Annotated in this window: 367 protein-coding genes, 6 tRNA genes, 3 rRNA genes, 8 pseudogenes and 2 riboswitches (2 of these 386 running past the window's edge); of the genes and pseudogenes, 256 read left to right on the forward strand and 128 right to left on the reverse strand. The window is 71.1% G+C overall.

The annotated features are described in order from the left end of the window. From PS467_RS28350 to PS467_RS28370, 5 genes are all read right to left on the reverse strand, one after another. Positions 1-591, reverse strand: partial view of a carbohydrate ABC transporter permease gene (locus PS467_RS28350; RefSeq protein ID WP_311037604.1) — the 5' portion only. It extends 327 nt beyond the left edge of the window; 591 of the gene's 918 nt are visible here — the first part of the coding sequence; its start codon is at positions 589-591; its stop codon lies beyond the left edge, outside the window. Positions 592-604: 13 nt separating this feature from the next. After that, a complete protein-coding gene (locus PS467_RS28355; protein WP_311037605.1) occupies positions 605-1,981 on the reverse strand; it encodes an extracellular solute-binding protein in 1,377 nt (458 codons plus the stop codon). 133 nt (positions 1,982-2,114) lie between these two features. Continuing rightward, positions 2,115-3,113: a chitinase gene (locus PS467_RS28360; protein WP_311037606.1), complete on the reverse strand. Its 999-nt coding sequence runs from the start codon at positions 3,111-3,113 to the stop codon at positions 2,115-2,117. Between the two features lie 160 nt (positions 3,114-3,273). Next, entirely contained in the window at positions 3,274-3,981 is a 708-nt protein-coding gene (locus PS467_RS28365; RefSeq protein WP_268974501.1) for a response regulator, read from the reverse strand. A gap of 695 nt (positions 3,982-4,676) precedes the next feature. Next, positions 4,677-6,311 carry a sensor histidine kinase gene (locus PS467_RS28370; RefSeq protein WP_311037607.1) on the reverse strand — a complete coding sequence of 545 codons (1,635 nt, stop codon included), beginning with the start codon at positions 6,309-6,311 and terminating at the stop codon, positions 4,677-4,679. A 164-nt stretch (positions 6,312-6,475) separates the two neighbouring features. Here PS467_RS28370 and PS467_RS28375 point away from each other — a divergent pair, with 164 nt between their 5' ends. Continuing rightward, positions 6,476-7,921, forward strand: coding sequence for a cation:dicarboxylate symporter family transporter (locus PS467_RS28375; protein WP_311037608.1), 1,446 nt, complete (start codon positions 6,476-6,478; stop codon positions 7,919-7,921). Between the two features lie 215 nt (positions 7,922-8,136). Here PS467_RS28375 and PS467_RS28380 read toward each other — a convergent pair whose 3' ends face one another. Next, positions 8,137-8,331 (reverse strand): hypothetical protein, encoded by a 195-nt coding sequence (locus tag PS467_RS28380; protein ID WP_311037609.1) that lies wholly within the window; start codon positions 8,329-8,331, stop codon positions 8,137-8,139. Between the two features lie 283 nt (positions 8,332-8,614). Here PS467_RS28380 and PS467_RS28385 point away from each other — a divergent pair, with 283 nt between their 5' ends. Then, positions 8,615-11,620: an AfsR/SARP family transcriptional regulator gene (locus PS467_RS28385; RefSeq protein WP_311037610.1), complete on the forward strand. Its 3,006-nt coding sequence runs from the start codon at positions 8,615-8,617 to the stop codon at positions 11,618-11,620. 69 nt (positions 11,621-11,689) lie between these two features. Here the strand turns inward: PS467_RS28385 and PS467_RS28390 are convergent, their stop codons facing one another. The 8 genes from PS467_RS28390 to PS467_RS28425 form a co-directional block, all read right to left on the reverse strand. Further along, positions 11,690-13,111 (reverse strand): glycoside hydrolase family 16 protein, encoded by a 1,422-nt coding sequence (locus PS467_RS28390; protein WP_311037611.1) that lies wholly within the window; start codon positions 13,109-13,111, stop codon positions 11,690-11,692. Positions 13,112-13,257: 146 nt separating this feature from the next. Next, positions 13,258-15,450 (reverse strand): 1,4-alpha-glucan branching enzyme, encoded by a 2,193-nt coding sequence (gene glgB / locus PS467_RS28395; protein ID WP_311039985.1) that lies wholly within the window; start codon positions 15,448-15,450, stop codon positions 13,258-13,260. Positions 15,451-16,049: 599 nt separating this feature from the next. After that, positions 16,050-17,567 carry a maltokinase N-terminal cap-like domain-containing protein gene (locus tag PS467_RS28400; protein ID WP_311037612.1) on the reverse strand — a complete coding sequence of 506 codons (1,518 nt, stop codon included), beginning with the start codon at positions 17,565-17,567 and terminating at the stop codon, positions 16,050-16,052. A gap of 424 nt (positions 17,568-17,991) precedes the next feature. Then, positions 17,992-19,728 carry a maltose alpha-D-glucosyltransferase gene (gene treS, locus PS467_RS28405; protein ID WP_268974507.1) on the reverse strand — a complete coding sequence of 579 codons (1,737 nt, stop codon included), beginning with the start codon at positions 19,726-19,728 and terminating at the stop codon, positions 17,992-17,994. Next, entirely contained in the window at positions 19,725-21,719 is a 1,995-nt protein-coding gene (locus PS467_RS28410; protein WP_268974508.1) for an alpha-1,4-glucan--maltose-1-phosphate maltosyltransferase, read from the reverse strand. Before PS467_RS28410 ends, treS begins: the two co-directional genes overlap by 4 nt. Before the next feature lie 288 nt (positions 21,720-22,007). Next, on the reverse strand, positions 22,008-23,237 hold the full coding sequence (locus PS467_RS28415; protein WP_311037613.1) for a S8 family peptidase: 1,230 nt from the start codon (positions 23,235-23,237) through the stop codon (positions 22,008-22,010). A gap of 183 nt (positions 23,238-23,420) precedes the next feature. Next, the gene (locus PS467_RS28420) at positions 23,421-24,212 is read right to left on the reverse strand and encodes a pectate lyase (RefSeq protein ID WP_311037614.1); all 792 of its coding nucleotides are present in this window, start codon (positions 24,210-24,212) and stop codon (positions 23,421-23,423) included. A 30-nt stretch (positions 24,213-24,242) separates the two neighbouring features. Then, positions 24,243-26,093: a rhamnogalacturonan lyase gene (locus PS467_RS28425; protein WP_311037615.1), complete on the reverse strand. Its 1,851-nt coding sequence runs from the start codon at positions 26,091-26,093 to the stop codon at positions 24,243-24,245. A 243-nt stretch (positions 26,094-26,336) separates the two neighbouring features. Here PS467_RS28425 and PS467_RS28430 point away from each other — a divergent pair. From PS467_RS28430 to PS467_RS28470, 8 genes and pseudogenes are all read left to right on the forward strand, one after another. Next, a pseudogene (locus PS467_RS28430) lies at positions 26,337-26,783 on the forward strand (DUF3417 domain-containing protein); the annotation flags it as partial. Positions 26,784-26,937: 154 nt separating this feature from the next. Beyond that, on the forward strand, positions 26,938-29,454 hold the full coding sequence (gene glgP / locus PS467_RS28435; protein ID WP_311037616.1) for an alpha-glucan family phosphorylase: 2,517 nt from the start codon (positions 26,938-26,940) through the stop codon (positions 29,452-29,454). A gap of 253 nt (positions 29,455-29,707) precedes the next feature. After that, positions 29,708-29,863, forward strand: a complete 156-nt coding sequence (locus PS467_RS28440; RefSeq protein ID WP_268974513.1) for a hypothetical protein — start codon at positions 29,708-29,710, stop codon at positions 29,861-29,863. Positions 29,864-30,006: 143 nt separating this feature from the next. Next, a complete protein-coding gene (locus PS467_RS28445) occupies positions 30,007-30,423 on the forward strand; it encodes a nuclear transport factor 2 family protein (protein ID WP_311037617.1) in 417 nt (138 codons plus the stop codon). 125 nt (positions 30,424-30,548) lie between these two features. Continuing rightward, positions 30,549-31,085 carry a VOC family protein gene (locus tag PS467_RS28450; RefSeq protein ID WP_311037618.1) on the forward strand — a complete coding sequence of 179 codons (537 nt, stop codon included), beginning with the start codon at positions 30,549-30,551 and terminating at the stop codon, positions 31,083-31,085. Then, entirely contained in the window at positions 31,078-31,881 is an 804-nt protein-coding gene (locus PS467_RS28455) for a MerR family transcriptional regulator (protein ID WP_311037619.1), read from the forward strand. Before PS467_RS28450 ends, PS467_RS28455 begins: the two co-directional genes overlap by 8 nt. Before the next feature lie 291 nt (positions 31,882-32,172). Next, positions 32,173-32,373, forward strand: a complete 201-nt coding sequence (locus PS467_RS28465) for a DUF397 domain-containing protein (protein WP_311037620.1) — start codon at positions 32,173-32,175, stop codon at positions 32,371-32,373. A 99-nt stretch (positions 32,374-32,472) separates the two neighbouring features. Then, positions 32,473-32,673: a DUF397 domain-containing protein gene (locus PS467_RS28470; protein WP_311037621.1), complete on the forward strand. Its 201-nt coding sequence runs from the start codon at positions 32,473-32,475 to the stop codon at positions 32,671-32,673. A gap of 51 nt (positions 32,674-32,724) precedes the next feature. On the opposite strand, the gene PS467_RS28475 is transcribed toward PS467_RS28470, so the two are convergent. Genes PS467_RS28475 through PS467_RS28485 form a run of 3 tightly spaced genes read right to left on the reverse strand, consistent with a single transcriptional unit; the run spans position 32,725 to position 34,309 of the window. Beyond that, positions 32,725-33,567 (reverse strand): helix-turn-helix domain-containing protein, encoded by an 843-nt coding sequence (locus PS467_RS28475; RefSeq protein WP_311037622.1) that lies wholly within the window; start codon positions 33,565-33,567, stop codon positions 32,725-32,727. Then, positions 33,564-34,100, reverse strand: coding sequence for a DUF6879 family protein (locus tag PS467_RS28480; protein ID WP_311037623.1), 537 nt, complete (start codon positions 34,098-34,100; stop codon positions 33,564-33,566). The genes PS467_RS28475 and PS467_RS28480 overlap by 4 nt, the downstream gene beginning before the upstream one ends. Positions 34,101-34,105: 5 nt before the next feature. After that, positions 34,106-34,309, reverse strand: coding sequence for a hypothetical protein (locus PS467_RS28485; RefSeq protein WP_311037624.1), 204 nt, complete (start codon positions 34,307-34,309; stop codon positions 34,106-34,108). A 336-nt stretch (positions 34,310-34,645) separates the two neighbouring features. Here PS467_RS28485 and PS467_RS28490 point away from each other — a divergent pair, with 336 nt between their 5' ends. Together PS467_RS28490 and PS467_RS28495 are read left to right on the forward strand one after the other, a co-directional pair. Further along, positions 34,646-34,957: a hypothetical protein gene (locus tag PS467_RS28490; protein ID WP_311037625.1), complete on the forward strand. Its 312-nt coding sequence runs from the start codon at positions 34,646-34,648 to the stop codon at positions 34,955-34,957. Positions 34,958-35,265: 308 nt separating this feature from the next. Next, positions 35,266-35,688: a hypothetical protein gene (locus PS467_RS28495; RefSeq protein WP_311037626.1), complete on the forward strand. Its 423-nt coding sequence runs from the start codon at positions 35,266-35,268 to the stop codon at positions 35,686-35,688. Positions 35,689-35,740: 52 nt separating this feature from the next. Here PS467_RS28495 and PS467_RS28500 read toward each other — a convergent pair whose 3' ends face one another. After that, positions 35,741-36,385 (reverse strand): TetR/AcrR family transcriptional regulator, encoded by a 645-nt coding sequence (locus PS467_RS28500; RefSeq protein WP_268974525.1) that lies wholly within the window; start codon positions 36,383-36,385, stop codon positions 35,741-35,743. Positions 36,386-36,498: 113 nt separating this feature from the next. Here PS467_RS28500 and lipP1 point away from each other — a divergent pair, with 113 nt between their 5' ends. After that, positions 36,499-37,437 carry a LipP1 family hormone-sensitive lipase gene (gene lipP1 / locus PS467_RS28505; RefSeq protein ID WP_311037627.1) on the forward strand — a complete coding sequence of 313 codons (939 nt, stop codon included), beginning with the start codon at positions 36,499-36,501 and terminating at the stop codon, positions 37,435-37,437. Here lipP1 and PS467_RS28510 read toward each other — a convergent pair. Further along, complete coding sequence (locus PS467_RS28510; protein ID WP_311037628.1) at positions 37,427-38,428, reverse strand: GlxA family transcriptional regulator; 1,002 nt, start codon at positions 38,426-38,428, stop codon at positions 37,427-37,429. The genes lipP1 and PS467_RS28510 overlap by 11 nt on opposite strands. 158 nt (positions 38,429-38,586) lie before the next feature. Here PS467_RS28510 and PS467_RS28515 point away from each other — a divergent pair, with 158 nt between their 5' ends. From PS467_RS28515 to PS467_RS28525, 3 genes are all read left to right on the forward strand, one after another. Continuing rightward, positions 38,587-39,549: an NADP-dependent oxidoreductase gene (locus PS467_RS28515; RefSeq protein WP_311037629.1), complete on the forward strand. Its 963-nt coding sequence runs from the start codon at positions 38,587-38,589 to the stop codon at positions 39,547-39,549. Then, positions 39,546-40,523 (forward strand): NmrA/HSCARG family protein, encoded by a 978-nt coding sequence (locus PS467_RS28520; RefSeq protein ID WP_311037630.1) that lies wholly within the window; start codon positions 39,546-39,548, stop codon positions 40,521-40,523. Before PS467_RS28515 ends, PS467_RS28520 begins: the two co-directional genes overlap by 4 nt. A 103-nt stretch (positions 40,524-40,626) precedes the next feature. Continuing rightward, the gene (locus tag PS467_RS28525) at positions 40,627-42,180 is read left to right on the forward strand and encodes a substrate-binding domain-containing protein (RefSeq protein WP_311037631.1); all 1,554 of its coding nucleotides are present in this window, start codon (positions 40,627-40,629) and stop codon (positions 42,178-42,180) included. Between the two features lie 98 nt (positions 42,181-42,278). On the opposite strand, the gene PS467_RS28530 is transcribed toward PS467_RS28525, so the two are convergent. From PS467_RS28530 to PS467_RS28545, 4 genes are all read right to left on the reverse strand, one after another. Further along, on the reverse strand, positions 42,279-43,925 hold the full coding sequence (locus PS467_RS28530; protein ID WP_311039986.1) for a M4 family metallopeptidase: 1,647 nt from the start codon (positions 43,923-43,925) through the stop codon (positions 42,279-42,281). A gap of 335 nt (positions 43,926-44,260) precedes the next feature. Next, complete coding sequence (locus tag PS467_RS28535) at positions 44,261-46,501, reverse strand: M4 family metallopeptidase (RefSeq protein WP_311039987.1); 2,241 nt, start codon at positions 46,499-46,501, stop codon at positions 44,261-44,263. Positions 46,502-47,055: 554 nt separating this feature from the next. After that, positions 47,056-47,787, reverse strand: a complete 732-nt coding sequence (pepE, locus tag PS467_RS28540; protein ID WP_311037632.1) for a dipeptidase PepE — start codon at positions 47,785-47,787, stop codon at positions 47,056-47,058. A 43-nt stretch (positions 47,788-47,830) separates the two neighbouring features. Further along, a complete protein-coding gene (locus PS467_RS28545; protein ID WP_268974532.1) occupies positions 47,831-48,643 on the reverse strand; it encodes an IclR family transcriptional regulator in 813 nt (270 codons plus the stop codon). Positions 48,644-48,821: 178 nt separating this feature from the next. Here PS467_RS28545 and PS467_RS28550 point away from each other — a divergent pair, with 178 nt between their 5' ends. From PS467_RS28550 to PS467_RS28565, 4 genes are all read left to right on the forward strand, one after another. Then, a complete protein-coding gene (locus tag PS467_RS28550) occupies positions 48,822-49,784 on the forward strand; it encodes a DUF1177 domain-containing protein (protein WP_268974533.1) in 963 nt (320 codons plus the stop codon). 75 nt (positions 49,785-49,859) lie between these two features. Next, entirely contained in the window at positions 49,860-51,557 is a 1,698-nt protein-coding gene (locus PS467_RS28555; RefSeq protein ID WP_311037633.1) for an OPT/YSL family transporter, read from the forward strand. A gap of 167 nt (positions 51,558-51,724) precedes the next feature. Next, positions 51,725-52,486: an AroM family protein gene (locus tag PS467_RS28560; RefSeq protein ID WP_311037634.1), complete on the forward strand. Its 762-nt coding sequence runs from the start codon at positions 51,725-51,727 to the stop codon at positions 52,484-52,486. 594 nt (positions 52,487-53,080) lie between these two features. After that, complete coding sequence (locus PS467_RS28565; RefSeq protein WP_311037635.1) at positions 53,081-53,755, forward strand: aspartate/glutamate racemase family protein; 675 nt, start codon at positions 53,081-53,083, stop codon at positions 53,753-53,755. A gap of 233 nt (positions 53,756-53,988) precedes the next feature. Here PS467_RS28565 and PS467_RS28570 read toward each other — a convergent pair whose 3' ends face one another. From PS467_RS28570 to glgX, 3 genes are read right to left on the reverse strand one after another with little or no spacing between them, the layout of a single operon-like run. Next, positions 53,989-55,857: an ABC transporter ATP-binding protein gene (locus tag PS467_RS28570; RefSeq protein WP_311037636.1), complete on the reverse strand. Its 1,869-nt coding sequence runs from the start codon at positions 55,855-55,857 to the stop codon at positions 53,989-53,991. Next, positions 55,854-57,689 carry an ABC transporter ATP-binding protein gene (locus PS467_RS28575; protein WP_311037637.1) on the reverse strand — a complete coding sequence of 612 codons (1,836 nt, stop codon included), beginning with the start codon at positions 57,687-57,689 and terminating at the stop codon, positions 55,854-55,856. The genes PS467_RS28570 and PS467_RS28575 overlap by 4 nt, the downstream gene beginning before the upstream one ends. Positions 57,690-57,741: 52 nt before the next feature. Beyond that, the gene (gene glgX, locus PS467_RS28580; protein ID WP_311039988.1) at positions 57,742-59,919 is read right to left on the reverse strand and encodes a glycogen debranching protein GlgX; all 2,178 of its coding nucleotides are present in this window, start codon (positions 59,917-59,919) and stop codon (positions 57,742-57,744) included. Positions 59,920-60,507: 588 nt separating this feature from the next. Here glgX and PS467_RS28585 point away from each other — a divergent pair. From PS467_RS28585 to PS467_RS28605, 5 genes are all read left to right on the forward strand, one after another. Next, positions 60,508-61,728, forward strand: coding sequence for a L,D-transpeptidase (locus tag PS467_RS28585; protein ID WP_311037638.1), 1,221 nt, complete (start codon positions 60,508-60,510; stop codon positions 61,726-61,728). Between the two features lie 102 nt (positions 61,729-61,830). Continuing rightward, on the forward strand, positions 61,831-62,598 hold the full coding sequence (locus PS467_RS28590) for an enoyl-CoA hydratase/isomerase family protein (RefSeq protein WP_268974542.1): 768 nt from the start codon (positions 61,831-61,833) through the stop codon (positions 62,596-62,598). A gap of 277 nt (positions 62,599-62,875) precedes the next feature. Continuing rightward, complete coding sequence (locus tag PS467_RS28595; protein ID WP_268974543.1) at positions 62,876-63,385, forward strand: ATP-binding protein; 510 nt, start codon at positions 62,876-62,878, stop codon at positions 63,383-63,385. Positions 63,386-63,840: 455 nt separating this feature from the next. After that, complete coding sequence (locus PS467_RS28600; RefSeq protein ID WP_311037639.1) at positions 63,841-64,482, forward strand: N-acetylmuramoyl-L-alanine amidase; 642 nt, start codon at positions 63,841-63,843, stop codon at positions 64,480-64,482. Positions 64,483-64,604: 122 nt separating this feature from the next. Continuing rightward, positions 64,605-64,835, forward strand: a complete 231-nt coding sequence (locus PS467_RS28605; RefSeq protein ID WP_268974545.1) for an EF-hand domain-containing protein — start codon at positions 64,605-64,607, stop codon at positions 64,833-64,835. Positions 64,836-64,864: 29 nt separating this feature from the next. Here PS467_RS28605 and PS467_RS28610 read toward each other — a convergent pair whose 3' ends face one another. The 5 genes and pseudogenes from PS467_RS28610 to PS467_RS28630 all read right to left on the reverse strand — a co-directional run bounded on the left by PS467_RS28610 (position 64,865) and on the right by PS467_RS28630 (position 69,614). Then, the gene (locus PS467_RS28610; protein WP_311037640.1) at positions 64,865-65,173 is read right to left on the reverse strand and encodes a hypothetical protein; all 309 of its coding nucleotides are present in this window, start codon (positions 65,171-65,173) and stop codon (positions 64,865-64,867) included. A 190-nt stretch (positions 65,174-65,363) separates the two neighbouring features. Beyond that, positions 65,364-65,912: pseudogene (locus PS467_RS28615) on the reverse strand (glycoside hydrolase family 25 protein); the annotation flags it as partial. A gap of 599 nt (positions 65,913-66,511) precedes the next feature. After that, entirely contained in the window at positions 66,512-67,243 is a 732-nt protein-coding gene (locus PS467_RS28620; protein ID WP_311037641.1) for a DUF7873 family protein, read from the reverse strand. Positions 67,244-67,343: 100 nt separating this feature from the next. Beyond that, entirely contained in the window at positions 67,344-68,228 is an 885-nt protein-coding gene (locus PS467_RS28625; protein ID WP_311037642.1) for a YhjD/YihY/BrkB family envelope integrity protein, read from the reverse strand. Positions 68,229-68,246: 18 nt separating this feature from the next. Then, positions 68,247-69,614, reverse strand: coding sequence for a hypothetical protein (locus tag PS467_RS28630; protein ID WP_311037643.1), 1,368 nt, complete (start codon positions 69,612-69,614; stop codon positions 68,247-68,249). A 313-nt stretch (positions 69,615-69,927) separates the two neighbouring features. On the opposite strand from PS467_RS28630, the gene PS467_RS28635 reads away from it, so the two are divergent. Further along, entirely contained in the window at positions 69,928-70,152 is a 225-nt protein-coding gene (locus PS467_RS28635) for a DUF397 domain-containing protein (RefSeq protein WP_311037644.1), read from the forward strand. 24 nt (positions 70,153-70,176) lie between these two features. Here PS467_RS28635 and PS467_RS28640 read toward each other — a convergent pair whose 3' ends face one another. The 3 genes from PS467_RS28640 to PS467_RS28650 form a co-directional block, all read right to left on the reverse strand. Then, on the reverse strand, positions 70,177-70,521 hold the full coding sequence (locus tag PS467_RS28640; protein WP_311037645.1) for a hypothetical protein: 345 nt from the start codon (positions 70,519-70,521) through the stop codon (positions 70,177-70,179). 65 nt (positions 70,522-70,586) lie between these two features. Further along, positions 70,587-75,818, reverse strand: coding sequence for a DUF6531 domain-containing protein (locus PS467_RS28645; RefSeq protein ID WP_311037646.1), 5,232 nt, complete (start codon positions 75,816-75,818; stop codon positions 70,587-70,589). Positions 75,819-76,001: 183 nt separating this feature from the next. Continuing rightward, the gene (locus tag PS467_RS28650; protein WP_311037647.1) at positions 76,002-76,727 is read right to left on the reverse strand and encodes a DUF4386 domain-containing protein; all 726 of its coding nucleotides are present in this window, start codon (positions 76,725-76,727) and stop codon (positions 76,002-76,004) included. A gap of 152 nt (positions 76,728-76,879) precedes the next feature. Between PS467_RS28650 and PS467_RS28655 the strand changes: the two genes are divergently transcribed. Further along, entirely contained in the window at positions 76,880-77,467 is a 588-nt protein-coding gene (locus PS467_RS28655) for a MarR family winged helix-turn-helix transcriptional regulator (RefSeq protein ID WP_311037648.1), read from the forward strand. 114 nt (positions 77,468-77,581) lie between these two features. Here PS467_RS28655 and PS467_RS28660 read toward each other — a convergent pair whose 3' ends face one another. The 4 genes from PS467_RS28660 to PS467_RS28675 are packed head-to-tail and all read right to left on the reverse strand — an operon-like array spanning position 77,582 to position 79,727. Further along, positions 77,582-77,974 (reverse strand): type II toxin-antitoxin system VapC family toxin, encoded by a 393-nt coding sequence (locus PS467_RS28660; protein ID WP_311037649.1) that lies wholly within the window; start codon positions 77,972-77,974, stop codon positions 77,582-77,584. Next, the gene (locus tag PS467_RS28665) at positions 77,971-78,243 is read right to left on the reverse strand and encodes a hypothetical protein (protein ID WP_311037650.1); all 273 of its coding nucleotides are present in this window, start codon (positions 78,241-78,243) and stop codon (positions 77,971-77,973) included. Before PS467_RS28665 ends, PS467_RS28660 begins: the two co-directional genes overlap by 4 nt. A 54-nt stretch (positions 78,244-78,297) precedes the next feature. After that, positions 78,298-79,161 carry an RNA polymerase sigma-70 factor gene (locus tag PS467_RS28670; RefSeq protein ID WP_311037651.1) on the reverse strand — a complete coding sequence of 288 codons (864 nt, stop codon included), beginning with the start codon at positions 79,159-79,161 and terminating at the stop codon, positions 78,298-78,300. Continuing rightward, on the reverse strand, positions 79,158-79,727 hold the full coding sequence (locus PS467_RS28675; RefSeq protein ID WP_311037652.1) for a carboxymuconolactone decarboxylase family protein: 570 nt from the start codon (positions 79,725-79,727) through the stop codon (positions 79,158-79,160). The genes PS467_RS28670 and PS467_RS28675 overlap by 4 nt, the downstream gene beginning before the upstream one ends. Before the next feature lie 243 nt (positions 79,728-79,970). Between PS467_RS28675 and PS467_RS28680 the strand changes: the two genes are divergently transcribed. Continuing rightward, positions 79,971-82,124: an ATP-binding protein gene (locus tag PS467_RS28680; RefSeq protein WP_311037653.1), complete on the forward strand. Its 2,154-nt coding sequence runs from the start codon at positions 79,971-79,973 to the stop codon at positions 82,122-82,124. Here PS467_RS28680 and PS467_RS28685 read toward each other — a convergent pair. The 5 genes from PS467_RS28685 to gcvT all read right to left on the reverse strand — a co-directional run bounded on the left by PS467_RS28685 (position 82,045) and on the right by gcvT (position 88,487). Then, positions 82,045-83,409 (reverse strand): hypothetical protein, encoded by a 1,365-nt coding sequence (locus PS467_RS28685; protein WP_311037654.1) that lies wholly within the window; start codon positions 83,407-83,409, stop codon positions 82,045-82,047. The genes PS467_RS28680 and PS467_RS28685 overlap by 80 nt on opposite strands. A gap of 526 nt (positions 83,410-83,935) precedes the next feature. Further along, positions 83,936-85,318, reverse strand: a complete 1,383-nt coding sequence (locus PS467_RS28690) for an L-serine ammonia-lyase (RefSeq protein WP_311037655.1) — start codon at positions 85,316-85,318, stop codon at positions 83,936-83,938. A gap of 183 nt (positions 85,319-85,501) precedes the next feature. Further along, on the reverse strand, positions 85,502-86,782 hold the full coding sequence (glyA, locus tag PS467_RS28695) for a serine hydroxymethyltransferase (protein WP_311037656.1): 1,281 nt from the start codon (positions 86,780-86,782) through the stop codon (positions 85,502-85,504). Between the two features lie 25 nt (positions 86,783-86,807). After that, on the reverse strand, positions 86,808-87,188 hold the full coding sequence (gene gcvH / locus PS467_RS28700; protein WP_268974563.1) for a glycine cleavage system protein GcvH: 381 nt from the start codon (positions 87,186-87,188) through the stop codon (positions 86,808-86,810). A 171-nt stretch (positions 87,189-87,359) separates the two neighbouring features. Then, a complete protein-coding gene (gcvT, locus tag PS467_RS28705; protein WP_311037657.1) occupies positions 87,360-88,487 on the reverse strand; it encodes a glycine cleavage system aminomethyltransferase GcvT in 1,128 nt (375 codons plus the stop codon). 176 nt (positions 88,488-88,663) lie between these two features. Next, a riboswitch (glycine riboswitch) is annotated at positions 88,664-88,774 on the reverse strand. Positions 88,775-88,927: 153 nt separating this feature from the next. Between gcvT and PS467_RS28710 the strand changes: the two genes are divergently transcribed. The 9 genes from PS467_RS28710 (at position 88,928) to PS467_RS28750 (ending at position 99,185) form a co-directional block, all read left to right on the forward strand. Continuing rightward, a complete protein-coding gene (locus tag PS467_RS28710; RefSeq protein WP_432280761.1) occupies positions 88,928-89,638 on the forward strand; it encodes an AAA family ATPase in 711 nt (236 codons plus the stop codon). 297 nt (positions 89,639-89,935) lie between these two features. Beyond that, on the forward strand, positions 89,936-90,742 hold the full coding sequence (locus PS467_RS28715) for an enhanced serine sensitivity protein SseB (RefSeq protein WP_311037659.1): 807 nt from the start codon (positions 89,936-89,938) through the stop codon (positions 90,740-90,742). A 111-nt stretch (positions 90,743-90,853) separates the two neighbouring features. Beyond that, positions 90,854-91,648: an enhanced serine sensitivity protein SseB C-terminal domain-containing protein gene (locus PS467_RS28720; protein ID WP_311037660.1), complete on the forward strand. Its 795-nt coding sequence runs from the start codon at positions 90,854-90,856 to the stop codon at positions 91,646-91,648. Between the two features lie 528 nt (positions 91,649-92,176). After that, complete coding sequence (locus tag PS467_RS28725; protein ID WP_311037661.1) at positions 92,177-93,181, forward strand: ABC transporter permease; 1,005 nt, start codon at positions 92,177-92,179, stop codon at positions 93,179-93,181. Between the two features lie 158 nt (positions 93,182-93,339). Further along, positions 93,340-95,100, forward strand: coding sequence for an ABC transporter substrate-binding protein (locus PS467_RS28730; protein ID WP_311037662.1), 1,761 nt, complete (start codon positions 93,340-93,342; stop codon positions 95,098-95,100). 159 nt (positions 95,101-95,259) lie between these two features. Next, positions 95,260-96,234 (forward strand): ABC transporter permease, encoded by a 975-nt coding sequence (locus PS467_RS28735; RefSeq protein WP_432280643.1) that lies wholly within the window; start codon positions 95,260-95,262, stop codon positions 96,232-96,234. Next, a complete protein-coding gene (locus PS467_RS28740; RefSeq protein ID WP_311037663.1) occupies positions 96,231-97,376 on the forward strand; it encodes an ABC transporter ATP-binding protein in 1,146 nt (381 codons plus the stop codon). The genes PS467_RS28735 and PS467_RS28740 overlap by 4 nt, the downstream gene beginning before the upstream one ends. Before the next feature lie 20 nt (positions 97,377-97,396). Continuing rightward, positions 97,397-98,473, forward strand: a complete 1,077-nt coding sequence (locus tag PS467_RS28745; RefSeq protein ID WP_311037664.1) for an ABC transporter ATP-binding protein — start codon at positions 97,397-97,399, stop codon at positions 98,471-98,473. Positions 98,474-98,525: 52 nt separating this feature from the next. Continuing rightward, entirely contained in the window at positions 98,526-99,185 is a 660-nt protein-coding gene (locus PS467_RS28750) for a trimeric intracellular cation channel family protein (RefSeq protein ID WP_268974573.1), read from the forward strand. 41 nt (positions 99,186-99,226) lie between these two features. Here the strand turns inward: PS467_RS28750 and PS467_RS28755 are convergent. Further along, a pseudogene (locus PS467_RS28755) lies at positions 99,227-99,340 on the reverse strand (alpha/beta fold hydrolase); the annotation flags it as partial. A gap of 132 nt (positions 99,341-99,472) precedes the next feature. Between PS467_RS28755 and PS467_RS28760 the strand changes: the two are divergent. After that, entirely contained in the window at positions 99,473-100,642 is a 1,170-nt protein-coding gene (locus PS467_RS28760) for a cysteine desulfurase family protein (protein ID WP_311037665.1), read from the forward strand. Positions 100,643-100,934: 292 nt separating this feature from the next. Further along, complete coding sequence (locus PS467_RS28765; RefSeq protein ID WP_311037666.1) at positions 100,935-102,314, forward strand: hypothetical protein; 1,380 nt, start codon at positions 100,935-100,937, stop codon at positions 102,312-102,314. A 55-nt stretch (positions 102,315-102,369) separates the two neighbouring features. Here PS467_RS28765 and PS467_RS28770 read toward each other — a convergent pair whose 3' ends face one another. Then, positions 102,370-103,047, reverse strand: a complete 678-nt coding sequence (locus PS467_RS28770) for an N-acetylmuramoyl-L-alanine amidase (RefSeq protein WP_311037667.1) — start codon at positions 103,045-103,047, stop codon at positions 102,370-102,372. A gap of 157 nt (positions 103,048-103,204) precedes the next feature. Here PS467_RS28770 and PS467_RS28775 point away from each other — a divergent pair, with 157 nt between their 5' ends. After that, positions 103,205-104,116, forward strand: coding sequence for a TIGR03619 family F420-dependent LLM class oxidoreductase (locus PS467_RS28775; RefSeq protein ID WP_311037668.1), 912 nt, complete (start codon positions 103,205-103,207; stop codon positions 104,114-104,116). Between the two features lie 45 nt (positions 104,117-104,161). Then, positions 104,162-105,313, forward strand: a complete 1,152-nt coding sequence (gene mnmA / locus PS467_RS28780; protein ID WP_311037669.1) for a tRNA 2-thiouridine(34) synthase MnmA — start codon at positions 104,162-104,164, stop codon at positions 105,311-105,313. 28 nt (positions 105,314-105,341) lie between these two features. Here mnmA and PS467_RS28785 read toward each other — a convergent pair whose 3' ends face one another. The 4 genes from PS467_RS28785 to PS467_RS28800 all read right to left on the reverse strand — a co-directional run bounded on the left by PS467_RS28785 (position 105,342) and on the right by PS467_RS28800 (position 107,220). Continuing rightward, complete coding sequence (locus PS467_RS28785) at positions 105,342-105,530, reverse strand: DUF397 domain-containing protein (protein WP_311037670.1); 189 nt, start codon at positions 105,528-105,530, stop codon at positions 105,342-105,344. A 93-nt stretch (positions 105,531-105,623) separates the two neighbouring features. After that, the gene (locus PS467_RS28790; RefSeq protein WP_236258668.1) at positions 105,624-106,049 is read right to left on the reverse strand and encodes a type II toxin-antitoxin system VapC family toxin; all 426 of its coding nucleotides are present in this window, start codon (positions 106,047-106,049) and stop codon (positions 105,624-105,626) included. Then, on the reverse strand, positions 106,046-106,360 hold the full coding sequence (locus tag PS467_RS28795) for a hypothetical protein (protein ID WP_311037671.1): 315 nt from the start codon (positions 106,358-106,360) through the stop codon (positions 106,046-106,048). Before PS467_RS28795 ends, PS467_RS28790 begins: the two co-directional genes overlap by 4 nt. A 41-nt stretch (positions 106,361-106,401) precedes the next feature. After that, entirely contained in the window at positions 106,402-107,220 is an 819-nt protein-coding gene (locus tag PS467_RS28800; protein ID WP_311037672.1) for a hypothetical protein, read from the reverse strand. A gap of 386 nt (positions 107,221-107,606) precedes the next feature. Here PS467_RS28800 and PS467_RS28805 point away from each other — a divergent pair, with 386 nt between their 5' ends. Further along, complete coding sequence (locus tag PS467_RS28805) at positions 107,607-107,963, forward strand: hypothetical protein (RefSeq protein ID WP_311037673.1); 357 nt, start codon at positions 107,607-107,609, stop codon at positions 107,961-107,963. Further along, complete coding sequence (locus PS467_RS28810; RefSeq protein ID WP_311037674.1) at positions 107,960-108,241, forward strand: hypothetical protein; 282 nt, start codon at positions 107,960-107,962, stop codon at positions 108,239-108,241. The genes PS467_RS28805 and PS467_RS28810 overlap by 4 nt, the downstream gene beginning before the upstream one ends. Before the next feature lie 61 nt (positions 108,242-108,302). On the opposite strand, the gene PS467_RS28815 is transcribed toward PS467_RS28810, so the two are convergent. From PS467_RS28815 to PS467_RS28825, 3 genes are read right to left on the reverse strand one after another with little or no spacing between them, the layout of a single operon-like run. Continuing rightward, on the reverse strand, positions 108,303-108,560 hold the full coding sequence (locus PS467_RS28815; protein ID WP_311037675.1) for a DUF397 domain-containing protein: 258 nt from the start codon (positions 108,558-108,560) through the stop codon (positions 108,303-108,305). Next, positions 108,557-109,105 (reverse strand): DUF5753 domain-containing protein, encoded by a 549-nt coding sequence (locus PS467_RS28820; RefSeq protein ID WP_311037676.1) that lies wholly within the window; start codon positions 109,103-109,105, stop codon positions 108,557-108,559. The genes PS467_RS28815 and PS467_RS28820 overlap by 4 nt, the downstream gene beginning before the upstream one ends. Continuing rightward, positions 109,106-109,378 (reverse strand): helix-turn-helix domain-containing protein, encoded by a 273-nt coding sequence (locus PS467_RS28825; RefSeq protein WP_311037677.1) that lies wholly within the window; start codon positions 109,376-109,378, stop codon positions 109,106-109,108. It lies immediately after the preceding gene. Positions 109,379-109,489: 111 nt separating this feature from the next. Here PS467_RS28825 and PS467_RS28830 point away from each other — a divergent pair, with 111 nt between their 5' ends. From PS467_RS28830 to PS467_RS28840, 3 genes are all read left to right on the forward strand, one after another. Continuing rightward, on the forward strand, positions 109,490-109,765 hold the full coding sequence (locus PS467_RS28830; protein ID WP_311037678.1) for a hypothetical protein: 276 nt from the start codon (positions 109,490-109,492) through the stop codon (positions 109,763-109,765). Positions 109,766-109,797: 32 nt separating this feature from the next. After that, positions 109,798-110,325: an LOG family protein gene (locus tag PS467_RS28835; protein WP_268974579.1), complete on the forward strand. Its 528-nt coding sequence runs from the start codon at positions 109,798-109,800 to the stop codon at positions 110,323-110,325. A 142-nt stretch (positions 110,326-110,467) separates the two neighbouring features. Further along, positions 110,468-111,157: an SDR family oxidoreductase gene (locus PS467_RS28840; RefSeq protein WP_268974580.1), complete on the forward strand. Its 690-nt coding sequence runs from the start codon at positions 110,468-110,470 to the stop codon at positions 111,155-111,157. Positions 111,158-111,201: 44 nt separating this feature from the next. On the opposite strand, the gene PS467_RS28845 is transcribed toward PS467_RS28840, so the two are convergent. Then, positions 111,202-112,479 (reverse strand): outer membrane protein assembly factor BamB family protein, encoded by a 1,278-nt coding sequence (locus tag PS467_RS28845; RefSeq protein ID WP_311037679.1) that lies wholly within the window; start codon positions 112,477-112,479, stop codon positions 111,202-111,204. Between the two features lie 125 nt (positions 112,480-112,604). Between PS467_RS28845 and PS467_RS28850 the strand changes: the two genes are divergently transcribed. The 7 genes from PS467_RS28850 to gatB all read left to right on the forward strand — a co-directional run bounded on the left by PS467_RS28850 (position 112,605) and on the right by gatB (position 122,205). Next, positions 112,605-113,558, forward strand: a complete 954-nt coding sequence (locus tag PS467_RS28850) for a methionine synthase (protein ID WP_311039989.1) — start codon at positions 112,605-112,607, stop codon at positions 113,556-113,558. A gap of 15 nt (positions 113,559-113,573) precedes the next feature. After that, a complete protein-coding gene (gene ligA / locus PS467_RS28855; RefSeq protein ID WP_311037680.1) occupies positions 113,574-115,796 on the forward strand; it encodes an NAD-dependent DNA ligase LigA in 2,223 nt (740 codons plus the stop codon). 371 nt (positions 115,797-116,167) lie between these two features. Then, positions 116,168-118,276 (forward strand): putative bifunctional diguanylate cyclase/phosphodiesterase, encoded by a 2,109-nt coding sequence (locus tag PS467_RS28860; protein WP_311037681.1) that lies wholly within the window; start codon positions 116,168-116,170, stop codon positions 118,274-118,276. A 192-nt stretch (positions 118,277-118,468) separates the two neighbouring features. Next, positions 118,469-118,765 carry an Asp-tRNA(Asn)/Glu-tRNA(Gln) amidotransferase subunit GatC gene (gene gatC / locus PS467_RS28865; protein ID WP_268974584.1) on the forward strand — a complete coding sequence of 99 codons (297 nt, stop codon included), beginning with the start codon at positions 118,469-118,471 and terminating at the stop codon, positions 118,763-118,765. 5 nt (positions 118,766-118,770) lie between these two features. After that, on the forward strand, positions 118,771-120,264 hold the full coding sequence (gene gatA / locus PS467_RS28870) for an Asp-tRNA(Asn)/Glu-tRNA(Gln) amidotransferase subunit GatA (protein WP_268974585.1): 1,494 nt from the start codon (positions 118,771-118,773) through the stop codon (positions 120,262-120,264). A 180-nt stretch (positions 120,265-120,444) separates the two neighbouring features. Beyond that, positions 120,445-120,684 (forward strand): hypothetical protein, encoded by a 240-nt coding sequence (locus tag PS467_RS28875; RefSeq protein WP_268974586.1) that lies wholly within the window; start codon positions 120,445-120,447, stop codon positions 120,682-120,684. Positions 120,685-120,699: 15 nt separating this feature from the next. Next, positions 120,700-122,205 (forward strand): Asp-tRNA(Asn)/Glu-tRNA(Gln) amidotransferase subunit GatB, encoded by a 1,506-nt coding sequence (gene gatB / locus PS467_RS28880; RefSeq protein ID WP_311037682.1) that lies wholly within the window; start codon positions 120,700-120,702, stop codon positions 122,203-122,205. A gap of 69 nt (positions 122,206-122,274) precedes the next feature. Here gatB and PS467_RS28885 read toward each other — a convergent pair whose 3' ends face one another. Beyond that, positions 122,275-123,762, reverse strand: coding sequence for a M81 family metallopeptidase (locus PS467_RS28885; protein ID WP_311037683.1), 1,488 nt, complete (start codon positions 123,760-123,762; stop codon positions 122,275-122,277). Between the two features lie 288 nt (positions 123,763-124,050). Here PS467_RS28885 and PS467_RS28890 point away from each other — a divergent pair, with 288 nt between their 5' ends. Then, positions 124,051-124,242 carry a hypothetical protein gene (locus PS467_RS28890; RefSeq protein ID WP_311037684.1) on the forward strand — a complete coding sequence of 64 codons (192 nt, stop codon included), beginning with the start codon at positions 124,051-124,053 and terminating at the stop codon, positions 124,240-124,242. Positions 124,243-124,453: 211 nt separating this feature from the next. Beyond that, positions 124,454-127,588, forward strand: coding sequence for a helix-turn-helix transcriptional regulator (locus tag PS467_RS28895; protein ID WP_311037685.1), 3,135 nt, complete (start codon positions 124,454-124,456; stop codon positions 127,586-127,588). Between the two features lie 108 nt (positions 127,589-127,696). Here the strand turns inward: PS467_RS28895 and PS467_RS28900 are convergent, their stop codons facing one another. The 3 genes from PS467_RS28900 to PS467_RS28910 form a co-directional block, all read right to left on the reverse strand. Next, positions 127,697-127,864 (reverse strand): DUF6191 domain-containing protein, encoded by a 168-nt coding sequence (locus tag PS467_RS28900; RefSeq protein ID WP_268974591.1) that lies wholly within the window; start codon positions 127,862-127,864, stop codon positions 127,697-127,699. 123 nt (positions 127,865-127,987) lie between these two features. Continuing rightward, entirely contained in the window at positions 127,988-129,160 is a 1,173-nt protein-coding gene (locus PS467_RS28905; protein WP_311037686.1) for a PQQ-dependent sugar dehydrogenase, read from the reverse strand. 201 nt (positions 129,161-129,361) lie between these two features. Continuing rightward, positions 129,362-130,360 carry an aldo/keto reductase gene (locus PS467_RS28910; protein ID WP_311037687.1) on the reverse strand — a complete coding sequence of 333 codons (999 nt, stop codon included), beginning with the start codon at positions 130,358-130,360 and terminating at the stop codon, positions 129,362-129,364. A gap of 76 nt (positions 130,361-130,436) precedes the next feature. Between PS467_RS28910 and PS467_RS28915 the strand changes: the two genes are divergently transcribed. The 8 genes from PS467_RS28915 (at position 130,437) to PS467_RS28950 (ending at position 142,873) form a co-directional block, all read left to right on the forward strand. Further along, on the forward strand, positions 130,437-131,435 hold the full coding sequence (locus PS467_RS28915; protein ID WP_311037688.1) for a 2-hydroxyacid dehydrogenase: 999 nt from the start codon (positions 130,437-130,439) through the stop codon (positions 131,433-131,435). 346 nt (positions 131,436-131,781) lie between these two features. Then, entirely contained in the window at positions 131,782-134,715 is a 2,934-nt protein-coding gene (locus PS467_RS28920; protein ID WP_311037689.1) for a putative bifunctional diguanylate cyclase/phosphodiesterase, read from the forward strand. A gap of 230 nt (positions 134,716-134,945) precedes the next feature. Continuing rightward, the gene (locus tag PS467_RS28925; RefSeq protein ID WP_268974596.1) at positions 134,946-136,796 is read left to right on the forward strand and encodes an acetolactate synthase large subunit; all 1,851 of its coding nucleotides are present in this window, start codon (positions 134,946-134,948) and stop codon (positions 136,794-136,796) included. A 33-nt stretch (positions 136,797-136,829) separates the two neighbouring features. Beyond that, positions 136,830-137,354, forward strand: a complete 525-nt coding sequence (gene ilvN / locus PS467_RS28930) for an acetolactate synthase small subunit (RefSeq protein ID WP_030823522.1) — start codon at positions 136,830-136,832, stop codon at positions 137,352-137,354. Between the two features lie 126 nt (positions 137,355-137,480). After that, entirely contained in the window at positions 137,481-138,479 is a 999-nt protein-coding gene (gene ilvC / locus PS467_RS28935; RefSeq protein ID WP_268974597.1) for a ketol-acid reductoisomerase, read from the forward strand. 272 nt (positions 138,480-138,751) lie between these two features. Then, positions 138,752-140,353 (forward strand): phosphoglycerate dehydrogenase, encoded by a 1,602-nt coding sequence (serA, locus tag PS467_RS28940; protein ID WP_268974598.1) that lies wholly within the window; start codon positions 138,752-138,754, stop codon positions 140,351-140,353. 276 nt (positions 140,354-140,629) lie between these two features. Continuing rightward, positions 140,630-141,331, forward strand: coding sequence for a TetR/AcrR family transcriptional regulator (locus PS467_RS28945; protein WP_311037690.1), 702 nt, complete (start codon positions 140,630-140,632; stop codon positions 141,329-141,331). Between the two features lie 45 nt (positions 141,332-141,376). Continuing rightward, on the forward strand, positions 141,377-142,873 hold the full coding sequence (locus PS467_RS28950) for an MFS transporter (protein ID WP_311037691.1): 1,497 nt from the start codon (positions 141,377-141,379) through the stop codon (positions 142,871-142,873). 136 nt (positions 142,874-143,009) lie between these two features. On the opposite strand, the gene PS467_RS28955 is transcribed toward PS467_RS28950, so the two are convergent. Together PS467_RS28955 and PS467_RS28960 are read right to left on the reverse strand one after the other, a co-directional pair. Then, positions 143,010-143,966 (reverse strand): glycoside hydrolase family 6 protein, encoded by a 957-nt coding sequence (locus PS467_RS28955; RefSeq protein WP_311037692.1) that lies wholly within the window; start codon positions 143,964-143,966, stop codon positions 143,010-143,012. 526 nt (positions 143,967-144,492) lie between these two features. Continuing rightward, positions 144,493-146,169, reverse strand: a complete 1,677-nt coding sequence (locus PS467_RS28960; RefSeq protein WP_311037693.1) for an MFS transporter — start codon at positions 146,167-146,169, stop codon at positions 144,493-144,495. 96 nt (positions 146,170-146,265) lie between these two features. Between PS467_RS28960 and PS467_RS28965 the strand changes: the two genes are divergently transcribed. Further along, positions 146,266-146,889: a TetR/AcrR family transcriptional regulator gene (locus tag PS467_RS28965; RefSeq protein ID WP_311037694.1), complete on the forward strand. Its 624-nt coding sequence runs from the start codon at positions 146,266-146,268 to the stop codon at positions 146,887-146,889. 31 nt (positions 146,890-146,920) lie between these two features. On the opposite strand, the gene PS467_RS28970 is transcribed toward PS467_RS28965, so the two are convergent. Beyond that, on the reverse strand, positions 146,921-148,168 hold the full coding sequence (locus PS467_RS28970; RefSeq protein ID WP_311037695.1) for a PucR family transcriptional regulator: 1,248 nt from the start codon (positions 148,166-148,168) through the stop codon (positions 146,921-146,923). Positions 148,169-148,332: 164 nt separating this feature from the next. Between PS467_RS28970 and PS467_RS28975 the strand changes: the two genes are divergently transcribed. The 3 genes from PS467_RS28975 to PS467_RS28985 all read left to right on the forward strand — a co-directional run bounded on the left by PS467_RS28975 (position 148,333) and on the right by PS467_RS28985 (position 151,634). Continuing rightward, positions 148,333-149,259, forward strand: a complete 927-nt coding sequence (locus PS467_RS28975) for a proline dehydrogenase family protein (RefSeq protein ID WP_311037696.1) — start codon at positions 148,333-148,335, stop codon at positions 149,257-149,259. An 89-nt stretch (positions 149,260-149,348) separates the two neighbouring features. Then, positions 149,349-150,980 (forward strand): L-glutamate gamma-semialdehyde dehydrogenase, encoded by a 1,632-nt coding sequence (gene pruA / locus PS467_RS28980; RefSeq protein ID WP_311037697.1) that lies wholly within the window; start codon positions 149,349-149,351, stop codon positions 150,978-150,980. 531 nt (positions 150,981-151,511) lie between these two features. Continuing rightward, positions 151,512-151,634: a hypothetical protein gene (locus PS467_RS28985; protein WP_268974608.1), complete on the forward strand. Its 123-nt coding sequence runs from the start codon at positions 151,512-151,514 to the stop codon at positions 151,632-151,634. A gap of 13 nt (positions 151,635-151,647) precedes the next feature. Here the strand turns inward: PS467_RS28985 and PS467_RS28990 are convergent, their stop codons facing one another. Continuing rightward, positions 151,648-153,231, reverse strand: coding sequence for a purple acid phosphatase family protein (locus PS467_RS28990; protein ID WP_311037698.1), 1,584 nt, complete (start codon positions 153,229-153,231; stop codon positions 151,648-151,650). 166 nt (positions 153,232-153,397) lie between these two features. On the opposite strand from PS467_RS28990, the gene PS467_RS28995 reads away from it, so the two are divergent. From PS467_RS28995 to PS467_RS29015, 5 genes are all read left to right on the forward strand, one after another. Continuing rightward, on the forward strand, positions 153,398-154,441 hold the full coding sequence (locus PS467_RS28995; protein ID WP_311037699.1) for a 3-isopropylmalate dehydrogenase: 1,044 nt from the start codon (positions 153,398-153,400) through the stop codon (positions 154,439-154,441). A 201-nt stretch (positions 154,442-154,642) separates the two neighbouring features. Further along, positions 154,643-155,728, forward strand: coding sequence for a branched-chain amino acid aminotransferase (locus tag PS467_RS29000; RefSeq protein ID WP_311037700.1), 1,086 nt, complete (start codon positions 154,643-154,645; stop codon positions 155,726-155,728). A gap of 325 nt (positions 155,729-156,053) precedes the next feature. After that, on the forward strand, positions 156,054-157,652 hold the full coding sequence (gene cimA, locus PS467_RS29005; RefSeq protein WP_311037701.1) for a citramalate synthase: 1,599 nt from the start codon (positions 156,054-156,056) through the stop codon (positions 157,650-157,652). A 315-nt stretch (positions 157,653-157,967) separates the two neighbouring features. After that, positions 157,968-159,551 carry an acyl-CoA carboxylase subunit beta gene (locus PS467_RS29010; RefSeq protein ID WP_311037702.1) on the forward strand — a complete coding sequence of 528 codons (1,584 nt, stop codon included), beginning with the start codon at positions 157,968-157,970 and terminating at the stop codon, positions 159,549-159,551. 55 nt (positions 159,552-159,606) lie between these two features. Then, a complete protein-coding gene (locus tag PS467_RS29015; RefSeq protein WP_311037703.1) occupies positions 159,607-159,840 on the forward strand; it encodes an acyl-CoA carboxylase subunit epsilon in 234 nt (77 codons plus the stop codon). Positions 159,841-159,971: 131 nt separating this feature from the next. Here the strand turns inward: PS467_RS29015 and PS467_RS29020 are convergent, their stop codons facing one another. The 8 genes from PS467_RS29020 to PS467_RS29055 all read right to left on the reverse strand — a co-directional run bounded on the left by PS467_RS29020 (position 159,972) and on the right by PS467_RS29055 (position 170,688). Further along, on the reverse strand, positions 159,972-160,550 hold the full coding sequence (locus PS467_RS29020) for a GTP-binding protein (RefSeq protein WP_076970722.1): 579 nt from the start codon (positions 160,548-160,550) through the stop codon (positions 159,972-159,974). Continuing rightward, entirely contained in the window at positions 160,531-161,190 is a 660-nt protein-coding gene (locus PS467_RS29025; protein ID WP_268974615.1) for a DUF742 domain-containing protein, read from the reverse strand. Before PS467_RS29025 ends, PS467_RS29020 begins: the two co-directional genes overlap by 20 nt. 82 nt (positions 161,191-161,272) lie before the next feature. Further along, positions 161,273-161,695 (reverse strand): roadblock/LC7 domain-containing protein, encoded by a 423-nt coding sequence (locus PS467_RS29030; protein WP_311037704.1) that lies wholly within the window; start codon positions 161,693-161,695, stop codon positions 161,273-161,275. 1 nt (position 161,696) lies between these two features. Continuing rightward, positions 161,697-164,831: a sensor histidine kinase gene (locus tag PS467_RS29035; RefSeq protein ID WP_311037705.1), complete on the reverse strand. Its 3,135-nt coding sequence runs from the start codon at positions 164,829-164,831 to the stop codon at positions 161,697-161,699. 333 nt (positions 164,832-165,164) lie between these two features. After that, positions 165,165-165,749: a GTP-binding protein gene (locus PS467_RS29040; protein ID WP_311037706.1), complete on the reverse strand. Its 585-nt coding sequence runs from the start codon at positions 165,747-165,749 to the stop codon at positions 165,165-165,167. Then, the gene (locus tag PS467_RS29045; protein WP_311037707.1) at positions 165,730-166,140 is read right to left on the reverse strand and encodes a DUF742 domain-containing protein; all 411 of its coding nucleotides are present in this window, start codon (positions 166,138-166,140) and stop codon (positions 165,730-165,732) included. The genes PS467_RS29040 and PS467_RS29045 overlap by 20 nt, the downstream gene beginning before the upstream one ends. A 105-nt stretch (positions 166,141-166,245) precedes the next feature. After that, on the reverse strand, positions 166,246-166,659 hold the full coding sequence (locus PS467_RS29050) for a roadblock/LC7 domain-containing protein (RefSeq protein ID WP_020868201.1): 414 nt from the start codon (positions 166,657-166,659) through the stop codon (positions 166,246-166,248). A gap of 9 nt (positions 166,660-166,668) precedes the next feature. Beyond that, the gene (locus tag PS467_RS29055; RefSeq protein WP_432280644.1) at positions 166,669-170,688 is read right to left on the reverse strand and encodes a sensor histidine kinase; all 4,020 of its coding nucleotides are present in this window, start codon (positions 170,686-170,688) and stop codon (positions 166,669-166,671) included. Between the two features lie 567 nt (positions 170,689-171,255). On the opposite strand from PS467_RS29055, the gene PS467_RS29060 reads away from it, so the two are divergent. The 8 genes from PS467_RS29060 (at position 171,256) to PS467_RS29095 (ending at position 174,521) form a co-directional block, all read left to right on the forward strand. Beyond that, complete coding sequence (locus PS467_RS29060; RefSeq protein WP_311039990.1) at positions 171,256-171,465, forward strand: hypothetical protein; 210 nt, start codon at positions 171,256-171,258, stop codon at positions 171,463-171,465. 120 nt (positions 171,466-171,585) lie between these two features. Next, on the forward strand, positions 171,586-172,377 hold the full coding sequence (locus PS467_RS29065; protein WP_268974622.1) for a fumarylacetoacetate hydrolase family protein: 792 nt from the start codon (positions 171,586-171,588) through the stop codon (positions 172,375-172,377). Beyond that, positions 172,370-173,857, forward strand: coding sequence for a glutamate--tRNA ligase (gene gltX, locus PS467_RS29070; RefSeq protein WP_311037709.1), 1,488 nt, complete (start codon positions 172,370-172,372; stop codon positions 173,855-173,857). Before PS467_RS29065 ends, gltX begins: the two co-directional genes overlap by 8 nt. A 167-nt stretch (positions 173,858-174,024) precedes the next feature. Further along, positions 174,025-174,096 (forward strand) — tRNA-Gln (locus PS467_RS29075). A 50-nt stretch (positions 174,097-174,146) separates the two neighbouring features. Continuing rightward, a tRNA-Glu gene (locus tag PS467_RS29080) sits at positions 174,147-174,219 on the forward strand. Positions 174,220-174,250: 31 nt separating this feature from the next. Further along, positions 174,251-174,323 (forward strand) — tRNA-Glu (locus PS467_RS29085). A gap of 13 nt (positions 174,324-174,336) precedes the next feature. Further along, positions 174,337-174,408: transfer RNA gene (locus tag PS467_RS29090), tRNA-Gln, on the forward strand. Positions 174,409-174,445: 37 nt separating this feature from the next. Further along, a tRNA-Glu gene (locus tag PS467_RS29095) sits at positions 174,446-174,521 on the forward strand. Positions 174,522-174,567: 46 nt separating this feature from the next. On the opposite strand, the pseudogene PS467_RS29100 reads toward PS467_RS29095, so the two are convergent. After that, positions 174,568-174,675, reverse strand: a pseudogene (locus tag PS467_RS29100) (MerR family transcriptional regulator); the annotation flags it as partial. 97 nt (positions 174,676-174,772) lie between these two features. Further along, the gene (ndgR, locus tag PS467_RS29105; RefSeq protein WP_030834082.1) at positions 174,773-175,489 is read right to left on the reverse strand and encodes an IclR family transcriptional regulator NdgR; all 717 of its coding nucleotides are present in this window, start codon (positions 175,487-175,489) and stop codon (positions 174,773-174,775) included. Between the two features lie 142 nt (positions 175,490-175,631). On the opposite strand from ndgR, the gene leuC reads away from it, so the two are divergent. The 4 genes from leuC (at position 175,632) to PS467_RS29125 (ending at position 178,736) form a co-directional block, all read left to right on the forward strand. Continuing rightward, on the forward strand, positions 175,632-177,062 hold the full coding sequence (gene leuC, locus PS467_RS29110; RefSeq protein WP_311037710.1) for a 3-isopropylmalate dehydratase large subunit: 1,431 nt from the start codon (positions 175,632-175,634) through the stop codon (positions 177,060-177,062). A 6-nt stretch (positions 177,063-177,068) separates the two neighbouring features. After that, positions 177,069-177,662: a 3-isopropylmalate dehydratase small subunit gene (leuD, locus tag PS467_RS29115; RefSeq protein WP_311037711.1), complete on the forward strand. Its 594-nt coding sequence runs from the start codon at positions 177,069-177,071 to the stop codon at positions 177,660-177,662. A gap of 124 nt (positions 177,663-177,786) precedes the next feature. Next, the gene (locus tag PS467_RS29120) at positions 177,787-178,032 is read left to right on the forward strand and encodes an SCO5555 family protein (protein ID WP_268974629.1); all 246 of its coding nucleotides are present in this window, start codon (positions 177,787-177,789) and stop codon (positions 178,030-178,032) included. Positions 178,033-178,157: 125 nt separating this feature from the next. Further along, positions 178,158-178,736, forward strand: coding sequence for an HU family DNA-binding protein (locus PS467_RS29125; RefSeq protein WP_311037712.1), 579 nt, complete (start codon positions 178,158-178,160; stop codon positions 178,734-178,736). 495 nt (positions 178,737-179,231) lie between these two features. On the opposite strand, the pseudogene cofC reads toward PS467_RS29125, so the two are convergent. Further along, a pseudogene (gene cofC, locus PS467_RS29130) lies at positions 179,232-179,846 on the reverse strand (2-phospho-L-lactate guanylyltransferase); the annotation flags it as partial. 170 nt (positions 179,847-180,016) lie between these two features. Between cofC and PS467_RS29135 the strand changes: the two are divergent. The 3 genes from PS467_RS29135 to PS467_RS29145 are packed head-to-tail and all read left to right on the forward strand — an operon-like array spanning position 180,017 to position 182,980. After that, on the forward strand, positions 180,017-180,775 hold the full coding sequence (locus PS467_RS29135; protein ID WP_311037713.1) for a lysophospholipid acyltransferase family protein: 759 nt from the start codon (positions 180,017-180,019) through the stop codon (positions 180,773-180,775). Beyond that, positions 180,772-181,773, forward strand: coding sequence for an NAD(P)H-dependent glycerol-3-phosphate dehydrogenase (locus tag PS467_RS29140; protein ID WP_311037714.1), 1,002 nt, complete (start codon positions 180,772-180,774; stop codon positions 181,771-181,773). The genes PS467_RS29135 and PS467_RS29140 overlap by 4 nt, the downstream gene beginning before the upstream one ends. A 34-nt stretch (positions 181,774-181,807) precedes the next feature. After that, positions 181,808-182,980, forward strand: a complete 1,173-nt coding sequence (locus PS467_RS29145; protein ID WP_311037715.1) for a D-alanine--D-alanine ligase family protein — start codon at positions 181,808-181,810, stop codon at positions 182,978-182,980. Positions 182,981-183,003: 23 nt separating this feature from the next. On the opposite strand, the gene PS467_RS29150 is transcribed toward PS467_RS29145, so the two are convergent. Together PS467_RS29150 and PS467_RS29155 are read right to left on the reverse strand one after the other, a co-directional pair. After that, a complete protein-coding gene (locus PS467_RS29150; RefSeq protein ID WP_311037716.1) occupies positions 183,004-183,456 on the reverse strand; it encodes a DUF3515 domain-containing protein in 453 nt (150 codons plus the stop codon). 62 nt (positions 183,457-183,518) lie between these two features. Next, positions 183,519-183,752, reverse strand: a complete 234-nt coding sequence (locus PS467_RS29155) for an Lrp/AsnC family transcriptional regulator (RefSeq protein ID WP_268974635.1) — start codon at positions 183,750-183,752, stop codon at positions 183,519-183,521. A 137-nt stretch (positions 183,753-183,889) separates the two neighbouring features. Here PS467_RS29155 and PS467_RS29160 point away from each other — a divergent pair, with 137 nt between their 5' ends. Both PS467_RS29160 and thiD read left to right on the forward strand, forming a co-directional pair. Then, the gene (locus PS467_RS29160) at positions 183,890-184,858 is read left to right on the forward strand and encodes a thiamine-phosphate kinase (protein WP_311037717.1); all 969 of its coding nucleotides are present in this window, start codon (positions 183,890-183,892) and stop codon (positions 184,856-184,858) included. Positions 184,859-184,976: 118 nt separating this feature from the next. Next, positions 184,977-185,804 (forward strand): bifunctional hydroxymethylpyrimidine kinase/phosphomethylpyrimidine kinase, encoded by an 828-nt coding sequence (gene thiD / locus PS467_RS29165; RefSeq protein ID WP_311037718.1) that lies wholly within the window; start codon positions 184,977-184,979, stop codon positions 185,802-185,804. A 223-nt stretch (positions 185,805-186,027) separates the two neighbouring features. Here thiD and rpmB read toward each other — a convergent pair. Then, positions 186,028-186,138: pseudogene (gene rpmB, locus PS467_RS42195) on the reverse strand (50S ribosomal protein L28); the annotation flags it as partial. A gap of 264 nt (positions 186,139-186,402) precedes the next feature. Between rpmB and PS467_RS29175 the strand changes: the two are divergent. The 9 genes from PS467_RS29175 to mutM all read left to right on the forward strand — a co-directional run bounded on the left by PS467_RS29175 (position 186,403) and on the right by mutM (position 195,865). Then, positions 186,403-188,199: a DAK2 domain-containing protein gene (locus PS467_RS29175; RefSeq protein WP_311037719.1), complete on the forward strand. Its 1,797-nt coding sequence runs from the start codon at positions 186,403-186,405 to the stop codon at positions 188,197-188,199. A 169-nt stretch (positions 188,200-188,368) separates the two neighbouring features. Further along, positions 188,369-190,516 carry an ATP-dependent DNA helicase RecG gene (gene recG, locus PS467_RS29180; protein ID WP_311039991.1) on the forward strand — a complete coding sequence of 716 codons (2,148 nt, stop codon included), beginning with the start codon at positions 188,369-188,371 and terminating at the stop codon, positions 190,514-190,516. Positions 190,517-190,662: 146 nt separating this feature from the next. Further along, complete coding sequence (gene rsmD / locus PS467_RS29185) at positions 190,663-191,250, forward strand: 16S rRNA (guanine(966)-N(2))-methyltransferase RsmD (protein WP_268974639.1); 588 nt, start codon at positions 190,663-190,665, stop codon at positions 191,248-191,250. After that, entirely contained in the window at positions 191,247-191,756 is a 510-nt protein-coding gene (gene coaD / locus PS467_RS29190; RefSeq protein ID WP_268974640.1) for a pantetheine-phosphate adenylyltransferase, read from the forward strand. Before rsmD ends, coaD begins: the two co-directional genes overlap by 4 nt. A 123-nt stretch (positions 191,757-191,879) precedes the next feature. Then, the gene (locus tag PS467_RS29195) at positions 191,880-192,980 is read left to right on the forward strand and encodes a cell division initiation protein (RefSeq protein ID WP_311037720.1); all 1,101 of its coding nucleotides are present in this window, start codon (positions 191,880-191,882) and stop codon (positions 192,978-192,980) included. Positions 192,981-193,181: 201 nt separating this feature from the next. After that, the gene (locus PS467_RS29200; RefSeq protein WP_311037721.1) at positions 193,182-193,772 is read left to right on the forward strand and encodes a YceD family protein; all 591 of its coding nucleotides are present in this window, start codon (positions 193,182-193,184) and stop codon (positions 193,770-193,772) included. Between the two features lie 2 nt (positions 193,773-193,774). Beyond that, complete coding sequence (gene rpmF, locus PS467_RS29205) at positions 193,775-193,948, forward strand: 50S ribosomal protein L32 (protein WP_009714764.1); 174 nt, start codon at positions 193,775-193,777, stop codon at positions 193,946-193,948. 19 nt (positions 193,949-193,967) lie between these two features. Then, complete coding sequence (gene rnc, locus PS467_RS29210) at positions 193,968-194,804, forward strand: ribonuclease III (protein WP_311037722.1); 837 nt, start codon at positions 193,968-193,970, stop codon at positions 194,802-194,804. A 125-nt stretch (positions 194,805-194,929) separates the two neighbouring features. Beyond that, on the forward strand, positions 194,930-195,865 hold the full coding sequence (mutM, locus tag PS467_RS29215) for a bifunctional DNA-formamidopyrimidine glycosylase/DNA-(apurinic or apyrimidinic site) lyase (RefSeq protein WP_311037723.1): 936 nt from the start codon (positions 194,930-194,932) through the stop codon (positions 195,863-195,865). Here the strand turns inward: mutM and PS467_RS29220 are convergent. Then, on the reverse strand, positions 195,781-196,254 hold the full coding sequence (locus tag PS467_RS29220) for a winged helix-turn-helix transcriptional regulator (protein ID WP_311037724.1): 474 nt from the start codon (positions 196,252-196,254) through the stop codon (positions 195,781-195,783). The genes mutM and PS467_RS29220 overlap by 85 nt on opposite strands. Positions 196,255-196,338: 84 nt before the next feature. Continuing rightward, entirely contained in the window at positions 196,339-197,247 is a 909-nt protein-coding gene (locus tag PS467_RS29225; RefSeq protein WP_432280645.1) for a CAP domain-containing protein, read from the reverse strand. A gap of 191 nt (positions 197,248-197,438) precedes the next feature. Between PS467_RS29225 and PS467_RS29230 the strand changes: the two genes are divergently transcribed. The 4 genes from PS467_RS29230 (at position 197,439) to PS467_RS29245 (ending at position 204,161) form a co-directional block, all read left to right on the forward strand. Beyond that, on the forward strand, positions 197,439-197,720 hold the full coding sequence (locus PS467_RS29230) for an acylphosphatase (protein WP_268974647.1): 282 nt from the start codon (positions 197,439-197,441) through the stop codon (positions 197,718-197,720). A gap of 372 nt (positions 197,721-198,092) precedes the next feature. Next, positions 198,093-198,296, forward strand: coding sequence for a hypothetical protein (locus tag PS467_RS29235; RefSeq protein WP_268974648.1), 204 nt, complete (start codon positions 198,093-198,095; stop codon positions 198,294-198,296). Positions 198,297-198,536: 240 nt separating this feature from the next. Next, positions 198,537-202,526: an SMC hinge domain-related protein gene (locus PS467_RS29240; RefSeq protein ID WP_311037726.1), complete on the forward strand. Its 3,990-nt coding sequence runs from the start codon at positions 198,537-198,539 to the stop codon at positions 202,524-202,526. A 216-nt stretch (positions 202,527-202,742) separates the two neighbouring features. Continuing rightward, positions 202,743-204,161: a sugar porter family MFS transporter gene (locus PS467_RS29245; RefSeq protein ID WP_311037727.1), complete on the forward strand. Its 1,419-nt coding sequence runs from the start codon at positions 202,743-202,745 to the stop codon at positions 204,159-204,161. A gap of 45 nt (positions 204,162-204,206) precedes the next feature. Here the strand turns inward: PS467_RS29245 and PS467_RS29250 are convergent, their stop codons facing one another. After that, positions 204,207-205,193, reverse strand: coding sequence for an LLM class flavin-dependent oxidoreductase (locus tag PS467_RS29250; protein ID WP_311037728.1), 987 nt, complete (start codon positions 205,191-205,193; stop codon positions 204,207-204,209). Positions 205,194-205,422: 229 nt separating this feature from the next. Between PS467_RS29250 and PS467_RS29255 the strand changes: the two genes are divergently transcribed. The 5 genes from PS467_RS29255 to ftsY all read left to right on the forward strand — a co-directional run bounded on the left by PS467_RS29255 (position 205,423) and on the right by ftsY (position 210,545). Next, on the forward strand, positions 205,423-205,821 hold the full coding sequence (locus PS467_RS29255) for a YqxI family protein (protein WP_268974652.1): 399 nt from the start codon (positions 205,423-205,425) through the stop codon (positions 205,819-205,821). Between the two features lie 140 nt (positions 205,822-205,961). After that, positions 205,962-206,276: a hypothetical protein gene (locus tag PS467_RS29260; RefSeq protein WP_311037729.1), complete on the forward strand. Its 315-nt coding sequence runs from the start codon at positions 205,962-205,964 to the stop codon at positions 206,274-206,276. A 34-nt stretch (positions 206,277-206,310) separates the two neighbouring features. Further along, positions 206,311-208,713 (forward strand): sensor histidine kinase, encoded by a 2,403-nt coding sequence (locus PS467_RS29265; RefSeq protein WP_311037730.1) that lies wholly within the window; start codon positions 206,311-206,313, stop codon positions 208,711-208,713. Then, entirely contained in the window at positions 208,616-209,284 is a 669-nt protein-coding gene (locus tag PS467_RS29270; protein ID WP_268974655.1) for a response regulator, read from the forward strand. The genes PS467_RS29265 and PS467_RS29270 overlap by 98 nt, the downstream gene beginning before the upstream one ends. Positions 209,285-209,318: 34 nt before the next feature. Then, the gene (ftsY, locus tag PS467_RS29275) at positions 209,319-210,545 is read left to right on the forward strand and encodes a signal recognition particle-docking protein FtsY (protein ID WP_311037731.1); all 1,227 of its coding nucleotides are present in this window, start codon (positions 209,319-209,321) and stop codon (positions 210,543-210,545) included. Between the two features lie 129 nt (positions 210,546-210,674). On the opposite strand, the gene PS467_RS29280 is transcribed toward ftsY, so the two are convergent. Further along, positions 210,675-211,349, reverse strand: a complete 675-nt coding sequence (locus PS467_RS29280; protein WP_268974657.1) for a bifunctional DNA primase/polymerase — start codon at positions 211,347-211,349, stop codon at positions 210,675-210,677. A gap of 470 nt (positions 211,350-211,819) precedes the next feature. On the opposite strand from PS467_RS29280, the gene nsdA reads away from it, so the two are divergent. The 5 genes from nsdA (at position 211,820) to ffh (ending at position 219,501) form a co-directional block, all read left to right on the forward strand. Then, positions 211,820-213,319: a transcriptional repressor NsdA gene (nsdA, locus tag PS467_RS29285; RefSeq protein WP_311039992.1), complete on the forward strand. Its 1,500-nt coding sequence runs from the start codon at positions 211,820-211,822 to the stop codon at positions 213,317-213,319. Positions 213,320-213,525: 206 nt separating this feature from the next. Further along, positions 213,526-214,824: an ammonium transporter gene (locus PS467_RS29290; protein WP_311037732.1), complete on the forward strand. Its 1,299-nt coding sequence runs from the start codon at positions 213,526-213,528 to the stop codon at positions 214,822-214,824. Further along, positions 214,821-215,159 carry a P-II family nitrogen regulator gene (locus tag PS467_RS29295; protein ID WP_268974660.1) on the forward strand — a complete coding sequence of 113 codons (339 nt, stop codon included), beginning with the start codon at positions 214,821-214,823 and terminating at the stop codon, positions 215,157-215,159. Before PS467_RS29290 ends, PS467_RS29295 begins: the two co-directional genes overlap by 4 nt. Before the next feature lie 49 nt (positions 215,160-215,208). Beyond that, positions 215,209-217,773 carry a [protein-PII] uridylyltransferase gene (locus tag PS467_RS29300; protein ID WP_311037733.1) on the forward strand — a complete coding sequence of 855 codons (2,565 nt, stop codon included), beginning with the start codon at positions 215,209-215,211 and terminating at the stop codon, positions 217,771-217,773. A 180-nt stretch (positions 217,774-217,953) separates the two neighbouring features. After that, the gene (gene ffh / locus PS467_RS29305) at positions 217,954-219,501 is read left to right on the forward strand and encodes a signal recognition particle protein (protein WP_268974662.1); all 1,548 of its coding nucleotides are present in this window, start codon (positions 217,954-217,956) and stop codon (positions 219,499-219,501) included. A gap of 89 nt (positions 219,502-219,590) precedes the next feature. On the opposite strand, the gene PS467_RS29310 is transcribed toward ffh, so the two are convergent. Then, positions 219,591-220,478 carry a methyltransferase domain-containing protein gene (locus PS467_RS29310; protein ID WP_311037734.1) on the reverse strand — a complete coding sequence of 296 codons (888 nt, stop codon included), beginning with the start codon at positions 220,476-220,478 and terminating at the stop codon, positions 219,591-219,593. 319 nt (positions 220,479-220,797) lie between these two features. Here PS467_RS29310 and proS point away from each other — a divergent pair, with 319 nt between their 5' ends. From proS to PS467_RS29400, 18 genes and pseudogenes are all read left to right on the forward strand, one after another. Beyond that, positions 220,798-222,213, forward strand: a complete 1,416-nt coding sequence (gene proS, locus PS467_RS29315) for a proline--tRNA ligase (RefSeq protein ID WP_311037735.1) — start codon at positions 220,798-220,800, stop codon at positions 222,211-222,213. A 159-nt stretch (positions 222,214-222,372) separates the two neighbouring features. Beyond that, positions 222,373-222,966 carry a hypothetical protein gene (locus tag PS467_RS29320; protein ID WP_030834213.1) on the forward strand — a complete coding sequence of 198 codons (594 nt, stop codon included), beginning with the start codon at positions 222,373-222,375 and terminating at the stop codon, positions 222,964-222,966. A gap of 155 nt (positions 222,967-223,121) precedes the next feature. Continuing rightward, positions 223,122-223,565, forward strand: a complete 444-nt coding sequence (gene rpsP / locus PS467_RS29325) for a 30S ribosomal protein S16 (RefSeq protein WP_268974665.1) — start codon at positions 223,122-223,124, stop codon at positions 223,563-223,565. A gap of 2 nt (positions 223,566-223,567) precedes the next feature. Next, positions 223,568-223,807 carry an RNA-binding protein gene (locus tag PS467_RS29330; protein ID WP_005311361.1) on the forward strand — a complete coding sequence of 80 codons (240 nt, stop codon included), beginning with the start codon at positions 223,568-223,570 and terminating at the stop codon, positions 223,805-223,807. Between the two features lie 81 nt (positions 223,808-223,888). Continuing rightward, entirely contained in the window at positions 223,889-224,464 is a 576-nt protein-coding gene (gene rimM, locus PS467_RS29335) for a ribosome maturation factor RimM (RefSeq protein ID WP_268974666.1), read from the forward strand. Then, positions 224,461-225,291 (forward strand): tRNA (guanosine(37)-N1)-methyltransferase TrmD, encoded by an 831-nt coding sequence (gene trmD / locus PS467_RS29340; protein ID WP_311037736.1) that lies wholly within the window; start codon positions 224,461-224,463, stop codon positions 225,289-225,291. The genes rimM and trmD overlap by 4 nt, the downstream gene beginning before the upstream one ends. A 132-nt stretch (positions 225,292-225,423) precedes the next feature. Then, positions 225,424-225,774, forward strand: a complete 351-nt coding sequence (gene rplS / locus PS467_RS29345; protein ID WP_268974668.1) for a 50S ribosomal protein L19 — start codon at positions 225,424-225,426, stop codon at positions 225,772-225,774. Between the two features lie 72 nt (positions 225,775-225,846). Next, complete coding sequence (lepB, locus tag PS467_RS29350) at positions 225,847-226,698, forward strand: signal peptidase I (RefSeq protein ID WP_311037737.1); 852 nt, start codon at positions 225,847-225,849, stop codon at positions 226,696-226,698. Beyond that, a pseudogene (gene lepB / locus PS467_RS29355) lies at positions 226,691-227,761 on the forward strand (signal peptidase I); the annotation flags it as partial. The gene lepB (PS467_RS29350) and the pseudogene lepB (PS467_RS29355), both read left to right, overlap by 8 nt. Next, complete coding sequence (gene lepB, locus PS467_RS29360; protein WP_432280762.1) at positions 227,673-228,779, forward strand: signal peptidase I; 1,107 nt, start codon at positions 227,673-227,675, stop codon at positions 228,777-228,779. The pseudogene lepB (PS467_RS29355) and the gene lepB (PS467_RS29360), both read left to right, overlap by 89 nt. Positions 228,780-228,875: 96 nt before the next feature. Further along, positions 228,876-229,649 carry a signal peptidase I gene (gene lepB / locus PS467_RS29365; RefSeq protein WP_311037740.1) on the forward strand — a complete coding sequence of 258 codons (774 nt, stop codon included), beginning with the start codon at positions 228,876-228,878 and terminating at the stop codon, positions 229,647-229,649. Beyond that, positions 229,642-230,172 carry an NUDIX hydrolase gene (locus tag PS467_RS29370; RefSeq protein WP_311037741.1) on the forward strand — a complete coding sequence of 177 codons (531 nt, stop codon included), beginning with the start codon at positions 229,642-229,644 and terminating at the stop codon, positions 230,170-230,172. Before lepB (PS467_RS29365) ends, PS467_RS29370 begins: the two co-directional genes overlap by 8 nt. A gap of 39 nt (positions 230,173-230,211) precedes the next feature. Next, the gene (locus tag PS467_RS29375) at positions 230,212-230,520 is read left to right on the forward strand and encodes a DUF2469 domain-containing protein (RefSeq protein WP_009714730.1); all 309 of its coding nucleotides are present in this window, start codon (positions 230,212-230,214) and stop codon (positions 230,518-230,520) included. A 93-nt stretch (positions 230,521-230,613) separates the two neighbouring features. Continuing rightward, a complete protein-coding gene (locus PS467_RS29380; RefSeq protein WP_311037742.1) occupies positions 230,614-230,973 on the forward strand; it encodes a YraN family protein in 360 nt (119 codons plus the stop codon). Beyond that, positions 230,973-232,592 carry a YifB family Mg chelatase-like AAA ATPase gene (locus PS467_RS29385; RefSeq protein WP_268974674.1) on the forward strand — a complete coding sequence of 540 codons (1,620 nt, stop codon included), beginning with the start codon at positions 230,973-230,975 and terminating at the stop codon, positions 232,590-232,592. Before PS467_RS29380 ends, PS467_RS29385 begins: the two co-directional genes overlap by 1 nt. Further along, positions 232,592-233,947, forward strand: coding sequence for a DNA-processing protein DprA (gene dprA, locus PS467_RS29390; RefSeq protein WP_311037743.1), 1,356 nt, complete (start codon positions 232,592-232,594; stop codon positions 233,945-233,947). Before PS467_RS29385 ends, dprA begins: the two co-directional genes overlap by 1 nt. Positions 233,948-234,076: 129 nt before the next feature. After that, on the forward strand, positions 234,077-234,910 hold the full coding sequence (whiG, locus tag PS467_RS29395; RefSeq protein ID WP_268974676.1) for an RNA polymerase sigma factor WhiG: 834 nt from the start codon (positions 234,077-234,079) through the stop codon (positions 234,908-234,910). A 93-nt stretch (positions 234,911-235,003) separates the two neighbouring features. Further along, a complete protein-coding gene (locus tag PS467_RS29400) occupies positions 235,004-235,543 on the forward strand; it encodes a TetR/AcrR family transcriptional regulator (RefSeq protein ID WP_268977146.1) in 540 nt (179 codons plus the stop codon). Here the strand turns inward: PS467_RS29400 and PS467_RS29405 are convergent. Continuing rightward, entirely contained in the window at positions 235,497-236,303 is an 807-nt protein-coding gene (locus PS467_RS29405) for a murein hydrolase activator EnvC family protein (RefSeq protein ID WP_311037744.1), read from the reverse strand. The genes PS467_RS29400 and PS467_RS29405 overlap by 47 nt on opposite strands. 315 nt (positions 236,304-236,618) lie before the next feature. Here PS467_RS29405 and rpsB point away from each other — a divergent pair, with 315 nt between their 5' ends. From rpsB to PS467_RS29450, 9 genes are all read left to right on the forward strand, one after another. Further along, a complete protein-coding gene (gene rpsB, locus PS467_RS29410; protein ID WP_311037745.1) occupies positions 236,619-237,518 on the forward strand; it encodes a 30S ribosomal protein S2 in 900 nt (299 codons plus the stop codon). Between the two features lie 110 nt (positions 237,519-237,628). After that, positions 237,629-238,465 (forward strand): translation elongation factor Ts, encoded by an 837-nt coding sequence (gene tsf / locus PS467_RS29415; protein ID WP_268974679.1) that lies wholly within the window; start codon positions 237,629-237,631, stop codon positions 238,463-238,465. Between the two features lie 155 nt (positions 238,466-238,620). Continuing rightward, positions 238,621-239,403 (forward strand): UMP kinase, encoded by a 783-nt coding sequence (gene pyrH, locus PS467_RS29420; protein ID WP_137979772.1) that lies wholly within the window; start codon positions 238,621-238,623, stop codon positions 239,401-239,403. A gap of 104 nt (positions 239,404-239,507) precedes the next feature. After that, positions 239,508-240,065, forward strand: coding sequence for a ribosome recycling factor (gene frr, locus PS467_RS29425; protein WP_268974680.1), 558 nt, complete (start codon positions 239,508-239,510; stop codon positions 240,063-240,065). After that, positions 240,065-241,237, forward strand: a complete 1,173-nt coding sequence (locus tag PS467_RS29430) for a phosphatidate cytidylyltransferase (protein WP_311037746.1) — start codon at positions 240,065-240,067, stop codon at positions 241,235-241,237. The genes frr and PS467_RS29430 overlap by 1 nt, the downstream gene beginning before the upstream one ends. A gap of 72 nt (positions 241,238-241,309) precedes the next feature. Further along, positions 241,310-242,416, forward strand: a complete 1,107-nt coding sequence (rlmN, locus tag PS467_RS29435) for a dual-specificity RNA methyltransferase RlmN (protein ID WP_268974682.1) — start codon at positions 241,310-241,312, stop codon at positions 242,414-242,416. Positions 242,417-242,489: 73 nt separating this feature from the next. Further along, positions 242,490-242,595, forward strand: a riboswitch (TPP riboswitch). Beyond that, a complete protein-coding gene (locus PS467_RS29440) occupies positions 242,591-243,664 on the forward strand; it encodes a thiamine ABC transporter substrate-binding protein (RefSeq protein ID WP_311037747.1) in 1,074 nt (357 codons plus the stop codon). (Overlaps the previous riboswitch by 5 nt.) A gap of 95 nt (positions 243,665-243,759) precedes the next feature. Further along, positions 243,760-245,373 (forward strand): ABC transporter permease, encoded by a 1,614-nt coding sequence (locus tag PS467_RS29445; RefSeq protein WP_311039993.1) that lies wholly within the window; start codon positions 243,760-243,762, stop codon positions 245,371-245,373. Continuing rightward, entirely contained in the window at positions 245,374-246,411 is a 1,038-nt protein-coding gene (locus tag PS467_RS29450; protein WP_311037748.1) for an ABC transporter ATP-binding protein, read from the forward strand. Between the two features lie 174 nt (positions 246,412-246,585). Here the strand turns inward: PS467_RS29450 and PS467_RS29455 are convergent, their stop codons facing one another. The 7 genes from PS467_RS29455 to PS467_RS29485 form a co-directional block, all read right to left on the reverse strand. Beyond that, positions 246,586-247,683 (reverse strand): LOG family protein, encoded by a 1,098-nt coding sequence (locus PS467_RS29455; protein WP_311037749.1) that lies wholly within the window; start codon positions 247,681-247,683, stop codon positions 246,586-246,588. 100 nt (positions 247,684-247,783) lie between these two features. After that, positions 247,784-249,040, reverse strand: coding sequence for a hypothetical protein (locus PS467_RS29460; protein ID WP_311037750.1), 1,257 nt, complete (start codon positions 249,038-249,040; stop codon positions 247,784-247,786). Continuing rightward, positions 249,022-249,747, reverse strand: coding sequence for an ABC transporter ATP-binding protein (locus tag PS467_RS29465; protein ID WP_311037751.1), 726 nt, complete (start codon positions 249,745-249,747; stop codon positions 249,022-249,024). The genes PS467_RS29460 and PS467_RS29465 overlap by 19 nt, the downstream gene beginning before the upstream one ends. 142 nt (positions 249,748-249,889) lie before the next feature. Next, on the reverse strand, positions 249,890-251,572 hold the full coding sequence (locus PS467_RS29470) for a thiamine pyrophosphate-binding protein (RefSeq protein ID WP_311037752.1): 1,683 nt from the start codon (positions 251,570-251,572) through the stop codon (positions 249,890-249,892). Between the two features lie 101 nt (positions 251,573-251,673). Next, entirely contained in the window at positions 251,674-253,149 is a 1,476-nt protein-coding gene (locus PS467_RS29475) for a sodium:solute symporter family protein (protein WP_311037753.1), read from the reverse strand. 155 nt (positions 253,150-253,304) lie between these two features. Then, positions 253,305-254,702 carry an aspartate aminotransferase family protein gene (locus PS467_RS29480; RefSeq protein WP_311037754.1) on the reverse strand — a complete coding sequence of 466 codons (1,398 nt, stop codon included), beginning with the start codon at positions 254,700-254,702 and terminating at the stop codon, positions 253,305-253,307. Positions 254,703-254,704: 2 nt separating this feature from the next. Next, on the reverse strand, positions 254,705-255,178 hold the full coding sequence (locus PS467_RS29485; RefSeq protein WP_030834287.1) for an Lrp/AsnC family transcriptional regulator: 474 nt from the start codon (positions 255,176-255,178) through the stop codon (positions 254,705-254,707). A 178-nt stretch (positions 255,179-255,356) separates the two neighbouring features. On the opposite strand from PS467_RS29485, the gene PS467_RS29490 reads away from it, so the two are divergent. Then, positions 255,357-256,808 carry a gamma-aminobutyraldehyde dehydrogenase gene (locus tag PS467_RS29490; protein ID WP_268974691.1) on the forward strand — a complete coding sequence of 484 codons (1,452 nt, stop codon included), beginning with the start codon at positions 255,357-255,359 and terminating at the stop codon, positions 256,806-256,808. Positions 256,809-256,958: 150 nt separating this feature from the next. Here PS467_RS29490 and PS467_RS29495 read toward each other — a convergent pair whose 3' ends face one another. Both PS467_RS29495 and PS467_RS29500 read right to left on the reverse strand, forming a co-directional pair. Beyond that, positions 256,959-257,648, reverse strand: a complete 690-nt coding sequence (locus PS467_RS29495) for a glycerophosphodiester phosphodiesterase (RefSeq protein WP_311037755.1) — start codon at positions 257,646-257,648, stop codon at positions 256,959-256,961. Then, entirely contained in the window at positions 257,645-258,667 is a 1,023-nt protein-coding gene (locus PS467_RS29500; protein WP_311037756.1) for an adenosine deaminase, read from the reverse strand. Before PS467_RS29500 ends, PS467_RS29495 begins: the two co-directional genes overlap by 4 nt. Before the next feature lie 352 nt (positions 258,668-259,019). On the opposite strand from PS467_RS29500, the gene PS467_RS29505 reads away from it, so the two are divergent. Next, positions 259,020-259,718, forward strand: a complete 699-nt coding sequence (locus tag PS467_RS29505; protein ID WP_311037757.1) for a DUF4190 domain-containing protein — start codon at positions 259,020-259,022, stop codon at positions 259,716-259,718. Here the strand turns inward: PS467_RS29505 and ybiA are convergent. Continuing rightward, on the reverse strand, positions 259,664-260,290 hold the full coding sequence (gene ybiA, locus PS467_RS29510; protein ID WP_311037758.1) for a riboflavin biosynthesis intermediates N-glycosidase: 627 nt from the start codon (positions 260,288-260,290) through the stop codon (positions 259,664-259,666). The two genes, PS467_RS29505 and ybiA, sit on opposite strands and share 55 nt — an antisense overlap. 116 nt (positions 260,291-260,406) lie before the next feature. Here ybiA and PS467_RS29515 point away from each other — a divergent pair, with 116 nt between their 5' ends. From PS467_RS29515 to PS467_RS29545, 7 genes are all read left to right on the forward strand, one after another. Beyond that, positions 260,407-260,850: a DUF4190 domain-containing protein gene (locus PS467_RS29515; protein ID WP_268974696.1), complete on the forward strand. Its 444-nt coding sequence runs from the start codon at positions 260,407-260,409 to the stop codon at positions 260,848-260,850. Positions 260,851-261,046: 196 nt separating this feature from the next. Continuing rightward, a complete protein-coding gene (locus tag PS467_RS29520) occupies positions 261,047-262,567 on the forward strand; it encodes a gamma-aminobutyraldehyde dehydrogenase (protein WP_311037759.1) in 1,521 nt (506 codons plus the stop codon). A gap of 90 nt (positions 262,568-262,657) precedes the next feature. Continuing rightward, positions 262,658-263,905, forward strand: a complete 1,248-nt coding sequence (locus tag PS467_RS29525) for a polyamine ABC transporter substrate-binding protein (protein ID WP_311037760.1) — start codon at positions 262,658-262,660, stop codon at positions 263,903-263,905. Between the two features lie 20 nt (positions 263,906-263,925). After that, positions 263,926-265,077: an ABC transporter ATP-binding protein gene (locus PS467_RS29530; protein ID WP_311037761.1), complete on the forward strand. Its 1,152-nt coding sequence runs from the start codon at positions 263,926-263,928 to the stop codon at positions 265,075-265,077. Then, positions 265,074-265,985 (forward strand): ABC transporter permease, encoded by a 912-nt coding sequence (locus PS467_RS29535; protein WP_311037762.1) that lies wholly within the window; start codon positions 265,074-265,076, stop codon positions 265,983-265,985. Before PS467_RS29530 ends, PS467_RS29535 begins: the two co-directional genes overlap by 4 nt. Beyond that, on the forward strand, positions 265,985-266,779 hold the full coding sequence (locus PS467_RS29540) for an ABC transporter permease (protein ID WP_311037763.1): 795 nt from the start codon (positions 265,985-265,987) through the stop codon (positions 266,777-266,779). The genes PS467_RS29535 and PS467_RS29540 overlap by 1 nt, the downstream gene beginning before the upstream one ends. 18 nt (positions 266,780-266,797) lie before the next feature. After that, on the forward strand, positions 266,798-268,255 hold the full coding sequence (locus PS467_RS29545) for an NAD(P)/FAD-dependent oxidoreductase (RefSeq protein WP_432280646.1): 1,458 nt from the start codon (positions 266,798-266,800) through the stop codon (positions 268,253-268,255). Positions 268,256-268,352: 97 nt separating this feature from the next. Here the strand turns inward: PS467_RS29545 and PS467_RS29550 are convergent, their stop codons facing one another. Beyond that, positions 268,353-269,255 (reverse strand): phosphatase PAP2 family protein, encoded by a 903-nt coding sequence (locus PS467_RS29550; RefSeq protein WP_311037764.1) that lies wholly within the window; start codon positions 269,253-269,255, stop codon positions 268,353-268,355. Positions 269,256-269,357: 102 nt separating this feature from the next. Beyond that, positions 269,358-270,707 carry a 4-aminobutyrate--2-oxoglutarate transaminase gene (gene gabT / locus PS467_RS29555; protein ID WP_311037765.1) on the reverse strand — a complete coding sequence of 450 codons (1,350 nt, stop codon included), beginning with the start codon at positions 270,705-270,707 and terminating at the stop codon, positions 269,358-269,360. Positions 270,708-270,953: 246 nt separating this feature from the next. Between gabT and PS467_RS29560 the strand changes: the two genes are divergently transcribed. From PS467_RS29560 to PS467_RS29570, 3 genes are all read left to right on the forward strand, one after another. Further along, on the forward strand, positions 270,954-273,125 hold the full coding sequence (locus tag PS467_RS29560) for a type IV secretory system conjugative DNA transfer family protein (RefSeq protein ID WP_311037766.1): 2,172 nt from the start codon (positions 270,954-270,956) through the stop codon (positions 273,123-273,125). A 158-nt stretch (positions 273,126-273,283) separates the two neighbouring features. Next, a complete protein-coding gene (locus PS467_RS29565) occupies positions 273,284-275,152 on the forward strand; it encodes a PucR family transcriptional regulator ligand-binding domain-containing protein (protein WP_311037767.1) in 1,869 nt (622 codons plus the stop codon). A gap of 200 nt (positions 275,153-275,352) precedes the next feature. After that, the gene (locus PS467_RS29570) at positions 275,353-276,813 is read left to right on the forward strand and encodes an aldehyde dehydrogenase family protein (RefSeq protein WP_311037768.1); all 1,461 of its coding nucleotides are present in this window, start codon (positions 275,353-275,355) and stop codon (positions 276,811-276,813) included. Positions 276,814-276,913: 100 nt separating this feature from the next. Here PS467_RS29570 and PS467_RS29575 read toward each other — a convergent pair whose 3' ends face one another. Continuing rightward, entirely contained in the window at positions 276,914-280,030 is a 3,117-nt protein-coding gene (locus tag PS467_RS29575; protein ID WP_311037769.1) for a glycoside hydrolase family 3 C-terminal domain-containing protein, read from the reverse strand. Between the two features lie 427 nt (positions 280,031-280,457). Between PS467_RS29575 and PS467_RS29580 the strand changes: the two genes are divergently transcribed. From PS467_RS29580 to PS467_RS29600, 5 genes are all read left to right on the forward strand, one after another. Then, positions 280,458-282,140, forward strand: a complete 1,683-nt coding sequence (locus PS467_RS29580) for an extracellular solute-binding protein (protein ID WP_311037770.1) — start codon at positions 280,458-280,460, stop codon at positions 282,138-282,140. Next, the gene (locus PS467_RS29585; protein ID WP_311037771.1) at positions 282,140-283,120 is read left to right on the forward strand and encodes an ABC transporter permease; all 981 of its coding nucleotides are present in this window, start codon (positions 282,140-282,142) and stop codon (positions 283,118-283,120) included. Before PS467_RS29580 ends, PS467_RS29585 begins: the two co-directional genes overlap by 1 nt. After that, positions 283,117-284,076, forward strand: coding sequence for a carbohydrate ABC transporter permease (locus PS467_RS29590; RefSeq protein WP_311037772.1), 960 nt, complete (start codon positions 283,117-283,119; stop codon positions 284,074-284,076). Before PS467_RS29585 ends, PS467_RS29590 begins: the two co-directional genes overlap by 4 nt. 79 nt (positions 284,077-284,155) lie before the next feature. Next, positions 284,156-286,216 carry a beta-galactosidase gene (locus tag PS467_RS29595; protein ID WP_311037773.1) on the forward strand — a complete coding sequence of 687 codons (2,061 nt, stop codon included), beginning with the start codon at positions 284,156-284,158 and terminating at the stop codon, positions 286,214-286,216. Then, complete coding sequence (locus PS467_RS29600; protein WP_311037774.1) at positions 286,186-286,887, forward strand: glycoside hydrolase family 12 protein; 702 nt, start codon at positions 286,186-286,188, stop codon at positions 286,885-286,887. Before PS467_RS29595 ends, PS467_RS29600 begins: the two co-directional genes overlap by 31 nt. Positions 286,888-286,993: 106 nt before the next feature. Here PS467_RS29600 and PS467_RS29605 read toward each other — a convergent pair whose 3' ends face one another. After that, positions 286,994-288,010: a LacI family DNA-binding transcriptional regulator gene (locus PS467_RS29605; RefSeq protein WP_311037775.1), complete on the reverse strand. Its 1,017-nt coding sequence runs from the start codon at positions 288,008-288,010 to the stop codon at positions 286,994-286,996. 289 nt (positions 288,011-288,299) lie between these two features. On the opposite strand from PS467_RS29605, the gene PS467_RS29610 reads away from it, so the two are divergent. The 7 genes from PS467_RS29610 to PS467_RS29640 all read left to right on the forward strand — a co-directional run bounded on the left by PS467_RS29610 (position 288,300) and on the right by PS467_RS29640 (position 297,606). Further along, positions 288,300-290,234, forward strand: a complete 1,935-nt coding sequence (locus tag PS467_RS29610; RefSeq protein WP_311037776.1) for an acyl-CoA dehydrogenase family protein — start codon at positions 288,300-288,302, stop codon at positions 290,232-290,234. 64 nt (positions 290,235-290,298) lie between these two features. Beyond that, positions 290,299-291,561 carry a 1-deoxy-D-xylulose-5-phosphate reductoisomerase gene (gene dxr / locus PS467_RS29615; protein WP_311037777.1) on the forward strand — a complete coding sequence of 421 codons (1,263 nt, stop codon included), beginning with the start codon at positions 290,299-290,301 and terminating at the stop codon, positions 291,559-291,561. Beyond that, on the forward strand, positions 291,558-292,859 hold the full coding sequence (locus PS467_RS29620; protein WP_311037778.1) for a M50 family metallopeptidase: 1,302 nt from the start codon (positions 291,558-291,560) through the stop codon (positions 292,857-292,859). Before dxr ends, PS467_RS29620 begins: the two co-directional genes overlap by 4 nt. 141 nt (positions 292,860-293,000) lie before the next feature. After that, positions 293,001-294,161: a flavodoxin-dependent (E)-4-hydroxy-3-methylbut-2-enyl-diphosphate synthase gene (gene ispG, locus PS467_RS29625; RefSeq protein WP_311037779.1), complete on the forward strand. Its 1,161-nt coding sequence runs from the start codon at positions 293,001-293,003 to the stop codon at positions 294,159-294,161. A gap of 169 nt (positions 294,162-294,330) precedes the next feature. Next, the gene (locus PS467_RS29630) at positions 294,331-295,176 is read left to right on the forward strand and encodes a GNAT family N-acetyltransferase (RefSeq protein WP_311037780.1); all 846 of its coding nucleotides are present in this window, start codon (positions 294,331-294,333) and stop codon (positions 295,174-295,176) included. Positions 295,177-295,201: 25 nt separating this feature from the next. Next, positions 295,202-295,768, forward strand: a complete 567-nt coding sequence (locus PS467_RS29635) for a GNAT family N-acetyltransferase (RefSeq protein ID WP_311037781.1) — start codon at positions 295,202-295,204, stop codon at positions 295,766-295,768. 125 nt (positions 295,769-295,893) lie between these two features. Next, the gene (locus PS467_RS29640; protein ID WP_311037782.1) at positions 295,894-297,606 is read left to right on the forward strand and encodes a proline--tRNA ligase; all 1,713 of its coding nucleotides are present in this window, start codon (positions 295,894-295,896) and stop codon (positions 297,604-297,606) included. 553 nt (positions 297,607-298,159) lie between these two features. Here PS467_RS29640 and PS467_RS29645 read toward each other — a convergent pair. The 3 genes from PS467_RS29645 to PS467_RS29655 all read right to left on the reverse strand — a co-directional run bounded on the left by PS467_RS29645 (position 298,160) and on the right by PS467_RS29655 (position 300,421). Next, positions 298,160-299,104: an aminoglycoside phosphotransferase family protein gene (locus PS467_RS29645; protein ID WP_311037783.1), complete on the reverse strand. Its 945-nt coding sequence runs from the start codon at positions 299,102-299,104 to the stop codon at positions 298,160-298,162. Between the two features lie 78 nt (positions 299,105-299,182). After that, the gene (locus PS467_RS29650; protein ID WP_311037784.1) at positions 299,183-299,686 is read right to left on the reverse strand and encodes a ferritin-like domain-containing protein; all 504 of its coding nucleotides are present in this window, start codon (positions 299,684-299,686) and stop codon (positions 299,183-299,185) included. Between the two features lie 45 nt (positions 299,687-299,731). Then, on the reverse strand, positions 299,732-300,421 hold the full coding sequence (locus tag PS467_RS29655) for a hypothetical protein (protein ID WP_311037785.1): 690 nt from the start codon (positions 300,419-300,421) through the stop codon (positions 299,732-299,734). A gap of 137 nt (positions 300,422-300,558) precedes the next feature. On the opposite strand from PS467_RS29655, the gene rimP reads away from it, so the two are divergent. The 8 genes from rimP (at position 300,559) to PS467_RS29695 (ending at position 308,763) form a co-directional block, all read left to right on the forward strand. After that, positions 300,559-301,107, forward strand: a complete 549-nt coding sequence (gene rimP / locus PS467_RS29660) for a ribosome maturation factor RimP (RefSeq protein ID WP_311037786.1) — start codon at positions 300,559-300,561, stop codon at positions 301,105-301,107. A 2-nt stretch (positions 301,108-301,109) separates the two neighbouring features. Beyond that, on the forward strand, positions 301,110-302,102 hold the full coding sequence (nusA, locus tag PS467_RS29665) for a transcription termination factor NusA (protein WP_268974725.1): 993 nt from the start codon (positions 301,110-301,112) through the stop codon (positions 302,100-302,102). Between the two features lie 96 nt (positions 302,103-302,198). Next, positions 302,199-302,486 (forward strand): YlxR family protein, encoded by a 288-nt coding sequence (locus PS467_RS29670; RefSeq protein ID WP_268974726.1) that lies wholly within the window; start codon positions 302,199-302,201, stop codon positions 302,484-302,486. A gap of 152 nt (positions 302,487-302,638) precedes the next feature. Further along, positions 302,639-305,713 carry a translation initiation factor IF-2 gene (gene infB / locus PS467_RS29675; protein WP_311037787.1) on the forward strand — a complete coding sequence of 1,025 codons (3,075 nt, stop codon included), beginning with the start codon at positions 302,639-302,641 and terminating at the stop codon, positions 305,711-305,713. A gap of 123 nt (positions 305,714-305,836) precedes the next feature. Further along, on the forward strand, positions 305,837-306,133 hold the full coding sequence (locus PS467_RS29680; RefSeq protein ID WP_268974728.1) for a DUF503 domain-containing protein: 297 nt from the start codon (positions 305,837-305,839) through the stop codon (positions 306,131-306,133). Positions 306,134-306,203: 70 nt separating this feature from the next. Next, positions 306,204-306,677, forward strand: a complete 474-nt coding sequence (gene rbfA, locus PS467_RS29685; protein ID WP_311037788.1) for a 30S ribosome-binding factor RbfA — start codon at positions 306,204-306,206, stop codon at positions 306,675-306,677. Continuing rightward, positions 306,674-307,588: a tRNA pseudouridine(55) synthase TruB gene (gene truB / locus PS467_RS29690; protein WP_311037789.1), complete on the forward strand. Its 915-nt coding sequence runs from the start codon at positions 306,674-306,676 to the stop codon at positions 307,586-307,588. The genes rbfA and truB overlap by 4 nt, the downstream gene beginning before the upstream one ends. 221 nt (positions 307,589-307,809) lie before the next feature. Next, positions 307,810-308,763, forward strand: a complete 954-nt coding sequence (locus tag PS467_RS29695; protein WP_311037790.1) for a bifunctional riboflavin kinase/FAD synthetase — start codon at positions 307,810-307,812, stop codon at positions 308,761-308,763. Between the two features lie 107 nt (positions 308,764-308,870). On the opposite strand, the gene PS467_RS29700 is transcribed toward PS467_RS29695, so the two are convergent. The 3 genes from PS467_RS29700 to eccE form a co-directional block, all read right to left on the reverse strand. Further along, complete coding sequence (locus tag PS467_RS29700) at positions 308,871-312,050, reverse strand: SCO5717 family growth-regulating ATPase (RefSeq protein WP_311037791.1); 3,180 nt, start codon at positions 312,048-312,050, stop codon at positions 308,871-308,873. A gap of 269 nt (positions 312,051-312,319) precedes the next feature. Next, positions 312,320-313,195, reverse strand: coding sequence for a hypothetical protein (locus PS467_RS29705; RefSeq protein WP_432280647.1), 876 nt, complete (start codon positions 313,193-313,195; stop codon positions 312,320-312,322). Next, on the reverse strand, positions 313,195-314,442 hold the full coding sequence (eccE, locus tag PS467_RS29710) for a type VII secretion protein EccE (protein WP_311037793.1): 1,248 nt from the start codon (positions 314,440-314,442) through the stop codon (positions 313,195-313,197). Before eccE ends, PS467_RS29705 begins: the two co-directional genes overlap by 1 nt. Positions 314,443-314,667: 225 nt before the next feature. Here eccE and eccB point away from each other — a divergent pair, with 225 nt between their 5' ends. The 11 genes from eccB to PS467_RS29765 all read left to right on the forward strand — a co-directional run bounded on the left by eccB (position 314,668) and on the right by PS467_RS29765 (position 324,236). Then, complete coding sequence (eccB, locus tag PS467_RS29715) at positions 314,668-316,239, forward strand: type VII secretion protein EccB (protein ID WP_311037794.1); 1,572 nt, start codon at positions 314,668-314,670, stop codon at positions 316,237-316,239. A gap of 17 nt (positions 316,240-316,256) precedes the next feature. Further along, positions 316,257-317,507 carry a type VII secretion-associated serine protease mycosin gene (mycP, locus tag PS467_RS29720; RefSeq protein ID WP_311037795.1) on the forward strand — a complete coding sequence of 417 codons (1,251 nt, stop codon included), beginning with the start codon at positions 316,257-316,259 and terminating at the stop codon, positions 317,505-317,507. A gap of 180 nt (positions 317,508-317,687) precedes the next feature. Next, positions 317,688-318,026 carry a WXG100 family type VII secretion target gene (locus PS467_RS29725; RefSeq protein ID WP_268974737.1) on the forward strand — a complete coding sequence of 113 codons (339 nt, stop codon included), beginning with the start codon at positions 317,688-317,690 and terminating at the stop codon, positions 318,024-318,026. Positions 318,027-318,067: 41 nt separating this feature from the next. Beyond that, positions 318,068-318,349, forward strand: coding sequence for a WXG100 family type VII secretion target (locus PS467_RS29730; protein ID WP_268974738.1), 282 nt, complete (start codon positions 318,068-318,070; stop codon positions 318,347-318,349). Positions 318,350-318,462: 113 nt separating this feature from the next. Next, positions 318,463-318,945: a DUF2563 family protein gene (locus PS467_RS29735; RefSeq protein WP_268974739.1), complete on the forward strand. Its 483-nt coding sequence runs from the start codon at positions 318,463-318,465 to the stop codon at positions 318,943-318,945. Positions 318,946-318,967: 22 nt separating this feature from the next. Beyond that, positions 318,968-320,509: a hypothetical protein gene (locus PS467_RS29740; protein ID WP_311037796.1), complete on the forward strand. Its 1,542-nt coding sequence runs from the start codon at positions 318,968-318,970 to the stop codon at positions 320,507-320,509. Positions 320,510-320,561: 52 nt separating this feature from the next. Further along, the gene (gene mycP, locus PS467_RS29745) at positions 320,562-321,806 is read left to right on the forward strand and encodes a type VII secretion-associated serine protease mycosin (protein ID WP_311037797.1); all 1,245 of its coding nucleotides are present in this window, start codon (positions 320,562-320,564) and stop codon (positions 321,804-321,806) included. Positions 321,807-321,991: 185 nt separating this feature from the next. Next, positions 321,992-322,747: a YbaB/EbfC family nucleoid-associated protein gene (locus tag PS467_RS29750; protein WP_311037798.1), complete on the forward strand. Its 756-nt coding sequence runs from the start codon at positions 321,992-321,994 to the stop codon at positions 322,745-322,747. A gap of 21 nt (positions 322,748-322,768) precedes the next feature. Beyond that, entirely contained in the window at positions 322,769-323,068 is a 300-nt protein-coding gene (locus PS467_RS29755) for a hypothetical protein (RefSeq protein ID WP_268974744.1), read from the forward strand. Between the two features lie 33 nt (positions 323,069-323,101). Next, positions 323,102-323,839 (forward strand): hypothetical protein, encoded by a 738-nt coding sequence (locus tag PS467_RS29760; protein WP_311037799.1) that lies wholly within the window; start codon positions 323,102-323,104, stop codon positions 323,837-323,839. Positions 323,840-323,870: 31 nt separating this feature from the next. Further along, complete coding sequence (locus PS467_RS29765) at positions 323,871-324,236, forward strand: hypothetical protein (RefSeq protein WP_311037800.1); 366 nt, start codon at positions 323,871-323,873, stop codon at positions 324,234-324,236. A gap of 107 nt (positions 324,237-324,343) precedes the next feature. On the opposite strand, the gene eccCa (PS467_RS29770) is transcribed toward PS467_RS29765, so the two are convergent. Beyond that, entirely contained in the window at positions 324,344-328,309 is a 3,966-nt protein-coding gene (gene eccCa / locus PS467_RS29770; protein ID WP_311037801.1) for a type VII secretion protein EccCa, read from the reverse strand. Positions 328,310-328,525: 216 nt separating this feature from the next. Here eccCa (PS467_RS29770) and eccD point away from each other — a divergent pair, with 216 nt between their 5' ends. From eccD to PS467_RS29810, 8 genes are all read left to right on the forward strand, one after another. Further along, positions 328,526-330,013 carry a type VII secretion integral membrane protein EccD gene (gene eccD, locus PS467_RS29775; protein WP_268974748.1) on the forward strand — a complete coding sequence of 496 codons (1,488 nt, stop codon included), beginning with the start codon at positions 328,526-328,528 and terminating at the stop codon, positions 330,011-330,013. Then, positions 330,010-330,207 carry a hypothetical protein gene (locus PS467_RS29780; protein WP_311037802.1) on the forward strand — a complete coding sequence of 66 codons (198 nt, stop codon included), beginning with the start codon at positions 330,010-330,012 and terminating at the stop codon, positions 330,205-330,207. Before eccD ends, PS467_RS29780 begins: the two co-directional genes overlap by 4 nt. A gap of 3 nt (positions 330,208-330,210) precedes the next feature. Continuing rightward, a complete protein-coding gene (locus tag PS467_RS29785; protein ID WP_311037803.1) occupies positions 330,211-330,885 on the forward strand; it encodes a hypothetical protein in 675 nt (224 codons plus the stop codon). A 257-nt stretch (positions 330,886-331,142) separates the two neighbouring features. Further along, positions 331,143-331,613: a DUF2563 family protein gene (locus PS467_RS29790; RefSeq protein ID WP_311037804.1), complete on the forward strand. Its 471-nt coding sequence runs from the start codon at positions 331,143-331,145 to the stop codon at positions 331,611-331,613. A 1,726-nt stretch (positions 331,614-333,339) separates the two neighbouring features. After that, positions 333,340-334,434, forward strand: coding sequence for a S8 family serine peptidase (locus tag PS467_RS29795; protein WP_311037805.1), 1,095 nt, complete (start codon positions 333,340-333,342; stop codon positions 334,432-334,434). Between the two features lie 119 nt (positions 334,435-334,553). After that, positions 334,554-335,012: a hypothetical protein gene (locus PS467_RS29800; RefSeq protein ID WP_311037806.1), complete on the forward strand. Its 459-nt coding sequence runs from the start codon at positions 334,554-334,556 to the stop codon at positions 335,010-335,012. Positions 335,013-335,021: 9 nt separating this feature from the next. Continuing rightward, a complete protein-coding gene (locus tag PS467_RS29805) occupies positions 335,022-337,208 on the forward strand; it encodes a hypothetical protein (protein ID WP_311037807.1) in 2,187 nt (728 codons plus the stop codon). 68 nt (positions 337,209-337,276) lie between these two features. Next, the gene (locus PS467_RS29810; RefSeq protein WP_311037808.1) at positions 337,277-337,879 is read left to right on the forward strand and encodes a hypothetical protein; all 603 of its coding nucleotides are present in this window, start codon (positions 337,277-337,279) and stop codon (positions 337,877-337,879) included. Between the two features lie 116 nt (positions 337,880-337,995). Here the strand turns inward: PS467_RS29810 and PS467_RS29815 are convergent, their stop codons facing one another. The 3 genes from PS467_RS29815 to eccCa (PS467_RS29825) form a co-directional block, all read right to left on the reverse strand. Then, complete coding sequence (locus tag PS467_RS29815; RefSeq protein WP_311037809.1) at positions 337,996-338,589, reverse strand: hypothetical protein; 594 nt, start codon at positions 338,587-338,589, stop codon at positions 337,996-337,998. A gap of 153 nt (positions 338,590-338,742) precedes the next feature. Next, on the reverse strand, positions 338,743-339,306 hold the full coding sequence (locus PS467_RS29820) for a hypothetical protein (RefSeq protein ID WP_311037810.1): 564 nt from the start codon (positions 339,304-339,306) through the stop codon (positions 338,743-338,745). 348 nt (positions 339,307-339,654) lie between these two features. Continuing rightward, positions 339,655-343,890, reverse strand: coding sequence for a type VII secretion protein EccCa (gene eccCa / locus PS467_RS29825; RefSeq protein WP_311037811.1), 4,236 nt, complete (start codon positions 343,888-343,890; stop codon positions 339,655-339,657). A gap of 707 nt (positions 343,891-344,597) precedes the next feature. Between eccCa (PS467_RS29825) and PS467_RS29830 the strand changes: the two genes are divergently transcribed. After that, complete coding sequence (locus tag PS467_RS29830; protein WP_311037812.1) at positions 344,598-346,055, forward strand: outer membrane protein assembly factor BamB family protein; 1,458 nt, start codon at positions 344,598-344,600, stop codon at positions 346,053-346,055. Between the two features lie 120 nt (positions 346,056-346,175). Here PS467_RS29830 and PS467_RS29835 read toward each other — a convergent pair whose 3' ends face one another. Beyond that, positions 346,176-346,406 (reverse strand): DUF397 domain-containing protein, encoded by a 231-nt coding sequence (locus PS467_RS29835; RefSeq protein ID WP_268974757.1) that lies wholly within the window; start codon positions 346,404-346,406, stop codon positions 346,176-346,178. 338 nt (positions 346,407-346,744) lie between these two features. Here PS467_RS29835 and PS467_RS29840 point away from each other — a divergent pair, with 338 nt between their 5' ends. From PS467_RS29840 to PS467_RS29880, 9 genes are all read left to right on the forward strand, one after another. Then, positions 346,745-349,258 (forward strand): outer membrane protein assembly factor BamB family protein, encoded by a 2,514-nt coding sequence (locus PS467_RS29840; RefSeq protein WP_311037813.1) that lies wholly within the window; start codon positions 346,745-346,747, stop codon positions 349,256-349,258. Positions 349,259-349,267: 9 nt separating this feature from the next. Further along, positions 349,268-351,568 (forward strand): outer membrane protein assembly factor BamB family protein, encoded by a 2,301-nt coding sequence (locus PS467_RS29845; RefSeq protein WP_311037814.1) that lies wholly within the window; start codon positions 349,268-349,270, stop codon positions 351,566-351,568. A 5-nt stretch (positions 351,569-351,573) separates the two neighbouring features. After that, a complete protein-coding gene (locus PS467_RS29850; RefSeq protein WP_311037815.1) occupies positions 351,574-353,751 on the forward strand; it encodes a serine/threonine-protein kinase in 2,178 nt (725 codons plus the stop codon). A 67-nt stretch (positions 353,752-353,818) separates the two neighbouring features. Further along, on the forward strand, positions 353,819-355,876 hold the full coding sequence (locus PS467_RS29855) for a protein kinase domain-containing protein (RefSeq protein WP_311037816.1): 2,058 nt from the start codon (positions 353,819-353,821) through the stop codon (positions 355,874-355,876). 198 nt (positions 355,877-356,074) lie between these two features. Next, positions 356,075-356,362: a 30S ribosomal protein S15 gene (gene rpsO / locus PS467_RS29860; RefSeq protein ID WP_020868053.1), complete on the forward strand. Its 288-nt coding sequence runs from the start codon at positions 356,075-356,077 to the stop codon at positions 356,360-356,362. Positions 356,363-356,766: 404 nt separating this feature from the next. Then, the gene (locus PS467_RS29865; protein WP_311037817.1) at positions 356,767-359,004 is read left to right on the forward strand and encodes a polyribonucleotide nucleotidyltransferase; all 2,238 of its coding nucleotides are present in this window, start codon (positions 356,767-356,769) and stop codon (positions 359,002-359,004) included. Continuing rightward, complete coding sequence (locus tag PS467_RS29870) at positions 359,001-360,380, forward strand: M16 family metallopeptidase (RefSeq protein WP_311037818.1); 1,380 nt, start codon at positions 359,001-359,003, stop codon at positions 360,378-360,380. The genes PS467_RS29865 and PS467_RS29870 overlap by 4 nt, the downstream gene beginning before the upstream one ends. A gap of 40 nt (positions 360,381-360,420) precedes the next feature. After that, the gene (dapB, locus tag PS467_RS29875) at positions 360,421-361,173 is read left to right on the forward strand and encodes a 4-hydroxy-tetrahydrodipicolinate reductase (RefSeq protein WP_311037819.1); all 753 of its coding nucleotides are present in this window, start codon (positions 360,421-360,423) and stop codon (positions 361,171-361,173) included. A 10-nt stretch (positions 361,174-361,183) separates the two neighbouring features. After that, positions 361,184-361,645, forward strand: coding sequence for a tetratricopeptide repeat protein (locus PS467_RS29880; protein WP_311037820.1), 462 nt, complete (start codon positions 361,184-361,186; stop codon positions 361,643-361,645). Positions 361,646-361,671: 26 nt separating this feature from the next. Here the strand turns inward: PS467_RS29880 and PS467_RS29885 are convergent, their stop codons facing one another. Together PS467_RS29885 and PS467_RS29890 are read right to left on the reverse strand one after the other, a co-directional pair. After that, positions 361,672-362,223 (reverse strand): SCO5741 family PH domain-containing membrane protein, encoded by a 552-nt coding sequence (locus PS467_RS29885; RefSeq protein WP_311037821.1) that lies wholly within the window; start codon positions 362,221-362,223, stop codon positions 361,672-361,674. 108 nt (positions 362,224-362,331) lie between these two features. Next, the gene (locus PS467_RS29890; protein WP_268974768.1) at positions 362,332-362,574 is read right to left on the reverse strand and encodes a hypothetical protein; all 243 of its coding nucleotides are present in this window, start codon (positions 362,572-362,574) and stop codon (positions 362,332-362,334) included. Positions 362,575-362,753: 179 nt separating this feature from the next. On the opposite strand from PS467_RS29890, the gene thyX reads away from it, so the two are divergent. The 8 genes from thyX to PS467_RS29930 all read left to right on the forward strand — a co-directional run bounded on the left by thyX (position 362,754) and on the right by PS467_RS29930 (position 372,973). After that, a complete protein-coding gene (gene thyX, locus PS467_RS29895; protein WP_268974769.1) occupies positions 362,754-363,494 on the forward strand; it encodes an FAD-dependent thymidylate synthase in 741 nt (246 codons plus the stop codon). Between the two features lie 196 nt (positions 363,495-363,690). Then, positions 363,691-364,590 carry a 4-hydroxy-tetrahydrodipicolinate synthase gene (gene dapA / locus PS467_RS29900; RefSeq protein WP_311037822.1) on the forward strand — a complete coding sequence of 300 codons (900 nt, stop codon included), beginning with the start codon at positions 363,691-363,693 and terminating at the stop codon, positions 364,588-364,590. A gap of 124 nt (positions 364,591-364,714) precedes the next feature. Continuing rightward, positions 364,715-366,400: a ribonuclease J gene (locus PS467_RS29905; RefSeq protein ID WP_311037823.1), complete on the forward strand. Its 1,686-nt coding sequence runs from the start codon at positions 364,715-364,717 to the stop codon at positions 366,398-366,400. A gap of 510 nt (positions 366,401-366,910) precedes the next feature. Continuing rightward, positions 366,911-368,437 (forward strand): 16S ribosomal RNA (locus tag PS467_RS29910). Between the two features lie 288 nt (positions 368,438-368,725). Further along, positions 368,726-371,845 (forward strand): 23S ribosomal RNA (locus PS467_RS29915). A 72-nt stretch (positions 371,846-371,917) separates the two neighbouring features. Beyond that, positions 371,918-372,034: ribosomal RNA gene (rrf, locus tag PS467_RS29920) — 5S ribosomal RNA — on the forward strand. Together the 16S, 23S and 5S rRNA genes form the textbook arrangement of a ribosomal RNA operon. A gap of 107 nt (positions 372,035-372,141) precedes the next feature. After that, positions 372,142-372,840, forward strand: a complete 699-nt coding sequence (locus tag PS467_RS29925; RefSeq protein WP_311037824.1) for a DegT/DnrJ/EryC1/StrS family aminotransferase — start codon at positions 372,142-372,144, stop codon at positions 372,838-372,840. Positions 372,841-372,900: 60 nt separating this feature from the next. Further along, a tRNA-Thr gene (locus PS467_RS29930) sits at positions 372,901-372,973 on the forward strand. A 108-nt stretch (positions 372,974-373,081) separates the two neighbouring features. Here PS467_RS29930 and PS467_RS29935 read toward each other — a convergent pair. Next, the gene (locus PS467_RS29935) at positions 373,082-375,709 is read right to left on the reverse strand and encodes a SpoIIE family protein phosphatase (RefSeq protein WP_311037825.1); all 2,628 of its coding nucleotides are present in this window, start codon (positions 375,707-375,709) and stop codon (positions 373,082-373,084) included. A 251-nt stretch (positions 375,710-375,960) separates the two neighbouring features. Between PS467_RS29935 and PS467_RS29940 the strand changes: the two genes are divergently transcribed. From PS467_RS29940 to PS467_RS29985, 10 genes are all read left to right on the forward strand, one after another. Beyond that, a complete protein-coding gene (locus tag PS467_RS29940; protein ID WP_311037826.1) occupies positions 375,961-381,495 on the forward strand; it encodes a HAMP domain-containing protein in 5,535 nt (1,844 codons plus the stop codon). Between the two features lie 274 nt (positions 381,496-381,769). Next, entirely contained in the window at positions 381,770-382,447 is a 678-nt protein-coding gene (locus tag PS467_RS29945; RefSeq protein ID WP_268974775.1) for a response regulator, read from the forward strand. A gap of 175 nt (positions 382,448-382,622) precedes the next feature. After that, entirely contained in the window at positions 382,623-385,472 is a 2,850-nt protein-coding gene (locus tag PS467_RS29950) for a DNA translocase FtsK (protein ID WP_311037827.1), read from the forward strand. 189 nt (positions 385,473-385,661) lie between these two features. Beyond that, positions 385,662-386,495, forward strand: coding sequence for a helix-turn-helix domain-containing protein (locus PS467_RS29955; RefSeq protein WP_311037828.1), 834 nt, complete (start codon positions 385,662-385,664; stop codon positions 386,493-386,495). A gap of 63 nt (positions 386,496-386,558) precedes the next feature. Then, complete coding sequence (gene rimO / locus PS467_RS29960; protein ID WP_311037829.1) at positions 386,559-388,055, forward strand: 30S ribosomal protein S12 methylthiotransferase RimO; 1,497 nt, start codon at positions 386,559-386,561, stop codon at positions 388,053-388,055. Then, complete coding sequence (pgsA, locus tag PS467_RS29965; RefSeq protein WP_311037830.1) at positions 388,052-388,687, forward strand: CDP-diacylglycerol--glycerol-3-phosphate 3-phosphatidyltransferase; 636 nt, start codon at positions 388,052-388,054, stop codon at positions 388,685-388,687. Before rimO ends, pgsA begins: the two co-directional genes overlap by 4 nt. Beyond that, positions 388,684-389,199: a CinA family protein gene (locus PS467_RS29970; protein ID WP_268974780.1), complete on the forward strand. Its 516-nt coding sequence runs from the start codon at positions 388,684-388,686 to the stop codon at positions 389,197-389,199. The genes pgsA and PS467_RS29970 overlap by 4 nt, the downstream gene beginning before the upstream one ends. Positions 389,200-389,308: 109 nt before the next feature. Further along, positions 389,309-389,695, forward strand: a complete 387-nt coding sequence (locus tag PS467_RS29975; RefSeq protein ID WP_268974781.1) for a helix-turn-helix domain-containing protein — start codon at positions 389,309-389,311, stop codon at positions 389,693-389,695. Between the two features lie 142 nt (positions 389,696-389,837). Continuing rightward, the gene (locus PS467_RS29980; protein WP_268974782.1) at positions 389,838-390,320 is read left to right on the forward strand and encodes a Dps family protein; all 483 of its coding nucleotides are present in this window, start codon (positions 389,838-389,840) and stop codon (positions 390,318-390,320) included. Between the two features lie 237 nt (positions 390,321-390,557). Beyond that, complete coding sequence (locus PS467_RS29985) at positions 390,558-390,860, forward strand: hypothetical protein (RefSeq protein ID WP_311037831.1); 303 nt, start codon at positions 390,558-390,560, stop codon at positions 390,858-390,860. Here PS467_RS29985 and PS467_RS29990 read toward each other — a convergent pair. Next, entirely contained in the window at positions 390,794-391,600 is an 807-nt protein-coding gene (locus tag PS467_RS29990) for a DNA-formamidopyrimidine glycosylase family protein (protein ID WP_311037832.1), read from the reverse strand. The genes PS467_RS29985 and PS467_RS29990 overlap by 67 nt on opposite strands. Before the next feature lie 218 nt (positions 391,601-391,818). Continuing rightward, a complete protein-coding gene (locus PS467_RS29995; protein ID WP_311037833.1) occupies positions 391,819-396,483 on the reverse strand; it encodes an ATP-dependent helicase in 4,665 nt (1,554 codons plus the stop codon). An 80-nt stretch (positions 396,484-396,563) separates the two neighbouring features. Here PS467_RS29995 and PS467_RS30000 point away from each other — a divergent pair, with 80 nt between their 5' ends. Genes PS467_RS30000 through PS467_RS30010 form a run of 3 tightly spaced genes read left to right on the forward strand, consistent with a single transcriptional unit; the run spans position 396,564 to position 398,456 of the window. Continuing rightward, positions 396,564-397,415, forward strand: a complete 852-nt coding sequence (locus tag PS467_RS30000; RefSeq protein WP_311037834.1) for an AraC family transcriptional regulator — start codon at positions 396,564-396,566, stop codon at positions 397,413-397,415. Position 397,416: 1 nt separating this feature from the next. Then, positions 397,417-398,157: an AzlC family ABC transporter permease gene (locus PS467_RS30005; RefSeq protein ID WP_432280648.1), complete on the forward strand. Its 741-nt coding sequence runs from the start codon at positions 397,417-397,419 to the stop codon at positions 398,155-398,157. After that, the gene (locus PS467_RS30010; protein ID WP_268974788.1) at positions 398,154-398,456 is read left to right on the forward strand and encodes an AzlD domain-containing protein; all 303 of its coding nucleotides are present in this window, start codon (positions 398,154-398,156) and stop codon (positions 398,454-398,456) included. Before PS467_RS30005 ends, PS467_RS30010 begins: the two co-directional genes overlap by 4 nt. 95 nt (positions 398,457-398,551) lie before the next feature. Here the strand turns inward: PS467_RS30010 and PS467_RS30015 are convergent, their stop codons facing one another. Continuing rightward, complete coding sequence (locus tag PS467_RS30015) at positions 398,552-399,559, reverse strand: hypothetical protein (protein WP_311037836.1); 1,008 nt, start codon at positions 399,557-399,559, stop codon at positions 398,552-398,554. Positions 399,560-399,638: 79 nt separating this feature from the next. Here PS467_RS30015 and PS467_RS30020 point away from each other — a divergent pair, with 79 nt between their 5' ends. The 4 genes from PS467_RS30020 (at position 399,639) to recX (ending at position 403,010) form a co-directional block, all read left to right on the forward strand. Further along, positions 399,639-399,833: a DUF3046 domain-containing protein gene (locus PS467_RS30020; protein WP_268974790.1), complete on the forward strand. Its 195-nt coding sequence runs from the start codon at positions 399,639-399,641 to the stop codon at positions 399,831-399,833. An 80-nt stretch (positions 399,834-399,913) separates the two neighbouring features. After that, positions 399,914-401,119 (forward strand): AI-2E family transporter, encoded by a 1,206-nt coding sequence (locus tag PS467_RS30025; protein ID WP_432280649.1) that lies wholly within the window; start codon positions 399,914-399,916, stop codon positions 401,117-401,119. A 136-nt stretch (positions 401,120-401,255) separates the two neighbouring features. Then, positions 401,256-402,395 carry a recombinase RecA gene (gene recA / locus PS467_RS30030; protein WP_311037837.1) on the forward strand — a complete coding sequence of 380 codons (1,140 nt, stop codon included), beginning with the start codon at positions 401,256-401,258 and terminating at the stop codon, positions 402,393-402,395. A gap of 3 nt (positions 402,396-402,398) precedes the next feature. Next, positions 402,399-403,010 (forward strand): recombination regulator RecX, encoded by a 612-nt coding sequence (gene recX, locus PS467_RS30035; protein WP_268974793.1) that lies wholly within the window; start codon positions 402,399-402,401, stop codon positions 403,008-403,010. 95 nt (positions 403,011-403,105) lie between these two features. Here the strand turns inward: recX and PS467_RS30040 are convergent, their stop codons facing one another. The 8 genes from PS467_RS30040 to PS467_RS30075 all read right to left on the reverse strand — a co-directional run bounded on the left by PS467_RS30040 (position 403,106) and on the right by PS467_RS30075 (position 409,853). Then, positions 403,106-403,543, reverse strand: coding sequence for a rhodanese-like domain-containing protein (locus tag PS467_RS30040; RefSeq protein ID WP_311037838.1), 438 nt, complete (start codon positions 403,541-403,543; stop codon positions 403,106-403,108). A 4-nt stretch (positions 403,544-403,547) separates the two neighbouring features. Then, positions 403,548-404,090: a cupin domain-containing protein gene (locus PS467_RS30045; RefSeq protein WP_311037839.1), complete on the reverse strand. Its 543-nt coding sequence runs from the start codon at positions 404,088-404,090 to the stop codon at positions 403,548-403,550. Between the two features lie 94 nt (positions 404,091-404,184). Beyond that, entirely contained in the window at positions 404,185-404,265 is an 81-nt protein-coding gene (locus PS467_RS30050) for a putative leader peptide (protein WP_311039996.1), read from the reverse strand. A gap of 181 nt (positions 404,266-404,446) precedes the next feature. Continuing rightward, the gene (locus PS467_RS30055) at positions 404,447-406,171 is read right to left on the reverse strand and encodes an FAD-dependent monooxygenase (RefSeq protein ID WP_311037840.1); all 1,725 of its coding nucleotides are present in this window, start codon (positions 406,169-406,171) and stop codon (positions 404,447-404,449) included. A 187-nt stretch (positions 406,172-406,358) separates the two neighbouring features. Further along, the gene (locus PS467_RS30060) at positions 406,359-407,306 is read right to left on the reverse strand and encodes an amino acid ABC transporter permease (RefSeq protein ID WP_311037841.1); all 948 of its coding nucleotides are present in this window, start codon (positions 407,304-407,306) and stop codon (positions 406,359-406,361) included. Next, positions 407,303-407,950, reverse strand: a complete 648-nt coding sequence (locus PS467_RS30065) for an amino acid ABC transporter permease (protein ID WP_311037842.1) — start codon at positions 407,948-407,950, stop codon at positions 407,303-407,305. The genes PS467_RS30060 and PS467_RS30065 overlap by 4 nt, the downstream gene beginning before the upstream one ends. A 98-nt stretch (positions 407,951-408,048) precedes the next feature. After that, positions 408,049-408,960 (reverse strand): glutamate ABC transporter substrate-binding protein, encoded by a 912-nt coding sequence (locus PS467_RS30070; protein ID WP_268974798.1) that lies wholly within the window; start codon positions 408,958-408,960, stop codon positions 408,049-408,051. Between the two features lie 116 nt (positions 408,961-409,076). Continuing rightward, complete coding sequence (locus PS467_RS30075; RefSeq protein ID WP_268974799.1) at positions 409,077-409,853, reverse strand: amino acid ABC transporter ATP-binding protein; 777 nt, start codon at positions 409,851-409,853, stop codon at positions 409,077-409,079. A 306-nt stretch (positions 409,854-410,159) separates the two neighbouring features. Here PS467_RS30075 and PS467_RS30080 point away from each other — a divergent pair, with 306 nt between their 5' ends. Beyond that, positions 410,160-410,870, forward strand: a complete 711-nt coding sequence (locus PS467_RS30080) for a response regulator transcription factor (RefSeq protein WP_268974800.1) — start codon at positions 410,160-410,162, stop codon at positions 410,868-410,870. Positions 410,871-410,888: 18 nt separating this feature from the next. Further along, a complete protein-coding gene (locus PS467_RS30085; protein WP_311037843.1) occupies positions 410,889-412,361 on the forward strand; it encodes a sensor histidine kinase in 1,473 nt (490 codons plus the stop codon). Between the two features lie 58 nt (positions 412,362-412,419). On the opposite strand, the gene PS467_RS30090 is transcribed toward PS467_RS30085, so the two are convergent. Further along, positions 412,420-413,409: a TAXI family TRAP transporter solute-binding subunit gene (locus tag PS467_RS30090; RefSeq protein ID WP_268974802.1), complete on the reverse strand. Its 990-nt coding sequence runs from the start codon at positions 413,407-413,409 to the stop codon at positions 412,420-412,422. A 195-nt stretch (positions 413,410-413,604) separates the two neighbouring features. On the opposite strand from PS467_RS30090, the gene miaB reads away from it, so the two are divergent. The 3 genes from miaB (at position 413,605) to PS467_RS30105 (ending at position 416,284) form a co-directional block, all read left to right on the forward strand. Then, on the forward strand, positions 413,605-415,098 hold the full coding sequence (miaB, locus tag PS467_RS30095) for a tRNA (N6-isopentenyl adenosine(37)-C2)-methylthiotransferase MiaB (protein WP_311037844.1): 1,494 nt from the start codon (positions 413,605-413,607) through the stop codon (positions 415,096-415,098). 120 nt (positions 415,099-415,218) lie between these two features. Beyond that, positions 415,219-415,524 (forward strand): hypothetical protein, encoded by a 306-nt coding sequence (locus PS467_RS30100; RefSeq protein WP_268974804.1) that lies wholly within the window; start codon positions 415,219-415,221, stop codon positions 415,522-415,524. Between the two features lie 10 nt (positions 415,525-415,534). Beyond that, complete coding sequence (locus PS467_RS30105) at positions 415,535-416,284, forward strand: class III extradiol dioxygenase subunit B-like domain-containing protein (RefSeq protein ID WP_311037845.1); 750 nt, start codon at positions 415,535-415,537, stop codon at positions 416,282-416,284. A gap of 136 nt (positions 416,285-416,420) precedes the next feature. Here the strand turns inward: PS467_RS30105 and PS467_RS30110 are convergent, their stop codons facing one another. Further along, positions 416,421-416,666, reverse strand: coding sequence for an antitoxin (locus tag PS467_RS30110; protein WP_311039997.1), 246 nt, complete (start codon positions 416,664-416,666; stop codon positions 416,421-416,423). Positions 416,667-417,129: 463 nt separating this feature from the next. On the opposite strand from PS467_RS30110, the gene miaA reads away from it, so the two are divergent. From miaA to hflX, 6 genes are all read left to right on the forward strand, one after another. Next, on the forward strand, positions 417,130-418,068 hold the full coding sequence (miaA, locus tag PS467_RS30115; protein WP_268974806.1) for a tRNA (adenosine(37)-N6)-dimethylallyltransferase MiaA: 939 nt from the start codon (positions 417,130-417,132) through the stop codon (positions 418,066-418,068). 108 nt (positions 418,069-418,176) lie between these two features. After that, positions 418,177-418,680: a hypothetical protein gene (locus tag PS467_RS30120; protein WP_268974807.1), complete on the forward strand. Its 504-nt coding sequence runs from the start codon at positions 418,177-418,179 to the stop codon at positions 418,678-418,680. 77 nt (positions 418,681-418,757) lie between these two features. Continuing rightward, on the forward strand, positions 418,758-419,690 hold the full coding sequence (gene dapF, locus PS467_RS30125) for a diaminopimelate epimerase (RefSeq protein WP_311037846.1): 933 nt from the start codon (positions 418,758-418,760) through the stop codon (positions 419,688-419,690). Between the two features lie 136 nt (positions 419,691-419,826). Continuing rightward, complete coding sequence (locus tag PS467_RS30130) at positions 419,827-422,049, forward strand: RelA/SpoT family protein (RefSeq protein WP_311037847.1); 2,223 nt, start codon at positions 419,827-419,829, stop codon at positions 422,047-422,049. A 104-nt stretch (positions 422,050-422,153) separates the two neighbouring features. Further along, complete coding sequence (locus tag PS467_RS30135) at positions 422,154-423,737, forward strand: M1 family metallopeptidase (protein WP_311037848.1); 1,584 nt, start codon at positions 422,154-422,156, stop codon at positions 423,735-423,737. 119 nt (positions 423,738-423,856) lie between these two features. Then, complete coding sequence (hflX, locus tag PS467_RS30140) at positions 423,857-425,359, forward strand: GTPase HflX (protein WP_268974811.1); 1,503 nt, start codon at positions 423,857-423,859, stop codon at positions 425,357-425,359. A 108-nt stretch (positions 425,360-425,467) separates the two neighbouring features. Here the strand turns inward: hflX and PS467_RS30145 are convergent, their stop codons facing one another. Then, positions 425,468-426,640: a trypsin-like serine peptidase gene (locus PS467_RS30145; RefSeq protein ID WP_268974812.1), complete on the reverse strand. Its 1,173-nt coding sequence runs from the start codon at positions 426,638-426,640 to the stop codon at positions 425,468-425,470. A gap of 237 nt (positions 426,641-426,877) precedes the next feature. On the opposite strand from PS467_RS30145, the gene PS467_RS30150 reads away from it, so the two are divergent. The 4 genes from PS467_RS30150 (at position 426,878) to PS467_RS30165 (ending at position 434,006) form a co-directional block, all read left to right on the forward strand. Then, positions 426,878-428,536 carry a diaminobutyrate--2-oxoglutarate transaminase family protein gene (locus PS467_RS30150; protein WP_432280650.1) on the forward strand — a complete coding sequence of 553 codons (1,659 nt, stop codon included), beginning with the start codon at positions 426,878-426,880 and terminating at the stop codon, positions 428,534-428,536. A gap of 546 nt (positions 428,537-429,082) precedes the next feature. Next, entirely contained in the window at positions 429,083-431,044 is a 1,962-nt protein-coding gene (locus PS467_RS30155; RefSeq protein WP_432280651.1) for an IucA/IucC family protein, read from the forward strand. Between the two features lie 70 nt (positions 431,045-431,114). Further along, entirely contained in the window at positions 431,115-431,813 is a 699-nt protein-coding gene (locus PS467_RS30160; protein WP_311037849.1) for a GNAT family N-acetyltransferase, read from the forward strand. A 192-nt stretch (positions 431,814-432,005) separates the two neighbouring features. Then, complete coding sequence (locus PS467_RS30165; protein ID WP_311037850.1) at positions 432,006-434,006, forward strand: ATP-dependent DNA helicase; 2,001 nt, start codon at positions 432,006-432,008, stop codon at positions 434,004-434,006. 157 nt (positions 434,007-434,163) lie between these two features. On the opposite strand, the gene lexA is transcribed toward PS467_RS30165, so the two are convergent. Then, positions 434,164-434,967 (reverse strand): transcriptional repressor LexA, encoded by an 804-nt coding sequence (gene lexA, locus PS467_RS30170; protein WP_311037851.1) that lies wholly within the window; start codon positions 434,965-434,967, stop codon positions 434,164-434,166. A gap of 441 nt (positions 434,968-435,408) precedes the next feature. Here lexA and nrdR point away from each other — a divergent pair, with 441 nt between their 5' ends. The 3 genes from nrdR to PS467_RS30185 all read left to right on the forward strand — a co-directional run bounded on the left by nrdR (position 435,409) and on the right by PS467_RS30185 (position 439,685). After that, the gene (gene nrdR, locus PS467_RS30175; protein WP_030842751.1) at positions 435,409-435,930 is read left to right on the forward strand and encodes a transcriptional regulator NrdR; all 522 of its coding nucleotides are present in this window, start codon (positions 435,409-435,411) and stop codon (positions 435,928-435,930) included. 114 nt (positions 435,931-436,044) lie between these two features. Further along, complete coding sequence (locus tag PS467_RS30180; protein WP_268974818.1) at positions 436,045-438,906, forward strand: vitamin B12-dependent ribonucleotide reductase; 2,862 nt, start codon at positions 436,045-436,047, stop codon at positions 438,904-438,906. Between the two features lie 173 nt (positions 438,907-439,079). Next, positions 439,080-439,685: a YdbC family protein gene (locus PS467_RS30185; protein ID WP_268974819.1), complete on the forward strand. Its 606-nt coding sequence runs from the start codon at positions 439,080-439,082 to the stop codon at positions 439,683-439,685. 41 nt (positions 439,686-439,726) lie between these two features. Here the strand turns inward: PS467_RS30185 and PS467_RS30190 are convergent, their stop codons facing one another. After that, on the reverse strand, positions 439,727-440,353 hold the full coding sequence (locus PS467_RS30190; protein WP_268974820.1) for a TetR/AcrR family transcriptional regulator: 627 nt from the start codon (positions 440,351-440,353) through the stop codon (positions 439,727-439,729). A gap of 122 nt (positions 440,354-440,475) precedes the next feature. Here PS467_RS30190 and PS467_RS30195 point away from each other — a divergent pair, with 122 nt between their 5' ends. The 5 genes from PS467_RS30195 to PS467_RS30215 all read left to right on the forward strand — a co-directional run bounded on the left by PS467_RS30195 (position 440,476) and on the right by PS467_RS30215 (position 445,316). Further along, positions 440,476-442,122, forward strand: a complete 1,647-nt coding sequence (locus PS467_RS30195; RefSeq protein WP_311037852.1) for an ABC-F family ATP-binding cassette domain-containing protein — start codon at positions 440,476-440,478, stop codon at positions 442,120-442,122. A gap of 9 nt (positions 442,123-442,131) precedes the next feature. Continuing rightward, on the forward strand, positions 442,132-442,791 hold the full coding sequence (locus PS467_RS30200; RefSeq protein WP_268974822.1) for a histidine phosphatase family protein: 660 nt from the start codon (positions 442,132-442,134) through the stop codon (positions 442,789-442,791). A gap of 11 nt (positions 442,792-442,802) precedes the next feature. Continuing rightward, positions 442,803-443,696, forward strand: coding sequence for an ADP-ribosylglycohydrolase family protein (locus PS467_RS30205; RefSeq protein ID WP_311037853.1), 894 nt, complete (start codon positions 442,803-442,805; stop codon positions 443,694-443,696). A gap of 190 nt (positions 443,697-443,886) precedes the next feature. Next, positions 443,887-444,588: a ribonuclease HII gene (gene rnhB / locus PS467_RS30210; protein WP_311037854.1), complete on the forward strand. Its 702-nt coding sequence runs from the start codon at positions 443,887-443,889 to the stop codon at positions 444,586-444,588. Between the two features lie 68 nt (positions 444,589-444,656). Next, positions 444,657-445,316 carry a hypothetical protein gene (locus PS467_RS30215; protein ID WP_268974825.1) on the forward strand — a complete coding sequence of 220 codons (660 nt, stop codon included), beginning with the start codon at positions 444,657-444,659 and terminating at the stop codon, positions 445,314-445,316. Positions 445,317-445,421: 105 nt separating this feature from the next. Here the strand turns inward: PS467_RS30215 and PS467_RS30220 are convergent, their stop codons facing one another. Next, complete coding sequence (locus PS467_RS30220; protein WP_311037855.1) at positions 445,422-446,042, reverse strand: hypothetical protein; 621 nt, start codon at positions 446,040-446,042, stop codon at positions 445,422-445,424. Between the two features lie 226 nt (positions 446,043-446,268). Continuing rightward, positions 446,269-448,434: a RecQ family ATP-dependent DNA helicase gene (locus PS467_RS30225; RefSeq protein ID WP_311037856.1), complete on the reverse strand. Its 2,166-nt coding sequence runs from the start codon at positions 448,432-448,434 to the stop codon at positions 446,269-446,271. Between the two features lie 110 nt (positions 448,435-448,544). On the opposite strand from PS467_RS30225, the gene PS467_RS30230 reads away from it, so the two are divergent. The 6 genes and pseudogenes from PS467_RS30230 (at position 448,545) to PS467_RS30255 (ending at position 457,754) form a co-directional block, all read left to right on the forward strand. Continuing rightward, positions 448,545-450,050 (forward strand): DUF4192 domain-containing protein, encoded by a 1,506-nt coding sequence (locus PS467_RS30230; RefSeq protein ID WP_311037857.1) that lies wholly within the window; start codon positions 448,545-448,547, stop codon positions 450,048-450,050. Positions 450,051-450,362: 312 nt separating this feature from the next. Further along, entirely contained in the window at positions 450,363-451,124 is a 762-nt protein-coding gene (locus PS467_RS30235; protein ID WP_268974829.1) for an NUDIX hydrolase, read from the forward strand. 154 nt (positions 451,125-451,278) lie between these two features. Then, positions 451,279-451,686: pseudogene (locus PS467_RS42200) on the forward strand (ATP-binding cassette domain-containing protein); the annotation flags it as partial. A 1,930-nt stretch (positions 451,687-453,616) separates the two neighbouring features. Further along, positions 453,617-454,567 (forward strand): FadR/GntR family transcriptional regulator, encoded by a 951-nt coding sequence (locus tag PS467_RS30245; RefSeq protein WP_311037859.1) that lies wholly within the window; start codon positions 453,617-453,619, stop codon positions 454,565-454,567. A gap of 582 nt (positions 454,568-455,149) precedes the next feature. Next, positions 455,150-456,715 carry an RNA polymerase sigma factor gene (locus PS467_RS30250; protein ID WP_311037860.1) on the forward strand — a complete coding sequence of 522 codons (1,566 nt, stop codon included), beginning with the start codon at positions 455,150-455,152 and terminating at the stop codon, positions 456,713-456,715. Between the two features lie 208 nt (positions 456,716-456,923). Continuing rightward, positions 456,924-457,754 carry a S1 family peptidase gene (locus PS467_RS30255; RefSeq protein WP_311037861.1) on the forward strand — a complete coding sequence of 277 codons (831 nt, stop codon included), beginning with the start codon at positions 456,924-456,926 and terminating at the stop codon, positions 457,752-457,754. Between the two features lie 186 nt (positions 457,755-457,940). On the opposite strand, the gene PS467_RS30260 is transcribed toward PS467_RS30255, so the two are convergent. Next, on the reverse strand, positions 457,941-458,171 hold the full coding sequence (locus tag PS467_RS30260) for a DUF7455 domain-containing protein (RefSeq protein ID WP_268974834.1): 231 nt from the start codon (positions 458,169-458,171) through the stop codon (positions 457,941-457,943). Positions 458,172-458,613: 442 nt separating this feature from the next. Here PS467_RS30260 and PS467_RS30265 point away from each other — a divergent pair, with 442 nt between their 5' ends. Continuing rightward, positions 458,614-460,737: a DNA gyrase/topoisomerase IV subunit B gene (locus PS467_RS30265; RefSeq protein ID WP_268974835.1), complete on the forward strand. Its 2,124-nt coding sequence runs from the start codon at positions 458,614-458,616 to the stop codon at positions 460,735-460,737. 226 nt (positions 460,738-460,963) lie between these two features. After that, positions 460,964-461,373 carry the 5' portion of a DUF485 domain-containing protein gene (locus tag PS467_RS30270; RefSeq protein WP_432280652.1) on the forward strand. Its footprint extends 79 nt past the window's final position, so the window shows 410 of its 489 coding nt (coding positions 1-410); the start codon lies at positions 460,964-460,966; its stop codon lies beyond the right edge, outside the window.

The raw sequence follows: 461,373 nt of genomic DNA on the forward strand, positions 1-461,373 counted from the left end.
CTCGGACAGGGCGGCGGAGTAGACCAGCATCGAGAAGGCCGTGCCACGCCAGACGTTGGCGAAGGACACGGCGAGGATGGGCAGGGTGTAGAGCCAGTTCTGGGACGGCAGGCCGAGCCCGTCCAGCAGCGCGTTGAGGGTGCCCTCGCGGCGGAAGAACGCGTACAGCAGGAAGCCCGCCACGATCTCGGGAACGACCCAGGCCGCGATGACGATCGCCCCCGTCAGCGTCCGCACCGGTTTGGAGGCGCGCTGCATCAGGGCGGCCAGGGCCAGGCCCAGGGTGTTCTGGCCGACGAGGGAGGAGAGGAGGGTGAAGACGAGGGTGAGGACGACGGCGTTGCGGAAGTCCTCGTCACCGAAGGCGCGGCGGAAGTTGTCCAGGCCCACGAAGTCCGTGGTGGACGCGCCCGTCAGCTGCATGTCGGTGAAGGCGATGTAGCCGCAGTAGACGATCGGGCCACCGAGGAAGAGCAGCAGCATGACGGTGGCGGGGGCGAGCGGAAGCCAGCGCAGGGGGCGGACGCGACGGGGACCCGGCCGGGCCGGGGTGACCGTCGGGGCCGCCGCCACCTTGGTCGCGGTTGCCATCGGCGATCGGCCCTCAGCCCCGGTCCGCCGCCGCCACCGTGGCGCCGTCGGCGATGGATGTCAGCTGGTCGTCGTAGGACTTCGCGGCCTTCTCGGGTGAGGAGCCGCCCGCGGTGGCCGCCTCCATGGCCTCGCCGATCGCCGTGGACACCTGCGGATAGACGGGGGTGGTCGGGCGGTAGTGGGTGTACTTCACCAGACTGGTGAAGAAGGTGATCCCCGGCATGGAGGAGGTGTACTTCCGGTCCTGGGCCACATCCTTGCGGACCGCGATCTGGGCGTCGACGATGTCCCAGGTGACAGCGTTGTCCTTGGTCTGGAGCTGTTCGATGAACTTCCAGGCCAGATCGGGATTTCTGGACTTGGCACTGATCGCCCAGGTCCAGCCGCCGGACATGCTGACCTTGCCGGGCGCCTGGCCGTGCTGGGTGGGCATCGCGGCCAGGCCGAGGGTCTTGGACCACTCGGACCAGGGCTTGCCGCCGGTCTCCAGCCAGTTCTGGCCCAGCCAGGAGCCGTCGAGGGCGATGGCGAGCTTGCCCTCGGGCAGCCATTCGCTGTAGACGGTGGTGCCGACGTTGGGGTCGAGGGCGTCGGAGATGTCCGGGCCGAGCTTCTCGGCGTAGACGGTCTTGAGGAAGTTCAGGGCGTCCTTGAAGCCCTTGCCGCCGGTGACCCACTTCTTGGCCTTCGGGTCGTAGAGCGGGTCCGCGCCCGCGTCGCCCGTGCCGTACAGCAGCATCTCGAAGCTCTGCATCACGGAGGTCTCGCCCGGGGCCTTGCCGGTGTAGACGTTGAGCGGGATGACGCCGGGGACCTTCTTCTTGATCGTGCGCGCCGCGTCCAGGATGTCGTTCCAGCTCTTGGGCGACCAGTCGGCGGGCAGCCCGGCCTTCGCCCAGATCTTCTTGTTGAACCACAGACCCCGGGTGTCGGTGCCGTCCGGCACCCCGTACGTCTTGCCGTCCTCGGCCTTGGCCGCGTCCTTGGCGGTGTCGACGAACTGGTCCCAGCTCTTCCACTTCGCCAGGTAGTCGTCGAGGGGGCGCAGATAACCCGCCTTGATGTCGGAGTTGATCCGGAAGGTGTCCTCGTAGACCAGGTCAGGGGCGGTCTTGGGGGACCGCATCATCTGCTGGACCTTGGTGGCGTAGTCGTTGTCCTGCGCCTGGATCGGGATCAGCTTGACCTTCTTGCCGGGGTTGGCCTTCTCGAACTGCTTCTTCACCGCGGCCAGATGGTTGTCCTTGAAGCGGATCTTGTTGTCGGTGGACCGGTTGTAGGCGACCTTGACGGTGTCCGGATCGCTGCCCGAACCGCCACCGCAGGCGGTGAGCCCGGCGGTGGCGGCGAGGGTGACGGCGAGGATCAGTGGGGTGGTGGGGCGCACGGGCACGGCCTCCTTGCTGGCCTCTGTGGGCTGCGGGCCGACCGTAAGGTCGCCTTCAACAGAAGGTCAATCCCCGTGAACTGGTTGGTCACTTGACCGCGCGTCGTCCCCCTCGGGGCCGAGCGGACGCGGTTCAGCCGTTGTAGCCCGCGAGCACCTTGGTGAAGTCGTACGTGCCCTGCTCGATACCGCTGCACGCGTCCGCCCCCGTGCCGGAGCCGCACGCGCGGTCCCGGTTGAGGGACCAGAAGCTGACCCGGGCCAGGTGGTGGCTGGTGGCGTAGGACACCATGTCCTTGAAGTCGTCGAGCGATATGGTCTCGCCCGCGACGTCGGTCGTACCGTTCATCGAGGAGAAGCCGACCTTGCGGTAGGCGTCGTCGGAGGAGAGGCCGTACGCGCTCGCCACGGTGTCCTTCAGGCCGTCCACCGCCGACTTGGTGGCCGCCGCCATGTCGATGTCGCCCTGGCCGAAGTCGAACGGCATGACCGCCCAGCCGTCCACGTCGAGCCCGGCCGCGGCACCGCGCTGGACCAGGTCCTTTCCGTTGGCGTCGGGGCCGGTCGTGGAGGTGCCGAAGGTGATGTACACCTTGATGTCGCTGTTCTTCTCCTTGACCGTCTTGAGCGCGTCGATCACCCGCTGGCGGACCGTCTCGTTCTCGAACTCGGTCGATTCGATGTCGATGTCGATCGACTTGAGCTGGTAGGCGTCGATGACCTTCTGGTACGCGGCGGCCAGGTCGGAGGCGGAGGAGCACTTCTCGCCCAGCTTGTTACCGCTCCAGCCGCCGAAGGAGACGGTGACATCGCCGCCCGCCGAGCGGATGGAGTCGATGGTGGACTGGTCGGCGCCGCCGGTGAGCGCCCGGGAGCCGTCCCACTTGGGCTCGCAGCCCCCGTCGGAGAGCATGAAGGCCATCGTGAACTGCTGGGTGCCGGTCTCCGACATGACGTCCGTGGCGTTGGGCGGGGAGCCCCAGCCGAGGTAGAGGTAGGGGCCGTTGAGCCCGCTGGGGGCGGCGGCGGTGTGCGGCGCCGCCTGCGCGGTGGCCACCGTGGTGGCGGCCCCGGCGATCAGGCCGAGGGCGGCGCAGAGGGCGAGCCTGCGGGTTCGCTTGGAGCGAGGCATGGCGAACGGATCCTCCTGATGTGGGGGGTGGGAGGGAGGTCGGAGCCGAACCTAGCGAGGCGGCATGGCCGCGACAAGATGCCGAATAGGAAAGTTTCCTATTGAGCTTGCGGCTCGCGGCTCGTGGCAGGTTCCGGTGGTTCTGGCCGCGATGCGCCTGTCAGTGCTCGCTGAGCCAGCGGTAGAGCAGCTCGGGCCGCCCGATCTGGCCGTAGTGCGGGGCGCGGGCGGCCCGGCCCGCGTCCACCAGATGCTCCAGATAGCGGCGGGCGGTGATCCGGGAGATCCCCACGGTCTCGGCGGTCGCCGCCGCCGAGATCCCCTCCTCGGCGGCGCGCAGCGCCTCGGTGACCGCGTGCAGGGTCGCCTGGGTCAGCCCCTTCGGCATCGCCACGGGCTGCGGCGCCCGCAGCGCGGCCAGCGCCCGGTCCACCTCGTCCTGCCCGCTGGCCTCGCCGGCGGTCGCCCGGAACTCGGCGTACCGAAGGAGGCGGTCCCGGAGGGTGGAGAAGGTGAACGGTTTCAGCACGTACTGCACGACCCCGAGGGACACCCCGTCGCGGACCATCGCCAGGTCCCGGGCCGAAGTGACCGCGATCACATCCGCCCCGTTCCCGGACGCGCGCAGCGCCCGTACGAGCTGGAGGCCGTGCCCGTCGGGGAGGTAGAGGTCCAGCAGCAGCAGATCGACGGGCGTCCGCTCCAGCAGCCGCTGCGCGTCCCCACCGCTCCGCGCCGTCCCGACCACACCGAAACCGGGGACGCGCTCGACGTACATCCGGTGCGCGTCCGCCGCGACGGGGTCGTCTTCGACGACGAGAACCCGGATCGGCGCCGGTTCCCCCGGTTTCGCCTGCGGCGGGCTCATGGGCGGATTCCTCTCGGACGCGGTGCGCGCGCCCAGCGCGCGAAAAGCTCAGGCTTCCAATTTACGGAGCGTAACTGTCGGCGGCCAGGTCCCGGCGGTGACGATTCGGCTGACCGGCCGTGGTACGCACGAGGCTCCTCGCCCGGCACGGCGCGGCGCCGCCGCGTGGGGGTATGGGCTGCGGTGCTGCGCCCCGGCGCCCGCTCTGGGGCGTTGGGCCGTCTGGCGGCGCAGCGTCATGGGCTGTCCGCGTGAGGGGCCGGGCGGCCGGGCGCCGTGGGAGCTGGATGCGCCGTGGCGGCGGGGGCTGCGGGTGTGTGCGGGGGTGCCGCGTGGGGGTCCGGCGGGGCGACGTCATGGGCTGCGGTGCTGCGTCGCGGCCCCCGATCTGGGACGTTGGCCGTCCGGCGGGGCGGGGCCGTGGGCCGTCCCCGTGGGGAGGTCTGGGCCTCGGGCGTGGCGGGCCCGTGGGTCGGGGCCGTCACGGGTGGGAGCGGGGCGGGGTCAGGCCGGGGCCGTCACGGGTCGTGGTGGGCCGGGGCGCCACGGGGTCGTGGCGGGGGCAGGTCCGGGGCGGGGGGGCGAGCCGAGGCCGTCACGGGTCGGAGCGGGGCAGGGTCAGGCCGGGGGCGCCACGTGGGGCAGGTCCGGGGCGGGGTTAGGCCGGGGGCGTCACAGGGGCCTGGTGGGGCGGGTCAGGCCGGGGCGGTTGGGGTTGTGGCTGGGGTTGTGAGGGGGAGGCGGACGGTGAAGGCGGCGCCGCCTTCCGGTGCGCTCGCCACTTCCACCGTGCCCGCGTTCCGGCGGGTGGCCTGCTGGACCAGGGCGAGGCCGAGGCCGCGCCCCGGCGACTTCGTGCTCCAGCCGCGCCGGAAGACCTCCTCGGCCGTCGCCGGGTCGAGTCCGGCCCCGGTGTCCGCCACGCGCAGCGTCAGCTCGCCGGCGTCCGCGCGGGCGGTGACGGTGACCCGGGCGCTGCGGGGAGCCGTGCCGTGGCCGACGCCCTCGGCGGCCGCGTCCGTGGCGTTGTCGATGAGGTTGCCGAGGATGGTCACCAGGTCGCGGGCGGGCAGACCGGGCGGGAGGACGCCGTCGTCGATGCGGCTGTCGGGGGCCAGGACGAACTCGACGCCGCGCTCGCTGGCCTGCGCCGCCTTGCCCAGCAGCAGCGCGGCCAGCACCGGCTCGGCGACCGCCCCCACCACCTGGTCGGTCAGTGCCTGGGCCAGTTCCAGCTCGGCGGTGGCGAAGTCGACCGCCTCGTCCTCCCGGCCCAGTTCGATCAGGGAGACGACGGCGTGCAGCCGGTTGGCGGCCTCATGGGCCTGGGAGCGCAGGGCCTCGGCGAAACCGCGCACCGAGTCCAGCTCGCCCGAGAGCGCCTGGAGCTCGGTGTGGTCGCGCAGGGTGACGAGCGTGCCACGCTGCTCACCGCTGCTCACCGGTGAGGTGTTGACGACCACGACCCGTTCCGCGGTCAGGTGCAGCTCGTCCACGCGCGGCTCGGTGGCCAGCAGGGCGCCGGTCAGCGCGGGGGGCAGGCCCAGGTCGGAGACGTAGCGGCCGACGGAGTCCTCGGGCAGGCCGAGCAGCTCCCGGCCGCCGTCGTTGATCAGCGCGATCCGCCGCCGGCCGTCGAGCATCAGCAGCCCCTCGCGCACGGCGTGCAGCGCGGCTTCGTGGTAGTCGTGCATCCGGCTCAGCTCGGCCGCGTTCATACCGTGCGTATGGCGGCGCAGCCGGGCGTTGATGACATACGCGCACAGGCCGCCGACCGCGAGCGCGGCGGCGGCCACGCCGAGCAGCGCGAGCAGCTGGCGGCGCACCTGGGCGCTGATGGCGTCCACGGTGATGCCCGCGCTGACCAGCGCGGTGATCCGGCCGCCGGCGCGGTCGTCGCGCACCGGGGCGATTACCCGCACGGAGGAGCCGAGGGTGCCGGTGTAGGTCTCGGGGAAGACCCGGCCGCGCAGTGCGGGCTTGATGTGGCCGAGGTAGGTGGCGCCGATCTGGTCCGGGTCGGGGTGAGTCCAGCGGACGCCGTGGGTATTCATGATCGTCACGAAGGTGACGCCGGTGTCCCGGCGTACCTTCTCCGCGTACGGCTGGAGCCGGGCGCTGGGGTTCTCGTCCCGTACCGCCTCGGCGACCGAGGGCGAGTCGGCGACGGCGACCGCGGCGGCCGTCGCCCGCTGCCGCGCGGCGACCTCCGCCTGTTCGCGGTCGGTGGCGTAGGCGAAGACGGCGCATCCGGCCACCAGGGCGGCGACCAGCACGACCTGCATCGCGAACAGCTGGCCCGCCAGGCTCCGGGGGTGGGGGATGCGCATGGCCATCAGTCTGCACACGCATCTTTGTATGAACGAAATGAACGGAAGGGTGACCCCCATCACAACGTGGGGCATAGTCGCCGGGACCGTTCAAGGCGGTGTGCGAGCCGCACACAAGTACAGCGCCGGGACAGTTGGACGGCAGAACCGAAGGAGGCAGCACCGTGGCTGCGCGGACCTCGACGCCCGAAGCGGGACGTACCGAGCCTGAGCGGGCGAAGAAGGAAAGGATTCACTACCTCTACCTCGCCGTGATCGGCGCGGTGGTGCTCGGCATCATCGTGGGCTTCGCGGCTCCCGGTGTGGCGGTGGAGCTCAAGCCCATCGGCACCGGTTTTGTGAATCTGATCAAGATGTTGATCTCGCCGATCATCTTCTGCACGATCGTGCTCGGCATCGGTTCCGTACGGAAGGCCGCGAAGGTCGGTGCCGTCGGCGGTCTCGCGCTCGGCTACTTCATGCTGATGTCGACCGTCGCCCTCTCGATCGGTCTGGTCGTCGGCAACTTCCTCGACCCCGGCAGCGGCCTGCACATCACCCATGAGGCGGCGCAGGCCGGGCAGAGCCAGGCCGAGGGCGCCCATGAGTCGATGGCGGACTTCCTCGTCGGCATCATTCCGACCACGCTCGTCTCCGCCTTCACCAGCGAATCGGTGCTCCAGACCCTGTTCGTGGCGCTGCTGGCCGGCTTCGCCCTCCAGGCGATGGGCAAGGCCGGCGAGCCGGTGCTGCGCGGCATAGGCCACATACAGCAGCTGGTCTTCAAGCTGCTGTCGATGGTCATGTGGGCCGCCCCGATCGGTGCCTTCGGCGCGATCGCCGCCGTGGTCGGCGAAACCGGTGTGGACGCGCTCAAGGCGCTCGCGGTCATCATGATCGGCTTCTATGTCACCTGCATCCTCTTCGTGGTCGTCGTCCTCGGGACGATCCTGCGCCTGGTCGCGGGCGTGAACCTCTTCCTGCTGCTGAAGTACCTGGCGCGGGAGTTCCTGCTGATCCTTTCGACCTCCTCCTCCGAGTCGGCGCTGCCGCTGCTCATCGCGAAGATGGAGCACGCGGGCGTCAGCAAGCCGGTCGTCGGCATCACCGTCCCCACCGGCTACTCCTTCAACCTGGACGGCACCGCCATCTACCTGACCATGTCCTCGCTGTTCATCGCCGAGGCCATGGGCGAGCCGCTCTCCATCGGCCAGCAGATCTCCCTGCTCGTCTTCATGATCATCGCCTCGAAGGGCGCGGCCGGTGTGACCGGCGCGGGCATGGCCACGCTGGCGGGCGGTCTCCAGTCGCACCGGCCCGAGCTGGTGGACGGCGTCGGCCTCATCGTCGGCATCGACCGCTTCATGAGCGAGGCCCGCGCCCTCACCAACTTCGCGGGCAACGCGGTCGCGACCGTCCTGGTCGGCACCTGGACCAAGGAGATCGACAAGGAGCGGATGCAGCAGGTCCTCTCCGGCCGGCTGCCGTTCGACGCCGCCGCGTTCGCCTCCAAGGGCGGCGGCCACGGCCCGGCCGCCGACGCGGACTCCGATGACTCCGGCGAGGGCGAGGGCAAAACCCTCCCCGAGCCGCGTGACGGTGACACGGCGAAGGAGCATGTCCCCGCCTGACACCCCACGCACCGGCGGCCCTGCCCTCCTGAATCGGGGCAGGGCCGCCGGTGTGTCAGGAGCGCGGCCACACGGCACATGCGGCCTTACGAGACGTGCGGGCAGACGGGACGTGCGGTCACACGACACAAGGCGCCTCGCGTCCTCCCCCCGTTGGAAGACGCGAGACGCCGCCCATGGCCCCCGGTGGTCCTGGATGACGCAGCGGCGCCCGCTCAGTGCTCGCCGTCCGCCGCGCGGCGGAGCTGCTCCGGGAGGGCCGTCCACTCGGGGCCGTCGTGCAGGGGTTTGACCCAGGCGATGTTGCCGCCGGTGTCGACGTAGGCGACCCGGCCCACGGCCTCGCGTTCGAGGTCGTAGACGAGTTCGCCGATGCGTGGTGTGCTGCGTGTTCCGCCGGCGGTGGTCATAGGCCGTCCCTTCGGCACCTCAACTCCATGCCGTCCCCCGTTCATGGTCGGTGGAGGGTCCCGGGGACCGGCCACGTCCGGCCCGATCGCCGCCGTGGTGGACCGGGGTGCGCTTCTGGTGCCCGTGGGACCCTCGTTGACTCGTAGGGTGCTACGGGCCGCTGATATCCCGCTGATGCCTCGCTGACCCGAACCCGTGGGTAGGCTGCGAAGTGGGCAAGGAAATCTCTGGTACCGACGGGGGCAGTGCGTGGACGGGACCGAGTTTCGCCTGTTAGGACCGGTGGGCATATGGCGGGGCGAGCGGCCGCTGGGGCCGACCGCCGCGCAGCAGCGGTCCGTATTGGCGATGCTGTTGATGGCATCCGGCCGGGTGGTGTCCGTGGACCGGCTGGTCATGGCGGTATGGGGCGAGGACCCGCCGGGGTCCGCGCGCAACGCCGTGCAGGTGCAGATATCCAAGCTGCGGCGGATTCTGTCCGAGCTGCCCGGAGCCGAGCTGACGACGTCGGCGAAGGGCTATGCCCTGACCGTCGCCCGGGAACAGGTCGATCTGCACCGGTTCCGCGATCTGGTGCGGGCCGCGCGGGAGACCCCCAAGGGCACCGAGAGGGCCGAGGGCGCCGAGGACCGGGCCGCGCGGTTGCTGCGCGCCGCGTTGCAGCTGTGGCGCGGGCCCGCGCTGGCGGATGTCGCGGGCGGCTGGCTCTCCGAAACCCTGGGCGCCGGTCTGGAGGAGGAGCGGCGTACGGCGGTCGAGGAGTGCGCCGCGATCGACCTGCGCTCCGGGCGGCACCACGAAGCCGCCGCGGAGCTGTCCCTGCTGGTGGCCGAACACCCCCTGCGGGAGCGCTCGGTGGCGCTGCTGATGGAGGCTTTACGGCGCTGCGGAAGGCGGGCCGACGCGCTCGCGCTGTTCCGCTCCACCCGCCGCAGGTACGTGGAGGAGCTGGGCATCGAACCCGGCGACGAATTGCAGCGGCTCCACCGGCAGGCGCTCGAGGACGGCGGGGACGGCCGCCCCACCACCGATCCGCCGATGTCGTCCGGCATGCGCGGGAGCGCTCCCGCGACGCAGGCCCCCACCCCGGCCGCGGCCGCGGACGAGGGCGCGGGTACGCCCGCGGCGGAGGCCGCCCCGGCCCCCGACGAGACCCCCGGGCCCGCCACAGCTCCGTCCGCCACCGCCACCGCCACCGTGCCCGCGTCCACACCCGCCGCCGCGTCCGGACCGGCCGCCGCCATCACCGCCGTACCGCAGCAACTCCCCTCCGACGTCGCCCACTTCACCGGCCGGGAGCGCGAACTGGCCGGGCTGGACGCCCTGCTGCGCGCGGGCTCGGGCGAGGGCGGGGGACGGGCGCCCACGGCCGCGATGATCACCGTCATCGCGGGCAGCGGCGGCCTCGGCAAGACGACCCTCGCGGTGCACTGGGCCCACCGGGTCCGCGACCGCTTCCCCGACGGTCAGCTCTATGTGAATCTGCGCGGTTTCGGCCCCACCGGGTCGGCCATGACCGTCGCCGAGGCGGTGCGCGGCTTCCTGGACGCTTTCCAGGTGCCCGCCCACCGGATCCCCGCGACCGTCGAGGCGCAGACCGCCCTGTACCGGAGCCTGGTGGCCGACCGCCGGATGCTGATCCTGCTGGACAACGCCCGGGACGCCGAGCAGGTGCGGCCCCTGCTGCCCGGTTCACCCGGCTGTCTGGTGGTGCTGACCAGCCGTAACCAGCTCACCAGCCTGGTCGTCGCCGAGCAGGCCCAGCCGCTGCCGCTGGAGCTGCTCGACCGTGCCGAGGCGCGGGAGCTGCTGATCAGGCGGGTGGGCGCCGAGCGGGTGGCCGCCGAACCGCAGGCGGTGGAGGAGGTGATCACGGTGTGCGCCGGACTGCCGCTCGCGCTCGCCATCGTGGCCGCCCGCGCCGCCACCCACCCCCGCTTCCGTCTGGAGGCGCTGGCCGGGGAGCTGCGCGACGCCCGCGGCAGCCTCGACGCGTTCGAGGGCGGCGACGCCACCACCGACGTGAGGGCCGTCTTCTCCTGGTCGTACCACACCCTGGGCACCGACGCCGCCCGGCTGTTCCGGCTGCTGGGCGTCCACCCGGGCCCCGACATCGCCGCCCCGGCCGCCGCCAGCCTGGTGGGCATCCCCGTACCGCAGGCCCGCCGGCTGCTGGTCCAGCTGACCCGGGCGCATCTGATCACCGAGCGCACCCCCGGCCAGTACGGCTTCCACGATCTGCTGCGCGCCTACGCCATGGAGCTCACCCAGGCGTACGACGCGGAGGGCGAGCGCCGCGCCGCGCTGCACCGGGTGCTCGACCACTATCTGCACACCGCCGTGGCCGCCGGGGTGGCCTTCACCCCGCACCGGGAGCCGATCACCCCCGAGCCGGTCCAGCCGGGGGTCAGCGTCGGCGAGTTCAGCGGGCACAGCCAGGCGCTGATGTGGTTCATCCTGAACCATCCGGTGCTGATCGGGGTGTCCCAGCAGGCCGCGGAGGCCGGGTTCGAGACCCACGCCTGGCAACTGGCCTGGTCGTTGGCGGAGTTCCTGGACCAGTTCGGCCACTGGCACGACCAGCGCTCCGTGCACCGCATCGCCCTGGCCGCGGCCCACCGGATCTCCGACCTCACCGGCCAGGCCCACGCCTGCCACGGCCTCGGCCTCGCCGATCTGCGGATGGGCCGCTACGACCGGGCCCGCGGCCATCTGATGCGCGCCCTGAACCTGCACCGCGAGACCGGCGACACCATCGGCCAGGCCATGGTCCACGTCGCGCTCAACGTGGCCAGCGAGCGGCAGGGCCGCCACGACGAGGGGCTGGACCACGCGCTGCGCTCCCTGCAGCTGTACCGCGCGGCGGGCCACCGCAGCGGTGAGGCGTACGCCCTGAACAACGTCGGCTGGGCGTACGCCATGCTGGGCGACTTCCAGCAGACCCTCGTCCACTGCGAGAAGGCGCTGAACATGCTGCGCGAGGCGGAGGACGGGCGCGGTGAGTCCGCGGCCTGGGACAGCCTCGGCTACGCCCACAGCCACGTCGGCGACCACGAGCAGGCCATCACCTGCTACCGGAACGCCGTGGAGCTGCGGCGCGGCCGGGGCGAGCGGGTCCGGGAGGCGGAATCCCTCCACCGGCTCGGCAGCGCGCAGCTGGCGGCCGGGGACCGGGCCGGGGCCCGCCGCAGCTGGCGGCAGGCCCTGAGCCGTTTCGACACCCTCGGCCACCCCGACGCCCACCGGGTCCGGGACGGGCTCACCCGGCTGGGCGGGCCCGACGACTGACGGGCGTGGGGTGGCTCCGGCGACCACCGGGCCCGGCGACCGACGGGCGTGGGGTGGGTCCGGCGCGCGTCAGCTGAACGGAATGCGCACGTACGACTGGTTGCCGATGCCGAGGGTGCTGGCGCCGTTGCCGATCGCGTTCCAGACCTCGACGCGGACCTTGCCGCCCGAGAGGTTGGACAGCGCCGCGCCGGTCGTGGACTTCACGCCGCGGGCCTGGGTGTAGTGCTCATAGCCCGGAACCGGGTCGGTGGCGAAGTACTGGTAGGTCTCGGCGCGGTCCCAGGTCCCGTCGCCCGTGAAGTCGTAACTGACCCTGACCTGCGTGCCGTTGGCGACCGTGGTCCCCGCGTCCACGAACAGGTCGAAGGCGGTCGAGCCGCCGCTGTACGTCCTGGTGATCCCGGACGAGACGTACGTCTGCGGCTGGTACGGCGTCCCGTCGTGGTTGGTGCCGCCCGCCGAGGCCAGGGTCGCCGAGCTCGCGGACGCCGCTTCGCCGAGCGCGCCGCCGGTGCGCAGGTACTGGGTGGCCGAGCCGCCGGGCTCGGTGCCGCCGCCTCCGCCCCGGGTCCACACCGCCACGTAGTCCACCAGCATCGGGTGGCCGGGGTCGGTGGCGGCGGTGGGCGTCCTGGAGCCCTGGACGCCGTCGGGGAAGCCGCCGCCGATCGCCACGTTCAGCAGCAGGAAGTAGCCCGCGTGGTCGGTCATGTTCGACCAGGTGGCGGCGTCCACCTGGCTCTGGCTGACGCTGTGGAACTGGGTGCCGTCCACGTACCAGCGCAGTTGGTTGGGCGAGGTGGAGCGGTCCCATTCGAAGCGGTAGGTGTGGAACGCGGACTGGCAGCTGGCGCCGGGGCAGGCGCGGTTGGCGCCGAGGCCGTTGGTCTCCTGGCACGGGCCGCCGGGGTTGGTGCCGCAGTGCAGGGTGCCCCAGACGGAGTTAATGCCGTTGACGTTCTCCATGAAGTCGAACTCGCCGATGCCCGGCCAGTTCTGGTAGTTGCCCCGGTAGGGGCTGCCCAGCGCCCAGAAGGCGGGCCAGTAGCCGAGGGCGGCGCTCCCGGTCACGTTGGGCATCTGGATCCGGCCCTCGACCCGCAGCACGCCCCCGGCCGGTGCCTTGAAGTCGGCGCGCTTGGTCTCGATGCGCGCCGAGGTCCAGTTGCCGGCGCCGTCGCGGAGCGGGGTGATGCGGAGGTTGCCGCTGCCGTCGAGGCTGAGGTTGCTGGTGGAACTGGTGTAGCTCTGCACCTCGCCGGTGCCCCAGTTGGCGGGGCCGCCGGGGTAGTTGTGCCCGGTGTCGATCTGCCAGTTGGCGGAGGAGGGGAGGGTGTTCGCGGAGCCGTTGAAGTCGTCGCCCCACTGGAGGGTCCAGTCGGGCACCGACGGTATGTCGGCGCGGGCCGTGGCCGCGCCGAGGAGGGCCAGTGCGGTGGCGGTGAGCGCGGCGAGGGTGGATCTGAGCCGGTGGCGGCGGATGCGCATGAGGGGACCTCCAGAGGGGGGTGAGAGCGCTCTCACCCCTCTCTTTAGGCGTGCCCACGTCAGGCGTCAATCGTTTGCGCGCAATATGCGCAAGGACGGCTCGCGCCCGGCTGCTCGTGCCAGGCTGTTCTTGCCCGGCGCGACGCTCAGGCGGGCCGCAGCCAGATCGTGGCCAGCGGCGGCAGTACCGGCAGTACGGAGGCCGGACGGCCGTGCCACCCCGTGGCCTCGGCCTTCAGCGGTTCGGAGTTGGCGACCCCGCTGCCGCCGTAGCGCCGGTCGTCGGTGTTCAGCACCTCACGCCACATCGGCACCGCATCCGGCACCCCGATGCGGTACTCAGGGCGCACCACCGGGGAGAAGTTGCTGATGGCGAGCAGCGGGGAGCCCTCGGCGTCGAACCGGAGGAAGGCGAAGACGTTGTCCTCGCGGGCGTCGCCCTCCACCCAGGAGAAGCCCTCGGGGCTGGTGTCCCGCTGCCACAGCGCGGGCGTGGCCGCGTACACCCGGTTGAGGTCGCGGACCAGGTCGCGGACGCCCCGGTGGTCGGGTTCGGCGGAGTACGACGGGTCCAGCAGCCACCAGTCGGGCCCATGGGCCTCCGACCACTCGGCGCCCTGGGCGAACTCCTGCCCCATGAACAGCAGTTGCTTGCCCGGATGGGCCCACATGAAGCCGAGGTACGCGCGGTGGTCGGCGCGCCGCTGCCACCAGTCGCCGGGCATCTTCGACACCAGGGACCGCTTGCCGTGCACCACCTCGTCGTGGGAGATCGGCAGCACGTAGTTCTCGCTGTACGCGTACACCATCGAGAAGGTCATCTCGTGGTGGTGGTGCTTGCGGTGCACCGGCTCATGCGCCAGATAGCCCAGCGAGTCGTGCATCCACCCCATGTTCCACTTCAGCCCGAAGCCGAGGCCGCCGAAGCCGCTGGGGCCCGTGTGATGGGTGGCCCGGGTGACCCCGTCCCACGCGGTCGACTCCTCGGCGATGGTGACCACCCCCGGACAGCGGCGGTAGACGGTCGCGTTCATCTCCTGGAGGAAGGCGACCGCGTCCAGGTTCTCCCGGCCGCCGTGCGCGTTGGGCGTCCACTGGCCGGGCTCACGGGAGTAGTCGAGGTAGAGCATGGAGGCGACGGCGTCCACCCGCAGACCGTCGATGTGGAACTCCTCGCACCAGTAGACGGCGTTCGCGACCAGGAAATTGCGCACCTCGGTGCGGCCGTAGTCGAATTCCAGCGTGCCCCAGTCGGGATGCGCCGCCCGCAGCGGGTCGGCGGGCTCGTACAGCGGCCGGCCGTCGAACTCCGCGAGCGCCCACTCGTCCTTGGGGAAGTGCGCGGGCACCCAGTCCACCAGGACCCCGATGCCCGCCTGATGCAACGCGTCGACCAGGAACTTGAAGTCGTCGGGGGTGCCCAGCCGGGCCGTGGGCGCGTAGAAACCGGTGACCTGGTAGCCCCAGGAGCCGCCGAAGGGGTGCTCGGCCACCGGCATCAGCTCGACATGGGTGAAGCCCAGGTCCTTGACGTACGCCGGCAGCTGCTGCGCCAGTTGCCGGTAGGTCAGCCCCGGCCGCCAGGACGGCAGATGCACCTCGTAGACGGAGAACGGCAGCTCATGGACGCGCCCACCTTTTCGCCGCGCCATCCACGCCCCATCGCCCCAGCGGTGGTGCGAGGCGTGGACGACGGAGGCGGTGGCGGGCGGGCACTCGGTGCGCCGCGCCATCGGGTCGGCGCGCAGGGTGTGGCCGCCGTCGGGGCGGGTGATCTCGAACTTGTAGAGCGCGCCCTCGCCGACACCGGGCAGGAACAGCTCCCACACACCGCTGCCGCCCAGCGAGCGCATCGGCAGGGCGGTGCCGTCCCAGTAGCTGAAGTCGCCGGTCAGCCGCACCCCGAGGGCATTGGGCGCCCATACGGTGAAGCGGGTGCCGGACACGCCCTGGTGGGTCATCGGACGCGCGCCCAGCGCCCGCCACAGCTCCTCGTGGCGGCCCTCGCCGATCAGGTGCAGATCGAACGGGCCGAGGGCGGGCAGGAAGCGATACGGGTCGTGCAGCTCCAGCTCGGCCTCCTCGTACGACACGAGCAGCCGGTAGTCCGGGATCTCCCGGAGCGGCAGCACCCCGGAGAACAGCCCGTCCCCCTCGGCCCGCAGCCGGGCGCGCAGCCCGGCGGCGGTGACGGTCACCGACCGGGCGTACGGACGCAAGGTCCGGAAGAGCACACCGCCGCGCACGGGGTGGGCGCCGAGCAGCGCGTGCGGATCGTGGTGCGCGCCGTCCAGCAGCCGCCGCCGCTCCTCGTCCCCGAGCGCGGGCGCGGCCCGCACGCCCCGCTCGGCGTACGCCTCGTCCTCCGGCCGGTCGCCCCCGGCCACCGGCCGCCCGGTGACCCGCGACGGCTCGGCCCCGCCGCCGCGCTCCTCGTGCTGCCCCTCGTCCGCACGCGGCGCGCGGGGCACGGGCGGGGCGCCGTAGGACACCTGCCCCTCGCTGCCGGGGCGGCGGCTGTCGGCGGCTGCCCGCCGCCCCGGCCCGTCGCCGCCGACGAACGCCCCCCGGCCCGGCCCGCCGCCGACGGCCGCCTCCTGCCCGGCCGGCCCCGCCTCCGGGGCCGCCGCGTCGGCGGGGTTCTCGTGGCCCGGCCGGTCCGGGGCCGGGTGTTCGGCCCCGGCCGTCGCTTCCTGCGGATGCGGACGGGTACGGCCGGGGAGGAACGTCGGCGGGACCGCCGGGCCGGTCGGGGCGCCGGGGGCGGCGGGCGGGTGGCCCGGTCCCTTGTCGGACGGGTGCTGGCCGGACGGCGGTCGTGCGGTCACGGGATGGTCCTCCCGGGGGTGTCGGGGGTCGGAGGTCGGAAGCGGGGGTCGGGCGGGGCCGTCAGGCGGCGGCCGGGGTCCGGACCTGGTGCCGCTCGGCGGTCCCGGGCTCAGTCGTGGGCGTTGGCGAGGCGGCGGATGGCGGTCATGGGGACGGGGAGCCAGTCGGGACGGTGCCGCGCCTCGTAGAGCACCTCGTAGACGGCCTTGTCGGTCTCGTGGGCGCGCAGCAGCTCCGGCTCGTCGCGCGGATCGGTGCCGGAGGCGTCGGCGTAGCCCGCGCAGTACGCGGCGCGGGTGCGGCCGGCCCACTCCTGCGGGCGCTCATGGCGTCCGACGGCCGCCGCGTAGTCGAAGGACCGCAGCATGCCCGCGATATCGCGTACCGGCGGCTGCGGACGGCGCCGCTCGGCCAGCGGACGGGACGGCTCGCCCTCGAAGTCGATCAGGGACCACCGGCCGCCTCCTTCACGCCCGCCGCCGTCCCAGGTCAGCAGCGCCTGCCCCAGGTGCAGATCGCCGTGGATGCGCTGGGCCGCCCAGGTGCGGCCCGCGCGCCCCAGCGCGGCCAGGTCCCCGTACGCCCCGTGCAGCGCGGCGCGGTACGGCTGGAGGGCGGGCACCGCGGCGGCGGCCGAGTCCAGCCGCTCGCTCATGGTGGCGGCCAGGTGCTCGATCTGCGGGCGGCGCAGCACAGCGGTGGGCAGTGCGCGGGCCATCGCCAGATGGACCTCGGCGGTGGCGCGTCCCAGCGCGCGGGCGGCGTCGGTGAAGTCGCCCCGGGCGGCCAGGGTGTCCAGCGCGAGCTGCCAGCCGTCCCGGGAGCCGGTCAGGAAGGGTTGCAGCACCCCCAGGGTGAACGGTTCCGGGCGCGGCCCGGCGGTGCCCTCGGCGGGTGGTTCGGCCTCGAACCAGGCGGCGGGCGCGGGCACCCGGGAGCAGCCGGTGCGGGCGAGCGCGAGGGGGAGTTCCAGGTCGGGGTTGGTGCCGGGACTGACCCGGCGGAACAGCTTGAGAACAAACGTATCGCCGTAGACCACCGACGAGTTGGACTGTTCGGCCGTCATCAGCCGGGGCGTGAGCGCGGCGGGGATGGCGCTGGACGGCTCCCGTACGAAGCGCAGCGGGCCGAGCCGGCCGGGCATCCGCAGCCGTTCCAGCAGCAGTGTGGTGAGCCGCGGGTCGGACAGCGCCTCGTAGACCGCCTGCCCGTCCAGCGGCCCGCCACTGGGCCGGCCGACGAGCGCGGGGGCGAGCGGCGGCGGAAGGGTGGGGCGCACTCCGAGCAGGATCTGGTAGCAGTCGCTGGCCGCCGCCCCGCGCCGGTGGCCGCAGCCGAAGCCGTGCCGGTGGCCGGGCGGCTCGGGCTGCTGGGCGCGGATGAGCAGGTGGAGCAGTCCGGGCGTGCTTCCGCTCGTGGCCCACGGCAGCAGCTCGGTGGCGCAGACCAGCGCGAAGCCGGTGACGGGACGGCCCTTGCCCGCGAACCAGCGCTGCCGGGGCAGCCACTCGGCGAGCAGCGGCGCGAGCGAGGCGAGCAGCCCGGACGGGCCCGCGGCCGCGGCCGTGGCCAAGGGTGCGGCGGTCGGCGGGTGCTGTGCCCCCCGGGAGAACGGAGCTTCCGGCATGGCGTCGCGTCCTTTCCCCGGGCACACGACAGATCAGGGCAAAGTGTCCCGGATTGCGGCATTGACTGTGCGACGGTGCGGGACGTGTCGGGCGAGGATCGTCCGTACGGCGAACTCGGAGTACGCGATCGGGTCCGCCGATGGCGGATGTGAGTATCAGAGTGCCCATGACGCACAGTCGAAAACGCCCGTACGCGCCCGAGATGGACGCGTACGGACGGGGCGAGGGGTGCGCCCTGGCCGAAAACCGGCGGGCGCGGGAAGAACTCAGCCGCGTCAGGGGACCCAGTCGCGCGGCAACGGCCCAGCTGTGCCGGAGCAACCCAGAGCAACCCAGCCAGGCCGGAGCAGCAACCCACGCGCGTCAGAGCACGCGTCAGAGCGACCCACGCGCGCCAGAGCAACCCACGCGCGCCGGAAGGACTCAGTCCACCCAGTGCCCCACGGCCTCGTTGCGCCGCAGCCGGAACCAGTAGAAGCCGTGCCCGGCCAGGGTCAGCAGATACGGCAGTTCGCCGATGGCCGGGAAGCGGACCCCGCCGATCAGCTCGACCGGGTGGCGGCCCGCGAAGGACTGGAGGTCCAGCTCGGTGGGCTGGGCGAAGCGCGAGAAGTTGTTCACGCACAGCACCAGGTCGTCCTCGCCGTCCCGGGTGGTCGGGGCCTCGCGGAGGAAGGCGAGGACGGCCGGGTTGGAGGACGGCAGTTCGGTGAAGGAGCCGAGTCCGAAGGCCGGGTTCTGCTTACGGATCTCGATCATCCGGCGGGTCCAGTGCAGCAGCGAGGACGGGCTGCTCATGGCCGCCTCGACATTGGTGACCTGGTAGCCGTAGACCGGGTCCATGATGGTGGGCAGGAACAGCCGTCCCGGATCGCACGAGGAGAAGCCCGCGTTGCGGTCGGGGGTCCACTGCATGGGGGTGCGCACGGCGTCGCGGTCGCCGAGCCAGATGTTGTCGCCCATGCCGATCTCATCGCCGTAGTAGAGGATCGGCGAACCGGGCAGGGACAGCAGCAGCGCGGTGAACAGCTCGATCTGGTTGCGGTCGTTGTCCAGCAGGGGCGCCAGTCGGCGGCGGATGCCGATGTTGGCGCGCATTCTGGGGTCCTTGGCGTACTCCGCGTACATGTAGTCGCGCTCTTCGTCGGTGACCATCTCCAGCGTCAGCTCGTCGTGGTTGCGCAGGAAGATGCCCCACTGACAGCCGGAGGGGATGGCCGGGGTCTTGGCGAGGATCTCGGAGACCGGATAGCGGGACTCGCGCCGCACCGCCATGAAGATGCGCGGCATCACCGGGAAGTGGAAGGCCATATGGCATTCGTCGCCGCCCGCCTCGAAGTCGCCGAAGTAGTCGACGACGTCCTCCGGCCACTGATTGGCCTCGGCCAGGAGCACGGTGTCGGGGTAGTGTGCGTCGATCTCGGCCCGGACGCGCTTGAGCAGCTGGTGGGTGCGCGGGAGGTTCTCGCAGTTGGTGCCCTCCTCGGCGTACAGATACGGGACGGCGTCGAGCCGGAATCCGTCGATGCCGAGGTCCAGCCAGAAGCGCAGGGCGGCCAGTACCTCCTCCTGGACGGCCGGGTTCTCGAAGTTGAGGTCCGGCTGGTGCGAGAAGAAGCGGTGCCAGTAGTACTGCTTGCGTACCGGGTCAAAGGTCCAGTTGGAGGTCTCGGTGTCGACGAAGATGATCCGCGCGTCCTGGTACTGCTTGTCGTCGTCGGCCCATACGTAGTAGTCGCCGTACGGTCCGTCCGGGTCGCTGCGGGACTCCTGGAACCACGGGTGCTGATCACTCGTGTGGTTCATGACGAAGTCGATGATCACGCGCATCCCGCGCTGGTGCGCGGCGTCGACGAACTCCACGAAGTCCGCGAGGTCCCCGAACTCCGGCAGTACGGCGGTGTAGTCCGAGACGTCATAGCCGCCGTCGCGCAGCGGCGAGGCGAAGAACGGCGGCAGCCACAGGCAGTCCACGCCCAGCCACTGAAGATAGTCCAGCTTGGCCGTCAGGCCCTTGAGGTCGCCGACGCCGTCGCCGTTGCTGTCCTGGAAGGAGCGGACCAGGACCTCGTAGAAGACGGCGCGCTTGAACCAGTCGGGGTCACGGTCCTTCGCGGGCGTGTCCTCGAAGGTGTCCGGTACGGGCTCGTTGACGATCATGTTGTGGGTGACCCTCCGATCGGTGAGGACGGTCGCAGGGACAGCACATGTGCCGGAGCCATCCGGCGCCCCGGCTCCAGGCGCACATAGTTGTCCCTGCCCCAGTGATAGGTCTCGCCGGTGAGCTCGTCGCGCACCGGGACGGACTCGTGCCAGTCCAGGCCGAGTTCCGGCATGTTCAACGAGACCGTCGCCTCCTGGGTGTGGTGGGGGTCGAGGTTGACGACGGTGAGCACGCAGGAATCGCCCGTGCGCTTGGAGTAGACGATGACGGAATCGTTGTCGGCGTGGTGGAATCTGAGGTTGCGCAGCCGGCGCAGCGCGGGGTGGCGGCGGCGCACCCGGTTCAGCCGGGTGAGCAGCGGGGTGATCGTTTCGCCCGCGCGCTCGGCCGCCGCCCAGTCGCGCGGCCGCAGCTGGTACTTCTCCGAGTCCAGGTACTCCTCGCTGCCGGCCCGCACCGGGGTGTTCTCGCACAGTTCGTAGCCCGCGTAGACGCCCCAGGTGGGGGAGAGGGTGGCGGCCAGCACGGCCCGCACCTCGAAGGCGGGGCGGCCGCCCTCCTGGAGGTAGGCGTGCAGGATGTCGGGGGTGTTGACGAAGAAGTTGGGCCGCATCCAGGCGGCCGCGTCCCCGGACAGCTCGGTGAGGTAGTCGGTGAGTTCCTGTTTGGTGGTGCGCCAGGTGAAGTAGGTGTACGACTGGTGGAAGCCGATCGCGCCGAGGGTGTTCAGCATCGCCGGGCGGGTGAACGCCTCGGCGAGGAAGAGCACATCGGGGTCGGTGCGGTGGATGTCGCCGAGCACCTTCTCCCAGAAGACCACCGGTTTGGTGTGCGGGTTGTCCACGCGGAAGACCCGCACCCCGTGTGCCATCCAGAAGCGCAGCACCCGCTCGGTCTCCCGGACCAGGCCCCGGAAGTCCCGGTCGAAGGCCACGGGGTAGATGTCCTGGTACTTCTTGGGCGGGTTCTCGGCGTACGCGATGCTGCCGTCGGCGCGCTGGTGGAACCACTCCGGGTGCTGGGCGACCCAGGGGTGGTCCGGGGAGCACTGGAGCGCGAAGTCCAGCGCCACCTCCATGCGCAGTTCGCGGGCGCGCGCCACGAAGTGGTCGAAGTCCTCGATGGTGCCCAGGTCGGGGTGGATGGCGTCGTGGCCGCCGTCGGCCGAGCCGATGGCCCAGGGCGAGCCCACGTCGAAGGGGCCCGCGGAGAGCGCGTTGTTGGGGCCCTTGCGGAAGGCGGTGCCGATGGGGTGGATGGGTGGCAGATAGACGATGTCGAAGCCCGCGGCGGCGATGGCGGGCAGCCGTTCGGCGGCGGTGCGCAGGGTGCCGCTGACCGGCGGCCGCCCTTCGGTGATCCTGGCCCCCTCCGAGCGTGGGAAGAGCTCGTACCAGGAGCCGAACAGCGCTCGTTCCCGGTCCACCTGGAGCGGCATCGGGCGCGAGGAGCTGACCAACTCCCGCAGGGGGTGGCGGTCGAGGGCGGCGGTCACATCGGGGGCGAGGGCGGCGGCGAGCCGGTCGGCCACCGGGCGGCGCTCGTCGCGCAGTCCGTCGACGGCCGCCAGCACCGCCTCCCGGCCGTCGTTCTTGGGCACACCGGAGGCGGCCCGCTCATGCAGCAGCGCCCCTTCCGCCAGGACCAGATCGGTGTCGATCCCGGCCGGGACCTTGATGCGGGCGTGGTGGCGCCAGGTGGCGATCGGATCGCTCCATGCCTCGACCGTGTACGTCCAGCGGCCGGGCGCGCCGGGGGTGACCTCGGCGCCCCAGCGGTCGGTGCCGGGGGCGAGTTCACGCATCGGGGTCCAGGGACCCGAGCGTCCGGACGGATCGCGGAGGACCACATTGGCGTTGACCGCGTCATGGCCCTCCCGGAACACGGTGGCGCTGACCTCGAAGGTCTCGTCCACGACCGCCTTGGCGGGGCGGCGGCCGCAGTCGACCAGCGGGCGGATATCCAGAATGGGAATGCGACCGATCATAGGATCACCTGACGGCGTTGCGGGTTGATGCGCTGGGGCGGCTTTTGTCCTTTGTATCGGTTCTGCCGCCGGGCGATGGGTTGCGGGCATGACAGCTCCTGTCCGCGTTCACTCTGGTGGGCGGATGGGGTCGGCCATGGGGGGCGCGCCTGGAAAGCCTTCCCCTGCGGAACGGGCGGACAACCCGGGTTCCCGTTAACTACCGGTTCGTAACGCCGGGTACACGAAACGGCCCCGTCCGTAGGCGGGGCCGTCCGGGCGGCGCGTATCGGCCCTTCTGGCGCGTAGTCAGTTGGCCACCCGCAGCAGACGGTTCGGCGAGTCCGCGCCCGCGCCGCGCACCCGGCCCTTGCTCGCCATGGCCGTCAGCGCCGCCCCCACCTGGGCCGCGGTGGCACCGCGGTGGCCGGCCAGGTACAGCGCGGCGGCGCCCGCGACATGCGGGGCCGCCATCGAGGTGCCCGACAGCGTCCTGGTCGCCGTATCGCTGGTATGCGACGCCGAGACGATCCGGTCCCCGGGCGCGAACAGGTCAATGCCCGCGCCCCAGTTGGAGAAGGCCGAGCGCCGGTCGGCGCGGTCGGTCGCACCGACCGTGAGCGCCTGCCGCACCCGGCCCGGGGAGAAGGCGGCGGCGGGCCGGTCCTGGTTGCCCGCCGCCACGGTGAAGACCAGACCGGCGGCCGTCCCGGCCCGCACCGCGGCGTCCCACTCGGGCAACGGGGTGGCGGACGCCGCCCCCAGGCTCAGATTGACCACCGCGGGCCGCTCGGCGTGTCGCAGCACCCAGTCCATCCCGGCCAGCACCTGGGCGATGGTGCCCTCGCCCCGGTCGTCCAGCACCCGGACGGCCACGATCGCGGCCCGCTTCGCCACTCCGTACCGGGTGCCCGCCGCCGTGGCGGCCACATGGGTGCCGTGGCCGTTGCCGTCCTCGGCCACCGGATCGTCGTCCACGAAGTCCCAGCCGGAGCGGGCCCGGCCGCCGAAGTCCTCGTGGGAGGCGCGGATCCCGGAGTCGATGACGTAGATCGTGGTCCCGCGTCCGCCGTCGGCGGGCGCGGTGTACGTCCCGTCCAGCGGCCGGTCCGGCTGGTCGATCCGGTCCAGCCCCCACGGCGGGTCCGCCCGGCCCCGGGACGGCGACGGCGGACGCGCCCGGGTCCACCGCGGGGACACCCGCTCGTCCCGGGTCACCGAGGCGATCCGCGGATCGGCCGCCAGCCGGCCGGCCTGTGCCGCGTTCGCCACCACCGCATAGCCGTCCAGCGCCGTGCGGTAGACCCGGCGCACGCGCGCCCCGTACCGCTCCACCAGCGCCCGGCCCGCCGCCGACGCCGCCGCGGGCGCTCCCGCGCCCCGCTTCAGGGCGACGATATAGCCGTGGTCCGGCCCGGCCTGAGTGGACCCGGCCTGCGTGGGCGCGGCCTGCGTGAGCGACAAGGCCACCAGGGCCGCCGCGACGGCGGCGGCCGGCGCCGCCACCCTCCGCCGGGGTCCCGCGGATGCGCATGCCATGGAACGATCCCCTCCCCAACTGAGCGACGGCGCCAGCGTGGCGTGGGACGAAAGATCCCGACAAGGGCGCACCAGGGGGCGTGAAACCAGACGGCCCACCGCCCCGTGGGGACGGGCACGCGCCGTGTCCCGTCCCCACGGGGACCGGACACGGCGCGCGGCCAGCCGGCGATCAGCCGGCGATCACTTGTAGGTGATGTCGGAGGTGCTGTACTTGCAGTAGGTGCCGTCGGGACCGCTGCCGTTCTTCGAGGGCTCGTCGCCGTCGTCGTTCCCGATGTACTTCTGACACGGGACGATCTTCTTGCTGCTGTCCCCGACGATGGTGATGGAGCGCAGCGTCAGCGAGTCGCCGTAGTTGGTGTTGATCCCGCCGATGACCTTGCCCGGCGCGGTGATCTCGGTGTTGCTCACATTGATGGTGCGCTTGTACTGCGTCGAGCAGTTGCCACAGGACCGGACGAAGGTGGAGAAGTCCTGGCCGGCGAAGTTGGAGATGTTGAGCGTGCCGCCGCCGTTGAACTGGAAGATCTTGTCCTCGGCCTTGCGGGCGCCGCCACCGACGACGTTGTACGTCTTGCCGCTGCCGCGGAAGGTGGCGGCGTCCTCGCCGACGTCCTCCCACCACACGTTCTGGAGGGTGCAGCTGCCCTCGCAGTGGACGCCGTCGGCGGCCGGGGCGCCGAGGATGACGTTCTTCAGGGTGGCGCCGTCCTTCAGCTCGAACAGCGGGCCCTGGTCCTCGTCCTGGCCGCCCGAGCCGAGGTCGCCGGTGCCGTAGTAGCGCTTCATACCACCGTCGGTGGTCCCGCTGACGCTGATGGTCGTGCCGACCGCCTGGGTGCCGCTGGCCGAGGGCCAGGTGGCGGCGGAGGCCGTGGGCAGGGTCAGACCGGTGGTGATCGCGCCCGCGGTGAGGGCGACGGCACCGAGGGCGCCGGCCAGCACCCGGTACCTGGTGTGTTGTTCAGCCATGTCGGATCTCCTTCCGGGGGATGTCCGGATTCAGGGGGTGGTGATGGTCGGCCGCGGCGGGGTCGCCATCTTGTCGCCGATGAAGAAGCTGGGGTGCGGGGGCTGGTTGTAGGCGGTGTTCTGCCAGGCCAGCGCCTCGCGGTACTGCCGGTCGTGGAGCAGCGTGGTGATCTTCCGGTCGGTCTGGTACGGCGTGGAGTAGATCCGCAGCGCCTTGTTGTCACTGGTCGGCCAGACCACCTCCTCGCGCCAGTCGCCGAGGATGTCGCCGGAGAGCGACGGGGTGGCCTTGGTGCCGTTGTTGGAGTGCACCCCGGACCCGGTGAGCAGCCGGGTGTCACCGGAGGTGCCGTACTTGTCGATATGCGTGTCGTCCAGCAGCTCGCGCACCGGATCGCCGTCCCACCAGGCCAGGAAGTTGATCGAGGACGGCTTGCGGCCCTTGGCGCCGCCGCCCTCGTCGCGGATCTGGTCGTCCCGCGCGGACCACATCTCGGCGCCGTCGCTGCCCGCCCAGATGTCGTCGGCCACCCCGCGCCCGTTGTCGCCGCCCGACGCGGTCGACCACAGCACCTGGCCGGTGCGGGCGTCGGCGAAGTACGAGCCCGGCTTGGAGGTGTCCTCGTCGACCTTGAAGTACTCCAGGCCCGCCCGGGACGGGTCGAGATCGCCGAGGTGGGCCGCGTCGCCATGGCCGTTCTTGTTGGTCCACAGCCCGGCGCCGTTGTCGTCCACCGCCATCGAGCCGTAGACGATCTCGTCCTTGCCGTCGCCGTCCACATCGCCGGTCGCCAGTGCGTGGTTGCCCTGCCCGTCGTAGCCCTTGCCGGTGTTGGTGGAACTGTTGGTGTCGAACGTCCACTGCCGGGTGAGCTGCCCACCGCTGAACTTCCAGGCGGAGATCACGGTGCGGGTGTAGTAGCCGCGCGCCTCGATCAGCGAGGGGGTGGAGCCGTTGAGATACGCCGTCCCGGCCAGGAAGCGGTCCACGCGGTTGCCGTAGGAGTCGCCCCACGAGGAGACGGTGCCGCGCGGCGGGACGTAGTCCACCGTGCTCATCGCGGCGCCCGTGCGCCCGTTGAACATCGTCAGATATTCGGGCCCGCTGAGCACGTAGCCGCTGGAGTTGCGGTAGTCGGCGGACGCGCTGCCGATGGTCTTCCCGGCCCCGTCGACCGTGCCGTCCGCGGTCTTCATCGCGACCTCGGCCTGACCGTCGCCGTCGTAGTCGTACACCTGGAACTGGGTGTAGTGGGCGCCGGAGCGGATGTTGCGGCCCAGGTCGATCCGCCACAGCCGCTGCCCCTGAAGGGTGTATCCGTCGACGATGGTGTTGCCGGTGACGCCCGACTGGGAGTTGTCCTTGGCGTTGGTCGGCTGCCATTTGAGGACGAAGTCCAGGTCGCCGTCGCCGTCCAGGTCGCCCACCGAGGCGTCGTTGGCCTCGTAGGTGTAGTCCGAACCGCCCGACGGGGGCGAGATCGCCACGTCGTAGTACCCGGGGCGGAACTGGACCGCGCTCGGCGAGGCGGGCTGCTCCACCCCGTTCACGATGGCGCGCACGGTGTAGTCCGCGCTGTTCGGGGCGTCCTGGTGGAGGTAGTTGGTGGTGGTGATGGGGGAGGAGTTGACCTTGACCGAGCCCCGGTAGAGGTTGAACGTCACATCGTCCGCGTCGGTGGCCAGCCAGCGCCAGCTGACCAGGTTGTCATCGCCGGTGTGCACGCTCACCAGCCCCCGGTCCAGCTTCTCCAGCTGGGCCGCGGCCACCGCTTTCGGGCTTGCGGCCCCGGCCGTCCGGCTGCCCGGCTCGACGGCTCCGGAGACGTTCGCCAGGGTGGTGACGGTCAGCGCGGCCGCCGCGCATCCGGCGGCCAGCATCCGGCCGCGGGTCAGCGCCTTCCGGCCGGGAGCCGGCGCTGTCCGGCCGGGTGCTCCGGGCGGATGAGCGGGGGACGGAGTGGGCGAACTGTCCCGAGAGCGCACGAGGTCCTCCAAGGCATGGGGGGAAGGTGTGCCCCCTAGTCGCCCCCTTGGCCGGAAAGGTTGCCGCCTTGGGGGCGACTTCTCGGGAGCGGTGCGAAACAGCCGAAACAGGGACGCCTCGGCCGCTACCGTCGAAGGGTGAAGGCCATTCGTCGATTCAGCGTGCGCCCCGTGCTTCCGGAGCCCCTGCGACCGCTCAACCGGCTGGCGCGCAACCTGCGCTGGTCCTGGCACCCCGAGACCCGCGAGCTGTTCGAGTCCGTGGACCCCGAGGGATGGCGGGAGACGGGCGGCGACCCGGTACGGCTGCTGGGCGCCGTACCCGTCTCCCGGCTGGCGGCCCTCGCCGAGGACCGCGCCTTTCTGCGCCGCCTCACGGCGGCCGCGGACGACCTGCACGACTATCTGACGGCTCCCCGCTGGTACCAGGGGCTGACCGCCGCACACCAGGGGCGGCCCGCCGCGGATTCGCCGTCCGGCGCGGGTTCGCCGTCCGGCGCGGGTTTGCCGTCTGGCGGTGCGGGTTCGTCGTCCGGCGGCGCGGGGTCACCGTCCGACGCGGGTTCGCCGTCCGGCGGTGCGGGGTCACCGCCCGGCGGCGCCGGTTCGCCGTCTGGCGGCGCGGGGTCACCGTCCGGCCCGCCCCTGCCCTCCGGGCTGCCGTCCACCGCCCCCGTACCCTCCGCCGAGGACGGCGCCGGGCTGCCGTCCACCGCCCCCGTACCCTCCGCCGAGGCCCGTGACGAGCCGCCGTCCGGCGCGCACGAAGGGGGGGACCGCCGCGCACGAAGGGGGGACCGCCGCCGAGGCCCGCGGCGGGCCGCCGCTGGGCTCGCTCGCACCGTCCGGTGAGGACCGGGCCGGGCCGCCGCCGGGCCCGGGGTCGTCGCCAGGCTCCGGGCCGCTGCCTGCCGGACCGCGGTCCGGCAGGCCCGCGCCCTCCGTACCGCCGCTCTCCGTACCGCCGCCGGGCGGGCCGGCGCCCTCCCCGCTGCCCGCCGCGATCGCCTACTTCTCGCCGGAGTTCGGGATCACCGCCGCCCTGCCCCAGTACTCCGGCGGCCTGGGCATCCTCGCCGGTGACCACCTCAAGGCCGCCAGCGATCTCGGCGTGCCCCTGATGGGCGTCGGACTGCTCTACCGCCACGGCTACTTCCGCCAGTCGCTCTCCCGCGAGGGCTGGCAGCAGGAGCACTATCCGCTCCTGGACCCCGACGAGCTGCCGCTCACCCGGCTGTGCGAGGCGGACGGCCGGCCCGTCCGGATCGCGCTCACCCTGCCCGGCGGCCGCCCGCTGTCCGCACGCGTGTGGCTGGCCCAGGTGGGCAGGGTGCCGCTGCTGCTGCTCGACTCCGACGTGGAGGAGAACGGTCGCGGCGAGCGCGATGTCACCGACCGGCTCTACGGCGGCGGCAGCGAGCACCGGCTGCGTCAGGAGATGCTGCTGGGCATCGGCGGTGTGCGCGCCGTGCGCGCGTACTGCCGACTGACCGGCCACCCCGAACCCGAGGTGTTCCACACCAACGAGGGGCACGCCGGTTTCCAGGGCCTGGAGCGCATCCGCGAACTGATGGCCGACGGGGCGGACTTCGATGCCGCCCACGAGGCGGTGCGGGCCGGGACCGTCTTCACCACCCACACCCCCGTCCCCGCCGGTATCGACCGCTTCGACCGCGAGCTGGTGGCCCGCCACTTCGGCGCCGACGCCGAGTTGCCCGGGATCGAGGTCGAGCGCGTCCTCGCCCTCGGCAGGGAGACCTACCCCGGCGGTGAGCCCGATCTCTTCAACATGGCCGTGATGGGGCTGCGCCTGGCCCAGCGCGCCAACGGGGTCTCGACGCTGCACGGCCGCGTCAGCCGGGAGATGTTCGCGGGCCTCTGGCCGGGATTCGACCCCGAGGAGGTGCCCATCACCTCCGTCACCAACGGGGTGCACGCCCCCACCTGGACGGCGCCCGAGGTCACCCGGCTCGGCGCCCGCCGGTTCGGCCCCCTCTCCGACGGCGAGCTCTGGGAGCTCCGCCGCACCCTGCGCAAGCGGCTGGTCACCGAGGTCCGGCAGCGGCTGTACGACTCCTGGCGGCAGCGCGGCGCGGGCACCGCCGAACTCGGCTGGATCGACGGGGTGCTCGACCCCGACGTCCTCACCATCGGCTTCGCCCGCCGCGTCCCCTCCTACAAGCGGCTCACCCTGATGCTGCGCGACCGGGACCGGCTGATGGAGCTGCTGCTCCACCCCGAGCGGCCGATCCAGATCGTCGTCGCGGGCAAGGCCCATCCGGCCGACGACGGCGGCAAGCGGCTGGTCCAGGAACTCGTCCGGTTCGCCGACGACCCCCGGGTCCGCCACCGCCTGGTGTTCCTGCCCGACTACGGCATGGGCATGGCCCAGATGCTCTACCCCGGCTGCGACGTCTGGCTCAACAACCCGCTGCGCCCGCTGGAGGCGTGCGGCACCAGCGGCATGAAAGCGGCCCTGAACGGCTGCCTCAACCTCTCCGTCCTGGACGGCTGGTGGGACGAGTGGTACCACCCGGACTTCGGCTGGGCCATCCCCACCGCCGACGGCGACGCCATCGACGACACCCGCCGCGACGACCTGGAGGCCGCCGCCCTCTACGACCTGCTGGCACAGCGGGTCGCCCCGCGCTTCTACGACCACGGCCCGGACGGCCTCCCCGGCCGCTGGATCGACATGGTCCGGCGCACCCTCACCACCCTCGGCCCCAAGGTGCTCGCGGGCCGCATGGTGCGCGAGTACGTCGAGCGGCTCTACGTTCCGGCCGCCCGCTCCCACCGCGCCCTGACCCCCACGGCGGCCGCCGGACTGGCCACCTGGAAGGCCCGCCTGCGCGCCGCCTGGCCGGACGTCGCGGTCGACCACGTCGAGGCCCAGCTCACCCCGCCCGCCCCGGGCGGCGCCGCCGAACTCGGCTCCACGCTCTCCCTCCGCGTACGGGTGCGCCTGGGCGGCCTGGACCCGGCGGACGTGGCGGTCCAGGCGGTGGCGGGCCGCGTCGACGACGCCGACTGCATCACCGACCCCACCCCCGTCCCCCTCAAACCCACCACGGGCCCCGACCCCGAGGGCCGCCACCTCTACGAGGGCCCCCTCGCCCTCGACCGCACCGGCCCCTTCGGCTACACGGTCCGCGTCCTCCCCGCCCACCGCCTCCTGTCGCACCACGCCGAACCGGGCCTGATCGCGGTCCCGTCGGAGGCGACATCCGAAGCCGCCGGAGTCCTGATGCGCTGAGCAGGTGACGGCTAGACTGGCGGTGGACCGTGGAGCACGGGGGAGTGTTGCACTCATGTCCGACGTCATGTGGTGCACGGAAAAAGCCGGCCGGACGGCCGGAATTGCCGCGGTCCCGGAGAGCTCTGTTCTCCGTAGCACGCATTGAGATCTTGGACGTCGGCAGGACCTCAGCTGACCACCATACGAGGTGGTCGGGCTGAGCCTGCCGGGCCATCGGTTCGACCACCCGACGTGAGGGGTGTGAGAACTGGTGGACTGGGACACCGTCACCCTGCTCGTGCTCGCCGCCTTCGGCCTGGCCGGGCTGATACTGACCCTGGCAGCGGAACTCCTGTCCAAGGTCCCGGCCGTCATCGAGGCGTGGCGCCGGGTGCGGAGCACATGGCGCGGAGGCGACGACGGCTAGGCAGCGGTTTCGTTTGGATCATGGTCAGTTCATGGCTGGGGAGCCTTGACCTGGGCTGGGAGCCGTGTACACCGTTCCCCCGGCTCGTCCGAGCCAGCCAGGGCCAGGGCCCACGGCGCCGCTTCTTCATGTGAGGTTGTCCCATGAGTCATCTCGCCGATCGTGCCGCCATCCACGATCTCAACACTCGTTACGCGGTTGCTTTCGACGGCTTCCGGCTGGATGAGTCCTCCGGCTGCTGGGCCGAGGATGGCGTCCTCGATGAACGCGAGACCGGCTTCGGCCTGTTCCAAGGGCGCGAGGCGATAAGCGACTTCTTCCGCGACTCACTCTTCGCCCATGCCCGCAACGTCATCCACGTCATGTTCAACCACCTGGTGACGGACATCGAGGGCGACCGCGCGGCGGGGAGTGTCTTCTGTCTCGTGGAAGTGGTGAAGAACGACGGCGGCTACGTTCGCTCCCACGTCAAGTACGAGGACGAATACGTTCGCGTGGACGGACAGTGGAAGTTTGGCAGCCGCGTCATCAAGCCGTCCTTCCCGGGCGCCCCGTCATGAGCCCGGGGAAGTTCCATGTGGATCACCTTGCGGACCAGAGGAAGATGCCTGCGATGTGATGCCGGTGGCTTCGTGCGCTGACCCGGCTTGACCCTCACGTCGCGTGAGGCTGTTGGGTGGGGCGCATGAGCGACTACTACAACGCGTTCGAGATGAGCCCCGTGCCCACTCCCGGCCCGGACGCGGTTCCGCCGGAGCCGTTCCGTGGCATCTATGGAATGCCCGCGTTCGTGACGATCCCCACGAGCGATCTGGCGGAGTCGGTGGACTTCTGGGTGCGTGGGCTCGGGTTCTTCGAGCTGTTCAGCATCCCCGGCGGCGTTGTGCATCTGCGCCGATGGGCGTTCCAGGACGTACTCCTCGTCCCGGCGGGGAGCGTTCCGGAGCGGGCGCCGGCGATCAGCGTCAGTTTCGCGTGTGTGCTCAACGAGGTCGATTCCCTTGTCGGGGCCTGTCGCGCGGTGCGCCCGGACTCGGTCGACGGTCCACGGGACACTCCCTGGAACACCCGCGACGTGGAGGTGATCACCCCCGAGAACGCACGGATCGTTTTCACCGCGGCGAAGCCCTTCGACCCGGCCAGTCAGGAGGCGCGGAACCTTGAAGCCGTCGGCATCACCGCACCGGGCGTCGGGCGCGGCGACAATGAGGACCATGCCTGACGCAATCGACGCCGAAGGCCTGACCGTCGGCCAGGTCTCGGCGCGTCTGGGCGTGACCGTCCGCGCGCTGCACCACTGGGACGAGACCGGCCTGGCGCGACCGTCGCTGCGCACGGCCGCCGGATACCGGCTCTACACCGCCGCTGATCTGGAACGCCTGCACCGCGTCGTCGTCTACCGTGAGCTCGGCCTCGGCCTGGACCGGATCCGGGCCATCCTGGACGACCAGGCGGCGGACGTGCCCGGCGCGTTGCGCGCGCAGCGCGCCCAGGTCGCGGAACGGATCGACCGACTCCAGCAGCTCAGCGCCGGACTGGACCGGATGATCGACGCCCACGAGCGCGGCCTGCTGCTGACCGCCGAGCAGCAGGCCGCGATCTTCGGCCCCCAGTGGAACCCGGACTGGCCCGCCCAGGCCCGTCAGCGCTACGGAGACACGACGCAATGGCGGCAGTACGCCGAAGCCGCAGCCGGTCGCGGTCCGCAGGAATGGCAGACCGTCGCCGACGCCGTCACCGACCTCGACCGCGCCCTCGCAGATGCGATGGACGCCGGCGTCACACCTGGCAGCCCTGAAGCGAATCAACTCGTCGAGCGGCACCGCGAAGTCTTCGCGTCGTACTTTCCCCTCACCCGGCAGATGCAGGTCTGTCTCGGCCGCATGTATGAGGCCGACCCGGGATTCGCCGCCCACTACGACGGCGTCCGCACCGGCCTCGCCACGTGGTTCCGCCGCATCATCGACGCCAGCGCACGCGCCCACGGCATCGACCCCGACACCGCGACCTGGCAGTGAGCGAGGGGCCGGGAGCCCGCGCCCGTGGGGCTGTCTGACCAGTGCCTGTGCCGCTCGGAGACGGTCTTCTGGCTGTCGTTATCAGCGATCCGCAGTAGGGACCTCAGAGCGTGCCCCAGCTCGATACGGTGACGCTGGACTTCATGACGGTTGCGAGTTTCTGGATGCGGAGGCTCAACTGGCGAAATACCGGTCCGTCCTGGACCGGCTGGAGGAGACCGCGCTGACTCCGGAAGCGTCGCGCGATCTGATGCACCTCGTCGCTCTCGACGCCCGAGAAGGGAACCGTACGTGTCTGAATGCCGCTGGCAGAAGTCCTCCTACAGCGTGGAGGGGTCCAATTGCCTGTATGTCGCAGCGGGGGAGCGCGACACGATAATGCTCCGCGAGAGCGAACAACCCGAGGTCGTCCTGTCGACCACTCGGGCGCGCCTGAGAACCTTCATACGTGCCGCCAAGGCGGGCCAGTTCGACCACGTTACCGAGTGCTGACATCGCTCGATGTCTCGCACCGGAAGCCATCGCCTCGAACAGACGAGTCCCGCGACTTCATCCATGGCCTCATCCAAGAACTGTGACAAGGAGCGGCACATGAACCCGGTGTCTTGGCGTCAGTCTTCGTACTGCCAGGAATCAGCCTCGTGCGTCAATGTGGCCAGAGGGGAGCGCGACACGATAATGCTCCGCGAGAGCGAACAACCCGAGGTCGTCCTGTCGACCACTCGGGCGCGCCTGAGAACCTTCATACGTGCCGCCAAGGCGGGCCAGCTCGACCACGTTACCGAGTGCTGACATTGGCCGACGCTCGCATCCGTATCCGATGACGTGGACCCGGACGGTGATCTATGAGCGACTCAGACTGGCCCTTGCGCGTGCGATCAGACGGTGCGCCTGAGCTCCGTAGGCGGCGGTCTCGCTGAGCCGTTCCCACACGCGTTTGTACAGGGCGACATCATCCGCTGACTCAAGATGCAGCTCGGTGTTGATCGTTTCGACGATCACACGCTCGTCGTCGAAGATCCAGAAACCATGCTTGGGCGTGAGCTTGAGAGGGGCGCCGAGTGGGATGACGCCGAATGAGACGCGGCTCATCCCGATGATGCCGACGAGCCGGTCAAGCTGTGCCGCCATCACGTCGCGGGGGCAGACCAGGGCGTGCAGTACGCCCTCCCAGATGAGGATGTCGAAGCGCTTGCCCGGTTCGTAGAGAACCTCCTGCCGCTTGACCCGCGCCCGTACCGCCTCTTCGGTGTCCCGCGGCGTCCGCATCAGTTCGGCGTTCTGCAGCAGCAGGCAGCGGGCGTACTCCGGAATCTGCAACAAGCCCGGGACGACAGTGGCCTCGTAGCCCTGGAGGGTCGAAGTCCGGCGGTATTCAACGACGTATTTCTCCTGTACGCCGCGATGGCCGGAAGCGAGTTGGCGCCGCCACGATCGCTGCTGTGATTCGAGTCCGCGTAGACGTGCCTTCAGGTCCTCGGCCTCGGAGCGGGCGCCAACCGCGCCGGCCCATGCGTCGAGGTCTCTGGCGGTGGCGGTCTGTTTGCCGTTCTCCAGCCTTGAGACCTTCGAACGCTGCCAGCCGAGTCGGGCCGCCAGTTCCTTGCCGTTGAGACCGGCCTCGGTGCGCAGCTCCCTTAGCCGCGCACCGAGGGCGATACGGCCGACCTGAAAGTCAGTGCTCACACAGACGACGGTACCTGTGCCTGAAACTCCCTGGTCGGTACGGCGTGGTGCCATGCGGCATCACGGACCTGACAGGCGCGGACCACTGATTCCGCGTCCTCCAGGACGCGCACGCCGAGTGTCGTTCCCGCACTGTCGATGACGAACTTGACGACGGAGCGGGAATCGAACAGCCAGAAGTCATAGTCCGGCAGACCGATACGTGCCGCGTCCGACCGGAAGAGATTCCGGATGTCCTCTCCGGCCTCGACGTTGCCGAGCCCGGATGCGAGCAGGAACCGTTGCCCCTCTGTGGGAGGCTGATCCACCAGCCGCACTCGCTCGTAGCGCTTGCCCCGCATCGTCTGTTCGCGGACGTTGGCGTGCCAGGGGCTGTCCGGGTCGTAGCCGAAGGTCTCCCCACGTTGGAAGCGCGGCCAGTTGGGGCTGGCGAGGTCGGAGGCGTAGCCCCGCTGTGTCTCAAGCCGCCATGCGGTGTGCTCGAATTCATCGAAGAAGTGCGAGACGTCGTCGAAGGGAATGAGGTCGGGCACGTTTTCTACTCCTTGGGTGCGTAACGCGTCAGCAACTCGCGCGGGACGACGACGAATGCCTCCGACTCCTTGACGTCTCGGAGCTGGGCAAGGTGCTTGGAGTCGGTGAGCAGATCCCCCTGGACGGCAAGATCGCCGGTTTCTTCGATCTCGTACAGCGTTGGACAGTTGCCGTGCTCGGACGTTGTGCCGAGGAACCTCAACGCCATGGCATTCCCCCTCCTGTCGGAAGTCGATCAGGTCATCAGAATGTCGCGGATAACGTCGGCGTGTTAGCTGATTGCGCGGGATTGCGGCTGTCATTCACCCCTGCGTGTCGCTCTTGGCTTCTCTGGGTGCGCGGAAGCCGGCAGTCGTCAGGTATGTCGCTCGACACGAGAGTGCGGGCTGGTCCATGAACCGGGCACGGCGTCCGGTACCAGCCCGTCTGGCCACGACAGCGACGCGCCCGAGCTCGTCGAGCAACTTCGAGCAATCGCGTTGAGCAGCCATGAGTGCGCTCCGTAGCGTCTCCGTCACCCACTCGCACGGAGAAGTTGGCAGCCATGAGAATCACCGATGAGGCCATCGACGGCATGCGTTCCGAGCGTCACCGCGCGGCCGGAGCCGAGGCGAGAGCCGTCGCTGAACTGCTTCGCGAGGCGCTGGGCCGTCTCGGTTTCATCCCGGACGTGGCCGTGCCCCACGGCGAAATGGACGAGGCTCTGTGCTGGCCGGTTCTGCGGGGTGAGGTGACGGTCTCGGGGCATCTGATGGTGGCTCTGGGACGTATTCCGCTGGATAGCGCGAATCGGCTCGCGGACATTCTCATGCGCGCCGCGCTGGGGGAGCGGACCACGAAGGCCACCGCTCGGTGAGCCGTTTCTGAGACCCCCGTCCCGGCTGGACCGGAGCCCTGGCAGGTCGAGCCCAGCGCGGAACGGGTGCATGTGCACGACGGCGCGAGGAGGGCCCTCGCGCTGACCGCACCGGAGGGAATCATCTCGATGCGCTTACGTGGATTCAAGGCTGTTGTCCGCCAGGACCCGGAGGACGACGGGCCGACCGAGGGCGGCCAGCAGGGCGGATGTGGCGACGGTGACGGCTGCGGCCGGCGGTAGGGACGTGAGCCGGATGGGCGGCCCTCACCTCGCGTGGGGGCCGCTCTCACCGAGAGGGCGAGTACATGCACCACCACGGCTACACCTGGCTCGGGTCCGCACACGAGTTGCTCAAGGACGGCCCCCGGCGCCCCTCGCACCCGGAGTTCAGGTCCAGCAGGGTCGTTCCCCTGGAATGCGCCCACTGGCTGCTCAAGCCGGCCTCCTTCGTCCAGGGGACATGGACCGATCCTCGGCAGGCGGCCGAGTGGTTCGGCCGGCAAGTGCGGTCGCACGCCGCGTCGTTCGCATCCCAGCACGACCGTGAGACCGCTCCCCGGCTCGCCGACGCGGTCGGCGGCAGGGCCGAACGGATGGCGCGTGGCGAGGATGTGGTCGGCGGCTGGTATCTGACGGGGCAGAGGTTCCTGTCCGTATGCCTGATCGCGTGCGATCCGCACCGCCTGCGGCCCGAGATTCCCTGCCCGGCCGGCACCACCTCTCCGTGACGTCGGTCCGGAGGGTGAGCCGCGAGCGGCTCAGGTGCGGCTCAGGCGCGGCTCAGGCGGTGTCGCGCGGGACGTAGCTCTCGATGCGGTCGATCACGACCGACACGGCCTGGCGGTACGCGGTGCTCGATCGGCGGATCTGTGAGAGCAGCATGCCGCCCTGGATGGCGGCCAGCAGGGCGGTGGCCAGGGCGGCGACGTCGGCGCTGTCGCTCAGTTCGCCGCGTGCCTGCATGCGGGCCAGTCCCGATCTGATGGGCGCCTCCCACCGGTCGAAGGAGGCGGCCAGGTCGGTCCGGGCCGAGGGGTCGGTCTCGGCGAGTTCGCTGGCGAGCGATCCGATCTCGCAGCCGCCCGCGCAGCCCATGGCGTCCTGCCGGTCCGCCGCCCTGTCGCACCACTCGCGGAGGGCCTCGATGCTGTCGAGGCTGTCCAGCAGGGGGCGCTGCTGGTCGAGTTTGGTGTCGGTCTGGTAGTCGATGACGGCCAGGACCAGGCCCTGTTTGTCGCCGAAGTAGTGGTAGATCTGCGACGCGCTGACGCCGGCGGCCGCCTGGATGTCCGGGATGCTCGTGCCTCCGACGCCGCGGTGGAACATCAGCTCCGCGGCGGTCTCGATGATGCGGTCCCGGGTTTTCCGGCCGGGCCCGGTGAGCCGGCGCTGTCCTGGCCTTTCGGTGTCCACTGGCGCGTTCATGCGGGCACCGTACCAAGGTTGGAATTGACATTCCAATTTTGCGGCGCATATCTCTGGAGAGGTCATTCCAACTTCCCGCGCGGTCCTCTCGCGGCCCATCGAAAGGCGCCCTCATGTCGCTCGACCCCCAGATCGAGATCCTGCTCGAGCAGATGGCCGAAGCAGGTGGGCCGGCCCCGGAGAGCCTGACCGTCGGAGAGAACCGTGCGGCCGCGAGCGCCTTCACCGCCCTGGCCGGTGACCCCGAGCCGGTCGGCGGCGTGCGCGACACCACCGCGGCCGTCGACGGCCGCGAGATCCCGGTCCGTATCTACCGGCCCGCCGCACCGGGCTCCGGGCCTCTTCCCGTGACGGTCTTCTTCCACGGCGGCGGATGGGTCTTCGGGGACCTGGACAGCCAGGACCAGATCGCCCGCATCATGACCAACCGATCCGGCACGATCGTGGTCTCCGTCGACTATCGGCTGGCGCCCGAGCACCGCTTCCCGGCCGCGCTCGACGACGCCTACGCCGCCCTCACCTGGGTCGCCGCCAACGCCGGCGGCTTCGGGGGCGACGGGGAGAGGATCGCGGTGTTCGGCGAGAGCGCCGGTGGCAACCTCGCCGCGGCCGTCGTACAGGAGGCACAGCGGCGCGGCGGGCCGCGCGTCGCGCTCCAGGTGCTGGCATACCCGCCGGTCGACCGGTTCGACGACAGCCCCTCCATGTACGAGAACATGGCCGGACCGATCCTGACCCGCCCGTGGCTGGAGTGGTTCTGGGGCTGCTACCTCAGCACGCCGGACCAGGGCGCCGACCCGCGTGTCTCGCCGGCGCGCTCGGAGGACCTGGCCGGGCTCCCGCCCGCCGTCGTGGTCACCGCCGAACACGATCCGCTACGGGACCAGGGCGACCGGTACGCGCGGAAGCTCGCCGAAGCCGGTGTGCCGGTCACCCACCTTCCGGTCAAGGGCGCCACCCACGCGCTGCTCTCGTTCACCGGGTCGGTGCGGCTCGCCCGGGATGTTCTCGACCGGCTCGGAGCCGCCGTGGCCGCGGCGTTCACGTACTGAGGCCGTAGTGCGCCCTCGTCGCCGCCGGGGCCGGGGCGTTGTGGGCGCGGCGGTAGGCCAGCGGGGACAGGCCGAGGTGGCTGTAGAAGTGTTTGCGCAGGGCCACGGGGTCGCCGAAGCCGCTGGCCGTGGCGACGCGGGCGACGGTCAGGTCGGTGGACTCCAGCAGGTGACGGGCTTGCGCCAGCCGGCGCTGCAACAGCCACTGGAGCGGGCTGGTGCCCACCTCGCCGCGGAACCGCCGGGTGAAGGTGCGCACGCTCATGTGCGCGTGCCGGGCCATGTCCTCCAGCGTGAGGGGTTCGGCCAGCCGGTTCAGGGCCCACTGCCGGGTGGCCGAGGTGGAGCGGTCGGCGTCCTTCGGCACCGGGTGTTCGATGAACTGCGCCTGTCCGCCCTCGCGCCACGGCGCCACGACGCACCGGCGCGCCGCCGCGCCCGCCACCGCCGCCCCGTGGTCCCGGCGGATCAGATGCAGGCACGCGTCGATGCCGGCGGCCCCGCCGGCCGAGGTCAGGATGCGCCCGTTGTCGATGAACAGGACGTCCGGATCGACCTCGACGTGGGGGAAGAGCCGCGCGAACGAGTCGCACAGCGCCCAGTGCGTGGTGGCGCGCAGGCCGTCCAGCAGCCCGGCCGCCGCGAGCAGGAACGCCGAGGTGCACAGGCTGACGACGCGGGTCCGCGGACCGATCCGGGCGAACGCGGCGGCGACCTCCCCGGGCAGCTCACCGGTGGCGAGGAGGTGTTCCTCGGGCTCCTGGGTGGCGATCACCACGGTGTCCGCGGTCTCCAGGAGGGACTCGTCATCGTCCACGACGATCCGGAAGCCCTCGTTGCTGCGGATCGGCCGGCCGCCGGGCGAGCAGGTCGTCACCGAGTACAGGGGTGCGCCGGACGGGTCGCGTGCCTGGTCGAACACGCGGGCCGGAATACCCAGGTCCATGGTCAGGACGCCGTCGAGGGCGAGAACGGCAACACGGTGGGTCATGGCCCGAAGGGTACTGGCTCGGATGCCGCTGGCTCGAATGGTACGACTGATGGCCTTCCGGCCACTCACCGCGTTCGTCGCGGCGGGGCGAAGCTGAGGATCACCGGGCCCCGGTCCGGACCGAAGGACATACCCGAGCGACACAGAGCGAGGAGAGCATGAGCGAGCACACCATGCGCGCCGTCACCATCAGCGAGTGGGGCGGACCGGAGGTGCTGAGCGTCGGAGAGGTCGCGCGCCCCGAACCGCTGCCGACCGAGGTGCTGGTGCGCGTGCACGCCGCCGGGATCAACCCGGTGGACTGGAAGACCCGTGCCGGACAGGGCATGGCGGGACTCCAGACGCTGCCGCTGATCCTCGGCTGGGACGTGTCCGGCGTCGTCGAGGAAGTCGGCTTCGGCGTCACCACGCTGGCGCCCGGTGACGAGGTCTACGCCATGCCGTGGTTCCCCCGCCCGGCCGGTGGTTACGCCGAGTTCGTCACGGCGCCGTCCCGCCAGTTCGCGCGCAAGCCCGCCTCGATCGGGCACACCGAGGCCGCGGCCCTGCCCCTCGCGGCGCTCACCGCCTGGCAGGCCCTGGTCGACACGGCCGAGGTCGAGGCCGGTCAGCGGGTGCTGGTGCACGCCGCGGCCGGCGGTGTCGGGCACCTGGCCGTGCAGCTGGCCAAGCACCTCGGCGCCGAAGTGATCGCGACCGCCCGTGAGCCCCGGCACGCGTGGCTGGGGGAGCTGGGCGCCGACGAGACGATCGACTACACCCGGCAGCGGTTCGAGGACGTGACCGGCGAGGTCGATGTCGTCATCGACCTGATCGGCGGGCTGGACGCCACCGACGTGCGGTCGGTGGCGGTGACCCGGGCCGGCGGCCTGGTCGTCTCCATCCCCAGCGGTGTCTCCGAGGGGCTGGCCGCCGCGGCCGGGCAGGCCGGAGTGCGCACCAGCCCGCTCCTGGTCGAGCCGGACGCCGCCGCCCTGACCACCATCGCCGGCCTGGTCGACTCCGGCGCGGTCCGGGTCGAGGTCGAGCGCACGTTCGCCCTGGAGCAGGTCGCCGAGGCACACCGCCTGGGCGAGACCAACCGCACCCGCGGCAAGCTCGTGCTGGACGTGGCACGGTGACGGAGACGACCGCACTCGTGATCGGCGGCACCGGGGCCATGGGCTCCCGGGTCGTCCGCGCCCTTGCCGCACGGCCCGGCACCACCGTACGGGTGCTGACCCGGGACCCGTCCTCGCCGCGGGCGCTCACGCTGGCCCGGGACACCCCCGGCGAGGTGCGGCTGGTCCGCGGTGACCTGGACGGCGAACCGTCGCTGGAGGAGGCCCTCCACGGGGTCGACCACGTCTTCTGCAACACCGACTTCTTCGCCACGGCCAGCCCGGAGAGCGAGTACGCACAGGGGCTGAGGGCCCTGCGCGCGGCACGGGAGGCCGGGGTGGACCGGTTCGTCTGGTCGTCGCTGGACAGCGCCGCGGTCCTCACCGACGGACGGATTCCCGTCCCGCACTACGACGCCAAGGCCGCGGTGGAGGCCCGTATCGCACTGCACCGCTCCGAGGAGGCCATGCGGCAGGAGACCGACGGCTGGTTCTCGCGGCATGTCGCCGTCCTGGTGACGGCACCCTACTTCGAGAACCTGTACGACCTGGCCCCCCGGCGGACCCGGCTGCCCGACGGGCGGGACGGTCTGCTGTTCACCCTGCCGCTCGGCGGGGCCGGCCGGTGGCCGCTGATCGGACTCGATGACATCGCCTGGTTCGCCCGCCATACGGTCGACCACTGGGACGACTGGGCGGGCCGGACGCTGCGCGTCGCCGCCGACAGCCTCACCGGTGCGCAGATCGCGGCGACGTTCGAGCGCGTGACCGGGGTGCCGAGCGCCTACCAGGCGGTGGAGCTGGACGAGTTCAGCCGATCCCTGCCCGGAATCGGTCACGACCTGGCCGCCATGTTCGCGTTCTTCCAGGAGTACGACCTGTTCTCCCGGGACCGGGACCCGCGGGCGCTGCGCGCCCTGCACCCCGGGCTGGCCACCTTCGCCGACTGGCTCACCGCCACCGGATGGGATGGTTCCGGCCGGAGCGGAGGTTGAACTCGGGACGAACATTGCATGAGAGGCAGGCCACATCGGCCCCCCGCGCGCCATGGGCACATACATTCGCCCCCTGAGGCCATGGCATGTACGGGGGAAAACCATGAAGTGGCTGGAACAGCTCATGGCGCCCGAGAACCTCCTGGCGCTGCTCGGTGTCGTCGTCACGGTCGGAGGGCTTTCGTACGAGCGGCTGATCCCGGGGCGGAAGCGGATCGGCTACCGCGTGCAGATGGACACGCTGATCGACGACACCCGCCAGGACGGTCCGGCTCATCAGCGGCTGCGGATGCTGGAGAACACCCCGGACCTGGCCGGGGCCTCGCTGGTGCTGCTGCGGATCGAGAACGACGGGTTCCGCAGCATCGACGCCGACGACTACATCACGGCGCCGTCGACCGAGCACCGCGGGCTCACCGCCACCTTTCCCCATCGCGTCGTCCAGGACGTGGCCGTGACCGAGCCCAGCCATCCGGATCTGCTGCGGCACCTGCGGCAGCGGGGGACTCCGGAGCGGCCCGGTCTCATCTACGAGGGACACCAGATCTCCCTGCCGAGGGTGCCGCTGAACAAGGGAGATCACTTCAAGCTGCTGGTGCTGCTGACCGGCGCCGGGACCGACAAGCCGCCGCAGGTGGGCGGACGGATCAAGGAGGGGCGGGTCCGGAACAACGAGAAGTTCCGGCGGCCCAGCAACCGGGTGCTCGGGCTCATCGGGAGCCTGCTGGCCCTGCTGATCCTCCAGTCGTTCGGTACGCCGCTGCTGCGGGACGATCCGCTGCCGCGCGGATGCGCCACGGGCACGTTGACGATCGTCGGATCGACGGCGTTCGCACCGGTGGCCGAGGATCTGCGCGGGGCGTACCAGAGCGACTGCCGGGGCGCCGTGGTGACGGTGGCGGCCCAGGGGAGCGGGCAGGGGGTGGGGACGCTGCGGACCGCCGGGGAGGCCGCCAAGGGCGGGTTCCCCGCGTACCTCTCCTTCTCCGACGGTCCGCAGGGCAACGGCGATCAGCGGCTGAAGGAGCACCTGGTGGCCGTGTCCGTCTTCACCCTGGTGCTGAACAAGGACGTCCGGATGACGAACCTGTCCCTCACCGATCTGCGCAGGGTGTACGCGGGCGAGATCACCAACTGGAAGCAGCTCCCCGGCGGACCCGATCTGCCGGTCAGGCTGGTGAGCCGGGACGCGAACTCCGGGACGCGCAAGGTGTTCGAGAAGCGCCTCCTGGACCGCAACGAGCTCTCCCGGACGTCCGACGACTGCCGCAGCCCGGAGTTCCGCCACGACAAGGTGGTGCGCTGCGAACTCGGCGGCACCCCGGAGGTGGTGAGGACGGTGGCGCGGACGCCGGGCGCCATCGGCTACACCGAACTGCGCCACGCCGAGGTGCGGGCCGCGCACGGCGATGTCGACCTGCTGAACCTGGACGGGGTCCGCGCCTCCGTCGACGCGGTGAAGGAGCGGACGTATCCCTTCTGGGAGCCCGAGTACGCCTATACGTACACCGCGCCCCCGGACAACTCCCTCACGTCCAAGTTCCTCGACTACATGGCGGGGGACACCGGACGGAACCTCATCGAGAAACACGGCCATCTGCCGTGCTCCGTACCGGAGAACCAGAACGCGTGCCGGCGGGCCGACCGAGGGCGGTAGCCGGGGCCGGTAGCCGGGGACGTGCGGCGACAACACAGCGGTGCCCGGGGCGCGAGCCCCGGGCACCGGCGAGTGTTCCGCGGTGAACCGCGCGCGGATTACTTGACGTTGACCCCGGCCCAGGCGGCGTCCACGCCCTTGTACTCGGCGCTGTCGGCGCCGTAGAGGTCCTCGGCGGCCTTCAGCGTGCCCTCACGGGCCGCGTGGTAGTCGGTGTTGGAGGTGAAGTACGTGGTCAGGGCCTTGTACCAGATCTGCTCGGCCTTGTCCCGCCCGATGCCCTCGACGGTGGAGCCGTCGGAGGTGGGGCTGTCGTACTTCACACCGTTGATCTCCTTCGCGCCGCTGCCCTCGGACAGCAGGTAGAAGAAGTGGTTGGCGACACCGGAGGAGTAGTGCACATCGAGGTCGCCCACGCTGTCGGACCACTCGTCCGCGGACTGGCCGTCCTTGCTGGGCTTGTCCTGGTAGCGCAGCGGGGTGCCGTCGCCGTTGATGTCGATCTTCTCGCCGATGAGGTAGTCACCGACGTCGGTGGCGTTGTCGGCGTTGAACTCGACGGCGGTGCCGAAGATGTCGGAGGTGGCCTCGTTGAGGCCGCCCGACTCACCGCTGTACTCCAGGCCCGCGGTCGCGGAGGTGACGCCGTGGCTCATCTCGTGCGCCGCCACGTCGAGCGCGGTCAGCGGGGCCTTGTTGCCCTCGCCGTCGCCGTAGGTCATGCAGAAGCAGCTGTCGTCCCAGAAGGCGTTGACGTAGCTGTCGCCGTAGTGCACGCGGGAGTACGCGCCCTTGCCGTCGCCGGCGATGCCGTCGCGGCCGTGCACCTTCTTGTAGTAGTCCCAGGTGGCGGCGGCGCCGTAGTGGGCGTCGACGGCGGCGGTCTGGGGGTCGTCGGGCTTGCCGGTGCCCCAGTTGTCGTCGTCGTCGGTGAACGGCGAGCCCTCGCCGCTCTCCTGGTTCTCCAGGTTGGTGGTCTTGTGGCCGCCGCGGTCGGCGTCGGTCAGGGTGTAACCGTCGCCTTCCTTGCTGGTGCCGAGCTCGACCGAGCCGCTGTACTCGCTCTCGCCCTTGCCGTTCTTGATGCCCTGGTACTCGTAGAGCTTCTTGCCGGTGGCGGCGTCGGTGATGACGTGCAGCTGGTTCGGGGTGCCGTCCTTCTGGACCCCGCCGACGACGGTCTCGTAGGCGAGCACCGGCTTGCCGGTGGCGGCCCAGATCACCTTGCGCGGGGCCTGGTCGGCCGCCGCCTGGGTGGTGTCGTCGGCCTTGGCCGCCTTGACGGCGGCCTTCGCCGCGGCGCTCGGGGCGATCCCGGCCGTGGTGGAGGCGACCTTGATGGTGGCCTTGGTGGCCTTGGTGACCGACTTGACGTCACCGCCCTTGGCGCGGTGGACGACCAGGTCGCCGCCGAGGACGGGCAGCCCGTCGTAGGTGCGGTCGTAGCGGGTGTGGGTGGTGCCGTCGACGTCCTTGATGACGTCCTTGACGACCAGCTTCTCCTTGGCGCCGAGACCCAGCGACGTGGCGGTGTCCGCCGTGGTCGCGGTGGCCTCGCGCAGCAGCTCGGCGCGGACCGAGGCGGTGAGCGCCGCGGGCTGGGCGCCGGCCTTGGCGCTCGCGCCGTCGGCCGGTGCGGCACCGGCGGTGCCGGCGGTCAGCCCGGAGGCGAGCAGGGCCGCCGCGGCGACGGCGGTGCCGGCCGCGATGGCCGAACGGCGCTTGCCGGACGTGGTTATGGGCATGCGGAAGGTCTTGCGCACGCGATCTCCTCGTTGCTGTGGGGGGTCAACGCCGGGCTGCGGGGAAGTGCGGCCCGGTGTTGAACAAGAGGTACTGATGCGTAATGCGTGGGCAGACTGTCACACAAGTCCGGTACATGTCACGGGTTTCACGGCGGGTCCAGGGGAAAATGTTCGTTGAATGCTGATCAACCTTCGGATACCGGACACCTGTCGGACGCGTGCCGGACGCCCACCGGACACCACGGGAGTGCACGTCCGGCGGTGGGAGAGGCGCCGCCAGGGGGAGTCGGGTCGACCCCTGGCGGCGCCTGTTCATGGGGAGCTCGGACGCTCCGTCAGAAGGTCAGCTTCCAGCTGTTGATATAGCCCGTGTCCCCCGCGTACAGGTCCTGGACCCGGAGCTTCCAGACCCCGACCGCGGTCTCGGCGGACGCGTTCACGGTGTACGTGGTCCGCACGTCGTCCGCCGAGTCGAAGGCGCTGGAGTTCTTGAGCCGGTAGGCCGTACCGTCCGGGGCGATCAGGTCGATCACCAGGTCGCCGCGGTAGGAGTGCACGATGTCCACGCCCACCTGGAGGTCGGCGGGCGCGTCGCCGGCCCGGCTCACCGTGATCGGCGAGGTGACCGGCGCACCGGCGTCCGGAATGGAGACGTCCGCGGTGTTCTCGAAGACGTTGCCGCCGCTGGTGTTCACCGTCCAGCCGAAGGACGCGGTGCCGCTCTCGCCGGTCGAGTCGGTCACCGTGACCGTCACCGAGCTGGTGCCCAGGGCGGTCGGCGTGCCGGAGATCAGCCCGGTCGAGGAGTCGATGGCCAGGCCCGCGGGCAGCCCGGTGGCCGCGTAGCTCAGCGCCCCCGGGTTGGAGCTGGTCGCGGTGATCTGGAGGCTGGTGGCCTGGTCGACGATGCTGGTCTGGTCGCCGGGCGGGGTGACAGTGACCCCGTCGGCGATCCGGGTGCCGACGTTGACCCCGGCCCAGGCGTTCGCCACCGCGTTGTACTGGGCGCTGCCCTGGCCGAAGAGCTCGCCCGCCGCCCACAGCGTGGCGTCGCGGGCACCCGCGTAGTTGGTGCTGGAGGTCATCCGCTGGCTCAGCGCCTTGAACCAGATCTGCTCCGCGTTGTCCCGTCCGATACCGGTGACCGGGAGGTTGTCGGAGGTCGGGCTGTTGTAGCCGACGCCGTTGATGACCTTGGCGCCGCTGCCCTCGGACAGCAGGTAGAAGAAGTGGTTGGCGATGCCGGACGAGTAGTGGACGTCCACGTTGCCGACACCGGAGTACCAGTTGTCCTTGGACCTGCCGTCCTTGCTGGGCTGGTCCATATAGCGCAGCGGGGTGCCGTTCCCGTTGATGTCGATCTTCTCGCCGACGAGGTAGTCCCCGGGGTCGCTCGCGTTGTCCGCGTAGAACTCGACCGCGGCGGCGAAGATGTCGGAGGTGGCCTCGTTGAGCCCGCCGGACTCACCGCTGTAGGTGAGGTTGGCGGTGGCCGCCGTGACCCCGTGGCTCATCTCGTGGGCCGCGACATCGAGGGAGGTCAGCGGCTTGGCGTTGGCCGAGCCGTCGCCGTAGGTCATGCAGAAGCAGGAGTCCTGCCAGAACGCGTTGACATAGCCGCTGCTGTAGTGGACCCGGGAGTACGCCCCGACACCGTCGCCCCTGATGCCGGTGCGGCCGTGCACGTTCTTGTAATAGTCCCAGGTCTCGGCGGCGCCGTAGTGCGCGTCCACCCCGGCGGTGGCGGCGTCGGAGGTGGTGCCGTCGCCCCAGACGTCGTCGGCGTCGGTGAACAGCGTGCCGGTGCCCGAGGTGGAGCGGTTGAGGTTGTACGTCTTGTGGCCGCCCCGGCCGGAGTCGGTGAGGTTGTACGAGCCCGCGCTGCCCGAGGTGCCGAGGGTGACCTCGCCGCTGTACTGGCTGTTCCCGGTGCCGGTCTTGACGCCCTGGAACTCGAACAGCTTCTTGCCGGTGGCCGCGTCGGTGATGACGTGCAGCTCGTTCGGGGTGCCGTCCTCCTGGAGGCCGCCGACGACCGTCTCATAGGCCAGCGTGGGCGTGCCCTTCGCGGCCCAGATCACCTTGCGGGGCGCCCGGTCGGCCGCGGTCTTCCGCGACCCCTGCGCGTTCGCCGCCCGCACGGCGGCCTTCTCGGCGGTGGCGGGCGCGACGGCGGCGGTGGTGGTCGGGACGGACAGCCGGGCCTTGGTCGCCTTGGCGACGGTCAGCGGCGCACCGCTCTTCGTGGCGTCGACGACCAGATCGCCACCGAGGACGGGCAGCCCGGCGTAGGTGCGCTCGTAGCGGGTGTGGGTGGTGCCGTCGGCGTCCTTGACGACGTCCTTGACGACCAGCTTCTCCTTGGCACCGAGCCCGAGATCCTCGGCGGTCGCGCCCTTGGCGGCATCGGCCTTGGCGATCAGCGCGGCGCGCTGGGCGGGGGACAGCTTCGCGGGGAGGGCGCCGGGGTCGGGGGCGCCGGATATCGTGCGCGCGGCGGGGCGGTTGGCCGCGTTCCCGGCGGAGTCGTCCGGGCGGGCGGCGGCGGTACCGCTCTGGAAGCCGACGCCGATCATCGCCGCCGCGACCACCAGCGCACCGGTCGCGATGGCGCGCCGGCCAGGGGCGCGACCGGAGGTGCGGCTGCCGGGTCTGAGGTGCCGTTGGGGGAGGGGTCTCACGCTGACTCCTTCTGCGCTGGCCGCACGGTGGCACGGCCGGGACGACCGGGCGGCTGGGTCGCCGTCCGGGCAGGGCGTGGCAGAACGGGGTACCTTCCCCTGGCGTTACCGGGTGCGCCCTGGCGCGGGTACGCGACGGGGCGCGGCCGCGGTGCGGCCGGGGGTTTCCCTGGCGTTACCGGGTACGCCCTGCCGCGGACGTACGACGGGGCGCGGCCGCGGTGCGACCGGGGGGCGTGGGGGGGATGGCTTGAGGAGCAGCCTCATTCTGTGGGGACGCCGCACCTCGGCCGAGGGAAGCGTGCCACCGGTGGACTACACCTGTCAGGACCGCGACAAAAAGTTGACCGGAAAGCGTCCGTTGACACGTATGCCGCGTTCGCATCGCGGTGACGTTCGATCAAATCCCGCCACGCGCACCGTCAGCGACCCCAGGCCGAGGCCCGCCCTCAGCGCACCGCCGCGTCGAAGCGCGGCTCCTCGCGCAGCAGCGCGCTCAGGTCGTCGCCGGGGCGCAGCTCGGCCGGGTCCGCACCCCTGCGGAAGAGGATCGCCCCGGCTTCGATACCGCCCAGCGTCAGCCGGTCCGCGTCCCGGCGCAGCCAGGTGCCCTCGCGCAGCCCGACCACGGGGACGTCGTTCTCCTCCAGGAACTGCTCGAGCCGCTGGGCCCGGGTCTCGCCCATATGCGCGGTGTCCGGCTTGGCGTCGAGGTAGTGCGGATTGATCTGGAACGGCAGCAGCCCCAGCGCGTCGAAGCTGGGCGGCTGGACGATGGGCATGTCGTTCGTGGTGCGCAGGGTCGGGCAGGCCATGTTGGTGCCCGCGCTGGAGCCCATGTAGACGGCGCCGGAGGCCACCCGGTCCCGGATCGCCCGGACCAGGTCGCGCTCGTGCAACGCCTTGAGCAGTCGGAAGCTGTTGCCGCCGCCGACGAACACCGCCTGCGCGTCGCGCACCAGCGCGGCCGGGTCGTCGGCGGTGTGCGCACCGGTGACCGCCACGCCCAGCGGCTCCAGGGCCGCGGCCACCTGGGCGGTGTAGCCGTCGTGGTCGGCCAGCGCGTACGGCACGAAGACCAGCCGGCGCGCGCCGTCCAGCGCGGAGGCGATCTCCTCCCGTGCGTGGTCCAGGTAGCCGCGGCCGGGCGCGGTGGAGTTCGACAGCAGCAGCAACTGCATGAGGGGGCCTTTCTCGAGCCGACGGAGGTCGGAGGGGCGGGGCTCAGCGCCGCTCGCGGTGCGGGGCGCGCCGCGGCCGGGCCGGCGTCAGCAGCCTGCCCAGGTCGGCGGTGCCCTGGAGCAGCGGTGCGACCAGCTGTTCCCGGCGGGGGCGCAGCACCTCGGGGGTGGCGGCCAGGGTCAGGGTGCCCACCGGACGTCTGCCCACCAGAACCGGCGCCGCGAGCGCCGCGGTGTCCGGATCGTACTCGCCCTCGGAGTAGGCGTAGCCATTGCGCCGCACGTCCAGGAAGCGCTCCTCCAGGCGCACCGGGTCGGTCAGGGTGTGCTCGCTGAAGCGTGCCATCGGGCGGCCGTACAGCAGTGCGGACCGGTCACCGGGCGGGAGCATACCGAAGTAGGCGCGGGAAGTGGCCCCGGCGTGCGCCGGGTACAGCTCGCCCGCCAGCACGTAGTAGCGCAGTGGGCCGGTGGCGCCGTCCACCGCCGCGACGCAGCGCATGTGCACCCCGTCCGGGACCGCGAACAGCGTGTTCACCCCGACCGTCTCGGCCAGCGCCTCCAGGACCGGCCGGACCAGACTGGCCATGCCGCCGCCGCGCTCCCACACCCGGGACAGATGCCACACCGCCGGGCCCAGCCGGTAGCGGCGTGAGCGCTTGTCGGAGACCAGGAAGCCCCGGTAGGCCAGGGCGGCCAGCAGCCGCTGGGCCACCGACTTGTCCAGCCCGAACTCCTCGGCGACCTCGGTGACACCCCACTCCGGGCGCTCCCGGTCGAAGGCGAGCAGCACGTTCAGCACGCGGTCCGCGGTCTGCAGGGGCGGGGCGCCGGTTACGGGCGTCTTCTCAGTCATGAGGAAAGGGTAAAGATTCTCGGATATCGAGAAACTATTGCGTACTGCGCGACGCCGGGATGACCCTGGCCAGACCGACGCCCGGTGGCAGTGCCCGCCCCGCGCGCCGCTTCCCCTCGTTCGCCCGGTCGGGCCACAGGCGCCGCCGACCGCACCACCCCGCCGTGAGAGGCCACCCGTGCTCAAACACGTCCTTGACATCATCGAACTCCTCGACCGCCCGCAGACCAGCGGCGCTCTCCTCGCCGATCATCTGCGCGCGGTCCAGACCGCGGCCGGCGCCGACCCGGCGACCGCGCCGCGGATCGAGGTACGCACCGTCGAGGGCGACAAGGGCAGCACGGACTTCGTCTCCGTCACCGTCCCCGGCCGCCGCGGCAAGCTCGGCGGCGGCGACGCCCCGACCCTCGGCATCCTCGGTCGGCTCGGTGGGGTCGGCGCCCGCCCGGAGCGGATCGGCCTGGTCTCCGACGCCGATGGGGCGGTGGCGGCGCTGTCCGCCGCGGCCAAGCTGCTGGACATGCACGCCCGGGGCGACGTCCTGGACGGCGATGTGACGCTTTCCACCCACGTCAGCGGCTGGGCCCCCACCCAGCCGCACGATCCCGTACCCTTCATGGACTCCCCGGTGGACACCCTGGTGTGCAACCGCGAGGAGATCTCGCCCGCGATGGACGCCGTCGTCTCCATCGACACCACCAAGGGCAACCGGCTGCTCAACCACCGCGGCGTGGCCCTGTCGCCGACGGTCTGCCAGGGCTGGATCCTGCGGGTCAGCGAGGACCTGGTGTCCGTCCTGGAGAGCGTCACGGGCGAGCCGGCCCGCATCCTGCCGATCACCACGCAGGACATCACCCCGTACGGCAACGGGGTGCACCACCTCAACTCCATCCTCCAGCCCGCCGTCGCCACCACCGCCCCCGTCGTCGGCCTCGCCATCACGGCGGGTACGGCGGTGGCCGGATGCGCCACAGGTGCCAGCCACGAGACCGACATCGCCGTCGCCGCCCGGTTCGCGATCGAGACCGCCAAGGAGTTCGGCCGCGGCACCGCCCGCTTCCTGGACCCCGAGGAGTTCGCGCGCCTCGTCGAGCTGTACGGACCCATGACCCACCTCCAGGCCCTCACCCCGGCGGGGTGACCGACCCGGGGTGACCGACCCGTCCCTACCCGGACCCCCACCCGGGCCCCCCACCCGGACCCCGCAGGAGTCCCCATGAACACGAACACCCAGGCCACCGCCGCGGCCGCGGACGCCCCACCGCGGTCGCACCCCAGAGCCTTCGAACCCGTCACCCTCGTCCTCACGATCGTGCTGTCGGTCCTCGGCGCCCTGATCGGCATCGTGCTGATCACCACGCTCGGGATTTCCCCCAATACGGCCGTGATCGGCGCCCTGGTGGCGATGCTCATCGGCCGCATCCCGGTCGGCGTGCTGGCCCGGATGCGCTCCCAGCACCGGCAGAACCTGGTGCAGTCCGCCATCTCCGGCTCCACCTTCGCGGCGGCCAACTCCCTGCTCACCCCGATCGCGGTGCCGTTCGCCCTGGGCCGTAACGACCTGGTGTGGCCGATGCTCGGCGGGGCCGTCATCGGACTGGCCGTCGACAGCTGGGTGCTGTTCCGGGTGTTCGACTCCAAGCTGCTGCCCGCCACCGGCTCCTGGCCGGCCGGTATCGCGGCGGCCGAGACCATCAAGGCCGGGGACACCGGCGGGCGCAAGGCCGCGGTCCTGGGCGTGGGCGCGCTGGTCGGCTTCGTCGGCGCGCTGTTCAAGCTGCCGACCAGCGCCGCCGGTGTGGGCTTCCTGGGCAACATCTGGGCGCTCGCCATGTTCGGCGTCGGCCTGACCGTCGGCCAGTACGCCCCGGACTTCGGCTTCGACCTGGGCGCCCGCCATGTGCCGCACGGTCTCATGATCGGCGCGGGGCTCGTCGCCCTGGTCCAGGCGCTGCTGCTGATGCGGACGCGCAAGAGCGGGACGGACGCCGCCGACCGGACCGACCGGACTGATGAGGCGGGCCACGGCCCGGACGCCCCGGCCGCCGACGGCAGCCCCACGGTCCAGGCCCCGCAGCTGCGCCGGGGCCTGCTGGAGGGCATGGGACTCTTCCTCTGCGGCGCGATCGTGGTCGCGATCGCGGGCGGCGTGGTCGGCGGGCTCTCCCTGCCCGCCCTGGTCGGCTGGGTGCTGCTGGCCGGTGTCGCCGCCATCGTGCACCAGCTGATCGTGGGGCTGGCGGCGATGCACTCCGGCTGGTTCCCGGCCTTCGCCGTCACCCTGATCTTCCTGATCATCGGTCTGGTGCTGCACATCCCGACCGTGCCGCTCGCCCTGCTGGTCGGCTACACCGCCTCCACCGGCCCCGCCTTCGCCGACCTCGGCTACGACTTCAAGGCGGGCTGGCTGCTGCGCCGGGACGCCGCGCCCTGGCGGCCCTTCGAGCTCGAGGGGCGGCGCCAGCAGTACCTCGCCCAGCTCGTCGGCTTCGGTGTGGCGCTGGTGGTCGTCGCCGTCGCCTGGAAGACCTTCTTCTCCGACGGCAAGGTGCCGCCGGTCGCCGAGGTCTACGTCACCACCATCAAGACCGGTCTCGAACCCGGCACCATGACCACCATGCTGCTGTGGGCGATCCCCGGCGCGCTCGTCCAGCTCCTCGGCGGACCCTCCCGGCAGATGGGCGTCCTGCTGGCCACCGGACTTCTGGTGGCCACGCCCCAGGCCGGATGGATGGTCCTCGGCGCCCTGCTGGTCCGTCAGCTCTACACCCTGTGGCGGCGGCGCGGGATCGCCGACCCGGCGGCCCGCAAGGAGTCCGACGAGCAGGCCGAGAACGACCTGTCGCTGGTCGGCGCCGGACTCGTCGCCGGAAGCTCCCTGAACGACGTCGGCCAGCTCACCAAGGCTTTGTGAGGTAAGGCTCTGTGAACGGCACTGCGAACGCTTCGGCGGACGGCACTGCGAACGCTTCGGCGGACGGCACTGCGAACGCTTCGGCGGACGGCACTGCGAACGCTTCGGCGAACGGCACTGCGAACGGCTCCGCGGACGGCACTGCGGACGGTCCTGTGAGGAAGAACGTGCACACTGGGGACGACACCACGCGGACCGCGGACCTCGACCGCCCGGCGGATGCCCCGGCCCTCGGCCTCGTCACCATCGGCCAGGCCCCGCGCGCCGACCTCCGCCCGGACGCCGAGCCACTGCTGCCCGGGGTGCGCCTGGTCGAACACGGCGCGCTCGACGCCGACCGGTTCGACGGTGACGCCGAGGCCGCGACCCGCCGGCTGCTGGCCCCCGAGGACGGCGAGGCTCCGCTGGTCTCCCGGCTGCGCGACGGCCGCTCGGTGCTCCTCGGACACGGGGCGCTCGTCCCGCGCATCGAGGACGCGATCGGCCGCGCGGAACGGGACGGCGCCGCCGCGACCCTGCTGCTGTGCACCGGCCACTTCCCGGCGGTGCGGGCCCGGCGGCCCCTGCTGTTCGCCGAACCGCTGGTGCAGCGCGCCGTCGCCGCGACCGTGGGCACCGACCCCGTGGGCATCGTCTGCCCGCACCCCGACCAGGCCGAGGACATCTCCCGGCGCTGGGCGGAGCTGCTGCCCGGCCGTGTCCAGACCGCCGCCGCCGATCCGTACGGCCCCGCAGAGCGGGTCCTGGACGACGTCGCCGCCGCCGCGCGCATCCTCGCCGACCGTGGCAGCTCCTGGCTGGTCCTGGACTGCATCGGCTACACCGAGCGGATGCGCACCGCCGCCCTGCGCGCCGCGGGCCGCCCCGTCCTGCTGGCCCGTGCCATCGCGGTCCGGATGGCGGCGGAGGTGGTGGCGGCCTCGGGCTGAACGACGCGCACCCGCCCCGTGAGCGCCCACCCGCCTCACCTCACCACCCGCGAACCGGACCGAGGCGGCGTGAGCACCCACCCGCACCGTCCCGTGCGCGCTCGCCTCACGGTGTCACCGGCACCCGCCTCGTGCGCGCTCACCTCACAGCGCCACCACCGCCTCGTGAGCGCCCACCCGCGTCACCCTCGCATCCGCTCCGTGCGCGTCCACCTCGCGGCGTCACCATCCTCGGCGCCCGCCTCGTGAGCGCCCATCTGGTTGCGTCACCCTCGCAGCCCGCCTCGTGAGCGCCCACCTCACGGCGCCACCACTCCGCACCGTCCCGTGAGCGTCCACCTGCGTCACCTCACATCCGCTCGGTGCGCGTCCACCTCGCGGCGTCACCATCCTCGGCGCCCGCCTCGTGAGCGCCCATCTGGTTGCGTCACCCTCGCAGCCCGCCTCGTGAGCGCCCACCTCACGGCGCCACCACTCCGCACCCGACTCCGCACCCGCCCCGTGAGCGCCCACCTCACCTCCACCACCACGCCGCACCCTCAGCCCTCAGCCCGCACCCATCACCCCGCACCCCTCACCCACCGGAGGTCCACCATGTCCGTGCCCTCGTCCGTCGTCCCGGCGCGGCCCATCGGGGTGATCCGGGTCCTCACCAGCGACGATCCGGCCGCCGTTGCCGCCCATGGCAGGGTCATCGAGGAGCGTTACGGTCTGCCGACCGTCTCGCGGTGCATCCCCGACCAGCCCCACGGCATCCACGACGACGCCTCCGAGGCCCGCGCCGAGCCGAAGATCGTGGCCCTTGCCCGGGAGCTGGCCGACGCCGGTGCGCATGCCCTGATCATCAGCTGCGCCGCCGACCCGGCGCTCCAGGAGACCCGTCAGGCCGTCGGTACCGGCGTCCCCGTCATCGGCGCGGGGTCGGCGGCCGCCGCCGTCGCCCTGGGTCTCGGCCGCCGGATCGGCGTGCTGGGCATCCGGGACGAGGCGCCGCCCGCCGTGCGGGCGGTGCTCGGCGACCGCTTCACCGCCTCCGCCCGCCCCCACGGTGTCCACCGCACCACCGACCTCCTCGCCCCGGAGGGCCCCGCGGCGGTGCTGGAGGCCGCGGCGGGGCTCGTCGCGGCGGGTGCGGACACCCTGCTCCTGGCCTGCACGGGTCTCAACACCATCGGCGTCCGGCCCCTCCTGGAGCGGCGGCTGGGTGTCCCGGTCGTGGACCCGGTACTCGCCGCCGGGCTGCTGGCCTCGTACGGGCGTGCCGACTGAGCGGTCGTCAGGCCCCTGGCCGGGCCGGACCCGGTGCGACGCCGGACCCACTGAGTGGCCGTCAGGAGGCCTTGGCCGACCGGGTCCGGGTGCGACGCCCGACCCACTGAGCGGCGTCAGGAGGTCCGGGCCGGGCCGGGCCCGGGTGCGACGCCGGACCCACTGAACGGCCGTCAGGAGACCCTGACCGGGCCGAACCCGGTTGCGACGCCGGACCCCGGTGCCCGGCGCCGTCATACCAAGCTGTCCCGCCACGCCCGGTGCAGCGCGGCGAACCGGCCCTCGCCCGCGATCAGCTGGTCCGGCGGGCCGTCCTCCACGATCCGGCCGTCGGCCATGACCAGCACCCGGTCGGCCGTCTCGACCGTGGAGAGCCGGTGGGCGATGACGACCGCGGTACGGCCGCGCAGCACCGTGTGCATGGCGCGCTGGACCGCCCGCTCGCCCGGGATGTCGAGGGAGGAGGTGGCCTCGTCGAGGATGAGGACCGACGGATCGGCGAGCAGGGCGCGGGCGAACCCGACGAGTTGGCGCTGGCCGGCGGAGATCCGGCCGCCGCGCTTGTGCACATCCGTGTCGTAGCCCTCGGGCAGGGCGGCGATGAAGTCGTGCGCGCCGATCGCCTTGGCGGCCTGCTCGATCTCGGCGCGGGTGGCGTCGGGGCGGCCGATGGTGATGTTGTCGGCGATCGTGCCGGAGAACAGGAACGCCTCCTGCGTCACCATGACCACACCGCGCCGCAGTTCGGGCATGGCCAGCTCGCGCAGATCCACCCCGTCCAGCAGCACCCGGCCCTCGCTGGGGTCGTAGAACCGGGCCAGCAGCTTGGCGAGGGTGGACTTGCCCGCGCCGGTGGCCCCGACCACCGCGACCGTCTGCCCGGCGGACAGGGTGAGGTCGAAGCGGGGCAGCACCTCGCCGCCGGTGCGATAGGCGAAGCGCACCCCGTCGAAGACCACCTCCCGGCCGGGGGTCTCCGCCGGGCGCGGCGGCAGCGGCTTGGGGTCGGCGGGCTCGGGGACGGAGGGACGCTGGGCCAGCAGACCCGCGATCTTCTCCAGCGAGGCGGCCGCCGACTGGTAGGAGTTGAGGAACATCCCCAGGCGGTCGATCGGGTCGTACAGCCGGCGCAGATACAGCGCCGCCGCCGCGAGCACGCCGAGCGCGAGCGAGCCGGAGGCCACCCGGTAGGCGCCCCAGAGCACGATGGCGGCCACCGCCGCGTTGGCGACCAGCCGGGAGCTGACCACATAGCGGGCCATCTCCAGGATCGCGTCCCCGTTGGCGCGCTCATGGCGGTGGTTGAGCTCGCCGAAGCGCGTGTCGTTGGCGCGCTCACGGCGGAACGCCTGCACCGGGCGGATGCCGTTCATGGTCTCGGTGAACGTCACGATCACCGCCGCGATGGCCGTCGACCGCTTGCGGTACACCCGCATGGAGCGGCGCTGGAAGGAGCGGATCAGCAGATACAGCGGCCAGAAGGAGAGCACGGCCGCGCCGCCCAGGCCCCAGTCGAGATACAGCAGCGTGACGGAGATGTAGACGACCGACAGCGCGACCCCGAGCAGCTCCTCCAGGCCCTCGGTGAGCAGCTCGCGCAGCGACTCGACGTCCGTCGTGGCGCGGGAGATCAGCCGGCCGGAGGTGTAGCGCTCGTGGAAGTCCACGCTCAGCGCCTGGGCGTGGCGGAAGATCCGGCCGCGCAGATCCAGCAGCACGTCCTGGCCGATCCGGGCGGAGGAGCGGATGAACCCGTACTGGAGCGCCCCGGAGGCGCACGCACAGCCCAGATAGCCCGCGCCGACGGCGATCAGCGGGCCGTGGTCGCCGTCGCGCAGGGCGGGCACCGCACGGTCGATGGCGTACGCGACGAGCAGCGGACCCGCCTGGAGGGCGGCCTGCTGGAGCAGCAGCAGGACGGCCGCCAGCCAGACCCGCCGCCGGCGCGGGGAGAGCAGTGAACGCAGCAGGGCGAGGGACGCGCCCTTGGGCACCGGCAGGACATCGCGGTCGAACGGGTCGTCGGACGGTGCCCGGCCCCCGTCTCCGGCCCCGTCCCAGTCGTCGTCCGTGTGGTCCCGCTCCTCCTCGACCGTCGTCATGGGCTCCTCTCCCCCTCCTCGGCTTCCTGCCCGGACATCAGCGACCGGTATTCCGCGCTCTCCGCCAGCAGCCGCTGATGGGTGCCGACGGCGGTGATCCGGCCCCGCGACAGCAGCGCGACCCGGTCGGCCAGCAGCACGGTGGACGGCCGGTGCGCGACGACCAGGGCGGTCGTGGACGCCAGCACCTGCCGCAGCGCCGCCTCCACCAGCGCCTCGGTGTGCACATCGAGCGCGGACAGCGGATCGTCGAGCACCAGGAACCGGGGGTCGCCCACGACGGCCCGCGCCAGCGCGAGCCGCTGCCGCTGCCCGCCGGACAGGCTGAGCCCCTGCTCGCCGACCTCGGTCTCGGTGCCCTTGGGCAGGGCGTGCACGAAATCGGCCTGCGCCACCTTCAGGGCCCGCAGCAGGTCCTCCCGGCCCGCGTCGGGGGCGCCCATGAGGACGTTCTCCCCCGCGGTGGCGGAGAACAGCGTGGGCTCCTCGAACGCGACGGCCACCAGGGCGCGCACCTCCTCCCGGGGGAGCGCGGTGATGTCCCGGCCGTCGAGGGTGATCCGCCCGCGGGTGACCTCCAGGAGCCGGGGGACGAGAGCGGTCAGGGTGGTCTTCCCCGATCCCGTCGCCCCGACCAGCGCCATGGTCTCGCCGGGCCGGATGTGCAGATCGACCCCGCGCAGCACGGGCGGCTCCTCCGGCGGCGCGTCCGGGTACCGGAACTCCACCCCCTCGAACCGCAGCCCGCCCTCCACCCGCGGCCCGCCCTCGCCCTGTCCCCGGGGCGGCGCGGGCCGGGGCGCGTCGGTGGCGGCGGCCGGCTCCGCGTCCCTGACGTCGAAATAGCGGTCGGTGGCCGTGGCCGCGTCCTGGCTCAGGGCGAGGAGGAAGCCGAGCGACTCCACGGGCCAGCGCAGCGTCAGGGCGGTGGACAGGAAGGCGACCAGCGTGCCCGCCGAAAGGTCCCCGTCGGCGACCCGCACCGTGCCGAGCAGCAGCGCCGTGCCGATCGCCAGCTCCGGCAGGGTCATGATCACCGCCCAGAGCGAGGCCAGCAGCCGTGCCTTGCCCAGCTCGGTGGAGCGGACCTGCTCGGACAGGACGCGGAAGGCGCGGGCCTGGCTGCGGTGGCGGCCGAAGCCCTTGACGATCCGGACGCCCAGCACACCCTCCTCCACGACCGTCGTCAGATCGCCGGTCTGGTCCTGCGCGGTGCGGGCCACCGTCGCGTACCGCGTCTCGAAGAACGAGCAGAGGATCACCAGCGGCACCGCCGGGACCACCAGGACCAGGCCCAGCGTCCACGCCTGCGCCAGCAGGATGGCGAACCCCACGATGATGGTGACCCCGTTGACCAGCAGGAAGGTGAGCGGGAAGGCCAGGAACATCCGCAGCAGCATCAGATCGGTCGTGGCCCGCGACAGCAGCTGGCCGGAGGCCCAGCGGTCGTGGAAGGAAACCGGCAGCCGCTGGAGATGGCGGTAGAGATCCGCGCGCATCTCGGCCTCGACGGCGGCCAGCGGCCGCGCCACCAGCCAGCGCCGCAGCCCGAAGAGCCCGGCCTCGGCCGTGCCGAGGGCCAGCAGCAGCCCACCGCCCAGCCACACTCCGCCCGGGTCCCGGTGGGCGATCGGCCCGTCCACCATCCACTTGAGGACGAGCGGGATGACCAGCCCCAGGCAGGAGGCGACGACCGCGGCCGCGGCCGCGGTGAACAGCCGGGCCCGCACCGGGCGCACATACGGCCACAGCCGCAGGAGCGAACGCGTGGTGGAGCGGCGCCGCGGGGCGGCTCCGCGTTCCTGGGCGCGGGGTTCACTCGTCACAGCCATCAAGGGGGAAGACTACGGTCCGCCACCGACAGTGCTCACTCGGTTTTTCGGCCTAGGTCCGGTCTGGGCCCGTGGTGGTGAGGGCGCGCAGCAGCAGGACCGAGCGCCCCGGAAGCTCGATGGGCGCGCCCGCCGCGAACCGTGTGCCGGGGGGCGCGTCCTGGTCCTCACGGGCGGTGTCCAGCAGGAGTTCGTACCCCTGGGCCCAGGGCGGGCCGGGCAGGGTGAAGGAGAGCGGCTCCGGGCCCGCGTGCAGCACCGCCAGGAAGCTGTCGTCGGTGGCCGGGGCGCCGTGCGGATCGCGCTGGGGCAGATCGCGGCCCCAGAGATAGGCCCCGAGTGCGGTCGTCGGGGCGTACCAGTCGGATTCGGCCATCTCGGTGCCGCGCGGGGTGAACCACGCCAGGTCGCGCAGCCCCTCCGGGGGCCGGGCCAGGCCCGAGAAGAAGGCCGTGCGGCGCAGCACCGGATGGGCGCGGCGCAGCCGTATCAGCCGGGCGGTGAGCTCGGCCAGGGCACGCCAGCCGGGGTCCTCCAGCAGCGACCAGTCGAGCCAGCCGGTCTCGTTGTCCTGGCAGTACGCGTTGTTGTTGCCGCCCTGGGTGCGGCCCAGCTCATCGCCCGCGACCAGCATCGGCACCCCGGTGGACAGCAGCAGGGTGGCCAGCAGGTTGCGCAGCTGGCGGCGGCGCAGCGCCTGGATGTCCGGGTCGTCGGTCTCCCCCTCCGCGCCGCAGTTCCAGGCGCGGTTGTCGGGGGTGCCGTCGCGATTGCCCTCCCCGTTGGCCTCGTTGTGCTTGCGCTCGTAGGAGACCAGGTCGCGCAGGGTGAAACCGTCGTGCGCGGTGATGAAGTTGACCGAGGCGTGCGGGCGGCGGCCGCTCAACGCGTACAGATCGCTGGACCCGGAGAGCCGGTAGCCCAGCTCGCGGGCGTCGGGCAGTGCCCCGCGCCAGAAGTCCCGCACCGCGTCGCGGTAGCGGTCGTTCCACTCCGCCCACAGCGGTGGGAAGGCGCCCACCTGATAGCCGCCCGAGCCCACGTCCCACGGCTCCGCTATCAGCTTGACCCGGCGCAGCACCGGATCCTGCGCGATGACGGCCAGGAAGGGGGAGAGCATGTCCACGCCGTGCGCGGCGCGGGCCAACGCGCTGGCCAGGTCGAAGCGGAAGCCGTCCACCCCCATCTCGGTCACCCAGTAGCGCAGCGAGTCGGTGATCAGCCGCAGCACCTGCGGCTGGAGGACGTGCAGGGTGTTGCCGCAGCCGGTGAAGTCGGCGTAGCGGCGCGGGTCCTGCTGGAGCCGGTAGTAGCCGCGGTTGTCCACACCGCGCAGCGAGAGGGTGGGGCCCAGCTCATTGGCCTCCGCGGTGTGGTTGTAGACGACGTCGAGGATCACCTCGATCCCGGCGGCGTGCAGGGCCCGCACCATCCGCCGGAACTCCCCGACCTGCTGGCCCCGGGTGCCGCCGGCCGCGTATCCGGCGTGCGGCGCGAAATAGCCGATGGAGTTGTAGCCCCAGTAGTTGCGCAGGCCCCGCCGCAGCAGATGGTCCTCATGGGCGAACTGATGCACCGGCAGCAGCTCGACCGCCGTGACCCCGAGCCGGGTCAGATGCTCGACCGCCGCCGGATGCGCCAGCCCCGCGTAGGTGCCGCGCAGCTCGGGCGGCACCTCGGGATGGCGCATGGTGAAGCCGCGCACGTGGAGTTCGTAGATGACCGACTCGGCCCACGGCGTCTTGGGCCGCCGGTCGTCGGTCCACTCGTCGGGCGCGCCGGCCGCGGCGTCGTCGCCGACGACCACCCCCTTGGGGACGTACGGGGCGGAGTCGCGATCGTCCCGGACGGTGTCCGCCACATGCTGCTGCGGCCAGTCCCGCACATGTCCGTAGACCTCCGCGGGCAGCGCGAAGTCCCCGTCCACGGCGCGGGCGTACGGATCCAGCAGCAGCTTCGCCGGATTCCAGCGCGCGCCGGTCCACGGGTCCCAGCGGCCGTGCACCCGGTAGCCGTACCGCCGGCCGGGCAGCACGCCGGGGACGAAGCCGTGCCAGACCTCATGGGTGAACTCGGTGAGCGGACAGCGGGTCTCGAGCCCGTCCTCGTCGAACAGACACAGCTCGACGGCCTCGGCACCGCCCGCCCACAGCGCGAAGTTGGTCCCCCACACCCCGCCGGGCCCCCGGCGGGGCCGGGCGCCGAGCGGCTCCGGGCTGCCCGGCCACACGGCGGGACCGGACGCCGGGGCGGCACTCCGGCCGCGCCGCGGCGCGGGTGCGGTGGGGCGGTGATGACCGACGGGACGTCCCACCGCCGTCGCCGAGGGGCGTCCGGGAACGCCGTCGCGCGTCTCCTGCCCGGCTGCACTGGACACATCGGCCTCCGCGGCTCGCGGCCAACCGCCCCGCCCCGTCAGGGGAGGCGGGCAGCCCCCGATGGCGGGCCGGCGGACCCCGCGGCGTCCCGTACCACGGGGGCGCGACCCGCGCCCTCAGCGGTGTTCTGCCCGCGAATCCGCCGGCGCTCCCTCTTTTTCGGGGCTCGGTTCTCCCCCGGCTACCGGTGGGAGGTGCCCCCGGCTGCCGCCGGGAGGTGCCTCCCCCGGCCGGAAGATCCCAGCACCCGGAAGCTCCATGGGACCGTCCGGGCGGGGGCCATCGGCCGATCATCCCGTGACCGCTCCCGCCTGGGACTGAACCGTGACCATCGAGGTGGAGCCCGCTGTCGGTGCCGTGTGATTACCTATCGCCAGGCGCGCCTGCGCGCGTGATCGGGGTTGTCGCGGGGGCGCGGCCCTGGGGAGGGGAGAGCTGTTGTGACGGTGCGGCGGATATCGGGGGCGGCGCGGGGCGGCCGCAGGGGGCTTCTCGCGCTGCTGCTCGGGGCGTTGCTGATGGCAGTGGCCGCGTGCGGCGGGGGCGGTGGCTCCGACGACGACGGTAAGAAGGGCAAGGGCGATGGCCGGCCCAGGGCATCGCGGGCCGTGGTGACGATCGCGCCCAAGGACGGCACCAAGGGCGTGGACACCAGCGGTGCGCTGAAGGTCACCGCGGCCAAGGGCACCCTGTCCTCGGTCGAGGTCAAGGACGCCAAGGGCACTCCGGTCGAGGGGAAGGTCACCGAGGGCGGCAAGAGCTGGCGGCCCGACGCCCATCTCCGCTCGGACACGACCTACACCGTGGACGCGGTCGCCAAGGACGCCGACGGCCTGACCACGGCCGAGCACACGACCTTCACCACGCTGCGGCCCGAGAAGACCTTCCTCGGCGTCTACACCCCGGAGGACGGCTCGACGGTCGGCGTCGGCATGCCCGTCTCGCTCCACTTCACCCGCGGCATCACCCACCCGGCGGCCGTGGAGAAGGGGATCGAGGTCAGCGCCTCGCCGTCGGTGCCGATCGAGGGCCACTGGTTCGGCAACGACCGGCTGGACTTCCGGCCGGAGAAGTACTGGAAGCCCGGCACCAAGGTGACGCTCCGGATGGATCTGGACGGGGTCGAGGGCAGGCCGGGGGTCTACGGCGAGCAGCGGAAGTCCGTGACGTTCACCATCGGCCGCAGCCAGATCTCCGTCGTGGACGCCAAGTCCAAGAAGATGACGGTCAAGCGGGACGGCAAGACCGTCAAGACCGTCCCGATCACCTCCGGCGCGCCCGGCCATGAGACCTACAACGGCACGATGGTGATCAGCGAGAAGCTTCCGGTCACCCGGATGGACGGCGCCACGGTCGGCTTCGACGGTGAGTACGACATCAAGGACGTGCCGCATGCGATGCGGCTGTCGACCTCCGGCACCTTCATCCACGGCAACTACTGGGCGGGCCGGGCCACCTTCGGCTCGTCCAACGTCAGCCACGGCTGTGTGGGCCTGTTCGACCAGCGCGGCGGCGGAGACCCCTCCACCCCGGCGTCCTGGTTCTTCCGCACGTCGCTCATCGGCGATGTGGTCATCGTGAAGAACTCCGATGACGAAACCATTCAGCCGGACAACGGGCTCAACGGCTGGAACATGTCCTGGAAGAAGTGGAAGGCCTGACCGGGGCCCGAGCCTGGCCCGGGGCCCGAGCCCGACCCGGGCCCCAGCCTGGTCTGGCCCCCGCCCCTGCGATTCCGTGTTAGCGGGCGCTAACCTGCGCTCATGACTGTGAACCTCGAGGTCGCCGACGGCGTGGCCACCTTCCGCCTTGACCGCCCCCCGATGAACGCGCTCGACGTCGCCACCCAGGACCGGCTGCGGGAACTCGCCGCCGAGGTGACCCGCCGCGACGATGTGCGCGCCGTGGTCATCTGGGGCGGTGAGAAGGTGTTCGCGGCGGGCGCGGACATCAAGGAGATGCGGGAGATGGACCACGCCGCGATGGTGGCCCGGTCCGGCGACCTCCAGGAGTCCTTCACCGCCGTGGCCCGGATCCCCAAGCCCGTGGTCGCCGCCGTCACCGGCTACGCCCTCGGCGGCGGCTGCGAGCTGGCGCTGTGCGCCGACTTCCGGATCGCCGCCGAGAACGCCAAGCTCGGCCAGCCCGAGATCCTGCTCGGCCTGATCCCGGGCGCGGGCGGCACCCAGCGGCTGGCCCGGCTGGTCGGCCCGGCCAAGGCCAAGGACCTCATCTTCACCGGCCGTCAGGTGAAGGCCGACGAGGCGCTCGCCATCGGCCTGGTGGACCGGGTCGTACCGGCCGAGGAGGTCTATGAGCAGGCCCACGCCTGGGCGGCGCGGCTGGCCCGGGGCCCGGCGATCGCGTTGCGCGCGGCCAAGGAGTCGGTGGACCGGGGGCTGGAGACAGATCTTGACAGCGGCCTGGCCATCGAACGGACCTGGTTCGCCGGGCTGTTCGCCACCGAGGACCGGGAGATCGGGATGCGCAGCTTTGTCGAGGACGGGCCGGGCAAGGCCACGTTCCGCTGACACCCGACCGATTCCGATCAAGTCGGCCGGGAGAGCGACCCCGCGCATGCCCCGTGCGAGCGAATTTTCTTCGCCAACGGTCGGCCCTCGGATGACCGGTTCCGGTACGCTGGGTGATCGCGCGTGCGCGCGGTGACACCGCTGGTCGGGTGGGGTGTTGGGGTGCCCCAACTGCCTTTGGCATATGTCGGATCGGTTTTATGGAGCCTAGGGCTCCGGTGTTCGGAATCCCATGGTTCCGCCCCGGATGGCCTTTTGGGCGGCCATGATGGGGGGCATGGCGGGCTTGGAGGGAATGGAGCAGCCGCAGCCGCAGCCGCGCATGGGTACGGCGGCGGTGCGGGGGGCGCCGGCCGTCGAGGACGATCAAGCCCTCAAGGCGCTCGACCTCTTCGGAAACCCCGCCGCCGAGGAGGTGCGGCTGCCCTCCCGTCCCGAGTCCGCGGCGACCGCCCGCCGACTGGCCGGATTTGTGGTGGTGCGCGACTGGGGTCTGGGCTTCCAGCTCGCCGAGCACACGGTGCTGCTGGTCTCCGAGCTCGTCGGCAACGCCGTACGGCACACCGGCGCCCGTACCTTCGGGCTGCGGATGCTGCGGCGGCGCGGCTGGATCCGGGTCGAGGTCCGTGACCCCTCCCGTGGGCTGCCGTGTCTGTTGCCGGTGGGGGAGCTCGACACCAGCGGGCGCGGGCTGATGCTGGTCGACCAGCTCTCCCAGCGCTGGGGGGTCGATCTGCTGCCGTGCGGCAAGACGACCTGGTTCGAGATGCGGGTGGCCGAAAGCTGATCGCATGGAGGGCCGTGCACACAGGGCCGTGCAAAGGGAAGGGGCCCCTGTGCCGTCGCGCGCCGACGGCACGGGGACCCCGTCCGGCCCCGGCCGTGGCGCGAAAGGGGTGTTCGCCATGGCATTCGGGGGAAGCGACCTCGCTCGGGTCAATGGGGGCCGCGGCCCTGACTATCGCAGAGGCGGAAGGGCGCTTCCAAGCCAATCCATGGTGAGGTGCAACACTTGCCTTGTTAATGGCGGGTAGTGGGGCAAGTTTCCTTCGTTGTCCACTTCTCTCGAACGAATTTCCAGTGGTCCAGACCGTGACGCGAAATCTTTCTTTGCCTGATGGTCCTTGGCATGGCCCTGCCCAGCGTCCACCATGGAACCGCGCTACGCGCGTCACACCCCCCACGCGTCACACCTCCACGCGTCACATCCCCTTGTCCCGCTACGACTTCGGGAGACCCCCCATGGAAGCGCACGGCCGCACCCCCACCACCCGGCGCGCCCTGCTCCGCTCGGGCGCCTATCTCGCCACCGCCGCCACCGGACTCGCCGTCACCGGATTCGCCACGGCGGCCACCGCCGCCACCGCCCGCGCCGATGACAGACGCGGCCGCCGCGCGGCCGCCTACCCGCCCACCCACTGGATCCCGGCCTCGACCTCCAACTACCGGGTCTCCAGCCGCCCGACCTCGTATCCGATCGACTTCATCGTCATCCATGTGACGCAGGAGACCTTCCCGGACGCGATGAAGATCTTCCAGGACCCGGCCAAGCAGGTCTCGGCGCACTACATGGTCGCCTCGGCCGACGGCTACATCGGCCAGTTCGTCCGGGAGAAGGACGTCGCCTGGCACGCGGGCAACAAGGACTACAACAACCGCAGCATCGGCATCGAGCACGAGGGCTGGGTGGACCAACCGAAGTGGTTCACGGACGAGATGTACGCCTCGTCCGCCGCCCTGACCGCGGCCATCTGCGACCGCTACGGCATCCCCAAGACCCGCGACCACATCATCGGCCATGTGGAGGTCCCCGGCGCCGACCACACCGACCCCGGCCCGCTGTGGGACTGGGACCGCTACATGTCCTTGGTCAACGGGGCCTGACGCCCTCGGCCGCCGAAGAACAGCGGGGTCCGAGCCGCGAACACGGCGACGCGGCCGCCGGGCCGTTCGCCACCGACCGCTAATCTGTGCGGGTCAAGCACACGCACGGAAGGGGCGGACAGGTGGCGGACATCGAGGCGGCGCGCAAGGCGTTCGAGCGGTATGACCTCAACGGTGACGGTCAGATCACCGCGGCCGAGTACAAGAGCGTGATGGCGCAGCTGGGGGACCCGTATGTCACGGAGCCCGTCGCCCAGGCCGTCATCAACGCCCATGACTCCAACGGTGACGGGCTGCTCACCTTCGACGAGTTCTGGGCGGCTCAGAACAAGGACGACAAGAAGAAGGTCTGACCGGGCCGCACGGCGGCGCGGCCGGCGCGTCAGCGCCAGCCGCGCCGCTGTGCGCTCGCCCGCCGTCTGCGGTCGTTGCACAGCAGACAGCGGCCGTAACCGGGCGGCAGCGGGTCCTCCGGATCCCCGTACAGCGGATCGACGGCCCCGCGCGGATGCTGGGCACAGCCCGTGGCACCGTGCTCGGCGGTCAGCGATCCCGCCGCGGCGAGCGCCCGGCGCAGGGCGTCGGTGAGCACCTCCGTCTCCCGCCCGGAGGGTGCGGCGTCCAGCGAGAAGGCGATGTCCGACGCGGTGGTGAGCGCGCTGCGGAGTTCGCGCAGGTCTGCGTAGCTCATACCGGGCAGCGTAGGCGCACCCACCGACAACGCTTCGAGCGGCCGGTCAGTCCGCGCTCTCCCGCGCCTCCGCCTCGGACCCGGCGGCTTCCTCGGACCCGGCGGCCTCCTCGGACCCGCCGTCCACGCCCTCCGCCGCGTGGACGTCCTCCGCGTCCGCCGTCTCCTCGGCGGTGAGCGCCGCCGAACCGGGATTGGCCCATGCCTGGAGCGCGGCCTTGCTGGAGAAGTTCGCCACGTCCTTGTCCAGCGGGCGGTCGGTGTACTGGTGGATCTTCCACTTGGCCTTGATGCGCGGCTTGCCCGCCGTCACGTAGTCCGCTATCCACAGGCCGTCCCCGGCGTAGGACGTGGTGTCGTGGTTGAGCCAGAAATTCCGGTTGCAGTAGAGCAGGACGCGGTGCGTCGGACGCAGCTTCTTGACCTCGCGGATGAACCGGTCCTTCTCGGCGTTGCTGGCCCGGGTGCCGGAGCCGGTGGTCTCCCAGTCCACGGCGAGCAGATCGTGCTTCTGGGACGCGCACTTCTCGACGAAGTAACGCGCCTGCGCCGAGATGTTGCCCGGCCACAGGAAGTGGTAGAACCCGACGACACACCCCGCCTTGCGGGCCCGGGAGGCCTGCGAGCTCTGCTTCGGGTTGATGTAGGACCGCCCCTCGGTGGCCTTGATGAAGACGAAGGCCAGTCCGTCCGGGTCGAAGGTGGACTGGTACGAACTCACGTCGATGCCGTTCAGCATGGCGCCTGCCTCGGATCAAGAACGGGTGAAAACACGGGTGTTATTCCCCCTCTCGTACGGAGGACCCTACTGGGACGGGATCGCGGTCCGCAGGCGTTCGGACGCACACAAAGGGTACGAAGAGCGCGAGAAGAGCGCAGGACGAGCAGGAAGAGAAGCGGACCCGAGGGTTTGGCCATCCCCCGGGCCCTGTGGTGCCGCCCAATTGCACACGCCTGCCCGGATGGGAACGGGTCAGTCTGATGTCGTCGTGTTCTTCCGTTGAACTACCGCTCCACGAAGCGGGGCGGGCCGGATTCGAACCGGCATCCGACGACCGAGCCCGTGCCCGGTCGGTGCGGCGATCGGCGGCGAATGCTGAGGCTGGAGCAATAATCTGAGATTGAACGCGTGCCACGGGGGCACGGCCCGCCCGAAGACCGGGGGCTAAACCCGGCTACCTCCGTAAGGCGGACCCTTCCCTCTCGTGACCAAGTGCTCGGAGAGGTGGTCAAAACCTCCCGGACAACCGCGTGCATCACGACGAGCTTCAGTTTCAGCTTGCGCTCCTCGCGCACCCCGCGCCGCCGCTTGACCCGGCGGACGGGGAGTCCATGACGCTACCCGAACAGGTAGCCGAAGACCACCTCACCCACGCGCTGATCGGTGACGTCGATGCCGTTGGCCTCCTCGCGGGCGTACTTGACCGCCTGCTGGAGCTTCTCCACCCGGTCGAGCAGCTCATTGACGCGCCGCGCCGGGAGGGCCCCGGAGAACTTGACCGTCGTCCAGTAGCCGACGGGGATGTCCTCGTAGTAGACCTCGACCTGCGCCGGGTGCTTCTCCGTGGCCTCCGCCTTCACGTGGTTGCGGGGCACCTTCTTCGTACGGACGGTCCGTACGGCCTCGGTCTTCCAGCAGTCCGTCGACGGGTCGAGCGACCACGACTCGGCGGCGTCCAGGGTCGGCAGCCGGCGGATGAGGGCGGCGAGATCCGTCAGCTGCTTCTCCAGGAACAGCAGATACGAGACCGGCACATCGCGGAGCAGCGTGCGCCCCTCGACCTCGATGTCCGCGCGGGCTTCGCAGTTCGTCCAGTCCTTGGTGGCGGTCACATCGAACAGCCGGGTCAGTGTCGTCGCGGTGTCGCGGAGTACGTCCTCCGCCTTCACCTGCACCCGCGTCGACTCGGGCGGCAGCTGCTCGCCCTCCTCGTCCTTTGGCTGATAGGTACGGGAAATCCCCGCCAGCAGTGCCGGCTTGTCCAGACGGCGCTGGGACGCCGTGAGGTCCGCCTGCGTCTTGGACTTGACGCCCTTCTCCACTGCGATGATCTGATTGAGTTTCGCCACGTGCGGCACGCTAGCAGGGGCGACCGACCGTTCTCGAACGATATTCGAAGGCGCTTTTTCGAGGCGGCGATTCCGAGTGCGGCGATATCCGAGGCGGGCGTCAGGGGGGTCCGTCAGCGGGCTTCCGTCCATCTGGGGGCTCCCGGCCCCGCAGCGGGCGGGTGGTCCGTGCGTACCAGGCCGACGAGGCCACCGCCGGCCCGGCCGCGAGACCGGCCACGGCCACCAGAAAGACCACGATGAGCCAGGTCAGAAGCGTGAAGACGGGACCGAGCGGGCCGAAGTCGGCGAGCCCGCGGGCCATCGCCACGGGCATGAGCAACCGGGAGAGGTAACCGAGCAGGACGGTTCCCGTACCGGCGAGCACGGCGCCCGGCAGCAGATGCGCCCAGCTGACCCGGGCGCTCAGCAGCAGATGCTGGGTCCACCACCACAGCAGGGCGCTCGACAGCAGGGACAGCACCAGCCCGGAGACGACGCCCGTGCCGAACCCCCTGCGCAGCGGCGCCTGGACGAGGAGCGCCGCGAGCCAGACCAGCAGCCACAGCAGCCAGCGCCACGCCGCCACCCGGACCGCCGCCCTGGGCAGCCCCCAGCACCGTTCGCAGACCGCCTGGAGTGCCCGGCTGAACGCCGTCGCGGACACCAGGGTGACCAGCAGCCCGACGGCCCCCGAGGGGGTCTTGGCCGCTCCGGGGCCGGTGAACGTACGGCGCACCTGGTCGAGGACGTCACCGCGCACGCCCACCACCGAGCGCAGGGAGTCCGCCAGGAGGTTCTGGAGGGTGTCGGGGACGAAGGCGGCCACGGCCATCAGCAGGGGCAGGGCGGTGAGGAACGCCTGGGCCGCCAGCCGGGTGGCGGCTTCCAGCGCGTTCACCGCCACCAGCCGCTCCAGGAACCGGGCGGCCGGGCCGCGGCCGACCGCGGTACCGACGCGCTCCCACAGTGTTCGCAGCGCCCGCCGTGCCCGTAGCGCCCTCATGGCACACCGACCCGGCCGTCAGGGATTCTCCCCCTGGCGGCCGCCCGCGGCGTCGGGGAGCCCGGTGGCACCGGACCCGGTGGGACCGGGCGGGCCGGAGGCGCCGGCGAGGACGCCGAGCAGCGCCAGGACCCCCACGACGATGCCGAGGACGAGGCCGACGGAGGCCGGGGTGGGGTGGTTCCACAGCAGCAGGGCCAGCGCGCCGCCCGTGATCACGACACCGGTGGTCCAGGCCCGGTGGGTGTCCAGCCAGCGGCCGAAACCCCCGGTGCGGGCTCCGGCACGGGCCAGGCCCCGGCCGATGGCGCCGGTGCCGCGCGCCGCGGCCGAGCGGACGGCGCGGGCCCCGCGCCCGGGGCCGTACAGATGGGCGGCGAGCGCGGTGACGATCGCGATGACGAGAAGCGTGCGGGTGCTTTCGCGCAGGAAGCGTACGAGCGTGTCGAAGATGAAGGCCGCCGCGTCCCGGGGCAGGGTCGCGGGCGGGACGGAGTCCAGGTAGACGCCGCGCACCACGGCCAGGGCGACCAGCAGCGCGACCATCATCACCGCCGTGCCGACCCCGGCCGCCAGCAGTGTGAGCCGATGCGCGGGCGAGGCCCACACGGCGGACGCGGCGAGCACGACCGTCACGGCGGGCAGCCAGGGGGCGACGATGTCGAGGAGACGCATCGCGCCCTGTGCCTCGTCGAGCTTGTCCGTCCGCAGCAGCGTGAACTCCCGGTCGATGTGCGGGATCTTGGCGGCCTTCTCGTAGCCCGCCCGGACGAGGCGCTGTTTGACGTTGTCGATGAGCGTGCCGATGTCCAGGACGACCGCGTTCCCACGGGCCTGGACCGCGCTGGTGCCCTCGCCGGTGAGGACCTTCACGACGGCGGCGTGGGCGCGCCGGTTGGCCGCGTCCCACACCAGCGGGAACTGCTCGCTGGTGATCGCCTTGTGCACCACCCGGTGCACGGCGTCGGTCAGGGCGCCCTCCAGTGGCCCGCCGAGCATCCGGGTGCCGTCCACGATGACGGACGGGGCCCCGGCCTTGTCCAGGTTCTTCGCGAGCTGGGCGGCGATGGCGGGCACGTCGACCTGGTCGACCACGCGTTTGGTGAGCCGGTTGGTGACGGCGGTCTGGACGGAGGGGTTCCTGGCGATCGGGGCGACGGTCTGTACGTACCGGTGCGGGTCGGTGATCTCTTCGTGCAGCCAGGTGGCGACGACGGCCAGCGGGGAGAGCAGGACCGCCAGGACGAGCAGCACGCACGCCCCCGCGTGGCGCAGCCGCCGATGACGTACGGCCGCCGCCCCGCGCAGCCGCTCGTACTCCTGTCGCTCGCCCCCGCTGAGTGGGGGCGGCCCGGCGGGGCCGGCGGCGTCTTCGGGCGGAGCCATGAGTCCTCCCTCGCGCGGGAGGGGGGCGCCACCGGAAAGCGGAGAACGATGGCGTTACGGGGCAACTCCTCGACCCGCGGGTCCGAGGTCCGAGATCCTGGAAACGCGGCGGTGGGCCGTAACGATTCGCGTCCGGACACTTTCCTCTGACGGCGGCCCGCACCCCGTACCGGCCCCGGAGGGCGCCGGGGCCGGTCCAGAAGACGGGTGCGGTGCCTCACTCGCCGCCGGGTACCCGTGGGGACGGCGCCGGGAGGCGGACCGCCCCGATCACGGTGACGGGACGTGCGGGCGCCGCGCGCTGATACACCCGATGAGGATTGCCGTCGACCTGTCCCGTGCTGAATGGATCAAGTCCAGCTACAGCGACGGTAATGGAGGTGAGTGCGTGGAATTCACACCCGGTATAGCCCCCACTGCCGGTGTCGTCACCGTCCGGGACAGCAAGCACCCGGCAGACCCCGCCCTCCTCTTCCCCATGGAGGCGTGGACATCGTTCACCACCGCCGTGCGCGGCGGAGAGTTCCCGGCGCTCTGAGGCGCCGGTCTTGACCGGTGGGCGTCAGGCATGGTCAATCGTTGTGGCGATGCCGGACGCCCCGAGAAGTTCAGCAAGCAGGGAAACCTCTACCAGGGTTCCCCGATATCCCTCTTCCCCGGCGAGTTCGTCGGCCGACTGCTTCGCCTCGCCGATGGATACCCCGAAGGCATTGCGGAACGCTCTGAGGACCTTTCCTCCTGAACTGATCGGCTCCTCGACCCGGAGTCGCCGATACCCGTGCTCGGCCAGGATGGGCCGCCGAACTTCGTCCGGAGCGACGCCCCAATCACCGTCGTGCGAGACGCCACAGTTGTCGCAGGCCCACTCAAGCTCCCAGCGGAGCCTGCCCTCCTTCACCAATTGCACCGCCCACCCTTCGCACGGTCGGCCGCAATCACCACACGGCTCTATGAGCCTGGCCGCCTGCTGAATCATCGCCAGCCTCGCATTCTCATGTATCTGTCCACCGTTTCATAGAATTGCGCGGACATGCCGGAGCCGTCGCGAGGGTGATGTGTGCCACCGGGGATGCCGCGCCCGTACCAGCGGTGATGGAGTTCCTCGTGCACAAGTGTGTTACGCAGCTCGTCCCTGCTGACAAATGACTTCCATCCGACTTGAGTACCCACATTATTTTTGGCGATTCCCGTGCTTGCCCAGGGGCTGTACCGGGGCCGATGCGTGAACCGCAGGTGCTGGAAATCCTCTCTGATCATGGCGTCGATCGCCCGATTCCGCGATCGTGCCGTCTTGCCGGTCACATGACTCAGGTCCTTCGTCCAGACATTCCCCGCGCCCCTCTGCTCATCCTGTATGAGCGCCCCCGGGCCGGGGCGGCATGGCGCGAGGCCGTCAGGGTCCAGCGAAACATGAGGATTGTGGACGTACGTGAAGGGGTTGGGGGCCGGGGCGAGGCCCAGGGGGTCGGGGGTGAGATAGCGGGCGGAATCCGGATCGTAGTAGCGGTGGTGGTTGTAGTGGAGGCCGCTTTCTGGGTCGAAATACTGGCCAGGGAAGCGCAAGGGGGTGTAGGCCGTGCTGTCGGCGGCCCAGGTGGTGGTGCCCCAGAGGGTGGTGCGGGTGTGCCACGCGATGGTGCCCGATGTGTCGACGAGTTCGGTGGGGGTGCCGACCAGGTCGGTGACGATCGCGAAGAAGCGGGCGTCGATCTCGCGTTGGGTGGTGGTGTCGGTGACGCGCTCGGTCTGGGCTATGGGGCGGAGTCCGTCGTGGTCCCAGGTGAGGGTGACCGGGTGGGGGAGGTCCGGGGCGGTGGTGGTCTGTTCTATGAGGGTGGGGCCGTCCCAGGCGAAGGTGGTTTCCTCCGCGACGTCACCCGTGGCGGTGAGGCGTTGTTTGGCGGTGCGGCGGCCGAAGGGGTCGTAGTGGTAGCGCCAGACCGTGCCGTCGGGGGTGGTGACCGAGGTGAGGCGGTCTTCGGTGTCCCAGGTGTAGTGCCAGGTGTCGGGTTTGCGGGAGAGGCGGGTCTGCTGGCGGAGGGTGAGGCGGCCGGCGGCGTCGTGTTCGTAGCGGACCGAGCCCGCGCCGGTGATGCGCGTGCCGGTGTAGGTGCGGGGGCCCGTCGCCTCCTGCGCGGGTTGTGTGCTCGGCCAGGTGGCGTGGGTTTGGTTGCCCGCCTCGTCGTAGGCGTAGGTCTCGGTCCAGCTGTCGGCGTGGACGGTGGTCACCCGGCCTGTCGGGTCCAGGCTGAAGGTGCGCCGGCCCGACAGGTGGTCGTCCACCGCGGTGAGGTGGCCGTCGGGTCGGTAGGTGTACGCCCGGTGGTGGATGGTGCCGGATGCACCGGTCAGCGATTGCGTGGTCAGGCGGCCGAGCGGGTCCCAGGCGTTGGTGAGGGTGAGGGTGTGGCCGATGCGGCGCGTGGTTTCGCGGCCCGCCGCGTCGTGTGCGGAGGTGAGGGCATGGTTCCCGGCGGTCAGCGTGGTGCGGTTGCCCGCCGCGTCGTAGGCGTAGGTGGTCTCCGCTCCTGCCGGGGTGCGGCGGGAGACACGCTGCCCCGCTGCGTCGTAGGCCAGGCGCAGGGTGCGGCCGTTCACGGTCTCGGACAGCATGCGGCCGACGGGGTCGTAGGTCCGGGTCAGTCTGGCGTCCGGGCCGACGGCCTCGAGTAGTACTCCGGTCGGGCTCCAGCGGAAGGTCGCTACCTGCCCGGCGGCGTCCCTTGCCACCAGGCGGCCCAGCGCGTCGTGGACGTAGCGGGTGCGCCGGCCCAGCGGGTCGGTACGGAAGATGAGTTGGCCGGCCGCGTCGTGCTCGTACGTCACCCTACGACCGTCGAAGTCCGTCTCCGCTATCAGGTGGCCTGCCGGGTCGTAGCTGTAATTCCACGTCAGGCCCTGCGGGTTGGTGACCTGGGTCAGCCGCGCCGCCGCGTCGTGGGTGAAGGTGTAGCGGGCCCCGTCCGGGTCGGTGCGGGCGGCCGGCAGGTCGAAGTGGGTGTACTCGTACACGGTCGTACCGCCGACGGCGTCGGTGTGCGTGGTGCAGTTGCCCTCGCCGTCGTACGTCCACGACTCCGTCGACCCGTCCGGCCGGGTGCGGCGCAGGAGTTCGCCTTCCGGGTTCCACTCGTAGCGGGTCACCGCGCCCAGGGGGTCGGTCTCGGCCACGACGCGGCCGAACGCGTCCCGCCGGTAGTGGGTGGTGGCTCCCAGCGGGTCCGTGATCTCGATCGGGAGCCCGGCCCCGTCGCAGCGCACCCGGGTCGTCGCGCCCAGCGGGTCGGTGATGGCGAGCAGGCCGCCGCGCGCGTCGTAGAGGTAGCGGGTGGTGGCGTCGAGCGGGTCGGTGAGCGCGGTGCGGTTGCCCGCCGCGTCGAAGGTCTGCCGCCACACCGCGCCGCCCGGATCGGTGATCCGCACCGGGTTGCCCTGTGCGTCGAGCACCGCGCTGATCTCGCTGCCGTCCGGGCGGATCACGGCCGTCGGACGCCCGTGCTCGTCGTAGCGCAGGCCGGTGGTGCGGCCCAGCGGGTCGGTCTCCGCGACCGTACGGCCGGCCTGGTCATACGTGGTGCGGCTGACCGCGCCGGCCGCGTCGATCTCCCCGACGACCTGGTGCGCCTCGTCGATCAGATAGCGGGTGACCGCACCGTCCGGCGAGGTCAGGGTGGTGATCTTCAGATCGGGGAAGTCCGGGTCCACTCCGTCGTAGCCGATGCGGAGGGTGTGGTGACCGCCCTCGCCGCCCTCGGCGATGACCCGGTCGTGCTCGTCGTAGGCGTAGGAGTACCAGCGGTGGTTGGTGTCGGTCCAGGACGTGATCCGCCCGGCCTGGTCGTAGGCGAAACGCAGCGGCAGGCCCGAGGAGCCCGTCACTTCGGTGAGGTGGCCGTCGGTGTAGCCGTAGCCCCTCACCCGCACGTCCGCCACGTACAGGCCGGTGATCCGCTCGTTCTCCGACGTCAGCCGCAGCCGGTAACCACCGTTGTGGAGGATCTCGACGGGCGTGCCGGAAGCGTCGTAGGTGAAGGTGACGCGGTTGCCGTTGCGGTCGGTGATCTCCCGCAGCAGTGCCAGTGCCTCGTCGCGGTGGGGGGTGAAGGCGCGGACGAGCCCGGTCTGCGGGTCGGTGACGGTGTACGTGCCGCCGTCCGCCGTCCGTGCCAGGGGCCACCGCGGCCCCTCCGCGGGCAGGACCGCGGTGCCGCCCGGCACCGGATGCGGATAGGCCAGCAGCAGGCCGTCCTCGGTGAAGAAGACCACGCCCCGCTGGTCGAACTCCAGTCGCTGGTCGGCCGTTGAGGCCCAGGTCGGGCCGAACCACCGCCCGGCGCGGTATCCGGAGTCCACCCGGCGGGAGAACACCAGCGGCAGCACACCCGGCAGCGCCACATCCGTCTGCGGCAGGAACATCCGTCCGGTCGCCACGTCCACCGGATCGGTACGGCCGTGCCGCACCCGGTCCCAGGTACGGGAGAACACCCCCCGGCCACGGCTCCGGAGGGCGCCGCGCGCCCAGCGCATCGCCTCACGCGTCGCCAGCCTGGCCCCGACGCGGGAGGCGATCGGGGCCAGGGCACGCGGGGCGAGGCCCATCAGCAGGGTCTCCGCCAGCCCTCCACCCATGGCGAGTTCCAGCGGCAGCGCGTACGGCATGGCGAACATGGCCAGGGTGAGGAGAAGGGGAAGGCCGACCTCGAGCAGCTTTTCCAGGAGGAAGCGGTGGGTGCCGAGGATGTCGTAACCGGCCAGCGGGGCCTCGCCGTCGGCGATCGCCGGCCAGCGGGACAGCAGCAGGACGCCGACCACGAGGGTGCCCGCGCAGACGGCGACGCGGAACTGGACCAGGGCGACGGTCTCGCCGAGGACGGAAGCGCTCGCGGCCCGGTAGCCGCGTACGGCGGAGATCAGGCGCCACAGGGTCAGGGCCAGCCCGGCCAGGCCGACGCCGATCAGGATGCGCAGCCCGGTGCCCTCGGTGAAGTACTCCTGGAGATCCTTCGTGGCCGGGAAGGAGCCCACCGCCAGATACAGCAGGGAGGGGACGGCCAGCAGCAGGCTGAGCACCAGGAGGACCTTCTCGTGCCGTGGCCGGCGGGGCCGCTGCTCCTTCGCCCGGCGCCACAGCTGCCGTAAGGTCACGCCGTGCCATGCCTCCTGGCTGGAGGTGGCGTCCATGCGCCGGGTCTGCTCGGCGACCGACTCGCGCAGCGGCCGCAGCTTCTCCGCGCGGGTGCGGGGGTGGGCCGTGGCGTACAGCAGCGCTCTGCGCCGCCGGGCGTAGCCCAGGGCGATGATCCAGGTGGCCGGGGAGCGCGACAGGGCGTATCCGAAGAGGGCTTCGGGGGCGGTCCGGCCCTGGCGTTCGGCGGTCAGCGCGACCTCGGGCTCGCGCCGCCGGCCTGCGCGGGACCGGCGCAGATCCCAGATCCACGCGGCGGCGAGGCACCCCAGGATGATCCACAGGCCCCACTCCCCGGCCAGCCTCTCCCGCCACTCCATCGCGGTGTCGTTGCCCTGGAAGGCGGCGGCGTGATTGGTCACCCAGTGGATCGCCACCGCCCCCGCCATCGGCACCAGCGCCGCCGCCCGGGTCAGCGCGCGGGTACCGCACCACAACAGGCCCACCGCCAGCCCGCCGAGCACGCTGGCGACGATGTGTACCTCGTAGGGGAGTGCCGGCCCGTCGACGACGTCGATGGTGCCGGTCGGTGACGGAAACCAGCTGCCGAGGATCTGCCCGAGGCCGGGAACGTACGGTTGACCGCTCAGTCCCTGTGCGATCAGCCAGCCTCCCTCATCCGAGGGAACGGCCTTGCCCGCGGACTCGGCGTACATCAGAAGGTTCTCCAGCAGGCTGAACCCCGCCCCGGCGGCGCCGCCCAGCACCACGAAGTCCGCCAGACCCCACTGCATCCGCCCGCGCAGCGCCCACCCCACGACCAGGAGTGGTGCGACCTTCAGCAGCTCCTCCACCACCGGGGCCGTCGTCCACGACACCACATCCATGACGGCCGCCAGAGACTTCTGCCTCGCGGTGGCCAACTGCCGTGCCACCACGAGCTCCAGCAGCATCGAGAGCACGCCGCAGCCGTACGCGCCCACCCCGAAGGCGAGGAGCACCGTCGGCCACCGCACCGTCCGCACCGGCCAGGACAGCAACAACAGCTGTAGCACGGCCCATACCGACGCAAGCGCCATCCATAACGCCACGCCCCGCAACCCCCTCCGACGGTGTTACCGATCCGTCACGCTAAGTCGAACCGCCGTGCCGGACAAGGGACTTCATGGGCGGGTGGTACGGATGTGGCCGCACCGGAACGTGCTCGAGTGCGCCACCCCTCGGGGCGGCGCACTCGATCACGTATTCCGGGCGTCCGGCGCTCACTGGTGCCGTGACGGGCGGGTGCGGGGCAGCAGGACGGCGGCGATGACCAGCCAGACGAGCCCGCCGAAGCGCACGACCGGCAGCAGGTAGCTGAACGGGTCGGCCACCAGCGAGAGCATGGAGAGCATCCCCGCGGCGGCCAGGGCCAGCCCGGCCCAGGTCAGCGGGCGGGGCAGCAGGCGGGCCATCAGTCCGGTCACCGAGATGCCGGCGACGAGCATCGCGAACGTCACCGAGTAGGCGGCGCCGCCGGACAGGAACGACAGGTCGGCCAGCGCGCGGGCCAGGGCCGGATCGGCGTCCATGGGCAGACGGCCACCGGCCCAGCCGAACAGCGCGCTGCCGCTCAGCGCCGCGGCCGCCAGCACCCCGCCCACCAGCGTGATCGCCGAGCCCGGTGCGGTGATGCCCAGCGCCCGCAGTCGGCGGTAGAGCACCGCTGCCATGAGCGCCAATGGCGTGGCCGAGGCGAACAGCAGCAGCGAGCCCAGCTCGATGGTGGTGCCGTGGTCCCGCGCGTACGTCAGCACGTCCTTGCCGGAGGCGTCGGGGCGCGGGGTCGAGCGGTTGACGACGACGTAGCCGATGGTCAGGACGGTGAACGCGAGCACGGGGGCCAGCAGCGGGGGCCCGCCCTGGGGGCGGCGGCCGGGGGTGTGCTCACCGGGGGTCGTCCGGGTGGGAGGGGCGGGGGATGTGGTCGGGGGGGTCGTGCTGGGCATGGCTTCTCCTCCGTTGGTCGGCCGGGTCCGTTGGTCGGGTCCGTCGGTCGGCCGGGTCCATTGGCCGGTCAGGACCGCTGGTCTGCCAGAAAACCGATACGGAAGATAATGATTACAAGTTAGAACGATTGTCAACCGAGTACGATGTCCGCATGGGAACGACCAACGAAGGTGAACGGCCACCAGGCCCACACCCCACCGGTGCCGCCTTTCTGCTGGCCCAGCTCGGCGCCCACGCCGCCAAGCTGTTCGCCGAGCGCCTGGTGGAGCTTGACCTGACCCCGCCGCAGGGCGGCCTGCTGCGGCTGCTGGCCGGTTCCCCGGGCCGCAGCCAGCGCGAGCTCGCCGACGACCTGGGCATGCCGCCGAGCCGGTTCGTCGCGTTCGCCGACGAGCTGGAGCGGCGCGGGCTGATCGAGCGCCGTAAGAACCCTGTCGACCGGCGCCTGTACGCGGTCCATCTGACCGACGAGGGCGGGAAGGTGCTGGCCAAGCTGCGGAAGGTGGGCGCGGAGCACGAACGCCGGATGACCGAGGGCCTCTCGGAGGAGGAGCGGGAACAGCTGACCGGGCTGCTGCGGCGGCTGGCGGACCGGCAGGGCCTCAGCCCCGGCGTTCACCCCGGCTTCCGCTCCGTGCGCGCCGAGCGCTCCGGCCGTGCCGAGCGCTCCGGCCGCCGGGCGGGCCACCGGGAGGGGGTGCCCGGCGACGGCGTGGGGGACGGTGGCTCCTCGATGTAGCGCACCCTCGGTACTCGCCCCCGCGACCATGACGTACCGGGAGGGAGGCGTGTGGGGTGGTGGAGGTCGCGGCTTCGTTCCCGGTGGGGATCGACCTCGACCAGCTCTGTCCGCTCAGACCTTGAACACGCGCACGGCTGGTCCGCAGAGCAGGCCCAAGTCCTCAGGGTCCGAGGTCAGAACGGTGACGGGAGACGGCGAGGTCAGTGCGGTGGCGGCCACGATGGCGTCGAGTGCGTACTTGTGGCCGTGCAGACCCGCCGCGGCAAGGAGCTTGCTGGCGTGGCGGGCGATGACCTCGGTCGGCGGCACGACGTTGACGCGTGAGACGGCGTAGTCGAACCGGGCCTGGTGTGTCCTGGGATCGCGCGCCTCGACCAGTGTGACCGAGCTGGTGACCACGCGGATGTCCTCGGCCTCGGCCGCGGCCAGCCACTCCGTGAGTTCGGGGTTACGCCGTACGAGCTGGGACAGCCCTTCGCAGTCCAGGACCAGGGTCCCGCTCACGCGGCGTCCGCGGAGCCGGCTGTGTCGCCGCGCAGCAGGGCTCGTTTCGCCTCGACCGCCGCATGGTCAACCGGGCCGTGTGCGGCCTCGGCGTCCTCGATGAGTTCACGCAGCCGGTCCCGCTCCAGCTGCCGCTGGATGAGGGCTTCGACGTACGCGGACAGGCCACGCTTGCCGACGCGCTCCTTGAGCGCGGCGATCGTGCCCTCGTGGAGGGAGACGGACACCGGTCGTGTGGGGCCTTCGCCGGGGGTGGGGTGGGTGGCCATGCCGCAATTCTAACAAAGCAATTATTATTGCGCCTTCGCCTGGCGGGGTGCGCCTCACGCCTGTGTCCGCGCCAGGTGTCGCAGCTTGTCCGGGTTGCGGATGATGCGGATCTCGGTGATGCGGGCGTCCGCGATCTCCGCGCAGGCGACGGTGTCCGGGCGGCCCGCGACCGTGAGGAGCAGTCCCGGGCGGCCGTTGACGTCGACCGGGTGCACCTGGGGGTCGTCCATCGGCTGGGAGACGACGGCGGCGAGGAAACGGGCGACCTTGTCCGCGCCCTGCTGCGGGCGGAGCGCGGCCTTCACCTTGCCGCCGCCGTCGCTCCACGCCGTCACATCGGGGGCGAGCAGCTCCATCATGCGGTTGAGGTCGCCGCCGAGACAGGCGGCCAGGAACTCATCGGTGACCCGGCGCCGCACCTCGTCCGGTGCGTCGTAGCGCGGTCGCCGGGCCTGGACGTGTGATCTGGCCCGGCGGCCGACCTGCCGTACGGCCGCCTCGCCGCGTTCCAGCATTCCGGCGATCTCCTTGAAGGAGAAGCCGAAGACCTCCTTGAGCACGAAGACCGCCCGCTCCAGCGGGGAGAGGCTTTCGAGGACGACGAGCAGGGCGAGCGACACCGATTCGGCCAGCTCCACCCCCTCACCGGCGTCGGGCTGGGTGACCAGCGGCTCGGGCAGCCAGGGGCCGACGTACCGCTCGCGGGTGGCGGCGGCCGAGGTGAGCCGGTTGAGGGCGAGGTTGGTGACCGTACGGGCCAGATAGCCGGCCGGGTTGTCCACCGGGGTGGACACCTGACTACAGCGCAGCCAGGTGTCCTGCACAAGGTCCTCGGCGTCGGCGACGCTGCCGAGCATGCGGTAGGCGATACCGAACAGCATGCGCCGGTGTTCTTCGAAGGTGGTCGCGTCGATCACGTCCGCGACGGTACCCCGGACGGTACGCCGCAGGCGTCCGAGAATCCCTGACTGGTCAGGCCGAAGGCGCTGTTGACGCGCGAGCGGTAGTTCTCCAGGCCGACCATGGCGGTGAGTTCGACGAAGGCCGCCTCACCGAGCCGCTCGATCAGGGCGGCCGCGAGCTCGTCGGTGACGCGGGGTTCGGTCTCGGTCATCGCCTCGGCGTAGTCCAGGACGAGCAACTCCAGCTCGGTGAAGGCGTCCTGGTGGTCGCGCCACCCCGGCACCTTGGAGATCTTCTCCATCGGGAGTCCGAGGGAGTCGGCCTCCCAGTGGCCGAAATCCAGGCACCACGAGCAGTTGATCCTGGCCGACACGGCCATGACCGCCAGGTGCTTGAGGCCCGCGTCGAGGCGGTTCCACTTGGCGGCACCGCGCTCGGCCCGGACGTAGGTGAGCAGCACCCGCGCGTTGTGCCCGGCGGCCAGACCGGGGTCGAGCACCTTGCCGTAGGTGCGCCGGGAGTACCAGGCGCCGATGCGGTTGAGCAGCGTGTCGGGCGGGGTGAGCGAGATACGGACCATGGCGGGTCTCTCCATCGTGTCGTACGGATCGCGGGTCGCACCCGTGACTCGGGCGGCTGCCGAGCGGGGCTCACGAAGGTTTCCGCAGGTGCGACAGACCAGGCCGCCGGAGTGTGACATCCGGGGGTTGCCCGTCGCGGCGAACCCGGCCGGGGGCCGCCGAGGCCGGATGGTTTTCCCGGGCAGGTAGTGCGGGGATACAGTCCGGCCAGGGACCGGACCGGGACCAGGGGAGGGGCCGGTGTGATCGAGATCGTCACGGTGAGCGCGCTCACCGCATTCCTCGCGGCGGTGGGGAACGGCGCGGCCGGAGAAGTGGGCAAGCAGCTGCTCGTGTCGACGGGCACGCTGGTGAGACGGACCCTGGGCCGGGAGACGCCGCTGCCGGCCACCGCGGAGGGGCGGGAGGCACTGGCGCGGCAGATGCACGCGCGCCTGAGTGACGAGGGCGGGCGGTCCGGCGAGTGGGCCCTGCTGCTGCGGAGCCTGCCGGACGCGGCGGTGGCGCTGCGCCCCGTGGCGGGACTGCCGCCCGCCGCACGGGACTTCACCGACCGCGAGAACGTCCTGAGGCAGCTGAAGCGGGAGGCGACCCGCGCCGCCGCCGGGCGGCCGCGGGTCGCGCTGCTGCACGGGCCGCCCGGCATCGGCACCACCGCGGTGGCCCTGCACTGGGGCGCCGCCCAGATCGCGCGGTACCCCGACGGACAGTTCTACGTCGATCTGCGCGACGCGGCCGGGGAGGGTGGGCTGGAACCGGCCGCCGTCCTGCTGCGCCTGCTGCGGCAGATGGGCGTCGAGCCCGAGCGGATTCCGCCCACGGAGACCGGGCGGGAACAGCTCTACCGGCGGTTGACGGCCGGCCGCCGGGCGCTGGTGGTGATCGACCACGCCTCCTCGGTGGCGCAGGTCCGCCAACTCGTTCCGGCCACGCCGGAGGTCTTTTTGCTGGTGGTGGCCTCCGGTCCGCCGTTCGCGCTGGAGGCGCTGCGCATCGCCGTACCACCGCTGGGCGAGCGGGACGCGCTGCGGATGCTGAGGAAGGTGGCCGGGCCCGAGACGGTCGCGCGGGCCAAGCCGCGGCTGCCCGCCCTGCTGGACACCTGCGCGGGCAACGCCTTCGCTCTGAAGGCGGCGGCGATGCGCCTGTTTGCGGAGGGTACAGCCGAGGAAATGAACGATGAGCCGGACTGCCCGGAGGTATCCCACGCGTCCGCGCGGTCTCATCCGGTGCACACCGTGGCACGGGAGGCGTGTCGCCGTCTCGGGCCGGAGCCGGCGCGGCTGTGCCGGCTGACCGCGCTGGGTGGCTGGCCCGCGATTGACGCCCGGCTGGCCTCGGACGCCGCCGCCGTGACCGAGGCGGAAGCCGCCCGGATGCTCGCCGAGGCGGCGGACGCGCAGCTGGTGGAGCCGGTGGGGGACGGACGGTACCGCTTCCGGCCCGAGGTGCGCCGCCATCTGGCCGACGCCGCCGGGCCGGAGCACGGGATTCCGGAGTGCTTCGCGGCGGTGTCACGGGTGCTCGATGGGCTGCTGAACCGGGCGCTGCACGCCGCCCACGCCGCCCTGCCGCAGAGCTGGCGGACCGAGCCCGCACCCGCGCGGGGGACTCCGTACGGCGGCGCGGCCGAGGGCATGGCGGCCCTGCTGGCCGAGGCCGGGAACCTGGTGCGGGCGGTCTCGGTGGCGGACGAGTACCAGCACATCGGCACGGCGCTGCGGCTGGCCCGCGCGCTGTGGCCGCTTCAGCTGAAGGCCGGACACTGGGACGAGGTGCTGCCCGCCCTCCGGATCGCGGCCCGGTGCGCCGACGAGCACCAGCCGCGCACCCGCATGGCGGGCGCGCTCCACTTCCAACTGGGCCACTGCCTGGGCGAGCTGGGGCGGTGGGAGGAGGCCGAGCACGCGGTGCGCGCCGCCGTCGCCGGTGAGCGGGCGGCGGGCCACGTACGGGGCGAGGCGTCGTCCGTGGAGTTCCTCGGCCTGTTGTCGCTGTACCGATGGCGGTACGAGGCGGCGTACGAGCGGTTCGTCGAGGCGGAGGGCATCTACCGGCGGATCGGCCCCGGCCAGGAGGGCGCGGCGGACCTGCCGCGTGCCCTCGCCCTGATCGAGCGGCACCAGGGGCGTGCCCTGCGCGGCCTGGGACGGCTGGCGGAATCCCGCCTCCGTCTGGAGGCCGCGCGGGACTTCTTCGCGGAACGGGGAGAGGCGTACAACCAGGCCCGTACGCTCACGGACCTCGCCGAGACGCTGCACGACGCCGGCGAGCACGCCGAGGCTCTGACGAGGATCGCCGAGGCTGAACGCCTGCTCAGTCCGGAACAGGCGACTGTGCACCTGGGCTATCTGGCCCGGCTGCGGCTGCGCTGCGAGGCCGCCCGGTCCCGGTAGCGGGGGTCACCGTCACCGGGTGCACGCGGCCGGCCGTGTGCACCCGGAGGGTCACCCCGCCCGGCGGCACCGCACCGCCACCGGCCAGCCACGCGTGCAGCGCCGAGGCGTAGGCCGCCGGATCGGCGTCCGCTCCCGGGGCCGCCGACAGCTGGAACATGCCGTACTCCCGGGCGCGCACGGTGCAGCTGTGCGGACCGGTCACATATCCGGCGAGCGAGCAGTGCGGATACCGGCGCAGCACCTCGGCGGTCCACTCCGCCGGGCCGCCCAGGCGGGGGTCGTCCGGCCGCCCGTCCCGGTAGATCACATCAGCCGACGTCAGGTCGCCGGGGTCGCGGGTGTCCTCGTGGACGGCGCGGTGTGTCTCGCCGGCCGTGTCGTACGGCATGCCGTGTGCCGTGTCGTACGGGTGCCCCGTGGAGCGTTCGATCCTGACGTCCGTGACGTCCGCTCCCCGGGCCCGCGTACCGACGTGCGTCCGCACGTCCAGGGGAGCCGTACGCCGCGGGGGTTCGTACGGCGGCAGGGGCAGCGGCTCCAGCAGGGCGGGAGCCGCGGGCTCGGGCAGGTCCATCAGCGTGTAGAAGAGCCTCCGCAGCAGCCCCGCCGACGCGCCCGGTGCCGAACTGGTGAACTCCGCCGGACCGGCCGGCGGGCGGTGCCCCGCCAGCAGGTCCTCCAGCTGACCCCGCAGCGGGCCGTACGGGTCGAGCCGGGGGGCCTCCCGGACGAACGTCGCGAGCGGCGCTTCGGGGTCCAGCCGGTCCCGCGTGGCCGCCGCGAGCAGCACGGGGATGCCCAGCGCGGCGGCGTAGTAGGACACCGCCCCGAAATCCCCCAGTACGACATCCGCCGCCAGCAGGGCCTGTCGCCACGCGTGCACGGGGTCGATCAGGGTCAGTCCGCCGCGGCGGGCCCGGTCCAGCCAGACGCGGATCTGCCCCGGCCCGTGCCCGTACCAGATGTTCGGATGCAGTACGGCCGCCAGCCGGTAGTCGTCGGCCGGCAGCTCGGAGGCGAGGCGCGGCAGCAGGCCCGGCAGGACGTCCTGGCCGCCGCCGTTCCCGAAGAAACCCTCGGGATTCCAGGTGGAGTTCAGTACGACGAGCCGCTGACCTCGGCGTACGCCCAGGGCGCGGCGGAACCGCTCCCGGTGGCGGCGCCCGGCCAGCATGCGGTCGAAGCAGGGGTCGCCGGCGAGGACGGAGGTCTTCTCGGCTTCCGGGCACACCCGCCGCAGCCGCTCCAGCTGCTCCGGGTGGGAGAGGACGAGGCCGTCCACGAACGGCTCACCGTCCGCCAGCAGCCACTCCGGCGACAGGCCGAAGGTCGGCTCGGGGGTCGCGGGGCTCGCGGCTCTCGTGTCTCGTGACTCGTGACTCGTGACTCGTGACTCGTGACTCGCCCAGTTTCTTAGTGTATCCAACTCCATGGGACAGGACAGCCAATTTGCCTTGTATGTCCTGAAGTTGCCCACCGAAGCTCGCGGACACCGCCAGATCCACCGGTGTCGCCAACGCCTGTTCCCAGGGCAGCACGGGCAGCCCCAACTCCGCGAACAGCGCGTCGATCCCGCTCTGGAAGGCGGATGACCCGGTCGAGGTGACCAGGAGTTGGACCCGGAAGTCGTCGTGGAACAGCGGCAGTACGTCCAGCAGGCGGCCGGCCGAGGTGACGTTGTGCACCACGAACAGGACCCGTCGGCTCGTCGCCCGGCTGGCCCAGCGTTCCGCGCCCTCCCCGACCGGCACCCGTAGCGCCGGGGCGTCAGCCCACCCCACTCGCCGTTCCCTCCGCCGTTCCCTTCGTCAGCACTCGATGACGTTGACCGCGAGTCCGCCCCGCGCCGTCTCCTTGTACTTGACCTTCATATCGGCCCCGGTGTCCCGCATGGTCTTGATGACCTTGTCGAGCGAGACATGGTGGCGGCCGTCGCCGCGCAGCGCCATCCGCGCGGCGGTGACCGCCTTGACCGAGGCCATGCCGTTGCGCTCGATGCAGGGGATCTGGACCAGGCCGCCCACGGGGTCGCAGGTGAGGCCGAGGTTGTGTTCCATGCCGATCTCGGCGGCGTTCTCCACCTGTTCCGGGGAGCCGCCGAGGACCTCGGCGAGACCGCCGGCGGCCATGGAGCAGGCGGAGCCGACCTCGCCCTGGCAGCCGACCTCGGCGCCGGAGATCGAGGCGTTCTCCTTGAAGAGCATGCCGATCGCGCCCGCGGCGAGCAGGAAGCGGATGACGCCCTCCTCGTCGGCGCCCGGGACGAAGCGGGTGTAGTAGTGCAGGACGGCGGGGATGATGCCGGCCGCGCCGTTGGTCGGGGCGGTGACCACGCGTCCGCCCGCCGCGTTCTCCTCGTTGACCGCCATGGCGTAGAGGGTGATCCACTCCATGGCGCGGGCGGCCGGGTCGCCCTCGGAGCGCAGGGCGCGGGCGGCGGTGGCGGCGCGGCGGCGGACCTTGAGGCCGCCGGGCAGGATGCCCTCCTGGGACATGCCCCGGGCCACGCAGGCCTCCATGACGTGCCAGATCTCCAGGAGGCCCGCCCGGACCTCCGACTCCGTGCGCCACGCCTTCTCGTTCTCCAGCATCAGGCCCGAGATGGACAGCCCCGTCTCGCGGGAGAGCCGCAGCAGCTCGTCACCGGTGCGGAAGGGGTGGGTGAGGACGGTGTCGTCGAGCTTGATGCGGTCCTCGCCGACCGCGTCCTCGTCCACCACGAAGCCGCCGCCGACCGAGTAGTACGTCTTCTCCAGCAGCGGATGGCCCTCGGCGTCGTACGCCAGCAGCGACATGCCGTTGGCGTGGTACGGCAGGGAGCGGCGGCGGTGCAGGATCAGCTGGGCCGGCTCATCGAAGTCGATCTCCTGGCCGGAGCCGATCTCGGCGCCGAGCAGCCGCAGCCGCTTGGTGGCGCGGATGCGCTCCACCTCGCCGTCGGCCGCCTCGACGTCGACGGTGCGCGGGGAGTGGCCCTCCAGGCCCAGCAGCACGGCCTTCGGGGTGCCGTGACCATGACCGGTGGCGCCCAGTGAGCCGAAGAGCTCGGCCCGGACGGAGGCGGTGTGGGTCAGCAGGCCCTCGTTCTTCAGCCGGCGGACGAACATCCGCGCGGCCCGCATCGGGCCGACGGTGTGCGAGCTGGACGGGCCGATGCCGATCGAGAAGAGGTCGAAGACGGAGATGGCCACCGGGGGACTCCTTTGTCTGCACGTGAGGGGGCGTGCGGGGGTGGTGCGGGGGCGCGCCGGGGTGGGCGCGCCCCTGTGCCCGGGACGGTTCCGGGACCGCTCCGGCATTCGGCCGGGTCCGGCCGGAATCGCTCCCGAATCCGGCCGGGTCCGCTCCGGAACCCGGCCGGGTCCGCGCCGGGGTTACTCCGACAGATGCGCGTACAGCGGGTGCTTGTCGGCCAGGGCGGTGACCCGGGCCTTCAGCGCCTCCGCCTCGGCCGCCCCGAAGGAGGCGGGCGCCTTGAGCGTCTCGGCGATCACGTCGGCGACCTCGCGGAAGTCGTCGGCGGTGAAGCCGCGCGTGGCCAGCGCCGGGGTGCCGATCCGCAGACCCGAGGTGACCATCGGGGGCCGCGGGTCGTTCGGGATGGCGTTGCGGTTGACCGTGATGCCGACCTCGTGGAGCCGGTCCTCGGCCTGCCGCCCGTCCAGCTCGGAGTGGCGCAGATCGACCAGGACCAGATGGACGTCGGTGCCGCCGGAGAGGACGGAGACGCCCGCTTCGCGCACATCGGGCTGGGCCAGGCGTTCGGCGAGGATCTTGGCGCCCTCCAGCGTGCGCTCCTGGCGCTCCGTGAAGGCGGAGCTCGCCGCGACCTTGAAGGCCACCGCCTTCGCGGCGATCACATGCTCCAGCGGACCGCCCTGCTGACCCGGGAAGACCGCCGAGTTGATCTTCTTGGCCAGCTCGGCGGTGGAGAGGATCACACCGCCGCGCGGACCGCCCAGGGTCTTGTGGGTGGTGGTGGTCACCACATGGGCGTGCGGGACGGGCGAGGGGTGCAGCCCGGCCGCCACCAGACCCGCGAAGTGGGCCATGTCGACCATCAGGTACGCGCCGACCTCGTCCGCGATCCGGCGGAAGGCCGCGAAGTCCAGCTGGCGGGGGTAGGCCGACCAGCCCGCGATGACCAGCTTGGGGCGGTGCTCCTTGGCCAGCCGCTCGACCTCGTCCATGTCGACCAGACCGGTCTCGGCGTCCACGTGGTAGGGCACCACGTTGTACAGCTTGCCGGAGAAGTTGATCTTCATGCCGTGGGTCAGGTGGCCGCCGTGCGCCAGGTTCAGGCCCAGGATCGTGTCGCCGGGGGAGAGCAGCGCGAACATCGCGGCCGCGTTGGCCTGGGCGCCCGAATGCGGCTGGACGTTCGCCGCCTCTGCGCCGAAGAGTTCCTTCACCCGGTCGATGGCGATCTGCTCGACCACATCGACGTGCTCACAGCCGCCGTAGTAGCGGCGGCCGGGGTAGCCCTCGGCGTACTTGTTGGTCAGGACCGAGCCCTGGGCCTCCATGACCGCCGCCGGAGCGAAGTTCTCGGAGGCGATCATCTCCAGGGTGGACTGCTGGCGGTGGAGTTCGGCGTCGACAGCGGCGGCGACGTCCGGGTCGAGGTCGTGCAGGGAGCTGTTGAGAAGCGACATCAGGGTCCCGATCGGAAGAGGAGGGTCAGTTTTCGGCGAAGGCGGTGTACTCGTCGGCGGAGAGCAGGTCCTCCGGCTCGCCGGTCACCCTCACCTTGAACAGCCAGCCGCCCTCGAAGGGGGCGGAATTCACCAGCGCCGGGTCGTTCACCACGTCCTCGTTGATCTCGGTGACCTCACCGGAGACCGGCGCGTACAGGTCGCTGACCGACTTGGTGGACTCCAGCTCACCGCAGGTCTCACCGGCGGAGACGGCGGAGCCGACGTCCGGGAGCTGGACATAGACGACGTCGCCGAGCGCGTTGGCCGCGAATTCGGTGATGCCGATCGTCGACACGCCGTCCTCGTCGGCGGCCGACAGCCACTCGTGCTCCTTGCTGTAGCGCAGCTGCTGGGGGTTGCTCATGGTCCGATTCTCCTGGATAGGGGGGAGGGCTTGGGAAATGGGTCTTAGCTGGTGGGATGCGACGCGCCGGGGAACGAGGGGACGCCTCCCGGAAAGCCGTCTCCCGGGAAGCCGTCTTCCGGGAAGGCGTCTCCCGGGAAGGCGTCTCCCGGGAAGGGCGAGGGCGGTGGCTCAGCGCTCGCGCCGGTAGAAGGGGAGCGCCACGACCTCGTACGGCTCCTGGCTGCCGCGGATGTCCACCGAGACCCCCTCGGTGCCGGGCTTGGCGTACTCCGCGTCCACGTACGCCATGGCGATCGGCTTGCCCAGCGTCGGGGAGGGCGCGCCCGAGGTGACCTGGCCGATCCGCGAGCCGTCGGCGGCCAGCACGGCGTATCCGGCGCGCGGCACCCGGCGGCCCTCGGCGACCAGGCCGACCAGGGTGCGCGGGGTGACGCTGTCCGCCCGGCGGGACGCGGCCTCCAGGGCCTGGCGGCCGATGAAGTCGCCCGGCTTGTCGAACTTCACCACCCGGCCGAGCCCCGCGTCGAAGGGGGTGGTGTCGGTGGACAGCTCATGCCCGTACAGCGGCATCCCCGCCTCCAGGCGCAGGGTGTCCCGGCAGGACAGACCGCAGGGCACCAGGCCCACCGGGGCGCCCGCCTCGGTCAGCGCCTCCCAGACCCGCTCGGCGTCGCCCGGCGCGAGGAACAGCTCGAAACCGTCCTCGCCCGTGTAGCCGGTGCGGGCGATCAGGGCCGGGACGCCCGCGACGGTGCCCGGCAGCCCGGCGTAGTACTTCAGCCCGTCCAGGTCGGCGTCGGTCAGGGTGCGCAGGATGCCCGCGGACTCGGGCCCCTGGACCGCGATCAGCGCATACGCGTCCCGGTCGTCCCTTACGGACGCGGTGAAACCGCCGGCGCGCTCGGTCAGCGCGTCCAGCACCACCTGGGCGTTGGCGGCGTTGGCGACGACCAGGAACTCCTCGTCCCCGAGGCGGTAGACGATCAGGTCGTCCAGGATGCCGCCCTCGTCGTCGCAGATCATGGTGTAGCGGGCGCGGCCCACGGCGAGCGCGGACAGATGGCCGACCAGCGCGTGGTCCAGGGCCTGCCCGGCCTGCGGACCGATGAGAGAGATCTCACCCATGTGGGAGAGGTCGAAGAGCCCGGCGCGGGTGCGCACCGCCGTGTGCTCATCGCGCTCGCTGCCGTAGCGCAGCGGCATGTCCCAGCCGGCGAAGTCGGTCATGGTGGCGCCGAGCGCGCGGTGCCGCGCGTCCAGCGCGGTACGGCGTGGGGTGGGCGGGGCGTCGGTCACGGTTCAGGCTCCAGGAGGTCAGGTCGGGGTCGCGCGACGGCGAGGTCGGACGGCAAGGACGCGTACGTCCTCCCCATCTGTCATCGGAACCTGAGAGGTTCGCCGTGACGCCCGTAAGGGGCCCGGCTTGCACCGTGGGTGGAGCCGCGCCCGCGCGGCCCGCTTTTCAGATCTGCCTCGTCCGCGCGGTATCGGGGCCTGAGAGATTCAAGGGAGGACTTGCTCCTTCGGCGCCCTGGACCTCCGGCACCACGGCCGGTGACCAAGGACTCTCCCGCGCGGCTTCAAACGGCCGGTATGGAGTTGCGGGGCACATCATCGCACGTATGGCCGAGAAGGGAAGTCCCGATCCGGGCGGCCCGCCGGAGGCAGCCTTGATGGACATTACCTTTTCTTGACACTCTGCGGGTACGAGCAGCGATGACCGACCTGGGAGGACGATCACGGTGCATGGGCAGGGAACGTACGCGACCGCACACAGGCTCCTGCCGACGCCGCCCGGCCGCGTCCCCTCCGGGCCGGCGGTCCGTCCCGGCCGAAGAGCCCCGGTGCACGATCTGCGCGGCGCGGCGCCGGGCGGGGAGGCCGGCGCGGCCCCGGGCGAGCTGCGCTATCCGGCGGGAGACGTGCTGGTCGCCTCCGGGCTGCCGGGCAGTGGCAAGAGCACGCTGATCAATCGGGCGGTGCCCCTGGTGGACGAGACGGGCGCCGTCGTCATGCGGGTGGACTCGCAGCACACGCGGGAGGCGTGGGAGCGCCGGCTGCCCGGCTGGCTGCCGTACGCGCTCTACCGCCCGCTGGTCCGGTGCGCCCACTACGCGGGGCTGCGCCGGGCGCTGCGCGCGGAGGTGAGCGTCGTGGTGCACGACTGCGGTGCGCTGCCGTGGGTCCGCCGCTGGCTGGCGCGGGACGCCCGGCGCCGGGGCCGCAGCCTCCATATGGTGCTGCTGGACGTGGACGCCACGGTGGCCCTGGAGGGGCAGGCCGCCCGCGGCCGCGGCGTCTCCGGCTATGCCTTCGCCCGGCATCTGCGCGCGATGCGGCGGCTGGTCGAGAGGATCGAGCGGGGACGGCCGCCGGAGGGGTGCGCCTCGGCGGTGCTGCTGGACCGGCCGGCCGCGAGCGCCCTGCGCGGTATCTCGTTCGAGTGATCCCCGCCTCTCGTGCGAGTGATCCCCGCCTCTCGTGCGAGCGATCCCCGAGTCTCACGCGAGCGATCCCACCCGCGCCGAAGGACCGGTGAGCGCCGGGTGACCTTGGCGGAAACCAGCCCCCCCGCACCTCACCCAGCGTGACGACGGCGAGCCGGGCGGAGGAGGGGAGCGCCGCGGCCGCGGGCCGGGCGAGGTGGGGAAGTGCTGTGGAGATGACGCCCGCCCCGCAGGTCCAGCGCCGCCCAGCCGTTAGGGTGCTTTGGGCAGGTCGGACGAGATGGCGGTTGGACGAAGATGAGCTTCCCGGAGCAGTACGGTGTGGCACCGGCTCATGGAGGATTCCCCGACGGCGCGCATGCCGCGTATCCGGCGTTTCCCGGCAATGAGCTCGAAGAGGTGCTCGCCGCCTCCGTGGACGTCCCCGGGGCCGGGGCGCGCATCGTCGAGACGCTCTCCCGCAGCCACGTCTGGGTTCCGCTGCCCAACGGCGGGGGGCCGGACAGCCCGAACCTCGATCTGCCCACCATGGAGCTCGAAGGCGCCGCGTATGTCCCGGTGTTCAGCTCCGAGCAGCAGTTCCTCCAGGTCGTCGGCTCCCATATGTCCTTCACCATCGCCCCGGCGGTGGAGTTCGCCCGCGGCTTGCCGCCCCAGCTCGGCATCGCGCTGAACCCCGGTGGCGCGGTGGTCGTACCGCTGCCCCCGCCCGCCGTCCGGGAGCTGTGCCGCGCCGGGCGTACCGAGCTCGACGGCCCGGCCACCGGCGGCCGGGTGCGGCTCTTCGAACCCGACTGGCAGGACGAGCCGGTGGACTTCCTGGCCGCCGCCGGGATCGAGTTCGCCAAGGGCACCGGAGTGCGGACCGCCCGGCGCGCCCTGGCCAGCGTCGAGGGCGACGAGCCCGCGCTCTTCGTCGGCGTGCAGCTCGACACCCCGGGCCCGGACGGCCAGGCGCGCGCCGTGGACGCGCTGGGCCGCGCCCTCGGCGCGGTGCCCGTGCCGTGGACGGTCCAGCTGGTCGCGCTGGACGTGGCGCAGGGGGACCCGGTGGCCGACTGGATGCTGGGGCGCGTACGGCCGTTCTACGACCGTGACCTCTGACGTACCCCGGGGTCCGCTGCCGGGGCCCGTAAGCTGGTTTGATGACCAGGCGGAGTGTGAGCACGCTCCCCGGTGAGATGCGGGCAAGGCCGAGAGAAGGGGCGGACCCAGGTGAGCGCGGGCGCGGATTGGGGGGCGGCGGCCGGCCAGGTTGAGCGAGCGTTGCAGCAGGTCGCTCCCGGCCGGTACGACGCCTATGAGGCGCTGTTGCACGCCATCGGCGAGGGCCAGGTCTGGATGCTGCTGTGGCACGGCGCGCCCGGCTCGCCCGACGCCCAGTACGGCAACATGGACGTGGACGGCCTCGGTTACGCCCCGTGCGTGACCTCCGCCCAGGAACTGGCCGCGAGTGGCTGGAACCGCGCGCACGAGGTGGTCGACGGACGCCTGATCGCGGACTCCCTCTACCGCGACCGCTACGGCCTCTGGCTCAACCCGCACGCCCCCGGCGGCGGAGTCGGCATCCCCTGGCTGGACCTGCGCCGGATCGCGGGCGGTCTCGACCGGCTGCCCGCCGGGCCGCTCCGGGTGAGCGAACCCGGTATCGACATCCCGCAGTTCTACGCCCTGCTGGGGCAGAACGCGCATCGCACCCCCGTGGTGCGGTCCCTGCGGCGCGCCTGGGTGCAGCCGACGCTGGGCGCCCCGTATCTGGCGATCGGTCTGGATCTGTACGACACCAGCGCACCGTCCGTGCAGTCGGTGCGGCTGATGATGGAGCAGTCGATCACCGCTGTGCCGGACGGGCTGCCGGTCTCCACGGTCGCGCTCTCCGACGAGTACGACCCGGTCGCCCTGTGGATGCGGGCCAACGCCCGCCCGTTCTTCGACCGTGACGCCTACGGCGCCGCGCCCGCCGCGCCGTCCTACGGCTACGGCTACCCGCCGCCGCGGCACGCCTACTGACCTGGTGCCGGGTCACGCCTACTGACCCGGGGCCCGGTCACGCGTGCTGACCTGGTGCCCGGTCACGCGTGCTGACCTGGTGCCCGGTCACGCGTGCTGATCCGCCGCCGCGTCGCGCCCGCTGATCCGGGCGCCATGGGACGGGGCCGCCTGCCCGGCCGGCGGGAGCGCCTGCCCCGCTGACGGGACCGCCTGCCCGGCCGACGGGTTTGCCCGCCCGGCCTTCCGGGCGAAAGAGGCCGAACACCCCATAGCGAGCGCGATGTTACTGCTGCGTTCTCGTGTCGCGACCGTCCGTATAGCGGAGGGTCCTCCTCACATCACGGTTAGGCATCCATTGCCCGGGAGCACTGGCGGGTGATCACGAGCGCGTTGAAGACTCCCCCCCCAAGGGGTGCGGTTCCCGCGTACGTCCCCTTCCGACAAGGTTCCGTACGACAACGCGACTTTCGCCCAGGTTGTGAACAGAGCCGCCACAGCGGCGAGTCGTGGGCCGGTCACCACCGGTCGAGAGGGGTCTCCACCACGATGACGGCACCATTGCACGGCACGAGCACGGACAGCGATCCGGTCGCGACTGCCGATGTAGCGGCGGATGTGGTCAAGGCATCCGTCGAGGGCAGATCGCTGCGCCAGATCGCCTGGTCGCGTTTGAAGCGAGACAAGCTCGCGCTGGCGGGTGGCATCGTTGTCGTCTTCCTGATCCTGGTGGCGATCTTCGCCCCGTTGATCGTGAGTCTGCTCGGGCATCCGCCCAACGAGTTCCACCAGGAGGAGATCGACCCGCTGTTCGGCACCCCGAAGGGCGGACTGGGCGGTATCAGCTCGGACTTCCTCTTCGGTGTGGAGCCGTCCAACGGCCGCGACGTGTTCAGCCGGGTCATCTACGGCGCCCGGATCTCGCTGCTGGTGGCCTTCCTCGCGGCGCTGGTCGCGGTGGTCCTCGGCACCGTGTTCGGCATCATCGCCGGATATTTCGGCGGCTGGGTGGACTCGCTGATCAGCCGGGTGATGGACATGCTGCTGGCCTTCCCGCAGCTGCTCTTCATCATCTCCCTGGTCTCGGTGCTCCCCAACGACCTGCTGGGACTCACCGGCAGCGGGGTGCGCATCGCCATCCTGGTCTCGGTGATCGGCTTCTTCGGCTGGCCGTACGTCGGCCGTATCGTGCGCGGCCAGACGCTGTCGCTGCGCGAGAAGGAGTACATCGAGGCCGCGCGGAGCCTGGGCGCCGGCCGGCGCTACATCCTCTTCCGCGAGCTGCTGCCCAACCTGGTGGCGCCGATCACCGTCTACACGACGCTGATGATCCCCACCAACATCCTCACCGAGGCCGCGCTCAGCTTCCTCGGCGCGGGCGTGAAGCCGCCCACCGCATCCTGGGGGCAGATGCTCTCCAAGGCGGTCGGCACCTATGAGGACGACCCGATGTTCATGATCATCCCGGGTGCGGCGATCTTCATCACGGTGCTGGCCTTCAATCTCTTCGGCGACGGCGTCCGCGACGCGCTCGACCCGAAGGGCACCCGATGACGGCGAGGCCCGCGGCACCGTCCGCGCAGGCCGCGGCACCCACCGCGCAGGGCCTGCCGCACCCGAACGCATCAGCCCCTGCCACAGCCGGCAGAAGGCTCCCCGAAGAATTCCGCGGCGCCATGCCCAGAACCGCTACCCCGGAGGTTGCAACCACTATGAAACGGCTCTCGAGAAGCAGGCGGATCGCCGGAGCGGCGGCTGTCGTAGGCGCTCTCCTGGCCACCGCGGCCTGTGGCGGCGGCGGTTCCGGCGACGAGGGCTCGGGTCCCGGGTTCAACGCCGCGGTGAAGGGCATCGCCAACAAGTCCGCCAAGAAGGGCGGCACCCTCAAGTTCATCAACAAGCAGGAGTTCGACTCCCTCGACCCGCAGCGTCAGTACTACGGCTTCGCCTGGGACTTCTCGCGTTTCTACGCGCGCCAACTGATCTCCTACGCGCCCAAGCCGGGCAACGCCGCGAACGAGCTGGTCCCGGACCTCGCCACCTCCACCGCCAAGATCACAGACGGCGGCAAGACGTACACCTACACCCTGCGCGACGGGATCACCTGGGAGGACGGCTCCCCGATCACCGCCCAGGACGTCAAGTACGGCATCGAGCGGATCTGGGCCAAGGACGTGGTCTCCGGCGGTCCCGGTTATCTGCGCCAGGTCCTGGACCCCAAGGGCGAGTACAAGGGCCCCTACAAGGACAAGTCCAAGGACAAGCTGGGCCTCAAGGCGATCCAGACCCCGGACGAGAAGACCGTCGTCTTCCACCTCGCCAAGCCCAACGGTGACTTCGAGCAGATGCTCGCGATGCCGACCGGCTCTCCGGTGAAGGCGGACAAGGACACCGGCGCCAAGTACACCAACCGGCCGTTCTCCTCCGGCCCGTACAAGGTGCAGTCGTACACCCCGGGCAAGAGCCTGTCGCTGGTCCGCAACCCGAACTGGAAGAAGGAGTCCGACCCGATCCGCCCGGCCCTGCCGGACAAGGTCACGGTCACCTTCAACTCCAACCTCGAGGCGATAGACCGGCTGCTGATCAAGGGTGACTACGACGTCTTCCTCAGCGCCACCGGCATGACCCCCTCGGGCCGCAACGACGCCCTCAAGCAGCACAAGGGCAACGTCGACAACATCACCACCAGCTTCGTCCGGTACGTCGACATCGCCACCAAGGTCAAGCCGTTCGACAACATCCACTGCCGCAAGGCGGTCATCTACGGCGCCGACTACAAGTCGATCCAGACCACCCGCGGCGGCCCGCAGGCCGGCGGTGACCTCGCCACCAACATGCTCCCCAAGAGCGTCAAGGGCGCGGACGACTACGACCCGTACGGCATCCTCAAGCGCGGCGGCAAGCCGGACGCGGCCAAGGCCAAGGACGAGCTGAAGCAGTGCGGCAAGCCGAACGGCTTCTCCACCACCATCGTGGCCCGCAACGACCAGCCCGCCGAGGTCGAGGCCGCCGAGGCGCTCCAGGCGTCGCTGAAGAAGGTCGGCATCACCCTCAACGTGGAGCCGATCCAGGGCCAGTCCTCCGCCAGCATCACCGGTTCGCCGTCGGTGATGAAGAAGCGCGGCTACGGCCTGTCGATGACCGGCTGGGGCCCGGACTTCCCCACCGGCCAGGGCTTCTCCCAGCCGCTGATCGACGGCCGCTTCATCGAGCAGACCGGTAACTACAACGTCTCCGAGACCAATGACCCGGAGATCAACAAGTTCTTCGACGAGGCGCTCAAGGAGACCGACCCCACCAAGGCCGGTGCCATCTACCAGCAGATGAACCACAAGGTCAGCGACCTGGCCGTGCAGATGCCGTTCATCTACGAGAAGAACATCACCTGGCGCAGCTCGCGGCTGACGAACGCCTTCTCGTCGGCGGCCTACAACGGCCGCTACGACTACTCCCAGCTGGGCGTCGTCAAGTGACGGCCGGTCACCCGATCCGCCGCACACCTCAACCTCGCCGCACCCGATAGGCCCGAAGGGCAGGTGATGGCCGCGGGTGGTGGCCCGTGATCCCCCTCTCCCGGGGGATCACGGGCCACCCCTGGGCCGCGCACAGTGCTTGCTTATCTCATCCGGCGCTTGTTCGCCGTCGTCGTGATGCTGTTGGTCGTCACCCTCACGACCTTCGCCATCTTCTTCGTGATCCCGAAGTGGGCCGGTACCGACCCCGCGCTGCTGTTCGTCGGCAAGCAGGCCGACCCCGCGGCCATCGAGGGCATCCGGGAAAAGCTCCAGCTCGGTGATCCGGTCCTGGTGCAGTTCTGGCACTTCGTCCAGGGCCTCTTCGTCGGCCGGGACTACGCCAACGGCACGGATGTCACCCACTGCCCGGCGCCCTGCTTCGGCTACTCCTTCCGCACCGAGCAGGCGGTGTGGCCGCAGCTGACCGACGCGATGCCGGTCACCCTCTCGCTCGCCGCGGGCGCCTGTCTGCTGTGGCTGATCGGCGGCATCACCACCGGTGTCGTCTCCGCGCTGCGCCGGGGCAGCCTGTGGGACCGCTCGGCGATGACGGTCGCGCTGGCCGGTGTCTCGCTGCCGATCTACTTCACCGGTCTGCTCTCGCTGGCGATCTTCAGCTACTCGCTGAAGTGGGTCAACGTGGACTACAAGCCGTTCGGCGACGATCCGGCGATGTGGTTCGAGAGCCTGATCCTCCCGTGGATCACCCTCGCCTTCCTCTACGCGGCGATGTACGCCCGGCTCACCCGGGCCACCATGCTGGAGATCATGGGTGAGGACTACATCCGCACCGCCCGCGCCAAGGGCCTGCGGGAACGGGTGGTCATCGGCCGGCACGCGATGCGCTCGACCTGGACCCCGATCCTCACCCTGCTCGGCCTCGACCTGGGCGCGCTGCTGGGCGGCGCGGTCCTCACCGAGTCCACCTACAACCTGCCCGGCCTCGGACGGCTCGCGGTGAACGCGATCACCGACAAGGACCTGCCGGTCATCCTCGGCGTCACCCTGATCGCGGCCATCTTCATCGTGGTCGCCAACCTCGTCGTGGACCTCCTGTACGCCGTCATCGACCCGCGAGTGAGGCTCGGATGACCGATATGACCAAGTCCGGACGGCCCGAGGGCGGCGCCGGCGATCAGCCGGCCACCGGGACCGCCGCCGTGGGCGAGGTGGCCGCGGCCGGCTCGCCCGCCCCCACCGCCTTCCTCGAGGTGCGTGACCTGCGCGTGCACTTCCCGACCGACGACGGTCTGGTGAAGTCCGTGGACGGGCTCAGCTTCCGGCTGGAGAAGGGCAAGACCCTCGGCATCGTCGGCGAGTCCGGTTCCGGCAAGTCGGTCACCTCGCTCGGCATCATGGGGCTGCACACCGCCGGGCAGTACGGCCGCCGCAAGGCGCGGATCTCCGGTGAGATCTGGCTGAACGGCCAGGAGCTGCTCGGCGCCGACCCCGACGAGGTGCGCAAGCTGCGCGGCCGCGAGATGTCGATGATCTTCCAGGACCCGCTGTCCGCGCTGCACCCCTACTACACCATCGGCCGTCAGATCGTCGAGGCGTACCGGGTGCACCACCAGGTCACCAAGGAGGTGGCCCGCAAGCGCGCGATCGAGCTGCTGGACCGCGTCGGCATCCCGCAGCCCGACAAGCGCGTGGACAGCTATCCGCACGAGTTCTCCGGCGGGATGCGGCAGCGCGCGATGATCGCGATGGCGCTGGTCAACAACCCCGAGCTGCTGATCGCCGACGAGCCGACCACCGCCCTGGACGTCACCGTGCAGGCGCAGATCCTCGACCTGATCCGCGACCTCCAGAAGGAGTTCGGCTCCGCGGTCATCATCATCACCCATGACCTGGGCGTGGTCGCCGAGCTCGCCGACGACCTGCTGGTGATGTACGGCGGCCGCTGTGTCGAGCGCGGCCCGGCCGAGAAGGTCTTCTACGAGCCCCAGCACCCGTACACCTGGGGGCTGCTGGGCTCGATGCCCCGGATCGACCGCGACCAGACCGATCGGCTCATCCCGGTCAAGGGCTCCCCGCCCAGCCTGATCAACGTACCGTCCGGCTGTGCCTTCCACCCGCGCTGCCCGTACGCCGATGTGCCCAAGGACAACATCACCCGTACCGAGCGGCCGGAGCTGCGGGAGGCCGGCGGTGGCGGGCACTTCTCCGCGTGCCATATGACGCAGGAGGAGCGCACCCGGATCTGGACCGAAGAGATTGCGCCGAAGCTGTGACCGACACGAAGGATCCGAAGATGACGGTCCCGGAGAAGGCGACGACGTCGCCCGAGCCCCTGCTCAAGGTGTCGGGCCTGGTCAAGCACTTCCCCATCAAGAAGGGGCTGCTGCAACGGCAGGCCGGTGCGGTGCAGGCGGTCGACGGGCTCGACTTCGACGTCCGGCCGGGGGAGACCCTGGGCGTGGTGGGCGAGTCGGGCTGCGGCAAGTCCACCATGGGGCGGCTGGTCACCCGGCTGCTCGAACCCACCTCGGGGAAGATCGAGTTCGAGGGCAAGGACATCACCCACCTGGGCACCGCCCAGATGCGGCCGATGCGCCGTGACGTCCAGATGATCTTCCAGGACCCGTACTCCTCGCTGAACCCCCGGCACACCGTCGGCGCGATCGTCAGCGCGCCCTTCCGGCTCCAGGGCGTCACCCCGGAGGGCGGTGTCAAGGCGGAGGTCCAGCGGTTGCTGGCGCTGGTCGGGCTCAACCCCGAGCACTACAACCGCTACCCGCACGAGTTCTCCGGCGGTCAGCGGCAGCGCATCGGCATCGCCCGCGCGCTGGCCCTCAAGCCCAAGCTGGTCGTCGCCGACGAACCGGTCTCGGCGCTGGACGTGTCGATCCAGGCGCAGGTGGTCAACCTGCTGGACGACCTCCAGGAGGAGCTGGGCCTCACCTACGTGATCATCGCGCACGACCTGTCGGTCATCCGGCACGTCTCGGACCGGATCGCGGTGATGTACCTCGGGAAGATCGTCGAGCTGGCGGACCGCAAGGACCTCTACGAGCGGCCCATGCACCCGTACACCAAGGCGCTGCTGTCCGCGGTGCCGGTGCCGGACCCCAGGCGGCGCGCCAAGCGTGAGCGGATCCTGCTCAAGGGCGATGTGCCCTCGCCGATCTCCCCGCCGTCCGGCTGCCGCTTCCACACCCGGTGCTGGAAGGCGACCGAGGTGTGCAAGAGCCAGGAGCCGCCGCTGGTGGCGCTGGCCACCGGCCACCAGGTGGCCTGCCACCACCCGGAAAACGCTCCGGACCAGGCGCCGCAGGAGAAGGCCGGGGCCGAGTCGGCACGGAAGGTGACGAAGAAGACCGACAGCTGAGACGGGACGGGGCCGGGCCCAGGCTCGGGGCATCCGCTGTTAACAATGGCGGGTGCTCATCGAACTGTTCACCCCGTCCGTCCAGCACGCCCTCGAAGTCGCCGGGATCTTCGTCTTCGCGATATCCGGCGCGCTGCTCGCCGTGCGCAAGAACTTCGATGTCTTCGGCATGGCGGTGCTCGCGGAGGTCACCGCGCTGGGCGGCGGGGTCTTCCGCGACCTGGTGATCGGCGCGGTGCCGCCCATCGCCTTCACCGACCTCGGCTACTTCCTCACCCCGCTCGTCGCCACCGCCATCGTCTTCTTCCTGCACCCCGAGGTCGAGCGCATCACGGCGGCGGTCGGCGTCTTCGACGCGGCCGGACTGGGGCTGTTCTGCGTCGAGGGCACGATGAAGGCCCATGACTTCGGGCTCGGCCTCACCTCGTCCGTGACCCTCGGCATGGCCACGGCGGTCGGCGGCGGTGTGCTCCGCGACCTGCTCGCCCATGAGGTGCCCTCGCTGCTGCGCTGGGACCGGGACCTGTACGCCGTCCCGGCCCTCGTCGGCGCCTCGATCGCGGCCCTGCTGCTCCACTTCCACGTCCTGACGGCCGCCACCAGCGCGCTCGCGGCCGCCGTGGCGTTCGTGGCCCGGCTGCTGGCGATGCGGTTCGGCTGGCGCGCGCCGAGGGCGTGGAACCGGCGCAGCACGGCGACGGAGGAGGTCTGACGTCCTCCTGCACCAGGTGGCCGGCGCCCGGGATCAGCTCCCCGCCACACGTACGACGAGAACGGTGTGCCGTGCAGCAGCACGACCGGCGGCGCGTCCGGTGAGCCGAGCTCGGCCCAGCGGACCTCGCCGGAGGCGCTGCGGTAGGTGCGGTCTCGCTGTCGAGGGGCATGGCGAGGCGGCGGGGCAAGACGGGGCGGAAGGTGGCGGGGAAGGCGGCGCGGAAGCCGTGCGCACGGGCACGCGGTACGTCGTACTCCCGCAACGCCTCGTAGAATCGGGGCACCATGGTTTATCTCGACCACGCCGCCACCACCCCGATGCTCCCGGAGGCGGTGCAGGCGATGACCGCCCAGCTCGCCGTCACGGGCAACGCCTCCTCGCTGCACGCCGCCGGCCGGCGTGCCCGCCGTACCGTCGAGGAGTCGCGTGAATCCCTCGCCGCCTCGCTGGGCGCCCGCCCGAGCGAGGTCGTCTTCACCGCCGGTGGGACCGAGGCCGACAACCTCGCGGTCAAGGGGCTCTACTGGTCCCGCAAGGACGCCGACCCGACCCGCGTCCGGGTGCTCGCCAGCCCCGTCGAGCACCACGCCGTCCTCGACGCCGTCGACTGGCTCGCCGAGCACGAGGGGGCGCGGGTCGAATGGCTGCCGGTCGACTCCCTCGGGCGGGTCCACCCCGACGCGCTGCGCGAGGCGATCGCCCGCGACCCCTCGGACGTCGCCCTCGCCACCGTCATGTGGGCCAACAACGAGATCGGCACCATCCAGCCGGTCCGCGAACTCGCCGCCACCGCGGCAGAATTCGGCGTTCCGCTGCATGCCGACGCGGTCCAGGCGTTCGGCCAGGTCGAGGTCGACTTCGCCGCCTCGGGGCTGGCCGCGATGACCGTCAGCGGCCACAAGATAGGCGGTCCCTACGGCATCGGCGCGCTGCTGCTCGGCCGTGAGCACACCCCCGTGCCCGTACTGCACGGCGGCGGCCAGGAGCGTTCGGTGCGCTCCGGGACCCTCGACACCCCGGCCATCGCCGCCTTCGCGGTCGCCGGTGCGTACGCCGCCGAGCGCCGTGAGGAGTTCGCCCGCGAGATCGGCGCGCTGCGCGACGGGCTGATCACCGCCGTCCGTACGGCCGTCCCCGACGCCGTGCTCGGCGGCGACCCCGACCCGGCGGGCCGGCTCCCGGCCAACGCCCACTTCTCCTTCCCCGGCTGCGAGGGCGATTCGCTGCTTCTGCTGCTGGACGCGCAGGGCATCGAATGCTCGACGGGCTCGGCCTGCACGGCCGGTGTCGCCCAGCCCAGCCATGTGGTCCTGGCCACCGGCAGCGACCCCGACCTGGCCCGTGGCACCCTGCGCTTCTCGCTCGGCCACACCTCGACCAAGGCCGATGTCGAGGCCGTCGCGGAGGCGATCGGCCCGGCGGTGGAGCGGGCGCGCGGCGCGGGGCTGAGCTGACCGCCCCGCCGGAGCGAGTAAAAGCACCGGAACGCGGCCCATCATAACCAGGAAATTCGTATTGTTCTCCCGGTCATTTCACCTAACCTACGGAACAGCGGTCTCCGCTTGAAAACGCGGAGATTCGTGGGAAAGGATTTACCCCGTCAACGGACCTGCCATGCGCGGAAAGCGCATACGTCATCTCGCAGGTTGTTTTGCAACGGGGAAATCCGGGAGTTCAACGATGTCGCAGCCTTCGCTGCCGCCACACCACCCATCACCGCATCGGCCCGCGCGGCCGCGCGGGCCGATGCGACCGTCGTCGCCGTCGGGGCGGCGTGCCAAACCGGCCCTGAAGCTGATCGCGGGCGGGGTCCTCGCGGTCGCCCTGGTCAGCGGCTGCGGGTCCGGAGGTGATGACGACGGCGGTAAGAGCGGAGGGTCCTCCGGGGGCGCCCAGGCGAAGACGCTGGGCAAGGTCGCCATGCCGAAGGTCGGCAAGGAGACCAACACCATGGGCACCTGGGTGACGGACACGAATTTCGTCAAGGGCGAGGTCAATGAAATCGTCGGCTACTCGCTCGACGGTGCCACGTCGAAGTGGAAGATACCGCTCGACGGGCAGATCTGCTGGGCGTCACCGCATATGACCGAGGAGGGTCTGACCGCGGTCCTGTTCCGGGACGGCGCAGGGGAAGACGCGCTGTGCACCCAGGTCGGTCTGGTCGACCTGAAGAAGGGCAAGCTGGTCTGGCAGAAGGAGGGGTCGGACACCGAGGGCAACGCCGGGGTGCAGTTCGACCAGGTCACCCTCGGCGGTGGCACCGTGGCCGCCGGCGGCACCAGCGGCGGGGGAGCCTGGTCGCTGGACGGCACACCCCTGTGGAAGCCGGAATACCTCGCGGACTGCGACGACAACGGCTACGCGGGCGGCGATGACAAGATCGTCGCGATCCGGGGCTGCGACAGCGAGGACTCCAGCACCCAGCGGCTGGAGGTGCAGACGGTGAATCCCCGGACCCGTGCGGTGACCTCGTCCTACCCGCTGGACGAGAAGGTCGAGTACGCGCACGTGATCTCCACCGCGCCGCTCGTCGTGGCCGTCGACACCGGCGACTCGGACGCCGGAACGGGCACCACGGACATCCTGACCATTGACGACAGCGGCAAGCGGGGCAAGCTGCTCAGCACGATCGACGTGCTGGCCAAGGGGTACCAGCCCAACTGCCCGGCCACGAGCGTCGAGGGGTGCACCGAGATCGCCCTCGACAAGGCGAGCAGCACCCTCTACCTCTCCTCGGAGGTGGACGTGGACCACGGCGGCCCGGGGGACCGGATCACCGGCCTGAACCTGAAGACCGGCAAGGAGACCGGCAGGACGAAGATGGCCGAGAGCCGGTCGCTGACCCCCGTCCAGACCGAAAAGGACGGCTCCCTCATCGCCTATCTGGGCTCGATGTACAGCGAGGCGGGCGGAGTCGTGCGCATCGACCCCACGTCGTTCGCCATGGAGACGCTCCAGAAGCACCCGGACGACATGAAGGACGCGGAGTCCGGCATGGACGTCTACGGGGACTGCACCATGATCTACAAGGGGAAGCGGCTGTACATCGGCGACAGCCGGGCGTCCAGGCCCACCAGCGGCGACGGCGGGACCCGCCCGCTCGCGGTCGTCTTCGGCACGGCCTGATGGGCACGGCCTGATCCGCACGGCCTGATCGCGGGCCGGTCAGCTCGCGGGCCGGTCAGCTAGCGGGCTGCCCCACGCGCACCGCTCGCACCAGCCGCATATAGCGGTCCCAGTCCCAGTGGCGGCCCGGGTCGGTGTGATCGGTGCCCGGCACCTCCACATGGCCGACGATGTGCTCCCGGTCCCTCGGTATGTCGTACCGCTCGCAGATCGACGCGGTCAGCCGTGCCGAGGAGCGGTACATCGCGTCCGTGAAGGAGCTGGGCTCGCTGACCCACCCCTCGTGCTCGATGCCGATGCTGCGCTCGTTGTACGGGCGGTTGCCCGCGTGGAACGCCACGTCCAGCTCGCGGACCATCTGGGCGATATGACCGTCGCGGCGCACGATGTAGTGCGCCGCGGCGAGGTGCTCGGGGTCCTTGAAGACCCGCACCGCGTCGTCGTAGCTGCCCTGGACCACATGGATCACCACCCGGTCGATCGTGTAGTCGTCCGGCCGGTCCGCCCACCGCCAGTTGGCCCCCGAGGCCGCGATCCACTCCGCGCCCGGCTGGTCGACCGCGCCCGCCGTGCGCGGCTTCTCGATGCCGGGCAGCCGCCACCACATCCGGGCCAGTTCGTCCCGCGCGGTGTACGCCGCGACACCGGCTGCGCCGAGCCCGGCCGCCGAGCCGCCGAGCAGCAGCGTACGTCTGCTGACCCGGCGTCCGCCGCCGGTCGTGGTCTCGCTCACGAAGGGTTCAACGCGTGGCGGAGGCCGTCCGGTTCCGGCATTTTCCGGATCATGGCGGGAACCGTTCGTTCCGCACTGTCGCCCTCTGGTCTCCGGTGTAGATGAACGTTGAACTGTCCATGGTCTGTGTCCATCCGCTCGACGAGGAGCTGACGGTATGCGCATCGGTTTCGCCCTCCCCCAGTTCGGCCCGCTGGCCCACCAGCCCGAGGACATCGCGAGATTCGCCCGCCAGGCCGAGGAGCTCGGCGCGGACAGCCTGTGGGTCGGCGACCGCCTGCTCGCCCCGGTCGACCCGAGCGTCGGCTACGGGGGCACCGATGCGATCCCGCCGGAATTCCGCACCGCGCTGGACCCCTTCACCGTGCTGGCCACCGCCGCCGCGGCCACCGAGCGGGTGCGGCTCGGCAGCGACGTCATCAACGCCCCCTGGTACCCGCCCGCGGTGCTCGCCCGCTCCCTCACCACCATCGACCTGCTGAGCGGGGGCCGGCTGCTGGTCGGACTCGGCACCGGCTGGTCCCCCGAGGAGTACGAGGCCGTGGACATCCCCATGAGCGAGCGCGGCCGGCGCCTCGACGAATGCCTCGACGCCCTGCACGCCTGGTGGACCGAGAACCCGGTCGAGTACCGCGGAGACCACTGGACCGTGCCCGCCTCCCACATCGACCTCAAACCGGCCTCCCGCCCCCACCCGCCGGTCTACCTCGCCGCCTTCGCCCCCGCGGCCGTGCGCCGGGTGGCCCGGCGCGCCGACGGCTGGCTGCCCGTCGCGGTCGTGCCCGCCAAGCCCGGAGCCCCCGACCCCATCGCCGCGCTCACCGAGCAGCTGGGCGGGGTACGGGCGGCGGTCGAGCGGGAGGGACGGGACCCGGCGGCATTCGACGTGATCCTGCGCATCAACCCGAGCGCCGACGCCTCCGTGGACGACATCGTGACGACCCTGGTCCGGGCCGAGCGGGAGGCGGGCGTCCAGCACGCCTTCGTCGATCCGACCTACCTCGCGAAGAACGCCGACCAGGCCCTGGACCTCGTCGAGCGCGTGCTGGAGCGAGCCCGCCCGAGCTGAGCGGCGCGGCAGTAGCCGCACACGTGGCTTTATGCTGGCCTGGTTATGACTGACTTCCCCGGTGCGCCCACAGGTCCTCGCGACGGCCGTCGGCTGCGCGTCCTCGCCGCCATGTCCGGCGGTGTGGACTCCGCGGTCGCCGCCGCGCGGGCGGCCGAGGCGGGCCACGATGTGACCGGTGTCCACCTCGCGCTCTCCGCCAATCCGCAGTCGTTCCGCACCGGCGCCCGTGGCTGTTGCACCATCGAGGACTCGCGGGACGCGCGGCGCGCCGCCGATGTGATCGGCATCCCCTTCTACGTGTGGGACCTCGCCGAGCGCTTCCGCGAGGACGTGGTCGAGGACTTCATCGCCGAGTACGAGGCGGGCCGCACCCCCAATCCGTGTCTGCGCTGCAACGAGAAGATCAAGTTCGCCGCGCTGCTGGACAAGGCCATCGCCCTCGGCTTCGACGCCGTCTGCACCGGGCACTACGCCACGATCGTCACGCGCGAGGACGGCTCCCGGGAGCTGCACCGGGCCAGCGACATGGCCAAGGACCAGTCCTACGTCCTCGGCGTGCTCGACGAGCGCCAGCTCGCCCACGCGATGTTCCCCCTCGGCGACACCCTGACGACCAAGGACGAGATCCGCGCGGAGGCGGAGCGGCGGGGCCTGGCCGTCGCCAAGAAGCCCGACAGCCATGACATCTGCTTCATCGCCGACGGCGACACCCAGGGCTTCCTGGCCAAGCACCTCGGTACGGCCGAGGGCGACATCGTCGACGAGGACGGCCGCAAGCTGGGCACCCACGAGGGCGCGTACGGCTTCACCATCGGCCAGCGCAAGGGCCTGCGCATCGGCCACCCGGCGCCCGACGGCAAGCCGCGCTACGTCCTGGACATCTCCCCGGTGAACAACACGGTCACCGTCGGCCCCGTCGAGGCCCTGGACGTCGCCGCGCTCACCGCCATCAAGCCGCGCTGGTGCGGAGCCCCCCCGACGGGCCCCGGCACCTACACCGCCCAGCTGCGCGCCCACGGCGGCGAGACCGAGGTGACGGCCGAGCTGATCGAGGGCAGTGAGCTGCGGGTGACCTTCACCGAACCGGTGCGCGGCGTCGCCCCGGGCCAGGCGATCGTGCTCTACGACGACACCCGCGTGGTCGGCTCGGCCACGATCGCCTCGACCGAGCGGGCGACAGCGGTCGCCCACTAGGCCGCCCGACCCGGCCGCGCCTCCACTGTCAGCCCGCCGACAGGTGGAAGCGCCCTTCCTTCACTCCGCGCAGGAATGCGCGGAGTGCGGTGCGGTCGGTCGTGACGACGGCGTCCGGGTCGGAACTCTCGCGGATGGCTATGCCGCTGTCGTCGGCGGCGACCTCTATGCAGTTGTTGCCGGTCATGCGGCAAGCGGCGGGGTGGTATCTGTCCATGCCCGGCAGTCTCGGCAGCGCCCGCTACGGGGGCGTGGAAGGCGACCGGCAGCGGGCCCGAGCCCGCCCCGGCCACCCGTGTCGAAGGTCGCCCTACTCCGCCCCCTCCCAGGGATTGATGAGCAGCGCACCGGTGCGCGCCAGGTGCTTGGTGTTGCGGCTGGCCACGGTCCAACCATTGGCGAGGGCGGTCGCCGCGATGAGAGCGTCGGGCGGATCGACGGGCGTCCCGGCAGCTTTGAGTGACTTGTGCAGGGCGAGGTAGGCCGCCGCTTCCCGCTGGCCGATGATGGCTGTCCGACCGCTGTACTCCCGGCTCAGCCGGGCAAGAGCCTCGGCGTAACGCGCTTTGCGGACACTGTCCACGGCAGCTTCGACCCCTGCTTCGACCTCGGCGACCGTGATCACACTCAGGTAGCGATTGGGGCGCGCCGTCGAGTGAAACCACTCCAGGACCTTGGCGTCAGGCCTGGCCCTGGTGAGTTCAGCGATCACATTGGTGTCCAGTAAGTAGATCATTCGCTGTTCGCCTGCTCGTCGTAGGAGCGGGCTCCGAACTCCAGGCCGTCGAATGGAGCGGACAGGAGGAACTCTTCGAAACCATCGTTACCCAGCGTGATCCATCGATTGAGCATCGCGGGCAGGGCGTCGATCTCGGTGTCCGCCAACTCCGCGTCGAAAAGGGGTTGTTGCTGCTCGGGTAGGGATTCGCGGATATCGCGAATGGTGCGCAGCGGATGCTTGCCCTCGTTCGCGGCAGCCGAGCGTGGGGCGTCGCCGGGTGCGGATGCCATGATCAACCCCTTCGCTGCTGTCTGCGCGGTTTGCATAGCTACTCCTTCCAGATTAGAGGGGTCGGTTCGCGTCGCGGTCATGCGACGAGTGGCGCGGCGGCATCTGTGCGTGCCCGGCAGTCTCGGCAGCGTCCCGGGCGGGGTGCGCGAAAGGCTCGGTCGCAGCCGTCGCAGTTCTGGAGCGGGACCGGGCGCGGGCCGGACGTAGGGGCGGCTGCAGGCGCTGGCGGCCGGAGGGCGGCCAGTCGGTAGGCGAGCAGCCGGGCGGGGCGGCGATCGATACGGGCGGGGAGCCCGGATGTCAGCGCCTCGGCGATCTCGTACGGGCCCACCCCGCGATCCAGCCACTCCGCGACGGCGGGCGCCAGCGTGGCGGTCTCCCGCTCGGACAGGACAAGGCGTCGGTCGCGGTGGCGCAGGGAGCCGAGGACGGCGGTGGCGCGGGGGTCGAGGACGGTATCCGGCACCGAGGCGCGTTCGGGTTGCCGTTCGTTCCGGGCGGCGGGCGCTTCGGTCGCCCCTGGCGCGTCGTCCTCCGTCGCACCAGGCGCGTCGTACACGAACGTCCGCGTCACGATCCGCCCGCCCGGCCCCCGCTCGACCCGCCGCTCCAGCCAGCCCTCCGCCTCCAGCTCGTTGAGTGCGGCTGAGATGCGGGCCCGGCCCTCCTTGAAGTGGGCGCAGAGCGCGTCGATGCGGATGGAGGCGCCGTCGGGGAGCGACAGGATGTACGCCGCGACACCGACGGTCACCGCGCTGCCCGCCCGCTGGGCGAGCTTGTTCGACAGCACGGTGAAGTTGGCGGTGTGCCGGGTGCGGATATGGATGACGCCGGACGCGGGAGCCGTAGCGTCGGCGGAAGCGCGCACGGGCGCACTAGACTGCTGTTCAGCCATCGGGAAGGGTCGCTTCCTGGTTGGTCAGGCCCTCGTCTCGGGATGGCAGTCCCGGCGGGGGCCGTCGTCTGTGTGAGGTTGTCGCGGCGAGCGTAACCCGCTCATTGGCACATTCGCGCCCAAGTCACCCGATGGGGTGAGAAGTTGGGTGGGTGGGTGGGGGTTCTCCACCAGGGTCCTTGGGTAGGTCCCCGCCCCGCTGGCGGTCGGCCCTACAACACCTGGCCCCATCCCACCGGGCGACGGCCACTCGGCATCCGGTCCGACCTGCGTAAACGGGGTGTGCGACCGCGAGAAGCCGATTTCCGTGCTCCGGCTGTCGTAGCCTCCCGTTACGCTGCCCACCAGTGGCTGAGCATCGCCCCGGCCCTCACAGGAGGCTCACTATGACCACGCAGCCGATAGACGCCGACGGGCCCCTCGTGCCCATGCCCGCGCTGACGCGGGAGGCTCTGCGAGAGGCCGTGCGTCACATCAAGCCCCTGAACCTGACGCAATTCGACCGGGAGCTGGGAGAGGCATTCGATCAGTCGGTGCAAACCGGTTCCATCGGCTGGATGAGGGGTTTTCTCATTAAATGGGCAACTTTCGTCGCGATTGAGCGCTGGCCCGCGCGTGCTGCCTCACTCAGGGAAGCCGAGCGAGTCGCTGAAGACCCCTCGGCGGATGACGACCGCGTCCACCGTGCTCAACGGGAAATCGCCCGTATCCTCGGAGAGGCTGAACGAGAGGCGGGGCTGTGACCGGTGGACCCGATGCCCATGACTCCTGGTTTGCCGAATATGTGACAAGTGAGGATTACGCCACCGATGGCCTCCCGCCAGAGGCGCGAGCCGAAGTCGACACGATCGTCCGAGGGCTTCTCGACCTGGCCGAGTTACGCCTGGAGGCGGGAAATGACTACGACGAGCAGAACCCACGAAAGCTCCGCTCGATCAGCACCGACAAGCTGATTCTGTGGTATCAGAAGTTCGAGTACCGCAAGCGCATATACATCGTGCGTATCAACTGGTTCGGCTGACCACGTCAGAGGCCTTGCGGCGAGACGTGAGAGATGCCCGCCGCAATGCCTCTGACCACGCTCAGTTGATGTTGGCCAGGGGTTGGTGGGCCGCGAAGGCGACGAAGTCCGCCCAGGCGGGTGCGGTGACGGTCAGGGCCGGTATCGCGGTGTCCTTGGAGTCGCGGATGTGTACGGCACCGGGGCACGCGGCGACCTCGACGCATGCGTCCTTCGGCCCGTCGCTGTAACTGGACTTGCGCCACTCGATGGCGACTTCGACGCAAGAGCCTTCGTTCCCGCTGTAGCTGCTCTTGAACCAGCGCAGTGCGGCGTTCATCGCTTTCCCTCCCTGAGCAAGCCCTCGATCAACTCGACGGACGCTTCGGGGGTGAGGGCCTGCGAGCGCAGAATGCCATAGCGGTGGTTGAGGACGCTGACGTCCTCGGCATCGGAGACGAAGTAGCTGCCCCGCTGCCCTTCGACATAGGCGACCGTCAGGTGATCCGGCGATTCCAGCAGCGTCATGGGGCCGTCCAGTCCGGCGTGCGTTTCGCGGTTCTCCGGCATGATCTGGAGCGTCAACTGCGGCAGCTCGGCGCATCTCACCATGTGCCGCAGCTGTTCGTTCCGTACGTCCAGGCCGCCGATGGGGCGTCGAACCGTGCACTCCTGAACCAGGAAGGTCAGACGTGGCGGTGGCTTACGGTGCAGCAGCTTCTGGCGGGACAGGCGCCGGTGGACGGCCCGCTCCGTCTCCTCGTCGTCCACCGCTGGTGCCTGCGTAGAGATCACCGCGTGCGCGTACACCTCGGTCTGGAGCAGCCCGTTGATGACATGCGCATCGAACGTGTGCAGAGCGATGGCCTCAGCTTCAAGCTCCACCTACTCCTGGGTCCACTCCGGCACCCCGTCCTGCCACAACAGCTTCGCCGCCTCGACCAGCAATCCCTGGGCCATCAGCGCCTCGTCCGTCGCGATGACATACGACGGCTTGGGCAGTCGCTCGCCGCGCTCCACCTTCGCGATCATCGACTCCGAGTACGGAATCCGCGCCTCGAGATCCTTCATCGTCCAGCCGAGCCGCTCCCGCATCATGCGGGACTGCGTCCCGAAGAGCCGGGCGGCCGGTGACGGCCGCTTCTTCTGCTGGGTCATAGCGCCCCCTCATCGACGCCGCGTCGCACAGATCGGACAGTCGCGACGTCGCAACGCACCGTTACGCCGATCCTGTGAGCAGCCTAGACGTGACCTGTGACACTCGTGGCCATGCCGGACGAACTTCGCTCCCTCCGTGTGCTGCCCTGGACCACTCCCGACGGCAAGCCCTGCTATCTATCCACTGACGGCCACGGCCCGGTGTCGGCCCTCGCCGATCAGATCGAGGCTATGCAGCTGGCCACGGGTGAGGATGTGCTGCGGCATGCCCGGTTGATGCTCGCCGACCCGAAGGTCCCGCCAGGCGAGTTCCGCTTTCTCTCCGCCCGTCTCGCCGAGGCACTCCGGGACACCCTCCGCGTGGCGCGGAGCCGTGCGGGTGGGTGAGGGTGTCCGACCCGGCTCGTAGAGTGGCGGCCATGAACATCTGCGTCTTCTGCTCCGCCGCCGACCTCGACGACCGCTACACCGCCCCCGCCCGCGAATTCGCCGAGCTGATCGGCAAGGGCGGTCACACGCTCGTGTGGGGCGGGTCCGACGTCGGGCTGATGAAGGTGATGGCGGACGGGGTGCAGGAGCACGGTGGGCGGCTGGTCGGGATCTCGGTGGAGTTCCTGGCCGCCAAGGCCCGGGAGAACGCAGACGAGATGGTGATCGCCAAGGACCTCGCCGAGCGCAAGGCGCAGCTGCTGGCCCGTGCCGACGCCGTGGTGATCATGGTGGGCGGGACCGGGACGCTGGACGAGGCCACCGAGATCCTGGAGCTGAAGAAGCACGGGCTGCACATCAAGCCGGTGGTGCTGCTCAACGCGGCGGGGTTCTACGACGGTCTGAAGCAGCAGTTCCAGCGCATGGAGGAGGAAGGGTTCCTGCCGGTGCCGCTGAGCGAGCTGGTCTTCTTCGCGGAGAACGGGGTGGAGGCCATGACGTACCTGGAGTCCGTCTAGTCCACGCGCCCGTTACGGGGAGCGCCGTGCCCGTTACCGGACGGGAGCGGCCGGCGGGAAGCCCGCGCCCGTTCCGGGCGTGGGATCGCGCCAAGCCGGGACCGTCGTCGGGGCGCACCCCTGGGTGAGGCAAGCTGGGGGCATGGGAACGCATCTGATCACTGGGGCAGGCTCGGGCATCGGCGCGGCGGTCACCGAGCGGCTGGCCGAGCGCGGCGAGGAGCTGTGGCTGCTCGCGCGGGACGCGGGGCGGGCGAAGGAGCTGGCGGGGCGGTTCCCGGGGGTGCGGACGGTCGTCGGTGACCTGGCGGACCCGGAGAAGCTGTCGTGGGCGTTCGGCCACCAGACGCTGCCCGACCGGCTGGACTCGCTGCTGCACATCGCCGGAGTGGTCGACCTGGGCGAGATCGGGGAGCTGACCCCGAAGGCGTGGAACCGGCAGCTCGCCGCCAACCTCGTCGCGCCCGCCGAGCTGACCCGGCTGCTGCTGCCCCAGCTGCGGCTGGCCCAGGGGCACGTCGTCTTCGTCAACTCCGGCGCCGGACTGCGCGCCAACCCCCAGTGGGGCGCGTACGCCGCCAGCAAGCACGGGCTCAAGGCGCTGGCCGACGCGCTGCGCGCGGAGGAGAGCGGCAACGGCGTACGGGTGACGACGGTCTACCCGGGGCGCACGGCCACCCCGATGCAGGTGAAGGTGCACCAGCAGGAGGGCAAGACGTACGACGCGGAGCGCTGGATCGCGCCGGAGACCGTGGCGACGACCATCCTGACCGCCCTCGACCTGCCGCGCGACGCCGAGATCACCGACCTCCAGGTGCGACCGCGCGGCTGACGGGCGCGCCCCGCCCGGTTTCGCCGAGAGCCCTCGTCACGGGGTCAGTCGCTGACGATGGTGAGGCTGTCGGCAGCGTCGCCGGGGACGCCCTGCCATCCCACGGCCACGATGCCGTCCCGCACCGCTCGGACGTCCAGGCTGTCCTCGGAGTCCTCCCGGTCAGGCACGGGTATGGGGGCGGTGTGCAGCGGCTTCCCGCTTGTCAGGTCAAGGGCCAGGAGCCGGGCGGGACCGCGCTCGGGGGCGCGCTGACGGCTCTCTTGCGGCTGCTCCACGACGTACACGCGGCCGTCGGCGACCAGCGCCCGGCCGAACCTCCTGTCCTTCGGCGCGTGACGGGTCCACTGCACGCGGCCATCGTCCGTGCCGCGCGCTCGCAGCACGTTGTTTTCCTTCCACCGCTCGCCCTCCTTCCCGAACGTCGTCAGCACGGTGGTGCGGTTCTGTCCGTCCCAGGCGAGGTCCGGGTCGGGCGCGGTGTGGATGACCGGCTTGGTTCCGGAGACGTCGATCACGGCCCCGCGGTCCGTGTTGTTCCAGTGGGGGGCGTACACGGTGTGGTCGGTGAGCGGAAGATAGCGAAGGCCGCCCATCCAGTCGGGGTGACGCCAGCGCACCGTGCCGCGCCGGGCGTCGATCCCCAGGACGACGTCTTCGGGGCGGGGCCCGCTGCCGCAGGTGGCCTCGACCCCGAAGGCGGTGCCCAGGATGAACACGACGTCGCCGAGGTCGCAGGATTCGGGCACGTCGGCGGTCCACGCCCGCTTCCCGGTCGTCAGGTCGACCGCGATGAGCTCGTCCCCGGCGTACGTCGCCACCACGCCGTTCGCCGTCCACAGCCGGTCGCCGAAGCGGGACTTCTTGGGGAGGTCCTGCTGCCAGCGCTGCTCGGCGGAGCGCGCGTCGATGGCGATCAGCGTGCCGTCGTCGTACCGCAGGACCGCGGTGCCGTCCACGACGCGCACGGCCCTGATGACGTTCCCGCCCCGCTTGTAGTGCCAGTACGTCGTGCCGGTGCGCAGGCTGCGGGCTGTCAGGCCCTCGGGGGAGCCGTCGTCGTTCTCGTCGGTCTCGTGGAAGGAGAGCCCGCCGTCGACCGCCACGGCGTTGTCGACCTTCCGCACGAAGTGGTCGGGCGCGGCCGGGGCACCGGTGCCGAGGGCGGCGGGGTACGCGCCGTGCGGGCCACTGACCCGCTCGCCGTCTTGGGGGTCCGGGCGGGTCAGCCACCAGGTGACCCCGGCGCCGGCGGCCAACGCGAGAACGACCAACAGCCCTAACGACCGGCGCGACCGCCAGGTGACCTCGACCATGACCATGCCCCCCCGGGTCTCTGCGGCGTGACCATGACACCCTATCCAGTCGCGATCACCCCTACCCTTTCGGCGTGAGTGAGAAGCAGAAGCACAGTTGGGGCGCCGGGGCCGCGAGTGGCGTCGGGTCGATGCCGGGCGGTGACGCCCGGGAGGCCGTGAAGACCGTCACCGGGTCGCTGGAGACGTTGCCGTATCTGCCGGAGCTGCCCGCGCGGGGGCCCGGCGCGGACATGATCGGGCGCACCGCCGGGCTGCTGGTCGAGCTGTACGCGCATGTGGAGCCGAGCGGGTGGCGGATCAGCGACCGGCCGGGCCGGGACACCCGGCGGGCGCGCTCCTGGCTGGGCGAGGACCTCGACGCGCTGGAGGAGTTCACCCAGGGATACCAGGGGGCGCTCAAGGTGTCGGCCGTGGGGCCCTGGACCCTGGCCGCCTCCCTCGAACTGCGCGGCGGCGAGGCCGCGCTGAGCGACCCGGGCGCCTGCCGCGATCTGACCGCCTCGCTCGCCGAGGGGGTGCGGGCGCATCTGGCGGAGGTGCGCCGCCGGGTGCCGGGCGCCGAGGTGGTGCTCCAGCTCGACGAGCCGTCGCTGACGTCGGTGCTGCGCGGCAGCGTCCGTACGGCCAGCGGCTACCGCACCCACGCCGCCGTGGACCGGGGCGTGGTCGAGGGCGCGCTGCGGACGTTGGTGGAGGCGGCCGACGGGCCGGTGGTGGTGCACTCGTGCGCGCCGGCCGTGCCGTTCGGGCTGCTGCGGCGCGCGGGCGTCGCGGGGGTCTCCTTCGATCTGTCGCTGCTCACGGAGAGTGAGGAGGAGTCGATCGGGGAGGCCGTGGAGGGCGGGACGTCCCTGTTCATCGGCGCGGTGCCGGGCACCGATGCCCCGTTGTCGGACCCTGCCGGTAGCGTCGGGGGTGTCAGGACGCTGTGGCGCAGGCTGGGGCTGTCACCGGGGACTCTCGCGGAGTCCGTGGTGATCACCCCGTCGTGCGGGCTCGCGGGCGCGTCGCCCGGGTACGCCCGTGCCGCGCTGGCCCACTGCGTCCGGGCGGCGAGATCGCTCGCGGACAACCCTGAGTAACGGGAGGACGACACGGTGGCCGGCGAACAGCAGTCGACGGTGCCCGCGGAGGCACGGGATGAGCACGTCAAGCTCGCTGAGCAGGTCGAGGAGCACCGCTTCCGGTACTACGTGAAGGACTCCCCGGTCATCAGCGACGCGGAGTTCGACAAGCTCCTGCGCAGGCTGGAGGCGCTGGAGGAGGAGTACCCCGAGCTCAGGACGCCGGAGTCGCCCACCCAGAAGGTCGCGGGCGCGTACGAGACGGAGTTCACCGAGGTCGAGCACCGCGAGCGGATGCTCAGCCTGGACAACGCCTTCGACGACGAGGAGCTGGCCGGCTGGGCGGACCGCATCGCCAAGGAGCTGGGCAGCGGCTCGTACCACTTCCTGTGCGAGCTGAAGGTGGACGGTCTCGCGGTCAACCTCACCTATGAGCACGGGCGGCTGACCCGCGCCGCCACCCGTGGTGACGGCCGCACCGGCGAGGACATCACGCCCAATGTGCGCACGATCGCCAAGATTCCCAACCGGCTCAAGGGCGACCGTGTCCCGGCGCTGGTGGAGGTGCGCGGCGAGGTCTTCCTGCCCCGGGAGCGGTTCGCCGAGCTGAACGCGCGGCTGGTGGAGGCCGGCAAGCCGCCGTTCGCCAACCCGCGGAACGCGGCGGCGGGTTCGCTGCGCCAGAAGGACCCGAAGGTCACCGCCTCCCGGCCGCTGGACATGGTGGTGCACGGCATCGGCGCCCGGGAGGGCTTCGACATCGACCGGCTGTCGCAGGCGTACGAGCTGCTGCACGAGTGGGGGCTGCCGACCGCCGCCCACTTCAAGGTGGTGGACTCGATCGAGGGCGTCCGTGAGTACATCGCGTACTACGGGGACAACGAGCACCGCCACTCGGTGGAGCACGAGATCGACGGCGCGGTCGTCAAGCTGGACGAGATCCCGTTGCAGGGGCGGCTCGGCTCCACCTCCCGGGCGCCGCGCTGGGCGATCGCCTGGAAGTTCCCGCCCGAGGAGGTCAACACCAAGCTGGTCGACATCCGGGTGGGCGTGGGGCGCACGGGGCGGGTGACGCCTTATGCGGTGGTCGAGCCGATCACGGTCGCGGGCTCGGAGGTCGAATTCGCGACACTGCACAACCAGGATGTCGTCAAGGCCAAAGGCGTGCTGATCGGTGACACCGTGGTGCTGCGCAAGGCGGGCGATGTCATTCCGGAGATCCTGGGGCCGGTCGTCGATCTGCGGGACGGCAGCGAGCGGGAATTCGTGATGCCGGCCGCGTGCCCCGAGTGCGATACGCCGCTCCAGCCCGCCAAGGAGGGCGATGTCGATCTGCGGTGCCCCAACAGCCGGTCCTGCCCGGCGCAGTTGCGCGAGCGGATTTTCTATCTCGCGGGGCGCAAATCCCTGGACATCGAGAACCTCGGTTATGTGGCCGCGGCCGCCCTCACCCAGCCGCTGGAACCCGCCGAACCGCCGCTGAGGGACGAGGGCGATCTGTTCGATCTGAAGATCGAACAACTGCTGCCCATTCGCTCGTACGTACTCGACCCGGACAGCGGACTGCCCAAGCGCGATCCGGAGACCGGCGAGGAGAAGGTCGTCACCTTCTTCGCCACCCAGAAGGGTGAGGCCAAGAAGAACGCCCTGGCGATGCTGGCCAATATCGAGGCGGCCAAGGAGCGCCCGCTGGCCCGGATCATCACCGGTCTTTCGATCCGTCATGTCGGCCCCGTCGCGGCCACCGCGCTGGCCCGTGAATTCCGCTCCCTGGACCGGATCGCCGAGGCGGGCGAGGAGGAGCTGGCGGCCGTGGAGGGGGTGGGTCCGACCATCGCCGCCTCGGTCAAGGAGTGGTTCGCGGTCGACTGGCACCGCGAGATCGTCGAGAAATGGCGGCGGGCCGGGGTCCGGCTGGAGGAGGTGGGCGGCGAGGACGAAGGCCCCCGTCCGCTGGCGGGACTCACCGTCGTGGTCACCGGCACGCTCCAGTCGTACACCCGGGACGGTGCCAAGGAGGCGTTGCAGAGCCGTGGGGCCAAAGTCACCGGATCGGTTTCGAAAAAGACTGATTTCGTGGTGGTCGGCGACAATCCGGGTTCCAAGTACGACAAGGCCGTGCAGGTGAAGGTTCCCGTGCTCGATGAGGGCGGATTCGGCGTGCTGCTCGAACAGGGGCCCGACGCGGCGCGAGAGGCCGCGCTGACGCCTCCGGAAGAGTCCGGGGAGCAGGCCGGTGAGGAGGCGGGGGAGTAGGCCGGTGAGTACTCCCCGGGAGTAGCCGGGGAGTAGTCCGGGAGTGGTTCCGGAGTAGTCCGGGAGTGGTTCGGGAGTGGTACGGACCGCCCGTGGAGCGGCGGTTGGAGTAGCCGTTCCACCCATCCGGCGCAGCGGCCCGGCCATCTTGTCCGTTCAACGGGTACAAAGCTGGCCGGATTACGACTGGGAGCACTTCCCGGCTACAGCCGGCGGGCATCACCCTTACAGCGCATAGCAGAAGGTCATGGATCGTCGGGCGGCATTCGGGGAACCGTCGCCGATCGCCGCCCGTCTTCCCCTTCTGCCGCCTACTGTTGAGGTGTGCGCCTGCCGTGGCGCTGGCACCGCCGGCTGTGAGAGGGACGGGTATGAAACCGACCGAAAGCGCCGCCCCGGCGTCGCGGCTGCGCCGGGCCGTGCTGCCCGCGCTGCCCGCCGCGGCGGTCGCCATGGCCGCTTTCGCACTCGGCATCGGAGTCTTCCGAGTGCTCGACGCGGGCAACGCGCTCTTTCCGGACGGCACCGTGGGCTGGTCGCTCGCCGTGCTCACCGGAATCATCGTCGGCCATCTGGTCGCCCTCGGCCGCGACCGCTGGTGGGGCGGCACCGGCTCGGGGGCCGCGTTAACCCTGGCCGCACTGCTGCTCTACGGCTGGATTCCGGCCGTGCTGGTCAGCCTGGCCGTGGTCGTCCTGGTCGGCGCCGCCCGCCGGCACCGGTGGCGGCAGGCGGTCCTGCACGGCGCGGTCGACATCCTCGGGGTGGGCGCGGCCGCCCTCACCCTCGCCGCCTTCGGCACCACCCCCTCCGTCGAGCACCCCTGGGTCACCGACACCTGGCACATGTCCGCCGTCCCCCAGACGGCCCTGGCGGCCTTCGTCTATCTCACCGTGTCCCGCGCCCTGTTGTGGTGCTCCCTCGCCCCGCCCGGCGCCGGACTGCCCACCGTCGCCCGCACCGCCCTCTTCCGGCAGGCCCTCGTCGGCATCGCGCTCCTCGGCATCGCCCCCCTCATCGTCGTCGTCGCCGGGGACACCCCGCTGCTGCTCCCGCTGTTCGCGGTGCCGCTGGTCGCCCTCGACTCCACACTGTGGATCGCCCGGGTCCGCGCCGAGGAGCAGCTGCGCGACCCGCTCACCGGGCTGCCCAACCGCCAGTGGCTGCTGGAGCGCACCTGGACCGCGCTGGACGAGGCCGAGCGGGCCGGCACCCGGACCGCGCTGGTGCTGCTGGACCTCGACCGGTTCCGCTCGGTCAACGACACCCTGGGCCATCTGGCCGGCGACCGGCTGCTGCTCCAGATCGCCGAGCGGCTGCGGCTCGCCCTGCCGCGCGGGGCGGAGGTCGCCCGGCTCGGCGGTGACGAGTTCGCCGTGCTGCTGCCCACCACCGACTCGCTCACCAGCGCCCAGCGCAGCGCCCGCGTGCTCGTCGGCGATCTCGGCTCCCCCCTCGATCTGGACGGGCTGACCCTGGTGCTGGAGGCCAGCGCCGGGGTCGCCGTCTACCCCGACCACGCACTGGACGCCGAGGGGCTGCTGCGCCGCGCCGACGTCGCGATGTACCAGGCCAAGCGGGACCGCAGCGGTGTCGAGCTGTACGAGGCGCGGCGGGACGGCAACACCCCCGACCGGCTCGGTCTGCTCGGCGACCTGCGGCGCGCCCTGGACGCGGGCGACGTCGAGCTGCACTACCAGCCCAAGGTCGGCTTCGACGGACATGTGGCGGGCCTGGAGGCGCTGGTGCGCTGGGTGCACCCGGACCGGGGGAAGGTGCCGCCGGACGAGTTCATCTCCATGGCCGAGAGCTCCGGGCTGATGCCCCGGCTGACCGAGTACGTCCTGGAGACGGCGCTCGGCCAGGTCGCGCGGTGGCGCGCCGACGGCCTCGAGGTGCCGGTCGCCGTCAACGTCTCCCCGCGCGACGTCCACACCCCCGGTTTCGCGGGCGCGGTCGCCGGGCGGCTGGCCCGGCACGGGGTCCCGGCGGGCGCCCTCCAGCTGGAGATAACCGAACACGTCCTGCTGGAGGACCCGCAGCGGGCCGCCGACACGCTGGCCGGGCTCACCGGCCACGGCGTGAAGATGTCCCTCGACGACTTCGGGACCGGCTATTCCTCGCTGGTCCATCTGCGCCGGCTGCCGGTCAGCGAGCTGAAGATCGACCGTTCCTTCGTGGCCCGGCTGGCCGTGGACAACGAGGACGCGGAGATCGTCCGCTGCACGGTCGACCTCGCGCACTCCCTGGGCCTGCTCGTGGTGGCCGAGGGCGTCGAGGACGACGAGACCTGGGAGCGGCTGCGGGACCTGGGGTGCGACGCGGTGCAGGGCTGGCTGGTGGCCGCCGCGATGCCGCCGGAGGAGATGACGGCGTGGCTGCGGGCGCGGGGGGAGGGCGGCTGGCACCGCGAGCCGGCGGAGCCGTCGGACCAGGAAGCCGCTCCCGCGGAGGAGGACGCGGACCAGCCCGTGACCTGAGGGCGTCGCCCCTCGGCGTTTCGTCGCCGGGTGCGGGCCGGTGAGTGGCGTGGTGCGCGCCCGCCGGCCCGCGGAACGACCGCCCGTGAACGACTGCCCGTAACGGGGCGCACCCAAAGCCTTTCGCGTGGCGAGCGTGGGGAGCCATAGGATTGGGCCGAAACACTCCACACTCACCCTGAGGATCGCTGCATGCCTGGCATCACGCGCGAGGAGGTCGCCCACCTCGCCCGGCTGGCGCGTCTGGAGCTGAAGGCCGAAGAGCTCGACCACTTCGCCGGACAGCTGGACGACATCATCGGCGCGGTGGCCCGCGTCTCCGAGGTCGCCGACCAAGACGTTCCGCCGACCTCTCACCCGCTGCCGCTGACCAACGTCATGCGCTCGGACGAGGTCCGTCCGTCCCTGACCCCGCAGCAGGCGCTGGCCTGCGCCCCGGCCCAGGAGCAGCAGCGTTTCAAGGTGCCGCAGATCCTGGGGGAGGAGTGACCACCGTGACCGATCTGACCAGGCTCACCGCGGCCGAGATCGCCGCCAGGATCGCCTCCGGCGAGGTCACCGCCGTCGAGGTGACCGAGGCGCACCTGGCCCGTATCGAGGCCGTCGACGAGAAGGTGCACGCCTTCCTCCACGTGGACCGTGAGGGGGCGCTCGCCCAGGCGCGCGCCGTCGACGAGAAGCGGGAGCGCGGTGAGGAGCTGGGCCCGCTGGCCGGTGTTCCACTCGCGCTGAAGGACATCTTCACCACCAAGGGGATCCCGACCACGGTCGGCTCCAAGATCCTCGAAGGGTGGATCCCGCCGTACGACGCGACGCTCACCAAGCGGCTGCGCGACGCGGACGTGGTCGTCCTCGGCAAGACCAACATGGACGAGTTCGCCATGGGGTCCTCGACCGAGAACAGCGCCTTCGGCCCCACCGGGAACCCCTGGGACCTCACCCGTATCCCCGGCGGCTCCGGCGGCGGCTCCTCCGCCTCGCTGGCCTCCTTCCAGGCCCCGCTCGCCATCGGCACCGACACCGGCGGCTCGATCCGCCAGCCGGCCGCCGTCACCGGCACGGTCGGGGTCAAGCCGACGTACGGCGCGGTCTCCCGCTACGGCATGGTGGCCTTCTCCTCCTCGCTCGACCAGGGCGGCCCCTGCGCCCGTACCGTGCTGGACGCGGCGCTGCTCCACGAGGTGATCGCCGGGCACGACCCGCTGGACTCCACCTCCATCGACGCGCCGGTCCCGGCGGTCGTCGAGGCCGCCCGCAACGGCAGTGTCCAGGGCATGCGCGTCGGTGTCGTCAAGGAGTTCGCGGGCGAGGGCTACCAGGCCGGTGTCATGCAGCGCTTCAACGAGTCGGTGGAGCTGCTGCGGGAGCTGGGCGCCGAGATCGTGGAGCTCTCCTGTCCGTCCTTCGACAAGGCGCTGGCCGCGTACTACCTGATCGCGCCGTCCGAGTGCTCCTCCAACCTGGCCCGCTTCGACGCCATGCGCTACGGCCTGCGGACCGGCGACGACGGCACGAAGTCCGCGGAGGAGGTCACCGCGCTCACCCGCGCGGAGGGCTTCGGCCCCGAGGTCAAGCGCCGGATCATGCTCGGCACCTACGCGCTCAGCTCCGGCTACTACGACGCGTACTACGGCTCCGCGCAGAAGGTCCGCACGCTGATCAAGCGTGACTTCGAGAAGGCGTTCGAGCAGGTCGACGTGGTGGTCTCACCGACCACCCCGACCACCGCCTTCCCGATCGGCGAGCGCGCCGACGACCCGATGGCGATGTATCTGGCCGACCTCTGCACGATTCCCGCGAACCTCGCGGGGAACGCGGCCATGTCACTGCCCTGCGGTCTGGCGCCGGAGGACGGTCTGCCGGTCGGACTGCAGATCATCGCCCCCGCCATGGCTGACGACCGGCTCTACAAGGTCGGTGCCGCGGTCGAGGCCGCGCTCACCGCCAAGTGGGGCCACCCGCTGCTTGAGGAGGCACCGTCACTGTGAGCGACGCGCGCGCGGCCACCGGGCCGCAGATGACGTCGAAGGCCGCACCTCTGCGCCGCGCGGGCGGAGAAGCGAACGGAGAGACCCTGTGAGCGACGCGCGCGCGGCCACCGGGCCGCAGATGACGTCGAAGGCCGCACCTCTGCGCCGCGTGGGCGGAGAAGCGAACGGAGAGACGCTATGAGTGCGATCAAGAAGGCCAAGGGCTTCAAGAAGTCCAAGCCCGGCACCTACCTGTCCATCGCGACGTCGCTGTTCGGCGCGGTCAGCGTGGCCAAGCAGGTCAAGAAGGCCCGACTCGAGAACGACAAGCTACAGCTGGCCGACGCGGTGGTCTCGGCCGCCGCCATCGTCACCGGCGTCGCCCTGCTCGTCCGCGAGCTCAAGCGCATGGGCGACGACGACGTCCTCGCGGACTGAGAGGTTAGTTTTTCCGTGACCGTCACTGAACTGGTGTCGTACGAGGACGCCCTCGCCGCCTACGACCCCGTGATGGGGCTCGAGGTGCATGTCGAGCTCGGCACCAAGACCAAGATGTTCTGCGGGTGTGCCACCACGCTGGGCGCCGAGCCCAACGCGCAGACCTGCCCCACCTGCCTCGGCCTGCCCGGCTCGCTGCCGGTGGTCAACGCGACCGGCGTCGAGTCCGCCATCAAGATCGGACTCGCGCTGAACTGCGAGATCGCCGAATGGTGCCGCTTCGCCCGGAAGAACTACTTCTATCCGGACATGCCGAAGAACTTCCAGACCTCGCAGTACGACGAGCCGATCGCCTACAACGGCTATCTGGACGTCGAGGTCGACGGGGAGGTCTTCCGCGTCGAGATCGAGCGCGCCCACATGGAGGAGGACACCGGCAAGTCCACCCACGTGGGCGGCGCGACCGGCCGTATCCACGGCGCCTCGCACTCCCTCCTCGACTACAACCGGGCCGGTATCCCGCTGATCGAGATCGTCACCAAGCCGATCGTCGGCGCCGGGGACAAGGCCCCGGAGGTCGCCAAGGCGTACGTGACCGAGCTGCGCGAGCTCATCAAGGCGCTCGGAGTCTCCGAGGCGCGCATGGAGATGGGCCAGATGCGCTGCGATGTGAACCTGTCGCTGCGCCCGCAGGGCGCCGAGAAGTTCGGCACCCGCTCCGAGACCAAGAACGTCAACTCGCTGCGGTCGGTCGAGCGGGCGGTGCGCTTCGAGATCCAGCGCCACGCCGCGGTGCTGAGCGGCGGCGGCACGATCATCCAGGAGACCCGTCACTTCCACGAGGAGGACGGCTCCACGACCTCCGGCCGGGTCAAGGAGGAGGCCGAGGACTACCGCTACTTCCCCGAGCCGGACCTGGTGCCGATCGCCCCCTCCCGGGCGTGGGTGGAGGAGCTGCGCGCCGGGCTGCCGGAGCTGCCGCGGCTGCGCCGCAAGCGGCTGCGCGAGGAGTGGGGCCTGTCCCGGCACGAGATGCAGTCGGTGCTCAACGCGGGCGCGATCGACCTGATCACCGCCACCATCGACGAGGGTGCCCCGGCCGACCAGGCCCGTAAGTGGTGGATGGGCGAGCTGGCCCGTCGCGCCAACGAGGACGGGGTGGAGCTCGCCTCGCTGCCGATCACTCCGGCGCAGGTCGCCCGGGTGTGCGCGCTGGTCAAGGAGGGTTCGCTCAACGACAAGCTGGCCCGCCAGACGATCGAGGGCGTCCTCGCGGGCGAGGGCGACCCGGACGAGGTCGTCGCCAAGCGCGGACTGAAGGTCGTCTCGGACGAGGGCGCGCTGGGCGCCGCGGTCGACGAGGCCATCGCGGCCAACGCGGCCATCGCCGACAAGATCCGCGGCGGCAAGGTCGCGGCGGCGGGTGCGCTGGTCGGCGCGGTCATGAAGGCCACACGCGGCCAGGCGGACGCGGCGCGGGTGCGTGAGCTGATCCTGGAGAAGCTGGGCGTCGAGGGCTGATCAGCCGTCCGTACGGCGGCGGGGTGTGCCAGGGGCACGCCCCGCCGTCGTCGTTCGTCCGGGCCCCGGTCACAGCAGCAGCGGCTCCAGGTGCGGGACCTCGAACCCCTCGTCGTCGAAGGGGTACAGCGGCCGGGCGAGGCGCCGGTGGCCGAGGCGGGCCAGATCCTGGTCGACCCCGCCGGGGGTGAGCGCGAGCCGCCAGTCCGCCGCCAGGTCGTACAGCTCGGGCTCCGGATAGCCGAGCTTGACGACGACGAGGTCGTAGCCGCGCGGGTCCAGCTCCCCGAAGTCGGCCAGGGTGTGGAACGGTTTGCGGCGGCTGACCAGCACCGCCGTGACGCCCCCGTGCCGCACCGCCGCGAGGTCCCCGCCGACCGGGTCGTCCCGGCGCAGGGCGACCACCTCGCCGGTCAGCTCGCAGGGCTCGGCGTGGTCCGCCGTCCCCCGGCTGATCCCGCCGCCGACGGACAGCCGGACCGTGGCGCCCGGCCCGGCGGCGAAGCACTCCGAGACCGCCGCCGGATCGGTGATCCCGGGGTGCAGGGCGGTGGCGCGGCCGGCGGCCAGATCCTCGTTGGCCAGCAGCCGCCCGAGCATATAGGCCAGGTCCCCGGCGCCCCCGGCCGTGGGGTTGTCGCCCGAGTCGCTGATCAGGAACGGGCGGGCGGGGGAGGCGACGGCCTCGGCGACGCACTCGTCGGCGCCGCCGGTGGGGCCGGCGAAGGCGAAGTCACGGCGCATCTCCCAGTACTCGCGGGCGAGCGAACGCGTCTGCTCGACCGCGAGCACGGGGTCGTCGCCGGTCACCACCACGGCCGCCCGGCAGCGCGGCTCGTCGGCCCAGGCGTAGCCCACCCACATCGCCGCGTCCACGACGCCGTCCATCGCCTCCACGGCGGCCAGCCGCCCGTACAGCGACTTGGCGGGCTCCAGGCGGGTGCTGGTCCGCTCACCGGGCAGCAGCACCGGGATCTGCACCCAGGCCAGATGCGGGCGGCCCTTGCCGGAGGCCAGGCGCTCCACGAGCTTGCGGGCGGCGCGCTCACGGGTCTCCCAGGCGTCCTCGTGCGGGGCGAGGCGGTGGGCGGTGATCAGGTCGAGCCGGCCGGCGAAGCGGCGGGAGACATTGCCGTGCGGATCCATGGCGGCGGAGATCAGCGCCTCGGGCCCGATCGCCTCCCGTACGGCCTCGGTCAGATCGCCCTCGGCGTCCTCCAGACCCACCACGCTCATCGCGCCGTGGACGTCGTACACCAGCCCGTCCAGCGGCCCGGCCGCCCGCAGCCGCTCGATCAGCTCGCCCTTGATCCGGTCGTAGGCGCCGGGCTCGACCGGGCCGCCGGGGAGCGAGACGGCGTGGAGGAGGGGCACCCATTCCACCCGCCCGGCGAGATCGCCGTCCGGGCGCGTCCAGGCGTAGCGGTCCAGCAGCTCGGCGCCGCGGGTGATGCGGAAGTCGTCGTAGCCGGTGCGGTGCGGGCTGAAGGTACTGGACTCGATGTGCATACCGCCGATGCCGATGCGCGGGCGGCGGCCTGACGCGGTGGAGGTCATGCTCTCCCTCTGGGTCATGCTCTCCGACTTCCCGCTCATTCATGGAGTGAAGCCCACAAAGGGGGTAAAGGGCCCTTTGTGTCGGGACGGGGTGCGCCGACGACCCGGGGCTGATACGGCATGGTCGACGCTGCCCTAAGGACCCTCCCCGGGTTTCCTCGGCCGTGCGGGAACGGCGCCTAAGGCCCTGGGCCGAGCGGAGATCGGTCAGCCTCCCGATGTGCCGGACCCTCCTGGGCGGCGAGAGTGGACGCATTCCACGAAACCGTCGCCACCAGGGAGAACGCCATGTTGCACCACGAGTTGCACCGCATCCGCGAGGCCGAGCTGCTGCGTGAGGCCGCTGCCCACCGGCTGGGCCGGGAGGCGGCGCTGGAGCCCGGCGGCCGGTCGGCGGAGCGCGACTTCGCAGGACGGATGAGCCCGCCCCGGCGGTGGCGCGGCCGTCGCGCACAGTGGTCCTACCGGACGGCGGCCTGACCGCGGCCGGGGAGTGCCGCTCAGCGTGAGCACCGTAAGGACGGCCGCCGCGACAACGGGCGCCGTAAGGACGGAGGCCGGGAGAGCGGGCGCCGTAAGGACGGAGGCCGGGAGAGCGGGCGCCGGGAAGGCGGGTGGTGGCGGGAAGGCGGGTGGTGCCGGGGACGCCGGGGCCCGAAAAGCCGGTGCAGCCGGGGCGGGGCCCTGTGCGATGCTCGTCGACGTGCACACCACGTCTGTCAGCCCGGTGTTCGTCGGCCGCGCCGAGGAGTTGGCCACCCTCAGGGACGCGCTCGCCCGCGCCACCGCGGGCGAGCCCCAGGTGCTGCTGGTGGGCGGGGAGGCGGGGGTCGGCAAGACCCGGCTCGTCGACGAGTTCCTGGCCTCGGCCGTGGCCGAAGGGGCCGTCGCGGCGGTCGGCGGCTGCGTGGAAATCGGCGCCGACGGGCTGCCGTTCGCGCCCGTGTCCACCGTGCTGCGCTCACTGCGCCGTACGCTCGGCCCCGAGCTGGACGGGGCCGCCGCCGGGCAGGAGGGCGAACTGGCGCGGCTGCTCCCCGAGTTGGGCGAGACCGCCCGCGCGTCCCACGACGGGGACGGCCGGGCCCGGCTGTTCGAGCTCACCGTCCGGCTGCTGGAGCGGCTGGCCGCGGAGCGCACCCTCGTCGTCGCCATCGAGGATCTGCACTGGGCCGACCGCTCCACCCGCGAACTCCTCGGCTATCTCTTCCGCTCGCTGCTCAGCGCCCGGCTGCTGGTCGTGGCCACCTACCGCTCCGACGACATCCACCGCCGCCATCCGCTGCGCCCCTTCCTCGCCGAGGTGGACCGGATGCGCGAGGTGCGGCGCATCGAGCTCCGCCGCTTCACCCGGGGCGAGGTGCACGCCCAGCTAGCCGGGATCAACGGGGCCGAGCCCGAGCGCGACCTGGTCGACCGGATCTTCGAGCGCAGCGACGGCAACGCCTTCTTCGTCGAGGAGATCGCCCGCTCCCTCAACGAGGGCTGCGGCACCGGGCTCAGCGAATCGCTGCGCGATCTGCTGCTGGTGCGGGTCGAGGCGCTGCCCGAGGAGGCCCAGCGGGTGGTGCGGATCCTCGCCGAGGGCGGCTCCTCCGTGGAGTACGCACTGCTGCGCGCGGTCGCCCGGCTCGGCGAGGACGAGCTGATCGACGCCCTGCGCTCGGCCGTGGGCGCCAACATCCTGCGCCCCACGGCCGATGACAGCGGCTACCGCTTCCGGCACTCGCTGGTGCGCGAGGCCGTGGTGGACGATCTGCTGCCCGGTGAGCGCTTCCGGATCAATCGCCGCTTCGCCGAGGCCCTGGAGGCCGAGCCCGTGCTGGTGCGGGCCGACGAGCGGGCCGCCCGGCTGGCCAGTTACTGGTACCACGCGCGGGACCCCGCCAAGGCCCTCCCCGCCGTGCTCAGGGCGTCCGTCGAGGCACGGCGGCGGTACGCCCACGCGGAGCAGCTGCGGCTGCTGGAGCGGGCCATGGAGCTGTGGGAGGACGCCCCCGAGGAGATACGGGAGGCGCAGCGCCCCCTGGACCACGCGGAGGCGTACCCCGCCTGCGGCTGTGCGGACCAGGCGCTGCGCCGGCTCGATCTGCTGGCCGAGGTGGTGGTGGCCGCGCGGCTGTCCGGGCAGCGGGAGCGGGCGCTGGCCGTCAGCAAGCGGGCGCTGCGGGCCCTGCACAGAAGCGGTGACGACCCGCTGCGGGCCGCCTGGTTCTGGACCCAGCGATCCGGGCTGATGACGGGCCTGGCGCGGGGCGACGGCTGGGCGGAGCTGAGCCGCGCCCAGGAGCTGGTGCGGGGACTGCCGCCGTCCCCCGTGCACGCCGAGGTCATGGCGCAGGTGGCGGGCTGGACGATGACCCACCGGCCCGGCCCGGAGGGACTGGCCGCCGCCGAACGGGCGGTGGAACTGGCCCGGATGGTGGGCGCCGAGAGCACGGAGCTGAACGCCCGGCTGACGCTGGCCTACTTCACCGCGGACTCCGGCGACCCCGACCACGGACTGGCCGAGATGCGCGAGGTGTGCGCCCAGGCCGTGGCGCTCGGCGACATCAGCGTCCTGGGCCGGTGCTACGTCAATCTGGCCTCGGCGCTGGAGGGGGTCGGCCGGTCGGCCGAGGCGGTGGAGACCGCCGAGGAGGGCGCCCTGATCCTGGACCGCGTCGGTCTGGTGGACTCCCGGTCCTGGGTGTACGGGAATCTGGCCGAGTCACTGTTCGCCCTGGGCCGCTGGGACGAGGCGGAGGCGGCGGCCCTGAAGACCCGGCGGCTGGCCCTCGGCACCAAGCCGCGCGGCACCGCCGCCAGCCGGCTCGCCCAGCTCGCACTGGCCCGCGGCGAATGGGACACGGCGGAGCGCGAGCTGGCCGCCGCCCGCGAGCACTACGGCGCCCACAACACCGAACCGCAGTACACCCTCCAGGTCGCGGGGCACACCATCGAACTCGCGGCGGCGCGCGGCCGGATCCTGGATGTACGGGCCGTGCTGGACCAGGTCGTGGAGGCCGGCTTCCCGCCCGGGACGCAGCGCTACGCCTGGCCGCTGCTGTACGCGGCCACCGCCGCCGAGTCGGCCGCCCGCGGACTGCCCACCGCGGAGCCGGGCCGGGGCGAGGTGCTGGCCCGCATCCGCGCCGCCGCGAAGCGGGTGTCGCAGCCGGTGCCGGTATGGCGCGCCTACGCGGCGATGCTCCAGGCCGAACTGGAGCGCGCCGAGGGACGGGACCGGCCCGACCTCTGGGCCGAGGCCACGGATGCCTTCGCGGCGCTGGACTGCCCGTATCCGCTGGCCCGCGCCCGCCACCGCTGGGCGGAGGCGCTGCTCGCCCCGGGCCGGGGCGCCACGGCCACGGCCCAGGCCGATCGCGAACACGCCGCCGAACTGCTCGCCCAGGCGCATGCCGTGACCGAGCGGCTGGGCGCCCGCCCGCTGCGCGAGGAGATCGAGCTGCTGGCCCGGCGCGCCCGGCTGCCCCTGGCCTCCGCCGCGAGCCGCGCCGCGCTCGACGCGCCCACGGCAGGCACCCCCGCGCTGCCCTCGGCCCTGGGCTCCGCGGCGGGCTCCCCGGCCCCCGCCGCCGAACCCGCCGATCCGGCCGAGCAGCTGGGGCTGACGCCCCGGGAGCGGGACGTGCTGCGGCTGGTCGCCGCGGGGCGCAGCAATCGCCAGATCGCCGAGAAGCTGTTCATCTCCCCCAAGACGGCGAGCGTGCACGTCTCCAACATCCTGGCCAAACTGGGCGTCTCGGGCCGGGGCGAGGCGGCGGCCGTGGCCCACCGGCTACGGCTGGTCGACGGCCTGACCGACGGCGCGACGGCACGCTGACCGCTCACCCGAGGACGGACAGGCCGCCCGGGACGGACGGGCCGCCTGGGACGGACGGGTCGCGCTAGGTAGGTGCGCGCGCTGTGCGAGCGCCGGCAGCTCCTCGGGTCAGCCGCCTTCGCGGGGCCGGATCACCACCCGGCCGGAGTCGAGGTCTATGGGGCCCTTCCCCGGGTCGTTGCTGCCCGTCTCGTCCAGCGTGAACTCCAGCCGGTTGCGCTCTTCCTCGGTGTGCTTGCGGCTGGGCGCGAACAGTTCCTCGATGAGGTTGAACATGACGACCCCCGTAGGCGTGCGACTGCCGCCAGTGTAGGCAGACTCTTCACAGAACGGGCACGCCGCGACATGTCCGGCGAACTCGGCGCCACGATTGGCCGGTTCGCTCGCCCTTCGGCCTCCTCAGCGGACCTCCAGCCGCAGGATGCGGTCGTCTTGCCCACCCGGCTTCCCACGTCCGTCGGTGTTGCTCGTCGTCAGCCACAGCCCCCCGTCGTCCGCCGCCACCACGCTGCGCAGCCGCCCGTACTTCCCGTCCAGGAACGACTGCGGCTTCGCCGCCGGCTTGTCGCCCTTCAGCGGGATGCGCCACAGCCGCTCACCGCGCAGCCCCGCCATCCAGATCGAGCCCTCGGCGAAGGCGATTCCGCTCGGCGACGCGTCCTTGGGCTTCCACTGCTCGACCGGGTCGACGAAGCTCTTCTCACCGGCCTTGCCCTCGGCCTTCGGCCAGCCGTAGTTCTTGCCCGGTTCGATCAGATTGAGCTCGTCCCAGGTGTCCTGGCCGAACTCGGAGGCCCACAGCCGCTTGTCCTCGTCCCAGGCCAGGCCCTGCACATTGCGGTGCCCCCAGGAGTAGACGGCCGACTCGGCGTCCGGATTGCGGGGCGCGGGCTCGCCGTCCGGGGTCATCCGCAGGATCTTGCCGCCCAAGGAGTCCGTGTCCTGGGCGAGCCCGCGGTCACCGCTCTCTCCCGTGCCCGCGTAGAGCATCTTGTCCGGGCCGAAGGCGATCCGGCCGCCGTTGTGGATCGTGCCCTTGGGGATGCCCTTGAAGACCGTGTCCGGGGCGCCCAGCTGATCGCCCGCGGGACGCCTGTCGTCGTACATCATCCGGGCGATGCGGTTGTCCGAATCGGTGGTGAAGTACGCGTAGATCATATGGTCCGCGCCGAAGTCGGAGGAGACCGCCAGCCCCAGCAGCCCGCCCTCACCGGCGGCGGAGACCCCCGGGACGGAGCCCACCTCGGTCTTCTTGCCCGTGTCCGCCGAGACCTTGAAGATCTTCCCGGTGTCACGCGAGGAGACCAGCAGATCCCCGCCGGGCAGCGCCGCGAGCCCCCAGGGGGAGTCGAGCTTCGTGGTGAGGGTGCGCACCACCTTCACCGAGCCCTTCGCGGGCGCCGCGGACTCCGTCGGCGAGGGCGTGCCCGCGTCGGACCTTTCGCTTCCCGACTTCGCGGGTGTGGAGGTCCGGCCGACCGGTCTGGTGATGCTGTCGCCGTCGGACGAGCAGCCGGCCACGAGCAAGACGGCGGCAGCGGCGAGAACAGAGGTGACGCGAGGACGTCGCACGGTCGGATTCCTCTCCATGAACACGTGTGCCGCGGCACGGCACTGATTCTTATACACCGCTGCCCCGCACCGGGTTCCCGTCCCCGGACCGAGCCCGGACCGGCCACCTTCCCCGCCCCCGGCCCCCAGCGCCACGATCCGCTCCACGGCCCCGGCCTCCCGGCCCCTCGGCCCCAGCCCCTCAGCCCCGGCCCCGCGGCCTCAGTCCCACGACCCCAGTGCCGTCGGCAGTTCCGCGATCTCCGCGAGGTCCTCGTGCGACAGCAGCACATCGGCCGCCGCGCAGTTCTCCGCCGCCCACCGCGCCCGCTTCGTCCCCGGCACCGGCACCACATGCGGCCCCTGCGCCAGCAGCCAGGCCAAGGCCACCTGCGCCGGGGTCACCGTGTCCCCGTGCCGCTGGGCGACCCGCCGCAGACCGGCCACGATCGGCTGGTTCGCGGCCATCATCTCCGCCGTGAACCGCGGATGCCGGGCCCGCATGTCGTCCGGTTCGAAGCCCTGCCCGGGGGTCAGCGTCCCGCTCAGGAAGCCGTTGCCGAGCGGCATCGCCGCCAGGAAGCCGACCCCGCGCGAGGCGCACCACGGCACCAGCGCCTCCAGCGCCTCGGGCGACCACACCGACAGCTCCGCCTGCACACAGCTGACCGGGAAGACCTGTTGGACCCGCTCCAGCTGGCGCACCGTGGCGTCGTGCATCCCGGCGCCCGCCCGCCGCTGCGCCCGTGCCCCCACGGCGCACAGTCCCAGCGCCCGCACCTTCCCGGCCGCGACCAGCTCCGCCATCGCGCCCCAGGTCTCCTCTATCGGCACCTCCGGGTCGGCCCGGTGGAGCTGGTAGAGGTCGATCACATCGGTCTGGAGCCGGCGCAGCGAGGCGTCGCAGGCCCGTTTCACATAGCCGGGCCGCCCGTTGGCCACGATGTGCTGCTCACCCACCAGCAGTCCGCATTTGGTGGATACGAAGGCGTCCGCCCGTCGCTCCTTGAGCACCCGCCCCACCAGCAGCTCATTGGTGAAGGGGCCGTACATGTCGGCGGTGTCCAGCAGGCTCGCGCCCGAGTCGAGCGCGGCGTGCACGGCGCGCTCCGAGTGCTCGCCGCTGCGCTGCGAAGCGGTGTACGCCCAGCTCATCGGCATGCATCCAAGGCCGATCGCACCCACTTCGAGCGCCGCCGCTCCGAGTCTCCTGCGCTCCACCTGGCCTGACCCCTCCCGTTCCCTCGGACCCCAAACTAACCTCTGCCAACGCTGGGTGATCGCATAGCCTCCTGGCATGAGTGCAGACCACAGCGATACGCTCCGGCGCCAGGACGCGACGCACGGTTCGTCCGAGGCGCGTGACCTGGTGTGGCTGCCGATCCCGCCCGAGGAGATCGACGGCCTGCCCGACACCCTCGAATACGCCCACTGGGACGGCGGTCCCGACTTCCCCACCGACCCGGCGCGCTGCGCGTTCTACTGCGTCCCCTACATGAAGAAGCCGGAGGTGTGCACCCGCCCGCTGGCCGCCATGACCAACCTGCGGGTGGTGCAGACCCTCACCGCCGGAATAGACCACATCAAGCCCGCGCTGGCGGATCTCGCGCCCGGGGTGCGGCTGTGCAACGCGCGCGGGGTGCACGACGCGAGCACCGCCGAGCTCGCCCTCACCCTCATCCTGGCCTCGCTGCGCGGCATCCCCGACTTCGTCCGGAACCAGGACGCCGGGGAGTGGCGCTCCGGCTTCCGTCCCGCGCTCGCCGACAAGTCGGTACTGATCGTCGGCTACGGGGCCATCGGCAGCGCCATCGAGGACCGGCTTGTGCCATTTGAGTGCGAGCGGGTGGCGCGCGTCGCGCGCTCCCCGCGCACGACCGAGCGCGGCCCGGTGCATCCGATCGACGAACTGCCCCGACTGCTTCCGGAAGCCGATGTGGTGGTGCTGGTCACACCGCTCACCGAGGCCACCCGCGGTCTGGCCGGGGCGGACTTCCTGTCCCGGATGAAGGACGGGGCACTGCTGGTGAACGTCGCGCGTGGCGCGGTGGTGGACACCAAGGCCCTGCTCAGCGAGGTGGAGTCGGGTCGGCTGCGGGCCGCGCTCGATGTGACCGACCCCGAACCACTGCCCGCCGGGCATCCGCTGTGGCACGCTCCAGGAGTGCTCATCACCCCGCATGTGGGCGGCCCCTCGTCGGCGTTCCTCCCGCGTGCCAAGCGGCTCTTGCGGGACCAGCTGAACCGCTTCGCGCGCGGTGAGTCGCTGGAACATCTCGTCGCCACCACGGGGTAGACATGCCTCTGGCACCACATACAGGCACCGATTGACTTCACTCCGTATATACAACGGCGTAGTCGGTTACGGTGCGTAGATGGCCTATGTCCCTGAGTGACCAGTCTGGTGTATCGTCCCGAGCGGGGGCTGCGCCACTGACCTGACGGCGTCAGCGATGGACCGGAACTCGAGGGGGGCGACGGGCGATGTGTGGCCGATGGACCGACAACCCGACGCAGCTCAGGCGTCAACCGCGACACTTCCGCGCAGCCGCGCGGATCTCCGACTCGATGAGGCCCTCGGGGATAGCGCTCCCGGGGTTCCCGAGGCGTCAGTGGTCCGCCACGCAGTGGATGGCAGTCCGGTGAGCGCCTCCGGAGCGGTGCTCGCCCGGTCGTCGGTCTCCGGCGGCGCGGGGCTGTTGCCGCAAGTGGTCCTCGTCCTGGCCTGCGGCGGCTACGCGGCGGGCGCGGCCCTGGGCTGGGGCTCGTCCCGGCTGGCCCTGTTCATGGGCGACTTCGGGCTGAGCGCCGTCGCGTTCGCCGCCGCGGCGTCCTGTCTGTGGCACGGCCGGCGGCATGCCGGGCGGCTGCGCCCGGCGTGGCTGCTGTTCGCGGTCTCCTCGGCCATGGCCGCGCTGGGGAACGCCGTATGGGGCTGGTACGAGGTGGTGCTCGGCCGCCCCGTGCCGACCCCCTCGGCCGCCGACTTCTGCTTCCTGCTCTTCGCCCCGCCCGCCATCGTCGGGATGCTGGTGCTCGCCAAGCGTCCGACGAGCCGGGCCCGGTGGATCTGTCTGTGCCTGGACGCCTGGCTGATCGCCGGATCGCTGGTCACGCTCTCCTGGAGCCTCGCCCTCGCCCACACCGGGCAGTTCGGCGGGGACGGCGCCTCCGTGGCCCGCCGGGCCCTGGCGCTCGCCTATCCGCTGCTGGACATCGTGCTCGTCAGCATGGTGATCGTGCTGCACTTCCGGCGCTCGTCGGCCAACCGCTCCGCGATCAACACCGCGATCGCCGCCTTCGCGCTCACCGTGCTGTGCGACGCGCTGTTCACCTCGCCGCTGCTGCGCGAGCACTACCGCTCCGGGCAGATACTCGACGCCGGGTGGTTCGCCGGGTCCGCGCTGCTGGCGTACGCCCCGTGGGTGGCCCGCCGCGAGGCCGCCCAGAACCCGCCGCCGGCGCGCCGCTCCGCCCAGCAGAGCGTCCCCATCGCCGGCTCGCTCGCCGCACTCGCGCCCTATCTCGCCGCCGCCGTCTGCACCCTGGGGGTCCTGTTCAACGTGATGGACGGCCGGCCGATCGACGGGGTGGTGCTCCTCACCGCCTGCGCGGTCGTGCTCGCGCTCGTCGTCCGGCAGGCGATCATGCTGATGGACAACATCCGGCTCACCCAGGAACTGGCCCAGAAGGAGAACCACTTCCGCTCCCTGGTGCAGAGCTCCAGCGATGTGATCATGATCGCCGCGCCCACCGGGATCCTGCGCTACGTCAGCCCGGCCGCCTCCGGGGTCTACGGCCGTGACGCGGACGAGCTGGAGGGCTCCGAGCTGGCCTCCCTCATCCACCCCGAGGACCTCGGATCGGTGGTGCACGAGGTGCGCCGGTTCCTGGCCGCCTCACCGGGCGAGGAGCCCACCACCCGCATCGAATGCCGCTTCCGCTCCGGCTCCGGCGACTGGCTCAACGTGGAGTCGACGATCAACCGCCACCACGGCGGGCTGATCTTCAACAGCCGCGATGTCACCGAGCGGGTCCGGCTCCAGGCCCAGTTGCAGCACAACGCCGAGCACGACCCGCTCACCGATCTGCCCAACCGCGCGCTGTTCACCCGGCGGGTCCGGCACGCGGTCGCCGGCCGCCGCCGTACGGACGCGGGCACCGCCGTGCTCTTCATCGACCTCGACGGCTTCAAGGCGGTCAACGACACCGTCGGCCACCACGCCGGTGACGAACTGCTGGTGCAGGCCGCCCGCCGGCTCCAGGAGTCCGTCCGGTCCGGGTCCGGCGACTGCGCGGCCCGGCTCGGGGGCGACGAGTTCGCCGCCCTCATCGTCGGCGACGGCGCGGGGGACGAGGGCGCGCGCGAGCGGCGCATCATGGAGATCGCCGACCGGCTGCGGGTCCGGCTCTCCCAGCCCTACCGGGTCGAGGGCGGCACCGAGGTCCGCGTGGCCGCCAGCATCGGCGTCGCCTTCGCCGAGCCCGGGACCAGCCCCGGCGCCCTGATGCGCAACGCCGATCTGGCGATGTACCGCGCCAAGGCCGCGGGCAAGAACCGCGTCGAGCTGTACGCGCCGCAGATGCAGGCCGAGGTGGCGCGCCGGGCCGAGGTCGCCACCAGACTGCGCGCCGCCCTGCACGACGGGGAGTTCGTCCTGCTGCACCAGCCCGTCGTCGAGCTGACCAGCGGCCGGATCACCGCGGTCGCGGCGCAGGCCCGCTGGCGCTCGGCCCAGGGCATCCTGTTCACCCCCGCCGAGTTCCTCCGGGTCGCCGACAACGGCCGTGGCGGCGGCGAGGACACGACCCGCACCGCCGAGCTGGCCCGCTGGATGCTGGAGGCGGCCGTGGAGCAGGCCGCCCAGCGGCGCCGCGACGGCCACCTCGTGCCGGTCTGCGTACGGCTCCCCGCGAGCCGGCTGGTGGACAAGTCGATGCCGCCCAAGGCCGTGGAGGCTCTGCTGACCCGCCATGGGCTGCCGTCCAGCGCGCTGATCCTGGAGCTGACCGACAGCGATCCACGCGTGCCGCTCGACGAGCTCGAGCACCGCCTCGGCGCGCTGCGCCGCCTGGGGGTGCGGATCGCCCTCGACGGCTTCGGCAGCGGCTATGCCGCGATCAGGGCGCTGCGCAGGCTCCCCATCGACGTACTGAAACTGGACCCCGGGCTGGTCGAGGGCGTGGTCGAGTCCTCACGGCTCCACAAGATCACCGCAGGGCTGCTGAGGATCGCCGGCGACCTCGGGATGCAGTCCATCGCCGAGGGGGTGGAGTTGCCCGAGCAGATCGTCACCCTGCGCGGTATGGGATGCACCCACGCCCAGGGGGCGGCCTTCAGCGGACCGCTCGATGAGCACCGGCTGCGCCGGGCGCTGCTGCGCGGCGGCTATCCGGTGCCGCGCTCGGAGCCCCCGCTGCTGGTCGGCGGCGGCGTCCTGCCGCTCCGGCACGGTGGCCACGGCGGACATGGTGGCCACGGGGGCTACGGCGGCTCCCATGGGCCGCGCCGTACGGAACCGCACACCCACCCGCCGACCCGCTCAAATACTGAGACGCCCGTCCCACCCACTTGACACCCGATATGCGCCGGGGGGAGGGTCGGAGCCATGCGCACCCGAATTCTCGTACTTGGACAGCGCGTCGGCTGAGCAGGGTTCCTTGAAACCCTGCGGACCCTCACCGGCGCGCTCCCCTCGCTTGCCTAACGGCACGAGGGGTTTTTTGTTGCACTGGCACTTGGTGCACCGTCCCGCACCGCCCTCTCCCTCCCGCACAGAACCTCATCTTCGAGAAGAGATTGCCGATGACCGAGCAGGCCTCCGGGTCCCATCATCCCCAGCCTCGGCCCCGTAGCGGCGGACCGCAGTCCGCCCCGGTCGAGCACGTCACGGGCGCTCAGTCCCTCATCCGCTCGCTCGAGGAAGTGGGTGCCGACACCGTCTTCGGTATCCCCGGCGGCACGATCCTCCCCGCCTACGACCCGATGATCGACTCCTCGAAGGTCCGGCACGTGCTCGTCCGCCATGAGCAGGGCGCGGGCCACGCCGCCACCGGCTACGCCCAGGCCACCGGCAAGGTCGGCGTCTGCATGGCGACCTCGGGCCCCGGAGCCACCAACCTGGTCACCCCCATCGCCGACGCCAACATGGACTCGGTCCCGATGGTCGCGATCACCGGCCAGGTGGCCTCCAAGGCCATCGGCACGGACGCCTTCCAGGAGGCGGACATCTGCGGCATCACCATGCCGATCACCAAGCACAACTTCCTGGTCACCAAGGCCGAGGACATCCCGCGCACGATCGCCGAGGCGTTCCACATCGCCTCCACCGGCCGCCCCGGCCCGGTCCTGGTCGACATCCCCAAGGACCTGCTGCAGGCGCAGACCACCTTCTCCTGGCCGCCGCAGACCGATCTGCCGGGCTACCGCCCGGTCACCAAGCCGCACGCCAAGCAGATCCGCGAGGCCGCCCGCCTGATCACCCAGGCCGAGCGCCCGGTGCTGTACGTCGGCGGCGGCGTGATCAAGGCCCAGGCCACCGCCGAGCTGAAGGTCCTGGCCGAGCTGACCGGCGCGCCGGTCACCACCACCCTGATGGCGCTGGGTGCCTTCCCCGACACCCACCACCTCCACCTGGGCATGCCGGGCATGCACGGCACCGTCGCCGCGGTCACCGCCCTCCAGAAGTCCGACCTGATCGTGGCGCTCGGCGCCCGCTTCGACGACCGCGTCACCGGCAAGCTCGACTCCTTCGCCCCGCACGCCAAGATCATCCACGCGGACATCGACCCGGCCGAGATCGGCAAGAACCGGGCCGCCGACGTGCCGATCGTCGGGGACGCCCGCGAGGTCCTCGCGGACCTGGTCGTCGCCGTCCAGGCCGAACACGACGCGGGCCGCACCGGTGACTACACCGGCTGGTGGGAGGACCTGAACCGGTGGCGGGAGACCTACCCGCTGGGCTTCGACCAGCCCGCCGACGGCAGCCTCTCCCCGCAGCAGGTCATCCAGCGGATCGGGCAGCTGGCGCCGGAGGACACGATCTTCACCGCGGGCGTCGGCCAGCACCAGATGTGGGCCGCCCACTTCATCGACTACGACACCCCCGCGACCTGGCTGAACTCCGGCGGCGCCGGCACCATGGGCTACGCCGTCCCGGCCGCCATGGGCGCCAAGGCGGGCGTCGGCGACCGTACGGTCTGGGCCATCGACGGTGACGGCTGCTTCCAGATGACCAACCAGGAGCTGGTCACCTGCGCGCTGAACAACATCCCGATCAAGGTCGCGATCATCAACAACGGCGCGCTGGGCATGGTCCGCCAGTGGCAGACCCTCTTCTACAACCAGCGCTACTCCAACACCGTGCTGCACTCGGGCCCCGACGCGGTCGGGCAGCCGAACGCGGGCACCCGCGTCCCCGACTTCGTGAAGCTCGCGGAGGCCATGGGCTGCGTCGGGCTGCGCTGCGAGGACCCGTCCGAGCTCGACGCCGTGATCGAGAAGGCCAACGCGATCAACGACCGCCCGGTGGTCGTGGACTTCATCGTCCACGAGGACGCCATGGTCTGGCCGATGGTCGCGGCCGGCACCTCCAACGACGAGATCCTGGCGGCGCGCGACACCCGCCCGGACTTCGGCGACGGCGAAGACGACTGAGGCCAGGACCGAGAGAGAAGAGAGACCGAGCCCATGTCCAAGCACACGCTCTCCGTCCTGGTGGAGAACACCCCCGGCATCCTCGCCCGGATCGCCGCCCTGTTCTCCCGCCGCGGTTTCAACATCGACTCGCTGGCCGTCGGCGTCACCGAGCACCCCGACATCTCCCGCATCACCATCGTGGTGAATGTCGAGGAGCTGCCGCTGGAGCAGGTCACCAAGCAGCTCAACAAGCTCGTCAACGTCCTGAAGATCGTCGAGCTGGAGGACGGCCAGGCGATCCAGCGGGAGCTGGTCCTGGCCAAGGTCCGCGCCGACAACGAGACCCGCTCCCAGATCGTCGAGATCGTCCAGCTGTTCCGCGCCAAGACCGTGGACGTCTCCCCGGAGGCCGTGACCATCGAGGCCACCGGCAGCAGCGACAAGCTCGAGGCCATGCTCAGGATGCTGGAACCGTACGGCATCAAGGAGCTGGTCCAGTCCGGCACCATCGCCATAGGGCGCGGTGCCCGCTCCATCACCGACCGGAGCCTGCGCGCGCTCGACCGGTCCGCCTGACCCTCCCGACCAGAGGGCGGTCCGGCGCGGGAGCCCGCGCCGGACCGTATGGCGAGACCCCGAAACCTTCACCCGCCCGCCCGTCATACGGTGGGACGCACAACCCACACACGAGGAGTTCCCGAAGTGGCCGAGCTGTTCTACGACGACGACGCCGACCTGTCCATCATCCAGGGCCGCAAGGTCGCCATCCTTGGCTACGGCAGCCAGGGGCACGCCCACGCGCTGTCGCTGCGCGACTCGGGCGTCGACGTCCGGGTCGGTCTGCACGAGGGCTCCAAGTCCAAGGCGAAGGCCGAGGAGCAGGGCCTGCGCGTGGTCACCCCGGCCGAGGCGTCCGCCGAGGCCGACGTGATCATGATCCTGGTCCCGGACCCGATCCAGGCCAAGGTCTACGAGGAGTCCGTGAAGGACAACCTGAAGGACGGCGACGCGCTGTTCTTCGGGCACGGCCTCAACATCCGTTTCGACTTCATCAAGCCCCCGGCCAACGTGGACGTCTGCATGGTCGCCCCCAAGGGGCCGGGCCACCTGGTGCGCCGCCAGTACGAGGAGGGCCGCGGCGTGCCGTGCATCGCGGCCGTCGAGCAGGACGCCAGCGGCAACGCCTTCCCGCTGGCCCTGTCGTACGCCAAGGGCATCGGCGGCACCCGCGCCGGCGTCATCAAGACCACCTTCACCGAGGAGACCGAGACCGACCTCTTCGGTGAGCAGGCGGTCCTGTGCGGCGGCACCGCGGCGCTGGTCAAGGCCGGGTTCGAGACCCTGGTCGAGGCCGGTTACCAGCCGGAGATCGCGTACTTCGAGTGCCTCCACGAGCTCAAGCTGATCGTGGACCTGATGTACGAGGGCGGCCTGGAGAAGATGCGCTGGTCGATCTCCGAGACCGCCGAGTGGGGCGACTACATCTCCGGTCCGCGGATCATCAACGACTCCACCAAGGCCGAGATGAAGAAGATCCTCGGTGAGATCCAGGACGGCACCTTCGCCAAGAACTGGATGGCGGAGTACAACGCCGGCCTGCCGAAGTACAACGAGCTGAAGAAGGCCGACGAGAACCACCTGCTGGAGACCACCGGCAAGGAGCTGCGCAAGCTCATGAGCTGGGTCGACGAGGAGGCGTAAGCGCGCCTGGCGGCGCGGCGGCCGCGCCCCGGGTGCGGTGGGGGTTCCACGAACCCCCACCGCACCCGGTTCGCGCTTTGTCCATCGCGCACCACCACGTGCGGGTGATCCCGCCGCATCGGCGCATGACGCAGGCCCGAACGCCACTACACTCATCAACAGCAAGCGCGTCAGGCTCACAGCGTCGTGCGTCTTCCACGCGGCTGACCCCTTCACCGCCAGCGGCCGTCGGGACGGCCGTCCGCTGAGGACTAGTGAGGACTGAAGACCACGTGAGCACTGCTTCCACTGGTAAACCCGTCGTACTCATCGCCGAAGAGCTCTCTCCGGCGACGGTCGATGCCCTGGGCCCGGATTTCGAGATCCGGAACTGCAACGGCGCGGACCGAGCCGAGCTGCTTCCCGCCATCGCCGATGTGGACGCGATCCTCGTCCGCAGCGCGACCAAGGTCGACGCCGAGGCCATCGCCGCGGCGAAGAAGCTGAAGGTGGTCGCTCGCGCGGGCGTCGGCCTGGACAATGTGGACGTTTCGGCCGCCACCAAGGCGGGTGTCATGGTCGTCAACGCGCCGACGTCCAACATCGTCACCGCCGCCGAGCTCGCCTGCGGTCTGCTGGTGGCCACGGCCCGTAACATCCCGCAGGCCAATGCCGCGCTGAAGAACGGCGAGTGGAAGCGCAGCAAGTACACCGGTGTGGAGCTGAGCGAGAAGACCCTCGGCGTCGTCGGCCTCGGCCGCATCGGCGTCCTGGTGGCTCAGCGGATGTCCGCGTTCGGCATGAAGGTCGTCGCGTACGACCCGTATGTGCAGCCCGCGCGGGCCGCGCAGATGGGCGTGAAGCTGCTCTCGCTGGACGAGCTGCTCCAGGTCTCCGACTTCATCACGGTCCACCTCCCCAAGACCCCCGAGACGGTCGGCCTGATCGGCGACGAGGCGCTGCACAAGGTCAAGCCGGAGGTCCGGATCGTCAACGCCGCGCGCGGCGGGATCGTGGACGAGCAGGCGCTGGCCGCCGCCCTCAAGGAGGGCCGGGTGGCCGGGGCCGGGCTGGACGTCTTCTCCAAGGAGCCGTGTACCGACTCCCCGCTGTTCGAGTTCGACAATGTGGTGGTCACCCCGCACCTGGGCGCCTCCACCGGTGAGGCCCAGGAGAAGGCGGGTATCGCGGTCGCCCGCTCGGTGCGGCTGGCGCTGGCCGGCGAGCTGGTCCCGGACGCGGTGAACGTCCAGGGCGGTGTCATCGCCGAGGACGTGCGCCCCGGGCTGCCGCTGGCCGAGAAGCTGGGGCGGATCTTCACCGCGCTCGCGGGCGAGGTCGCGGTCCGCCTCGACGTCGAGGTGTACGGCGAGATCACCCAGCACGACGTCAAGGTGCTGGAGCTGTCGGCGCTCAAGGGCGTCTTCGAGGACATCGTCGACGAGACCGTGTCGTATGTGAACGCCCCGCTGTTCGCGCAGGAGCGCGGTGTCGAGGTGCGGCTCACCACCAGCTCGGAGTCGACCGAGCACCGCAATGTGGTGACCGTGCGCGGCACCCTCGCGGACGGCGAGGAGGTCTCGATCTCCGGCACGCTGGCCGGCCCCAAGCACCAGCAGAAGATCGTCGCGGTCGGCGAGTACGACGTGGATCTGGCGCTCGCCGACCACATGGCCTTCCTCCGCTACACCGACCGCCCCGGTGTGGTCGGCACGCTCGGCCGCATCCTGGGCGAGGCGGGGATCAACATCGCGGGCATGCAGGTCTCGCGGGCGGTCGCGGGCGGTGCCGCGCTGGTGGCGCTCACCGTGGACGACACGATTCCGCAGCCCGTGCTCACCGAGATCGCCGAGGAGATCGGCGCCACCTCGGCCCGTTCGGTCAATCTGGTCTGAGATCCGGTCCGAGACTGGTCCGAGACCCGGTCTGATCCGGTCTGATCCGGTCTGAGACTGGTCCGAGCCGCGTAGGCAGTCACCCACCTGGGCCCGGCCCCCCGCTTCGGCGGGAGGCCGGGCCCAGGTCTTTGTATGCCGAGGCGACAGCCCTGCCGAGGGGGCTCGGAGACTATTTCATCGGGTGTTGAATAAAGCGCGCCGGCTCGCTACGCTCAGAGCTATATGGAGAAAATTTCTCCATATAGCTGTCCTATGCGCTGTCAGGAGAGCCCCGTGTCCGCAGACACCGACGCCGACTCCTCGGCTCCCATGCGCGCCGACGCGCGGCGCAACCGGGAGCAGATCCTGCGCGCCGCCCGCGAGGTCTTCGCCGATCGGGGGCCGGACGCCCCGCTGGACGAGATAGCCCGGCGCGCCGGGGTCGGCATCGCCACCCTCTACCGCCGGTTTCCGCGCCGCGCCGATCTGCACCGAGGGGTCGCCGTCGAGGTCCTGACCGCGCTGGGCGAGGCCGCGCACCGAGCCGCCGCCGAGGAGCACGATCCTTACCTGGCGCTGCGCCGCTTCATGCACGCCGCCCTCGACCTCAAGATCGGCTCGGTGATGCCCTCGCTGCTGGGCCGTTTCACCGTCGACGACATCCTCGACGGCGTCCCGGGCGACGCCGTCGACCCGGTCGAGGCGCTGCTCGTCCGCGCCCAGGCCCAGGGGCGGATCCGGCTCGATGTGGTCTTGGGCGACATCACGCTGATGATCGTCCGGCTGTCGCGGCCGCTGCCCGGTGGCGGCCGGTTCTCCGCCGACGACGCCCTCGCCCACCGCCAGCTGGACGTCTACATCGACGGCCTGCGCCCCACCGGCTCCCCACGGCCCACCACTGAGCTCGGCGGCCCGGCCGTCGACGCCGTGGCGTTCAAGCGCTTCCGGGAGCAAATGATCGGCGAGGCGTACGACGCCCAGGCCGACGACGACTGACCTCCCTCTCCGCCCGCCTTCGGGAAGACCCAGAAAGGCATCGCCATGTCCCAGTCCCAGCCCTCAGACGTGCCGCCCGGGGCGAACCCCCGGCGCTGGCTCGCGCTCGTCGTCATCGGCCTGGCCCAGCTGATGATCGTCCTCGACATCACCATCGTGAACATCGCCCTGCCGTCGGCCCAGAAGGACCTCGGCATCTCCGACGGCGACCGGCAGTGGGTCATCACCGCCTACACCCTGGCGTTCGGCAGTCTGCTGCTGCTCGGCGGCCGGATCGCGGACTACACCGGCCGCAGGCGCACCTTCCTCATCGGCCTGGCGGGCTTCGCCGGGGCCTCCGCGCTCGGCGGCACCGCCCCCGGCTTCGAGGTGCTGCTCTCGGCCCGCGCCCTCCAGGGCGCGTTCGCCGCGCTGCTCGCCCCCTCGGCGCTGTCGCTGCTCGCGGTGAGTTTCACCGAGGCTCGTGAGCGCGCCAAGGCGTTCGGCATCTTCGGCACGATCGCGGCGGGCGGCGGTGCGATCGGGCTGGTCGTCGGCGGACTGCTGACCGAGTACCTCGACTGGCGCTGGTGCCTGTACGTCAATGTGCCGATCGCCGTCGTCGCCGCGCTCGGCTGGTCCGTGCTGCCCGGCGACGCCCGTGCCGAGGGCCGGGCCCGCTTCGACATCCCCGGCGTGCTGCTGGCGGTGTGCGGGCTGGTGGCGGTGGTCTACGGATGCAGCGAGGCCGAGTCCGAGGGCTGGGGCTCCCGGCTGGTGACCGGGCTGCTCATCCTGGGCGCGGTCCTGCTCTTCGCCTTCGTCATGGTGGAGCGGAGCGTGGCGCGGCCGCTGCTGCCGCCGCGCGTGATCGGGGACCGCACCCGCGGCAGCGCCTATCTGGCGGTCGGCCTCTCGGTGGTCGGCATGTTCGCGATGTTCCTCTTCCTCACGTACTACATGCAGCTCGTCAAGGGGTACTCGGCGCTGCTCACCGGGGTGGCGTTCCTGCCGATGACCGGGGCGGTGCTGGTCGGCGCGGGCGGAGTCGCCTCGCGCCTCATCCCCAAGGTGCCGCCGCGCCTGCTGGTGGTGCCCGGTCTGCTGCTCACGGCCACCGGTGTCGCCCTGCTGGTGCCCCTGGACGTCGACAGCTCGTACGCGGCGGGGGTGCTGCCCGCCGAGCTCCTGGTCGGCTTCGGCATGGGCCTGGTGATGGCGCCCTCCATGAACTACGCGACCCACGGGGTGGGGGAGGGGGACGCGGGCGTCGCCTCCGCCACCGTCAACACCGCGCAGCAGATCGGCGGATCGATCGGTACGGCGATGCTCAACACCATCGCCACCAGCGCGACCTCCGACTACATGGCCTCCCACGCCGGACTGCCGACACCGCAGACCGCCAAGGCGGGTCTGGTCGAAGGCTTCTCGGACGCCTTCGTCGTCTCGTCCTCGATCCTCGTGGGCGCCGCGGTGGTCGTGGCGCTGCTGATGAACACTCCGCGCCCGGTACGGAAGCCGGGCGCGGACAGCGCCACCCCGGTCCCCGCGCACCTGGGCTGACGGCCGCGGCCCGCGTTCCGGCGGCCCTCCACTCCATGGCCGGAGCGGAGGGCCGCCGCGGCGGCCGGCCTCCGTGCCCTCCGGTCCCGGTCAATGAGGGAAGCCGCTCGACCACTTGTGAGCGGGAGCGCGTCTCTCAGCCCGCAAGCTCGTACGCGTAGTCCGGTGAGAACGTGCCCGCCGCGCCCGCGCAGCCGTCCAGTTCGCCGGGCGGTTTGATCCACAGGTAGGCGTCGATGGCGGGGTCGCCGGTGTTGGCCGTCGGGTTCTCGCCGACCTTGCGGCCGTGGGGATCGCACCAGGTGTTGTCGGAGGCGGGGCCGTTGCCGTTGCGGCTGGTGTCGATGACGGCGGTGAGCCCCGAGGAGGTGCCGAGCTGGGTGAGCACGCTCTTGGCGAAGGCCACCTCGTCCGTCGTGCGGCGGAAGTTGGAGACATTGCTGTAGATGCCGTCGCCGCTGGTCAGCACCCCGGCCGAGCGGAGTCGTGACGCCTGGACGGCGGCGCTGTTCCAGGCGGAGTGGCCGGCGTCGAAGTAGACCCGGGCGTTGGGGTTCGCGCTGTGGATGGCGGTGGCGGCGCGGGCCAGCGAGGCGTAGCGGCCGCTCAGCTCGGAGGACGACAGACAGCTGATGAGCGCTATCGAGTCGGGCTCGAGGATGACGACGACGGGCCCGCCGCCCAGCCCGGCGGCGAAGCCGCGCACCCATGCGTCATAGCTCGCGAGGTCGGGGGCGCCGCCCGCGGAGGCCCCGCCGCAGTCGCGGTTGGGGATCTGATACGTCACCAGGACGGGGGTCTCGCCCTTGGCGGAGGCGGCGGAGGTGACCTCACGGACGTCCTCGGTGACGGTGGCGGGGGCGTACCGGGAGAACCACACCGCCTGGGGCTGACTGGCGATCCGCGAGGCGATGCGCGGCTGCCGGGAGTCACCCGGATTGGCCGCGACCCACTTGTTGACCTGCGATTCGGGGTCGTTGAAGAAGCGTGTGCCGCCCGGCAGTTCGCCCGCGACGGCCTGTGGTGTGTGGGCCGCGCCGATCAGGAAGGCGGCGGCGAGCCCGGCCGCCGCTAACGCTCTGGTGATGCGCACGGTGCGTCACTCCTCTCGCGTGGGGCTGCTCAGTCCATTGGCCGCCGTCCCTGGCCGCCGTCCTCTGGTTGCCGCCGGGTGGGAGATGGTTGCCGCCGTTCGACGGAAATTCGACGCGCGCGGCCCCGGTGCGCCGTACCGGGGCGAGGTCGCCGTACCGGGGCGAGGTCGCCGTGCGGCGTCCGGGTGTCTGCGGTGGCCATGCGGCGTCCGGGCGCGTGCGGTCGCCATGCGGGGTACCGACGCGTGACGCCGCCGTGCGGCGCATCGAGTCCGTGTGGCTACCGTGCGCCGTATGGACGCGTGGAGCCATCGTGTGCCGTACCGAGTGCGCGCGGCCACTCTGGTTCGTACGGACGCGTGCGGACACGACGCGGTGCACCGCGCGGGTACGGCAGCCACGCGGCGTACCGACGCGTGCGGCTACCGAGCGCGTGAGGTCGCCATGCGGCGTACCGCGTACCGTCCGGCTGCCACCACCGGAGGGGTCCCACCGCCTGGCGGGGCCCCTCCGACGTTCCACGGCTCAGCGGCCCGGCACCGTCTCCGGCGCCGCCGTGTGCGTCGCCCCGCCGTGGCCCACCGTCCCCGCGCGGTCGGCCGTCCCGCCGGCGCCCGTTGAGGCTGCATCATCGGCCGCCTCGTCGGCCGTGGGCCCGGTCGTCGGCCCCACCCCGCGCAGCGTCATCAGGGCCAGGACGGCGGCGGCGACCAAGACCATCGCCCCGGCCGCACACGCGAGCCCCATCCCGTGGGTGAACGCCTCGCGGGCCGCGTCCAGTAGCTCTGTCCCGGCTTGCCCCTTCAGCCGGCCGGCCACCGCGATGGCGGCACCCAGGGTCTCGCGCACCTGGTCCAGCGCGTCAGCGGGCAGTGAGCCGGTGCCGGTCGCCGAGTCCTGGACGTCGCTCCGGTAGACGGCGGTGCCGACGCTGCCGAGTACCGCCATGCCCATCGCCCCGCCGAACTCCTGGCCCGTCTCCAGCAGTGCGGCCGCCGAGCCGGCCCGCTTCGGCGGGACGGTGCCGATGGCCATGTCGGTGACCAGCGACATCACCATGACGATGCCGCTGGCCAGGACGGCGGCGCCGATCAGTACGGTCCACAGCGCGTCCGTACCGGCCAGGGCCAGGATTCCGTAGCCGATGGCCCCGGTCAGGAAACCGGCGCCGATCACATGGGCCCGGTTCGCCCCGCGCTGGACCAGCGTGGCCGCCGCCGGTCCGGCGATGCCGACGCAGACCGACGGGGCCAGGCTCCACAGCGCCGCCTCCAGCGGGCCCTTGCCGAGCACCGACTGGAGGTACTGGGTGGTGAAGTAGGCCGAGCCCATCATGGCGAAGGTGGCCAGCGCGTTGAGCGCGATCGACGGGCCGAAACCGCGGTGGTGGAACAGCTCCGGGCTGATCATCGCATCGCGCCGGGTGAGCTGACGCCGTACGAAGACGGCGCCGATGGCGAGTCCGGCCACGATGGCCAGTACCGGGATCGGGCCGGCGCCGTTGTCGGCGGCCGTCTTCTTCAGGCCGTAGATCACCGGAAGCACGGCGGCCATCGACAGCGGCACGCTCGCCAGATCGAACGCCCCGGGCTTCGGGTCCTTGAACTCCGGCACCAGGAGCGGCACCAGGACCAGCAGCAGCACCATCGCCGGGACATTGATCAGGAAGACCGAGCCCCACCAGAAGTGCTCGATCATCACCCCGCTCAGCACCGAGCCCAGCGCGACACCGCCCGCCATGGCCGACGACCAGATCGCGATCGCCTTGGCCCGCTGCTTCTCGTCGAGGAAGAGATTGCGGACCAGCGCCATCGTCGAGGGCATCAGCGTCGCGCCGCCGATCCCGAGCACCGCCCGTGCCGCGATGAGCATTTCCGCGCTCGGCGCGTATGCCGCCGCGACGGACGCGGCGCCGAAGGCGGCGGCCCCGGACATCAGCAGCTTCCGCCGTCCGAAGCGGTCGCCCAGCGCGCCCATGGTGATGAGCAGCCCGGCGAGGGCGAAGGCGTAGATGTCGAAGATCCACAGCTGCTGGGTGGCGCTGGGGTGCAGCTCCCGGCTGATGGCCGGCACCGCGAAGTACAGCACCGACACATCCATGGAGACCAGGAGGAGCGGAAGCATCAGGACCACGAAGGCGGTCCATTCCTTGCGCCCGGCGCGGCGGCCGGTGGCGGTCGAGGGCGGGGTCGAGGTCGTCATGGCGGCGAATATACGGGCGTCTTAAACATCCGTCTAGTACGGCTGTGTAAAACAGGCGTCTTGGACGCTCGTATGGGGCCGGGATACCCTGGCGCCATGGGACATCGAGAGGATCTGCTGGCCGGGGCCAAGCGCTGTTTGCAGGAGAAGGGCTGGTCCCGTACGACGGCGCGGGACATCGTGGCCGCCTCGGGCGCCAACCTGGCCTCCATCGGCTACCACTACGGCTCCAAGGACGCCCTGATGCGGGAGGCGCTCTTCGCGACCATGAGCGACTGGGCCGATGACGTCCAGCGGTCCCTCGAGGCGGAGGCCACGACCGGCGAGGGCTCGGACACCGGGCTGCGGGATCGGTTCGAGACCGGGTGGACCCGGGTGCTCGAGCTGTTCGACAAGCACCAGGCGGTGTGGCGCTCCCAGTTGGAGGCCACCTTGCAGGTCCGGCACGACCCCGAGCTGCGCGAGGCCTTCGGCCGGGTCCAGCCGGCGGGGCGCCAGGGACTCGTGGCACTCCTCCACGGCATCGACGAGGGCGAGGTCGACGAGGAGACCTCACGGGTCATGGGCGCGTTCTACATGACGCTGGTGAGCGGGATGGTCGTCCAGATGGCCATCGACCCCGACCTCACGCCCAGCGCCCAGGACCTGGTCGAGGCGATGCGGCGGATCGTCGGCGACGCCCCCGCGGCCCCCGCAGCCCCCGCGCCCCCCGTCGGCTGACCTCACGTCTCAGCGCCGCTGACCTCGGGCCTCAGCGCCACGGCGGCCCGAGGCGGGCGGCTTTGAGGGTCATGTGGAGCAGCAGCCGGTCCTCGCCCGCGTCGAGGTCGAGGCCGGTGAGCTGCCGCACCCGGGAGAGGCGGTAGTACAGCGTCTGCCGGTGGATGCCCAGCCGCTGGGCGGTGCGTCCGGCCTGGCCCGCACAGTCGAGGAAGGTCTCGGCGGTGCGGGCGAGTTCGGCGTGGGCGGGCTCCAGCAGGGGGCGTACGGCGGCGTCGGGGCGCAGCGCGGGCAGGGTGGCCAGCAGGCGGTACGGGCCGATGGCGGACCACTCCGCGACCGGGCCCAGACGGGCATCGGCGTGCGCCGCCCGCGCGGCGGCCAGGGCCTCCTGCCAGGCGGTGGGCAGTTCCTCCAGTCCGCGCCGGGGAGCGCTGACCCCCGCGGCCGCCTTCGGGGGCGGTCCGTCCGGGGCGCTGCCGGCGGTGGTGGCCCGGGGGGAGCGCAGCAGTTGCTCGGCCGTCGCGCGGGCCGGGTCCAGGGCGGTGGCCGTGCGCAGCCGGATCAGCGCCGCCAGCCCCGCCCCGGCCGCCGTGCTCCCGGGCAGCACGCACGCGGCCACGATGCCCGGCAGATGGGGGAGGCCGGGATGGTCGGCGTCCTCACCGGTCCCCGGCGTCCAGGGCACCACCGCGACCAGCGCCAGTGGCCCGTCGGCCGCCCCGCGCAGCGCGGCCCCCAGTCCGGCGCGGGCGGCGTCCCGGCCGGCCGGCGGCCCGGTCAGCACCTCGCGCAGCAGCTCGCCGAGTTCCTCCCCGGCCCGTGCCTCGGCCGCCAGCAGCGCTCCGATGCGGGCCGTGGTCTCCATCGCGCGGGCCAGCCGGGGGTCCGGCGCGCCGCCGGGGCCGCCCAGCTCCAGATCGGCCAGATGGCCGTCGTCCAGCAGCCAGACGTAGCCGTGTACCACCCCGCGGTGCCGGACGGGCAGGCAGATACGGCCCATGAAGACCCCGGCCGCCGGGTCGGGCGGAATCCGCAGCGGCGCCTGCGCCCGTGCGATCCCGAACGCCTCGAACCAGGCCCGCACCGCCGCTGTCGAGCGGCGCTGGAGGATCGAGCGGGTGCGGACCGGGTCCAGCGCCGGCTCCTCCGTGTCGTCACTGTCGTCGCTGTCCTGGGCGCCGAAGGCGATCAGCGCGAAGTCGCGGTTCTCCAGGGTCGCGGGCGCCCGGAGCACCGTCGTGATCTCGTCCACCAGCTGCTGGTAGTCGTCGCGCATGTGTCCCGCCTTTTCCCGGATTCGCCCCTCACATTCTCATACAGATGTCTGAGATCTCGGCCACGGATGCGTGACAGCTGTCGATGGCCCGGGATCCGAGCGATCCTTAAGTTTCACGGTGAGTTGTCGATGCCGTTCGTCGGCCGTCATCGTGGAGGTGCCCCGTGCTGGGTCCCGTACTGCTCGCCGCTTCGCGCAGTGCCGCCATCCGCCGTGCCGTCTCGGCCGCGCCGGTCACCCGCCCGATGGTGGACCGCTTCGTCGCCGGGGAGCGGCTGGCCGAGTCCCTCGCGGCCGTACGGTCGCTGACCTCCCGCGGCCTGGAGGTCACCCTGGACCATCTGGGCGAGGACGTGACCGACCGGGCCGAGGCGCTGCGCAGCCGGGACGCCTATCTGGCGCTGACCGAGGCGCTGGCCGCCGAGGGGCTCGCCGGGCGCGCGGAGATGTCCGTGAAGCTCTCCGCCTTCGGACAGGCGCTGCCCGGGGGGCACGATCTGGCGCTGTCCCATGTCACCCCGGTGGTGGAGGCCGCCGCCGCGGCGGGCACGACGGTCACCCTCGACATGGAGGACCACACCACCGTGGACTCCACCCTCGCCGTCCTCGGCGAGCTGCGCACCCGGTTCCCGCAGACCGGCGCGGTCCTCCAGTCCTATCTGTTCCGGACCGAGGACGACTGCCGGGCGCTGGCGGGGGAAGGTTCCCGGGTGCGGCTGGTGAAGGGCGCGTACGACGAGCCGGCGGGCGTCGCCTACCAGGACAAGCGCGATGTGGACCGTTCGTATGTGCGCTGTCTGAAGATCCTGATGTCCGGTGAGGGCTATCCGATGATCGGCTCGCACGATCCGCGCATGGTCGCCATCGCCCAGGATCTGGCGCACCGGCTCGGGCGCAAGCCCGATGAGTACGAATTCCAGATGCTGTACGGGATCCGCGTGGCCGAGCAGGAGCGGCTGGTGGCGGAAGGTCACCGTATGCGGGTTTATGTTCCGTATGGCACAGACTGGTATGGGTACTTCATGCGCCGTCTCGCCGAGCGCCCCGCCAACCTCACGTTCTTCCTGCGCTCGCTGGTCGGCCGTCGCTGACCCCGGGCCGCCGCCGACCCCCGAGGCGCCCCGAAGACCCCTCGGCATCGCAGACCTCGTAACGACGATCGAAGGAGACAACGGCCACCATGGACGCCGTCACCCAGGTCCCCGTGCCGGTGAACGAGCCGGTGCACACCTACGCCCCCGGCACCCCGGAGCGCGCCCGCCTCGAGACCAAGCTCAAGGAGCTCGGCGAGAACCCCATCGACCTGCCGATGACCATCGGCGGGGAGAAGCGGATGGGCGGCGGGACGCGCTTCGACGTCGTCCAGCCGCACCGCCACTCCGCCCGCCTGGGCACCTACGCCAACGCCACCCGCCAGGACGCGCAGGACGCGATCGACGCCGCCCTGGCCGCGGCCCCGGCGTGGCGCGCGCTGAGCTTCGACGACCGTGCCGCGGTCATCCTGAAGGCCGCCGATCTGCTCTCCGGCCCGTGGCGGGAGACGCTCGCCGCGTCCACCATGCTGGGGCAGTCGAAGACCGCGCAGCAGGCCGAGATCGACACTCCCTGCGAGCTGATCGACTTCTGGCGGTTCAACGTCCACTACGCCCGCCAGATCCTGGCCGAGCAGCCGGTGACCAACTCGCCCGGGGTCTGGAACCGCACCGACCACCGGCCACTGGAGGGGTTCGTCTACGCGATCACCCCCTTCAACTTCTCCGCCATCGCGGGCAACCTCCCGACCGCCCCGGCCCTGATGGGCAATGTGGTGATCTGGAAGCCGTCCCCGACCCAGACCCACGCGGCCGTGCTGCTGATGGAGCTGCTGGAGGAGGCCGGGCTGCCCAAGGGCGTGATCAACCTGGTCACCGGCGACGGCAAGGACGTCTCCGAGGTGGCGCTGGCCCACCCGGACCTCGCGGGCATCCACTTCACCGGTTCGACCAAGACCTTCCAGTACCTGTGGAAGACGGTCGGCAACAACATCGAGAACTACAAGACCTACCCGCGCCTGGTCGGCGAGACCGGCGGCAAGGACTTCATCGTCGCCCACCCGTCCGCCGACCCGGCGGTGCTGAAGACGGCGATGACCCGCGGCGCGTTCGAGTTCCAGGGCCAGAAGTGTTCCGCGGCCTCCCGCGCCTATGTGCCGCGCTCCCTGTGGGAGAACGGCCTCAAGGAGGAGTTCGCCACCGAGGTCAACGGGCTGACCATGGGCGATGTGACCGACCTCGGCAACTTCATGGGCGCGGTCATCGACGAGCGCGCCTTCGCCAAGAACAAGGCGGCGATCGATCGGGCGAAGGCTGATCCGACGATCGAGGTCGTCGCGGGCGGCACCTACGACGACAGTGAGGGCTGGTTCGTCCGCCCGACCGTGCTGGTCTCCACCGACCCGGAGAACGAGATCTTCAGGGACGAGTACTTCGGCCCGATCCTCGGGGTGTTCGTCTACGAGGACGACGAGTACGACGCGATGCTGACGCAGATGGAGTCGGCCGCCCCGTACGGGCTGACCGGCGCCGTCATCGCCCAGGACCGCGCCGCGGCCGCCGCCACCTGCGAGGCGCTGCGCTTCGCGGCCGGCAACTTCTACATCAACGACAAGCCGACCGGCGCCGTCGTCGGCCAGCAGCCCTTCGGCGGCGGCCGCGCGTCCGGCACCAACGACAAGGCGGGCGCCAAGCAGAACCTGATGCGCTGGACCTCCACCCGCTCCATCAAGGAGACGCTGGTCCCGCCGACCGACTACCGCTACCCGCACATGGGCTGACCCCGCGCCCCGCACCCCCGGTGCACCGCCCCCGGACCGCTTCGGTGCGGTCCGGGGGCGGAGCGCTGTGCGAAGGGGGCGCATAGGGGCGAATCTGTGCACGTCCGGCGCGCGGCGATGCTAGCGTCAAGCGGTCAAGTAGGCACTATTTACCGCAGTTTACGTAGGTAACCAGGAATCGGGTCGCCCGCGGCGATCTGTGATCGGCCGCCGTGGTCGAGGTCGGACGGGGGTCGGCCTCGGCCGCCGGTGGAACGCCGACTGCTTGATCACCCTGAGTCAGTGGCCGATATCGCGCTGTTCGCGTCTCAGATAGTAGGACGTCCCACTAATTGTGCAGACACTGACGTCCCGCTGCCTTACTTTTGTGGAAGCCGAACGTCTCGCTGCATCCAGCGATGGCGGCCGCGGCCGGTGCACCGGCGCAGGCGACCCCTGCCGCACCCAGGCCCCCGCCCCTTCCGGCAGCCACCTTCTCGGGGAACTTTCCTTCCTCCCGGTCCGCCGGGGTTCAGCAGAGGAGACGTGATCATGGCCGAGACGACTGTCCGCAGGCGCCGCCGCAAGACCGACGACACCGACCGCAAGAAGGCCGCCGCCGCGCTCCAGCGCGCCCTCGACCGCCGGGACAACGGCGGCGCCACCGGTCACTGACGGGCGCCATCGGTCACTGACGAGGGGGCCGGGTGACCTCGAAGCGGTCCACCCGCTCGCCCGACTCCGCCAGGGCCGTCACGGTCAGCCTCGGACGGGGACCCGGCTCCACCTCCACGGCGAGGAAGGAGAAGCCGGTGTAGCGGACCCGGGACCAGTCCGCGGTGTCCTGGCTCTTCTCCCCGTCCTTCGTCCAGTGGTAGGTCTTCACCTCGTCGAGGTCCTCGATGTGCCCCTCGTAGCTGTCGGGCACCGGGAACCCGTACAGGCGCGCACCCGCTCCGCCCGCCGTCACATAGACGATCCCGTCGTGCACCGCGTCGGCGCTCCCCTCCACGGGGACCCGGCGCGCCACCTTGCCGCCCCGGATGGCGTCGGTCCGCTCATAGACGTGGTTGTGGCCGTTGATGACCAGATCCACCTGGTGCTTGTCGAACAGCGGCACCCAGGCGTCGCGCACCCCGCCGTCCGAGGCGTGGGCGCTGGTGGTGGAGTAGGCGCAGTGGTGGAAGAAGACCACCAGGAAGTCGATGTCGGGCCGCTCGCGCAGCTGTTCCAGGCGCCGGTCCAGCCAGCGGGTCTGGGCCCCGTCCGTGTACCCCGTGTTGGCGGTGATCTCGTACGACACGTCATTGGCGTCCAGGGCGACCACGCCCACGTTGCCGTAGACGAACGCGTAGACACCGGGTGCCTTGCGCGGGTCCGGGCCGTTGTCCGGCAGGGACCAGCGGGCCAGCTGGCCGCCGTAGCCGTCGGGGGAGTACCACGCCTCCATGTCGTGGTTGCCGGTGGTCACCATCCACGGCACGCTCGCCGCGACCGAGTCGGTCTGGGCGAGGAAGGAGTCCCACACCCGCGCGTCATAGAGGTCGGACTTCTTCCCGTGGCCGGTGGTGTCGGCGTAGCACAGGTCCCCGGCGTGCAGATGGAACGACGGGTTCTGGCCGAGGATCAGCTGGTCGTTGGCGAGCGCGTCATAGCTCACCCCCTGGTCGCCGAAGGCGGTGAAGACGAACCTGCCGGGTCGGTCCGGCGCGGTGCGGAAGGTGCCCACGGACGCGAAGTGACGCGGCTCGGCCGGGTCGCGGTCCGCGTGACCGACGCCGTAGTAGTAGGTGACCCCGGGGCGCAGGCCGTCCACCGCGGCGTGCAGATAGAACTGCTCCACGGCGGGCAGCCGGTCGCCCAGCGACGGGGTGTGCAGATGGCGGACCTCGGCCTCGACCTTACGGGTGAGCTCCAGCGGGCTCGTGCCGATCCGCACATACGGCTTGCGCACGGCGAACGGCACCTGCCAGGAGATCCGCATCTGCGTGCGCGGATCGGCGCCGAAGGCCAGATGACGGCCGAACGGGGCGACCAGCGCCCCGTCCACCGTGGCCGACCCCGGCCGCGGACTCACCGCCGGAGCCGGCCCCTGACCGGCGGCGCGCGCCGCTCCGCCCAGCAGCCCCGCGCCCGCCGCCGTCCCGGCCGTGGCGGCGGCGCCGCGCAGCACCCGGCGGCGGGTGAGCCGGGCCCGCAGATACTCATGCTGCTCCGCCATGGTCATCCGCTGGGCGAGCCGCTCGGGTACGCCGAACCGTGGTGTGTCCATGAACCGGAATGTCCCCCGCCCGGTCGACGCCGCTCCGTACACGGGGTGAACGGGGGCTTTCCATTGCGGAGTCCGGTGCGGAGTCCGACGCGGAGTCCGGCGCACCGGCGTGTCCGAATGGCGGACGCTCTATGTCAATCCATGGGACGAGCGGTAGGGTCCGGGTATGTCTCGCAGCATTCGCCTCGCAGTGATCCCCGGTGACGGTATCGGCCAGGAAGTCGTGGCCCAGGGTCTGAAGGTCCTGTCCGCCGCCCTTCCGCAGGACGTGAAGCTGGAGACCCAGAGTTACGACCTCGGCGCCCGGCGCTGGCACGCCACCGGCGAGACCCTGCCGGACGCGGACCTGGAGTCGCTCAAGCACCACGACGCGATCCTGCTCGGCGCCATCGGCGACCCGTCGGTGCCCTCGGGCGTGCTCGAGCGCGGGCTGCTGCTCAAGCTGCGCTTCGCCTTCGACCACTACGTCAACCTGCGTCCGTCGAGGCTCTTCCCGAACACCCCGTCCCCGCTGGCCGGCCGCCCCGACATCGACTTCGTGGTCGTCCGCGAGGGCACCGAGGGCCCGTACGTGGGCAACGGCGGCTCGCTGCGCACCGGCACCCCGGCCGAGATCGCCAACGAGGTCAGCGTCAACACCGCCTACGGTGTCGAGCGGGTGGTCCGGGACGCCTACGAGCGTGCCAACGCCCGTCCGCGCAAGAAGCTGACCCTCGTGCACAAGAACAACGTCCTGGTGCACGCCGGCCACCTGTGGAAGAACGTCTTCGACCGGGTCGGCCAGGAGTATCCCGAGGTCACCACCGACTATCTGCACGTCGACGCCGCGACGATCTTCTTCGTCACCCAGCCGGAGCGGTTCGACGTGATCGTCACCGACAACCTCTTCGGTGACATCCTCACCGACCTCGCCGCCGCGGTCACCGGCGGTATCGGGCTCGCCGCGAGCGGCAATATCAACCCCTCCGGCGCCTTCCCGTCGATGTTCGAGCCGGTCCACGGCTCCGCGCCGGACATCGCGGGCACCGGCAAGGCCGACCCGACGGCGACCGTCCTGTCGGTGGCCCTGCTCCTGTCGCACCTCGGCTACCGGGACGAGGCGGCCCGTATCGAGGCCGCCGTCGCCGAGGACCTCGCCGAGCGGGACGCGGCCGCGCCGCGCACCACCGACGAGATCGGCGACGCGCTCGCCGCCCGAGTATCCGGCTGACCCCAGCCTGTGCCAGCGCGCGGCTGGGTGCGACCATCGACCTGGGCCGCGCGTATCGCACGCATCCTTCCCCGGCCCCACCTAGGAGATAATCCCCGGTGGGGCCGTTGCGCGAAGGGAAGCTTGGACGTCCTAGTACCGATCATGGTCAGGATGGGATGAGCGCGGTCCGCCACAACCGAAGGTGAAGGACTACCTGCCATGACGACGCCCACGATCGAGCTCAAGCCCTCCTCCCACCCGCTGCCCGCCGCCGAGCGGGAGAAGATCCTGGCCAACCCCGGATTCGGCCGCCACTTCACCGACCACATGGTGACCATCAAGTGGACGGAGGGCCGCGGCTGGCACGAGGCCCAGCTCGTGCCGTACGCCCCGCTGTCGCTCGATCCGGCGAACATGACGCTGCACTACGCCCAGACCATCTTCGAGGGACTCAAGGCGTACCGCCAGCCCGACGGCACCGTGGCGACGTTCCGCCCCGAGCAGAACGCCGAGCGGTTCCAGGCGTCCGCGCGCCGTCTGGCCATGCCCGAGCTGCCCGTGAAGACCTTCATCGAGGCGTGCGACGCGCTGGTCACCCAGGACAAGGCGTGGGTGCCGGGCCATGGGGAGCAGTCCCTCTACCTGCGGCCCTTCATGTTCGCCACCGAGGTCGGGCTGGGCGTCCGGCCCTCGAACGAATACCTCTTCGTGGTGATCGCCTCCCCGGCCGGCGCCTACTTCACCGGCGGCGTGCAGCCGGTCTCGGTCTGGCTCTCCGAGGAGTACGTCCGGGCCGCGCCCGGCGGCACCGGCGCGGCCAAGGCGGGCGGCAACTACGCGGCCTCCCTCGTCGCCCAGGCGCAGGCCGCCGAGCAGGGCTGTGACCAGGTGGTCTGGCTGGACGCGATCGAGCGCCGCTGGATCGAGGAGATGGGCGGGATGAACCTGTACTTCGTGTACGGGAACCGCATCGTGACCCCCGAGCTGTCCGGTTCGCTGCTGCCGGGGATCACCCGCGCCTCCCTGCTGCGGATCGCCGCCGACCTCGGGTACGAGGTCGCCGAGGGCCGGATCTCGGTGGACGACTGGTGCCAGGGCAACGCCGACGGGACCCTCACCGAGGTCTTCGCCTGCGGTACGGCGGCCGTGATCACCCCGGTCGGCTCGGTCAAGTCCGCGCGGGCGAGCTGGACGGTGGCCGACGGTGAGCCGGGCGAGGTGACGCTGCGGCTGCGCAAGGCGCTGCTGGACATCCAGACCGGCGCCGCTCCCGACACCCATGGCTGGATGCACCCCCTCGGCTGATCGCGGGCATCACCTCGTTGACGCCGGGGGTTCGCATCCTGAGACGGGCGCGAGCGCGGGGGCGGAATATGCGACACTGCCTCCGTGCTCTCGTTCGCCATGATTATTGGCAGCAGGCGCGCCGGTCCGCAGTGACCGCCCCGTACGACCCGGTACGGCGCGGCCACCGTGCCCCAGACCCGCGCGCAGACCTCTCGCACCCGCGAGGGGTCTTTTCGTTTTCCGGACCATCCCGCCGGACGCGAAGCGTGAGGGATCATAGGAGGGCGCGGAGCCGGTTATTCCGGTTAGACCGAGATTTATCCGACAGGAGTGCCAGACCACCATGAAGGATCTGCCCGACGACAGTTTCCACGTCTTCGACACCACGCTGCGCGACGGAGCGCAGCGCGAGGGCATCAATCTGACGGTCGCCGACAAGCTGGCCATCGCCCGGCACCTGGACGACTTCGGTGTGGGCTTCATCGAGGGCGGCTGGCCCGGTGCCAACCCGCGCGACACGGAGTTCTTCGCACGGGCGCGCGCCGAGATCGACTTCAAGCACGCCCAGCTCGTCGCGTTCGGCGCCACCCGTAAGGCGGGCGTACGTGCCGAGGACGACCCCCAGGTCAAGGCGCTGCTGGAGTCCGGGGCCGAGGTGATCACCCTGGTGGCGAAGTCGCACGACCGCCATGTGGAGCTGGCCCTGCGCACCACGCTCGAGGAGAACCTCGCGATGGTCCGCGAGACCATCGCCTACCTGCGGTCCCAGGGCCGCCGGGTGTTCCTCGACTGCGAGCACTTCTTCGACGGCTACCGCGCCAACCCCGGCTACGCCAAGCAGGTCGTCTCCGCCGCCCACGAGGCGGGCGCCGACGTGGTGATCCTCTGTGACACCAACGGCGGCATGCTCCCCGCCCAGATCGACGCGGTGGTCCGCACCGTCCTGGCCGACACCGGCGCCCGGCTGGGCATCCACGCCCAGGACGACACCGGCTGCGCCGTCGCCAACAGCCTCGCCGCCGTGGACGCGGGCGCCACCCACGTCCAGTGCACGGCCAACGGCTACGGCGAGCGCGTGGGCAACGCCAACCTCTTCCCGGTCGTCGCGGCCCTCGAGCTCAAGTACGGCCGCCGGGTCCTGCCGGAGGGCGCGCTGGCGGAGATGACCCGGATCTCGCACGCGATCGCCGAGGTCGTCAATCTGACGCCCTCCACGCACCAGCCCTACGTGGGGGTCTCCGCCTTCGCCCACAAGGCCGGGCTGCACGCCTCCGCGATCAAGGTCGATCCGGATCTGTACCAGCACATCGACCCCGAGCGGGTCGGCAACACCATGCGGATGCTCGTCTCCGACATGGCCGGCCGGGCGTCGATCGAGCTCAAGGGCAAGGAGCTGGGTGTCGACCTCGGCGGCGACCGGGCCCTGGTCGGCCGGATCGTCGAGCGGGTCAAGGAGCGGGAGCTCGCGGGCTACACCTACGAGGCCGCCGACGCCTCCTTCGAGCTGCTGCTGCGCCGGGAGGTCGACGGGCGGGCCCGCCGCTACTTCCGTGTCGAGTCCTGGCGGGCGATCGTCGAGGACCGCCCGGACGGCACCCACGCCAACGAGGCCACCGTGAAGCTCTGGGCCAAGGGCGAGCGCATCGTGGCCACCGCGGAGGGCAACGGTCCGGTCAACGCCCTGGACCGGGCGCTGCGGGTCGCGCTGGAGCGGATCTACCCGCAGCTGGCCACGATGGAGCTGGTGGACTACAAGGTCCGCATCCTGGAGGGCAAGCACGGCACCGAGTCCACGACCCGGGTGCTGGTCTCCACCGCGGACGGCCAGGGGGAGTGGTCGACGGTCGGCGTCGGGGAGAACGTGATCGCCGCGTCCTGGCAGGCGCTGGACGACGCCTACGCCTACGGACTGCTGCGGGCCGGGGTGGACCCGCAGGAGTGACCCCGGGTGCGTTCCGCGGGACCGGCGGCCGCCGGAGTAAGGTGCGGGGAGCGGGGCGCGGACCGATGCGGTCCGCCGCCCGGTCCGGCCGCACCACCGCTCCGGCGGCCGCCGCCCATCCGGGTGGTCGAGCCTGTCCGGTGCACGGTCGCCACGAGGGAGTTTGTGGGGTGCCGACAGGGCCGATTGTCCTTGAGGACACCAGGTAGTGAGAAAGGCGCTGTCCAGTTCTGTTCTGCTTGCCCACCAAAACGCCCTTGACGTTGTAGGGAATTGACATGCGTTTCCGGGGGCCCGGGAACGTACCGTCGTTCCATGACCAATCTCGAAGGTGCGCCTGCTGAGGCGAGTGACGTTCGCGGGCGCGTCGCCGAGCTGCACGCGATTCGCGAGCAGGCTCGGCGCGGCCCGAGCGAGCGGGCGACCGAGGCGCAGAAGGCCAAGGGGAAGCTGACGGCTCGCGAGCGGATCGATCTGCTGCTTGACGAGGGGTCCTTCAACGAAGTGGAGCCGCTGCGGCGGCATCGCGCGACCGGGTTCGGCCTGGAGGCCAAGAGGCCTTACACCGACGGCGTCGTCACCGGCTGGGGGACCGTCCACGGACGGACGGTGTTCGTCTACGCACACGATTTCAGGATCTTCGGCGGGGCGCTGGGGGAGGCCCACGCCACCAAGATCCACAAGATCATGGACATGGCCATCTCGGCCGGGGCGCCGCTGGTGTCCCTCAACGACGGCGCCGGTGCCCGTATCCAGGAGGGCGTCTCGGCGCTCGCCGGATACGGCGGCATCTTCCAGCGGAACACCAAGGCGTCCGGGGTCATCCCCCAGATCAGCGTGATGCTCGGCCCGTGCGCGGGCGGGGCGGCGTACTCCCCGGCGCTGACGGACTTCGTCTTCATGGTCCGGGAGACCTCTCAGATGTTCATCACCGGACCCGATGTGGTCCAGGCGGTGACGGGCGAGAAGGTCACCCAGAACGGACTGGGCGGCGCGGATGTGCACGCCGAGACCTCGGGCGTGTGCCACTTCGCCTACGACGACGAGGAGACCTGCCTGGAGGAGGTGCGCTACCTCCTGTCGCTGCTGCCGCAGAACAACCGGGAGAACCCGCCGGCCGTCGAGTCCGACGACCCGGTCTCCCGGCGCGGCGACGCGCTGCTGGACCTCGTCCCGGCCGACGGCAACCGCCCGTACGACATGCGGAAGGTCATCGAGGAGATCGTCGACGACGGCGAGTACCTCGAGGTCCACGAGCGCTGGGCGACCAACATCATCTGCGCCCTCACCCGGCTCGACGGCCAGGTGGTCGGCATCATCGCCAACCAGCCCCAGTCGCTGGCCGGTGTGCTGGACATCGAGGCGTCGGAGAAGTCCGCGCGCTTCATCCAGATGTGCGACGCCTTCAACATCCCGCTCGTCACCTTCCTCGACGTGCCCGGCTTCCTGCCCGGTGTGGACCAGGAGCACGGGGGCATCATCCGGCACGGCGCCAAGATGCTGTACGCGTACTGCAACGCCACCGTGCCGCGGATCTCCGTCATCCTGCGCAAGGCGTACGGCGGTGCGTACATCGTCATGGACTCCCAGTCCATCGGCGCCGACCTGACCTACGCCTGGCCGACCAACGAGATCGCGGTGATGGGCGCCGAGGGCGCGGCCAACGTGATCTTCCGTCGCCAGATCGCCGGCGCCGACGACCCCGAGGCCATGCGCGCCCGCATGGTCAAGGAGTACAAGTCCGAGCTGATGCACCCCTACTACGCGGCCGAGCGGGGGCTGGTCGACGACGTCATCGACCCGGCCGAAACCCGTGAGGTCCTGATCCGGTCCCTGGCGATGCTGCGTGACAAGCACGCCGACCTGCCGTCCCGTAAGCACGGCAACCCGCCGCAGTAGTCCTGGTGTTCGTGACCTCGCGCGCGACCCGCGCGACAAGGGAGAAGAGACAACCATGAGCACACCCACCGATACCGCCGATCCCGCCGCCGCGGCCACCCTGGTCCGGGTCGAGAAGGGCCACGCCGACGCCGAGGAACTCGCCGCGGTCACCGCGGTGCTGCTCGCCCGCGCGGCCGCCGGCACCCACCGCACCACCGGCTCCGCCCGCCCGAGCCGCAGCGCCGCCCGCTGGCGCCGTCTGGAGCGCCGTCCGGCGTTCAGCGCGCCGCACAGCTGGCAGGGCTGACCGGCGCCGCCTCCGGACGGCCGCACACCGCCCGGCGGCGCACCGGACCCCTCCGGAGCGTCCGGCGACAGCACAAATCCCCTGTTCTCCTCGGAGAGCAGGGGATTTCTGGCTTCCTCGGCCGGTCCCGGCTACCGCAGCCGGGCCATCAGCGCATGCTCGACGAGGGTGATGAGCGCGCTCTTGGCCTCGCTGCGGTGGCGGGCGTCGGTGGTGATGATCGGCGCGTCGGGGCCGATCTGGAGGGCCTCGCGGACCTCTTCGGGGCTGTAGGGCTGGTGTCCGTCGAAGCCGTTGAGGGCGATGACGAAGGGCAGTCCGGAGTTCTCGAAGTAGTCGACCGCGGGGAAGCAGTCGGCGAGGCGGCGGGTGTCGACCAGCACGACGGCGCCGATGGCACCGCGGACCAGGTCGTCCCACATGAACCAGAAGCGGTCCTGACCGGGCGTGCCGAACAGGTACAGGATCAGGTCCTGGTCCAGCGTGATGCGGCCGAAGTCCATCGCCACCGTGGTGGTGGTCTTGTCCGGCGCGTGGGTGAGATCGTCGATCCCCGCCGAGGCGGAGGTCATCACGGCTTCGGTGCGCAGCGGGTTGATCTCCGAGACCGCGCCGACGAACGTGGTCTTGCCCACGCCGAAGCCGCCCGCCACCACGATTTTCGCGGAGGTGGTGGAGCGGGCTGCACCGCTAGAGCTTGCGAAGTCCACTGAGCACCCTTTCGAGCAGTGTCACGTCAGGCTGACCGCCGGCGGACTCGTCGCCGCCGGGCTGATGAATGGCGACGAGCCCCGCCTCGGCCAGGTCGGCTACGAGGATGCGGGCTACGCCGAGGGGAATGGTGAGCAGTGCGGAGATCTCGGCGACCGACTTGATCTCGCGGCACAGTTGGCAGATCCGCTGGTGCTCGGGCAGTTGGCCCTGGAGCTGGGCGGGATCGGCCGTGGTGTGCACCAGCGCCTCGATGGCGAGCTGGTACCGGGGCCGGGTCCGGCCCCCTGTCATGGCGTACGGGCGCACCAGAGGGTTATGCGCGCCGCCCGCGGGGGAAGGTTCCGGGACGAGGCGCTCAGGTGGCTGTACGGGCTGGATACGCGGCGCGGGCGGCGCGTCGTACCAAGACCCCTCCGACGGCCCGGGAGGCGCGTAGGAGGGCGTGTACGGCTGTTGCTGGGGCTGCTGCGGCTGCCGCCGCGGGGGCCGGGGCTGCTGCGGCGGCTCCGGCTGCTGCTGGGAGCGGGCCTGGCGGCTGGGCGCGGAGGGGAAGTTGTAGCGCTTCGGTGGGGTTTCTCCGCGCGGCTCGGACGGCTGCCCGTGGGCGTACGGATATCCACTAGGGGGCGTTGCCACGTGTCCTCCTCCAACTCGCCTGTCTTGCCGGTCGCGCCACCGCACCCTATGGCGCGGTGGCGCGAAACGCACTCCATGTTTGCTAGTTGAGAAGACTCCCCTGCAGTTCCGCGCGCAGATCCGGGGTGAGAACGTTGCCCGCGCGATCGACCAGCAGGGCCATCTCGTAGCCGACGAGGCCGATGTCGCACTCCGGGTGGGCGAGTACGGCGAGGGAGGATCCGTCGGAGATGGACATGATGAAGAGGAAGCCTCGTTCCATTTCGACGACGGTCTGGTTGACCACGCCGCCTTCGAAGATGCGGGAGGCTCCGGAGGTGAGCGAGGTCAGGCCGGAGGCCACCGCCGCCAGTTGATCGGCTCGGTCACGGGGGAAGCCTTCGGACATCGCCAGAAGGAGTCCGTCGGCGGAGACCACCACGGTGTGGGACACCCCGGGGGTGTTTTCCACGAAGTTGGTGATCAACCAGTTCAGGTTCTGCGCCGCCTGGCTCATCGGGCTCACACTAACGCTCCTGATCGTAGGTGCTGCCGGGGCCGAAGCCCTGTTGGTCATGCCGGTCACGCCCGGGGGTCCCGGATCCCGCTGCGCGCCCCCGCTGGACACCGCGGCGCAGGTTGCTCAGCCTGCCGCGGACGTCCTCGGGGGCACGGGAGACCTGGGGGCCGCCCTGTCCGGTCAGTTCCGCGGCGCCCTCGACCAGGTTGGCCTTGGGCACCCGCCGGGGCAGCCCGGAGGGCGTGACCCCGCCGGCCTTCGGCTCGCGCAGCTGCTCGGCACGGTGCCAGCGCTGGTCGTTCTCCGACTGCCACGGGGCACTGTCCTCCTGCTGCTGAGGGACCTGTCGGGGCACCTCCGGCGCCGCGGGCGCCATCGGGTCCCCGGCCACCCCCTGTGCCCCTGTCTCCTCGGACGGTCGCCACTGCACGTCCCGACGCGGAAGTCCGGCGTCGGTCATCGAGTGGATTCCGCTCGGGGAGGGGCCCGGACGGTGGAACTCTACGCGGTCCCGGGAAACTTCGGGAGCGCTGGGTCCTGATTCCGCTTCGGTCCCGAACTGCGACCCGAAGGGCATCTCGAAAGATCCGGAATCGCCCCACTCTCCCTGCTGGGAGGGCGAGTTGTAGCCGACGTACGGCTGCTGTCCGGATTCCGTTTGAGTTGTGTAATCCGCTTCCGGTTGCGTAAAGGCGGAATTCTGGTAGGAGGACTGCGCCAGCGGATCGGCAGCCGCCTGGTCGTGCCGCGGCTCCTGCTCGGGCGCGGTGGCCTCCATTCCGCCGTACTGGCCCTGGAACCGGTTGTGGTCCTGGAACCGATCCTGGTCCTGGAACTGGTTCTGCTCTTGGAGCTGGTTCTGCTCCTGGAACCGGTTCTGGTCCTGGAGCTGGTCCTGGAGCTCGTTCCGTCCCTGCTCCCGCTCGTACGCGGAGTCGTCGAAGCCCAGCTCGGCGGCGGTACGCGAGGACTCCGCGCTCGGCTCCTGGACGGCCGGCCGCGGCTCGGGGACGATCCGGGAGACCGTGAAGTCGTCCTGGGGCAGCTCCTCGCCGCCACCGCCATGGGTGATCGCCTCGGGCAGCATCACCAGCGAGGTGGTGCCCGCCTGCTCCCCGGAGGGGCGCAGCTGGACCCGGATGCCGTGCCGGTCGGCGAGGCGGCCGACCACGAAGAGTCCCATGCGCTGGGAGGCCGTCGCGTCCACCGTCGGCGGGTTGGCCAGCTTGTGGTTGATGTCGGCGAAGTCCTCGGCGGTCAGGCCGATGCCCTTGTCGTGGATCTCCACCACCACCCGGCCGTCGGGCAGCCGGGTCGAGGTGACCCGCACCTTGGTGTGCGGGGAGGAGAAGGTGGCGGCGTTCTCCAGCAGCTCGGCCAGGAGGTGCACCAGGTCGGTCACCGCGGTGCCGTGGATCTCGCTCTCGGAGACCCCGGCCAGCTCGATGCGCTCGTACGACTCCACCTCCGAGGAGGCGGCGCGCAGCACATCGATCAGCGGCACCGGCTGGTTCCAGCGGCGGCCGGGCTCCTCGCCCGCGAGGATCAGCAGGTTCTCGCCGTTGCGGCGCATACGGGTGGCCAGGTGGTCCAGCCGGAAGAGGTGCTCCAGCTGGTCCGGGTCGGCCTCCCGGCTCTCCAGTTCGGAGATCAGGGTCAGCTGCCGCTCGATCAGTCCCTGGTTGCGACTGGAAAGGTTGGTGAAGATGGCGTTGACGCCGCCGCGCAGCATCGCCTGCTCGGCCGCGAGCCGGATCGCCTCGCGGTGCACCTGGTCGAAGGCGCGGGCCACCTCGCCGATCTCGTCCTTGGTGTTGATCGGTATCGAGCTGACCCGGGTGTCCACCCGTCCCGGGTCGGTGCGGGAGAGCTGGTCGACCACCGCGGGCAGCCGCTTGCCGGCGACCTCCAGGGCGGCGTTGCGCAGTTGCTGCATCGAATGGCTCATCGAACGGGCCATCCGGCCGGCCACCATGAAGGCGGCGAACAGCGCCAGCACCACGATCACGGCGTTCACGATCGCATCGCGCCGGGCGTCCGAGGAGATCTCGGCCGCGTCGTTCACGGCCTTGTCCACCAGGGTCTGCTCGGCCTCCCGGTAGGCGCTGAACTTGATCGTGGAGGCGTTGAACCAGGCGTCCGGGGTGATCCCCTGGGCGGCCAGTTCGGAGGGCGTCGCGCCGCTGCCGATGGCCTTGACCATCTGCTCCATGCTGGGCGGCGCCACGAACTTCTCACCGGCCGCCTCGGCCTTGCGCTTCGCCTCGGCTATTTGCGTTCGCGCACGCTTCTCCGCCGCCGTCAGGGTGTCCTCGAGCCGGGTCACGTCCTGCGGTGTGCCGGCCGCCTCGAACTCCCCGAGCGCGATGCCCTCGAGGTAGGCGTACGAGGTGAAGGCGGTCAGCTGGGCCTTGCGGTCGGGCGCGGACGGACCGGGCTTGACCAGCAGATGGGTACCGATGGAGCGTTGCAGCGACTCCGCACCCTTGGCCAGGGATACCGCGTAGACGGTACGGCCGTATGAGGTGATATTGCCGGTGCCCAGGCCCAGTTCATTGGCGAACTCGGTCAGCCCGTGCTCGACGGTGACATAGCCCTCTTCGGTCTTCACCCCGTTCAGCCGGTCGGTGTAGGCGTTCCGGCGCAGGGCGGCGAGCTGCGGTTCGACGGCCCTGAACGCTCTGAGGCGGCGTTTGAGGGCCGCCGTCTGCGGCATATCGGTGACGGCCGCGTCGAAGTCCCGCTTCGCCGCGTCGCTGGTGGCCCGCGCCTTGGCCACCACGGCCTCGTTGCTGTCGGTGAGCAGCGGACCCGCGCTCAGGTCGCGCTCGTTGACCAGGGCGTGGGCGTAGGAGCTGGCGGCCCGCACGACCTGGGCGGTGCGCTCGGCGTCCCGCGCCTCGATCCAGGTGGAGACCGAGGAGGCGACCTGGAAGCCACCGAAGACCAGGGCGATGAGCACGGGGATGAGCAGGATCGCGTACAGCCGGCCGCGCACCCGCCAGTTCCGTGGTGAGATCCGGCTGCCGCTCGGGGCGGACGGCCCGGACACCTCGGCGGGCGACGCCGCTGTACGTGTGCGCGGCGGCGGGGTGAAGTTCCCGCGCGCCTCTTGCGCGGGGTCCGGCTTGCTTCGCCTCACTCGACCAACAACCTCTCGGCGTCGGCACCTCGTCCGTGCCGTTCCCAGCTGAGCCCTGACTGCCCAGTTCAGGGAATTCCAGCACGCCCCGCAGGTGCTTTCCAAACAGTGCGTGAAGCGCTCAGTCCGTTGTCCGGACCAGAGATAAAACGGGCGTTACGGATGAGCCGTGGCAAACGCCGAACCATTCGAATGCACAACGGAGCTGTCCGAACGCACTCAGTGTCGACGGCCGGGCCAGATCTCTGTCGAAACGTTATGAACGACGAGCGGGCCGTGTCGAACAACACGGCCCGCCTTGCGCCGCGCCCGACAACTTCCGGACAGCGGTCCCTACTTGAGCCGGGCCATCAGCGCGTGCTCGACGAGGGTGATGAGCGCGCTCTTGGCCTCGCTGCGGTGGCGCGCGTCGGTGGTGATGATGGGGGTGTCCGGGCCGATCTGGAGGGCCTCGCGGACCTCTTCGGGGCTGTACGGCTGCTGTCCGTCGAAGCCGTTGAGGGCGATGACGAAGGGCAGTCCGGAGTTCTCGAAGTAGTCGACGGCGGGGAAGCAGTCGGCGAGGCGGCGGGTGTCGACCAGGACCACGGCGCCGATGGCACCGCGCACCAGGTCGTCCCACATGAACCAGAAGCGGTCCTGACCCGGTGTGCCGAACAGGTACAGGATCAGGTCGTCGTCCAGCGTGATACGGCCGAAGTCCATCGCCACGGTCGTCGTGGTCTTGTCCTGGACGTGGCTCAGATCGTCGATCCCCGCCGAGGCCGACGTCATCACGGCTTCGGTGCGCAGCGGGTTGATCTCCGAGACCGCGCCGACGAACGTGGTCTTGCCCACGCCGAAGCCGCCCGCCACCACGATCTTCGCGGAGGTGGTCGCGCTGGTCGGGGGAGCGCCGCTAGAGCTTGCGAAGTCCACTGAGCACCCTTTCGAGCAGTGTCACATCCGGGGTCCCGCCCGCTTCCGAACCGCCCCCGGGCTGGTGGATGGCCACCATGCCGGCCTCCGCCAGGTCCGCCACCAGGATCCGCGCCACACCCAGCGGTATGTTGAGCAGCGCCGAGACCTCCGCGACCGACTTGACCTCCTGGCACAGCTGGCAGATCCGCTGGTGCTCGGGAAGCAGTCCCTGCAGGTGCACGGGGTCGGCCGTGGTGCTGACCAGCGCCTCGATGGCGAGCTGGTAGCGCGGCCGGGTCCGGCCACCGGTCATGGCATACGGGCGCACCAACGGCTGGTCGCCTTCACCCCCGTACGGCGATTGGTGATGGCCGCCGTACGGGCCGGGCGGGGCAGGGGGCGGGGTCATTGGATCCTCCGGTCGGACAACAAGGTGACGGTCGCGCCGTCGGTCGGTGCCGGTGGGGGCCTGCCCGGCCGGGGCCGGGTGGACGGGCGTCGGATGGTCGATGGGTCAGTTCAACAGGCTGCCCTGTAGTTCGGCACGCAGGTCCGGGGTGAGGACATTGCCCGCGCGATCGACCAGCAGGGCCATCTCGTAGCCGACGAGGCCGATGTCGCACTCCGGGTGGGCGAGTACGGCGAGGGAGGATCCGTCGGAGATGGACATGATGAAGAGGAAGCCTCGTTCCATTTCGACGACGGTCTGGTTGACCACGCCGCCTTCGAAGATGCGGGAGGCTCCGGAGGTGAGCGAGGTCAGGCCGGAGGCCACCGCCGCCAGTTGATCGGCTCGGTCACGGGGGAAGCCTTCGGACATCGCCAGAAGGAGTCCGTCGGCGGAGACCACCACGGTGTGGGACACCCCGGGGGTGTTGTCCACGAAATTGGTGATCAACCAGTTCAGATTCTGCGCCGCCTGGCTCATCGGGCTCAACTAACGCTCCTGCTGGTAAGTCGGGCCAATGCCGCGATCATGGTTGTCGCCGAGTCCGGTGCCGGCCCGACGACCCTGCTGAATTCCCCGGCGGAGGTTGGTCAGCCTTCCGCGTACATCATCGGGCGCGCGAGACACCTGCGGCCCAGTCCGGTCGGGCTGCTGCGGCTGGTGTGCGGCGCCCTCCACGAGGTTCGCGCGGGGCACCCGCCGTGGCAACCCGGACGACGTGATACCGCCGGCCGCTGGTTCGCGGATCTGCTCGGCGCGGCGCCAGCGCTCGTCGTTGTGGGGCGACGTACGCCAGTGGGACCCCGTCAGGTCGTGTCCGTCCAGCCCGGTGCCGTTGGCGCCCGAGCCGGCGAACTCGCCCGTGCCCCGGGAGGCCGACTGCGGCTCGCGGGACGAGAGGGGTGGCACGGCCGAGGCGGGCCGGCCGGGGGTGGGCTCGGGCGCGGAGGACTCGGACGGGAACCGCCGGCCCCCGTCCTGGAAGTCCGCAGCGCCCGGGTCCTCGTCCTGGTTGCGAAGCCAGGTCGACTCGATGGTGTCGAAGATCGGCGTACGGCCGTCGCCGGGGCCGGCGGGCGGCAGCGGGTCGCCGGTGCGCCCCTCGCCCTGGGGGCCCTGGGGCAGCGGGAACTCGCCGGTGCCCCCCATGTCGGGGCGGGCGAACTCTCCGGTGTCGCCGGGGCCGCCCGCGTCGGGACGCTGGAACGTGCCGGTGTCGCCGGGAGCCTGGCCGAGCTCGGGGTGGAGGAACTGGCCGGTGTTACCCGGTCCCTGGCCGAGTTCGGGCCGGGCGAACTGGCCGGTGTCGCCGGGGCCGCCCGCGTCGGGACGCTGGAACGTGCCGGTGTCGCCGGGAGCCTGGCCGAGCTCGGGGTGGAGGAACTGGCCGGTGTTACCCGGTCCCTGGCCGAGTTCGGGCCGGGCGAACTCTCCGGTGTCGCCGGGGCCGCCCACGTCGGGACGCTGGAACGCGCCGGTGTCACCGGGTCCCTGGCCGAGCTCGGGGCGGGCGAACTCGCCCGTGTCGCCGGGGCCGCGGTCGTAGTCGGGACGCTGGAACTGGCCGGTGTCACCCGGTCCCTGGCCGCCCCGCGATCCGCTGGGCGCGCGGCGCGGCTCGAACATGCTGGGGCCGTCGCCCAGCTGCGGCAGCTCGCCGGTGTCGCCGGGACCGCGGTTGCCGAACGGATCGCGCCGCTCCGGGGTGCCGCCGAGGTCCGGCTGGGCGAACTGCCCCGTCGAGTCGAACTCCTCGTGCCCGCGCGGGGTGTCCCCCGCGTCGCGCGGGGCGGTCGGCCAGTCGTCCTCGCCCGCCGCGGCGCGGCGCGCGCCCCAGCTGGTGCCGGGCTGGGTGGGGGCCGGAAGCTCGGGCGCGGGGCCGCGTGTGGGCAGCTGCGGGCGGCCGCCCTGGTCGCCCGCGTCGGCACGGGCCGGGGTGCCGGTCGGCGGGGCGACGGTCGGGCGCTCACCACGCTGCGGAAGCGAGGGGCGGCCGGAGGAGTCGGGGCCGCCCTGAACACCGGGGCCGCCCTGAGCGCCGGGGCCCGAGGGAGTGCTGGGCCGGGGGCCGGGAGGCCGTCCGCCCTCGAAGAAGTTGGTGCCGCCGGACGGGGCACCGCCCGAGGGGCCCGCACCGGCGCCGACCGGACGGGTCGGCAGTCCGCTGCCGGTGGCTTGGCCCGGCAGCGCGGTACGCGGACCCCCGCCCGGAACCTGGCGGCGGGAGGGCGACGAGCCGAGCAGTCCGGCCGAGCCGTTGCCCTGACCGCCGCCGGCCGCGTCCTGCCCGCCCTGGCCCGCCTTGCCGCCGGGGCCCTGCGGGGCCGGCTTCCGGCCGCCCTGGGCGACGTCGACGGGCAGCATGACCAGCGCCGTCGTACCGCCCGAGTCGGACGGCCGGAGCTGGATGCGGATGCCGTGGCGCAGCGACAGCCGGCCGACCACGAACAGACCCATGCGCCGGGAGACCGACACATCGACCGTGGGCGGGGAGGCCAGCCGCTCGTTGATCGCGGCCAGGTCCTCGGGGGAGAGCCCGATACCGGTGTCGTGGATCTCGACCAGCACCCGCCCGTCGGGCAGGGCGTGACCGGTGACCTTGACCTTGGTCTGCGGCGAGGAGAAGGAGGTGGCGTTCTCCAGCAGCTCGGCCAGGAGGTGCACCAGGTCGTTGACGACCCGGCCGGCGACCTCGGTCGCCGGGACCGAGCTGAGCTCGATGCGCTCGTACTGCTCCACCTCGGAGGCGGCCGCACGGAGCACGTCCACCAGCGGCACCGGCCGGGTCCACCGGCGGCCGGGCTCCTCGCCCGCGAGGACCAGGAGGTTCTCGCCGTTCCGGCGCATACGGGTGGCGAGGTGGTCGAGCTTGAAGAGCGAGGACAGCTGGTCCGGGTCGGCCTCGCGGCTCTCCAGCTCGGAGATGAGCGAGAGCTGGCGCTGGATGAGGCCCTGGCTGCGGCGCGAGAGGTTGGTGAACATCGCGTTGACGTTGCCCCGCAGCAGGGCCTGCTCGGCGGCGAGCCGGACCGCCTCGCGGTGGACGTCGTCGAAGGCCGCGGCCACCCTTCCGATCTCGTCCCGGCTGTGCACACCGACGGACTCGACGGAGGTGTCCACATCCTGCGGGTCGGACTCGGAGAGCTGCTTGACCAGTTCGGGCAGCCGCTTCTGGGAGACCTCCTGCGCGGTGTCCTGGAGGCGGCGCAGCGAGCGGACCATGGAGCGGGCGACGACGAAGGCGCCGACCAGGGAGACGCCGAGGACCAGCAGGATCAGCGCACCGTTGAGGATCGCGTCCTGCTGGGCGGAGTCGCGGAGCTCACGAGCCTTCTGCTGCATCTCGCTGAGCAGCGTCTCCTCGATCTTGCTCATCTCTTCGATCTTGATGCTGTCCTGGTCGTACCAGTCCAGATCGGTGCGTTTCTCCGCCTTCAGGCCCTCCGGGTCGCGCACCGCGCGGTCGGCGTACATGGTCGCCGCCTTGATGTCCGGGCGGCTGTCCAGGGGCTCGAGCAGATCCTCGGAGTTGCCCTGGCGGATCTGCTTGAAGCGGCTGAGCGCCTCGTTCTCCTTGTCCACCGCCGTTCTGGCGAAGCGGCGGTCGTTGGCGGAGAAGTCGGCGCCCTTGGGGTCGGCGAGGGCGGCGCTGATGAGCGCGCGCTGGATGGAGGCGTACTCCTTGGCGGAGGAGAAGGTGGCGAGCGCGCGGGTGTTGTTGATCATCGCGCGGTTGCTGGTCGCCTGCGCCATGTCCTGGGAGAGCGACAGCAGCGAGTTGATCAGCTCGTTGTAGTCCTGGACGGTCAGCGAGTAGTACTGACTGTTGTCGTACGCATTGTCGCGGACCTCGTTGATCTTGCCGAGCTGACGGTCGATGTTGACGAGCGTGGACTGGACACCGGCCATCGACTGGTCGCCGGGGTCGATCTTGTGCGTGGCGTCGCGGAAGGCCGCGATGGCGCGATTGGTGTCCTCGCGGGTGGAGACGACCCGGTCGTCCTTGTCGTTGCCCTTGCCGGCCAGCGGACCGGCCGACTTGTCGCGCTCCTCCTGGAGCGCGCTGGCCAGCTGGGTGGCCTGCTGCGTCATCTCGGTGAGCAGCTTCATCTGGTCGAGCTGCTGGATGTTCTCCAGCGAGCCCTCGATGCGCAGCGCCCCCAGGGTGGTCGCGGCGACCACCGGGAGCGCGAGCAGGGAGACCAGTCGGGTGCTGATGCGCCAGTTGCGCAGGGCCAGGCGGCTGCCGGGCCCGCTGGGGCCGCCGGGGGTCTTCGGCTTGGCCGGCTGGTCCGCGGCCTCTCCGCCGCCGGGCGCACTGGGCCGGGTGGCGCTCCGCGCACCGGACTCGGGGCTCTGATCGCCCGGCGTCCTGCCGTTGCTCTGGGCGCGCTGGGGCGAGGAGCCGCGGTCGGCCCCGCCACGCGGCTCCGGGTCCGCCGAAGCTTCCCCTCGGCCCTGGCGGGCCTGGGGAGCCCCCACACCATCCCTCTTGAAACGTCCCTGCACTAGCGTCGCAACCTCTGGACCAGGCGCCCCGCCGACGGTGCGGCGGAGCGGTGTCGAGTCGTGGGGGACCGCGATCCCCCCTGTCGGTCGTGAGTGACCGGCGCGCTTCCTTTCCTGTCGACAAGAGGAGCCCCCCGCCGCTCGGCGCCTCTGTGTTGCGCCCCCGTGCGCGCCGGCCGATTCCTGCGGCGGTCCCGGGAATTCCAGCACAGTGCCGGATGCTGCAACAAGGGCAACGGAAAAGGCTGTGATGCGCGTGACGCTCAGTGCGGTCCTTATTACCGGACGTAGAAAGCCATGTCGGCGATAACGGACTTTCGGTTACGAATCGATGGCCGCGACCTGGTGTCCGGCTAGCGATGATCAAGAGCGGAACGTCAGGTTCGGGTATGTGATGTCCGGTTGGTGCGATTGAATCGACCGCCCTCTATGAGGCATTTGCCCGATCGGTCGTGAGCAATATCACATGCTTGCGGCGACTTTTCCTGTGAATCCATGGGCAAGGCGGCCTCTAGCCTGACGCTTTACAGAGCCGGTACGAACGACAAACAGCGAGGCATGGACCAAGTGAAGACGACGATGATGTTCCGCTCCATAGCCAACCCGCGGCGCACCACCCTGGCGCACCTCAAGGACGTCAAGGAGATCAAGGACGTCGTGGACGCGGCGGAACTGCCGGCCGAGTCCGAGGAGGAGCGGCCGGAGCCCCGCGTCGAGTTGCCGAGCCGGACCGCGAACCCCAAGCGCACCGTGCTGACCGAGGTCCCGGGCCGCTGATCCCCCGGGTCGTGGCGGACACCACCACCGCCGGCGGGCGGGACGGCGGGGCGCGAGGCGCGGAGCGATAGCCTGGAGCGTCAGTCTCCAGCCAGTTCAGTCAAGGAGCCAAGGCTTCCCGTGCGCATCGCCAGATTCTCCATCGACGGCAACGTCGCCTTCGGCGTGGTGGAGGGCGAGCCGTCCGGTCAGGACGGTCCCGTCATCGACATCATCAAGGGCCATCCCTTCGCCGAATTCGAGCGCTCGGGCCAGAAGGTCCCGCTGAGCAAGGTCCGGCTGCTGCCGCCCGTCCTGCCCAACAAGGTCGTCGCGATCGGGCGCAACTACGCCGAGCACGCGGCGGAGCTGGGCAACCAGGTCCCCGACGTCCCGGTCGTCTTCTTCAAGCCGTCCACCTCCGTGATCGGCCCCGGCGACCCCGTCGTCTACCCCTCCTTCTCCTCCGAGGTGCACCACGAGGCCGAGCTGGCCGTGGTCATCGGACGGATGTGCCGTGAGGTCCCGCGCGAGCGCGTCAAGGACGTCATCCTCGGCTACACCTGCGGCAACGACATCACGGCCCGCGACGCCCAGCAGCGCGAGAAGCAGTGGGCGCGGGCCAAGGGCTTCGACACCTCGTGCCCGCTGGGCCCCTGGGTGGAGACCGATATCGACCTGACGCGCGCCGGGGATCTCGGCATCATGTGCACCGTCAACGGTGAACAGCGTCAGCTCGGCCGGACGAGCGAGATGGTGCGCCCGATCGAGGATCTGATCGTGCACATCACCGAGGCGATGACGCTGCTCCCCGGCGACGTCGTGCTCACCGGCACCCCGGCGGGCGTCGGCCCGCTCTCCGTCGGCGACGAGGTCGCCGTCACCATCGAAGGCATCGGCACTCTCACCAACAAGGTGATCAAGCGTGGCTAGCGCACCCTCCTCCGCCCCCGTGCGGGTTCGTTTCTGTCCCTCGCCGACCGGCAACCCCCATGTCGGCCTGGTCCGCACGGCCCTGTTCAACTGGGCCTACGCCCGTCACCACGGCGGCACCCTGGTGTTCCGTATCGAGGACACCGACGCCGCGCGCGACTCCGAGGAGTCCTACGCGCAGCTGCTGGACGCCATGCGCTGGCTGGGCTTCGACTGGGACGAGGGCCCCGAGGTCGGCGGCCCGCACGCCCCGTACCGCCAGTCGCAGCGGATGGACATCTACCGCGAGGTCGCGGACAAGCTGCTCCAGGCGGGCCACGCCTACCGCTGCTACTGCACCGCCGAGGAGCTGGAGGAGCGCCGCGAGGCGGCCCGCAAGGCCGGCCGGCCCTCCGGCTACGACGGCACCTGCCGCACCCTGACCGCCGAGCGGATCGCGGAGTACGAGGCCGAGGGACGCGACTCGATCGTCCGCTTCCGGATGCCGGACGAGCCGATCACCTTCACCGACCTGGTGCGCGGTGAGCTGACCTTCACCCCCGAGAACGTCTCGGACTACGGCATCGTGCGGGCCAACGGCGCTCCCCTCTACACGCTCGTCAACCCCGTCGACGACGCGCTGATGGAGATCACGCACGTGCTGCGCGGCGAGGACCTGCTGTCCTCCACCCCGCGCCAGATCGCGCTCTACCGGGCGCTCGCCGAGATCGGCGTGGGCCCCGGCACGGTGCCGGTCTTCGGCCACCTCCCGTATGTCATGGGCGAGGGCAACAAGAAGCTCTCCAAGCGCGATCCGCAGTCCTCGCTGAACCTCTACCGGGAGCGCGGCTTCCTCCCCGAGGGGCTGCTCAACTACCTCTCCCTGCTGGGCTGGTCGCTCTCCGCCGACCGGGACGTCTTCTCGATGGAGGAGATGGTCGAGGCGTTCGACATCTCGGCGGTGAACGCCAACCCGGCGCGCTTCGACCTCAAGAAGGCCGAGGCGATCAACGCGGACCACATCCGGCGGCTGGACGTGAAGGCGTTCATCGAGGCGTGCGAGCCCTGGCTGAAGGCCCCGCACGCACCGTGGGCCCCGGAGGCCTTCGACCCGGCCGGCTTCGCGGCGCTGGCCCCGCTGGCCCAGACCCGGCTGACCGTCCTGTCCGACATCACCGCCAACGTGGACTTCCTCTTCCTCGACGAGCCGGTGGCGGACGAGGCGTCCTGGACCAAGGCGATGAAGCCGGGCGCCGACGCGCTGCTGGCCTCGGTCCGTACCCGGCTCGCCGAGGCGGACTGGGACGCCGAGACCCTGAAGGCCGCGGTCCTCGCGGCCGGCGAGGAGCACGGCCTCAAGCTGGGCAAGGCCCAGGCCCCGCTGCGTGTCGCCGTCACCGGCCGCACGGTCGGCCTGCCGCTGTTCGAGTCCCTGGAGGTCCTGGGCCGCGAGCGCACGCTGGCCCGGGTCGACGCGGCGCTGGCGAAGCTGGCCGGATAGGGACGCGGGGCGCCGCCCGTGCCCGCGCGGCGGCGCCACTCGCGGTGATACTCGTTTTGGTGGCCCGTCCACCATCGGGTAATGTTCTTCCTGCGCCGGACGGGCGGCCGAGAGGTCGGGCCGGAGGCGCAAACCAAACAAAACCCCTTACGGGGGTGGCGTTTTGGTGGGGTATGGTGTAATTGGCAGCACGAGTGATTCTGGTTCACTTAGTCTAGGTTCGAGTCCTGGTACCCCAGCAGGAGATTCCTCGGTTCTCTGGTGGATCTCTTGATCAAAGCAGGACCAAGCCCCCGTTGTGTAGCGGCCTAGCACGCTGCCCTCTCAAGGCAGTAGCGCCGGTTCGAATCCGGTCGGGGGTACGGATCTCCTCGAAAGATGGAGATCGCTAGGGCCCCCGTTGTGTAGCGGCCTAGCACGCCGCCCTCTCAAGGCGGTAGCGCCGGTTCGAATCCGGTCGGGGGTACTGGTCTATACCATGGGCTATGGTGTAATTGGCAGCACGAGTGATTCTGGTTCATTTAGTCTAGGTTCGAGTCCTGGTAGCCCAGCGCTGTACATGATGCGCAGCAGCGTGTACGCAATCAGGCCCCCGTTGTGTAGCGGCCTAGCACGCCGCCCTCTCAAGGCGGTAGCGCCGGTTCGAATCCGGTCGGGGGTACCAGCGAGCAGCCCTCCGCGACAGCGCGGAGGGCTTTTCCGTATCCCGGTCACTCTCCGAAGCGGCGGCCGGATTCCTCGGTTTGCGCCAGCCGCCGCAGGCTGAGCAGCACCGGTTCGTAGAGCACCGTGAGCGCCACCACGGCCTCGATCCGCTCGGGCGGGTCGTTCCGGTCGGCCGCCGCGGGGAGCGCGCGGCCGACCGGTTGTCGCTGAAGCGGGCGTAAGGGCGCCATGGGCGCCGTAAGGCGGTGATCAATTTCCCCGGCGCAGTGCGTCCGTCAGGCGTGCTGCCGCGTCGATCACGGCCTGGGCGTGCATCCGGCCCGGGTGGCGGGTCAGCCGCTCGATCGGTCCGGAGACCGAGACGGCGGCGACCACGCGGTTGGAGGGGCCGCGCACGGGGGCCGAGACGGATGCCACGCCGGGCTCCCGCTCGCCGATCGACTGGGCCCAGCCCCGCCGCCGTACGCCCGACAGGGCCGTGGCGGTGAAGCGGGCGCCTTGCAGCCCGCGGTGCAGTCGCTCGGGCTCCTCCCAGGCCATCAGCACCTGGGCCGCCGAGCCGGCCTTCATGGGGAGGGTGGAGCCGACCGGCACGGTGTCCCGCAGTCCGGACAGCCGCTCGGCCGCGGCGACGCAGATGCGCATGTCTCCCTGGCGCCGGTAGAGCTGCGCGCTCTCGCCGGTCACGTCCCGGAGGTGGGTGAGTACCGGACCGGCCGTGGCGAGCAGCCGGTCCTCGCCCGCCGCCGCGGCCAGCTCGGCCAGGCGCGGGCCCAGAATGAAGCGTCCCTGCATGTCCCGCGCCACCATCCGGTGGTGCTCGAGTGCTACCGCGAGCCGGTGTGCCGTGGGGCGGGCGAGACCGGTCGCCCCGACCAGTCCGGCGAGGGTGGCCGGACCGGACTCCAGGGCGCTCAGCACCAGAGCCGCCTTGTCGAGAACGCCGACACCGCTAGTGTTGTCCATGAAACGATACTCGCGTCTCACACTGTGAAACGCAAGTTCAATTTCCTGGGATACCCGCCACTCTGTAAATGGTGGGCCCGCAGACCAGGGCACGCACTCGACACGAGTTGGGCCGGCACTGGCGCCGGCCGGAGGGAAAGCGATGGGACGGACACTCGCGGAGAAGGTCTGGGACGACCATGTCGTCCGGCACGCCGAAGGCGAGCCTGACCTGCTCTTCATCGATCTGCACCTGCTGCACGAGGTGACCAGCCCGCAGGCGTTCGACGGCCTGCGCAAGGCGGGTCGCACGGTCCGTCGTACCGATCTCACCCTCGCGACCGAGGACCACAACACCCCCACGCTCGACATCGACAAGCCGATCGCGGACCCCGTCTCCCGCGCCCAGTTGGAGACGCTGCGCAAGAACTGCGCGGAGTTCGGCGTCCGTCTGCACCCGCTCGGCGATGTCGAGCAGGGCGTCGTCCACGTGGTGGGACCGCAGCTGGGACTGACCCAGCCCGGGACGACCGTGGTCTGCGGTGACAGCCACACCTCGACCCACGGCGCCTTCGGCGCCCTCGCGTTCGGCATCGGCACCAGCCAGGTCGAGCATGTGCTGGCGACCCAGACGCTGCCGCTCGCGCCGTTCAAGACCATGGCGATCACCGTCGAGGGCGAGCTGCCCGAGGGGGTCACCGCCAAGGACCTGATCCTGGCGATCATCGCGAAGATCGGTACCGGCGGCGGTCAGGGCTATGTGATCGAATACCGCGGCTCCGCCATCGAGAAGCTCTCGATGGAGGCCCGGATGACCGTGTGCAACATGTCCATCGAGGCGGGCGCCCGCGCGGGCATGATCGCCCCGGACGAGACCACCTTCGCCTATCTGGAGGGCCGCCCGCACGCCCCCCAGGGCGCCGACTGGGACGCCGCCGTCGCGTACTGGCGCACCCTGCGCAGCGACGACGACGCGGTCTTCGACCGTGAGGTCGTCATCGACGCCTCCGAACTCGCCCCGTTCGTCACCTGGGGCACCAACCCCGGCCAGGGCGCGCCGCTGTCGGCCTCGGTTCCGGATCCCGCCTCCTTCGAGGACGCCAGCGAGCGGTTCGCCGCCGAGAAGGCCCTGGAGTACATGGGTCTGACGGCGGGTCAGCCGCTGCGCGACATCACGGTGGACACCGTCTTCGTCGGTTCCTGCACCAACGGCCGCATCGAGGACCTGCGCTCCGCCGCCTCGGTGCTGTCCGGCCGTTCGGTGGCCGACGGCGTACGGATGCTGGTGGTCCCCGGCTCGGTGCGGGTCGCCCTCCAGGCCGTCGAGGAGGGTCTGGACAAGGTGTTCACCGCCGCCGGCGCCGAGTGGCGGCACGCGGGCTGCTCGATGTGCCTGGGCATGAACCCCGACCAGCTCGCGCCCGGTGAGCGGTCGGCGTCCACGTCGAACCGCAACTTCGAGGGCCGGCAGGGCAAGGGCGGCCGGACCCACCTGGTCTCGCCGCAGGTCGCCGCCGCCACCGCGGTGCTCGGCCACCTGGCCTCGCCCGCCGACCTGTCCGACGCCGCCGTATCGACTCCCGTGGGGGCCTGAGCAGTCATGGAAGCATTCACCACGCACACCGGCCGGGCCATCCCGCTGCGCCGCAGCAATGTGGACACGGACCAGATCATCCCGGCGCACTGGCTGAAGAAGGTCACCCGCGACGGCTTCGAGGACGGACTCTTCGAGGCGTGGCGCAAGGACCCGGAGTTCGTGCTCAACAAGGCCGAGTACAAGGACGGAACGGTCCTGGTGGCCGGCCCCGACTTCGGCACCGGTTCCTCGCGTGAGCACGCGGTGTGGGCGCTGCAGAACTACGGCTTCAAGGCCGTCATCTCGTCCCGCTTCGCCGACATCTTCCGCGGCAACTCCCTCAAGAACGGACTGCTGACCGTCGTCCTGCCGCAGGAGACCGTGGACCAGCTGTGGAAGCTGGTCGAGGCGGACCCCGCCGCGGAGGTCACCGTGGACCTCGTCGCCCGCCAGGTTCGAGCCGAGGGCATCACGGCTGATTTTGAGCTTGACGAGAACGCCAGGTGGCGACTCCTGGAGGGGCTGGACGACATCAGCCTCACCCTCCGGGAGGAGGAGCACATCGCCGCGTACGAGGCGCGCCGCCCCTCCTTCAAGCCGAGCACCGTGGAGGTCTGACCCCCCGGTTTCCCCTGCGTAGAGCGGGTTTGGCAAGATGCGCCGCCGGTCCTCGGACCGGCGGCGCATCGGCATGTTGAGGCCCCATGAAGCGACAACTCGCCTCAGATGGCACAATCAGTGCATGGAACGCGACGGCCAACTCGAGCTCTACGGCCTCGTCGCCGACCGGCTCAAGGAAGCGCACGCAAAGGTGCGCGCACTGCAAGTCCCGGAGGGCGTACGGATGGCGCTGTCCCGGAAGCTGCTGGTCATCACCTCGGCGGCGAAACACGATCTCGCGGGCGCGGCAAAGCGTCTGGAGCGGTTGATGAACGACATCGACGAGGGGCGTTTCCCCCAAGATCCCGACACCGACGGAAGTCCGTGACGATCTAGTGCGTTGCGGCACAAGGGTGATTAGCCCGTTTCGTGTTTGATTTGCGGTATATATCTGCCTAACGTGCGAAAAAGCTTGAACACATTGATTCCGGCAATGCCTCCGAAGGGGAAGACGTGAACAAGGCGCAGCTCGTAGAAGCGATTGCCGACAAGCTCGGCGGCCGTCAGCAGGCCGCCGATGCGGTCGACGCCGTCCTGGATGCCATCGTCCGGGCGGTCGTCGCCGGGGAGCGAGTTTCGGTCACTGGATTCGGCTCGTTCGAGAAGGTGGAACGTCCTGCCCGGTACGCCCGTAACCCGCAGACCGGGGAGCGCGTGCGGGTCAAGAAGACCTCGGTGCCCCGCTTCCGTCCCGGCCAGGGGTTCAAGGACCTGGTGAGCGGCTCCAAGAAGCTCCCGCGCGGGGGCGAGGTCGCCGTGAAGAAGGCCCCCAAGGGCAGCCTCCAGGCGGCGGCGAAGAAGGCCGCGGCCAAGAAGGCGGCCAAGAAGGCTCCCGCGAAGAAGGCGCCCGCGGCGAAGAAGGCCCCCGCCGCCAAGAAGGCCCCGGCCAAGGCGGCGGCGAAGAAGGCCCCCGCCAAGAAGGCCCCCGCCGCCAAGAAGGCACCCGCCAAGGCCACGGCGAAGAAGGCCCCGGCCCGCAAGACCACCGCGCGCAAGACCACCGCGAAGAAGACCACCGCGAGGAAGCGCTAGTCGGCGGCGCACAGGCGCCGCACCGTTCACGCGCCGGGCCGGGCTCCCCGAGGGAGCCCGGCCCGCGGTGCTGTCGGCGCCCGGTCCGGCGTCGCCGCTCCGGGTGTTCCAGGTCTTCCAGACGCTCCAGGCCGTCCGTCACCTCCGGACCCGTGAAAGGTCCGTGCTCAGGGCGTCCGCCTCGCTCAGAACGTTGGCAGCTCAGAACGTCCGCGTCGCTCAGAACGTCCGCCTCGCTCAGAACGTCCGCCTCGCTCAGAACGTCCGTAGCTCAAAAGTCCGCGTCGCTCAGAACGTCTGTAGCGTGACCAGGACGACCCGGCGCTCCTCGCCCTCGCCCGCCACCTCGATCCGCACCCGCTGCCCCGGGCGCAGCATCCGCAGCCCCCCGGCGTCGAAGGCCGCGGTGTCGAACGGCAGCGGGGTGCCGTCGTCGAGCAGCACGCTGCCGGCGCGGGTCTCGGGGTCGTACGTGTAGGCGGTTCCCTGCATGTCCGCCAGCCTAGCCCTGGTGTGGACGCCCACGCCCAGGGCCACCGCCGCGCGCAGATCCCCGGCCGTGTCCACGTCCCGCCGCACCGAGTCCACCCCCGCCAGCTCGATCTCCCGCGCCCCCGACGCCCGGTGCCGGACCCGGGAGGGGCCGCCGAAGGCGGGCGCGAGGCCGGCCCCCGGCGCCGCCGAGAGCAGTGTGGTGCCCACCCCCGCGGCGTCCGCCAGAAAAGCGCGTGAGAAGCCGGCGGCGGCCTCGAGCACCAGGTCGAGCTCCGCGGTCCGCAACGCCGGGAGATCGGCGTTCAGCGCCGCCACGGCGGCCTCCGGGCGCTCCTCGCGGACCGCGTCGGCGCCGTGCGCCAGCGCCGCGTTCAGACCGCGCCCGGGGAGATCGGGCAGGATCCGGGCGCCGAGGGCCGACAGCTCGCGTCCGGCGAGCGGGTCGTCGGTGACGACGGTCACGCCCCGCACCCACCGGCTCGCCAGCGCCGCGCCCACCGTGTCCTGCGCGAACGCGAGCGCGAGCGAGGCCCTGGGACCGTCCCCTGCGGCGTCGGAGAGCCTGGTCTTGGCTCGTGACAAGGGTTTCAGCGGCACCACGAGGGTCCAGGTCACACGGGCTCCGTTTGTTCCCACGGACCTCATTCTGACCTGCCGCCCGGCTCGCCGAAGACGTGCGGGGTTACGGTGTCCTCGACAGACGGGGTACCTGGAGCGACACTTGTGCGGCTGCCCGGACGGCAGCAAGCCAGCAGGTCAGCAGGGTCCAAGAGAGGATGTTCCGAGTGTCCGGCCGCAGAATCGGCTTCTGGTACCGCATGGCAGCGGTCTTGATCAAACCGCCGCTGGTGGTTCTGTTCAAGCGGGACTGGCACGGAATGGAGCACATTCCCGCCGACGGTGGATTTATCACCGCGATCAATCACAACTCGTATCTCGACCCGCTCTCCTACGCGCACTTCCAGTACAACACCGGAAGGGTGCCGCGCTTCCTCGCCAAGGCCGCCCTCTTCCGGGGCGGCTTCGTCGGCAGCATGCTCCGCGGCACCGGACAGATCCCCGTCTACCGCGAGTCCACCGACGCCGCCAACGCCTTCCGGGCCGCCGTGGACGCCATCAACAAGGGCGAATGCGTGGCCTTCTACCCCGAGGGCACCCTCACCCGGGACCCCGACATGTGGCCCATGCGCGGCAAGACCGGTGCGGCGCGGGTCGCGCTGCTCACCAAGGCCCCGGTCATCCCCGTCGCCCAGTGGGGCGCCAACGAGGCCGTTCCGCCGTACGCCAAGGAGAAGCGGCTGCGCCTCTTCCCCCGCAAGACCCTCAAGGTGCACGCCGGCCCGCCGGTGGACCTGTCCGAGTTCTACGGCCAGGAGCCCACCGCCGAGGTCCTCCGGGCGGCCACCGACACCATCATGGACGCCATCACCGACCTCCTGTCCGAGGTGCGCGGAGAGCCCGCGCCCGCCCGGCGGCCCGACCGGCCCACCCGCCCCCGCACCGACGGCCGACCGTTCCCGGTGGCCGATGAGGAGAGCAAGTGACGCGCTGCGCCGTCTTCGGCACCGGCTCCTGGGGCACCGCCTTCGCGATGGTGCTCGCCGACGCCGGCTGCGAGGTGACGCTGTGGGGCCGCCGGCCCGGTGTCGTCGAGGCCATCAACACCGAACGCGTCAATCCCGACTATTTCCCCGGCGTCCGGCTGCCCGACGGCGTCCGGGCCACCACCGACCCGGCCGAGGCCGCCCGCGACGCGGAGTTCACCGTCTTCTCCGTGCCCTCCCAGACGCTGCGCGGCAACCTCGCCGAATGGGCCCCGCTGCTGCCCGGCGACACCGTGCTGGTCTCCCTGATGAAGGGCGTCGAACTCGGCACCGCCAAGCGGATGAGCGAGGTCATCCAGGAGGTCGCCAAGGCGCCCGCGGAGCGCGTCGCGGTGCTCACCGGGCCCAACCTCGCCAAGGAGATCGCCGCCCGGCAGCCCGCCGCCTCCGTGGTGGCCTGCCCCGACGAGGACGTGGCGCGCCGCCTCCAGACCGCCTGCCACACCGCGTACTTCCGCCCGTACACCAACACCGACGTGGTCGGCTGTGAACTGGGCGGCGCGGTGAAGAACGTCATCGCGCTGGCCGTGGGCATCGCCGACGGCATGGGGCTCGGCGACAACACCAAGGCGTCGCTCATCACCCGCGGCCTCGCCGAAACGACCCGGCTGGGCCTGGCGATGGGCGCCGACGCGCACACCTTCGCGGGCCTGGCCGGTATGGGCGACCTCGTGGCCACCTGCTCCTCCCCGCTCTCCCGCAACCACACCTTCGGCACCAACCTGGGCCGCGGGATGACACTGGAGGAGACCATCGCGGTCACCAAGCAGACCGCGGAGGGCGTCAAGTCGTGCGAGTCCGTGCTGGATCTCGCCCGCCGCCACGACGTCGACATGCCCATCACCGAGACCGTGGTCGGGATCGTGCACGACGGCAAACAGCCCCTTGTCGCACTCAAAGAGCTGATGTCCCGCAGCGCCAAGGCCGAGCGGCACTGACGCGGCGCGGACCGCAAGGTAATCTCAACGCGATATGAGCAGCCAGACCCCTTCCCCAGGCCCTGTTCCGGCTTCCTCCGGAGGTGAGCGGCGGAAGCCGCGCGTCGCCGTCGTCTTCGGCGGCCGCAGCTCCGAGCACGCCATCTCGGTGGTCACCGCCGGCGCCGTGCTGCGCGCCATCGACCGCGAGAAGTACGACGTGCTGCCGATCGGCATCACCGTGGACGGCCGTTGGGCGCTGACCGCCGACGAGCCCGAGCGGATGGCCATCGCGGGCCGCGAGCTGCCCAGCGTCGAACGGCTCGCCGAGTCCAGCGAGGGTTCGGTCGTCCTCCCGGTCGACCCGGGGAACCGCGAGGTCGTCTACAGCGAGCCGGGCGCGGTGCCCAAGGCGCTGGGCGACGTCGACGTCGTCTTCCCCATGCTGCACGGCCCGTACGGTGAGGACGGCACCCTCCAGGGGTTGCTGGAGCTGTCCGGGGTGCCCTATGTGGGCGCCGGGGTGCTCGCCTCCGCCGTGGGCATGGACAAGGAGTACATGAAGCGGGTGTTCGTCTCCTTCGGGCTGCCCGTCGGCCCGTACGAGGTGATCCGCCCCCGGGCCTGGGAGCAGGATCCTTCCGCCGCCCGTCGCAGGATCGTGGAGTTCGCCGAGGAGCACGGCTGGCCGCTCTTCGTGAAGCCCGCGCGCGCCGGCTCGTCCTTCGGCATCAGCAAGGTCGAGAACGCGGCGGACCTGGACGCGGCCATCGAGGAGGCCCGGCGCCACGACCCGAAGGTCATCGTGGAGGCGCTGCTGCGCGGCCGCGAGATCGAATGCGGGGTGCTGGAGTACGAGGACGGGCCGCGGGCCAGCGTGCCCGCCGAGATCCCGCCGGTCTCCTCCCACGCCTTCTACGACTTCGAGGCGAAGTACATCGACTCCGCGGACGGCATCGTGCCCGCGCCGCTCACCGAGGAGCAGACCCGGCGGGTCCAGGAGCTCGCGGTGGCCGCCTTCGACGCGGCGTCCTGCGAGGGGCTGGTCCGGGCCGACTTCTTCCTGCTGGACAGCGGCGAGTTCGTGATCAACGAGATCAACACGATGCCCGGCTTCACCCCGATCTCGATGTACCCGCGCATGTGGCAGGAGAGCGGTGTGAGCTATCCCGAGCTGGTGGACCGGCTGCTCCAGGCCGCGCTGCGCCGCTCGACGGGACTGCGCTAGACCGCTCCCGCCGGCCGGCGCACCTAGGCCACGCCCTTGGGCACCGTCTCCTTGACGGCGTGGGCGAGGTCGAGCAGGACGTTGATCTCGGGGGCGTACTTCCCGGGCACGGTGACCTCGACGTACGCCCGGCGCAGTACGGTGGTGAAGCGGTAGCCGTCCTTCTGCTTCTCCGGGAGCCAATCGACGCCGTTCACCTCGACCGACTCGGTCGCGGAGGTCATCGCCTCCGATCGGGGGACCCCGCAGCGCAGCCGCACGGCGGGGTCGCCCCATAGGGCGGTGTAGTCCGAGGCGGGCTCGGCGGTGCGCCGCTCGAGCCCGTTCACGGTCCCCGGCAGTTCCTTGTGCAGCGCCCGGCACATCGCCACCGCTTGCGGGGACGGGGTGGGGACCGGCACGTCGGCGTCGCCGGAGTCCTTGGCGAAGGAGCAACCGGCCACCGGCACCAGAGCGAGCGCCACGGTGGCGGCCAACGGAACCAGCCTTCGGGTGAGACTACGGTGTGCGGAATTCACCGGCCGAGCATACGGGGGAGCTAGAGATGGACGACCGGGCAGGTCAGGGTGCGGGTGATGCCGTCCACTTGCTGGACTTTCGCGACCACCATGCGGCCGAGCTCATCGACCGTCTCGGCCTGGGCGCGCACGATCACGTCGTAGGGGCCCGTGACGTCCTCCGCCTGTATCACTCCGGGAAGCTTGGCGATGACGTCGGCCACGGCGGAGGCCTTGCCGACCTCGGTCTGGATCAGGATGTACGCCTGTACCACGGAACCTCCAGGGCGGCTACGAGGATCATGTGGAGAGAAGGGACGCCACGGTACCGCGTCGTCATGCGGCGCGGGGAGACCCGCGCGGGGAGCGCGGCGCGGCGGGCAAGCGGCCACGAGCACGAAGGGGCGATGGGATGAAGGGCACCGTGGGCGAGTTGGGGGAGTTCGGGCTCATCAGAGAGCTCACATCCCGGCTCACCAGCACCCCGGCGGTGAGGCTGGGTCCGGGTGACGACGCCGCGGTCGTGGCCGCGCCCGACCGGAGGGTCGTGGCCAGTACGGACCTCCTGCTGGAGGGCCGGCACTTCCGCCGGGACTGGTCCACCGCCTATGACGTGGGCCGTAAGGCCGCCGCCCAGAACCTGGCCGACATCGCGGCGATGGGCGCGGTGCCGACCGCCCTGCTGCTCGGCCTGGTCGTCCCCGCCGATCTCCCGGTGACCTGGCCGACCGAACTGATGGACGGCATCCGCGACGAATGCCAGGTGGCGGGCGCGGCCGTGGTCGGCGGCGATGTGGTGCGCGGGGAGACCATCACCATCGCGATCACCGCACTGGGTGATCTGCGCAACCACGAGCCGGTCACCCGATCCGGTGCCCAGCCCGGCGACGTTGTCGCGGTCACCGGCTGGCTGGGCTGGTCGGCGGCCGGGCATGCGGTGCTCTCCCGCGGCTTCCGCTCGCCGCGGGCCTTCGTCGAGGCGCACCGCCGACCGGAGCCGCCGTACCACGCCGGGCCCGCCGCCGCCGGGCTCGGCGCGACCGCGATGACCGATGTGAGCGACGGACTGGTGGCCGACCTCGGGCATATCGCGGAGGCCAGCAAGGTCCGCATCGATCTGCGCTCGGGAGACATCGACATCCCCACGCAGATGTCGGACATCGGCCAGGCGGTGGGCGTCGATCCGCTGCAGTGGGTGCTCAGCGGGGGAGAGGACCACGCGATCGTGGCCACCTTCCCGCCCGACGCCAAGCTGCCGGCCCGCTGGAAGGTGATCGGCGAGGTGCTGAACCCCTCGGCGCTGCCCCAGGTGACGGTGGACGGAGCTCCCTGGACACACGGGGGCTGGGACCACTTCGGCGACAGTAAGGGCGCCGAGTAGACGGTAAGGACGCCGGGCGGCGGCGCCGGGTGACGGTGAGGGCGCCGCGTGGGGGGCGCCGAGCAGACGGTGAGGGCGCCGCGTAGGGGCGCCGGGAGGGCCGGGTAGATTCGGCCATATGGCCATACCTCCCTGTGTCCCCCGCCCCTCCCAGGACGACTCGGCACCCGTGCGCGTGCTCACCGTCGCCGGATCGGACTCCGGCGGCGGTGCGGGCATCCAGGCCGATCTGAAGACGATGCTGGCCCTGGGCGGCCACGGCATGAGCGTGATCACCGCGGTGACGGCGCAGAACTCACTGGGCGTCCAGGGCGCCTGGGAGCTGTCCGCCGAGGCCGTGCGCGCCCAGTTCCGCAGCGTGGTAGACGACATCGGCGTCCAGGCGGTCAAGACCGGCATGCTGGCGACCGCCGAACTGGTCGAGACCGTCGCCGCGCTGCTGGCGGGCCTCTCCGTGCCGGTGGTCGTCGATCCGGTCGGGGTCTCCAAGCACGGCGATCCGCTGCTGGCCGCCGAGGCGCTCGACGCGGTCCGTACGAAGCTGCTGCCGACCGCGACCGTCGCCACGCCCAACCTGGACGAGGTGGCCCAGCTCACCGGCGTCCGGGTGGAGACGGAGGGCGACCAGCGGCGGGCGGCCGGTGCGGTGCTGGCCCATGGACCGCGCTGGGCGCTGATCAAGGGCGGCCATCTGCCCGGCGACGAGGCGGTGGACCTGCTCACGGACGGCACCGAGGAGCACTGGCTGCGGGCGCCCCGCCACGACAACCGCCATACGCACGGCACGGGGTGCACCCTCGCGGCGGCGATCGCCACGTATCTGGCGGGCGGGTACGAGGTCCCCCAGGCCGTCACGGCGGCCAAGGACTACGTCACGGGCGCCATCGCGGCGGGCTTCCCCCTGGGCGCGGGGATCGGACCGGTCGACCACGGCTGGCTGCGCTAGCGACTACAGGGGTCCGGGTCTTCCGGCCGGGGGAGGCGCCTCCCAGCGGTGCCCGAGGGAACCGAGCCCGGAAAACACGGAGCCGGTCCACACCAGTGGTGGACCGGCTCAGGCGACCGGATCCCGCTCCAGCGGGGAGGCCGGGCGACTAGCGCGAGACCTTGCCGGCCTTGATGCACGAGGTGCAGACGTTGAGCCGCTTCGGGGTGCGACCGACCACAGCGCGCACCGTCTGGATGTTGGGGTTCCAACGACGGCGGGTGCGGCGGTGCGAGTGCGAGATGTTGTTGCCGAAGCCCGGCCCCTTGCCGCAGACGTCGCAGTTGGCAGCCACGGGTTACTCCAAAGACGGGTCAGCCTCGCTTCCCGCGAGGAGACAGGACACTTGACGGATGCCCCGGGCGTTGCCTGGATCGTGGAGGATCGGCGGCGCCTGGGGGAATGGCCCGATTCGCATCGGGCAACCGGAGCAGCATACAACGGCCACTCCCGTACAACGAAACTATCATGGCTGGCCCGGCCCCCGCCGAGGGCGGCGACTACCCTGCGATGACGCGCCGCCCGCCCCCGCCCCAGCAGCCTCCGAGGAGGACGTTACGTGCCGCACACGCTCGACGCCGATGCGGTACGGATGTGGTGCGGGCTGGCGCTGGACGCGCTGGGCCGGGCCCGCGCGGACATCGACGCGATCAACGTCTATCCGGTCGCGGACGGGGACACCGGCACCAATCTGTATCTGACCGTCGAGTCCGCCGCCCAGGCCGTCGACGCCGCCTTCAACGGCCACGCCGCCTCGGCCGCCGCCTCCCGTCCCACCCTCGCCGATGTGGTGCGCGCGATGGCCCATGGCGCGCTGATCGGCGCGCGGGGCAACTCCGGCACGATCCTGGCGCAGCTGCTGCGCGGTATGGCGGACGTCCTGGCGGACGGCCAGGCGCCGGGAGACGGGGACGAAGGCGGAGGCAAAGGCGGCGACGGGGACGCCCCCGCCGTCGGCCGGGGCGAGGCCGATGACCTGCGCCGAGCGCTGCGGCGCGCGGTCGACCTCGCCTACCTGGCCGTCGCGCACCCCGTCGAAGGCACCGTCCTTACGGTCGCCGTGGCCGCCGCCGAGGGCGCGGAGCGCGCCACGGGCGACATCGCCACCGTGGCCCGCGCGGCCTACGAGGGCGCCCGTGCGGCGCTCCAGGCCACCCCCGGCCAGCTCGACGTCCTCGGCCGCGCGGGGGTGGTCGACGCGGGCGGCTACGGCCTGGTGACGGTCCTGGGCGGGCTCGCCGAGGCCCTGTCGGGCGAGGCCCCCGCCGCGCTCGCGCCGGTCCGGCCCCGCCGTGGCATCCGCCCGCCCGCGGCGGCCGACGGACACGACCCCGCGGGCTGCCCCGCCGACGGCGCCCCGGACGGCGGACCCGCCTTCGAGGTGATCTACCTCCTGGAGGCCGACGACACGGCCGTGACCGCCCTGAGGAAGCGGCTGGACGCCCTCGGCGACTCCCTGGTGATCGTCGGCGGGGACGGCCTGTGGAATGTGCATGTGCACGTGGACGACGCGGGGGCGGCCGTGGAGGCGGGTATCCAGGCCGGGCGCCCGTACAGGGTCCGGATCACCCACTTCGGCGGCGCCGCCGTCCGTAAGGCGGGCGCCGACGGTCCGGACCGGCCGGGCGCGGCCGTCGTCCTGCCGGACCAGCCCGGCTCCCAGGGCCCCACCGGTGCCCCGCGCGCCGAGCGCGCGGGCCGCGCCGTGGTCGCCGTCGTCCCCGGCGACGGCCTCGCCGCACTGTGCGCCGAGGCCGGCGCGACCGCGGTCGCCACCCGCCCCGGCGAGCCGCCCGCCAGTGGCGAGCTGGTCGACGCGATCCGCCGGACCGACGCCCGGGAGGTCGTACTGCTGCCGAACGGCACCGAGCTGCACCACACGGCCGCCGCCGCGGCGGCCCAGGCCCGCGCCGAGGGCGTACGGGCCGCGGTGATCCCCACCCGCTCCGCCGTCCAGGGCATCGCCGCGCTCGCCGTCCACGAACCCGGCCGCAGCTTCGACGAGGACGTGGTCGCCATGACCTCGGCCGCCGGCGCCACCCGCTACGCGGAACTGGCCGTCGCCGAACACCAGTCCTGGACCATGGCCGGGGTGTGCCAGGCCGGGGATGTCCTGGGCATGATCGACGGTGATGTGGCGGTGATCGGCTCGGAGCTGGCCGCGACCGCCGAGACGGTGCTGGACCGGATGCTGGCGTCGGGCGGCGAGATGGTCACCCTGGTGCTCGGCGCGGGCCTTCCGGACGAGGTCGCCGAACGGCTGGAACGGCATGTGCGGGAGGGGCACTTCGCCGTCGACACGGTCGTCTACCACGGCGGTCAGCCCACCACGCCGCTGATCATAGGCATCGAATGAGCCCGAGGCATCGAATGCGCCCGAGGCGTCGAAGAGGCGTCGAACGAGCCCGGCGCCCGGCCCCGGCCGCTGCATCATCCCGCTTGTCGGTCCCGTGGTGTGCAATGGACGGGTGCCCGTGCTGGATGAACCCCTGAAGAAGGTCCTGGGCGGCAACACCGCGAAGGTGATGGCCGACCATCTCGACCTGCACACCGTCGGCGATCTGCTGCACCACTACCCGAGGCGGTACGCCGAGCGCGGTGAGCTGACCCGGCTGTCCGATCTGCCCCTGGACGAGCATGTGACCGTCGTGGCGCAGGTCGCCGACGCCCGGGTGCACACGTTCAACGGCGGCCGGGGCCGGCGGCTGGAGGTCACCATCACCGACGGCAGCGGCCGCCTCCAGCTGGTCTTCTTCGGCAAGGGCGTCCACAAGCCGAAGGCGGAGCTCCAGCCCGGCACCCGCGCGATGTTCGCCGGGAAGGTCTCGGTCTTCAACCGCAAGCGGCAGCTGGCCCACCCGGAGTTCAAGACGCTGGGCGCGGAGAGCGGCGCGGACGCCGTGGAGGCGTTCGCCAACCAGCTGCTGCCGCTGTACCCGGCGTGCAAGCAGATGGAGTCCTGGCAGATCCAGCAGGCCGTCGACACCGTGCTGGGCCCGGTGGGCCACGAGGAGGCCGCGCTGGCCGGGCTCGTCGACCCGCTGCCCGAGAGCCTCCGCGAGGGCCGGGGGCTGGCCACGCTCCCCGAGGCGCTGCGCCAGATCCACCGACCGCGCACCAAGACCGATATCGCCAGGGCCCGGGACCGTCTGAAGTGGGACGAGGCGTTCGTCCTGCAAGTGGCGCTCGCCCGGCGGCGGCGGGCCGACGCCCAGCTGCCCGCGGCGCCCCGCAAGCCCGTCCCGGACGGGCTGCTGACCGCCTTCGACGCCCGGCTGCCCTTCACCCTCACCGAGGGGCAGCGCCGGGTCAGCGAGGAGATCTTCGCCGACCTCGCCACCGAGCACCCGATGCACCGGCTGCTCCAGGGCGAGGTCGGCTCGGGAAAGACCATGGTCGCGTTGCGCGCGATGCTCGGCGTGGTGGACGCCGGGGGACAGGCGGCGATGCTCGCGCCCACGGAGGTGCTCGCCCAGCAGCACCACCGCTCGATCACGGAGATGATGGGCGAGCTGGCCGAGGGGGGCATGCTGGGCGGTGCGGAGCAGGGCACCAAGGTGGTGCTGCTCACGGGCTCCATGGGCGCCGCGGCCCGCCGCCAGGCGCTATTGGACCTGGTCACCGGCGAGGCGGGGATCGTGATCGGCACCCATGCCCTGATCGAGGACAAGGTCCAGTTCCACGACCTGGGTCTGGTGGTCGTCGACGAGCAGCACCGCTTCGGGGTCGAGCAGCGCGACGCACTGCGCTCCAAGGGCAAGCAGCCCCCGCATCTGCTGGTGATGACGGCCACCCCGATCCCGCGCACCGTCGCCATGACCGTCTTCGGCGACCTGGAGACCTCCGTCCTGGACCAGTTGCCCTCGGGCCGTTCCCCGATCGCCTCCCATGTGGTGCCCGCCAAGGACAAGCCGCACTTCCTGACCCGCGCCTGGGAGCGGGTGCGCGAGGAGGTGGCCGCCGGGCACCAGGCGTACGTGGTGTGCCCCCGGATCGGGGACGAGGAGGACGAATCCAAGGCGGCGAAGGACAAGAGCCCCGAGGACGACGCCGAGAAGCGGCCGCCGCTGGCCGTGGTCGACGTCGCCGAGCAGCTCACCAAGGGCCCGCTGCGCGATCTGCGGGTGGAGATGCTGCACGGGCGGATGCAGCCCGAGGCCAAGGACGAGGTGATGCGCCGCTTCGCCGCGGGCGAGGTGGACGTCCTGGTGGCCACGACCGTCATCGAGGTCGGGGTCAACGTCCCCAACGCCACCGCCATGGTGATCATGGACGCCGACCGGTTCGGCGTCTCCCAGCTGCACCAGCTGCGCGGCCGGGTCGGCCGTGGCTCGGCCGCCGGGCTGTGTCTGCTGGTGACCGACATGCCCGAGGGCAGCCCCGCACGGGCGCGGCTGGGCGCGGTCGCGGCCACGCTCGACGGCTTCGAGCTGTCCCGGATCGACCTGGAGCAGCGCCGGGAGGGCGATGTGCTCGGCCAGGCCCAGTCCGGGGTCCGCTCCTCGCTGCGGGTGCTCGCCGTCATCGACGACGAGGAGGTCATCGCGGCGGCCCGGGAGGAGGCCGCCACGATCGTCGCCGCCGATCCGGAGCTGGCCGGATACCCGGAGCTGCGGACCGCGCTGGACGCCCTGCTGGACAAGGAGCGCGAGGAGTTCCTCGACAAGGGCTGAGCCCGCGTCTCGACAGGGGCTGAGCCCGCATGGGGAGCGCGCGGCCACCGCCCGCCGCCGGACGCCATATCGTGGAGGTGCGGCGGCCTGCCCGGACGGGCGGGGTGCGCCGCTGCCCCGACCACCGCGAAGGACTGCCACCACCCATGACCCGCGTGATCGCCGGAGCGGCCGGCGGCCGCCGCCTGGCCGTGCCGCCGGGAAACGGCACCCGACCCACCTCGGACCGGGCGCGAGAGGGCCTGTTCTCCACCTGGGAGTCGCTGCTCGGCTCGCTGGACGGGACCCGCGTCCTCGACCTGTACGGCGGCTCCGGCGCGGTCGGCCTGGAGGCGCTGTCCCGCGGCGCCGCCCATGTGCTGCTGGTCGAGTCCGACCCGCGGGCGGCCCGTACGATCCGGCAGAACGTCCGGGCGCTCGGTCTGCCCGGCGCGGAGCTGCGGACCGGCCGGGCCGAACAGACCATCGCCGGACAGGCCCCCGTCACCGGTCCGTACGACGTCGTTTTCCTGGATCCGCCGTACGCGGTCACCGACGGCGAGATCCGGGAGATCCTGCTCACACTCCTGGGGAAGGGCTGGCTCGCTCCGGACGCGCTGGCCACCGTTGAGCGCAGCACACGAGGCGGGGAATTCGGGTGGCCGGCCGGATTTGAGGGGCTGCGGGCCCGTCGCTACGGCGAGGGGACGCTTTGGTACGGTCGCGCCGCCTCGACGTGCGAGAACGCGTCATGACCGGACCCGAGAGCGAGGAACTTCCGTTGCGCCGCGCAGTCTGTCCGGGGTCGTTCGACCCCGTCACCAATGGACACCTCGACATCATCGCCCGTGCCTCCAAGCTCTATGACGTCGTGCACGTCGCCGTGATGATCAACAAGTCCAAGCAGGGCCTGTTCACGGTGGAGGAGCGGATGGACCTCCTCCGCAAGACCACCGAGGAGTACGGAAACGTTCAGGTGGAGTCCTTCCACGGGCTCCTCGTCGACTTCTGCAAGCAGCGGGACATCCCCGCGATCGTCAAGGGGCTGCGGGCCGTCAGCGACTTCGACTACGAGCTCCAGATGGCCCAGATGAACAACGGCCTCTCCGGCGTGGAGACGCTGTTCGTGCCCACCAACCCCACCTACAGCTTCCTGTCCTCCAGCCTGGTCAAGGAGGTCGCGGCCTGGGGCGGTGACGTCTCCCACCTGGTGCCCCCGGTGGTCCTGGAGGCCCTCTCCGAGCGGCTCGGCAGGAAGTAGCGGCCGGCGGGGCCGGCTGACGGGGCGTCAGCGGCTGTCGGGAAGAGGCCCGCTGGCCGTACAGTCGTCCCGTTCGTTGTCCTCCGTTCCCATCCGCATCCAGAGAGTCTGCGAGCACCCACAGTGGACGTGCAGAAGAAGCTCGACGAGATCGTCGACACCGTCGGCAGCGCCCGGTCCATGCCCATGTCGGCCTCGTGCGTGCTCAACCGCGCCGAGCTGCTCGCCATGCTGGAAGAGGTGCGCGCGGCCCTCCCGGACTCCCTGGCCCACGCCCAGGAGCTGATCGGCGGCCGGGACCAGATGGTCGAGGAGGCCCGCCGGGAGGCCGAGCGGATCATCGAGTCCGCGCACGCCGAGCGCACCTCGCTGATCTCGGACACCGAACTGGTGCGCAAGTCCCAGGCGGAGGCCGACCGGATCCTCGCCGAGGCCCGCCGGGAGGCCGAGGAGATCCGCGTCGAGGCCGACGACTACGTCGACAGCAAGCTGGCCAACTTCGAGGTCGTGCTCACCAAGACGATCGGCTCGGTCGACCGCGGCCGGGAGAAGCTGCTCGGCCGCGCCCCCGGCGGCGAGGACGGCCTCGGGCACCCCGAGGAGGGGCCGGAGCGCAGCGCCGACCCGGCGACCCTGCGGCAGCGCGCCGACGAGTACGTGGACACCAAGCTCGGGGCCGTCTCGGCGGTCCTCGTCAAGACCCTGGAGGCGGTGGGCCGGGGCCGCCAGAAGCTGCTCGGCGCCCGGCCCATCGATGAGCTCGGCGCCCATATGGCGGCCCAGGACGAGGCGGGCATGGCCCTGCGGACCACCGACGACGACTATCTGGCGGACCTGGCCCAGTCCCAGGCGGCCGTCGCCCAGCCGGTCGCCCAGCCCGACCAGGCCGCCGCCGACGCCGCGTACTACGCCGCCACCGCGGGCTACCAGCAGCAGGACGCGTACGGCTACCAGCAGCAGGGCTACGTCCCGCAGCAGGACCCCTACGCCGCGCAGGGCGGCTATCAGCAGGACGCCTACGCCTGGCAGCAGCAGGCCCAGGCCCAGGGCTACGATCCGAACGCGGGCTACGCCGTCCCCCAGCAGCACCAGCACCATCAGCAGCACGAGCAGCAGCACCAGCATCATCAGCAGCAGCCGGGGGCCGCGCTCGACGAGACCAGCCTCTTCGACACGAGCATGATCGACCTCGATCAGCTCCGCCAGTACGAGCAGGGCCGGTAGCGCCCGTCCCCACCGGGTCGCCGGAACCCCGTCCCCACCGGGCGGATTGGGTCTACGGCGGCCCGTCCAGTATCCTGGCTCTTCGGTCGCGCGTACGTCCGCGATCTCGGCTGCCCGTTTCGTAGCAGGTGATCGGGCGGTCCGCCGCAGCGTAGAAAGCAGGAAGCCCTGAACGCCCGCCTCGACCACCGCGCCCCTCTCGTGTTCGACACGCGTGAGCTGGGCCGCCGTCCCGGTGCGCTCAAAAGGGTCTCCCGTTCCGTGGCGGCCCCCAAGGACCTCGGCATCGAGGTCATCGGGGTGCGGGAGGGCGCGACCGTGGAGCTGGACCTCCGCCTGGAGTCGGTCATGGAAGGGGTGCTTGTCACAGGCACCGCCCGTGCGCCGCTGACGGGGGAGTGCGTAAGGTGTCTGGAGCCGCTGGAGCGAGAGCTCGAAGTGGACTTCCAGGAGATGTACTCCTACCCCGACGCCGACGACCGGAGCCGCTACGCGGACACCGGCGACGACGCCGAGGAGGAGGACATGCTCTTCCTCGAGGCCGACCTGTTCGACCTCGAGCCCGTGCTGCGCGACGCGGTGGTGCTCGCACTGCCGCTGCAGCCGGTGTGCCGGGAGGACTGCCCGGGGCTGTGCGCCGACTGCGGCGCGCGGCTCGCGGACGACCCGGACCACCACCACGACGCCACCGACATCCGTTGGGCGGCACTGCAGGGACTCGCCGAGACCATCAGGGACGGCGAGAAGGACAACGCACCCCGCGAGCGCGGGGATGACTCACAGGAGAAGTAGCCGTGGCTGTTCCGAAGCGGAAGATGTCGCGCAGCAACACGCGCCACCGCCGGTCGCAGTGGAAGGCTGCGGTCCCCACCCTGGTGGCGTGCGAGCGCTGCCACGAGCCGAAGCAGCAGCACATCGCGTGCCCGAGCTGCGGCACCTACAACCGCCGCCAGGTCCTCGAGGTCTGATCGGCGGGTGACAGGCTCTATGTCAGACGCCACTACGCCCCCGCGCAAGCGCGGTGAAGCGTCCCAGGCGGACACGGCCTCGTCCCACACGATCCTGGAAGGGCGGCTCGGGTACCAGCTCGAGTCCGCCCTTCTGGTGCGTGCGCTGACCCACCGCTCCTTCGCGTACGAGAACGGCGGGCTGCCCACCAACGAGCGGCTGGAATTCCTCGGGGATTCGGTGCTCGGCCTGGTGGTCACCGACACGCTGTACCGCATCCACCCCGACCTGCCCGAGGGCCAGCTGGCCAAGCTGCGGGCCGCGGTGGTCAACTCGCGTGCGCTCGCGGAAGTGGGCCGCGGCCTCGACCTCGGCGCCTTCATCCGGCTCGGCCGGGGCGAAGAGGGCACGGGCGGCAGGGACAAGGCTTCCATCCTCGCCGACACCCTTGAAGCGGTGATCGGAGCGGTCTATCTCGACCGGGGACTCGACGCCGCGGCGGAGCTGGTGCACCGGCTCTTCGACCCGCTGATCGAGAAGTCCTCGAACCTCGGCGCCGGCCTGGACTGGAAGACCAGCCTCCAGGAGCTGACCGCCACCGAGGGTCTCGGGGTCCCGGAGTACCTGGTCTCCGAGACCGGGCCCGACCACGAGAAGACCTTCACGGCTGCCGCCCGCGTCGGTGGTGTCGCGTACGGCACCGGCACCGGCCGCAGCAAGAAGGAAGCCGAGCAGCAGGCGGCCGAGGCCGCCTGGCGCGCGATCCGCGCGGCTGCCGACGAGGCCCAGGCGAAGGCCAAGGAGGCCGACGCCAAAACCACGGCCACGGCGGCGGACGGCGGAGCCGCCGCCGACACGGCCTCCACGGCACGCTGATCGCCCTTCCGACCCCTACCGCACCGTCCGCACATCCGTAACGCCTCTCCCCGCCCCCGTGGCGGACGGCCCGCCCGGCCGTTCCGCCCGGGGGCGGTGAGGGCTCAAGGCCAAGGAGGCCCCCGTTGCCCGAGCTGCCCGAGGTCGAGGTGGTCCGCCGCGGACTGGAGCGCTGGGTCAGCGGCCGTACGGTCGCCGAGGTCCAGGTGCTGCACCCCCGCGCGGTCCGTCGCCACCTCGGCGGCCCGGAGGACTTCGCGGCCCGCCTCAGGGGCCGCCGCACCGGGACCGTCCGCCGCCGCGGCAAGTACCTGTGGCTGCCGTTCGACGACGACGGCGCCGCCGCCGAGTCCGTCCTGGCCCATCTCGGGATGAGCGGGCAGCTGCTGGTCCAGCCCGCCGAGGCCCCCGACGAGAAGCATCTGCGGATCCGGGTCCGCTTCGCCGACGACGCGGGCACCGAGCTGCGCTTCGTCGACCAGCGCACCTTCGGCGGACTCTCCCTGCACAACACCGTCCCCGGCGACCTGGAGGGACTGCCGGACGTCATCGCGCACATCGCGCGCGACCCGCTGGACCCCGCCTTCGACGAGGCGGCCTTCCACACCGCGCTGCGCCGCCGTCGCACCACGATCAAGCGCGCCCTGCTGGACCAGTCGCTGATCAGCGGGGTCGGCAACATCTACGCCGACGAGGCGCTGTGGCGCGCCCGGCTGCACTACGACCGGCCCACGGCCACCCTCACCCGCCCGCGCAGCGCCGAACTCCTCGGCCATGTGCGCGAGGTGATGACCGCGGCGCTGGCCGTCGGCGGCACCAGCTTCGACAGCCTCTATGTCAATGTGAACGGCGAGTCGGGGTACTTCGAGCGCTCCCTGGACGCGTACGGCCGGGAGAACGAGCCGTGCCGCCGTTGCGGCACCGCGCTGCGCCGCCGCCCCTGGATGAACCGCTCCAGCTACTTCTGCCCGCGCTGTCAGCGCCCGCCGCGCCCGGCCAGCGCGGCCCGTCCGGCATCCCGCCCGGCCGCCGCACCGCTTTCGGCGCGCGCCGCGTCGTAGCGCTCCCGGGCCGTGAGCACTTCGGGCATCCGGTCCTCGACCAGATTGATCAGGGCCAGCAGCCGCTCGGCGATCGCGTCGCCCAGTGGGGTGAGCCGGTAGTCCACCCGCGGGGGGTTGGTCGGCTGCGCCTCGCGGTGCACCAGGCCGTCGCGCTCCAGCGCCTGGAGCGTCTGGGACAGCATCTTCTCGCTGACGCCGTCGACCCGCCGCCGGAGCTCGTTGAAGCGGAAGGTGCCCTCGCGGAGCGCGCCCAGGATGAGGCCGCCCCATTTGCCGGTGACATGCTCCAGCGTGCCGCGCGAGGGGCAGGCGCGGGCGAACACGTCGAAGGCCAGGTCCGCCACGTCCGCCGTGGAGGACACATCGCCGGTGCGTTCACTGTCCATGACGACACCATACGCGCCCTCAGCGCTGACTTAAGGGGAGCGCTTTCGGATGGTGAGCATGCTGGGGCGGCCGCTGCACGGGTTTCAGTAGCCGAAGTCCTGGGTCCACCAGGGGCCGCCGGTGCCGAAGTGCGCGCCGACGCCCATCCGCTTGAACGAGCAGTTGAGGATGTTGGCGCGGTGGCCGGAACTGTTCATCCAGGAGTCCATCACGGCCTGTGCGTCCGACTGGCCGCGGGCGATGTTCTCCCCGCCCAGGTCCAGGATGCCCGCGCTCTCGGCGCGTTCCCAGGGGCTGTCGCCGTCGGGGTCGATGTGGTCGAAGAACTGCCGCAGGGACATGTCCTCGCTGAAGTCCTCGGCCAGCTGGGCGAGTTTGGGATCGGCCGTCACGGGGGCGCAGCCGGTCCGCTCGCGCTCCTCGTTGACGAGTGCGAGGACCTCCGCCTCCGCGGCGGTCTCCGCGCCGGCCGACTCCGCCGGGGGCGCGGACGCGGTCGGCTCCGTCGTGGGCGTACGGGACGGGGTCCCGCCCCCGTCCTTCGAGCCGCCCTCGTCGTCGCCGCCGGATCGGCCGGTCCCGGAGGAGCCGGAGGACCCCGGCTGCCCCGAGGGCGTGGCGGACGGCGTCCCGGAGGGTCTGGGCGTCTTGGAGGGAGTCGTGGAGGGTATGGGGGAGCGGTCGTCGGCACGGCCGGCCGGTGCCGTGCTGCGTCCGGTGGGGACCGCGGACTGCGAGCCCTGCGTCTCCAGCCCCGCCGGGGGGCCGCCCGCCTGCACCTGTCCGGCGGAGTCATTGCCCCCGCCCAGCTTGTAGTCGCCTCCGGGAACCAGCCCGGAGGCCATCGCCACCGCGCCGACCGCGACAGCGGCGGACACGCCCAACAGTCCGGTCCGGACCGGAGCGAGCGGGCCCCGGTGCGGTCCCCGGTGGCGGCCTGCGGCGGCCGTCTGCGCCGCGGTACCGGGGGCAGATCGTCGATGGCGGCCCATCTCCTGCCTTCCTTGTGAGCTCGGCGTCAAGGGTCACTCGAAATGTGTCACTCGTGTGCGCGAGTCATGTACCACTCGTGTGGGTGAGGCTCGTTGAGCCGGGACTGTACGCCATTCGGGCCCCAACGCGCGTGTCCCGTGGGCAAATCGACGGTTGAGCGGCTGCTCGCGCGGGGGGTTAGCGTTCGCGTATGAACGAGAGAGTCCGCCTCACCGTGTGGGTCCGTGGCCGCGTCCAGGGCGTCGGCTTCCGCTGGTACACCCGGGCCAACGCACTGCGCATCGGGGGCCTCGTCGGCTTTGCCTCCAACCTCGCCGACGGGCGGGTGCAGGTGGTCGCGGAGGGCCCGCGCGCGGAATGCGAACAGCTGCTCGAATGGCTTCGGGACGGCGACACGCCGGGGCGCGTCGAGGGAATCACCGAGATCTGGGACACACCGCGCGGTGGCTACGACACCTTCGAGATCCGTTGATCAACTCACCGGAGGCACCCTCCGCGACACCCCGCCGACCATGCCTTCCGTGCGCACGGTGAGCGGAAACGGGCTGATGGTTGCCAACGGCGCCGCTCCGTGGAAGGCTGCGGAGTCACGGAAGATCCCCTGACCGCCACGGACCCTCCGCAGAGGGCTCGCACAGTCCGCCGCCGGTGTGCTATCGACCCCCGCGGCCCCGTCGGCGTGTGATCGTGTTGACCCTCAAACCAATTGGTGAGACGCTGGAAGCCCCGCGCACCTTAACTGTTTGCCGCGCAGCACGGTAGTAATTCGGCAGGCATCGCGGGTGCAAATCCCTCACGACCCACACCGCTTCGGTCGGTCACTCATTGTGGAGGACCATCCATCATGGCAAAGGCGCTTCTCGGTTACGTCGGCGGCTCCGACCCCCGAGTCCTCGCCGAGATGCGACGGCTTCAGCAGCGCGTTCAGGATCTTGAATCCGAGCTTATCCGGATCCAGGCCGAGAACGACGCTCTGTCCGCCGCAGCTCGTCGCGACTCGCTGCTCGAAAGCATCGACGTATCCCAGGCGGAGCCTGCGCTCGCCTGACCCAGCCCTAGGGCCGGTCGGGCTGCATCGTCAGCCGCTTGAGAATCTTCAAGGGACGCCTCGGCGTCCCTTCGTCGTATCCCCGGTGCTGCCTCCGTGCCACCCTTACCGACTGATGTGCCCCTCTCTCCCAGCGGTGAAACCGATCATTGCTGAAACCGAGAAAAAGCCGGGACGGGCGCGCGGCGTCGCCTTCGCGGGACGGTGCCGGAGGAAGGGCGGCGGGTAGAGTCCAAAGGCGTGCATCTCAAGAGCCTGACCCTGCGAGGGTTCAAATCCTTCGCCTCCGCCACGACGCTCCGGTTCGAGCCGGGTATCACCTGCGTCGTCGGCCCCAATGGCTCGGGCAAGTCCAATGTCGTGGACGCTCTTTCCTGGGTCATGGGCGAACAGGGTGCCAAGTCCCTGCGCGGCGGGAAGATGGAGGACGTCATCTTCGCCGGGACCACCGGCCGTCCCCCGCTCGGCCGCGCCGAGGTCTCGCTCACCATCGACAACGCCGATGGCGCGCTGCCCATCGACTACGCCGAGGTCACCATCACGCGGATCATGTTCCGCAACGGCGGCAGCGAGTACCAGATCAACGGGGACACCTGCCGGCTGCTGGACATCCAGGAGCTGCTCTCCGACTCCGGTATCGGCCGTGAGATGCACGTCATCGTCGGGCAGGGCCAGCTCGACGGGGTGCTGCACGCCGACCCGACCGGCCGCCGCGCCTTCATCGAGGAGGCCGCGGGCGTCCTCAAGCACCGCAAGCGCAAGGAGAAGGCGCTGCGGAAACTGGACGCGATGCAGGCCAACCTCGCACGCGTCCAGGACCTCACCGACGAGCTGCGCCGCCAGCTCAAGCCGCTCGGCCGGCAGGCCGCGGTGGCCCGGCGGGCCGCCGTCATCCAGGCCGATCTGCGCGACGCCCGGCTGCGGCTGCTCGCCGACGACCTGGTGACCCTGCGCGAGGCGCTGCGGGCCGAGATCGCCGACGAGGCCGAGCTCAAGCGGCGCAAGGAGGCCGCGGAGGCCGAGCTGCGCGCCGCACAGCAGCGCGAGGCGGCGCTGGAGGAGCACGTGCGGCGGCTCGCGCCCCGGCTCCGGGACGCCCAGCAGACCTGGTACGAGCTCTCGCAGCTCGCCGAGCGGGTGCGCGGCACGATCAGCCTGGCGGACGCCCGGGTCAAGAGCGCCACCTCCGCCCCGGGGGAGGAGCGGCGCGGCCGCGACCCGGAGGACATGGAGCGCGAGGCGGCCCGCATCCGGGAGCAGGAGGCCGAGCTGGAGGCCGCCCTGGAGGCGGCGAGCCGGGCCCTGGAGGACACCGTGGCGCACCGGGCCGAGCTCGAGCGCGGCCTGGCCGAGGAGGAGCGCCGCCTCAAGGACGTGGCCCGCGCCATCGCCGACCGCCGCGAAGGGCTCGCCCGGCTCCAGGGCCAGGTGAACGCGGCCCGTGGCCGGGCCGGTTCGGCGCGCGCCGAGATCGAACGGCTGGTCGCCTCCCGCGACGAGGCACAGACCCGGGCGGTCGCGGCGCAGGAGGAGTACGAGCAGCTCAAGACGGAGGTCGACGGACTCGACGCGGATGACGTGGAACTGGCGGAGCGCCATGAGGCCGCGAAGCGCGAGCTGGCCGAGGCGGAGGCCACGCTGAGCGCGGCCCGCGAGGCCGCCACGGCCGCCGAGCGCGAACGCGCCGCGACCTCCGCCCGCCATGACGCCCTCGCCCTCGGGCTGCGCCGTAAGGACGGCACGGGCGCCCTGCTGGCGGCCGCCGACCGCCTCGGCGGACTCCTGGGCCCCGCCGCCGAACTCCTCACCGTCACCCCGGGCTTCGAGGTCCCCGTCGCCGCGGCCCTGGGCGCCGCCGCCGACGCGATCGCCGTCACCGGCCCTCGTGCGGCGGCCGAGGCGATCCGCCTCCTGCGCGCCGACGACGCCGGCCGCGCCGCCCTCCTCCTGGCCCCGGCCGCCGTCTCCGACGGCCCGGCCGCCGCCCCTGCCGCCGCCGCGCCGGGGCCGGGCGGCTCCAGTGGGCCGTCTCCCGGGCCCGACGGCGGGCCCGCTCCGGGTGACGGCCACGACGTCGTGCCCGGGACGCGTGCCCCAAAGGGTCCGGCGGACGCCTTCCCGGGCGCGGGGGACGCCACGGCCGCGGCGCGGCCGGGTGCCTCGGCCGCCACTTTGGAGCCGGGCGTTCCGGGCACGTCGCGGCCCGCCGCCGATCCGGCGGGGGAGCCGCCCGGCGCGGGTGAGGGCGGCCCCGTCGTACCGGGGACGCGCGTCGAGGGTGCCGGTCCGGTGTCCCCGGCCGGGGCGCCGGGCGCCGGCGTGGGCGTCGTCGCCGACGCCGACGAGGGGCGGGGGACGGGGGAGCCCTCCGTGGCGGTGCCGCGTCCCGCCGGAGAGAAGAGTCCGACCGGGTCCGGCGGCACCGGGGGGACGGTGCGGGCGGTGGATCTGGTGGGCGGGCCCGCTGGGTTGGTGGCGGCCGTAAGGCGGCTGCTCGACGGCATGGTGGTGGTCAGGACCCTGGAGGAGGCCGAGGCACTCGTCGTGCTGCGGCCGGAGTTGACGGCCGTGACCGCCGAGGGCGATCTGCTCGGGGCGCACTTCGCGCAGGGCGGGTCCGCCGGGGCGCCCACGCTGCTGGAGGTGCAGGCGTCCGTCGACGAGGCGGCGGCGGAGCTCGAGCGGCTCGCCGTACGGTGTGCGGAGCTGGCCGCGGCGCAGCGCGCGGCGCAGGAGCGGCGGGCCGAGTGCCGGGAGCTGGTCGAGGAGCTCGCGAGCCGGCGGAGCGCGGCGGACCGGGAGAAGTCGCGGGTCGCGCAGTCGCTGGGGCGGCTGGCGGGACAGGCGCGCGGGGCCGCCGGGGAGGCCGAGCGGACGGCCGCGGCCGTCGCCAGGGCCGAGGAGGCGCTGGAGCGGGCGACGGAGGAGGCGGAGGAGCTGGCCGAGCGGCTCGCCGTGGCGGAGGAGGAACCGGGCCAGGAGGAGCCGGACACCTCCGTACGGGACCGGCTGGCGGCCGACGGCGCCAACGCACGGCAGACCGAGATGGAGGCGCGGCTCCAGGTCCGTACGCATGAGGAGCGCGTCAAGGGGCTCGCGGGGCGGGCCGACGCGCTCGACCGGGGCGCGCGCGCCGAGCGTGAGGCACGGGCACGCGCCGAGCAGCGGCGCGCCCGGCTGCGCCACGAGGCGCGGGTGGCCTCCGCCGTGGCCGCCGGTGCCCGTCAGCTGCTGGCGCATGTCGAGGTGTCGCTGGAACGGGCCGGGCAGGAGCGGGACGCCGCGGAGCGCGCCAAGGCCGAGCGCGAACGGGAGCTGGACGCGGCCCGCGCCCAGGGCCGTGACCTCAAGAGCGAGCTGGACAAGCTGACCGACTCGGTGCACCGGGGTGAGGTGCTGGGCGCGGAGAAGCGGCTGCGGATCGAGCAGCTGGAGGCCAAGGCGCTGGAGGAGCTGGGCGTCGAACCGGCCGGGCTGATCGCCGAGTACGGCCCCGACCAGCTCGTCCCGCCGTCCCCGCCCGCCGAGGGTGAGGTGCTGCCCGAGGATCCCGAGCATCCGCGCAACCAGCCGGTGCGGTATGTGCGGGCGCAGCAGGAGAAGCGGCTGAAGGCCGCGGAGCGCGCGTACCAGCAGCTCGGCAAGGTCAATCCGCTGGCGCTGGAGGAGTTCGCGGCGCTGGAGGAGCGGCATCAGTTCCTGAGCGAGCAGCTGGAGGACCTCAAGAAGACCCGGGCCGATCTCCTTCAGGTGGTCAAGGAGGTCGACGAGCGGGTCGAGCAGGTCTTCACGGAGGCGTACCGGGACACCGCTCGCGAGTTCGAAGGGGTCTTCTCGCGGCTGTTCCCGGGCGGTGAGGGGCGGCTGGTGCTGACCGACCCCGAGCACATGCTGACCACGGGCGTGGATGTGGAGGCCCGGCCGCCGGGCAAGAAGGTCAAGCGGCTGTCGCTGCTGTCCGGCGGTGAGCGCTCGCTGACCGCCGTGGCCCTGCTGGTGTCCATCTTCAAGGCGCGGCCGAGCCCGTTCTATGTGATGGACGAGGTCGAGGCGGCGCTCGACGACACCAATCTGCAGCGACTGATCCGGATCATGCAGGAGCTGCAGGAGGCGTCCCAGCTGATCGTGATCACCCATCAGAAGCGGACGATGGAGGTCGCCGACGCGTTGTACGGCGTCTCCATGCAGGGTGACGGCGTCTCCAAGGTCATCAGCCAACGCTTGCGGTGACCGTTTCAACACTTGAAGTCAAGACATCAACCGGTGTGTCGGTGTGCTGGGGAGACTTCTTGGTCACACCCTATTGACTTCGAAACTTGAAGGAATAGTCTCTGCAACGTTGCTTTTACCTTCAAGTGGTGGTCGGCTCCTTCGCAGCCTCCGCTGGAAGGGCCAGCCATCCCCCCACGTCCGGCAGCGCTGCCGGACGGGCGTCAGGAGTTCACGTTGTCCACCACCGCGCAGGCGCAGGGAGTCGAGGGCCGCAAGGCCCAGCCGGATCACCTGGGCCATGTCATCTTCATCACCGCCGCCGCCGCGATGGGCGGATTCCTCTTCGGCTACGACAGCTCGGTGATCAACGGGGCGGTCGAAGCCATCCGCGGCAAGTACGACATCGGCTCCGCGGCCCTCGCCCAGGTCGTGGCCATCGCCCTGATCGGCTCGGCCATCGGCGCCGCCACCGCGGGCCGGATAGCCGACCGGATCGGGCGCATCCGCGTCATGCAGATCGCCGCCGTCCTGTTCACGATCAGCGCGGTCGGCTCGGCACTGCCCTTCTCGCTGTGGGACCTGGCGATCTGGCGAGTGCTTGGCGGTATCGGCATCGGCATGGCGTCGGTGATCGGCCCGGCCTACATCGCCGAGGTCGCCCCGCCCGCCTACCGCGGCCGGCTCGCCTCGTTCCAGCAGGCCGCGATCGTCGTCGGCATCGCCGTCTCCCAGCTCGTCAACTGGGGCATCCTCAACCTCGCCGACGACGAACAGCGCGGCAAGATCGCCGGGCTGGAGGCGTGGCAGTGGATGCTGGGCGTCATGGTGATCCCCGCCGTCGTCTACGGACTGCTGTCCTTCGCCATTCCCGAGTCGCCCCGCTACCTGATCTCCGTCGGCCGGACCGACCAGGCCAAGCAGGTCCTGGAGGAGGTCGAGGGCAAGAGCGTGGACCTCGATGTGCGGGTCGCCGAGATCGACCAGGCCATGCGCAGTGAGGAGAGGTCGACCTTCAAGGACCTCCTCGGCGGCCGGTTCGGGCTGCTGCCCATTGTCTGGATCGGCATCGGGCTCTCGGTCTTCCAGCAGCTCGTCGGCATCAACGTGGCCTTCTACTACTCCTCGACGCTGTGGCAGTCCGTCGGTGTCGACCCGAGCAGCTCGTTCTTCTACTCCTTCACCACGTCGATCATCAACATCCTGGGCACCGTGATCGCGATGGTCTTCGTCGACCGGATCGGCCGCAAGCCGCTCGCGCTCATCGGCTCCGTGGGCATGACGATCTCCCTGGCCCTGGTGGCCTGGGCCTTCTCGGCGGACCTGGTCGACGGCAAGCTGCCGCACACCCAGGGCGTCCTGGCGCTGATCGCGGCCCACGCCTTCGTGCTCTTCTTCGCCCTCTCGTGGGGTGTGGTGGTCTGGGTCCTGCTCGGCGAGATGTTCCCGAACAAGATCCGCGCCGCCGCCCTCGGCGTCGCCGCCTCCGCCCAGTGGATCGCCAACTGGGCCATCACCGCCAGCTTCCCGAGCCTGTCGGACTGGAACCTGTCGGGTACGTACATCATGTACACGGCCTTCGCCCTGCTCTCGATCCCGTTCATCCTCAAGTGGGTGCCGGAGACCAAGGGCAAGGCGTTGGAGGAGATGGGCTAACCCCCCCCCGCCGCCCACTCCTCGCATCAGGAGAACTGCCCCGCCTCAGTCCTTGAGGCGGGGCAGCACTCGTTCCGCGAACAGCCGCAGGGACCGCCAGCCCTCCTCCACCGGCATCCCCCCGCACAGCGGATGGAGCACCAGGCTCGCCATGTCGCCGCCCTCCGCCGCGTACGCCACGCACTCCTCGGGGGTCACGATGCGGTAGACGCCCTCCTGGCGCAGCGCCGCCACGTCCTCCGCGCGCGAGCGCACCGCCGAGCGCACCGTGCCCCGCTGCCAGGACGCGTACCTGCGGGCCTCGTACAGCAGATGCGGGCCGTACCGCGCCCAGGCCCGCTCCGGGTCCTCGGACAGGTGCAGCAGCGGGGTGACCGCCGGGGGCATCAGGCACCAGCCCTCGGTGCCGTACTCCACCCGCCGCGCGTGGTAGTACGCCTCCAGCTCCGGCAGATGCGCGCTCGGGAAGAACGGCAGGCCGAGCCGGGCCGCGCGGCGCGCCGCGACCCGCGAGCTGCCGCCGACCAGCAGCGGCGGATGCGGCCGGGTGTACGGGCGCGGGGTGATCCGGACGGTGCGGCCCCGGTAGTCGAAGGGCTCGCCGGTCCAGGCCGCGAGCAGCGTCTCCAGCGCCTCGTCCTGTAGCGCGCCACGCCCCTTCCAGTCCTTGCCGTGGGCCGCGTACTCCTCCGGCCGGTAGCCGATCCCCGCCACCGTGACCAGCCGCCCGCCGCCGGCCAGATCCAGCACGGCGAGGTCCTCGGCGAGCCGCAGCGGGTCGTACAGCGGCACGATCAGCGCCGAGACGGTGACGGTGATCCGGCGGGTGGTGCCCAGCAGCGCGCCCGCGAAGGCCAGCGGGGCGGGCAGCCAGTTGTCGGGGGACCCGTGGTGCTCCTCGGTCTGGAGCGTGGAGACGCCCCGCTCATCGGCGAAGGCCGCCATCTCCAGGGCGGCGCGGTACCGCTCGGACAGGCTGCGCGGGGTCGCGTCGGGATCGACGAGGTTGAGGCGTACGACCGTGACGGGCATGGCGGATGTCCTCCTTCGCGCGGAACTTCGTCGCGGAACGTCGTCGCGGAAGCGGCAGCCGGACCGTAGCTGACGCATCGTCAAATAGCCACCTACGTGGGCCGTTCGGCCCATCGCACGGGCGCGGCCGGGACGGATGACTCATGCGCCTGGGACGCGGGGCGGCCGATCGTAAGGACCGGCCCGCCACCTGGGCCACAGCCCGCATACGCCATCCGAGGAGGGGCGCGTGACGATCAGCACGGGGGAATCACTCATCACCGCGGCCGACATCGACGACCTCATCATCCGGGTCCGGCAGACCGCCGGCGACCCCGGATACCTGGAATCCGCCAAGACCGCGCTCTTCTCCGGCGCCGGCCCGGCCCCCGACACCGCGCGGCTCATCCGGCAGCGGCTGCTGGTGACCGCCCTGCGCCACGGGGGCGCGCTGCTGGCCAAGCTGCTCAGCCGGCTCAGCCCCCGCGAGACCGCGATGGTGCGCCGCTACGCACACCGGCTCGCCAACTTCCTGGACACGCTCCAGGTCTGGGCGGCGCAGCCCATCATGCTCGCCCTGATGCGGTTCGGACTGCCTTACGGAGAGGCGGAGACCATCGCCGTCGCCGTTCTGCTGCTCGTGTGGTGAGAGCCCGCCCCTCGGCACCGCCGCCGGTCGATACGGAACGGGGGTGCTAGGAGGTCACCGGTTCGGGTGGGCCGGGGCGGCCGGGCACTTCACGGCCGTGGCGGCGGGTAGGGCTCGGGACAAACACAAGGAGAACGCCCATGCGCCCTACCCGAATCCGCACGGCGATCGCACTCGGCATGAGCGCCGGGGCCGTCGCGTGGACCGCGGCCGCCTTCCCCGCCACCGCCTCCTCCCAGACCACCGCATCCGAGGACGCCTGGCGGGAGGCGGGGCACTACGACACCACCGCGGCCTGCTGGCGCGCGGGCGAGACCGGCGTCCGGCGGCACACCTGGGACGAGTACAAGTGCCGCCCCGGCCGCGGTGACAATGACGTCACGCTGTGGGCCAAGGGCGGCGGCTCCGGCGCCGGCGGGGCGCGTCCCCTCGCCACCGGGCCGGCCGCCGGCTGAGATGCGGCGTGCCGCGCTGCCGAAGGACCGGGCCGTGCGGGCCGCGGGCGGGGCTTCGGCACTGATCGTGGTGGTCCTGGCCGGGTGGGTGGCCGGGCTGCTGAGGGTCGACGACCAGTGGGCCGCGCTCGCCTACCCACGCCCCCGAGGCGCCACCGTGCTGACCAGGGTCGCCGTGGGCGTCCCGGTGCTGGGCGTCGGAGTGCTGCTGCTGGCCGAGCGCTCGGCCCGGCGCTACGGCGGCGTCCTGCTGGTGGCCGGCGGCCTGTGGCTGCTGCCCTCGGCCGCGGCCGGGCTGCTGGGCCTGGCCGATCTGGGCACGACCGGTGCCGTGGTGTCCCTGCTGCTCGCCGCCGCCAAGATGGCCTGCCGCCCGCTGACCGTCCTGCTGCTGCCGCTGTGGCTGTTCCCACGGGGTGGACCGGCCGGCGAGCCGAAGGACGCGCCGGCCGCGCCGGCCGGCCCCAGAGGTGGCGAGGCACCGGTGCCGGCACCGGACCGCAGCGCCCGGAGGCGAGCCGGCCGCCGAGGGGCCCGGCGGTGGCAGTGGTGGGCGATCAGCGTGGTCGCGTCCGGCTACTGGCTGGGGTACGCGGCGCTGTGGCTGATCAGCGAGCCCCTGGTGGGCTCGGTGCCCAACCCGGCGTTCCGCACCGCGGCCGGCCAGTGGGCCTTCGACCACCTGGATGCCTACGCCGCGGCCGAGACCTGGGTACTGCGCACCGTCGCCGCGGCCGTGACCGCCGCCCTGTGCTGCCGCGCCGCCGTCTCCCGCGGCGCCGAGCGGCGCGACTGGGCACTGCTCGCCGCCGCCTACCCCGCCTGCGTCTCGCTCCTGCTGTCCCAGTGGGGCGAGGGCGTGCCCACGATCGTGGCCCGCACGGCCGGCAGCGCCGTATGGGCCGCCGCGATCTGCCTCGGCGTCGCCCGCACCGGCATCTGGCGGCTGGACCGCTCCACCAGCCACCGCCTCGCCCGAGCCTTCGTGCTCACCTCACTGGCCGCGGTGGTGGTCTGCACGGTCGTCGCCGTCCAGGCCGGACTCCCCTCCGTACGGAGCGGGGCCACCACCGTCACCGCCGGGTGCGCCCTGGTGCTGGGCTGGGGGCTGCGGCCGAGCGCCCGCTGGCTCACCCGCTGCGTCGAGCGCGCCTTCTACGGGCCCCGGGCCCGCCCGCACGAGGCCGTGAGCGCCCTGGCCGTACGGCTCCAGCAGGCCCCGCACCCGGGCGAGGTGCCCCAGCAGATCTGCCGCAGCGCCGTGGAGGACCTCGGCGTCTCGGGCGCCGCCGTCAGCGTCGACACCCGCGCCGGACCCCGGCGGCTGGCCTCCGCCGGGGCCCCGCTGACCGGCCCGGTACAGACGTATCCGCTGCGCCACCACGGCCGCACCGTCGGCCGCCTGGAGGTCTCCCGCGACGGCTCCGGCACCCCGGCCGGACGCGACAGCGGGCTGCTCTCCCTCCTCGCCGACCAGGCCGCCCCCGCGCTCGCCGCGCTGCGCCTGGCCGAGGAGGCCCAGGCCGCCCGGGAACGGCTGGTGCTCGCCCGCGAACAGGAGCGCCGCCGGCTGCGCAGGGAGATCCACGACGGACTCGGCCCGCAGCTGGCCGCCGTAAGGCTGCGTCTGGACATCGCGCAGACCTCCTGTCCGCCCGGTCACCCCGCCACCCCTCAGCTGTGCGAGGCGGCCGAGACCCTTGCCGAGGCCCTGGTCGAGGTGCGGCGCATCACCGCGGGCCTGGCCCCGGCCGCGCTGGCCGAGCGCGGGCTGGCCGGCGCGGTCCGGGACCTGGCGCACCGGCTGGGCGTCGACGGGCTGCGGGTGAGCGTGGCCAGCCGCCCCGCCGCGCTGCCCCCGCTGTCGCCCGGTGTCGAGACGGCCGCGTACCGGATCGCGGCGGAGTCGCTGACCAACGCCGTACGACACGCTCGGGCGCGCCAGGTGAGCGTCGAGCTGACCGCGGGCCCGGACACCCTGGAGGTCAAGGTCACCGACGACGGAAGCGGGCTGCGCGAGACCGCGGTGCCGGGTGTGGGCCTGGCCTCGGTCACCGAACGGGCCGAGGAGATCGGCGGCTCCTGCTCGGTGACCGGATCGGCGACCGGCACGGTGGTGCACGCGGTGCTGCCGCTCGCCGGGCCGGGCGAGCACGGCAACCCCGAGGAGCGCCGCGCGCCCACCGGGCACGAGGCGTGCCGGGCGCTCATCGCGTCGAGGACGTCCGAGGACGCGCCGCCGCAACCCGAGCCGACGCAATCCGAGCCGCCGCAACCCGAGCCGACGAGACCCACGTCGACGCATCCCACGTCGACGCAACCCAAGGAGAGGACAGCGGGTGACAGCGGTCGTGGAACCTCCGCAGTGGCGGGTACTGCTGGTGGACGACCATCCCCTCTTCCGCGAGGGGCTGGCCGCCGCCGTCAACCTCGATGACGCGTTCGCCGTCGTCGGGCAGGCGGCCTGCGCGGACGGGGCGATAGCCGAGGCCGTGCGCACCGGCCCGGATCTGGTGGTCATGGACCTCGGGCTGCCCGGCCGGTCCGGTCTGGAGGCGACCCGGCGGATCCTGTGCGATCACCCCGAGACCCGGGTGCTGGTCATGACGATGTCCGAGGACGACGACAGCCTGCTGGCCGCCGTGCGGGCCGGGGCGCGCGGCTATCTCCTCAAGGGCGCGGGCCGGGACGAGATCCTGCGCGCGCTGCACACCGTGGCGCGCGGCGGCGCGGTCTTCAGCCCGCGGATGGCCGAACGGCTCGGGGTGCTGCTCGGCGCGTCCGGCTCCGCGTCCGCCAAGGAGGCGTTCCCGACCCTGACCGCCCGCGAGCGCGAGGTGCTGGACCTGCTCGCGGCCGGACTCGGCTACCGCCAGATCGCCCAGCGGCTGGTGGTCACCGACAAGACGGTGCGCAACCACGTCGGCTCGATCTTCGCCAAGCTTCAGGTGCACGACCGCGCCCAGGCGATCGTGCGCGCCCGGCAGGCCGGGCTGGGAGGCGAATGACTCGCTTCCCCTCGTGGCTGATACTGGGGGCGTTATGGAATACCTCATCCTTGCCGTAGTCATCGCTGTGGTCGCGGTCGCCGCGATCAGCGGGCTCGTGATCAGCGGCCGCAAGAAGAAGCGGCTGCCCCCGCCCCCGCCGAGCAGCCCCACCGTCACCGCGCCGCCCGCCGAACCGCACGTCGGCGAGGAGGCCGAAACCCCGCGTGGGGAACCACGCAGAACCATCGAGGAGGTGGATCTTCCGAGGGCCGAGGCCCCGGCCACGACCGCGGAGGCGCCCGCCCCCGCCGTGCCCGAGGTCCCGCCGATCGAGGTCCCGGAGCCGACCGCCGGCCGGCTGATCCGGCTGCGCGCCCGGCTGTCCCGCTCCCAGACCACCCTGGGCAAGGGGCTGCTGACCCTGCTGTCCCGGGAGCACCTGGACGAGGAGACCTGGGAGGAGATCGAGGACACGCTGCTGACCGCCGACGTCGGCGTGGCGCCGACCCAGGAGCTGGTCGAGCGGCTGCGGGAGCGCGTCAAGGTGCTCGGCACCCGTACCCCCGAAGAGCTGCGCACTCTGCTGCGTGAGGAGCTGCTGCACCTCATCGGCACCGAGGCCGACCGTTCGGTGCACACCGAGAGCGGCGTGGGCGCGAACGGCGAGGAGAAGCCGGGCGTCGTCATGGTCGTCGGCGTCAACGGCACCGGTAAGACCACCACGACCGGCAAGCTCGCCCGGGTGCTCGTCGCGGACGGCAAGTCCGTGGTGCTCGGCGCGGCCGACACCTTCCGTGCCGCCGCCGCCGACCAGCTTCAGACGTGGGGCGAGCGGGTCGGCGCCCGTACGGTCCGGGGGCCGGAGGCCGGTGACCCCGCCTCGGTCGCCTTCGACGCGGTGAAGGAGGGCATCGCCGAGAGCGCGGACGTCGTCCTGATCGACACCGCCGGGCGGCTGCACACCAAGACCGGTCTGATGGACGAGCTGGGCAAGGTCAAGCGGGTCGTGGAGAAGCACGGCGCGGTGGACGAGGTGCTGCTCGTCCTCGACGCCACGACCGGGCAGAACGGCCTGGTGCAGGCGCGGGTGTTCGCCGAGGTGGTGGACATCACCGGCATCGTGCTGACCAAGCTGGACGGCACCGCCAAGGGCGGCATCGTCGTCGCGGTCCAGCGTGAGCTGAACGTCCCGGTCAAGCTGGTGGGGCTGGGCGAGGGCGCGGACGATCTCGCGCCGTTCGAGCCGGAGGCGTTCGTCGACGCGCTGATCGGCGGCTGAGGCCCGTGGTGGGGGGATCACCCGTAGCGTGCCGGACGGGCCGGGGCTGACTCCCGGTCCGTCCGGCGTTTGTGCAGGGGGCGAGGGCTCCCGGCCCGTCCGGCGTTCGCGCGGAAGGGGCGAGCCGCCTCAGGCCCCGGCGGCCCGGTGGCTCAGATAGGCGAGGGTGCCCAGGACCAGCCGGGCGTGCGGCGGGCGGCCCGCCGTGTCGAGGGTCGGCGGGCGCAGCCAGCGGACCGGTCCCAGGCCGCCGAGGTCGGAGGGCGGGGCGGTGATGTGGTCGCCCGGACCCAGACAGCGCAGGTCGAGGTCGGCGTCGTCCCAGCCCATGCGGTACAGCAGCTCGGGCAGTTCGGCGGCGGCGCCGGGGGCGACGAAGAACTGGGCGCGCCCGTGCGGGGTGACGGCCACCGGACCGAGGGGCAGGCCCATCCGCTCCAGCCGGACCAGCGCGTGGCGACCCGCGTACTCCGCGACCTCCAGGACGTCGAACGAGCGGCCCACGGGCAGCAGCACGGCCGCCCCCGGGACCTGCTCCCACGCGGCCGCGGCGGCGTCCAGGGTGGCGCCCGCCGGGACGGCGGAGGCCAAGGAGAGGGGATGCGCGCCGGGGGAGGAGCAGTCACGCACACCGCATGAACATTCGTTTCTGCTGCCCCCAGAGCCCCGTGTCGCCCGCGCGCCCGGCACCACGTCCCAGCCCCACAGGCCGGTGTACTCCGCCACCGTCGTGGACTCGGACGTACGGCCGCGGCGCCGTGAGCCGGACCGCATGTCCCGGATGCCGCCGATCGTGAAGCCCATGCCCCCTCCAACGGGTCCCGCTCTCGATGGTTACGAGCCGGAGCGTGATCATGACGCTCCGTCGTCGACGTGGTGCGACGTCGTGCGTTCCGATGGAACGGAGCCATGAGCGCGGGACGCGACCCATGCGCCCCCATATGCACCCCTTCACCCGTTCCCGTCGCCCCGGTGTCAAGTCAATCGCGGGAAACGGCGACGGGGTTCATTCGAAGGGGTGGCGAATGGTGGCGTTTTCGGGAATCGCCTCGCAGGGAGCGTGATCGTAAGATTACTTTCAGTGCGCGATCCCCTGGGCGTGGTGCTCGCTCGAGTGTGAGTTGACGATGGGCGGAATACGGGTCGGTACATGCCACTGGCATGAGGCGGTTCCCCGTCCGGACGGTTGATGCGTTGTATCGCGGGGACAACTGACCGTGACAGAAGGCATTCTGGTGGCGGTCCGGGAAGATTCGTGGGATGGGGGCATTCCGGTGGGCGACGGCGGCGGCGGTGCTGGGAAGCGCCCCAATGCGCAATTGGGCTCGTGGTTCGTGCGCAGCGGCTGGTCGAAGGGGGAGCTGGCGCGCCAAGTCAACCGCAGAGCGCGGCAGTTAGGTGCCCATCACATCAGTACGGACACTTCGCGGGTGCGCCGCTGGCTGGACGGTGAGCAGCCCCGGGAGCCCATTCCGCAGATCCTCTCCGAGCTGTTCTCCGAGCGCTTCGGCTGTGTGGTCGGCATCGAGGACCTCGGGCTGCGCTCCGCCCATCGGTCACCGTCCGTGTCCGGTGTGGACCTCCCCTGGGCCGGTCCCGAAACGGTGGCGCTGATCGGTGAGTTCTCCCGCAGCGATCTGATGCTCGCCCGCCGCGGCTTTCTCGGCACCTCCCTCTCGCTGGCCGCGGGCCCCGCCCTGATCGAGCCGATGCAGCGCTGGCTGGTGCCCTCGCCCGGCGGGCAGCCCGGCGGGGCCAAGGCGGCGGACGGCGGGCGCACGCGCCGGGTCTCCCGGCTCTCCGAGCCCGAGCTGGAGCTGCTGGAGTCCACCATCGTGATGTTCCGCACCTGGGACGCCCAGTGCGGGGGCGGGCTGCGCCGCAAGGCGGTCGTCGGCCAGCTGCACGAAGTCACCGATCTGCTCCAGGAGCCGCATCCGGAGGAGGTCTCCGGGCGGCTGTTCAAGGTGGCGGGCGAGCTCGCCGAGCTGGCCGGGTGGATGAGCTACGACATCGGGCTCCAGCCCACCGCGCAGAAGTATTTCGTGCTGGCCCTGCACGCCGCCAAGGAATCCGGTGACCGCCCCCTCGGCTCGTACATCCTCTCCAGCATGAGCCGCCAGATGATCCACGTCGGGCGGCCCGACGACGCGCTGGAGCTGATCCACCTCGCGCAGTACGGCAGCCGGGAGAGCGCCACCCCGCGCACCCAGGCCATGCTGTATGCGATGGAGGCCCGTGCCTACGCCAACATGGGCCAGCCCAGCAAGTGCCACCGCGCCGTGAAGATGGCCGAGGACACCTTCGCCGAGTGCGCCGAGGGCGACGGCGACCCCGACTGGATCCGCTTCTTCTCCGAGGCCGAGCTCAACGCGGAGAACGCCCACTCCTACCGCGATCTCGCCTATGTGGCCGGCCGCAGCCCCACCTACGCCAAGCTCGCCGACCCGGTGATGCGCAGGGCCGTGCGGCTCTTCGGCCAGGAGACCGAGCAGGACGGCGGCCCCCAGCGTTCGTATGCGCTCAACCTGATCGGCATGGCCACCGTCCACCTCCTCCAGAAGGAGCCGGAGCAGGCCGCCGCGGTCGCCCGGGAGGCGCTGCCGCTCGCCAAGCGGGTGCGCTCGGAGCGGGTCAACAACCGGCTGCGCAAGACCGTGGACACGGCGGTGCGCCAGTTCGGCGACGTACCGGAGATCGCCGACCTCGGCGATCGGCTGGCCACCCTGATGCCCGACACACCCGAAGCGGCGGGGCCCGGCCGGGCCGTCTGAGCGGTTCCCGCGGTGGTTGCGACACGGTAACGGAGGGCGTGGCCCTCCTCACCGCGGTTCATCGGTACGTAACACTCCCGCGTCCTTCGTCACTGCGGCGAAACATCGGGTGGCATCGACTGAAACGGCGCTGCGCCAACCTCGAGGCGAATACCGGCCCCCGATGTCCTGCCCGCACGGGCCGTCGTTTCGAGGAGACGTCCACATTGAATGGCGCAAATACCGCGTTCGTATTGATCAGCGCCGCGCTCGTGATGCTGATGACCCCCGGCCTGGCCTTCTTCTACGGCGGCATGGTGCGGGTGAAGAGCGCCCTCAACATGCTGATGATGTCCTTCATCTCGCTGGGCGTCGTCTCGCTGCTGTGGGTGCTGTTCGGCTACTCGCTCGCCTTCGGCGACGACATCGGCGGCGGGCTGCTCGGCAATCTCGACCACATCGGCTTCAAGGGCATCGAGCCCACCTCGCTGTGGGGTGACAAGCCCGACGCGATCCCGGTCCTGGCCTTCGCGTTCTTCCAGCTGATGTTCGCGGTGCTCACCCCCGCCCTGATCAGCGGAGCCGTCGCCGACCGCGTCAAGTTCGGCGCCTGGACGCTGTTCATCACCCTGTGGGCCACGGTCGTCTACTTCCCGGTCGCCCACTGGGTCTGGCAGGCCGACGGCTGGCTGTTCAAACAGGAGGTCATCGACTTCGCGGGCGGTACGGCGGTCCACATCAACGCGGGCGCCGCGGGCCTGGCCGTGGCCCTGGTGCTCGGCAAGCGCATCGGCTTCAAGAAGGACCCGATGCGGCCGCACAACCTGCCCCTGGTGATGCTCGGCTCCGGTCTGCTGTGGTTCGGCTGGTTCGGCTTCAACGCCGGCTCCGCCCTCGCCGCCAACGAGACCGCCGCCAACATGGCCTTCAACACCCAGATCGCCACCGGTGTCGCGATGCTCGGCTGGCTCGCCTACGAGCGCATCCGGCACGGCGCGTTCACCACGCTGGGCGCCGCCTCCGGCGCGGTCGCCGGTCTGGTCGCCATCACCCCCTCCGGCGCCGCGGTGAACGCCTGGGGCGCCATCGTGATCGGCCTGGTCGCCGGTGTCGTCTGCTCCTGGGCCGTCAGCCTCAAGTACAAGCTGGGCTTCGACGACTCGCTCGACGTGGTCGGCGTGCACCTGGTCGGCGGTGTCCTCGGCACCCTCCTGGTCGGCGTCCTCGCCACCGACGGCGTCGGCGGCGCGACCCAGCTGGGCAAGCAGGCCCTCGGCGCCTTCACGGTGCTGATCTTCTCCTTCGTCGTCTCCTGGGTGCTGGCCAAGCTGATCGACGTCACCATCGGCTTCCGGGCCAGTGAGGACGACGAGATCGGCGGCGTCGACCAGGCGTACCACGCCGAGACCGCCTATGACTTCAGCGCGGTCGGCGGATCGCCCCGTAGTACGGTGCCCGCCACGGGCCAGGCCGCGACCGGCGCGTCCGCGCCGCAGAAGCCGCACAACAAGAAGGTGGACGCGTGAAGCTCATCACCGCGGTAGTGAAGCCGCACCGACTCGACGAGATCAAGGAAGCGCTTCAGGCGTTCGGCGTCCAGGGGCTGACCGTCACCGAGGCCAGCGGCTACGGCCGGCAGCGCGGCCACACCGAGGTCTACCGGGGCGCGGAGTACACCGTCGACCTGGTGCCCAAGGTGCGCATCGAGGTGCTGGCCGAGGACGACGACGCCGATGACCTCATCGACGTCGTGGTCAAGGCCGCCCGCACCGGAAAGATCGGGGACGGCAAGGTCTGGAGCGTCCCCGTCGAGACCGCGGTCCGGGTCCGCACCGGCGAGCGCGGTCCGGACGCCCTCTGAGGGCCCGCCCCACAGGGCCACGGACAACCAGCGCGGACAGGGAGCCGAGTTGACGGAAAGCCTCGAGACCACGACCGACACCACCGACTCGGGGCCCGGCGGCTACGCGGCGGCCCGGCTGCGACTCCTCCAGGAGGGGGCGCGGTCCGGGCCGCCGCGCCGTTCCGCGCTGGCCGACCTCACCGACCAGTGGCTGGCCACGCTGCTCACCGGCGGGGCGCGGGCCGCGGGGATCGGCCGGGGCGTCGCCCTGGTCGCGGTCGGCGGCTACGGGCGCGCCGAGCTCTCCCCGCGCAGCGACCTCGACGTGCTGCTGCTGCACGACGGCTCCGCCGACCGCTCGGCCCTCGCCGCGCTCGCCGACCACGTCTGGTACCCCGTCTGGGACATGGGCCTGGCCCTCGACCACTCCGTGCGCACCCCGGAGGAGGCCCGCAGGACCGCCGCCGAGGACCTGAAGGTCCAGCTCGGCCTGCTCGACGCCCGCCATATCGCGGGCGACGCCGAGCTCAGCGCCGGTCTGCGCACCGCCGTGCTCGCCGACTGGCGGGCCCAGGCCCCGGGGCGGCTGCCCGAGCTCCACGAGCTGTGCCAGGAGCGCGCCGAACGCCACGGCGAGCTTCAGTTCCTGCTCGAACCCGATCTGAAGGAGGCCCGCGGCGGGCTCCGCGACGCCACCGCGCTGCGCGCCATCGCCGCCTCCTGGCTCGCCGACGCGCCCCGCGAGGGCCTCGACGACGCGCGGCGGCGGCTGCTGGACGCCCGCGACGTGCTCCACCTGACCACCGGCCGCGCCACCGACCGCCTCGCGCTCCAGGAACAGGACCAGGTCGCGGCCGGCCTCGGGCTGCTGGACGCCGACGCCCTGCTGCGCCAGATCTACGAATCCGCCCGGATCATCTCCTACGCCAGCGATGTCACCTGGCGCGAGGTCGAGCGGGTGCTGCGCGCCCGCTCGGCCCCCCGGCCACGGCTGCGCGGACTCCTCGGCGGCCGTGGCGCGCGCACCGCCGGACGGGGCGCCGGAAGTGGCCCGGACGCGGAGCGCAGCCCGCTCGCCGAGGGCGTCGTGGAACAGGACGGCGAGGTCGTGCTGGCCCGTGCCGCGCGCCCCGACCGCGACCCCGTGCTCCCGCTGCGGGCCGCCGCGGCCGCCGCCCAGGCCGGGCTTCCGCTGTCGCCGCACGCCGTAAGGCGGCTGTCCGCCGCCGCCCGGCCGCTGCCCGTGCCGTGGCCGCCCGAGGCCAGGGAGCAGCTGATCACGCTGCTCGGCGCGGGCGAGTCCACGGTCGGGGTCTGGGAGGCCCTGGAGGCCGAGGGGCTGATCACCCGGCTGCTGCCGGACTGGGAGCGGGTGCGCTGCCGGCCGCAGCGCAACCCCGTGCACCGCTGGACCGTCGACCGGCATCTGGTCGAGACCGCGGTCCGGGCCAGCGCCCTCAGCCGCCGGGTCGGCCGCCCCGATCTGCTGCTGGTCGCCGCGCTGCTGCACGACATCGGCAAGGGCTGGCCCGGCGACCACTCGGTGGCCGGGGAGACCATCGTCCGCGATGTCGCCGCCCGCGTCGGCTTCGACCGCGCGGACGTCTCGGTCCTCGCCACCCTCGTACGCCACCATCTGCTGCTCATCGAGACCGCCACCCGCCGCGACCTGGACGACCCGGCCACGGTGCGCTCGGTCGCCGAGGCCGTCGGCACCGCCAGCACCCTGGAGCTGCTGCACGCCCTCACCGAGGCCGACGCGCTCGCCACCGGGCCCGCGGCCTGGAGCGCCTGGCGCGGCTCCCTCGTCGCCGACCTGGTCAAGCGGGTCTCGGCGGTGCTCGCGGGCGAACCCGAGGACGACTGGTCCACCCCGCAGCGGACGACGGCCGAACAAGAGCGGCTCGCGGTCGAGGCATGGCGCACCGGCGGCCCGGTGCTGGCCCTGCACGCACGCTCCGAGGCGCTGCCGCCGGGCGAGGCGGGCCTCCTTACGGACAGCACCGAGGGACCTTCGGAGGACGGGACCACCGGCTCCGAGCCGATCGGCGTGGAACTGCTCATCGCCGTCCCCGACCAGCCCGGCATCCTGCCCGCGGCGGCCGGCGTCCTGGCCCTGCACCGCCTTACGGTGCGCGCGGCGGATCTGCGCGCCGTCGAGCTGCCGTCGGAGCTGGAAGCCGGGGGCGGCACGGGCGGAGTGCTGCTGCTGAGCTGGCGGGTGGCGGCCGAGTACGGTTCGCTGCCGCAGGCCGCCCGGCTGCGCAACGACCTGCTCCGGGTCCTGGACGGCTCGCTCGACATCGCCGCCCGGCTCGCCGAGCGCGAGGCCGCCTACCGCAAGTACCCGCGCCGCCGCGGGGTGCACGCCCCGCCACCGCGGGTGACGGTCGCGCCCGGCAGCTCCCAGCTCGCCACGGTGATCGAGGTCCGCGCCCAGGACGCACCCGGTCTGCTGCACCGGATCGGCCGCGCCCTGGAGGACGCCGGAGTCGCGGTGCGCAGCGCCCATGTCTCCACCCTCGGCGCCAACGCGGTGGACGCGTTCTACGTCACGGACGGCTCCGGCGCGCCCCTGAAGCCCATGCGGGCGGCCGAGGTGGCCCAGGAGGTCGAGCGGGCGCTGCGGTAGCGGCGGGGAGGGAGCCGGACGGCGCGCGGGGAGCCCTGGCGGGGAGGCGTGGCAGGGAGCCGCGGCGGGCAGGCGCCCGAGCGGCGCACGGCCCCCAGGGGCAGACCGTTCGCCCGGCGGGCGGATACCCTTGGAGGCCGACCACCGACCCGACATCCGAGCGAAGGATTCGCGACCACCGTGTTCGATACCCTCTCCGATCGCCTCGCAGCGACTTTCAAGAACCTCCGGGGCAAGGGCCGCCTCAGCGAGGCGGACATCGACGCCACGTCGCGTGAGATCCGGATCGCCCTGCTCGAGGCCGATGTCGCGCTGCCCGTCGTACGGTCGTTCATCAAGAGCGTCAAGGAGCGGAGTCTGGGCGCGGAGGTCTCCCAGGCGCTCAACCCCGCCCAGCAGGTCATCAAGATCGTCAACGAGGAGCTGATCGGCATCCTCGGCGGCGACGCCCGACGCCTCCGCTTCGCCAAGCAGCCGCCGACCGTGATCATGCTCGCGGGTCTGCAGGGCGCCGGTAAGACCACGCTCGCCGGAAAGCTCGGCCGCTGGCTGAAGGGCCAGGGCCACGCCCCGCTGCTCGTCGCCTGTGACCTCCAGCGCCCCAACGCCGTCAACCAGCTCTCGGTGGTCGCGGAGCGGGCCGGCGTCGCGGTCTTCGCCCCCGAGCCGGGCAACGGCGTCGGCGACCCGGTGAAGGTGGCGCAGGACTCGATCGAATTCGCCCGGACCAAGCAGCACGACGTCGTGATCGTCGACACCGCGGGCCGCCTCGGTATCGACGAGGAGCTGATGCGGCAGGCCGCCGACATCCGCGACGCGGTCCGCCCGGACGAGGTCCTCTTCGTCGTCGACGCGATGATCGGCCAGGACGCGGTGAACACCGCGGAGGCGTTCCGCGACGGCGTCGGATTCGACGGTGTGGTGCTCTCCAAGCTCGACGGCGACGCGCGCGGCGGTGCCGCGCTGTCCATCGCGCACGTCACCGGCCGCCAGATCATGTTCGCCTCCAACGGCGAGAAGCTGGACGACTTCGACGCGTTCCACCCGGACCGCATGGCGTCCCGCATCCTGGGCATGGGCGACATGCTCAGCCTGATCGAGAAGGCCGAGCAGACCTTCAGCCAGCAAGAGGCCGAGAAGATGGCGGCCAAGCTGGCGAAGGGTCCCAAGGAGTTCACGCTCGACGACTTCCTGGCCCAGATGGAGCAGGTCCGCAAGATGGGCTCCATCTCCAAGCTGCTCGGCATGCTGCCGGGCATGGGCCAGATGAAGGACCAGATCAACAACCTGGACGAGCGGGACGTGGACCGCACCGCGGCCATCATCAAGTCGATGACCCCGGCCGAGCGCCAGGACCCCACGATCATCAACGGCTCGCGCCGCGCCCGTATCGCCCGTGGTTCCGGTGTCGAGGTGAGCGCGGTCAAGAACCTGGTCGAGCGGTTCTTCGACGCGCGCAAGATGATGTCGAAGATGGCCCAGGGCGGCATGCCGGGGATGCCCGGGATGCCGGGCATGCCGGGCATGGGTGGCGGCACCAAGCGCAAGGGCAAGCAGCAGAAGAAGGCCAAGGGCAAGCAGCGCTCCGGCAACCCCATGAAGCGCAAGGCCGAGGAGCAGGCCGCCGCGGCGCGCCGTGAGCAGGGCGGCGCGTTCGGGCTGCCCGCCGGCGGCCAGGGCGGCCAGGACTTCGAACTCCCCGAGGAGTTCAAGAAGTTCATGGGCTGAGCCCACTCCGGGCTCCCGAGCCGTCTCCGGACGAAACGAACCGTAAGGCCCCTGCGCGCACCCTCAGTGGCCTTACGGTTCGGTCGCGTTCAGACGCGGCAGATCAGATAGCGGAACACATTGGGCATCCACACCGTGCCGTCCGCGCGCTGGTGCGGATGGAGCGCCTCGATGATCTCCTTGCGGACCTGGGTCGGGTCCGTGGCCCGCTCCGCCGCGTCGAACAGCCCCGTCGACAGCAGTCCGCGCACCGCGCTGTCCATATCGGCGTACCCGAACGGACAGGCCACCCGGCCCGATCCGTCCGGCCGCAGCCCGGCCCGCGCGGCCAGCTCCTCCAGGTCGTCCCGGCCGCACGGCCGCCAGCGGCGGTAGCCGGGGGAGCGCATCGGGTCGGCGAGCCGGGCGCCCACCCGCAGCACCCCGGAGGTGGCGCAGCGCTCCGGCGGCCCCCATCCGGCGAGCACCACGGCCCCGCCGCGCTCGGTGAGCGCGGCGGCGTCCGCGAGCGCGGCCGCCGCGGCGGACACCGCCCCGCCGGGGTCTTCCGCGGCCGGCGCCGACAGCGGCTCGAAGGCGGTCACCACGGTGAAGGCCGCGTCCGCCGCGGCCTCCCGTACCCAAGCGTTCTCCGGGCCGCCGGGACCCAGCCGGGCCGGCCGCGCCGCGTCGCCCCGCGGCGCGCCCGGGGCCGTCAGCCGCTCCCGTGCCAGGTCCAGGCGCCGCTCGTCCGTGTCCACCCCGCAGACCGCGGCGCCGCGTGCGGCCGCCATGAGGAGGGCGAGCCCCGAGCCGCAGCCCAGGCCCAGCAGCCGGGTTCCGGCGCCGACGTCCAGCCGGTCGTACACGGCCTCGTACAGCGGGACCAGCATCCGCTCCTGGATCTCCGCCCAGTCGCGGGTGCGGGCGTGGGCGTCCGTCGTGTGCGATGAGGAGGAGGGGTGCGGGCGGTGCCGCCGTACGAGCGTAGGTGTCATCGCAAGGGCCCCAATCAGCGAAGAGCAGTGCCGTCGTCAGATTCGGTGTCGCATCCGCCGTCGTGCGCTGTGGCGTCCCACCCCCATATGCCAGGGAACTCCGCATCCGTCCCCGCGTCCAGAGCTTTCACGGCCGTGCTTGCGTGCCCCCTTTGTGCGCCCCCGCGCACCTGTGTGTCCGACTCGCTCCCGGAACCGCCCCCCCTGACCTCAGCCGGTCCTCCGCCGGTCCTCGGACGGCCTGGGGTGATGGCCGGCACGGATCGGCGCGTTTGGCCCGATTCACGGTTCTGTGCACCGGCGCCGTACGATCGGCGCCATGGTCAAGGCTCCCGTGCTCACCCCGCGGGCGGAGGACTTCCCCCGCTGGTACCAGGATGTGCTCAACAAGGCCGAGCTGGCGGACAACGGCCCGGTGCGCGGCACCATGGTGATCCGACCGTACGGGTACGGGCTGTGGGAGCGGATGCAGCAGGACATGGACGCCCGCATCAAGGCGGTCGGCGTCCAGAACGCGTACTTCCCCCTCTTCATCCCCCAGTCCTATCTGGCCAAAGAGGCCGACCACGTTGAGGGGTTCGCGCCGGAGCTCGCGGTCGTCACCCATGGCGGCGGTAAGGAGCTCGAGGAGCCGGTCGTCGTCCGGCCCACCTCCGAGACGATCGTCAACGAGTACTTCTCCAAGTGGGTGCGGAGCTACCGCGATCTGCCGCTGCTGATCAACCAGTGGGCCAATGTGGTGCGTTGGGAGCTGCGGCCGCGGCTGTTCCTGCGGACGACCGAGTTCCTCTGGCAGGAGGGCCACACCGCGCACGCGTCGTACGAGGACGCCCGGGACTTCGCCGCCCGGATCCACCGCGAGGTCTACGCCCGGTTCATGGCGGACGTCCTGGCGATGGACGTGGTCCTGGGCCGCAAGACCGCCCGGGAGCGGTTCGCCGGCGCCCTCAACACCCTGACCCTCGAAGGGATGATGGGCGACGGCAAGGCGTTGCAGCTGGGCACCAGCCATGAGCTCGGCCAGAACTTCGCCAGGGCCTTCCACACCAGCTATCTGTCCAAGGACGGGGAGCAGGAGCTGGTCTGGCAGACCTCCTGGGGCAGCACCACCCGGATGGTCGGCGCGCTGGTGATGATGCACGGCGACGACAACGGTCTGCGGATCCCGCCCCGGCTGGCCCCGATCCAGGTCGTGGTGCTGGCGGTCAAGGGTGATGACGCGGTGCTCGCCAAGGTCCGCGAGCTCGGCGAGCAGCTGACCGCGGCGGGTGTGCGGGTCCACGTCGACGACCGTACGGACACCCCCTTCGGCCGCCGCGCGGTCGACTGGGAGCTCAAGGGGGTACCGGTCCGGGTCGAGATCGGCCCGCGCGACCTGGAGGCCGGCACGGCGATGGTGGCGAGGCGGATCCCCGGCGGCAAGGAGCCGTTGCGCGCCGAGCTGCTGCCGGAGCTGCTGCCCAAGGTCCTGGAGGAGGACCAGGCGCTGCTGTTGCGGCAGGCTCGTGAGCGCCGTAAGGCGCGCACCACGGAGGTGACGACCGTGGAGGAGGCCGCCGAGGCCGCGGCGGCGGGCGGCTGGGCCCGCATCCGGTGGGCGGACCTGGGGCCGGAGGGCGAGGCGGCGCTCGCCGAGCGGTCCGTGTCCGTCCGGTGTCTGGTCACCGAGGACGGGGCGGTGCCGGACGCCGATGACGCGCCCGGTAACGTCGCGTTCGTCGCGAGGGCCTACTGAACCGGTACGTACCGGCTTGATGCGCGGTGCGTGGCTCATCCACACATTGACGCACCCGCCCCTCGTCGCGGCACATCACCGCGAACTGACTGGTACGTGCAAATTATTTGGGATGCCCCGGAATCGGAACACCGGACCACTCCTGCTCGTTAGCACGACGTGAGCACGACACCACCTGTTCTCGCCGCAGAGCTGGCGCAGGCGTGGGCCGACATTCAACGGCACCACCCCGAGCTGCCGGATCTCGCCGCGCCCGAATCGCTGATCGGAGAGTCGTCGTCCGCATGTGGCGCCGAGCTCTCCTTCGAACGGCTGCTGCATGAGGCAGTCCATGGGATCGCCGCCGCCCGCGGTGTCCGTGACACCTCACGCGCCGGCCGCTACCACAACCGCCGGTTCCTGGCGATCGCCGAGGAGCTGGGGCTGGACCACCCCGAGGAGCCGCATCCCAGCAGCGGCTTCTCGCTGGTCACCCTCAGTCCCGAGGCGAGAAAGCGCTACCGGACCACGATCGACCGCCTCCAGCGCGCGCTCAAGGCCCACACCGTGGCGACCACCGCCGAGACCTCCCGTACCTTCCGCGGGCCCGCCGCGCGGCACGGTTCGTCCGGGGGCGGTGTCCGGGTGAAGGCGGTGTGCGACTGCGGCCGCAATGTCCGCGTCGTCCCGTCGGTGCTGGCCCAGGCGCCGATCATGTGCGGTGGATGCGGTAAGCCGTTCCGCATTCCGGAGCCGGTGGCCGCGGTCGGCTGACCTGTCACGGTGTGGCAGAATGGTCTGCTGTACTCGACAGCCGACCAGGACCCCTCTCTCCTCCGGCTGACGCGTCCATCGGGCACTCGGGTACCGCAACCCCACGCGGCACGTCGCAGTGCTCAACCACGTCAAGACCAGGAGACACCACTCCCGTGGCAGTCAAGATCAAGCTGAAGCGTCTGGGCAAGATCCGTTCGCCTCACTACCGCATCGTCGTCGCCGACTCCCGCACCCGCCGTGACGGCCGGGCCATCGAGGAGATCGGGCTGTACCACCCGGTGCAGAACCCGTCGCGCATCGAGGTGGACTCGGAGCGTGTGCAGCACTGGCTGAAGGTCGGCGCGCAGCCGACCGAGCCGGTGCTGGCCATCCTGAAGGTCACCGGTGACTGGCAGAAGTTCAAGGGCCTGCCCGCCCCGGCCCCGATGAAGGTCGCCGAGCCGAAGGCCGACAAGCGCGCCCTGTTCGAGGCGGCCGCCAAGGACGCCGGTGACGAGCCGAAGGGTGAGGCGATCACCCCGAAGGCGAAGAAGGCCGACAAGAAGTCGGACGAGGCGGCCGGGTCCGCTGAGTCCACCGCGTCGACCGAGGCCTGAGGATGCTCGAGGAAGCCCTCGAGCACCTGGTGAAGGGCATCGTCGACAACCCCGACGACGTGCAGGTGGCCTCGCGCAACCTGCGGCGTGGGCGTGTGCTGGAGGTCCGGGTGCACCCCGATGACCTCGGCAAGGTGATCGGCCGCAACGGCCGCACCGCACGCGCCCTGCGCACCGTCGTGGGCGCCATCGGCGGCCGTGGGATCCGCGTCGACCTCGTCGACGTCGATCAGGTCCGCTGAGGCGATCAAGAAGAGCACCGGCACGGGCCGGGGAGGGCTTTGGGCCGTCCCCGGCCCGTGTGTGTGAAGGGACATCGCATCGTGCAGTTGGTTGTCGCGCGGATCGGCCGTGCCCATGGCATCAAGGGCGAGGTCACCGTCGAGGTGCGGACGGACGAGCCGGAGCTGCGGCTCGGCCCGGGGGCCGTGCTGACCACCGAGCCCGCCTCGGCCGGGCCGTTGACCATCGAGTCCGGCCGGGTGCACAGCGGCCGGCTGCTGCTGCGCTTCGAGGGGGTGCGGGACCGCAACGCCGCGGAGGCGCTGCGCAACACCCTGCTGATCGCGGAGGTCGACCCCGAGGAACTCCCGGAGGACCCCGAGGAGTTCTACGATCACCAGCTGATCGACCTCGATGTGGTCACCGTGGGCGGGACGGAGGTCGGGAGGATCTCCGAGATCTCCCATCTGCCCTACCAGGACCTGCTGATCGTGAAGCGCCCCGACGGGGGTGAGGTGATGATCCCGTTCGTCTCCCAGGTCGTGCCGGAGATCGATCTGGAGGCGCAGCGCGCCGTGATCGACCCGCCGCCGGGCCTGCTCGACGAGGCCGACGCCGAGATCGCGGGCAGCCGCGGGGGCGAGGCCGAGGGCGGCCGTAAGGATGAGTCGTCATGAGGCTCGACGTCGTCACGATCTTCCCCGAGTACCTGGAGCCGCTGAACGTCTCGCTGGTCGGCAAGGCGCGCGCCCGGGGTCGGCTGGATGTGCGGGTCCACGATCTGCGCGCCTGGACGCACGACCGGCACAACACGGTCGACGACACCCCCTACGGCGGCGGCCCCGGCATGGTCATGAAGCCCGAGCCCTGGGGTGAGGCGCTTGACGAGGTCATGGCGTCGGGCGAGGCGGAGGGGCTGGTCAAGCCCACGCTGATCGTCCCGACCCCGAGCGGCCGCCCGTTCACCCAGGCGCTCGCCGTCGAGCTCGCCGAGCGCCCCTGGCTGGTCTTCACGCCCGCCCGCTACGAGGGCATCGACCGCCGGGTGATCGAGGAGTACGGCGAGCGGCTCGAGGTCCACGAGGTCTCGATCGGTGACTACGTCCTGGCCGGCGGCGAGGCCGCGGTGCTGGTGATCACGGAGGCGGTGGCCCGGTTGCTGCCGGGGGTGCTGGGCAACGCCGAGTCGCACCGCGACGACTCCTTCGCGCCCGGCGCGATGGCCGATCTCCTGGAGGGGCCCGTCTACACCAAGCCCCCCGAGTGGCGCGGCCGCTCCATTCCGGAGGTGCTGGTCAGCGGCCACCACGGCAGGATCGCCCGCTGGCGCCGGGACGAGGCGTTCCGCCGCACCAGCGAGAACCGCCCCGATCTGATCGAGCGCTGCGACCCGGCGACGCTCGACAAGCACGACCGCGCCCTCCTGGCCGAGCTGGGCTGGGAGGAGTTGCCCGGGACCGGTGGGGCCCGATTTGGGCGGCCGGACCGGGCCGTGGAAGAATAGGCCGCTGCCGTACGTCCGGGCGTGCGCCCCTGCCACAGGGGGACCGACGCCCGCCCGATGAGGGCGGCACTCCGAATCATCATCCGATATTCCGCTGATGACCTGTGGCATCGGCGAGGAAAGCAGACGATCATGTCTCACCTGCTCGACACCGTCGACTCCGCGTCGCTGCGCAGCGACATCCCGACCTTCCGCCCCGGCGACACGGTCAACGTCCACGTCCGCGTGATCGAGGGCAACCGCTCCCGTGTCCAGCAGTTCAAGGGCGTCGTCATCCGCCGCCAGGGCTCTGGTGTCCGCGAGACCTTCACCGTCCGCAAGGTGAGCTTCAGCGTCGGCGTCGAGCGCACCTTCCCGGTGCACACCCCGATCGTCGAGAAGATCGAGGTCGTCACCCGCGGTGATGTGCGCCGGGCGAAGCTGTACTACCTGCGCGAGCTGCGCGGCAAGGCTGCCAAGATCAAGGAAAAGCGCGAGAGCTGAGATCGCGGCGATTTTGCGCGACTACTGAGCTACCGACGGATCATCCGGCCGGGGCGGATAGGCTCTGGCCCGATGGACAGCGAAGGACAGCTCGCGGAGCGCGACGGCTCCCCGGACTCCGAGAAGGAGCACGAGGGGCGGTCGCGCTCTTCGCGTGCTCCGGCGCGGACCGGGGAGCCGGTCGCCGCGGAGCCCGCGTCCGCCCGGCGGCTGCCGCGGTGGCCGGCCGGGGGCGGGCGAGGGCGGCGGGTGGCGCTGCTCGCCGCGGTCTGTGTCGCGCTGGTGCTGCTGGTGAGCGGCTTTGTCGTACAGCCGTTCCTGATCCCCAGCGGCTCGATGGAGAACACCCTCCGGCCCGGGGACCGGGTGCTGGTGAACAAGCTCGCCTACCGTTTCGGGGACGATCCGCGCCGCGGCGACGTTGTCGTGTTCGACGGGGCCGGTTCCTTTCACGAGGAGGAGCCGTCCGGGAACCCGGTGACCGGTCTGCTGCGCAAGGCGGCCGCGGCGGTCGGGCTGGCCGAACCGGCCGAGTCCGACTACGTCAAGCGCGTGGTGGGCGTTGGTGGTGACCGGGTCACCTGCTGCGACAAGCGGGGGAGGATCGAGGTGAACGGCCAGCCGGTGGACGAGCGCTATCTGCACCCCGGGGACAGCCCCTCGCGGGTGCGCTTCGACATCGTCGTGCCCGAGGGTCGGCTGTGGGTGATGGGCGACCATCGCGACGCGTCCCGGGACTCGCGGGACTATCTGGGCGCACCGGGCGGGGGCACGGTTCCCGTCGACCAGGTGATCGGCCGCGTCGAATGGATCGGCTGGCCGATCGGCCGCTGGTCCGGTGTGCCCCGGCCGGACGCCTTCGCGAGCGTGCCCGAGGAGCCCGGCGGCATACCGTCCGCGGCCTCCGGCGGTGCCCATGGGTAGCCGTGGGCGGCCCCGTACCAGGACGCGCGGGGCGGACGCGCCCACCGGCGCCGAGACCCCCCGGGGGCCGGGGGAGCACCGGGTCGGCGGACGCGCGGAGCGGCGCCGGATCCAGCGCCGTATCAAGCGCAGGCGGCGCCGTTCGGCCGTCAAAGAGATACCGATCCTGGTGGGCGTGGCGCTGGTGATCGCGCTCGTCCTGAAGACCTTCCTGGTGCAGGCGTTCGTGATCCCGTCCGGTTCGATGGAGCAGACCATCCGGATCGGCGACCGGGTGCTGGTGGACAAGTTCACTCCGTGGTTCGGGTCGAAGCCGGAGCGCGGCGATGTGGTGGTGTTCAAGGACCCGGGGGGCTGGCTCAAGGACGAGGGGAAGCCCGCCCAGGACGATCCGCCGGTCATCAAGCAGGGCAAGGAGTTCCTGACCTTCATCGGTCTGCTGCCGTCCTCCGACGAGCAGGACCTGATCAAGCGGGTGGTCGCGGTGGGCGGCGACACGGTGGCGTGCTGCGATACGAACGGTAAGGTCACCGTCAACGGAACCCCGTTGAACGAACCGTATCTGCACCCGGGGAACCCGCCGTCGCAGCGGCAGTTCAAGGTGACCGTTCCCAAGGGGCGGCTGTTCGTCATGGGTGATCACCGGTCCAATTCGGCGGACTCCCGGGTCCATCTGGACGAGCCGTACCAGGGCACGGTGCCGGACGGCAATGTGGTCGGCCGGGCCGTGGTGATCGCCTGGCCGTTCGGGCACATGCGGCGGCTCGAGGAGCCGGACACCTACGCCTCCGTGCGGGACGCGCCGAGCGGGGCGACCCAGGCCGAGGGGTCGGCGCATAGGCTGTCCCCCATGGATCAGCAAGGAATGATCCAGCTCCCGACCCCTGCGGAACTCCCGCTCGTTATGGGAGTGGTGATCCTGCGCCGTTCGTGGGGCAGGCGGCAGTCAGGCGTGAGGAGTGGATGTGGGGGATTTGGCGGTCGGCGCACGATCCGGTCACGAAGAGCCCGAGCGGCAGCCCGGGACGAGGGGCGAGGGCTCCGCGGACGGGGCGGCCGAGACGCCCGAGGCCGGTGCCCCCACGGACAAGGCGGCCGCGGCGCCGCAGGCGTCGGGTCCCCCTGGTGCCGAGGGCGGACAGGAGTCCTCCGGCGCCTCCGACGGGTCCGGGGCGGCTGATCCGTCCGGGCCCGGGGACGAGACACCGGCGGACCGGGGCCCCGGGCAGCCCGGTGGGCCCGGCAAGCCCGGTGGGCCCGGAAAGCTCGGCAGGCCCAAGAAGGTGCGCTCCTTCTGGAAGGAGCTGCCGATCCTGGTCATCATCGCGCTGGCTCTGGCGCTGCTGATCAAGACCTTCCTGGTGCAGGCGTTCTCGATCCCGTCCGACTCGATGCAGAACACATTGCAGCGGGGCGACCGGGTGCTGGTGGACAAGCTCACCCCGTGGTTCGGCTCCGAGCCGGAGCGCGGTGAGGTGGTCGTCTTCCACGACCCGGGCGGCTGGCTCGGCGAGACGCAGACGCAGAGCTCCGGCCCGGTCGCCGAGGGCATCCAGAAGGCGCTCAGCTTCATCGGGCTGATGCCTTCGGCGGAGGAGAAGGATCTGATCAAGCGGGTCATCGCGGTGGGCGGGGACACCGTCTCCTGCAAGCGCGGCGGCAAGGTCATGGTCAACGGCAAGCCGCTGGACGAGCCGTACATCTTCCCCGGGAACACGCCCTGCGACGAGAAGCCGTTCGGCCCGATCAAGGTGCCCGAGGGCCGGATCTGGGTGATGGGCGACCACCGCCAGGACTCGCTGGACTCCCGCTACCACCAGAACCTCAACAACGGCACGGTCTCGGTGGACGATGTGGTCGGGCGCGCGATCGTCATCGCCTGGCCCATCGACCGCTGGTCCACCCTGTCGGTGCCGGGCACCTTCGACCAGCCGGGGCTGGGCGCGGCCGCCGCGATGGCCCCCTCGGCCATGGGACTCGCGGGCGCGGTGCCGATCGTGCTGTGGCGCCGCCGCAGGCTGATCGCCAAGGTCCGGGCGGACGCCGAGGCCCGCGCGGAACGGCGGACCGCTGACTGCTGACGAGGTCGGTACCGCCGGGTAAGGTGCGGTTCCGTGTGCCCCGGGGCACACGGAACCTGATCTTCTACGTCTGTTGCGTACGGCGGGAGCACTGGGATGAGCGGAGCCCGAGGGGCGGGGGGCGGCAAACCGCCGGGGCGTACGCCGGGCAGCGTGCTGTCCGGGCTGGCGGTGGCCGTCGGGTGTGTGCTGTTCCTGGGCGGCTTCGTGTGGGGCGCGGTGCTCTACAAGCCGTACACCGTCCCGACCGACTCCATGGCGCCGACGATCGGCAAGGGCGACCGGGTGCTGGCGCAGCGGATCGACGGTGGCGAGGTGCGCCGCGGCGATGTGGTCGTCTTCCACGACCAGGTGTGGGGCGACCTGCCGATGGTGAAGCGGGTGATCGGGGTCGGCGGCGACCGGGTCGAGTGCTGTGACGAGCAGGGCCGGCTGCGGGTGAACGGCAAGGTCCTCGAGGAACCGTATCTGCGCTCGGGTGATCAGGCGTCCTCGACGGCCTTCTCCACCACGGTGCCCAAGGGCCGGCTGTTCCTGCTGGGCGACCATCGGAGCGACTCCCTCGACTCACGGGTGCACCTCACCGACGAGGCCGGCGGCGCCGTGGAGCGGGGCGCGGTGACCGCCCGGGTGGACGCCACCGCCTGGCCGCTGGGGGCCTGGGGGACGGTGGGGCGGCCTGAGGCGTTCCAGGCCCTGCCGGGCGGTGTGTCGCAGCCGGGGCCGCTGAGGCTGATCCTGGTGGCGGTCGTCGTGGGCGCCGTGCTGATCCTGGCGGGCGCGGCCCATGGGCCGTTCGTCCGGCGCAGGGCGGGCGGCGGCGCGCGGCGGGACCAGGCGGCGGAGGGGAAGGTGGCCGCGCATGGCTGAGCGGACTGGCGAAGCCCAGCGGACCGGCACGGACGAGCGGCGGCTGCGGAAGGTCGCGCGGGTGGTGCTGCTGGATCCGCAGGACCGCATTCTGCTGCTGCACGGCTTCGAGCCGGACGATCCCTCCTCGACGTGGTGGTTCACTCCGGGCGGCGGCCTGGAGGACGGGGAGAGCCGCGAGCAGGCGGCCCTCAGGGAGCTCGCGGAGGAGACCGGGATCACCGATGCGCGGCTCGGCCCGCTGCTGTGGCGGCGGGTCTGCTCGTTCCCGTTCGCCGGGCGGCGGTGGGACCAGGACGAGTGGTACTACCTGTGTCGTACCCGACAGACCGAGGCCCGCACCGGCGGCGGGCTGACCGAGCTGGAGCGGCGGAGCGTGGCCGGGCTGCGGTGGTGGACGGCGGAGGAGCTGGCCGCCGCGACCGAGCCGGTGTACCCGACCCGGCTGGCGGAGCTGTTGCGTACGCTGCTCGCCGAGGGACCACCGAGTGCACCGGTGATCCTGGAGACTGAGCGCGTCTGACGCACAATGGGGGGACGCACGGCTGAAGGGGAACATGCCATGAGCGCCGAGGACCTCGAGAAGTACGAGACCGAGATGGAGCTGAAGCTCTACCGGGAGTACCGCGATGTCGTCGGTCTGTTCAAATATGTGATCGAGACCGAGCGTCGCTTCTATCTCACCAACGACTACGAGATGCAGGTGCACTCGGTCCAGGGCGAGGTCTTCTTCGAGGTGTCGATGGCCGACGCCTGGGTCTGGGACATGTACCGCCCGGCCCGCTTCGTGAAGCAGGTGCGCGTTCTGACGTTCAAGGATGTGAATATCGAGGAGCTGAACAAGAGCGACCTCGACCTTCCGGGTGGCTGAGTTGTCCACAGCGGCCCGGCCGTCCACAGAAATGCTCCAAGATCCCTGAGCGGGGCGCGGGGGCGTCACAGTCGGTGCCGGAGGTGGTGCCGAATGAACGCCCGAGGAGCACTGGGCCGCTACGGCGAGGATGTGGCGGTGCGCCGGCTGGCGGAAGCCGGGATGACCGTCCTGGAGCGCAATTGGCGGTGCCGGGACGGCGAGATCGACATCGTCGCGCTCGACGCCGGGGCGCTGGTGATGTGCGAGGTCAAGACGCGCCGCGAGGGCGGGTACGAGCATCCGATGGCGGCCGTCGGCCCCGACAAGACCGAGCGGCTGCGGCGGCTGGCGGAGCGCTGGCTGGAGCGGCACGGCGGCCCGCCGCCGGGCGGAGTGCGCATCGACGTGGTGGCGGTGGTGCTGCCGCGCAGGGGCGCGCCCGTGGTCGAGCATGTGCGGGGGGTGGCCTGATGGGGTTCGCCCGCACCTGCTCGGTGGCGCTGGTCGGGGTCGAGGGCGTCGTGGTGGAGGTCCAGGCCGATCTGGAGCCGGGAGTGGCGGCCTTCACACTCGTCGGGCTGCCCGACAAGAGCCTGGTGGAGAGCCGGGACCGGGTCCGCGCGGCCGTCGTCAACTCGGGATGCGAATGGCCCCAGAGGAAGCTCACGGTGGGACTCAGCCCGGCGTCCGTCCCCAAGGGCGGCAGCGGCTTCGACCTGGCCGTGGCCTGTGCGGTGCTCGGGGCGGCCGAGCGCGTCGACCCGCGGGAGATCGCCGATCTGATGATGATCGGGGAGTTGGGCCTGGACGGCCGGGTCCGGCCGGTGCGTGGGGTGCTGCCCGCCGTCCTCGCCGCCTCCGAGGCGGGCTACCGGCAGGTCGTGGTCCCCGAGCAGACGGCGGCGGAGGCGGCCCTGGTGCCGGGCGTCTCGGTGCTGGGCGTGCGGAGCCTGCGCCAGCTGATCGCGGTGCTGACGGACGAGCCGGTGCCGGAGGAGGAGGCCCAGGAGCTGGGCCGCCCCGATCCGATGCTCGCCGGGCTCACCGTGCCCGGCGCCGGTATGGGCACCGGCGTCGCCGCGGTGCCCGGGGCCGGGGCCAGGCGGCCCGATCTGGCCGAGGTGGCCGGGCAGCGGGCCGCCCGCACCGCCCTGGAGGTCGCGGCCGCGGGCGGGCACCACCTCTTCCTCAGCGGGCCGCCGGGCGCCGGCAAGACCATGCTGGCCGAGCGGCTGCCCGGTCTGCTGCCACCGCTCACCCAGCAGGAGGCCCTGGAGGTCACCGCGGTCCACTCGGTCGCCGGGGTCCTCCCGCCGGGCCAGCCGCTGGTGGACACCCCGCCCTACTGCGCCCCGCATCACTCGGCGACCATGGCCGCCCTCGTCGGCGGGGGCAACGGTCTGCCGAGACCGGGCGCGGTCTCGCTCGCCCACCGCGGGGTGCTCTTCCTCGACGAGGCTCCCGAGTTCAGCGGGCAGGCACTGGACGCCCTGCGGCAGCCCCTGGAGTCGGGGCATGTGGTGGTGGCCCGGTCCGCCGGGATGATGCGGATGCCGGCGCGCTTCTTGCTGATGCTGGCGGCCAACCCCTGCCCCTGCGGGCGCCATGGGCTGATGGGCGACGTCTGCGAGTGCTCGCCCGCCACGGTCCGCCGCTACCAGGCGCGGCTGTCCGGTCCGCTGCTGGACCGGGTGGACCTGCGCGTCCATGTCGAGGCGGTGAGCCGCGCCGAGCTCACCGGGGCCGGTGGCGCGGCGGAGAGCAGCGCGTCCGTCGCGGCCCGGGTGCGGGAGGCCCGGGAGCGGTCCGCCGCCCGCCTCCAGGACACCCCCTGGCGGCTGAACAGCGAGGTGCCCGGCCATGAGCTGCGCACCCGCTGGCAGCCGTCCCCCGGCGCGCTGCGTGAGGCCGAGCGGGACATGGAGCGCGGGCTGCTCACCGCCCGGGGGCTCGACCGGGTGCTGAGGGTCGCCTGGACCGTCGCCGACCTGGCCGGGCACGACCGGCCCATGGCGCCGGACATCGCCCAGGCGCTGCAACTGCGCACCGGAGTCAGCCGCGGGGTGCCGGTCGGAGCGGGGGAGTACTGATGTCCGTACCTTCGGCGGGCGGCCCCGGCGCCGTCCCCGCCCTGTTCCGCGAGCCCCGGCAGGGGCGCGATGTGCCGGGCGACGGCCGCGACACCCGGGGCGAGGGGTGCGACGTTCCGGGCGCGGGGCACGAGATTCCGGATGAGGGGCAGGGGCTCCCCGGGCGGCGGGGCGTCCCGGAGGAGGAGCGCCTGGCGCGGGCGGCGCTCACCCGGCTCGTGGAGCCCGGGGACCAGACGGTGGGGCGCTGGCTGCGCCGCATGGGGCCGGAGGCGCTGTGGCGGGCGCTCACCGGCAAGGGCAAGCCACCGCCCGGGGCGACCGGGGACCGGCTGGCCGGGTGCGCCCTCCGGGCGGCCGCGCTGGACCCGGCCGCGGACCTCGCACTGATCGCCCGGTGCGGAGGACGGTTCATCTGCCCCGGCGATCTGGACTGGCCCGGTCAGCTCGACGACCTCGGTGACACTCGCCCGGTCGGGTTATGGGTGCGCGGCCGGGCATCGCTGCGGATGTGGGCGCTGCGCTCGGTCGCCGTGGTGGGCGCGCGGGCCTGCAGCGACTACGGCGCGCATGTCGCGGCGACCCTCGGTGCCGGGCTGGCCGAGCGGGGCTGGGTGGTGGTCTCCGGGGCGGCCCACGGTGTGGACGGCGCCGCTCACCGAGGGGCGCTCGCCGCGGACGGGGCCACCGTCGCGGTGCTCGCCTCCGGTGTGGACGTCCCCTATCCGCGCGGGCATGCCGAGTTGATCGCGCGGATCGCGGAACAGGGCCTGGTGCTTGCCGAGTTGCCGCCCGGAGCACATCCGACACGGGCCAGATTCGTGCTCCGCAACCGGGTCATCGCCGCCCTGACCCGCGGCACGGTCGTGGTCGAGGCCCAGTACCGCAGCGGATCGCTGGTCACCGCGCGCCGGGCACAACAGCTCGGGCGGTCCACCATGGGGGTGCCGGGACCGGTGACCAGCGGGCTCTCCGCCGGGGTGCACGAACTGCTGCGCGGGGAGGCCGTCCTGGTCACCGACGCCGCCGAAGTCGCCGAGCTCATCGGCGGCATCGGAGACCTCGCTCCCGAGCGGCGGGGGCCGCTGATCGAGCGGGACCTGCTCGATCCCGTGACGGCACGGGTGCTGGAAGCGTTGTCGGCACGGGGCGGCAACGACCTGCGGGAGGTGGCCCGGGAATCCGGGACCGGCTGCGACGAGGCCCTGGGCCGGCTCCACGAACTGCTCGCCCTGGGCTTCGTCGAACGTCATGGCGATCGCTGGGAGTTGATGCGTCCGGTGCGCCGGAGTGACGGCGCACGGCGAGGCGATCCCCCGAATCGGGGCAATCGGGTGAAAGGGTTGAGGCGATGACCGTATCCGCACACCGCCGAGCCGACGCCCTTCGCATACCGCGACGCCGCAGTCACGCTACGCTCACAAGGTTTCCGGCGGAAGCGTACGTCCGCACCCATGTCATGGCAGAACGGCTCAAGGCGACGAATGCCCCAGCACATCTCCGGGTCTGACAGCGCGGCGCCGCCCGCGGCCCGCGGCGCGGTGCGCCCTGCCGCGCCCTCCTCGCTCGACGAGCTGTGGCGGTCGTACAAGACCACGGGCGACGGCCGGCTGCGGGAGCAGCTGATCCTGCACTACTCACCGCTGGTGAAATATGTGGCCGGCCGGGTCAGCGTCGGACTGCCCTCCAACGTCGAGCAGGCGGACTTCGTCTCGTCCGGGGTCTTCGGACTGATCGACGCCATCGAGAAGTTCGACCCCGAGCGCGCCATCAAGTTCGAGACCTACGCGATCACCCGCATCCGCGGCGCGATGATCGACGAGCTGCGGGCACTGGACTGGATCCCGCGGTCGGTGCGCCAGAAGGCTCGGGCCGTGGAGCGGGCGTACGCCACGCTGGAGGCCCGGCTGCGCCGCACGCCCTCGGAGGCCGAGGTGGCCGCCGAGATGGACATCGGCCTGGAGGAACTGCACGGTGTTTTCAGCCAGTTGTCGCTCGCCAATGTGGTCGCCCTGGAGGAGCTGCTGCACGTGGGCGGCGAGGGCGGTGACCGGCTCAGCCTCATGGACACCCTCGAGGACACCGCCGCGGACAACCCGGTCGAGGTGGCCGAGGACCGGGAGCTGCGCCGGCTGCTCGCCCGCGCGATCAACACCCTCCCGGAGCGGGAGAAGACCGTGGTCACGCTCTACTACTACGAGGGGCTCACGCTCGCCGAGATCGGTCAGGTGCTCGGCGTCACCGAGAGCCGGGTCAGCCAGATCCACACCAAGTCGGTGCTCCAGCTGCGGGCGAAACTCGCCGACGTCGGGCGCTGAATCGTCCCTTCGGCATCGCCCTCCCGGCGGCCTCTTCCGTAAAGTGGACGGGTGCCCAGGATTCGAGCGGCCTCAGTGGCCGAGCACCGGACGATGCAGCGCGCGGCCCTGCTGGAGGCCGCCCGCTCCCTGCTGTCCGAGGGCGGAACGGAGGCGCTGACCTTCCCCGCCCTCGCCGAGCGCACGGGCCTCGCGCGGTCCTCCGTCTATGAGTACTTCCGCTCCCGCGCCGCCGTGGTCGAGGAGCTGTGCGCCGTCGATTTCCCGGTCTGGGCCGCCGAGGTCGAGGCCGCGATGGAGGGGGCCGACGGACCCGAGGCGAAGATCGAGGCGTATGTCCGCCGGCAGCTGGCGCTCGTCGGCGACCGCCGGCACCGCGCCGTGGTGGCGATCTCCGCCGGTGAGCTGGACGCGGGCGCGCGGGAGAAGATCCGGGCCGCCCATGGTGGGCTGATCGCCATGGTGGTCGAGGCCCTCGCGGCCCTCGGGCATGAGCAGCCGCGGCTCTCGGCCGTGCTGCTCCAGGGCGTCGTGGACGCCGCGGTCCGGCGCATCGAGCTGGGCGCGGCCGAGGACCCCGAGCGGATCACCGAGGCGGCCGTCGCCATGGCCCTGCGCGGCGTCCGGGGCTGACCTCCGCTCTCCGGTTCCTTCGCCGCCCCACCGGATGCGTGGGGCGGCGACCCAGGCGGATTCGCGCCCAGACAGACGCCCCCACCAGCGCCGCTGCCGCCGGCAGCCGGGTGCCCCCGGCGGGGGAGGCGAGGGCGGTGACCACGGGCGCGTCGCGCACACCGAACACCGGAAGCAGTCGGGAGGGGCCGCCCCGCAGCATCGACGGCGGCAGCAGCGACAGGGGGTCGAGATAGCGGTCCGCGCGCCGCAGCCCCCAGTGCAGGCAGCCGGACCGGCAATGGAAGGGGCCCGGCGCCACCACGCCGACCACCTGCCCCGCCCTCACCCGCTCACCCTTCGCCACCGTGGCACGCACCGGTTCGTAGGTGGTGCGCAGCGGAGGGGAGCCGGTCCCGGACAGCTCGACCACCAGCACGCCGCGGCCCGCGACCGGCCCCGCGAAGCTCACCCGCCCCGCTCCCGCCGCCCGCACCCGCTCGCCCGCGCGCGCCGCGAGATCGACCCCGCGATGCCCTGCCGCCCAGGGCGCCGGCGGTGGCCGCCAGCCCCTCAGCACGCTCGGCCGCACCGCCGGCCCACCATCGACCGGCCAGGACCGCTCGCGGACCCCGCCCGGATCCGCCACCGCGCTCCGATCCGCCGCCGCGGCCGGTGTCGCCGGCAGGAGTGCCGCCGGAAGAGCCGGAAGAGCTGCCGCCAGCACCGGCAGCGCCAGAATCACCAGGGCAAGCGCCCGTCCCACCACAAGCCTTCGCATGCCCTCCACGGTGGCCCGGCGGCTCGAAACGGGTGGATCATGGGCGGAATCGGGGGACTACTCACGGGTTGTGGATAACGCCGTCACCCGGCACCGTACCCGTCCCGTACACTTCTTATGGCGATCCGGGTCACCGGATCGACTTCGCACGCCCCGCCACCGGCGCTCCGATCGCGCATCGGTCAGCTCGGTGGCCGCGCCTCTCGGTCTTCGGACGACACCTGAAAAGGGCCCCGTCCGTGGCAGGCGCGTCGGGACGTCAGGAGCGGCGGCCGCCCGGCCGCCGTGGAACCGAGTACCTCAAGGAGTACGGCCATGGCCGTCGTCACGATGCGGGAGCTGCTGGAGAGCGGCGTCCACTTCGGGCACCAGACCCGCCGCTGGAACCCGAAGATGAAGCGCTTCATCTTCACCGAGCGCAACGGCATCTACATCATCGACCTGCTCCAGTCGCTGTCGTACATCGACCGCGCCTACGAGTTCGTCAAGGAGACCGTTGCCCACGGCGGCTCCATCATGTTCGTCGGCACGAAGAAGCAGGCGCAGGAGGCCATCGCCGAGCAGGCGACCCGCGTCGGCATGCCGTACGTCAACCAGCGCTGGCTGGGCGGTATGCTCACCAACTTCTCGACCGTCTACAAGCGCCTTCAGCGCCTGAAGGAGCTCGAGCAGATCGACTTCGAGGACGTGGCCGCCTCCGGCCTCACCAAGAAGGAGCTCCTGGTCCTCTCCCGTGAGAAGGCCAAGCTGGAGAAGACCCTCGGCGGTATCCGCGAGATGCAGAAGGTGCCGAGCGCCGTCTGGATCGTGGACACCAAGAAGGAGCACATCGCCGTCGGTGAGGCGCGCAAGCTCCGGATCCCGGTCGTCGCGATCCTCGACACCAACTGCGACCCGGACGAGGTCGACTACAAGATCCCGGGCAACGACGACGCGATCCGCTCCGTCACCCTGCTCACCCGGGTGATCGCCGACGCCGTCGCCGAGGGCCTCATCGCCCGCTCCGGCGTCGCCACCGGTGACGAGAAGGCCGACAAGGCCGCGGGTGAGCCGCTCGCCGAGTGGGAGCGCGACCTGCTCGAGGGCGAGAAGAAGGCGGACGAGGGCGAGGCCAAGCCCGCCGAGGCCGCCGCGGACAAGCCGGCCGAGGACGCCAAGCCCGCCGAGGACGCCAAGCCGGCCGAGGCCCCCGCCGCGGGCGCCGAGCAGGGCTGACCACTCAGACGTCACTCAGACGGTGTATGACGGCGGGGGACGGTGCCGGTGGCGCCGCCCCCGCCGTTCACCCGTAGAGCTTTCGACTTTCGAGAAGAGATTCACAGATCATGGCGAACTTCACCGCCGCTGACGTCAAGAAGCTCCGTGAGCTGACCGGCGCCGGCATGATGGACTGCAAGAAGGCGCTGGACGAGGCCGAGGGCAACGTCGACAAGGCCGTCGAGATCCTGCGCGTCAAGGGCCAGAAGGGCGTGGCCAAGCGCGAGGGTCGCAGCGCCGAGAACGGTGCCGTCGTCTCCGTCATCGCGGACGACAAGTCCTCCGGCGTGCTGGTCGAGCTGAAGTGCGAGACCGACTTCGTGGCCAAGGGCGACAAGTTCGTGGCCGTCGCCGACGCCATCGCCGCCCACGTCGCCAAGACCTCCCCGGCCGATCTGGAGGCCCTGCTCTCCTCCGAGATCGAGGCGGGCAAGACCGTCCAGGCGTACGTCGACGAGGCCAACGCGACCCTCGGCGAGAAGATCGTCCTGGACCGCTTCGCGCAGTTCTCCGGCGGCTACGTCGCGGCGTACATGCACCGCACCAGCCCGGACCTGCCGCCGCAGGTCGGCGTCCTGGTCGAGCTGGACAAGGAAGACGCCACGGTCGCCAAGGACGTCGCGCAGCACATCGCGGCCTTCGCCCCGAAGTTCCTCACCCGTGACGAGATCCCGGCCGAGACGGTCGAGAACGAGCGCCGGGTCGCCGAGGCCACCGCTCGCGAGGAGGGCAAGCCCGAGGCCGCCCTGCCGAAGATCATCGAGGGCCGCGTCAACGGCTTCTTCAAGGAGAACGTCCTGGTGGACCAGGCGTTCGCCAAGGACAACAAGAAGTCCGTCCAGAAGATCCTGGACGAGGCCGGTGTCTCGCTCAAGCGCTTCGCCCGTTTCCGCGTCGGCGTCTGAGCCGAGCAGCGAATGACCGGCGACCCCGATAGGGTCGTAGGCAGCCAACCGTCAACCGGTCGGCCGCAGATGTGACGAGGAGGCCATTGCCGCAGAGGTCGTAACAGGACCCGTCCGGCAGTGGCCTTCTTCGTATGTGCACGAGGAGATCTCCAATGAATCACGGCGCGGACGCCAAACAGGCCGCCGACGACAAGAAAGCGCACGGCGCGGCCCAGCACGGCCGCTTCCTGCTGAAGCTGTCCGGCGAGGCGTTCGCCGGAGGCGGGGGACTCGGTGTCGACCCGGACGTCGTGCACGCCATCGCCCGCGAGGTCGCCGCCGTGGTGCGGGACGGCGCCGAGATCGCCATCGTCATCGGCGGCGGCAACTTCTTCCGCGGTGCGGAGCTACAGCAGCGCGGTATGGACCGGGCCCGCTCGGACTACATGGGCATGCTCGGAACCGTCATGAACTGCCTCGCCCTCCAGGACTTCCTGGAAAAGGAGGGCATCGACTCCCGCGTCCAGACCGCCATCACCATGGGGCAGGTCGCGGAGCCGTACATTCCGCTGCGCGCGGTGCGCCATCTGGAGAAGGGGCGCGTGGTCATCTTCGGCGCGGGCATGGGCATGCCGTACTTCTCCACGGACACCACCGCGGCCCAGCGCGCCCTGGAGATCGACGCACAGGCCCTGCTCATGGGCAAGAACGGCGTGGACGGGGTCTATGACTCCGACCCCGCCCGCAACCCCGACGCGGTGAAGTTCGACGCGCTGGAGTACGGCGAGGTGATCACCCGGGACCTCAAGGTCGCCGACGCCACCGCGATCACCCTCTGCCGGGACAACAAGCTGCCCATCCTCGTCTTCGAGCTCCTGGCCGAAGGAAATATCGCGCGCGCGGTGAAGGGTGAGAAGATCGGCACTCTGGTGAGCGACCAGGGCTCCCGGGCCTGACGGCTCGTACGGGGGATGGACAACGGCCTGCCGGTCGGACACCGTGCAGGAGAAGACGCACGCAGGGGCGAGGCTCTGCTTACTGATAACACCAGGAGCAAGTGGTGATCGAAGAGATCCTCCTCGAGGCCGAGGAGAAGATGGAGAAGGCCGTTGTGGTCGCCAAGGAGGACTTCGCCGCGATCCGCACCGGGCGTGCGCACCCGGCGATGTTCAACAAGATCGTGGCGGACTACTACGGTGCGCTGACGCCGATCAATCAGCTGGCGTCGTTCTCGGTGCCCGAGCCGCGGATGGCCGTGGTCACGCCGTTCGACAAGACCGCGCTCCGCAACATCGAGCAGGCGATCCGGGACTCGGACCTGGGCGTCAACCCGAGCAATGACGGCAATATCATCCGGGTGGTGTTCCCCGAGCTCACCGAACAGCGCCGCAAGGAGTTCATCAAGGTCGCCAAGGGCAAGGGCGAGGACGCGAAGATCTCGATCCGCAGCGTCCGGCGCAAGGCCAAGGAGTCCATCGACAAGCTGATCAAGGACGGCGAGGTCGGCGAGGACGAGGGGCGCCGTGCCGAGAAGGAGCTCGACGACCTCACGGCGAAGTATGTCGCGCAGGTGGATGAGCTGCTCAAGCACAAGGAAGCCGAGCTGCTCGAGGTCTGATGAACGACTCTTCCTGGGGGGCCCCACCGAGCGCCGGACTCCGGGGACCGGATCAGGGCACCGCACCCGGCTATGGCTGGGAGGTGCCCTCTTCTTCGGCGGGTCCCGTGCACGAGGTGGGTGGGGCGGCGCAGACTCGCCCCATGCCCACCGTGCCTCACGCAGGCGGCGACTCCGGCGAGGCCGCCGACCGTGACCGGGGGGCCGCCCAGCCGGGTGGCCCCCTCTTCCGCGACGAGCGGGAGCCGCAGCCCGGATCCCGGCAGCCCGCCGGGCATCCGCCGACGCCCCCCGACCCCGCGTCCGACCCGGCCCTGGCCGGCGGCGCGCGCAGCGGCGGTGCGGGGCAGGGGAAGAAGAAGAGCGCCGGCCGCAATCTGCGCGCCGCGATAGGGGTGGGCGTCGGCCTCGGCGTGATCATCGTGGCCTCGCTCTTCATCTACAAGCCCGTGTTCATCGGCGTGATAGCGGTCGCGGTGGTGGTCGGTCTCTGGGAGCTGACCTCGCGGCTGGCCGAGCGCAAGGACATCCGGGTCCCGTTGGTGCCGCTCGCCGTCGGCGGGGTCGCCATGGTCGTCGCCGGCTATGTGCGCGGGGCCCAGGGCGCGGTGGTGGCGGTGGCGCTCACGGCGCTCGCGGTGCTGGTCTGGCGGATGACCGAACCGCCCGACAACTACCTCAGGGACGTCACCGCGGGTGTCTTCGCCGCCTTCTACGTGCCGTTCCTGGCCACCTTCGTGGCGCTGATGCTCGACACCGGGGACGGCCCGTGGCGGGTCCTCACCTTCCTGCTGCTGACCGTGGTCAGCGACACGGGGGCGTACGCGGTGGGCTGGCGCTTCGGCCGGCATCCGCTGGCGCCGCGGATCAGCCCCGGCAAGACCCGCGAGGGGCTGCTGGGCGCGGTGACCTTCGCGATGGCCGCGGGCGCGCTGTGCATGCAGTACCTCATCGACGGCGGCGTCTGGTGGCAGGGCCTGCTGCTCGGCCTCGCCGCCGCGGTCAGCGCGACCCTCGGCGACCTCGGCGAGTCCATGATCAAGCGGGACCTCGGCATCAAGGACATGGGCAAGCTGCTGCCCGGCCACGGCGGGATCATGGACCGGCTCGACTCGCTGCTGCCCACCGCGCCGGTGGTGTGGCTGCTGCTGGTGATCTTCGTGGGCGGCTGACCACACCGGCCCACGGGCCCCGCGCCGCTCATGGCGCGGGGCCCTTCGTACGTCTGCGACACTGGGTGAACCATGCCTAAGCCCGGAGAACTCACCTTCGTCGCGCCGCGCGGGGCCAAGAAGCCGCCGCGGCACCTCGCCGACCTCACGCCCGCCGAGCGCCGGGAGGCCGTCGCCGCCCTCGGGGAGAAGCCCTTCCGGGCCGGTCAGGTGTCGCGTCACTACTTCGCCCGCTACGCCGACGACCCCGCCCAGTGGACCGACATACCGGCGGCCGCGCGCGAGAAGCTGGCCGCCGGGCTGCTGCCGGAGCTGATGAGCGTGGTGCGGCACATCAGCTGTGACGACGACACCACCCGCAAGACCCTGTGGCGGCTCTTCGACGGCACGCTCGTGGAGTCCGTGCTGATGCGCTACCCGGACCGGGTGACCATGTGCATCAGCTCACAGGCCGGCTGTGGGATGAACTGCCCGTTCTGCGCCACCGGCCAGGCGGGTCTGGACCGCAACCTGTCCACCGCCGAGATCGTGCACCAGATCGTGGACGGGATGCGGGCCCTGCGCGATGGTGAGATCCCCGGTGGGCCGGCCCGGCTGTCCAACATCGTCTTCATGGGCATGGGCGAGCCGCTGGCCAACTACAACCGCGTCGTCGGCGCCATCCGCCGGCTCACCGACCCCGAGCCCGACGGTCTCGGTCTTTCCCAGCGCGGCATCACCGTCTCCACCGTGGGCCTCGTCCCGGCGATGCTGCGGTTCGCCGACGAGGGGTTCAAGTGCCGGCTCGCGGTCTCGCTGCACGCGCCCGACGACGAGCTGCGCGACACCCTCGTCCCGGTCAACACCCGCTGGAAGGTGCGCGAAGTCCTGGACGCCGCGTGGGAGTACGCGGAGAAGTCCGGCCGCCGGGTCTCCGTCGAGTACGCGCTGATCAAGGACATCAACGACCAGGCGTGGCGTGCCGACCTGCTCGGCCGGCTGCTCAAGGGCCACCGGGTGCATGTCAACCTCATCCCGCTCAACCCGACGCCCGGCTCCAAGTGGACGGCGTCCCGGCCCGAGGACGAAAAGGCGTTCGTGGCCGCCCTGGAGGCCCACGGGGTGCCGGTGACCGTCCGGGACACCCGGGGACAGGAGATCGACGGGGCCTGCGGGCAGCTGGCGGCTGCGGAGCGCTGAGGACCGGCTGATACGGTGCCTGAGCATCATCGCGTCATGTGTTCGTCGCGGCGGTGAACCTTCGTACAAATGAACATTCCGACAGGGGAGCGCTGAAGAGCGCTGAGAGTGCGGCACGGCCGCAGACCCTCGGACCTGATCCGGGTCATACCGGCGTAGGGAGTCAGCATCACCATGAACAGCCAGTTTCGGCATGCCATCGCGGCCACCCTCCTCGGCTCACTCGCCCTGGGCACGCTCGTCGGCTGCGGCGAGGACTCCAAGAGCGGCTCGGACTCCAAGACGGTCACCCTGGTCACCCACGACTCGTTCGCGGCCTCCAAGGCGGTCCTCAAGGAGTTCACCGAGGAGACCGGCTACACGGTGCGGGTGCAGGCCGGGGGCGACGCGGGGGCCGCCGTCAACCAGGCGATCCTGTCCAAGGGCCACCCCCAGGGCGATGTGTTCTTCGGCGTGGACAACACCCTGCTCTCCCGCGCGCTCGACAACGACCTGTTCACCCCCTACTCGGCGAAGGGCCTGGACAAGGTCCCGGCCGCCCTCCAGCTCGACCGGGCCGAACACCGCGTCACCCCGGTCGACTTCGGCGACATCTGCGTCAACTACGACCGCGAGTACTTCGCCGACAAGAAGCTGGCACCGCCCCGGACGCTCGACGATCTGACCAAGCCCGCCTACAAGAACCTCCTCGTCACCGAGAACGCCGCCACCTCGTCCCCCGGTCTCGGCTTCCTTCTTGCCACGGCCGCCACGTACGGCGACGACGGCTGGCAGGGCTACTGGAAGAAGCTGCGGGCCAACGGCGTCGAGGTGGTCGACGGCTGGGAGCAGGCGTACTACGACCGGTTCTCCGGCTCGGCCGGCGGCGGCAAGGGCGACCGGCCGCTCGTCGTCTCCTACGCCTCGAGCCCGCCCGCCGAGGTGGCCGACGCCAAGACCAAGCCCGCCAAGGCCCCCACCGGGGTGGCGACGGGCACCTGCTTCCGGCAGGTGGAATTCGCCGGGCTGCTGAACGGCGCGGGCAACACCAAGGGCGGCAAGGCGCTGCTGGACTTCCTGCTGAGCAAGCGGTTCCAGGAGGACGTCCCCCTGAACATGTACGTCAACCCGGCGCGCGAGGACGCCAAGCTGCCGGATCTGTTCACCCGGTACGGGGCCACGATCGCCGACTCGGCCACCCTGGCGCCGCAGAAGATCGCCAAGAACCGTGAGCAGTGGGTCAAGACATGGTCCTCGCTGGTCCTGTAGAGCCCCGCGAGAACCGTAAGAAGGCCGTCGGCCTCCGTAAGACAGGTGAGGCCGACGGCCGCGGCCGTCGCGCGACCGCCCTCCGGCTCGTCCTGATGGCGGTGCCGCTCGCCTTCTTCGCGGTCTTCTTCGCCTATCCCGTGGCCGCCATCGTCACCCGGGGGCTGCGCGTCGGCGGGCGATGGCGGTTCGGCCGGATCGCCGAGGTGATGACCGATCCGGCGACGCTGGACGTCCTGTGGTTCACCTGCTGGCAGGCGGTGGCCTCGACCGCCTTGACGCTCGCGGTCGCGCTCCCGGGCGCCTATGTCTTCGCCCGCCTCGACTTCCCCGGCAAGGGACTGCTGCGGGCCGTGGTGACCGTGCCGTTCGTCCTGCCGACCGTCGTCGCCGGATCGGCCTTCCTGGCCCTGCTCGGCCGGGGCGGGCTGCTGGACGAGCTGTGGGGCGTACGGCTGGACACCTCCGTCTGGGCGATCCTCCTGGCCCATGTCTTCTTCAACTACGCGGTGGTCGTACGGACCGTCGGCGGGCTGTGGGCCCAGCTCGACCCGCGCCAGGAGGAGGCCGCGCGGGTGCTCGGCGCGGGCCGGCTGTCGGCCTGGCGCCGGGTGACGCTGCCCGCGCTGGCTCCCGCCGTGGCCGCCGCCGCGCTGATGGTGCTCCTGTTCACCTTCACCTCCTTCGGCGTGATCCAGATCCTCGGCGGCCCCCGCTACGCCACCCTGGAGGTGGCGATCTACCGGCAGACCGCGCAGCTGCTCGACCTCCCCACGGCGGCGGTGCTCACCCTCGTGCAGTTCGCCGCGGTCGCGGTCGTCCTGGCCCTGCACGCGTGGACCGTAAGGCGGCGGGAGAGCGCCCTGCGGCTCGTCGACCCCGGCCGTACGGCGCGCCGCCCGAAGGGCCCGGCCCAGTGGGCGCTGCTGTGGGGGGTGCTGGCGGTGGTCGCGCTGCTGATCGTGGCACCGCTCGCGGTGCTGGTGGAGCGCTCGCTGAACGGGCCGGACGGCTACGGATTCACCTACTACGAGGCGCTGCGGTCGGCCGCCGACAGCGGGGGCACCTTCTTCGTGGCCCCCATGGAGGCCGTCGGGAACTCCCTGCGGTACGCGGCGGTCGCCACCGTCTTCGCCCTCGTCGTGGGCGGCCTCGCCGCCGCCGCGCTCACCCGCAGGGCGGGGCGGCTGGTGCGGGGCTTCGACGCGCTGCTGATGCTGCCGCTGGGCACCTCGGCCGTCACCGTGGGCTTCGGGTTCCTGATCGCCCTCGACGAGCCCCCGTTGGACCTGCGCGCCTCCTGGGTCCTGGTGCCGCTCGCCCAGGCCCTGGTGGGCGTGCCCTTCGTCGTGCGGACCATGCTGCCCGTGCTGCGGGCGGTGGACCACCGGCTCCGGGAGGCGGCCGCCGTGCTCGGGGCGTCTCCGTGGCGCGTCTGGCGGGAGGTGGATCTGCCGCTGGTCGGACGGGCCGTGGCGGTCGCGGCGGGCTTCGCGTTCGCGGTCTCCCTGGGCGAGTTCGGGGCCACCGTCTTCATCGCGCGCCCCGACCACCCGACCCTCCCGGTGGCCATCGCCCGCTTCCTGGGCCGGGCCGGACAGCTCACCTATGGGCAGGCGATGGCCCTGAGCACGATCCTGATGCTGGTCTGCGCCGGGTCGCTGCTGGCGCTCGAGCGCATCCGCACCGACCGTTCCGGAGAGTTCTGAATGACGCTGCTGCGACTGGACGAGGTGACCGTAAGGTTCGGTCGGCGCGACGCGCTGGACGCCGTCGACCTGGAGGTCGCCGAACACGAGACGGTCTGTGTGCTGGGTCCGAGCGGAAGCGGCAAGTCCACCATGCTGCGCGTGGTGGCCGGGCTCCAGCGAGCCGACGCCGGCCGGGTGTGGCTCGCCGGACGCGACCAGAGCGGGGTGCCCGTCCACCGGCGCGGAGTGGGGCTGATGTTCCAGGACCACCAGCTGTTCCCGCAGCGGGACGTGGGCGGCAACGTCGCCTTCGGGCTGCGGATGCGCAAGGTGGGCCGCGCGGAGGCGGACCGCAGGGTCGCCGAACTGCTGGAGCTGGTGGGGCTGCCGGGCGCGCAGCGCCGCCCCGTCGACTCGCTCTCCGGCGGTGAGCAGCAGCGGGTGGCGCTCGCCCGCGCGCTGGCCCCGCGGCCCAAGGTGCTGATGCTGGACGAGCCGCTGGGCCAGCTCGACCGGGGGTTGCGGGAGCGGCTGGTCGTCGAGCTGCGCGAGCTCTTCGAACGACTGGGCACCACCGTCCTCGCGGTCACCCACGACCAGGGGGAGGCGTTCGCGCTCGCGGACCGGGTCGTGGTGATGGAAAACGGCCGGATCGCCCAGACCGGCAGCCCCCTGGAGGTGTGGCAGCGGCCCGCCACCGAGTTCGTCGCCCGCTTCCTCGGCTTCGACAATGTGGTGGAGGCGGTCGTGCGCGGCGAGACCGCCGAGACCCGCTGGGGCGAGCTGCCCGTTCCGCCCGGCTCCCGGCCGGGCCCCGGCAGGCTGCTGGTCCGCCCGGCCGGGGTGCGGCTGACGGACCCCGGGGAGGGGCTGGTGTGCACCGTGGCGGCGCGCACCTTCCGCGGCGACCATGTGGCGCTCGTCCTGCGGCCCTCGGACCCGGCCGCGCCGCGTCTGGAGGCGTCCTGCCCCCTGAGGGACGCCCCGGAGGCGGGGACCCGGGTCGGGGCGGCCTTCGACCCGGCGGAGGTCGTGGTCCTGGATCCCGCGCCCTGACGCCGGGGCTCGGGACGCCGGGGCGGCCCAGCCGGCCGGGTCCCTGGCACCGGGATCCGTGACGCCGGGGCTTCTGTTGCCGGGGTCCGCGGCGCCGCGACTTCGCCTGCCGTGACTTGCGACGCCGGAACTTCTGCCTGCCGGGCTCCTGCGCCCAGGGCTGCTGACGTCGGCTCAGTCCAGCATCGAGACGAGCGCATCGGGGGCCTCGTCCACCGAGTCCACCAGCGCGATACGGGCCTTCATGGACCGTCCCTCGGCGAGCGCTTCGAGCAGCGGCCAGGTCGGCAGCCGCCGGGTCCAGTGGTCCCGGTCCACCAGCACCATCGGGGTCGGCTCACCGCGCGACTCGTAGTAGTTCGGCGTCGCGTTGTCGAAGATCTCCTGGACGGTGCCGGCGGCACCCGGCAGGAAGACCACGCCCGCGGTCGAACGGGCCAGCAGCCCGTCCTCGCGGGTGGCGTTGGCGAAGTACTTGGCGATGTGGGAGGCGAACGCGCTCGGCGGCTCGTGCCCGTAGAACCAGGTGGGGATGCCGACCGACGCCCCGCCGTCCGGCCAGCGCTCGCGCACCTCGAAGGCCGCCTCGGCCCACGCCCCGATGGACGGCCGGAAGGAGGGCGTCTTGCCGAGCAGTTCGAGCGCCTCGTCCAGCATCGCGTCCTCGTGCGGCGCCGCGTAGGCGCCCAGGTTCGCGGCCTCCATCGCGCCCGGCCCGCCGCCCGTCGCGACCGTGAGACCGGTCCGCGCCAGGGCCCGCCCGAGGCGTGCGGCGCCCGCGTACCCGCTGGTGCCGCGCTCCAGCGCGTGGCCGCCCATGACGCCCACCACCCGTGTCCCGACGAGGAGTTCGTCGAGCGCGTCGGAGATCGCGTCGTCGTGGATGGAGCGCAGCATCGAGGCGAAGATGTCGCCGTCCGTCTTGGTCCGCTGGAACCAGGCGTAGGCGAGCGCGTCCGGCGTCCGTGCGTAACCGCGTTCCGCGAGACCCTCGAAGAGTTCCGCGGGCGAGTAGAGGGAGCCGCGGTACGGATCGAACGGCAGATTCGGTACCGGCGGGAACACCAGCGCACCTCCGGCCCGCACCTTCGCCGCCGCCTTGGATTCCATCGGGCAGCCGAGGAAGACCGCTTCGCTGGTGTCGGTGGAGAGGAGCGCGGCCGTACGACCCGTCAGGTCCACGGACTGGACCCGGAACCCGGCCAGGGTGCCGCGGGCGACGACCTGGTCGAACTCCTCGATGGACTCTATTTCCCGGTCTGGTTCCTGCACGCCGACATGCTAATCACACCGGAGGTGGGGGGGCTGTGGATGGGGGGAATCGTGACCGGGCCGCCTGGCCGCACAATCCAGGTGTGAACACCCGAGACCCTCAGCGGTGGAACGGCATCGCCGTCAGCTGCGCCACCACCCACACCAGCGGCGCCAGGAGCGCCAGCAGCGCCGTCGCGCGCAGCGCGGCCGCCCCGCGGAGCAGCCGGGCCGGGGCGCCGAGGCGCAGCAGGGCGGCTGTCGTCCGCTCGCGTGCGCTCTTCGCCTCCAGGGCCGCCGTCAGGGCCGTGGCCGCTGCGCACAGCGTGACCAGGGCCGCGCCCAGACCGGTGAGCGGGCCGAAGGCATGGGCGCCGGACGGCCCGGAGACCCTTCCGTACAGCTCCAGGACGGTGTACGCGGCGGAGGCCAGGGCGCACAGCACGCCGACCGGACGTCCGATCAGCCCGGCCTCCTGCTGGAGCACGCGCCCGGCCAGCAGCCGCAGCAGGCCCGGCCGCCCGACGGCCAGCAGCATGCCGCACAGATGGGTCAGACCGGGGCCGGCCAGCACCAGTCCGAGCGCCGCCAGCGCCCAGCCGCCCACCACACCGGGCGGGTTGCCGCCGAGCTTGCCGGGCACGGCGAGCAGGGCGTCGGGGTGTGGGGGCGCGTCGCCGCTCGCGTACGCCTGGAGGGCGAGTCCGGCCGCGGTCAGCGCGATGCCCCAGGGAAGGCCGGAGGTGGCCTGGTGGGGCTGCGGCGCGACCGGCCCCGTCACGACGGTGGGCCGGGCCGGGGCCGCCGGGCGGCGGGTGCCGCGCGGTCCGCGGGCCGGCCGGTGCCCGGTCCGCGGCGGCCGGGGCCACAGCCCGGCCGCACACACCGCGCCCACCAGCACGGGGACGACGGCGATCAGGGTGACCGTGCCGACCGGCGGCAGCGACCGCCCGCCGCCGAGCTGCCGGCTCGCCGCCCCGTTTCCGGCCCAGCCCAGCCAGGAGCCGCCGAGGTCGCCGCGCAGATGCAGAAAGGCCAGCAGCGCCAGCACACCGCCGAGTGCGCAGGCGGCCGCCATCGAGGCCGCCGCGAGCAGGGCCGAACGGGCCGGGCCGAGCCCGGCCGCGGTGAAACCGGGGCCCGGCCCGGTGCTGGGGTCGGCGCGGCCCACGGCGACGGCCAGATGGACGGTCGCGGCCAGCGGCACGACGCACCACAGCAGCCGCCCCACCGCGTCCCGCGAGTCGGCGGGATGGCCCGAGGCGAACCCCAGGGCGCACAGCAGCAGAAAGCTCGCACCCGCCGCCGCGACGGTGACCAGCGACCGGCGCAGCAGCACCGACGGGCGGGCACCGCGGGCTAGGCGGAGGCTGAGCACGCGGCCCTGCCTTCCGCCCCGGCGGGGTCCGGGTCCACCCGGCGGCCGTCGAGCAGGGCGACGGTGCGGTCGGCCAGGGTGGCCACCTCCGGCTCATGGGTCGCGAGGACGACGGTGACGCCCTGGGAGCGGGCGGCCGAGGTGAGGGCGCGCAGTACCTGGGCGCGGTCGGCCCGGTGCAGCGGTGCGGTGGGCTCGTCGGCGAAGAGCACACGGGGCCCGGCGGCCAGCGCACGGGCGATCGCCACCCGCTGGCGCTGTGACTGCAGCAGTGCGGCGGGCCGCACCCGGGCGCATTCGCCGACGTCGAGCCGGTCCAGCCACTCACAGGCGGCGCTCTTGGCGGCGCGCCGCCCGGTGCCGCGCAGCATCAGGGCGAGCGCGGCGTTCTCCCAGGCGGTGAGCTCGGGGACGAGCTGGGGTTCGGTGCCGATCCAGCCGAAGTGGTCACGCCGCAGCCGTTCGAGACCGAGCGGTGGGAGGGAGTACACGGGGACCTCGTCGAACCACACCTCCCCGCTGTCCGGGACGAGTTGGCCCGCCAGGCACCTGAGGAGGGTGGTCTTGCCGCAGCCGCGCGGACCGGTGACGGCGAGGATCTCACCCTCCCGGGCGCCGACGGAGACCCCGAAGAGGGCGGGCGAGCCTCCGTAGGCATACGACACGGTGCGTGCCGAGAGCACGTCGTCGTCCGGCGGAGCCACCATCCCGAGCACCTCGCCTTACCTGCGATCGTCTCCTTCCCCCGGTTGGGGGAACGAGCGCGGAGCCAATGGGTCACTGGCACGGTAAGGACTCGGGTGGGGGCCCGCGCCCAGGCTCGGCGCGGGCGGCCCCCATTTCCTCCGATCAGCCCTGATCGGGACCGGGACCGCCGGAGCGGCGGCCATCGGCGAGCCGGTCGAGGTGGGTGGGCGCGAACATCCGCAGCAGCGCGGGCAGCACCACCACCGACGGCCCGGGGGCCGCGAGCGCGTCGGCGAGATCCGCGCGCAGCCGCTCGGGTGTGGTGCGCACCGCCGGGACGCCGAAGGACTCGGCGAGCGCGACGAAGTCCGGGCGGGCCAGCTCGGTGGCGGTCGCCTCGCCGAACGCGTCCGTCATGTACTCGCGCAGGATGCCGTAGCCGCCGTCGTCCACGATCAGCCAGGTGACGGGCAGTCCGTACTGGCGGGCGGTGGCGAGTTCGGCGATCGAGTACATCGCGCCGCCGTCGCCCGACACGGCCAGCACCGGCCGGCCGCGGTCCGCTGCGGCGGCCCCGAGGGCGGCCGGGAAGCCGTAGCCGAGGCCGCCCGCGCCCTGTGCCGAGTGCAGGGCGCCCGTGCGTGGGTCGAAGGCGGACCAGGTCCAGTAGGCGAGGATCGTCATGTCCCAGAAGCTGGGGGAGTCATCCGGCAGGGCCTCCCGCACCGCGTCCAGCACCCGCCGTTCCAGCTCCAGGCCCTGCGCCTCGATCCGCTCCCGCACCCGGGCGAGCAGACCGGCCGCGGCCTCGGCCGCCGTGGACCGGGGGCGGGGCGTTACGGCCCCCACCAGGGCGGCCAGCGCCGCGCGGGCGTCGGCGTGGATGCCGAGCGCGGGGTGGTTGGACTCCAGCTTGCCGAGGTCGGCCTCGATCTGGACGAGGCGGCCGCGCGGGCGGAACGTGTGGTAGTTGGAGGAGAGTTCACCGAGCCCGGAGCCGATGACGAGCAGGACGTCGGCGTCCTCCAGGAACGCGGTGGTGTGCGCGTCCTCCAGCCAGGACTGGAGCGAGAGCGGATGGTCCCACGGGAAGGCGCCCTTGCCGCCGAAGGTCGTGGCCACCGGCGCGTCCAGTGCCTCGGCCAGCGCCAGCAGCTCCTGCCGCGCCCCGGCGCGCACCACGCCGCCCCCGGCCAGGATCACCGGACGCTCGGCGGCGCTCAGCAGCCTCGCGGCCTCCGCCGTCAGCTCGGGCCGGGGCGGCAGCGGACGGGGCGCGGCGTGCAGCGAGCTCACCGGCGGCACGGAGACCGGTGCGAGCAGCACGTCCTGCGGGATCTCCAGCCACACCGGTCCCGCGGGCGCCTCCAGCGCGGACGCCCAGGCGGCGGCGAGCGCGGAGGGGATCTGGGAGGCCGTACGGACCGGGTGGACGGATTTGACGATGTCGCGGAACGACGCCTTCTGGTCGGTGAGTTCATGGAGGTACCCCTTGCGCCCGCCGCCGAGCCCGGCGGTCGGCACCTGGCTGCCGATGGCCAGGACGGGCGCGGACGCCGCCGCCGACTCCTGGAGCGCGGCGAGCGTCATCAGCGCCCCCGGCCCGGTGGACACCAGCAGCGGTGCGACCGATCCGGTGACGCGTGCGAAGGCGTCGGCGGCGAACCCCGCGTTGTTCTCCATCCGCAGCCCCACATGGGCGAGCCCGGACCGCCGCAGCGCGTCGAACGCCCCCAGAGCGTGCTGTCCGGGCAGTCCGAACACGGTGCTCGCGCCGAGCGCGGTGAGGGACTCCACGACGAGATCGCCGCCGTGACGTGCGCGCTGTGCGGAGGGCGTGGGCATGCGGTGGTGCCTTTCTGACGGGGCTTCGATCGGTTGCTGGTGGGTCGTACCTGGTGGGCCGTGCGGAGGTGTGCGCAAGGGGGGTGCGAGGCGACGGGGCGTCAGGCGCCCGCGGTGGCCGGGCCGGCGGTCTCCGAGGCGGCGGCGGACGGCTCACCGGCGAGGCGGCGGCGCCACACGTCGAGGATCGCCGCGTCGGTGGGCTTCGTGGCGAGGCTGACCGCCACATACGCCACCAGCGAGGCCAGCAGCCCCCCGTAGATGGGCTCGTTGGCGAGGACGCCCTGCCACGCCATCAGCGCGACGACCGTAAGGCCGCCGACGGCGACCGAGGCCAGCGCGCCCGCGCCCGTGCCGCGCTTCCACAGCAGCCCGCCCAGGATCGGCATCAGCAACCCGCCGACCAGCACGTTGTAGGCGACGGTCAGCGCCTCGACGACGTCGTTGAGCGCGACGGAGATGCCGATCACGGCGAGGCCCATGACGAGGATGAAGACGCGGTTGCCGCCGACCTCGTCCTGGGAGGTGCCGTTCGTACGGAGCGTACGTCCGCGCAGCCGGGCCCAGATGTCGTTGTTCGCCACCGTCGCACAGGCGATGAGCGCACCCGAGGAGGTGGACATCACGGCCGACAGCGCGGCGGCCAGCACCAGCCCCTTCATCCCCACCGGGAGGGCGTCCTCGACGATGGTCGCGAACGCGTCGTCCGGGGCGCCCAGCTCGGGGTACAGCACCTTCGCCGCCGTGCCGATGACCGCGCCCGCGACCGCGTAGACCAGGCAGTACGTACCGGCCGCGGTGCCGCCGAGGCGGGCGACCCGGTCGTCGCGGGCGGTGAAGACCCGCTGCCAGATGTCCTGGCCGATCAGCATGCCGAAGGAGTAGATGAGCACATAGGTGAAGACGGTCCGGCCGCCGATGTCCATGGGGGAGAAATAGCCGTGGGGGAGTTCGGACCTCATCGCGGCGAAGCCGCCCGCCTTCACCACCGCGACCGGCAGCAGCAGGAGCAGCACGCCCACCGTCTTGACCACGAACTGCACCATGTCGGTGAGGGTGATCGACCACATGCCGCCGAGCGTCGAGTAACAGACCACGATCGCCCCGCCGAGCACGATGGCGACGACCCGGTCCAGGCCGAAGATCACATCGAAGATGGTGGCGTAGGCGATGGTCGAGGTGACGGCCAGCATCAGGGTGTAGGCCCACATCACGATGCCCGATATCAGCCCGGAGGAGCCGCCGTAGCGCAGATCCAGCATCTGGCTGACGGTGTAGACCTTGAGGCGGGCGATGCGCGCCGAGAAGAACACCGACAGCGCCAGCAGTCCGAGGCCGATGGTGAGGACCATCCAGGCGCCGGAGAGCCCGTACTGATAGCCGAGCCCGACACCGCCGATGGTGGACGCGCCGCCGAGCACGATCGCGGCCATCGTCCCGGAGTACATGACCGGCCCCAGCCGCCGGCCCGCGACCAGGAAGTCGCTGGTGGAACCGGTGCGGCGCATCCCCCACCAGCCGAGCGCGAGCATGCCCGCGAGATAGACGACGATCACGGTGTAGTCGACGGCGGTCATGGCGGTGCTCCTCGGTCCGGCGGGGGGCGGGTGGCGGCCGGGGGAACGCGGACGCGCGGGAAGACCCTAGGTGTCGCCGGAGCGCCCGGGAAGGGCACGTTCCCCCCACTCCCATGAACGACCGCGTCCCCGGGGAGCATGCGGGCGCGCGGGCGTCAGAGCTTGGTCCACGCCTCCGTCAGCACCGTCCGCAGCACCTGCTCGATCTCGTCGAAGAGCGCCTGGTCGGCGGTGAGCGGCGGGGCCAGCTGGACGACCGGGTCGCCGCGGTCGTCGGCCCGGCAGTACAGCCCGTTCTCGTACAGCGCCTTGGAGAGGAAGCCGTAGAGGACCCGCTCGGTCTCCTCCGCGTCGAAGGACTCCTTGGTGACCTTGTCCTTCACCAGCTCCACGCCGTAGAAGAAACCGTTCCCCCGGACATCGCCGACGATCGGCAGATCGTGCAGCCGCTCCAGGGTGGAGCGGAACGCGGCCTCGTGGTCCAGCACATGCTGGTTGAGCCCCTCGCGTTCGAAGATGTCGAGGTTGGCCAGGGCCACCGCGGCCGAGACCGGATGGCCGCCGAAGGTGTAGCCGTGCAGGAAGGTGTTGCTGCCCTGGTAGAAGGGTTCGGCGAGCCGGTCGGAGACGACGCACGCGCCGATCGGGGAGTAGCCGGAGGTCATCGCCTTGGCGCAGGTGATCATGTCCGGGACGTAGTCGAACTTGTCGCAGGCGAACATCGTGCCCAGCCGGCCGAAGGCGCAGATCACCTCGTCCGAGACGAGCAGCACGTCATGGCGGTCGCAGATCTCGCGGACCCGCTGGAAGTACCCGGGCGGCGGCGGGAAGCAGCCGCCCGCGTTCTGCACCGGCTCCAGGAAGACCGCGGCCACGGTGTCCGGGCCCTCGAAGAGGATCTGCTGTTCGATCTGGTCGGCGGCCCAGCGGCCGAACGCCTCGGGGTCGTCGCCGAAGACCGGAGCCCGGTAGATGTTGGTGTTGGGGACCTTGTGGGCGCCGGGGACCAGCGGTTCGAACGGGGCCTTGAGCCCCGGCAGTCCGGTGATCGACAGGGCTCCCTGGGGGGTGCCGTGGTAGGCCACGGCGCGGGATATCACCTTGTGCTTGGTGGGCTTGCCGGTGAGCTTGAAGTACTGCTTGGCCAGCTTCCAGGCGGTCTCGACGGCCTCGCCGCCGCCGGTGGTGAAGAAGACCTTGTTCAGGTCGCCGGGGGCGTAGCCGGCGAGCCGCTCGGCGAGTTCGACGGCCTTGGGGTGGGCGTAGCTCCACACCGGGAAGAAGGCGAGCTCCTGGGCCTGCTTGGAGGCCGTCTCCGCCAGCTCGACCCGTCCGTGGCCCGCGTTGACCACGAACAGGCCGGACAGGCCGTCGATGTACCGCTTGCCCTTGTCGTCGTAGATGTACGTGCCCTCCCCGCGCACGATCGTCGGCACGGGGGAGTTCTCGTACGACGACATGCGGGTGAAGTGCATCCACAGGTGGTCGTACGCCGTCGAGGAGAGGTCGGCGGAGCGGTCGGCAGAGAGATCGGCGGAGAGGTCGGCGCTCATGGCTATCTCGTTCCCCAGGTATAGGTCTGCTTCCGGAGCTTGAGGTAGACGAAGCTCTCGGTGGAGCGCACACCGGGCAGCGTGCGGATCCGCTTGTTGATCGTTTCGAGGAGGTGGTCGTCGTCCTCGCAGACGATCTCGATCAGGAGATCGAAGGAGCCCGCGGTGACGACCACGTACTCGACCTCGTCCATGGCGGTCAGCGCGTCCGCGACCGGGTCGAGATCGCCCTCGACGTTGATGCCGACCATCGCCTGCCGCCGGAACCCCACGGTCAGCGGGTCGGTGACGGCGACGATCTGCATCACGCCCTGGTCGAGCAGCTTCTGCACGCGCTGCCGCACGGCCGCCTCGGAGAGCCCCACGGCCTTTCCGATGGCGGCGTACGGCCGTCGACCGTCCTCCTGGAGCTGCTCGATGATCGCCAGGGATACGGAGTCGAGGGACGGCGTGCCGTTCTTGTCAGGTGTGGCCACGACCCTCACTGTGCACGAGCCTCGCCCGTGTCGCAAGCCTTCATTGATGAATTTCGTCGTCTTGGGATCGCTAAAACACTGATTCCGTCGTTCTGGTGTGGCGGGTATGTCGAAAGCGCAGCCTCGGCGACTACTGTGGGTGTCTCACCCATCGGACAGCTGACAGGAGGGGTGGCACGTGACCACCGAACTGCGTCGTCTGCGCAACTACATCGACGGAGAGTTCCGGGACGCCGCGGACGGGCGGACCACGGAGGTGGTCAACCCGGCCACGGGCGAGCCCTACGCCACCGCGCCGCTCTCGGGCGCGGCGGACGTCGACGCGGCGATGGCCGCCGCGGCGGCCGCCTTCCCGGTCTGGCGCGACCTGGTGCCCGGCGAGCGGCAGAAGGCGCTGCTCAAGATCGCCGACGCCTTCGAGGCGCGGGCGGAGGAGCTGATCGCCACCGAGTCCGAGAACACCGGCAAGCCGCTCGGTCTCACGCGGGACGAGGAGATCCCGCCGATGATCGACCAGATCCGCTTCTTCGCGGGCGCGGCCCGGATGCTGGAGGGCCGCTCGGCCGGCGAGTACATGGAGGGGCTCACCTCGATCATCCGACGTGAGCCGGTCGGGGTGTGCGCCCAGGTCGCGCCGTGGAACTACCCGATGATGATGGCCGTATGGAAGTTCGCCCCCGCGCTGGCGGCGGGCAATACGGTCGTCATCAAGCCCTCGGACACCACGCCCGCCTCCACCGTGCTGATCGCCGAGATCATCGGCGGAGTGCTGGCGGAGCTGGGCCATCCGCAGGGCGTGTTCAACGTGATCTGCGGTGACCGCGAGACCGGGCGCCTGATGGTCGAGCACCCCGTGCCCGCCATGGCGTCCATCACCGGTTCGGTGCGGGCCGGCAAGCAGGTCGCGGAGAGCGCCTCGAAGGACGTCAAGCGGGTGCATCTGGAGCTCGGCGGCAAGGCGCCCGTCGTGGTCTTCGAGGACACCGACATCCCCAAGGCGGTCGAGGACATCTCGGTCGCGGGCTTCTTCAACGCGGGCCAGGACTGTACGGCCGCCACCCGGGTGCTGGTCCACGAGGCGATCCACGACGAGTTCGTCAGCGCGCTGGCCAAGGCCGCCGCCGAGACCAAGACCGGCGCGCCCGACGACGAGGACGTGCTGTACGGCCCGCTGAACAACGCCAACCAGCTGGCCCAGGTCTCCGGCTTCATCGACCGGCTCCCCGCGCACGCCAAGGTCGAGGCGGGCGGCCACCGGGTCGGCGACAGGGGCTTCTTCTACGCGCCCACCGTGGTCTCCGGGCTCAAGCAGGACGACGAGATCATCCAGCACGAGGTCTTCGGCCCGGTCATCACCGTGCAGTCCTTCTCGGACGAGGAGCAGGCGGTCTCCTACGCCAACGGCGTGGAGTACGCGCTGGCGTCGTCGGTGTGGACCAAGGACCACGCCCGCGCGATGCGGATGTCCAAGGCGCTGGACTTCGGCTGCGTCTGGATCAACACCCACATCCCGCTGGTCGCCGAGATGCCGCACGGCGGCTTCAAGAAGTCCGGCTACGGAAAGGATCTTTCGGCGTACGGCTTCGAGGACTACACCCGCATCAAGCACGTCATGACATCGCTGGGCTGATTCCCGCGGCCGCACCCGGTCCGTCGCCCGGTCTGGCGCCCGGTGCGTGTCACTGGGGCATGGCAGGGTCACCTGTCATGCCCCAGTGGGGGAGTCCGGGCTCCCCGGTGCACGGCGTGCGGTGGCACGACGCTGGGCGGGGGCGCGCGGTCAGCCGCTGAGCAGAAGGGCCGCCAGGGCGCCGACCCGGTTGGTGGTGATGGCGTCGACGCCCGCCCCCAGCAGCCGGGACATCGACCGCCGGGTGTCGGCGGTCCAGGCGGAGACCAGCAGCCCGTCGGCGTGATGGCCGGCGACCAGCTCCCGGGAGACCAGCCCGAAGCGGTAGTTGAGCCACCGGGGGCGCAGCGCGGCCAGCAGGGTCGGACGCGGCGGGGCGAGCGTGGTCCAGGTCAGCGCGATCTCGGCGTCCGGGTCCGCGCGGCGCACGGCGTGCAGGGCCGCCAGGGCGCCGCAGTAGTACACCCGGTCGCCCGCCCCGCTCTCCCGGACCTGGGCGACGGCGGCGGGCGCGGCCGAGGCGTCCGGCAGGTCGATCAGCAGCCGGGCCGAGCCGGCGCACGCGAGGGCCTCGCGCAGGGTCGGGACGCCGCCTCCGGTCAGCTGCCGCACCTCGTCGGCGGTCAGCCCGGACAGCGGCCGGTCCTGGCCCCACAGCCGCTTCAGCGTGGCGTCGTGCAGCAACACGGGGACGCCGTCCCGGGTCAGCCGTACGTCGATCTCGACCGCGCCGGCGCCCGCGCTCAGCGCGGAGCGGATCGAGGGCAGGGTGTTCTCCCGGCACACATACGGGTCGCCGCGGTGGCCGACCGGGACGCACCCCGCCCCCGCCGCCCTCATCGGCCGGCGACCGCCGTGTAGGCGTCGATCTCCGCCGTGAGCCGCGCCTTGCCCTCGGCGTCCAGGAAGGACGCCTCGACGGCGTTCTTCGCGAGGGCCGCGACGCCCGCCGCGTCCAGGCCGAGCAGCCGGGCCGCGACCCCGTACTCGGTGTTGAGGTCGGTGCCGAACATCGGCGGGTCGTCGCTGTTGATCGTGACGAGCACGCCGGCCTCGACCATCTGCTTCAGGGGGTGCTCATCGAGGGTGGCGACGGCGCGCGTGGCGATGTTGGAGGTCGGGCAGACCTCCAACGGAATGCGGTGCTCCGCGAGATGGGCGAGCAGCTTGGGGTCCTGCACGGCGCTGGTGCCGTGGCCGATACGCTCCGCCCGCAGCTCGGTGAGGGCGTCCCAGATCGTCTGCGGCCCGGTGGTCTCGCCCGCGTGCGGCACGCTGCGCAGCCCGGCGGCGATGGCCCGGTCGAAGTACGGCTTGAACTGGGGGCGCGGCACCCCGATCTCCGGGCCGCCGAGGCCGAAGCCGACCAGGCCCTCGGGGCGCAGCTCACAGGCGATGCGGGTGGTCTCCTCGGCGGCCTCCAGGCCGGCCTCACCGGGGATGTCGAAGCACCAGCGCAGCACGGTGCCGAACTCCGCCTCGGCGGCCTTACGGGCGTCCTCGATCGCCTCGACGAAGGCGGTGTCCGGGATGCCGCGCCGGGTCGAGCTGTAGGGGGTGACGGTCAGCTCGGCGTAGCGGATGTTCTGCCGGGCCATGTCGCGGGCGATCTCGTAGGTCAGCAGCCGGACGTCATCGGCGTCGCGGATCAGGTCCACCACGGAGAGGTAGATCTCCACGAAGTGCGCGAAGTCCCGGAAGACGAAGTAGTCGACCAGGGCCTCGGGATCGGTGGGCACCTTGGAGTCGGGGTGGCGGGCGGCCAGCTCGGCCACGATGCGCGGGGACGCGGACCCCACATGGTGCACATGCAGCTCCGCCTTGGGCAGTCCGGCGATGAAGGTGGTGAGATCGGCCAACGAAACCTCCGTAAGACGGCCGCCGACGGCGGGTTCCGGTCATCGTATTGGGTGGCGCCGACGGGCCGGCCACAGGCCGTAGCATGGGCGGACGTCTTTGTGGGGGAGCTCCATGGCCGACCAGCACGACCCGTCCGAGCCGCAGGATGAGCCGCGGCGACCCGGGCAGCCGAAGCCCGAGCCGCGGGACCGCGATCCCTGGGCTCCGCCGGCGCAGCGGGTCGCGCAGGACGGACCGGACAACGGCACGAGGGGCGGACAAGGCGGACAAGGCGAACAGGGCCGACCGGCTCCCCGGCCCGCGGTGGCCGAGCAGCCGACGCTCACCTCCCACCCCGCCATGCCGAGGCCGATGCCTGCGCCGCCCCCGCCCCCGGCGAGCCCCGTACGGCCGTCGGGCTCCGTGCCCCCGCCGAGCGCGGTGCCCCCGCCGCCGCCCGCGCCGACCGGCCCCGGCACCCCGAGCGCCTACCCGTCCGGGCCGTACGGACCGGCGGGCCACGGCCAGCCCGGATACGGGCAGAACGGATACGGCCAGGCCGGGTACGGGCAGAACGGTTACGGGCAGCAGGCGCCCGCGTCCTACCAGCAGGCCCCGTACGGCGCGGCGGCCGGCCATCCCGGCTACGGCTACCCGGGCACCGCCTACCCCGGTTCCGGTTATCCCGGTGCCGCCTACCCCGCCGGGGCGTACGGCCAGGGCTGGCCCGGTGGCACCTATGTGCCGAACAACGGCCATGGCACGGCCGCCCTGGTGCTCGGCATCATCGGCCTGATCCTCTTCGCGAGCGTCGCCTTCGGCATCATCCTCGGTGTGCTCGCGATCATCTTCGGGCTGCTCGGCCGTGCCAAGGCGGCCAGGGGCGAGGCGAACAACGGCGGTTCGGCGCTCGCCGGGGTGATCCTCGGAGTGGTCGCCGTGGTGGCGAGCGTCGCCATGCTCTTCGTCTATGTCGCCGTCTCGGACGACGACTCGGACAACGGTGACGATCCGGGCTATGCCAAGGCCCCGGCCGCGGTGGTGCTCCCGCTCGCCGATATCAGCCGCTGACGCGCCTCCATCAGCGCGAAGCCCAGCAGATTGAGCCCGCGCCAGCGGGCGGGATCCGCCGCCCGCTCGTCGTCCGCCGCGAGTCCGATGCCCCACACCCGGTCCACCGGGCTCGCCTCCACCAGCACCCGCGATCCCGTGTCGAGCAGATAGGCGCGCAGCTCGGGGTGGTGGCCGAACTTGTGCACATTGCCCTCGACCACGAGATCGAAGCGACGGCGCCGCCACGTCTCCTCGTCGAAGCCGCGCACCGCGCGGCCCGCGTCCTTGGCCTGCTTGGGGTGGGAGGCGCCGAGCGCTCGCCGCTCGGCCTCCGCGTCGCCGAACAGCCGCGCCTTGCCCGCCATCATCCAGTGCTCGGCCGTCGCATAGGTGATCCCGTCCACGGTGAACGGCGAGGGCCACCACTGGCTGAAACACCCCGAACCCACGCTTCCGTCCGGCCGGGGCCGATGGCCCCAGAACCAGAGGTACTTGACGCGCTCACCACGCGCCGTCCGCTCGACCAGCTCCTCGACCGACCGGGGACCCCCGTCCGCCGCAACCGATTCCGCCGCCCCGTTCGTCTCCATGCCCGGGATTCTCGCATCCGCCACCGACAGCGCCGCCGACCTGGGCAATTGAGCTGCCCAGGGATAAGTCGTGCTCATAACATTGCCCGGACGTTCATCAGGAGGGGAGACCGACGATGTCCAGCAGCACGCCCGGTCCGCAGCAGGGACCGTACGACGCCGAAGCCAATCCTTACGCCACGCCCACGCCGCCGGCCCAGCCACCGCAGTACCCGGCCCAGCCGCCGCAGTACCCCGGGGCCGGCTACCCCGCCGCGCCGCCCGTCTACCCCGGGGCAGCCGGAACGCCGATGCACATGAACAACGGCATGGGCACGGCCGCGCTGGTCTGCGGCATCGTCGGCCTGGTCTGCGGGATCACCTACTTCCTGTGGGTCTTCGCGATCATCCTCGGCATCCTGGCGATCATCTTCGGCGCCGTCGGCAAGGGGAAGGTCGGCAGGGGGGAGGCGAACAACGGAGGCTCGGCGACCGCCGGTCTGGTCTGCGGAATCATCGGCATGGTGCTCCCGGCGATCTACCTCGCGGCGCTGGACGCCGCCCTCGACTCCATCTTCTAGTCCGAGAGTCCGAGTTCGCCGTCCGAGCTTCCCGTCCGCGCTTCCCATCCGGGTTCTGATCACTGAATCCGTCGCGAAACCAAAAAGCAACAACGGAATCCCTTGTTGAAGCGAAGGCTCTCTGTCAGGATCGGCCTTCGATTCCGGTTGGAGCTACGCCGCCCGCCCTGGGCGGACCGGCGGAGGAGAGCACGCGATGGATCAGCGGTTCGATGTGACGGAGCGGTTCGCCGAGGGCGCGCAGTACATCGCGGGCCGGCTGTGCCAGGGCGGCTCCGAGAACACGTACCAGGTCGTGGATCCGGCCACCGGCGAGCGGGTGTTCGACTACCGGCTCGCCGGTCCGGCCGATGTCGACGCCGCTGTGGCCGCCGCCGAGGCGGCCTTTCCCGTATGGGCGGGCGCCACGCCCGGCGAGCGGTCCGACGCCCTGCACCGCTTCGCCGCGGCGCTCACCGCGCGGGCCGACGACCTCGCCCATGCCGAGTCGTCGCAGTGCGGCAAACCCATCAAGCTCAGCACCGAGTTCGATGTGCCCGGCACCATCGACAACACCGCCTTCTTCGCGGGCGCTGCCCGCCACGTGGAAGGCAAGGCCGCGGCCGAGTACAGCGGCGACCACACCTCGTACGTCCGCCGCGAACCCATTGGGGTCATCGGTTCCATCGCGCCCTGGAACTACCCCCTCCAGATGGCCGCCTGGAAGGTCCTCCCGGCCATCGCCGCGGGCAACACCATCGTGCTGAAGCCCGCCGAACTGACGCCCCTGACCTCGCTGATGTTCGCTCAGGCGGCCACCGAGGCGGGCCTCCCGGACGGTGTGGTCAACGTGGTGAGCGGCACCGGCCCCGAGGCGGGCGAGCACCTGGTCTCCCACCCCGCCGTGGCGATGACCTCCTTCACCGGATCGACGGCGGTCGGCAAACGCGTCGCCGCCCTCGCCGCCTCCACCGTCAAGCGCATCCATCTCGAACTCGGCGGCAAGGCACCCTTCGTCGTCTTCGACGACGCCGACCTGGAGGCCGCCGCGCACGGCGCCGTCGCGGGCGCGCTGATCAACACCGGACAGGACTGCACCGCGGCCACCCGCGCGTATGTGCAGCGCCCGCTGTACGAGGCGTTCATCGCCGCGGTCGCCGATCTCATGGCGTCCGTACGGCTCGGCGACCCGTTCGACCCGCACACCGACCTCGGCCCGCTGGTCTCCCACGCCGGGCGCGACCGCGTGGCGGGCTTCGTGGACCGGGCCCGCGGCTACGCCACTATCGTCACCGGCGGTGCCGCCCCGGGCGGCGCACTCGCCAAGGGCGCGTACTACCGGCCCACGCTCATCACCGGCGCGCCCCAGGACAGCGAGATCGTCCAGTCCGAGATCTTCGGCCCGGTCCTGGTCGTCCTCCCCTTCGACGGTGACGACGAGGGCATCGCACTCGCCAACGACACCCCTTACGGTCTCGCCGCCTCCGCCTGGAGCCGCGATGTCTACCGGACGGGCCGCGCCTCCCGGGAGATCCGGGCGGGCTGCGTCTGGATCAACGACCACATCCCGATCATCAGCGAGATGCCGCACGGCGGGATGCGGGCCTCCGGCTTCGGCAAGGACATGTCGGTGTACTCCTTCGAGGAGTACACGCAGGTCAAGCATGTGATGGTCGACAACACCGCGGTGGTCCGCAAGGACTGGCACCGCACGGTCTTCGGGGACCGGCGGACCTGACGGCGGGGGCCGGCGGACCTGAACGCGCGGCCCGCCCCTCCGTGGCCTCGGCCGGCCGCCACCGGCCAACACCCTCGAAAGGCACAGCCCATGGATGCACGGCACGAGCCCGAGAGCCTGTCCCCACCTCAGACGGCCGCGATACGGCGCTCCTTGACCAGCGGCCGTATGGCGGTCACCCGCCGCTCCCTGCTGCGCGCGGGAGGCGCCGGGGCGATCGCCGTCGGCGGGCTCGGGACGCTCAGCGGCTGCGGAATCCCGCCCGCCGGGCGTACCGAGGCGGACAACTCCGCCGATGACCACTCCGCAGAGGAGAAGAAGGTCGTCTTCTCCAACTGGACCGAGTACATGGACGTCGGCAAGGGCAACCGCCACCCGACCCTGGATGAGTTCCAGCGCCGCACCGGCATCACGGTGAAGTACACCGAGGACATCAACGACAACGTCGAGTTCTTCGGCAAGATCAAGCCGCAGCTCGCCGCGGGTCAGGACACCGGCCGCGACCTGATGTGCGTCACCGACTGGCTGGCCGCGCGGATGATCCGGCTCGGCTGGATACAGCCCCTGGACGCCGCCCAGCTGCCCCATGCCTACACCAACCTGGCGAAACCTTTTCGCGCCCCGGACTGGGACCCGGGCCGCGTCCACTCCTACCCGTGGACCGGTATCCCCGCCGTCATCGCGTACAACAAGAAGGCCACCGGCGGCCGTAAGGTCACCTCCGTCTCTCAACTGCTGGACGACCCGAAGCTCAAGGGCCGGGTCGGATTGCTGACCGAGATGCGCGACACCGTCGGGCTGACCCTCCTGGACATGGGCAAGCGCCCCGAGACGGTCACCGCCGACGAGTACGACGCCGCGATCGCCCGCCTCCAGAAGGCCGCCGACCGGGGCCAGGTCCGCCGCTTCACCGGCAACGACTACACCGGCGACCTCACCAAGGGGGATCTCGCCGCCTGTATGGCCTGGGCCGGGGATCTGATCCAGCTCCAGGCGGACAACCCCGAGATCGCGTTCGCCATCCCCGACGCCGGCTATATGACGGCCACGGACAACCTCCTGATCCCGGCCAAGGCGCGCCACAAGAGGAACGCCGAACGGCTCATCGACTACTTCTACGAGCCCGAGGTCGCCGCGAAGATCGCCGCCTACATCAACTACGTCTGCCCGGTCGACGGGGTACGCGACGAACTCGCGAAGATCGACAAGGCGCTGGCGGACAATCCGCTGATCCTCCCGGACGACGAGATGGCCGCCAAGTCCCATGCCTTCCGCTCACTGTCGAGCACGGAAGAGGCGGCATTCGAGGACAAGTTCGCCAAGCTCACCGGCGCCTGACAAGCGAGGAAGCGCACCCCATGACCCAGCCCAGCTCCGGCGGCGACGTCCGGCTCGACCGGATCAGCAAGACCTACGGGTCCTTCACCGCCGTCCACCCGCTCGATCTGCACATACCCGCCGGCTCCTTCTTCGCCCTGCTCGGCGCCTCCGGCTGCGGCAAGACCACCACCCTGCGCATGATCGCGGGCCTGGAGGAACCCACCACCGGCACGGTCCGCCTCGCCGGTAAGGACGTCACCGGCCTCCCGCCCTACAAGCGGCCGGTCAACACGGTCTTCCAGAGCTACGCCCTCTTCCCGCACCTCGACATCTACGAGAACGTCGCCTTCGGACTGCGCCGGCGCGGCATCACATCGGTGCGGAAGCAGGTCGGCGAGATGCTGGAACTGGTCCAGCTCGGTGACTTCGCCCGCCGCAGACCGCAGCAGCTCTCCGGCGGCCAGCAGCAGCGCGTCGCCCTCGCCCGCGCGCTGATCAACCACCCCCAGGTGCTGCTGCTCGACGAGCCGCTGGGCGCGCTCGACCTCAAGCTGCGCCGTCAGATGCAGCTGGAGCTCAAGCGCATCCAGACCGAGGTCGGCATCACCTTCATCCATGTCACCCACGACCAGGAGGAGGCCATGACCATGGCCGACACGGTCGCGGTGATGAACGGCGGCCGGGTCGAACAGCGGGGCGCCCCCGCCGAGCTCTACGAGAACCCCGGCACCACCTTCGTCGCCAACTTCCTGGGCACCTCCAACCTCATCGAGGCCGAGGTCACCGACAAAAGCGGCGGTGACCTCGTCCTCACCGCCCCCGGCGGCAGGCTCTCGCTGCCCGCCGACCGATGTAGCGCCCCCGTCCGCACGGGCGGGAAGCTGCTGGTGGGGGTGCGTCCCGAGAAGATCACCCTCACCCACGCCGAGGACGCCGACACCGTTCCCGAGGGGCGCAACCGGCTCACCGGCCGGATCGCCGACGCCAGCTTCATCGGCGTCTCCACCCAATACGCCGTCACCACCCCCGGCTGCCCCGAACTCGCCGTCTACGAGCAGAACATCGAGCGCGACGCCCGCCTCGTACCCGGAGCCGAGGTCGTCCTGCACTGGAACCCCGCCCACACCTTCGGCCTCGACGCGGCGCAGAACATCGACGCGGGTACGGAGCGGGACGAGGAGGCCCCATGAGCGTGTCCCGGCGCGCCGCGCGGACGCCCCTCCGCGAGAACGCCGTCCGCAAGCGGCTGGTGCCGTACTGGCTGCTGCTCCCCGGCATCCTCTGGCTGCTGGTCTTCTTCGCCGCGCCGCTGGTCTACCAGGCGTCGACCTCCGTCCAGACCGGCTCACTCGAAGAGGGCTTCAAGGTCACCTGGCACTTCTCGACCTACTGGGACGCGCTGAGCGCGTACTACCCGCAGTTCCTGCGCTCGGTGCTGTACGCCGCCACCGCCACCGTGCTGTGCCTGCTGCTCGGCTATCCGCTCGCGTATCTCATCGCCTTCCGGGCGGGCCGCTGGCGCAATCTGCTGATGATCCTGGTCATCGCGCCGTTCTTCACCAGCTTCCTCATCCGCACCCTCGCCTGGAAGACGATCCTGTCCGACGGCGGCCCGGTGGTGGGCGCGCTCGGCTCGCTGCACGTCCTGGACGTCACCGCGCACCTCGGGATCACCGAGGGACAGCGGGTGCTGGCCACACCGCTCGCGGTGGTCTGCGGACTGACGTACAACTTCCTGCCCTTCATGATCCTGCCGCTCTACACCTCCCTGGAGCGCATCGACGGCCGGCTGCACGAGGCCGCCGGGGACCTCTACGCGCGGCCGGTCACCACCTTCCGGAAGGTGACCTTCCCACTGTCCATGCCGGGGGTCGTGGCGGGCACGCTGCTCACCTTCATCCCGGCCGCGGGCGACTACATCAACGCCGAACTGCTGGGCTCCACCGACCAGAAGATGATCGGCAACGTCGTCCAGTCGCAGTTCCTGCGGGTACTGGACTATCCGACGGCCGCGGCGCTGTCCTTCATCCTCATGGCGGCGATCCTCGCGATGGTCACCGTCTACATCCGCACGTCCGGGACGGAGGACCTGGTGTGATGGCCCTGACGCGCTGGATACGACGGAACCTGGTGGTCCTCGCGGGACTCGGCACCCTCGCGTATCTGCTCCTGCCCAACGTCGTCGTCCTGGTCTTCTCCTTCAACAAGCCCAACGGCCGCTTCAACTACGCCTGGCAGCGGTTCTCCACCGACGCCTGGACCCATCCGTGCGGCGTCGCCGACCTGTGCGGCTCGCTCTCCCTGAGCCTGAAGATCGCGGTGTGGGCGACGATCGGCGCGACCGTGCTCGGCACGATGATCGCCTTCGCGCTGGCCCGCTACCGCTTCCGGGCCCGCCCCGCCGTCAACAGCCTGATCTTCCTGCCGATGGCGATGCCCGAGGTCGTCATGGCCGCCTCGCTGGCCACCCTCTTCCTCAACATGGGCGTGGGCTTCGGCTTCTGGACGATCCTCATCGCCCACATCATGTTCTGCCTGAGCTTCGTGGTGACGGCCGTCAAGGCGCGGGTGATGTCCATGGACCCCCGGCTGGAACAGGCCGCCCAGGACCTCTACGCCTCCCCGGCGCAGACCTTTGCGCGCGTCACCCTGCCGATCGCCGCGCCCGGTATCGCCGCGGGCGCGCTGCTGTCCTTCGCGCTCTCCTTCGACGACTTCATCATCACCAACTTCAACGCCGGCTCGACCGTGACCTTCCCCATGTTCGTCTGGGGATCCGCACAGCGCGGTACGCCCGTACAGATCAATGTGATCGGCACGGCGATGTTCGCGGTCGCGGTGGTGTGCGTCCTCGTCGGCCAACTGGTCGGCGCCCGCCGCAAGAGGAGCTGAGAACAGGAGCTGAGAACCATGGCCCCGGACGCCATGACCCGCTCGTCCGGGGGCGCCGACGCCCCCGTCCCGTCCCGTTCGTTCCCTCTGAAGGCCCTGGCCGACGCCGCGTACCGGCCGTACTGGCTGGACGACCCCGGCAGGCCCCGTCCCCGCCCCGCCCTCGTCGGGGACGAGCACTGCGATCTGCTCGTCGTCGGCGGCGGCTACAGCGGACTGTGGACCGCCCTGATCGCCAAGGAGCGCGACCACGGCCGCGAGGTGGTGCTGGTCGAGGGCCAGGAGATCGGCTGGGCCGCCTCCGGACGCAACGGCGGCTTCTGCGCCGCCTCCCTCACCCACGGCCTCGGCAACGGCGCCGCCCGCTGGCCGGAGGAGCTGGCCGAACTCGAACGGCTCGGCCATCGCAACCTCGACGCCATCGAGTCCGCCGTCGACCGCTACGGCATCGACTGCGACTTCGAACGCACCGGCGAGATCGATGTGGCCACCGCACCTCACCAGGTGGCGGAGTTGCGCGAGACCGCCGCACAGGCCGCCGCCCTCGGCGTCGAGCCGCCCGAGTTCCTCGACCGCGACGCGGTGCGCGCCGAGGTCGACTCGCCCACCTTCCTGGCCGGGCTCTGGGACCGCCGGGGCGTGGCCATGCTGCACCCCGCCCGACTGGCCTGGGGCCTGGCGCGGGCCTGCGCCGGAATGGGCGTACGGATCTACGAACACACCCCGGCCGAACGGCTGGCGAGCACCGGGGCGGCGATGGCCGTCCGCACCCCTTACGGCCGGGTCCGCGCCCGCCAGGTGGCGCTCGCCACCAACGCCTTCCCCTCCCTGGTGCGCCGCGTCCGCCCCTACATCGCCCCCGTCTACGACCATGCGCTGATGACCGAACCGCTCACCGCGGAACAACTCGACGCGATCGGCTGGCGGCGACGACAGGGGCTCAGCGACACCGCCAACCACTTCCACTACTTCCGGCTCACCGCCGACCGGCGCATCCTGTGGGGCGGCTATGACATCGTCTACCGCTACGGCGGACGGGTCCGCACCGAATACGACCACCACCCCGCCACCTACCGCACCCTCGCCCAGCACTTCTTCCGCTGCTTCCCCCAGCTGGAGGGCGTGCGCTTCAGCCACGCCTGGGGCGGCGCCATCGACACCTGCTCACGCTTCTCCGCGTTCTTCGGCGGCGCTCACGGGGGGCGAGTGGCGTATGCCCTCGGTTATACGGGCCTGGGTGTCGGGGCGACCCGCTTCGGCGCCGAGGTGATGCTCGATCTGCTCGCCGGGGAGCGCACCGAGCGCACCCGCCTGGAGATGGTGCGCAGCAAGCCGCTGCCCTTCCCGCCGGAGCCGGTGCGATGGGCGGGCATCGGGATCACCCAGTGGTCGATGACACGGGCCGACGAGAACGGCGGACGCCGCAATCTGTGGCTGAAGGCCATGGACAAGGTGGGGCTGGGCTTCGACAGCTGAGGTGCTGAGGTGCGGGCACGGACGGGGTGAGGCGCGGGCGATCTGAAGTTCGGTCGTGTTCGTGGCTCAGCCGCCGTGGTTCAGCCACCGCCGTGGCTCAGCCGCCGCCCCTCAGCCGGCTCATCCGCGGCACGGCCCACAGCAGCGGACCGGACAGACACCAGCTCGCGACGGTGTCCAGCGGCCAGTGGTAGCCACACCGGACCAGCCCGGCCGCCACGGCGAGGTTCAGCACGGCGACGGCCGCCAGGAGGGGCCGCCGCAGCCGCGGGCGCAGGAGGGGGAGGAGGAGCAGCGCGGCCGCGCCGTAGGCGACGGCGGCCGTCGCGGCGTGGCCGGAGGGGAAGAACCCGGTCTCGCCCGCCAGCGGGCCGGGCGGGCCGGGGCGGTCCACCAGCGCCTTGAACGGAACGACCAGCGCCGGGACCGCCACCATCGCCACCGCGGCCGTCAGCGGCGGAAGCCACCAGCGTGGCGCCCCCGCGCGCCGGGCGCGCCACGCCACCCAGCCGACGGCGACGGCGAGGACGGGGACCGCCACCGCCGTATTGCCGAGGTCGGCGAGGAATTCGGCGACGGGGGAGGGGAACGGCGAGCCGGCGATCGCGCGGCCGAGGCGTTCGTCGTAGGTCCGCAGCGGGCCATGGGCGGCGATCTGCCAGGTGCACAGCGCGAGCAGCGCGAGCGACGCGATCAGGGCGAGGGGTGTGACGAACGACGCCCATGGCGTGGAAGGGGCCCATGGCGTGGAGGGGGCCCATGGCGTGGAGGGGGAGAGGACAGTCGGCGACCCCGGAACAGGGGGGGTGGTTCCGGGGCCGCCGTGGTGACCGGTGTGCCGCGCGCCCCGGGGGGTTTGGGGCGGGCGGCCGTCCGATCGGTGAGGAGATCCGGAGCCGGAGGCTCCAGTGGTGTGCGCGAGGGCACAGCCGGGTCGGGGCTGGGGAAGCACCGGCTCGGCATCGCCCGCAGTCCCCTGCGAGCGGGGTGTTTCTCTCATCTGGAATGACCGTACGGCAGCGCGGCCGCGCCGGACAGACCGATCACCCACCTGTCATCGGCCCCGCACATCTTCTTCACTCCACCCATCGAGCACTCACAGTCACAGCTCGGCGAAGGCGCCCTCGAGGATGTCCAGGCCCTCGTTCAGAAGGTCCTCGCCGATCACCAGCGGCGGCAGGAAGCGCAGCACATTGCCGTAGGTTCCGCAGGTCAGCACCAGCAGCCCGGCCGAGTGGCAGGCCTTGGCGACGGCGGCCGTGGCCTCGGGGTCGGGGTCCTTGGTGCCGGACTTCACCAGTTCGATGGCGATCATGGCGCCGCGGCCGCGGAGGTCGCCGATGATGTCGTACTTCTCCCGCAGCGCGGCGAGGCGGCCCTTCATGACCTCCTCGATCCGCTTGGCCTTGGCGTTGAGGTCCAGCTCGCGCATCGTCTCGATCGCGCCGAGCGCCGCCGCGCACGCCACCGGGTTTCCGCCGTAGGTGCCGCCGAGCCCGCCGGAGTGCGCCGCGTCCATGATCTCCGCGCGGCCGGTGACGGCGGCGAGCGGCAGACCGCCCGCGATGCCCTTGGCGGTGGTGATCAGGTCCGGCACGATGCCCTCGTCCTCACAGGCGAACCACTGGCCGGTGCGGCAGAAGCCGGACTGGATCTCGTCCGCGACGAAGACGATGCCATGGGCCTTGGCGAACTCGGCGATCTGGGGCAGGAAGCCCTTGGCGGGCTCGATGAAGCCGCCCTCGCCGAGGACCGGCTCGATGACGATCGCGGCCACGTTCTCCGCCCCGACCTGCTTGCTGATCTGATCGATGGCCTGCGCCGCGGCCTCCTCGGCACAGTGCTCCGGGCCGGTCGGCCAGCGGTAGGGGTAGGCGAGCGGAACGCGGTAGACCTCGGGCGCGAAGGGGCCGAAGCCCTGCTTGTACGGCATGTTCTTGGCGGTGAGCGCCATGGTGAGGTTGGTCCGGCCGTGGTAGCCGTGGTCGAAGACGACGACCGCCTGGCGCTTGGTGTACGAACGGGCGATCTTCACCGCGTTCTCCACCGCCTCGGCGCCCGAATTGAACAGTGCCGACTTCTTGGCGTGGTCACCGGGCGTGAGCCGGGCCAGCTCCTCGCAGACCTCCACATAGCCCTCGTACGGCGTGACCATGAAACATGTGTGCGTGAAGTCCGCCAGCTGCGCGGCCGCCCGTCGCACGACGGCCTCGGCGGAGGAGCCGACGGAGGTCACGGCGATACCGGAACCGAAGTCGATCAGCGAGTTGCCGTCCACGTCCTCGATCACACCGCCGCCCGCACGCACGGTGAAGACCGGCAGCACGCTCCCCACCCCACCGGCGACCGCCGCGTTCTTACGGGCGAGCAGCTCCTGCGACTTCGGGCCGGGAATGGCGGTGACGACGCGGCGCTCCTGGGGGAGGGACGGGCCTCCGGACAGTTCGGTCATGAGGGGCTCCAGGGAAAACAGGGGTCTTAGTCGCAGGCTAGGGGTGCGGCGACGGAGGAGGCATGTTCCGTTCGGGAGCGGTGCGGATGCCGCATTGTCCGCGGTGGCCATAGCCTTCATGTCCGCTTACGGACCCCGCGAGCGAGACCGTACCGCCCGGGTCGGTGAACTCCCCGCGCGGGAACACTAGATTGAGCGGTGGCGCGACAGCCGAGGAACAGCCGGTCAGGGGGCAAGGGGCAGGACATGGACACCGAGGGCACGTTCGACTCACGCAGCACACGCCACAATCCGCCCCCACCTCCGCCTCCGCAATCCCCGCCCTCCTTTCCCACCGCCCCGCCGCCGATGCCGCCGACCACGCCCCCGGCGCCCCCTGGCGCCGCTCCGGTGCCCGGAGCGCCCGCCCCCCCGTCCTTCGTCGCCTGGCTGCGAGCCCCGCGCCCCGAGGCGGGGCCGGGGGTGTGGACGTACGAGCACAAGCCGAAGGCGCCGGAGGAGCCGGATCGGATTCCCTCACGTGGGCTGATCAGTGGCGCGTTGATCGCGCTCCTGTGCACCTGGCTGTTGTGGTCGCTGATCACGAAGGGGTATCTGGGCCCCTACTGGTTGTGGCCGCTCAAGCTGCTCAACTCAGAGGACTGGTTCAACCGCAATGGTGACGCAGACACGCTCAAGTGGATTGCCAACGGCTATGAGACCCTGTGGTTCTTGATCATCGCGGCCATCTTCAGCCGCGTCGGCCACTGGTCCGAAGTCTGGCGTCGCTACATCGCGCCCCTCTTCCGGCGGGCCTGGGACGAGCCCGCCCCCGGGGCGGGCGGTGCGGTGGGGCCGGAGGGGGACCCCGTCGAGTGGCCGCACTTGCGGGCCGCGGGGGCGCACAGTGCGGCTGATCGGTTGGCGGCGGAGGCGCGGGCCGGGGCGATGAACGACGTCGACCAGGCCCGGATCGAGTACGCCTGGCAGTCCGTGCGGGCCGGGAGGAACTCCTTCGCCTCGTTCACCGACACCGTGCTGCGCCACGGCGCCGCCTCGTACGGCCATCCGTCCGGGGCGCGGGATCTGCCCGTCCGTACGGCGCGGCATGACCTTGTCGCGCATCAGGTGCGCCTCGGCACCGCCGCCGACGACCGCCGCAACCCTTACCAGCACCGAGGCGTCGGGATCGCCCTCGACCCCGAGGTGCTCGGCACCTCGCTCCTGGCCGTCGGGCCGCCCGGTTCGGGGAAGACGGGGCGGATGGTGCGGCCCGTCGTGGAGTCGCTGTGCCTGCAGGCGCTCGCCGGGCAGGTCGCCGTCGTGGCGGTCGGGGCGGCGGGGGCCGGGCTCGGGGCGGATGAGGCGTTCGACGTCGTCGTGAAGATCGGCCGGTCCGACTCCGTTTACGACTTGGACCTCTACGGCGGCACCACCGACCCCGACGAGGCCGCGGGCATCCTGGCCGAGGCCCTGATCGGCGACATGGCCGCCTCGCTGCCCGGCGGGGACAGCCGGCGCGCCGCCACCGCGCTGGCCCAGCTGCTCGGCCCCTACCGCGCCGCCCACGGCCGCTTCCCGTCCGTCCCGGATCTGCGCGAGCTGCTGGACGGTTCCAAGACGGCCATCAACGCGCTGCGCGAGGCGCTGGACGAGGCGGGCGAGCGGGCGCAGGCCCGCGAGCTGGAGGCACGGGTCCGGCAGTCCGGTGCGCCCGGGGACGTGGGCGCGCTGCTCGCGGACCGGATCGCGCTGCTGGACCGGCCCGCGTTCGCGGAATTCTTCACCACCGACGGCGACCGCCGCCCGTTCTCCCTCCGCGCCCTCGAACATCCCCTCCGGGTGCGTATCGATCTGCCCGAGCGCGGCCATGCCGAGGCGTCGCGGATGCTCGCGCGGCTGGTCCTGGCACAGTTCACCGAGTGCGCCGTGGGCCGCGCCGACCGTTCGCTGTTCGCCTGCCTGGTCCTCGACGACGCCTCGCACACCATCACCCCCGAGGCCCTGCGCGGTATCCAGCGGCTCCGCTCCGCCCACGCGGGCGCCGTGCTCACCCTCCGCACCCTCGACGACGTCCCCGAGGCGCTGCGCAGCGCGCTGCTCGGCGCGGTCGGCTGCCGGATGGCCTGCGCCGGGGTGACGACCTGGGACGGGGCGCGGTTCGCGGAGGTGTGGGGGACGGAGTGGGTGGAGACCCGGGACGTCACCGACCGGCAGATCATCGCCGAGGAGCCGTTCACCAAGGTGCTGCACTTCATCCGTAAGGTCGTCACCGGCAAGGCGGTGACCACGCAGTCGGTGACCGTACGGACGGTGGAGCGTGAGCGCTGGTCCGCCTCGGAGCTGGCCCACGCGGTGCCCGCCGGGCACGCGGTGCTGTCGGTGACCTCCGTAAGGGGCGAGAGCGGGCCGCCGGTGCTGGTGGACCTCCGCGGATGACCGGTCGTCGCTCCTATGGGTTCTCGGTCCGGGGTCCCTTACGGTCAGGTTGGTGGCGGAATCACGCCGTCATTTCCGCAGATTCCTCCATTGAGGCAGAATCGGTAGGAGCCGTTCATACGGGACGGTGAAGTCGTCGCATTCGCATCGAAGGTGCCATGCCTCCCACGCTCGCCTCGCTCGTCCGCCACCCCGGCCTCAAGCTGTCCGTGCTGGCGGGCGAGGACCGGCTGGAGACGCCCGTGCGCTGGGCACATGTCAGCGAGCTCGCCGACCCCGTGCCCTATATGGAGGGCGGCGAACTGCTCCTGATCACCGCGATGCAGATCGAGGCCGAGGACCCGGACGAGATGCGCCGCTATGTGCGGCGGTTGGTGGGCGCGGGCGTGGTCGGGCTCGGCTTCGCGCTCGGCGTCAAATACGCTGAGGTGCCGCCCGCGCTCGCGGCGGCGGCCAAGGAGGAGGGGCTGCCGCTGCTCGGCGTGCCCCGCCGCACCCCCTTCATCGCGATCAGCAAGGCCGTCTCCGCGGCGATAGCCGCCGACCAGTACCGTGCCGTGACCGCCGGGTTCGAGGCGCAGCGCGAGCTGACCCGCGCCGCCATCGGGGCCGAGGGGCCTGCCGCGCTGCTCGCCCGGCTCGCCTCCCATGTCGACGGCTGGGCCGCGCTCTACGACGCCTCCGGCGCGGTGGTCGCCGCCGCACCCGACTGGGCCGCCCGCCGCGCCGCCCGGCTCACCGCCGACGTCGAGCGGCTCCGCTCCCGCCCCGGCCCGGCGAGCATCGTGGTCGGCGGTGTCGGCGGTGTCGGCGGTGTTGGGGGCGTCGGCGGCGTCGGCGGGGCCAGGACCACGGGCGCGGAAGCGGCCGAGGACACGGCCGTCGCGGACCGGGTGGAGCTCCAGTCGCTGGGCACCGGGCGGCGTCCCCGCGGTGTGCTCGCGGTCGGCACGGGCGCGCCGCTGGGCACCGCCGAGCGCTATGCCGTGCACTCGGCGGTCGCGCTGCTGACCCTGACCACCGAGCGTTCCCGCGCCTGGCAGGAGGCCGAGCAGCGGCTCGGCGCCGCCGTGCTGCGGATGCTGCTCGCGGGCGAGCCCGACCACGCGCGGGCGGTCGCCGGACCGTTGTACGGCGGACTGCTCGACGCGCCGTTCCGGATGCTCGTCGCCGAGGTACCGTCCGGCGGCGCGGCCCAGCAGACACACGCGGCGCCCTCCGGTACGGGCGGAGTCCCGGCGGAGCACCCCGCGGAACCCGCCGCCGCGACCGCGAACGCGGGCACCAGAACGGGATCGGGCACCAACGTGACGGGCACGAGCATCGGGACAGGCACGGGCATCGGGACGGGAACAGGCGGGGGTGCGGCCGTCGGCGAACCGGGGGCGGCCGATCCGCTCGGCACGCTCGTCGACACCATGGAGGCGGCCGCGGCCCGCACCGGCGAGTCGTTGCTGGTCGTGCCCGACGGCGAGCGGCTCATCGTGCTGGCCCCGGACGGCGGGGCGGCGGCCGCGGCCTGTGCCGAGCACGCCCGCGCCGTGGAGAGCCGCCGCGGTACGAAGGCCCGCCCCCGCGACCGAGGCGCCGCCGCGCCCCAGGGCGACGAACTCGTCATCGGGCTGTCCGCCCCCGCGGGCCCCATCGCCGCCGCGGCCGCCTACCGCCAGGCGGAGCAGGCGCTGTCGGTGGCGCGCCGCCGCGGCCGGATGCTGGTCGAGCATGAGCAGGTCGCGGCGGGTTCCGTACTGCCCCTGCTCGCCGACGACGCCGTCCGGGCGTTCGCCGACGGCATGCTGCGCGCCCTGCACGAGCACGACGCCACCGGCCGGGGTGACCTGGTCGCCTCCCTGCGCGCCTGGCTCTCCCGGCACGGCCAGTGGGACGCGGCCGCCGCCGACCTCGGCGTGCACCGCCACACCCTGCGCTACCGGATGCGCCGCGTCGAGGAGATCCTGGGCCGCTCCCTGGACGACCCGGACGTCCGCATGGAGCTGTGGCTCGCCCTCAAGGCCACCTCGGTGTGAAGTGCGTTCGGCACCTCGGTCCGAAGTGCGCCGGCACTCCGGCCTGAAACCCGCACCGAGCAGGCCCTGGCGCCATAGCGCCATAGCGGAGCACGTACGGCCCCGACTGCTACGTCCCGGACAAACGCCGAGCGGGCCGGGCCCGCCTACGGTGGGAGGGGAGACACCATACAGAAGGTTCAGAAGGGTCGGGATCCACTGTGCCGGACACAAACGAAGCTGCCACCCACGCGTTCTGGCTCGCCGGCCGCAAGGCGACGGGCGAGGACACGCTCGAGGTCACGTCGCCCTGGGACGGCCGCCGCGTCGGCGCGGTGAGCGTTCCCACCGACGCGCAGATCGAGGAGGCCGTCGCCGCGGCCGACGCGGTGCGCGAGGAGTTCGCCGCGACCCCCGCGCACGTACGGGCGGCCGCGCTGGACCATGTGTCGCGCCGGATCGCCGAGCGCACCGAGGAGATCGCCCGGCTGATCGCGGACGAGAACGGCAAGCCCCTCAAGTGGGCGCGGGGCGAGGTGGGCCGTGCCGTGTCCGTGTTCCGGTTCGCGGCCGAGGAGGCCCGCCGGTTCAACAGCGGGGAGGCCCAGCGGCTGGACACCGACGCCGGTGGCACCGGGCGGCTCGCGCTGACCCGCCGCTTCCCGCGCGGCACCGTGCTCGGCATCGCGCCGTTCAACTTCCCGCTGAACCTGAGCGCTCACAAGGTCGCCCCGGCCATCGCCGTGGGCACTCCGATCATCCTCAAGCCGGCCCCGGCGACCCCGCTGTCCGCGCTGGTCCTCGGCGAGCTGCTGGCCGAGACCGAGCTCCCGGCGGGCTCCTGGAGCGTCCTGCCGGTGCCCAACGACCGGATGCCCGCGCTGGTCCAGGACGAGCGGCTGCCGGTCATCTCCTTCACCGGCTCGGAAAAGGTCGGCTACTCGATCAAGGAGTCGGTGCCGCTCAAGCACTGCACCCTGGAGCTCGGCGGCAACGGCGCCGCGGTCGTCCTGTCGGACTACTCCTCCGACGCCGACCTCGACTGGGCGGCCACCCGCATCGGCACCTTCTCCAACTACCAGGCCGGCCAGTCCTGCATCTCCGTGCAGCGGGTGATCGCGGACGCGGCCGTCTACGAGGAACTCGTGCCGAGGATCGTCGCGGCGGTCGAGGCGCAGGTCACCGGCGACCCGACCGATGACGCCACCGATGTCGGCCCGCTGATCAGCGAGGACGCCGCCAAGCGCGTCGAGTCCTGGGTCGAGGAGGCCGTCCGGGCCGGTGCGAAGCTGCTGACCGGCGGCAGGCGCGAGGGCGCGAGCTACGCCCCGACCGTGCTCGCGGACGTCCCCGCGGACACCACGATCGCCTGCGAGGAGGTCTTCGGTCCGGTGCTCACCCTGCACAAGGTGACCGGTGAGGACGAGGCGTTCGCGGCCGTCAACGACTCCAAGTACGGCCTCCAGGCAGGGGTCTTCACCCGCGAGGTGCGGACCGCCTTCCGCGCCCACCGCGCGCTGGAGGTCGGCGGCGTGATCATCGGCGATGTGCCCTCGTACCGCGCCGACCAGATGCCGTACGGCGGTGCCAAGAGGTCCGGTGTCGGCCGTGAGGGGGTGCGGTTCGCGATGGAGGACTACACCTACGAACGGGTCATGGTCCTCACCGGCCTCGACCTCTGATCCGCCTCGCCGCATCCCGTACCGCCGGGCCCCGCTCCTGCTCCGCCGCGGGGGCGGGGCCCGGCGTAGGGGCACGGCCCGCCCCGGCCGCTCCGGGCCCTCAACCGGAGAAGCCGAGGCGGGCCAGTCTCAGGGCGCCGCGCAGCGTGACGTGCAGGTCCTGGACGCCGGTCGGCGGCGCGGCCAGGGCGGCGCGGACCGTGGTGTAGGCGTAACGGCCGCCGGTGGGCGGGACGGCGACGGTGGCCAGGGTGGTGCCGTCGGCGAGATGGACCTCGACCGTCGCGTCGTCGCCGTCCCCGTCCCCGGCCGCGTTCCCCGTCGCCTCGTGCGAGGCCGCCACGGTCATCGACGTCGCGCCCGCGCCGAAGTCGCAGGCGCGGAAGAACAGCCGGCCGACCGCGTCGGCACGGGCGGCCACCGCGTCCCCGCGCACCTTGGTGCGGTCCACCAGCACGATCCCGTCCGCCGCGTCGTAGTCCGCGGCCTCCAGACCGCACCGCAGCACCGGGCGCGGCGCGGGCGGCGGGCCCTCGACCGTGACGGCGGCGGTGCGGCGGATGTCCGCGCTGGAGGCGCCCGCGTGGATCTCGTACGTCCCCGGGTCGACGGTCCAGCGGCCGTGCGCCACGTCCCAGAAGCCCAGTGCGTCTTCGACCGGCACGGTGAAGAACAGCCGCACCTTCTCGCCCCGGCGCAGCCACACCCTGCGGTGCGCGATGAGCCGGCGGTGCGGCAGCGGGACGCGCGCGCCCGGCGCGCTCGCGTAGATCTGCACGACCTCGTCGCCGTCGCGCGGACCCGAGTTGGTGACCTCGCACTCCACGGTCAGGCCCGCCTCCACGGTCAGGCCCGCCTCCACGTTCAGGCCCGCCTCCCGAGGCAGGCCCGCCTCCCGAGGCAGGCCCGCCTCCCGGGCCAGGCCGGAGTCCAGGGACGGGCCCGAGTCCTGCCGCACCGACAGCTCGCCGTAGGCGAAGGCCGTGTACGACAGCCCGTGCCCGAAGGGGAAGAGGGGAGCGCCGTCGAAGTACAGATAGGTGGCGCGCGAGGCGATGATGTCGTAGTCGAGCAGATCGGGAAGATCGTGGTCGGCGAGGTACCAGGTCTGCGGCAGCCGCCCCGCCGGTGAGACGTCCCCGAACAGCACCCGGGCCAGCGCCGTGCCCGCCGCCTGGCCGCCGTGCGCCGTCCACAGCAGCGCCGGCAGCGTATCGGCCGCGTCCCCGACCGCGTACGGATAACTGGACGTCAGCACCAGCGCGGTCCGCGGATTGGCGGCGTGGGCCGCGCGCCACAGCCGCTCCTGCTGGGCGGGCAGGGCGAGGGTGGTGCGGTCCTCGGTCTCCCGGCCGCCGATGTGCGGGTCGTTGCCCGCCACGACCACCACGGCGTCCGCCTGGGCGGCGGCGCGGGCCACCGCGTCCTCGCCGCGCTCGACGACCTCCAGCCGGAAGACGGTCCCCTCCTCGCCGCCGTCACGCTCGGCAACCTTCAGCCCGCCCGCGGCGACACAGACGTAGCCGCCCGTCCCCGCGTGCCTGAGGAGGTGTCCGTCGCGGTGCGCTTCCAGCGTGAACGTCTCCTGGACCACCCAGCCCCCGGGCTGCTCGGCCGCCGCGCGGACGAATCCGTCCCCGGCCACGGTCAGATAGCGGCCGGAGGGCGCGCGCAGGGTGAGCACACCGCCGCCCCAGTCGGTCATGGCCAGGTCGGTGGCGGTGTCGCCGATGGTCAGCGGCGGCAGATCGGTACGGCCCTCCGTATGCGCCGGGTTGAGCGAGCTCTCGTCCGTCCGTTCCGCGTTCTCCGCCTCCCCTTCCGCATTCCCTTCCGCCGCCGCGTCCGGCACCCGCACCCAACCGGCCGCGGTGCGCAGCCGTACCGTGTCCAGGCCGTCCGCGAACACCACCCGGTCCGCGCCGAGCCGTTCGGCCAGCGCCTCGCGCGGCGAACTGCGGCGGATCAGACTCCCGCTGTACCAGTCGAGCTTGCACTCGTCGGCGAGCGGACCGACGACGGCGAGGGTGCGGACGGCGCTGTGGGAGAGCGGCAGCAGACCGTCGTTGACGAGCAGGACGACGGCCTGTTCGGCGGCCTCCTGGGCGAGCGCGCGATGGGCGGGGGTGTCGAAGGCACCGCCGGAGCCGTCCCGCGAGCCATCGGAGCCGTGGGAGCCGTCCCTCGAACCACCGGAGCCATCAGAGCCGTCGGAACCGTATCCGAGCGGTCCGGCAGGGCCGTCCCCCGGCGGGGCAGCCCCATTCGCCGGTCCGGCCAGGCCGTCCGCCGGTCCGGCGGGTTCGTCGAACTCGCCCAGCGCACACCGCATCGCCAGCAGCCGCCGCACCGCCGTATCCACCGTGGAGGCGTCGATCAGCCCGCGCTCCAGCGCGCCCCGCACCCGCGCGACCGTCTTCGACGCGTCCTGGTCGTGGTCGGTGAAGCTGTCCACCCCGGCCAGCAGGGCCGCGGCGATGGCCTCCTCATGGGTGTCGAAGTAGTGCTCGGAATCGACCAGATTGGACGGCGCGCCCGCGTCGGAGCAGACCACCAGATCCTGGTCGGTCCAGGTGCGCAGCTGGTCGCGCAGATACGGGGAGACGTGGTTGGGCCGCCCGTTGACCAGGTTGTACGCGGGCATCACCCCGGCCACCGCACCCGCCCGCACCGCCCCGCGGAAGGCCGCCAGATCGTATTCGTGCAGCACTCGCGGCCGCACGGAGGAAGAGGTGGTGTCCCGGTCGGTCTCGTTGTTGTGCGCCAGCCAGTGCTTGAGGACGGGCGCGGTGCGCCAGCGCTCCGGATGGTCGCCGCGCAGCCCGTGGGTGTAGGCCGTGGCCAGGGCCGAGGTGAGACATGGGTCCTCGGCGTACCCCTCCTCATTGCGGCCCCAGCGCGGATCGCGCAGCAGATTCACCGTCGGCGACCACACATTGAGGCCCACCCGCGGATCGCGTGCGCGCATCGCCCGCGCCTCGCGGCCGACCGCCTCGCCGACCCGCCGCACCAGCTCCGCGTTCCAGGTCGCGCCCAGGCCGACGGCCTGGGGGAAGACGGTCGCCGGGCCCATCCAGGCGACACCGTGCAGCGCCTCCTGCCCGGTACGGAACGGCGCGAGGCCGAGCCGCTCCACTCCGGGCGCGAACTGGTGCAGCATCGCGATCCGCTCATCGAGCGTGAGCCGGTCCAGCAGATCGTCCACGCGTATGCGCACGGGCAGCCGCGGATCGCGGAAAGGCGGCCGGGTAACCGAATCCCCATTCGGTTCGTTTCTCCGGCCGCGCGGCACAGGTGCGGCATTCGTGTCCGTCTGCGGCCCGGTTGCCGCGCGTCCGTCACTCACGGGTACGCATCCCCTTACGCCGTTGGTCGGAGGTGTCACGTACAACCTGATGCGCCATCAATTCGAAGCGCTTCGATGCTGAGCGCACCCTACCGGCCCTGTCAAGGCTCAACGGCACAACGTCGCCCATCCGCCCCCAGGGTCACTCAGGCCCTCGGAGGCCAGACGTCCGATGATTCTTTTCGGCACCGCTCTTGCGCGACCTCACCCCCCCACTTAACCTCAGCGCAATATCGAAGCGCTTCGACCATCAGCGACCATCAGTCGTACGGCGGGTACGCCACGAAGGGTTGACGCAATGCCGAACTCCCAGGCTTCGGCCTCCACTTCCTCTCCCAGCCGGAGAACCTTCCTGGCCTCCACGGCGGTCGCCGCGGCGGCCGTCGCGGGAGGGGCTCCGCTGCTGTCGGGGTGCTCCACCGAGGAAGGCTCCGGTAAGGGCGGCACCACCTCCGGCAAGGAACTGAGGAACCTGCTGCCGGCCTATGTGCCCTCGAAGGTGGCGGACCCGGACATCCCCAGCGTCAACGGCTCCAGCCCCGGCTACACCAAGGCCCCGCCCGCCGCCCGACTGGTCGCCTCCGTGCCGGGCAAGCCCGGCCACGGCGGCGGCTACACGATGTTCGCACCGCTGTGGGGCACCCCGCCGCCCAAGAACAACGCCTACTACAAGGCGGTCGACGACGCGCTCGGCGCGACCATCGACCTCCAGCCTCAGGACGGCAACACCTACGGTGAGAAGCTCAGCGCCGTCCTCGCCTCCGGCGATATCGCCGATATCGTGACGATCCCGCTGTGGGAGATGGGCGGAAGGATCCATGGCGCGGTCAGCGCCAAATTCGCCGACCTGGGCCCGTATCTCTCCGGCGACAAGGTCAAGAAATATCCGAACCTCGCCGCCATCCCCACCGCCGCATGGCAGATGTCCGTCTTCGGCGGCAAGCTCCGCGGGCTGCCGATGCCGTCCCGCCCGCTCGGCGGCGTCGTTCCGTACTACCGCGAGGACATCTTCACCAAGGAGGGCTACCAGGTTCCCAAGAGCCCGGATGAATTCCTCGCCCTCGCCGAGGAGATCACCCGGCCCAAGAGCAAGGTATGGGCGTGCGACGACATGTGGTGGTCGGCGCAGCGGTTCTTCGGCTGTCCGGGGGAGAAGCCGTACTACTGGGTGGAGGAGAACGGCAAGCTCGTCCACAAGGTCGAGACCGAGAACTACCTCGAGGCCCTGGAATGGTGCCGCAAGCTCTTCGCCGAGGGCTACGTCCACCCGGACGCGGTGGCGGGCAAGGCCAATGACGCGCTGACCCGCTTCACCTCCGGGCAGACGCTCTTCTACAACGACGGCGACGCCAAATGGTACGGCGCCACTTTCGAACAGGCCCGTGCCCACCCGGAATTCAAGATCCAGGGAATGGACTGGTTCGGCCCCGACGGCGGTGACCCGGTCATCTATCTCGACCCGCCCGCCCAGATCTGGTCCTTCCTCAACAAGAACCTCGCCAAGGACCGGATCGAGGAAATCCTCGCGCTCGCGAACTTCATCGCCGCGCCCTTCGGCACCAAGGAACAGCGTCTCATCGACTACGGCGTCGAAGGCGTGCACCACGACATGAAGAAGGGGGTGCCGGTCAAGAACGCCAAGGGCGTCAAGGAGGTCCAGGACACCTACCGCTTCATCGTCTCTCCGCAGGCGAGCGTGGCCTATCCCGACTTCCCGCAGGTGGTCGAGGACTACTGCGGCTGGATGCGGCGGATGGGCACGTTCGCCAGGAAGCCGCTGTTCTACGGGATGCAGATTCAAGAGCCCAACCGCTACGCCTCGCTCTACACGCCCTTCGAGGATCTCGCCAAGGACGTCACCCGCGGCCGTAAGTCGGTCAAGGACGCCCAGCAGGCCGTCAGCGACTGGCGCAGCGGGGGCGGCGACCGGCTCCGCGACTGGTACGCGAAGCTCCTCGACCAGAACGGCAGCGGCGCCTGATGGCTCTGGACGTCCGCGGCCGGGCGCGAACCCGCGGTGGCCCGGCCGGACGCGGCACGCCGGCCGGTCGCATCGGGTGGTGGCACCGGCTGCGCCGCGACCGCACCCTGCTGCTGATGGCCGCGCCCGCCGTCGGTCTGCTGCTGCTGTTCAACTACGTGCCGCTGATCTGGACCACGGTGGCCTATCTGGATTACGACCCGTTCACCCAGGGGCTGTGGACCAGTCCCTGGGTGGGCCTGGACAACTTCACCCTCCTGTTCGAGGACAGCCGCTTCTGGGACGCCTTCGCCAACACCCTCTCCATCACCCTCATCCAGCTGGTGCTGTTCTTCCCGGTGCCCATCGCGCTGGCGCTGCTGCTCAACAGCGTGCTCAGCGACCGGATCCGCGGTCTGGTGCAGTCGATCCTGTACCTGCCGCACTTCTTCTCCTGGGTGCTGGTCATCACCATCTTCCAGCAGATGCTCGGCGGCGCCGGGCTGCTCGCCCAGCAGCTGCGCGCCCATGGGCACGAGGGCTTCGACCTGATGACCGACCCGGGGGTCTTCAAGCTCCTGATCACCGCCCAGCTGGTGTGGAAGGACGCGGGCTGGGGCGTGATCGTCTTCCTGGCCGCCCTCTCCGCCGTCAACCAGGACCTCTACGAGGCCGCGGCCGTGGACGGCGCGAACCGCTGGCGCCGGATGTGGCACGTCACGCTGCCCGCGCTGCGCCCCGTGGTCGCCCTGCTGCTGGTGCTGCGCGTCGGCGACTCGCTGACCGTCGGCTTCGAGCAGATCCTGCTCCAGCGCGACGCGGTGGGGCCCGGCGCCTCGGAGGTCTTCGACACCTATGTGTGGTGGGTCGGCATCGCCAACACCGACTACGGGATCGCCGCCGCCGGCGGTCTGATCAAGGGCGCCTTCAGCCTGGTGCTGGTGCTGATCGCCAACAAGGTCGCCCATATGCTCGGCGAGCAGGGGGTGTACCGGAAATGACCGTGACCGAGCGGATCGCGGCCCGGCCCACCCCGCCCGCGCGCCCCGACCGCCCCCCGCGGCGCCGTCACGGCAAGCGCCCGGTGTGGGAGGAGGAGCCCGGCAAGGTCGGCCAGGGCCTCAAGGGGGCCACCCTGGTCGGGGTGTGTCTGGCGATCCTCGGCCCGCTGTGGGTGGTGATCGTCACCAGCCTCTCCGACCAGAAGACCATCACCGACGCCGGCGGGCTGGTGATCGTCCCCAGGACGGTCACCTTCCGCGCCTACACCGAGCTGCTGAGCGGCGGCACGGTGACCCGCGCGACGATCGTCAGCCTCGCGCTCACCGCCGTGGGCACCGTGATCAGCACCGCCGTCTCGGTCCTGTGCGCCTACGGACTGTCCCGTTCGGGGTCCTTCCTGCACCGGCCGATCCTGCTGGTGCTGCTGGTCACCATGTTCTTCAACGCCGGTCTCATCCCCACCTACCTGCTGGTCACCGGCGTCGGCCTGGAGGGCAGCTACTGGTCGATGATCCTGCCCGGGGCCGTCTCGGTCTTCAACGTCCTGGTGCTGAGATCGTTCTTCCAGAACATCGCGCCGGAGCTGATCGACAGCGCCCGGATCGACGGCGCGGGGGACTGGCGGATCCTGTTCCGCATCGTCCTGCCGCTGTCCAAGGCGGTGATCGCGGTGGTCTCGCTCTTCTACGCGGTCGGCTACTGGAGCCAGTGGTTCAACGCCATGCTCTACCTCAACGACCAGGAGATGTGGCCGCTCCAGATGATCCTGCGTCAGCTGGTCATCAAGCAGCAGGCACCGCAGGGCATGTCCCAGATGATCTCCACCCAGCAGATCCCGGCGCTGTCCGTGCAGATGGCCGTCATGGTGCTCGCGCTGATCCCCGTCGCGGTGCTCTACCCCTTCGTCCAGAAGCACTTCACCAAGGGCATGCTCACCGGCGCCGTCAAGGGCTGACGCGGCGTGCCCCCCGTCCCCAGCGCTCCCGACATCTCCGACATCCCCACGCCCCAGCCGACACGAGACGAGAGCCGGTATGCCCGACCTGAGTGACGCCACCCGCGGCCGCATCCTCTACGGTGGCGACTACAACCCCGAGCAGTGGCCCGAGAGCGTCTGGCACGACGACATCCGGCTGATGCGCCGGGCGGGCGTCACCACCGTCACCGTCGGCGTCTTCTCCTGGGCCCGGCTCGAACCCCGGCCCGGAGCCCGGGACTTCGGCTGGCTGGACCGGGTCATGGACCTGCTCCACGACGGCGGCATCGAGGTGTGCCTGGCCACCCCGACCGCCTCCCCGCCGCCCTGGATGGGCTCCCGCCACTCCGAGACCCTGCCGCGCGACGAGACCGGCTCCGTCGTCTGGTACGGCTCACGGAACCAGTTCTGCGCCTCGTCCCCCGTCTACCGCGACTACGCACTGCGCATCACCGAGGACCTGGCGGACCGCTACGGTGGCCATCCGGCCCTGCGGATGTGGCACGTCGGCAACGAGTACGGCACGCACTGCTGGTGCGACGAGACCGCCCGGCACTTCCGCCGCTGGCTGCGCGCGAGGTACGGCGAGCTGGAGGCGCTCAACGAGGCGTGGGGGACGGCCTTCTGGAGCCAGCGCTACGACTCCTGGGAGGAGATCATCCCGCCGCGCCGCGCCCCGTACCTGATCAACCCCGGCCAGGCGCTGGACTTCCGCCGCTTCACCAGCGACGCCCTGCTGGAGTGCTTCACCGCCGAACGCCAGGCGCTGGCCGCACGCACCCCGCACACCCCGGTCACCACCAACTTCATGCCGCTGTTCAGCGGCCAGGACGGCTGGGCCTGGGCGGCCGAGGAGGACGTGGTCTCCGTCGACCTCTACCCCGACCCCGGGGACCCGCACGGGGCGGCGTACGGGGCGATGGTCCAGGACCTGACCCGCTCCCAGGCGGGCGGGCCCTGGGTCCTCATGGAGCAGGCCGCCGGCCCGGTCAACTGGCGCGAGGTGAACCGTCCCAAGCCCGACGGACTGATGCGGCTGTGGTCCCTCCAGGCCGTCGCGCGCGGCGCCGACGGCGTCTGCTTCTTCCAGTGGCGGCAGTCCCGGCAGGGCGGCGAGAAGTTCCACTCCGCGATGGTGCCGCACGCCGGTGAGCCGAGCCGCACCTTCGCGCGGGTCCGCGCGCTCGGCGCCGAACTGCGCGCACTGGCCCCGGTCGTGGGCACCGACGTGCCCGCGCGGGCCGCCGTCCTGCACGACTGGCACTCCTGGTGGGCCTCCGGCCAGGACGGCCGCCCCTCCTCCCTGGTCTCCTACGAAGGACTGCTGCGCACCTGGCACCAGGCCCTGTGGGAGCGGAACCTCACCACCGACTTCGCCCATCCGCACGCCGACCTCACCGACTACGCCCTCGTCGCCGTCCCCCAGCTGTACCTGCTCACCGACGAGGCACTGGACAACCTCGCCGCGTATGTGCGGGGCGGCGGCACCCTCGTGTGCGGCTTCTTCACGGGCGTCGCCGACGAGGACGACCGGGTGCGCCCCGGCGGCGTGGACCGGCGGCTGCGCGATCTCCTGGGCATCCGTACGGTCCACGAGTGGTGGCCGCTGGCCGAGGGCGAGGCGCTGGACGCCGAGGGCCCCTGGCTCGGCCCGTTCCGCGGCACCCTCTGGTCCGAGGACCTGGAGCCGTCCACCGCCGAACCGGTCGCCCGGATCAAGGGCGGTGAACTCGACGGCCGCCCCGCCCTCACCCGCAACGCCTACGGCGCGGGCACCGCCTGGTACGTCCCCACCCTCCCCGAACCCGCCGCCCTGCGCGCCCTGCTGGCCCGCGCCGCCGAGGAGGCGGGGCTGGCCCCCGTGCTGCCCGGCCTCCCCGAGGGCGTCGAGGCGGTGCGGCGCGGCCCGTTCCTCTTCCTCCTCAACCACGGCCGCACCCCGGCCGTCGTCCCCCTCCCGTCCACCCGGACGGATCTGCTCACCGGGCGCGTGCACCACACCAGCGTCCGGCTGGACCGCTTCGCGGTCATGGTTCTGGCTCCGCTCGCATCCCGTCATCCGACCCCCCACCCGAAGGGAGCAGTCCCGTGCAACGAGCCGCCCGAACGCTCTTCCTGACCCCGCTGATCGCCCTGCTGGCGCTGATCGGCTTCGCCGCCGCCCCCGCCCAGGCCGCCACTTGGTCCTCTTCGGACCAGTGGGGCACCTGGTCCAACGGCGGCTACACCCTCTACAACAACATCTGGGGCTCCGGCGCCGGAGCCCAGACCATCTGGGCCAACTCCTCCAGCGACTGGGGAGTGTGGGCCGACCACCCCAACACCGGCGGCATCAAGTCCTACCCCAACGCCAAGAAGGTCGTCGGCAAGAAGATCAGCGCCATCTCCAGCCTGACCAGCACCTACAACGTCACCGTGCCGTCCTCGGGCGCGTACAACACCTCGTACGACATCTGGGACACCAACTACGACTACGAGATCATGCTCTGGGTCAACAAGACCGGCGCGGTCGGCCCGCTCGGCACCGCCCAGGGCAATGTCACCCTCGGCGGCCACAGCTGGAGCGTCTACAAGGGCAGCAACGGGGCCAATGAGGTCTTCTCGTTCCTCCGCACCTCCAACTCCACCTCCGGCTCCGTGGACATCAAGCCCATCGTGAACTGGATCAAGAACACCAAGGGCTGGTTCGGCGATGTCACCATCGGCGACGTCCAGTTCGGCTACGAGATCACCTCGTCGGCCGGCGGTCTGGACTTCCGGACCAACAGCTTCGGCGTGAGCGCGAGCTGACGCCCGCGTACCCGGTGCCGGGCGCGCCCGGCACCGGGGCAGCTGGTACGGGACGCGATGGGCGAGGGGCGGGCGCGCGGACGGGGTCAGGACGTGCCGGACGGGGTCAGGGCGTGCCGGGCGCCGGGCCCGAGCTGGCCCGTACGGTCAGCTCCGGGGCGAGCAGGGCCACCTGCTCCTCGGGGGCGTTTCCTTCGAGCTTCGCCACCACAAGCTCCACCGCGCGCCGCCCCATCTCCTCCGCCGGGATGGCCACCGAGGTGAGCCGCACCGACGCCTGGGTGGCCACCTGCTCGGGGCAGACGGCCACCACCGAGATGTCCTCGGGGACCGCGCGCCCCTGCCGGCGCAACAGGCTGAGCAGCGGATCGATGGCCGCCTCGTTCTGCACCACGAAGCCGGTGGTGCCGGGCCGCTCGTCGAAGATCCGGGAGAGGGTGCCGTCCATGGACTCGTAGCTGCCCTCGCACGGGCGGTGCAGCAGCCGCAGGCCCAGCTCACCGGCGCGGCGGCGCAACCCCTCCAGGGTCCGCTCGGCGAACCCGGTGTGGCGCTCGTAGACGGCCGCGGCCTCGCCCACGACGGCGATCTCCCGGTGGCCGAGGGCCGCCAGATGCTCGGCGCACAGCGCACCGGTGGCGGTGAAGTCCAGATCGACGCAGGTCAGGCCGACGGTGTCGGCGGGCAGCCCGATCAGCACGGTGGGCTGGCGGGCCGCGTGCAGCAGCGGCAGCCGCTCGTCCTCCAGCTCCACATCCATCACGATCATGGCGTCGGCGAGCCCGCTGCCGGTCACCCGGCGCACCGCCGCCGGGCCCTCCTCGCCGGTGAGCAGCAGGACGTCATAGCCGTGGGAGCGGGCGGTGGTGGCGACCGCGATGGCGATCTCCATCATCACGGGCACGTACATGTCCGTCCGCAGTGGCACCATGAGCGCGATGATGTTGGAGCGGCTGCTGGCCAGGGCGCGGGCTCCGGCGTTCGGGTGGTAGCCGAGCTCCTTGATGCTGTGCTCGACGCGCTCGCGGGTGGGGGCGGAGATCGACCGCTTGCCGCTGAGGACATAGCTCACCGTGCTGGCGGAGACTCCGGCGTGGCGGGCGACCTCGGCGAGGGTGACCATGCGGGGGACTCCATCCGGTGGTGAGGGCAGAGGGACGACGTCAGACGGATCAGCAGGCGGGTGAAGCGCTTCGACGCAGGAGCCGAATCCCTCCCGGCTGGCGATCGGATTGACAGTAAACCCATAGCGCAGGGCTGTCCAGAGGCCGTCGAAGCGCTGTCGAAGCGCTTCAACGTCTCCCCCGCCCCCGGCGTTCCCTCGCTTTGCCGTCCCGCCGGACCGGAGGCACACTGGCAGCGGTACGTGCCGGTAATGTCACGAGATCGTCATTTGCGGCAAGGGAGCACCGATGACCGCATCATCCGTCAGGCCGGTGTCCGAGCGTGAAGCGCGCCAGGTCGCCGAGGCCGCACGCGAACAGGTATGGCACAAGCCGAGCTTCGCCAAGGAGCTCTTCCTCGGCCGCTTCCGACTCGACCTGATCCATCCGCACCCCACCCCCGCCCCGGACGACGTACGCCGCGGTGAGACCTTCCTCGCCAAGCTCGGCGCGTTCTGCGAGACGCGGGTCGACGCCGCCCGTATCGAGCGCGAGGCGCAGATCCCCGACGAGACCATCAAGGGGCTCAAGGAGATCGGCGCGCTCGGTATGAAGATCGACACCAAGTACGGCGGTCTCGGCCTCACCCAGGTCTACTACAACAAGGCCCTCGCCCTGGCCGGCTCGGTCAGCCCGGCGATCGGCGCGCTGCTCTCCGCCCACCAGTCCATCGGCGTGCCGCAGCCGCTGAAACTCTTCGGCACCCAGGAGCAGAAGGACCGCTTCCTGCCGCGCTGCGCCCGCACCGACATCTCGGCCTTCCTGCTCACCGAGCCGGACGTGGGCTCCGACCCGGCCCGCCTCGCCACCACCGCCGTGCCCGATGGCGACGACTACGTCCTCGACGGCGTCAAGCTGTGGACCACCAACGGCGTGGTCGCCGACCTCCTCGTGGTGATGGCCCGGGTGCCGCGCTCCGACGGCCACAAGGGCGGTATCACCGCCTTCGTCGTCGAGACCGCCTCCGAAGGCGTCACCGTGGAGAACCGCAACGCCTTCATGGGGCTGCGCGGCCTGGAGAACGGGGTGACCCGCTTCCACCGGGTCCGGGTGCCGGCCGCCAACCGGATCGGCCCCGAGGGCGCCGGCCTGAAGATCGCGCTGACCACGCTCAACACCGGACGGCTGTCGCTGCCCGCGATGTGCGCGGGCGCCGGGAAGTGGTCCCTGAAGATCGCCCGGGAATGGTCCGCCGCCCGTGAGCAGTGGGGCAAGCCCATCGCCCGGCACGAGGCCGTCGGCGCCAAGATCTCCTTCATCGCGGCGACCACCTTCGCCCTGGAGGCCGTCATCGACCTCGCCTCCCAGATGGCAGACGAGGACCGCAACGACATCCGTATCGAGGCCGCGCTCGCCAAGCTCTACGGCAGCGAGATGGCCTGGCTGATGGCCGACGAACTGGTCCAGATCCGCGGCGGCCGGGGCTATGAGACCGCGGCCTCGCTGGCCGCCCGCGGAGAGCGGGCCGTCCCCGCCGAGCAGATGCTGCGCGATCTGCGGATCAACCGGATCTTCGAGGGCTCGACCGAGATCATGCACCTCCTCATCGCCCGCGAGGCCGTGGACGCCCATCTGTCGGTGGCGGGCGACCTCATCGACCCCGACGCGTCCCTGTCGGACAAGGGCAAGGCGGCGGCCAAGGCCGGCGGCTTCTACGCCCGCTGGCTGCCCGGCCTGGTCACCGGCCCCGGCCAGCTGCCCCGCGCCTACGCCGAGTTCCACCCGCGGGGCCATCGCGACCTGTCCCCGCATCTGCGCTACGTCGAGCGCTCGGCGCGCAGGCTGGCCCGCTCCACGTTCTACGCCATGTCCCGCTGGCAGGGCCGGATGGAGACCAAACAGGGCTTCCTCAGCCGGATCGTCGACATCGGCGCGGAGCTGTTCGCGATGAGCGCGGCCTGCGTACGGGCCGAGATGCTGCGCTCCCGCGGTGACCACGGCGTCGCGGCGTACCAGCTGGCCGACGCCTTCTGCCGGCAGGCCAGGATCCGTGCCGACGAGCTCTTCGGGCGGCTGTGGAGCAACACCGACGAGCTCGACCGCAAGGTCGTCTCCGGTGTGCTCTCCGGTGCGTACGAATGGCTCGAGCAGGGCATCGTCGACCCCAGTGGCGACGGCCCCTGGATCGCCGACGCCACCCCCGGCCCGACCGCCCGACGAAACGTCCACCGGCCCGTTCACTGAGCCGCCGATCACCGGATCCCGGGGCTTGTCCCGAGCCGCCGCCCCTTGCCTCCACAATGGGGGGATGACGGAATCCCTGGCTGACCCGCACGTGCGTTTTCCGGCGGCCACCGCCGCGGCGAGCGTGCGCGACATCGTGATCCTGGGCTCCACCGGTTCGATCGGCACCCAGGCCATCGACGTCGTGGTGCGCAACCCCGACCGCTTCCGCGTGACCGGCCTGTCCGCCGCCGGGACCCGGGCCGGCCTGCTCGCCGAGCAGGCCCACCGGCTGCGGGTGGAGAGGGTCGCGGTCGCCCGGCCGGAGGCGGTGGCCGAGGTGCGCGAGGCGCTCGGCGCGCGCTACGGCGCCGGTGAGCCGCTCCCCGAGATCCTGGCGGGGCCCGACGCGGCCACCGAGCTCGCCCGCTCCCAGTGCCACACCGTGCTCAACGGCATCACCGGCTCCATCGGCCTGGCGCCGACCCTGGCCGCCCTGGAGGCGGGCCGGGTGCTGGCGCTGGCCAACAAGGAATCGCTCATCGTCGGCGGGCCCCTGGTCAGAGCCATCGCCAAGCCCGGTCAGATCGTCCCGGTCGACTCCGAGCACTCCGCGCTCTTCCAGGCGCTGCTCGGCGGCGCCCGGGAGGAGGTCCGCAAGCTCGTGGTCACCGCATCCGGCGGCCCGTTCCGCGGGCGCACGAAGCGGGAGCTGGCCACGGTCACCCGGGAGCAGGCGCTGGCCCACCCCACCTGGGACATGGGCCCGGTGATCACGATCAACTCCGCGACCCTCGTCAACAAGGGTCTGGAGGTGATCGAGGCCCATCTGCTGTACGACATTCCGTTCGAGCGGATCGAGGTGGTGGTCCACCCGCAGTCGTACATTCACTCGATGGTGGAATTCACCGATGGCTCGACGCTCGCCCAGGCGAGCCCGCCCGATATGCGGATGGCCATCTCGCTCGCTCTCGGCTGGCCCGAGCGGGTGCCCGACGCCGCACCCGGCTGCGACTGGACCAAGGCCCACACCTGGGAATTCTTCCCGCTCGACACCGAGGCGTTCCCCTCGGTCGGCCTCGCCCGCCACGTCGGCGGCCTCGGCGGCACCGCCCCGGCCGTCTTCAACGCGGCGAACGAGGAGTGCGTGGCCGCGTTCCTCGGCGGAAAGCTGCCGTTCAACGGAATCGTCGATACGGTCGCGGAGGTGGTGGCCGAGCACGGCACCCCCACCGCGGGAACCCGGCTCACCGTCGCGGACGTCCTCGAAGCCGAGACATGGGCCCGTGCCCGCGCAACGGAACTGGCCGCCCGAGCGGCGAAGGCGACCCCGGAGGCTCGCGCATGACGACACTGATGACGGTCCTCGGCATAGTGGTGTTCGCCGTCGGCCTGCTGATCTCGATCGCCTGGCATGAGCTCGGCCATCTCTCCACGGCCAAGCTCTTCGGCATCCGGGTGCCGCAGTACATGGTTGGTTTCGGGCCGACGATCTTCTCCCGGAAGAAGGGCGAGACCGAGTACGGCGTCAAGGCGGTCCCGTTCGGCGGCTACATCCGCATGATCGGGATGTTCCCGCCGGGCGATGATGGCAAGATCACCGCACGCTCCACCTCACCCTGGCGGGGCATGATCGAGGACGCCCGGTCGGCCGCCTTCGAGGAGCTCCAGCCCGGCGACGACAAGCGCCTGTTCTACACGCGCAAGCCGTGGAAGCGCGTGATCGTCATGTTCGCCGGGCCGTTCATGAACCTGGTCCTCGCGGTGGCGATCTTCCTCGGGGTGATGATGAGCTTCGGCGTCAACACCCAGACCACCAGCGTGGGCACCGTCTCCCAGTGCGTGGTCGCGGCCTCGGCCGACACCGACACCTGCCCCAAGAAGGCCAAGGACTCCCCGGCCAAGGCCGCCGGTCTGCAGCCCCGGGACAAGATCATCGCCTTCAACGGCCACCGCACCCCGGACTGGGGCACGCTCCAGCAGGACATCCGCAAGACCACCGGCCCCGCCACGATCACCATCGAGCGGGACGGCGTCCGCAAGACCCTGCACGCCAACCTCATAAAGAACCAGGTCGCCAAGTCCGACGGGCACGGCGGCTATGTCGAGGGCGAGTACGTCACGGCCGGCTTCCTCGGCTTCACCCCGGCCAGCGGGGTGGTCAAGCAGTCCTTCGCACAGTCCGTGGACCGCATGGGCAACATGGTCGAGGACGGCATCGACTCCATGATCGCCTTGCCCTCCAAGATCCCGGACCTGTGGAACGCGGCCTTCGGGGACGCCCCGCGCAAGGCGGACTCGCCGATGGGCGTCGTGGGCGCGGCCCGGGTCGGCGGTGAGGTCGCCAACCTCGACATCCCGCCCTCCCAGCGGATCGCGACCATGCTTTTCCTGGTCGCCGGGTTCAACCTCTCGCTGTTCCTGTTCAACATGCTGCCGCTGCTGCCGCTGGACGGCGGTCACATCGCGGGGGCGCTGTGGGAGTCCATCCGGCGCCACACCGCCCGGCTGGTCCGGCGGCCCGACCCGGGCCCGTTCGACGTGGCGAAGATGATGCCGGTCGCCTATGTGATCGCCGGAGTCTTCATCTGCTTCACGCTGCTGGTCCTGGTGGCCGACGTCGTGAACCCCGTGAAAATCTCCTGACGACTCGGGTTGTCCTGAAGTTCGCCTTTGGGTGGACTTCAGGAGCGGAGTGTGCTGAGGACATGACCGTTGCCGTAATCTCGGAGATCGGAGCCCGCTGATCTCCGGCCACTCATACACCTTCTTGGGGTTACGAACCAGATGACTGCGATTTCGCTAGGAATGCCGTCCGTACCGACCAAACTCGCCGAGCGCAGGGTCAGCCGGAAGATCCAGGTCGGGTCGGTGGCCGTCGGCGGCGACGCTCCGATCTCCGTTCAGTCGATGACGACCACGGTGACGGCGGACGTCGGGGCGACACTGCAGCAGATCGCGGAGCTGACGGCGTCCGGGTGCCAGATCGTGCGGGTGGCATGTCCGTCGCAGGACGACGCGGACGCGTTGCCGGTGATCGCGAAGAAGTCGCAGATTCCGGTGATCGCCGACATCCACTTCCAGCCGAAGTACGTGTTCGCGGCGATCGACGCCGGGTGCGCGGCGGTGCGGGTGAACCCGGGGAACATCCGGCAGTTCGACGACAAGGTCAAGGAGATCGCCCGAGCGGCCTCGGACGCGGGCGTGCCGATCCGTATCGGGGTGAACGCGGGGTCGCTGGACAAGCGGCTGCTGGAGAAGTACGGCAAGGCCACGCCGGAGGCGCTGGTGGAGTCGGCGTTGTGGGAGTGCTCACTGTTCGAGGAGCACGGCTTCCGGGACATCAAGATCTCGGTGAAGCACAACGACCCGGTGGTGATGGTCAACGCCTACCGCCAGCTGGCCGCCCAGTGCGACTACCCGCTGCACCTGGGGGTGACGGAGGCGGGTCCGGCGTTCCAGGGGACGATCAAGTCGGCGGTCGCCTTCGGCGCGCTGCTGAGCGAGGGCATCGGGGACACCATCCGGGTGTCGCTGTCGGCCCCTCCGGCCGAGGAGGTCAAGGTCGGCATCCAGATCCTGGAGTCGCTGAACCTGCGGCAGCGGCGGCTGGAGATCGTCTCGTGCCCGTCGTGCGGCCGGGCGCAGGTGGATGTCTACAAGCTCGCGGACCAGGTCACGGCCGGTCTGGAGGGCATGGAGGTCCCGCTGCGGGTCGCGGTCATGGGCTGTGTCGTCAACGGCCCCGGCGAGGCGCGCGAGGCGGACCTGGGCGTCGCATCCGGCAACGGCAAGGGGCAGATCTTCGTCAAGGGCGAGGTCATCAAGACCGTGCCGGAGTCGAAGATCGTGGAGACCCTGATCGACGAGGCCATGAAGATCGCCGAGCAGATGGAGAAGGACGGCGTCCCCTCCGGCGAGCCCCAGGTCTCCGTCAGCGGCGACTGAATATGCGCGGTCCGGTCTGCCCCGGGGTGTCGTAAAGCCCGCGTGGGGGGTTCTCGGGCCAGTGGTGGCCGGGGGAGAACCGAGCCTTGGGGCGCCGGGCGTGCGCGATAGAGTCTGAAGAATCGAATCCCCGGCCCGCGGGCCCGCACCACGTGAGGCAGACCGACACGTGCTGACCACGTCCACCACCAGGGTCCTCGAGCCCCATGAGCTCGACTCGGCCCTCGCGGTGCTCGACCGCGACCCCGTCTCGAACGCCTTCGTCGCCGCCCGCGTCCAGGTCGCCGGCCTGGACCCGTGGCGGCTCGGCGGTGAGATGTGGGGCTGGTACTCCGGCGGCCGGCTGGAGTCGCTCTGCTACGCCGGAGCCAACCTGGTGCCCATCTGCGCCACCCGCGAAGCCGTGCGCGGCTTCGCCGAGCGCGCCCGCCGGGCCGGCCGCCGCTGCTCCTCGATCGTCGGCCCGGCCGACACCACGGCCGAGCTCTGGTCCCTGCTCGAGCCCAGCTGGGGCCCGGCCCGTGAGGTCCGCGCCCATCAGCCGCTGATGGTCACCACCTCGATGTCCGCGGACATCCCGCCCGACCCGCTGGTGCGCCGCGTCCGCAAGGACGAGATGGACGTGATCATGCCGGCGTGCGTGGCGATGTTCACCGAGGAGGTCGGCGTCTCGCCGCTCGCGGGCGACGGCGGGCTGCTCTACCAGGCGCGGGTCGCCGAGCTGGTCTCCGCCGGGCGTTCCTTCGCCCGCGTCGAGGACGGCCGGGTGGTCTTCAAGGCCGAGATCGGCGCGGCCACCCCGCACGCCTGCCAGATCCAGGGCGTCTGGGTCGCCCCCGAGTACCGCGGCCGCGGCCTCTCCGAGACCGGGATGGCGGCCGTGCTGCGCTATGCGCTGGGCGAGGTGGCCCCCGTGGTGAGCCTCTACGTCAACGACTTCAACACCGCGGCCCGCGCCGCGTACCGTCGGGTCGGCTTCCGGGAAGTCGGCGCGTTCATGAGTGTGCTGTTCTGATCGACGGGCCAGTAGGGTGCCGCCCATGCTGCATCTGCCCGGGGGGCGGACCCCGGAACCCGAAGACGTCGTCGTCGGGCCGCTCGACCTCGCCGCACGCGTGGACGAGGCGCTCGCCGTCCAGGCCGTCGCCTTCGGGCTGACGGACGAGGAGGTCGGCGTACGACGGCATATCGTGCTGCGCCACCTCAAGAGCCCCGGTGCCCGCGCGCTCGGCGCGACCACCCCCTCCGGGCGGCTCGTCGGCTTCGTCTACGGCATGCCCAACGACCGCACGCACTGGTGGTCCACGGTCGTCCAGCCGTATCTGCGCGCGGCCGGGCACGAGGACTGGCTGGACGACTCGTTCGTCATCACCGAACTCCATGTCCACCCCGACTACCAGAACCGGGGCATCGGCCGGCGGCTGATCACGACCATCACGGACGGCGCCGCCGAGCCCCGCTCGATCCTCTCCGCCATCGACACCGACAGCCCGGCCCGCGCGCTCTACCGCTCACTGGGCTACGGCGACCTCGCCCGCCCCGTGCTCTTCCCGAGCGCCCCGAGCCCGTATGCCGTGATGGGAGCCCCGCTGCCGCTGCGCCGCTAGCAGGAACCCCCTGGCCCCCCGGCCGGCGGGCCGCTGGCCCCCGGCGCATCCGGAAACCGCATTTCCGGGAAACCGACCCGTGCGGCTAACCTCCTGAACATCCCATCGCACGCAGGAGAGACCCCATGGCCCACGCCGTCAACGTCCAGCGCTTGTCCACGATGATGCTGAAGACGCTGCGCGAAGACCCGGCGGACGCCGAGACCGCCAGCCACAAGCTGCTCGTCCGCGCCGGTTACGTCCGCCGCGCCGCCGCGGGCATCTGGACCTGGCTGCCGATCGGCAAGAAGGTCCTGGAGAACGTCTCGCGGATCGTCCGCGAGGAGATGGACGCCATCGGCGCCCAGGAGGTCCTCCTGCCCGCCCTGCTGCCCCGTGAGCCGTACGAGACGAGCGGCCGCTGGGACGAGTACGGCGATCTGCTCTTCCGGATCAAGGACCGCAAGGGCGCCGACTACCTCCTCGGCCCGACCCACGAGGAGATCTTCACCCTGACGGTCAAGGACCAGTGCACGTCCTACAAGGACCTGCCGGTCATGCTGTACCAGATCCAGACCAAGTACCGGGACGAGGCCCGCCCCCGCTCGGGTGTGCTGCGCGGCCGTGAGTTCCAGATGAAGGACTCCTACTCCTTCGACGCCACCGACGAGGGCCTCGCCGAGTCCTACCGGCTGCACCGCGAGGCGTACCAGCGGATCTTCCAGCGCCTCGGCCTGGACTACCGCATCGTCTCCGCGGTCTCCGGCGCCATGGGCGGTTCGGCCTCCGAGGAGTTCCTGGCCCCGGCGGCGGCCGGCGAGGACACCTTCGTCGACTGCCCGAACTGCGACTACGCCGCGAACACCGAGGCGGTCACGGTGACCGTCCCGCCGGTCGAGGACGCCGACCACGGCCCCCTCGAGGAGCTGGACACCCCCGACACCCCCACCATCGAGTCCCTCGCCGAGTACCTCGGCGTCCCGGCCTCCGCCACCCTGAAGAACCTCCTGGTCAAGGTCGACGGCGAGATCACCGCGGTGGGCGTCCCCGGCGACCGCGAGGTGGACCTGGGCAAGCTGGGCGAGCACCTCGCCCCCGCCGTCGTCGAGCTCGTCACGGCCGAGGACTTCGAGGGCCGCCCCGAGCTGGTGCGCGGCTACGTCGGCCCGCAGGGCCTGGCGGGCAAGTCCTTCCGCTACATCGCCGACCCGCGCGTCGCCCCCGGCACCGCCTGGGTGACCGGCGCCAACAAGCCCGACACCCACGCGCGCAACGTGGTCTGCGGCCGTGACTTCGAGGTCGACCAGTACCTGGACGTCGTCGTGGTCGAGGCGGGCGACCCCTGCCCCCGCTGCGGTGCGGGCATTGAGCTGGACCGGGCGATCGAAATCGGCCATATCTTCCAGCTCGGCCGCAAGTACGCCGACGCCTTCCAGCTCGACGTCCTCGGCCAGAACGGCAAGCCGGCGCGGGTCACGATGGGCTCGTACGGCATCGGCGTCTCCCGTGCCGTCGCCGCCCTCGCCGAGCAGACCCACGACGAGTCCGGCCTCTGCTGGCCCCGCGAGGTCGCCCCGGCCGACGTCCACATCGTCGCGGCGGGCAAGGCCCTCCAGACCGAGCTGGCCCTCGACATCGCCCAGAAGCTGGGCTCGGCGGGCGTCCGGGTCATGGTCGACGACCGCGCCGGGGTCTCCCCGGGCGTGAAGTTCACCGACGCCGAGCTGATCGGCGTCCCGACCATCCTGGTCGTGGGCCGCGGGGCGAAGGACGGCGTCGTCGAGCTGAAGGACCGCCGTACGGGGGAGCGCGAGGAGCTCCCCGTCGACGAGGCCGTCTCCCGCCTTACCACCGCCTGACGGCCGACCCCGCCCCTGCCCCTGCTGTCCCCGAACCCCCGGCTCCCGCCCTCCTGGGAGCCGGGGGTTCGGGGTTCGGGGTGCCTGGTCGGGTGCGGGTTTCGTCTCGCGCCTTCGGCGCAATTGAGCAGCGGCGGCGGGGGTGGGGGGCGCGGCGCCGCCGCCGGGCGCCGGGCCCGTTGGTGTGGGCGCCGGTGGCGGCTTCCGTGCTCGATGGCCGGGGCCCCGCCGGACTGAGGGCAGGCCGCCTGCGGGTACCCCCCTGAAAAACGCTTGATCTGACGCAACTAATTTGTCAATCAGTTTCCAGAGGGGTGCCCTACTCCCCGCTGTCCGGCACCGGCCCCGACCCCCGGCCACGGATGCCGCCACGGGCACCCGCCCCCACCGGCCCGGCGCCCGGCGACGCCGCCCGCGCCCCCCACCCCGTGCCCCGCTGCTCAATTGCGCCGAAGGCGCGAAACGAAACCCGCACCCGCCCACGCCGCCCAGCACCACAGCCCCAACAGCCCCCGCCCACCGGCCGAGGCCAGCGGCGTCCGCCGGAGCCTCCTTACAGCCAGCCCGCGAACTCCAGCAGCAGCTCCGCTCGGCGGCGATCGCCCACCGCGGCCTCGCGCAGGCCCGCTTCGACGGCGCGGTAGAGGGACCAGCCCCGCAGCCGGTCGCGGTCGACGTCCAGCGAGTCCGCCAGCTTGGCGACCCGGCGGCGCGTGGCCGCGGCGGGGCCGGAACCGGCGGCCAGGTCCTCGCAGCGGTCGAGCACCAGCCGCGCCAGGTCGTACGCGCGCTCGCCCACCACCGGCACCGGACCCACCGCGAGCCACGGCAGGCGCTCCCCGGCCAGCACCTTCCCCTGCCGGAACTCGCCGTGCAGCAGCACCTCCTCGGGCGGCTCGGCGGGCAGCGCCGCCCGCAGTTCCAGGGCCTCGTCGGTCAGCGGACGGACGTCCGCCGCCCAGGCCCCCGCGCCGAGCACCCGCATGACCTCGCGGTCCTCCTCCGTACGCCCGGTGACCGACGCGAACGGATGTCCCTCGGGCGGCGCCACCCACAGCCGCCGTACCGTGCCCGCCGCCTCCAGCAGCGCCTTCGCCTCGGGCAGCGAGCGCAGCGACACCGCGCTGCGCAGCCGCTCGATCAGCAGCGCACCGGTGTCCGGGTCGGCGCGCAGCAGCCGGGCCGCGCCCCAGCCGTCCCAGTGCGCGAGGGCGGCCTGCTCACGGTCGGCGTCCGGGCCGGGGACCGGGAACTTCAGCGCCGCCGGGGTGCCGTCCGCCTGTCGTACGAGCGCGACGAGACCGTGTCGGCCTCCGGGCGTCACCACCCGCTCCAGGGTCAGCTCCCAGGCCGTCAGCTGCCGCTCGACCGTCTCGGGCAGGGCGTCCAGCCAGCTCCGTACGGCGCTCGCCGGACTGTCGCTCAGCGCGTCCAGAAGCCGCTTCGGCACATGGACACGGGCCGTGTCGTGGCCGCCGGGCTGTGGTGCCGATGCCATCCCTGAGCTGTTCCCTCCACCATCAATGACCTCTACGCCCTCATGGGCCCCGTCGGCCTCACCCAGCACACGTGCCGGTCACACGCCGTCCGCCGCACCGCTCGGTGACGCGGACGGAGCGGCCGGTGCGGCGCGTTCGGTGAGCCCAGGGAAGGCTACGCCGCCGCCTCGCCAGCGGACCGCCCGGACCGCCGCCTCCCGCAGCGCGCCCGCCGCCTGGCGGCGCAGGGACCCGGTCGAGGCCCGTACGAGGTCGGCGTAGACGGCGGCCACCCGGTTCTCCAGCTCGGCGGCGAGCCGTACCGCGGCGGGCGCGTCGGGTACCGCGAAGGGCAGGGCGTAGGCGGGTGCCGCGCTCTCGGGGTCGCCACCGAGGTCGCGCACGGTGCGGGTGAGGTCGTCCCGGCGCGCGCGGTGCGCGGCGTAGCCTTCGCGCGCCTCCGCGAGCCGGTCGTCGCCGATCCGCCCGCCGACGACGCCGTACCCGTACACCGCGGCGTGCTCGGCGGCGAGCGCCGCCTGCGCGGCCCTGAGCGCCGCGGCGCGTTCGCCGACGGCCGTACGGCCTGCTCGAGAGGCCATGTCAGTACCCCTTCCCGGTGGTCCCGAGCGTGGTCATGAGCGTGCTCATGAGTCCGCGTCGTGCTGCGTGAGGAGAAAGACGTGGGCGGCGCCGCAGGCCGCGACGGAGGCCAGCAGCCGGGCGAGTTCGGGCGGTGCGGTGGTGAGCGCGGCGGTGCGGGTGTCGGCGGTGTGGCGTTCGGCCTGGGCGAGGGCGGAGAGGGCCTTCTTCTCGTCCTTGGGGACCTCCGGCACCCGCTGCCCGCCCGCCGAGGGCGAGCGCGACGCGGTCGCGGAGGGGGAGGCGGACCGGTCCTCGGAGGTGAAGACCGCGACATGCCGGGCCGTTTCCTCCCGCAGCGGCGTCAGCCGCTCGGCCAGGGCGGGATGCGCGTCCACGGTCGCGTCGTAGCGTGCGAGAAGCGCGGTGGAGTCCCGCGCGCCCCGCGCCCGCAGTAACGCGACGGCCGCCCCGCCGCCCGTGTCGGGCCGGGACTTCGAGTCGTCGGAGCAGCCGCTCAGCAGCGCGACGGCCCCCAGCACCCCGCCGCCCAGCAGCAGACTCCGCCGCCGGGACACCGGGGCGGCGAACCCCGGGGACACGGCGGACCCCGAGGGCGCGGAGGAGACCGCGGCCATCGCGTCGGACGCGGACGCGGAGCGGGATGGGGCGGACGCGGGACGAGGTGGGGGAGTCGTGATCGGCACGTTCCTCTTTCCGGGCTGCGGCCGCTCCCGGCCGCCGGTAGTGATCACAGCAGGCGAGCGTACCCGCGCCGAGCCCGTCTGCCCGGCAGCGGCCACCGAATCGTCAGCCCGCCGCCGGAACAGATAGGCTTTGACCTGACACGCGACCTTCCCACAACAGCACACGCGGCCGAGGAGTCACCCGGATGAGCACCACCCAGAGCGAAAGGCTGCGCGGACTGCTGGAACCGCTCGTCAGCGCGCGGGACCTGGATCTGGAAGAGGTCGAGGTGACACCGGCCGGACGGCGGCGTGTGCTGAGAGTGGTCGTGGACTCCGACGACGGCGTCCAGCTGGACACGTGCGCGGAGCTGAGCCGGGACATCTCCCAGACCCTCGACGACACGGACGCGATGGGGCAGACCCCGTACGTCCTCGAGGTCACCTCTCCCGGCGCCGAGCGCCCCCTGACCGAGCCGCGCCACTACCGCCGCGCCACCGGCCGCCTCATGCGAGCACGACTCGCCGACGGCGGCGAACTGGTCGCCCGGATCGTCTCGGTGGACGACGGGGGCCTCGATCTGGAGGTCCCAGGGGTGAAGGGGCGCAAGCCCACCGCCAGACGGCTGGCCTTCGAGGAGATCTCCAAGGCGCGGGTGGAGATCGAGTTCAACCGCAAACCCGCGGACAAGCTCACGGAACAGGCCCCGGAGGAATCCGTGGGCGACGGCGGCGAGAGCAAGGAGGAGGCGTAGCCGTGGACATCGACATGAGTGCCCTGCGGGGTCTGGTGCGAGAGAAGGAGATCTCCTTCGACCTGTTGGTCGAGGCGATCGAGTCGGCCCTCCTCATCGCCTACCACCGCACCGAGGGAAGCCGTCGCCGGGCCCGGGTGGAGCTGAACCGCGACACCGGCCATGTGACCGTATGGGCCCGTGAGGACGCCGAGGACCTGGCGGAGGGGCAGGAGCCCCGCGAGTTCGACGACACCCCCTCCGGCTTCGGCCGGATCGCCGCGATGACCGCCAAGCAGGTCATCCTCCAGCGGCTGCGGGACGCCGAGGAGGAGATCACCTTCGGCGAGTACGCGGGGCGGGAGGGCGATGTCGTCGCCGGTGTCGTCCAGCAGGGCAAGGACCCCAAGAACGTGCTGGTGGACATCGGCCGGCTCGAGGCGATCCTGCCGGTGCAGGAGCAGGTCCCGGGCGAGGACTACGCACACGGCACCCGTCTGCGTACGTACGTGGTACGAGTCGTCAAGGGTGTGCGCGGCCCGTCGGTGACCCTTTCGCGTACGCATCCCAACCTGGTCAAGAAGCTCTTCGCGCTCGAGGTGCCGGAGATCGCGGACGGTTCGGTGGAGATCGCGGCGATCGCCCGTGAGGCGGGCCACCGCACCAAGATCGCGGTGCGGTCCACCCGTCCGGGGCTGAACGCCAAGGGCGCGTGCATCGGCCCGATGGGCGGCCGGGTGCGCGCCGTGATGGCCGAGCTGCACGGCGAGAAGATCGACATCGTCGACTGGTCGGACGACCCCGCCGAACTGGTGGCGAACGCGCTGTCACCCGCGCGGGTGAGCAAGGTCGAGGTGGTCGATCTGTCGGCCCGCTCGGCGCGGGTCACCGTGCCGGACTACCAGCTGTCCCTCGCCATCGGCAAGGAGGGGCAGAACGCCCGGCTGGCGGCGCGGCTGACCGGCTGGCGGATCGACATCCGGCCGGACACCGAGCAGCCGGGTGATCAAGGCTGATTCCGGTCGGAGTCGCTCGGGGTCCAGTCGAAATCAGTGACGGTTCGATCACTCCCCCCAAGGGGTGGTGTCGGCACAGGGAGGTAGACTTAAGCAGTGTCTGGCCGCACGCGAGCTGGTGCCTGCCCTGAGAGAACGTGTGTGGGATGCCGGGATCGGGCGGCCAAGAACGATCTGCTGCGCATCGTGGCGGTCGAGGGTGTTTGTGTCCCCGACCGACGCGGTACGCTCCCCGGTCGGGGTGCTTATGTACACCCCACACGGGTCTGCCTGGACCTGGCGGTCCGCCGCCGGGCCCTCTCTCGGGCCTTCAGGGGGCCGGGAGCGCTCGACACCACGGCCCTGCGCCGGTTTGTCGAGCAGGGTGAGCAGGCGACACCCTGAGTAGTTGGAAGAACGGCACGGGACACCGTGCGGTCAGGTACCTCGCGAGTCGGAAGTAGGTCGAGATTGCGATGAGCACTCGATGAGTACGCGATGAGTACGCCCATGAAGTAGCGACGGTCCGGCGGCAACCCGGACCTAAAAGGAGCGAAGTGGCTAAGGTCCGGGTATACGAACTCGCCAAGGAGTTCGGAGTTGAGAGCAAGGTCGTCATGGCCAAGCTCCAAGAACTCGGTGAATTTGTACGTTCGGCGTCCTCGACGATCGAGGCGCCGGTTGTGCGCAAGTTGACTGACGCTTTCCAGGGTGGCAACGGCTCCGGCCGCGGCGCTGGTAAGCCCTCGGCGCCGCGCAAGGCGACGCCCAAGCCGCCGACCCCCGGTCCGGCGGCCGCGGCCCGTCCGGCCGCCCCCAAGCCCCCGACGCCCGGCCCCAAGCCGGGTGCCCCCGAGGGCCAGCGCGGTACGCCGCCCGCGGCGCCCACTCCGGGCCCGCGTCCCACGCCGGGTGCCCGTCCGACCCCCGGCCCCAAGCCGGGCCCCGCGCCGGCGGCTCCGGCGCAGCCCGAGTTCACCGCCCCGCCGTCCCCCGGCCCCAAGCCCGCCGCGGCCAAGCCGGGTGCGCCCGGCAAGCCGGGTGCCACGCCCGGTCCGCGCCCCGGCGGCCGTCCGGGCGCACCGGGTCAGGGCCAGGGCGGCCAGGGCCAGGGTGGCCGTGGTGCCCCGCGTCCGGGCCAGGAGCGTCCGCGTCCGGGTGCGCCCCGTCCGGCCGGTCCCCGTCCGGGTAACAACCCCTTCACCTCCGGTGGCTCCACCGGTATGGCGCGCCCGCAGGCGCCCCGTCCCGGCGGCGCCCCGCGCCCCGGCGGCCAGCCCGGCCCCGGCCCGCGCCCGCAGGGCGGCGGCCAGGGCGGTCCGGGCCGCGGCCAGGGCGGTCCCGGCGGCCCCCGGCCCACTCCGGGCCAGATGCCCCGTCCGCAGGGCGCCCAGGGCGGCGGCCCGCGTCCGGGTCCCGGCGGCGGTCCGCGCCCGAACCCGGGCATGATGCCGCAGCGTCCGGCCGCCGGCCCGCGTCCGGGCCCCGGCGGCGGTCGCGGTCCCGGCGGTGCCGGTCGTCCCGGTGGCGGTGGCGGCGGTCGTCCCGGTGGCGGTTTCGCCGGCCGTCCCGGTGGCGGTGGCGGCGGTCGTCCCGGTGGCGGCGGCGGTTTCGCCGGTCGTCCCGGTGGTGGCGGCGGCTTCGGTGGCGGCGGTGGCCGTCCCGGCTTCGGCGGCCGTCCGGGTGGTCCCGGTGGCCGTGGTGGCACCCAGGGCGCGTTCGGCCGTCCCGGCGGTCCGGCGCGTCGTGGCCGCAAGTCGAAGCGGCAGAGGCGCCAGGAGTACGAGGCCATGCAGGCCCCGTCCATCGGCGGTGTGATGCTGCCGCGCGGCAACGGCCAGACGGTCCGGCTGTCGCGGGGTGCCTCGCTCACCGACTTCGCGGAGAAGATCAACGCCAACCCGGCGTCCCTGGTCCAGGTGATGTTCAACCTGGGCGAGATGGTCACCGCGACGCAGTCCGTCTCCGACGAGACGCTTCAGCTTCTCGCCGACGAGATGAACTACAACGTCGAGATCGTGAGCCCGGAGGAGGAGGACCGCGAGCTCCTCGAGTCCTTCGACATCGAGTTCGGTGAGGACGAGGGCGGCGAGGAGATGCTCGTCGCGCGTCCGCCGGTGGTGACCGTCATGGGTCACGTCGACCACGGTAAGACCCGCCTGCTGGACGCGATCCGCAAGACCAACGTGGTCGCGGGCGAGGCCGGCGGCATCACCCAGCACATCGGTGCCTACCAGGTCTCGACCGAGGTCAACGACGAAGAGCGCAGGATCACCTTCATCGACACCCCGGGTCACGAGGCGTTCACCGCCATGCGTGCCCGTGGTGCCAAGTCGACCGACATCGCGATCCTCGTGGTGGCGGCCAACGACGGTGTGATGCCCCAGACGATCGAGGCGCTGAACCACGCCAAGGCGGCCGACGTGCCGATCGTGGTCGCGGTCAACAAGATCGACGTCGAGGGTGCGGACCCGACCAAGGTGCGCGGTCAGCTGACCGAGTACGGCCTGGTGGCCGAGGAGTACGGCGGCGACACCATGTTCGTCGACATCTCCGCCAAGCAGGGTCTGCACATCGACAGCCTGCTGGAGGCCGTCGTCCTCACCGCCGACGCCTCGCTCGACCTGCGGGCCAACCCGGAGCAGGACGCACAGGGCATCGCGATCGAGGCCCACCTCGACCGCGGCCGCGGCGCCGTGGCCACCGTGCTGGTCCAGCGCGGCACCCTGCGGGTCGGCGACACGATGGTCGTGGGCGACGCCTACGGCCGCGTCCGGGCGATGCTCGACGACAACGGGAACGCGCTGGAGGAGGCCGGTCCGGCGACCCCGGTCCTGGTGCTCGGTCTGACCAACGTGCCCGGTGCGGGTGACAACTTCCTCGTCGTCGACGAGGACCGCACCGCCCGCCAGATCGCCGAGAAGCGCGCCGCCCGCGAGCGGAACGCCGCCTTCGCCAAGCGCACCCGCCGGGTCTCCCTGGAGGACCTGGACAAGGTGCTCAAGGCCGGTCAGGTCCAGCAGCTCAACCTCATCATCAAGGGCGACGCGTCCGGTTCGGTGGAGGCTCTCGAGTCCTCGCTGCTCCAGCTCGACGTCGGCGAAGAGGTGGACCTGCGGGTGCTGCACCGCGGTGTGGGTGCGGTCACCGAGACCGACATCGACCTGGCGACCGGTTCCGACGCCATCGTCATCGGCTTCAACGTGCGCGCCGACGGGCGTGCCACGCAGATGGCCGAGCGCGAGGGCGTGGACGTCCGCTACTACTCGGTCATCTACCAGGTGATCGAGGAGATCGAGGCGGCCCTGAAGGGCATGCTCAAGCCGGAGTACGAAGAGGTCGAGCTCGGTACGGCGGAGATCCGCGAGATCTTCCGCTCGTCCAAGCTGGGCAACATCGCCGGTGTGCTCATCCGCTCCGGCGAGGTCCGGCGGAACACCAAGGCCCGCCTGCTCCGCGACGGCAAGGTCGTGGCGGAGAACCTCAACATCGAGGGTCTGCGTCGCTTCAAGGACGACGTCACCGAGATTCGCGAGGGCTTCGAGGGCGGTATCAACCTCGGCAGCTACAACGACATCAAGGTCGACGACGTCATCGCGACGTACGAGATGCGCGAGAAGCCGCGCGGCTGACGAGCGGCTGTCCATCCGGGGCCGGTCGGCGGAGGAATTCCGTCGATCGGCCCCGGCCCTTGCGTGTACGGTGCCAGAAGTCCGCATTCTCAAAGGCCCCACGGGTGGCTAGACCCGGACCGCATGTATGTAGGGACGTTGTCCTTTGACCTGCTTCTCGGCGACGTACGGTCGTTGAAGGAGAAGCGCTCCGTCGTCCGCCCGATCGTCGCCGAGCTGCACCGCAAATTCGCGGTGAGCGTGGCGGAGGTCGGAGACCAGGACCTGTACCGCAGGGCCCGGATCGGCCTCGCGATGGTCTCCGGGGACACGGGCCACCTCAGCGAGGTGCTCGACCGCTGCGAGCGGCTGGTGGCGGCGCGGCCGGAGGTGGAGCTGCTGTCGGTGCGGCGGCGGTTCCACGGTGGCGATGATGAATGAGGGCCGGACCGGCGGTCGCAGACCGTCCCCGGCCATCGATGACTGACGCGAAGAAGAGAGAAGAAGACGCATGACCGACACCGCGCGGGCACGCAAGCTGGCGGACCGCATCCGGGTCGTGGTCGCGGAGACCCTACAGCGGCGGATCAAGGACCCGCGACTGGGCTATGTGACCATCACCGACACCCGGATCACCGGTGATCTGCGGGAGGCGACCGTCTTCTACACGGTCTTCGGCGACGACGAGGAGCGGGCGGCCTCCGCCGCGGCCCTGGAGAGCGCCAAGGGCGTGCTGCGGTCGGAGGTCGGACGGCAGACCGGGGTGCGCTTCACCCCGACCCTGACGTTCGTCCCGGACGCGCTGCCGGAGAACGCCCGCACCATCGACGATCTGCTCGCCAAGGCCAAGGCCGCGGACGCCGAGGTGCGCCAGGCGTCCTCGGGTGCCAGCTACGCCGGCGACGCCGACCCCTACCGCAAGCCCGGCCAGGAGGCGGACGACGAGGAGCCCGGCACGGACGGCAAGGGTTCATCGGACGTATGACGCGCAACGGCAAGGCCGGTTCCGGGGCACCGGACGGCCTGGTGATCGTCGACAAACCAGCTGGTTTCACCTCGCACGACGTCGTCGCCAAGATGCGCCGCTTCGCCGGCACCCGGCGGGTCGGCCACGCCGGGACGCTGGACCCGATGGCCACGGGCGTGCTCGTGGTCGGCGTGGAGAAGGCGACCCGGCTGCTGGGCCATCTGGCGCTGACCGAGAAGGAGTACCGGGCCACCATCCGGCTCGGCCAGACCACGGTCACCGATGACGCGGAGGGCGAGATCACCTCCTCGGACGGCGCCGCCGGGCTCGCGCCGAGCGCCGTCCAGGCCGGGATCGAGGAGCTGACCGGGGACATCCAGCAGGTCCCGTCGAAGGTCAGCGCCATCAAGATCGACGGCAAGCGTTCCTACGCACGGGCGCGGGAGGGCGAGGAGTTCGCGATCCCGGCGCGGCCGGTGACCGTCTCCTCCTTCGTCCTCCACGACCACCGTGAGGCCAAGGCGGAGGACGGCACCGCCGTATCCGACCTGGATGTCACGGTGGTGTGCTCCTCCGGCACCTACATCCGGGCGCTGGCGCGCGACCTGGGCGCCGGGCTGGGCGTCGGCGGCCACCTCACGGCCCTGCGCCGGACCCGGGTCGGCCCGTACGGGCTGGCGGCGGCCAGGACGCTGGAGCGGCTGGAGGAGTCGCTGGAGGTCATGCCCATCGCCGAGGCCGCGGCCGCCGCCTTCCCGCGCTGGGACGTGGACGCCCGCCAGGCCCGGCTGCTGGGCAACGGCGTGCGGATCGACATGCCGTCGGCGGGCGCGCCGGGGCCGGTCGCGGTCTTCGGGCCGGAGGGGCGCTTCCTGGCCCTCGTGGAGGAGTCGAAGGGCAAGGCGAAGAGCCTGGCCGTCTTCGTATGAGGCCATTGAGGCCATCCACGTATGAGGCCATCGACGTATGAGGCCACGTACGAGGCCATCGACCCCAGGCCGCGTTGCGAGCGCCCGAGCCGGCCGCCTACGGTGGCTTCCGGCCGGTCCGGGCGCTTGCGGCGACCACCGATGCGAGGTGGACGCCTGGGGCATGGCAGTCTTAGACCTGCGAAGTCGACAGACAAAGGTTCGGGCGAGGAGCGGGCAAAGTGCAGCGCTGGCGTGGCTTGGAGGACATCCCCGAGGGCTGGGGGCGCAGCGTCGTCACCATCGGTTCCTACGACGGGGTGCACCGAGGACACCAGCTGATCATCGGCCGTGCCGTGGCACGGGCGCGTGAGCTGGGTGTACCGGCGGTCGTGGTCACCTTCGACCCGCATCCGAGCGAGGTCGTGCGGCCGGGCAGCCATCCGCCGCTGCTCGCCACGCATCAGCGGCGCGCGGAGCTGATGGCCGGGCTGGGCGTGGACGCGGTGCTGGTCCTGCCGTTCACGGCCGAGTTCTCCCGGCTCGCCCCCGCCGACTTCGTGGTGAAGGTGCTGGTCGACAAGTTGCACGCACGGGTCGTGGTGGAGGGCCCCAATTTCCGCTTCGGCCACAAGGCCGCCGGGAACGTCGCCTTCCTGCGCGAACTCGGCACCACCTACGACTACGAGGTCGAGGTCGTCGACCTGTACGAGCGCGGCGCGGCGGGCGGCGGCGAGCCGTTCTCCTCCACACTGGTGCGCCGTCTGGTCGCGGAGGGCGATGTCACGGGCGCGATGGAGGTCCTCGGCCGGCCGCACCGCGTCGAGGGTGTGGTGGTGCGCGGTGCGCAGCGCGGCCGTGAGCTGGGCTTTCCGACGGCCAACCTGGAGACCCCGGCGCACACCGCGATCCCGGCCGACGGCGTCTACGCCGGCTGGCTGACGGCGCGGGGCGAGGCGATGCCCGCGGCCATCTCGGTCGGCACCAATCCGCAGTTCGACGGCACCGAGCGGACGGTCGAGGCGTATGCGATCGACCGGGTCGGACTGGATCTGTACGGGCTCCATGTCGAGGTCGACTTCCTCGCCTATCTGCGGGGCCAGGAGAAGTTCGACTCGATCGAGGCGCTGCTGGAGCGCATGGCGGCCGATGTGAAGCGGGCCCGCGAACTCGTCGAGGAGCACGACGGCAGCTGACGCGCCGTGTGGTGAGCGCGGACGCGCCGCCCGTGCGTCGTCGCCAACGCGCATGCGCCCCGTGGGACCGGATCACCGGCCCTACGGGGCGCATCTTCTCCCGCTCGCTACCGCTGCGGCCCCGGGGGCTGCTGCCAGGGCTGCCCCGGCTGACCCTCCTGGCCCGGCTGGGCCTGCTGCCACGGCTGGCCGGGGTGCGGCTGCTGCCCCTGCCCGTACGGCTGCTGCCAGCCCTGCTGACCGCCCTGCTGCGGATATCCGGGGTACTGCGGCTGCTGGCCCTGCTGAGGCGCGTAGGCGCCCGGATAGGGCTGCTGCTGGGCCTGGCCGGGCATCGGCGGGGCCACCTGCGGCGGCTGGGACCCGCCCTCGCCCGTCCACAGGCCCTGTTCCTGCTGGGCCCGGGTGAAGTCCTCCGCGACCATGGCCGAGAGGTTGAAGTACGCCTCGCGGGTCTTGGGCCGCATCATGTCCAGGTCCACCTCGGCGCCCGCCGACAGATGCTCGTCGAAGGGCACGACGATCACCCCGCGGCAGCGGGTCTCGAAGTGCGACACGATGTCCTCAACCTTGATCATCTTCCCGGTCTCCCGCACCCCGGAGATCACCGTGATGCTCCGCGAGACCAGATCCGCGTAGCCGTGCGCGGAGAGCCAGTCGAGGGTGGTGCTGGCGCTGCTGGCACCGTCCACGGAGGGCGTGGAGATGATGATCAGCTGATGGGCGAGGTCGAGGACCCCGCGCATGGCGCTGTAGAGCAGCCCCGTGCCCGAGTCGGTGAGGATGATCGGGTACTGCTTGCCCAGGACGTCGATGACGCGGCGGTAGTCGTCGTCGTTGAACGTGGTCGAGACCGCCGGGTCCACGTCGTTGGCGAGGATCTCCAGCCCCGACGGCGCCTGCGAGGTGAACCGCCGGATGTCCATGTAGCTGTTGAGGTACGGGATCGCCGTGACCAGGTCGCGAATGGTCGCACCGGTCTCCCGCCGCACGCGCCGGCCGAGGGTGCCCGCGTCGGGGTTGGCGTCGATCGCGATGACCTTGTCCTGGCGCTCGATGGCCAGGGTCGCGCCGAGGGCGGTGGTCGTCGTGGTCTTGCCGACACCGCCCTTGAGGCTGATCACCGCGATCCGGTAGCAGGAGAGCACCGGCGTGCGGATCAGCTCCAGCTTGCGCTGCCGCTCCGCCTCCTCCTTCTTACCGCCGATCTTGAAGCGGGAGGGGCCGGGGGTGTTGTTCTTCTTCGGCTTCTGCTTGCCCTTGATCAGCCGGTCCGAGGAGAGCTCGACCGCCGCGGTGTACCCGAGCGGCGCCCCCGCGTTCCCCGCCTGTCGCCGCTGGTCGGGCGTGACGGTCGGCCAGCCGCCGGTACGGGGGTCGGCCGGGGCCGCGGGAGCGGCGTGGGCGTCGGGGCGCGGATAGCCGTAGCCGTCCTGCGGCTGCGGCATGGCGGTGCCGTCGCCGGGCTGCGGGAAGCCGTACCCGCCCTGCGGGCCCGGCACGCCGGGCTGCTGTCCCGGGAACTGCTGCCCCTGGACGGGGCCGGGCGGGGCGTACGGTCCGGACTGGCCGGGTTCGCCGGGCTGGCCCGGGTACGTCCGCTGGGGCTCGGGATAGGGCTGGTGCTGCTGCGCCGGGGTGGCCGTCTGCGGGAAGCCGTAACCCCCCTGGACGGGCGCCGGGCCCTGGCCCTGATCGGCCGGGCCGGGGGTGGGCTGGGCGCCGGGCTGCGGATAGCCGTAGTGGGGCCCCTGCGGAGCCGACGGGGCCTGCGGGCCGGGGCCCGGAGCGGGCTGCTGATAACCGTCCTGCGGGCCGGGCACGTTGGCCGTCGGGGGCGGCCCGCCTTGGGCCTGGGGCGGCAGCGGGCCCGGACCGGCCTGGCCGGGGACCGCGCCGGGCTGGCCGGAAAACCCTGCGGGCGCGCCCTCACCGGGACGCGGATAGCCGTAACCGCCCTGCGGTCCGGGCCCCGCGGCGGCCGGCTGACCGGGCTGACCCTGCGTCTGGGGCGGCGGAGGCGCCCAGGACGCGTCCTGCTGGGGCGGGAGCGGTGCGCCGGTGCCGGGGACGGCGGGCCCGGCAGGTCCATCAGGTCCGTCCGTCCGCTGCTCCGGAACCGGAGCGGGAGCCGGAGCCGGTGCGGCGCTCTCGGGCGAGGCGGGCTGGAAGTCCGGCGGCAGGGGCGGCAGCCCCGACTGCGGAACGGGCGGCGGAGCCCAGGTGGCGGCGGGCTGTTCGGGGGCCGGCGCGCTCGGCGGCACGGCGTCCTCGGGCACCGCGTCCTGCGGCTCGGCGCTCGCCTCCTGCCTCAACTCCTCCATCTCCCGCCGCAGCGCGGCCGTGGAGAAGCGCAGCGTGCCCTCGCTGCGCAGATGGCCGCCCGTACGGTCGTCCGTGTCCGCGGAGCCGGCATCGGCGCCCGCACCGGACCCTGAACCAGCACCGGAAGCAGCGAACGAACCGGAACCGGAAGCCGAACCGGAACCGGAATCAGTCGCGCCGACCGCGTCGGCCTCGGCGCCCTCACCCCGCTTCGCGGCCACTTCGCGCCGCAGCGCGGCGGTGGAGAACCGCACGGTGGAGTTGCTGACCACATCGCCGTTGTCGCTCTCGTCGGAGCCGGACTCGGAGCCGGACTCGGAGGCATCGTCCCGAGGGGCCGCGGCGGGCGCCAGTGTGAAGTCGTCGTCATCGACGGAAGCGGGATCCGGTGCCGCCGGGACCTCCGCCTCGTCCTCGGAAGCCTCGCCGGAGGACCCCAGGGGCTCAGGGCCGTCCGATGCCGTGTCACCCTTCGCGGTGTCAGCCGCGGACGGGGTCGCCGCATCCCGCTCATAGTCGGACAAAGGAGGCCGACGGGTCTCCTCCTCGGACTCCTTGGCCTCCGGTTCGGGCCGCGCCTCGTCCTCCGCCTGGGCGTGGACCTCCTCCACCTCGGAGGCGTCCGACGCGACATCGGCGGAGGGTGCCGCGGCCGGCGTCGGCCAAGCACTCGGAAAGCCGCTCGGCTCCGGCGCCCCCGGCACGGACACCGGAGCGCCCGTGGGCGGCGGAGGCGGCGGAATCGGTGCCCCGGTACCCGCGCCCGCCCCGATTCCACCGGAACCACCGGCCGACGCCGGGCCCGTGGAGGCCGGCGAGGACGACGACGAAGCGTTCTGCGTGTACCACGCGGGTGGGGTGTAGTCGATGGTGAACTCGCCCGTGTGCTCGGTCTCCGCGTCGGACCGATCATCGCCGGGTGTGTTTCCGCCCGTGCGGATCTCGTCCCGATCGCTGCTCACAATGCCTCCTGGTGTGGTCGAACACCCTTGAAATTCTTGGCGAGGCCGATCTGTTGCCGATCGCTACTGTCGTCCGACCGTTCGGCTTTCCCCTTTTGTGACGTTGGGGATCCCTGATCAGGTCCCCCACCGCGTACCCCAAGACTAATCACCATGGGTGCCGCGGGGGCAGGCCTGTCCCGCCACTCGAAGCCGTCCACCACATGATGTGGACCGCTCTCGAGCGACGTCGATCAACGACGGACCAACCCTGAGGGGTTCTGCCCGGGTCAGTCCACCCGACGCGGAGATCCCAGCAGCCCCGTCTCGGCATCCGTTGCCTGCACGGTGACGAACTGCCGTCCGGCGCGTGTACACCAGAGGGTGACCCAGTCGGGAAGGGTGGACAGCGCCGTGACGTCGCTCTGCGGCAGGCCCATGATGCGACCTATCTCCCGGGCCTCGTCCGGCGAAACGCGCTGAATGCCGACCAGTCCGGCGTGCTCGAGCAGCCGGGGCGCGACCGGGCTCAGATACGGCAGCAGGGTCAGCACCGACTGCCAGGGCAGAGCGGAGACCCGGCCGCGCGGCGGACGCATGCCGCAGTCCCGGACGACCAGGACCGGGCTGCCCACCGAAGGTCCTTGCGGTGGTACACGGCCCACGTCGAAGACGGTCATGCACTGCTGTCCGCCGCCCGCGACCTGGACGAGGTTGGTCCACAGGTGCGGCCGCCCGGTCTCGATGGCGATACGGGCGCCGGTGGCCGCCGCCCGGAAGGCCAGGACCTGCGCGGTCCACAGTCCGCCGACGAGGACCACGTCGAACGGTTCGGGGCGGTTGAAGCCGAGGACGGCGGGCTGGTTCTGCTCGTCCACGCCGATGATGACGCCGTCGTCGCCGATGGGCAGCGCCAGCGCCGCCAAGTCCTCCAGGGGCAGTGTCTGCCGTCCGCGCCGGGGACCGATGAGCCCGTAACCGGGGTGCGTCCGGTGTGCCGCGCCCGGGACACCGGACGCCCCGGGGCCACCGGCACCGGAGGCCATGGGGCCGGAGCCCAGACCCGCTCCGGGACCGGAACCCGGATCGGAACCATGCCCGAAAGCACCGGAAGACCCGGAAGGACCGGAGGGAGAAGCGGCGGGGGAGAAGGCGGAAGTGGCCATCAGCGGGTGCCTCCCAGCGGGAGCGTCGCGAGCACACCGGGCAACTGCTCGCGGTCGAGACGTACCAGCCCGACCCGCACCCCCCGCGCGGCGCGCTCCAACGCCTTGCGGGCGGTGACCAGGTCGGTGTCGCTGCGCCCGGTGACCCGGATGTGCCCGGTGACCGAGGAGGCGTTACGGCTGCCCTCGTCATGCTTCAGGGTCAGGCTGAAGGTGGACGCGAGCGCGGGCATGGAGGTCAGCAGCGCGACGAGCTGCGGCAGCGGCACCGATTCCGGGCCCATCTGCGGCCAGCGGCCCACCCAGTAGGTGGTGTGCCAGCGGTCGTCGCAGCGCCAGGCGCGCGAGGTCTCCACCGTCCGGCGCGTGGGTGTGCTCGCGCGCCCCGCCTGGGTCGCCGCATGCGGGTTGACACACGCCGAGGTGGCGATGGCAGTGGTCAGTTCGCCCTCGGCCAGCGGCCGCGCCGAGAAGCCGGCGCCGGTCAGCCGACTGGCCAGCTGGTCCACCGCGCGCAGCAGGGACCGCTGAGCACCCTCCAGACCGCCGCCGCGCGCCCGTACGGCCTCCGGGCACAGCTCGGGATTCAGCTTGAGCGCCACCCAGGTCAGCCGGATGGCGGGTGCTCCGGCCTGCTCCTGAAGCGGGGCGTAACTGCGCGCCGCCGCGGCCTGTTCGGGCAGATGGGGCGCGGGCGCCGTCTGGGAGTGCTGCACCACCTGCACCGACTCCAGCCGTATGCCGTCCACCTCCAGCGCGTCCTGCAACAGCGAGAGCGGCAGCGGCCGCTTGGTGCGCAGCGGCCGCAGTGGAGCGTCGGTCGACTGGACCTGGAGCACCGCGGTGAGGAACGTACCGTCGCCGATCATTCCGATCTCGCGGCGGTCCCGCGCCACATAGGCGTAGGTGCGCAGCGCCGGATCGCATTCGACGGCGGGCGCGAGCGACGGGTCGACACCCGCCGGGACCGGCCCCTTGGCCTGCTTCTGCCGGGCGCGCAACGCGCTGATGGTGATGAGCCAGTCGATGAAGGGCTGCTGTCTGCGCCGCAACACCGCGAGCAGCACCAGGACGAGGGCGACGATCCCGGCGGGTATCAGCAGCAGTGAGTCGACGGTCCAGGCGACGACGAGGATCGCGGCGGCCGCCTCGATGAGCACGAGCTGATACAGCCGCAGGGGACCCAGGCTCGCCGTGCGTGAGGGCTGCCGTGGTACGGCGGCATGCGCATGGGTGGCAGAGCTCATCCCGGAGACCCCCGCTATGTCCTGGTGCTGTCCTGGTCGATTGTGTGTTTACGGTATCGGAAAGGCGCGTGAAGGGTGGCTGGGGTGTCAGATGACCCGAGTGGATGAGTAATCTCCTACGGGGACTACGGGACTACGGGACTACCGGGGACACGGCGACTACGTCGACTACGGCGACCAAACGTAGGCACTGCACAAGCACACACGGGGAGAAGCGGGCGAGACATGGCATCGCGGCGGGATGAGCTCAATGCCTACACCTTTGCGAAGAAACGGATGGTTGCCTCGTTCGTGCAGCCCTCGCCCACCGTCATGGACGACGGTGCGCCGCGCCCGCTGCGCGCGTTTCTCCCGGGTGTCGTCGTCGCGGCGCTGATCCTCGCCGGATTCGGCGCATGGGGCATGATCCGGCCGACCGCGCCGAAGGGGTGGGACGACACCGCGTCCCACATCATCGTCGGCAGCGATTCGACGACCCGTTACGTGATTCTCAAGACCGGCGGGAAGAAACAGCTGCACCCGGTCCTCAACCTCGCCTCCGCGAAACTCCTCCTGGACCAGAACAAGTCCGACATCATCCGGGTGAAGGAGTCGCAGCTCGACAACGGCGACATTCCGCGCGGGCCGACGATCGGAATTCCGTACGCCCCGGACCGTATGCCCTCGGCGAGCGAGGCCGTCAAGCAGAAGCGCTGGGTGGTCTGCGAGCAGCCTGGGGGCGGGCAGGACAAGACCGCGCAGAAGGCGGTCTTCGTCCTCGCCGACCGTGAGGCGTCGAAGGTCGAGGGCCCGGAGCGGCTGCGCGGCGGCCAGGTGCTGTACGTCGAGGGGGATTCGGGCCGCTACCTCGTCGACCGGTCCGGCACCAAGTACCTGCTCGGTGGCCCCAAGGGCGAGAAGAGCATGTCCGCCGGTCAGTACAACCTGCTGCTGCGCACGCTCTTCTCGGAGGGCGCCAAGCCCCAGCAGGTGACCGACGACTGGCTGGACACCCTGAAGGACGGCGCGCCCGTGGTGTTCCCGCAGGTGCCGGGGGAGCCGAACACCTCGGCCGGCATCGACTCGCTGCCGGACAAGGCCAACAGGGTGGGCATGGTGCTCCAGGCCCAGACGGGCGGCGGCGTCCAGCACTATGTCGTGGTGCCGGGAAAGGTGCAGCCGGTCTCCGACTTCACCGCCAAGCTGCTGCTCAACAGCGAGCAGCTGAGCGGACTCAACCAGCTCAGTAAGCCGATGCAGGTCAACCCGCAGGACTTCGTCTCCGACTCCACCGTCTTCGCCGGTGACACCGCCTGGCCGGCCGAGCCTGCGCGCCAGGTGAACTCCGCCGAGGGCGGGAGCGGCGCCCGGGACACCGTGTGCAACATCCTCACCAAGGTGGCCGACAACGGCACGCCCACGCTCGAGACCTGGGCGGGCCGGGACTACCCCGCGACCATCGTGGACGGCGCCACCAGCGCGTACGTCACGCCGGGCACCGGCCTGTTCTACCGGCAGTTCCAGGGCCGGGCGACCAGCACCGGTCAGGTCTTCCTCGTCACCGACACCGGCCTGCGCTACCAGGTGCAGGCGAACAACGACGGCAGCTCGGGCAAGTCGAAGATCGGCGCTGACGGTTCCGGCTCGGCCGCGCAGCAGGACGCGCAGTCCGGCGGGCAGACATCGGCGAACCAGGCTCAGGTGAGGCTGGGATACGGCGATGTGAAGCCGCTGCCGGTGCCGCTCAACTGGTCCCAGTTCCTGCCGATCGGGCCGCGGCTGGACACCAACAGCGCACGGCAGCCGCAGGGTTCATGACGATGGAGCAGCCACGTATGAGGCGCATCGCCGCCCTGTCCTCGGCGGTGGCACTGGCGTGCCTCACCGGCGCGACGGGCGCCGCCGCCGCACCGCCCGCCGCCGCCGTGCTCGCCCTGGACGGCAACGGCGAGTGCACGTTCCCGATGAAGAAGCAGATCAAGGGCACGCCCTGGTCGCTTCAGCGGCTGGTGTTCGACCGCTTGTGGGAGGACACCAAGGGCAAGGAGAAGAACGGCAAGCCGGTACGGGTCGCCGTCATCGACACCGGTGTCGATGACACCAACATCCAGCTCAAGACCGCCGTCGACAAGGCGAGCGGGGCGAATTTCCTGCCCCCGGCCAAGGACGCCTCCAAGGAGGAGCGGAAACTCGCCGAGGACCCGACGGTCGACGAGGTCGGGCACGGCACCAAGGTCGCCGGCATCATCGCGGCCCGCCCGCGCGAGGGCACCGGCTTCGTGGGGCTGGCGCCCGAGGCGACGATCATCCCCCTCAAGCAGAACAACGCCGAGGGCAAGGGCACGCCGCAGAAGATGGCGGAGGCCATCCGGAAGGCGGTGAAGGAGGGCGCGCGGGTCATCAACATCTCCCAGGACACCAAGGGAGCCCGCTCGCAGATCGACCTCGAGCAGGCGGTCGCCTACGCGGTCCAGCAGGACGTGGTCGTGGTCGCGGCCGCCGGCAACGACGGCGCGGACGGCGAGTCCAAGCGCACCTATCCCGCGTCCTACTCCGGTGTCCTCGCCGTCGCCGCCTCCGACCGCAACAACGAGCGCGCGTACTTCTCGCAGAGCGGCGATTTCGTCGGCGTCGCGGCGCCCGGTGTCGACATGGTCTCCACCGTGCCCAAGGGCGGGCAGTGCGTGGACAACGGCACCAGCTTCGCCGCCCCGTACGTGGCCGGGGTCGCGGCCCTGATCCGCGCCAAGCACCCCGACTGGTCGCGGCAGGAGGTCATCGCCCAGATCGAGCAGACCGCGGAGCGGGGCGTCAACGGCCGCGACCGGTACATCGGTTGGGGTGTGGTCGACCCGGTCAAGGCCCTTACCGACGACGACAAGAAGATCGAGCGTCCCACGGCCGACACCGGCCCGGCGGCGAACGTCCCGAAGCCCGAGCCCGGCCGCCTCACGCTGGGCGAGACCCCGCAGGAGCGCCGTACCCGGCTGGCCACGTACGCCCTGGGAACGGGTGCGGTGGTCGTGGCGATCACCGCGGGCGGTGCGGTGGTGCTGCGCGACTGGCGTCGCCGGCGCGACGCGTGAGGCCAGGTCGTCACCCGTCCGTCTCCGGCGTCCCATCCGTGTAACAACCGCATACGTGTTGGTCATGCACACGGGGATGCTGACTAGAGTGATCCTTGACAGCTTTGGTCGATGCCCACACGGGACGGTCACAGAGCACCGCATGTCCCACGGCATCCGATTCATGGGGGAAGGTGTGCCATGGCGGAGAAGCTCCGCGTAGAAGGTCATGATTTCAAGACCCTCGAAAGCGCCATCGACTGGATGGAAGGTCAGCTGACCGAGCGGATCGGGAAGCTCAACGGCGTGATCGACCACGTCGAGGGCCACTGGAAGGGCATCGCGGCAGGCGCGTACAACAACCTCCAGACGGAGGTCAACAACGACGTGCGCCGCGTGAACCAGCTGCTGAGCTTCACCCGCGAACTGGTGAAGGCGAGCCGGGACGGGTTCGACCAGGAGGAACTCGACCAGCTCAGGAACATCAACAGCGTCGGAGGCGGGGAGAGCGGCATCCTCGGCTCCTTCCACGCCTCTTGATCCTCGTGACCCGTCCGCCTCGCATCAGGAGTTAGAGCTCAATGGAGATTACGTACGAAGGCGTCGTCGAAGCCTCGAACACGGTCAGGACCGAGGCCAACCAGCTCAAGACCGACCTCGACACCATCATGAGGCAGGTCAAGGCGGTGTCCGAGTCCTGGACCGGTGAGGCGCAGCGCGCGTTCAACGAGCGTCAGCACGAGTGGAACCAGCGCGTCGACCACCTGCACACCACCCTCCTCACCATCTCGAGGAAGCTGCTGGAGGCTACGGAGGGCTACAAGGCCAATGACCACCGTCAGGGCCAGCGGTTCGCTTCGTAGTCACAGACGCAGCGGCACACCCTGCGGTCGTGTCGTGGGTGCGGGACACGCGATCCGGGTCGCGTGTCCCGCACCCACGAGTGCTGGAATCCAGGTATTGAAGGAGGTGCTTCATGGCTGAGTTGGCGCCGGACGGGGGTGGCTCCGCTACGTCCCCTTCTTCGCCGGACCTCGACGCTCCCACCGAATCCCTTCAGGAGTTCAAGAAGCGCGTTGACAGGCTTCTCACCGAACTCGACAAGTCGAGCGCCGCACACGGCAAGATCTCCGAGCAGAAGGTGACCGCCACCGCCTACGGCAAGAACTTCCCCGAGGCGCTGTCACTGTCGAGCGCGTACGAGCTGGTGCACGGACGGCTGGAGCTGCTCTCCCAGACCCTGGGCGAGCAGCTGGAGGCGATGGGCATCACGGTGAGCGCGGCCGACAGCGACTACCAGACGGTGGACCACGAGCACGGAGAGCGCCTGAAGGCCATCCAGAGGCGTACCCAGGCGTATTACGAGCAGTATCAGAAAGAGCACGACCCGAAGGGCCATGACAAGACCGGCGAACCCAAGACGGGCGGCGGTAAGAGCAGTGGTCACGACGGCATGTGATGGGTGAACGGGGGATGTAGACATGGGCGAATCCAGTAAGCTGCCGCCGCTCAGGATGTGCTACAACATCACCAGTTTTGAGCATGCGTCGTTCGAAGACATGCTCGCCATGATCGAAGGTACGGATGAGCAAGAGATCATCCGGCGAGGCAACGCGCTGACGAAGGCGCAGGGCGAGATCGAGAAAATCGGCGACGAGCTCAAGAAGCGCGTCGGCAGGGTCACCTGGAAGGGTGAGGGCGGCGACGCGTTCCGGAACTGGGGCGACGACTTCGCCAACCAGGCACTGAAGCTGGCGAGCTTCGCCGGCTCCGTCGGCACCGCCATGGAGACCGCGGGCCAGGCGCTCAGCGAGGTCAAGAAGTCGATGCCGGATCGGCCGGCGGGCTCGCAGGTGTGCTACGCGGACCAGGAGAAGGAAGAGAAGCGCCTGGAGGGCCTGAAAAAGGTCCGCGACGAGGCGCTTCCGCAGATGTACAAGCTGGCCTCGTACTACAGGTCGTCGCAGGAGACCATCGCGGCTGCCCAGGAGGACGAGCCGGTCTTCAAACCGCTGCCGAGTCAGATGCTCCCTGACACCGCGGTGGGCGGCGGACAGGAGAGCTACAGTACGTCCGGTGGTTCCGGGGGCACCTTCCACACGACGGGCGTCTCCGGCGGGGCGTCGCCGCATGTGACCAGCCCGTCCACGGTGACTCCGGGCTCGCCAGGGCATGTCTCGCCGGGACATGTCAGCACTCCGTCGATCCCGGAGAGTCCGGGGCACGTCACCGTCCCGGATTCCACGCACACCAATATCGACAGTGTGCAGCACTTGCCGCCCACCACCACGCCGCAGCTTCCCACCGGCGGTGCACCCCCGGTGACGCCGGTCGGTGACGGACCCGGGCCCGTGGGCCTGCCCGTATCGCTGCCGCCGACGACCAGAACCACACCCGGTGTGGGCAAGGTCAACCCTTCTGTGGGCAAGGTCAACCCCACGGTGAACAAGGTCAACCCCTCCGTGGGGAAGGTCAATCCCACCGTGGGGACCGGCGGCACGCGGGACCCCATCGCCAATCCCAGGCTGTCGAACGGACAGGTCCAGCCGGTCAACGCCCGGCCCAACAACACCGCGCGCACCGACAGGAGCATCGTCGGCGGTATGCCCAACCCCCAGGCGGGCACGAGCGGGAACCCCCGAGGGACTCGGGGGACGGTCATCGGCAGGGAAGCGACCGGGCCTGTGGGCCGCGTGGGTTCCGGTCAGGGGCCTGGGGTGTCCGCGGCCGGTCGGCCGGGAGGCGTCATCGGCGCCGGCCCGAACCGGCGGTCTGCGGCCCCGGGCCGGACCGAAGGTACGGTGCGTCGCACCAGCGAGCTGCGGACCGGCGGGGAGTTCACCCCCGGTGGGAGCGGGCTCGTCCGGGGGGCGGCCGAAGGACGGGGCCCCGCCGCGCCGGGACGCACCGAGCGACGGAAGAGTCAGCGCGAGGAAGGCCGGGAGGTGCCCGACCATCCGACCGAGGACGAAGAGACCCGGAACGAGGGCCGGCGCGGCACCGTGCCTCCCGTGATCGGGTAAAGCCCCTCCGCAGAAGCCGCGGACGATGGCGAGCACAGGACGAACAGGCGATATGGAAACAACGCTCAACCAGTTCCGGAGCCGGACGGCAGTGGTCATCTCGCTGCTCGCGTCCTTGCTCGCCATCATGGGGCTGATCGCCCCCGCCGCCACGGCGGAGAGCATGCGGGAGCGCCAGTGGTATCTGGACCGCATGCAGGCGGAAAGCATGTGGAAGGTCAGCACCGGCAAGGGCATCACCGTCGCGGTTCTTGACGGCGGGGTCGACGCGTCCGCTCCGGAGCTGAAGGGGAAGGTGCTCAAGGGCAAGAACTTCGTGGAACCGAGCAAGGACGCCCGTACGGACCCGGACGGGCACGGTACGGCCATTTCCATGCTCATCGCCGGAAACGGAGACAACGGCCAGGGCATCAAGGGTCTCGCTCCGGATGCGCGCATTCTGCCGCTCACGGTATTCGGTTCGACGAAAGAGTCAGGAACCAATAGCGTCCCGGGTCTCATCAATGCCATTCGCTACGCCGCGGACAGCGATGCCCAGATCATCAACATGTCGCTGGCCTACCCGTACTATCAGCTCAACAAGAGCGAACAGGGCAAGCTGCAGAAAGCGGTGGACTACGCGGTCAGCCGCGGCAAATTGCTCCTCGCCGGTTCGGGCAACGACGGGGAGACGTCAAACGACGTCACCTATCCGGCAGCCAGCAAGGGTGTGGCCGGAGTAAGCGCAGTCGACTCCTCGTCGACGGTGACCAAGTTCTCGAACCACGGATCGTTCGTCGCTCTTGCCGCACCGGGTCAGGACATCCCGATCCGCTGTATCGGCAAGGCCGGCTACTGCCGCAGCTGGGGCACCAGCCAGGCTACGGCCATCGCCTCCGGCGCGGCCGCTCTCATCTGGGCCAAGCACCCGTCCTGGAACGGCAATCAGGTGCTGCGCGTCATGATGGACACCGCGGGAAAGCCCACCGAGGGTGAGATTCCCAGCCGTTACATCGGCTACGGCACGATCCGCCCCCGCTACAACGTCCTCGAGAACAAGGGAGAGCCGGGCTCGGCCGACACCAACCCCCTGGTGCCGGCGCAGGCGGACGGCTCCCCGTCCCCCTCCTCGTCGCAGGGCCAGTCCCCGTCACCGGCCAAGGGCGGCTCCTCGGCGAGCGACACCGCGGCCGACAGCAGCGGTGACGGCGGCAGTGGCAGCGGCGTCCTTCCGTGGGTCCTGGGGGCGGTCGGCGTCCTCGTCGTGGTCTGCCTCGCGCTGTTCGTGGTCCGCCGCCGGGCGGGCTCGCCCAGGTGATGACCCGTTCGAACCGACGTATTCCCCAAGCACGTTCCGAATTCGCTACAGGAGCCGTTGCCCGATCGGTGACAGCCGTTACCTCGTGCTAGCGTGCGAAGCAAAGGTTATGCAGCACATCTGCGCTCTGGCCATTTGTTCGCAAAGGTATGACGGTTTCGCGAACTGGTCAGTAAGGGGGAAGCGTGAGCGAGGACATCTTCCGTGAACTGCAACAGTTCCAGCAGTATGCGGAGAATCTACAGCGGCTGATGTCGGACATGCACGACCGAGTGCCCCAGAGTTCCGAAGGAACGGACCCGCAGGGTGCCGTCTCCGTGACCCTGGGCGCCGACGGACTTCCGGAGTCGATCAAGATCGCGTCGGACTGGCAGCGCCGACGGGCCGTCGGGGACCTCGGCAGCGCCGTCGTCGAGGCGTTCGAGTCCGCCATGAGCGACCGTCTGGAGCGCTGGTCACGTTCGCTGGAGCAGTCCGGCTGGGAAGCGCGGGCCGAGCAACTCGACGACGGCCTCGCCTCGTCCGCGTCGACGGCACCCGCCCGTCCGTTCCCCGAGATCTCCGACCACGACGTGCGCTACGTCCTCCGCAGGCCCCTGGACGAATCGATCGAGGACGCCCTCACGGCACTCGACGCCGTCGACCAGCTGGACGCCAACGCGTTTCTGCCGCCGGAGGTCACGGGAGATTCCGCCGCGCGCCGGGTCACCATCACCGTCACCGCGCATGCCCTGGTCTCCTGCGAAGTGGACCCTCAGTGGGCCGCCGGGCAGTCGACCGTCCGGCTGAACCAGGCGCTCAACGAGGCTCTGAACGACGCCCGCGGCAAGCTCGGCAGCGCTGAGAGCCCCGGCGCGGCCGGCGTCGCGAACCTGCATGCGGACGGTCTGATGAACGAGTTCCTGGCCATGATCAAGGACCCTCAGCGCTTCTTGGACTGATACGGAAAGGAGAGAGGGCCCATGAGCAAGCTCAAGGTCATCACGGACGCGATACGCGCTGACGCCAAAATGTGGGACGAGCAGGGCAGGGCGATCGGCACGGTCGGGACCAACATCAGCGGGTTGAAACGCGATCGGCTCCAGGTGGGCATGTACCAGATGTTCTTCGGTGCCTACATGGATGCCATCGACCATCTTTCGGGGCGGTGTTCCGAGGGAGAGAAGCGGATGACGGAAATCGCCGACGCGCTGGTCAAGAACGCGAAGGCGTACGACGATCACGAAGTGGAAACCACGAAGTCCGTGGAAGACGCCTACTAGTAGCCGGCGGCGTACGGGGAGACGGGGAAGGCGATGGCATTCAGTCAGACGCAGTTCGAAACGCTCATAGAGAAGATCGAGGACAAGCTGGACAAGCTCGTCAAGGACCTCACCACTTTCGGCAAGAACATCAACGGGGCGGTGGACCACTGGTACGTTCCCGCGGCCGTGGCGAAAGCGGTGGTCGCCGCGGCGAACAAGCTCATCGAGTGGGTGAATGGGATCCTCACCAAGATCGGCCACTTCCTTGAGGGCGTCGTCGCCCCGGTCATGTTGTTCATCGACGCCAACAGCTGGAAGGGCAAGGGCATCCACGGCGACGCGACCACCGCCTCGTCCAGCACCCAGAAATTCAACCTCCAGGCTCCCAAGCAGTGGAAGGGCGAGGGAGCTGACGCGTATACCAACGCCGTCTTCCCGCAGTCCGCCGCGGCCGGTCAGGTCGCGAGCAACGCGAATTCGATCGCGGATATTCTGCTCACCGCCGCCATTGCCGGAGTGGCCTTCTACGGAGCGATCGCTGCTTTCCTGATCCAGTTCATCCCCGCCATGGCCGGCGCGCTTGCCGCGAGTACGACCGTCGTCGGCGCCATCCCGGCCGCGATCGTCGCCATGGGTGAGGGGGTGGCCGGCTGGCTCGTCATCGCCGGCGCGGTGACTACTCTGCTGGGCGTGCTGGGCGACCAGGCCAAGGCCATGGCCGACCTGAAGAGCAACGCCAACGACAACAGCTCGTTTCCGAACGGCCATTGGCCGGTGGGCACGGCCTGACGTGCCTGACATGACGATCTGAGGAGAGCCTGTGTACGGACCGCGCGTCGCCCTCTGGGCCGTCGGGGTGGCGTCATTTGCGTGGCTGGTGCTGCCATTGCTCACCGACTGGGCCATCGGTCTCCCTCCGACCCCGGTGATCTGTCTCCTCTTCGCGCTTGTGGTCCTCTGCCCGGCGGCTGCCCAGTTGCTGGCGAGGCGGCATAAGGAGCGGCAGGAGCGGACCTGGTACGCCGAGAACTTCGCGTCGTTCGAGGAGTTTCGCGGCTCCGTGGACTGTGCGGCCGTGCTGCGGATCCGGGAGACGAGGGGTGTGGGGCGAGCTCTCCTCGAGGTCAGGCGCCAGTACCCTTCAGTCCCGCTCAAGGTGGCCGCTCGGCTGGTCAGGGAGCTCTGAGCGGCTCGAGCAGCGCTCGCTGAGCGGCAGGGCTCGTACGGGCCGGGACAGCCCGGCCCGTACGAGCCCTCCTCTGCTCCAGGCCGGCCGTAAGCCTGCCTCCCGGCTCAGTCCACCGTCGGCACCCACGCCGTCTGGATCAGCGACGCCCCGCCGCGCCGGGAGACGAAGAAGCCCCGCCCCGGCGGCAGCGGCCGCGCCTTGACCTGGCCCAGCAGCTCGCCTTCGCCCGGCGAGCCCGACAGCACGACGCCCTGTGCGCCCAGCTCCTTGAACCGCTGCATGAACGGCTCGTACGAGGAGCGTCCCGCGCCGGCCGTCGTCCGCGCCACGATGATGTTGACACCGGCGTCCCGCGCGTAGGGCAGGTTGTCCACCAGCTCGGCCATCGGGTTGCCGGACGAGGTGGCGACCAGGTCGTAGTCGTCCACCACGATGAAGGCCCGCGGGCCCGACCACCAGCTCCGGTTGCGCAACTGCTGCGGGGTGACGTCCGTCCCCGGGATGCGCTGGCTGATGAGGGTGTTCATATCGGTGATGTACTTCTCGAAGGCGTTCTGCGTCGTGCCGTAGCCGACCAGATGGGGCTGGGGCACGACCTCCAGCAGACTGCGCCGGTAGTCGCCGACCACGAACAACCCCTGCTCCGGGGTGTAGCGCTCGGTGATCTGCTTGATGAGCAGCCGCAGCAGAGCCGTCTTCCCGGACTCCGACTCGCCATAGATGGCGAAGAAGGGGTCGGTTTCGAAGTCGATGAAGACCGGTTCGAGGTTCATCTCGTCGATACCGATCGCGATACCCCGCTCCGGCTGCTCATGACCGGACGGGATCTCGCGCACCGACAGCGATCGCGGCAACATCCTCACCTGCGGCGCGTGCGGACCGGGCCAGTTGTCCACCGAGGCCCTGACGAACGCGGCGGTCGCCTCGGCCAGGTCCTCGGGGTTGCCCGACGTGCCGTCGATACGCGGCAGACCGCCCAGGAAGTGCAGCTTCTCCGGAGTGAGACCGCGCCCGGGGGTACCCACGGGCACGTTCGCGGCGACCTTACGGTCGAGCTCGGAGTCCATCGGGTCGCCGAGCCGCAGCTCCAGCCGGGAGAGGAACTGGTCCTTGAGCGCCGCTCGCATCTCCATGTAGCGGGTGACCGTGACGATGAGGTGCACCCCGAGGCCCAGGCCGCGCGTCGCGATGTCGGCGACGATCGGCTCGAGCGCCTCGTAGTCCGTCTTGAAGGACTGCCAGCCGTCGATCACCAGGAAGATGTCGCCCCAAGACTCACCCGGCAGCTGCCCGGAGGCGCGGAGCTGCCGGTAGGTACCGATGGAGTCGATGTTGTTGTCCCGGAAGAACTCCTCGCGCCGGTTCAGCACGCCGGTCACCTCGGCGATCGTACGGCGGATCTTCTCCGGGTCCAGACGTGAGGCGACGCCGCCGACATGCGGCAGCCCCTCGATCGCGATCATGCCGCCACCGCCGAAGTCCAGACCGTAGAACTGCACCTCGTGCGGGGTATGGGTGAGCGCGAAGGATCCGGCCAGGGTGCGCACGACGGTCGACTTCCCGGAGCGCGGACCGCCGACGATCAGCATATGGCCCTGCGCGCCGGAGAAGTCCCGGTAGAAGATCTCCCGCCGCTGTTCGAACGGCTTGTCCACCATGCCGATCGGGACGCACAGACCACCGCTGCGGGCATAGCCGGAGGCGTGCAGACCGCGCTCGGGCGAGACCGCGAGCTGCGGCATCAGCTGGTCCAGGGACGACGCCTCGGTGAGCGGCGGCAGCCACACCTGGTGCGCCGCCGGACCGCGGCCCTCCAGCCCGTGCACGATGACGTCCAGCACCGTGTCCGCGAGCGCGTCGTCCCCCCGGTCGCTGTCCGCCGTGTAGGTGAAGGCCGGGTCGGGCTCGGCGAAGCGGACCGGCACCGGGGAGGCGGTGAACAGCACCGGGCGGCGGTCGGTCGGGATGGGGCCGCTGCCCACCACGGTCGACGTGGACGAGCGGTAGGGGCCGGACACATAGGCCGCCTTGAAGCGGACCATCTCCTCCGTACCGAACTTCAGATACCCCGAACCGGGCACCGACGGCAGGTGATAGGCGTCCGGAACGCCGAGCGCCGTACGGGACTCGGCGGCGGAGAACGTCCGCAGACCGATGCGGTACGACAGATAGGTGTCCAGACCCCGCAGCCGGCCCTCTTCGAGACGCTGGGAGGCCAGCAGCAGATGCACCCCGAGCGACCGGCCGATGCGGCCGATCTGGATGAACATCTCGATGAAGTCGGGCTTCGCCGTCAGCAGCTCGCTGAACTCGTCGATGACGAGGACCAGGGAGGCCAGCGGCTCCAGCGGGGTGCCCGCCGCACGCGCCTTCTCGTAGTCGTGGATATTGGCGTAGTTGCCCGCGGAGCGCAGCAGCTCCTGACGGCGCTGCAGTTCACCGGTGATCGAGTCGCGCATGCGGTCGACCAGCGTCAGATCGTCCGCGAGGTTGGTGATGACCGCCGCGACATGCGGCAGTTCCGCCATACCCGAGAAAGTCGCGCCGCCCTTGAAGTCCGCCAGGACGAAGTTGAGCGTCTCGGAGGAGTGCGTGACGGCCAGGCCCAGCACCAGCGTCCGCAGCAGCTCCGACTTTCCGGAGCCGGTCGCGCCCACACACAGGCCGTGCGGGCCCATGCCCTCCTGGGCCGCCTCCTTCAGGTCGAGCATGACCGGGGCGCCGCTCTCGCCGACCCCGATCGGCACGCGCAGCCGTTCCGCCGTCGAGCGCGGCCGCCAGGTGACCGCGGGGTCGATGGACGCCGCGTCGCCCAGATTGAGCAGATCGGTGAACTCCAGGTTGGTCAGCAGCGGCTCGTCGTCCCCGCCGCCCGCGGAGATCCGCAACGGGGCGAGCTGCCGCGCCAGCGCCTCGGCACCGGCCAGCGAAAGGGCGTCCGGTACGCCCTCGTACACGGCCGACGCCGACTCCACCCGCAGCAGACCCGGCCGTACGATCAGCGACAGACCGCCGCGCAGCTCGTCCAGGCCGCCACGGATGACCTCCAGCACCGTCACGCCCTGGAGGCCCTCCTGGGCGGCCAGCAGCGAGTCGGGCGGCACCAGACCGCCGTCCAGGATCACCACCACATGCGGCGCGTCCAACAGCGGCTGCCCGTCCCGGTTGAACCGCGAACGGCCCTCCAGCTGGTTCTTCAGCAGATCCTCGACCTCGGCCAGATTGTCGCTGAACAGCCGCTTGGTCCCGGCTCCGTCCACCGATCCGGGCACCTGGGTGTGCGGCAGCCACTTGACCCAGTCCCACTCCTCCGTGGCGCCCGCCGCGGCCACCACTGCGATCACCAGGTCCTCGGGCGAGTGCAGCGCGGCAAGGCTCGCCACCAGGGCCCGGCTCGTCCCCAGGGCGGTCTCCGGCTCGCCGGAGACCGTCAGGTGGTAGAAGGCGCGCAGGCTGACGGCCATTGGCATACCGTCCAGCGACCGGTGGACCGCCAGGAACTGCTGCATGGCGCCCGCCGACAGCGGCTCCAACTCCTCCACCGGGGCGGTCTCCGGTGCCACCAGCGGGGTCCACAGCTCCTGGGGGCCGAGCCCGATCCGCACCTGGACGAAGTCGTCATCGGTGATCCGCCGCTCCCACAGCCGGCTGCCCTCCGCCACCAGCGACCACAGCTGCTCGGGGGAGGGGTGGAGGAAGAACTGCGCGTCGCGCTGCGCGCGCGCCGTACGCTGCACCCTCCGCCGGGTCTTGGCGAGGTATTTGAGATAGTCGCGGCGGCCCTCCACCGCTTCGCCCTGCGCGCCTTTGCGATACCGGATCGCCTGTGCGATGGCCATCGATACGGTCGACAGCAACATCATCACGCCCATGATCTTCATGAACGGCGCCGAATTCGGCATGAAGAAGAAGACCACCGACGACCCCATGCCGAGCATGGGAAGCAATTGCATCGCCATGCCTTCCTGAGTGCCGCGGGGCAACTCAGGAGGGGATTCGAGTCGGAGTTCATCCGCGGGCATCTCGGGCGGAGTCTCCCGAGGCGGACGTTTCACGATGATCTGGCTCATCGGCCTGTCTATCCCCCGATACGGCTGAACAATTGAGGACCTGCTGAGGACCGCGCGCACGCTCGCGGCGTGTCATTGCGGCGCCTGCCCGGCAACGAACCGATCCTACGTGTCGGGACGATAATCGGCGCCCGGTAGGGTGACCTCCCGCACACTGTCAGACATGACGCGTCCGGACGGAAGACGCGGCGAGACGCTAATGAGAGGGCCACGCAGGTGAGTTCGACCACATCGACCGGTTTCTGCCGAGTGACGGTCGTCGCACCCGACAGCCGCATCGACGTCGCCCTCCCCGACGACATAGCCCTTGCGGATCTGTATCCGGAGATGCTCCGGCTGACCGGCCAGACCCAGCCCACGGGAACCCCGGTCGGCTACCACTTCGTCCGCCGCGACGGCACCGTCCTGGACGGTTCCCGCTCCCTCGCGGCGCAGCGCGTGCTGGACGGCGACGTGCTGTCCATGCGTCCCTTCGCGCAATCGCTCCCACCCGTCGTACGCGACGACGTCTCCGACGCCATCGCCTCGACGGTGGCCGGCGACCACGCCCTGTGGAACGCCCGCTACCTGCGCGCCTGCGGCCTCTTCGGCGGGGCCCTGCTCCTGGTCTTCATGGGCTTCGTGCTGTGGTTCGCCGATCCGGTCAAGCACGACATGCACGGCCTGCCCGGCATCATCGCCGGCGGCGTCGGCCTGCTGCTCGCGGTCTTCGCCGGCGTACGGGCCCGGGTCTACGACGACCGGGGCTCCGCCGTCGCCCTCGGCCTCGCGGCACTCCCGCACGTGATGATCGGCGGCTCCGGCGCCCTGGCGCTGGACCCGGGCGAGGGCATCGGGCGGCTTCAGTTCCTGCTCGGCAGTGTCGCCGTCCTGATCGTGTCGGTCGCTCTGGTCGCCGCCATGCCCTCCGGCGACGCCCCGTTCGTCGCCGCCGTCGTCCTCTCGGCGTTCGGCACGGTGGCCACCTTCTGCCAGATCCTGACCGACACCAGCGCGGCGGGCACCGCGGCCGTCTGCGTAGCGGTCGCCATCGCCGCCATCGCGTTCCTCCCCGGCCTCTCCGCGCGCGCCGCCCGGCTGCCCATCGGATACGTCGCCCCCCGCGACACCTCGCGCAACGACTACGGCGCCTCCGGCGGCCTCGACCCGGACACCCCCTCGTCCGCCGCCGCCCGGCCGGTCGACGGCGAGCGGATCGCGGCCCAGGTCAAGCGCGGTCACGAGCTCCTCCTCGGCCTGGTCGGCGGGTGCGCGGCGGTCGTCGTCGGTTCGTCGGCGGTCCTCGGCTTCTCCGACGGCGCATGGGCCCAACTGCTCGCCCTGGCCGCCGGTCTGGCGATGCTGCTGCGCGCCCGTCTCTTCCGGTACACCTGGCAGGTCGCCTGCGTCCTGGCGTCCGGCATCGTCTCCCTCGCCCTCCTCATCCTGGGACTCGCCCTCAACCCGCCGACGAGCGCCGTGATCGACCTGCTCAGCGGCGACAGCGGCCCGCTGAACATCCGTACCGTCTGGCTGACCGCCTCCGTCGCCTTCGGCGCCCTGATCCTCATCGCGATCGCCTTGATCGTCCCGAAGAAGAGCGTGACGCCCTTCTGGGGCCGCTTCGGAGACCTGGTCGAGGGAGCGATGCTGCTGTCGATCACACCGCTGGTGCTCGCCGTCCTGGATGTGTATGCGACGGCGCGCGGCTTGGTGAGCAAGTGACGTTGTCCGGCGCGCAGTGCCGTTGCGAGGTCGGCGGGGTCGGAGAGGTCGGAGAGGCCGGCGGGGTCGGCGAGGTGGGAGAGGCCGGCGGGGTCAGCGAGGTGGGAGAGGTCGGCGAGGTCGAAGAGGCCGGAGAGGTCGAAGAGGCCGGAGAGGTCGGCGAGGTTTCGCACGTGCCGTTCCGGGCCCGGTGACGCATGAGCCGTTTCTTATGGCTGCGCACGCCGGACATGCCGGGGTGGGGGAACAGGCCGAAGGACGAGAGCGTCTCCGCCCAGATACGTGCGTTGCCCGAGGGGCGCAGATGGCCCATCGAGACGCTGGCACACCCCGAGCGCCGTTCCCAGCCCGGCGCGGGCGGCGACCCCCTTGCGCCCATCACCCTCTGGGCCGACCCGTACCGAGAGCGCGTCTACGCCCACCTCGTGCCGCAGGCCGCGGACAAGGGCTCGCCGGTCACGTACCACGTGACCGGCGCGGCCGGTGAACACCTGGCGACCATCACCTACGAACCGGCCCTGCGCGGCGGCCGGTTGAGGCCACGGTGGACCGTGCGACAGACGGGGGCGCCGGAGGCCGTGGGACTCAAGGGGCGGATGGTGTGGTGGTGGCTGTGGTGGCTGCTCGCCCCGGTGCACATCCCCCTCGCGATCGCGCTCAGCTTCACCCTTGAGGAGGACATCGCACTGCCCTTCCCGCGCCGGATCAGGTGGCGGGCGGGCGGCACGGGCAAGGCCGTCCTGGACTGGCGAAGAGTCGGCCGCAAGAACGAGAGCGTCGAGCACGACAGCCGCTTCAGTCCGTGGCTGCATGTGGCGGCGGACTGGTGGGATCCGCGGGTGGCCGCTGCTCTGCTGGCGTTGCTCAGCTGACGCCGATGGACAGCGGACACACCATCCTCTGGACGGAGCGACCACAGCCCGCCGAAAGCTCTCTCAACCCTTCTCCCGATAAGCCCGATGCCCGAACTACTCGAACTATCCAACCTATCCGCACTATGCCCGGGAATCGCCAACCCGGCCGTACCGCAATGTAGTTGGGCCGTGCACCCTCTGCCACTAAGGTGGTGCCGACCGTCATCATGAACACCGCAGGGGGGAATCTCGATGAGTGAGAGGCGCGGGTCCCGGTGAGCGACGCCGGCGCGAGCAGGGCACGCGGCGACTCCGACCTCAAGGTGGAGGCCGAGACACTGGCGAGCTTCAAGAGCCGGGTCGACAAGATCCTGATCGACCTCGAGGAATCACCGGCCGCCAAGGGCAAGATCAGCGACCAGACGGTCGCGCACGCCGCCTTCGGCGCGGGTTTCACCGCCGCCGGCGACCTCGCCGGCGCCTACGAGAAGCTGCACGCCCGCCTGGAGCAGTTCTCCAAGACACTGGGCGACCAGCTCGAGGCCCTCGGCATCGCCGTCCAGATCTCCGACCGCGGCTACGAGAGCATCGACGCCGAGCAAGCAGCCCGCCTCCGCGCCATCCAGCAGCGCACGGCCGAGTACTACGGCCCGAACGCGGACGGCCGGCCCGGCGCGCACCAGAAGAAGGACACACCGCAGACCGGCACGGGCAAGTCCGGCACCGCCGACTCGGACTTCAGGTAGGGGGAGACATGGGGAACGGGGAGTTCGAGGGCCTGTCGGTGGAGGCGCTACGGGCCATGCTGGCCAACGCCGACCCCGACAAACTGACCGCAGTCGGCACCGCCCTGGGCGATGCCGGCCCGAAGATCCTCGACATCGGCTCCGACCTGCGCCGCCACGTGTCCCGCGTGGAATGGACCGGCGAGGGCGGCTCCGCCTTCCGTGAATGGGCCCACGACTTCGCCCTGGAGGTCATGCGCTTCGGCCAGTTCACCTCCACCGTCGGCCAACACGTGGCCCAGGCCGGCCAGGCCCTCTCCGAGACCAAGTCCGCCATGCCCGAGTCCAGGGACCCCAAGGCAGCCCACGAGGACCCGGCCGCCCAAGAAGCCGCCCGACGCGACACCGAAGAGGCCAAGCACCAGATGGAGCGCCTCTCCTCGGCCTACCGGGCGGCACAGGAGACGATGGCGGCGGAGCGGGAGCCGCAGTTCAAACTGCTGCCGGGGTTGGACAGGATTGACAGCTACTATCCGTCGGAGGCTTCGGGAACAACCGAAGGCGATTCCGTCCCCAGCATGGGAGCTCGTGCGCGCCTGACCGCTGCAAACTCGACGGATGATAGCTCGGCGAATGCTGGACAGCAGCCGGATCCAGTACCAGCTGATCGTCAGTCACTGGGTACAACGATCGACTCCACCACAGCCGTTCCGAAGCCAGGGACGCATGCACCGGCAGAACTGGTGACGCCGGTTGCTGACCCTCCCAAGCAGTCAGCCTCTGACCTAGGGCCGATCACCCCCGGTATGTCCCGCGCGCCCGCGCCAGTGCCTTCTAGACCATCAATGCGTGGAGGCGGGAGCGGCACCGTTCGTCCCCCGCTCATCGGCCGTTCCCACGTGGGCACGGAAGGAACGCCCATCCGTCCGGTCGTTCCACGCAGTTCGCCGGGAGGTGACCTCATTGGCGGCCAGCCCCGTCCAGGGGGCGACTCTTCCAGGACGCGCCTTCCACGGGGCATGGTGGTAGGAGAAGAGCACGCGCCGATGTCACGTGGGCCCATGACCGGGGGCACCAATCGCGTGCCGGGCACTGGGGGGCCAGCCGCTGAAGGAATGCCCGCGGGACGCCGGTTGGCCTCAGAGCCGGGTGGGCAGGTCAGCGGGCCACGCATGCCCACCTCGAATAGCAGCGCCAATCCACGTAGAGCAGCGATCGGCGAGGAGCGCGGTGCCACTGGACGAGCACCTGCACCAGGAATCGCACGCCCAAGCACGTCGGTGGGCACCGCTGGTGCATCGGGCGATACAACCACCGAACGAAGACTGGCATCGGAGACCGGAGGATCTGTTGCTGACACCCGTACATCTCCACGAAGGCGTGCGGAATTCACTCGTGGCGGAACGGGTTTGGTGCGCTCTGAGGACAACGTGAGTCCCATTCGCACGGAAGCCAGGGGCAGTAACGCCAATCGTCGCCGAACAGAGCATGGACGTGAGAACGCGAGTGGGGGTGACGGCTCCTGGCCCCTTGGCCGACGAGACGCTGTGCCTCCCGTCGTTGAGTAACTCGCATAGTAATTGAGGCATCGGGAGATTTCGTAGACATGTCAGTCTCGTCCGGCAACATTCATCGGGGTTTGGGTCGAGGACGGGTGTTGCTTGCGGTCGTAGTCACCAGTCTGGGATGCCTTACATCCCCGGCAACGGCCGCAGATGCACGTTCGGGCCAGTGGTATTTGGATGCCATGAAGGCCGAGGAAATGTGGCAGGCAAGCACCGGGAAGGGCGTGACTGTTGCCGTTATAGACAACAAGGTCGACGACTCCATTCCTGAATTGCGTGGCCAGGTTCTGAAGGGCAAGGATTTCACTAAGACGCAGGACTCAAGTGTCCGCAGTAACAGCCATGGTACGCAAATGGCTGCGCTCATCGCGGGTTCGGGGCGATCGGGCGGTATCCAGGGAGTGGCTCCCGGAGCTAAGATCCTTCCATTGAAGGATGGCGGCTTTGACCACACAGAGATTGATGACCCAACGGATAAGTGGGTCAAAGCGATCAGGTATGCGATAAAAAAAGACGCCCGTATCATCAACATGTCAGTAGGTGCCGTCGGACTTCTGGACGGGTCTGCCGAGAAAATGCAGGCAGCTGTTGATGAAGCAAACGCAAAAGGAGTACTTATCCTTGCGGGTATGGGAAATGATGGCGACATCGGAGGTGAAGCAGCTTACCCTGCGCGTCTTAGGGGCGTAGTGGCGGTATCCGCTGTGGATAAAACTGGTACGGTCACCAAATTTTCCACCAATGGTGCGCAAGTGGCTCTAGCCGCACCTGGTGCAGAAATACCTGAGCGCTGCTCGACGGATGGTGGCTGGTGCCAGGGGAAGGGAACTAGCCAAGCGACTGCTATTGCCTCGGGGTCGGCAGCCCTCATTTGGTCCGCGCACCCGCATTGGACTGCGAACCAGGTTTTGCGCGTGATGATGCAAACGGCGAGTAAGCCCGAGGGCAAGGTTCCTAGCAGGTACATCGGCTACGGCATCATCCGCCCCGGCCAAGTCCTGCTGGACGGTAAGGGAGACCCGGGGCCGGCGGACGTCAATCCGCTGTTCCCGGACTACCACCCGGGGCAGAACTCTTCCACATCGCCGTCTTCCCCTTCGCAGACCGATGCCCCGTCGGAAGCATCGGACACGCAGGACAAGGCTGCGGGCACCTCCACATCAGGCGACGATGACGGTGAGGGCAGCACCCTCCTCTATGTCGGAGTTGGCATCGCCGCAGTCCTGGCCCTAGGCGGCGGGGTGTTCGCCTTGGCGCGCCAACGGAGGGGGACCTAGTAGAAGAACAGTTTTCGACGGCATTCCCTCGGGTGAGGTAGAGCCTGGTGGTCGCCCGCTGTTTTTGGCGGTGTCACACAGAGGACAATGTAGATGCCTATGTGGATTTAGGGGGAGAAATGACGTTCGGTGAAGAATGGGACGCGCTTCGCTCTCAGGCAGCAGCGCGGCAGAAGGTCCGCATGCAGCTCGATCACGTCGGTGGTGGAGGCACATCCAGTGCAGCAGGGAAAGCCGACCTTAGCGTACACGCTGATGATCTGGGGGCAATTGGCCATGAAGCCTATAAATTGTATAACCGAGTCAAGGCCGATGGCGATCAAGCTCGCGTAAGCAGCTCTGATGCGGCCACACAACTTACCAGAGACAATTTCACGACAGGCTCGGCGCTTACTAAAGTCGTGGACACGTGGGGAACTCAGCTCAAGACGCTGATGCAGGCATGTGCACATATCTCGAATCACCTCGATTATTCCGCCGCGTCAAGCAGAGAAAATGACGAGGAGATTGCAACCAACATGCGCAATGCCGATGGCAAGTCTATGAGTGTCTCCCTGATCGACAAGTACTTCAGCTGAGGAGTGTCTGTGCTGTCGTTTGAAGACCTCCTGAACGCCTCTTTCAGTAAGTTGGACGACGCGGTCGATGACTGGACCACCGTAGTCACGAAGCTGGAACGACTAGCCACGGGAGGTGCGCACCGCATGGCAAGCTTGGCTGAGCAGGCAAAATGGAAGGGGGAAAACGCCACGGTTACGAAGCCGTTCATCAAAAAGACGGCTAAGGAATTCAGCGACGCACATACTGAAGCGGTCAGTATTCGCAATATTCTGCGTGATGCTTGCACTTCCTTCAAGGAGGCTCAAAAGCGACTTCAGTCTTTGATCGATGACGCACCTGCGAACATGACCATCGACCCTTATGGGACTGTCGGTCACATTCGTTCTGACAGTCGATCCAAGGACAACAAGGACCCAGTGCCCACTGTTGAAGAGATTGAGCGCTATCAGGCTCGCATCGATAAGGTCCTGAAAGACGCCACCGAAGTAGATAAAGAAGTCGCCCGAGCTCTCCATACACTGGTCGACAAAAACCCGTATAATTTCGCGGACGTTCACTATGACTCACTTCGCGCCGCGGATACCAAGCTAGCTCTTGCCGACGCAAATGCTGCCTTGCGGCTTGTCCGTAAGTCTGGCCTGTCTAAAGAGGACTTGAGCAAGCTGGACAAGCTATTTGACCAGCACGCTAACGATAAGATTTTTGCGACTAGGTTCTATGGCCAGCTTGGCCCGGAGGAGGCATTGCGTTTCAATGCGAAGCTGGCTACCGGTGTAAGTCTTTACGGCGACTCGGGTGAAGTGAAAACGGCAGCCGATCTTCAGAAGCATCTCGGCACCACTCTGGCTGCTGCAACTCTGCACGTAGGAAAAGATGGCTACCTCGATTCCGAGTGGGTGGAGGGACTAAAAAAGGCTGGACATCAACGCATCGATATGCGGAGTGAAGGCTATTGGCAAGCCATTCCGTACGGATATCAATCCCTGGGCCCACTACTCAAAAGCGGAACCTTCGGCAAGGGTTTTCTTAAAGAATTAAACGCAGATATGCTCCAGATGGATAAGCAGCTACATGGGAGGTGGCCATCGGCAAGTAACAATCAGTGGTATATCGACCTGTCTAACGACTTGCGGCACAGTAAGTTTACTGGACAAGATCCAATAGTGGGACTTCTCGATGCCAATTCAAGATGCCCCGAGGGTGCGGAGGGCCTATTTAAAGACAAAAGTGACCTAAATCACCTATTGAAGAGTTCTGTCGAGGGCGGACAACGTTCGGACGTACTCGGGCATGCACTCGAAACCGCCGTGTATGGATACCGGTATGATCAAGTACCACCGGCTACTGCGCCCGAGCACACGGGCGCTCAGACGCGGATCATGAAGAATATCATCGACGCGATTTCCAAAGATGCTTCTCTGGTCAACACAGAGATCGGTGATAGCTTCGGCCATATGGCCGCCGCCTACATGCCGGAAATTAATCGATCGGTGGCAGGTCCCGGAGTATTTTCCACTGAACAAATCTTTCCCACCGGCGACAAGACGGACGTTACTTTTCTCGAATCTGACGTTCATCGGTTCCTATACGCGTTGGCTAGGGACCCAGAGGCTTACGCCGCAGTCACGTACGCACAAAATGCCTATGCGAGTAATGCGATCGAGTACCGGCTGGCGCATCCCGAAGAGTTTGAAGGAAAGCCCGAGGAAGCGGTGAAGCTCATAGCCGAGAATACCGGCCATATCCAGGGAATTCTAGGCCATTCTCGTGCGGATGCAGCAAAGGCGGATCAACTTGCTGCTGACGAGGCGACCAATGAGGCGTTCAAGACACAGTCCGATTGGTTCAAAACCATGGCATCAGCCGGAATCTCGACAGCGGCAGCAGCCTATCCGCCAACTTCAGCCGTTGGTGCCACACTTGGCTCCATTGGAAGCGCCTTTGGCTCCAGCGCAGTGGGACAAGTGATCGATAATATCTATTCTGGGCGGGAAGTGGATGGAATGGATCAGGCGGTTTACCGCGTGAGTCACGATCTGGATAACACCAAAAATTCAACCATCAGCGCTACTCAGTGGGCCGGACAGGCTGCTATTGCCGCGCATGATGCGCCAATAAAGAGGGGAACGATGGATTTGATTATCGGGGAAGGCGTAAAGGAGGGCTGGAGCTGGTCGGATACCGCTCTGGATGACTACCAGAACCGTCCGTAATGGCTTTGGTGCGAGGATTCTGCATGCTTAGATTTGGCAGCCTTTCGCGGCGCGCAGTAATATTCGTGGTGTCGTTCCTGCTGGTTGTCACTATTTCAATCGGTGTCATCGTCTACACCTTTCTTTTTCAGAAGGACGGGCTGCAAACATTGCCCAGGGAGGTTTGTAAGGGGAGTGTCTCTCGTTCTCTCGTCCAGAAGATCCTTAAGGACACTGAAAGTGTCGACTTGAGGAATGGGCAATCTTCTCCGGACTCGTTCTTTCGGTTTACATGCTCCGCGTTCACGCATGAGAAATCCGGCCTTATCGTGGAGGCCAGGATTCGCGATACGGGGATAGAAGGGTGGCGTGAATGGGAGCATACCCAAGGGGAAGCTGAAAAGGGAAGGTCGATCCAATTTCATATTGGAAGCGGTGTGGTGATTTCTTGGCCGCGTAGGTCAAGTTTGTATCTTAAATGCAATCCCTCGCTGGAGGAAGATAATCCCGTAGAAGCGTATGCTCTAGTTGTTGTGGCCAGCCTTCAAGGTGATATGCGTATCGACGGGAATTCCCTTCGGCAATCCGTCGCTGAAGTCACTTTGCAGATGGCGCGGTATGCACAAAGAGCCGTGAAGTGCGAAGACAGTCCCTATCTTCCTGCCCCGTCCAACCAACCTGTCCCGCTCTGACTCTGGATCGGCAATAAAGCCTTACACGCTCACTGCTGGCTTCGGAATCCGGTGACGCTTACTGTAAGAAACTCGCGCGGCAAGCACTGAAGAAGCGTCCAGTTTGTTCCCCGCGCTCAGCCTTCAGACTGATCCATGATCCGTCGGAGAAAATGGAGCCAGAAACGACGGACGTCATCATCCGCAAAATCCGGGATCCTGCAACGGGCCAGAACAGTCGGGAATTCAGCTACAACGCGCAGGTGCTTGGGGCGTCCTCGATACCACCAACGAGAAGGAGCGGCCAGCAGCGCGACCTTCTCGTCCATTGCCGCAATCAGGCGCTCAGGATCAGGCGCCTGGCTGTACCAGGCGAGGAGAAGCTGACCAGCTGTGGCGTTCCAGTTGCCGTCGAAGGCGCGATCCAAGCCCAGTCGTGGGAATTCAGCCTTGCGTGCACGGATGGCATTTTTCTTGTGTTTCCGCTGTTTGATCTGCTGCGACGTAACGCCGTCTAGGAGCGTGATCAGCAGTAGAGGAAAGAACAAGATGGTCGCGCAGCCTGTAAGAAAGTAAGGCAACGGTTTGCGGCGCTGCCTCAGGCGTCCTCCACCAGATGCTTTATGTACATCTTGCGGCGGGGTTGGGATGGGTGCTGCCAGCTGGCACCATGTGGCCGAGGCCAACTTCGCGCCTGTCAGCTCGCTGGCCCGCTCCAGAAATCGATCCATCGCCGTCTTGCTTGTCGATAGGAATTTCTGTCGGCCTGATCTTTACGAATCCTTGGTCACTCGGACAACCAGCCCAGCGGGATCGCCATCCAGGACAGTCGCACCGTGAACCAGGTACTGGTGCGAGGGAGGCAGCTCCCTCTCCATCTCATGTCAGTATTCTCTGTCGAGGTCGGTACCTGCGGGCGCGCGGTAACAAGCGGAGACCACCGTGACGCTGATCATGGTGTCGCCGCTGGCGGTCTTTCTCAGAGCTGTGAAGTGAGCCGCAAACTTTTCTGTTTTGTTCTCCGCGAGTATCTCGGATGACTGTGCCTTGCTGTGTGATTTCCCATCCTTCACGATGTGCCAGTCGTGGTCAGGAAGTCGATTGCGTAGATTATTCATACCTTGGAGTAGTTCCTCCTCGGTGATGTCGTAAACCGACCATGGGTGACGAGTCGCGTACAGCTCTGCGGATGCGGGTGCGTCTTCGCATGTAGAGATGCTTGGGCCGGGTTCTGTTAACTTTCCGTGGACTCCAATAATTTTCACCAGCTGACCGGAAACATCCCTGGCCTTTTTCCGGGCCTCATCAACATCGAGGGCGGCGGGCTTGTACCCGATCTTGCCGGTGTCGGACTTACTGACTCCCGAGCAGCCCGCATTGGTCAGTCCGATCACGCAGGTGGCGAGGAGTGCTGAGATAAGGCCTCGCCGTGATATTTTCAGTTTCAACTTTGTTTTAATCCTTCGTGGCTTGCGTACAGTTCTCTGTTGGGTATTTGCTTGGCTTGTCAAAGTTTAAGAATTTTTTCCGATGGTCTTGTGATAAGCGGCGTCTGTGCCGTGATGCGAGCGTCGTAGTCCTCGTTGGGCAGTCCCAAAGGGAAGCATCGCATCCCACCCAAATATCGCCGTCGCGCTCAATCCGGCAAGCTCTCCGCTGAGAGGCACTTGCCTGCTCAGGGGACGGCCGCGGACCAGACGTGCCTCTCGTTGACGTCAAGGCCGTCTACGTGGCCACGATGTCATCGGACGGCAAGGTTGCCATCAGTTCTGGTGTCTCACCGCTTGCCATCGCGTTCATGGTCTGTCCAGTTCGTCGCCCAGCCAGCCCAGTTGGATCAGTGAGGGGCCGCCTCTGCGGGTGATCAGGGTGCCGCGGCCCGGGGGGAGGCGGCGGGGGCGGGTGGTGCCGAGGAGGTCGCCTTCGGCGGGGTCGCCCGAAAGGATGATGCCTTGGGCGCCGAGTTCCTTGATGCGTTGCATGAAGGGCTCGTACGAGGAGCGGGAGGCGCCGGCCGTGTTGCGGGCGATGATGAGGCGGACGCCTACGTCGCGGGCGTAGGGCAGGGCGTTCGTCAGGAAGTCGAGGGGGTTGCCGCCGCTCGTCGCGACCAGTTCGTAGTCGTCGATGAGGATGAAGAACAGAGGGCCGCTCCACCAGCTGCGGGTGCGGAGTTGCTGGGGGGTGACGTCCGGGCCGGGGGCTCGGTGTGCCATCAGGGCGCTCAGGGCGTCCATGTGCATGTCGAGTGCCGGGGCGGCTGGAGCGTATTCCAGGAGGTGGGACTCCGGTACGGCCTCCAGGAGGGTGCGGCGGTAGTCACCGACGATGATGCGCGCCTCGTCGGGGGTGTAGCGCTCGGCGATCTGCCGGGCCAGCAGGCGCAGCAGGGAGGTCTTGCCGGATTCGCTTTCGCCGAAGACCACGAAGAAGGGGTCGGTGTCGAAGTCGATGAAGACCGGCTCCATGCGGTCTTCGTCGATGCCGATCGGCAGGCCGAGGTGCGGGTGTTCGAAGCTCTTGGGGAGCTGATCGGCGGGGAGTTCGCGCGGGAGCACGCGGACCTCGGGGGCGCGCGCGCCGGTCCAGTGGGTGTTCACGGCGCGGACCAGGGCGGCTGTCGCGCGGGCGGAGCCGGTCGGTGCCGGCCAGGTCGGCTCCGGGCCGGTTGATCCCGGTCCGGTCGGCATCGGTACCGGCGTGGGGGAGGCGGCCGTGGCGGCCGTGGCGGCCGTGGCCGGCTCTGTCGACGGTGGCGCGTCGGTCGTTGGCCCGTCCGCCTCCGCCCGTAGGGCGCCGTCGACCCGCGGCTGCGCGGCCAGGAAGTGGAGCCGTTCGGGGATCTGGCCGCGGCCCGGTACGCCGACGGGGACGTTGGCTGCGACCTTACGGTCGAAGTCGGAGTCCAGGGGGTCGCCGAGACGGAGTTCGAGACGGTTCATGAACTGGTCTTTCAGCGCCGCCCGTACCTCCATGTACCGGGTGGCCGACAGCACCAGGTGGACGCCATGGCCCAGCCCTCGCGTCGCGAGGTCCATGACGATGCCCTCGAACAGCTCGTACTCCTGCTTGAAGGTGCCCCAGCCGTCGATGACCAAGAAGACATCTCCCCGGACCTCGTCGGGGAGCTCGCCCGCCGCCCGCCGCTTGCGGTAGGTGGCGATGGAGTCGATGCCGTGCGTGCGGAAGAGCTCTTCGCGGTGGGTCAGCACGCCGGTGACCTCGGCGATCGTACGGCGTACCCGGTCCGGGTCGAGACGTGTGGCCACTCCGCCGACATGGGGCAGGTCCGCGATCGCGCTCAGGCCCCCGCCGCCGAAGTCCAGGCAGTAGAACTGCACCTCGTGCGGGGTGTGGGTCAGGGCGAAGGACGCGATGAGCGTGCGCAGCAGGCTGGATTTACCGGACTGTGGGCCGCCCACCACCAGCAGATGGCCCGCGGCGTCCGAGAAGTCGCGGTAGAGGATCTCGCGGCGCTGCTCGAAGGGCTTGTCGACCAGCCCGACCGGGACCACCAGCCCGCCCGAACCGGCGTAGTCCGGCGGATGCAGACCACGCGCCGGCGAGACGGCCAGCGGGGGCAGCAGTTCGTCGAGGGCGGGGGAGGTGTCCAAGGGCGGGGGCCACACCTCGTGCGCGGCCGGACCCTGATCCTCCAGCCGCCGGACGATGACGTCCAGCACGGTGTCCGACCGCGCGTCGTCCGTGAGACCCGGAGCGGCGGAGGGGGCGGGCACGGAGTAGGAGAGGGGCACCGGAGCGGCCGTGAACAGTGCCGGTCGGCGGTCCAGCCGCAGTGAGCCGCCCGATCCGTCGTCCGTCACCGGCTCGGCGGTGCGGTACGGACCCGAGACGTATGCCGCCTTGAAGCGCACCATCTCGTCCGTACCGAACTTCAGATAGCCGGAGCCGGGGAGTGACGGCAAATGGTGGGCGTCCGGCACGACCAGCACGGCGCGCGACTCCGTGGCGGAGAAGGTGCGCAGGCCGAGTCGGTACGACAGATAGGTGTCCAGACCGCGGAGCCGCCCCTCCTCCAGCCGCTGGGTGGCCAGCAGCAGATGGACGCCGAGCGACCGGCCGATGCGGCCGATCTGGAGGAACATCTCGATGAAGTCGGGCTTGGCGCTCAGCAGTTCGCTGAACTCATCGATGATCAGGACGAGGGAGGGGAGTGGCTCCAGCGGCGCACCCGCGGTCCGCGCCCGTTCGTAGTCGTGGACGTTGGCGTAGTTGCCCGCCGCGCGCAGCAGCTCCTGGCGGCGTTGCAGCTCGCCCCGGATCGAGTCCTCCATGCGGTCCACGAGCGTGAGGTCGTCCGCGAGGTTGGTGATGACCGCCGAGACATGGGGCAGGCCGGCCATACCGGTGAAGGTGGCACCGCCCTTGAAGTCCGCGAGGACGAAGTTGAGCTGCGCGGAGGAGTGGGTGACGGCGAGGGCCAGGACCAGCGTGCGCAGCAGCTCGGACTTTCCCGACCCGGTCGCACCCACGCACAGACCGTGCGGGCCCATCCCGCCCTGTGCCGCCTCCTTCAGGTCCAGCATCACCGGTTCGCCGTCTTCGCCGACCCCGATGGGGACGCGTAACCGCTCGCTCGCCATGCGGGGCCGCCAGGTACGGGCCACGTCCACGGAGGCCGCGTCGCCGAGGTCCAGCAGATCGGTGAAGTCCAGCTCGGCCAGGAGCGGCTCGTCGTTGTCCCCGGCGCCGACGCGCAGTGGCGCGAGCTGGCGGGCCAGGGCCTCGGCCGCCGCCACGGAGAGCACGTCCGGCTCGCCCTCGTAGACCAGTCCGGCGGCGGACTCCAGGAACAGCCTTCCGGGGCGTACGTCGATCGACAGGCTGCCGCGCAGCTCGTCCAGTTCGCCCGGCACCACCTCGGCGACCGTGACGCCCTGGATGCCGTCCGCGCCGGCCAGCAGGGAGTCCGGCGGGACGGTGCCGCCGTCCAGCACGACGAGAAGGTGGGGGGCGTCCAGGACCGGCGGTCCGTCGGGGTCGAACCGGGGGCGCTCGGCGAGCGAGCGGCCGGCGCCACCCAAGCCGTCCGAGCGGCCGGGGCCACCCAAGCCACCGGGGCCACCCAAGCCACCCGAGCCGCCGAAGCCGCCCGGCCCGTCCGTTCCGCCCGCCCTGACGGCGCCGTTCACCGCCAACAGCTCCTCCAGCTCGCCCGCGTCCCGGCAGAACAGCCGCCGGGTGCCCGCCCCGTCCAGCGTTCCGGGGACTTGGGAGTGCGGCAGCCACTTCGTCCATTCCCAGCGCTCGACCGCCTCCCGGCCGTCCACCAGGACCGCCACGGCCAGGTCCTCCGGCGAGTGGAGGGTGGCCAGCTGGCACACCAGCGCGCGTGCCGTGCCCTGGGCCGTGGCCGCGTCGCCGGACACCGTGAAGTGGTAGAAGCGGCGCAACGACACCGCGACCGGCAGCCCGTCCACCGCGCCGTGCAGCACCAGGAACCTCTGCATCGCACCCGCCGTCAGCGGCTCCAGCTCCTCGATCAACGCCGTGGTGGGGGCCACCAGAGGCGTCGACAGCTGCTGGGGACCGACCCCGACGCGGACCTGGCCGAAGTCCTCGTCGCCGACCCGGCGTTCCCACACCCGGCTGCCCTCGGCGGCCACCGCCCAGAGCTGGTCGGGCGCGGGATGCAGATAGTGCAGCACCTCGAGCTGCGCGCGGGCCGTACGGTGGACACCGCTGCGCATCTGCGCGAGGTACTTCAGGTAGTCGCGGCGCAGGCCCGCCGCCCGGCCCTCCGTGCCGCGCCGGAAACGCACGATCTGGGCGACGACGGTCGCGAGGGTCGAGGCCAGCATCATCCAGCCCATGACGCGCATGAACGGACCCGCGCCCGAGTTGAAGAAGTAGACCATCGACCCGCCCATGCCGAGCAGGGGCACCAACTGGGTCAGCAGACCTTGCCGTTCGTCGCGCGGCAGCTCGGGGGGCGCGCTCAGTTCGACTTCGTCCGTGGGCACGGTCGGCGGCAGCGCCCGGGGCGGACGCTTGACGACAATCTGGCTCACCGGGCGGTCAGTCCCCCTTCTGTGGTCTCCCGTGCTGGGAGCGAGATGTCCCAAGGCGTCGCTCGGTACTCCGGCGACGCGATCCCCCGAACTCGGTGAGCCTACCGACACGTGCTGTCACCATGCGGTGCCGCCCCGGCGTGTCGTGAGCATGAACAGGAAATCGTCACCGCGCCAAGGGTGGGTTCCCGGGTGGGTCCCTGCGTCGTGCGGCCACGGATCCGGGGGCCGGGGACGGAGCGTCCGGTGATACAAAGATTTCCTGCTCCCGGAAGGTCTTCGCCCAGCGAGGTCTTCCAACGGACTCGCCGAAGAGGTAAGTGCTGATGTCTCAGCCACCCCAGCCCCCCGACCAGCCACCCTCCGGCGGTTTCGGCGCGCCCCAGGAACCCGGTCACGGCGGTGAGCCTGCCGCGGACGGCGTCGGCGCGTCGGCGCGACGTCCGGCCCCGCCCGTTCCACCGGTGCCGCCGGCCCCGCCCTCCGTACCTCCGGCGGTCCCCCCGAACGGGCATGTCCCGCCGCAGATATGGGACACCGGCGCGCTGCCGGCAGGCCCGTCCGCGGCGCCCGGTGTGCCCGCCCCTCCCCCGACCGCACCCGCCAACCCGTACGCACAGAATCCGTACGGGCAGAACCCGTACGCCTCAGGGCCGGCAGGGCCGGGGTACGGCACCTTTCCGTCCCAGGGCGTTCCACCCGAGGGCGTGCCACCCCAGCGTGGAGGCGGTGGGGGCACGAAGCGCAAGGCCGTCGTCATCGCGGTGGCGGCGGCGGTGCTGCTGGCGGCAGCCGGCGGGGTCTACGCGGCGGTGAGCGGCGGTGACGACGGCAAGAAGCCCACCGCCGCCTCGACGACCACCCCGGCCGGTCAGAAGCGGCAGGACCCGACCTCCGGGCCGACCGGAAGCGGCGGCAGCGCCGGCGGACGTGAGCGGGGAGCACCTGAGAGCGACCCCAACGACGTGCGCCGGCCCGGGGAGGCGAAGGTCCTCTACCAGACGCCCGCGCCCGAGCTGTCCAGGCGGAGCGTCGACGTGCCCGGCTTCTGGGTGATGAAGGGCTATGTGGTCAAGGCGGTCGAGGACAAGATCGTCGCGTACAAGGACGACGGCACGAGGAAGTGGACGCTCTCCCTGCCCAAGGCCGTCTGCGCGGCGCCCAACTCCACGACCGCGGGCAAGGTCGTGATTGCCTACGAAGGCCATGGCAAGGACTCCTGTAGCCGACTGGCCCTGATCGACCTGGACAAGGGGGCCAAGCTCTGGGACCACGACGCTCCGGAGGCGGACTCCTACGGCGGCGGTTACAGCAGTATGGGCATGGCACAGAGCGGCGACCTCGTCGGCATGTCCTGGATGGGCGGTTCGGCCGTCATCAAAGTCGGCGACGGTAAGGAGGTCGCCGTCGAGAAGCCGAGCCCGAGCTGCTCCGTCGATGGCTACGCGGGAGGGAAGGCGCTGCTGCGCACCTACTCCTGTAGCAATGGCCCGGCCAAGCTGCAACGGGTGACGTCGAGCGGCGCGATCAAATGGACCTACGTCGTCCGTAAGGGCTACAAGGTCGACAAGATCTTCTCCACCAGCCCCGCCGTGATCGCCCTCAGCGACGAGAACCGCACGTCCGGCGGCATCCTGGCCATCTCGGACAGCGGCAAGGAGCGGTCGGCCCTGGCCCTGGGCAAGCAGTCCTATCAGCCCCTGTGCGAAGCGGACCTCTTCGGCACCAATGTGGCGGGCTGTCAGGGGGTCGCCGCCTCCTCCGACACCTTCTACCTGCCCACCGAGATGACCCAGGAGAGCGATGGAAGCTCGATGAGCGAGATCCACGCCTTCGACCTGGACAGCGGGAAGAGGAAGTGGACGGCGAAGGTGGACGGCCGGATGCTGCTTCCGCTGAGTGCGGACGGTAAGAACCTGATCGCCTACGAGGAGCCCTCGTCCGAGGCGGCCGGCCTGGTCGTGAGCATCGGACCGGATGGCGGCGAGCCGAAGACCCTGCTGCGGCTGCCGCGGGCCACCCGTGACGCGGAGAACGGTTTCTACTCCGCCACTCACGAGTACCGGAACGGCAATTTCTACATCGCCTCGAACCGGGTCACCGGCACCGACAGCACCGATGGCACCAGCGAGAAACTCATCATGGCTTTCGGCCCCTGGAGCTGAGCCGAACGCCGAACGCCGACGGCCGAACGCCGACGGTCGGCGGATGGGACGGATGGACGGATGGGGCGGGCACCGGCCGGGGCCCGCCCCATCGCTCACGCCGATGGACCGCTCGCGCTCCTAGCGCAGATCGAACTCGCCGTCCCGCGCCCCCAGCACGAAGGCCCGCCATTCGGCCTCCGTGTAGCGCAGCACCGTCTCCGGGTCGGCGGAATTCCGCATGGCCACCGCCCCGTTCGGCAGATAGGCGATCTCCACCCGGTCTTCGGACGTGCTGCCAGGTGCGCTGAGCCACTCGGCACCGGAGATGTCGAGGGCGTACAGCTCTTCCTTCTCTTTGGCGTCGGCCACTTGTGGAGAACCCCTTCGGATACCGCGGAAACCATCCCGCCCGGCCTTGGACGGGAGGCGAGGGCGGGCCACTGCGCCCGGACTCCCGCCATGTCCGACAGTGTTGTCCACCACGGGTGGGGCGGCAATCGAACACGGCGACAAAGGCCCCGGTAGGGTGGCCGCCGCGCGCATGACGCGGGCGGGCGATCCGATGGATCCAAGGCGAGGGGGGCCTTCCGCATGAGCATGGATGACGGCTCGCACGGAGCCGGAGCGGCAGCTGAGACCGTATGCCGTCCCGGCGGCCCGGGACGCCCAGGTCGTCCGGGCCGCTCCCGTCATCACGGGAGGCGTGTATGGAGCCGCTGAGCCGGGACGACCCGCAGCGGCTCGGCCCGTACCACGTCATCGCGCGGCTGGGGCCGAGCGCGGGCGAAGCCCCCGCTACGGCCCGCCACTTCATCGCGCGCAGTGCCGCCGGGGATCGTACGGTCGTCGTCACCGCACCCCCGGAAGAGCTCGCGGACGACGTCGGGTACCGGGAGCGCTTCCGGGCGGAGGCGGAAAACGCGCGCCTTCTCGGCGGTGGACGGCCTCCCCTGTGGCTCGCTCCCGTTGTCGAGATCTCGGACGGGGGCGCGGGGACACCCTGGAGTGCCACGCCGTTCCTGCCGATGCTGTCGCTGCCCGCCGCGCTGGAGGCGAACGGAGGCCCGCTTCCCGTGCGCACTGTAAGGGCGTTGGGAGCCGCGCTCGCCGAGACGCTCGCGGAGGTGCACACGGCGGGCTTCGCCCACGCGGGTATCGCACCGAGCACCGTGTACCTGGCGGGTGACGGCCCTCGGCTGCTGGGCTACGGCGTGGTGCGGGCCGCCGCCTCGGACGGTGAGGCGCGCGTGGGGCTCCCGGGCCTGGAGGACGACGCCCTGCCCCCGGAACAGGCCGCGGGCGGGCGGCCGCGGCCGCTGGGGGACATCTTCGCGCTGGGCGCGGTGCTTGCGTACGCGGCGACCGGGCGACGGCGGTCCGACGCCGACGAGCTGCCCAAGGACGTGCGGAGCGCTGTGGGCCGGTGCCTGGCCCAGGACCCGGCCGACCGGCCGACGGCGCGGGCGCTGCTGGACGAGTTGACGCGCGGCGTACGCGTCCCCCTGCCCCCGCATGCCGTCCGGGCACCCGCCGGGGCGCCGCCGACGGTTGTCGACGGTGGCTCCGAGGGCCCGTACGGCGGTACGGCACGGGGGGCGGGGCCGGGATCGACCGCGCTGGACAGCGCCGGTGGCATCAGCCGGGCCGCGGGCGCGCTGGGGCCGGGCTGGCTGCCGGGGCGGGTGATCGTCGCGTTGTCCGAGCTGTCCTCGGTGGTGCTGGCGGCGGAGATCGAGCCGGCTGAGGCGTCCTCGTCGGCTGAGGCGCCCTTACCGGTGGCGGCGGGTGCGCCGGTGGCGGCGGGCGTGTCGCCGGCGGGGCCGGCCACCGCTTCGCACCAGGCGGGGGCGGAGGGGCTCGGTGCCGCACCCGCGGCGCCCGATCGCGGTCCGGCGCCGGGGGCGGGGAACGCCGGGACTGAGGGCGGCTCGCCCCGGAAGACCCTCGTCCCGTCCCTCAGCCCTTCCCGGCGCCGCCTCCTGCTGGGCGTCGCCGGCGGTACGGCCGGGCTCGCCGTCGGCGGCGGCGCCACGTGGCTGGCGACGGCCCCTGAGCCGCCCGCGCCGCTCACCCCGGCCCAGCGCCTCGCCGCCCACCGCCCGCGCCACCGGCTTCCGGGCGCGCCGCCCACGCCTCTATGGCGCTACGACGTCACAGGGGCGGCGTCGACGTATGCGCCGCTCGTCTGGCGGGAGGCGGTCGCCGTCATCACGGGGGAGCGGGCGGTCACCGGGATCGATCTCCGTACGGGCAAGCGGCTGTGGACCCGGGAGGGACTGCGCCCGGCGGGTCAGCCCTGGGTGGCCGGCGGGGACGCGCTGGTCGTCCCGGGCGACGGTCTGGTGTCGCTGGAACCGCGGACCGGCCGCATCCATTGGCGCTCGAACGACTTCCGGCAGGATGCGCGGAGCTCCTTCACGGGGCTGCTCGCGGTGGACGGGACCACGGTCTGGTTCACCGCGACGGTAAGGGGCGAGGGGAGCGGTGGCGCGAACGGCGACCGTGTCGTGGTCGCCTATGACGTCCATGAGGGCGCGGAGTTGTGGCGCGGCCCCCTCGCGGCGGGTTTCGACGAGGGACATCTGCTGAAGGAGGCGCTGGTGGTGATGGCCGGCGCCGACCGGGGGAGGACGGGCGCCAAGAGGGCCATCGCGCTCAGCCGCGACCGGGGCGAGGAACTGTGGCAGCGGGTTTATCCGGGCATGACCGCTGAAGGGCTTGTCACCACCGACGCCCGGCGCACCCTCATCGCGGCCCTGGGCACCACCTTGCGGGGCTTCGACGCCACCCGGGACAGCGCTGCCCTGTGGTCCGTCACTGCCAAGGGGAAGGACGCCGAGGGCCGTCTTGCCGACTTCGGGGTTCCGCTCGTCCACGGGAAGACCGCGTATGTCGCCGACGGGGGTTTCGCCCTCCACGCGGTCGAGGCGGCGACCGGCGAGATCCGGTGGCAGCGCGCCTATGGCTTTGTGATGAAGGTGCTCGCGGCGCCGCGCACGCCGGACACACTGGTCAGCCCGGCCGGGCGCAGAGTGCTGATGGCCGGTGACGCCGAGGTGGACGCGTTCGACGCCGAGGACGGCTCTTTGCTGTGGCGCTTCACCGACGCCGGAGCGGATCCGGGCCCGCGCTCCCGATCGCCGCGCCGTAAGGTCGCGTTGACGGATGACAGGGTGGTCGTCGTCGGGAGCGGAAGCGTCTACGCGCTGCCGCTCGATTAGGAAGGTCGCATGGAACCGCCGATGCCGGACCGCCGGACGGGACGGACCGATCACGATGCTCCACGGCGCACCGATCACGACGGTCCGCGGCGCACCGATCACGATGCTCCGCGGCGCACCGACCACGACGGTCCGCGGCGGATCGGCCCGTATCGCGTCCTGGCCGCCCTGGACGTGCCCGGGTACGCCGATGACGCGCGCCGCTGTCTCGCCCGGGACGTCCGAACGGGCCGTACCGTCGTGCTGACCCTGCCGCACGCGGCGGCGGCCGACGACGCCGGATACCGGGTGCGGTTCAGGGCCGAGGCGGAGAACTCCCGTCGGCTGCGCGGCCCCTGGGTGGCTCCGGTGGTCGACGTCGCCCCGCCCGGTGCGGAGCTTCCCTGGGTCGCCCACGACTGCTTCCCCGCCCTGACGCTGCCCGGAGCGCTGGCCGCGCACGGCGGCCCGCTCCCCGAGGACACCGTGCGCGCGCTGGGCGCGGCGCTCGCCGAAACCCTCGCGGTCGCGCACGCCAACGGCCTTGTCCACGCCGGGATATCGCCCCAGGCGGTGCTCCTGACACCGGACGGCCCCCGGCTGACCGGTTATGGGCTCCTCCGGGCCCGCGGGGTCGCCGCCCCGCACACCGGCCGCCCGGCCGGGGCCCACGGCGACGGCCCGGCCGGACTGCCGCCCGAGCAGCACGCGGGCGAACCGCCGCGCCCTCACGGTGACGTCTACGCCTTGGGCGCCGTGCTGGCCTACGCCGCGACCGGCCTCAAGGATGCTGCGACCGGCAGTAAGGGCGCCGCGACCGGCCTTAAGGGCCCCGCGATCAACCGTATGGACGCCGCGACGGGCCGTAAGGACGCCGGGCTCGCCGCCCTGCCGCCGGGGCTGCGCGAGACCATCGCCGCCTGTCTGTCCCCGGACCCGGCGCACCGGCCCCAACCCGGCACCCTGGTCCGGGAGTTCCGCTCGTCCGTTGCGCCCGTCTCCCCGGCCCGCCTGCCCGGCGCCATCGGGGCGGCCCTCGCCGACCAGGTCGCCCGCCACCCCGCCGACGCCCCGCCGCCGGAGCCCGTGGAGCCCGCCGACCACCCCTCTTCCGCGCGTCAGGGGCGGTCCCGGCGCTCCGTGGTCGTCACCGCCCTCGGCGGCGCCGCCGGGCTGGCCCTGGGGGCCGGCGGCACGGCCCTGTGGCGGGCCGTGACGGACGAGCGGCCCGCCCGGCCCGAGCCCCTCGCCGTGCGCGGGGTCGCCCCCGCCCCGCTGTGGCGCCGCCGTATCGAGACCGAGATCGAGAGCCCGCCACTGCTCTGGGGGAACAGCCGGCTGCTCGTGCCGGGTGCCGGTGTGGTGACGGCGGTAAGGGTCCGCGACGGACAGAAGGCCTGGACGCGTGACAACGTATGGGGCATCGGCCCCCTCAGCTCACTCGGCGGCGACCTGGTGCTGAGGCCGGGCACCAGGGAGCTCATCGCCCTGTCGGCGCGCACCGGGCAGGTCACGTGGGTGGAGCGGAGCTACGACGGCGAGAAGCGCCCGCAGTTCCGCTATCCGCTGGCGGCCGACGGGAGGACCCTCTGGTTCCTGGCACAGAACCATGACCAGGAGAAGACCGCCACCGTCGTCGCCTATGACCTCAAGACCCGTAAGGAGCGGTGGCGCACCTCCGTTCCCGGCGGTTTCGGCGGCTACGACGAACACTCCGCGGTGCTCCGCGCGGACTCCCTCCTGCTGTCGAACCGCAGTGAGTCGGCCCCCGACGCCCCATGGACCTATCTGGCCCTGGGCCGGCACGACGGCGCGAAGCTGTGGACGCGGACCTACAAGGGCGTCCATACGGTCGCGAACGATCCGGCAGAGATCGTCTCCGGGGATCTCCTGATCACTTTCGCCTCGGATGTCGTATCCGCCCATGAGATATCCAGCGGCGCCGTGCGCTGGCGCTTCAGTTGCGAGGACTTCCTGTACACCGATGGCGCGCTGCACGCCCGGACGCTCTACGTGACCGACGGCAACGCCGTCACCTATGCCATCGACGTGGTCCACGGCAGGCTTCGCTGGCGCCGCCGGTCCGCCGTCGAGGCGGCCTCCCCCATGTCGGAGAGCGAGACCGTGCTGAGCCACTCCGGCCGGACCGTGTTCCAGGTCAACGCCTCGGAGGTGGAGGCGCTGGACGCGGCGGACGGTTCACTGCGCTGGCGCTTCGCCCCCGTGGCCGAGGGAGCGTCGGCCGGAGCCCTCACCGGTTCCGTCCTCAGCGCGCCCGGCGTGGCCGTCGTCCGGAACGATCGAACCTTCTACGCATTGCCGGTGGACTGATCCCGATGGCCCATCCCCTCACCCATGACGACCCCCAGCGCCTCGGTCCGTACACCCTCGTCGCCCGGCTCGGCAGCGGGGGCATGGGCACGGTGTACCTGGGCCGCTCATCCGGCGGCCGTACGGTCGCGCTGAAGACCATGCACGCGCGGTTCGCGTCGGAGGCGGAATTCCGCACCCGCTTCCGGCTGGAGACCGATGCCGCGCGGGTCATCGGCGGACGGTACGGAGCGCAGGTGATCGACGCGGACACGCTCGCCCCGACCCCCTGGCTCGCCACCGAATACGTCCTCGGCCCGCCGCTGGACGACGCGGTCGCGCTCGGCGGCGCCCTGCCCGAGCGGGCCGTACGGGCGCTGGGCGCGGCCCTGTGCGACGCGCTCGCCCAGCTGCACCGGTCCGATGTGGTCCACCGCGACCTCAAGCCGTCCAACATCCTGCTGACCGCCCTCGGCCCCAAGGTCATCGACTTCGGCATCGCCCGCGCGGTGGGCGACGACCGGCTGACCCGTACGGGCGCCGCCGCCGGAACGCCCGCCTATATGTCGCCCGAACAGGTGGCCGGTGGTGAACACGCCGCCGCGGGCGATGTGTTCGCCCTCGCCGGAGTGCTCGTCTTCGCGGCGACCGGCCGGCCCCCTTTCGGCGGCGGACAACCCGCCGATCTGCTCTACCGGGTGCGGTACACCGACCCGGACCTGTCCGGACTGCCGGGGGAACTGCGCACCGTACTGGAGCCGTGCTTCGCCAAGGACCCGGGACGGCGGCCCGGCACGGCCGAGCTCGGGCCGCGGCTGCACGACGGAGGCGGCCACTTCGCCGATCATCTGCCGGACCCCGTCCTGGCGGAGATCGCCCGGCTCGGCGCGGCCGTATGGGAGATCCAGCCGTCCAGGACGCCCGCGCCGGTGGCGGAGGGGACCACGGCCGGAGCGCACCGGCCACCCGGGCCGGCCGGGATCTCCCGCCGTAAGGCCGTCACGATCGGCGGGGGCGGAGCGGTCGCGGCCGCCGCGGCCGCCGCCTGGGTCTGGCTCCGCCCCGACGGCGGTGCGAGCGGTAGCGCGGCCCGGACACCGGCGCCCACCACACGGCCGCCCGGGACCCCGCCGCGTATGTCCTGGAAGGTCACCCCGCCCTCCGACACCGCCATGGCCGAATGCGCGGTCCTCCTCGCCGGGGACCACGCCGCGATCATCGCCGACACCGGGCTGTACTGGATCGACCCCGGCACCGGGGCCAGGCGCGGCACCAACGACCTGGTGACGAAGGCACAGCACGCCGTCTTCGACGGCCGGCGGCTGCTCGCCTGCGACTCCAGTGCCGAGCACGTCCGGATCGCCCCCGTGGACCCCGGAACCGGCAACTTCCGGACCCCGCTCGCCACGGTCAAGGACCTGGAGACCGACGACGTACGGCTGCTCGCCGCCACCTCCGACACGGTCTTCCTGGAAGGGACCAGCCGCAAGGGCCCGGTGCGGATGGCCATCGACGCGCGGACGGGGGAGGAGCGGTGGCGCCGGGCGAGCGACACCCCTGAGTTCCAGGACCCCCTGGCGACTCCCGCCGGCTCCTCGCTCGTGCTCTCCTTCCGCGAGCGGGTCACCGTGGTCGACGCCGCCGACGGCAGCCGCCGCTGGTCGAAGATGCTGGCCAAGGAGAACTACCTGATCCTCCCGGGGACGCGGCGGCACACCTTCTCGGACGGGCTTCTCTATGTCGGCGGGAAGGACCTCCTCGCCGTGCGGCTCTCCGACGGTGAGGTCGTCTGGCGGTTCGGTGAGGGGCGGAAGGCCGGCGACGGGAACGAGCCGGAGTCCGCGCGATACGGACCGCCCCTGCTCAGGGACGGCGTGGTCTACAGCCTGGAGACGGGCACCGGCCTGGTCGCCGTGGACGCCAGGAGCGGAAAGCCGCGCTGGGAGCAGAAGAAGGGCACAGGCCCCGCGCTCAACTTCCGCCCGCCGCCCGCCCTCGGCAAGAGGTACCTCTACGCCTTCCCCGACGTCGGAACCGACCAATGGGCGACGGCGATCGACCTCCGCGGCCACAAGGCGGCCTGGACGTTCCAGGGCCCCGGCACCGCCATGGCCGCGGTCAACCCCACCATGACCGTCCATCGGGGCGCCGACCGGCTGATCATCGCGGGCGGGTCCACCGTATGCGCCATCCCGCTCGAATGACCGGCGCCGCGGACCCGTCCCGGCGCGCCGCCCCGCCCGCCCCCACCGTGACCAGGAGAGCCCGACCATGAACCCCCTCGGCACCGGCGATCCGCTGCGCCTCGGCCCGTACCGGCTCACCGGCGTGCTCGGCGCGGGCGGTATGGGCCAGGTCTACCTCGGGCGGGACTCCGAGGGCCGGACCGCGGCGGTCAAGGTGCTGCGGCCCGAACTGGCCCATGATCCGCAGATGGCCCGGCGCTTCCTCCGCGAGGCGCACGCGGCCCAGGCCGTACGGGGCGAGGGTGTGGCGCGGGTGCTCGCGGCGCGGACCGAGGGCGGGCGGCCGTGGATCGCCACGGAATTCCTCGCCGGACCCACCCTCGACCAGGCCGTGGAGCGGTACGGCGCCCTGGACGAGCCCGCCGTAAGGGCGCTCGGAGCCGCGCTCGTCCGCACGCTCCGCGACATCCACGGCGCCGGGCTGGTCCACCGCGACCTCAAACCGTCCAACATCGTGCTGACCTCCCGCGGCCCGAGGATCATCGACTTCGGGATCGCCCGGCCCGAGCACGGACTGACGCTGACCACCACCGGACAGACCGTCGCCACCCCCGGCTACGCCGCGCCCGAGCAGGTCCTGGGGCGTCGGACCGGCCCCGCGGGGGACGTGTTTTCCCTCGGGGTGGTCCTCGCCTACGCGGCGGGCGGACGGCCGGTCCACGAGGGCGGTCATGTGGCCGCCGTGCAGTACCAGGTGGTGCACGGCGAGCCGGAGCTGGGCTCGGTGCCCGAGGCGCTGCGAACCCTGGTCGAGCCCTGTCTGGCCAAGGACCCCGGCAGCCGCCCCGGCCTCGACTGGATCGGCCGGGCGCTGGCGCCGCCCCGGGGCGCGGACCGGGCCTGGCGGAGCGGGCCCCTGGCGCAGGACATCGCGCGGCGCGAGGCGGACGCCCGGCGCATGGCCGCCCTGCCCGGCGACCGGCCGGGCCCCTCCCGGCGGCGGCTGATCGGCACGCTCGCCGCGGGCGGCGCCGTGCTCGTGGCGGGTGGCGGAGGTGTCGCGTGGTGGCTGCTGCGCGGCGACGGGGCGGAGGCCGGCGGGCGGCCCTGGGAGGCCGAGCCGCTGGCCCACTACGACGAGGGGACGGCCCCGTCGCCCCTGTGGGGCCCGGTGGACCTCGGCTCCCTCGGCGTCGCCGATGCGGGGGTACCGGCCCCGCTCACCGTAAAGGACCTCGTCGTGGCCCCGGCCGAGGGCGGCCGGCTGCGGGCCTTCGACGTCCGCACCGGCCGGCCCCGCTGGACCTCCCGGACCGCCGGACTGACCGGGCGGCCCCTCGCCGCGGCCGATGACGCCGTCCTTACCGTCGACAGCAACGGCGTGCTGCACGCGCTGAACGCCAAGGACGGCACCGAACGGTGGAAGGCGCCGGCAGTGGACGCGGCGACCCTGCTGGCCGTGGACGACAAGGCCGTCTATCTCGCCACCCGTGACGGTGAGCTGCGCGCCGTCGCGCTGACGTCGCACATGGCCCTGTGGACGGTGCCCTCGCCGGTGAGGACATCCGAGAAGAGCCCGGCGGCGGCCGCGGTGGCCACCGGTCATCTGGTGGTCTGTGGCGACGACGGCCAGGTCGTGGCGCTCGACACCGCCCGCGGGAAGACCCTCTGGGGGCCCACCCGGCGCGGCACCACGGCCCTCGCCCCCGCCATCGCGGACAACACCGTCTATCTGGGCGGCCGCTCCCTTACGGCACTCGCGCTGTCCACGGGTGAGGAGAAATGGTCCCGGCCCAGCGGCGGCGGGCGCGGCTGGAGCGCACCGGTCGTCGCCAAGGACGTCGTCTACGCCGTGGACGCCACCGATCTCTCGGCCCGCCGTACGGACGACGGGACGGACGTGTGGACGCTCACCTTCGCCTCAGAGGACAGCCCGCAGGACGCCCCGGTGATCGCGGGCAACAGCGTCTGGGCGGGCGCCGGGCAGGCCGGTGCGCGGGGCGTCGCGGCGATGGACACCCGCGGCGGACGCCTCGCCTGGCCGTACACCCAGGGCACCGAGGGCCGCTGGGCGCTGTCCGCGGCCGGCAACCGCGTCTTCCTGCTGCACAACGGAACGCTGACCGCCATGCCCGTCTTCTAGCCCCACCATCCATGCCTCCTCCCACCTCCCGGCCAGGACGCTGGTAACCTGTCTGCTGGCCGTTTGCGTACGCGTCCCCGGAGACCCCGAGTCTCGGGAGACAGCGCCCAGCGGACCCCGCCTCCCGAGTCACGGAAGATCCCCTGCGACAACGACCAGGGGCACTCGGCGGCCGATGACGAAAGCAAGGAGTACCGAGTGTCGCTCGACGCCGCTACCAAGAAGCAGATCATGACCGAGTTCGCCACCAAGGAGGGCGACACCGGCTCCCCCGAGGTCCAGGTCGCGCTGCTCACGCGCCGCATCTCCGACCTCACCGAGCACCTCAAGACCCACAAGCACGACCACCACTCCCGCCGGGGTCTGCTGCTCCTGGTCGGCCAGCGCCGCCGTCTGCTGCAGTACCTGGCGAAGAAGGACATCACGCGCTTCCGTGCGCTGGTCGAGCGCCTCGGCATCCGCCGCGGTGCCGCGGGCGCCAAGTAAGACGCACAGAAGGGAGCGGTTCCCGCGACGGGGGCCGCTCCCTTTGCCGTACGCGGCTACCGCACCGTGCCGTGCGGTTTCGGCCAAAGGTGGCCCGTATGGCCTTCACACCGGTACGTAGCGTACTCGCTACGTACCGTAGGGGCCGGACGGTACAGCCGTCGTGATGACGGCGGAAGCTTTGTAGTCTGGTCCCAACAACGCCATAACGAACGAGGAGGAGCGCCTCATTCCCGCCGCACCGGCGCCACAAGAGCCGGTCCTCGGTAGTGGCTCCCGGAACTGGCAATTCCGGTGGCTTCGATCGAAGACCGGCCCGGCCGCCGGCCTTGAAGGCCCGGGGCGCTGCTCCACCACCGTCCACCGTCACACGGACGAGGGACGCAGAAGAGGAGATTTTCCTGGTGGAGAACGAGACCCACTACGCCGAAGCCGTCATCGACAACGGCACCTTCGGCACCCGCACCATTCGTTTCGAGACGGGCCGCCTGGCCCGTCAGGCCGCCGGTTCGGCCGTGGCCTACCTGGACGACGACACCATGGTGCTGTCGGCCACCACCGTTTCCAAGAACCCCAAGGACCAGCTCGACTTCTTCCCGCTCACGGTCGACGTCGAGGAGCGGATGTACGCGGCGGGGCGCATCCCTGGTTCGTTCTTCCGCCGTGAGGGCCGTCCCTCCGAGGACGCGATCCTCACCTGCCGTCTGATCGACCGCCCGCTGCGCCCGTCCTTCAAGAAGGGCCTGCGCAACGAGATCCAGATCGTCGAGACGGTCATGGCGCTCAACCCCGACCACCTCTACGACGTGGTCGCGATCAACGCCGCCTCCTGCTCCACGCAGCTGGCCGGGCTGCCCTTCTCCGGTCCGATCGGCGGCACCCGCGTCGCCCTGATCCAGGGCCAGTGGGTGGCCTTCCCGACCCACTCCGAGCTGGAGGAGGCCGTCTTCGACATGGTCGTCGCCGGCCGGGTGCTGGACGACGGCGATGTCGCGATCATGATGGTCGAGGCCGAGGCCACCGAGAAGACCATCCAGCTGGTCAAGGGCGGCGCCGAGGCGCCCACCGAGGAGGTCGTCGCCGCCGGTCTGGAGGCGTCGAAGCCCTTCATCAAGGTCTTGTGCAAGGCGCAGGCGGACCTCGCCGCCAAGGCCGCCAAGCCGACCGGCGAGTTCCCGATCTTCCTCGACTACCAGGACGACGTCCTGGAGGCGCTGACCGCCGCCGTCCGCGACGAGCTGGCCCAGGCGCTGACCATCGCGGGCAAGCAGGAGCGCGAGACCGAGCTGGACCGCGTCAAGGGTCTGGCCGCCGAGAAGCTGCTGCCGCAGTTCGAGGGGCGTGAGAAGGAGATCTCCGCCGCGTACCGCGCGCTGACCAAGACCCTGGTGCGCGAGCGCGTCATCAAGGAGAAGAAGCGCATCGACGGCCGCGGCGTCACGGACATCCGTACCCTCGCCGCCGAGGTCGAGGCGATTCCGCGGGTCCACGGCTCGGCGCTGTTCGAGCGGGGCGAGACCCAGATCCTGGGCGTCACCACGCTCAACATGCTCCGCATGGAGCAGCAGCTGGACACGCTCTCGCCCGAGACGCGCAAGCGCTACATGCACAACTACAACTTCCCGCCGTACTCCACCGGTGAGACCGGCCGCGTCGGCTCCCCCAAGCGCCGCGAGATCGGCCACGGCGCCCTGGCCGAGCGGGCGCTGCTGCCGGTGCTGCCCACGCGCGAGGAGTTCCCGTACGCCATCCGCCAGGTCTCCGAGGCGCTCGGCTCCAACGGCTCGACCTCCATGGGGTCGGTCTGCGCCTCGACGATGTCGCTGCTCAACGCCGGTGTGCCGCTGAAGGCCCCGGTCGCGGGCATCGCCATGGGCCTGATCTCCCAGGAGATCGACGGCGAGACCCACTACGTCACCCTCACCGACATCCTCGGTGCGGAGGACGCGTTCGGCGACATGGACTTCAAGGTCGCCGGCACCAAGCAGTTCGTCACCGCGCTTCAGCTGGACACCAAGCTGGACGGCATCCCGGCGTCCGTGCTGGCCGCGGCCCTCAAGCAGGCCCGCGACGCCCGGCTGCACATCCTCGATGTGATGAACGAGGCCATCGACGTCCCGGACGAGATGTCCCCCAACGCGCCGCGGATCATCACCGTCAAGATCCCGGTCGACAAGATCGGTGAGGTCATCGGCCCCAAGGGCAAGATGATCAACCAGATCCAGGAGGACACCGGCGCCGACATCACCATCGAGGACGACGGCACCATCTACATCGGTGCCGCCGACGGCCCGGCCGCCGAGGCCGCCCGCGCGACCATCAACGGCATCGCCAACCCGACCATGCCGGAGGTCGGCGAGCGCTACCTGGGCACGGTCGTGAAGACCACCACCTTCGGTGCCTTCGTCTCCCTGCTCCCGGGCAAGGACGGCCTGCTGCACATCTCGCAGATCCGCAAGCTCGCCGGCGGCAAGCGCGTGGAGAACGTCGAGGACGTGCTGCAGGTCGGCGCCAAGGTCCAGGTCGAGATCGCCGAGATCGACCAGCGCGGCAAGCTCTCCCTGATCCCGGTCCTCGAGGACGAAGAGGGCGGGGACGAGGCGAAGGCGGACGAGACGAAGAAGGACGAAGCCTCCCAGTGACGTCCCGCGCTCACGCGGCGACGGCCCGCACCTCTTCGGAGGAGCGGGCCGTCGCCCGTACCCAAACGCTGCTCGAGGGCGAGAACGGCATCGGCACGGTCCGCAGGACGACCCTCCCCGGGGGCCTGCGCGTCGTCACCGAGACCCTGCCGTCCGTGCGCTCGGCGACCTTCGGCATCTGGGCGCACGTCGGCTCGCGCGACGAGACCCGTACGCTCGGCGGCGCCACCCACTACCTGGAGCACCTGCTCTTCAAGGGCACCCGGCGGCGCAGCGCGCTGGACATCTCCGCCGCCATCGACGCGGTCGGCGGCGAGATGAACGCCTTCACCGCCAAGGAGTACACCTGCTACTACGCACGGGTGCTCGACACTGATCTGCCGCTGGCCATCGACGTCGTCTGCGACATGCTGACCGGCTCGGTGATCGACGCGGCGGACGTGGACGCGGAGCGCGGTGTCATCCTCGAAGAGATCGCGATGACCGAGGACGACCCGGGCGACTGTGTGCACGACCTGTTCGCCCACACCATGCTCGGTGACACCCCGCTCGGCCGCCCGGTCCTGGGCACCGTGGACACCGTCAACGCCCTGGGCCGCGACCAGATCGCCCGCTTCTACCGCAAGCACTACGACCCGACGCATCTGGTCGTCGCCGCCGCGGGCAATGTGGACCACGACGACGTCGTCCGCCAGGTGCACGCCGCGTTCGACCGCGCGGGCGCCCTGTCCCGTGCCGACGCGGCCCCGGTCGCCCCGCGCGCCGGCACCCGCGCGATCCGTACGGCCGGCAAGGTCGAGCTGCTGAACCGCAAGACCGAGCAGGCCCATGTCGTCCTCGGTATGGGCGGCATCCCGCGCACCGACGACCGCCGCTGGGCGCTCGGGGTGCTCAACACCGCGCTCGGCGGCGGTATGAGCTCCCGGCTCTTCCAGGAGGTCCGGGAGAAGCGCGGGCTCGCCTACAGCGTCTACTCCTACACCTCGAGCTTCGCCGACTGCGGACTCTTCGGCGTCTACGCCGGCTGCCGCCCGAACCAGGTGCACGACGTTCTCAAGATCTGCCGCGACGAGCTCACCCAGGTCGCGGAGAATGGCCTGAGCGACGAGGAACTGCGGCGCGCCGTCGGCCAGCTCGCCGGCTCCACCGTGCTGGGCCTGGAGGACACCGGCGCGCTGATGAACCGGATCGGCAAGAGCGAGCTGTGCTGGGGCGAGCAGATGTCGGTGGACGACATGCTCGCGCGGATCGCGGCGGTCACCCCGGACGAGGTGCGCGAGGTGGCGCGCGATGTACTGGGGCGGCGTCCTTCGCTGTCCGTCATCGGCCCGCTGAAGGACAAGCAGGCGGCCCGTCTCGACGAGGCCGTCGCCTAGTCCCGTGCCAGAGCTATCCGGATCGAAGGAAACAGGATTGATGAGCAAGCTGCGTGTGGCCGTCCTCGGGGCCAAGGGCCGGATCGGCTCCGAGGCCGTACGAGCTGTGGAGGCCGCCGAGGACATGGAACTGGTCGCCGCGCTGGGGCGGGGCGACCGGCTCGAGACCCTGGTCGAGGCGGGCGCCGAGGTGGCGGTCGAGCTGACCGAGCCGGCCTCGGTGATGGACAACCTCGAGTTCTGTGTCCGCCACGGCATCCACGGCGTCGTCGGCACCACCGGCTGGACGGACGAGCGCCTGGCGGCGCTGCGCGGCTGGCTCGACGCCTCGCCGCGCACCGGCGTGCTCATCGCGCCGAACTTCTCCATCGGCGCCGTGCTGACCATGCGGTTCGCCCGCCAGGCCGCCCGGTTCTTCGAATCGGTCGAGGTCATCGAGTTGCACCACCCCAACAAGGTGGACGCCCCCTCCGGCACCGCCGCGCGCACCGCGCAGCTGATCGCCGAAGCCCGGCGGGAGGCCGGCTGTGCCCCGCAGCCGGACGCCACGGCCACCGGGCTCGACGGGGCACGGGGTGCGGACGTGGCCGGGGTGCCGGTGCACTCGGTGCGGCTGCGCGGGCTCCTCGCCCATCAGGAGGTCCTGCTGGGCGGCGAGGGCGAGACGCTCACCATCCGCCATGACTCCACCCACCACAGCAGCTTCATGCCGGGCATCCTGCTCGGCGTCCGCCGCGTGGTGACCGCCCCCGGCCTGACCTTCGGCCTGGAACACTTCCTGGATCTGGACTGAGGGCACAGCGGTGCGCGCAAAGATCACGTATTTCGTTCTCGCGGCCGTCCTGGTCGTCTACTTCGTGCTGGTCGGCGACCGCGGGGTGCTGCTGATCCGGGAGGGCACCCCGGTCACCGTCGCCTTCGGCGTGGCGGTGCTGGTGATGCCGCTCATCGGCGCCTGGTTCCTGTGGCAGACCACGCAGTTCGCGCGGAGCGCGGACCGGCTCGCCCGCGAGCTGGAGGCGGAGGGCGGCCTTCCGGTCGATGAGCTGGTACGGACGCCCGGCGGGCGGATCGACCGGGACTCGGCGGACGCCGTCTTCGCCAAGCGCCGGACCGAGACGGAGCGGTCGCCGGACGACTGGCGGTCCTGGTTCCGGCTCGCCGTGGCCTACCACGACGCCCGGGACACCGCGCGCGCCCGTAAGGCGATGCAGCGCGCCATCGCCCTGCACGACGGCAAACCGGTGCGGGCGGCCCGGGGCTGACCCCGGGCCACCCGCACCGGTACGGCTCAGTGATGGGCGGCGGCCCAGTCCTCGATCGCGTCGGCGGCCGCCTCGAAGCTTTCCGCGCGGCCCAGGAAGTCGGCGTCATGGCTGGTGAACAGGGTGCGCGGGGCTCCACCGCGCACCGGTTCGAGCAGCACCGCCTCGCCCTGGACGGTGCGCGGCAGGCCCAGCCAGCGGACCGGCTGCTGGACCGTGCGTATCGCGGCGATGTCCTGCCACCGCACGGTGGTGCTCCGCAGGAGGCCGGTCCGGCGCAGCCCCTGGGCGCTCACCTCGACGCCCGCGCGTACCAGCCTTACGGCTGCCACGATCATCAGCGCCCCGAGGGCGGCGCAGACGCCCGCCGCGCCCAGCGATCCCGCCAGCGCGATGATCAGCGCGGAGAAGAGCACATACGAGGCGAGCAGCAGCGCGACGGCGGAGCCCCCGACCCTCCAGGGCCCCGGTCGGTAGGGACGGCGCCAGCGGTCCCGGTCCTCGTAGCCGAGCGGATCCGCTCCGGCCGCCGCGTCGTCGTCGCGGGCGCGGTCGGCGGTCAGGAAGGGCAGGGGCACGGAAGGTCCTCACTCACACACATGTCCGGATGGGCCTGTGCTGGGTGAGGCTATCCCAGTGCTGGGCGGGGTCTGCTCCAGTGCCGGGTGAGGCTGGTCCGGCGCCCCTCAGCGCCCGTCGGACGCCTCGGGTTGCTGGATCTGCTGGGTGGGGTGCGACTGGCTGTCCAGGGCGGGCATCCCGAACATCAGCGAGCCTATGAATCCCGCGACGATCGTGAGACCGATCAGTGTCCGTCCGGCGATCTGGGACGGTGTGGCGCGGGGGCGGGGCGGTGGGGTGACATTGCTGCGGAAACGGTCGGCTTCGGCGATGAAGGCGAACGGCACGGGCTCTCGCCGGCGGGGCATCTGCGGGCTCTCCTTGGAACCTCGAACGTGAGTACTTCAATGTGTAGGACGTGTGAAAGGCCCATTGGGTGCCCGGTTCCGCCGACTTCGGTCAAAAAAATCTCGCTGAGCGGGGCTGTCGGTGGTGGCCCGTAAGCTGGGCGCCGCCCCGAGCGAACGCACCATGGAAGGACCCGCCGGTGACCCAGACCCCCGCCGAGACCGAGAAGGCCCGTTTCCGCAGCGATGTGACCGTCGAGCTGGTCAAGCACAGCGCCGCCGACTCCGACGTGCTGTGGGCCGCGCGGGTGTCCACCGCGGGCGAGCAGTCCCTCGAGGAGGTCACCAAGGACCCGGAGCGCTCCAAGGGGCTGATCAACTTCCTGATGCGGGACCGGCACGGCAGTCCGTTCGAGCACAACTCGATGACCTTCTTCATCAGCGCCCCGATCTTCGTCTTCCGCGAGTTCATGCGGCACCGCGTGGGCTGGTCGTACAACGAGGAGTCCGGTCGCTACCGCCGTCTCGAGCCGGTGTTCTACGTGCCGGGGGAGGACCGGAAGCTGGTCCAGCAGGGCCGCCCCGGGAAGTACGAGTTCGTCGAGGGCACCCCGGCGCAGCACGAGCTGACCGGCCGGGTGATGGAGGACACATACCGCCACGCCTACGCGGCGTACCAGGAGATGCTGGCCGCCGGAGTGGCCCGCGAGGTGGCCCGGTCCGTGCTCCCGGTCGGCCTGTTCTCCTCGATGTACGCGACCTGCAACGCCCGCTCGCTGATGCACTTCCTGGGCCTGCGCACCCAGCATGAGCAGGCGGCGGTGCCCTCGTTCCCGCAGCGGGAGATCGAGATGGTCGGGGAGCGGATGGAGGCGGCCTGGGCGCGGCTGATGCCGCTCACCTACGCCGCCTTCAACGCCAACGGCCGGGTGGCCCCGTAGCCGGGCACGGTCGGTGCCCGGACGGATCATCGGGCGAAGTGTCCGTATTGCGGCGTTTCAAGAAGTTCATCTAGGCTGAACAAACGGGCCCGGCACTGCTTGAACCCCCGAGCAGGCAGTGCCGGGACCCATCTCTTCGCTCCGTCCGCCGCCCCGAGCGAGCGCCGCGGGCCGCGCTACGAGTAGCGTGGGCCCCATGGCACCGACATCCACATCGCAGACCCCTTTCGGGCGGGTGCTGACCGCCATGGTCACGCCATTCACCGCTGACGGCGCGCTCGACCTCGACGGCGCCCAGCGACTCGCCGCTCATCTGGTGGACGCCGGCAATGACGGCCTGGTCGTCAACGGCACCACCGGCGAGTCCCCCACCACCAGCGATGCGGAGAAAGCCCAGCTCGTGCGCGCCGTGGTCGAGGCGGTCGGTGACCGCGCCCACGTCGTGGCCGGGGCCGGTACCAATGACACCCGGCACAGCGTCGAGCTCGCCCGCGCGGCCGAGCAGGCGGGTGCCCACGGGCTGCTGGCCGTCACGCCGTACTACAGCAAGCCCCCGCAGGAAGGCCTCCTCCGGCACTTCACCGCCATCGCCGACGCCACCGGCCTGCCGGTCATGCTCTACGACATCCCCGGCCGCAGCGGCGTCCCGATCGGCACCGAGACCATCGTCCGGCTCGCCGAGCACCCGCGCATCGTGGCCAACAAGGACGCCAAGGGCGACCTCGGGCGCGCCAGCTGGGCCATCGCCCGCTCCCGCCTCGCCTGGTACTCCGGTGACGACATGCTGAACCTGCCGCTGCTGTCGGTCGGCGCGGTCGGCTTCGTCTCCGTGGTCGGCCACCTGGTCAGCCCCGAACTGCGGGCGATGCTCGAAGCCCATCTCGCGGGCGACGTCGCGAAGGCAACGGAGATCCACCAGAAGCTGCTGCCGGTCTTCACCGGCATGTTCCGCACCCAGGGAGTGATCACGACCAAGGCCGCGCTCGCCCTCCAGGGCCAGTCCGCGGGGCCGCTGCGCCTGCCGTTGGTCGAGCTGACCGCCGAGGAAACGGAACAGCTCACGCGCGATCTCGCCGCCGGCGGGGTACAGCTCTAAGCAACGAGGCGATTGTTCGCACCTTCGTACTTCACAACTGCATACAGACACATCAGCAAGTGCACGAATGTCACGCGCGCCATGTGCCCAGGGGGCATGTGGCGCGCGTGGTGAGGAGAGTCTTTTGAGTCATCCGCATCCCGAACTCGGCCCTCCGCCGAAGCTCCCCGAGGGCGGCCTGCGCGTCACCCCGCTCGGCGGCCTCGGTGAGATCGGCCGGAACATGACGGTCTTCGAATACGGCGGCCGGCTGCTGATCGTCGACTGCGGGGTGCTCTTCCCCGAGGAGGAGCAGCCCGGAGTCGACCTGATCCTGCCGGACTTCACATCCATCCGGGACCGCCTCGACGACGTCGACGGCATCGTCCTCACCCACGGCCACGAGGACCACATCGGCGGCGTCCCCTTCCTGCTGCGCGAGAAGCCCGACATCCCGCTGATCGGTTCCAAGCTGACCCTCGCCCTGATCGAGGCGAAGCTGCAGGAGCACCGGATCCGTCCGTACACCCTCGAGGTCGAGGAGGGCCACCGCGAGCGGGTCGGCCCCTTCGAGTGCGAGTTCATCGCGGTCAACCACTCCATCCCGGACGCCCTCGCCGTCGCCATCCGCACCCCGGCCGGCATGGCCGTGCACACCGGCGACTTCAAGATGGACCAGCTGCCCCTCGACGGCCGCCTCACCGACCTCCCCGCGTTCGCCAAGCTCGGCGAGGAAGGCATCGATCTGCTCCTGGTGGACTCCACCAACGCCGAGGTCCCCGGGTTCGTGCCGCCCGAGCGCGACATCTCCGGCGTGCTGCGCCAGGTCTTCGCCAACGCGCAGAAGCGGATCATCGTCGCGAGCTTCGCCAGCCATGTACACCGCATCCAGCAGATCCTCGACGCGGCGCATGAGTACGGACGCAGGGTCGCCTTCGTCGGCCGCTCGATGGTCCGCAACATGGGCATCGCACGGGACCTGGGCTATCTGCGGGTGCCGGCCGGTCTCGTGGTGGATGTGAAGACCCTCGACGACCTCCCGGACGACGAGGTGGTGCTCGTCTGCACCGGCTCCCAGGGCGAGCCGATGGCCGCGCTGTCCCGGATGGCCAACCGCGATCACCAGATCCGGATCGTCCAGGGCGACACGGTGATCCTGGCCTCGTCGCTGATCCCCGGCAACGAGAACGCGGTCTACCGGGTCATCAACGGCCTGACGCGATGGGGCGCCAATGTCGTCCACAAGGGCAACGCCAAGGTCCATGTCTCCGGCCACGCCTCGGCCGGCGAGCTGCTGTACTTCTACAACATCTGCAAGCCCAAGAACCTGATGCCGGTGCACGGCGAATGGCGCCATCTGCGCGCCAACGCCGAGCTGGGCGCGTTGACCGGAGTGCCGAAGAACCGTTGTGTCATCGCCGAGGACGGTGTCGTGGTCGACCTCGTCGACGGCGTCGCCAAGATCGTCGGCAAGGTGCAGGCGGGATACGTGTACGTGGACGGCCTCTCGGTCGGCGACGTCACGGAGACCTCGCTCAAGGACCGCCGCATCCTGGGCGAGGAGGGCATCATCTCGATCTTCGTGGTCGTCGACAGTACGACCGGCAAGATCGTGGGCGGTCCGCATGTCCAGGCCAGGGGCTCCGGGATCGAGGACGCCGCCTTCTCCGCGGTCCTCCCGAAGATCGAGGACGCCCTGGCCAAGTCGGCCTCCGACGGGGTCGCGGAACCGCATCAGCTCCAGCAGCTGGTGCGCCGCGCGGTCGGCAAGTGGGTCTCCGACAGCTACCGCAGGCGCCCGATGATCCTGCCCGTGGTCGTCGAGGTCTGACCTCCTCCCTGACGCCCCCTCAGCACCCCACCGGCGCTGAACACTCGGCGGGGCTCCCCGATTTGCATCGAGGAGCCCCGCTCCAGTACGTTTACGGCTCCGCCAGAGGGGAACCCGGAGCGCTGCATGGCCTCCGAAGGAGCCCGACGGCGGAGGTGGAAATCGACTCGGAGAAATTCTGATAAAGTCGACGAAGCCGAAAGGCAAGGCCCTCCAACGGCCACCGGAAACGGAATTCGGATCGGAAACGGACCGGAAATCGGATCTGGTAAGGTTGGAAACACCGAAGGGAAGCGCCCGGAGAAACCGGTGAAAGGGTTTCGAAGGAAGCGTCCGTTCCTTGAGAACTCAACAGTGTGCCAAAAGTCAACGCCAGATATGTTGATAACCCCGTCCATCTCGGACGAGGTTCCTTTGAAAAACACAGCGAGGACGCTGTGAACGGGACTGGATTATTCCTCCGGTTCTGTTCCGCTCTCGTGCAGTGTTTGCCGGGATATCCCGGAAGCATTCACGGAGAGTTTGATCCTGGCTCAGGACGAACGCTGGCGGCGTGCTTAACACATGCAAGTCGAACGATGAACCGGTTTCGGCCGGGGATTAGTGGCGAACGGGTGAGTAACACGTGGGCAATCTGCCCTGCACTCTGGGACAAGCCCTGGAAACGGGGTCTAATACCGGATATGACCGCCGACCGCATGGTCTGGTGGTGGAAAGCTCCGGCGGTGCAGGATGAGCCCGCGGCCTATCAGCTTGTTGGTGGGGTGATGGCCTACCAAGGCGACGACGGGTAGCCGGCCTGAGAGGGCGACCGGCCACACTGGGACTGAGACACGGCCCAGACTCCTACGGGAGGCAGCAGTGGGGAATATTGCACAATGGGCGCAAGCCTGATGCAGCGACGCCGCGTGAGGGATGACGGCCTTCGGGTTGTAAACCTCTTTCAGCAGGGAAGAAGCGCAAGTGACGGTACCTGCAGAAGAAGCGCCGGCTAACTACGTGCCAGCAGCCGCGGTAATACGTAGGGCGCAAGCGTTGTCCGGAATTATTGGGCGTAAAGAGCTCGTAGGCGGCTTGTCGCGTCGGATGTGAAAGCCCGGGGCTTAACTCCGGGTCTGCATTCGATACGGGCAGGCTAGAGTTCGGTAGGGGAGATCGGAATTCCTGGTGTAGCGGTGAAATGCGCAGATATCAGGAGGAACACCGGTGGCGAAGGCGGATCTCTGGGCCGATACTGACGCTGAGGAGCGAAAGCGTGGGGAGCGAACAGGATTAGATACCCTGGTAGTCCACGCCGTAAACGTTGGGAACTAGGTGTGGGCGACATTCCACGTTGTCCGTGCCGCAGCTAACGCATTAAGTTCCCCGCCTGGGGAGTACGGCCGCAAGGCTAAAACTCAAAGGAATTGACGGGGGCCCGCACAAGCGGCGGAGCATGTGGCTTAATTCGACGCAACGCGAAGAACCTTACCAAGGCTTGACATACATCGGAAACACTCAGAGATGGGTGCCCCCTTGTGGTCGGTGTACAGGTGGTGCATGGCTGTCGTCAGCTCGTGTCGTGAGATGTTGGGTTAAGTCCCGCAACGAGCGCAACCCTTGTTCTGTGTTGCCAGCATGCCTTTCGGGGTGATGGGGACTCACAGGAGACTGCCGGGGTCAACTCGGAGGAAGGTGGGGACGACGTCAAGTCATCATGCCCCTTATGTCTTGGGCTGCACACGTGCTACAATGGCCGGTACAATGAGCTGCGAAGCCGTGAGGTGGAGCGAATCTCAAAAAGCCGGTCTCAGTTCGGATTGGGGTCTGCAACTCGACCCCATGAAGTCGGAGTCGCTAGTAATCGCAGATCAGCATTGCTGCGGTGAATACGTTCCCGGGCCTTGTACACACCGCCCGTCACGTCACGAAAGTCGGTAACACCCGAAGCCGGTGGCCCAACCCTTGTGGGGGGAGCCGTCGAAGGTGGGACTGGCGATTGGGACGAAGTCGTAACAAGGTAGCCGTACCGGAAGGTGCGGCTGGATCACCTCCTTTCTAAGGAGCACATAGCCGACTGCGAGCGGATGTCTCGCACGGTTGCTCATGGGTGGAACGTTGACTATTCGGCACGGCCGTTGGCCTGGTGTCTTCAGTACTGCCTCTTCGGGGGCGTGGAACGGGATGATCGGGTGCGGTCGGGTCGGGCACGCTGTTGGGTGTCTGAGGGTACGGGCGAGAGGGTTTCGCTTGTTCCTTCGGCCGGTCTCGGTGTACTGCACGTGAGTGTGGGTGACGGGGTACGGGTCGTTGTTTGAGAACTGCACAGTGGACGCGAGCATCTGTGGCCAAGTTTTTAAGGGCGCACGGTGGATGCCTTGGCACCAGGAACCGATGAAGGACGTGGGAGGCCGCGATAGGCCCCGGGGAGCTGTCAACCGAGCTGTGATCCGGGGGTGTCCGAATGGGGAAACCCGGCAGTCGTCATGGGCTGTCACCCATACCTGAACACATAGGGTATGTGGAGGGAACGCGGGGAAGTGAAACATCTCAGTACCCGCAGGAAGAGAAAACAACCGTGATTCCGGGAGTAGTGGCGAGCGAAACTGGATGAGGCTAAACCGTATGTGTGTGATACCCGGCAGGGGTTGCGCATGCGGGGTTGTGGGAGTGAGCTTCAGTCGTCTGCCGGCGGCTGGGTGAGTCAGAAACCATTGCGATAGGCGAAGGGCATGCGAAAGGCCCGGCGTAGAGGGTAAGACCCCCGTAGCTGAAATCGTGGTGGCTTGCTTGCTTGTTTCCCAAGTAGCACGGGGCCCGAGAAATCCCGTGTGAATCTGGCGGGACCACCCGCTAAGCCTAAATATTCCCTGGTGACCGATAGCGGATAGTACCGTGAGGGAATGGTGAAAAGTACCGCGGGAGCGGAGTGAAATAGTACCTGAAACCGTGTGCCTACAAGCCGTGGGAGCGTCGCGCAGAGACTTGTCTCTGCGTCGTGACTGCGTGCCTTTTGAAGAATGAGCCTGCGAGTTTGCGGTGTGTTGCGAGGTTAACCCGTGTGGGGGAGCCGTAGCGAAAGCGAGTCCGAAGAGGGCGTTTGAGTAGCGCGCTCAAGACCCGAAGCGGAGTGATCTAGCCATGGGCAGGTTGAAGCGGAGGTAAGACTTCGTGGAGGACCGAACCCACCAGGGTTGAAAACCTGGGGGATGACCTGTGGTTAGGGGTGAAAGGCCAATCAAACTCCGTGATAGCTGGTTCTCCCCGAAATGCATTTAGGTGCAGCGTCGTGTGTTTCTTGCCGGAGGTAGAGCACTGGATAGGCGATGGGCCCTACCGGGTTACTGACCTTAGCCAAACTCCGAATGCCGGTAAGTGAGAGCGCGGCAGTGAGACTGTGGGGGATAAGCTCCATGGTCGAGAGGGAAACAGCCCAGAGCATCGACTAAGGCCCCTAAGCGTACGCTAAGTGGGAAAGGATGTGGAGTCGCAGAGACAACCAGGAGGTTGGCTTAGAAGCAGCCATCCTTGAAAGAGTGCGTAATAGCTCACTGGTCAAGTGATTCCGCGCCGACAATGTAGCGGGGCTCAAGCGTACCGCCGAAGTCGTGTCATTGCAGCGTAAGGCCTAACGGCTGTTGTGATGGGTAGGGGAGCGTCGTGTGCCGGGTGAAGCAGCCGTGTAAGCGAGTTGTGGATGGTTCACGAGTGAGAATGCAGGCATGAGTAGCGATTCACACGTGGGAAACGTGTGCGCCGATTGACTAAGGGTTCCTGGGTCAAGCTGATCTGCCCAGGGTAAGTCGGGACCTAAGGCGAGGCCGACAGGCGTAGTCGATGGACAACCGGTTGATATTCCGGTACCCGCTTTGAAGCGCCAACGCTGAACCAGGCGATGCTAAGTCCGTGAAGCCGCCCTGGATCCTTCGGGTGAAGGGGAGTGGTGGAGCCGACGGTCCAGACCTGTAGTAGGTGAGTGATGGGGTGACGCAGGAAGGTAGTCCAGCCCGGGCGGTGGTTGTCCCGGGGTAAGGGTGTAGCCCGAGGGGTAGGTAAATCCGTCTCTCATTATGGGTGAGACCTGATGCCGAGCCGATTGTGGTGAAGTGGATGATCCTATGCTGTCGAGAAAAGCCTCTAGCGAGTTTCATGGCGGCCCGTACCCTAAACCGACTCAGGTGGTCAGGTAGAGAATACCGAGGCGTTCGGGTGAACTATGGTTAAGGAACTCGGCAAAATGCCCCCGTAACTTCGGGAGAAGGGGGGCCATTGCTGGTGATGAGTTTTGCACTCGGAGCTGGTGGTGGCCGCAGAGACCAGCGAGAAGCGACTGTTTACTAAAAACACAGGTCCGTGCGAAGCCGTAAGGCGATGTATACGGACTGACGCCTGCCCGGTGCTGGAACGTTAAGGGGACCGGTTAGTCACATTTCGGTGTGGCGAAGCTGAGAACTTAAGCGCCAGTAAACGGCGGTGGTAACTATAACCATCCTAAGGTAGCGAAATTCCTTGTCGGGTAAGTTCCGACCTGCACGAATGGCGTAACGACTTCTCGACTGTCTCAACCATAGGCCCGGTGAAATTGCACTACGAGTAAAGATGCTCGTTTCGCGCAGCAGGACGGAAAGACCCCGGGACCTTTACTACAGCTTGATATTGGTGTTCGGTTCGGCTTGTGTAGGATAGGTGGGAGACTGTGAAGCCGCAACGCCAGTTGTGGTGGAGTCGTTGTTGAAATACCACTCTGGTCGTGCTGGATGTCTAACCTGGGTCCGTGATCCGGATCAGGGACAGTGTCTGGTGGGTAGTTTAACTGGGGCGGTTGCCTCCTAAAGGGTAACGGAGGCGCCCAAAGGTTCCCTCAGCCTGGTTGGCAATCAGGTGTTGAGTGTAAGTGCACAAGGGAGCTTGACTGTGAGACCGACGGGTCGAGCAGGGACGAAAGTCGGGACTAGTGATCCGGCGGTGGCTTGTGGAAGCGCCGTCGCTCAACGGATAAAAGGTACCCCGGGGATAACAGGCTGATCTTCCCCAAGAGTCCATATCGACGGGATGGTTTGGCACCTCGATGTCGGCTCGTCGCATCCTGGGGCTGGAGTCGGTCCCAAGGGTTGGGCTGTTCGCCCATTAAAGCGGTACGCGAGCTGGGTTTAGAACGTCGTGAGACAGTTCGGTCCCTATCCGCTGTGCGCGTAGGAGTCTTGAGAAGGGCTGTCCCTAGTACGAGAGGACCGGGACGGACGAACCTCTGGTGTGCCAGTTGTTCTGCCAAGGGCATGGCTGGTTGGCTACGTTCGGGAGGGATAACCGCTGAAAGCATCTAAGCGGGAAGCCTGCTTCGAGATGAGGGCTCCCACCTCCTTGAGGGGTTAAGGCTCCCAGTAGACGACTGGGTTGATAGGCCAGATATGGAAGCCGGGTGACCGGTGGAGTTGACTGGTACTAATAGGCCGAGGGCTTGTCCTCAGTTGCTCGCGTCCACTGTGTTGGTTCTGAAGTAATGAACCGTGTTGTTTCCGGTTGTTATCTTCATAGTGTTTCGGTGGTCATAGCGTTAGGGAAACGCCCGGTTACATTCCGAACCCGGAAGCTAAGCCTTTCAGCGCCGATGGTACTGCAGGGGGGACCCTGTGGGAGAGTAGGACGCCGCCGAACAAATTTTGCAGAGAGCCCTGTCGGGACTTCGGTCACCGGCAGGGCTCTCTTCTTTTGTTGTGCTGTGAGCCACTCGGTGTTCATGTTGTATGGGCACGATGCCGCTCATGGGGACTCCTACGGATGAGCTGCTGCATGAGTTGACCCGGACAGGTGTACGGCCGGGCGACGAGGTGATCGTGCCGTCCTACGGCACTCCCGAGGCCGCGGAAGCGGTGCTGCTGGTCGGCGCCAGGCCGGTGTTCGTGGACATCGACGCCCGTACCTACTGCATAGACCCGGCCGCGGTGGCCGAGGCGCTGACGCCCCGGACCGCGGCTGTCGTGGCCATTCACACCTTCGGCCACCCGGCGGACATGGCGGCCCTCACCGAGCTCGGCCGACGGCACGGCGTGCTGGTGATCGGCCACGGTGCGGGCTGCGAGCCCGCGGGGGAGATCCTGCGGCGGCAGGCGAACGCGGCGTACCTGGACGGGAAGCTGCGCGGTGTTCTCACGCCGGCGGTCGCGCCCGGAGTGGAGCACACCTATCAGCAGTACGTCGTCCGGGTCCCCGGCAATGGCCGGCCGGACCGGGACGCCTTCGCCCGTACGCTGCGTTCACGCGGCGTCGTATGCCATGTCCCCGTACAGACGCCCGCGCACCGTACCGCGCGCTTCCGGCGCGATCTGTGGCTCGTGGAGACCGAGCGGGCGGCCGATGAGTGCCTGGCGCTGCCCGTCGATCCGACCATGTCGAGGCGGGAGTTGCAGCGCGTGGTCTCGGCCTGCAACGCGCTGGGCGGGCTGCTCCAGTCAGCCGCCTGAGCCCCGGGGCGGGTGGTCGGGAGCGCACTCGAGTTCGGGTATGATCTATCTCGTCGACGCGCCCCAATAGCTCAGTCGGCAGAGCGTCTCCATGGTAAGGAGAAGGTCTACGGTTCGATTCCGTATTGGGGCTCTCCTGCGAAGGCCCCCGCCATATGGCGGGGGCCTTCGTCATGTGGCGGGATGTTGTGGCGAGCGCCGTAGGGAACACCCGGCGCCCGCCCCCCCCGGCCGGGCCGCCTCAGGAGTCGGCCGGCTCGGGGACGCGCATGGCCAGGATCGCCATGTCGTCGGACGGCGGGTCCGCCGCGAAGCGCTCGACCGCCCGCAGCACCCGGGCGGCCACCGCGCCCGCCGTAAGGCCGGTGCAGGTCGTCAGGACGTCGACAAGGCCGTCGTCGCCGAGCATCCTGGTGCCCTCACGCCGCTCCGTGACGCCGTCGGTGACGCACAGCAGCACGTCTCCCGGGTCGAGCGTCACCGTCTGCTCGTACAGCTCCAGATCGTCCATGACGCCGAGCAGCGGCTGGGGCTCGGCCGCCGCCTCCACGCTGCCGTCCTGGCGCAGCCGGAGCGGCAGGGGGTGCCCGGCGCAGACGACCTTGAGGACCGCGCTGCCGTCGTGCTGCGGCCACAACTCCCCGTAGAGGAGGGTCAGGAAGCGGCTGCGGGCGCCCTCGTCGAGGATGGCCGCGTTGAGCCGCTCCAGGACCGCGGGGCCCCCGAAGCCCTCGCGGGCGAGCAGCCGCAGGGCGTGCCGGGCGAGTCCGGTGACCGCGGCGGCCTCCGGTCCGGTGCCGCAGACGTCGCCGATGGCGAAGCCGTACGCCCCCTCGCGGATCGGGAAGAGATCGTAGAAGTCTCCGCCGACCTCGTTGCCCTCGCCCGCCGCGCGGTAGATGACCTCGACCTCGACCCCGTCGACCTCCGGCAGTTCGGGCGGCAGCAGACTGCGCTGCAGGGACTGGCTGATGGCGGTGCGCTCCGAGTAGAGCCGCGCGTTGTCCAGCGCGAGCGCCGCCCGGCGGGAGAGGTCCTCGGCGAGCTCCAGGTTCTCCTGGCGGAAATGCTCGTCGGTGGGCTTGCCGAGGACGAGCATGCCGATGACGCGGTTACGGGCCACCAGGGGCAGCACGACCGTCTCCCCGCCGACCGCGGAGGCGGTCGCCAGCGAGGCGCCGGGGCCCGAGGAGGGACGGGCGGAATCGCCGAGGCTGAGGCTGCGCAGCGAGGTGCGCAGGGCGGCGGCGTGGGCCGCGTCATAGGGGCCGGACCAGCTGCGGGCTCCGCCGGTGGGGACTTGCTCCGGCGGGTCGATCTTCATCAGCAGGGCCTTGAGCCCGTCGATGCGGTCCTCGTCCTCGTGCAGCACGTACGACAGCTCGGGCTCGGATGCCTGGTCGGCGACCGTATAGACGGCGCACCAACTGGCCAGCGTGGGCACCGTCATCTGGGCCATGAGGGCCAGCGTCTGATCGCGGTCCAGGGTGCCCGCGAGGAGGTCGGACGCCTCGACGAGGAAGGACAGGGAGCCGCGGCGGAGCCGCTCCAGCTCGGTGAGGCGGGCCCGCTCGACGGCGAGGGCGATGCGGTCGGCGGCGAACTGGAGCCGCAGGGCCTCTTCATTGCTGTAGCGGGCGGGGGACTCGGCGGCCACGCCGAGCGAGCCGGTGAGCCGGCCCTCGACCTTCAGCGGGACGGTGACGACGGAGCGCATCCCGGTGTTCACCAAGAGCGGAACGGCTCCGGGCACCGCGGACAGATCCTCGTGGACGGCGGGCATCCGGGCCGAGCCGTAGCGCCCCGAGCCCGCTTCGACGGGGACGCGGGCGAAGCGCTGGCGGGCGGAGGGCAGCCCGGTGGAGGCGCGGACCTCCAACTCGGTTTCGTCGTCGGTGGCCAGCAGCAGATACGCGGCGTCGCCGTCGAGCATGTCGCGGGCCCGCTCGACGGTGCGCTGGAGCAGCCCGTCGAGGTCGTCGGGGGCCGGGGAGCCGATGAAGACCTCGAAGGCGTCGGTGGCCGGGCCCCGCTCGGCCGTGTCGGTGGTGTCGCCCCCCGCACCGCGCATCTGGCTCTGCAGCACGGCGCGCTCGCGGTCGCGCACCAGCAGACAGACGGTGGACGGCTCGCCCTCGGCGTCGCGGACGCGCAGATGGGAGGCGTAGACGGGGGAGACCCGGCCGTCGGCGCCGCGGATGCCGTACGAGCCCTCCCAGCGGGAGAGCAACAGCGCCTCGGCGACCCCGGTGCTGGTGCCGGGGGTGTGCGGCCAGGCCGCGAGATCGGTCAGCGGTTTGCCGATGACCTGCTCCGGTGGGTAACCGAACAGTGCCTGAGCGTCCTCGTTCCAGGCGCTGATCAGACCGCCGCTGTCGACCTGGACGACGCCGACCCGCACCCGGGAGTCGGCGATGGGCAGGGCGCTGGAGGGCAGGGCGGGCCCGGCGGCCCGGGTGCCCGCCGGACGGTCGGGGAAGTCGAGGTGGAACCAGACGTGCTTATGGGTCGCGGTGTACTCGACGCCCCAGCGGGCGGCGAGCGCGGCGCACAGCAGCAGTCCGCGGCCGCCCTCGCGGTCGGGGTGCCCGAAGTGGTGGCCGCCGTTGCTCTGGAGCGGGACCTCGCGCTCGGGGTAGCGGTCGGCGACCTCGACGCGTACGCCGGTGTCGGCGCGGATGCAGACCACGTCGGCGGTGGTACCGGCGTGCACCACCGCGTTGGTGACAAGTTCGCTGGTGAGGACGACGGCGTCGTCCACGATGTCGGTGAGGCCCCACCCCTGAAGGGTGTCCCGGACAAAGGTGCGGGCGGCGGCGACCGAGCGTCCCACCGGTTCGAAGGTGGCGGCTGCCCGCGCGGTGATCACAGGTCTCCTCATATGTGTCTCGGCGAACTGCTCACCCATGTCGCAGCGCCCCTCCGATGCCCTGGCCGGTTGCCAGGTTACTTACCATCGACGCTCGCGCGAATGCCGGTCGGCCCCGATTCCACCCAGAGTGTGCTGTCGGCGGTGTGCGATGCTGCCGAACTGTTATGGCCTGGTTGGGGCATGGTGAAACACTGGGGAAGCTGGAAGAAGAACCCGACGAGGACGGTCAACCCTGCGGGAGGGACACGGTGGAGTCTGGCGCAGCGGCGCGGGGCACGAATACGCGCGCGAAAGGCGGACGGTCCCGGAGCAATGGGACGACTGAAGTGGAGACGGCGGCCCTGAACCGGCTGCTGACCGCGATGACGGCCATGCGGGACGGGAACTTCCGCAAGCGGCTGACGGTCTCGGGCGAGGGCGTCATGTCCGAGATCGCGGCCGTTTTCAACGAGGTCGCGGATCGCAATCTGCAACTTACCGGCGAGCTGACCCGGGTACGGCGGGTGGTCGGCCGGGAGGGCAAGCTCACCGAGCGGCTGGAGACCGGCGCCTGTGAGGGGCAGTGGGCGGCGGCCATCGATGCCTCCAACGCCCTGGTGGACGATCTTGTGCGGCCGGTGTCCGAGGTGGGCCGGGTGCTGTCGGCGGTCGCCGAGGGCGACCTGGAGCAGCGCATGGACCTGCGGGCACAGGGCGCCGACGGGTCGGCGCATCCGCTGCGCGGTGAGTTCCTGAAGGTGGGGCGCACCGTCAACGGCCTGGTGGACCAGCTCTCGGCGTTCACCGATGAGGTGACGCGGGTCGCGAGCGAGGTCGGCACCGAGGGCAAGCTGGGTGGCCAGGCCCGAGTGCGCGGAATGTCGGGTTCGTGGAAGGACCTGACGGAGTCCGTCAACACGATGGCCTCCCGGCTCACCGCTCAGGTGCGTGATATCGCTCTCGTGACCACGGCGGTGGCGAAGGGTGATCTGTCCCGGAAGGTCACGGTTCATGTGTCCGGGGAGATGCTCGAGCTGAAGGAAACCGTCAACACGATGGTGGACCAGCTCTCCTCGTTCGCCGCCGAGGTGACCAGAGTCGCCCGTGAGGTGGGCACCGAGGGCGAGCTCGGCGGTCAGGCGCAGGTGCCGGGCGTCGCGGGGGTCTGGAAGGACCTCACCGACTCCGTCAACCTGATGGCCGGGAACCTGACCGCTCAGGTGCGCGGTATCGCCCAGGTGACCACGGCGGTCGCCAATGGCGATCTGTCGCAGAAGGTGACGGTGAGCGCACGCGGCGAGGTCGCGCAGCTGGCTGACACGATCAACACCATGACCGAGACGCTGCGCACCTTCGCCGACGAGGTCACGCGGGTGGCCAGCGAGGTCGGCGCCGAGGGGCTGCTGGGCGGTCAGGCGCAGGTGCCGGGTGCGGCGGGGACGTGGAAGGATCTCACCGATTCGGTGAACACCGCGTTCCGGAACCTCACCGCTCAGGTGCGGGACATCGCCCAGGTGACCACGGCGGTGGCGAACGGTGATCTGTCGCAGAAGGTCACCGTGGACGTGGCCGGGGAGATGCTGGAGCTGAAGAACACCGTCAACACGATGGTGGACCAGCTTCAGTCCTTCGGCGCCGAGGTGACGCGGGTGGCCCGGGAGATCGGCGTCGAGGGCGAGCTGGGCGGTCAGGCGCAGGTGCCGGGTGCGGCGGGGACGTGGAAGGATCTCACCGATTCGGTGAACACCGCGTTCCGGAACCTCACCGGACAGGTGCGCAACATCGCCCAGGTGACCACGGCGGTGGCGAACGGCGATCTGTCGCAGAAGGTCACTGTCGATGTCTCCGGTGAGATGCTCAAGCTGAAGAACACCGTGAACACCATGGTGGACCAGCTGTCCTCGTTCGCCGACCAGGTCACCAGGATGGCGCGGGACGTGGGCACCGAGGGCCGGCTGGGCGGCCAGGCCCGGGTGGACGGGGTCAGCGGGGTCTGGAAGGACCTCACCGACTCCGTCAACTCGATGGCGGGGAATCTGACCGCTCAGGTGCGGGGTATCGCCCAGGTGACGACGGCGGTCGCGCGTGGCGATCTGTCGCAGAAGATCGACGTCGATGCGCGCGGCGAGATCCTGGAGCTGAAGAACACCATCAACACGATGGTCGACCAGCTCTCCGACTTCGCCGAGCAGGTGACCCGGGTCGCCCGCGAGGTGGGTACGGACGGCCGGCTGGGCGGTCAGGCGCAGGTGCCCGGTGTGGCCGGTGTGTGGCGCGATCTGACCGACTCGGTGAACGGCATGGCGGGCAATCTGACCGCTCAGGTGCGCAATATCGCGCAGGTCGCCACGGCGGTCGCGCGCGGTGACCTCTCGCAGAAGATCGACGTCGATGCGCGCGGCGAGATCCTGGAGCTGAAGAACACCCTGAACACGATGGTGGACCAGCTGTCGTCGTTCGCGGAGGAGGTCACCAGGGTCGCCCGTGAGGTGGGCACCGAGGGCCAGTTGGGCGGCCAGGCCGAGGTACAGGGCGTCTCCGGGACGTGGAAGGACCTCACCCAGTCCGTCAACAGCATGGCCAACAACCTGACGTCCCAGGTGCGTTCCATCGCCGAGGTGACGACGGCGGTCGCCAAGGGCGACCTGTCGAAGAAGATCACCGTCGATGCCAAGGGCGAGATCCTGGAGCTGGTCACCACCGTGAACACGATGGTGGACCAGCTGTCGTCGTTCGCCGAGCAGGTGACCCGGGTGGCCCGTGAGGTGGGCACCGAGGGGCAGTTGGGCGGTCAGGCGCGGGTTCCGGGTGTGACCGGCATCTGGAAGGACCTGAGCAACAACGTCAACCTGATGGCCAACAACCTGACCATTCAGGTGCGGAACATTTCGCAGGTCTCGGCCGCGGTCGCCAACGGCGATCTGACGAAGAAGGTCACGGTCGAGGCGCGCGGCGAGGTCGCGGCCCTGGCCGACACCGTCAACACGATGGTGACGACGTTGTCCTCGTTCGCCGACGAGGTCACGCGGGTGGCCCGCGAGGTGGGCACGGACGGCATCCTGGGCGGTCAGGCCCGGGTGCCCGGCGTCTCGGGGACGTGGAAGGACCTCACCGAGTCCGTGAACTCGATGGCGTCCAACCTGACCGGACAGGTCCGCAACATCGCGATGGTCACCACGGCGATCGCCCAGGGTGATCTGACCAAGAAGATCGACATCGAGGCGCGGGGCGAGATCCTCGAGCTCAAGACCACGATCAACACGATGGTGGACCAGCTCTCGTCGTTCGCCGACCAGGTGACCCGGGTGGCCCGTGAGGTGGGCACCGAAGGGCAGCTGGGCGGCCAGGCTCGGGTGCGGGACGTGGCCGGCACCTGGAAGGACCTGACCGAGTCGGTGAACGAGATGGCCGGCAACCTGACCCGTCAGGTGCGCGCCATCGCCGAGGTCGCCACCGCGGTGACCCGCGGTGATCTCAACCTCAAGATCGACGTGGACGCCTCGGGCGAGATCCAGGTCCTCCAGGACCACATCAACACCATGATCGCCAACCTGCGCGAGACGACGCTCGCCAACAAGGAGCAGGACTGGCTCAAGGGCAACCTCGCCCGGATCTCCGGTCTCATGCAGGGCCGTCGCGACCTCGAGGACGTCGCCCGGCTGATCATGAGCGAGCTGACCCCGGTGGTCTCCGCCCAGCACGGCGCGTTCTTCCTGGCCGTACCGCCCGGTGAGGGCACCGAGGTGGTCGCGGACAGCACCTCCGACGACGGCTACGAACTGCTCCTGGTCGGTTCCTACGGCTACACCCACGGCTCGATGCCCACGCGCTTCAAGCCCGGGGAGACGCTGATCGGCACGGTCGCCGAGGAGAAGCGCCCGATTCTGGTGGAGAACGTGCCACCGGGATATCTCAAGATCGCCTCGGGGCTCGGCGAGGCGGCCCCGGCCCATGTGATCGTCCTGCCGGTGCTCTTCGAGGGGCAGCTGCTGGGCGTGATCGAGCTGGCCTCGTTCCAGCCCTTCGCCCAGATCCAGAAGGACTTCCTCAACCAGATCGCCGAGATGATCGGCACCAGCGTCAACACCATCAGCGTCAACACCAAGACCGAGGTGCTGCTGAAGCAGTCGCAGGAGCTGACCGAGCAGCTGCGGGAGCGGTCTGCCGAGCTGGAGAACCGGCAGAAGGCGCTCCAGGCGTCCAACGCGGAGCTGGAGGAGAAGTCCGAGCGGCTGGCCCGGCAGAACCGCGACATCGAGGTCAAGAACACCGAGATCGAGGAAGCCCGGCAGGTGCTGGAGGAGCGCGCCGAGCAGCTCGCCGTCTCGATGCGTTACAAGAGCGAGTTCCTGGCGAACATGTCGCATGAGCTGCGCACACCGCTGAACTCCCTGCTGATCCTCGCCAAGCTGCTCGCCGACAACGCCGACGGCAACCTTTCGCCGAAGCAGGTGGAGTTCGCCGAGACGATCCACGGCGCGGGCTCGGACCTTCTTCAGCTGATCAACGACATCCTGGACCTGTCGAAGGTCGAGGCGGGCAAGATGGACGTCAGCCCGACCCGTATCGCCCTGGTCCAGCTGGTCGACTACGTGGAGGCCACCTTCCGGCCGCTGACCGCCGAGAAGGGCCTGGACTTCTCCGTAAGGGTCTCGCCGGAGCTCCCGGCGACCCTGCACACCGATGAGCAGCGGCTGCTCCAGGTGCTGCGCAATCTGCTGTCCAACGCGGTGAAGTTCACCGACAGCGGCGCCGTGGAGCTGGTCATCCGCCCGGCCGGCGCGGATGTGCCCCACGCCATCCGGGAACAGCTGCTGGAGCACGGTGCCTTGCGCGACGCGGACGCCGAGATGATCGCCTTCTCGGTCACCGACACCGGTATCGGCATCGCGGCGAGCAAGATGCGGGTGATCTTCGAGGCGTTCAAGCAGGCCGACGGCACCACCAGCCGGAAGTACGGCGGCACCGGACTCGGCCTGTCCATCAGCCGGGAGATCGCCCGGCTGCTGGGCGGCGAGATCCACGCGGCCAGCGAACCGGGCCGCGGCTCGACGTTCACGCTCTACCTGCCGCTGCACCCCAGTGAGCTGCCGCCCCAGGGCTACCCGCAGCTCGCGCCGAGCAGCTCGGACTCCGGTCGGCTGGCGCTCGAGGCGCTCCCCAGCGGCGCGGAGGAGACCGCGGAGGACGGTGCCGAGGCGGAGGAGGACGCAGCCCCGGCGCCGCGCGCACGCGGCGGCTCCGGGCTGTCCCGGCGGCGTCAGCGGGCCGAGCAGGAGGCGGCACAGGCCGAGGTGCAGCAGTCCCCGCCGGAGGCGGAGCCGAGCCGTCGGTCGGCCGGCCGCCGACCGGGACGGCAGGCGCAGGCCCCCGAGCCGTGGCTGCTGGGCGGCCAGGACCTGGTGGCCCCGGAGCCGGCGGGCGGCTTCCACGGCGAGAAGGTGCTGATCGTCGACGACGACATCCGTAATGTCTTCGCGCTGACCAGCGTGCTGGAGCAGCACGGGCTGCAGGTCCTGTACGCGGAGAACGGCCGGGAGGGCATCGAGGTCCTGGAGCAGCACGACGACGTCGTGCTCGTCCTGATGGACATCATGATGCCGGAGATGGACGGCTACGCCACGACGGCCGCGATCCGCAGGATGCCCCAGTTCGCCGGGCTGCCGATCATCGCCCTCACCGCGAAGGCGATGAAGGGCGACCGGGAGAAGAGCATCGAAGCGGGCGCGTCGGACTACGTCACCAAGCCGGTCGACACCGATCATCTCCTTACGGTGATGGAGCAGTGGATGTCGGGGGAGTGACCCGCGGCGCGCCCGGCCCGGCCGTGGTGTTGACTGAGTGTCGCCGAACACGTGTGGGAACGCGGTATTCGGGGAACTTTCTGGTCCCCCACCGCGTTTCTGCTACGTGCACAGTGACATCGCGGTGACAGGGTGTGGCGAACAGCGGGGTGCGGCTACCATGACCGGCACAAGGACGGGCGGCGCAAGGGAGTCGTCCCCTGGGGCGGCGCCCGGTGCTTTCCCCGGCTCTTCGAGCTGGGGAGAACCCACGCCGGGACGAGGAGGACGGGGCATGGTGCAGAAGGCCAAGATCCTCCTGGTCGATGACCGGCCGGAGAATCTGCTGGCGCTGGAGGCCATTCTCTCCGCGCTCGATCAGACCCTGGTGCGGGCATCGTCAGGGGAGGAGGCGCTCAAGGCGCTGCTGACGGACGACTTCGCGGTGATTCTGCTGGACGTCCAGATGCCGGGCATGGACGGATTCGAGACCGCCGCGCACATCAAGCGCCGGGAGCGGACCCGCGACATCCCGATCATCTTCCTCACGGCGATCAACCATGGCCCGCACCACACCTTCCGGGGCTACGCGGCCGGCGCGGTGGACTACATCTCCAAGCCGTTCGACCCCTGGGTGCTGAGAGCCAAGGTCTCGGTCTTCGTGGATCTGTACATGAAGAACTGCCAGCTGCGGGAGCAGGCCTCGCTGCTGCGGCTGCAGTTGGAGGGCGGTCAGCCCGCGGCCGGGGACGCCAAGGAGTCGGCGGGGCTGCTCGCCGAGCTCTCCGCCCGGCTCGCCGCCGTCGAGGAGCAGGCCGAGGCGCTCTCCAAACAGCTGGACGAGTCGGCCGACGCCGCCGCCGTGGCCACCGCGGCCCATCTGGAGCGCAAGCTGACCGGTCTGCGGCGGGCGCTGGACGCGCTGGAGCCGGGCGCGGGCAGCGGGGCCGGCCAGGTCCCCTCGCAGAACTGAGCGACCGCCCCACCGTCACCACCGGTCGGTCATCGCCGACCGGGGACTCGCACGTTGACGTGCCGTCACGGCCGGCTCGTCGCCTCGTCGGCACGCGGCACCGGTGTGACGTCAGCGGTGCCTGATACCCCCGCCATGCGTGCTCCGTACGGCGGACGCGGGTAACCTCGCCTGCATGGCCTCTCGTACGTCCGGCAAGGGTTCCCAGAGCACGGCGGGCACCTCGAAGAAGCGCGCCGGGCAGCCCGGGGGCGCCGCGAAGAAAGCGCCCGCGAAGAAGGCGGCGGTGAAGAAGGCGGCGGTCCAGAAGGTGCCCGCCAAGAAGTCCGCCGCGCCCGTGAAGAAGGTCCCGCCGAAGAAGAAGGCGGCACCACCTCCCGCGCCGAATCCCACCAGTGGGGTGTACCGCGCCGTGCGCGCCGTGTGGATGGGCGCGGCGCGGGCCGTCGCGGCGATGTTCCGCGGCATAGGGCGCGGCGCCAAGGGACTCGACCCGGCGCACCGCAAGGACGGCAGCGCCCTGCTGCTGCTCGCCCTCACTCTCATCGTCGCCGCGGGCACCTGGGCCGATCTGGAAGGGCCGGTCGGCAGGCTGGTCGAGATGCTGGTCACCGGCGCCTTCGGCCGCCTCGACCTGGTGGTGCCGATACTGCTGGGCACCATCGCCACCCGCCTGTTCCTCCACCCGGAGCGGCCGGAGGCCAACGGACGGATCGTCATCGGCCTCTCGGCGCTCGTCATCGGCGTCCTGGGGCAGGTCCACATCGCCTGCGGCGCCCCGGGGCGCGGCGAGGGCACCGAGGCGATCCGGGACGCCGGCGGTCTGATCGGCTGGGCCGTCTCCCGGCCGCTGATCTACCTGATGGGCGATGTGCTGGCCGTACCGCTGCTGGTGCTGCTCACCGTCTTCGGGCTGCTGGTGGTCACCGCGACGCCGGTCGCCGCCATTCCGCAGCGGCTGCGGCAACTGGGCATCCGGCTGGGCCTGGTGCGGGACGACGAGGACGCGTACGCGTCGGGGGCCGGCTACGAGGCGGAGTACGCCGACGAATGGCGCGAGACGCCCGCCAGGCGGCCTCGCAGGACCTCGCTCACCAAAGAGGCCCCGGACGGTGCGAGCGGCCCGGAGCCGGCCGAGGAGGAGGTGCTGCGCAAGCGTCGGCGTTCGCGCCGCTCCTCGTCCGCGCAACCGCCGCTCGACCGGCCCATGGACGCCGTGGACGTCGCGGCCGCGGCCGCCGCCGCGCTGGACGGGGCGGTGCTGCACGGTGTGCAGCCCTCGCCGCTCGTCGCCGGGCTCAGCAGCGGGATTTCGGGCGAGCAGGAGGACGGGGCCGCGAGCGGCGGGGTGCCGGGCGCGCGCGATGCCGGTAAGGACCCCGGGAAGGCCGCGGGGAAGAGCGGTGCCAAGGGCAAGGCGGCGGGCGGGAAGGGCCGTCCGGGCGGAGCCGGCGATGTGGACCCGCACCGGGTCCCCGATCTGACCCGGCCCGTGGCCGAGGTGAGCGAGCCGCTGCCGCCGCGCGCCGAGCAGCTCCAGCTCTCCGGAGACATCACCTATTCCCTCCCCTCGCTCGAGCTGCTGGAGCGCGGCGGCCCCGGCAAGACGCGCAGCGCGGCCAACGACGCGGTCGTGGACTCGCTGACGAAGGTGTTCACGGAGTTCAAGGTGGACGCCGCCGTCACCGGCTTCACCCGGGGCCCGACGGTCACCCGCTACGAGGTGGAACTGGGCCCGGCCGTCAAGGTCGAGCGGATCACCGCGCTGACCAAGAACATCGCCTACGCGGTCGCCAGTCCCGACGTCCGGATCATCAGCCCGATCCCCGGCAAGTCGGCCGTCGGTATCGAAATCCCCAACAGCGACCGCGAGATGGTCAACCTGGGCGACGTGTTGCGCTCGGCGGACTCCGTCGGCGACGAACACCCGATGCTCGTCGGGCTCGGCAAGGACGTCGAAGGCGGCTATGTGGCGGCCAATCTGGCCACGATGCCGCACGTGCTGGTGGCGGGCGCGACCGGTTCCGGCAAGTCCTCCTGCATCAACTGCCTGATCACTTCGATCATGGTCCGGGCCACTCCGGACGATGTGCGGATGGTGCTGGTCGACCCCAAGCGTGTGGAGCTGACCGCCTACGAGGGAATTCCGCATCTGATCACACCGATCATCACCAACCCCAAGCGCGCCGCCGAGGCGCTCCAGTGGGTGGTGCGGGAGATGGATCTTCGCTACGACGACCTCGCGGCATACGGCTTCCGCCATATCGACGACTTCAACGCGGCGGTCCGTAAGGGCAAGGTGAAGCAGCCGGAAGGGAGCGAGCGGGAGCTCAAGCCCTATCCGTATCTGCTGGTGATCGTCGACGAGCTGGCAGATTTGATGATGGTCGCACCGCGCGACGTCGAGGACGCGATCGTGCGGATCACGCAGTTGGCGCGCGCGGCCGGTATCCACCTGGTGCTGGCCACCCAGCGGCCCTCCGTGGACGTCGTCACCGGACTGATCAAGGCCAATGTGCCCTCCCGGCTCGCCTTCGCCACGTCCTCGCTGGCCGACAGCCGCGTCATCCTGGACCAGCCCGGCGCCGAGAAGCTGATCGGCAAGGGCGACGGCCTCTTTCTGCCGATGGGCGCGAACAAACCCGTCCGGATGCAGGGCGCCTATGTCACCGAGGCCGAGGTCCAGGCCATCGTCGCGCACTGCAAGGAGCAGATGGCACCGGTCTTCCGCGACGACGTAACGGTCGGGTCGTCGAAGAAGAAGGAGATCGACGAGGAGATCGGGGATGATCTCGACCTGCTGTGCCAGGCCGCTGAGCTGGTGGTTTCCACCCAGTTCGGCTCGACGTCGATGCTGCAGCGCAAGCTGCGGGTGGGGTTCGCCAAGGCCGGGCGGCTGATGGATCTCATGGAGTCGAGGAACATCGTCGGCCCGAGCGAGGGGTCCAAAGCGCGCGATGTGCTCGTCAAACCGGATGAATTGGATGGCGTGCTCGAGACGATCCGCGGTAAGGCTCACTCATAAGGGTTCGGCAGGCAACCGTTTCCCCTACCGAAACGTCAAGTTGAGGGAGGTGGCGGAGTGAGACCCCAGAATCGTGATCGAATGGCAATCCCGATGGCGGACAAACTCCGTCCTCCCGCTTGCCCGACCCTTTCGCCCCACCCCTAGACTGAACCCCCAGCAGGTGGCTCACGCTCGAAAGGCGCCCCCGTGTCCATCGGCAACCTTCCCGAAGACGGCAACTCCCCCGAAGACGACCGGCTTTCCATCGGTCGTGCCCTCCAGCAGGCCCGTATCTCCGCTGGGCTGACCGTCGACGAGGTCAGTTCCTCGACCCGGGTGCGCACCCCCCTCGTGCGGGGCATCGAGCAGGACGATTTCTCGCGCTGCGGCGGCGATGTCTACGCCAGAGGCCACATCCGCGTGCTCGCGCGCGCCGTGGGCCTCGACCCGGAGGCCCTGATCGCACAGTTCGACGCCGAGCACGGCGGCCGGCCCACGCCGACCGCGCCGGCGCCGCTGTTCGAGGCCGAACGGATCCGCCCCGAACCCCGGCGCCCCAACTGGACGGCCGCGATGGTCGCGGCGATCGTCGCCGTCGTCGGATTCGTGGGCTTCACCCTTGTCAGCGGTGGCGACGAGGGTGACGGCTCGACGGTCGCCGAGGAGACCTCCTCGCCCAAGCCCAGCGCCTCCGCGCCCACCAACAGCGCCGCCCCCAGCAAGCCCGCCACGCCGAACAAGCCCGACCCGTCCGACAGCGCCATCGCCGGCGTCCCGGCGGACAAGGTCACCGTCAAGCTGACCGCCGAGGGCGGCCAGAGCTGGATCTCCGCCCAGGATCACAACGGCCGGCTGCTCGAGGAGGGCGTGCTGCGCGAGGGTGACTCCAAGACCTTCAGCGACAGCAGCCGCATCGACCTGGTGCTCGGCAACGCCGGGGCGATCAAGCTGTTCGTGAACGGCAAGGAAGTGAAGAACGTGGGCACCAGCGGGGCCGTCCAGCGGCTGTCCTACACCAAGGGCGACCCCGAGGCGGGCTGAGCCGCCGGAAGATCGGGAGCCCTGCCAGCGTGGGCTGTCGTGGGGACGAAGTAGTCTGAGCGCATGCCCGAACGCCGCACCGTCGCCCTTGTCACTCTTGGCTGCGCCCGTAACGAGGTGGACTCGGAGGAGCTCGCAGGCCGCTTGGCGGCGGACGGGTGGGAGCTCGTCGAGGAAGCCGCCGACGCGGACGTCGCCGTCGTCAACACCTGTGGCTTCGTCGAAGCCGCCAAGAAGGACTCGGTCGACGCCCTGCTGGAGGCGAACGACCTGAAGGATCACGGCCGCACCCAGGCCGTGGTGGCCGTCGGCTGCATGGCCGAGCGCTACGGCAAGGAGCTCGCGGAGGCGCTGCCCGAGGCCGACGGAGTGCTCGGCTTCGACGACTACGCCGACATCTCCGACCGGCTGCGCACCATCCTCTCCGGCGGCATCCACGCCTCCCACACCCCCCGCGACCGCCGCAAGCTGCTGCCGATCAGCCCGGCCGAGCGCCAGGGCGCCACCGCGGTGGCGCTGCCCGGCCACGCCCAGGACACGGCGCCCGAGGACCTGCCCGAGGGGGTGGCCCCGGCCTCCGGGCCGCGGGCCCCGCTGCGCCGCAGACTGGACAGCAGTCCGGTCGCCTCGGTGAAGCTGGCCTCCGGCTGCGACCGGCGGTGCTCGTTCTGCGCCATCCCGTCCTTCCGCGGCTCCTTCATCTCGCGCCGCCCTTCCGACGTCCTGGGCGAGACCCGCTGGCTGGCCGAGCAGGGGGTGAAGGAGATCATGCTGGTCTCCGAGAACAACACCTCGTACGGCAAGGACCTCGGGGACATCCGGCTGCTGGAGACGCTGCTGCCGGAGCTGGCCGCGGTGGACGGCATCGAGCGGATCCGGGTCAGCTATCTGCAGCCCGCCGAGATGCGTCCCGGACTGATCGACGTGCTCACCTCGACCGAGAAGGTCGCCCCGTACTTCGATCTGTCCTTCCAGCACTCGGCGCCCGGGGTGCTGCGCGCCATGCGCCGGTTCGGCGACACCGACCGGTTCCTCGAACTGCTGGAGACGATCAGAGGCAAGGCGCCGCAGGCCGGTGCCCGGTCGAACTTCATCGTCGGCTTCCCCGGCGAGACCGAGGAGGACCTGGCCGAGCTGGAGCGTTTCCTCAGCGAGGCGCGGCTGGACGCGATCGGCGTCTTCGGGTACTCGGACGAGGACGGCACCGAGGCCGCCACCTACGAGAACAAGGTCGACCCCGAGGTGGTCGCGGAGCGCCTGGAGCGCGTCTCGCGGCTCGCGGAGGAGCTGACCGCCCAGCGGGCGGAGGAGCGGCTCGGCGAGGTCGTCGAAGTGCTGGTGGAGGAGATCGACGACACCGGGGCCGTCCTGGGCCGCGGCGCCCACCAGGCGCCGGAGACCGATGGCCAGACGCTGCTCAGCACCGACGGGGAGCCGGAGGTGGGCCGTATGGTCCAAGCGAAGGTGATCGCGACGGAGGGAGTGGACCTCGTCGCGGAGCCGCTTGAGCCGCTGGAGCGGCGGGACGGCGGCGCGTCCACCGGGGAGGCGGGCAGATGACCGATGTCCCGGCCTCCACCGCGGGAGGCCACCGCCGTCCGGCGGCCGCTGCGGTCAGCCCCGCCGGATTGTGGAACATCGCCAACATCCTCACCATGGTGCGGCTGCTCCTGGTGCCCGCGTTCGTGTTGTTGATGCTGCACAATGGCGGGTACGACCCGGCGTGGCGCTCCTTCGCCTGGGCGGCGTTCGCCATCGCCATGATCACCGATCTTTTCGATGGTCATCTGGCTCGCCGGTACAACCTGGTCACCGACTTCGGGAAGATCGCCGACCCGATCGCGGACAAGGCGATCATGGGCGCGGCGCTGATCTGTCTGTCGGCCCTGTCCGACCTCCCCTGGTGGGTCACGGGCGTGATCCTCTTCCGTGAGATCGGGATCACACTGATGCGTTTCTGGGTGATCCGGATCGGGGTCATCCCGGCCAGCCGGGGCGGAAAGCTGAAGACGCTCGCGCAGGGCACCGCCGTCGGGATGTACATCCTGGCGCTGACCGGGCCGCTGGCCACGCTGCGATTCTGGGTGATGGCCGTGGCCGTGGTCCTTACCGTGGTCACCGGCTTCGACTACGTTCGGCAGGCGATCGTGCTGCGCCGGGCAGGCCGGGCGACGGAGGAGGTCACGAGGTGAGCGAGGGAACGGCGGCCGAGGTGCTGGCGCTGCTGGAGCGGCGCGGGCAGACCCTGGCCGTCGCCGAATCGCTCACCGGCGGTCTGGTGGCCGCCGAGCTGACCGCGGTGGGCGGTGCCTCCCGCTCCTTCCGCGGTTCGGTCACGGCGTACGCCACCGACCTCAAGCGCGAGCTGCTGGGCGTGGACGGGGCCCTGCTGGCCGAGCGCGGCGCGGTCGACGCCGAGGTGGCGCGGCAGATGGCCCGGGGCGTACGGCGTGCGCTGGGCGCGGACTGGGGTGTGGCCACCACGGGTGTGGCGGGTCCCACACCGCAGGACGGTCAGCCCGTGGGCACCGTTCACGTGGCCGTCGCGGGGCCCTCGGACGCGGTGGCCGCGGCGGCGCTGCGGCTCGACGGAGACCGCGCCGGAATCCGCGGAGAGACTGTCCGCGCCGCGGTCAAGCTGCTGTTCAGCGAATTGATCGCGACGACGGGGGCACAGGATACGGAACAACACGGCGGGATTTGATGTTTGCAGCCCTGAGTGAACACGACATCGCTCCCCGCACGGGCACAGCCAGAGGCGGTACGGTGGGGCGTGAAGGATCCGGATCCGAGGTCCGAGGAGGGAGCCAGCGATGATTCTGCTCCGTCGCCTGCTGGGTGACGTGCTGCGCCGGCAGCGCCAGCGCCAGGGCCGTACTCTGCGCGAGGTTTCCTCGTCCGCCCGGGTGTCGCTCGGCTATCTGTCAGAGGTCGAGCGCGGTCAGAAGGAAGCCTCATCCGAGCTGCTGTCGGCGATCTGCGACGCCCTGGAGGTGCGGATGTCGCAGGTCATGCGAGAGGTCAGTGATGAGCTGTCGCTCGCCGAACTGGCCGAGTCGGCCGCGTCCACGAGCGAGAAGGTGCCCGCTCCGATGCGGCCCGTGCTCAATCCCGTCTCCGTGACGTCCGTGACGGGTGTCCCGGACGAGCGGGTGACCATCAAGCCGCCCAAGGAAGCCGTGGACGTCGTGGCGGCTTGAGAAGCCCACACCTGAAGTTCTTCGAGGCCCCGGCCGGTAGCCATACCGGCCGGGGCCTCGATGTTTGTCCGGCCGGATTCGGGTCACCCAGCATGGAGAGAGGTAACCAAGGGGGGCCAAACGGTCGAACAGGAGGAAGTGGATGACTGTGGTCAGGAGCCCGCTGTCGGAGGAGAACCTCAAGGTCGTCGGTGACGCGCTGCAAGGCGCCCTGGTCGATCTCGTCGACCTCCACCTGGTGGGCAAGCAGATCCACTGGACGGTCGTGGGCCCGCGGTTCCGCACGATTCATCTACAGCTCGACGAGGTCGTGGCAACGGCCAGGGAGCACGCCGACACGGTGGCGGAGCGGGCCTCGGCGCTCGGGCTGCCGCCGGACGCACGGGCCCAGACGGTCGCCGCGACCAGCGCTGTCGACGCGGTCAAGGACGGCTGGACCGATGACACGCAGGCCATACGGACGCTCGTGGACGCGCTGGGAGCGGTGATCGCGCGGATGCGGGAGCGCATCGACGCGACCGACGCACCCGACCCGGTGACGCAGGACATTCTCATCGAGGTCACCCGTGACCTGGAGAAGCATCACTGGATGTTCCAGGCCGAGAACGGCGGTCAGCGAGGCTGAGGCGGAATCGGGTATTCGGACCTTGAGCGAGCTGAGATCGGTCCGGACGCCCGATCCCGCGCGGTCTTTCCAGCTCTTCGCCCGGTGTCCCGGCCCGTCGGCCCGCTCTGGGTGCGCCGCATGGCCCGGCTGGGCAGACTGGGGGGAGCGCGAATGTCCGACACGCGCCGACGTGCCTCCTGTGCGCCCTCCCGCCGTGTGCGAACAGGCGTCTAGCGTCGCCCGAAGGAGGCAGTCATGGCAGCCGTCGGAGGGGCCGACTCCCAGGGCCGAAGGCCGGTCCGCTGGGTGCTCGCGCTCGCTCTGGGTGGTGTCTGGTGGTGGTCCGTGCTGCGGCTGGCGGTGCAGCCAGGGGAGGCCGGGCCGGTGGAGGGGGCGTTCGCGGTCGGCGGCTGGGGGCTGAGCCTGCTGCCGGTGCACTGCGGACCCTCACCCGGAAGAAGAGGCGGCTCACGCAGGGGCGGCCCCCCAGGTCAGGACAGGGCGGGCCGCCGCGGCTCCGGCTGGCAGGTCGGGCACCAGAAGGTCGAGCGCTCCTGATCCGCAGGGCCCTGGCCCGCGGCGCGCAGCGGCGTACCGCAGCGCCGGCAGGGCCGCCCCGGGCGCCCGTACACCCACAGTCGGCGGTCGGAGCGCGGCTCGGCCGTGGTGACCCGGGCGCGCCGGTTCCTGTTGACCTCCAGGAGCCTCTTCGCGTGGGCCACCAGGCGTTCGGGAGCGGACATCTCGCCGATCGGCAGCCAGGGCGACACGCGCAGCACGAAGCACAGCTCGGACTTGTAGACATTGCCGATTCCGGCGAGGTTGCGCTGGTCCAGCAGCGCTTCGCCCACGGGCCGGGACGGATCCGCGAGCAGCCTGCGCAGCGCCTCGTCCGGATCCCAGTCGGGCCCCAGGAGGTCGGGCCCGAGATGGCCGACGACCCGGTCCTCGTCGCTGGTGCGGAGCAGTTCCAGGACGGGGAGGCGGTAGCCGACGGCGGAGTGCTCGGCGGTGGCGAGGATGGCCCGGATCTGGTGGTGCGGGCCGCCACGCCATCGCTCGTCCGGCCCGTACACCCGCCATGCGCCGTCCATTCGCAGATGGGAGTGGAGGGTCAGCCCGCCCTCGACACGGGTCAGCAGATGTTTGCCGCGCGGGACGACCTCGAGGACCCGGCGGCCGGTGAGGTCCGCGGTCGCCAGGCGGGGGACCCGCAGGTCACTGCGGATGAGCGGGGGACCGGCGAGGGCTTGGTGAAGGCGCTGGGCGGTCTGCCAGACGGTGTCTCCTTCGGGCATGGCATCCATGATGCCCGCGGGCGATGGCAGACGGGAGCGCCGTCGGACAGGGTGCTCCTCCCGCGGGCTGTTGGCGGGGCAGGGAGCCGCACGCGCCAGGGGGGCCGTATGGGGCTCGCGGCGCTGCACGGGCGGGGCGGCCGCAGGGGGCGGGGTGTGGCGCGGGTGCCGAGCGCGCACTGCACGGGGTGTCGTATGCGCGCAGAAGCCTTCGCCGATCAGGGACGCAGCCGGAAGCCCCGTGGCGTCGGGTGGAAGCCCGCCGATTCCAGGAGCTTGCCCGTCGGGGACGAGAGCGCCTGGCCGCCGTTGACCCGCTCCACGGTGACCGAGCCGAGCGCGCCCGCGCGGGCGGACTCGGCCAGCGCCTCCACCGCCGCCCACAGCCGGGCGTCGTCCTCCGGGGAGGCGGCCTCGGCCTCGCCCGCGGGCCAGGCGAGCAGGGTCTTGCCGCCCCGCTCCATGTAGAGCGTCAGCTCACCGTCGACGAGCACCACCATCGCTCCCGCCTTACGCCCCGGCCGGTGGCTCGCGTCGGCGGGCGGATCGGGCCAGGGGAGCGCGGCGCCGTAGGCATTGGCCGGGTCGGCCGCGGCGAGTACGACGGCGCGCCGGGACTCCCGCCGCTGTCCGTCGAAGGCGGGGGCCGCCGCGCGATCGCGGGCCGTGCTGACCGCGCGCAGCCGGTCCACCGCGCCGTCCATCGCGAACTGCGCGGCGCCGAGCCCCTCGACCACATAGCCGCGGCGCGCCTGGCCGGTTTCCTCGAACGCGGACAGCACCCGGTAGGCGGCGGAGAAGCCGCCCTCGACCCCCTCGGCGGCGACCGCCCCGCGGGTGACCACCCCGTGCCGGTCCAGGAGGGTGCGCGCCAGGGCGTGGGCACGGTGGGTGGGCTCGGGCTCGCGCTCCGGCAGCAGGGACCAGCGCCCGGCGACGGTGGGCGGGCCGTTGCGCGACGCCGTGGGCCGGCCGGTGCGGCCCGTAAGGCCGCCGTAGCGCCCCCGGGGGACCGTGCGCTTGGCGCGGTGAGCGGTGGAGCCGGCCGTACGGCCCGAGCCCAGCAGGGAGCGCAGCGGGGCGAGGGTGTCGCCGGTGACCCGGCCGGCCCAGACCAGGTCCCACAGGGCCTCGGCGAGCTGCGGGTCCTGGAACTCGTGACCGGCGGCTCGGGCCTGGTCGGCGATCTGCCGGAAGAACAGCCCGTACCCCCCGGCCAGGGCGTCGAGGACGGCCCGGTGGAGAGGGCCCGCCTCGAGCGGATGCGGGGTGTGCAGCAGCAGCGGCGCGGTGTCCGCCAGGTGGAGGGTGACCCAGCCGTCTTTTCCGGGCAGCGCTCCCGCCCCGGCCCAGACGACCTCCCCGGAGGCGGTGAGCTCGTCGAGCATCGTGGTGGTGTAATCGCTCACCCGGGACGGCAGGACCAGCTTCTCCAGGGCCGACGCGGGGACGGGCGCGCCCTGGAGCTGCTCGATCGCGCGCACCAGCCCGTCGATACCGCGCAGGCTGTGGGTGCCCAGATGCTGCCACTGCGGAAGGAAGGCGGCGAGTGCCGAGGGCGCCACGGGCTCCAGCTCATGGCGCAGCGCGGCCAGGGAGCGGCGCCGCAGCCGGCGCAGAACGGCCGCGTCGCACCACTCCTGGCCCACCCCCGAGGGGTGGAACTCGCCCTGGACGACGCGGCCGCTCGCGGCGAGGCGGTGCAGGGCGCCCTCGGTGACGGCCGTGCCGAGGCCGAAGCGGGCGGCGGCCTGTGCCGAGGTGAACGGGCCGTGGGTGCGGGCATAGCGGGCCAGCAGATCGCCGAGGGGGTCCTTGACCGGCTCGGTGAACGCCTCGGGGACGCCGACCGGCAGCGCCGTGCCGAGCGCGTCCCGCAGCCGCCCCGCGTCCTCCACCGCGGCCCAGTGGTCCTCGCCCGCGATCCGGACCCGGATGACGCGCCGGGCCCCGGCCAGGTCATCCGCCCACCCGGGCTCGGCGCCGCGCTCGGCCAGCTCGGCGCCGGTGAGCGGGCCGAGCAGCCGCAGGACGTCGGCGACCCCCTCGGCGTCCTTGACCCGGCGGTCCTCGGTGAGCCACTGGAGCTCGCGCTCCAGCTCGGCCAGGACGTCGGCGTCGAGCAACTCGCGCAGCTCGGCCTGGCCCAGGAGCTCGGCCAGCAGCCGCGAGTCGAGGGAGAGGGCGGCGGCGCGCCGCTCGGCGAGCGGGGAGTCGCCCTCGTACAGGAACTGCGCCACATAGCCGAAGAGCAGCGAGCGGGCGAAGGGCGACGGCTCGGGGGTGGTCACCTCCACCAGCCGGACCCGGCGGGCCTCGATGTCGCCCATCAGCTCGGTGAGGCCGGGGACGTCGAAGACGTCCTGGAGGCATTCGCGGACGGCTTCCAGGACGATCGGGAAGGAACCGAACTCGCTGGCCACCTGGAGGAGCTGCGCGGCACGCTGGCGCTGCTGCCACAGCGGGGTGCGCTTGCCGGGGTCGCGGCGGGGCAGCAGCAGGGCGCGGGCGGCGCATTCCCGGAACCGGGAGGCGAACAGCGCCGAGCCGCCGACCTGATCGGTGACGACCTGGCCGATCTCGCCCTTGTCGAAGGCGACGTCGGCCGCGCCCACCGGGGACTGCTCGGCGTCGTACTCCACGCCCTGGCGCATCGGGTCCGCGTCGAGGAGGTCGAGACCCATCAGATCGGCGTCCGGCAGCCGCAGCACGATGCCGTCGTCGGCGTGCATGACCTGGGCGTCGATGGCGTACCGCTCGGCGAGGCGGGCTCCCAGGGCGAGCGCCCAGGGGGCGTGGACCTGCGCGCCGAACGGGGAGTGGACCACCACGCGCCAGTCGCCCAGCTCGTCGCGGAACCGCTCGACGACGATCGTGCGGTCGTCCGGCACATGTCCGCAGGCACGGCGCTGCTCGTCCAGATAGCCGATGACGTTCTCGGCGGCCCAGGCGTCCAGACCGGCGGCCAGCAGCCGCAGCCGGGCGTCCTCGGGCGCCAGGGCGCCGATCTCCCGCAGGAAAGCGCCCAGGGCTCGGCCCAGCTCCAGGGGGCGGCCGAGCTGGTCGCCCTTCCAGAAGGGCAGCCGGCCGGGGACGCCGGGGGCGGGGGAGACCAGGACGCGGTCGCGGGTGATGTCCTCGATCCGCCATGAGGTGGTGCCCAGGGTGAACACATCGCCCACCCGGGACTCGTAGACCATCTCCTCGTCGAGCTCGCCGACCCTGCCGCCGCCCTTTTTGGTGTCGGCGCCCGCCAGGAAGACACCGAAGAGCCCGCGGTCGGGGATGGTGCCGCCGGAGGTCACCGCGAGCCGCTGCGCCCCCGGGCGCCCGGTGACCGTATGGGCGACGCGGTCCCACACCAGACGCGGCCGCAGCTCGGCGAAGGCGTCGGAGGGGTAGCGGCCCGCGAGCATGTCGAGGACCGAGGTGTACGCCGACTCCGGGAGCGAGGCGAACGGTGCGGCGCGGCGGACCAGGGCCAGGAGCTCGTCCACGTCCCAGGTGTCCATGGCGGTCATGGCGATCAGCTGCTGGGCGAGCACGTCCAGCGGGTTGGCGGGCACCCGCAGCGATTCGATGGCACCTTCGCGCATCCGCTCGGTGACCACCGCGGCCTGCACCAGATCGCCGCGGTACTTCGGGAAGACCACGCCGGTGGAGACCGCGCCCACCTGGTGGCCGGCCCGGCCCACCCGCTGCAGACCGGAGGCCACCGAGGGCGGCGACTCGACCTGGACGACCAGGTCCACCGCGCCCATGTCGATGCCGAGCTCCAGGCTGGAGGTGGCGACGACGGCGGGCAGCCGGCCGGCTTTGAGGTCCTCCTCCACCAGCGCCCGCTGCTCCTTGGACACCGAGCCGTGGTGCGCGCGGGCCAGCAGCGCCGGCGCGCCCCGGGCCGCGCCGGCCTCGGCCATCAGCTCGGCGGGGGAGTGGTCCTCGGGCAGGGCCTCTCCGGTGGCCCGCTCGTAGGCGATCTCGTTCAGCCGGTTGCACAGCCGCTCGGCCAGGCGGCGGGAGTTGGCGAAGACGATGGTGGAGCGATGGGCCTGGACGAGATCGGTGATCCGCTCCTCCACATGGGGCCAGATCGACGGCCGCTCGCCCGCCTCCCCCTCCTGGGCCGGGGAGCCGCCCAGCTCGCCCAGGTCCTCCACGGGCACGACCACCGACAGGTCGAACTCCTTGCCCGACGGCGGCTGGACGATCTCCACCTTGCGCCGCGGCGACAGGAACCGCGCCACCTCGTCCACCGGCCGCACGGTCGCGGACAGGCCGATGCGCCGGGCGGGGTGCTCGAGCAGCTCGTCGAGGCGCTCCAGGGACAGCGCGAGATGGGCGCCGCGCTTCGTCCCCGCGACGGCGTGGACCTCGTCCAGGATCACGGTCTCCACCCCGCGCAGCGCCTCCCGGGTGGCGGAGGTGAGCATCAGGAACAGCGACTCGGGGGTGGTGATGAGGATGTCCGGCGGCCGGGCGGCCAGGGCGCGGCGCTCGGCGGGCGGGGTGTCGCCCGAGCGGGTGCCCACCCGGATCTGCGGCTCGGGCAGGCCCAGCCGGACCGCCTCCTGCCGGATACCGGTCAGCGGGCTGCGCAGATTGCGCTCGACGTCCACCGCCAGGGCCTTCAGCGGGGACACGTACAGCACCCGGCAGCGCTTCTTCGGCTCGGCGGGCGGCGGCTCACCGGCCAGCTTGTCCAGGGCCGCCAGGAAGGCGGCCAGGGTCTTGCCCGAGCCGGTGGGGGCGACGACCAGGACGTCCGAGCCCTCGCCGATCGCCCGCCACGCGCCCTCCTGCGCGGGCGTGGGCGCGGTGAAGGCACCCGTGAACCATCCGCGGGTGGCCGGGGAGAATCCATCGAGCGCCGAACGTGCCATGCCCCCCATCGTGCACCGGACCACTGACAATGGCCGGAGCCGCAGGTCAGAGGCGGTCGGGTGGAGCGCACAATGGTGCCATGGCCAACCGGGAGAGCGCGCGGCACTGGCGGTACCCCCAGCTTCCGGGCGTCGACCTGCTGCGCGCCCGCTACATCGACAAGACCTTCGTATGGCACACCCACGAGACCTTCGTGATCGCGGCGGTCACCGAGGGCGTCGAGGAGTTCCACCACCGTGGCACCGTCGAACGCACCGGGCCCGGCGGGATCGCGCTCATCAACCCGGAGGTTCCGCACACCGGACGGGCCGGGGCGCCCGAGGGGTGGGCGTACAGCGTGCTGTACCCGGCCCCGGACCTGGTGGCCGGTGTCGCCGCCGAGACGACCACGCTCCGTGGAATGGCCGGATTCCGGGTTCCCACCGTCGACGACCCCCAGGCCGCGCGGCTCGTCACAGCGGTGCACCGGGCCGCGGAGGAGGGCAACGCGCTCGCCGCCGACAGCCTGCTGCGCATCGCCCTCGTCCGGCTGCTGCGCGAGTACGGAGGCCCACTCCCCGAGCGCACGGCGCGCACCGCGGGGGCGCGAACGGCGGCGCGCGCCCGCGCGATCCTCCAGGAGCGGATGGCGGATCCGCCGTCCCTGGAGCGGCTGGCGGCCGAGCTGGGCACCGGACCCTTCGCCCTGCTGCGGGCCTTCCGCGCCGTCTACGGGATGCCGCCGCACACCTGGCTCACCGACGCCCGGGTGCGCCAGGCCCGGCGGCTGCTGGACGCCGGGAGAGCGCCCGCCGAGGCGGCCGTTGCCGTCGGCTTCACCGACCAGTCCCACCTGAACCGGCACTTCACCCGCATCGTGGGGGTGCCACCGGGCGCCTACCGCCGGGAGCGTGCAAGAACGTACAAGACCGAATCCGAAGCGGTCTCCTAACGTGCGCGATGTGCCAGAACAGATAGAGACACGAACCGATCCCGTCGCGCTCCCGGCAGACCCGGCCGTCGTCCGGGACGCCCTGGGCGTCGGCGTCGCCGTGGGACTCTCCGGCTTCGCCTTCGGAGTGACGTCGGCGGGCGCCGGACTCGGCCTGCTGCAAACCTGCGCGCTCAGCCTGCTCGTCTTCACCGGGGCGTCGCAGTTCGCCCTCGTGGGCGCGCTGGCGGCGGGCGGCAACCCGTTCACGGCCGCCGCCGGGGCGTTCTTCCTCGGGGTGCGCAACGCCTTCTACGGGCTCCGGCTGTCCGGACTCCTCGGGCTGCCGCGCGCGGTGCGCCCCCTGGCGGCCCACTGGGTCATCGACGAGACCTCGGCCGTCGCCCTCGCCCAGCCCGACCGGCGCACCGCGCGCCTGGGTTTCACCGTCACCGGGCTGACCCTGTACGTCCTGTGGAACCTCACCACGCTGCTCGGTGTCCTGGGGGCCTCCGCCCTTGGGGACACCGACGCCTGGGGCCTGGACGCCGCCGGGCCCGCCGTCTTTCTCGCCCTGCTGGCCCCCATGCTCAGCGGCACCGTCGAACGGGCCGTGGCCGCCCTCGGCGTCCTGCTGGTACTGCTCTCCCAGCCGGTGCTGCCCGCCGGGGTTCCGGTCCTGGTGGCGGCGCTCGCCGCTCCCGTCGTCCTTACGGTGCGCGGACGCGTCTCGCGCACCACGGAGCCGGGTGAGCGCCGATGATCACCTGGATAGCCATCGGCGTCACCGCGGTGGGCTGCTACCTGGTCAAGCTGCTGGGGCTCTCGGTGCCCGCCGGGGTCCTGGAGCGCCCGCTCGTCAGGCGTCTGGCCGCGCTGCTGCCCGTGGCCCTGCTGGCCGCCCTCACCGCCCAGCAGACCTTCGGCGACGGCCCACACCTGGTCCTGGACGCGAGGGCGGCCGGGCTGGGGGCGGCGGCGCTCGCGCTGGTGCTCCGCGCCCCCTTCCTGGTGGTGGTCGCCGTGGCCGTCGCCGTCACCGCCGGCGTCCGGGCCCTGTGACCGAAGGACGCCCGCCGCTCGGACCGGCCGTCCCTACGCCTCGCTCGGACGGCCGTCCGCATGCCCGCGCTCGGACCGGCCGTCCGTACGCCCGCTCAGACCGGCCGTCCGTACGCCCGCAGCGTCAGCAGCGCCTCGATGGTCGCCAGCGACCGCCACTCCAGCGCGGCCCCCGGCGTCCATGCGCGCTCGCGCGGCGGCCAACCGCCGTCCTCCTGCTGCGCGGCCACGAGTGCGTCCAGGGACCGCTCGACCTCGGCGTCGGTGAACCACCGGCGCGCCAGCGAGCCGGGCGTACGGGCGATGTCGTGTACGTGGAGGGGTTCGCCGGGGCCGTGGTCCGCCGACAGGGGGCGGTCCTGGGCGGGCTCGATGGCCGGGGCCGGCACGGGCTCGACCAGCCGCTCCTCCCGCACCCGGCGGCCGAGCCGCTCGGCCGCCGCCTCGGCGCGGGCCCGGTCCGGTGCCCCGTCGAGGAAGGCGACGGCCGCCGCGACCGTATACGGGCGCGTCATCGCGCCGCCCTCCGTCAGGGCCGTGACCGCCGCCCAGCAGAAGTCCGTGGCCCGGAACAGCCACGCGTGCCACACCTCATTGCGGTGCAGCAGCCCCACCACCGGCCCGGTGGTCAGCAGATCACCGCACCGATCATCCGCCGACGGAACCCAGTGGGCCGCCGGATAGCCGCGCAGCGAGGGGTGGCACGCGGGCAGCGCGCCGTCCGGGGTGGACACGGACGTCAGATAGCGGCACAGGCGCTCCACCCGCTGCCCGCCGCAGCGCCCGATCCCGTCGAGCACCCGTAAGGCGTGCACGGCATGCAGCGGCTGGCTCACCGGGCCGCGCAGATCCGGCTCCAGCGCGTGGCCGTAGCCTCCGTCGGCTCCCAGGTACGCGGCCAGCGCGGTCTCGACCGCCTCGGCGCCGCCGCCCAGGAAGTGGTAAGCGAATCTGCGCTGCTCCAGCACCCGGGCGGTCAGCCAGATGAACCGCTCGGCGCGGGAGAGCGCGGAGGACTCGGCCGGCTGCGCCGGATCGGCGGACCCGGGTGGGGGAACGGAGGGCGACGACGGCGAGGAGGGGAGGCGTGCGGATCGGTCCATGGACAGACCGTAGGGCGGAAGACACCCTCGGTAGGGGGCTCATGCCCGGGTGCACCCCCGGGAGCGCGATACTGGTCACATGCGGTTGACGGACTTCTGGCAGCGAATGGCGGACCACTTCGGCGCGGCGTACGCCGACTCCTTCGCGCGTGATCATGTGATGTCGCAGCTCGGCGGCCGGACGGTGCACCAGGCGCTCGAGGACGGCTGGGAGGCCAAGGACGTCTGGCGCGGGGTCTGCGCCGCGATGGAGATCCCTGAGGGCAAGCGCTGAGCGGCCCTTCGGACGCTCCGGCCGCACCAGGTTCCCGGGGTGGCCGGATTTCTTCTTCCGATGTACGCCACACTTGGCCAGTGGCCCCGACCGAAGAGACGTTCTCCCCCGACGCCGACGACACCCCGAGCGCCGCTCGGGCCTCCTCGGATTCCCCGCAACAGCCCGCGCTCATGCCGCGCTGGCTGCCGCGCGCCATGGTGCTCGCCCTCGCCCTGGTGGCCTGTTACCGGCTTGCGACCTGGGCCTTCGATCAGCTGACCGGGCTGTTGCTGAACATCCTGATCGCGTTCTTCCTGGCGCTCGCGATCGAACCGGCCGTGGACCGGATGGCCGCCCGCGGCATGCGCCGGGGGCTGGCCACGGCGCTGGTCTTTCTCGCCATCCTCATCGGCACCGCGGGCTTCTTCACCCTGCTCGGCTCGATGCTCGCCGACCAGATCATGACCATGGTCCAGGACTTCCCGCAGTACCTCGACAATCTGGTCAGCTGGATCAACGACACGTTCCACACGCATCTGTCGCGTCTGGAGATCCAGGACAGCCTGCTGCACTCCGACTGGCTCCAGAGCTACGTCAAGAACAGCGCCGACAACGTCCTGGACGTCTCCGCACAGGTGCTCGGCGGGTTGTTCAAGGTGCTGACGGTAACCCTGTTCGCCTTCTACTTCGCCGCCGACGGGCCCCGGCTGCGCCGTGCCCTGTGCTCGGTGCTGCCGCCGACCCGGCAGGTCGAGGTGTTGCGCGCCTGGGAGATCGCGGTGGCCAAGACCGGCGGCTACATCTACTCCCGCGGGCTGATGGCCCTGATCTCCGGTGTGGCCCACTACATCCTGCTGGAGGCCCTGGGCGTGCCCTACGCCCCGGCGCTCGCCGTCTGGGTGGGGCTGATCTCGCAGTTCATCCCGACCATCGGCACCTACCTGGCCGGGGCCCTGCCGATGCTGATCGCGTTCACGATCGAGCCCTGGTACGCGCTGTGGGTCCTGGTCTTCGTCGTGATCTACCAGCAGTTCGAGAACTATCTGCTCCAGCCGAGGATCACCGCGAGGACGGTGGACATCCACCCGGCCGTCTCCTTCGGATCGGTGATAGCGGGCACCGCGCTGCTGGGCGCGGTGGGCGCGCTGATCGCGATTCCGGCGACCGCGACGCTGCAGGCGTTCCTCGGCGCGTACATCAAGCGCTACGACGTGACCGACGATCTGCGGGTGCACGGGCGCACGCGGCGGCGCGGCGCGTCGGCCCTCGCGCGGATGCGCGCCGCACTGGCGCGGCGCAGTTGACACAAAAATCGAACATCCATTCTTATGGAGGCCCGGCAGGTTATCCACAGGCCGAGGACGTCCGGGCCGCTTGTCAGTGGCAGGCGCTAGCGTCATGGACGTGAAGCGATCGACTCAAGCAAACCGGGTGGGACCCATGGCAGGAACCGACCGCGAGAAGGCGCTCGACGCCGCGCTCGCACAGATTGAACGGCAATTCGGCAAGGGCGCCGTGATGCGCATGGGCGAGCGGCCGAACGAGCCGGTCGAGGTCATCCCCACCGGGTCGACCGCTCTCGACGTCGCCCTCGGCGTCGGCGGTCTGCCGCGTGGCCGGGTGGTCGAGGTCTACGGCCCCGAGTCCTCCGGTAAGACGACCCTGACCCTGCACGCGGTGGCCAACGCCCAGCGGGCCGGCGGCACCGTCGCCTTCGTGGACGCGGAGCACGCCCTCGACCCGGACTACGCGCAGAAGCTGGGCGTGGACACCGATTCCCTGATCCTGTCCCAGCCGGACAACGGCGAGCAGGCGCTCGAGATCACCGACATGCTGATCCGCTCCGGCGCCCTGGACCTCATCGTCATCGACTCCGTGGCCGCGCTGGTGCCGCGTGCGGAGATCGAGGGCGAGATGGGCGACTCCCACGTCGGCCTCCAGGCCCGGCTGATGAGCCAGGCGCTCCGGAAGATCACGGGTGCGCTCAACCAGTCCAAGACCACCGCGATCTTCATCAACCAGCTCCGTGAGAAGGTCGGCGTGATGTTCGGCTCTCCGGAGACCACCACCGGTGGCCGGGCGCTGAAGTTCTACGCGTCGGTGCGGCTGGACATCCGCCGGATCGAGACGCTCAAGGACGGCACCGACGCGGTCGGCAACCGCACCCGCGTCAAGGTCGTCAAGAACAAGGTCGCGCCGCCCTTCAAGCAGGCCGAGTTCGACATCCTCTACGGCCAGGGCATCAGCCGCGAGGGCGGTCTGATCGACATGGGCGTCGAACACGGGTTCATCCGCAAGTCCGGTGCCTGGTACACCTACGAGGGCGATCAGCTCGGCCAGGGCAAGGAGAACGCCCGTAACTTCCTGAAGGACAACCCCGATCTCGCCAATGAGATCGAGAAGAAGATCAAGGAAAAGCTCGGCATCGGGGTGAAGCCCCAGGACCCGGCGGACGCGGAGCCCACCGCGGACGCGGCCGGTGCCGCGGGCGTGACCGCCGCCGCACCGGTGAAGGCCGCGGCAGCCCCGGCGGCCAAGTCCGGGGCGAAGGCGGCCAAGACCGCCGCGGCCAAGAGCTGATCCATGACACGGCGGACCGAATGGCCGGACAGCACGGGCCGTCCGGAGCGCCCGGACCGTCCGGACAGCGGCGCCCCCTCCTTGTCGAGGGCCGAGCAGGGGCCGCCGCCCGGCCCGGAGGAGCAGGCGCGGGCGATCTGCCTGCGCCTGCTCACCGGGACCCCACGCACCCGTAAGCAGCTCGCGGACGCGCTGCGCACCCGAGGCATCCCCGAGGACGCGGCGCAGGAGGTGCTGTCCCGGTTCGAGGACGTCGGGCTGATCGACGACGCGGCGTTCGCCGGGGCCTGGGTGGAATCCCGGCACCACAGCCGCGGGCTCGCCCGGCGGGCCCTCGCCCGTGAGCTGCGCACCAAGGGCGTGGACTCCGCCCTGATCGAGGACGCGGTGGGGCAGCTCGACTCCGATCAGGAGGAGCGGACCGCGCGTGAGCTGGTCGAACGCAAGCTGAGGGCGACGCGCGGCCTGGACCGGGACAAGCGGATCCGCCGCCTCGCCGGGATGCTGGCCCGCAAGGGCTACTCCGAGGGGCTGGCGCTGCGGGTGGTGCGGCGCGCGCTGGAGGAGGAGGGAGAGGACCCGGAGCTGCTGGAGCATCACCTCCCCGACCTTTGAGGTCTCCCCGGCCCCAAAGCCCCGAGACGTCGGTGAATCCGGAGACGCTGGTCGAGCCCGAGAAGCCGGTGGCCCCGGCCGATCCAGGGACCCGGTCAGACTGGAAGAGCGGTGTCCGGCCGCGCGTCATCCGGCCCGTGTGGGGGCCGGTGCACCGGGAGGCCCGCCGCGCGCCACGCCTGGAACCCACCGATCAAGTCGGTCGCCCGCTCCAGCCCCAGCCGGCGCAGTGAGACGGCAGCGAAGCTCGACGCGTACCCCTCGTTGCACACCACAACGACCCGCAGATCGTGGTGGGTGGCCTCGGGCAGCCGGTGGTCACACTGCGGGTCGAGCCGCCACTCCAGCTCGTTCCGCTCGACGATCAGCGCTCCCGGGATGGTGCCGTCGCGCTCCCGCAGCGCCGCATACCGTATGTCCACCAGCAGTGCGCCCTGGACCTGCGCCGCCGCGGCGTCGAGGGGCTCCAGCCGGTCGAGTTCCTCACGGGCCTCGGCCAGCAGCTCGTCCACGCTCCGCTTCGTCGTGCCCATCGGGTTATCCCCACTCCTCGGGCCGCTCGATCTGCTCCAGCCGCAGGGTCTGACCGGTGCGGCTGTAACGCCGCATGAGTGGCAGCGGCGGGTAGTAGGCGTGCACCGACACCGCATGCTCGGTGGCGGACGGATTGATCACCTCATGGACATGATGCGGCCCGAAGGCGCGGCCCCGCCCGGCGGGCAGCCGCCGCTCGCGGTCCACACCGTCGGCCAGTTCGAGGGTCTTCCATCCCCCGGTCGGAATGCGCGCCGCGAGGGACTGCTCGGTCAGCTCACCGGCCGCCGAGACGAAGGCGCCATGGGAGCCGCCGTGGTCGTGCCAGCCGGTGCCGGTACCCGGAGGCCAGCCGATCAGCCAGGCCTCGCTGCCGCCCGGCCCGTCGAGGCGCAGCCAGGTGCGGCCCTCCGGATCGAGCGGAAGCGAGGCGACGAGTTCGGCGTCGGCGGCGGTCCGGCGGGCGAAGTCGAGCAGCTCCGCGGCGCTGGGCGGAGCGGCCGAGCCGACTGCGGGGTTCGCGGCGAGGTCCGTGGAGGGGCGCACGGGAGCGGGAATGGACGTGGGTACGTCGGGCACAGGGAACCGTCCTGAGTGATCGCGAAAGAGGCGCGGGCGCACCGCGCGGGGCAGAAGCGGATCAACAGAACGGACGACAGACACAGCCCGCGTAGCGGACCAGGTCCAGATGGACCCTCCGCCAGAAGCGAGGCAAGCACATGTCGGTCACGCTGCGCAGTGAATCATGCGCCGGAAAGGAAGGTCAACCTCACCGGCTCGCGCCCGGACCGTGCACGCCCGAAGAAGGACCGCGCACGCCCGCGGACGGGCCACCGCCGTCGCTGCCGCGGCGGCGGCCAGCGGCGCCCGAGCGCGAGCCGGCGCGCCTCGTCGATTCCGCACTACTGCCGCGCGCTCGCCTCCGCTGGTACGCCCCGCGCCGCGTTCCCGCCCCGGACCGCGTCCGCGCACGCGTACAGCCCGCTCGGCCGCACCCCGGACAGCGCTCCGGCCAGATGGCCGTCCGGCCGCACCAGCAGCACGGTGTGCGCCGGGGCTCCCGGATACGCCTCGGTGACCAGCAGCTCGGTCGCCAAGGGCAGCGCAGCGACGGCCGCCGCCAGCCGTGGCATCAGCCCGGCGCGCATCCAGTGGCGGCGGTCCCACACCCCGGTGCCGGGGGCGACCAGCACCACCAGCAGCTCCTTGCCGAGCCGCTCCCGCAGCCGGACGACCGAGCCGTCCGGGGCGGTCACCGGCACATCGGCGACCGGCGCCCCGAACGCCGTGCCCACCGTGATCGAGCCCTCCGGCGGCGCCGCCGGGGTCAGCGGCGAACGGTCGTAGACCGGCGGCGCGCCCAGCGGACCGCGTCCGAGGTGACCGTCGGTGAGCAGCGCGTCGTGCCCGCGCGCCCCGCCGGGTCGCACGGTGCGTCGTACCGCGCGCCAGCCGCCGGCCGCCCGTACCAGGGGCAGCGCCTGGTCCGCCGCCCGCAGCCGGGCCCCGATGGCCCCGCGCCGCTCCGCCTGATAGCTGTCGAGCAGAGCGTCCGAGGCCCCGTGATGCCAGGCGAGGGACAGCTTCCAGGCGAGGTTTTCGACGTCCCGCAGCCCTTCCTCGAACCCCTGGGTGCCGAGCGCGCCCAGCAGATGGGCGGCGTCCCCGGCCAGGAAGGCGCGTCCGACGCGCCAGCGCAGCGCGAGCCGGTGGTGCACGGTGTGCACGCCGGTGTCCAGCAGCTCATAGCGGGGCTCGGGATTCTCGCACCACCCCGCGAGGGTGTCGCGCACCCGCACCAGCAGGGCATCGGGGGTGACGAGATCGCGGCCGGGCGGCAGCAGCCAGTCGATCCGCCACAGGTCGTGGGTCAGTGGCCGGGCGGTCACCTCCGCGTCGATGCTGCGCCATGGCGGGGAGCGGTGCAGCACGGCCTCCCCGGGCCAGGGGAGTTCGGCGCGCAGCGCCGCGACGGCGTGCCGCTCGACCGCCGTACGGCCCGGGAAGCGCACGCCGAGGAGCTTGCGGACGGTGGACCGCGGTCCGTCGCAGCCCACCAGATAGCTGCCCCGCCACCAGGTGGCCTGGGCGCCCCGGGTGCGCACACCGACCCCGTGGTCGTCCTGCTCCAGGCTGTCGAGCCGGGTTCCGGAGACGATGCGGACGAGATCCTCGTCGCCGATCGCGGCCAGCGAGTCCCGCAGCGCCCGGGTGAGCTCATGCTGGGGCAGATGCAGGGGTGAGGGCGTCGGAGCCGGTGCCGACTCGCCCTCCGGCCCGTCTCCCCCGGGGAGGTCCGTGGCCTCCGTAAGGCCGCCGCCCCAGCCGCCGCCGGTGCCGCGCTCGTCGCCGAAGAGGCCGCCGGGCGTGAGGGGCAGCTGCCGTACCAGCTGCCGCCGCCGCATCGTGCGCCATCCGGTCCACGGCCGCGCACGGGCGGTGACCCGGCAGCCCAGCCGCTCCAGCAGGGCAGCGGTGTCCGGCCGCAGCACGACGGTGCGGGCGAGACGGCTCTCCTCGTCGCCCGTGGACTCGTCCAGCAGGATCACGGGCACCTCGAGGCGCGCGAGGGCGAGGGCCAGGGTGAGGCCGACCGGGCCCGCCCCGGCGACGATCACCGGGTCCACGGTGCGGTTCCGGTAGCCCTGTGGGTCGTACGTGACGTACGGAAACTGGCAGTTGAAACCCGGTGAGCGATCACAGAAAGCATGCAACCCACTGCCGCTGCCCGCGTCAAGCGACGAAGGGCGGTGGCGCGCACGCCACCGCCCTGGTAAGGGTCTCGTTCTTCCGCCCGGCCCCCGGGACGGCCCCTCAGTTCGCCTTGCCGGCGGACGCGTCGTCCGGCACGGAAGCCGCGGGCTGGTCGACGACGTCGAGCGCGTCGGCGGCCGCGAGCGGCTGGCCGGCGTCCGCCACCCGGATGCCGGTCTTGGCGCGCCGGCCGCGCCGCTCGATCCAGGTGGCGAGGGCGGAGAGGGCCAGGCACATCGCGATGTAGATGGCACCGCCGACGATGATCACCGGAACGTAGGGGTTGTCGTCGTTGACGACGATGTTGCCGGCCAGCTGCTGGAGCTGGAACAGCAGCTCCTGGTAGGTGATCACATAGCCGAGCGAGGTGTCCTTCAGGGTGACCACCAACTGGCTGATGATGGTCGGCAGCATCGCCCGTACGGCCTGCGGCACCAGAACCGTCATCATGACCTGGGTCTTGCGCATGCCCAGGGCGTACGCGGCCTCGCGCTGGCCCTTGGGCACCGCGTTGATGCCCGCCCGCAACACCTCGGCCTGGACCGAGCCGTTGTAGACGGTCAGCCCGATGACCAGGGCCCAGAAGCCGGTGTTGTCACCGCTGAGGCCCAGGTCTGACCGGTAGGTCAGGAAGAGCACCCACAGCACGTAGATGGTGATCAGCAGCGGGACGGCCCGGAACAGCTCGATGAAACCGGTCGCGAACCAGCGCACGGCCTTGTGGTCGGAGAGTCGGCCGACCGCGAGCAGCACCCCGAGGAGCAGCGAGAGGACCGCCGCGACCGCGAACACCTTCAGGGTGGTGAGCACACCGTCGCGGATGCTGGTCCGCACCCCCGCGTAGTTGAAGATGTCCCACATCTCGGGCGCGAACTGCCCCTTGGCGTTCAGCCGCACCACGGCGAAGACGATCAGCCCGAGGACGGCCAGGGCGCCGACGACGGAGAAGATGCGGTTGCGGACGCGGGCCTTGGGGCCGGGCGCGTCGTACAGGACGCTCGAGCTCATCGGGCCACCTCCAGGCGGCTCTCCAGCAGCCGGAAGAGACCGCTGATGGCGAAGGTGATGACCAGGTAGCACAGCGCGATCCACAGGAAGATCCAGCCGATCGCGAAGCCCTTGTCACTCAGCAGCTTCGAGACATTGAACAGTTCGGTGTTGCTGAACGCCCCGGCAATGGCCGAGTTCTTGGTGAGCGCGATGAAGATGCTGCTCATGGGCGGGATGACGGTCCGGGTGGCCTGGGGGAGGACGATCATCCGCAGGGTCTGGAAGAAGGTCATCCCCAGGCTGCGGGCGGCCTCCGCCTGGCCGAGCGGCACGGTGTTGATACCGGACCGCACGGCCTCGCAGACGAAGGACGACGTGTAGCAGCCCAGCGCTCCCGTCGCGAGAACGAAGGGGCTCGTTCCCGGGAAGAAGATCTGCGGGATCACGAAGAACGCGATCAGGAACAGCAGGGTCAGCGGGGTGTTGCGCAGCAGGGTGACCCAGGCCGTGCCGAATGCCCGCAGCGGCGGTATGGGGGACACCCGGAAGCCGGCTATGACAATGCCCAGGACGAGAGCGAGCGCCGCACTGGCCGCCGTGAGGGAGAGGGTTCCCAGGAACCCCTCACGGAACTGGGGCAAATGATCGAGGAGTACGTTCATCGATTCTCCGCGGTAGCGGTCAGGTCAGCGGCGTGCGGAGCGCACCGGCTTCGAGGCGAACAGGCGAAACGGGCGAGCGGGCGAACGGGGAACCCTGCTCAGTAGCGGGGCAGGGGGGTCTTCGGCGCGACGTAGGAGGAGCCGGACTTGCCGAGCGTGCCTTCGTACGCCTTCTTGTAGTCGCCGTTCTTGATGTGCTTCTCGAGCGAGTCGGTGATCGCGTCGCGCAGCGCCTTGTCGTTCTTGTTCATGCCGATGCCGTACGGCTCCTCGGTGAACGGCTTGCCGACCACGTGCAGCTTGCTCGGGCGCTGGGCGGCGTATCCCTTGAGGATCGCGTCGTCGGTGGTGACCGCGTCGACCTGGCCGTCGAGCAGCTGCTTGACGCAGAGCGAGTACTTGCTCAGCTCGGTGGTCTCGGCACCGTACTTCGACTTCTTGATCTCCTGGAGCGGAGTGGAGCCGACGATCGAGCAGACCTTCTTGCCCTTGACGCCATCAGGACCGGTGATCTTGTCCTTGTCCTCCTCGCGGACCAGCAGGTCGGCGCCTGCCTGGTAGTACGGGCCCGCGAAGCCGACCTGCTTCTTGCGCTCGTCGTTGATGGTGTAGGTACCGACGTAGTAGTCGACCTGGCCCTTGGAGATGGAGGTCTCGCGGACATTGGAGTCCACCGTCTTGAAGCTGATCTGGTCCGCGGAGAAGCCGAGGTCGGCGGCGACCATCTTGGCGATCTCGATGTCGAAGCCGGAGCGCTTGCCCTCGGTGTCCTGGAACCCGAGGTAGGGCTGGTCGGCCTTGGCGCCGATGACGATCTTGCCGCGCTTCTGCGCCGCCTTCAGGGTCGGCGAGTCGATCTTCACGTCCTTCGCGACCGTGTAGTCGCCGCTGAAGACCTCGCCGCCCTTCGGCTTGTCCCCGGCGGTGCCCTTCTCGCCGCCACAGGCGGTCGCCGTCGCGGCCAGCGCGAGAACCACCGTGGCCGCCGCGGCCGTCTTACGAATCCTCATGGTGCCCATCCCTCTGTGTTCAGTACGTGGTTCACATACGCAGTGGCGTTCAGATACGCAGTGGCGAACGTGCCGGCGGTCTGCCGAGCCGGCGGGGCTCAGCGGGTTCAACGCACTCAGTGGTGAAGGATCTTCGACAGGAAGTCCTTGGCCCGGTCGCTGCGGGGGTTGTTGAAGAACTGCTCCGGCTCGGCCTCCTCGACGATCCGGCCGTCGGCCATGAAGACCACCCGGTTCGCGGCGGAGCGGGCGAAGCCCATCTCATGGGTGACGACGATCATCGTCATGCCGTCCCGGGCGAGCTGCTGCATGACCTCCAGCACCTCGTTGATCATCTCCGGGTCCAGCGCCGAGGTCGGCTCGTCGAAGAGCATCACCTTCGGGTCCATGGCCAGGGCGCGGGCGATCGCCACGCGCTGCTGCTGGCCACCGGACAGCTGGGCGGGGTACTTGTCCGCCTGGGCGCCGACGCCCACCCGGTCGAGCAGCGTGCGGGCCTTCTCCTCGGCGGCCTTCTTGTCCGCCTTACGGACCTTGACCTGGCCCAGCATCACGTTCTCGAGCACCGTCTTGTGCGCGAAGAGGTTGAAGGACTGGAAGACCATGCCGACGTCGGCGCGCAGCCGGGCGAGCTCCTTGCCCTCCTGGGGCAGCGGCTTGCCGTCGATCGTGATGGACCCGGCGTCGATCGTCTCCAGCCGGTTGATCGTGCGGCACAGCGTCGACTTCCCGGAACCGGACGGCCCGATGACGACGACCACTTCGCCCCGGCTGATGGTCAGGTCGATGTCCTGGAGCACATGCAGCGCGCCGAAGTGCTTGTTGACTCCTGACAACGCAACCAACGCGTTCGCCACCGGTGCGGCGTCCTTGGTCACCGATACTTCGCTCATCGGCGTCTCGCTCCGTCCTCCTCGGTTGGGAGGACATTAATGAGCGTCCAGGACCAGCGTCATTACATCTGAGCTGAAATTGAGGATAACGATATGGCTGCGGAGCGACACTCTACGTGAACGGATCGACGCGCACCGTACCGGCTACATAACGGAAACCTGTGTGTGACTGAATGCGTCTTGACGGGTGCCCGCCGATCGGCGTGGATGCCGTGTGGCCATGTTCGTGGCCGCATTCGAAGCCATGGTGACGGGGGCGCGTACGGGGCGCGTCCTCCTCGGTACGGGAAGGTGGCGGAGGCGCCGGTGAGACTGCTGCTCGTCGAGGACGACAACCACGTCGCCGCGGCCCTGTCCGCCGTGCTCTCCCGGCACGGTTTCGAGGTCACCCACGCCCGCAGCGGTGAGGAGGCGCTCCAGGCGCTGCTGCCCGACTGCGGCGCCCCCTTCGGCGTCGTGCTCCTCGACCTCGGCCTGCCCGACCAGGACGGTTTCGAGGTGTGCGGCAAGATCCGCAAGCGCACCGCCACGCCCGTGATCATGGTGACGGCGCGGGCGGATGTGCGTTCCCGCATACACGGGCTCAACCTCGGCGCCGACGACTACGTGGTCAAGCCGTACGACACCATGGAACTGCTCGCCCGTATCCACGCCGTCAGCCGCCGCACCGCCGCCCACGACCCGGGCCACGGCGCCGACGAGGACCCGGACGTCCCCCATCCGCCGCTGCGGCTCGGTCCGGTGACCATCGAGCTGCCCACCCGTCAGGTCTCGGTCGACGGCACGACCGTCTCGCTCACCCGTAAGGAGTTCGATCTGCTCGCGCTGCTCGCTCAGCGCCCCGGGGTCGTCTTCCGCCGGGAACAGATCATCAGCGAGGTCTGGCGCACCAGTTGGGAGGGGACCGGGCGCACCCTGGAGGTCCACATCGCCTCCCTGCGCTCCAAACTGCGGATGCCCGCCCTGATCGAGACGGTGCGCGGGGTGGGCTACCGCCTCGTCGCCCCGGCCGGCTGAGCGACCGGGGCCCACTCGGTGCGCACCCGACTCCTCCCGCTCCTCATCGTCCTCATGGCGGGCGTGCTGCTCGCGCTCGGCTTCCCGCTCGCCGGGAGCCTGGCCGCCCGGGAACAGCAGCGCGTGGTCGTCGACCGGATCGACGACACCGCGCGCTTCGCCGCCCTCGCCCAGTTCGTGACCGCCGGGCCGTCGGAGATGACCGGTGCCGAGGGAGATAAGGGGGATGAAGGGGGCGAGGGAGACGAGGGGGACGAGCGGCTGGACACCCTGCGCGCCGAGCTCAAGCGCTACCACGACCTGTACGGCATCCGGGCCGGCGTCTTCTACCGGGACCGGCACGCACCGCCCATGGCGGAGGCGCCCGAGGGGTGGCGGGTGCCCGGCACGGGCGAGGGCGACCAGGCGTTCGACGAGGCCCTCGCCGGGCGCCGCAGCCACGATCCGCCCCAGGTGTGGCCCTGGGAGCAGGGCAGGCTCACCGTCGCCTCCCCCGTCGTCCGGGACGGGGACGTGGTGGCCGTCGTCGTCACCGACTCGCCCACCGGCCAGATGCGGTCGCGGACCCTGCACGGCTGGCTGGTCATCGGCGCGGGCGAATGCGCCGCGATGCTGCTGGCCGTGGGGGCCGCCTTCCGGCTCACCGGCTGGGTGCTGCGGCCCGTACGGGTCCTGGACTCCGCCACCCACGACATCGCGACCGGGCGGATGCAGTCCCGTGTCGCGGCCGCCTCGGGCCCCCCGGAGCTGCGCCGGCTGGCCCGCTCGTTCAACGAGATGGCCGACAATGTCGAACAAGTCCTGGAACAGCAGCGGGCGTTCGTCGCCGATGCCTCCCACCAGCTGCGCAATCCGCTCTCCGCGCTGCTGCTGCGCATCGAACTGCTGGCGCTGGAACTGCCGGACGGCCATGAGGAGATCGCCTCGGTGCGCGCGGAGGGCAAACGCCTGGCCAGCGTCCTGGACGATCTGCTCGACCTCGCCCTGGCCGAGCACTCCGCCGCGGATTTGCGGCTCACCGACATCGCGGAGCTGGCTGCCGACCGGGTGGACGCCTGGCTTCCGGTGGCCGAACGGGAGGAGGTCGGGCTCGCCTACACCGGCCCCGCGGCCATCACCGGCTGGGCCGACCCGGTGGCCCTGTCCAGCGCGCTGGACGCCGTCGTCGACAACGCCCTGAAGTTCACGCCCGAGGGGGCGCATGTGGAGGTCTCGGCGCGGGTGGACGGCGACACCGTCGCGATCGTCGTCGCCGACGGAGGCCCCGGGCTCACCGAGGACGAACTCGCCCGGATCGGCGACCGCTTCTGGCGCAGCAGCCGCCACCAGAACGTCTCGGGCTCGGGCCTGGGCCTGTCCATCACCCGCGCGCTGCTCGCGGCGGGCGGCGGCGCGATCGACTACGCGCCCAACGAGCCCCGCGGCCTGCGCGTGACCATCACCGTCCCGCGCACCGGGCCCGGTGAGGACGCGAAGACCGTAAGGACGTGACGCCGGGGCCCCGAAGACCGTAAGGACGTAACCGGGTTATCTCTCGACCGTGGCCGGGTTACGGCTTGACCGAGCGGTAATAGCGCGCCGCGCCCTTGTGGAGAGCGAGCGGATCGGTGAAGACGGCCGTCCGCAGGTCCACCTTCTGCGCGGCGTGCACCTTCGCCCCGATGCGGTCCCGGTTCTCTATCACCGTGCGGGTGACACCCTCCGCCAGGTCGGGGTCCACCCGGTCCGTGGTGACCAGGATGTTCGGTACCGCGATCGTCTTGACGGCCTCCGGCTCGCGTATCTCCTCGTACGCGTCGGCGGGCACGGTGGCCGCCCGGTAGTAGCGCGTCACCCCGCCCTGCCGGTACAGCGGCCCGGTGAGATCGCCGAGCTGGACGAGCCGGATCGGATAGGCGCGGGCCAGGGTGCGCACCGCGCTGGTCGGCAGCCCGCCCGACCAGAAGAAGGCGTCGAGCTTCCCCTGCCGCAGCATCTTCGGCATGGTGTCGATACCGACCCGTTCCGCCCGGATGTCCCGGTCGAAGTCGAGCCCGGCGGCCTTGATCAGCGCCCGGGTGATCAGCTGTACGCCCGAGCCGTCGTCGCCCACACCCACCCGCAGATGCTTCAGATCGCGGGCCGATCGCACGGATGAGCCTCTCGGCACGACCAGCTGCATGTAGTCGTCGTACAGCCGCGCGCAGGCGCGCAGCCGCCCCGCCCCCTTGCCCTGGTAGGCGGCGACGGCGTCGGTGGCGGCGATGGCGAAGGTGGCCTCGCCCCGGGCCAGCCGCTCGACGTTGTCGGGCGAGCCCCTGGTCTGCTCCAGGCGTACGTCGACATCGGGGAGGTCGCGGGCGAGGTCCCGCTTGAGCATCCGGCCGTAGGTGTCGTAGACGCCGGTGGAGACCCCCGTCGCGAAGGTCACCCGGCCGCTGGGCGAGGGCCCTCCGCCCGTCGCCAGCAGCCACCACAGCAGCAGCCCGAGGGCGACGAGGCCCGCGGCGGCGGACTGCAGGGCACGGCGCCGGTCCAGGCGCGGAAGGGTGACGGCCATGGCGAGGATCCTGCCAGCCCCGCTTCCGGGAGGGGAGGGGCGATCGGCGGATCCCGGGGACACGCGGTACGTGGTCCGCGGGCCGTCTCTGGCCGTCTCTGGCCGTCTCCGGCTGTTCTCTCGCCGTCTCTCGCCGTCTCCCGCCGGAACGGAGGGGCAGGGCGGGGAGTCGAGCACGTACCCTGGTCGATTGAGATGAGTGCGAAGACTTACGAGGTGCGCACCTACGGGTGCCAGATGAACGTCCACGACTCCGAGCGGCTCTCGGGTCTTCTGGAAGACGCGGGCTATGTCCGCGCGCCCGAGGGATCCGGCGAGGGCGAGGCCGACATCGTCGTCTTCAACACCTGCGCGGTGCGGGAGAACGCCGACAACCGCCTGTACGGCAATCTCGGCCGGCTCGCACCGATCAAGGCGCGGCGGCCGGGCATGCAGATCGCCGTCGGCGGCTGCCTGGCCCAGAAGGACCGCGACACCATCGTCAAGAAGGCCCCCTGGGTCGACGTGGTCTTCGGCACCCACAACATCGGCAGCCTGCCGGTGCTGCTGGAGCGCGCCCGGGTCCAGGAGGAAGCCCAGGTCGAGATCGCCGAGTCCCTGGAAGCCTTCCCCTCCACCCTTCCGACGCGGCGCGAGTCCGCGTACGCCGCGTGGGTCTCCATCTCCGTCGGCTGCAACAACACCTGCACCTTCTGTATCGTCCCGGCGCTGCGCGGCAAGGAGAAGGACCGCCGTCCGGGCGACATCCTCGCCGAGGTGGAGGCGCTGGTCGCCGAGGGCGTCACCGAGATCACCCTGCTCGGCCAGAACGTGAACGCGTACGGCTCCGACATCGGTGACCGCGAGGCGTTCAGCAAGCTGCTGCGCGCCTGCGGGACCGTGGAGGGCCTGGAGCGGGTCCGGTTCACCTCGCCGCATCCGCGCGACTTCACCGACGACGTCATCGCCGCCATGGCGGAGACAGAGAACGTGATGCCGCAGCTCCACATGCCGCTGCAGTCCGGCTCGGACGCCGTGCTCAAGGCGATGCGCCGCTCGTACCGGCAGGAGCGCTACCTCGGCATCATCGAGAAGGTGCGCGCCGCGCTGCCGGACGCCGCCATCTCGACCGACATCATCGTCGGCTTCCCCGGTGAGACGGAGGAGGACTTCGAGCAGACGCTGCACGTGGTGCGCGAGGCGCGGTTCGCCCAGGCGTTCACCTTCCAGTACTCCAAGCGGCCCGGGACGCCCGCCGCCGAGATGGCCGGGCAGGTGCCCAAGGCGGTCGTCCAGCAGCGCTATGAGCGGCTGGTCGCCCTCCAGGAGGAGATCTCCTGGGAGGAGAACAAGAAGCAGGTCGGCCGGACGCTGGAGGTGCTGGTCGCCGAGGGCGAGGGCCGTAAGGACGACGCCACGCGGCGGCTGTCCGGCCGCGCCCCCGACAACCGCCTGGTGCACTTCGCACGGCCCGAGGAGCCGGTGCGCCCCGGCGATGTCGTCACCGTCGACGTCACCTACGCCGCACCGCACCATCTGCTGGCCGAGGGGCCGGTCCGGGGCGTGCGGCGCACCCGTGCCGGTGACGCCTGGGAGCGGCGGAACGCACCGCAGGAGCAGAAGCCCGCGGGTGTGATGCTGGGCCTGCCCACGGTCGGCGCCCCGCCGCCGCTGCCGGCCGCGCCCGCCGCGGGCTGCGGCTGCGACTGAGGGCTCACGGTCGGCGCCGGCGGCCGCGGCACCGGTCGGCGTTGACGGTCGCGGTACGGGTCGGCGCCGACGCGCGACGGATCGTATTCCGATGAGGGACGACGGGGGACGGGGGACGGCGTGATCACATGGTGGGGCCTGCTCATGGAGGACTACCTACAGATCATGGGGCCCGGGGCCAGGAACCACGCGGTCACTCCGCTGGGGCACTTCCGGGGCACCCGTGAGGAGGCGATGGAGGCGCTGCGGGAGCGGGTGCTGCGGTACCAGCCGAGGCATCCGAGCAGTCCGCAGCGCACGCTGGTGTACCGGGACGGCGATGTCTTCCTGATGGTCGTGGAGGGCGCGACGGGCAACTTCTGCTACCGGTTCCGGGTCGCCGAGCTGCTGTGGGACTCGGCGCCCCGGCCCGAACCCGCCGGTTAGGCTGGCCTTCATGCTGATCGCCGCCGCCGTGTGCCCGTGTCCGCCGCTTCTGGTGCCCGAGGTCGCCGCCGGAGCCGCTCCCGAGCTGGACGGGCTGCGTGCCGCATGCGCCGGGGCCATCCGCGCCCTCGCGGCGGCGCGCCCGGAGCGCCTGATCGTGGTGGGGCCCGCCGAACCTGCCCGGCGCGGTCCTCACGCACAGGGCGCGGCCGGGTCGTTCCGTGGCTTCGGCGTGGAGCTGGATGTGCGGCTCGGCGCGCCGGTGACGGACGAGGCGTCCGGCGACGATGCCGCCGAGCGCGGGCCGTCGCCCTCGCTGCCGTCTTCGCTGGCGGTCGGCGCCTGGCTGCTGGAGCACGCGGGGTGGGACCCGGCGGTATCCGTCGAGGGGCTGGGTGTGGGGGAACCTCTCGCGGGCGAGCGGTGTATTGAAGTCGGAAGGGAGCTCGCCGGGCGGGCGGAGCGGGTCGCGCTGCTGGTGATGGGCGACGGCAGCGCATGCCGCACGCTGAAGGCGCCGGGCTATCTCGACGAGCGGGCGGCCGCGTTCGACGCCGAGGTGGCGCGGGCGCTGGCGGCCGTCGACACCGGGGCGCTGGCCGCGCTCGACGAGGAGTTGGCGTACGAGCTCAAGGCGGCGGGCCGCGCGCCGCTACAGGTGCTCGCGGGGGCGGGCGAGGGGGCGCGCCTGAAGGGGGAGTTGCGGTATGACCAAGCGCCATACGGCGTGGGGTATTTCGTGGCGAGCTGGTTGTCGTAGCCCGCTCGCGGCCGTGGAGCGTGCGCTCCACGGCCGCGTACCGGAAGGGCCGATGGGTCCGGGCCCGGCCTCGCCCGCCCCCGTCTTCTGCGTCTGGTTATGTGCCTGCCTATGCGTCGTCTCGGCCTGGTCGGCCTTAGGTGTCGCGCTTGCTCGTCGGCTTGTGCCCGTCGTCCATGCGCGAGAGGCGGTTGAGGGCGTCCTTCGCCTTGCCCGTGCCAGTTTCGATCTTGGCGCTGTACTTGCCCTTGGTCCTGGTGTCGACCGTCTTGGCCGCCTTCTCCAGGCCCCGCTCGATCCTGGCCTCGTGCTGCTGCGCGAAGCCGCCGGCCTTGCCCTTCATCTGACCGGCCTTGGCCTTGAGATTGTCCATCAGCCCCATGTGCCACCTTCCCTCGTCGAATGCCTCTGCGCGGGCGCTCTCACCGGTCTCGCCGTCGGCCGCCTCGGCCGCGGACCGCTGCCCGGGGATTCCGGCGTCTTCACCCGCCGGATTCCCCTTCCCGCTCCGCGCGGCCTCAGCCCCGTCGACGGTCCCGGACGAGTGGTCCGCCGTCACGGCGTCGGCCGTGGTCCGGGCGTCCCGCACGGGCGGCGCTTCGTCGGACGGATGGCGCGTCTCCTCCGACGCGTGATGAAACCGGGAGGAAACGCCCACATCCACTCCATACCCTACTCGTGTGGGCGATATCCCGTGCTGCTGGGAGCGTCTCCTCGCGCCGCGCGTGAAGACCGACTCCCCGAGCCGGTCCTCGGGACCTGGCAACAGGCGGCGAACCCGGCGTTCGGTGTCCCGTCACCTCGTCCATTCGAGGAGGCCCCCCGGGGTTTGCAAGACTGGCCCGGTGAATACTGCAGGCCACCCGCCGCGAGTCATCGCCGTCGTCGGACCCACTGCGGCCGGAAAGTCCGATCTGGGCGTCGCGCTCGCCCGGCATCTCGACGGCGAGGTCGTCAACGCCGATTCCATGCAGCTGTACCGGGGCATGGACATCGGCACCGCCAAGCTGACGGAGGACGAGCGGCAGGGGGTGCCGCACCGGCTGCTGGACATCTGGGACGTCACCCAGACCGCGAGCGTCGCCGAGTACCAGCGACTGGCACGTGCGGAGATGGACCGGCTGCTCGCCGAGGACCGCACCCCGGTCCTGGTCGGCGGTTCCGGCCTGTACATCCGCGGGGCCATCGACGCCCTGGAATTCCCGGGCACCGACCCCGCCGTCCGGGCCCGGCTCGAGGCCGAACTGGAGGCGCAGGGCTCCGGGGCCCTGCATGCCCGGCTCGCGGCCGCCGACCCCGAGGCGGCGCGCGCCATCCTGCCCAGCAACGGCCGCAGGGTGGTCCGGGCGCTGGAGGTCATCGAGATCACGGGCCGTCCCTTCACCGCCAATCTGCCGGGGCATGAGGCGGTCTACGACACGCTCCAGATCGGCGTCGACGTCGAGCGGCCCGAGTTGGATGAGCGGATCGCCCTGCGGGTGGACCGGATGTGGGACGCCGGGCTGGTCGAGGAGGTCCGCCGGCTGGAGGACGCCGGGCTGCGCTCCGGTCGCACCGCCTCCCGGGCGCTCGGCTATCAGCAAGTGCTCGCCGCGCTCGAGGGGAAGTGCACCGAGGCGGAGGCGAAGGCCGAGACCGTGCGCGCCACCAAGCGGTTCGCGCGCCGCCAGGACTCCTGGTTCCGCCGCGATCCCAGGGTCCACTGGCTCAGCGGAGCCGCCGACCGCCGAGAGGAACTCCTGGCGAGCGCTCTGGCGTTGGTTGAACGGACGGTCACAGCCTGATCACGTCATGGCATCGGGACGCTCCGCACGTCATGCGGGCGCCCGCGGGCATGCCATCATCAAGCTCCGATCGTGCCGTGGTGTCTGGAGTTGGGAGGGCGTGTGGCGATGGAGGCCGGCCCTCGCGACGCATCGCAGCAATCGCCGCACGGAGACGCGCGGCCCCTGCCCCTGACCCCGGACGGCCCCGATGAGACCGGAGCGCTGCACGAGCCCGGTGCACCGGTCCTCGAGGACGGCTCCGACGGTGCGGACGGCGCGGGATCCGTCTCCGGGGAGTCCTTCCGTGAGCTGCGCCCGCCGCGCAGGCTGCGGATCTGGCAGATCGCACCGATCGTGGCCCTCGCCATCCTCGGCTCCCTGATGTTCGCCTTCCCGCTCGCCTTCGAGTTCGGCGACGGAGGGGCGGTCGTGGCCATGCTCGGCCTGCTGCTGAGCTGCTGTGCGGCGGGCTGGGGTCTGATGGCCGCCCGCCGGGTGGGCTACACCTGGCCGGGCCTGCCCCCCAGAGGCTCCGGACGCCGCCCGGACTGGCGCTTCGTCGCGCTCTACGTGGCGATCGTGGCCCTGCTGGCCGTCCTCACCTTCTGGCGGGTGGTCCGCCTCCGCTAGGGCCCCGGTGGCCCGCCCGGGGCCGACGGCCTGGGCACCGGAGGGCGGGTGCGCGCGGCGCCCCGTAGGATCGAGGGATGAGCACCGCACCCCGGCTGTCCTTCCTCAAGGGGCACGGCACCGAGAACGACTTCGTCATCGTCCCCGACCTGGACGGACGCCTGGAGCTGTCCGCGGCCGCCGTCGCCCGGATCTGCGACCGCCGTGCCGGTGTCGGCGGCGACGGGCTGATCCGCGTCGTACGGTCCTCTGCCCACCCCGAGGCGCGGGACATGGCCGACCGGGCCGAGTGGTTCATGGACTACCGCAACAGCGACGGCAGCATCGCCGAGATGTGCGGCAACGGAGTCCGCGTCTTCGCCCGCTATCTCCAGCGGGCCGGACTCGCCGAGGTGGGCGATCTCGCGGTCGCCACCCGGGCCGGAGTGCGCCGGATCCACATCGCCAAGGACGCCGGGGACGCCGCACGGCCGGGCGACGCCGCTGCGGGGACCGACGGCCCGATCACCGTGGAGATGGGCGAGGCCGCACTGCCCGAGCCCGGCCCCGACGGAGAGATCACGGTCACGGTCGGTGAGCGCAGCTGGTCCGCGCGCAATGTGAACATGGGCAATCCGCACGCGGTCGCCTTCGTCGACGACCTCGCCCAGGCCGGTGAGCTGCTCGCGGCCCCCGCCGTGCACCCCGCCTCCGCCTACCCGCACGGCACCAACGTCGAATTCGTCGTCGACCGCGGCCCGCGCCATGTCGCGATGCGCGTGCACGAGCGTGGCTCCGGTGAGACCCGCTCCTGCGGCACCGGCGCCTGCGCCGTGATGGTGGCCACCGCGCGCCGTGACGGGGCCGATCCGGCGGTCACCGGCCACCCCGTCACCTACACCGTGGACGTTCCCGGAGGGCGCCTTGTGATCAGCGAACGGCCGGACGGTACGGTGGAGATGACAGGCCCTGCCGTGATCGTGGCCGAGGGGGAGCTGGACCCCGCTTGGCTCGGCACGGCCCTCGGCTGACACTTCCCTCGAATGGGTGATCCGTTTCACTCTGGGCGAGAGCCGGTCGGCCGTGCGTGATGGGCTCGATAGCATCAAGCACCGGCCCCGGGGGAGTACCCACGCCGGTTGACGCTCGACGCCGCCGGAGGTGCCCATGAGCGCAGAGGCCACCGACCAGGCCCCGTTCGGCCGCAGGCGCGGCCTCCCCCGCATCGACCTGCGCAATCTCCGCAGGTTCAGCCGGGCGGCCCTGCTGGGACCGGCCTCCCGGGGCCGGCTTCCGGACGCGATCGAGCATGTGGCCAAGGTCCACCGCGTACACCATCCCGGAGCCGATCTGGACGTGCTCCGCAAGGCGTATGTGCTGGCCGAGTCCTCCCACCGCGGCCAGATGCGCAAGAGCGGTGAGCCGTACATCACCCATCCGCTGGCCGTCACGCTGATCCTCGCCGAACTGGGCGCCGAGACCACGACGTTGACCGCCTCCCTGCTCCACGACACCGTCGAGGACACCGATGTGACCCTCGATCAGGTGGGGGAGCAGTTCGGTGAGGAGGTCCGCTATCTCGTCGACGGCGTCACCAAGTTGGAGAAGGTCGACTACGGGGCGGCGGCCGAGCCCGAGACCTTCCGCAAGATGCTCGTCGCCACGGGCAACGACGTCCGGGTGATGTCGATCAAACTCGCCGACCGGCTGCACAACATGCGCACCCTCGGCGTGATGCGCCCCGAGAAACAGGCCCGCATCGCCAAGGTCACCCGCGATGTGCTGATCCCGCTCGCCGAGCGGCTCGGGGTGCAGGCGCTCAAGACCGAGCTGGAGGACCTGGTCTTCGCCATCCTCCACCCCGAGGAGTACGCCCGCACCCGCGAGCTGCTCCAGGCCCACGCCGAGCGCCCCGACCCGCTGGCCCGCGCCGCGGAGGACGTACGGAAGGTGCTGCACGAGGCGGGCATCACCGCCGAAGTGCTCGTCCGGCCCCGCCACTCCGTCTCCGTCTACCGGGTCGGGCTCAAGCGCGGCGAGCTGACCGGCACCGACCTCGGCCGGCTTCTCGTGCTCGTCACCGACGACGCGGACTGCTACGCGGTCCTCGGCGAACTGCACACCTGCTTCACCCCGGTGATCTCCGAGTTCAAGGACTTCATCGCGGTCCCCAAGTTCAACCTCTACCAGTCGCTGCACACGGCCGTGGCCGGGCGTGACGGCGAGGTCACCGAAGTCCTCATCCGCACCCACCAGATGCACCGGGTCGCCGAGGCCGGAGTGATCGCCCTCGGCAATCCGTACGCCCCCACGGACGGCGCCGACGCCCCCGAGGGCGAGCGGGCCGACCCCACCCGCCCCGGCTGGCTGTCCCGGCTGCTCGACTGGCAGAGCGCCACCCCCGACCCGGACATCTTCTGGACCTCGCTCCGCGACGACCTCGCCCAGGACCGGGAGATCACGGTCTTCCGCTCCGACGGCGGGACGCTCGGTCTGCCCGCGGGCGCGAGCTGCGTGGACGCCGCCTACGCCCTGTACGGCGAGGACGCGCACTCCTGTATCGGCGCCCGGGTCAACGGCCGGATCGCGACGCTGAGCACGGTGCTGCGCGACGGCGACACCCTGCAGCTGCTGATGGCGAGCGACGCCCGGGACGTCGCCTCCCACGGCCCGTCGCCGGAGTGGCTCGACCACGCCCGCACCCCGGCCGCCCGCATCGCCATCAACCGCTGGCTCGCCGCCCATCCGGCGCCGCAGCCGCCCCAGGACGAGTCCGGGGAGGCGGCCCGGGAGCCGGAGGTGTCCGCCGCCAGGCTCTCCGCGCAGGAGGCGCCGGGCAGGCAGGCTCCCCAGGGCAGGCAGTCTCCCCAGAGCGGCGAGGCGGCCGCCCCCGCCGCTGGTGCGGGCCGGCCCGAGGCGGGCATCGTCGCCGACCTGCCCGGCGCGACCGTAAGGCTCGCCCGCTGCTGTACGCCCGTGCCGCCCGACGCGATCACCGGCTTCGCGGTCCGTGGCGGGGCCGTCACCGTGCACCGCGAGCAGTGCCCCGGAGTGGCGCGGATGACCGCGGCCGGGCGTACGGCCGTCGGAGTGCGCTGGGCGGACGGGAACGACGGCGACGGAGGCGGCGACTATCGCGTGACCCTCTTCGCGGAGGCGTTCAGCAGGCCACATCTGCTCGCGGATCTCACCGAGGCCATCGCCGCCGAGGGCGCGGAAGTGGTGGCGGCCGCCGTCGAACCGCCTCGTGAGCAGCGGGTCCGGCACACCTACACGCTTCAGCTGCCCGACGCGAGCCGGCTGCCGACACTCATGCGGGCCATGCGCAACGTCCCCGGGGTCTACGACGTGACACGCGAGGGCCGCAGTATGGCCGCGGCACGCTCCTGAACGCAGGCGGGCCCACGGCGCTGCTTCACGCCTTCTGAACTCCTTCGGGTGGATCGGTGCCGGGAGCGACTGCGGCGGTGCCGGGGCGCTGGTAGCGGTAGGACATGACGTTTTCTTCGGGGCGCCGCCCCTGGCCGCTGATGCGCACCGGGCGCCGCCGGACCGCGCTGGTGGCCGCCGCCATGGCCGCCGTCTTCCTCGCGGTCGGCCCCTCCTCCGCCGCCGGACCGGTATCCCGTACGCATCCGGAGGCCCTGGGCATCGGTGACCCCCTCTTCCCGCAGCTCGGCAACCCCGGATACGACGTCACGGCGTACGACATCGCCCTCGACTACCACCGTCAGGACCGCCCGCTCGACGCCGTCACCACCATCGACGCCCGCGCCACCGAGGTCCTGCGCACCATCAACCTCGACTTCACCCAGGGGGTCGTGGCCGCGGTGCGGGTCGACGGAGCGCGGGCCCGGTTCGTGACGGTCGGTGAGGACCTGGTGATCACCCCGTCCGTCCCGGTCCCCCGGGGCTCCGGCTTCCGGATCACCGTCCGCCACACCAGTGATCCGCAGGGCGGCGCGAGCGGCGGCTGGGTCCGCACCGGCGACGGGCTGGTCATGGCCAACCAGGCCAACGCCGCCCACCGGGTCTTCCCGTGCAACGACCATCCCGCCGACAAGGCCCGCTTCACCTTCCGGATCACCGCCCCTAAGAGCCTTACGGTCGTCGCGGGCGGTCTGCCCGGACAGCGTGTCCGCAAGGGATCGCGGACCACCTGGACGTACCGCCTCGCCCACCCCATGGCCACCGAGCTGGCGCAGATCTCCATCGGCCGCTCCGCCGTGCCGCACCGCACCGGTCCCCATGGACTCCCGGTGCGCGACGTCGTACCCGTGGCGGACCGCGCACGGCTGGAGAAGTGGCTCGCGCGCACTCCCGGACAGCTGGCCTGGCTGGAGAAGAAGGCCGGGCGCTATCCCTTCGAGAACTACGGAGTGCTGATCGCCCATGCCACCACCGGCTTCGAACTGGAGACACAGACGCTCTCCCTCTTCGAGCGCGACCTGTTCACCAGCGAGGACCTGCCGCGGTGGTACATCGAGTCGATCATGGTGCACGAGCTGGCCCACCAGTGGTTCGGCGACAGCGTCAGCCCGCGCCGCTGGTCCGATCTGTGGCTCAACGAGGGCCACGCCACTTGGTACGAGGCCCTGTACGCCGATGAGCACGGTAAGGCGAGCATGAAGCAGCGGATGCGCAAGGCGTACGGGCAGTCCGACGCCTGGCGGGCCGAGGCGGGACCGCCCGCGGCCCCCAAGCCCGCCGACCCCGGTCAGCAGATCGGCATCTTCCGCCCGGTCGTCTACGACGGCAGCGCGCTGGTGCTGTACGCGCTGCGGCAGCGGATCGGCCGGACCGCCTTCGAACGGCTGGAACGCCAATGGGTCCTCCGCCATCGCGACGGTGTGGCCTCGACCGCCGACTTCATCCACCTGGCCTCCGAGGTGGCGGGGCGCGATCTGAGCGGATTCCTCCGGCCGTGGCTCTACGGAAAGAAGACGCCGCCGATGCCGGGCCACCCCGACTGGAAGCCGGCGGCGAAGGAGAGCACCAAGGGCGCCGCCCTGCCGAGCGCGCGGACGGGACGGCATGCGGTGGGTTACACCGTGCCATGGGCGGTGAAACCCGGGTGACGGCCAGGCCGCCGCGTGCGACCATCAATGAGTCGGCGTCGCGGCCGGCCCGCGGGGGAATCCCACGGGCTCCTCACGCGTTGTCGGCAGTGACGGTATTCCACGACGTAAGGATTCCTTTGACCCACTCCTCTTCCCTTCCGCAGGACCGGCAGCGACTCGCCGAGAGCCTTCGGGCCGACGCCCTGATGGAAGAGGACGTCGCCTGGAGTCACGAGATCGACGAGGAGCGTGACGGCGACCAGTACGACCGCTCCGACCGTGCCGCACTCCGGCGCGTGGCGGGGCTGTCCACCGAGCTCGAGGACGTCACCGAGGTCGAGTACCGCCAGCTGCGCCTGGAGCGCGTGGTGCTGGTCGGCGTCTGGACCTCCGGCACCGTGCAGGACGCGGAGAACTCCCTTGCGGAGCTCGCCGCGCTCGCCGAGACGGCCGGCGCCCTGGTGCTCGACGGCGTGATCCAGCGGCGCAACAAGCCGGACCCCGCCACCTACATCGGATCCGGCAAGGCCGAGGAACTGCGCGACATCGTGGTGGAATCCGGCGCCGACACCGTGGTCTGCGACGGTGAGCTGAGCCCCGGCCAGCTGATCCACCTCGAGGACGTCGTCAAGGTCAAGGTGGTCGACCGGACCGCCCTGATCCTCGACATCTTCGCCCAGCACGCCAAGTCCCGAGAGGGCAAGGCGCAGGTCTCGCTCGCCCAGATGCAGTACATGCTGCCGCGGCTGCGAGGCTGGGGTCAGTCGCTGTCCCGGCAGATGGGTGGCGGTGGTTCCGGATCCGCGGGCGGCGGTATGGCCACCCGCGGTCCCGGTGAGACCAAGATCGAGACGGACCGGCGCCGCATCCGCGAGAAGATGGCGAAGATGCGCCGTGAGATCGCCGAGATGAAGACCGGCCGCGACATCAAGCGGCAGGAGCGCCGGCGCCACAAGGTCCCCTCGGTCGCCATCGCCGGATACACCAACGCGGGCAAGTCCTCACTGCTCAACCGGCTCACCGGCGCGGGCGTGCTGGTGGAGAACGCGCTGTTCGCCACCCTGGACCCGACCGTGCGCCGGGCGGAGACTCCCAGCGGGCGGCTCTACACCCTGGCGGACACCGTCGGATTCGTCCGCCATCTGCCGCACCACCTGGTGGAGGCGTTCCGCTCCACCATGGAGGAGGTCGGCGACGCCGATCTGATCCTCCATGTGGTGGACGGCTCGCATCCGGCACCGGAGGAGCAGCTGGCCGCCGTGCGTGAGGTGATCCGCGATGTGGGCGCGGTCGACGTGCCCGAGATCGTCGTGATCAACAAGGCGGATCTGGCCGACCCCCTGGTGGTGCAGCGGCTGCTGCGCATGGAGCGGCGCGCCATGGCGGTGTCGGCGCGCAGCGGGCTGGGCATCGACGAGCTGCTCGCGGTCATCGACGAGGAGCTGCCCCGGCCCCAGGTCGAGATCGAAGTGCTGGTGCCGTACACCCACGGCAAGCTGGTCGCACGTACGCACGCCGACGGCGAGGTGATCTCCGAGGAGCACACCCCGGAGGGCACCCTGCTCAAGGCGCGGGTCCACGAGGAGCTCGCCGCGGAGCTGCGGCGTTACGTACCGGCCGCGGCCGGCGGACAGCACTAGCCACGACAAGCACACGGCGAGGGCCCGCCCCCGGACATCCGGAGGCGGGCCCTCGCCGTATGACGCCTGACGGCTACCGGCTCTAGCCAGTCGCCGTCAGGCGGCCGGTCACTGGTTCGCGAACTTCTTGCTGACCGCGTTGTAGACGCCCTTCGCCTCGGGACCCAGGTGCGGGCCCGCCAGCCAGGTCGCGTCGGACGGGCCGATCGAGGTGTTGGACACCAGCGCCGGCTGGCCGTCCGAGCCCTCGGCCACCCAGCCACCGCCGGAGGAGCCCGCGGTCATGGTGCAGCCGATGCGGTACATCGTCGGCTGCTCGGCGTCCAGCGAGAGCCGGCCCGGCTTGTCGGCGCACTGGTTCATCTTCTGGCCGTCGAACGGCGCGGCGGCCGGGTAGCCGGTGGCCGTGATCTCGTCGATGGACTTCACCGCCGGGGCGTCGAAGTCGACCGGCAGCGCGCCGCCCACCGTCTCCTCGAGTGACTTGCCGCCGCTGACCTCCGGCTTCACATGCATCACCGCGAAGTCGTACGGGGCGCCCTTGCCGCCCACGGCCGCACCGGTGTCGATCCACTGTGAGGAGGTCTGCGCCCAGTCGGCCCACCAGACGCCCTTGGGGGCCAGCTCCTCCTTGGTGGCGTTCTCCAGCTCCGCCTGCGACTTGCCCGAGTCGTTGTAGGAGGGGACGAACATCAGGTTCTTGTACCAGCCGCCGCCCTTGCCCGCGTGGACGCAGTGGCCCGCCGTCCACACCAGGTTGGACTTGCCGGGGTGCGCCGGGTCCTTGACCACGGTCGCGGAGCAGACCATCGAGCCCTCGGGGCCGTCGAAGAAGACCTTGCCCGCATAGGGGACGTTGGCGCTGTACGGGCTGGCGACCTCCTTGGCCTGGACCGGCTGCGGATCGGGATCGGTCACACCCTGGTCGTCCGCGATGTCGCTGTCGTCGACCGGCTTGTCGGGCTCCTGCGCCTCGCGCATCCGGTCCGGCTTCCACAGACCCTTGATGATCGGGTTGATGAAGTCACCGGCCTCCCGCAGCCAGTCGTTCTTGTCCCAGTTGTTCCAGGCACCGTCCTTCCACTGGTCCAGATCGATGCCGAGGTTCTTCAGCTTGTCGTTGAGATTGTCGGGCAGCTTGATGTCGTCCGCGCCCTGCTGTGCCGACGACTCGGCCGGCTTGGCATCGGTGTTGTCGTCCGAGTCGCACGCGGTGACGGTGAGCGCCAGCACCGAGGCTATGGCGGCTACGGCCAGCGCGGGTCGGCGTTTGGATGGCATGGGCGGAACTCCCCCTGAGGTTCTGAGCTGCTCTACGGCCTGTGTGGAATTGTCATGCACCGCCCCGGCAACCGGGGTGGCATCCCACTATGCCGGTGCCGCCTACGACGGCTGCGAGCGGGGCCTTGGTTCCCGGCCGCAAGGATCTTCGCTCAGCCCGTGATCCGGAGCCTGACGCGTCGTTGGTACGTACGGGGGACAGCCGGAGGGTGTTCAGCAGCAGGAGGACCGAGACTCGTGGCCGTGACCCAGCTCCCGTCGTTGGCCCTGTCCGCCGTCCGCGACGGCGGTGGTGCCGCCCAGGGCATTCTGCGGCGCCAGGCGCTGCGTGAGTCGGCCGCCCGCACCTACGCCCGGACGCTGCCCATCGTTCCGGTGCGCGCTCGGGGGATGACGGTCGAAGGGGCCGACGGCCGCCGCTATCTCGACTGTCTTTCCGGCGCCGGAGTACTGGCCCTGGGGCACAACCACCCGGTGGTGCTGGACGCCGTCCGGGCCGTTCTGGACGCGGAAGCGCCCCTGCAGGTCCTGGACCTGGCCACACCGGTCAAGGACGCCTTCATGGACGAGCTGTTCGCCACCCTGCCGCCCGCGCTCGCCGCCCGCGCGCGGGTCCAGTTCTGCGGACCGGCGGGCACGGACGCGGTCGAGGCCGCGCTCAAGCTGGTGCGGACCGCCACCGGTCGCGACGGTCTGCTCGCCTTCTCCGGGGCGTACCACGGTATGACGGCCGGTGCGCTGGCCGCCTCCGGCGGCGCCCCGGCGGCCGGTGTGACCCGGTTGCCCTTCCCGTATGACTACCGCTGCCCGTTCGGGGTCGGAGGAGAGCGCGGTGTCGAACTCTCCGCGCGCTGGACCGAGCGGCTGCTCGACGACCCGAAGGGCGGGCCGCCCCGCCCGGCCGGGATGATCCTCGAACCCGTGCAGGGCGAGGGCGGAGTGATTCCGGCACCGGACGCCTGGCTGCGCCGGATGCGGGAGATCACCGAGGCCCGCTCCATCCCGCTCATCGCGGACGAGGTCCAGACCGGTGTCGGGCGCACCGGGGCCTTCTGGGCGGTCGACCACGCCAGTGTGGTGCCCGATGTGATGGTGCTCTCCAAGGCGATCGGCGGGGGCCTGCCATTGGCCGTCGTGGTCTACCGGGAGGACCTCGACGTCTGGCCGCCCGGAGCACACGCGGGCACCTTCCGGGGCAACCAGCTGGCGATGGCGGCGGGCGCGGCGACCCTCGCCCAGGTCCGGGAGAACAACCTCGCCGAGCGGGCGGCGACCGTCGGCGGTCGGATGCTGGAGCGGCTGCACCGATTCGCCGCCGGACGCCCGCAGATCGGGGAGGTACGCGGCCGCGGCCTGATGATCGGCCTGGAACTGGTCGCCCCGGAGGCCGACCCCGCCACGGACACCGACCGCGAGGGGCCCTCGGTCGAGCAAGCCCACCCGGCGGGTGCCGAGGGCGGGCGCGCGGACGGACCCCAGCCGAACGGGGCTTCGCGGGATGGAGCTCTGCCGGACGGGACTTCTCGGGACGGAGCTTTCCTGGACGGGACTTCGCTGGACGGGGCCCTGCCGGATGGGATCCTGCGCGATGGAGACCCATCCGCCGCATACGCCGATATCGCGCATACGGCGGCTCCGCCCGCTGCCCCCGCGCTCGCGGCGGCCGTCCAGCAGGAGTGCCTGCGGCGCGGGCTCATCGTCGAACTCGGCGGGCGCCACGGCGGGGTGATCCGCCTTCTCCCTCCATTGACCATCACCGACGAGCAGGCAGAGGCCGTCCTGGACCGGCTCGCCGACGCCCTGGACGCGGCGATCCGCACCGCTGGAACCCGCTCCGGCGAGGTCCCGCCCACCGCTTCCCCGTTCGCCCAGCCGCTCACCGGAGACCACCGGTGACGTGCCCCGCACCGTACGACCGCAGCACCATCGCACCACCGAAGGAGGCAGGCGCCGGGCCCAGGACGTGAACGCCATGACGCCCGCGCCGCACCCACCATGCCGCACACCCCCGGGGGAGCCCCCTTGTCTCCCCAGCCGCAGCCCGTGCCCGGCGCCATGACCGACCCCGACGACTCCCCCCGCCCCGGCCCCCCTACGCCCCTCCCGCACGCGTCCCTCCCCCACCCGTCCCACGCGGCGCCACTCCTGGGCGGGGTGACAAGGCGGCCCGTCCCACCAGCGGCGGTGTCGACGGTCAGAGCACCGTCCCCCGCCGTGACGGCGGCAGGAGCCCAGACAGCGCCCTCAGCGTCGCCCCAGCTCCCAGCGGTGGCCTCCTCTCCACCGGCGCCCCCGTCCCCGGCGGCGTCACCATCCCCAGCGGTACCGCAGCCCCTACCGGTGTCCCCGTCCCCGGCGGCGCCGCCCGCCACGGCACCGCCTGCGGCGTTGCCGTCTGCCGCGACGTTGCCTGCCGCGGCGCCACCTGCCGCGGCGCCGCTCGTGAGTGCGGCGGGAGCACCCCGCCCACCGGCCCCGGAGCGCCCCTCCGACGAGTCGTCCCCGCCGCGGCTGTCTCCCCAGGGGGCGCCCTTCGCCACGACGGCCGTTCCCCGGCAGGACCGCACTGGTCATGACGCGCCCGATGACCGCGCCCCGCAGGCAGGCGTGGATCCGCTGGACGACCCCGACCCGCAGACCGCGGCCGACGCGGCGGCCGTCGAGAACCTGCTGCGCTGCTGGGTACGGGAGAGCGGCCTCGCACGCCCCGAGGAGGGCACCCTGCGCATTCCCCTCGCCGCCAGCGGAACCGTCCTCCTCGTTCCGGTGCGCTACTGGTCGCCCACCGGCTGGCACCGCTTCGGCCCGCCGCTGCTGGAGCACGGCCCCCATGACGCACCCGCTGTCGGAGCGGTCACCCTCGCGGCCCTGCTCACCCGCGAGGCGACGTACAGCGCGCGGCGGGACGATCCCGACGCGGACGCCACCGAACTCGTCGGCCGTGTCGCGGACTCCGTACGACGCATCGCCTCCTTCCTCGCCCACCGCCGGGCCACGCCGGCCGATCCCGGAGCGAGCACCCCGTTCCTCAGCGCGGAACAGTCCCTCTTGTTCGGCCACCCCTTGCATCCCACGCCCAAGAGCCGCGAGGGCCTCTCGGACGCCGAATCCACCATCTGCTCACCGGAAACGCGTGGCTCCTTCCCCCTTCACTGGATCGCGGTCGACCGTTCCGTACTGGCCTGCGAGTCGGCCTGGACGGAGCGCGGCCGTACCGTGCCCGCCGAGCGACTCGCCCTCTCCCTGGCGGGCAGCGGTCTCCAACTGCCCACCGGGACCGTGCCCGTACCACTTCACCCCTGGCAGGCTCGTGAGATCCGGCACCGGCCGGACGTCGCCGCGCTCTTCGACGCCGGCCTGTTGCACGACCTCGGGCCGTCCGGCGGGCACTGGCACCCCACCTCCTCGGTCCGCACCGTCTACCGGCCCGGCGCACCCGCCATGGTGAAACTCTCCCTCGGTCTGCGGATCACCAACTCCCGTCGTGAGAACCTCCGTAAGGAACTTCGCCGCGGTGTCGAGGTACACCGGCTGCTCCGCAGCGGACTGGCCGAGCAGTGGCGGGCGGCCTTCCCCGGATTCCCGGGCTTCGACATCGTCCGGGACCCGGCCTGGCTCGCCGTCGACGGACCGGACGGCGATCCCCTGACCGGCCTGGACGTCGTCATCCGGCACAACCCGTTCGGCCCCGGCGACGACGCCGTCTGCGTCGCCGGACTTGTCGCGCTACGCCCCTGGCCCGGCCAGCCGGTGATGCGTTCCCGACTCGCCCACCTCGTCGCCCGGCTCGCCGCTCGCACCGGCCGTTCCACGGCGGCGGTCGGCGCGGAGTGGTTCCTGCGCTATCTGCACACGGTCGTACGCCCCGTGCTCTGGCTGGACGGAGAAGCCGGCATCGCGCTCGAGGCGCACCAGCAGAACACCCTGGTGCTGCTGGACCCCGACGGCTGGCCGATCGGCGGCCGCTACCGGGACAACCAGGGCTACTACTTCCGCACGTCCCGGCACGCCGAACTCCAGCGCCGGCTGCCCGGTATCGGCGGCCGCAGCGACACCTTCGTCTCCGATGAGGTCGCCGATGAGCGGTTCGCCTACTACCTCGGCGTCAACAACGTCCTTGGACTGATCGGTGTCTTCGGATCCCAGCGGCTCGTCGACGAGCGCGTCCTGGTGGCCGCGTTCCGCCGTTTTCTCACCGATGCCGCGTCCGGCCACGGCAGGACCCGCTCATCTCTCCCCGCCCGGCTCCTGGAGTCCCCCACCCTGCGGTGCAAGGCCAATCTGCTCACGCGGCTGCGCGGCCTGGACGAACTCGTGGGACCGGTGGACACCCAGTCCGTCTATGTGACCATCGCCAACCCCCTCGCCATGTCTGACACCACTGCTGTCGCCCCCACGGCCTGACCCCGCGATCACGCCCCTCACCCTCACGTCTCTCAGGACGTGCCCAGACCCATGAGAGGAGAGCGTCGCCGTGCCGCACACCGACTCCACCACGAACTCCAGCACCGACGACACCATCGACCTGCGGCTGCGCCAGGAAGAGGATGCCGCACGACTCATCGACCTGGACTCCACCGGGCCGGGGGCCGAGGACCGGCCGGATCTGCTGGACCACATCGCCGAATGGGGACCCGTCAGCACCTCGGCGGGTGCCTTCCAGCTCGTCCCGGTCCGCATCGGGCGCGATCTGCGGCTCATCGCTCGCTGGATGAACGACCCGTCCGTGGCCGCCTTCTGGGAGCTCGACGGTCCCGATGAGACCACCGCGAGCCACCTCGGCGGCCAGCTCCACGGCGACGGCCGCAGCGTGCCCTGCCTGGGCGTCCTGGACGGCGTCCCGATGAGCTATTGGGAGGTGTACCGCGCAGATCTGGACCCGCTCGCGCGGTACTACCCGGCCCGGCCGCACGACACGGGTCTCCACTTGCTCATCGGCCGGGTCAGCGATCGTGGCCGTGGCCTGGGGACGACTCTGCTCCGCGCGGCAGCCGACCTCGTGCTCCGGCACCGTCCGTCCTGCACCCGCGTCGTGGCCGAACCGGATCTTCGCAACACCCCTTCCGTGGCGGCCTTCCTCGGCGCCGGCTTCCGCTTCTCGGCGGAGATCGAACTCCCTGGCAAACGCGCCGCGCTGATGCTGCGCGACCGCGCCCTGCGACATGTCCTGTGAACCTCCGCGACCATCCGTGACCCCCGGTGATGAATCCGTTTCGATGCGAGACTCTGCTGTTGATACACCGCTCGGCCGTTCGCGGTTCCCACACGGCGGGGACCCGCCCGGACTCCGATCCCGCCGGAACCGTCCGTCACCGACCACTCCGAGGAGAGTGATGTCGGTGCCGCCCCGTAGGCTGGCAGCCCTATGACTGAATCGTCCTCGCCTCCACTCGCCGATCTGCTGCACGCCGCCGTCACCGCCGTCGGCGGCACCGAGCGCCCTGGCCAGGCCGCCATGGCCCAAGCCGTGGCGGAGGCGATCGACGACGGCTCCCATCTGCTGGTTCAGGCCGGCACCGGCACCGGGAAGTCCCTCGGCTATCTGGTCCCTGCCCTCGCCCACGGCGAGCGCGTCGTCGTCGCCACGGCGACCCTCGCCCTGCAGCGGCAGCTCGTCGAGCGCGACCTGCCCCGCACCGTGGAGGCACTGCATCCGCTGCTGCGCCGCCGCCCCGAGTTCGCGATGCTCAAGGGCCGCTCCAACTATCTGTGCCTGCACCGGCTCCACGAGGGCGTCCCGCAGGAGGACGCCGAGGAGTCCGGCCTGTTCGATCCCTTCGAGGCCGCCGCGCCCACCAGCAGGCTCGGCAAGGACCTGCTGCGGCTGCGCGATTGGTCGGACGAGACCGAGACGGGTGACCGGGACGATCTGACCCCCGGAGTCTCGGACCGCGCCTGGTCCCAGGTGTCGGTCACCTCCCGGGAATGCCTCGGTGCGTCCAAGTGCGCCTATGGCGCGGAGTGCTTCGCCGAGGCCGCCCGTGAGCGGGCCAAGCTCGCCGAGGTCGTCGTCACCAACCACGCGCTGCTCGCCATCGATGCCATCGAAGGCGCCCCCGTGCTGCCCAGCCATGAGGTGCTGATCGTCGACGAGGCCCATGAGCTGGTCTCCCGGGTCACCGGCGTCGCCAGCGGAGAGCTCACCCCCGGCCAGGTCAACCGCGCCGTGCGGCGTGCCGCGAAGCTGGTCAACGAACAGGCGGCGGACGCCCTCCAGACCGCCTCGGAGGGTTTCGAGCGGCTGATGGAGCTCGCCCTGCCCGGACGCCTGGAGAAGATCCCCGAGGAGCTCGGCCATGTGCTGATGGCGCTGCGCGACGCGGCCCGCACGGTGATCTCGGCGCTCGGCGCCACGCGGGACGCCTCGGTCAAGGACGAGGACGCGGTCCGCAAGCAGGCGCTGGGGGCCGTGGAGAACATCCACCAGGTGGCCGAGCGGATCGTCGAGGGGTCCGAGTACGACGTGGTCTGGTACGAGCGGCACGACCGCTTCGGTGCCTCGCTGCGTGTCGCCCCGCTCTCCGTGTCCGGGCTGCTGCGCGAGAAGCTGTTCGAGGACCGGTCCGTCGTCCTCACCTCCGCCACGCTCAAGCTCGGCGGGGACTTCAACGGAGTGGCCGCCTCCCTCGGTCTCGCCCCCGAGAGTCCGCAGGACCCGGAGGGCGGCGAGGACGCAGCGCCCCGCTGGCAGGGCCTCGACGTCGGCTCGCCCTTCGACTACTCCAAGCAGGGGATTCTCTACGTCGCCAAGCACCTCGCCCAGCCAGGCCGCGAGGGCAGCCGCGCCGATATGCTCGATGAGCTCGCCGAGCTGGTGGAGGCCGCGGGTGGCCGGACGCTCGGGCTGTTCTCCTCGATGCGCGCCGCCCAGACGGCCGCGGAGGAACTGCGCGGGCGCCTTGACATGCCCATCCTCCTCCAGGGCGAGGAGACGCTGGGCGAGCTGATCCGTGCCTTCGCCGCCGACGCCAGGACCTGTCTGTTCGGCACGCTGTCCCTCTGGCAGGGCGTCGATGTGCCGGGGCCCAGCTGTCAGTTGGTGGTCATGGACCGAGTGCCCTTCCCCCGCCCCGACGACCCTCTGATGAGCGCTCGCCAGAAGGCGGTGGAGGAGGCCGGGGGCAATGGCTTCATGGCCGTCGCCGCGACCCATGCCGCCCTGCTCATGGCCCAGGGTGCGGGACGGCTCGTGCGGGCTTCGGGCGACCGCGGCATCGTCGCCGTCCTGGATCCGCGTGTCGAGCGGGCTCGGTACGGGTCGTTCCTGCGCAAGTCCATGCCGGACTTCTGGTATACGACCGACCGCAACCAGGTGCGCCGCTCGCTGGCCGCCATTGACGCGGCGGCCAAGGCTCAGGGGGCCTAGGGTCTGCCGTCAAAGAAAGCAGGGCGCCCCGTTTGCCGACGGGACCTGGCGAGGGGTGTCCCGCGTCGGCCCGCATACAGCAGGGCCCCGGAACCGGCGCAGTGGTTCCGGGGCCCGGTCGTGGGGCACGCTAGAGGCGCACCTCGATCCGGCGCGCTCAGACGCGCCGCAGCACCGCGACGACCTTGCCCAGAATGGTGGCCTCGTCGCCGGGGATCGGCTGGTAGGCGGCGTTGTGCGGGAGCAGCCACACATGGCCGTCCTCACGCTTGAAGCGCTTCACCGTGGCCTCGCCGTCGAGCATCGCGGCGACGATGTCACCGTTCTCGGCGACGGGCTGGCGGCGCACCGTCACCCAGTCACCGTCGCAGATGGCGGCTTCGATCATGGAGTCGCCGACCACCTTCAGCACAAAGAGCTCACCGTCGCCGACCAGCTGCCGGGGGAGCGGGAAGACATCCTCGACCGACTCCTCGGCGAGGATCGGGCCACCTGCCGCGATCCGGCCGACCAGCGGCACATAAGAGGCCGCGGGCTTGCCGGTGGTGTCCGCGGGCTGGGTGCTGGGCTGGTCGGAGCCGCGGACCTCGTAGGCCCGGGGCCGGTGGGGATCGCGCCGCAGAAAGCCCTTGCGCTCCAGAGCCATCAGCTGGTGGGCGACGGACGAGGTGCTGGAGAGGCCCACCGCCTGGCCGATCTCCCGCATGGACGGAGGGTAACCGCGCCGCTGCACAGAGTCGCGAATGACCTCGATGACGCGCCGCTGCCGGTCGGTCAGCCCTGAGCTGTCCGCCCGGATGCCTGGAGGTCGCCCTGGTAGCGAGCGCGTGGGCTTTTGGCTCTCCGGGGTCGTGGTGTCGTCGTTCATCGGGTGGGTTTGGTTCATCGCGTGTGTCTGTTCGAGTCGGCTCTGGGAGCGCTCTTGGGTGGTAAAGGTTGCGCTCTCTGCGGTGGTGGTCACGACGGCCCCTCTCGAGATGTTCTCCCTAGTTGGACAACGGTAGTTGCTTTCGAAAGGTTGCGCCAAACACACGTTCGAGTGAAATTTCGTAGATGAGCTGACGTGATCACAGGGTTAGGTGTATAGGCCGTTTGATCCGGCCGCTGTCGGGTGGCCCCAGTCTTGCATCCCGACCCCCGCGAATTCGGGACCGGCGGGGTTCGCGTAGTCTCGTGCCTGCTCCCGAGCCGTGACACGCCATCCGGGTCGGTTGAGTGCCGGACACCAGATCTAGTGGTTTGATGGATGCAAGCCACCCACAGGTTGTGGTCCCTGGTGATTCGAAGCCAAGGTTTTCGCCTATGCTTGTGGCCGTCTCGGCGGGCCTTCGCGGCTCGCTCGGGGCTTGTCAGCCATGCTCAGTCATGCGCCGTTCTTGAGGGTGAGGGAGGGATCGGAGCGATGCACTGCCCCTTCTGCAGGCACCCCGACAGTCGTGTGGTCGACAGCCGTACTACGGACGACGGCTGCTCGATTCGCCGGCGCCGCCAGTGCCCCGACTGCTCGCGTCGCTTCACGACCGTGGAGACCGCGTCACTGATGGTGATCAAGCGCAGTGGGGTCACCGAGCCCTTCAGTCGCGACAAGGTCATCTCCGGGGTGCGCAAGGCGTGCCAGGGCCGTCCGGTCACCGAGGACGCTCTCGCCAAGCTCGGTCAGCAGGTGGAGGAGGCGGTCCGGGCCACCGGCAGCGCCGAGCTGTCCACCCATGACGTCGGGCTCGCCATACTCGGCCCGCTCCAGAAGCTCGACCTCGTCGCTTATCTCCGCTTCGCCTCCGTCTACCGCGCCTTCGACTCCCTCGAGGACTTCGAGGCGGCCGTCGCGGAGCTGCGTGACCAGCAACGGCCTCCTGCGCACGACCGCGGGTCCGGCGCCGAAGGGGCCGCGGAGGCCCCCGCGCCGGCCATTGCCGCCGACTGACCGGCGGCCCACACACCTGCCCGGAGCGCTTGGCGTGTCCGGGTGAAAGACAGACACCGTGCCTCGGGAAGAAATGGGCACATCAGGGCGTTTTCGCCCGTACAGGGAGGCGGAATGACAGAGACGACGAGCGGCCCGGCACGAGGCTCCCGCTCCAAGGGAAGCAAGGCGAACAAGGGCCTGCGCATCGAGCGCATTCACACCACCCCCGGCGTGCATCCGTACGACGAGGTGGTCTGGGAGCGCCGTGACGTCGTCATGACCAACTGGCGCGACGGTTCGGTCAACTTCGAGCAGCGCGGCGTGGAGTTCCCCGACTTCTGGTCGGTGAACGCGGTCAACATCGTCACGAGCAAGTATTTCCGCGGTGCTGTGGGCTCCCCGGACCGCGAGGCGAGCCTGAAGCAGCTCATCGACCGCGTGGTGCGGACCTACCGCAAGGCCGGTGAGGACAATGGCTACTTCGCCTCGCCCGCGGACGCCGAGATCTTCGATCACGAGCTCACCCATGCGCTGCTGCACCAGGTCTTCAGCTTCAATTCGCCTGTCTGGTTCAACGTCGGCACCAAGCAGCCGCAGCAGGTCAGCGCCTGCTTCATCCTCTCCGTGGACGATTCCATGGAGTCGATCCTGGACTGGTACAAGGAAGAGGGGATGATCTTCAAGGGCGGTTCCGGCGCCGGCCTGAACCTCTCCCGCATCCGCTCCTCCAAGGAGCTCCTCTCCTCGGGCGGCAACGCCTCCGGCCCCGTCTCCTTCATGCGCGGCGCCGACGCCTCGGCCGGGACGATCAAGTCGGGCGGCGCCACCCGCCGGGCCGCCAAGATGGTCGTGCTCGACGTCGACCACCCGGACGTCGAGGCGTTCATCGAGACCAAGGTCAAGGAGGAGGAGAAGATCCGCGCCCTGCGCGACGCGGGCTTCGACATGGACCTGGGCGGCGATGACATCACGTCCGTCCAGTACCAGAACGCCAACAACTCCGTCCGCGTGAACGACACGTTCATGAAGGCGGTGGAGTCCGGCTCGAAGTTCGGACTGCGCAGCCGGATGACCGGTGAGCCCATCGAGGAGGTCGATGCCAAGGCGCTGTTCCGCAAGATGGCCGAGGCGGCCTGGGCCTGCGCCGACCCCGGCATCCAGTACGACGACACCATCAACCACTGGCACACCTCGCCGGAGACGGGCCGGATCACCGCCTCCAACCCGTGCAGCGAGTACATGCACCTGGACAACTCCTCGTGCAACCTCGCCTCGCTCAACCTGATGAAGTTCCTCCAGGACGACGACGCGGGCAACCAGCGCTTCGACGCCGAGCGCTTCGCCAAGGTCGTCGAGCTGGTCATCACCGCGATGGACATTTCCATCTGCTTCGCGGACTTCCCGACCGAGAAGATCGGTGAGACCACCCGAGCCTTCCGCCAGCTGGGCATCGGCTACGCCAACCTGGGCGCCCTGCTGATGGCCACCGGTCACGCCTACGACAGCGACGGCGGCCGGGCCCTGGCCGGAGCCATCACCTCCCTGATGACCGGCACCTCGTACAAGCGCTCCGCGGAGCTCGCTGCCGTGGTCGGCCCGTACGACGGCTATGCCCGCAACGCGGACGCCCACAAGCGCGTCATGAAGCAGCACTCGGACGCCAACGCCGCCGCCAAGCGCATGGACGACCTGGACACCCCGGTCTGGGCCGCGGCCACCGAGGCGTGGCAGGACGTGCTGCGCCTCGGTGAGAAGAACGGCTTCCGCAACGCCCAGGCCTCGGTGCTCGCGCCGACCGGCACCATCGGCCTGATGATGGACTGCGACACCACGGGCGTCGAGCCGGACCTGGCCCTGGTCAAGTTCAAGAAGCTGGTCGGCGGCGGCTCCATGCAGATCGTGAACAACACGGTCCCCAAGGCGCTCAAGCGGCTCGGCTACCAGGAGGAGCAGGTCGAGGCGATCGTCGCCCACATCGCCGACCACGGCAATGTGATCGACGCGCCGGGGCTGAAGCCCGAGCACTACGAGGTCTTCGACTGCGCGATGGGCGAGCGCTCCATCTCGCCGATGGGCCATGTGCGGATGATGGCGGCCGCCCAGCCGTTCCTGTCCGGTGCCATCTCCAAGACGGTCAACATGCCGGAGTCGGCCACCATCGAGGAGATCGAGGAGATCTACTTCGAGGGCTGGAAGCTCGGCCTCAAGGCGCTGGCGATCTACCGCGACAACTGCAAGGTCGGCCAGCCGCTCTCCGCCAAGAAGAAGGAGGAGAAGGAGCAGGCCGAGCCCGAGGTCGAGAAGGTCGTCGAGTACCGCCCGGTCCGCAAGCGCCTCCCCAAGGGCCGTCCCGGCATCACCACCTCCTTCACGGTGGGCGGCGCCGAGGGCTACATGACCGCCAACTCCTACCCGGACGACGGTCTCGGCGAGGTCTTCCTGAAGATGTCCAAGCAGGGCTCGACCCTGGCGGGCATGATGGACGCCTTCTCGATCGCCGTGTCGGTCGGTCTCCAGTACGGCGTGCCCCTGGAGACCTACGTCTCGAAGTTCACCAACATGCGCTTCGAGCCGGCCGGTATGACGGACGACCCGGACGTGCGGATGGCGCAGTCGATCGTCGACTACATCTTCCGCCGGCTGGCGCTGGACTTCCTGCCCTTCGAGACCCGCTCGGCGCTCGGCATCCACTCTGCCGAGGAGCGTCAGCGCCACCTGGAGACGGGGTCCTACGAGCCCGCCGAGGACGAGGTGGATGTCGAGGGCCTGGCCCAGTCGGCACCGCGCCATGTGGACGCCCCGAAGAACAGCACCTCCCAGCCGCGGACCACGCCTGGGGCGCAGCGGGAGGCCCACAGCTCGACCGAACTGGTCGAGATTCAGTTGGGGTTGAACGCGGACGCGCCGCTCTGCTTCTCCTGCGGCACCAAGATGCGCCGCGCGGGCAGCTGCTACCTGTGCGAGGGCTGCGGTTCGACGAGCGGCTGCAGCTGATCGCGGGCCCTTGCGGATGACATCGATGCGATGACATCCGAGGCGGGGCGTGGGCCTTCGGGTCCGCGCCCCGCCGTCGTCTCGTGGCGTCGTATGGCGCGCAGCCGGACCGGGGGTGGTGACGGACTCCCCGGTATGTGATGGGGGCCACCGTGCCGCCGTAGGATGGCTCGGTGCTGGTCAAGTGGATTCGCTGCACCGTGGTGGACCGCCCGGGTTTCGAGCGGGGGCAGCGGAAGTGGGCGGGGTTGCCCGGCGAACCGGGATTCCGGGGGCAGGGCGGTGGCTGGAGCCGAGGGCGTCCGAATGTGGCGCATGTCTTCGCGTTCTGGGAGAGCCGGGCGTTCTACGACTCCTTCATGGCGCGGTCGCACGACCGGCTCGCGGCCGCGCAGTCGGGCACCTATCGGGACATGCAAGTCCGGCTGTTCGAGCACCGGTTCGATGTGAAGGTCGGCTTCGAACCGCGGTTCTCCGACGCGGACGTGGTGCGGGTCGCGCACTGCCGTGTGCGCCCCGACCGGGTCGATCACTTCACGCTGGTGCAGGAGAAGGTGTGGAACCCGGCGATGGCCGGGTCTCCCGGGATGCTGCGCGGAGTGTTCGGCGAGGCGCCGGGGAACGAGTTCCTGGTGCTGTCGATGTGGGACTCGGCGGCCGAGCACGGGAAGTACCGCGAGGAGCGGGTCGAGCGGCTCGGCCTGCGCGCGCAGATCGAAGCGGACGTGGCGGCGATCGCCGGCGATGTCGTACGGGTCGAGTCCGCCTGGACGGTGTGAGCGCGGAACCGAGCCCGCTGCCGCTCGGCGGGCAGTCCTGATCACCGGCGGGCAGGGAGATACACCCCGGCCCGGACGGCGACGGCGACGGCTGCCGCCGTCTGGTCGGCGAGCGGCGTGTCGATGGGCTCACGGGTGATGAGCGCCCGGAAGAACAGGGGCGCGGACACGGCTCGTACGACCGCCGCGGCGTCGGTGCCGGACGGGGCCTCATCGCGGTCGACCGCCCGCCGCACCACGGATTCGCAGCGGGCGAAACGCTCGGCGTAGAAGGCGCGCAGTGCCTCCGCCGCGCGCTCGGACTGGAACGCGGCCGCGATGAAGGCGGTCGGCGCGGCAGCGGTCGACGCGCTGCCGAAGGTCTCGGTCACCTCGCGGGCGAGGGCGCGCAGATCGCCCTCCAGGCTTCCGGTGTCGGGCGGCGTCCAGGCGTCCTCGCCCGCGAGGTCGAGCGCGTCCGCCACGAGCCCCTCGACACTGCCCCAGCGCCGGTAGACGGTCGTCTTGTGGACGCCGGAGCGCTCGGCGACGTACTCCACGGTCAGACCGGGATAGCCGTGCTCGGCGAGGCCGGTGAGCACGGCGTCGCGCACCGCTGAGCGGGTGCGCGCGGTGCGCCCGCCGGGGCGGACGGTGCCCGGTGTCGGGGCGGCGCTCTCTGCCGACAAGTGCAACTCCAGTCGCGTTAGTGGTTTCCTCGTGTCATAGTGAGGGTAACGCTACTTCAGTAGCGTTTGTAGTGGCGCGGTCCGGAGGACCGGCCGTGCTCGTGTGCTTGGAGGTGCGCCCTTTGCCCACACAGATCTCGCTCCGCGGTGTCACGCTGTCCCGAGGCGACCGGCTGCTGCTCGACGAGGTGTCCTTCGCGGTGCGACCCGGTGAGCGGGTCGGTGTCGTGGGGGAGAACGGGGCCGGCAAGTCCACCCTGCTGCGGCTGCTGGCCGGGAGCGAATCACCGGACGACGGCGCCGTGGTGACGGTGGCCGACGGCGGCATGGGGCATCTCGGCCAGACGCCCGCGCTGCCCCCGGACCACACGGTGCGCGACGCGGTGGACGCCGCCCTCGCCGAGGTGCGCGCCATGGAGCGCGGGCTGCGCCGGCTCGAGGTGGAACTCGGCGGCGGTGCCCCCGACGCACTCGCCGCGTACGGCGATCTGCTCACCGCGTTCGAGGCCCGCGGCGGCTATGAGGCGGATGCCCGGGTGGAGAAGGCCCTGCACGGTCTGGGGCTGGGCGGTATCGGGTACGAGCGGCGGCTGGGCAGTCTGTCGGGCGGTGAGCAGGCCCGGCTCGGACTCGCTTGCCTGATCGCCGCCGCTCCCGAAGTGATGCTGCTGGACGAACCGACGAACCACCTCGACGGCGCCGCGCTCAGCTGGCTGGAGGAGGCGCTGCGGGAGCATCCGGGCACCGTCCTCGCGGTCTCCCACGACCGGGTCTTCCTGGAGCGAGTGGCGACCGCGATCGTCGAGGTGGACGCCGATCGGCACACCCTGGTGCGGTATGGCGGGGGGTATGGCGGATTCGTCGCCGAGCAGGCCGCCGCACGCCGCCGCTGGGAGCAGGCGTACCACGAATGGTGCGCGGAGACGGCCGCCCTGGCGGAGGCCGCCACGGCCACCGCACGGAGGGTCGCCCCGGGCCGCGGCATGAAGGACGGCAACAAGATGGCTTACGACCGGGACAGGGGGCGGGTGCAGTCCTCGGTGTCCAGCAGGGTGCGGAACGCCCAGGAGAGGCTGCGCAGGCTCCAGGAGGGCCCGGTGCCGCGCCCACCGGAACCGCTGCGGTTCTCGGCGCTTCCCCCGGCGGGCACGGCGGACGGTGTCCTCATCGATCTCCAGGATGTTCGCGTGGGGGAGCGGCTGGCGGTGGACCGGCTCACCGTGGCAGCCGGGGAGAGACTGCTCGTCCACGGGGTCAACGGCGCGGGGAAGTCCACGCTGCTGCGGGTCATGGCGGGGCTGGAGAAGCCGGAGGCGGGCCGGGCGGTCCGCCGGGGCGGGGTCGGCTATCTCGCCCAGGAGATACCGGTTGCCCGGCCTCGGGAGCGGCTGCTGTCGGCCTTCGGCCGCGGGCTGCCGGGGGCACCGCAGGAGCAGGCCGACCTTCTGCTGTCGTACGGGCTGTTCCGCCCGGATGATCTCCATGTTCCGGTGGGATCGCTCTCCGCTGGCCAGCGCCGTCGGCTGGCGCTCGCCCGGCTGCTGGCCCGCCCCGCCGATGTGCTGCTGCTGGACGAGCCGACCAACCATCTCGCCCTCGGCCTGGTGGAGCAGGTGGAAGAGGCGCTGGCCCAGTGGACCGGGGCGCTGGTGGTGGTCTCGCACGACCGGCTGCTGTGCAGCCGCTTCACCGGGCGCCGGTGCGAGATGTGCGGCGGCCGGCTGATGGCCGGGGAGGGGAGTGAGGCGCTGGCCAGGCCCTCGATCTAGGGTGGCGGCATGGCACGACCCCGGCGCATCGTCCTCATACGGCACGGAGAATCGGAGGGGAACGTCGATGACTCGGTGTACGAAAGGGTGCCCGACCATGCTCTGAGGCTGACCGAGACCGGCCGTGGGCAGGCGCGGGAGGCGGGTGAGCGGCTGCGCGCCACCTTCGGCGACGAGCGCGTATCGGTCTATGTATCGCCGTACCGCCGCACCCACCAGACCCTGAGGCTGCTCGATCTCGACCCCTCCCGCACCCGGGTCAGGGAGGAGCCGCGGCTGCGGGAGCAGGACTGGGGAAACTGGCAGGACCGCGAGGACGTGCGGAAACAGAAGGCTTACCGAGATGCCTACGGACACTTCTTCTACCGCTTCGCACAGGGTGAGTCCGGCGCCGACGTCTACGACCGGGTGGACGCCTTCCTGGAGAGCCTGTGGCGCAGCTTCCAGGACCCGGCGCACCCGCCGAACGTCCTGCTGGTGACCCATGGGCTGACCATGCGGCTGTTCTGCATGCGGTGGCTGCACTGGAGCGTGGCCGAATTCGAGTCGCTCTCGAACCCCGGCAACGGCGAGACGCGGACCCTGCTGCTCGGCTCCGACGGGCGCTACCACCTGGACCGGCCGTTCGAGCGCTGGTGTACCCCCGAACCCTACGGCCTCACCGGTTAGAGTGCGCAGCGATGACCGCTGACCGATTCCACCGGGCTCTGCGAAGCCTGCGCGGGCTGGCCGTGGGTGACGCCCTCGGCTCCCAGTTCTTCGTCCCCGCCAACTATCCGTTCCTGAAGCGCCGTGAGCTGCCGCCAGCCCCCTGGCAGTGGACCGATGACACCGAGATGGCCTGTTCGGTCCTGGCCCACCTGGTGGTCCACGGCCGGATCGACCAGGACCATCTCGTCCGATCCTTCGCCGACCACCATGACTTCGACCGGGGCTACGGCCCCGCCGTGAACCGGATGCTCCGCCTGATCAGGGAGGGCGGCGACTGGCGTGACCTGGCCGCCGGGCTGTTCCAGGGGCAGGGGTCGTGGGGCAACGGCGCCGCGATGCGGATCGCCCCGCTGGGCGCCTGGTACGCGGGTGACGCGGAGCAGGCCACGCACCAGGCGGAGATCTCGGCCTACACCACGCATCAGCACCGTGAAGCGGTGGCGGGAGCCATGGCGGTGGCCGCGGCCGCGGCGCTGGTGGCCGATCCGGCGGGCCGCGGCGGCCCGGAGGAGCTGTTGGACCGGGTGGTCGAGCTGGTGCCGCGCAGCGCCGTCCAGGCGGGGCTGCGCCGCGCCCGCGACATGCTCGACTACGCGGACGCCGGCACCGTCGCCGCGGTGCTCGGCTGCGGCCGCCGCACCAGTGCTCATGACACCGTGCCGTTCGCCCTGTGGGCCGCCGCCCGCCACCTCGGTTCCTTCGAGGAGACGTTCTGGCAGACGGCCTCGGCCGGCGGAGACGTGGACACCACCTGCGCCATTGCCGGGGGAGTGGTCGCGGCCGAGGCCGCCGGTGCGCCGCCCGACACCTGGCAGGACCGCACCGAGGCGCTGCCGGAGTGGGTGCCGCTGTCGGCCGACTGACCGTTTCCAGGGGCGTGATGTGGCGGGTCGCCCGGTTTGCCCCGCTCGTCGAACCCGCTGCCCAGCACGCGGTGTTGAGCGGAAACGGTCACCTGACCCATCAGGGAGGGGGCCACCGGAGGTGGCCGGGGCCACTGCCGAGGATCCGGCTACCGCGCGCAGGTAAGAGCGGCGTAATGTTGTCCTCGCCATGGCTTATGAACCGCCCACTCACAGTGTCGAGCGCTCGCTCCGCGCCACGACAGGAGCCAAGATCGTCGTCGGTATCGACGAGGTCGGGCGCGGGGCATGGGCCGGTCCGGTGACGGTCTGCGCGGCGGTCACCGGTCTGCGCCGTCCGCCGACCGGACTCACCGACTCCAAGCTGCTGAGTCCCAAGAAGCGCACGGCCCTGGCCCAGGAGTTGGACTCGTGGGTCACCGCGCACGCCCTGGGTCACTCCTCGCCCGAGGAGATCGACGACCTGGGGATGACGGCCGCCCTCCGGCTCGCCGCCACGCGGGCGCTGGACGCGCTGCCGGTCCGGCCGGACGCGGTGATCCTGGACGGGAAGTACGACTACCTCGGCGCTCCCTGGACGGTTCGTACGGTCATCAAGGGCGATCAGTCCTGCGTGTCCGTCGCCGCCGCCTCGGTGATCGCCAAGGTGCGCCGGGATGCGATGATGGCCGAACTGGGAGTCCAGCACGTGGACTTCCGCTTCGAGGACAACGCCGGATATCCGTCCCCCGCGCACCGCGCCGCCCTGCGGGACCTGGGGCCCACGCCCCACCACCGGCTGTCCTGGGCCTATCTGGACGGGTTGCCCCGGTGGCGACACCTGAAGCGGGTCCGCAGCACACCCGAACCGGTCGGGCTGGAGGGCGAAGGCCAACTCGGCTTCGACTTCTGAGCAGACCAAGCGGTCCAAACCGCCACCCGCCGATGCGACTCGCACCGACGTTTGATAGACATCAGCCCATGCCTCTCATCCCCGAGGAGCCTCAGATTCACGAGAGTGTCCCGGGTCCCCGCGCGACACCGGCCGCAGGCCGCACCGCGCCGACCCCTCGTCCTGTCCCTGGTCCCGGCCCCCGGCCCGCACCGCGGCGGCCTGGAAGCCCCGGTCCCAACCGTGGCTCCGCCGGAACCTCGTCGGCTCAGTCGCAGCGCACCACGAGTGATGCGACGAAGCCCGTGCCGACCGCCCCGGCGGCTTCGGCTGCCAAGAACGCATCCGCCGCCGCGAAGTCCACTCCCCAGATCCAGCTGATCCCCGCCTCGGCGGACGGCGCGCTGGACGCGGCGGACGAGGCGGTCGACCTGCTGCTGGATTCCGGCCGGGCACCCGGTGACATCCTGGTGCTGACCACCGGGGAGCAGCATCCGTGGGCGGCGCATGAGTTGTCCTTCGGCGAGGCGTCCTACTGGGCGCAGCACGACGCCGGTGATGACGTCTTCTACGCCACCGCGGGGGCCGACCGTGTCAAGGGCCGCCCGGTCGTGGTCGTCGCCGTCAACGGCGGTGCGAATGACACCGTGGCCCGCGTGCTGCCCGAGGCGATGAACCGCGCCGGAGCGCTGCTGATCGTCTGCGGCGACCCGAAGCGGATCAACACCGTCATCGGTTCGGGAGCCTGACGCCACCCGTCCCCGAACGCCCGGAGCCCGGCGGTTTCTGTCCCTCGCGGCGGAGCTGTCCGGCGTCCGGACGGCCGGTGGTCGTGCGCGTTGTCCGGCGACCGGTCAGACGGCGGCGGAGTGGCTCAGCGCCTGCCGCGCCCCGGAACGGGACCGCGGCAGCGCCTTCGCGTCGTCGTCGCCCTTGACGGCCACGCCCAGCGCGGTGCGCAGCGAAGCGGAGTGCGGCCGACGGCCGCCCCGCCCCTCGCCGAAGACCTGCCATCCGTCGCGGGTCAAGGTGATGTACGCGCCGCAGCGCAGGCCGTGCAGGGTGCAGGCGTCACGCAGCCCCCACATCCAAGCGCCGTCCTCCTCCGTCCACCGGCTCTCGCCCTCGCGGCAGTAGAGCAGCACGGCGGTGCGGATCGGTGTGCGGCGCCGCAGATCGTGCGGGATCACCCGGCGCAGCTGGGCCAGCAGGGCGTTCCGGAATTCCCAGCCGTCCGCGGCGGCAGCGCCGTGGCGGACGAACGAGGCGCTCGCCGTGAGCCGTTCGTCCGGATCGAGGACGGCGACGACGGCGGTCGACGGCGACGGCAGATGGCGACTGTGCAGCCCGGTGACCACCTCGCGCGGATTGCGCAGCAGTGGAATCCCCGCTGCCGCCCATTCGGCGGGCTGGAGTATCCGGCCGAGCCGGGAAGCGGGATCGGCGGCCGGTGACGGAGCGAAGCCGAAGGTCACGGTCCTCCCTTCGTCTGCGCCCACGATCCGTGCGAAGGTCGGGCACGGGCGCAGGCCACGACACAGCCCCGTCGGGACCACGGGCGGGCCGGGGGCGGGGAGCTGTTGTCAATTCTCGCGGTCGCGCCCGCATGCGGCAATGAGCAATTGGCGCCACTGGTCGATTTGCCGGGATGTGCGGTCAATATTCCCGACCGGTTCGCGCTCGCCGCGGTCCCGGCCGCCCTCACCCCTGCACGGCGAGGACCAGCGGAAACACTCCGGCTGCTCCGGCCCGGCGAAGCAGCCGGGAGGCAACGGCCAGGGTCCAGCCGGTGTCCGCCATGTCGTCCACCAGCAGCACCGGCCCACCCGCCTCGGCAAGATCCGCCGCCAGCGGGGGTGGCACGGTCAGCGCGCCGTGCAGCGCACGCAGCCGCTGAGCGCTGTTGGTGCGCGGCACCCGGGTGTCACTCTCGCCGGCGTGGTACGCGACGCTGCCGAGCAGGGGCAACCGGCCGATGGTGGCGATCCGTTCGCCGAGCGTCCGGATCAACTGCGGGCGGGTGCGTGAGGCGATCGTGACCACGCCCACCGGGCGGGCCGGGGCGTCCGGCGCGCCCGAGGCCCAGCCGCCGGGACCCTTGGCCCAGTCGGCGAGCACCGTCACCACCGCACCGGCCACATCGTCGGGCACCGGGGCGTCCGGGGTCTGCGGGGCCAGCAGCGGCCGTAGCCGGTTTCCCCAGCCGATGTCGGAGAGGCGGCCCAGGGCCCGGCCCGGGGCGGCCTGCTCATCCGCCGCGATGCGGCCCTTGAGGTCCACACCGACCGCCGGCAGGCCGGTCGGCCACATGCGGCGCGGCTCCACCTCGACACCGGGCCGCCCCAGCTCACCGCGCGCCGCGTCCAGCGAGGCCGCGGACACCTCGGCGGTGAACCGCGCCCCCGCGCAGTTGTCACACCGGCCACAGGGCGCCGCCTTCTCGTCGTCCAGCTGCCGCCGCAGGAACTCCATCCGGCAGTCGGCCGTCGCGGCGTACTCCCGCATGGCCTGCTGCTCGGCCTCCCGCTGGCGCGCCACCCACGCATACCGCTCCGCGTCGTACGCCCAGGGCTGACCGGTCGCGATCCAGCCGCCGCGCACACGCCGCACCGCGCCGTCCACGTCGAGCACCTTGAGCATGGTCTCCAGACGCGACCGCCGCAGCTCGACCTGGGGCTCGAGCGCGGGCAGGGACACCGGCCGGTCCGACCTCGCCAGCACCTCGAGCGTGCGGCGCACCTGCTCCTCGGGCGGGAAGGCGAGCGAGGCGAAGTACCGCCAGATCGCCTCGTCCTCACGGCCGGGCAGCAGCAGCACCTCGGCGTGCTCCACACCGCGTCCGGCACGCCCGACCTGCTGGTAGTAGGCGATGGGGGAGGACGGTGAACCGAGGTGCACCACGAAGCCGAGGTCCGGCTTGTCGAAGCCCATGCCCAGCGCGGAGGTGGCGATCAGCGCCTTGACCCGGTTGGCCAGCAGATCCTCCTCGGCCTGCTGACGATCCGCGTTCTCCGTCTTGCCGGTGTAGGAGGCGACCGTATGGCCGCGCTGCCGCAGAAACGCGGTCACTTCCTCGGCCGCGGCGACGGTGAGGGTGTAGACGATCCCGGAGCCCGGCAGCTCATCGAGGTGGTCGGCGAGCCAGGCGAGCCGATGCGCGGCGTCCGGCAGCGGCAGCACGCCCAGCCGCAGGCTTTCCCGGTCCAGCGGGCCGCGCAGCACCAGCGCCCGTGTGGACCCTTCGCCCGTGCCCAACTGCTCGGCCACATCCGCGGTGACGCGTGCGTTCGCGGTCGCGGTCGTGGCGAGCACGGGCACGCCCCGGGGCAGATCGGCGAGCATGGTGCGGAGCCTGCGGTAGTCGGGCCGGAAGTCATGCCCCCAGTCGGAGATGCAGTGTGCCTCGTCGACGACCAGCAGACCGGTGGCGGCGGCGAGCTGTGGCAGCACCTGGTCGCGGAAATCCGGGTTGTTGAGCCGCTCCGGACTCACCAGCAGCACATCCACCTCGCCCGCGGCCACCTCCGCCTGGATGGTGTCCCACTCCTCGGTGTTGGCGGAGTTGATGGTGCGGGCGTGGATACCCGCGCGCGCGGCGGCCTCGACCTGGTTGCGCATCAGCGCGAGCAGCGGGGAGACGATCACGGTCGGACCGCTGCCGCGCTCGCGCAGCAGCGCGGTGGCGACGAAATACACCGCCGACTTTCCCCAGCCGGTGCGCTGCACGACCAGCGCCCGGCGGCGCTCGGCGACCAGCGCCTCGATCGCCCGCCATTGGTCCTCCCGGAGCCGGGCGGAACCGGTGGTGTCCCCGACGAGGCGGGCCAGGACGCGGTCGGCTGAGGTGCGCAGGTCTTCGTCGCTCATGCCCCCATGCAACCCGATCCCCCCGACATCGTGCCAACGACGCCGACACCCTGTGGATAAGGTTATCCACAGGGGTGGCGGGGCCGACGGGGCTGAGGGACCGTCGGGACATGACTCGACACAACGAAGCGGCCGGCCTGTCCGGCGCAGAGCAGGTCACCCTCCGCAGCCCGGCCGAGCTCGCGGACGCCCTGCCCTATGTCCTGGGCTTCCAGCCGGACGACAGCATCGTGATGATCGCGTTGCACGGCCCCCGCGGCCGGTTCGGCGGCAGGCTGAGGCTCGGCATTCCCCGTATTCCCGAGGAGTGGCCCGAGGTCTGCGACCAGCTTGCCGAGTGCCTGATCAGCGGCAGCGAGCGGCGTGCCGGGCGGCCGGACGGGCTCATCCTGTTCCTGTGCCAGGAGCCGGCGGAGGGCGAGTCCGGGCAGGAGGCGATGGAGCGGCTGCGGCCCCTCGCCCAGTGCCTGCGCACCGCGTGCGGCAGGCTGGAGGTGCCGGTGTTCGAGGCGCTGTGCATCTCCGACGGCCGGTTCTGGTCCTACGTCTGTCCCGACCGGCGCTGCTGCCCGCCGGAAGGCGTACCGCTCGCCCTGCCCGGCACCTCGGTCATGGCCGCGGCGGCGACGTTCGCGGGGGTCCAGGTGCGTGGCTCGCTGCGCGAGATGGAAGCCAGGCTCGCTCCGCTCGACGCACCCCGGGCCGAGGAACAGGAGCGGGCGCTGGACGCGGCCGGGGCCGAGCTCGTGCCGAGGATTCTGGACGGTGGTGGCTGCGCGGCGGTGTGCGCCGAGACCCTCGGTCTGCTGGGCCGGATGCTGGACCGGTTCCGGGCCGCGCCGCCGGTCGCCGACACCCGTTCGGCCGATCTCCGCGATGACGGGCTGCTCGACGACCAGGAGGCGGCCACGGCGATCATCGCGCTGCAGGACCGGCGGACACGGGACCGGGCAGCCGGATGGATGGAGGGAGTGGAAGCCGACGCGGCGCTGCGGCTGTGGCGCGCGCTGGCCCGTCGCTGCGTCGGCTCCTACGGGGAGCATGCGGCGGCGCCGCTCACTCTGGCGGGCTGGGCCGCCTGGTCGACGGGTGACGAGCTCACGGCACGGGTGGCGCTCGGCCGTGCTCTGCGGGTCGACCCCGACTATCTCTTCGCCAGGCTGCTGCACCAGGCGTGCAACGAGGGGGTCAGCCTGGAGCTGTTGCGCCAATGCGTGCGCAGGGAGGGCGCGGATCGCGCCGTGCATGCGGCGGTGCACGAGGAGCTGGAGCGGCTCGGCGGCCTGGAGGCCGCCGAGCCGGTGGAAGTCCGCGAAGCGGCCGGAACAGCCGGCCCGGCCGATTCGGCTGAGCCGGCCGGGCCCGCCTCTGATGTCGAGCCCGCCGCTCACGCCAGGTCCTGCGACCCAGGGGCGGCGGAGCAGCCGGCGGAGGGGAAAGGCGGGGGAGGCCAGGAGGAGCGGCGACCGGAGCGAGGGCGGCCGAGCGGCACAGCGAGCCCGGGTGGCGAAGGCGGCCCTGCGCAGGCGAGCGCCCCGGGTGGCAGGCGCCGTCCGGAAGGGCGGCCGCGTACCCGTCGCAGGAGTGGTGGACGGGGAGCGCGCAGCCGCGGCTGACCCGGACCGGCCGAGCGTGTCCTCGGGCACCAGCGGTGGGCGGCCACAGGGCGGGTCGATGCGGAGGCCCCGAGGTGGATGGTGGGCGGTCGGCGGGTGGGGCGGATGCTCTGGAGCGGTGGACGGTGGACAGTGGCCGGCCGCGTGGTGGTGGTGGTGGTGAGCGGTGGGCCGGGACGTGGGGTGGCTCGGGGGACTCGGAAGGAGGTGCGGGAAACGTGCGGGCGAATGCTTGAGAGAGCGATTTCTCGAACATCAGTGATCATGCTCAAGCGCCTGATTATCGTCAGGCAGACGACTATGATTCGCGTCATGCCCTACGACCCGTCGGCTTTTCCGGCTTTCGCCGTCTCCGTTGATCTGGTCGTGCTCACCGTGCGGCGGCATGCGCTGTGTGCGCTGGCGGTCCGCCGCGGGGAGCCACCCTTCAAAGGGCGGTGGGCGCTGCCCGGTGGTTTCGTTCGGCCCGATGAGGACCTCTCCGCCGCCGCTGCCAGGGAGCTGATCGAGGAGACCGGGCTGCTCGCACATGACCCCACGCTCCCGGCTCCTCCGAACGCCGCCCATCTCGAGCAGCTCGCCACGTACGGCGACCCGAAGCGGGACCCCAGGATGCGTGTGGTCAGCGTGGCGCACCTCGCGCTCGCCCCTGACCTGCCCGCGCCCCGGGCCGGAGGCGACGCGCACAGTGTGCGCTGGGCCCCGGTCGAAACGTTGCTCGACCAGGACGGGGCCTTCGGTCGCGACAGCGATCTGGCCGCCCCGCTCGCCTTCGACCACGCCCGCATCCTCGCGGACGGGGTCGAGCGCGCCCGGTCCAAGATCGAGTACTCCTCGCTGGCCACCGCCTTCTGTCCTCAGGAGTTCACGGTCGGCGAGCTGCGCAGGGTGTACGAGGCGGTGTGGGGTGTGGCCCTGGATCCCCGTAACTTCCACCGCAAGGTCACCGGCACCCCGGGATTCCTGGTGCCCACGGGCGGTACGACGACTCGTCAGGGCGGCCGTCCCGCACAGCTGTTCCGGGCCGGAGGGGCGACGCTGCTCAACCCGCCCATGCTCCGTCCCGAGGTGTGACCCATGCTCCATCCCGAGGTGTGACGAGCCATGACACGACGGTTCCATAGGAGGGGTATCTACCGAAGAAATAGGACATAGCGGGTTAACGTGCTCCGGTACGCCACCAGTCCCCACGTGCCATCGAGCGGTTCCATGCCCCGCGGGAGAAGCCATGATCCAGGCCACCGGACTGACCAGCACCCCCCGCCGCAACCAACCGCCCGTCGTCGACGACCTCACCTTCGAGGCCCCGGCGGGCCGGGTCACCGCACTGCTCGGCGGCCCTGGCGCGGGCAAGACCACCGCGCTGCGGCTTCTGTTGCAGCTCGACCGGGGCCATGGCTCCGCCTTCTTCCGGGGCCGTCCCCTGCATCGCATCCGGCGCCCGGCTCATGAGATCGGCGTTCTCCTCGAGGACGTCCCCGGCCACCCGGGCCGCACCGTGCGGGGGCATCTGAGGATGCTCGGCGCCGCGGCCGGGGTTCCCGCCACGCGCGCCGATGTCGTGCTGGACGTGGTCGGCCTCACCGATCTGGCGGACGAGCGTCTCGGTGATCTGTCGACCGGGGCGGAGCGCCGCCTCGGTATCGCCGTCGCTCTGCTCGGAGACCCGCACACCCTGATCCTCGATGAGCCCGCACGGGGCCTCTCGGCCCGGGAGACCACCTGGCTCTACGGGCTGTTGCGTCAATTCGCCGCCCAGGGCGGCGCCGTCCTCGTCACCGCCGAGGACGCCGAGGGCGTCGTCCGCCTCGCGGACCAGGTGCTCACCCTGGAGTCGGGCCGGCTGGTGGCCGATCAGCCGGTGGACGAGTTCGCCCGCACCCGGCTGCGCCCCCGAGTCGTGGTCCACTCGCCGCTCGTCGGCCGGCTCGCCGCCATCCTGGAGGAGGAGGTCCACGCCGCCCGGCAGCTGGCCGAGGCCCGGGCGGCGGAGGAGGCGTCCCGGATGGCGGCCGAGCTCGAGAAGGCCGAGGCGGCCAAGGCCGATACCGCCCAGTCCGACGTCGCCGACGCGGGCGGCCTCGTCAAGCGCGAGGGCGCCGAGGTGGGGGTCAAGGTCAAGAAGAGGATCTGGCGCAGGACCAGGAAGGCCAGGTCCGCCGCCCGGGGCGTCGCGGCCGGAACCGGAGAGAAGAAGGCCGCCGCGGAAGCCGCTGGGGTAGCCAAGGAAGACCAGGCTGCCACGGAAGACACGGTGACCAAGGCGGGCGAGGCCGCTCCGGTGTCTCCCTCCGTCCCCGCCCCTGCCGGTGCCGAAGGAGCCGGAGTAGCCGGAGCGGTCGGAGCGCGGGCCCAGGCCGAGGCCGAGGAGGACAAGGCGGTCGCCGCGCTCGCCGACCCGTTCTCCGTGGTGCGGGACGACGAGACCCACATCTCCGTCTACGGTCTGTCCCCCGCCTCCGTCGGGGAGACCGCCTACCGCCACGGCATCGTGGTCCACCGGCTGGTCGAGGAGTCCGCCGACCTGGGGCCCGGGACCTCCGCGGGCGCCCGCGCCCGCGACCCCGAGGCACCCCCGGCCCGCCTGCTCCCCAGGCTCCGATTCCCCGGTCCCGCCTGGCCGATGCGCTACGAGGTGCGCCGCGCCATCGGCGTACGGACCGGCTGGCTGATCGGTGTCGCCTCCATCGTCGCCTCCTTCATCGCCTCCGTCCTGCTCGCCCGCGCGGGTGGTGTCGGGGAGCTGCACCGGCTCACCGGCTGGCCCGCAGACCTCCCGCTGCCTCCGGTGGCCATCGCGGCCGGCCTCGTGGGGGCCCTCGCCTTCGGCGACGAGTTCCGCTATCCGGCGCTGGCCGCGACCCGGGACGCGGTGCCCCGCCGGCTCGGTCTGCTGGCCGCCAAGCTCGTGGTGTGCGCGGCCGGTGCGATCCTGCTGTCGCTCGGCGTCATCGTGCTCGACAGCGCGGCGCTCCTGACGCTCGTCGGCGGCAGCGCCGTACCGCTGCCGGGGGACTGGCCCGAGCTGATGGCCAGCGTCTTCGGGCTCGCCATCGGCTCGTCGTGGGCCGGGCTGCTCGCCGCCGGAGTCTTCCGGTCCACCGCGCTGGGGCTGGCCACTCTGCTCGCCGTGCCGATCCTCGCGGTGCCCGTCGTCCAGCATGCGGCGCAGGACCCGTCGCTGCGTTCGCTGGTCATGCTGTCGCACCGGCTGCGCGCGGCGACGCTGGACCGGCCGCCTTCCATGATCGACCGAGGGCTTGCGGTCGCGCTGCGGCTCGCGTCCCAGCCGGTCGGACAGGCCCTGATGCTGTCGGTCGCCGTCCTGCTGTGCGCCTATGCCCTCACCGGCCTGCGCGGCAGGAGCACCCGCCAGTAGCACCCGCCGACAGCACCCAACGGCAGCGCCCATGGACCGGGCCGGGCGCCGGCCCCAGCGGAGCCAGTGGATCACGCTCGAGGCGGTTTCGCACGCTCTCGCGCGAACTGCTCGCAACTCCCCGAAGAATGCATCTTTCTGTCCGATTGAGCGTCAATTATGAGGTAATGGGCGATCACCCTTTCGTGTGCTTTTCACCAAAGACCTCAAGGGCTTCCGAGGCGTCGCCGACAAAGGATGCGTGAGTACCCTTGCGCACACCACGATGACCGCGGCTCGCCCCGCCGACTCCGGCCTGGCCGGTTCGGGCGAGCTTGATCGCTACTCCTACGCCGAAGCCCCCGGCGCCGACCGCGGCAGCGCCCCCTCCTGGGACGGTGCTGAGGCGGAGATCGGCCGGGTGGGCCGGCGTGCGGCCGGCAACCGGGGCCGCGGGCTGCACGGCCAACTCGTTCAGCAGCTGGGCCAGATGATCGTCTCCGGCGACCTGGGTGCGGACCGCCCGCTCGTCCCCGAGGAGATCGGCCAGCGCTTCGAGGTCTCCCGCACCGTCGTTCGGGAATCGCTGCGCGTTCTCGAGGCCAAGGGCCTGGTCAGCGCCCGCCCCAATGTGGGCACCCGGGTCCGCCCGGTCAGTGACTGGAATCTGCTCGACCCGGACATCATCGAGTGGCGCGCCTTCGGCCCGCAGCGCGACGATCAGCGCCGCGAGCTGTGTGAGCTGCGCTGGACCATCGAGCCGCTGGCCGCCCGTCTCGCCGCCGGGCACGGGCGGGAGGAGCTGCAGCAGCGACTCGCGGACATGGTCGAGATCATGAGCCATGCGCTGACCCAGGGCGACACCCTCACCTTCTCCCGTGCCGACGCCGAGTTCCACGCGCTGCTGCTCCAGGTCGGGGGCAATCGGATGCTGGAGCACCTGGCGGGCATCGTCGCCGCCGCGCTCCACGTCTCCGGCGCCCCGGTCTCCGGCTGCGACCGCCTCAGCGAGGCGGGAGTCGCCCACCATCGCCGGATCGTCGAGGCGATCGGAGAGGGCGACGCCGCGGCGGCCGAGGCGGCGATGCGCCAGCTGCTGACCGTCCACCCGGATCTCGATCATGCCGAGGTCGGGGTGCCCGCGCCGCGCGAGCACTGATCCGCGGCGCGTCCGGTGCCCGGACCGCCGGGCGTCCGGAGCGTGCGGCGTGCGGCGTACGGCAAAGCGGCGGGCCAGTGGGCGGCGAAGGTCGGCCCCATGGATGCCGTACGGCGTACGAGAGGGCGTCGCCGGATCCCGCGCCGCGGGTTCGGCGGCGCGGCGCGATCGATGGGTCGCCACCGCGCGGCTCTCGTCGGTTCACGACTCGGTCCATGACTCGATGCGCGACTCGGCCCACGACTCGGTCCATGACCCGGTCCACGGCTCGGTTCACCGCGCGATGCAGGGCTCGATGCGGGACTCGATGGACGACTCGATGCGCGACTCGGAGTTTTCTGTCCCGTTGGATGGGCAATTAGACCGTTATGGGGTGTGACTCGGGCCACGAGTATTGGGCGTAACGCTCTTTGGGGCAGCGCGATGATTAAAGAGGTGGCAGCCGCGGAGGGAATACGGATGTCGCTCGCAACGCTGTACTCCTCCGCACTCCGCCCGCGCCGTCGGTTCATCCCTGCCGGCGGTCGTCGGCTCCGGTCCCCAGCGGACTGAGCCGGAAGCCGTTTCCAACGTTCCGAGAGGTTGTTCGTGTCGGCCAGCACATCCCGTACGCTCCCGCCGGAGATCGCCGAGTCGGAGTCTGTCATGGCGCTCATCGAACGGGGAAAGGCTGAGGGGCAGATCGCCGGCGACGATGTGCGCCGGGCCTTCGAGGCTGACCAGATTCCGCCAACCCAGTGGAAGAACGTACTGCGCAGCCTCAACCAGATCCTCGACGAGGAGGGTGTGACGCTGATGGTCAGTGCCGCAGAGGCGCCCAAGCGCACCCGCAAGAGCGTCGCAGCGAAGAGCCCGGCAAAGCGCACCGCCACCAAGACCGTCGCGGCCAAGACGGTCACCACCAAGAAGGCCCCCGCCGCCCCGGCCGCTCCCTCGGCGGACGCCGGCGGTGCCTCGGTCGGTGAGGCCGCGGCCCCCGCGAAGAAGGCCGCCGCCAAGAAGGCCACGGCCAAGAAGACGGCCGCCAAGAAGGCCACCGCAGCCAAGAAGACGGTCGCGAAGAAGACCACCGCCAAGAAGGACGTCACCGACGAGCTCCTCGAGGCCGAGGACGTCATCGAGGAGGCACCGGGCAAGCCGGGCCCCGAGGGTGCCGAGGGCGAGCCGGAGAACGCCGGCTTCGTGCTGTCCGACGAGGACGAGGACGACGCCCCCGCGCAGCAGGTCGCCGCCGCCGGCGCCACGGCCGACCCGGTCAAGGACTACCTCAAGCAGATCGGCAAGGTCCCGCTGCTCAACGCCGAGCAGGAGGTCGAGCTCGCCAAGCGCATCGAGGCCGGTCTGTTCGCCGAGGACAAGCTCGCCAACTCCGACAAGCTCGCCCCCAAGCTCAAGCGCGAGCTGGAGATCATCGCCGAGGACGGCCGCCGCGCCAAGAACCACCTCCTGGAGGCCAACCTCCGTCTGGTGGTCTCCCTGGCCAAGCGCTACACGGGCCGCGGCATGCTCTTCCTGGACCTCATCCAGGAGGGCAACCTCGGTCTGATCCGCGCCGTCGAGAAGTTCGACTACACCAAGGGCTACAAGTTCTCCACGTACGCCACCTGGTGGATCCGCCAGGCGATCACCCGGGCCATGGCCGACCAGGCCCGCACCATCCGTATCCCGGTGCACATGGTCGAGGTCATCAACAAGCTCGCGCGTGTCCAGCGCCAGATGCTCCAGGATCTGGGCCGTGAGCCCACTCCGGAGGAGCTGGCCAAGGAGCTCGACATGACCCCCGAGAAGGTCATCGAGGTCCAGAAGTACGGCCGTGAGCCGATCTCGCTGCACACCCCGCTGGGCGAGGACGGCGACAGCGAGTTCGGTGACCTCATCGAGGACTCCGAGGCCGTCGTCCCGGCCGACGCGGTCAGCTTCACCCTGCTCCAGGAGCAGCTGCACTCCGTGCTCGACACGCTCAGCGAGCGCGAGGCGGGCGTGGTCTCGATGCGCTTCGGCCTCACCGACGGCCAGCCGAAGACCCTCGACGAGATCGGCAAGGTCTACGGCGTGACGCGTGAGCGCATCCGCCAGATCGAGTCCAAGACGATGTCGAAGCTGCGCCACCCGTCCCGTTCCCAGGTCCTCCGGGACTACCTGGACTGATACGCCACCGGCGACCGGCGGGTGACCGCCGCGTATCGGAAGCGGCACAGCGCGAAGGCCGGGCCCTTGAGGGGGCCCGGCCTTCGCGCTGCGCCGGCGCTCCGCTCCCCATGTGGCCCGTCTCCCCACTTGGCTCACCCGGGATGCGGTTCTCGCCGGACGGGGTAACGCTGTGTGTGCGACATGCTCCGTACGGTCAGGAGGCTGCATGCGTACCTCGCCCCGCTCGCTCCTCGTCGTCCTGGCGGTACCGCTGGTCGTCGCGCTCGCGATGGTGCTCACCGCGCCCGCTCCGGCGTCGGCCGACCGTGTCGTGATCGGCGGGCATCCGGCCCGTACGGTCGAGGCGCCCTGGACGGCGGCCGTGGCCAGCCGGGCGCTCTTCGGGGGGAAGCGGTCGGGCCAGTTCTGCGGCGGAGCGGTGGTGGCCCCCACGACGGTCGTCACGGCGGCCCACTGTCTGAGCCGTGGGGTGCTCGGCATGGACTGGCGCGAGGTGCGGGATCTCCGGGTGATCGTCGGCCGCAATGATCTACGGAAGGCCGACGGGCGGGAGTACCCGCTGGCCAGAATCTGGGTGAATCCGGCCTACGAGAGCGACAACAGGGCCGGGGACATCGCGGTGCTCACCCTGGGGGTCGCGCTGCCGGCGGCCTACACCATCCCCATGGCGGGCAAGGGCGACCCGGCGTACCGGCCGGGCGGACGGGCCGCGATCTACGGCTGGGGCGATACGGGGGGCGATGGCAGCTATGCGGCGACGCTGCGCACCGCCGCGGTGCGCGTGCTGGCCGACACCGTCTGTGAGACCGCCTATCCGGGCAACGCCGAGGGGGACTACGATGCGCGGTCCATGGTCTGCGCAGGGCTGCCGGACGGCGGGCGGGACGCCTGCCAGGGGGACAGCGGAGGCCCGCTGGTCGTCCAGGGGCGGCTGGTGGGTCTGGTGTCCTGGGGGAGTGGCTGCGCGGTGGCGGGACGGCCCGGTGTCTATACGAGGATCTCGGCGGTGGCCGGTCTGGTGGCCGCCCATGGCTGACGCGGAGCGTCGGGGCAGTGGTGGATGGAGCCCCGGACGGAGGAGGAGCCCGGAGCGGGACCCGGAGGGCCCGGGGGCCTTGCTGAGGGCCCACGATACGAGCATGGGCGGCCGCCCCACTGCGGGGGCAGACCGCCCGGGATCCGGCCCTGGGCCGGCGTCGCTCGTCGTCGTGGGTATGAGGCGTCAGCGTTCGTCGTCGGACGCGGACGCCGTAGTGGCGGTGAGCCGCTCGGTCTCGTCCTGTATTTCCGCGGCGATCTTCTTGAGTTCCGGCTCGAACTTGCGCCCGTGGTGGGCACAGAAGAGCAGTTCGCCGCCGCTGATCAGCACGACGCGCAGGTATGCCTGGGCGCCGCAGCGGTCGCAGCGGTCAGCGGCCGTCAGCGGGCTCGCGGGGGTCAGAACAGTAGTCACGTCGCCTCTTCTCTAGCTCGACGAGCTGTCGTACCAGGGTCAACATCCAACCAGCCTGAAATCGTTCCCGCTCGTGGCTTTTTCTCAAAAATTGCTTCTGAGTAGGCCGGATGGTGACGTTTGGCGGCGAATGAGCCGTATTGCCTAGCTTTGCTGTTTCGCGTCGATTGTCTGATTTGCCCTCCCGGCCGGGTTGCCGGTTGTGAATGAGGACGTGCCCGGAGCCTAAATGGTTCATGCCTGAAAGGGAACGTGATTCGTGCGGCACCCCCTGTGAGGTATCGAACGTACGAGCGAGACGGTGGCCGGTGCGACTAGCATGGACGTTTCAACGGGTGGCGGCACAAAGGCTCTATCAAGCCTCGGTACGCTCTGACGGGCGACCATGCCACCATCGTGCCCACAGCCGGGCCAACCAGAAATTCAGCGAGGAGCGAACCGCGTGACCGCCGACACGTCCGTGCCGTCCACTGCGCTGCTGACCGGAGCAGACCGGGGCGGCTCCAACTACACCGCGCGGCACCTTCTCGTCCTCGAGGGGCTCGAGGCAGTGCGCAAGCGCCCTGGCATGTACATCGGCTCGACCGACAGCCGTGGCCTTATGCACTGCCTCTGGGAGATCATCGACAACTCCGTGGACGAGGCCCTCGGTGGCTTCTGCGACCGCATCGAGGTACTCCTCCACGACGACGGCTCCGTGGAGGTGCGGGACAACGGCCGGGGCATCCCGGTGGACGTCGAGCCCAAGACGGGGCTGTCCGGCGTCGAGGTCGTGATGACGAAGCTGCACGCCGGCGGAAAGTTCGGCGGCGGCTCGTACGCGGCCTCCGGCGGTCTGCACGGCGTCGGTGCCTCCGTGGTGAACGCGCTGTCCGCCCGTCTCGACGTGGAGGTGGACCGCGACGGCAAGACCCATGCGATCAGCTTCCGCCGCGGCGTTCCCGGGATCTTCACCGAGTCCGGGCCGGACGCTCCGTTCGACCCGTCCAGCGGCCTCCTCAAGGGCAAGAGGGTCCCCAAGACCCGCACCGGCACCCGCATCCGCTACTGGGCGGACCGCCAGATCTTCCTCAAGGACGCCAAGCTCTCCCTGGAGACGCTGTACGCCCGCGCGCGGCAGACCGCGTTCCTGGTGCCGGGGCTGACCCTGGTCGTCCGGGACGAGCGGGCCCTGGAGGGGCGGGAGGGGCCGGTCGAGGAGACCTTCCGCTACGACGGGGGGATCAGCGAGTTCTGCGAGTACCTCGCCCAGGACAAGGCCGTCTGCGACGTGCTGCGGCTGTCCGGGCAGGGCACCTTCAAGGAGACCGTCCCGGTCCTCGACGAGCGCGGCCACATGACGCCGACCGAGGTCACCCGCGACCTGGGCGTCGACATCGCGCTGCGGTGGGGCACCGGCTACGACGCGACCCTGAAGTCGTTCGTCAACATCATCGCGACTCCCAAGGGCGGCACCCATGTCGCCGGTTTCGAGCGCGCGGTCACCAGGACGGTCAACGAGGCGCTGCGCACCACCAAGCTGCTGCGTGTCGCCGAGGACGACGTCGTCAAGGACGACGCCATGGAGGGCCTGACGGCGGTGGTGACCGTCCGGCTGGCGGAGCCGCAGTTCGAGGGCCAGACCAAGGAGGTGCTGGGCACCTCGGCGGCCTCCCGGATCGTGGCCAATGTGGTCTCCAAGGAGCTCAAGGCGTTCCTGACCTCCACCAAGCGGGACGCCAAGCAGCAGGCTCGCGCCGTTCTGGAGAAGGTCGTGGCCGCGGCCCGTACGCGCATCGCGGCCCGCCAGCACAAGGAGGCGCAGCGCCGTAAGACCGCGCTGGAGTCCTCCTCGCTGCCCGCGAAGCTGGCCGACTGCCGCAGCGACGACGTGGGCCGCAGCGAGCTGTTCATCGTCGAGGGGGACTCGGCGCTGGGCACGGCCAAGCTCGCCCGGAACTCCGAGTTCCAGGCGCTGCTGCCGATCCGCGGCAAGATCCTGAACGTGCAGAAGTCGTCGGTCTCCGACATGCTCAAGAACGCCGAGTGCGGCGCGATCATCCAGGTGATAGGGGCCGGATCGGGCCGGACCTTCGACATCGACCAGGCGCGCTACGGCAAGGTGATCTTCCTCGCCGACGCCGATGTCGACGGTGCGCACATCCGCTGTCTGCTGCTCACCCTCTTCCAGCGCTATATGCGGCCGATGGTCGAGCAGGGGCGGGTCTTCTCGGCGGTGCCACCGCTGCACCGGGTCGAGCTGGTGAACCCCAAGCGGGGGCAGGACAAGTACCTCTACACCTACTCCGACCAGGAGCTCCAGGAGACGCTGCTGGACCTCCAGCGCCGGGAGATCCGCTACAAGGACGGCATCCAGCGCTACAAGGGTCTCGGTGAGATGGACGCCGACCAGCTCGCGGAGACCACGATGGACCCGCGCCACCGCACCCTGCGGCGCATCAACATCAGCGACCTGGAGGCCGCCGAGCGCGCTTTCGACCTGCTCATGGGCAATGAGGTCGCGCCCCGTAAGGAGTTTATCTCCAACTCGGCGGCGACCCTGGACCGGTCGCGCATCGACGTCTGACGCGCGGCGGCCGGCCCGGCCGGTCCGGCGGGGGTCCCTCAACCCGGGGTGGGGAGACCCCCGCCGGCGTTTCCCCGCCGGCTCGCTCCTGACATGCCGGTTCCGGGCCGTTCATCACCTGACTCACCTGATGGGGTGAACGTCCGGTAGTGAAGAGTTCTGGATCTTTCTGATCTGCCCATCCTTGGGCACGCGGCGAAGGCGGCAGTGAACGAGGAGTGTTCGGGTGGACATGCACAACGCGCGCGACACGGGAGCCGCGCGGCTGGACGATCCGTGGTACGACACGCTCGCGTCCGGCTGGGCCGAGCCGGACGACACGGACAGCGGACCCCGGCGCACGCGTCCGCCCGCCGCCGGAGAGACCGGTCCGGCCGAAGACGTTCATACGGCCGCGGAGGTCTATACGAAGGTGCACGGCAGCGCAGCCTTCCAGGAGGTGCGCCGACGCCACCGCCGGTTCGTGTTCCCGGCGGTCGCCGCGTTCCTCATCTGGTACCTCGCGTATGTCGTCGCGGCGACCACCGCCCCCGGCCTGATGGCCCGCCCCGTCGTGGGCACCCTCAACGTCGCGATGCTCGCCGGGCTCGCGCAGTTCGCCACCACCTTCCTCCTGGCCTGGGCCTACGCCCGGCA

It is taken from the genome of Streptomyces luomodiensis (assembly GCF_031679605.1).
Taxonomy (GTDB): domain Bacteria; phylum Actinomycetota; class Actinomycetes; order Streptomycetales; family Streptomycetaceae; genus Streptomyces; species Streptomyces luomodiensis.

Bases quoted from the DNA above. Each gene is read 5' to 3' on its own strand.
- PS467_RS28360 (WP_311037606.1), bottom strand. From the start codon at position 3,113: ATGCCTCGCTCCAAGCGAACCCGCAGGCTCGCCCTCTGCGCCGCCCTC.
- PS467_RS28365 (WP_268974501.1), bottom strand. From the start codon at position 3,981: ATGAGCCCGCCGCAGGCGAAACCGGGGGAACCGGCGCCGATCCGGGTT.
- PS467_RS28370 (WP_311037607.1), bottom strand. From the start codon at position 6,311: ATGCGCATCCCCCACCCCCGGAGCCTGGCGGGCCAGCTGTTCGCGATG.
- PS467_RS28380 (WP_311037609.1), bottom strand. From the start codon at position 8,331: ATGACCACCGCCGGCGGAACACGCAGCACACCACGCATCGGCGAACTC.
- PS467_RS28390 (WP_311037611.1), bottom strand. From the start codon at position 13,111: ATGCGCATCCGCCGCCACCGGCTCAGATCCACCCTCGCCGCGCTCACC.
- PS467_RS28400 (WP_311037612.1), bottom strand. From the start codon at position 17,567: ATGCCGGAAGCTCCGTTCTCCCGGGGGGCACAGCACCCGCCGACCGCC.
- treS (WP_268974507.1), bottom strand. From the start codon at position 19,728: ATGATCGTCAACGAGCCCGTACCGGACACCTTCGAGGACACGCCCGCG.
- PS467_RS28410 (WP_268974508.1), bottom strand. From the start codon at position 21,719: ATGATCGGTCGCATTCCCATTCTGGATATCCGCCCGCTGGTCGACTGC.
- PS467_RS28415 (WP_311037613.1), bottom strand. From the start codon at position 23,237: ATGGCATGCGCATCCGCGGGACCCCGGCGGAGGGTGGCGGCGCCGGCC.
- PS467_RS28420 (WP_311037614.1), bottom strand. From the start codon at position 24,212: ATGGCTGAACAACACACCAGGTACCGGGTGCTGGCCGGCGCCCTCGGT.
- PS467_RS28425 (WP_311037615.1), bottom strand. From the start codon at position 26,093: ATGCTGGCCGCCGGATGCGCGGCGGCCGCGCTGACCGTCACCACCCTG.
- PS467_RS28445 (WP_311037617.1), top strand. From the start codon at position 30,007: ATGAGTCATCTCGCCGATCGTGCCGCCATCCACGATCTCAACACTCGT.
- PS467_RS28450 (WP_311037618.1), top strand. From the start codon at position 30,549: ATGAGCGACTACTACAACGCGTTCGAGATGAGCCCCGTGCCCACTCCC.
- PS467_RS28455 (WP_311037619.1), top strand. From the start codon at position 31,078: ATGCCTGACGCAATCGACGCCGAAGGCCTGACCGTCGGCCAGGTCTCG.
- PS467_RS28470 (WP_311037621.1), top strand. From the start codon at position 32,473: ATGAACCCGGTGTCTTGGCGTCAGTCTTCGTACTGCCAGGAATCAGCC.
- PS467_RS28485 (WP_311037624.1), bottom strand. From the start codon at position 34,309: ATGGCGTTGAGGTTCCTCGGCACAACGTCCGAGCACGGCAACTGTCCA.
- PS467_RS28490 (WP_311037625.1), top strand. From the start codon at position 34,646: ATGAGAATCACCGATGAGGCCATCGACGGCATGCGTTCCGAGCGTCAC.
- PS467_RS28495 (WP_311037626.1), top strand. From the start codon at position 35,266: ATGCACCACCACGGCTACACCTGGCTCGGGTCCGCACACGAGTTGCTC.
- PS467_RS28500 (WP_268974525.1), bottom strand. From the start codon at position 36,385: ATGAACGCGCCAGTGGACACCGAAAGGCCAGGACAGCGCCGGCTCACC.
- lipP1 (WP_311037627.1), top strand. From the start codon at position 36,499: ATGTCGCTCGACCCCCAGATCGAGATCCTGCTCGAGCAGATGGCCGAA.
- PS467_RS28510 (WP_311037628.1), bottom strand. From the start codon at position 38,428: ATGACCCACCGTGTTGCCGTTCTCGCCCTCGACGGCGTCCTGACCATG.
- PS467_RS28515 (WP_311037629.1), top strand. From the start codon at position 38,587: ATGAGCGAGCACACCATGCGCGCCGTCACCATCAGCGAGTGGGGCGGA.
- PS467_RS28525 (WP_311037631.1), top strand. From the start codon at position 40,627: ATGAAGTGGCTGGAACAGCTCATGGCGCCCGAGAACCTCCTGGCGCTG.
- PS467_RS28530 (WP_311039986.1), bottom strand. From the start codon at position 43,925: ATGCCCATAACCACGTCCGGCAAGCGCCGTTCGGCCATCGCGGCCGGC.
- PS467_RS28535 (WP_311039987.1), bottom strand. From the start codon at position 46,501: ATGATCGGCGTCGGCTTCCAGAGCGGTACCGCCGCCGCCCGCCCGGAC.
- pepE (WP_311037632.1), bottom strand. From the start codon at position 47,787: ATGCAGTTGCTGCTGCTGTCGAACTCCACCGCGCCCGGCCGCGGCTAC.
- PS467_RS28545 (WP_268974532.1), bottom strand. From the start codon at position 48,643: ATGACTGAGAAGACGCCCGTAACCGGCGCCCCGCCCCTGCAGACCGCG.
- PS467_RS28555 (WP_311037633.1), top strand. From the start codon at position 49,860: ATGAACACGAACACCCAGGCCACCGCCGCGGCCGCGGACGCCCCACCG.
- PS467_RS28565 (WP_311037635.1), top strand. From the start codon at position 53,081: ATGTCCGTGCCCTCGTCCGTCGTCCCGGCGCGGCCCATCGGGGTGATC.
- PS467_RS28570 (WP_311037636.1), bottom strand. From the start codon at position 55,857: ATGACGACGGTCGAGGAGGAGCGGGACCACACGGACGACGACTGGGAC.
- PS467_RS28575 (WP_311037637.1), bottom strand. From the start codon at position 57,689: ATGGCTGTGACGAGTGAACCCCGCGCCCAGGAACGCGGAGCCGCCCCG.
- PS467_RS28590 (WP_268974542.1), top strand. From the start codon at position 61,831: ATGACTGTGAACCTCGAGGTCGCCGACGGCGTGGCCACCTTCCGCCTT.
- PS467_RS28595 (WP_268974543.1), top strand. From the start codon at position 62,876: ATGGCGGGCTTGGAGGGAATGGAGCAGCCGCAGCCGCAGCCGCGCATG.
- PS467_RS28600 (WP_311037639.1), top strand. From the start codon at position 63,841: ATGGAAGCGCACGGCCGCACCCCCACCACCCGGCGCGCCCTGCTCCGC.
- PS467_RS28610 (WP_311037640.1), bottom strand. From the start codon at position 65,173: ATGAGCTACGCAGACCTGCGCGAACTCCGCAGCGCGCTCACCACCGCG.
- PS467_RS28625 (WP_311037642.1), bottom strand. From the start codon at position 68,228: ATGAGGGCGCTACGGGCACGGCGGGCGCTGCGAACACTGTGGGAGCGC.
- PS467_RS28630 (WP_311037643.1), bottom strand. From the start codon at position 69,614: ATGGCTCCGCCCGAAGACGCCGCCGGCCCCGCCGGGCCGCCCCCACTC.
- PS467_RS28635 (WP_311037644.1), top strand. From the start codon at position 69,928: ATGAGGATTGCCGTCGACCTGTCCCGTGCTGAATGGATCAAGTCCAGC.
- PS467_RS28645 (WP_311037646.1), bottom strand. From the start codon at position 75,818: ATGGCGCTTGCGTCGGTATGGGCCGTGCTACAGCTGTTGTTGCTGTCC.
- PS467_RS28650 (WP_311037647.1), bottom strand. From the start codon at position 76,727: ATGCCCAGCACGACCCCCCCGACCACATCCCCCGCCCCTCCCACCCGG.
- PS467_RS28655 (WP_311037648.1), top strand. From the start codon at position 76,880: ATGGGAACGACCAACGAAGGTGAACGGCCACCAGGCCCACACCCCACC.
- PS467_RS28665 (WP_311037650.1), bottom strand. From the start codon at position 78,243: ATGGCCACCCACCCCACCCCCGGCGAAGGCCCCACACGACCGGTGTCC.
- PS467_RS28675 (WP_311037652.1), bottom strand. From the start codon at position 79,727: ATGGTCCGTATCTCGCTCACCCCGCCCGACACGCTGCTCAACCGCATC.
- glyA (WP_311037656.1), bottom strand. From the start codon at position 86,782: ATGTCGCTTCTCAACAGCTCCCTGCACGACCTCGACCCGGACGTCGCC.
- gcvH (WP_268974563.1), bottom strand. From the start codon at position 87,188: ATGAGCAACCCCCAGCAGCTGCGCTACAGCAAGGAGCACGAGTGGCTG.
- PS467_RS28715 (WP_311037659.1), top strand. From the start codon at position 89,936: ATGAGCTTCCCGGAGCAGTACGGTGTGGCACCGGCTCATGGAGGATTC.
- PS467_RS28725 (WP_311037661.1), top strand. From the start codon at position 92,177: ATGACGGCACCATTGCACGGCACGAGCACGGACAGCGATCCGGTCGCG.
- PS467_RS28730 (WP_311037662.1), top strand. From the start codon at position 93,340: ATGAAACGGCTCTCGAGAAGCAGGCGGATCGCCGGAGCGGCGGCTGTC.
- PS467_RS28740 (WP_311037663.1), top strand. From the start codon at position 96,231: ATGACCGATATGACCAAGTCCGGACGGCCCGAGGGCGGCGCCGGCGAT.
- PS467_RS28745 (WP_311037664.1), top strand. From the start codon at position 97,397: ATGACGGTCCCGGAGAAGGCGACGACGTCGCCCGAGCCCCTGCTCAAG.
- PS467_RS28760 (WP_311037665.1), top strand. From the start codon at position 99,473: ATGGTTTATCTCGACCACGCCGCCACCACCCCGATGCTCCCGGAGGCG.
- PS467_RS28765 (WP_311037666.1), top strand. From the start codon at position 100,935: ATGCGACCGTCGTCGCCGTCGGGGCGGCGTGCCAAACCGGCCCTGAAG.
- PS467_RS28775 (WP_311037668.1), top strand. From the start codon at position 103,205: ATGCGCATCGGTTTCGCCCTCCCCCAGTTCGGCCCGCTGGCCCACCAG.
- mnmA (WP_311037669.1), top strand. From the start codon at position 104,162: ATGACTGACTTCCCCGGTGCGCCCACAGGTCCTCGCGACGGCCGTCGG.
- PS467_RS28785 (WP_311037670.1), bottom strand. From the start codon at position 105,530: ATGGACAGATACCACCCCGCCGCTTGCCGCATGACCGGCAACAACTGC.
- PS467_RS28790 (WP_236258668.1), bottom strand. From the start codon at position 106,049: ATGATCTACTTACTGGACACCAATGTGATCGCTGAACTCACCAGGGCC.
- PS467_RS28795 (WP_311037671.1), bottom strand. From the start codon at position 106,360: ATGCAAACCGCGCAGACAGCAGCGAAGGGGTTGATCATGGCATCCGCA.
- PS467_RS28800 (WP_311037672.1), bottom strand. From the start codon at position 107,220: ATGGCTGAACAGCAGTCTAGTGCGCCCGTGCGCGCTTCCGCCGACGCT.
- PS467_RS28805 (WP_311037673.1), top strand. From the start codon at position 107,607: ATGACCACGCAGCCGATAGACGCCGACGGGCCCCTCGTGCCCATGCCC.
- PS467_RS28815 (WP_311037675.1), bottom strand. From the start codon at position 108,560: ATGAACGCCGCACTGCGCTGGTTCAAGAGCAGCTACAGCGGGAACGAA.
- PS467_RS28825 (WP_311037677.1), bottom strand. From the start codon at position 109,378: ATGACCCAGCAGAAGAAGCGGCCGTCACCGGCCGCCCGGCTCTTCGGG.
- PS467_RS28830 (WP_311037678.1), top strand. From the start codon at position 109,490: ATGCCGGACGAACTTCGCTCCCTCCGTGTGCTGCCCTGGACCACTCCC.
- PS467_RS28835 (WP_268974579.1), top strand. From the start codon at position 109,798: ATGAACATCTGCGTCTTCTGCTCCGCCGCCGACCTCGACGACCGCTAC.
- PS467_RS28840 (WP_268974580.1), top strand. From the start codon at position 110,468: ATGGGAACGCATCTGATCACTGGGGCAGGCTCGGGCATCGGCGCGGCG.
- PS467_RS28845 (WP_311037679.1), bottom strand. From the start codon at position 112,479: ATGGTCATGGTCGAGGTCACCTGGCGGTCGCGCCGGTCGTTAGGGCTG.
- PS467_RS28850 (WP_311039989.1), top strand. From the start codon at position 112,605: ATGCCGGGCGGTGACGCCCGGGAGGCCGTGAAGACCGTCACCGGGTCG.
- PS467_RS28860 (WP_311037681.1), top strand. From the start codon at position 116,168: ATGAAACCGACCGAAAGCGCCGCCCCGGCGTCGCGGCTGCGCCGGGCC.
- gatC (WP_268974584.1), top strand. From the start codon at position 118,469: ATGCCTGGCATCACGCGCGAGGAGGTCGCCCACCTCGCCCGGCTGGCG.
- PS467_RS28875 (WP_268974586.1), top strand. From the start codon at position 120,445: ATGAGTGCGATCAAGAAGGCCAAGGGCTTCAAGAAGTCCAAGCCCGGC.
- PS467_RS28885 (WP_311037683.1), bottom strand. From the start codon at position 123,762: ATGACCTCCACCGCGTCAGGCCGCCGCCCGCGCATCGGCATCGGCGGT.
- PS467_RS28890 (WP_311037684.1), top strand. From the start codon at position 124,051: ATGTTGCACCACGAGTTGCACCGCATCCGCGAGGCCGAGCTGCTGCGT.
- PS467_RS28895 (WP_311037685.1), top strand. From the start codon at position 124,454: ATGCTCGTCGACGTGCACACCACGTCTGTCAGCCCGGTGTTCGTCGGC.
- PS467_RS28900 (WP_268974591.1), bottom strand. From the start codon at position 127,864: ATGTTCAACCTCATCGAGGAACTGTTCGCGCCCAGCCGCAAGCACACC.
- PS467_RS28915 (WP_311037688.1), top strand. From the start codon at position 130,437: ATGAGTGCAGACCACAGCGATACGCTCCGGCGCCAGGACGCGACGCAC.
- PS467_RS28925 (WP_268974596.1), top strand. From the start codon at position 134,946: ATGACCGAGCAGGCCTCCGGGTCCCATCATCCCCAGCCTCGGCCCCGT.
- ilvN (WP_030823522.1), top strand. From the start codon at position 136,830: ATGTCCAAGCACACGCTCTCCGTCCTGGTGGAGAACACCCCCGGCATC.
- PS467_RS28950 (WP_311037691.1), top strand. From the start codon at position 141,377: ATGTCCCAGTCCCAGCCCTCAGACGTGCCGCCCGGGGCGAACCCCCGG.
- PS467_RS28960 (WP_311037693.1), bottom strand. From the start codon at position 146,169: ATGACGACCTCGACCCCGCCCTCGACCGCCACCGGCCGCCGCGCCGGG.
- PS467_RS28965 (WP_311037694.1), top strand. From the start codon at position 146,266: ATGGGACATCGAGAGGATCTGCTGGCCGGGGCCAAGCGCTGTTTGCAG.
- PS467_RS28970 (WP_311037695.1), bottom strand. From the start codon at position 148,168: ATGCGCGACGACTACCAGCAGCTGGTGGACGAGATCACGACGGTGCTC.
- pruA (WP_311037697.1), top strand. From the start codon at position 149,349: ATGGACGCCGTCACCCAGGTCCCCGTGCCGGTGAACGAGCCGGTGCAC.
- PS467_RS28985 (WP_268974608.1), top strand. From the start codon at position 151,512: ATGGCCGAGACGACTGTCCGCAGGCGCCGCCGCAAGACCGACGACACC.
- PS467_RS28990 (WP_311037698.1), bottom strand. From the start codon at position 153,231: ATGGACACACCACGGTTCGGCGTACCCGAGCGGCTCGCCCAGCGGATG.
- PS467_RS28995 (WP_311037699.1), top strand. From the start codon at position 153,398: ATGTCTCGCAGCATTCGCCTCGCAGTGATCCCCGGTGACGGTATCGGC.
- PS467_RS29000 (WP_311037700.1), top strand. From the start codon at position 154,643: ATGACGACGCCCACGATCGAGCTCAAGCCCTCCTCCCACCCGCTGCCC.
- cimA (WP_311037701.1), top strand. From the start codon at position 156,054: ATGAAGGATCTGCCCGACGACAGTTTCCACGTCTTCGACACCACGCTG.
- PS467_RS29010 (WP_311037702.1), top strand. From the start codon at position 157,968: ATGACCAATCTCGAAGGTGCGCCTGCTGAGGCGAGTGACGTTCGCGGG.
- PS467_RS29015 (WP_311037703.1), top strand. From the start codon at position 159,607: ATGAGCACACCCACCGATACCGCCGATCCCGCCGCCGCGGCCACCCTG.
- PS467_RS29045 (WP_311037707.1), bottom strand. From the start codon at position 166,140: ATGACCCCGCCCCCTGCCCCGCCCGGCCCGTACGGCGGCCATCACCAA.
- PS467_RS29050 (WP_020868201.1), bottom strand. From the start codon at position 166,659: ATGAGCCAGGCGGCGCAGAATCTGAACTGGTTGATCACCAATTTCGTG.
- ndgR (WP_030834082.1), bottom strand. From the start codon at position 175,489: ATGGACAACACTAGCGGTGTCGGCGTTCTCGACAAGGCGGCTCTGGTG.
- leuC (WP_311037710.1), top strand. From the start codon at position 175,632: ATGGGACGGACACTCGCGGAGAAGGTCTGGGACGACCATGTCGTCCGG.
- leuD (WP_311037711.1), top strand. From the start codon at position 177,069: ATGGAAGCATTCACCACGCACACCGGCCGGGCCATCCCGCTGCGCCGC.
- PS467_RS29120 (WP_268974629.1), top strand. From the start codon at position 177,787: ATGGAACGCGACGGCCAACTCGAGCTCTACGGCCTCGTCGCCGACCGG.
- PS467_RS29145 (WP_311037715.1), top strand. From the start codon at position 181,808: ATGAGCAGCCAGACCCCTTCCCCAGGCCCTGTTCCGGCTTCCTCCGGA.
- PS467_RS29160 (WP_311037717.1), top strand. From the start codon at position 183,890: ATGAAGGGCACCGTGGGCGAGTTGGGGGAGTTCGGGCTCATCAGAGAG.
- thiD (WP_311037718.1), top strand. From the start codon at position 184,977: ATGGCCATACCTCCCTGTGTCCCCCGCCCCTCCCAGGACGACTCGGCA.
- recG (WP_311039991.1), top strand. From the start codon at position 188,369: ATGGCCGACCATCTCGACCTGCACACCGTCGGCGATCTGCTGCACCAC.
- rsmD (WP_268974639.1), top strand. From the start codon at position 190,663: ATGACCCGCGTGATCGCCGGAGCGGCCGGCGGCCGCCGCCTGGCCGTG.
- coaD (WP_268974640.1), top strand. From the start codon at position 191,247: ATGACCGGACCCGAGAGCGAGGAACTTCCGTTGCGCCGCGCAGTCTGT.
- rnc (WP_311037722.1), top strand. From the start codon at position 193,968: ATGTCAGACGCCACTACGCCCCCGCGCAAGCGCGGTGAAGCGTCCCAG.
- PS467_RS29220 (WP_311037724.1), bottom strand. From the start codon at position 196,254: ATGGACAGTGAACGCACCGGCGATGTGTCCTCCACGGCGGACGTGGCG.
- PS467_RS29225 (WP_432280645.1), bottom strand. From the start codon at position 197,247: ATGGGCCGCCATCGACGATCTGCCCCCGGTACCGCGGCGCAGACGGCC.
- PS467_RS29230 (WP_268974647.1), top strand. From the start codon at position 197,439: ATGAACGAGAGAGTCCGCCTCACCGTGTGGGTCCGTGGCCGCGTCCAG.
- PS467_RS29235 (WP_268974648.1), top strand. From the start codon at position 198,093: ATGGCAAAGGCGCTTCTCGGTTACGTCGGCGGCTCCGACCCCCGAGTC.
- PS467_RS29250 (WP_311037728.1), bottom strand. From the start codon at position 205,193: ATGCCCGTCACGGTCGTACGCCTCAACCTCGTCGATCCCGACGCGACC.
- PS467_RS29260 (WP_311037729.1), top strand. From the start codon at position 205,962: ATGCGCCCTACCCGAATCCGCACGGCGATCGCACTCGGCATGAGCGCC.
- ftsY (WP_311037731.1), top strand. From the start codon at position 209,319: ATGGAATACCTCATCCTTGCCGTAGTCATCGCTGTGGTCGCGGTCGCC.
- PS467_RS29280 (WP_268974657.1), bottom strand. From the start codon at position 211,349: ATGGGCTTCACGATCGGCGGCATCCGGGACATGCGGTCCGGCTCACGG.
- PS467_RS29310 (WP_311037734.1), bottom strand. From the start codon at position 220,478: ATGACACCTACGCTCGTACGGCGGCACCGCCCGCACCCCTCCTCCTCA.
- proS (WP_311037735.1), top strand. From the start codon at position 220,798: ATGGTCAAGGCTCCCGTGCTCACCCCGCGGGCGGAGGACTTCCCCCGC.
- PS467_RS29330 (WP_005311361.1), top strand. From the start codon at position 223,568: ATGCTCGAGGAAGCCCTCGAGCACCTGGTGAAGGGCATCGTCGACAAC.
- trmD (WP_311037736.1), top strand. From the start codon at position 224,461: ATGAGGCTCGACGTCGTCACGATCTTCCCCGAGTACCTGGAGCCGCTG.
- rplS (WP_268974668.1), top strand. From the start codon at position 225,424: ATGTCTCACCTGCTCGACACCGTCGACTCCGCGTCGCTGCGCAGCGAC.
- lepB (WP_311037737.1), top strand. From the start codon at position 225,847: ATGGACAGCGAAGGACAGCTCGCGGAGCGCGACGGCTCCCCGGACTCC.
- lepB (WP_311037740.1), top strand. From the start codon at position 228,876: ATGAGCGGAGCCCGAGGGGCGGGGGGCGGCAAACCGCCGGGGCGTACG.
- PS467_RS29370 (WP_311037741.1), top strand. From the start codon at position 229,642: ATGGCTGAGCGGACTGGCGAAGCCCAGCGGACCGGCACGGACGAGCGG.
- PS467_RS29375 (WP_009714730.1), top strand. From the start codon at position 230,212: ATGAGCGCCGAGGACCTCGAGAAGTACGAGACCGAGATGGAGCTGAAG.
- PS467_RS29380 (WP_311037742.1), top strand. From the start codon at position 230,614: ATGAACGCCCGAGGAGCACTGGGCCGCTACGGCGAGGATGTGGCGGTG.
- PS467_RS29385 (WP_268974674.1), top strand. From the start codon at position 230,973: ATGGGGTTCGCCCGCACCTGCTCGGTGGCGCTGGTCGGGGTCGAGGGC.
- dprA (WP_311037743.1), top strand. From the start codon at position 232,592: ATGTCCGTACCTTCGGCGGGCGGCCCCGGCGCCGTCCCCGCCCTGTTC.
- whiG (WP_268974676.1), top strand. From the start codon at position 234,077: ATGCCCCAGCACATCTCCGGGTCTGACAGCGCGGCGCCGCCCGCGGCC.
- PS467_RS29400 (WP_268977146.1), top strand. From the start codon at position 235,004: ATGCAGCGCGCGGCCCTGCTGGAGGCCGCCCGCTCCCTGCTGTCCGAG.
- PS467_RS29405 (WP_311037744.1), bottom strand. From the start codon at position 236,303: ATGCGAAGGCTTGTGGTGGGACGGGCGCTTGCCCTGGTGATTCTGGCG.
- rpsB (WP_311037745.1), top strand. From the start codon at position 236,619: ATGGCCGTCGTCACGATGCGGGAGCTGCTGGAGAGCGGCGTCCACTTC.
- tsf (WP_268974679.1), top strand. From the start codon at position 237,629: ATGGCGAACTTCACCGCCGCTGACGTCAAGAAGCTCCGTGAGCTGACC.
- pyrH (WP_137979772.1), top strand. From the start codon at position 238,621: ATGAATCACGGCGCGGACGCCAAACAGGCCGCCGACGACAAGAAAGCG.
- PS467_RS29430 (WP_311037746.1), top strand. From the start codon at position 240,065: ATGAACGACTCTTCCTGGGGGGCCCCACCGAGCGCCGGACTCCGGGGA.
- rlmN (WP_268974682.1), top strand. From the start codon at position 241,310: ATGCCTAAGCCCGGAGAACTCACCTTCGTCGCGCCGCGCGGGGCCAAG.
- PS467_RS29440 (WP_311037747.1), top strand. From the start codon at position 242,591: ATGAACAGCCAGTTTCGGCATGCCATCGCGGCCACCCTCCTCGGCTCA.
- PS467_RS29445 (WP_311039993.1), top strand. From the start codon at position 243,760: ATGGCGGTGCCGCTCGCCTTCTTCGCGGTCTTCTTCGCCTATCCCGTG.
- PS467_RS29450 (WP_311037748.1), top strand. From the start codon at position 245,374: ATGACGCTGCTGCGACTGGACGAGGTGACCGTAAGGTTCGGTCGGCGC.
- PS467_RS29465 (WP_311037751.1), bottom strand. From the start codon at position 249,747: ATGGTGGCTCCGCCGGACGACGACGTGCTCTCGGCACGCACCGTGTCG.
- PS467_RS29470 (WP_311037752.1), bottom strand. From the start codon at position 251,572: ATGCCCACGCCCTCCGCACAGCGCGCACGTCACGGCGGCGATCTCGTC.
- PS467_RS29475 (WP_311037753.1), bottom strand. From the start codon at position 253,149: ATGACCGCCGTCGACTACACCGTGATCGTCGTCTATCTCGCGGGCATG.
- PS467_RS29480 (WP_311037754.1), bottom strand. From the start codon at position 254,702: ATGAGCGCCGACCTCTCCGCCGATCTCTCTGCCGACCGCTCCGCCGAC.
- PS467_RS29495 (WP_311037755.1), bottom strand. From the start codon at position 257,648: ATGAGGGCGGCGGGGGCGGGGTGCGTCCCGGTCGGCCACCGCGGCGAC.
- PS467_RS29505 (WP_311037757.1), top strand. From the start codon at position 259,020: ATGCCTGCGCCGCCCCCGCCCCCGGCGAGCCCCGTACGGCCGTCGGGC.
- ybiA (WP_311037758.1), bottom strand. From the start codon at position 260,290: ATGGAGACGAACGGGGCGGCGGAATCGGTTGCGGCGGACGGGGGTCCC.
- PS467_RS29515 (WP_268974696.1), top strand. From the start codon at position 260,407: ATGTCCAGCAGCACGCCCGGTCCGCAGCAGGGACCGTACGACGCCGAA.
- PS467_RS29520 (WP_311037759.1), top strand. From the start codon at position 261,047: ATGGATCAGCGGTTCGATGTGACGGAGCGGTTCGCCGAGGGCGCGCAG.
- PS467_RS29525 (WP_311037760.1), top strand. From the start codon at position 262,658: ATGGATGCACGGCACGAGCCCGAGAGCCTGTCCCCACCTCAGACGGCC.
- PS467_RS29530 (WP_311037761.1), top strand. From the start codon at position 263,926: ATGACCCAGCCCAGCTCCGGCGGCGACGTCCGGCTCGACCGGATCAGC.
- PS467_RS29535 (WP_311037762.1), top strand. From the start codon at position 265,074: ATGAGCGTGTCCCGGCGCGCCGCGCGGACGCCCCTCCGCGAGAACGCC.
- PS467_RS29540 (WP_311037763.1), top strand. From the start codon at position 265,985: ATGGCCCTGACGCGCTGGATACGACGGAACCTGGTGGTCCTCGCGGGA.
- PS467_RS29545 (WP_432280646.1), top strand. From the start codon at position 266,798: ATGGCCCCGGACGCCATGACCCGCTCGTCCGGGGGCGCCGACGCCCCC.
- PS467_RS29550 (WP_311037764.1), bottom strand. From the start codon at position 269,255: ATGAGAGAAACACCCCGCTCGCAGGGGACTGCGGGCGATGCCGAGCCG.
- gabT (WP_311037765.1), bottom strand. From the start codon at position 270,707: ATGACCGAACTGTCCGGAGGCCCGTCCCTCCCCCAGGAGCGCCGCGTC.
- PS467_RS29560 (WP_311037766.1), top strand. From the start codon at position 270,954: ATGGACACCGAGGGCACGTTCGACTCACGCAGCACACGCCACAATCCG.
- PS467_RS29565 (WP_311037767.1), top strand. From the start codon at position 273,284: ATGCCTCCCACGCTCGCCTCGCTCGTCCGCCACCCCGGCCTCAAGCTG.
- PS467_RS29580 (WP_311037770.1), top strand. From the start codon at position 280,458: ATGCCGAACTCCCAGGCTTCGGCCTCCACTTCCTCTCCCAGCCGGAGA.
- PS467_RS29585 (WP_311037771.1), top strand. From the start codon at position 282,140: ATGGCTCTGGACGTCCGCGGCCGGGCGCGAACCCGCGGTGGCCCGGCC.
- PS467_RS29590 (WP_311037772.1), top strand. From the start codon at position 283,117: ATGACCGTGACCGAGCGGATCGCGGCCCGGCCCACCCCGCCCGCGCGC.
- PS467_RS29595 (WP_311037773.1), top strand. From the start codon at position 284,156: ATGCCCGACCTGAGTGACGCCACCCGCGGCCGCATCCTCTACGGTGGC.
- PS467_RS29605 (WP_311037775.1), bottom strand. From the start codon at position 288,010: ATGGTCACCCTCGCCGAGGTCGCCCGCCACGCCGGAGTCTCCGCCAGC.
- PS467_RS29610 (WP_311037776.1), top strand. From the start codon at position 288,300: ATGACCGCATCATCCGTCAGGCCGGTGTCCGAGCGTGAAGCGCGCCAG.
- dxr (WP_311037777.1), top strand. From the start codon at position 290,299: ATGACGGAATCCCTGGCTGACCCGCACGTGCGTTTTCCGGCGGCCACC.
- PS467_RS29620 (WP_311037778.1), top strand. From the start codon at position 291,558: ATGACGACACTGATGACGGTCCTCGGCATAGTGGTGTTCGCCGTCGGC.
- ispG (WP_311037779.1), top strand. From the start codon at position 293,001: ATGACTGCGATTTCGCTAGGAATGCCGTCCGTACCGACCAAACTCGCC.
- PS467_RS29635 (WP_311037781.1), top strand. From the start codon at position 295,202: ATGCTGCATCTGCCCGGGGGGCGGACCCCGGAACCCGAAGACGTCGTC.
- PS467_RS29640 (WP_311037782.1), top strand. From the start codon at position 295,894: ATGGCCCACGCCGTCAACGTCCAGCGCTTGTCCACGATGATGCTGAAG.
- PS467_RS29645 (WP_311037783.1), bottom strand. From the start codon at position 299,104: ATGGCATCGGCACCACAGCCCGGCGGCCACGACACGGCCCGTGTCCAT.
- PS467_RS29650 (WP_311037784.1), bottom strand. From the start codon at position 299,686: ATGGCCTCTCGAGCAGGCCGTACGGCCGTCGGCGAACGCGCCGCGGCG.
- rimP (WP_311037786.1), top strand. From the start codon at position 300,559: ATGAGCACCACCCAGAGCGAAAGGCTGCGCGGACTGCTGGAACCGCTC.
- PS467_RS29680 (WP_268974728.1), top strand. From the start codon at position 305,837: ATGTATGTAGGGACGTTGTCCTTTGACCTGCTTCTCGGCGACGTACGG.
- rbfA (WP_311037788.1), top strand. From the start codon at position 306,204: ATGACCGACACCGCGCGGGCACGCAAGCTGGCGGACCGCATCCGGGTC.
- truB (WP_311037789.1), top strand. From the start codon at position 306,674: ATGACGCGCAACGGCAAGGCCGGTTCCGGGGCACCGGACGGCCTGGTG.
- PS467_RS29705 (WP_432280647.1), bottom strand. From the start codon at position 313,195: ATGGCCACTTCCGCCTTCTCCCCCGCCGCTTCTCCCTCCGGTCCTTCC.
- eccE (WP_311037793.1), bottom strand. From the start codon at position 314,442: ATGAGCTCTGCCACCCATGCGCATGCCGCCGTACCACGGCAGCCCTCA.
- eccB (WP_311037794.1), top strand. From the start codon at position 314,668: ATGGCATCGCGGCGGGATGAGCTCAATGCCTACACCTTTGCGAAGAAA.
- mycP (WP_311037795.1), top strand. From the start codon at position 316,257: ATGAGGCGCATCGCCGCCCTGTCCTCGGCGGTGGCACTGGCGTGCCTC.
- PS467_RS29725 (WP_268974737.1), top strand. From the start codon at position 317,688: ATGGCGGAGAAGCTCCGCGTAGAAGGTCATGATTTCAAGACCCTCGAA.
- PS467_RS29730 (WP_268974738.1), top strand. From the start codon at position 318,068: ATGGAGATTACGTACGAAGGCGTCGTCGAAGCCTCGAACACGGTCAGG.
- PS467_RS29735 (WP_268974739.1), top strand. From the start codon at position 318,463: ATGGCTGAGTTGGCGCCGGACGGGGGTGGCTCCGCTACGTCCCCTTCT.
- PS467_RS29740 (WP_311037796.1), top strand. From the start codon at position 318,968: ATGGGCGAATCCAGTAAGCTGCCGCCGCTCAGGATGTGCTACAACATC.
- mycP (WP_311037797.1), top strand. From the start codon at position 320,562: ATGGAAACAACGCTCAACCAGTTCCGGAGCCGGACGGCAGTGGTCATC.
- PS467_RS29755 (WP_268974744.1), top strand. From the start codon at position 322,769: ATGAGCAAGCTCAAGGTCATCACGGACGCGATACGCGCTGACGCCAAA.
- PS467_RS29760 (WP_311037799.1), top strand. From the start codon at position 323,102: ATGGCATTCAGTCAGACGCAGTTCGAAACGCTCATAGAGAAGATCGAG.
- eccCa (WP_311037801.1), bottom strand. From the start codon at position 328,309: ATGAGCCAGATCATCGTGAAACGTCCGCCTCGGGAGACTCCGCCCGAG.
- PS467_RS29785 (WP_311037803.1), top strand. From the start codon at position 330,211: ATGAGCCGTTTCTTATGGCTGCGCACGCCGGACATGCCGGGGTGGGGG.
- PS467_RS29795 (WP_311037805.1), top strand. From the start codon at position 333,340: ATGAAGGCCGAGGAAATGTGGCAGGCAAGCACCGGGAAGGGCGTGACT.
- PS467_RS29800 (WP_311037806.1), top strand. From the start codon at position 334,554: ATGACGTTCGGTGAAGAATGGGACGCGCTTCGCTCTCAGGCAGCAGCG.
- PS467_RS29815 (WP_311037809.1), bottom strand. From the start codon at position 338,589: ATGGATCGATTTCTGGAGCGGGCCAGCGAGCTGACAGGCGCGAAGTTG.
- PS467_RS29840 (WP_311037813.1), top strand. From the start codon at position 346,745: ATGGAGCCGCTGAGCCGGGACGACCCGCAGCGGCTCGGCCCGTACCAC.
- PS467_RS29845 (WP_311037814.1), top strand. From the start codon at position 349,268: ATGGAACCGCCGATGCCGGACCGCCGGACGGGACGGACCGATCACGAT.
- PS467_RS29850 (WP_311037815.1), top strand. From the start codon at position 351,574: ATGGCCCATCCCCTCACCCATGACGACCCCCAGCGCCTCGGTCCGTAC.
- PS467_RS29855 (WP_311037816.1), top strand. From the start codon at position 353,819: ATGAACCCCCTCGGCACCGGCGATCCGCTGCGCCTCGGCCCGTACCGG.
- dapB (WP_311037819.1), top strand. From the start codon at position 360,421: ATGAGCAAGCTGCGTGTGGCCGTCCTCGGGGCCAAGGGCCGGATCGGC.
- PS467_RS29890 (WP_268974768.1), bottom strand. From the start codon at position 362,574: ATGCCCCGCCGGCGAGAGCCCGTGCCGTTCGCCTTCATCGCCGAAGCC.
- dapA (WP_311037822.1), top strand. From the start codon at position 363,691: ATGGCACCGACATCCACATCGCAGACCCCTTTCGGGCGGGTGCTGACC.
- PS467_RS29925 (WP_311037824.1), top strand. From the start codon at position 372,142: ATGGGGACTCCTACGGATGAGCTGCTGCATGAGTTGACCCGGACAGGT.
- PS467_RS29945 (WP_268974775.1), top strand. From the start codon at position 381,770: ATGGTGCAGAAGGCCAAGATCCTCCTGGTCGATGACCGGCCGGAGAAT.
- PS467_RS29950 (WP_311037827.1), top strand. From the start codon at position 382,623: ATGGCCTCTCGTACGTCCGGCAAGGGTTCCCAGAGCACGGCGGGCACC.
- rimO (WP_311037829.1), top strand. From the start codon at position 386,559: ATGCCCGAACGCCGCACCGTCGCCCTTGTCACTCTTGGCTGCGCCCGT.
- pgsA (WP_311037830.1), top strand. From the start codon at position 388,052: ATGACCGATGTCCCGGCCTCCACCGCGGGAGGCCACCGCCGTCCGGCG.
- PS467_RS29975 (WP_268974781.1), top strand. From the start codon at position 389,309: ATGATTCTGCTCCGTCGCCTGCTGGGTGACGTGCTGCGCCGGCAGCGC.
- PS467_RS29980 (WP_268974782.1), top strand. From the start codon at position 389,838: ATGACTGTGGTCAGGAGCCCGCTGTCGGAGGAGAACCTCAAGGTCGTC.
- PS467_RS29985 (WP_311037831.1), top strand. From the start codon at position 390,558: ATGGCAGCCGTCGGAGGGGCCGACTCCCAGGGCCGAAGGCCGGTCCGC.
- PS467_RS29990 (WP_311037832.1), bottom strand. From the start codon at position 391,600: ATGCCCGAAGGAGACACCGTCTGGCAGACCGCCCAGCGCCTTCACCAA.
- PS467_RS29995 (WP_311037833.1), bottom strand. From the start codon at position 396,483: ATGGCACGTTCGGCGCTCGATGGATTCTCCCCGGCCACCCGCGGATGG.
- PS467_RS30000 (WP_311037834.1), top strand. From the start codon at position 396,564: ATGGCCAACCGGGAGAGCGCGCGGCACTGGCGGTACCCCCAGCTTCCG.
- PS467_RS30010 (WP_268974788.1), top strand. From the start codon at position 398,154: ATGATCACCTGGATAGCCATCGGCGTCACCGCGGTGGGCTGCTACCTG.
- PS467_RS30015 (WP_311037836.1), bottom strand. From the start codon at position 399,559: ATGGACCGATCCGCACGCCTCCCCTCCTCGCCGTCGTCGCCCTCCGTT.
- PS467_RS30020 (WP_268974790.1), top strand. From the start codon at position 399,639: ATGCGGTTGACGGACTTCTGGCAGCGAATGGCGGACCACTTCGGCGCG.
- recA (WP_311037837.1), top strand. From the start codon at position 401,256: ATGGCAGGAACCGACCGCGAGAAGGCGCTCGACGCCGCGCTCGCACAG.
- recX (WP_268974793.1), top strand. From the start codon at position 402,399: ATGACACGGCGGACCGAATGGCCGGACAGCACGGGCCGTCCGGAGCGC.
- PS467_RS30040 (WP_311037838.1), bottom strand. From the start codon at position 403,543: ATGGGCACGACGAAGCGGAGCGTGGACGAGCTGCTGGCCGAGGCCCGT.
- PS467_RS30050 (WP_311039996.1), bottom strand. From the start codon at position 404,265: ATGTGCTTGCCTCGCTTCTGGCGGAGGGTCCATCTGGACCTGGTCCGC.
- PS467_RS30060 (WP_311037841.1), bottom strand. From the start codon at position 407,306: ATGAGCTCGAGCGTCCTGTACGACGCGCCCGGCCCCAAGGCCCGCGTC.
- PS467_RS30065 (WP_311037842.1), bottom strand. From the start codon at position 407,950: ATGAACGTACTCCTCGATCATTTGCCCCAGTTCCGTGAGGGGTTCCTG.
- PS467_RS30070 (WP_268974798.1), bottom strand. From the start codon at position 408,960: ATGAGGATTCGTAAGACGGCCGCGGCGGCCACGGTGGTTCTCGCGCTG.
- PS467_RS30075 (WP_268974799.1), bottom strand. From the start codon at position 409,853: ATGAGCGAAGTATCGGTGACCAAGGACGCCGCACCGGTGGCGAACGCG.
- PS467_RS30090 (WP_268974802.1), bottom strand. From the start codon at position 413,409: ATGGCCGTCACCCTTCCGCGCCTGGACCGGCGCCGTGCCCTGCAGTCC.
- miaB (WP_311037844.1), top strand. From the start codon at position 413,605: ATGAGTGCGAAGACTTACGAGGTGCGCACCTACGGGTGCCAGATGAAC.
- PS467_RS30105 (WP_311037845.1), top strand. From the start codon at position 415,535: ATGCTGATCGCCGCCGCCGTGTGCCCGTGTCCGCCGCTTCTGGTGCCC.
- PS467_RS30110 (WP_311039997.1), bottom strand. From the start codon at position 416,666: ATGGGGCTGATGGACAATCTCAAGGCCAAGGCCGGTCAGATGAAGGGC.
- PS467_RS30120 (WP_268974807.1), top strand. From the start codon at position 418,177: ATGGAGGCCGGCCCTCGCGACGCATCGCAGCAATCGCCGCACGGAGAC.
- dapF (WP_311037846.1), top strand. From the start codon at position 418,758: ATGAGCACCGCACCCCGGCTGTCCTTCCTCAAGGGGCACGGCACCGAG.
- PS467_RS30130 (WP_311037847.1), top strand. From the start codon at position 419,827: ATGAGCGCAGAGGCCACCGACCAGGCCCCGTTCGGCCGCAGGCGCGGC.
- PS467_RS30135 (WP_311037848.1), top strand. From the start codon at position 422,154: ATGACGTTTTCTTCGGGGCGCCGCCCCTGGCCGCTGATGCGCACCGGG.
- PS467_RS30145 (WP_268974812.1), bottom strand. From the start codon at position 426,640: ATGCCATCCAAACGCCGACCCGCGCTGGCCGTAGCCGCCATAGCCTCG.
- PS467_RS30165 (WP_311037850.1), top strand. From the start codon at position 432,006: ATGACTGAATCGTCCTCGCCTCCACTCGCCGATCTGCTGCACGCCGCC.
- nrdR (WP_030842751.1), top strand. From the start codon at position 435,409: ATGCACTGCCCCTTCTGCAGGCACCCCGACAGTCGTGTGGTCGACAGC.
- PS467_RS30180 (WP_268974818.1), top strand. From the start codon at position 436,045: ATGACAGAGACGACGAGCGGCCCGGCACGAGGCTCCCGCTCCAAGGGA.
- PS467_RS30200 (WP_268974822.1), top strand. From the start codon at position 442,132: ATGGCACGACCCCGGCGCATCGTCCTCATACGGCACGGAGAATCGGAG.
- PS467_RS30205 (WP_311037853.1), top strand. From the start codon at position 442,803: ATGACCGCTGACCGATTCCACCGGGCTCTGCGAAGCCTGCGCGGGCTG.
- rnhB (WP_311037854.1), top strand. From the start codon at position 443,887: ATGGCTTATGAACCGCCCACTCACAGTGTCGAGCGCTCGCTCCGCGCC.
- PS467_RS30215 (WP_268974825.1), top strand. From the start codon at position 444,657: ATGCCTCTCATCCCCGAGGAGCCTCAGATTCACGAGAGTGTCCCGGGT.
- PS467_RS30225 (WP_311037856.1), bottom strand. From the start codon at position 448,434: ATGAGCGACGAAGACCTGCGCACCTCAGCCGACCGCGTCCTGGCCCGC.
- PS467_RS30230 (WP_311037857.1), top strand. From the start codon at position 448,545: ATGACTCGACACAACGAAGCGGCCGGCCTGTCCGGCGCAGAGCAGGTC.
- PS467_RS30235 (WP_268974829.1), top strand. From the start codon at position 450,363: ATGCCCTACGACCCGTCGGCTTTTCCGGCTTTCGCCGTCTCCGTTGAT.
- PS467_RS30255 (WP_311037861.1), top strand. From the start codon at position 456,924: ATGCGTACCTCGCCCCGCTCGCTCCTCGTCGTCCTGGCGGTACCGCTG.